Genomic DNA, 450,223 nt, shown 5'->3' on the forward strand with positions numbered 1-450,223 from the left:
TCACGCCGGTGCCGGGATCGTTCCACAGCACACGCTCGATGCGGCGGTCCGCCGCTTCGGTGCCGTCGCAGACGACCACCACGCCACTGTGCTGCGAATAGCCCATGCCCACCCCGCCGCCATGGTGCAGCGACACCCACGTGGCGCCACCGGCTGTGTTGAGCAGGGCGTTGAGCAGCGGCCAGTCGGACACGGCATCCGAACCGTCCATCATCTTTTCGGTTTCGCGGTTGGGGCTGGCCACCGAGCCGGAATCGAGATGGTCACGGCCGATCACGATCGGCGCCTTCAGCTCGCCGCTGCGCACCATCGCATTGAAGGCCAGGCCGGCCAGATGGCGTTCACCCAGGCCCAGCCAGCAGATGCGAGCCGGCAGGCCCTGGAAGCTGATGCGCTCCCGCGCCATGTCCAGCCAGCGGTGCACGCCGGCATGGTGGGGGAACAAGGCCTTGATCTTGGCGTCGGTCTTGTAGATGTCTTCCGGGTCGCCGGACAGGGCCACCCAGCGGAACGGGCCGCGGCCTTCGCAGAACTGCGGGCGGACATAAGCCGGCACGAAGCCGGGGAAATCAAAGGCGTTTTTCACGCCCTGGTCGAAGGCCACCTGGCGGATGTTGTTGCCGTAATCCACCGTGGGAATGCCCATCGACTGGAAGTCCAGCATCGCCTGCACATGCACCGCACAGCCTTGCGCGGCCGCCTCGCGCAGCGCCGCATGGCGGGCCGGGTCGGCGGCGGCGGCCTTCCAGGCTTCCACGGTCCAGCCCACCGGCAGATAACCGTTGATCAGGTCATGGGCCGAGGTCTGGTCGGTGACCAGATCGGGGCGCAGCGCCGTGCCGGCCTTCACCCGTGCCGCCAGGGCGGGCAGCACTTCAGCGGCGTTGCCCAGCAGGGCGATGGACACGGCCTTCTTCTCGGCGGTGTAGCGGCGCAGACGCTCCAGGGCATCGTCCAGGCTGGTGGCCTGTTCATCCACATAGCGGGTCTTGAGCCGGAAGTCGATGCGGGACTGCTGGCATTCCACGGTCAGCGAGCAGGCGCCGGCAAAGGTCGCGGCCAGCGGTTGGGCCCCACCCATGCCACCCAGCCCGGCGGTGAGTACCCAGCGGCCCAGCAGATCACCGCCGTAATGCTGGCGGCCCGCTTCCGCAAAGGTCTCGTAAGTGCCTTGCACAATGCCTTGCGAGCCGATGTAGATCCATGAACCGGCCGTCATCTGCCCATACATCATCAGGCCCTTGCGATCCAGCTCGTTGAAGTGTTGCCAGTTCGCCCAGGCGGGCACGAGATTGGAGTTGGCCAGCAGCACCCGGGGAGCGTCCGCATGGCTGCGGAATACGCCCACCGGCTTGCCGGACTGGATGAGCAGGGTCTCGTCCTCGCCCAGGTCACGCAGGGCCTTCAGGATGGCCTCGAAGCAGTCCCAATTGCGGGCCGCCTTGCCAATGCCCCCATACACCACCAGTTGATCCGGGTTCTCTGCCACCGCCGGGTCCAGGTTGTTCTGCAGCATCCGGTAGGCGGCTTCGATCAGCCAGTTCTTGCAATGGAGCTGCGTGCCGGTGGGGGCTCGCACGGTGCGGGGCTGGGCGCTCATGGGCGGTCTCCTGGGGTCGTTGAGCAGATCGGCCCGCATGCGGATGACGGGCCAGGGCGGTACCGATGGGGCGCGATTATGGGAGCCTTGTTCTCACTTGTCTATACAAGTTGGCTCCAGTAGGATGCGCGCCCATGGTTGACCCTTCCGGACCCTCCCCGCAATACCTCAAGGTCAAGACCCATCTGCGCGAAGGCATCGCCAGCGGGCGGTGGCGGCCGGGCGAGCGGCTGCCGTCGGAATCGGAGCTGACCGAAGCCTTCGGTGTCAGCCGCATGACGGTCAACCGGGCCCTGCGCGAACTGCATCAGGAGGGCATGGTGGAGCGGGTGCAGGGTGTGGGCAGCTTTGTGGCGCAACTGCACCGCATTGCCTCCACCCTGACCGTGCGGGACGTGCATGACGACATCGCCGAGCGGGGCCATCAGCATGAGGCGGACGTGCAGGTGCTGGAAACGGTCAAGGCCACCGCTGAGCAAGCCCAGCAGTTTCAATTGAAACCGGGTGCGCGCCTCTTCCACAGCGTGATCGTGCACCGCGACAATGGCGTGGCCGTCCAGTGTGAGGACCGGTGGGTGAATCCGGCCTGTGCGCCGGACTACATGGCCCAGGACTTCACGCAGGTCACGCCCACCCACTATCTGCTGGAAGTGGCGCCGCTGTCAGAGGCCCGCTATACGATCGAAGCCGAGCTGCCGAGTGCGCTCGAGGCTCGTCTGCTGGACATGCCGCACGCGGAGCCCTGCCTGGTGGTGAAGCGCTGCACCCTGAGCATGGGCCGGGTGGTGACGGCGGTGCGCCTGGTGCATCCGGGCAGCCGCTGGATTTTGCAGGGGAGTTTTCAGGCATGACAAGCAAGACGGGCAGGTGGGGAAAGACGGCAAAGACGGGAAACTCGGGTGCGAGGCTGCGGCCGGAGGAGGTTGGGATGAGCTGGATGCGGATCTGCGCGGACGATGTCAACCCAGTGCCTTGGCGCAACGGCGGAGGCCAGACACGTGAGTTGCTGGCCTGGCCTCATGTGGCCGACTGGAAGGTGCGGGTGAGCGTGGCGGACATTGACCGCAATGGTGCCTTCTCGGCCTTTCCGGGTGTGGATCGATGGTTTGGGGTGCTGAGCGGCGCCGGTGTGGACCTGCTGGGCGCGCAGCGCCGCCCGGGCGATGCCCTGGTGCAGTTTGCCGGTGAAGATGCACCGCACTGCCAGATGATCCAGGGCCCCACGCGGGATTTCAATGTCATGCATCGCCGCAGCGCCGGACGCTTCCGCGTGCAGCCGGCGGAACGGCCGGTGATTCCGCATGAGGTGGACTGGCTGGGCCTGTTTACCGACCGTGGCGGCTTGCTGATCCATGGCGCCCGTGCCGTGCCGGTGGCCCCCCACACGCTGGCCTGGTGTGAGGCACCGGCCGCACAAAGTTGCGTCTTTGACGATGGTGACCTCCATGGTCCGGCCTGGTGGCTGCTGTGGAGCGCCGAATGAACCGCCGCCAGCTATGGCGCGGTGGGCATCTGGTCACGCTGCAGGAAAAGCAAGGCTGGGGCCTGGTCCCCGACGGCGTGTTGATCACCGAGGGCGACCACTTGCGTTGGGTGGGTCCCCTGGCCGACCTGCCGCCCACCTTGTGTCAGGGCCTGACTGCCGAACATGACCTGCAGGGGGCGCTTGTGACGCCCGGCCTGATCGATGCCCACACCCATCTGGTTTACGGCGGTGAACGTTCGGCCGAATTCGAGCTGCGTCTGCAGGGCGCCAGTTATGAAGACATTGCCCGTGCGGGAGGAGGCATCCGCTCGACAGTCGCGGCCACCCGCGCGGCCAGTGAGGCCGATCTGCAGGTCGCTGCCGACGCCCGCGCACGCACCTTGATGGCCGAAGGCCTGACGACTCTGGAGGTGAAGTCCGGTTATGGGCTTTCTCTGGAGGAGGAAGCCAAATGCCTGCGCGTTGCCCGGCGCCTGTCCAGCCTGGGCCTGACGGTGCGCACCACCTTCCTCGGTGCCCACGCCCTCCCGCCCGAGTTCGACGGCCGTGCCGACGACTATGTGGACGCCGTCTGTGCCTGGATGCCGCGCCTGCGGGACGAAGGCCTGGTCGATGCGGTGGATGCCTTCTGCGAACGCATCGCCTTCAGCCCGGCGCAGACCCGACGTGTGTTTGAAACCGCCCGCCAGCTCGGCCTGCCGGTCAAGCTGCATGCCGAGCAACTGAGCGATCAGGGCGGTGCGGCGCTGGCGGCGGAATTCCAGGCGCTCTCCTGCGACCATCTGGAATTCGTGAGCGACGATGGCATCCAGGCCATGGCCCGCTCCGGCACGGTGGCCATGCTGCTGCCCGGGGCGTTCTACTTTCTGCGTGAAACCCGACTGCCGCCGGTGGCCGCCCTGCGCGCCGCCGGGGTGCCCATGGCCCTGGCCACCGACCACAACCCCGGCAGTTCGCCCGGCCTGTCGCTGCTGCTGATGCTGAACATGGCCTGCACCTTCTTCCGCATGACGCCGGAAGAAGCGCTTCGGGGCCTGACGGTGTACGCGGCGCGGGCCCTGGGCTTGCCGGATCGTGGGCAACTGGTGGCCGGCCAGCGCGCCGACTTCTGCGTTTGGGACGCTGCCCATCCGCGCGAACTGGCCTACTACTTTGGACGCAATCCCCGGCGCGCCACCGTCATCGGCGGGCGCCACGCCGGTTGAGGAGACAGCATGAACCCTGAGGTGTATGAACTGCGGCCTGGCCGCACCCCGTTGTTGATCAGCATGCCGCATGTGGGCCGGGCGATCCCGGAGGACCAGCGCGAGCGTTATGTCGAACGCGCATTGGGCAGCGAAGACACCGACTGGCATCTGGAGGGCCTGTATGCCCCCATCGCCGAGGCACTGGGCGCGGGCCTGCTGATCCCGCGATATTCCCGGTATCTGATCGACCTGAACCGCCCACCGGAGGACACGCCGATGTACCCCGGCGCCTCCAACACCGAACTCTGCCCGACCCGCTTCTTCACCGGCGAGCCGCTCTACAAGGAAGGGCGGGCCCCGGATGCGCAGGAGAAGCAGCGGCGCCTGCAGACCTACTGGTATCCCTACCATCAGGCGCTGCAAGGCGAACTGCAGCGCCTGCGGCAGCAGCATGGCCAGGCCTTGCTGTTTGAAGCTCACAGCATCCGGTCGCAACTGCCCTGGTTGTTTGAAGGGCAACTGCCGGATCTGAACCTGGGCACGGTGGACGGCCAGTCCTGCCGCAAGGTCACCCGTGAGGCGATGAACATCGTGCTGAATGCGCAGCAGGACTTCAGCTGGGTGCTTGATGGTCGCTTCAAGGGCGGCTACATCACCCGCCAATACGGTCGCCCGGCGCTGGGCCAGCAGGTGGTGCAGATGGAGATGTGCTACCGCTGCTACATGGTGGAGAACGAACTGGGCTACACCGGCTACGAGCTGGACGAGGCCTGCATGGCCCGGATCCGCCCGGTGCTGAAGCTGCTGCTGGAGGCCTACCTGATGGCCAATCCCTCCCGGTTGGCCAATCCCTCCCGGTCGGCCGGCGCGCCCGCGGCATGAGCGAGGGGGCTCTGTTCCACGCGCCCTGGGCCTGGCTGGATGGCCGCTGGCAGGCCGATGTGCTGCTGCAGGTGGGGCCGGACGGCCATTGGCGGGATGTCCGGGTCGGGTTGCCCGCGCCGGAAGCCGCGACGCGGCTGAGCGGACCGGTGCTGCCCAGCCTGGTGGATGCCCACAGCCACGCCTTCCAGCGCGCCTTTGCCGGCCTGGCCGAACAGCGCGCGCGGGACAGTGACGATTTCTGGTCCTGGCGGGAACGCATGTATGGCGTGGCCCTGCGCATCACACCGGATCAACTGCGTGCCATCGCGGCGCAGCTGTATACCGAGTTGCTGGCCGGGGGCTATACCCAGGTCTGTGAGTTCCACTATCTGCATCATCGGGAAGACGGCCAGCCTTATGACGATGAGCTGGCCATGAGCTGGGCACTGGCGGAGGCGGCCCGAGAGGCGGGCATCGGCCTGACCCTGCTCCCGGTGCTCTATGCCCATGCCGGCTTCAATGAACCCGCGCTGCGGGACACGCAGCGGCGCTTCCGCACCGATGCGGACTGGGTCTGGCGCGCCTGCCAGCGCATCAATGCGGCGGGGCTTCCGTTGATCTCGGCCGGTGTGGCCCTGCATTCCTTGCGCGCCGCCTATGATGACGACATCCACCAACTGCAGCGGCACTTGGGCACGAGCGCGGTGCCCATTCACATCCATGTGGCGGAGCAGCAGCAGGAGGTGAAGGACTGTCTCGCGGCCACCGGCGAGCGTCCGCTGGCCGCGCTGGCCAAGCATGGCCTGGATGCGCGCTGGCAACTGGTGCATGCCACGCACAGCACGCGCACCGAAATCGACCGAATCGCCAGCAGCGGCGCGGGTGTGGTGATCTGCCCGGGCACGGAAGCCAACCTTGGGGACGGCCTGGCCGATCTGGAAGGCTGGCTGGCCGCCGGGGTGCCGATGACGGTCGGTTCGGACAGCCAGGTCACACGCGGGTGGGTGGAAGAGTTGCGTTGGATGGAATATGGGCAGCGCCTGGGCCTGCAGCGCCGCAACGTCGCAGCGGCGCCGGGCCGTCAGCCCAGCACGGCGGCGCGTCTGTATGAGGCCTGCGTGAAGGGGAGCGCCCGCGCCGCCGGGTTGGAGGCCTGGGGGCTGGTGCCCGGCGCGCGGGCGGATTTCCTGGTGCTGGACCTGGAGGCCTGCGGCCTGGCGGGTGTGCCGACCTCGGCGCTGCTGGATGGGCTCATCTTTGCGAGCCAGGGCCCGACCTGGCACCAGGTGTTTGTGGCCGGCCAGCCGCGCGCGCTGCGGGATGCTGCGCGTTTGCAGCGATATGCCGAGGTGATGCGGGACTGCTGGGGCGCGTAAGACCGTCACCGGCGTTGCTGTGCGACGACGTCGAGTGCGGAAAACTACGCAGTCCTGGCTCCTGCGGCAAGGCAAGTGGGGGCGCCCGCATCACAAGCTATCGAAGTGGTACGACGTTTGCTAGGCTGCAAGCGCCACGATCAACGTTGGGGAACGTATGGGGTCCTTGCATAACTACACCATCCGGGCGCGCCTCATGGCGTTGGGGCTGCTGTCGGTATTGGCACTCCTTCTTATTGGCGGAGACGGCCTCTGGGCCATGGCCAAGACCAAGCGGGACTTCCAGCACTATGTCGGCAACGATGTGCAGTCCCTGGCCGAACTGTCGGACGTGCGAGACGGCGTGGGCCACCTTCGCCGCTTCGAGAAGGACATGATCATCGACATGGGCGAGCAGGGGGCGGTCAAACGCCACCAGCAGGAATGGCTGTCCGCCTACGACCGCACGCTCAAGGGCCTGGATGTCATTGCCGCGCTGGAAGTCGCACCGGAGACCAAGGCCATGTCCGTGGCCATGAAAGACAACCTGGCTCGCTACAAGAGCGGGCTGGACAGCATCGTTGTGCGGGTACTGAATGACGATTTCACCGATTCCGCCGAGGTGAACCGCGCCACCGAACCCATCAAGGGGCCGATCCGCGAGATGGACAAGCAACTCGCAGAGATGACCAAGGCCATCATGGAGCGCGGCGGTACCGAGGTGCGGCGTATCGATGCCGAAGAGCATCGGGTGCGCATGGCGCTGGTGATTGTGATGCTGCTGGGTGCCGCGGGCATCGGCGTTTTCACCTTCGTCAACATCGGCTCCATCCTGGCGCCGCTGACGCAGGCAGTGCGCACCACCGAGCGCATTGCCCAGCAGGACCTCAGCCAGTCGGTCGAGGTACGAGGCCGCGATGAAACCGCCGCCATGATGCGGGGTGTGCAGGGCATGCAAACCTCCATCCGGGGCGTGGTCAGCGGCGTGCGCAGCGCCACCGCCAGCATTGCCACCGCGTCCCGCGAGGTGGCTGCGGGCGCGCAGGACCTGAGCAACCGCACCGAACAGGCGGCGTCAAACCTGGAGGAAACCGCGTCGGCCATGGAACAACTCACGGCGAGCGTTCAACACAATGCCGATGCGGCCCGGCAGGCCAATGCGCTGGCTTCGGAAGCGGCCAACATTGCCGGGCGTGGCGTGGCCGTGGTGGGGGACGTGGTGCAGACGATGAACCGCATCAGCACGTCGTCGGACCGGATCTCGGACATCATCGGCACCATCGATGGCATTGCCTTCCAGACCAACATCCTGGCGCTGAATGCGGCGGTGGAGGCGGCCCGTGCCGGCGAGCAGGGCCGTGGATTTGCGGTGGTCGCGGCCGAGGTCCGCACCTTGGCGCAGCGCAGTGCGGAGGCGGCCAAGGAGATCAAGCAACTGATCCAGAACAGCGGCGAGGCAGTGGCCAGTGGGGCCGAGCTGGTGGAGCGGGCCGGGGGAACGATGCGGGAGATCTCCGAGTCCATCGGCCGTGTGGCCCGCATCGTGTCGGAGATCAGCCATGCGACGGCCGAGCAGAGCAGCGGCATTCACCAGATCGGCTCGTCGATTGCGCAACTGGACCAGATGACCCAGCAGAATGCGGCCCTGGTGGAAGAGTCGGCTGCGGCGGCGCAGAGCCTGCAGCAGCAGGCGGATGCGTTGTCGCAGTCGGTGGCGGTGTTCCGGCTGGCTTGACGGGACGGTGTGCGCGGGCACCCCTCCGAGGGGTGCTGGTGTTCAGCAGCTCATCAAATGCACTTGATTGCGTCCGCCATGCTTGGCGGCGTAGAGCGCCTGGTCCGCCGTTTCCACCAGGGCCTGCGCCCGCTCCGGGAGGTCGCAGGCGCTCAATCCGATGCTCACCGTCAGGTTCAATTCCGGCGCCACGTCCTTCCAGGCATGGCGCGCAATCCCTGCGCGCAGCCGCTCGCAGATCTCCTGGGCGCGTGCGGGAGTCACGCCCACAAACACCAGCATGAACTCCTCGCCCCCCACCCGCGCCAGCAGGTCGGCCGCCCGCAACTGACGGCGCAGGCAACCGGCCACCTGCTGCAGCACCTGGTCGCCCACGCCGTGGCCCCAGGTGTCGTTGACATGCTTGAAGTGATCCACATCCAGCAGGCCAAGCGCAATCGGCTTGCGTTCCTGTCGCGCCCGCTCCAGGAGCAGGGGCAGTGCGAATTCGGCATGGCGCCGGTTGTTCAGCCCTGTCAGGGCATCTTCGTGAGCCATGCGCCCCAGTTCATCCGCCTGGCGCTTCAGCCTCGTCTGCTCCTGCTCGGCATGGTCGGCGCGCTCACGTTCCCGGCGGGCGTCCTGTAGCGCATGTTCGGCGCGGGCCTGCGCCTGCTCGAATTCCTGGCGGATCAGCATGGCCTCGGTCTGCAAGGCCATGGCGCTGCGGGCGGACTGGCGCTCAAGCTCTGACAGCTGTTCCAGCGCGGCGAGCGCTCGCGCCGGATCCCCGCGCGCCTTGCAGGTTTGGTATAGCGTCAGGGAGAGCTGGCGCCGCATGCGCGCCGGCAACGGGGGTGGGTCCTCTCCAGACAGCAGCGATTGAATGGTCAGGATCGCTGCTTCCACCTCTTTGTTGGTGCCGCGCAGGTGTACCAGGGCCCGCTGCGCCCGCGCCTGGCGCTCCATGCCGGCATAACCATGGCGACGCGCCAGCGCGTCGTATTCCGCAATCAAGGCGCTCGCCCGAGCCGTGTCACCAATGCCAAGCAACTGCTCCACCTGATTGGAGAGCGTCACCGCGATGATGAAAGGGTTGTGCTCTTCCCGCACCAGGGTGGCCGCGCGCTGGGCATAGGGGCCGGCATACGACAGCGCCTCCCCGGCGGCATGGCGGTCGCCATTGCGCATCGCTTCGCCAAAGGCCTGCAGCCAGAAGTGCGCCAGGTTGTTGAGGCAGGAAAGCAGCAGCTCTTTATCGCCGTCCGGCCGCGTCTGTGCAATCTCCAGTGCCTGCAAGGTGTCCTGGCAGGCCTGCTCCGTCTGGTCCATGGCGGCATAAGCCACCGCCATCCGGTTCAAGGCCCAGGCTTCCCGTATCGGGTCGCCGGCCCGCCGGGCGGCAGACAGCGCCTGCCAGCCGGTCTGCAGGGCGTCGCGCCCCATCAGGAACTGGGAATAGACAAAGGAGAGTTCGGTCAGCGCTTCAGCCAGGCGCGCGTCATAACCGTCGCCCGAGGTCTGGCGGGCGAGGGCCACTGCTTCGCTGGCGCGGCGCAGGGCCGCCTGAAGGTCGCCCTGCCGGGGCAGGATGTGGGCCAGCGCTGTCAGTGTGAGCACCCGCGCGTGGTCATCGCGGGCAGCAGCCAGCGACCGTTCCAGGGCGTCCGTCGCGTCACGGTACGCACCGCGACGGCTCAGGTCATGGGCTCGGGCCAGTTCGCGTTCGAACATGCCCAAGCATTGGGCGAGATCCGCCAGCCGTCAATGCTGGCGGGCCCCAGGAGTGGTCCGAGATGGACCCAGGCGGGTCAAAAGTCTCGGATCAGGTGCGGACGGCTGCAGCCGCCGGGTGGCCGCCCTGCACCGGCACCACACGATGACCCCGCGCGGCGTAATAAGCGATGTAGAGGTAGCAGACCAGCGGCACCACAAACGAAGGGATCAGGCCATGGGAGTCCGCCAGCGCGCCTTGCACGAGCGGCACCAGGGCGCCACCGACGATGGCCATGCACAGCAGACCGGAGCCTTGCTCGGTCCGGGGGCCCAGACGTTCCAGCGCCAGCGAGAAGATGGTGGGGAACATGATGGCGTTGCACAGGCCGATGGCGAGCAGGGCCCACATCGTCAGGTGGCCGCCGGCCAACATGGCGACGGTCAAGAGCACCACCGCGCCCACGGCGCAGCCGGTCATCAGGCGGGCGGCAGACACACGTTTCATGGCCCAGGCGCCGATGAAACGGCCCACCATCGCACCGCCCCAATACAGGGCCAGCATATGGCCGGCGTCGCTGCCGGAGAGCCCGGCCACGTCCGGTGCGCTCATGACGCTGACCAGGAAGCTGCCGATCGACACTTCCGCACCCACATACACAAAGATGGCCAGCACGCCGAGCAGCAGGTGGCGATGACGCCAGGCCGGCGGCGTGTGTTCAGCGGCCTGGCGGCTGGTGTCAGTGCCCACCTGCGGCAGCTTCACGACCATCAGGACGACAGCAATCAGCAGCAACGCGGCGGCCAGGCCCAGGTAGGGGCCACGTACGGCCGTGGCCTCAGCTGCGACGGAGTCGGCTGCGGTCAGGATCAGTGAGGCGCCAAACAGCGGACCCACGGTGGTGCCCAGCGAGTTGAACGCCTGGGTCCAGGTGAGGCGGCGGGAGGCCTGGTCTTCCGGGCCCAGCAGCGTTACATACGGGTTGGCGGCCACTTGCAGCAGCGTGACACCGCTGGCCAGCACAAACAGCGCACCCAGGAACCAGCCGTAGGTCTGGAAGGTGGCGGCCGGGTAGAACAGGGCACAGCCTGCGGCGGCGATCACCAGCCCAATGACCATGCCGCGCTGGTAACCCCAACGCCGCACGATGCTGCCGGCCGGCAGCGAAACCAGGAAATAGGCGCCGAAGAAGCAGAACTGCACCAGCATGGCCTGCACGTAGTTCAGCGAGAACACGGCCTTGAGGTGGGGAATCAGCACGTCGTTCAGCGAGGTGATGAGACCCCAGCCGAAGAAGAGTGCCGTCAGCAACGGCATGCCGTAGCGCGGCGAGGATGCGGGGCGAGACGTAGCGTTCATGTCCGATGGCCTGTCATGTGAGCGGCGTGGAATGTCCGAAAGCCATGCCAGCCACCCGTAGGTTGGACATCGGTTTGGCTCCTCGGTGGGGATTGGACCCCTCTCAACTTGAACGAAACTTTAAAACAAGCTGAACAGAAGTTCCCTAGGGTTACTACTTAAAACCAGGTTGTGGCTTGGGGTTCTCCCTGTTTTTGGGAGACTGGACCTTAAAAATTTGCAGAAAAATTAACTGAAAATTAAATAATGGAAGCACGCTACCATCGGCTTTTCAAACGCTCTGGCGGCTCCGCAGCGGGCGCAGGCCGTGCCCAACCCTGGGGACGTTTGCCCTGTCCCGGTGCAGAGCCGGGAACCGATCAGTTACGCTTGCGCGGTGGCCCACCGCCGTCCCCTTTTTCACAGTCCCATGCCCAGACTCCTGATCGCCGAAGACGATCCCATGCTGACCGATGCGCTGGTGTCCCAGTTCCAGGGCGTCGGCTTCGAGGTGGAGCATGCGCCCAATGGGCCGGTGGCCGAGTACCTGTTGACCCGTCAGACCTTTGATGTGGCCATCCTGGATCTGGGGTTGCCGTTTGTGGATGGCATGGATGTGCTGCGGCAGGCGCGGCGTGCGGGTTCACGCGTGCCCGTGCTGATCCTGACCGCCCGGGACCGGGTGGATGACCGGGTGAACGGGCTGAATGCGGGTGCGGACGACTATCTGGTTAAACCCTTCGATTTCCCTGAACTGCTGGCGCGTGTGAATGCGCTGCTGCGCCGGGGCCAGGCCAGCACGCAGGAGCCGGCTGAATCCGCCGGGCTGGTGCTGGACCGGCCCAACCGGCGTGCGCTGCTCAACACCGAGGTGCTGGACCTGACGCAGCGCGAGTGGTGCCTGCTGGAGCTGCTGATGAGCCGCCGGGACAACGTCGTGACCAAGGAAGAGATCACGGCCGCCTGGGCCGGCGGCGAGGGCGCATCGGACGGCAGTGGCTCCATCGAGGTCTACATCCACCGCCTGCGCAAGAAACTCAGCCAGAGTGGCTTGAACATCCGGACGCTCCGAGGGCTGGGCTACCTGCTGGAAACGGATCGCTCGACGGACCGCTCGACGGATCGCTCGACGGATCGCGCATCCGAACGGGCCGAGCCTGCCGCCCGATGAGTGAGGTCGGGCCGGCGGTGATGTCGCGGCCGAGCCCTGTGCTGTCGCTGCAGCGCCAGTTGTTCCTGTGGCTGATCCTGCCGCAGATTGTGCTGTGGGCGGCGGCAGGCATCTTCACCTTCAAGCTGGCGCTCTCTTATGCCAACCGCGAGATTGATGCGTCACTCTCGACGGCCTCGCGGGCGCTCTCACGCCGCATCCAGCCCATGGAGTCGGGTCTGCTGATCGACTTCCCGCGTGCGGCGCAGGACATTCTGGAATCCGATCCGAATGACCGGCTGATGTATATGGTCAGTTCGCCCCCCGGCAACTTTGTGTTGGGCAACCAGCATCTGCCCACCATCCCCGCGACACAGAGCCATCAATGGGGTGTGCCGGAGTTTCATGATGGCGAGATGCGGGAGGGCGACCGGGTGATTCCTGTGCGGCAGGCGGCGCTGTATGTGCGCATGGGCGGCGGCTTGAACGGCGGCGATCAGGCGATGCTGGTGCAGGTGGCGCGATCCCGAGCCAGCAGCGGCGCCTTGGCGCGCGGCATCCTGCTGGACACGGTGCTGCCGCTGTCCCTGCTGGCCGCGCTGCTGACGCTGGTGGTCCATCTGGGTATTCGCGCTGGCCTGGCATCGCTGACCACCCTGCGCAAGGAAGTGGACGGCCGCGACCCGGAAGATCTGGCCCCGATCCGGCTGGACACGGCGCCCTTGGAAGTACGCGGGCTGGCCGAAGCGGTGAACGCGTTGCTGCGCAAGGTGCGGCGGAGCATTCAAACCCAGCGGCGCTTCATTGACGACGCGGCGCATCAACTGCGCACGCCGCTGGCAGGTCTGCGCAGCCAGACCGAACTGGCGCTTCAGGCGGTTCGCTCGGCGCAGGACGCGGAGGTGGTGGATCGCCTGCAGAAGGTGCATCAGAGTGCCTTGCACAGTGCCCATCTGGTGAGCCAGTTGTTGATGCTGGCGCGGTCGGGGCCGGACGGGGCGTCGGCCCTGCCGGTGGAGCGGATCGAGCTGGCGGCGCTGTGCCGATCAGTGGCGCTGGAACTGGTGCCTCGGGCGCTGGCGGCACGTATGGATCTCGGCGTGGAAGGTGCTGAGGGTGTGGAACCGGCCGATGGGCATCCGCCGCCGCCTTCGCAAGACACCACCATCGACGGGCGCCCCATGCTGATCCGCGAGGCGCTGACCAATCTGCTGGACAACGCCTTTCAATATGCGGGCGACGGTGCCTCGGTGACGGTGCGGGTGCAGCGGGTGGCTCACCGGGTGCGCGTGCAGGTGGAGGACAACGGCAGCGGCATGTCGCCCGAAGACCGTGAACGCGCCTTCGAGCGCTTCTACCGCGCCCGGCCCGATGCCAAGGGCTCCGGCCTGGGGCTGGCCATCGTGCGGGAGATCGTGCTGCTGCACGGTGGCACCGTGACCTTGGCGGCAGCCCAACCGCAGGGCACGGTGGTCACCCTGGAATTTCCCGCAACCCGGCCTCTCAGCCGCTGAGTCCCCGGTCTCTCTATCCTGCGGATGCCCTTGGCTTCCGCCCCTGTTTCACGAGTGTCCATGAGCCCTCCGTCTTCCTCCCCCACCGTGATCGGCGTCGATTTTTCGAGCGCCCCCACCGCGCGCAAACCGATCCGCCTGGCCTTCGGCCGCCGCCAGGGCGCCGTGGTGCGCCTGGAGTCGCAACGCGGCTTCACCGCGCTGGCCGACTACGCCGCGTGGCTCGCGGAACCGGTGGCGCCGGGGCAGGGCTGGGTCGGTGGCTTCGATCTTCCCTTTGGCCACTCGCGCGAGCTGGTGCTGGCGCTGGGTTGGCCGACGGCGTGGGCGCCGCTGATGGCCCACTATGCGTCGCTCAGCCGGGCCGAGATCCGGGACACATTTGCCGCTTTCTGCGCAGCCCGTCCGGTGGGGCAGAAATTTGCGCACCGTGTGTGTGATGGCCCGGCGGGCGCGTCGCCCAGCATGAAATGGGTGAACCCACCGGTCGCGTTCATGATGCATGCCGGCGTGCCGCCGATGATTCAGGCGGGTGTGAGCCTGCCCGGTCTTCATCCGGGCGACCCCGACCGGGTGGCGCTGGAGGCCTATCCGGGCCTGCTGGCCCGTGAGCTGATCGGGCCACGCAGCTACAAAAGCGATGACAAAGCCCGCCAGACACCGGAGCGGCTGATTGCCCGCAAGGACCTCATCGACGCGCTGGAGCAGGGGCGCAGCCGCTTGGGCCTGCGGCTCAAGCTCAGCCATGCGCAGCGCGACGAGTTGGCGGATGATGCCAGTGGCGACAAGCTGGATGCGGTGCTGTGCATGGTCCAGGCCGCGTGGGCGTCGGGCCAGCCGAATTTCGGGATGCCCAAGGATGTGGACCCGCTGGAGGGCTGGATTGTCAGCACGCCGGACAGCCGGCGCTGAATTGCCTACGATGTCAGGCGCCGATCATTGGTCGCAGCCAGCCCCGCTATTTGTCGCACCTCTCCAGGAGACCGCCCATGCCCGCTTTGCCCACGTCCCCGACCGCATCCGCATCCGCATCCGCGTCCGCCACCGGTCGTCTTCGTATCGCCGTCATGGGCGCTGGCGCGGTGGGCTGCTACTTTGGCGGCGTGATGGCGCGCGCCGGGCATGAGGTGGTGCTGATCGGCCGTCCGCAGCATGTGGAGGCCATTCGCCGAGACGGCCTGCGCATGGAAACGGCCACCTATGACGAACCGGTGAAGCTGCAGGCGGACACCGAACCCTCCGCTGCTCGCGGCGCGGACCTGGTGCTGTTCTGCGTCAAGTCCACCGACACGCTGGAGGCCGCGCGTCAGTTGCAGCCCTTCCTGGGCGCGCACACGCTGCTGCTGTCGATGCAAAACGGTGTCGACAATGCCGAACGCCTGCGCGAGGTGCTGACGCAACCCGTGTCTGCGGCCGTGGTCTATGTGGCCACCGGCATGGTCGGCCCGGGTCATGTGAAGCACTATGGTCGCGGTGAACTGGTGATTGAGCCCGCAACGGGTGCAGAGCGGGCGGCGCAGGCCTTCATCGAGGCCGGTGTGCCCACCGATGTGTCGTCGAACGCACGCGGCGCGCTCTGGACCAAGCTCCTGATCAACTGCGCGTACAACGCGTTGTCGGCGGTCACGCAGCAGCCCTACGGGCAACTGGTGCAGGGCGAGGGCGTCTGGGCGGTGCTGGATGATCTGGTGGCGGAAGGGCTCGCGGTGGCCCGTGCGGATGGGGTGGCGGTGCCCGGGGATGTGCCTGCGGCCGTGCGCAAGATTGCGCAGACGATGCCGGGCCAGTTGTCGTCAACGGCACAGGATCTCAAGCGCGGCAAACCGACCGAGATCGATCATCTCAATGGGTATGTGGTCCGCCGGGGTGAGGCCCTGGGCGTGCCCACACCGGCCAATCGGGTGATGCACGCCCTGGTGCGGCTGATGCAGTCGCCGGCTGCACCGGTGTGATGCGTGGGGCAGGCGTCCGTGCCTCGCGGGCCGCCGGCCGCCCGGCTGATTTGCGCATCAACGATGCATCAACGATGCATCAACGGCGCATCAACGGCGCATCAGCGTGGACTTGCCGAACAGCGATTCAATCAGGTCCACCGCCACCAGCGCAGTCTTGTTGCGCACGTCCAGCGCCGGGTTGAGTTCCATCACGTCGAGCGAGCCGAGCCGGCCGGTGTCCGCAATCATCTCCATGCACAGCTGGGCTTCGCGATAGGTGGGGCCGCCGGGGATGGTGGTCCCCACGCCGGGCGCCACATCCGGATCCAGGAAGTCGACATCGAAGCTCACATGCAGATGGGTATTGGCGTCCATCGTGGCCAGGGCCAGCTCCATCGTGTGGCGCATGCCCATTTCGTCGATGTAGCGCATGTCGAAGACCTCCAGGCCCACTTCATGCACAAAGCGCTTTTCGCCGGGGTCCACACTGCGGATGCCGATCTGGCGAATCCACTTCGGGTCGATGGCGGGCACATGGCCACCGATCTCGACCAGCTCGCGGGGGCCATAACCACATAGACAGGCCACCGGCATGCCGTGGATGTTGCCGCTGGGCGTGAGCAGGCTGGTGTTGAAGTCGGCATGGGCATCCAGCCACAGCACGCGCAGCTTCTTGCCGGTGTCCCGGCAATGGCGGGCCACGGCGGAAATCGAGCCCAGGCCCAGGCAGTGGTCCCCGCCCAGCAGGATCGGCATGCGGCCGCTGTTCAGTTCCCCATACACCGCGTCGTGCACCGCCTGGTTCCAGGCGGTCACTTCGCTCAGGTGGCGATAGCCCTCCACCGGGTCCAGCCAGGGATTGGCCGGCCCTTGCAGGTTGCCACGGTCCAGCACGTCCGCGCCATGACTGCGCAGGGCCTGGACCAGGCCGGCCACGCGCAGGGCTTCAGGCCCCATGCTGGCGCCTCGGGCGCCTGCGCCCACGTCGGTGGGCGCGCCGATCAGGCTGACTTGCTGGGTGCTGCTCATAGGTTCACTCCTGGGAAGGGGCGGCGGAGGCGGGCACGCCGATGTCGTATTCCTGCTTCAGCAGGGCCCAGGCCTCTTCGGCGGTTTCAACGTAATGGAACAGTTGCTCATCACCGGGGCTGATCATGCCGGTGTCCAACAGCAGGTCGAAGTCGATCAGGCGGGACCAGAAGTCCTTGCCGAACAGCAGGATCGGACGACGACGGCATTTGCCGGTCTGGATGAGGGTGAGGGTTTCGAAGAGCTCGTCCAGCGTGCCGAAGCCGCCGGGGAAGGCGGCCAGCGCCACCGAGCGCATCAGGAAATGCATCTTCCGCAGCGCGAAGTAGTGGAAGCGGAAGCACAGTTCGGGCGTGATGTACTGGTTGGGGCGCTGCTCGTGCGGCAGCACGATGTTCAGACCGATGCTGCGCCCACCGACCTCATGCGCGCCACGGTTGCCGGCTTCCATGATGCCGGGGCCGCCACCGGTGACCACATACAGCGGATGCTGGTGGTCGCGGGTCTGCTCGGTGATGAGGGAGGCGAAGCGTCGGGCTTCTTCATAGAAGCCGCTCATGAGCAGCCGGCGTTCGGCTCGCTGCAGGGCGACGGTGTCTCCGGCGGCGCGGGCGGCGTCCAGCGAGGCCTGGGCGGATTCACGGTCGGAGATGCGGGCGCTGCCAAAAATCACGACGGTGGACTGGATGTCCAGTTCCTGCTGGATGAGCTCGGGTTTGAGCAATTCCAGTTGCATGCGCACCGGGCGCAGTTCGGGGCGGACCAGGAAATCCGGGTCAGCAAACGCCAGCCGATAGGCATCCGGCGGGTTGGTGTCGAAGGTGGTGGCCTGGCTGGCTTCCTCCTGGGCAGTGGGGAAGTTGCGGGCCGTGAGTTTGTCGGATTTGGTCATGGTTCGATGGCCCGAGAGCTTACGGGCGTCTGCGCTTAATTTCTGTTCGTCCTTGGGGGGATGGGGGCGGCCGTGCGGAGGTTTATTGCACGCGGGCCGGGGGAGTGCCACAGCAGGCGCAGTGCGGGTCACGCAGCACCTGCAGATCGGTCCATTCCATGCGGCGGCCGTCCAGCATGAGCAACCGGCCGGGGAGGGTGGAGCCCATGCCGCTCAAGAGCTTCAGGGCCTCGGCCGCCTGCATGCTGCCGATGACGCCCACCAGCGGCGCCAGCACACCCATCACGGCACAACGTTGCTCCTCGGGGGGCTGGTCTGCGGGGAAGAGGCAGGCGTAGCAGGGGAAGCGGCCGCTGCGGCTGTCGTAGACGCTGAGCTGGGCATCGAAACCCAGGGCGGCGCCGGACACCAGGGGCTTGGCATGGCGCACGCAGGCGGCGTTGATGCGGTGGCGGGTGTCGAAGTTGTCCGTGCAGTCCAGCACCACATCGGCCTGCGGGATCCACGCCTCCAGCAGGGCGTCATCCGCCCGTGCGATCACGGGGCGCACCTGCGGTTCCGGGTTGATGGCGGCGATCCCGGCGGCGGCGGATACCGCCTTCGGTTGATCCAGCCGGGCGAGGGTGTGGGCGATCTGGCGTTGCAGGTTGGTCAGGTCCACATGATCGTGGTCGATCAGCGTGATGCGGCCCACGCCGGCGGTTCCCAGATACAAGGCGGCTGGCGACCCCAGGCCGCCAGCGCCAATCACCAGCGCATGCGCGTCCATCCACCGCTGCTGGCCCTCGACGCCGATGTCGTCCAACAGGATGTGACGCGAATAGCGCAGCAGTTGCTCGTCATTCATGCGGCAAGCATAGCGCCGCTCCTGGCCACTGCCACGAGAGGGCCGCGATGACCTGGCGATCTTCGGGCCAAGCCACTGGAACAGAGGGGTGCCCTCCTTGGTCCGGTGATGGTCAGTTGTTCAGCGGCAGTTGTGTGCCATTTCGGTCCGTGCTGGATGCGAGGAGGATCTGGTTCGATCAGTTGTTGTTGGTGACGGATGCGAAGGTTGGCGACCCTACGGCTTGCAGCTCAGAGAGGCACGTAACACTCGGGGCGAACCACTGCGTGTCATCTGAGCCTCGCACCGTACCGGCGTCCCTTCGGCTTTCATCACCACGCGCGCGACCTGGCTCCCGTAGTTGCAGGCCAGCCAGACGCCTTGAGGGGAGGAAGACTCGATCCGCCAGACAATTGTCGCGGCGTTTGTTCCAGCATTTGTCGGCAACAGTTCAGCACCCTCCGAAGGCGGACCATCAAAGATGCTGACGCTGGACAGCAGTTGCGGCGTTGATGTCACCAGTGCAGCCGTGGAGGAGGGGAGATCAGCCACCACAGTCCCCCCCTCCACGCGGACACGTTCTGGGCAGATGAGACGCGAGTCTTGGGCAACGGCCGACAGACTGGACAGCAGCAAGCCTGCGAAGACCATGAATTGAAGCATGGGGTCACTCTACAACGGAGTAAGCGTCGGCGTTATTGCGTGATTTCCGGTACTGTTGCTCTCGTACTTTCCATCAACGAAAGTCGCAATCACCGTGCCCTTGGTTAGCAGCTTCACGCCTCCCACGGGCTCACCTTCCTTCCAGAGTGCTGTCATGGGTGCGTTGGCATATCGCTGAACGAGCGCCACGCACTGCTTGGATCCAACCTTGTCCGTGTTTTCGAGATCATCCCCTTTTGCGTCAACGCATGGCATGACGGCTTTGAAGGCTGGGGAAGTGGCGCGATGGGTGGCTCGTCACTGCTACCCCATGAAAAAAGGCCCCGGAGGGCCTTGGTGTGATCCGCGCCGCAGCGGCGGCGCTTATTCCTTGGACGTCTTGGCTTCCGCCTTGCGTTCGACGGCCGTCTTGGACACCGCCACCGGCTTGCCCTTCAGCTGGTTCAGGGCTTGCTGCAGCGGGAAGTCTTCGTTGCTACCGAATTCAGGCAGCGGCTTCAGCGGTTCACCGCGCTTGGCATATTCCGCTTCCAGTTTCTGGCGGCGCTCTTCACGCAGCTTTTCAAGCTCCTTCACCCGGGCGTCGTCCGCCTTCTCGTCGGTGCCGGAGAGGTGCTTTTCCAGATCCGCTTCCCGCATGCGCAACTCGGCGAAGACATTGCCCTCGGCGGTTTCGTCCACCGGCACGTCCGGAACAATGCCCATGGCCTGGATGGAGCGGCCGCTCGGGGTGTAGTAACGCGCCGTGGTCAGCTTGACGGCCGTGTCGGGGCTCAACTGACGAACCGTCTGCACCGAGCCCTTGCCGAAGGTCTGCGCACCCATCACGGTGGCCCGCTTGTGGTCTTGCAGAGCGCCAGCGACGATTTCGCTGGCTGAGGCCGACCCTTCATTCACCAGCACCACCAGCGGCACATTCTTCAGCGCCTCCGGCAGCTTGCGCAGCGGGTCGCCGGAGCCACGGCGGGCATAGAAGTCCGGGTTGGCGCGGTAGCTGGCCTTGGATTCAGCCATCTGGCCGTTGGTGGACACCACCTCGACATCCTTGGGCAGGAAAGCAGCCGAAATGGCCACGGCCCCTTCCAGCAGACCTCCCGGGTCATTACGCAGATCCAGCACCACGCCCTTGATCTTGGGGTCCTGCTTGTAGAGGTCGGCCACCTTCTGGGTGAAGTCTTCCACCGTGCGGTCCTGGAATTGGCTCACACGCACCCAGGCATAACCCGGTTCCACCAGCTTGGCCCGCACGCTCTGTACGCGGATTTCCTCGCGGGTGATGGTGATGGGGAAGGTGCGGCTCTCGGACTTGCGGTAGATGGACAGCGTGACCTTGGTGGCCGGCTCGCCGCGCATGCGTTTCACGGCCTGGTCCAGGGTCAGGCCCTTGACGGCGGTGTCGTCGATCTTGCTGATCAGGTCACCGCTCTTGAGGCCAGCACGGAAGGCCGGGGAGCCTTCGATGGGCGACACGATCTTGACCAGGCCGTCTTCCATGCCGATCTCGATGCCCACCCCCACAAAGCGGCCCGAAGTGCTTTCGCGGAATTCCTTGAAGCTCTTCTTGTCGAAGAACTGGGAATGCGGGTCCAGCCCGGAGACCATGCCGGAGATGGCGTCATTGATCAGCTTCTTCTCGTCCACCGTCTCGACATAGTCGGATTTGACGATGCCGAAGACGGCGGCCAGCTGCTGCAGTTCTTCCAGCGGCAGCGGCACGGCCGTGCTGCGCGCATTGGCCTGCAGCTGCATCGTGGTCAACACGCCGGCCATCGCTCCCAAAGCGACCCAGCCCGCAACTTTCAGTTTGGCGCCCATGATGCGAAAAATCCTTGTTGGGTACAGCAGTGGCTGAACTGCAAGCCGCCAGCATGCATGCCCGACAGACTTCAGCCTTGTGCCAGTATAGGGCCCGAGCAAAATTCCAGCCCGAGCAGAGCGCCCGGTTTACCCCTTATTTACGCGTATTCGTGAGGAGATGGCGGACAGTGCCATCATGCAGGCTGCCGACCCACCTCGGAGCGTCTCATGGCCCTGCCGCATGCTGCACCTGCACAACCCATCGATATCGCGCCGCTGGGGCCCGCACTGACCCAAACTTTATCGACCGCCCTCTTTAAATCGGAGGGGTTGGAAGTGATGCGAATCGTGCTGCCCGCAGGCAAAACCTTGCCCGCGCACAAAGTCGACGGCGAAATGACCTTTCAAGTCATTGAAGGGGAGGTTGAGCTGCTGGTAAGCCACGGGAACACGGAAGATCGCGAGCGGCTGCATGCAGGCCAGCTGTGCTATTTGCCGGGCGGGGTGGTCCATACGGTGAGCGCGCTGCAGGACGCTTCGGCGCTGCTCACGATCGTGCTGCGCCACCCCGACTGATGGGGGCTCGGTGGCTCGACCTGATCGATCTTGAGGCTGTCCTGGCTTGAGGCACAATACCGCCCGCGTGGCCCTATGGTTCAATGGATAGCACAGCCCCCTCCTAAGGGGCAGATCCAGGTTCGATTCCTGGTGGGGCCACCAGTGACATTGCCTGCCCCTGATGATCGGGTGATCGTCTTGAAATCGCCTCGTCGCTTGTCCTGAGCAGTGGCCCGTTGATGAACCGCAATGAACCCCAATGAACTCCCCTTGGAAGTGAAAACGCCGGCCCAGGAAGAGCGGGGTGGTGTGCTGGGTTTCGCGCTGATTTGCGTGCTGGCGGTGCTGACCGTGGCCGCACTGCGAGCGCCAGCGGACACCAAGAATCTGGTCATGGGCGTGTATTTGATGGTTTGGGGATGCATGTTCATCGCGTCCTATTTCTTCAGCCACAAGACGTTTTTTCTGCGTGGCCTGCTGTGGTTTTGCGTGACGATGGCCTGCCCATCCACGCCCAAGATGGCGTTCTTCTACGGTTTCATGGGCCTCGGCATGGGGGCTGTGTCACTCATGGCCGGTCTGGGGCTGATCTGATCAGCGTTTGCTGAGCCCCCCGGGCACTTCGTCGCTCGCTGTTCGTCAGCTTCTCTCCCGTGGCGGGGCTCGTTTTGTGTCCCGTTGCGCCGCCGGTTGTCTAGCCCATAGCGTCGCGCGTTTCGTTGCCCATTGCCTCAGCCATTGCGTCGGCGAGTGCCTCAGCCATCGCCTCGGCAATTCAGGCCCGGTCTGACAACTGGTCTGACACCCTTTTGTAGGGCACACGCCGCCGAACCGTTGTTTTGACACGTGTTCTGCCACCGTCGCTTACAACAAAAGTGACATGATGTTCAGAATCCGATCTTGTCTTGCCTGACACTTCCGGCGCTCGAAGACTTGTCGTGCTGAAGATCCCTCTCATGCTGCTGCTGCCACGCCCGCTTTGCCTGCGCGCGCGCCCGCCCCTGCGGCGGGATTGGCGGCTGGCTGTGCTGGTGACGGTGGCCATGGGCTTGCAGTTGATGACGTCGGCCGCTTGGGCCCGCAAGGCGCCGGCGCGAGACAAAGCGGCCTCTGCCGCTGCCTCCGCTGCCTCCGCTGCCTCGGCGGCCTCGGAGAGCGCCGGGCGGCGGGCCGCCCAGGTGGAAACCGCCAACATCGCCGAGTTGCGTGGCCGCATGACCAGCCGGGATCTGGCCCTGTTGCGCCGAGCCGAGATCGGCGACGCCAGGATTGAAGTCTGGCTGTTTCAGCCGACCCGGCAGTATTACGTCAGCGTCTCCCTGCAGGGCGCGCTGCGCCGTACGCTGAAACCGGTCAATGAATCCGAGGCCTGGCTCAACTTTGACAGTTTCCGTCGTCTGGCAGCGCTGGGGGATGTTGGCCGCCCGGTTCTGCTGGGGCAATTGAACCCTGGCGGCGCAGCGCCCAGTGGTGCCGGCGCCGGCAGCGGTGCCGGGCGAACCGCGCCCGGACAGCCTGTGTCACTCCTCGCGCAGTGGGCGCAGTCTGGCCCGCCATCTGGCCCGCCACCTGGGGCGCCATCCGGCCCGCCACCTGGGCCGCCATCCGGGCCGCACTCCGGGCCACCATCTGGGCAAGCAGCCTCCTTGCTGCCACCGCCGACCTCCTCATCGGCCGACCACAACCCGGCCCTAAAGTCGGCCCTGAACCCGAGCCTGAAGCCGGGCCTGGACTTGAAAACCGTGCCCGTCCCGCCGGAGCGCCTGGGCGCGCCGGACGCGGTGGATGACATGGATCTGGAGCGTGTCCGTCAGGCCCGGGACGCTTATGTCGGCGCCGCTACGCCGCCGGCAGCCAGGGCTTCCGCTGGTGCGGCCCTGGTGCCAGCGCCTGCCGAGGCGCAGCAGGTGGCCGGCCAGGCGGTCGAGACGCTCCGTAGAGAGCGTATCGGTGAGGAAGTCGCTCGCCTGGTCTGGAGCCCCGACTCCGGCCACTACACCGCGTCGCTGACGCGCCAAGGCCGGGTCGTTGGCATGTTTCGCAGCCCTGACCGCCAAGTCGCCATCACGGCCTTCGACGATCTGGTCAAGCAATCCCAGGCCCGGGCAGTGGCCAGTGCCGCGCAGCATTGAAGGGCGCCACCCTCGATCCCGCCCTGGCACCGCCCACTTCAACACGGGCTCAAGCCCTCCCACCGGAGGGCTTTTTCACGGCCGCTTCATTCCCACTTCCAGATCCAGATCAGGTCCAGCCCCTGCTGCTCCTCACCGGCCTGGGCCCGCAGGGTGAATCGCTGCGCGAGCTTGTAGATGAGCTGCCAGTTGCCGGTCGTGGCGTTGAGCCCCCGCTCATAGGCCACAAACACCCCTCGGCTGATCTGCTTGCCCAGCCGCACCACCGTGCCCCGGGCATCATCCCCCTCCCCACTGAACGACAACTCGTCCAGCCCGATCTGATGAATCAGCTTGTCGCTGGCGCTTTCGCCGTCCCCGCTGATCAGGGCCATGGCGGCGCGCTGCATCAGGACGGTGTCGCTGCGGCCCAGGTTGTCCGGGGAGCGGCCCAGCACCAGCCAGGACAGCTTGTTGGTCTCACTCATGTCCGGGTCGGAATAGAGCTTGATGCGAGGGTTGGCGGCCGTACCGGTCACCGTCACACCAACGCGCACGTCGTCGCTCTCCAGCCCCGGGCGGATGGCCAGCACGTCCAGCCGCGGGTTGTCCAGCGGGCCGACAAAGGTGAACACACCACGCTCCACCTCCAGCTTCTGGCCGTAGGCATTGAAGGTGCCGCCTTCACTGCGGATCTCACCTTCCAGCGTCGGTTTGGGCTGGTTGTCCTGCGCCAGGTGCAGCGCACCTCGGATGCGGGTGTCAATGCCATAGCCCTTGAGTTGCAGGCGGCGGCCCATTTCCACATCGACGTCCAGCTTGATCCGCAGCGGCTTGCCATTGATTTCCGCACGGGCCGGTGCGTTTTGGCGCACCACCTGCACGTCGCTGTCCAACTGCGGCGCGTCCCCGCGCGAGAAATCGAACAGGCCTTCATTGATGACAAAGCGGCCCTTCAGGTCCAGCAGTTGCGCCGTTGCGGTGATCTGGGCCGAACCACTGGCCACGACGCGACGGTCCACCCGCTGGAGCAGGGCGAAGGTGTCAGCGGTGAGCTTCAACTGGGCACTGGGCTCGCGGCCGAATTTCAGATCACCTTCGGCACTGATCTGGCCATTGCCGCCCTTGGCCGTGAAACTCTCCAGCCGCGCCTGTGTGCCGGACATGGTCATGGCCAACGCGCCGCTGTTCATGTCCACGCCCATCAAGGCATTCCGCAAGGACAGCTTCTGCCCACCGGCCGTGCCCCGGACTTCCGGCGCGCCCAGCGTACCGCCCAGGCTCAGCGAGGCATACAGGCTGCCGCCCAGGCGCCACCCGGCCGGCACCCACGGGCCCCAGTTGCCGAGGTTGTCCACCTGGGCTTCCACCGAACCTTCCAGCCGGGCGTCTTTGTCCGGAAGGGCCAGCGGGTCGGGGGTCCGGAAGGTGACGGCTCCCCCCACCGCGCCCATGTTCTGGCCGGCCACACCTTGCACGATGTGCCAGACGCCCCGGTCCGCCTGCAGGCCCAGCTTGAGGTCGGTCAGCCCCAGGCGCTGGGTACTGACTTCATCGGTGACGGTCAGGTCGCCGGAGGTGCGTGACACCATGAAGTCGATGAACAGGTTGCGGGCGTCGCGCCGGGTATTGAAATGCCCATCAATGCGCAAGTCCCCGCCCCAGCCGAAATCCGGTTGCAGCCGGGCCAGCGCAGGCGCTGCCGCCAGAGGCTCCAGATCCGCCTGGAGGTCCCAGTCGGTCGGCGACTGCCAGTTCATGCGCGACCAGCGCAGCCCCGCACCAAGGATCTCCAGCCGGCCAGCGGCCAGGCTGGCCTGGCGGGGCTGCAAATGGGGGTCCAACCGCACGCTGGCCGCGAGAGGGCCGGCCTTGAGCAGGGGATCATTCACCTGATGGGCCTGCAGGTTCAAGCTCAGATCCCGCGCCTGCCACAGTGCGCCCTGCCGCCAGGCCACCAGCGGTTCATTGTCGAGCGCCCCCTGCAAGGCCACCTGGGCTTGCGCGCCCTTGGCATCCAGTTGCAGCCGGCTCACCACCACACCGCTGGCCGCTACGGCCTTGGCCACCACCTGGGTGTTGGCGGGCGCAGTCAGCAGCGGTGGCAAGGGCAGTTGCCCCTGCGTGTCCAGCGTGAGGCGATGCTGGGCCCAACTGCCTTGCAGGTTGAGCGTGGCTTCTTCCAGTTGCACCTGGGCAGGCGCGAGCCGGAGTCGTTTCAGGCGGGTGGTCCACAACAGCTTGGCGTCTCGCAGGCTGGAAACTGCCCATTCACCACTGCCGTTACCCAACTGGATGGGGGCCAGGCTGCCACCGACATTGCCACCTGCATTACCACCGACGCCTCCCACTGAAGCACCACCCGCATTGGCACCCGCACTGGCACCCGCACGGGCCAAGGCGGTGGTGCGGGGGGTACTGCCGGACGCGCCGGCCGAGGCGGCATTCACCACCCGCGCGCCGCTGGCCGCATTCACACCGGTGGCGCTGGGTCGGGTGGTCACGGCAGCAAGTCCGGCCACACCGCCGAGGGAAAATCCCTGGAGGTCCCATCGGCCCTCACTGCTGTAGACCGCCTGACGAGTGCCCGGTCGCACCAGTTGCACGGTGGTGGAGGCAGTGAGCGCGCCCTGGACCGTGGCCGTGGGCCATTGGCTGCGCAGCAGCGGTTGCAGGCTGGTGAGCGTGGGCGCGGTCAGATCGATGGCGAGGTTGACCTGTTCCCCGCCCTGGCGCAGCGCCGGATCGATGCGGCTGCGGGCGACCAGTGACGCGTCGGCCAGGCGAAGGTCCGCATTCAGATCGGGCGTGCCAGTGCCCTGGCGCATATAACGGAGCTGCCCTTGCAGCGGCAGCCCCTGCCACATGCTGGGCTGCACCTCCAGCTGCGCCTGACCCTGCGGCCAGAGGCTGCCGCGCACCGACTGCAGTGAAGCTTGAAGCCGGCCGTTCAGCGTCTGAGCACCAGCGCCGCCGACGGGGGCTGCGCCTGACAGCGCCTGCGGGGGGGATCTGGACGCTTGGGCTGTTTGGGCAGATTGTGCCGTTTGTGCCGTTTGTGCCGTTTGTGCTGCTTTGGCCGCTTTGGCCACCTGAGGCAAAGCCGATGCATTCGGGCTGACGAGCCTGCTCCGTCCCGCAGGGGCGCTCGACGCTTGCAGGCGCCGCAGGTCCAGGCCTTGCACGGTGGCGTCCAGCCTGGCCTTCCATCCGTCCGCCAGTGTCAGCGCTTCAGTCAGCGCCAGATCCCCGGTGGCCTTGATCGTGGCGGGGCCGGACTTCACCTGCAAGTCGTTCAGCACCAGCGACTGGCGGCGCACCTCGGCGTCCAGCAGCAGATCCAGCGGTGCCTGCCATGGGCCCTGGCCCAGCTGGCCTTGCAGACGCCCCTCCACCTGCAGCGCTTCATCGGCAGCGGCTTTGTCCAGGCCCGCGCGAGTGCTCAGCTTGACCGACCCGCGCGCCTGAATCACGGGCCAACCGGGATCCCACTGTCGGCTGTCCAGCCCGTCCAGTTGCAGCGTGACGGCCGTGCCTTCGCGCTGGCTGGTCTGCCCCGTGGCCTGGATACGTCCCCCCCCGGCCAGCCGCGCATCCAGCCGAGGCAGCCGCAGGCGGGTCCAGTTGGCCGGATCCAGCACGGCTTCCAGGGCCAGCGACTGCAGCGGCACCTGGTTCTGGTCCAGGCGTCCGGCGGCGCTGTTGGAGAGATCCGCCGCCAGGCCCAGCGTGTTGTCCTTGTTGGGCGTGAGTTGCACCCGGCCGGTCAGCCCGGTGTGAGGGACACCGGCCTGCGGCAGCAGCGCAGCCAGATCCAGGTCTTTGGCATCGGTCTGCAGACGCGCGACGGGGAAGGGCGCAAAGGGCTGCACCCGGGCAGCCACCTGCAGCCGCTGCCGGGCGGCCTCCAATTGGCCTTGCAGTGTCAGGTCCTTGAGCGGCCCGTCCAGGCGGAACGGCGCCGTCCAGGGCAACTGGCCCTGCGCTTGGCTCAACCGCCACTGGCTGGCGAGTGGCAGGTCGCCCCGGGTGCCGATCTGGGCCTGGCCGGAGAGCGTCAGCATCTGCCACTGCAGCGAGCGCAACGCCAGCTGGTGATGTTCACCGCCATCGGCGCCCAGGTGGGCTTGCCCCCGCAGTGCCTGGAGCGGCTGCGTCAGGCCGGTCACCCACAATTCGTCAATCGCCAGGTCGGAGATCTTCAGTGCGATGGGGCTGACCAGATGCGCTGGCGGCTGCGGCGCGCCGGTGCTGGGGGAGGGCGCGAGCTGCACCCGCAGGCGAGCCACGGCCAGGCGATCCGCCTGCACCTCGCCCCACAGCAGCGGAGAACGGTTCCAGGCCAGCCGCAGGCCGCGCCACTGCAGCTGTTCCAGCACGATGCGGTCTTCGGTTCCCGGCAACACCAGCTCGGCGCGCTCGGCATCGAAGTCGCCCAGCAGGCTGCCGCGCGCCTTCTGCAGCGTGAGGCCGGGCACCTGCGACAGCACCCAGGCGGAACCCCGCTCCGTTTTGAGTCCCCAGGTGAGTACCAGCAGCCCCAGGCCGATCAGGGCGGGGATGACCAGCAAGGTCCACAGCAGGCCGCGTGCAGCCTTCTGCCGCCGCGTGCGGCTCACCAGCGAAGGGGCGGGCGAGGGGGGCGGTGAAGGGGTGGGAGCGGGGCCGGACGCGGTCGGCCCGGAGGGCACTGGCACTGGCACTGGCGGGCGGTTGAGGTCGTCCTGCGGCTCGCTCATAGTGCAATCGCCACACTGAAGTGGAAGCGGTATTTGTCAGCCAGGTTGCCCCTGGCGAAGTCCATGCGCAGCACGCCCACCGGGCTCCGGTAGCGCAGGCCGGCGCCCACCGCATAAGCAGGCTTGTAGCTGCCCCAGTTCTGGGCGGCCTGACCGGCATCCACAAAGACAGCACCCATCAGCTGCGGGATTTTTGGGGTGAGCGGATGCGAGACTTCCACGCTGCCATCCAGCAGCACCCGGCCACCCGTCTGGTTGCCGCTGGAGTCCAGCGGCCCCAGCTCGTTGTAGGCATAACCGCGCACCGTGTCGTCACCACCGGTGCGAAAGCGCAGGGCCTCCGGCAGGCCCAGCTTGCCCTTGGCAAGGATCTGGCCCATTTCCACCCGGCTGGAAAACAACCAACGGCCGGGCAGCGGGGTGTACCAATAGAACTTGCCCACCGCCTTGCCAAAGGGCCCGTTGGGCTCGGTGTTGCTGCTGGCCCAGCCGCCGCCAAACACCACGCTGGCGGTCCAGCCCTTGGTGGGCAGCAGTTTGGAATCCACCCGGCGCCAGATGTTCTGCTGGTTCAGCGACACGGCGCCCGCCATGGTGGTCTGCACATTGGGCGCATGTTCCCAGGAGCGCAGCACTTCCACATATTGCAGGCGGTCTTCGGGTTCGGTTTCGCGGGCATAACCCAGGCGCCCCCGGAGGTTGACGTTGACCTGGTCGCCCGACTTCAGCCGCTCGGCATAAAGCGCCGCCAGGCTGCGCTGCATGTTGGGCTGGGGATGGGAGCTGATTTCGGTGTCGATGGAGCTGTTGTCCCGGCCGAGGGTCAGCTTCGTGCGCTCCCGGATGTTGAGGTCAAAGGGCTTGCGGTGGGTGTGTTCAATCCCCACCGTGGGGCCATTGACGCTGTGATAACCGACGCTGGTGGTGACCTGCTGGCGGGCCGCTTCCCGCAGCTTGGCCGTGACCGGCACTTCCACCTTCTCCACCCCGGGTTCGGGATTCACCAGCTCCGGGTTGATTTCCACACTGGCACTGTCAAAGAGCTGGGTGCCGAGCAGGCGCTCCTGAAAATCCAGCAGCAGGCGTTCGTTGTAGGCGTCGTGCTCCTTGTAGCCGGCCAGGCGGCGCACGGCGGCCTCGGGCTGGTGTTTGAGCCCCTCCACCTTCAGCTCGCCCAAGGTGAAGAGCGGCCCGGTTTCCAGCGTCACGGCCACGTCCACCGTGTTCTCGTCGGCCATCACCACCGCCTGGCTGTGTGTCATGCGGGCCAGTGGATAGCCCTGGGCACGCGCGCGGGTCAGCAGGGCGTTCTTGGCGGCAGCCCAGTCGCCCTGGCTGAAACCGGAGTGCGCCGGCAGTTGCCAGCTCTGGGTGAGGGTGCGTTCCAGCGCGATGGCGAACTTGTCGCCCCGCTCGGCCATGGCCTTGAGCGGCCCTTCAATGCGCAGATCCAGGCTGCCGACCAGCGCACGCGGGCCGGTGTCCACCACCAGCCGCAGATTGCGGATGCCGTCATTGAGGTCGCCCACTTCTTCGGTGCGGACCTTGGCATTGAAATACCCGGCGGTTTCCAGCAGTTGGCGCGCCTGTTCCGGCGCGACGGCGGCCAGGCGGCGCAGTTCGGCAGCCGTCAGGCGCTGGTCTTCCGGGGTGTCGCGAAAGCGCGCCAGATCGAGGTGAGTCATGAGCAGCGAGCGCAGCTCGGGCGGCGCGTCGATGGTCAGCTCATAGGCTTCGATGCGGCGGCGGTCGGTGGGCTGAGCACCCTCAGGGAGTTCGGCGGGCGCAGCGACCTTGAGCTGCGCCTTGCGGTCCGAGGCGAACAGCGCGCAACCCGTCAACTGGCTGCCCAGCACGGCCACCAGGCCCAAAACCAGCCAGCCCCTCATCGGTTGAGTACACGCATCGCCTGTTCCAGGCCGCTCATGGTCAGCGGCATCATGCGCTGCTGCATGAGCTGCTGGATCAGCGCAATGCTCTGGCGGTACTGCCACACACCCGCCGGCTCGGGATTGATCCATACATGTTTCGGAAAAGCATGGGTCAGCCGTTGCAACCATTCGGCACCGGCTTCCTCGTTGTTGTATTCCACACTGCCGCCGGGCTGCAGAATCTCGTAGGGGCTCATGGTGGCATCACCGACGAAGATCAGTTTGTAGTCCCGGTTGTATTTGTGGATGAGATCCCAGGTGGAGGTCTTCTCGCTGAACCGACGTCGGTTGTTGCGCCACACGTGGTCGTAGACACAGTTGTGGAAATAAAAGAACTCCAGATGTTTGAACTCGCTTTTGACCGCAGAGAAGAGCTCTTCCACGCGGTGCACGTGTTCATCCATCGTGCCGCCGACGTCCATCAGCAGCAATAGCTTCACCTTGTTGTGCCGCTCCGGAATCATGCGGATGTCCAGCATGCCGGCATTGGCTGCGGTCTTGTGGATGGTGTCGTCCAGGTCGAGTTCAAGCGCCGACCCTTCCCGCGCAAACCGACGCAGGCGGCGCAGGGCCACCTTGATGTTGCGGGTGCCCAGCTCGATCTGGTCGTCGTAATCCTTGTAGGCGCGCTGTTCCCAGACCTTGACCGCGCTGCGCTGCCCACCGGGGCCACCGATGCGGACCCCGCGCGGGTTCTGGCCGCCGTGGCCAAACGGGCTGGTGCCGCCGGTGCCGATCCAGCGGTTGCCGCCTTCATGGCGCTCGGTCTGTTCTTCCAGGCGCTGACGCAAGGTGTCCATCAGCTCGTCCCACGCCATGGCCTTGAGTTCGGCCAGCTGTTCGGGAGTGAGGTCGCGTTCGAGCTGACGGGTGAGCCAGTCCTGGGGCAAGGTGCGGACCAGGTCGGTGATCAGCTCCACACCCTTGAAATAAGCGGAGAAGGCGCGGTCGAACTTGTCGAACAGCGCTTCGTCCTTGACCAGGGTGGTGCGGGCGAGCGAGTAGAACTTGTCCACCGTGGGCCCGCCATCATCGTCAAGCACGCCGGCGCGCAGCGCTTCGAGCAGCGTCAGGTACTCCTTGACGGAGACCGGAAGCCGGGCGGCGCGTAACGTGTAGAAGAACTGGATCAGCATGGTCCTCCCCCTGAACTGCAGGGCGTCAGGGCATTATCCATGCCGGGGCATGCGCGTACGATGTTCGCACGGTCGGTCAACAGGCCCTGGCTGAGCTGAACCGCCGCGCCACGCTTGCCCTCAAGACCGTTTTGACTTCTTGTCGTAGCGCTTCAGCCAATCAAAGAACTCGGCGTACCAGAGCTGACTGTTCTGCGGCTTGAGCACCCAGTGGTTTTCGTCAGGGAACCAGACCAGACGGGCGTCAATGCCTTGGGCCTTGAGCGTGTTGTAGTAGGCCAGCCCCTGCGCGTCAGGAACCCGGTAGTCCATCTGGCCGTGAATGACCAGCGTCGGCGTGTGAAAGTGCGCCGCGAAATGATGCGGACTCTGCGCCGCCACCCGCTCCGGCCGCTCCCAATACCAGGCCCCCAGTTCCTTGGCGTGCCAGTGGTAGGCGTCATTGGCAAACATGGCTTGCCAGTCGTAGCAGCCGGCATGGCAGACGTAGGCACGGTAGCGGCCAGGCGCCACATGGCCATTCATCCACGCCACCATGTAGCCACCATAACTGCCCCCAGTGGCAAAGACCCGTTGCGGGTCCGCCCAGGGGCGAGTCAGCAGAAGGTCCGTCGCGGCTTCGACGTCCTGCAGTTCCAGTTCGCCCCAGCGGTGGGTGATGGAGTCCAGGAAGCCCTGACCGAAGCTGGACGAGCCGTGATAGTTGACGCAGGCGACGACATAGCCCTGCGCCGCCATGACCTGATGGTTCCAGCGCCAATGCCAGCTGTCACCAAACGCAGTGTGGGGGCCGCCGTGGATGAGATGCAGCAGCGGATGCTTCTTCCTGCTGTCAAAACCCGGCGGGTAAATGAGCCACATCTGGACCTGTTCGCCCAGGGCGCCGGTGAACCAGACCTCTTCATGGCGGCCGATGGCATGGTCGTCCAACACGTCGTCATTGAAGCGCTCGATACGGCGGACCTGCTGTTCGTCGACGTCCCCCTCACGCTCCAGCACGGACACCCGCGGCGGGAAGGCGACGCTGTCGTGGAGCAGCACCAGGGTGCCGGCCTCCAGCGCAAAGGCGCCGGCATGGGCGCCCTCGAAGAGCACAAACGCAGTGAGCGTCTTGACGTCGAACCGCCAGAGGTGGCGGCGTCCACGGTCCTCGGCCAGGCAGAGCAGGCCCAGGTCGTCTTCGTCCCAGCGCAGCGGCGCGGCGACGTCGTGGTCCCAGTCCTCCGAGAGCACCGCCCAGTGGCCCTGGGTGTCCAGCACCGCGAGCCAGTTGGGCATCGTGTGCTTGAGCGCCTGGTGGCTCGCCAGAAAGGCCAGGTGATGGCCGGCATGGCTGTAGCAGGGGGCCGTGAAGTCCCAGTCGCCATCCTGCAGCAGCACTTGCGTCTTGCCGCTGCGCACATCGATCTCAGCCAGCGCGTTGCGGTGGTCCAGCAGCTTGGTCGGCGCCGGGTCAAAGCTGAAGGCAATGCGGCGGCCGTCCGGCGAGATGTCGAAGGTGGTGGCGTCCGGCTCGGCGCGGCTCAGTTCATAGTCGGTGCCTTCAAACAGGTCGCGCACCTTGCCGGTGTCCAGGTCCACCACATGCAGATGCGGCACGCGGCCCATCGGCAGGCAATGGTCCCAGAAGCGGTAGAACGCTTCTTCGGTGACGTAGCCGGTGGCCTTGCGGTCCTTGTCGGCCTGATGCCGTCCGCGTTGAGCCGACTGGCCCTTGAGCACCGGGTCCACCCAGGAGACAAACGCAATGCGCCGCCCATCCGGGAACCATTTGAAGCACTCAACGCCAAAGGGCATCTGCGTCACCCGGCGGGCCTCGCCACCGTCCGGGGGAATGACGTAGAGCTGGGCCGATTCATCCTTGTCCCCCTCCTGATCGCGGCGGGCGATGAAGGCGATGTCATTGCCGGCCGGGCTCCATTGCGGCTGACCATCCTTGTCCCCCGCCTGCGTCAGGCGGCGCGGTTCCCCGCCCAGCGTGGAGAGCAGCCACAACGAGGTGCTGCCGCTGTTCTTCTCCATGTCAAAGCGGGTGACGGGCACCACCGCCTGCGCTCCATCCGGCGACAGGCTGGGTGCGCCCACTCGGTCCAGGCGCCACAGGGCGTCCACGTCCAGGCCGGGGAGCCTCTTGCCAGGGGCTTGGGCAGCTGTTTTTTTCACGGCAGGCATCAGTCGGAATTCCGGGGTTTGTCCAGTTGCCACTGGAGATGGTTGCGAACGGTCGGCCACTCGGTGGCGGTGATGCTGTAGACGCAGGTGTCGCGCAGGCTGCCGTCCGGCAGGCGCTGGTGGGCGCGCAGGATGCCGTCCAGCTGGGCGCCCAGGCGTTCAATCGCACGTCGGCTTTGCTGGTTCAGGCGGTGCGTGCGCAGCTCCACCGCAATGCACCCCAGCGTATCGAAGGCATGGCCCAGCAGCAGGCGCTTGCACTGGGTGTTGAGTGCGCTGCGCTGGCAACTGGCCCGCGTCCAGGTGGCGCCGATTTCCACCCGCCCATGCTGTGCATCGATATGCAGGAAGCTGGTCATGCCGGCCACACGGCCCGACGCATCAAAAACGGTGAAGGGATTCCATTCGCCCGCATCACGAAAGCGCAGCCGGCGGTCGATCTCGGCCGCCATGCCGTCCGGCGTGGGAATGTTGGTGTACCACAGCTGCGAAAGAAGACCGTCCTGGACCGCCTCCACCAGGCCGTCCAGGTGCTGGTGCGACAAGGGCTCCAGGCGGGCAAACGGCCCGGTCAGGACGACCGGGGCCACATAAGGGTTGGCTGGTGTTTGCGCCATCGGTGTTGCCATAGGAAGCGTCGGTGCGGGACCGACAAAAGGGAAGGGGGAGCAGGAGCCGCCCGGAACACAAGCATCGCGGCGTGTTGAGCGCGCGCCCGCCGGTTCAGCGATTGCGGCTCTGCATGTAGACCAGCTTTTCGAACAGCGTCAGGTCTTGCTCATTCTTCAGCAAGGCACCCACCAGTGGCGGAATGGCCACCTGCTCGTCCTGCGTCTGCAGCGCTTCCAGCGGGATGTCCTCCGCCAGCAGCAGTTTGAGCCAGTCGATCAGTTCGGAGGTGCTGGGCTTCTTCTTCAGGCCCGGCAGCTTGCGAACGTCATAGAAGGTCTTGAGCGCCGCCGCCAACAGCTCTTTCTTCAATTGCGGGAAGTGGACGTCCACGATGGCCTGCATGGTGTCGGCCTCGGGGAACTTGATGTAGTGAAAGAAGCAGCGGCGCAGAAAGGCGTCCGGCAGTTCCTTTTCATTGTTGGAGGTGATGAAGACCAGCGGGCGATGCTTGGCGCGCACCCATTCGCGGGTTTCATAGACATAGAACTCCATCCGGTCCAGCTCGCGCAGCAGGTCATTCGGGAATTCGATGTCGGCCTTGTCAATCTCGTCGATCAGCAGCGCCACCGGGGTGTCCGAGGCAAAGGCCTGCCACAAGGTGCCGCGCACGATGTAATTGCCGATGTCCCGCACCTTGTCGTCGCCCAGCTGGCTGTCGCGCAGGCGGCTCACGGCGTCATATTCATACAGGCCCTGTTGCGCCTTGGTGGTGCTTTTGACATGCCATTGCAGCAGCGGCAGGTTCAACGCCTTGGCCACCTCCTCGGCCAGCAGGGTCTTGCCCGTGCCGGGTTCGCCCTTCACCAGCAGCGGGCGCTGGAGGGTAATGGCCGCATTCACGGCCAGCATCAGGTCCGGCGTGGCGACGTAATCCTGGGTGCCTTGGAATTTCATGGGCGGTTGTCTAGCGCAGAGAGTGAAAACCAGTATATAGGGCCCCCCCTATAATCGGCCCGCCCCAAATCGGTGAAGATGGGACCATGAGAAGACAACTGCAGACATCCGTTGCGTTGATGCTGGCTGGAAGTGCTTTTGTTGTTGCGGCTCAGACCAGTGCATCATCGCCATCGCCAGCGCAGGGACAAGCGCCGGCACCCACCCCTGTTGCGGCCGGTGCGGCCGTGCCCATTGAATCCAAGGTGGCCATGTGCATTGGCTGCCACGGCATTCCGGGTTACCAGGCCACCTTTCCGGAGGTGTACAAGGTACCGATGATTGCCGGCCAGAACAGCAAGTACCTCAGCTCGGCATTAACGGCCTATGCCAAGGGCGAACGCAAACACCCCACCATGCGGGGCATTGCGCAGTCCTTGACCGAGAAGGACATCACCGACATCTCGGCCTATTACGAGCAGCAGGCCAAGGTGCCAGCCGTGCCGGAGACCGTGGCGCCCCCGGCCGAGATCAAGGCGCTGCTGGACAAGGGCGCCTGCGCCAGCTGCCACGGTGCCAACTTCAGCAAACCGATCGACGGCACCTACCCGAAGATCGCCGGTCAGCACGCTGACTACCTGTATGCCGCCCTCAAGGCTTACCAGACGGAAGGGAACCCTTACGTCGGCCGCGGGAACGCCATCATGGCCGCCCAGGTGAAGCAATTCAGTCACGCTGAACTGAAGGCTTTAGGGAAATATTTGGCAAGCTTGCCAGGGGAGCTGCGAACAGTGCCTCAATCCAAACTTCGCTGAGTCGGATTTCGGATAAATTGACCGACAGGAGCGTGCCGCCCATAGAGGCGACAGCTGGCTGAATCGAGCCGCCCTCCAGGGGCGGTTTTTTTTTGCAGCCTTTCTGTTTTTGTAGGTCTTTTGGGAGCGCGTCGCGAGGAGGGCGCCATACTGTGTTGCCTTGGTCGAAGCCTCCCATGCTCAAGAAGATCCCTACTGCTCAGGTGTGTTTAGGCATGTACCTGCATGGCCTTGAAGGGTCGTGGCTGTCGCATCCGTTTTGGAAGACCAAGTTCGTGCTCACCGACCCGGCCGACGTCAAGGCGTTGAGGGCCAGCGGGGTGCCGCATTGCTGGATCGATGCCTCCAAGGGCCTGGACGTGGGCGAGGTGGCTGCCGCCCCCCCACCCGAACCCGCGCCAGAGCCACCTGCCGCAGTCGCTCCGGTGGCCGAGGAGCCGCCGGCCCCTCAAGCTCCGGCCATCGTCAAGTCCACCCCCTCGGTGACGCTGGACCGCCAGCCCGCCTCCATGGGGGAAGAACTGGAACGGGCCACGCTGGTGGTCAACAAGTCCAAGCAGGCGGTGATGAGCCTGTTTAATGAAGCGCGCCTGGGCAAGGCGGTGGATGCCGAGCAATGCCTGCCCCTGGTGGAAGAAGTGGCCAGTTCGGTGGTGCGCAACCCGTCGGCCCTGATCAGCCTGGCTCGCCTCAAGACCAAGGACGACTACACCTACATGCATTCAGTGGCGGTTTGCGCGCTGATGGTGTCGCTGTCCCGCCAACTGGACCTGGACGAAGCCACCACCCGCGAGGCCGGCCTGGCCGGCCTGCTGCATGACGTGGGCAAGATGGCCATGCCGCTGGATGTGCTGAACAAGCCTGGTGCGCTGACCGACGCGGAATTCGCGATCATGAAGGCCCATCCCACCCGGGGGTATGAAATGCTCAGGGATGGTTCGTCCGTCCCTCCCTCGGCGCTGGACGTGGCCCTGCACCATCACGAAAAGATGGATGGCAGCGGCTACCCGGCCAAGCTGGCCGGCGAGAACATCACCCTGATGTCCCGCATGGGGGCCGTCTGTGATGTCTACGACGCCATCACCTCCGTTCGCCCCTACAAGAATGCATGGGACCCGGCCTCGTCGCTGGCCCGCATGGCGCAGTGGAACGGGCATTTCGACCCCCGCATCTTCCAGGCCTTCGTCAAGTCCGTGGGCATTTATCCGGTGGGCACGCTGGTCAAGCTGCAGTCCGGCCGCCTGGCCGTGGTGCTGGACCAAAACAGTTCGGCCTTGACTGCGCCCCTGGTGCGGGTGTTTTATTCCACCAAATCCCAAATGCCGATTCCCACGCAGGTGCTGGACCTGTCCGCCGCCAATGCGGGTGACCGCATCATTGGTCGTGAAGACCCGGCCACCTGGGGCTTCCAGCGCCTGGATGAGCTCTGGCAAAAAGCCGCGACCTGAGCCGGTGGATACCCCCGCTGCCAAGGCCTGGCTGGCCCGCCTGAGTGCCGACTACCGCGTTGAGCGGGGCCGTTGCGTGGTCAGCCACGAACACGAGGGGCCGCTGCGGCTGCTCAAGAGCCTGTATCCGGAAGGGGCGGGCCTGTGCCACAGCGTGCTGGTGCATCCGCCCAGCGGTCTGGTGGGCGGCGACACGCTGGACATCCGTCTGACGCTGGCGCCGCAAGCCCATGCGCTCATCACCACGCCGGGCGCCACCCGCTTCTACCGCAGCCCGCAGGGCACACCGGCGGTGCAGCGCGTTGCGGCCCGCCTGGAGGAGGGGACCCGCCTGGAATGGCTGCCGCTGGAAGCGATTGCCTACCCCGGCTGCGAGGCGCTGAACCATGCCCGGTTTGAACTGGCCCCAGGCGCTGAACTGCTGGCCTGGGACATCACCGCCCTGGGCTTGCCGGGGGCTGATCAGCCGTTTGACCAGGGGCGTTTCACGCAGCACCTGGAAATTCCCGGCCAATGGCTTGAGCGAGGCACGCTGGCGGCGTCGGATGCGGTGTTGATGGACGGCCCCCTGGGGCTGGCTGGGCAGCGTTGCCTCGGCACCCTGGTGTTTGCGGCCGGCGAGGGAATTTCACGCGAGCGGCGCGAACGCGCGCTGGAGGCCGTGCGAGCACTGATCGATGCCGATCCGCTGCTGCGGACCATGGCCGGTGCCACCGCCGCTCAGGACCGGGTGCTGGTGGTGCGGGTGCTGGGCCCGGTGGTGGAGCCGGTGTTCCAGCTGCTGCGGGCCTGCTGGGCGCGTTGGCGGCACGAGTTGTGGGGCCTCCCGGCCAACCTGCCGCGTTTGTGGTCCATGTGAGGCACCGCGCTGTCTGCTGGTGATCGAGGCCAGCGGGACGCTGGAACCTGCGTGTCACCGGACCCTTCCACCAGACGTTCAGGCTGTGCGGTATTTCACATCCGAATACACGCTCGCCGGACAGGGTGTGGGGCTGTGGGGCCGCAGCCCTGAAATGCCTGCCCAGGCCCCCGGCCTGTCACAGCGGCCCTGGCGGCCGCCGGGCCTTACAGCCAGGAGTGACCGGCGGCGCGGCGCAGGGAATCGGCAAAGGCCGGACGGGCCTGATCCTGCTCACGGGCCGCTGCCAGCATGGTGGCGCGCAGGCGGCGCTCGCCGACGAAACCGACAGCCAGCTCGATCAGCTCGCCCACCTGAACCGCAATGGACACCACCCGTTCGCCCGCCTGGCGGGCAATGCCGGCGCGCACTGCATCGGCGGCCATGACTTGCAGGGGAGCATCAAAACTTTGGGTGTACATGGTGTGTCCTCGTTGCGGATCTGGGCACCTGCCGCAGATCCGATGGCGAGATATTCGGGTATTTACGTAGGTTTGCCCAATTGAGAAGCAGAATCGGGTCATCACTGACGCGAATGCCCCCCGCTTCCCTTTAGCATCAGCCGCATGCATACGCCGCGCCCTGTCAACTTCCGCACCCTGGACCTCAACCTGCTGCGGGTGTTTGATGTGGTGATGGAGGAGCGCCATGTCACCCGGGCCGCCCACCGGCTGTCCATCACCCAGCCGGCGGTGAGCAATGCCCTGCGCCGGCTGCGGGAAGCGACCAACGAAGAGTTGTTCATCCCCACCCCCACCGGTGTGGCGCCCACACCGCATGCGCTGGCGCTGTGGCCGACCATCCGCACCGCCTTGTCCAGCCTGCAGGACGCACTGGCCCCGCAGGAATTCGACCCCAAGGCCGCCGCCAACACCATCAGCTTCACGCTGGCCATGGCGGACGCCACTGCCGCGCTGGTGGTGCCTGCGCTGGCGCGGCGTTTCCTGCAGGACGGCGTCCATGTGGGCCTGCGCATCGTTCCGCTCACCACCCGGGACCCCCGCGAAATGCTGGAGCAGGGCCGCGCGGATGTGGCCATCGGCTTCTTTCCGGACATCGTCACCCTGATGGGGCAGCCCGGCGGGGAGGCCTTTCGCAAGGCCTCGCTGTATGTGAGCCAGTATCTGTGCGTGATGCGCCGGGACCACCCACTCGCCGCCCCCGAAGCCTTGACCCTGGACGCCTATTGCGCCGCCCAGCATCTGCGGGTGAGCTTTGCAGGCCGTCCGCATGGCTTTGTGGACGATGCGCTGCAGGCCCTGGGCCGCCAGCGCACCGTGGCCATCACGGTCAACAGCTTTTTCACCGGCGGCCTGGCCGTGCAGCAGTCGGACCTGCTGACGGTGCTGCCCAACAGTTTCATTCCGGCGACCGGCATCTCCAGCCTGCTGGCCAGCCGGGAACTGCCTTTTAAACTGCCGCACATCGACATCAGCCAGGTCTGGCATGTGCGGCACGAACTGGATGCCGCGCAGCGCTGGCTGCGTCAGATGTTGTCGGAGGCTGCGGCTGCAGTACGGGCCAGCACGCCCACGCCGCCGGTGCTGCAGTAGGCGCCGCCGCCGATCAGATCGCCACCAGCCCGCGAATCTCCGGCTGCTGCATCGCCGCCCGGTCCCCGCGGGCAATCACGCTGCCGCGCTCCAGCACCAGGAAGTCGTCCGCCAGCTCGGCGGCGAAGTCGTAATACTGCTCACACAGCAGGATGGCGACCGGATGCCCGTCCAGCCCATCGTCGGCCAGCCGACGGATGACCCGGCCGATGTCCTTGATGATGCTGGGCTGGATGCCCTCGGTCGGTTCGTCCAGGATCAGCAGGCGGGGCGACGAGGCCAACGCCCGTGCAATCGCCAGCTGCTGCTGCTGCCCGCCGGAAAGATCGCCCCCGCGACGGCGCAGCATCTGTTGCAGCACCGGGAACAGCTCATACAGATGCGCCGGCACCGGTGTGCCGCCCGGCTGGCTGGCCAGGCCCATGCGCAGGTTCTCTTCCACCGTCAGGCGCGCGAAGATCTCGCGCCCCTGCGGCACATACCCGATGCCGGCACGGGCGCGCTGGTAGGGTGTGGCGCGGGTGATGTCCTCACCTGCCAGCCGGATGCTGCCGGAGCGCACCGGCACCAGGCCCATCAGGCTCTTGAGCAGGCTGGTCTTGCCGACGCCGTTGCGACCCAAAAGCACGGTGATGCGTCCGGGGCTGGCGGCGACCGACACGTCCCGCAGGATGTGCGAGCCGCCGTAATACTGGTTGATGCCTTCAGCGCTCAACATGTGGGTGTCCCTGGGTGTCGTGGGGGTTGCGAAGGTGAGCGGGCCGAACTCAGCGGCCAAGGTAGGTCTCGATCACCCGCTCGTCGGCCTGCACCTGGGCGAGCGTGCCTTCGGCCAGCACCGAGCCTTCGGCCAGCACGGTGACCTTCTCGGCAATCGTGTCGATGAAGCCCATGTCATGCTCCACGACGATGATGCTGTGCTTCCCCTTCAGTGTCAGGATCAGCTCGGCCGTGCGTTCGGTTTCCTGGTCCGTCATGCCGGCCACCGGTTCGTCCAGCAGCAGCAGGCGTGGGTCCTGCACCAGCAGCATGCCGATCTCCAGCCATTGCTTCTGCCCGTGGCTCAGCAGGCCGGCCTTGCGCTCCAGCTGGTCGGCCAGGCGGATCAGTGTCAGCACTTCCGCCAGCCGGTCTTTCTGCTCACCGGTGAGGGTGCCCCAGAGCGAGGCCCGCAGCGCGCGGGAGCCCTGCAGCGCCAGCTCCAGGTTTTCATAGACCGACAAGGCCTCGAACACCGTGGGTCGCTGGAACTTGCGGCCGATGCCCAACTGGGCGATCTCGGCCTCACTGTGGCGCAGCAGGTTGATGGTGCCGCCGAAAAACACCGTGCCGCTGTCCGGCCGGGTCTTGCCGGTGATGATGTCCATCATCGTGGTCTTGCCCGCCCCGTTCGGGCCGATGATGCAGCGCAACTCGCCGGGCGCGATGTCGATGGAGAGATGGTTGATGGCCTTGAAGCCATCAAAGCTCACAGTGACGTCTTCCAGATAAAGAATGCGGCCGTGTGTCAGGTCCAGGGCGCCAGGTTCCACCACCCGTCCATACCCCGGGCCGCTGGCCCGGCGCTGCAGGCGCTCCGCACCTTGTTCCATCAGATCGGGATTCATGCGGCCTCCTTCCCGGCACGCGGGGTGCGGCGCAGGCGCCGTACCAGCCCGGCAATGCCGTCCGGCATGAACAGGGTGACCGCCACAAACAACGCCCCCAGCACGTACAGCCAGAACTCCGGCGCCACCTGCGTCAGCCAGCTCTTGGCACCGTTGACTGCAAAGGCCCCGGCAATGGGCCCGGCCAGCGTGCCCCGGCCCCCCACGGCGGCCCACACGGCAATCTCGATGGAATTGGCCACGCTCATTTCGCTGGGATTGATGATGCCGACCTGCGGCACATACAGCGCCCCGGCCACGCCGCACAGCAGCGCCGACAACACCCATGCCGCCAGTTTGTAGGGCAGCGGTGAATAGCCGCAGAACATCAGCCGCGACTCGGCATCCCGCACGGCGCTCAGCACCCGGCCGAACTTGGCGCGTGTCAGCCAGCGCAGGCCGAGAAATGCGCCCACCAGGGTCAGCGCGCTCAGCACAAACAGCAACATGCGCATGCCGGGCGTGGTGATCGAAAAACCCAGAATCCGCTTGAAGTCGGTGAAGCCGTTGTTGCCGCCGAAGCCGGTTTCATTGCGGAAGAACAGCAGCATCGCCGCATAGGTCATCGCCTGGGTGATGATCGAGAAATACACACCCTGGATGCGCGAGCGGAACGCAAAGAAGCCGAAGAGAAACGCCACCGTGCCCGGGACCAGCAACACCAGCACCAGCGTGGCGACAAAGCTGTCGCTCAAGGCCCACTGCCAGGGCAGGGTCTTCCAGTCCAGGAAGACCATGAAGTCCGGCAGGGTGCTGCGGTACTGGCCATCGGTGCCGATCTGGCGCATGAGATACATGCCCATCACATAGCCGCCCAGCGCGAAATACAGCCCGTGCCCCAGCGACAAAATGCCGGTGAAGCCCCAGATGAGGTCCATGGCCAGGGCGCACAGGGCATAACAGCAGAACTTGCCCAGCAGGCCGACCCAATAGTCGTCCAGATGCAGCGGATGTTGGGCCGGCAGCATCAGGTTGAGCATCGGCACCACCAGGCAGGCCAGCAGCACGGCCGAGACCAGGGCGATCCACCCGCCCCGGCTGAGCAGGGCGGGGGGGCGGGGCAGGACCACAGGGGGCGAGGCGGGAAGCGTGGAGGACATCAGGCGGTCCATGCAGACACCTTGGACGGCGGGAGTGAAGGGAGAGACATCGGTTGGGTGGGAGCGGTCATCGCGTTCTCACCGCAAAGAGGCCCTGCGGACGCTTCTGGATAAAGACGATGATGAACACCAGCACCGCAATCTTGGCCAGCACAGCACCCACCACGCCTTCCAGCGCCTTGTTGGCCAGGCCCAGGCCCAGGGCCGCGAGCACGGTCCCGGCCAGTTGGCCCACGCCGCCCAGCACCACCACCATGAAGGCGTCGACGATGTAGCTCTGGCCGAGGTCCGGCCCCACATTGCCGACCTGGCTCAAGGCACAGCCTGCCAGGCCGGCCAGACCGGAGCCCAGTGCAAAGGCGTAGGTATCCACACGGGCCGTGGGCACGCCCATGCAGGAAGCAATCGGGCGGTTCTGGGTGACGGCGCGCACAAACAGGCCCAGCCGGGTGCGGCTGATCAGCAGCGCCATGCCCCCCAGCACGGCCAGCGCAAACACGATGATCACCAGCCGGTTGGTCGGCAGCGCCAACCCCGGCAGCAGATTCAGCGAACCCGCCATCCAACCGGGGCTTTCCACCGCCACGTTCTGGGCTCCGAAGAGGCTGCGCACCGCCTGCATCAGGATGAGGCTCAGGCCCCAGGTGGCCAGCAGGGTTTCCAGCGGGCGGCCGTAGAGCCATCGCAGCACCGTGCGCTCCAGCAGGGCGCCCACGGCCGCAGACGCCAGAAACGCCGCAGGTACGGCCACGACGAGGTAGGCGCCGAACCACGTGGGCGGCAGCCATTGGCGGAAGGCCACCTGCACCAGATAGGTGGCATAGGCGCCGATCATCATCAGCTCACCATGAGCCATGTTGATGACGCCCATCAGGCCATAGGTGATGGCCAGCCCCAGCGCCACCAGCAGCAGAATGCTGGCCAGGCTGACCCCGGTGAACAGGGCGCCCAGTCGTTCGCCCCAGGCGAGTGTGGATTCCACCTGGGCCAGCGATTGTCGCAAGGCCGCCTGCACGGCAGGGTCTTGTTCTTCCGCCAGCCGCTGGTTGAGCAGCAGCCGGGTTTCCGGGCTGTGGGATTCGCCCAGCAGCCGCGCTGCTTGCAAGCGCTTGCCGGCATCGCTGCTGGCCGCCAGGGCGGCTGCCTGGGTGAGGGCCAGGGCTTCCTTCACCGCGTCATCCTTTTCCTGCGCCAGCGCATGGGCCAGCAGCGGCGCGCGGGATTCATCCACCCCGGCATCCAGCAGCGCGCGGGCAGCGGCCAGGCGTTCCCTGGCATCGGGGCTGGCGAGCTTCAGGGCGGCCAGGGCGCCGTCCAACTCGCCGCGCAGGCGGTTGTTGAGCAGGACATCCTCCAGCCCCTCCGGCACCGGGGTCACCGATGCGCCGGTGGCTGCATCGGCCAGGCTGTCGCCGTCGGCGATCAACACCCGCGTGCCGGCCAGCTTGAGCCGGTCTTCGCTCAGTGCCCGAAGGACGCTGGCGGTGCGCGTATCCGGCTGGGCCACCAGGGCATTGATGGCGGCGATCCGCTCGTCGGTGTCGCCCTGGGCCAGGGCCAAGGCCTGGGCCTGGGTCAGGGCCAGGACCGGCAGACCGGTGCACATCCCCAGCAGGAGGATGGCGATGACTCTGAACGGCCATGCCGGGACTGAACGCATTGTGGACTCCATGCTCATGAGCTCAGACACCCAGCCCGCCCGGCCGAGCCGGGCTCGGAGCAGGCGGGCCGGGCGCCTCCGGACCTGATTACTTCTTCGCGGGTTCGTCCGGCTTGGACTCGTTGCCTGCGATGTAGGGGCTCCAGGGCTTGGCCTTGACCGGGGCCGGCGTCTTCCACACGACGTTGAACTGGCCGTCCGCACGGATTTCCCCGATGAACACCGACTTGTGCAGGTGGTGGTTCTTCTCATCCATCTTGGATGTGATGCCGGACGGCGCGTTGAAGGTCTGGCCGGCCATGGCGGCGATCACCTTGTTGACATCGGTGCTCTTGGCCTTTTCCACGGCCTGCTTCCACATGTTGATGCCGATGTAGGTGGCCTCCATCGGGTCATTGGTCAGCGGCTTGTCCTTGTGGCCCGGGATGTTGTGCGACTTGGCATAGTCCGACCACTTCTTGATGAAGGCGTCATTGGTCGGGTTCTTGATGGACATGAAGTAGTTCCATGCCGCCAGATGGCCCACCAGCGGCTTGGTATCGACGCCGCGAAGCTCCTCCTCGCCCACCGAGAACGCCACCACCGGCACGTCCTTGGCCTTCAGGCCGGCATTGCCCAGTTCCTTGTAGAAGGGCACGTTGGAGTCGCCGTTGATGGTGGACACCACGGCCGTCTTGCCGCCGGCCGAGAACTTCTTGATGTCGGCCACGATGGTCTGGTAGTCGCTGTGGCCGAACGGGGTGTATTTCTCGTCGATATCGCTGTCCTTCACGCCCTTGCTGTGCAGATAGGCGCGCAGGATCTTGTTGGTGGTGCGGGGGTAGACATAGTCGGTGCCCAGCAGCACCCAGCGCTTGGCGCCACCGCCATCCTTGCTCATCAGGTAGTCCACCGCCGGGATGGCCTGCTGGTTGGGTGCGGCCCCGGTGTAGAACACGTTCTTGCTCAGTTCTTCGCCTTCATATTGCACCGGGTAGAACAGCAGCCCGTTGAGCTCTTCCACCACCGGCAGCACCGACTTGCGCGACACCGAGGTCCAACAGCCAAAGATCACCGCCACTTTGTCCTGCGTGAGCAACTGGCGGGTCTTTTCGGCAAACAGGGGCCAGTTGGAAGCCGGGTCTACCACCACCGGCTCCAGCTTCTTGCCGAGCACACCCCCCTTGGCATTGATCTCGTCGATGGCCATCAGCACGGTGTCCTTGAGCACCGTCTCCGAAATGGCCATGGTGCCCGACAGGCTGTGCAGCACGCCCACCTTGATGGTGTCGGCGGCCAGGGCCGGCAGGGCCGTCAGGCTGAGGCCCGCCAGGGCGCTGGCGGCGGCCAGCAGCTGGATGGCGTGGCGACGGGAAGACGGTGCTCGTGCAGACATGACAGTGCTCCAAGGGGTAGATATGACGTCTGGATGCTAGGGAGCACGGCCCGGACCACCTATACGGCGGATGGCGTACAGCCAGAACCCTGAGCACCATCACCGTCCAAGCCCAGCCGCCCCGAGCGGAGACGGGCTGTAACACCTGCGCAACAGGTCCGGTCCACCCGGTGGCCCGCCGCAGCGTTGAAGCAACAATTCGACATATTGAAATTCCGGAGCATCCATCTTGATGGCACTCTCTTCCATCTCCCGCCCCGCCCACCCGGTCAGCCAGTGGCTGAGCCGCTGGCTGTTGGTGGCCCTGACCCTCCTTACCGCCTCCATGGCGTCCAGCGCCTGGGCTTGGGACGAAGACGACGGTGACTGGCAGATCCTCAATGCCCGCTACGGCACCGCGCAGCACAACATCGATGTCACCGGCCGGCTGAAGGAGCTGGCGCGGTCGGACCGCCGCTTCAAGCTGGCCAATGAGCTGTTCCATCAGGATCCCGCCGTGGGAGACCGCAAGACCCTGCGCATCATTGCCAAGGGGCGCAACGGCGAGGTCCGCAATTTCGACTACCGCGAAGGCGACTGGGTGGATGGCAACCAGTTCACCGGCTGGGGGCGTGGCGACTGGGGCGACCACACCTGGAGCGGCGGCTGGGATGGCGCCCGCCCTGGCCAAGGCGGTGGCAACGACCGTGAAGACGACGGCGACTGGGCGATTCTCCAGGCCCGTTACGGCACGCCGGAGCGCAACATCGACGTCACGGGCCGTCTGAAGGAACTGGCCCGCGCCGATCGCCGATTCAAGCTGGCCAATGAATTGTTCCGTGAAGACCCGGCGGTGGGACGCAAGAAAACCCTGCGCATCACCGCACGGGGCCGCCATGGCGAGATTCGCAATTTCGATTACCGCGAAGGCGACTGGGTGGATGGCAACCAGTTCACCGGCTGGGGCCGTGGCAACTGGGGGGACAGCGCGTGGAACGGCGGCTGGGAAGGCCGGCCCGGTGGTGGCTACCCACCGCAGGAGCAGACGGACAACCGCGTCATCATCAACCGCGCCACCTACGGCGCTGGCAACCGCCAGGCGGACGTGACCACCCGTTTGCGCAACATCAGCCGGGGCGGTGGTGTGAACATCAAGGTGGACAACAGCCTGGTGGATCGCGACCCCGCCATTGGGGACCGCAAGACCCTGCGGGTGTATTTCCAGATCGGCCGCGGTGCCGAGCGGGTGGCGGAAGCGCGAGAGGGTGACTATCTGCGCATCAATCCGTGACGGCTGGGTCTGACGCGCTGGCCTGATGCGCTGGCCTGACGCGCTGGCCTGACGCGCTGGCCCGACGACGTGAGCTCGTGCGCGGCAGAGCCATCCTTTCAGCCCCGGCGGCGATAGCGCCCATAGCGCCCCGGGGCTGAACTTCGTTTGCCACGGCGCAGACTGATGCGGCATGTATACGCCATACGCCACCGCCTCGGCCCCGTCGGCTTTCCATGCCGATGTTCGGATCTCCATGGACGACGATTCCACAGCGGAGAGTTCCGCAGATGCGGGGGCTGCGCGTGCCGGTCCTGCATCCCCGGGGTCGGCCACTGCCCGCCGGGAATTCCAGGACGTCGCCCAATGGGTCGACGCGCAAGCGCGGGTCGCTGACCCGCAGCAGATGCATGTGCTGGCGGATCGGCTGCGGACGCCACACCCGGCGCGCGCCGGGACGGTCTACATCGAGATTGGAGACACCACGCCGCATGACGCTGCAGTGGCGTCCTACCTGGCCACCGGCCATGAAGGGGCACTGCCGTCGGAGTTGCGCGATGGAATTCGTGCCGCCACAGGCGGGTTCCGCCCGGCGTCGGCCGGTGTCAGTGGCCGACTCATGGCGCTGCTGGCGGGTCTGCGCCATGTCGCCACGACCATGGATGCCTACGGCCCTTCCCGAACCGCGCTGAACTTCGGGCATACCACGCTGCGCTCCCTGGGCTCCGTGGGTCTGACCACACTGGCGCGGCAGGCGGTCGGCCGCGCGCTGGACATTGCCATGGCCCAGGGCACGTCGGAGCTGACCCACACGCTGATCGGCGCGGGTGCGATGGCCATGCCGGTGGCAGGGCAGTTGCTGCTGATGTGGCGGGATGAGCGGAACCAGAACGCCACGACCTATTCCCGGCTCACCCGGCTGGTGCTGATGGGACTGTCCATCGCCACCGGCGGGATGGCGCTGGCGACCGGCACACTCACCAACCCCGGCCTGCGCCTGGCGGAAGTGGTGCTCTACCCACTGCTGCGGGATGCCGCGCAGGCGATGTTCCCCATCGTCTCCGACCCCGACAGCGGGCCCACCAAGACCTCATTGGGTGTGGCGGGTGCGTCATATGCAGTGAATCAACTGGCCGTCAGTCGTGCTTTCGTGGCGGCGCCTGATGCAGGGCCGGGCGGCCTGATCCCTTCTGGTCTGCTGGCGCGCAGCGCGGCCAATGCGGCGGGGGAGTCGGTGGACCTGATGTCGCTGCTGGGCGCCAACCATGTGGCGCGGCATGGAGTGTCCACCCAGCCCCGGCTTCGCATCGGTCGGGGTGATCTGCGGGAGGCGGTGAAGACGCAACTCCACTGGGACACCATGATCGCGCGTGGCGGCTTTGTCTCGGCCTTTAACCAGATCTATGACACCTTGCTGGCGGACCACATGCTGCCTCGAGCCATGGTGTCGGTCGTGGGGTCGGAGCATGCCCAGGCGGCTGCCGACTGGACCACCGAAGCCATTGCGGCGTTGCTGACGGCGGTGACTTACCCGTTCTGGACGGATGCATTGCATGCGAGGGGCTATGCCGTGACCGACGACGTGGAGGCCCAGCGGGCTGCTGCCCTGGCGGACGGACCGATGGACGGTGACGACTCAGAGACGGAGCTCCGGCCCATCCAATACGCCGGCAATCTGGAGGAACCCGCCGTGGCCAAGGAGCAAAGCCCGGTGGTGTTGCTCAGCGTCTGCCAGGAGACCGGAGAGCTTCGGCGCCACCGATCTCGAGGGGGCCCAACCGGAGAATCGGCCACGAGACCGGATGCGCGGCCAACGATGCGTCAAGGCGCGTAGAAACCCTCGCGGCAGGACCGCGCTGGACCGCGCTGGCTCACCCTGGACCGCGATCACAGCTCCCACTGCGGATGGATCTCCCTGGCGCGGGTCAGTGCCATCGACGCCGCCGCCGTGCGCGTCTCCACCCCCAGCTTGGCATGGATGCGTTCCAGGTGTTTTTTCACCGTGGCCGGGCTCGCGCCCAGGATCTCGCCAATGTCCCGGTTGATCTTGCCTTTCACCACCCAATACAGCACCTCCGCTTCACGCGCCGTCAGATTGAACGACAGGCCCAGGGAGCGGATCACCGCCGCATCGGAGACCTCGCGCATCACGATCAGCCAGTCGCCACCGGGCCCGGGCCCTTCGTCCCCGCCGATGCAGTGATGCAGCCGGAAGCTGAGCCGTCGGGCGCCCAGCTCGGCGGTGAGGCGCGCAGGCTCGGGGGGGGCGGCAGCGCCCGGCTCCTGGCCGCTCATGGCGTCCAGGCAGCGTCGCAACCACTGCAGCACCGGCACCGGGGTGATGGGCGCCACGGTGCCGTAATACAACTGCAGCAGTTCACGCGCCAGCGGCGTCTGCCACAGCAGCCGGCCGCTGCTGGCGCGCACGGCGATGCTGGCATAACCGAAGGCATCCAGCGCCTGCCGGGTCTGGCGCGCCTGCCGCGCTCCCTGCAGATGCACTTGCATGCGGGCCAGCACGGCGCGTGGGTCCAGCGGCTTGGTGACGTAATCGACCCCGCCGGCCTGGAGGGCGGCGACCAGGTGCTCAGTCTCGGTCAGGCCCGTCATGAAGATGATCGGGATGTGCGCCGTGACCGGATTGGCCTTGAGGCGGCGGGCCACCTCGAAGCCGTCCATGCCCGGCATCATGGCGTCCAGCAGCACGATGTCCGGCTGGCCCTGCAGCGCGCGGGTCAGCGCGGCTTCGCCACTGGTGGCCGCCAGCACGGTGTAGCCGTGCTCGTCCAGCGCGTCATGCAGCAGCGAAAGGTTGTCCGGGACATCGTCCACCAACAGCACACGGTCGCCCTGCTGCTGCTCCAGCAGGGCGGCGACGGAAGGGGGCAGGACATTGTTCATCACACGGCAAGGTCATCGGTACGGGCGTCCAGGGCCAGCAGCATGGCCTCGAACTGGAACTGGCGCGCCAGCTCGCGCTGGGCCTCGCAGAACGGACGCCAACGCGGGTCGGCGCTTTCAATGGTGTCGAGCTGCTGCAGCACGCCACGGTAGTAGCCCAGGCCCAGGGCTTCCCGCAGACCGGTCAATTGATCCGGCGGCGGTGTCAGCACGGGCGGTTTGGGTTCTGGTTTGTCCTGCACCGGCGGTGATGCCAGCCAGCGCAGGTGCAGCCGTTCTTCCAGCCAGTCCAGCAGCAATTCATGCCGCACCGGCTTGAGAATGAAGTCTCGTGAGGTGATGCCGGCATCGTTGTCCTGCCCGCGCTCAAAGGCATTGGCGGACACCACGGCAATCGCCTCCAGCGCCGGCATGCGTTGACGCAGGCGGCGGATCGTCTCCCAGCCGTCGATGCCGGGCATGGCCAGGTCCATCAGCACCGCGTCCGGCACCCAGCCGGCGGCCACCAGGTCCAGGGCGTCGTGGCCACTGGAGGCCTCGCGCACGAGGAAACCCCGCGGCTCCAGCAATTGGATCAGCAATTGGCGGTCTTCGGCTTCGTTGTCCACCACCAGCAGCCGTGGCGCGGGGCCATCGATGCGCAGACGCTGCGTCACCGGCCGGCCGGTGCCAGCGGACGCAACGGCAAGTCCGCGCGGCAGTTCACGGTCCGGAATGCGGCCGTGAATCTCGGGAAGGAACAGGCGCACCCGGAAGGTGGAGCCCGTGCCGGGTGTGCTGCTGGCGGTCAGTTCACCGCCCATCAGTTCGGTGAGCATGCGCGCAATGGTCAGCCCCAGTCCGGCGCCCGGTGGGGTGCCGCCGCCGCCGCTGGCGCTTGCACTGCTGCCGCGCGTGAACGGTTCGAAGATGCGGGCCAGCTCGTCCGTGTCCATGCCGGGGCCGGTGTCGCTGATCTCCACCGTCGCCATTTCACGGCTGTGCCGCACCTGCAGCGTGACCGCGCCCACGCGGGTGAACTTGATGGCGTTGCCCAGCAGGTTGATGAGGATCTGGCGCAGCCGTTGCTCATCGGCCCGCACCCAGGCGGGCAGCGTTCCGGAGGTCTCGAAGCGGAAGGCCAGGCCTTTGGCAGCGGCCTGCGGTTCGAACATGTCCACCAACTCGCGCAGCAGGTCACCAAACCGCAGCGGGGCCGGCTCCAGGCTCAGGCGGCCCGCTTCGATGCGGGCAATGTCCAGCGTGCCGTCGATCAGGCGCATCAGGTGCTCGCCACCGCGCTTGATCACCTGCACCGCCTGACGGCGCTGCGGTGCCAGCGACGCATCGGCCGCCATGAGCTGCGCATAACCGAGGATGCTGTTCAGCGGGGTACGCAGTTCATGGCTGATGGCGCTGATGTAACGGCTCTTGGCCTGGTTGGCCGCCTCGGCGGCGGCCTGAGCCCGTTCCGCCTGCAGCCGGGCCGCTTGCAAGGCTTCATCGGTGCGGCGGTGCGAGTCGATTTCCCGCATCAGGGCCTGGGTCTGGCGGTTGGATTCCTCCTGGGCCACTTCCCGGCTTTGATGGGCCAGCACCAGCCACCAGGCCACCGTGCCGGCAACCAGCAGCAGGGCAAAAAATGCCTTGAGCAGGCCGCTGTAGAGGCCCTGCTGCAGGGCCATTGCGGCGCCCCCGTCCACCAGCGGCATCTGCTGCAGTTGCTGGTGGTAGAGCAGCCCGAAGATCGCGGCCAGCACGGGGGTGATCACCATCATCAGCAGCAGATAGTGGCCCAAGCCGGTGTCCAGATACGGCCAACTGCGCCGGGGCAGTACCCGCCGAAGCAGCCGTGACCACTGTTCCGACAGGCGTGCATGCGGCTTGCACAGGTCGCCGCAACGCGCATCCAGGGTGCAGCACAGGGAGCAGATGGCGCCCCGGTACGCCGGGCAGTGGGCCAGGTCCGGGCCTTCGTAGTCGCGCTCGCAGATCACGCAGCGTTGGAGTGTGGTGCTGTCCTTGGACAGTGCGAGATCGGCGGGCGAGGGGGTGCGGGCCAGGTAAAAACGCCCACCCGTGGCCCATGCGATCAGCGGGGCGGTTACCAGCGCGGTGACCATGGCAATCACGGCCGACCAGGCCTGGGCCAGCGACCCCATCACGCCCATGTGGGCCGCCATCGACAGCGCGGACGCCAGCACCATGGCCCCCACGCCGACGGGGTTGATGTCGTAAAGATGCGCGCGCTTGAATTCGATGCCGGGCGGGGAGAGCCCGAGGGGCTTGTTGATGACCAGATCCGCCACCACCGCCATGATCCAGGCAATGGCAATGTTGGCATACAGCCCCAGCACATGGCCCAGCGCATCGAACACATTCATCTCCATCAACATGAAGGCGATGAGCGTGTTGAAGACCACCCAGACGACCCGGCCAGGGTGGCTGTGGGTCAGGCGGGAGAAGAAGTTGCTCCAGGCCAGCGAGCCGGCATAGGCATTGGTGACATTGATCTTGAGCTGGGAGATCACCACGAAGAGCGCCGTGGCCGCCACCGCCCAGCCATAGCGCGGGAACACATATTCGTAGGCCGCGAGATACATCTGGTTGGGGTCCACCGCCCGCTCGGCCGGCACGGCATGGCTGACCGCCAGATAGGCCAGCAGTGCGCCTCCCAGCATCTTCAGCACGCCCAGCACCACCCAGCCTGGCCCTCCCAGCAGCACGGCAGCCCACCAGCGGGTGCGATTGGCAGGCGTCTGGCGTGGCATGAAACGCAGATAGTCGGCCTGCTCGCCCATCTGGGTAATGAGCGCCACCCCCACCGTCAGGGCGGCACCAAACGCGTGCAGATCAAAGGCCGCCGTGCCCGATTGCGACCCGATTTGGTTCGTGATGCCATCAAATGCACCAGGTTGGCGCCAGGCCACCCAGGCGAAGGGGAAGATGAGCAGGACGAGCCAAAGCGGCTGAGTCCAGAGTTGCAGCCGGCTGATGGCGGAGATGCCGTGGGTGACCAGCGGGATCACCACCAGCGCACAGATGAGATAGCCCCACTGCGGTGGGATGTCCAGGGCCAGATCCAGCGCATAGGCCATCACCGCTGCTTCGAGCGCAAAGAAGATGAAGGTGAAGCTGGCGTAGATCAGGGACGTGAGGGTGGACCCGATGTAGCCGAAGCCTGCGCCGCGGGTGAGCAGATCCATGTCCACCCCGTGACGGGCGGCATAGACGCTGATGGGCAGGCCGGCCAGGAAGATGATCAGGCCGGTGGCGAGGATGGCCCAGGCGGCATTGGTCCAGCCGTAGTGCAGCAGCAGCGTGGCGCCCACCGCTTCCAGGATGAGGAACGACGCCGCACCAAAGGCCGTGTTGGCCACGCGCAGTGGCGTCCAGCGCCGGAAGCGCTGCGGCGTGTAGCGCAGGGCATAGTCTTCCAGCGTTTCATGGGCCACCCAGGCGTTGTAGTCCCTCCGCAGCTTGATGATGTGCTGCGGGGCGGGGGAGGACGTGGCGGAGGAGTCCATGGCGAGATGTACATGGAATGCAGGTTCCGTGCCGAGATCGCGCGGCGAGGGGAGGTTCACCCATGCACCGGCATGGGGCTTGCTAGAAGATCCCTCAGCGAATCGACACCCCCAGGGTGACCTCCATGGAATTGACCCCCAGAGAAAAAGACAAGCTGCTGATCTTCACCGCCGCGCTGCTGGCGGAGCGCCGCAAGGCGAAGGGACTGAAGCTGAACTATCCGGAAGCGGTGGCCTACATCAGCGCCGCCGTGATGGAAGGCGCCCGTGAGGGCAAGACCGTCGCCCAGATGATGAAGGCCGGCCGGGAACTGCTCACCCGGGACGATGTGATGGAGGGGGTTCCGGAAATGATCCCCGACATCCAGGTGGAGGCCACCTTCCCTGACGGGACCAAGCTGGTGACCGTGCATCAGCCGATCGCCTGAACGTTTCATCCTGAGGACCTGCTCGTATGTTGAAGCTCTCTCCCGCGCGCGTCGGCGCTGCCCTGGTGACCGTGGCGGCCCTGGCGCCTTCGCTGGTGCTGGCCCATGCCGGCGAAGGCCTGCCGCATGACCATGGCTGGTCCACCGGCTTCCTGCATCCCTTCACCGGGCTCGACCATCTGGCGGCGATGCTGGCGGTCGGCCTCTGGAGCGCCATGACGCAGCAGGGGCGGCGCATGCTCGCCGCGCCGCTGGCCTTCGCCGCCTGGCTGCTGCTGGGCGCGCTGATGGGCGTGGCGCTCACCTCCATCGGCCAGAGCGTGCCGGGGGTGGAGCCGATGGTGGCGGTCTCGGTGCTCGTGCTGGGCCTGGTGGCGGCGGCCCGCTGGCAACTGGGCGCTTCGGCTTCCGCTGCGCTGGTGGGGGCCTTTGCGGTGTTCCATGGCCTGGCTCACGGCAGTGAATTGCAAGGCGGCCAGGCGCTGGCCGGCATGGTGGCGGCCACGCTGGTGCTGCATGCGATGGGCATGGTGCTGGGGCTGCGCTTGCGGTCCCTGGCGCCCCTGTGGTCGCGCATGGCCGGCCTCTCGGTCGCCCTGCTGGGGCTGGGCCTGCTGACCCGCATGGTGTGGGCATGATTCCCGGCGAACTGCTGACGGATGACGGCGAGCTGCCGCTCAACCCGGGCCGTGCCACCCGCACGGTGACCGTGGTGAATGGCGCGGATCGGCCCATCCAGGTGGGCTCCCACTATCACTTTGCCGAGACCAATGCGTCGCTGAAGTTCGACCGCGAGGCAGCGCGAGGCATGCGGCTGAACATTGCCTCCGGCACGGCGGTGCGGTTCGAGCCGGGCCAGCAACGCACCGTGGAATTGGTGGAGATCGGCGGTGCCCGCGAGATCTGGGGTTTTCGCGGTTTGATTCAAGGACAGCTCTGATGGCAACCATCGGCAAACGTGCCTATGCAGAAATGTTTGGTCCGACGGTGGGTGACCGCCTGCGTCTGGCCGACACGGCCCTGGTCATCGAGGTGGAGCAGGACCTGACCCTGCGCGCGGGCGGCTATGGTGAGGAGGTGAAGTTCGGCGGTGGCAAGACCATCCGGGACGGCATGGCCCAATCGCAGCGCACGCGGGCGCAGGGGGCGGTGGACACGGTGCTCACCAATGCCGTCATCCTGGACCACTGGGGCATCATCAAGGCCGACATCGGGCTGAAGGACCACCGCATCGTGGCCATCGGCAAGGCTGGCAATCCGGACACGCAGCCGGGTGTGGACATCATCATCGGGCCCGGGACGGAAGTGATTGCCTGCGAGGGCAACATCGTCACCGCAGGCGGCATCGATTCCCACATCCATTTCATCTGCCCGCAGCAGATCGAGGAGGCCCTGGCCAGCGGTGTCACCACCATGCTGGGCGGCGGCACCGGGCCGGCCACCGGGACATTTGCCACCACCTGCACACCGGGTCCATGGCACCTCGAGCGGATGTTGCAAGCGGCCGATGCATTCCCGATGAACCTGGGTTTCCTGGGCAAGGGCAATGCGAGCCGGCCCGAAGGGCTGACCGAGCAGATCGACGCGGGTGCCATCGGGCTGAAGCTGCATGAGGACTGGGGCACCACGCCTGCCGCCATCAGCAACTGCCTGGACGTGGCGGAGGTCACCGACACGCAGGTGGCGATCCATACCGACACCTTGAATGAAAGCGGTTTTGTGGAAGACACGGTGGCTGCCTTCAAGGGCCGCACCATCCACACCTTTCACACCGAAGGTGCGGGCGGTGGCCATGCGCCCGACATCCTGAAGGTGGTGGGCGAAGCCAATGTGCTGCCCAGCTCCACCAATCCGACGCGGCCCTACACCATCAACACGCTGGACGAGCATGTGGACATGCTGATGGTGTGCCACCACCTGGACCCGGCGATTGCGGAGGACCTGGCCTTTGCTGAGAGCCGCATCCGCAAGGAGACGATTGCGGCGGAAGACATCCTGCATGACCTCGGGGCCATCAGCATGTTCAGCTCGGACTCTCAGGCCATGGGCCGGGTGGGGGAGGTGATCCTGCGATGCTGGCAGACGGCGCACAAGATGAAGCTGCAGCGCGGGGCGCTGCCGGGAGATTCGGCGCGTCACGACAACGCGCGGGTGAAGCGCTATGTGGCCAAGCTGGCCATCAATCCGGCGATTGCGCATGGCATCAGCCATGAGGTGGGCAGCATCGAGGTGGGCAAGTGGGCTGACCTGGTGATCTGGAAGCCGGCCTTCTTCGGTGTGAAACCCTCATTGATCCTGAAGGGGGGCGTGATCGCGATGGCGGCAATGGGGGACCCGAATGCCTCGATTCCCACGCCGCAGCCGGTGCATTACCGGCCGATGTTTGGCAGCTTCGGCGGGTCGCTGACCCGCGCGTCGCTGAGTTTCGTCTCTCAATCGGCGCTGGCCGCAGGCATGCCGCAGCGATATGGCCTGGCAAAGACGGCGGTTGCGGTGAAGGGCATCCGCGGCGTGGGCAAGAAGGACATGATCCTGAATGACTATGCCCCGCGCATGGAGGTGGACCCTCAGACCTACGCGGTGCGCGCGGACGGCCTGCTGTTGCACTGCGAACCGGCGACGGTGTTGCCGATGGCGCAGAAGTACTTTCTGTTCTGAGGGATGGTGGCGACGGGTGGGGGGCGGCGTCGGCGACTGATTTGAATTTTTTCCTTCAGCGATCAGGTCGCACAGGGGGATGTTCTTGAACTTCCCATTCACCGACATCAGATGCTGATGGGGCCACGCCCCGTTGGGGTTGTGGGCAAGCTTGTTGTTCGTCATTCTCCTCAAGAGCTCGACAATGATTTTGAAGGCGTTGGTGACCCCGTTGTTGAGGGGGCGCTGACAAGCGCTGAAGAGCGCTGTCGGTTTCCGGGAGAATCGATCCAACGGGAGATGCGAGGTGCATCGCCGAGCCGGTCGGGCACCTGCTTGCTTGACACAAGCGGCTGGGTCAGCCCGTCGCTTTTTATAGGCCTTCAGATGATTCAAGTTTCGAAACTCCTGGCTCGCGGCCAGGGCCTCGCCTCGGTGTTGCTCAAGCGCGCGGCATCTGTGACCCTGGACTGGGACACGCGGCAGAAAAGTCGGTTCCAGGCCACCGATAGCCAGGGCCGCACCTTGGGTGTCTTCCTGCCCCGTGGCACCGCCGTGCGTGGCGGCGATGTACTGGTGGCCGAGGACGGATCGCTGGTGCGGGTGGTGGCCGCCCCGCAGGCGCTGCTGCGCATCACGGCATGCCCGTCCCATGGCTCTCCGTTTGATCTCATCCGCGCTGCCTACCACCTGGGCAACCGCCATGTGCAGATCGAACTGCAACCCGACCATCTCAAGATCGAACCCGACCATGTGCTGGCGGACATGCTTCGTGCCATGCATCTGATCGTGCAGGCTGTGAATGAAGCCTTCGAGCCGGAAAACGGCGCCTATGCGGCGGGCGGGCATGGGCACGCGCACGGCCACCACGGCCACCACGACCACGACCACGGGCATGGGCATGGGCATGGGCACGATCATGCGCATGCCCCCGCTGCGGCCCCGACGCAGGCAGGGTCTTCCAGCCCCTCGGCTGGGCGAAAGACCATTGCGATCCAGGCGGCTCCGTCACCGCATGTGCATGGCCCGGGTTGTGGACACGACCATGGTCACGACCACGAAGATGCTCACAACCACGGGCATGACAATGGAAATGACCACGGGCACGATCATGACCACGGACATGACCACGGACATGACCACGGACATGACCACGGACATGACCACGGACATGACCACAGGCACTGACAGCATCTCCCCGCTGTTGCGTCTGATCTGGCTGGCCTCGCCCGCGCTGCCCATCGGCGCGTTCTCGTATTCCGAAGCGCTGGAAGCGGCCGTTGAGCATGGTCACGTGCATGACGACAGCAGCGCTGCGCACTGGCTGTCCCACCAGCTCAGTCTGCTGGCCCGGGGCGACCTCGCCGCCATGGCCCAGGCCCTCCCGGCCTGGCGTCGCTGCGATGAAGCGACCTTGAGGACCGTCGCCCACTGGCTGCAACAGACCCGCGACAGTGCCGAAGCCCGCTTGCAGAGCGAGCAGATGGGCCAGTCGCTCCTGGTGTGGCTGCGTCCGCAAGGCATGGCGTCCGCCGATCAACTGGCCCTGCTGGACCGCCTGGCCCCGCCGCACTATGCGCTGGTGATGGCCCTGGCACTCTCCACCATCGACGTGCCCCTGGCGCAGGCCTTGCAAGCGCAAGCCTTCGGATGGGCCGAAAACCAGGTCCAGGCCGCGCTCAAGGCAGTGCCCCTGGGCCAGACCGCCGGCCAGCGGGTGCTCACCCGCCTGGCCGCAGAGATTCCCCAGGCCGTGGCCACCGCCATGGCCACGCCGCCCGAGCAGCGGCAACTGTTCTCGCCGATGTTGTCCATCCTCGCGGCGCGCCACGAAACCCAATATTCCCGACTGTTCCGATCATGAGCAACGCCCTGCATCACATCCCCGGCCGTACCAAGCGGCTGCCCCCCTTGCGTGTTGGCATTGGCGGCCCCGTGGGCTCCGGCAAGACCACGCTGCTGGAGATGCTCTGCAAGGCCATGCGTGAGCGCTGGGACCTGGTGGCCATCACCAACGACATCTACACCAAGGAAGACCAGCGGCTGCTGACCATCAGCGGCGCGCTGCCGCCGGAACGCATCCTGGGCGTGGAAACCGGCGGCTGCCCGCACACGGCCATCCGGGAGGACGCGTCGATCAACCTCGAAGCCATCGACCGCATGCTGGTGCAGTTCCCCGATGCCGACGTGGTGTTCATCGAATCCGGTGGTGACAACCTTGCCGCCACCTTCAGCCCGGAACTGAGCGACTTGACGATCTACGTCATCGACGTGGCCGCCGGTGAGAAGATCCCTCGCAAGGGCGGGCCTGGCATCACCAAGAGCGACCTGTTTGTCATCAACAAGACCGATCTGGCGCCGCATGTGGGCGCCAACCTGGCGGTGATGGAGGCGGACACGCGCCGCATGCGCCCCAGCCGGCCGTTTGTGATGACCAACCTGAAGACCCTGTCGGGCCTGGACGAGGTGGTCCGGTTCATCGAGGACAAGGGCATGTTGGGAACCTGAGGTGCCGACGCCCTTCGGCGCAGACCTTGACGGTCGGCCCTTGTCTCTCGACCTTGTGCCCGGACCTTGGGCCCGGATCTTGGGCCCGGACCTTGGGCCCGGATCTTGTGCCTGGACCCGGACCTGGTGAGTCTGCGCCGGTGGCCGCCACACCCGTGACACACCGGGTGTGGCGGCGCGACCCAGACGGTCTCAGTCCGCAGCGGCGCCAGCGGTACCTGATGCACCAACTGCACCAGTTGCACCAGTGGCAACGGCCGCATCGGTCGCGCCAGCCCCACCGGTCGCGCCAGCCGCAGTGCGTGATCGCCGGGCCTTCCACACGAAGGCCAACAATTGCCACACCACAAACACCGCCATCAGCCCGAGCAGCGTGGCGCTGATCGGCCGTTGCACAAACACATCGAACTTGCCCCGGCTGATCAGCATCGCGCGGCGGAAGTTCTCTTCCAGCATCGGTCCGAGGATGAAGCCCAGCATCAGCGGGGAGGGGTCCATGTCCAGCCGCATGAACACATAACCGCACAGCCCGAACAAGGCGGTGACGAAGATGTCGTCCAGGTTGTTGTTGACGCTGTAGGTGCCGATGCAGCAGAAGAACAGAATGGACGGGAACAGCACGTTGTACGGGATCTTGAACACCGACAACCAATACCGCACCAACGGCACATTCAGCACCAGCAGGAACACGTTGCCGATCCACATGCTGGCCACCAGCCCCCAGAACAGATCGGGATGGCCGCCAATCATGTTGGGGCCGGGCTGAATGCCCTTGATGATGAACGCCCCCATCATCAGCGCCATCACCGGGTTCTCGGGAATGCCGATGCTCATCAGCGGGATGAAGCTGGTGCGCGAGGCGGCTTCGTCCGCCGCCGCCTGGCCGGCCACACCCTCGATGACACCGGTGCCGATCTCATGCCGGTACTTGCTGACCTTCTTGTCCAGCGCATAGGCGGCGAACTGCGCGATCACCGGGCCACCGCCGGGCAGGATGCCCAGGAAGGAGCCCACGGCGCTGCCGCGCAGGGCGCTGGGCAGAATGCGTTTGAACTCCGGCCAGGTGGGCATCAGGTGGATCTTGCCGTTGAACGGCGTGCGCTCGTTTCGGGCATCCAGGTTCTTCGCGATTTCGGCAATGCCGAAGCAGCCCAGTGCCACACTCACCAGGCCCACCCCTTCCGCCAAGAACGGCTGGTCAAAGGTGAAGCGCTCCACGCCGCTGTTCACGTCGGTACCGATCTGGCCAAACAGCACGCCGATGAGGCACATGGCCAGCCCGTTGAGCAGGTGGCCGGTGGTGACGAAGCTGACGCACAGAAAGCCCAGCAACATCAGCGAGCAATAGTCCGCCGGGCCGAAGAGAAAGGCCACCTCGCCCAGGCTGGGCGCCAGCCAGGCCAGCACCACGATGGCCACCGTCCCACCGATGAAGCTGGAGACGCCTGCGGTGAACAGGGCCAGGCCGGTCTGGCCCTTGAGGTTCATCTGATAGCCGTCGATGCAGGCCACGATGCTGCTGGCATGCGGGATCTTCATCGTGATGGCGCTGACGCTGTCCCCATACTGGGCGCCGTAATAGATGCCGGCCAGCATGATGAGTGCGCCGGTGGTGGGGATGGAATAGGTGAGCGGCAGCAGCAGGCTGATGGTGGCCAGCGGGCCGAGGCCGGGCAGCAGCCCCACCAGCGTACCCACCATGCATCCGATGGCGCAGTACATCAGGTTCTGCAGCGTGAGGGCGTGGCTGAAACCGAACGCCAGGTTGTGCAGGACGTCCATCTCAGAGCAGCGGCAGGTTGAGGCCCAGCAGCTTCTGGAAGCCAAAGGCGATGGCCAGCAGGCCGGCGGAAATCTGGAGGTTGCGCAGCCAACTGTAGTGGCGGCCAGCGGCGGTGGCGATGAACACCATCACCACGATGCCGGCCGACATGTTCACCAGCTTGGACACCAGCGCAAATGCACAGAGGCTGGCCAGGATGAGCCCGATGTTGCCGACCTGGACCTGGAGCGGCTCGGCAGGCGTCAGCAGGGCTCGAACCATGGTGGCGAGCGCCACCAGCATCAGCAGGGCGCTGATCACCAGCGGAAAGAGGCCTGGCCCGGCGTGGTCCAGGCGGCCCACCGTATAGCGCAGGGACCCCAGCCCGAAACCCAATGCCACCGCTGCGAGGAACACGCCTCGCGCGAGAGGTCTACTGATCATTGTCTCCACCAATCTGTCTAACTTGCCGGATGGCCAGGGCATGGTGGAAGGGCCGTGCTGCGCCTGCCACCGGGCTTGTACGGACGAGACAGGGTTCTGCAAGCTTGCTGAAGGCTTGGGGAAGGGTTGGTGCAAGCTTCACAACAGCGCGCGGCTCATTGGGCGGGTGTCGCCCAATGAGCCGCATGGGGCTGCGCTTGGCGCGTCAGCCGTTGAGTCGCGACGACATCGGCGCCGGAGGCACCAGTTGCCGGAAGGCGATGGGCTGCACCGCGAGGGCGGGCTGGGCCAACCGCACCGACGCTGGCGCTTGCTCCGCCATCAGCATCTGATGCGCGAAGCTGCGGGCCATGGCGTGCATGCGGTAGCTGGGCTGGTCGCCCACGCGGGGAAACAGCCAGCTTTTGTTCACCAGGCTGTGGACGACCGCCAGCACCTCCTGCCGTTCCATCATGTCGGGTGCGATGAAGCTGACGATGTCGCCGAGCGGAATCGGCCCCCGCACCACCGACAGCCAGCGCAGCAGCCGGCGCTCCGGCTCGCTCAGCAGGTCGTAGCCCCAACGCAGCAGCGCCTGGAGGTTCTGGTGGCGCGAGATGGCATTCCGGTGGGCGCCGCACAACAGCAGGAAACGGTCGTCCAGGCTGGCGGCCAGGCCCTTCAGGCCGAAGGTGCGCACCATGGCCGCTGCGTGCTCGATGGCCAGCGGCACGCCGTCCAGCCCATGGCAGATGTGGGCGATCCACAGCGCATCGGCATCGGTTGGGGCAAAGCCTTGGTCAGCGGCCTGCGCACGCTGCACGAACAGTTGGACCGCCGGATAGTGCAAGGCGTCCGCCAGCGACGGCACGCTGGCGCCCGGCATCGGCAGGCAGGGCAGCAGGTAGACCTGCTCGCCCATCGCCCGCAAGGGTTCACGGCTGGTCAGCAGGAGGTGCAGCCCTGGAGTGGGGGCCAGCAAGCTCTCCACCAGCGACACCACACCCTTCACCACATGTTCACAGTTGTCCAGGATCAGCAGGCGGCGTTCACCGGCATGAGTGGCCGCCAGCCGCTTGTGCAGCCGCTCGAACAGACCTTCAATGCTGCGGTCCACGCCTACCGCGCGCGCGACGGCAAAGGCCACATCCAGCGGGCTGGCATGTGGCGCCAGCGCCGCCAGATCCACAAACCAGAGCCCCTCGAGATGACGGTGCCCCACCTTGCGCGCCACTGCCACCGCCACGCTGGTCTTGCCGATGCCGCCCGGCCCGACCAGTGTGACAAAGCCATAACGAGCCAATTGGCGGTCCAGGGCTTCCAGCGTGTCGTCGCGGCCGAGCAAGGGGCCGCAGGGGCGAGGCAAGTGCTGTAAGCCCGGAGGCATCGGCGCATGGAGGTCCGCCTCGTGCTCGGAGGACATCGCCGTCGGCGTGCGCGCGGGCGACACGAGCGCCGGCGGGCCGGCAGGCACGGGGCGCGGGTCCGCAAGCTCGTCCAAGGGTGCGGGCGCCGTTGGTAGCTCTTCCAGCGGTGGAGGGGCCACCTGCACAGCCGGGGCCACGAAGCTATAGCCGCGACCCGCAATATTGGCGATGTAGCGGACCCCGCCGTCGCTGGCGCCCAGGGCCTTGCGCAGCGCCGCCATGTGGACCCGGAGCGTGTTGTCCTCCACCACTTCCTGTGGCCAGACTTGCGCCATCAGTTCCTGCTTGCTGACCACCGCACCGGCGCGGCGCACCAACACCAACAGCAGGTCCAAAGCGCGTGCGCCCAGCTTCACCTGCCGCGTGCCCTCAAAGAGCTGGCGGCGTGAAGCCAGAAGCAGGAATGGGCCGAAGCGATGGCAGCTCATGGCGAACAAGGGGGAGGGGGCACCGGGTGGGGGAAGCGACGGTCGCCATCGTCCGGGTTAACGATTGACAAGTCACTTCCCCGATCGAGGGTGCTCAACAAGCCGCGGCGGCGGCATCACCCGAACTTTGTCGCTGCGGAGCGGGACAGAGGTCGATCGATCAATCACCCTGTTACAGAGAAGGACACCCTCATGGTCCCGTTACCGTTCCATGGTTCGGCCGCTGGGGGGAGCACCGGGTCGGCCAACACGCTTGCGGTGCATGGGCCCGGTGAAGCCCCGGAGGCCTCCAGTGGCCGCGACGGCGCTCCTGCAGCCAGCCTCGATGAGCTCGCCACCCAGCGGGAGCGGGGGGATCTCATTCAAAGCCTGACCTCCCGCAGCGCGGCGGTGCTCACTGTGTCGGGGAGCGAAGGCCTGGTGGCCGTTCTCGCAGCGGCATGCCCAGCGCTGCCCAGTTGGCCTCCAGGCCTGCTGCTGAGCTGGTTTCAGCATGGCCGCCACAGCGCCCGTCCGTCATCGGCCCCGGCCACCCATTTGGTGGTGGGTCTGGAGGAACGCGACGGCGTGAAGGGCCACTTCACGGACATCGTCTCGGGCACGCTGGGGGACCGCCTTCCCGCCCATAGCCCCTTCCATCGACATGTCCCGGCGAGCGGCGACGATGTCTTTCAGGTGATTGCGGCGGCGCTGCTGGAGTACCAAAGGCACCAAAGTCATGGGGGCACCCGCCCTCAACAAAAGTCCAGCCACCAGCTCTCGATGGCCGTGGACCTGCGCACGGAACTGGCGGAGTGGCTGCGCACGCCGGAAGGGGGGCGTTTCCCGCTGCGGTCGGCGCAGTGTCGGCCGCTGACCTGCGGCGCCAGCGGGACATCTGGCACTGCCCGGTTCGGCCCCCCTGACCCCGTGTCCAGCGATGGCAACGCCGCTGCGCCCGCCCGGCTGGTGCCGGTATCCGTTCAACCGTCACGGCCCAGCGGCGAGCCGCTGACCGTGGACGAGGCGGCCAATCTGCTGAGGGCGGGCGGGTGGACGGACGCCTTTGAATACCTGATACCGGCGTTGCTGGTCAGGCTTCCCAAACAGCATGCACTGAGGCTGCCGTCGTTGGTGGTGGAGGATGATCGAGCAAGAACCGTCCACACGGATGGGGGTGTCTACCGAAACTCGCCTGCCGTCCAGGTGCTGGAGGGGGGACGATGCCGGTTCCGTCCCTACACTGCAGCGCCCTTTTCAGGCACCTGGACAGGGCCCGACGCCTTCCTGAGAGCCGCCTTCAACGGCGAAGAAGGAGTAATGGCATCGACCACCGCGCTGAGAAGGGAACTGGCCGCCATCCTGCAGCTCAATCCGGAGTTCACGCGTCTGCAGCTTCTGTTGCATGCCAAGCGGCTCCCCTTTGACCACGTCGTGTTGTCTAACATCTGCATGATGGCCAATCGCCTTCAACTGGAGGGGCAGCAACTCTTAAACACCACATCACCGCAGCGCGACGTCACCGGCGAGGACCTGCGCCGGTGGATTGTGTCGGATTGGTGGGATGGTGACGATCGGGATCGTCATATCCTGGACGAGGGCGTCAGCCTGTTGCACGCGAAGATGCTGACGACGTCGCTCGGCCTCTCCAAGGCTGGCAAGTTGTTAGCGTACGGGACCACCTACAACGCCCTGGAAGCCCCCAGCGTCAACCGCGCAGTCAGAGGGGCGCGCCTGTCCCGCATGATTCTTCAAGATCTCCCCCGGATGATGTATGTCCATGGCTCCCTGCAGAAGTTCTGTCTCAGTGCCGGGAAGGACCATCGATCGGTCTCTTCGGGGGTGCCAGAGGAAGTGATGGCAGATAGTCTGGCCTTCGCAGATGCGGCCCATCAGGCAGACAGCCTTCTGGTCCCTCTCCCTGGCCAAGCCGTTAGCGGTCGGTCAGGACCTCAGCCCTAGTGCGAGGCATCCGGGGCCAAGGCCCCTCGTAGACATGCCGGGCCGACACCCGGAGCGTCATGCGCGTGCCTGAGTGGGCACGGCTTTCAAAGCGCAGCCGCGCGCCCAGCTGGTGCGCGCGATCTCGAATGCGTGCGAGGCCGCCGGTGCCTACGCCACCCAGCCGGCCCTGCGCGAGTTCTGCCGTGCGCATGCCGATGCCGTCATCGATCACTTCCAGCCGAAGTCCCCACCAACGATAGAGCAGCAGCATGCGGATGTTGCGGGCCTTGGCATGGGTGAAGGCATTGCTCAAGGCCTCCTGGCCGAGGACCTGGAGATGTTGCTGCGCGCTGGATCGCAGTACACGGGGGGTGCCTTCCACCTCCATCAGGAAACGACGTGCATGGGCGGCCGCGAGACGTTCGCCGAAATGGGACAACGCCAGGGCCAGATCCTGTTGCTGGGGCAGCGCGACCTCCCGCAACTGGCTCACCTGTTCCCGCCCCAGCAGAATCAATTGGTCCGCGCGGTCCAGAGCCGTGTTCATGAGGCCCCGGTTGGGGTCCGTTTCAGACATGCGGTTGGCCACCTTCTGGAAGTGAAGGGTGAGCCCGTGAAGCCCTTGCAGCAGGGTGTCGTTCACCTGCTGCGCGATGCGCTCGCGCTCATCCATGCGGATGCGCAGCAGTTCATGGGCACGGCGTGCGATGACGCGCAAACGCCAGCGGAGGGCGGTGGCCAGCAAGGCCATGGCGGTCAGCACGGTCAGTGCCTTGAACCAGAGTGTCTGGGTGAGCGTGGGCAGGAGTACCACCTGCAGCGTCGCAGGGGCCTGGGCGGGGCCCGGCTGTCCATTGGCCAGCATGGCGCGCACCTGCAACCGGTGGCGGCCCGGGGGAAGATGGCTGTAGGAGAGTTCTCGCTGCGAGCCCAGCGGCCGCCAGTCCTGGTCGACGCCGTCCAGCCGCGCCTCGAACCGCACCCGCTCCGGGGCGCCCAGTTCCAGTGCCGTGAACCGCACCGTCACTGTCTGTGTACCCGGGGGCAGGCGCAGGTTGTCCTGATAGGCCTGCCAGTGTTGGTCAGCGGCCACCGCCAGCCACTGCACTGCCGGCCCCACTTGCGGCGGGGGGAGGTGGTCGAGGTCCAGCGAGGCGATGCCTTCCAGGCCGGCGAACCAGAGTCGGCCCATTCCGCTGCCGACCACACTGGACTGCGGGCCCAGCGCGGTAGCGCCCGCCGGATAACCGTCGCTGACATCAAACAGCTGAAGTTGCAGCACGGCCTGCGGGTCCTCTTGCAGGCGCCTCAGTTCCTGACGGCTGATCAGCACCGCACCACGCACGCCATTCAGCCACAGGTCTCCGGCAGCGGTCTCTGTCGCCCCTGTCACCCCGCGCAGGGCCTCCGGCTGCGTCGATCTCGGGGTGTGGAAGCGCCCCTGCACCAGCAGCTGCAGGCCCCGCTCCCCGCTCACCACCACATGGCGTCCGCTCAGGAGAAACGTGATCGCGCCCACCGCGAGCCCCTGGGTGGTGTCGTAGAGGCGGCTGCCCTGCGCATCGGTGCGCAGGACCCGATTGTTGGTGTAGCCGGTCCAGACGGCCTTGTCGCCTTCCAGCGCAAAGGTCGATGGCCGCTGGGCCTCCAGACCTGGGAAGGGCAGGGGTTGCCACGCACCGTCCCGCCACAACTTCAGCCCCGTTGAAGGAAACAGCGCCCAGAGGCCGTGACGGTTGCTGTTCAACTGACGGCATTGCGCTTGCACCTCAGCGCCGACAGGCGTGGGCAGTCGGCCGGCTCGGCTGCGGTCCTCCGATGCCGGCAACTGCCATAGGCCGCTGTTGCTGCCCACCCATTCCCGGCCGGCGGCATCCCGGTGCAAGGCACGGATGCGGTCGTGCTCCTTCGGCCATGACAGGCGGCGAAACCCTTCCACTGCGTCCCAGCGCCACAGCATGCTGCCGTGGGTGGCGTCCACGGCGGACAGCAGCAAGCGCTGCTGCAGTCCACCCGCCGGACCGATGACACGATAGGGCTGGAGCAGGTAGTTGGTGGCAGCGCTCGACGGGCTGTAGCGGGCCAGCAGCGTATCGCGAAATCGATCCAGCCCGGTCTGGGTCGCGACCCACAGGTTGCCGTCGTGGTCTTCCAGGATGGTCATGCCGATGTCGCTGGTAAGCCCGTCCTGGCGGGTGAAGGCTTCGTCCACCGGGGGGAGTACTGCCGTTTTCCCCCCGTCGGACCAGCCTGGGGGCAAGTGGCTGCGGCACAGGCCAGCCGGGCAGTAGGCGCTCCAGAGATTGTTCTGGTGGTCGATCCAGATGGCGGAAGAGTCCCGCTGGGGCACAGGCTGGCTCTCTGGCAGGCCGCTCTCCGGCAGCGGATGGAGGCGGTCGCGTGTGATCACCCAGCTTCGTCCACCCGACACGCGAATGGCTCGTCCGGCTGGCACCCCACGCAGCATGTCGACGAATTGTTGCCGGGCCGGGTCCAGCCGCCACCAGCGGTCATTGGCGGCGACCCACAGATCGCCATGGCGATCCGTGTGCAGCCCCTGGACGGGTGTCGGAGGGGCTTCCGCACGGGCGGCAGGATGTTGCCAGCCCTGGCCGTTGAATTCCAGCAGTTGACCGGCCACCACCGCCCAGGCGCGTCCCCCGGCCAGCGCTGCCAGCTTGGCGGTTTGCAGCGTGGGCAAGTCAGCCGGTAAATCGAAGGTGGTGAGTCCGCCCTGGCGATCCACGCGCGCGACGCCGCCATCCAGCAAGCCCACCCAGAGCTCGCCCTCTGGCCCGGCCGCCAGGGTGCTGACGGACCGGGTGCCGAACTCCGGATCTTGCGGCGGGGCGTAACGCTCAAAACGAACGCCGTCAAACCGGTACAGCCCGGAGGTGCTCCCGAGCCAAAGCCAGCCGTCCGTCGTCTGGCTGATCTTGCGAATGCCGGTCGGGGCGCCGTCCCGGGCCGTCCAACGGCTGTGGTGCAGTTGCCAGAGGCTGCGCTGAGCGTCCAACGCGAAGGCGGTGCCGGGCGCCAGCAGCAGCCAGGCCACGAGCCAGAACCAGGCCGTTGGGTGGAAAGGGGCACTCAAGGCGGCGACCTGTGGGTGGGAGGCAATGCTCGCGGTGGGGTGGTCTTACATCTTCCCCGCCCGGGTTTGGGGCGTCACTTCCCCATTCGAGGCATATGCGAAGCGCCCTGGTGAATGCGGGCAACCGCTCCCGTTGAACGGACCGCACCCATTGAGCGGTCGGGGGAGTGGTGGTTGATTAGCAAATATGTGGGTGTCTACATGAAACATGCCGGCAGTGGTGCTGGCGCTCGCCCTTGGATTCGTCCGTGATCTGAGGTCCCGCACGGACCGGCCCGTCCGGGGGCTGCTCACCGGCCTGAGCCCGGCGCCGTAACCGTCTTCAAATGAGGGGCGGTTCGGTCCGGTCCCAGGCCGGATTTGTGAGGGCGAAGATCTTGTGATCTCGCCAGGCGCCCGCGATGAACAGATAGTCGCGGCACAGCCCTTCTTCCCTGAACCCCATGCGCTCCATCACGCGGAGGCTGGGGGCGTTGTCCGGGCGCACCGCCACTTGAATGCGGTGGAGCCAGACGCGAGGGCTGAACAGTTCATCCAGCAGGCAGTGCAAGGCTTCCTGCATGTAGCCCTGGCCCTGTTGGGCCGCATCCAGGCTGTAGCCCAGCCAGGCGTTCTGGGCGACGCCACGAGCGACTTGGGAGACCTGGCATTGGCCGATGACCTCGGTCGGTTCGCCGTGGCGGGTGAGCCAATAGCGCCACATCTGCCCATGCGCGAAGGCGGAAACTTCTGCATTCATGCGGGCTTCGGTCGCCACCGGCTCCAGAAAATCAGCCGACCGTGGCGGCTCCCAGGGCGCCAGATGAGCCAGGTTGCGCTGATGGAAATCGCAGATTGCCGGGGCCAGTAGCGGGTGGGAGGCTTCCAGTTGCAGTCGCTCCGACTGAAGCAGGCTGGCGGGATTGCGCGGGGCGACGGGGGTGTTCATGAGACGGGGATGTTGGCCGGTCGTACAGGCAAGAATCCAGGATTGTCGCCGTTGTGGATACAGCCTCACGCGGCCGGCGCCCGGGCCCGGTGTTCGCCTGCCTAAGCGGTCCAGCCCACATTGCACCGCCCCTTCTTCCAGCGTCAGCACCGCCGTGCAGACCCTGGCAGCGCTACATTGACCGCACACCACGGCCGCCATCAACGACCGGGACGCAGAAGCAGGAGACCTAGCGATGCTGGCCCGAAGTGATCGATTTTGGAGGCGACCGTCTGGCGCTGTGATGGAAACCGTGATGGACTCAGGGATAGCCCCCGTGATGCACCTGCCGACGACGCTGATCAAGCTGATCAAGCTGATGGTGGCGCTGCTGCTGGTCACGGCCGCGCTCGGAGTCCCCTCGGCGCAGGCCGTCACCACAACGCTGGTGGGCAAGGGCAGCAACCGCTGCCTGGATGTGCAGGGGGGCGCCACGGCGGCGCCTGGCGCGCCGATGATCATCTATGACTGCCACGGCGGTTCCAACCAGGCGTTTGAATTTTCCAGCGCCGGTGAGATTCGCGTCATGAATGGCACCCGCTGCCTGGACGCCTATCAGCAGGGCACCGCCTTGGGCACTGCCGTGGTGGCCTACACCTGCAATGGCCAGATCAATCAGAAATGGACCTACAACAACAACGGCACCATCACCGGGCGCCAGTCCGGGCTCTGCCTGGACGTGTACAAAGGCCTGAGCGACCCGTTGACGCCGGTGATCCTCTACACCTGCCGAGCGACCAGCAATCAGGTCTGGATTCGCAATGACGGTGTGGTCATCGACACCACGCCGCCGACACCGCCGACGAACCTGTCGCTGTCCAATCTCCAGTGCCGCTCCGCGACACTCTCCTGGGCCCCTTCCACCGACAACACCGGTGTGACCTTCTACGACATCTATCACGATGGCCAGCAGATGGCCACGGTCACCGGCAGCACGCTGGCGACCACGCTGACGCTGACACCTGGGGCACGCTGGGGCCTGTATGTGAATGCGCGCGATGCGGCCGGCAATGTGTCGCAGGCCAGCGCCACGTTGACGGTGGCGGTGCCGCAGTGCTCGGTGGATACACAGCCGCCCAGTGTGCCCAGCGGCCTCAGCGCCGCAGCAACGGGCACCTCGGTGGCGCTGAAGTGGAATGCCGCCACGGACAATGTCGGCGTCGCCGCCTACGACATCTACCGGAATGGCGCCAAGGTCGGAGCGACCTCCAGCCTCACCTACACCGACAGCGCGCTGACGGCCAACACGACCTATCGCTATGCCGTCTCCGCGAGAGATGCGCAGAACAATGCCTCCATCCTCACGCCGGAAGTGCAGGTGACGACGGGTGGCAGTTGCAGCAGCGCCGTCTGCGGTGTGGTGCAGGTGGCGACGGAAACCGACCTGCCGTGGGGCATGCTGGCGCTGCCCGACGGACAGTTGCTGTATTCACGACGTGATGTGCGGGATGTCGTCCGGCTGAATCCGACCACCGGTGAGAAGACAGCGCTGGGTGCGATGCCGAATGCGGCCGGTACGGACGGGGAGGGCGGTGTCATGGGCCTGGCAGCCAGCCCGACGTTCCCCGCCTCCGACCCCTGGCTCTACATCATGTACACCACGCCCAACGACAACCGGGTGGTGCGGGTGAAATATGTGAATGGCACGCTGGACCTTTCCAGCCTGCAAGTGCTGCTCAGCGGGATTGCCCGCAACAAGTACCACAATGGCGGGCGCCTGCGCTATGGGCCGGACGGCAAGCTGTATGTCGCCACCGGTGATGCACAGAATGGCGACTATGCGCAGAACACCAGCCATCTCAGTGGCAAGGTGCTGCGAATGAATGTGGATGGCACCGTGCCCACCGACAATCCCTTTGGCAATCTGGTGTGGAGCTACGGCCACCGCAATCCACAAGGGCTGGCCTTTGACGCGCAGGGCAGGCTGTGGGAGCAGGAGTTTGGTGACAGCACCATGGATGAGACCAACCTCATCCAGAAGGGCGGCAATTACGGCTGGCCGATCTGCGAAGGCACGGTGTCCCGCAGCGGCACCGGCTGCGCCACTGCGGGCTTCCTGGCCCCCAAATACACCTACCCGGTGGCGGATGGCTCCTGCAGCGGCATTGCGATCGTGCGGCAGGCCCTGTACGTGGCCTGCCAACGCGGAGAACGTGTCTACCGTCATGCCATCAGCGGGGACAGCCTGCTCAATACGCAGGAACTGTTCCGGGGGACCTACGGAAGAATTCGTACGGTGGAGCCGGCCATTGACGGCAATCTCTGGCTGTCCACCACGAATGGCGGAGACAAGGACAACATCGCCAACAACAGCAACAACAAGATCATCAAGGTCAACCTGGGACCCTGACACGGCCGGGGCGATCGCCTTTGCAGGGCGCGGCCGGTCAAGGTTCCCATTCGGGGGAAGGCATGCGCAAGTCAGGTGCAGGGTGGTTCGTTTTCTTGATCGTTCTGGTGGGGGTGCTGAGTCTGCATCTGCCCTTCGTCACGTCGGATGCCGAGGCCAGCCTTGGTTTCAGCCGCGGGCCGTGGACGGATGAGGGGCTCTACACCGCGCAGGTGCGTAATGCCATGAGGACCGGCACGCTGGATCTGGCGGAATCGGATGGCGTGATCAAGGAACCCTTGTTTTCGCTCTTCGCGTGGGGCGTGTTGTCGGGCGTGGGGGACTCGCTCACCGTGATGCGGCTGGCGATGCTGGCCTTGAGTTCCGTGGTGCTGGCCCTGCTGGTGGCCGGGCCTTCGCCCCTCTCCCGCGCGGTGCTGGTGGGGCTGCCGGTGCTGGCATTGTCGTATTACCCGTTTCATTACGCGCATCTGGCGCTGGTGGAGGTGACGGCGTCTTTGCTGATCATTGCCGCGTTGTGGGGCGTGCAGCGGCGCTTGATGGGTGGTGGGGCCTGGACCTTTGTGTGCTCCGCCTTGCTGATCTTCCTGGCGTATTCAATGAAAGTTCAGTTTGTCTACGCTGCCGCCATTCCACCGCTGGCCTTTGTGCTGGCATGGGGCATGAATGTGGGGCAGTGGGGCGTAGGCTGGCGACGAGCGGCGATCAATGTGGCGGGTGCGAGCGGTGCCGCAGTGGCTTTTGCACTGGTGTTCCTGGCCGGCTGGTACTGGCCGAACCGCGCATTGATGTCCTTTGTGCTGGGCGCTCAGACCTCGCGGCGGTCGTCCTCATGGACGCAACTGGTGCACAGCCTGGCTGACAACCTGCACATGCTCGCCACCGACCGCCGTCTCTGGGCGGTATGGCTGGTGCTGCTGGTGGGGCTGGGCGCCGCAGCGGTCGCCTGGCGAGCGGTCAGGAGGACCGGCATTCAGCGCGGTGAAGACGCGCGGCAATCCGAGACCGAACGGCTCTATGTGGCCTTGATGGCACCACCTGTTGCCTGGGTGCTGATCGAACTGCACAAGCTCACGCTCAGCTACCTGCCGAGCCGCTATTTTCTGCCGCTGGTGATGGCCTTGGGGCTGCTGGGCGCGGCGGGGCTGTATGCCGCGTGGCGATGGGGCGGAAGGTCAGCACACCAGGCAGGGAGGTTCCAGCCCAGCCCTTGGGGCTATGCCGGTTTCGCAGTCTTGATGATGACGCTGGTGCTGGACGGACGGGACTATGCCAATGCCTACCAACGACGGGCGTATGCGGTGCGTGATGCGCAGGTGCGTCTGGCGGCGGATGGGCAGTGGGAGAACAAGCTTGTCATGGGCCCGTGGGCGGCGACCTTGTTCTGGGGGTCGGGCGCCCTCACCAAACCGGTGTGGAAAGACTATTTCAACGACGGAGACGCCATTCAACAACTGCGGCCCGTGGCGATCGTGAGCGAGCCGAGCGAGGACGATTCGGAGGGGGCCTTCAAGGCGAGCGGCGTGGTGCTGATGGAGCCGCCGATCCTGACGGTGAAGGTGCGGGACTGGACGGTGAATGTGCATGGGCCGTCAACAACACCCGCGCCGTGAAATCATGGGCGGCGAGGCCGGTCAGGACACAAGCAGCCGCCGGATCGCAGCCTCCACTATTTCTGACAAAGGCGCAGGCCAATCGTCCAGAAGGGCCTCATCCCATGAAGTCAGCCGCGACGGAGGCCGCCGCTACGGCGGAAGTCGATGCCCGCCAATGCGCCAGAAGCGGCGCCACATCCACGCCGCCGAAGTGAAACATCAGCGAAAGCGGCGTAGGCACGCGTGATGGCGACCTCAATGGGGAGAACGCCTGGCATGGGTTCAACGCGTGTTGGCGTTCACAATGCCCTTGAAGTCATAAGGCACCACGATGGTGTTGACCTTGCCAGCGGCGATGCCTTCAGCGATCTTCAACTGAGCTTGCGCATTCATGTATTCGATGGCCTTGCTGTTGGCATTGAGTGCGGCAATGCGCTCTGCTTCCTTCTTGGCCGTCTCCACCTCGATCTCCTTGGCCCGCAAGGCATTCTGCGCGGTGACCACGGCATTGGCGGAGGCAATGATGTCGTCGGCGGGCATCACATTGCGCACCTGCACCAGGGAAACGGACATCGCCGAGGCCAGGCCTTCTGCGGTGAGTGTTTCAGTGACGATCCGCTTGATCTCCGCTTCAATCTTCTGGCGGTTGTCTGCCACCGACAAAGCCTTGTATTCCCGCACTGCTTTGTAGGCCGCGTTGTTGGTGACCGAGATCATGTAGCCGTGCATCAGGAACCAGTCCTTGCTGGCGCCGTCATAGCTGTGGAAGGTGCGGCTTTTGGTGGTCCACAGGTCGGACACCGAAGTCGGATTGATCGAGTAGACCAGCGTCATGTCGAAATCCTTGAGCGTGCTGTTGTCCGCCGTCAGCGGGCTCTTGTTTTCCAGCACCACCGCAATGTCGCGAACGGGGAAGGTCAGCACATCACCAAACAGCGTCTGGTTGAAGCTGCCCGGCAGCAGTTCGGCGCCACTGATCTGTTTGTCGATGCCCACGCGCAGGCCGACCTCGCCGGTTTCGATCCGGGTGCAACCGGTGGCCAGGGCGGCCAGCAGGATCAGCGCGGTGGTGGTGGAGATGGTTTTGAATGTGGACATGCTTCCCTCGTCAGAACAAATAGATGATCAGTGCGGCCAGGCCCAGCGCCATCGCGGCGCCCAGTGCAAGCCATCGGGCCAGCCGCAGCCAGGCGAAGGCGTGCTGCCGGCTCATCGAGCGCACCCAGAATGTCAGCCCGGCGCAGGCTGCCCAGATCAGGAACAGCACCAACCAGGCGCGAACCAGAGCCATGTCCTCACTCCTCTTTGAAACAATGCATTGAATTTCTTGTGGGCGACCACGTCCGGAAGCCGCCGCGAGCATATCCAGACGGCGTGCGTTCGAATACCACCAATAGGTCGGATCTGACCTGCTGTGAGGGGTTCACGTCACACCCGTCCGGAGGCCCAGCTTGTTTTTCATGCGGGCGAGCAGTTGACGAAGGCCGATGCCCAGAACCAGCAGCACCATGAAGCTGCCAACGCTGAAGGCCAAGCGGAAGAAGATGAGGCTGTCGCCGGCAGCGGCGCGATGATCATCGAAGGATGCGACGGAGGACCACCAGGGAAACAGTCGTGACACCGACACAGTGAGCGGTGTGCCCGGCGGATATCGCGCGATCCATGCATTGGCGGTGATCTTGTCCTCAGGGGTCAACACGTGTGACTTGAAGAGGGGCAGCAGGTCGGTGCTGACGTAGCGGGTTCCATCGAACTGATAGGCGTAGCTCAGCACGAGCGCCGGTGGCGACGGGCGGCCTTTGCGGGACTGATGCAGATCAGCGGAGACCGTTTCCCCCGGCACCTTCTGCCGCCATTGCAGCAGAAGGTAGCTCCCTTCGACCGTGAGAAGCCAGCAGGCGAACGCGAGCACGATCTTCAACAGGATGCGGTTGTCGCGGATCATGGCCGATGGGGTGCTTTTGAGTGTTGTTGTGCACGCGGGATAGCCAGATTCTCCGGCACAGGCGCTGATGAGCGAGCCTTCACGGGTTGAAGGAAATCCCGTACTGCGCGGGCCATCGGCCGTAGAGATCGATGGCGGCGAAGCAACCGCAACGGGGGGGGGCGAGGTCTGTTGCGCATCCATGCTGTCACAGATGAGAGGTGGCGTGCTCCGCATACGCTGGGGAAGCCGGGCTCCCTGAAGCAGCCGGACGCAGAAATGAAAAAACCGCCCGAAGGCGGTTTTCTGCTGAATAAGGTGACGAGCCTTACCCCCGGCACTGGTTACAACGGTTAGGGCTGCTTGGTTCCCCACCTGACCCGGTTGGCCGCGCTTCCATGCGAGGAGGCCCGTCAGGGTCGCATTGTACGCGAGTGCGGCGCCCCCTTCGGCGAAGCCAAACATGATCTTCATCACATCCCGCGCCCATGCCGCGCACGGGGCGCTGGCGGCACGCCTTCCGATGTGTTTAAAATCGTCCCCAGACGCCGCGCATGAAGCGCCAGCGTCTACCGCCGATTTACCAACTACTTGCGGGCGGTCAACAAGTACGGCTAAAGCGTTGCGGCTCCGATGATGCCCCCGGGCCGGCAAACGCCGGTGATCTCTGTGGGCTCTCGGAGTTTTTTCATGTCCGCTCGTCTCGCGCAGTTCGACACCCTGCTGTCCCGCCGTCGCGCCAAGTTGCCCGCCGCTGCCCCGCAATCCGCCACCCGCATCCTTCGTGATCCCTGGGGCGAGCCGGTCGCGGAATTCACGCAGTTTCCTTCCGACCTTGCACTGCTGAAAGCCGCTTACCGCCTGCAGGGCGATGACTGGATCGGCGTGCTGGCCGATGAGGCCCAGGGCCGTGGCCTGCATGCGGCGTGGCGCCTGGCGCTTCTGCGGGCTGACCTGCATGGCCGCCCGCGTCTGTCGGCCCAGGCGGGCCCGCAATGGCTCAGCGCCGCCGTGGAAGGGCGCCCCGGTGTTCGGCCATCCGGGCTGCGCCAGGCGTTGTGCGCCAGCGCCGTTCGCCATCTTTGGGCGACGGGTTGGAAGCTGGTGGGCTAAGCCGGTCCGCCGCCAGGTGCCTGGTGACGAAGTGGACCGCCAGCGCGATGAAGCTTGTCACCACACTGGTGGGCCATGCTGCAACACCCCGCCCACCCGGCAGCGCGAGCAGCTTGACCATCGTCAGCTAGATCCACGGCTCATTCAAAAGCGCAGATCAGTGGCGATCAACGCAACTGCAGATCGTCATCGCCAAAGCGGATGTTCAGCGGTTCGATCAGCAGTTGCTTCTCGCCCGCTTCCACCTGACCCGCCACCCAGGCGTCAATGCCACAGGCCTTGGAAATCTCCACCACCTTGGCCGCCTGGTCCGCCTCCACAAACAGCGCAAAACCCGCACCCATGTTGAGGGTGGAATAGGCCTCGCGGTCATCCTGCTGTGCATGTTGCTGGATGAACTTCAGCACCGGCGTCACCGGCGGCACGGTGTGGATGCGGTAAGTGAATTTGCCCGGGTGGCGCAGCAGCTTGCGCCAGCCGTGGCCGGTGATGTTGGCGCAGTAGTGCGGCGTGATGCCAGCCTTGTAAAGCGCCTCGGTGACCGGCGAATAGAGCGTCGTGGGGGCCAGCAGGGCGTCGCCATAGGTGAGGCCGGGCTGCACTTCGGTGAGGTAGCCCTGCGGCAGACGTTCGATCAGCTTGCGGGCCAGGCTCAGGCCGTTGGCATGGATGCCGCTGGAGGCCAGCAGCACGATGGCGTCGCCGTCGGCCAGCTTGTCGCCCACGGACAGGCGCTCTTTCGGGTTGATCAGGCCGGTGCAGGAGGCGGCCAGGTCGATCCGCCCCGCTTCGACGATGCCGGCCAGCGCCGGCGTCTCGCCGCCGCCCCAGGCCACCTGGCAGGTGTCGCAGGCCTTCTTCCAGCCGGCCACCAGGGCCTGGGCCCGTTGGGCGTCGCCAAACCAGTCCGAACCACCGGCCGCCCAGTAGGCCTGCACCACCAGCGGGGTGGCGCCGACGGTGATCAGGTCGTTCACCGCCATGGCGATGGTGTCCTGTGCAATGCCGTCGTAGTAGCTCTTGCCGGTCAGCGTGGCCATTTCATCGGCCACGAGGGCCTTGGAACCCAGGCATTCGACGATGGACGCCATGTAGAACGGACCCACGTCCACCACATAGGCGGATTCGCCGCGCGAGGCCTTGACCTCGGTAAAGCCATGCGCGGCCAGGTGGCCTGCCGTGGCAGCGGCGGCGCGCTGGGCGCTGACCTTGAGCGGATCGATCAGGTCGTAATTGACACCGGCCTGCTCATAGCTCAGGGTGCCGGAGGAGGAATCTTGGGGGGCGTGGGTGCTCATGGGCGGTGATTATCCGTCACCTCTACTGACAAACCCTGGTCAACCGGTCGACCGGTCCGGTCATCACGTCAGGCGCCCCCCGTAGAATGCCGCGCCATGAGTTACCAGGTCCTCGCACGCAAGTACCGCTCCCGTACCTTCGAGGAGCTGATGGGTCAGGAGCATGTGGTGCAGGCCCTGGCCAATGCACTCACGCAGCAACGGCTGCACCATGCCTACCTGTTCACCGGCACCCGGGGGGTGGGCAAGACGTCCGTCTCCCGAATCCTCGCCAAAAGCCTGAACTGTCTGGGGCCTGACGGCCAGGGCGGCATCACCGCCCACCCCTGCGGCGTCTGTGACGCCTGCCGGGACATCGATGCTGGCCGCTTTGTGGACTATGTGGAGCTGGACGCCGCCTCCAACCGGGGTGTGGAAGAAATCTCCCAGCTGCTGGACCAGTCGGTCTACAAGCCGGTGGTGGGGCGCTTCAAGGTCTACATGATCGACGAAGTGCACATGCTCTCCAACACCGCCTTCAACGCGATGCTGAAGACGCTGGAGGAGCCGCCGGACTATCTGAAGTTCGTGCTGGCCACGACCGATCCGCAGAAGGTGCCGGTCACGGTGCTGTCGCGCTGCCTGCAGTTCAACCTGCGGCCGATGGCCCCTCAGACGGTGCTGGAGCATCTGACCAAGGTCTTGAACATCGAGCAGGTCCCTGCCGAGCCGGGCGCGCTGCGCCTGCTGGCGCGGGCGGCACGAGGCTCGATGCGGGACGCGCTCTCGCTCACCGACCAGGCGATTGCCTTCGGCTCTGGCGAGCTGAAGGAAGCCGGCGTGCGGCAGATGCTGGGCAGTGTGGATCGCGGCCATGTGGTGGGCATTCTGCAAGCGCTGGTGGCCGGCGACGGTGCCGCGCTGGTGGGCGCTTCCGACCGGCTGCGCAACATGGGCCTGTCGGCGGGGGGTACGCTGGAAGATCTGGCGGTGGCCTTGCAGCATCTGGCCGTGGCCCAGGCGGCGCCTGGTGCGCTGGATGCCAGCGACCCGGATCTGGCGGAGTTGCTGCCCCTGGCCGGCCAACTGCCGCCCGACGAAATTCAGCTGATGTACAGCATGGCGCTGCATGGCCGGCAGGAGCTGCCGCTGGCGCCGGACGAATACGCCGGCCTCACGATGGTGCTGCTGCGCATGATGGCGTTCCGGCCTGAGGGCGGTGCGCCGCGCGGGACTGGGCTGCCAGACGGTGGGGCGAAACCAACGGGTGTGACAGGCGGGGCTGGTGCGACTGGTGCGACTGGTGCGGCTAGCGGATCAGGTGCAACCGGAGCCGCTGGAGCTTCAGGAACCGGGGTGGGGCCGTCGGCGCGTGGTGTGCAGGGGGGCGCTTCGATGGGGGGCCATGCGGGGGCTCCCGTGGCGCCACGCGGTGCCGTGCACGCTTCAGACACCGCAGGTGCCACAACGCCAACGACGGTGTCCGGATCGCCCGCCGCGTCAACGACGGGGTCTGCCGAGCCCGCGACGGTGTCTGCCGAGCCCGCGACGACTGCAGCGACGGAGACTTCGGCAGCATCGGCTCCATCAATGGCCGATGCATCGTCGGCCCCGACCTCGACCTCGACCTCGACCTCGACCTCGACCCCGACCCCGACCTCAGCCTCAGCCTCAGCCTCAGCCTCTGGGGCGACCCTCGGCGTTGATTCCAAGGGTGAGGCTGGTATTTCAGGTGCTCATCACGAAGCCCAGGCTCAGGCAAACACCGACGCTGCCGCTGACATGCGGTCTGGGGCCACTTCGACCGCTTCGCAACAGCATGCGGCCGCTGGTTCCGACGGCGCCGCCGGAAGCGACGAGGGATCGCTCCCGTCCCGTGAATCGATCGCGTCATCCGAATCGGCTGGAGCGGCCGGATCGAACGGATCGAACGGATCGACCGAACCGACCGAACCGACCGAACCGACCCAACCGACCCAACCCGCCAAGCCGATCGAGGCTGACTCGGGCCCATCAACGCAGGCTGCGGCCGAAGGCTCGCAACGATCCGACACGCCAGCCGCAGCCCCGTCGGCTGCGGACGTTCCCCCGTGGGAAGACGCGCCTTTGCCCACCGAGGCTGAGCGCGCTCAAGCGGCCCACACCGAGGCCAGAGGCTCACGCGGCCACGCGGCAGCCACGCCTGCTGCTACCCCTGTGGCACCAACCGCTGCCGCCGCTGCCACCCCTGCCGCCCCTGCCGCCCCTGCCGCCGCTGCCGCCGCTGCCGCCCCTGCCCGTGCCTCCACCGAAGGCACCGGAGCCTCCCCAAGCCCCTCCCAAGGTTCCCGCTCCGGCCCCCTCCGCGCGGCCCCTGCAGGCGCCCCAGCCACCCGCTTCAGCGACCGCCTGCGGCCTCGCGCTGCGCCTGTGCAATCGGCAGAACCTGCTGAGCCGGTGGAACCGCCCGAAGACCTCTCTCCCCCGCACGATGATGACGGCGCGCCGCCGTGGCTCGACGTCCCTCCGCCTTCTGACGAGGAAATGAGCGTCGGCTCCTCCATGCTGGACGACGACCTCGACCACGACCTGGCCATGGGAGGTGAAGGCGGCGCACACGGCGGCGCACGAGGCCAGGCGGGCGAGGGCATCTACCTCTCCACCGCCGTGGAAGAAGTGACTCTGGTGCCCACCGCCAGCGGTGAGCGCTGGGCCGAACTGGTGCCCCAACTGGGCCTGAACGCCCTGGCGCGCGAACTGGCGCTGCAGGCCGAATGCCTGTCCATCGACGATCAGGCCTCGCCGCAACGCTGGTGCTTCCGGGTGGAGCGCGAGTCGCTGCGCCAGCCGGCGCTGCAGGACAAGCTGCAGGCCGCGCTGTCCGCCCACCTGAACACGCCGGTCCAACTCGACATCGAACCAGGCCGCGCCACCGACTCACCGGCGCTGCGCGATACCATGGCAGCCCGTGCGCGCCAACGCCGCGCTGAAACCATCATTCTCGAAGACCCCGAGGTCCAGCAGTTGCTGGCGCAGTTCAAGACTGCGCGCATCCTGCCGGGGTCCATCAAACCTCTCTGAACCGACAAGGATCACCATCATGATGAAGGGTCAACTCGCAGGCCTGATGAAGCAGGCCCAGGCGATGCAGGACAACCTGAAGCGCGCCCAGGAAGAACTGGGCAACATCGAGGTCGAGGGCCAGTCCGGCGCCGGCCTGGTGAAGGTCACCATGACCTGCAAGCATGACGTCAAGCGCGTCGCCATCGACCCCAGCCTGCTGTCCGACGACAAAGACATGCTGGAAGACCTGGTGGCCGCCGCCTTCAACGACGCGGTGCGCCGTGCCGAAGAAGTCAGCCAGGAAAAGATGGGCAAGCTGACGGCCGGCATGCCGCTGCCTCCCGGCATGAAGTTCCCGTTCTGATCGCCCCCTGGTGAGCGCGCTCGAACAACTGATCGAGGCATTGCGGCGCCTGCCGGGCGTGGGCCAGAAATCGGCTCAGCGCATGGCCTACCACCTGCTGCAGCACGACCGTGCTGGCGCCGATGCGTTGGCGCGTGCGCTGCAGGAGGCGGCGCGCAACGTGCGTCATTGCGAGCGCTGCCACACCTTCAGCGAAACCCCGCTGTGCAAAATCTGCCAGGACACGCACCGGGATGCCCGGCTGCTGTGTGTGGTGGAGTCGCCGGCCGATCAGGCCGCCATGGAACGCACGGCCTCCTATCACGGCTATTACTTCGTGCTGCAGGGGCGCATCAGCCCGCTGGACGGCATCGGCACCCGAGAGATCGGCGTGGCACCGTTGCTGGAGCGGGCCACCGACGGGCAGGTGGAAGAAGTGATCCTCGCCACCAGCTTCACGGCTGAAGGGGAGGCCACCGCCCATGTGCTGGCCGAGGCGCTCAAGGCGCGCGGCTTGCGCAGCACCCGGCTGGCACGCGGTGTGCCGGTGGGCAGTGAGCTGGAATATGTGGATCTGGGCACTATTGCCCATGCCTTGGTGGACCGGAGACCGTCATGACCGTGGCCAATTACTGCATCATCGTGGCGGCCCTGCTGCCGGTGGTTTGTGCCGCAATGGCCAAGTCCAGGGGGTATGGGCGGCGGCGCAGCGAAGGCGGATTTGACAACCACGACCCCCGCAGCTGGCTCAACCGCCAGACCGGCTGGCAGGCCCGCGCCAATGCGGCGCAGGCCAATGGCTTCGAGGCCCTGCCGATCTTTGTGGCCGGTGTGCTGGCGGCCCAGCAGATGCATCTCGATCAAGGCCGCATCGATCTGCTGGCCCTGACCTTCATCGCCCTGCGGGTCATTTTCATCGGCCTGTATCTGGCGGACCTGGCGGCCCTGCGCAGCCTGGTGTGGGCGCTGGGGTTGCTGACGTCGATAGCCCTGTTTTTTGTCTGAGCGGGCGCGGCGATTCGCTGCCGGCCAGACACCCAAAAAGGCGCTCCGAGGAGCGCCTTTTTTGCGGGTGTGCGGCCCGATCGCCCACGCTGCCGGGCGGGCCTGAGCTGACGCTCTGGATGCCGTTTCTGGCCTCAGCGCAGGCTGGAGGCCGTTGTGGTCTTGGTGGACGCTACCGTGCCGCCGCCATTGCGGCTGCTGGCCACACGGGCACCCGTCGCCTTGCTGTTGCTGTTGCTGGTGCTGGTGCTCCGCGGGCCCTTGGCCGCCACCTTGGTCGGCGTGCGGGTAGCCGTGGGGCGGGCCGACTTGCCCGCGCCCTTGGACCTGCTGTTGGCCGCGCTGTTGGCCCCACTGTTGGTGCCGGCGGAAGCGGTGGAGTTGTCCGCCAGGACGGCCTGGTTCTCCCTCAAGTACACCACCACCGCCTGCCCCGGCTTGAAGCTGGCTTTGGTGCTCACCCGGTTCCACTGCGCCACCTGGGTGGTCCCCAGCCGATAGCGGCGAGCTACGGTGGCCACGGTGTCGCCCCGGCCGGCCTTGAGCGTCACCCGACGCAGCGGCGGCACATCCGGCGCAAACATGATGCTGGCGTTGTCGGCCAGATGCTCCGAAACGTCCTTGTCCCGGGAGGCATTGCGAGGCACCAGCAGCGTCGAGCCCTGCTTGACCAGCATGCGCGCCGGAATGCGGTTGATCTCGCGCAGGCCGGTTTCGCTCATGCCCACCTGCCTGGCGGCATCGGCGGGCTTCATCGTGCGGGGCACCACCCAGGCGGTCCAGGTGGCCAGCGGGCCCCGGTGCTTCTCGAGGTTGGCCACGAAGGTGCTGGCGTTGTCGTAAGGCAGCAGGATCTGGCCGCTGCTGGCCGCCAGAATCACCGGCTTGTTCATCTGCGGATTGAACTGGCGGAAGGTTTCTTCATCCAGCGCGGCCAGTTGCGCCGCCAGGCTCACGTCGATGTCCCTGTCGATGTTGACCGACAGGAAATACGGGTGGTTTTCCACCGCCGGCAGCTCCAACCCGAAGGTTTCCGGATGCATGACGATGTTCTTGATCGCCTGCAGCTTGGGCAGGTAATAGCGGGTTTCATCCGGCATGCGGATGTTGTCGTAATCCGCCGGCAGGCCCAGTTTCTGATTGCGGGCCACCGCGCGAGAGACATTGCCCTGGCCCCAGTTGTAGGCGGCCAGCGCCAGTTGCCAGTCACCATCGAACATCTTGTTCAGGCGCTGCAGATAATCCAGTGCAGCGCGGGTGGAGGCCAGCACGTCACGGCGGTCGTCGCGGAAGATGTTCTGCTTGAGGTCGAAGTCGCGGCCGGTGGCAGGCATGAATTGCCACATGCCCACCGCCTTGGCGTTGGACTGGGCATCGGCGCGGAAGGCGCTTTCCACAAACGGCAGCAAGGCCAGTTCCATCGGCATGCCGCGTTTTTCCACCTCTTCCACCACATGGTAGAGATACAGGCTGCCACGGCCCGTCATGCGCGCCACATAGTCCGGGCGGGTGCTGTACCAGTCTTCCGCCTTGCGGACCAGGTCGTTGTCCAGCTCCGGCATGGCCATGCCCGCGCGGACGCGCGACCACAGGTCCGCGTGGGTCTTGGGCGCGTCCAGATCCACCTTCTGGCCGGGATTGAGGTTGTCTTCCAGCAGCACGTCCAGCTTCTCTTCCGGCGCGGGCAAGCCGGAAGCCGCAGCGGCAGCAGCCACGGCCACCTTGGGCATCGGGGCGGCATCCATGCCGGGCACGGCCGCGCCCGAGGCGGCCACCTGCGGCGCTGTCCCGGCGTCAGCGGCGCCGGCCTGGAGGGGGCGCGGCACGCCGGCACAGGCGGCAAGGGCCAGCGATACCAGCACCGTCAGCAGGCTCAGGGCCGGACGGCCCGAAGTGCGCTGGACGGACGAAAAGAAGGCGGGGGCGGAGAGGCGGGGAAATCGATTCATCGGAATTCGTTCTTCCATTGGCGCAGGGCGGCAAGCACCGATGCAGGTTCAGGGCCGACGCGCGGATCGAAGTGCTGCGCAGCCTGCCGGACTGAAGCGTGGTGGCAGCGCAGGAAGGGGTTGATCTGGAGCTCCAGCGACAGCGTGGAGGGCAGGGTGGGCCGATGCTCGGCACGGACGGCCTGGCACCATGCCTCGTGCTGAGTGATGGCCTCGTTCTCGGGCTCGACTGTCCGTGCAAAACGCAGATTGGACAAGGTGTATTCATGCGCACAGCACACACGGGTGCTGGCCGGCAGGGCGGCGAGGCGGCTCAACGAGGCCTGCATCTGGGCCGCCGTCCCTTCGAACAAGCGGCCGCAGCCGGCGGAGAACAGCGTGTCGCCGCAGAACAGCACCGGGCCAGCGGTGGCGTCACTGCCCCCCGCCCCAGGCAGGAAAAAGGCGATATGGCCGGCCGTGTGGCCAGGGACATCGACCACTTCAATCCGGTGGCCCAACAGCTCAAAGTGGTCGCCTCCCACCAGCGGATGAATGGGCACTGGCATCTTTTCATGGGCGGGACCCCAGATCCTGGCGCCAGGGCTCAGGAATTCCGTCAGTTCCGACAGGCCTCCGACATGATCGCCATGATGGTGCGTCACTAGAATGCCCTGCAGCTGAAGTCCCCGGGCCTGCAGCGCCTCCGTGACGGGGGCGGCCTGGCCCGGGTCCACGACAAAGGCCTGCCTGCCGTTGTGCAGCAGCCAGATGTAGTTGTCGGTGAAGGCAGGAAGGGCGATCAGTTCCATGCGGTCCAAGCAATGACGAGAGCGAGCCAGGACGATGACCCGGCGCCGATTGTAGAGTCGGTGCTGCCGGCCCCCGGCCTAGCGGCCGAGGAGCTGGCGGCATGGCTACGCACGCCACCGGGGCAGTATCTGTTGGGGTGGGAGCAGTCGTTCATCGATACGGCGGTGGTGGATCTGTTTGGTTTCCATGCGGTCCAGCTCGGGTTACCCCAGCTGGAGGGGCTCAGGGCCAACCGCATGCCTCACCGCTGGCTGGCCATGGACCACCCGTGGGTGCCAGCCCCGGCCATGAGTGCGGGCCCAGCGGTTTCCGACATCCGCACCATGCCATTGAATGTGCAGGCCGAGCCTCGCCCGCTGCCCAAACAGGATGCGGTGGCCTTGTTCTGTGAGTTCGACGCGCTGCCATTTGAAGCCAATAGCCTCGATCTGGTTGTACTTCCTCATACTTTGGAGCTGACCGGCGCGCCGCACCGCTGTCTGCGCGAGGTGGAGCGAGTCCTGCGGCCGGAAGGGCGGGTGGTGATCCTGGGCTTGAATCCGGCCAGCCTGTGGGCGCTGAGGCAGAATCTGGCCCGGGTCAACGGTCGGATGTTTCACCGGCATCCTGCAGCGGATGCCCAGCCGCCGCGCCTCTTCCTGCCGGATGAAGGCGAGTACATCGGCTACTGGCGCCTCCGGGACTGGCTGCGTCTTTTGTCTTTTGACGTGGAACGTGCGGCTTTTGGTTGCTATCGGCCGCCATTGTTCAGCCAGGCCTGGCTGGACCGCTGGCAGTGGATCGAAAAGCCCGGCAGCAAGTGGTGGACGGTGCTGGGCGCGTTGTATGGTGTGGTGGCGGTCAAGCGCGTCCATGGCATGCGGCTGGTGGGCCTGGCTCGCAAGAAAACCCGGGGCGCCAAGGCGGCGCCGGCCGTGGCATTGAATCAGCAACCGCATCGCCGGTCCCCATTGGCCGGCCCTGCGGCCGGGCATGGAGCGGGTGGTCCGCCGAGGCCCTAGCCGCCCTGCGGCATTTTTGAAGCACAGAATCAGAACATCATGACCGAAGTATCCGCACCGGCGGCCCCCCGCATCAGCAAACCGAGCGTCGTCATTTATACCGACGGTGCCTGCAAGGGCAACCCAGGGCCCGGGGGCTGGGGCGCATGGCTCAGCAGTGGCGGCCACGAAAAGGAACTGTGCGGTGGCGAGGCCAACACCACCAACAACCGCATGGAGCTGACCGCCGTGATAGAGGCGCTGACCTCCCTCAAGCGCAGCTGCAACATCGTCATCTACACGGACAGCGAATATGTCCGCAAAGGCATGACCGAATGGATCAGTGGCTGGCAGCGCCGGGGCTGGAAGACAGCGGACGGCAAGCCGGTCAAAAATGCCGAGCTCTGGCAGCGGCTGGACGCGTTGCGCAAGCTGCACCAGGTGGAATGGCGCTGGGTGAAGGGTCATGCAGGAGACCCGGGCAATGAACGTGCGGATGCCCTGGCCAACAAGGGCGTGACGATGGCAGGACGCTGAGATGGACAACCAACCGCTGATCGACTGGCACTCCATGTTCATGGGGGTGGCCCTGCTGGCCAGCGCCCGCTCCAAGGACAGCCGCAAGCGCAACGGCGCCTGCATTGCGAGCGCGGACTACAAGATCGTCGGTGTGGGCTACAACGGCCTGCCGCGGGGATGTGACGACAACGACCCCACCTACTGGTCCGACGACGACAATGACCCGCTGCACTCCCGGCACAGCTACATCGTGCATGCCGAGGTCAATGCCATCCTCAACTGCGTGGTGCTGCCACTGACGGGCAGCACCATCTACACCACCCAGTACCCGTGCCCGCGTTGCGTGCAGTCCATCATTCAGGTGGGCATCCAGCGGGTGGTGTACCTGGAGAAGAAAAGCCACCAGGTGGCCTTGAATGAAGCATCGGCCAAGATGCTGCGGGATGCCGGTATCGACGTGCAGGCGCTGCAGGAGATGGAGTTGCGGGCGGGGACCTGGTGCCAGGAGCTGTCGACCTTCATCGCCAAGCCAGGGCGCTGAAACGCTGCATCAGGGGCGCTCCGGCGCTCCGCCCCTCAGCCCCTCAGCCGCTCCGCCCCTCGGGCGCTCCGCCTGTTGACACGGCGGATGTGCCCGCCTCCGAAGCCGGAAACTGGCGGGTTTTCCGGCTGCTTTTCCGGCTCAAGTTTCGTCCGGTGGCGGCGCATCATGGCGGCCAGAACCTCCTGCTTCACCGAGGCCAGCCATGCACATCAACGTCATCCCGTCGAATCTCCTGCCCGAAACCGCCCAGGTCCCCTGGGGGCTGGTGCCGGATCTCGGCCTGAGCGTGGCAGGGCCTGCCGGCATGGACGACCTCTGGCGGCTGGGGGACCTGATGGTCAGCCAGGGCATGAAGCTGCAGGCCACCCGCATGGTCTACGACCGCCCCTATGCCCTGGAGCGCCTGGCCTGCGCTTACACCAAGGGCGACGACACCTTGCGCGCTCTGGCGCAAGACATTTTCGACACCTTCCAGCGCCGCGGCGAGTGGATGGGTCTGGCGCACTGACAGGCGCCGATCGACGCACATCGGCGCGTAACGGACGCACATCGCGGCGCGCACCGATCTTCTCCTGACTGTTGCTTTCAGCGCCCTCCTGGCATTTGCCCGGAGGGTGTCTGTCATGGCGATTCCGCGACAATTGCGGCTCGGGAGAGGCACTCGTCCTCAGATCCAAATATCAATACTCAACCGTGACTCGGGAGGCGACGATGCCATTCGTCGGGCTTGGATTTCATATTCTGTTGGCACTGTTCTGTGCCGTTCACGTGGTGCGCAATGGTCAGCAGCTGTATTGGTTGATCATTCTGTTTTCGTTCCCGCTGCTGGGCAGCCTGGTCTATCTGTTTGTGATCATCCTGCCGCATTCCCGGCTGGAGCACGGCGCCCGCAAGGTGGTCCGTTCCGCCGCGCGCGCAGTCGACCCGGGCCGGGAGTTGCGCGAGGCCCAGGCTGCTTTTGATGACACCCCGACGGCCCAGAACCAGATGCGCCTGGCCGCAGCTCTGCTGGACGCTGGTGATGCCACCCAGGCGGCCGAACGCTATCAAGCCTGCCTGCAAGGTCCGTTTGCCAAGGACCTGGAAATTCGCCTGGGTGCGGCTCGGGCCTTCCTGGAAGCTGGCAATGCAGGCAAAGCGCTGGACCATGTGCGCAGCATCCGCGCTGAGCAGCCCAACTTCCGGGCCGAGGCGGTGGCGCTGGTGACCGCGCGCAGTCTGGCCGCATTGGGCCAGGGCGTTGAGGCGCGGGCTGAATTCGAGTCGGCCAGTGAGCGCTTCGGCAGCGTCGAGGTGTGGGCGGAATATGCGATCTGGGCGCTGCAAACCGGGGATCAGGCCACGGCCGAGCCGTTGTTGGCCCGCATCGACAAGCTCAGCGCCAAGTGGAACAAGCTGACGCGGCAACTGAATGAGCCGGTCATGCGCCGGCTGCGGGCGGCGCGCAAGGCCGGTTGATCCGCCCTGGGGGGCGCCAGGCGTGCGCCTGGGGCCCGCCTGCGCTCGATCCGAGCAGAAATCAGAGAGCGGTCAGCCAGTCACACCGCAGGCGACCCTGCCGGTGCAGGCGGCGGCGTCCGCCGGTGTAGACCATCGGCAGCACCCAGGCGGCGAAACACAGCGGCAGGGCCATCCAGGCCTTGATCAGCAGCACCCCGGGCACGCCCATGAAGCCCAGCATCCACAGCGTCAGCACCCCATTCCATACCGCCAGTTCCACCGGATGGCGGGCGCTGTGCATGACCATCCAGCGCTTGACTTGACTGAGCTGTTGAAGGGTCATGGCGGGCTCCTGGACGGACAAAAAAGCTGAAAAAGGGTGAGGGCAGCAAGCTGCTCAAAGGGCAGAACAACACCTGCAGCGAGGGGAAGGCAACGGTCAGCGAAGGTTGGCCGAGGGACCGGCACATGCCTGCGAGGGCGTCTTTACGATGGCCGAAAGGACGCCGCATCCGAATGCAAGTCCCGCGCCATGCGCAGCGTGCGGATTGTAAGTTTGCTGTCAGTACAAGGGAATTCCCTGATTCGTGAAGGGCTTGGCACTGCGCGCCCGCCGCCCCCGTTGTTCGGGGGGGTGTCCAACCGCACGGGTCAGGGGGGCCCGGCTCGTGTAAGGTTGCGCCCTTCCCAAAATCCGTAAGGACAGGAGTCCTGCTCATGAAACGTTTGATGTGGGCCGCGCTGGCCCTGGGGGCGATCTCCGCCCAGGCCCATGAAGGCATGTGGATGCCGCAGCAGCTGCCGCAGGTGGCCAAGGATCTGAAGGCCACCGGTCTGGCCATCGATCCGGCGCGTCTCTCGCAGCCGCTGGGCGACCCCATGGGGGCGGTGGTCAGCCTGGGCGGGTGCACCGCGTCGTTCGTGTCGCCGCAGGGTCTGGTGGTGACCAACCACCATTGCGCCTACGGCAGCATCCAGTTCAACTCCACCCCCGAGCGTGATCTGCTGAAGAACGGTTTCCTGGCGCCGACGCTCAAGGACGAGTTGCCGGCCGCGCCGGGCAGCCGTGTGCTGGTGACGGTGGCCCTGACGGACGTCACCAACCGTGTGATCGATGCCAAGACGGCCGCCCTCAAGGGCAAGGCCCGGGTGGACGCGATCGAGAAGAATGAAAAGGCCCTGGTCGCCGAATGCGAAAAGGACGCTGGCCACCGCTGCAACGTCTATGCGTTCTACGGCAGCCTGCAGTTCCAGCTGATCAAGCAGCTGGAAATCCGCGACGTGCGTCTGGTGCATGCTCCGGCGCAGGGGGTGGGGCTGTTTGGTGGCGACACCGACAACTGGATGTGGCCGCGCCACACCGGTGACTACAGCTTCTACCGCGCCTATGTGGGCCCGGACGGCAAACCGGCGGATTTCAGCCCCAACAACAAGCCGTATGCGCCGAAGAACTTCCTGAAGCTGGCCAGCTCGCCGCTGAACGAGCGTGACTTCGTGATGGTGGCGGGTTACCCCGGCCGGACCAACCGTCACCGCCTGGCCTCCGAAGTGGACTTCGCCTTTGGGTGGGAAATGCCCAACCGCGTGAAGGCCATGGGCGAGCAACTGGCCACCATCCGTGAAGCGACCGCAGGCCGCCGGGATGCCGAGATCAAGCTGGCCAACACCGTGGCCGGCGTGGGCAACTACTACAAGAACTACCAGGGCCAACTGGCCAGCTATGCCGACGCCGGCATCCTGCCGCACAAGCAGGCCGCTTACGCGGAGCTCAAGGCCTGGGTGAATGGTGATGCCAAGCGACGCGAGCTGTATGGTGCCTCCCTGGCGGAGGTGGACCGTCTGCTGGCTGAGCGTCAGGCCATCACCCGTCGCGAGTTCCTGCTGAACTATGCAACGCCCAACCTGCTGAATCAGGCCCGTGATCTGTATGAGCAGGCCCTGCAGACGCAGAAGCCGGATGCCGACCGCAAGTCGGGTTATCAGGACCGCGACCAACTGCGTCGTCGCCAGGCCCTGGATGCGGCCGAGCGCCGCTTTGATGCGGTCACCGACAAGAAGGTGGTGAGCCACTTCCTGGTGCAGTATCTGTCGCAACCGGCGGACCAGCTCAATGCGGCCTTCCTGTCGGCGCTGGGTCTGCGCCAGGGCATGGATGCTGCGGCCGTGAACGCTCGCGTGGATGAGCTGTATGCCGGCTCCAAGCTGGCCGATGCCGGTGGCCGTCAGGCCTGGCTGGGTCGCTCGCCTGCCGACTTCGAAGCCAGCACCGACGTGATGGTCAAGGCCGCTGTGGCGCTGCATGCCGACGACGAAGCCCGTGAGGACCGTGACAAGGAACTGGCCGGTCGCATCCAGGAGGCCTATGCCGGCACCATGCGCGCGCTGATCGCTTTTGAAGGCAGCCGTGGCCGTGCCGTCTATCCGGACGCCAACAGCACCCTGCGCGTGAGCTTCGGCCAGGTGCTGGGCCGCAACCCGGGCACCGACGGCACCACCTGGACGGCCTTCACCACGCTGCGCGGCATCGTGGCCAAGCACACCGGCACGGGCGAGTTCAATGCGCCGGCCGAGCAACTGGCTGCGATCAAGGCACGCAACTTCGACAAGTACGGCGTGAAGGCGCTGGACTCGGTGCCGGTGAACTTCCTGGCGACGCTGGACACCACGGGCGGAAACAGCGGCTCGCCGGTGCTCAACAGCAAGGGCGAGCTGGTGGGGCTGCTGTTTGACGGCACGCTGGATGCGCTGATTTCCGACTGGGAGTTCAACGACAAGACCACGCGCAGCATCTGCCTGGATGCCCGCTACATGCTGTGGCAGATGAAGGTGGTGGACAAAGCTGACCGCCTGCTGAAGGAAATGAACGCGCTGTAAGCGTTTGACGCCAGACAAAAGCCCCGCGATGGCCGTTGCCGTCGCGGGGCTTTTTGCTGGGTGAAGCGCAGCGCTTGAAGCGCGGAGCGGCCGGAGGGGCTGAGCCGCTGAGCCGATTATTGCGGGAACGTGCCCGGCAGCAGGATGCTCCGGTCCACTGCCTGGAGCTGGCGGTGACCGCAGAACGCCATGGTCAGGTCCAGCTCGCGGTGGATGATCTCCAGCGCCTTGGCCACGCCCGGGCGGCCCATGGCGCCGAGCCCATACAGGAACGCCCGGCCGATGTAGGTGCCTCGCGCGCCCAGGGCCCAGGCCTTGAGCACATCCTGGCCGGAGCGGATGCCGCCGTCCAGATGCACCTCGATCTGGTCTCCGACCGCTTCCACAATGCGCGGCAGCGCGCGGATGCTGGATTCAGCGCCGTCCAGCTGACGGCCGCCATGGTTGCTGACGATCAGCGCATCCGCACCGCTGCGGGCTGCCAGCTTGGCATCCTCTTCATCAATGATGCCCTTGATGATCAGCTTGCCGCCCCAGCGCTCGCGGATCCACTGCACGTCGTCCCAGCTGAGTTGCGGGTCGAATTGCCGGGCGGTCCACTCGGACAGGGAGCCCATGTCCCCCACGCCTTTCACATGGCCCACGATGTTGCCGAACTGACGCCGTGACGTGCCCAGCATGCCCATGCACCAGCGCGGTTTGGTGGCCATGTTGACCAGGTTGGCCAGGGTGAGCTTGGGCGGGGCGGACAGGCCGTTGCGCAGGTCTTTATGGCGCTGGCCCAGGATCTGCAGGTCCAGCGTCAGCACCAGGGCGCCGCAGCGCGCTGCCTTGGCCCGGTCGATCAGGCTGTTGATGAAGCCCCGGTCGCGCATCACATAGAGCTGGAACCAGAACGGCGCCTTGGTGTGGGCGGCCACGTCTTCAATCGAGCAGATGCTCATGGTGGAGAGCGTGAACGGTACGCCGAATTCCTCTGCCGCCTGCGCGGCCAGGATTTCGCCGTCCGCATGCTGCATGCCGGTCAGCCCGGTCGGGGCCAGCGCCACCGGCATCGTCACCGGGCGGCCGATCATCTCGGCGGCGGTGCTGCGGTTCTCCATGTTTACGGCCACCCGCTGGCGCAGCTTGATGGACTGGAAGTCGGACTCGTTGGCGCGGTAGGTGCTTTCGGTCCAGGAGCCGGAGTCGGCGTAGTCGTAGAACATCCGGGGCACACGCCGCTGGGCCAGGACACGCAGGTCTTCGATGCAGGTAATGACGCTCATGCGCCTGATGCTAGGCGTTTTGGCCGTAGCGGGGGAGGGGCGTTTGTAGGGGCCTTACGACAGCGCGCGCGGAGCGCTTACAGTCCGCCCATGGTTTCACCGTCCCGCTCAGCGAACGACGCCCCCCCGTCGGGTCGCTCGCAACCCTCCTCGCTACAACACCGCCACCGCTGGCGGCGTTGGCCCTGGCTGCTGGGCGGCGCGGTCAGTCTGCTGCTGGGCGTGGTGGGGGTTGTGCTGCCGCTGTTGCCCACCACCCCGTTTGTTCTGCTGGCCGCGTTCTGCTTTGCCCGAGGCAGTGAACGGTGGGAGGCCTGGCTGCTGCAGCATCCCCGTTTCGGCCCGATGGTGCGACAGTGGCGGGCCTCGCGGGCCATTCCGCTCCGGGCCAAGCAGATGGCCTGGGGCATGATGGCGGTCAGCTCGCTGCTGTCGGCCTGGGTGATGCCGGTGCTGAAATGGGTGCCGGCGTTGTGCTGCCTGTGTGTCGGTCTTTGGATGTGGCGGCTGCCGACCGCGACGGCGGGGGCGGAGCCAGTGACGGGGGATGCCCCGGTGCCTGAGCAACCGGCGGATGCGCAGCATGAGGACTCCCGCCAGACCGGTCCTTAGCAGGGGCGTGCTTGGTCCGGCGCTGCGGATGCGGTCTTCCACCTCCGGTCGGTCGGACTCCAGGGCTTCAAGCTCGGACGGGTCACCGCATCAGTCAAACAGCGGCAAGGTCTGTGGCACCGGCGTTGCCGCACCCGCATGGGCCGCCCCACCCGCGCCGGACGTCCCCGCGCCAGGGCTGCCCACTCCCGTACCGCCTCGCTGGCCACGCCGCCCGGGCTCCACCGCCCCGGGTCGGCTCAGCTTGCCCACCCGCACGCCCAGCAGCCGCAGGCGCTGCGTCAGATCCACGCGCTTGAGGCATAGCCCGGCAGCGTGGCGAATCGCGGCTGCGTCCTGCACCGGGGCGTCCAGGGTCAGGTCTCGTGTCACCGTGCGGAAGCCTTCAAATCGCAGCTTGATGCCGATGGTGCGCCCCTGGTAGCCCTTGCGTTGCAGGTCCGACGACAGCTGCTCACACAGCGCTGTGAAGATGCCCGACAGCTCCGCGCGGTCCCGTTTGGCATGCAGGTCGCGCTCGAAGGTGGTTTCCCGGCTGATGGACACCGGCTCGCTATGCGTCACCACCGGCCGGTCATCCAGCCCCCAGGCGGCCTGATGCAGCCAGACGCTGTAGCCGGGTCCGAAATGCTGCGCCAGCAGCTCCTGCGGGGCCTGTGCCAACTGCCCCACCGTCTCGATGCCCAGCGCATTCAGCCGCGCACCGGCTTTGGGGCCGATGCCGTTGATGCGCCGCACCGGCAGGGGCCAGATGCGGGTGGGCAGGTCGTCCATGGTGAGCACGGTCAGGCCATCGGGCTTGTCCAGCTCCGAGGCGATCTTGGACAGCAGCTTGTTGGGCGTGACACCAATCGAGCAGGTCAGGCCGGTGACGCTGAAGACCGAATTCTTGATGTCCCGGGCCAGCGACCGGACGCCGCCCAGCGGGTCATGGCCCACGGCGTCCCGCACGCCGGGCACGTCGGTCAGGTCGATGTAGATTTCATCGATGCCCCGGTCTTCCACCACCGGTGCCATCTCCCGCACCGCCGCCTTGAACAGGCGCGAATAGTGGCGGTAGGCCTCGAAGTCGGCGGGCAGCAGGATGGCCTGGGGGGCCAGCAGCGCCGCCTTCATCAGCCCCATGGCGGAAAACACGCCCAGAGCGCGGGCCGGATAGGTGGAGGTGGTCACCACACCGCGGCCGGTGTAGTCCTGCAGCTTGAAGAACTCCCGCGTGCCGTCGGCCCGCAACTGCGGTGTGTGGGCGCGGCGGCCGCCCACCACCACCGGCAGGCCTTTGAGTTCCGGATAGCGCAGCAGTTCCACGGACGCGTAAAAGGCGTCCATGTCCAGGTGAGCGATCAGTCGATCCGGCAGCAATGGCGTGGAATCAGCCATGCGGCATTGTGGCCGAGCGCGGGACCGGGCCTGTCAGCAGACCTCGGGCCACCGGAAGCGGCCCAGGCCGCGAAGGGGTTCTGGCCGTGATGGCATGGATGGCCCTTGCGGACCTGGCCGCTACGGCAGTTATGGCCCTTATGGCCCTTATGGCCCTTATGGCCAGACTGCCGTTCCGGCCCGTGCCGCTCAGTGGCCGCAGCTGGTGCTGCCACAGCCGGAGGCGCCAGCCCCCGCAGCTTCCAGTGCCGGCTCCTGGAGCGTGCCGGTGGCCGGGTCGAAGCCGCGCTGCTGCATGGTGTAGACCAGCGCCGCATCCATCATTTCCGCATGGCCGGGGAACCATTGCGCCAGCTCCTGGCGCACGATGGGCATCGGCTCGCGGTCGTTGAGCTCTTCCGCGTAGCGCACCACCTCACGCATCACGTTGAGCACCATCGCATGCTGGCTGCTGTGGCAGTTGTCCGGCTCGAAACCGGTGGCCGCCATCCAGCCCTCTTCCATCGCGAAATGCGCTTCGGTGTGCGCCAGCAGCGCCTTGAAGGCGGGCAGGGCGTCCTCGCCACGGTCCAGCATGTCGCCGAAGCCGTTGAGCAGCTCCACGAATTCCTCATGGGTGTGATCCAGCTCCGGCTGATTCAGCACCAGGTTGTCAGACCAGTCCAGCGTGCTCATGTTCAAGCGTCCTTCAATGCGCCCAGGCATGGCACCCGGGCGATGCGATGTGATGGATTCGATCAGGTTCAGGCGCCCAGCCGCGCCAGATGGCGCTGGACCTGCACCCGTACCTGCGCCGGTGCGGTGCCGCCCAGCACGTTGCGTGCATTGAGTGATCCCTTCAGCGAGAGCACCTCGTACACGTCCTGCTCAATGCGCTGATCAAACTGGCGCAACGCCTCGAGGCTCAGTGCGGACAGATCCACACCCTGGGCCTGGGCCGTCTTGACGGCATGGGCCACCACCTCATGGGCGTCGCGGAAGGGCAGGCCCTTCTTCACCAGATAGTCGGCCAGGTCGGTGGCGGTGGCGTAGCCCTTCAGGGCAGCCCGTTCCATGGCGTCCGGTTTGACAGTCAGGCCATCCATCATGTCCGCGAAGATGCGCAGGGTGTCGTTCAGCGTGTCGACGGTGTCAAACAGCGGTTCCTTGTCTTCCTGGTTGTCCTTGTTGTAGGCCAGCGGCTGGCCCTTCATCAAGGTGATCAGGCCGATCAGATGACCCACCACACGGCCGCTCTTGCCGCGGGCCAGTTCCGGAACGTCCGGATTCTTCTTCTGCGGCATGATGCTGGAGCCGGTGCAGAAGCGGTCGGGCAGGGCGATGAAGCCGAAGGCCTGGCTCATCCACAGGATCAGCTCTTCGGACAGGCGCGAAATGTGCACCATGATCAGTGCCGCAGCGGCGCTGAATTCGATGGCGAAGTCCCGGTCGCTGACCGCATCCAGGCTGTTCTGCGCCACGCCTTCCATGCCCAGGGTGCGGGCCACCCGTTCGCGGTCCAGCGGATAGCTGGTGCCGGCCAGGGCTGCGGCACCCAGCGGCAGCCGGTTGACCCGCTTGCGGGCATCCAGCAGACGCTCCGCATCGCGGGCAAACATTTCCACATAGGCCAGCATGTGATGGCCAAAGCTGACCGGCTGGGCCACCTGCAAGTGGGTGAAGCCGGGCAGGATCACGTCCGCATGGCGTTCAGCCTGACGCACCAGCACCTTCTGCAGCTCGGTGAGCAGGCCCACCAGGGTGTCGATCTCACCGCGCAGCCACAGGCGTACATCGGTGGCGACCTGGTCGTTGCGGCTGCGGCCGGTGTGCAGGCGCTTGCCGGCCAGGCCCACCAGTTCGGTCAGGCGGGCCTCGATGTTAAGGTGCACGTCTTCCAGGTCCAGCTTCCATTCGAAGCGGCCGGCTTCGATCTCTTCACGGATCTGCGCCATGCCGCGCTGGATGGCTGCATGGTCCTCGGCGCTGATGATGGACTGCGCGGCCAGCATGTCGGCATGGGCCAGGCTGCCGCGGATGTCGGCATCCCACAGGCGCTGGTCGAAGTCGACACTGGCGGTGTAGCGCTTCACCAGGTCGCTCATCGGCTCGGAGAAGAGGGCAGACCAGGCCTGGGATTTGTTGGCCAGTTGGTTGTCGGAGGGATTGGACATCGCGGGCTCAGCGGGCGGGCAGAAACTTCGGAGCAAGTCGTAACCGGCCGCCTGCGCCGCCTTCCGCCACCCGGGTCGGACGCCGAGAGGGCGCCGGGGTGGGCATCAGGGTGGGCACAGGTGAGGGGTCTGTCACGTCTTGTGGCGAACCGGGCGGCCAGCGGCAACCCGGTGGGAGAGAATGCAAACACGATTCTAAAGGGCGAGGACCAAGAGCCGATGGCCGACCGGGCGCAGCAAGCCACCCATGCGCAACATTCCCAGGCAGCGCCTTCCACGCTGGCCGCCTGGGAAGACACGCGGCTGGAGACGCGGCCCATGCCGCCCAGCCCGCTGATCGATGCCCGGCGCCGGTTTGATGTCTGCCATGTGGGCCTGGTGCTGCGTGCGGTGCTGGGCGTGCAACTGGTGCAGGGCCTGGGCCTGGCCATGGCGCAGGCCACGCTGGTGGGCTGGGTCTGGGCCATGGGCACGGCCACGGTGGCCTCCATGACGGCGGTGCTGTCCTGGCTGCTGATCGTCTGCGGCTCCAAGCGGCTGCTCTCCCGGCTGCCCCAATGGGCGCAATGGACCCTGCCGATTGCGCTGGGTGCCGCGTGTGCGCATGGCGGCACAGAGCTGCTGGTCTTTGTCGGTCTCGATGCCGTGACCCCGCTGCAACGGGTGGGCGCCGCTGGTTTTGGCGCGCTCGGGGCGGGCTTGCTGCTGTTCTGGCTGATGCTGCGCGAGCGCGCGCAGGCGCCGGCCGAGGCCTTGGCCCGGCTGGTGGAGTTGCAATCCCGCATCCGCCCGCATTTCCTGTTCAATACGCTGAACACTGCCATCGCCCTGGTGCGGGTGGACCCGTCGCGTGCCGAGGAGGTGCTGGAAGACCTGGCCGAGCTGTTCCGCGTGGCGCTGGCCGATACCGGCCCGCGCACCGAAGGTGTACCGCTGGCGCAGGAAGTGGACCTGGCCAAGCGTTATCTGGCCATCGAGCAGCTGCGTTTCGGCGAACGCCTGCGGGTGGACTGGCAGGTGGACCCATATGGCAACGACACCCGCGTGCCGCCGCTGTTGCTGCAGCCGCTGGTGGAGAACGCCGTGCGCCACGGTGTGGAGCCCAATGACCAAGGTGGGGATGTGAGCATCACCACCCGGGTGCGTGGCAGTGAGGTGGAGATCCGCGTGGTCAACACGGTGGGCGCGCCCGCCCGCACCCGCGGCCATGGCCTGGCCCTGAAGAATGTGAAGCAGCGCCTGCGCCTGATGCATGACGTGGCGGCGCGCATCGAGGTGGCGCCGTCGCCCACCCGTTTCATGGTGCGGATTCTGTTGCCGCGCTGAGTGTTTGGCTGACCTGACAGGAACGACATGCTGACCCAACCCCCGCTGAAGGTGCTGATCGTGGACGACGAGCCGCTGGCCCGGCTGCGATTGCGCGGGTTGGTGGAAGCCAATGACGAGCCGCGCGCCGAGGTGGCGGCCGAAGCCGCCAGCGGTGAGCAGGCCCTGAACTGGTTGAAGGACCATGCCTGCGACCTGATCCTGCTGGATGTGCAGATGCCGGGCCTGGACGGGCTCGGGCTGGCGCAGGCGATGCTGGGGCGGCCACTGGCGCCCGCCATCGTGTTCGTGACGGCCCATGCGCAACATGCGCTGCAGGCCTTCGAACTGGAGGCGCTGGACTACCTGACCAAACCGGTGCGGCGCGAGCGGCTGCAGGCCAGTCTCGTCCGGGTGGCGCAGCGGCTGGTGGAGCGCGCGGCGGCCAAGTCCCGGGGACCGCAGGAAGCCCCACCGGCGGACGACGGGCCGGTGATCAACATCACCGAGCGGGGGCGGCTCTTGCGGGTACCGCTGGCCGAGGTGCTGTATTTCAAGGCGGAGCTGAAGTACCTCACGCTGAGGACGGCCACCCACAGCCATGTGATGGACGGCTCCTTGACCGATCTGGAGCAGCGCCTGGGGGATCGATTCCTGCGCGTGCATCGCAATGCGCTGGTCGCCAAGGCGGCCGTGCGCGAGCTGGAGCGGCATGTGCCGACGGTCGGTGAAGGCGACGGCGAACCGGGCGGTGAACTCGGCTGGGCGGTCCGGGTCGCGCATGTGAATGAATGGCTCGCCGTCTCGCGCCGCCAGGTGGCGGCGGTGCGAGAGGCACTGGCCGGGCAGCGCTGAGGAAGACGCGCGCCGGGCGCGTCAGCCCGTATTGCGCAGCCCCGCTGCAATCCCGTTGATCGACAGATGGATGCCGCGTTGCACCCGCTCCATGCGCGGGTCCTGCGCACGGTTCTCGGCTGGGATCGCCCGATAGCGCCGCATCAATTCCACCTGCAGGTGGTTCAGCGGGTCGATGTAGGGGAAGCGATGCTCGATCGAGCGGGCCAGGGCCGGGTTCGCGGCCAGGCGGTGACCATCGCCGGTGATCAGGGCCAGCGCTTCTTCGGTCCGCTGGAATTCGGCCTGGATCGCGCTGAAGATCTTCTTGCCCAGGCGCTTGTCCTCGACCAGTTCCAGGTAGCGCTGCGCAATGTCCAGGTCGGCCTTGGCCAGCACCATGTCCAGGTTGGACAGCAGCGTGCGGAAGAAGGGCCACTGTTTGAACATGCGCTTGAGCAGGGCCAGCTTGTCCTCCCGGTCTGCACCCTTGCCCAGGAAGCTCAACACACCGGACCCGAAACCGCACCAGCCCGGCAGGGTGATGCGGGATTGGCCCCAGCTGAAGCCCCAGGGAATCGCCCGCAGGTCCTCGATGGCCCGTGTGGCCTTGCGCGAGGCCGGCCGAGAACCGATGTTGAGCTCGGCAATTTCGCGGATGGGTGTGGCGGCGAAGAAGAAGTCGGCAAAGCCCGGGGTGTCGTAGACCAGGCCGCGGTAGGCGGCGAAGCTGGTGTCGGACAAGGACTGCGCCGCCTCCATGAAGGACTTGGGCGCCGGCTTGGTGGGGTGCAGCAGGGTGGCTTCCAGGGTGGCGGCCACCAGCGTCTCCAGATTGCGCCGGCCGATCTCCGGATTGGCGTATTTGGAGTTGATCACCTCGCCCTGCTCGGTCAGGCGGATCTGCCCGTTCACCGTGCCGGGAGGCTGCGCCAGGATGGCCTGGTAGCTCGGGCCACCGCCGCGGCCCACCGTCCCTCCGCGCCCGTGGAACAGGCGCAAGGTGAGCGGGCCCTGCTGACACAGCTCGTCAAACAGCTGCACCAATGCAATTTCCGCGCGGTACAGCTCCCAGCTGCTGGTGAACACGCCGCCGTCCTTGTTGGAGTCGGAGTAGCCCAGCATGATGTCCTGCTCGCCGCCGGAGCGCCGCACCAGTGCGGCCATGCCCGGCAGTTCATAGAAGCCGCGCATGATGGCCGGCGCATGCCGCAGGTCGGCAATCGTCTCGAACAGCGGCACGACGATCAGGTCGCTGATTGCCGCTCCGTCCAGCGTGCCGCGCAGCAGGCCCACCTCCTTCATCAGCAACTGCACTTCCAGCAGGTCGCTGACGTCTTCGGTGTGGGAGATGATGTAGTGACGCAGGGCCTGGCGGCCGTAGCGTTGCAGCGATTCGCGGGCGGTGTCGAAGATGGCGAGTTCGCGCTGGGCATGCTCGCTGTAGCTGGCGCCCAGCACCCGCAGCGGGCGGGTTTCATTAAGCAGGCGCACCAGCAGCTCGCGACGGGCGGTTTCGTCCAGGGCGCTGTAGTCGTGGCACACGCGCGCCGTGCGCAGCAGTTCGGCCACCACGGCCTCGTGCTGGTCCGAGCTCTGGCGCAGGTCCAGGGTGGCCAGATGGAAGCCGAAAACCTGCACGGCACGGATCAGCGGCTTGAGCCGCGGCGCGATCAGGGCCTGGGCATGGTGGCTCTCCAGCGAGGACTGGATGATCCGCAGGTCGGCCAGCAGTTCGTCCGGGGCCTGATAGGGCGACTGCGGTGCCACCGCATGGCGCAGTGCCTCGGTGCCGGTCAGTTCCTGCAGCGTGGCCGCCAGCCGTGCATACATGCCGGTGAGGGCCCGGCGATAGGGTTCATCCAGGCGATGCTCGTTCCGGTCCGGGCTGCGCTCGGCCAAGGCTTGCATCTCCGGCGTGACGCCGGTCAGGCGCAGTGAGATGGACAGTTCCGCGCCCAGCTCATGCAGCTCGGTCAGGTAGTGGCGCAGCGCCACTTCAGCCTGACGCTTGAGCGCCTGGCGCATGGTGTCGGCGGTGACGTTCGGATTGCCGTCGCGGTCGCCGCCGATCCACTGGCCCATGCGCAGGAAGGACGACAGCGACTCGCCGGGCAGCGCCTCCTCCAGCTCGGCATACAGCTTGGGGATCTCGCGCAGGAAGGTCGAGTGGTAGTAGCTCAGCGCATTCTCGATTTCATCAGCCACCGTGAGCTTGGAGTAGCGCAGCATGCGGGTTTGCCACAGCTGGGTGACACGGGCACGGATGAGGCTTTCGTTGGCAGCGCGGTCGCGGTCGGTGTAGAGACCGTCGCGTTGCGTGACCAGCTCGGCAATGGCGCGTTCGGCGTCCAGAATGCTCTTGCGCTGGACCTCGGTCGGATGGGCCGTCAGCACCGGCGAGATAAATCCGTTCTGCAGCGTGCGCGCCACTTCACCCGGCCGCACGCCGGCTTCAAACAAGCGCTCCAGCGCATAAGCCAGCGAGCCGGGCTGCAGGCTGCCTTCGCGGTCGTGGATTTCGCGGCGGCGCACGTGATGGCGGTCTTCCGCAATGTTGGCCAGATGCGAGAAATAGCTGAAGGCGCGGATCACGCTCACCGTCTGCTCGCCGGAGAGGCTCTTGAGCAGCTTGTCCATTTGCTTGCCGGCCTGCGCATCCCGCTTGAGGCGGAAGGCCACCGACAACTGGCGCACCCGCTCCACCAGTTCATACGCTTCGCGGCCTTCCTGCTCGCGGATCACCTCGCCGAGGATGCGGCCCAGCAGGCGGATGTCTTCCATCAACGGCTGGTTCTTGTCCTTGGCGGCCCGGCTGGCCGCCGGCGAGGGGCTCACCTTGCCGCGCGGTGCGGCAGCCTTGCGAGCGGGCTTGGAGGGTTGCTTTGCAGCCTTGGTGGCCTTCGCGACAGGGGGCGCCTTGGCAACCCTGGCGGAGTCGGAACGGGAACGGGAGGCGGAGCTGGCAGGCATGGCGTCGTCTTGCGGCAGAAGGGGTGGCAGGGCGGGGCGATGTAACCGAGTTACCTGTATTTGACTGTATCAGTTTCCGCCCGGGCGACTGGCGCGCAGCCACCTCGCAAACCTCGATATCCCTCAACCAACGCTTCGTGCAGACGTGAGGTCAGATCAGCGCAGGGCCGGTGTCCGCTACGATGCCGGGCATGACGCATACAGAACCATTCGTGATCGCCACGCGGGAAAGCCGTCTGGCGCTCTGGCAGGCCGAACATGTGCAGGCGCTGCTGCAGGCTCGGGGCCTGCAGGTGTCCCTGCTGGGCATGACCACCCGGGGGGACCAGATCCTGGACCGCACGCTCTCCAAGGTCGGCGGCAAGGGGCTGTTTGTCAAGGAACTGGAAACCGCGCTGGAAGACGGCCGGGCGCAGTTGGCGGTGCATTCGCTCAAGGATGTGCCGATGGAGCTGCCCGAAGGCTTTGTGCTGGCGGCGGTGCTGGAACGGGAAGACCCGCGCGATGCACTGGTGTCTCCGCGGTATGCCTCGCTGGCGGAACTTCCCGCCGGGGCCTGTGTGGGCACGTCCAGCCTGCGGCGGGTGACGCAGCTTCGCAATTTGCGTCCCGACCTGCGGGTGGAACCGGTGCGGGGCAATCTGGACACCCGTCTGCGCAAGCTGGATGAAGGCCAGTACGACGCCATCCTGCTGGCGGCGGCCGGTCTCAAGCGACTCGGCCTGGAAGGGCGGATCCGTCAGCGCTTCGGTGTGGACGAGATGATTCCCTGCGCCGGGCAGGGGGCGCTGGGCATCGAGATCCGGGCGGAGCATCAGGCGCTGCGTCCGCATCTGCAGGCGATGACCGATGCCAACACGCATCTGGCGGTGGTGGCGGAGCGAGCCGTGTCCCGCGCGCTGGGCGGCAGCTGCTCCATGCCGCTGGCTGCGCATGCGGTGTGGAATGGCGCTGGGCAACTGTCGCTGACCGCCGCCCTGGGCCATCCGGTACAGACCGACCGGCCGCTGCTGCGCGCCGAGGTGGCGGGGCCGGTGACCGATCTCGCCGCAGCCGAAACGCTGGGCCGGCAAGCCGCTCAGGCGCTGCAGGAGCGCGGCGCGTCTGACTATCTCCAGGACACCTGACCCCATGGCGGACGCGGCACAGTTGCTGCTCACCCGGCCGCTGGCCCAGGCGCAGGACTGGTCGGAGCGCCTGGCCGCGCTGGGCGTGCCGACCCTTGCCTTTCCGCTCATCGACATCGTTCCTTCAGATGACGCCGCCCCCGCGCGGGACGCCTGGGCCGACGTGGCGCGTTTGGCGCTGGTGATGTTTGTGAGCCCGAATGCAGTCCGCCACTTTTTTGATCACCGCCCCCCGGGACAGGGGTGGCCGGAGAACGTCCTGGCCGCCACGGTCGGGCCTGGCAGCGCCCAGGCCCTGGAGGCGGCGGGGGTGCCGTCCGCCTGCATCGTGCAACCGCCGCGCGACGCGGACAGCCTGGACTCTGAGCATCTCTGGCCGGAACTCCAGCGGGTGGCCGGCAGCGACTGGACCGGACGCTCGGCCTTGATGGTGCGCGGCGACGGCGGGCGCGAATGGCTGGGTGACCGGCTGAAAGAGGCCGGCGCCTCGGTGGAGGCCATCAGCGTCTACCGGCGGCAGTGCCCCGTGCTGGACGCGCAGGGGCGTGAATGCCTGAAGACGGTCCTGGCACAGCCGGATCGTCATGTGTGGCTGTTCAGCAGTTCGGAAGCGGTGGGGTATTTGGCGTCGATGCTGGGTGATGTGGAGGCGCGGGCGGGGGCGGGGGCGCGGGCGTCACCGGAGTCCGGGACGGATGGCGGGCGTTTGGCATCGCCGGTGCTGCCGGCGGAAGGCTTCGGGCCGGTGGACTGGGGGGCCGTCCGTGCGGTGGCCACCCATGAGCGAATCGCGGCCCGCGCACGTGCGTTGGGCCTCATCCATGTGGTTTTGGTGCGACCGGACGCCGTGGCGGTGGCTGAGGCTTTCCGTCGTCTGTCAGGGTCCCCCCTAGAATCCGCGACGTGAGCGAGACCAACACCCCAGCGGCCGACGTTTCGTCGCCCTCCACCCCCGCCCCGTCGCCGCGTTCCGGCGGCGCCACCTTGTCACAGGCTGTCGTGGCCGTGGTCGGCCTGATTGCGCTCCTGGCGCTGGGCCTGGCCTGGCAGAGCCAGCAACGCCTGAAACAGGCTGAGCAGGAACTCGTCAGGCGGCAGGACAGCAGCCAGAGCGACGCCAACATTGCCCGCGACCAGTCCCGGCAGGCCCAGGAATTGGCGCGCGACACGGCCGCCAAGGTGGCCCTGCTGGACGCCAAGCTGGCCGAGGTGGCCCTGCAGCGGGAGCAACTGGAACTGCTGATGCAGTCCATGACCCGCTCCCGGGACGAAAACGTGGTCGGTGACATTGAAGCCTCATTGCGCGTGGCCATGCAGCAGGCGGCCATCACTGGCAGTGCGGAACCGCTGGTGTCCGCCCTGCGCCAGGCCGACGAACGGCTGGCGCGCTACCGGCAGCCGCGCCTGGAAGGCGTGCGCCGCGCGGTGGTGCGGGACCTGGACCGGATCAAGGCGGTGAGTGTGGTGGATGTCTCCACCCTGACCATCAAGCTGGACGAAGTCGCCCGCCAGGTGGACGACCTCCCGCTGTTGGCCGTCAGTCAACCAGGGAACCCGCCCGGCAGCGAGGCCCCGCGCACCGCCAGCGTGGCACGTCCGGCCAAAGCGGCTGCGCCCGCCGGCACCAGCACGCCACTGGATCCGAATGCGGGCTGGTGGGAGCGCGCCTGGCACGACGCCGGCAACAAATGGGACCAGCTCTCCAGCGACGTCTGGCGCGAAGCGCGTGGCCTGTTGCGAGTGACGCGCATCGATCATCCCGAAGCCGCCCTGATGGCGCCGGAGCAGATGTTCTTCCTGCGCGAGAACCTCAAGCTGCGGCTACTGAATGCGCGGCTGGCGCTGCTGAGCCGTCAGTTCGACACGGCGCAGAGCGATCTGCGCGAGGCACAAGGCATGCTGGAGCGGTATTTCGATGACCGGTCCCGCAAGCTGACCGTCACGACCGAGCTGCTGCGCCAGGTGCAGGGGCAGGCCCGCCAGGTGCAGGTGCCGCGCCCGGATGACACGCTGGCCGCGCTGAGCGCGGTCGCCCGCTGAGGACAGCGCCATGCGGATGGTGATCTGGCTGGTGCTGCTGTTTGTCGCCGCTGTGGTGGCGGCGCTCACGCTTGGGAACAACGACGGTCTGGCCAGTTTCTACTGGCGCGGCTGGCGCATGGACCTGTCGCTCAATCTTTTCCTGCTGCTGTTGCTGGGCGGCTGTTTTGGCCTGATGACGCTGATGCAGTCGCTGGATGCGCTGCTCACGCTGCCCAAGCGCGCACGGCTGTGGCGCATGGCCCAGCGCGAACGCAGCGCTCAGATCGCACTGCGCGAGGCGCTGGCGGAGTTCTTTGGCGCGCGCTACAGCCGCGCTCAGAAGGCCGCAGAACGGGCCCTGAACATTCAGGCGATGACGCCGGATCTGGCGCAGGACGGTTCTTTCATGGCGCTGGCGCATCTGGTGGCGGCGCAATGCGCCCACCGGCTGCAGGACCGGCGTGGCCGGGACGACCATCTGCGCCAGGCGTTGCAGACGGCGCAGAGCAGTGCCGGTGCCCGGCCCCAGGAAGAGGGTGCGCGGCTGCTGGCGGCCGAATGGGCGCTGGATGATCGGGATGCCCAACGGGCGCTGACGCTGCTGGCGGACCTCGGCCCCGGCGTGGCGCGCCGCACCCAGGCATTGCGCCTGAAGCTGCAAGGCAGCCGACTGGCCCATGAGCCGATGGAGGCGTTGCGCACCGCACGGCTGCTGGCCAAGCACCAGGGCTTCTCCAAATCGGCGGCGCAAGGGCTGCTGCGGTCGCTGGCGAGTGAAGCGCTGGAAGAGGCCCGTGATGCGGACCAACTGCGAGCCACCTGGCAGCAACTGGATGCGGCGGATCGCCGGGATGTGTTTGTGGCGGCGCGCGCAGCGCAGAAGGCGGCGTCCCTGGGGGCGCCGGAAGATGGGCGCGGCTGGTTACGCCCGTTCTGGGATGCGGTGGCCGAGCACGGGGATGATGAACGCCGCGCCTTGGCCGAAGCCTTGGTGCCGTGCATGCCGGGCCTCGGGCCGGAATGGCTGCAGCGGCTGGAATTCGCTGCGCAGCGCTTCCCGCGTGATGCGACCATGGCCTACGCCCTGGGTCATGCGCTGGCGGAGCGGCAGTTGTGGGGCAAGGCCCGGTTGATGCTGGAGCAGGCCGGTGAGGACCGTGAGTTGTCGGTGACGGCCCGCCGCCGCAGCTGGCTGCGTCTGGCGGAAATGGCCGACAACGATGGCGACACGGAGCGCCGTGCCCGTTGCTATGAATCGGCGGCGCGCCTCGGGGATTGATGGGTGGGCGATTGGCGAGCGGTCGTCACAAATCACCGCTCAGTTCTTGCCGAGGCTAAAAAATGCATGCTATAGTCGCAGTCTTTCAGCGGCTGTAGCTCAGTTGGATAGAGTACTTGGCTACGAACCAAGGGGTCGTGGGTTCGAATCCTGCCAGCCGCACCAGAAAATCAGTAGGCTCACTTGTTGAGCGGGCCTGCGAGAAAACAAGCAAGAAGATCAAGACGTTGCTTCCACGACGGTAGCGTCTGACAATCAAAGTCGTGCGGCTGTAGCTCAGTTGGATAGAGTACTTGGCTACGAACCAAGGGGTCGTGGGTTCGAATCCTGCCAGCCGCACCAAATCAGAAGGCCAGTGTTGAAAAACACTGGCCTTTTTCTTTTTTCCCCAATCTTCAGCGATTCATCAGTTCGTTGTTGCCGGAGTCCCTCGGGAGAGGGAGAGAGGGAGAGAGGGAGAGAGGGAGAGAGAGAGACGATGCGTGGGGCTGGAGCGGCCGTTTCCGAACCATCGGGGGCATCGTTTGCACTTGAGTCGTGATGCGCTTCGGCCTGCAGTGCTTGTTGTGTGCTGCCTGCCTGAAGTGGCATGTCGACAACCTAATTCAAGTAAACGGCTCTCTATGAACAACTTTTATCTGCAAGGCTCTCCCTGGAGCAGTCCTTTTTTTGGTGGGCTACCTTCCATGGGCATGGGATTCCCCGGGATGGGCTTCTCCGGTGGCTTTCCTGGTGGTTTTGGTGCTGGCCTGGCCAGTGGATGGATGAGGCAGGTCGCCCACGGCATGAGTGGTGGCTGGGGTGGCATGGGGCCCTGGTGCGGCCATGGCGGTGGCTATGGTGTTCATGGCCACCACGGGGGTCCCGGTTCCTGGGGTGGCGAGGTTCCCCGTGAAGGGCAATGGAATGCCGAGAAGGGGGGCTACACCATCGGCCGGAGTGGTCGCCTGGAGATGACAGTGGGCCAGGCCCACGCGGACTACAAAAATCAGATGCAGTTTCGCGTCAATGGCGGCGAATGGCAGACGCTGAGCAACTCCAAAGACACGGGCCATACCGCCACCATTCATGCTCCCCCGGGGTCCAATGTCCAGTTCCGCATCCAGACGCCGGAGGGCAACACCCTGCGCGCTGGGACAACACGCAATGTCGATGGCCGCGACTACGGCCAGGTGACCAAGACCGACAAGGGCTATCGCCTTGGTTTCGAAGATCAGCCGAACGGCGCCGATCGCGACTTCAATGACGCTGTGCTGAATCTGCGCGACCCGGGACGTCGCTGGGCCTGGTAAGCCTCGCGCCGGCTCATCACGAGCCGGCGCTGCCGCTCCGATCGCGACACAATGGGGTTATGAGCAAGGCATTCACCAAGGAAAGCGACGCAGCCGACCAGGACGACGAGGACAGCCCCTCGCTACCGGCCATCCCCAAGGGTGCGCGCAACTACATGACCCCAGCCGGGTATGCCCGGTTGCGCAGTGAGTTCATGGAACTGCTGGATGTGGAGCGGCCCAAGATTGTCGAGATCGTCTCCTGGGCCGCAAAAAATGGCGACCGTTCCGAGAACGGCGACTATCTTTATGGCAAAAAAAGGCTTCGTGAAATCGATCGCCGGCTTCGTTTCCTGACCAAGCGGCTGGACATTGCCGAGGTGGTGGACCCCAGTGCCCATCACGGCAGCGATCAGGTGTTTTTTGGCGCCACGGTCACCTATGCCAATGCCAAAGGTGAGGAACGCACCATCACCATCAAAGGCATTGATGAGTCCGACAGCCTGGCGGGAGAAGTGAGCTGGGTCTCTCCGATTGCGCGGACGCTGTTGAAGGCTCGCGAAGGCGACGAACTTCAGCTGGTCACGCCCGTGGGGGTGGAAACCATTGAAGTGATCGAGGTGTTGTACCCGGCGCCCGGGGCCTGAGCCCGACCTTGAGCCTTACGGCTTGACCCGCCAGACGCGCATCACCGCGTTGGATCGCTTGAGCGTGCGCAGCGTGTCGGCCAGGTGCAGACGGTCGCGCACGGCCAGCAGCAGCGTCATTTCTGCGGTTTCCCGCTGAGCGGCATCGTCACTCATGGCGATGTGGGTGATGTCCGCTTCCGCGCTGCTCACCGCCGTGGCGATCTGCGCCAGCACACCCTTGCCATTGCGCATCAGCACACCGATTTCCGCTTCGAAGCTGCGGCTCAGTTCCTCTGCCCAGCCCACCGCAATCCAGTGTTCGCTGTCACGCTGGAACAGCCGCCGGCCCACCGCGCATTCGCCGGTGTGGATCACCAGGCCTTCACCGCGACCCAAATACCCCTTGATGTCGTCCCCCGGGATGGGGCGGCAGCAAGTGGCCAGCCGCACCGACGCACCTTCGCTGCCATCGATCAGCACCTGCCCTTGTGACGGGGCGTCATCGGTGGCGAAGCGGCCCATGGTCAGCAGCACCGCATCCGGCCGCTGCCCTTGTTCAGACAGTGTGCGGGCCAGCTTCTTGGCCACGATGCTGGCAATCTTGCGGCCCAGGCCGATCTCCACCAGCAGTTCGTCCACATGGCGGTTGCCGGCCCAGCGGGCGAGGTCTTGCCACAGTTGCGCCGCTGCGGTGTCTTCCTCATCCAGGCTGGGCAGCGCCAGGCCCTCGGCCCGCAGCGCCTGTGCCAGCATCTTGTGGCCGAGTTCGCGGGATTCTTCCTGCTCCAGGTTCTTCAGGAAGTGGCGGATCTTGGAACGGGCGCGGCCGGTACGCACAAAGCTCAGCCAGGCCGGATTGGGCCGCGCGCCGGCGGCTGTGACGACCTCGATCACATCACCACTGCGCAGCTCGGTCCGCAGCGGGACGGCCTCACCGTTGACCTTGGCGGCCACGCAGTGGTCGCCGACGTCCGAGTGGATTGCATAAGCGAAGTCCACCGGTGTGGCGCCCTTGGGCAGGGCCATGATCTTGGATTTGGGGGTGAACACGTAGACCGCATCGGGGAACAGATCGATCTTGACGTGCTCCAGGAATTCGGTGGCGTCCCGGGTTTCGTCCTGGATGTCCAGAAGCGACTGGAGCCAGCGCGAACCCAGTTGCTGCGCGGCCTTGGAGTCGCCCTTGCTCTTGTAGAGCCAGTGCGCCGCCACGCCCTTTTCGGCGACCATGTGCATGGCCTCGGTCCGCATCTGGAATTCCACCGGCGTGCCCAGCGGGCTTACCAGGGTGGTGTGCAGCGACTGATAACCGTTGGGTTTGGGGATGGCGATGTAATCCTTGAACCGGCCCGGCTGCGGCTTGTAGAGCTGATGCAGCACACCCAGCGACCAATAGCACTGGGGCAGGTCCTGCACGATGACGCGAAAGCCGAAGATGTCGCTGACCTGGGCAAAGCTCAGGTGTTTTTCGCTCATCTTTTTGTAGATGGAGAACAGCGTTTTCTCGCGGCCCTGGATTTCCACCCGCAGATTGGCTTCTGTAAAGGCCTTCTGCACATCCCGCTCGATGCGGGTGACCAGGTCGCGCCGATGGCCGCGGGCCTTGGTCACCGCCTTGGCCAGCGCGGCATGGCGCCAGGGGTGGATGTATTGGAACGACAGCTCCTGCAGCTCCCGATAGATCTCGTTCAGACCCAGGCGGTGGGCAATGGGGGCGTAGATGTCCAGTGTTTCGCGGGCGATGCGGCGGCGCTTGTCAAAGGCCATGTGCTGCATCGTGCGCATGTTGTGCAGGCGGTCGGCCAGCTTGATGAGGATCACCCGGACGTCCCGCGCCATCGCCAGCAGCATTTTGCGGAAGCTCTCGGCCTGGGACTCTTCCCGAGTGGAAAACTGCAGCTTGTCCAGCTTGGTGAGGCCGTCCACCAGTTCGGCGGTGGGGGCTTCGAAGCGTTCGATCAGCTCGGTCTTGGTGACGCCGCAGTCTTCCATGGCGTCATGCATCAGCGCGGCCATGATGGCCTGGGCATCCAGGCGCCAGTCGGCGCACAGGCCGGCCACAGCGATGGGATGGGTGATGTAGGGCTCGCCGCTGGCCCGGAACTGGCCTAGATGCGCCTCGTCAGCGAACTTGTAGGCTTCGCGGATGCGCTTGATGTCTGCCTTGGGCAGATAGTGCAGCCGGGTGACGAGGCTGTCGAAGGACGACGCCTCGGACGCAGGGGCAGGTGCTGCCTTCGGGCCCGCGAGCCCGGTCAGACCTGGAATGTGTGCAGTGGCGAAGGAGCGAAGACCCATATGTCAAATTTAACCGATGGGATGCGGGCTTTCCCGCGCAGGGGCACTCCAGCAGCGCCAAAGCGACAAAAGGCGCCGAGTGGGCGCCTTATGGAGAAGTGATCTCAGCCGGAAAGGGCCGGATCCGGAGGTGGTGTGCGCCTGACGACGCAATTGCCTCGCGAATGAAGCGGATTGGAGCGCTGCCTCAGACCGGCACGCGGCGCAGCATTTCCACGCCGACGTCGCCATTGGCGACTTCACGCAGGGCGGTGACGCCCGGCTTGTTCTTGGATTCCAGCTTGGGGGCGTGGCCCTGGCTGAGCATGCGGGCGCGATAGGTCGCGGCGAGCACCAGCTGGAAGCGGTTAGGGATCTTGGTCAGGCAGTCTTCAACGGTGATGCGGGCCATGCTGATGTCCTGGTGGAGTGATACGACGGGATGTGGCGGGATGTGGCGAATGAGCGGGGGCTCATTCGATGAGGTCGAGTGCGCGAAACACGGCGGAGCGGTTTCGGAGCTGAGTGGCGTATTTTAGCCGTTGTGCCTGCACGATGGCTTTCAGGTCGAACAAGGCGGTTTCGAAGACGGCGTTGATCACCACGAAATCGAAGTGGCGGGCCTGGGCGACCTCGTTGCGGGCATTTTCCATGCGTTTGGCGATGACGGCGGGTTCGGTATCGCCACGGCGGATCAGGCGTTCGCGCAATTCATCCCAGCTGGGAGGCAGGATGAAGATGAGCACGGCGTGCGGAAAGAGCTTCTTGATTTGCAGGGCGCCCTGGTAATCGATCTCCAGCACGACGTCTTCGCCATGGGAAATGCGCTGCTCGATGGCGTTGCGGGAAGTGCCATAGAGGTTGCCATGGACCTCGGCCCACTCGAAGAACTCTTCGCGTGCGACCATCGCCCGAAATTCTTCCGGCCCCACGAACAGGTATTCACGCCCATGCTGTTCCTGGCCGCGAGGGGCGCGGGAGGTATGCGAGACCGACACGGTCAGCTTGGCATCCAGTTCCAGCAGCGCCTTGACCAGACTGGACTTGCCAGCCCCGCTGGGGGCGGCCACAACGAACAAATTACCAGGGTATTCCATCGAACAATTTTAGCGTCACGCCCGTCACCGCCGAAGCCAACAACTCACGAACCGCCGGCCTCCCGCAGGGCGCCCCGCTGTGCTGCCGCAGCTCTCCGCCCGTGGAGGCCCAAAGTCGCATGAACGCGCGCAGCGCCGTTCAAGCGGGGCTGCTGGTGAGCACGAGGGTCGCCGCCGGGCCGCTCCCAAGTCGGCCCGCGGGGCCCACATCCACCCCTTTCACCGCTCCTGTCTGCACTCAGTCGCATGAACGCGCGCAGCGCCGTTCAAGCGGGGCTGCTGGTGAGCGCAGGGGCCGAACGCCGGGCCGCCCCAAGTCGGCCCTTGCCCCCTCGGGGGGCGTGTTTGATGCGCCCTAGGCGCATCAAACCGGGGGCGCACCCAGTCGCATGAACGCGCGCAGCGCCGTTCATGCGGGGGTCTCACTGAGCGCAGGGGCCGCCGCCGGGCCGCTCCCAAGGCGGCCCTTGCCCCCTCGGGGGGCGTGTTTGATGCGCCCTAGGCGCATCAAACCGGGGGCCCTACATCACTCGATATTCTGCACCTGCTCCCGCAGCTGTTCGATCGCCACCTTCATCTCGACCGAGATGTTGGTCAGCTCGATCGCCACCGCCTTGGAGCCCAAAGTGTTGGCTTCACGGTGTAACTCCTGCATCAGAAAGTCCAGCCGCTTGCCGATGTCGCCCCCCTTTTTCAGCAGGCGTTCCACCTCATCCAGATGGGACCTCAGGCGGGTCAATTCCTCCGCCACATCGATCCGCAAGGCATAGGCCGCTGCCTCATTCACCGCACGTTCCTGCAGCGACTGTTCCGACACCGAGGTGGTCGCTCCGGCTGCATTCAGCGCCTCTTTCCAGCGCTCCAGAAACCGCTCCTGCTGACGCTGCACAGCCGCCGGAATGAGAGGCTCCGCCTGGTCGGCCAACTGCCGCAAAGTGGCCACCCGCTGCTTGAGCATCGTCACCAGTTTGGCCCCCTCACGCTCACGCGCTGCCAGGAAGCCTTTCAGGCACTGCCGCGCCGCTTCCAGCACGTGTTCATCGGCAGGAACGGGCCCACCGCTGCCGCCCTTGCACCACTGCAAAGCCTCCTGCACCGACAGCCCCTGGGCCTTCGGCAGCCAGGCTTTCACCTGCTCCTCCAGACGGGCCAAGCGGTTGAGTTGCTCGGGCTGCGGATTGGGCACCGAGCTCTCCGTCTCTCGCTGGAAACTGATGCGCAGCTCCATCTTGCCGCGCTTCACCTGGCTGGTGACCAGATCGCGCAACGCGGGCTCCAGGGCCCGCAGCTCATCCGGCATCCGGAAGCTGAGATCCAGGAATCGCCCGTTCACCGACCGAGCCTCCACGGTGACGCCTGTGGCGACGTGAGAACTAGGGGTTTCGCCGGGGGTCGTCGGTTGTGCCGTGGCGCTGGCATAACCGGTCATGCTGTAAACTGGCATCAGCTATCGGTAGAGAAATCGAACCGCGATTATGTCAAAGCCGAAACCGGCGCCCCTGCCCGCAGGCACGGTGGTGGGTGGCTATCAGATCATCAAAAAACTGGCTGCGGGTGGTTTCGGCGTGGTGTACCTCGCCGAAGACCCCGACCATCATTTGGTGGCCCTGAAAGAATACCTCCCGTCATCACTGGCCGAACGATCACCCGGAGAACTGACGCCCCGCGTCAAACCGGAGAAACAGCCCCTGTACAGACTGGGGCTGCGCAGCTTTTTTGAAGAAGGCCGCTCACTCGCGCAAATTTCGCATCCCAGCGTTGTCTCGGTGCTGAATTTCCTGCGGGAGAACGAGACCGTCTATATGGTCATGAATTACCTGCAGGGCGACACGCTGCAGGATTTCATCGTGACCGCTCGGGATTTGAAACGCGACAAGGTCTTCCGGGAATCCACCATCCGGTCCCTGTTCGACGAAATCCTGAAGGGTCTGCGCATCGTGCACCAGCACAAGATGCTGCACCTGGACATCAAGCCGGCCAACATCTTCATCACCAACGACAACAAGGCGGTGCTGCTGGACTTCGGTGCCGCGCGCGAAGTGCTGTCCAAGGAAGGCAATTTCATCCGTCCGATGTACACACCAGGCTTTGCCGCCCCGGAGATGTACCGCCGCGATGGATCCCTCGGCCCCTGGACCGACATCTACGCCATCGGCGCCTGCATCTATGCCTGCATGCAGGGCTATCCCCCCAACGACGCGCCGCAGCGCCTGGAAAAAGACCGCCTCGGTCTGAGCCTGTCGCGCCTGCGCAATGTGTATTCGGACAACCTGCTGGAAGTGACCGAATGGTGCATGTCGCTGGACCCGCTCACCCGTCCGCAGAGCGTGTTTGCACTGCAGAAGGAACTCTCGCGGGAGACCGAGCGCCGCTACACCAAGCTCAGTTTCAGTGAACGCCTGAAGCTGCAGCTCGAGAACCTCAAGACCGGAGCCAAGGCGTGAGGTTTTCCGTTTATCAGGTCAGCCGCCGCGGCGGCCGGGAAAAGAATGAGGACCGCATGGGGTATTGCTATACCCGCGAGTCCGGACTTTTTGCCCTGGCCGATGGCATGGGCGGCCATCCCGACGGCGAAGTGGCGGCCCACATGGCGCTGCAAAACGTCGCCGCGCTGTATCAACGTGATGCGCAGCCGGTGCTGCCGCATCCCACCCAGTTCCTGGAAACCGCCGTGCTGCTGGCCCACCAGCAACTGCTGGCCTATGCCGCCGAACGCGGCATGAGCGACACGCCGCGCACCACCGTCGTGGTGGCGGTGATGCAGCAGGGCCAGATCTGGTGGGCGCACTGTGGTGACTCGCGCATGTACCTGGCGCGGGACACCGAACTCATCGCCCGCACCCGGGACCATTCCTACAGCGAGCTGCAGGAAGCCCTGGGCCGCCATGCCACCGGTGCTGAGCGCTTCAACCGCCATGTGCTGTTCACCTGCCTGGGCAGCCCCGGCAAGCCGATGATCGATGTCAACGGCCCGGTGCTGCTGCAAAACGGCGACCGCATGTTGCTGTGCTCCGACGGCCTGTGGAGTTCGGTCAGTGATGCCGACATCCTCCGCCTGCTGTCCGAAGCCCGGACCGTGGCCGATGCCGTGCCCGAGCTGGTGGAGCAGGCGCTGCGCCAGGCTGGCGCGCGCAGTGACAACGTCACCGCGCTGGCCGTGGAATGGGAAGGGGAGGGTGATGCGCCCGACTCGATCTCCACGCAGGACCTGGACGACCAAGGCTTTGCCTCCACCATCCATGGCGCAGGCCAGGAACAGCTCGACGAAGCCGAGATCGACAGCGCCGTGCGCGAGATCCAGGACGCCATCCGTCGCGCTGGCAAGAAACCCCGCTGAAGGACCTATTCATGACTGCCATTGCCAGCCGCCCGCAAGGGCGCGCGGCCGACGCCCTGCGCCCGGTTCGCATCACCCGCCACTACACCCGCCATGCTGAAGGCGCGGTGCTGATCGAGTTCGGAGACACCAAGGTGCTGTGTACGGCCTCGGTTGAGGAGAAGGTGCCGCCGCACAAGAAGGGCTCCGGCGAAGGCTGGGTGACCGCCGAATACGGCATGCTGCCGCGCGCCACCCACACCCGCAGCGACCGCGAGGCCGCACGCGGCAAGCAGACCGGCCGGACGCAGGAGATTCAGCGCCTCATCGGCCGCGCCCTGCGCTCGGTGTTTGATCTGAAGAAGCTGGGTGAGCGCACCATCCAGCTGGACTGCGACGTGCTGCAGGCCGACGGCGGCACGCGCACTGCCGCCATCACCGGCGCCTATGTCGCCGCGTCTGATGCGGTGAGCTGGCTGCTGTCGCAGGGCAAGATCACGCAGTCCCCGCTGCTGGACGCCGTGGCCGCGATCTCCGTGGGCATCAAGGACGGCCAGGCGCTGCTGGATCTGGAGTACGTCGAGGACTCCACCTGCGACACCGACATGAATGTCGTGATGACCGGCGCCGGCCATTTCGTCGAGCTGCAAGGCACGGCCGAGGGCGTGGCGTTCACCCGTGCGGAAGTCGATGTGCTGCTGAATCTGGCCGAGAAGGGCATTCGTGACCTGCTCGTGGCGCAGCGCCAGGCGCTGGGCCTTTGACCCGTTGCGGGGGAGCAAGTGATGAAGTTGGTCCTGGCCTCCAACAATGCCAAGAAGCTGAAGGAATTGCAGGCGCTGTTCCAGCCGATCGGGCTGGAACTCGTCACCCAGGGCAGCCTGGGCATTGCTGAGGCGGAAGAGCCCTTCGACACCTTTGTTGAAAACGCGCTGACCAAAGCCCGTCATGCCGCCCGCGAAAGCGGTCTGCCGGCGCTGGCGGACGATTCCGGCCTGGCGGTGGATCAACTGGGGGGCGCACCCGGGGTGCTGTCGGCCCGCTACGCCACCTTGTTCGGCTTCGAAAAAAGTGACGCCGAGAACAACCGTGTGCTGCTGGAGAAGCTCTCCGGCCAGGCGGATCGCCGTGCGCGGTTTGTCTGCGCGCTGGTGGCCGTTCGCTCCGCCACCGATCCGGAACCGCTGATCGCCATGGGCCGCTGGAACGGCGACATCCTGACGGCGGCCCGCGGGGAGTCCGGTTTCGGCTACGACCCGCTGATGTGGATCCCGTCCCTGGGCCAGAGTGTGGCCGAACTGACGGCTGAGCAAAAGAACCGCCTGAGTCACCGCGCGCTGGCTTCGGAAGACCTGCTGCGGCAGATGCGCGAGGCCTGGCACCTTGGCTGACATCATCCGGATGATGCGGCCCGGCACGCTGACCCTGTCGGCGCTGCCGCCGCTGTCCTTGTACGTGCACCTGCCCTGGTGTCTGCGCAAGTGCCCCTATTGCGATTTCAACTCGCATGAGTTCCGCGCCGGCCGGGAGCTGGACGACGCCACGGCCGCCCGTTATCTTGAGGCGCTGCGCGCGGATCTGGAAGCGTCCCTGCCGCTGGTGTGGGGCAGGCCGGTCATTTCCGTGTTCATCGGAGGCGGCACGCCCAGCCTCTTCAAGCCGTCGCAGATCGCGGAGCTGATTTCGGACCTGCGGGCCCGGCTGCCGCTGGAGCCGGGCTGCGAAATCACGATGGAAGCCAATCCTGGCACCTTCGAGCGGGAACGCTTTGCGGGATTTGCCCAGGCCGGTGTGACGCGCCTGTCCATCGGCGTGCAGAGCTTTGACGACGCCCAGCTGACGGCGCTGGGCCGTGTCCACAGCAGCAGTCAGGCCCATGCCGCGATTGAAGAAGCGGCGCGGTCCTTCGACACCTTCAACATCGACCTGATGTATGCCCTGCCGGGGCAGACCCAGGAGGCGTTGGGGAAAGACCTGGACAAGGCGCTGGCCTACCGGCCGCCGCATCTGTCGGTGTATCACCTCACCATCGAACCCAACACCCGCTTTGCCAACCAGCCGCCAGAGCATCTGCCGGACCCGGACCTGGCCAGCGACATGCTGGATCTGATCACCGAACGGACGGGTGTGCAGGGGTTGTCGCGGTATGAGGTGTCGGCCTATGCCCGCGAGGGGCACCGGTGCCAGCACAATCTCAACTACTGGCAGTTCGGTGATTACCTGGGCATTGGCGCGGGCGCACATGGCAAGTTGTCCTTTGCCCATCGGCTGCTGCGGCAGGTGCGGTGGCGGGACCCGGCCACCTACATGAGCAAGGCGCTCGAAGGCCAGGCCGTGTCCAACGAGAATGAAGTGGCACGGTCGGAACTGCCGTTCGAGTTCATGCTCAATGCGCTGAGGCTCAAGGAAGGCGTGTCGATGCAGAGCTTCCTGGAGCGCACCGGCCTGCCACCGTCGAGCATTGCGCAGGCCATGGCGCAGGGCCGGGCCAAGGGCTTGCTGGACCCGGACCCCGCCGTGATTCGCGCCACGCCACTGGGCTTCGATTTTCTGAGCGATCTGCAGGCGCTGTTTCTGGCCGCTTGAATTCATGCCGGTGATCCGGCCGATGCTGTGCCAACAAGGGCCTGCGCCGCCCTCTGCAGCCGACGCAAAAACGCCCCCGAAGCGGGTCGCTGGGGGGCGTTGAAGTCGGACCGTCGTGCTCGGCCCGCAGCCGGGCTTACACCCGGTTCAGCGACATGCCTGCCGTACTGCGCAGGCGTTCGATGAGTCGCGGTGCGATCTGCTGCAGCGGCAGCACTTCATCCGCCGCGCCAGCGTTGATCGCTTCCCGAGGCATGCCGAAGACCACGCAGGTGGCCTCGTCCTGGACGAAGTTGTAGGCCCCCGCGTCCTTCATCACCTTCATGGCCTTGGCGCCGTCCGCGCCCATACCGGTCAGCATGATGCCCAGGGCGTTCTGGCCGACCACCCGGGCCGCAGACTGGAACAACACTTCCACCGATGGCTTGTGCCGGTTCACCGGCTCGCCGTCCTGCACCCGGGCGATGTAGTTGGCGCCGGAGCGCTCCACACTGAAGTGCATCCCCCCGGGGGCGATGTAGCCGTGGCCGGGCAGGATCCGTTCACCGTCCTGCGCCTCTTTCACCCGGATCTTGCACAGGCCATCCAGGCGCGCGGCATAGCTGCGGGTGAACCCCGGCGGCATGTGTTGGGTGATGCACACGGCGGGGCAGTCCGCCGGCAGATTGATCAGCACGTCCTTGGTGGCTTCCGTGCCACCGGTCGATGCACCGATGAAGATGATCTTCTCGGTCGAGAGCCGGCCCAGGCTGGCAATCGGCGCGGCCGGGCGCGCGGCCGCCGTGCTGTGCGCCGCCGCAGCGCCGACCGCCCCGGCGGTGGGCGCCGGTGGCAAACGGCGGATCTGCGCCTTGGCCGCAATCCGGATCTTGTCGGTGATGTCGTGCGCCAGGGCGCGGATGCCGTCCGCCACACCGATCTTGGGCTTGGCCACAAAATCCACGGCGCCCAGCTCCAGGGCCTTGAGCGTCACTTCCGCGCCGCGCTCGGTCAGCGTGGACACCATCACCACGGGCATCGGACGCAGGCGCATCAGGCGCTGCAGGAAGTCCAGCCCGTCCATCTTGGGCATTTCCACATCCAGCGTGATCACGTCCGGATTCAGGTTGCGGATCATCTCCCGCGCCGCCAACGGATCACTGGCCGCGCCGATGCATTGCATGTCCGGCTGCCGGTTGATGATCTCGGTGAGGATGCTGCGCACCAGGGCGGAATCGTCCACCACGACAACGGTGGTCTTGGCCATTTCTTTTTACTCCTCGATACGGTGACTGATTCAGAACAGGTCGATGGACCCACCCGAACTGGCCACAGGTTGTGCCTTTTGGGCAGCGGCCTTGTCCTGCTGCACCAGTGCGTCGGCGTTGGTGGCCGCCAGTCGCTTTACCATGGCCTTGCCGCTGCGCGGCAGGAAGCAGACCTTGCGGGGGTAGATATCCATGACGTCCTTGGAGACCACGGGAATCCGTTCCGTCTTCAGATAGTCCAGGACGAAGTTGGTATTGCGCTCGCCGACGTTGATGGTGTTCATGCCGGCGATCACCGCGCCACCTCCGAAGATCTTGGCTTCCATGCGGCCCTTGCTGGCGCCGCGTTTCATCATCTCGTTGATCAGCAGTTCCATCGCAAAGGAACCGTAGCGCCCGGAGTCGCCCTGGCCCTCTGGCAGCATGAAGTGGTTCATGCCGCCGATCTGCGCATGCCGGTCCCAGAGGCAGGCGGCGATGCAGGAGCCCAGCGTGGTCATGACCAGCAGGTCGTCGTTGTCCACGAAATATTCGCCGGGCAACACCTTCACCGCCGCATTCTTGAAATGGGCGTCGTAGAAGAAGAACGAGGCTTCTCCCTGCTTGCGCGATTGCGTCTTGAGCTGGGCCACACGTGCCGCACCGGCACTGGCCAGCGCCGAGCTGTTGAGCAAGGCGGAAGAGGCGTTGGGCATGCTCATGGGTCTGCGATCAAAAGGGGTTGTACATCAGGACGGGGCACTCTGGGGTCGGTCAGCCGACCCGCTCGTAGATCGTTTTGCCGCGTAACTTGAACAGGTCACGCGACTCGGTGAAATTCTCGGAATGGCCAACAAACAACAGGCCGCCCGGACGCATCACCCGATGGATGCGCTCCAGCACCTTGCGTTGCGTAGGCGCATCAAAATAAATCATCACGTTGCGGCAGAACACGATGTGGAAGGGCTCCCCCAGCGACCACTGCGCATCCATCAGGTTCAGCGTGCGGAACTCGATCATGCGCGCCAATTCGGGCTTCACGCGGATACGACCCTCGTTCGCGCCCGTCCCGCGCAGGAAAAATTGCCGCAAGCGCTGAGGAGATAAGCCCCGGGACTCGGCGGCATACACCCCGCGACGAGCGGTATTCAGCACATTGGTGTCGATGTCGCTGGAAATGATCTGCACACCGGAACTGCTGCCCAGGGATTCCTGGCAGGTCATGGCAATGGAATACGGTTCTTCGCCGGTAGAGGCGGCGCAGCACCAGATACGGAGGGGTTTGCCAGGGAATGTCTTGAGGTCGTCAGTCAGGGAATGGAAATGATGCTCTTCCCGGAAGAACGATGTGAGGTTGGTTGTCAGGCAATTGACGAATTCCTGCCATTCCTGATCCGCTTGCGGACCACTGACGCTTTCCAGCCACTCCAGATAGCTGGCGAAAGAGCGGTGGCCAGTGTCCCGCAGACGCCGGGAGAGGCGGCTGTACACCATGGCATGTTTACCGTCGTGCAGGCTGATGCCGGCATGCTGATAAATCAGTTGCCGCACGCGGTCGAAATCGGCCCGGCTGAAACTGAATTCATGGTCGATGGCTTCAACGGGGGAGGCGGCTGCCGTGGGTCCAGGGCGCATGGGGCAGAACTTCTTTGATGTTAGGGATGCCGTAGCACCGAAGGGCATATGGTGAACGCCATTGTCGGCAATCGCTAGTTTGAGCGCTAGATCGTAAAAAGATGTGTGAAAGAGGTGGGACTCTGGCTGCTTTTTTTGACCCCTGAGCGGGGGATGGCGCTGATAGACTTCGTCGAAACACCCGCTGTTCCCCTCGGATCGCTTTGGATCAACCGCCCCGCCTCATCCCTGCGCAAGCCTTGCGCCTGGAACTTGCCCTGCAGTTACTGCAGCAGGCCGGTGCCATGCTTCCGGACGCCGAACCCTACACCGCTGTGTGGCTTCAAGGCATCGTGGACGCTTTGTGTGACCTCTCCAGCAAGGACGCGTTGACCGGTTTGGTCAATCGCCGCAGCTTCGAGATGGCCCTGGACCGCGAACTGGACCGGGTGGCGCGTTCCGGTGAGCCGGCCTTGCTGCTGGTGCTGGATATTGACCATTTCAAGGCCATCAATGACAACCATGGGCATGCCGCAGGGGACCAGGTCATCCGTGCGGTGGCACGCGCCATTGGGCAGATGGTGCGGCCGATGGACACGGTGGCCCGGATCGGCGGGGAGGAATTTGCCATCATCCTGCCCAATTGCCCGGCGACTTTTGGCGTGACCGTGGCAGACAGGATTCGAGACAAGGTGGCCAGTTTGATTGTGGATGTCGGCCAGGCGGCGCCGCTGACGACCACCATCAGCATCGGGGGGGCTTTCGCACCGCAATGGGTGAGGTCTTCCGCGTTGCTGTGGACCGAGCGGGCGGATCGCCAGCTCTACCGTGCCAAGGCCGAGGGCCGCAACCGTGCCTGTCTGGAGAGCCATATCGACTCTCTGGTCACAGCCGAGGAAAAAGGCATGTTGTTCGCCGTAACGCAACAGGATAGTGAATGAGCATGACAACAGCTCCTGCTGCAAGACCTGCCCGTGGAGGCGCCCGTACCTTGGCCGTGACCAGCGGCAAGGGCGGCGTGGGCAAGACCTTTGTATCGGCCAATCTGGCGGCGGCCCTGGCAGCGCGTGGTGAACGTGTGCTGGTGCTGGATGCCGACCTGGGCCTGGCCAATCTGGATGTGGTGCTGAACCTGCATCCCAAACTCACCCTTCACGACGTCTTTACCGATCGCTGCACCCTGGAGCAGGCCATTCTTCCAGCGCCCGGCGGCTTCCATGTGCTGCTGGCCGGTTCCGGCATGGTGGAGTATTCACGGCTGACGCCGGATGTGCGGGACAAACTCCTGCACATTCTGGAAATGGTCAAACCCCGTTTTGACTGGGTGCTGCTGGATACCGGCGCCGGGATTTCGGATGTGGTGCTGTTTGCGGTGTCCATGGCCACCGACGTGCTGGTGGTGGCCACCCCCGAGCCGACCTCGCTGACCGATGCCTACGCCACCATCAAGGTGCTGGCCACGCAGCAGAACCGCCGCCATGTGGGGCTGGTGATCAACCAGGCCAACCGGCCTGGTGAAGGCAAACTGATCTGCGGGCAACTGCAGCAGGTGCTGCAGCGCTTTGTGGGGCCCACGCCGGGGCAGACCTTCAAGCTGGAGCTGCTGTCCGAGGTGAAGAATGATCAGATGGTGCGCCAGGCGGTGCTGAAGCGGCAATTGCTGCTGGAGCACTACCCGGGCTCCGACGCGGCCCAGGCCATTCGCGCCCTGGCCACGAAACTGCTGGAGCAGCAGGCCTCACATCCATGAATCCGGACAGCAAGACCCAGCCGGCCACTCCCTTTGAATGGGTGGGCGGTGAAGCAGCGGTGCGCCAGTTGGTGGACCGCTTTTATGACCTGATGGACCTGGAGCCCGGCTTTGCGGAGCTGCGTTCGGTGCATCCGACCTCGCTGGACGGATCACGCGACAAGCTGTTCTGGTTTCTCTGCGGATGGCTGGGCGGGCCGGACTACTTCGTTGAGCGCTTCGGCCACCCTCGGCTGCGCGCCCGGCATCTGCCCTTCCGGGTGGGGCATGTGGAGCGGGACCAGTGGATGGCCTGCATGACCCAGGCCATGGCCGAGTGCGGCCTGGACGACACGCTGCGCGAGCGGCTGACCGCATCGTTCGCCAACACGGCGGACTGGATGGTCAATCAGGCGCCGCCGGTGCGCAAGGTGCTCTGACCAAGACTTGGGCGCATCGCCCCCTGTGTGCGGTGCCGCGCTCTGTGCGGTCGGACACTGTCCGGAAGCTGGGCACGTCACGGAATGTCAAGGACCGCCACTCCCGTGCATTTCTAACAGCAGCGGCTTTCGCGTCACGTCCCCCAGGAACACGGGTGCCATCCCATCGTCTACCGTTGAGCCCATGATGTTCACGACGTATGACGACGATGTGGTCGGCATCGATGCCAATCCCGACCTGCTTCATGTCCGCATTCATGACGGCCAGCTGTGGTTGTCGGAAGATGCACGCCAGGACATCGAAATCTGTGCCGGGCATTGTCCGGAGACGTCCAACCCGAGGTTGATGCTGGAATTCCTGCGTGCCGCCTGTCTGCGCCTGCAACTGGTGGACATGGAGAGCGAGGAAGCAGAAGGGGCCTTTATGTCCTTCTGCGTGCTCAAGGGCCTGGAGCATGCCATTGACACCCATTGGCAGGGCGCCGACGCCGTGGGCGCCTTCCGGCCCGAGCAACTGCTGCATGCCTTCACGTCCAGCTTTCACCCGCAGGTCAGCATGACCCTGCACTGAGCAGCGCTGGCCCGCGCGGGATGCACGGGCCAGGCTGCGCCACGACACGTGTGGCAATCAGTCCACGCGGAAACCGAAATCCTGCTGGAACCGGTGGTTGCCGGGGCAGACGTAGTGCTGCTTCAACGCCGTCTCGATCGACTGGGTGAAGGCCCGACGGGTCCGCGAGTCCATCGTGCCCTGCAGGGTGCGGATATCTGCGGACACCACACGTCCTGCCTGCACCTCGGCCACCACCCGGAACACGGCTTCACCGGCCCAGTGAACGGAAGGCATGTCGGGGGTGCCGGTGGAGGTGCACACCATGGCGGGGGTCACCGTCTCACGCTGGGCCGGCACCGGTGGCGTGGTGGTGCCGGTGTCAGCGCCGCCGGACACCATGGGCTCCGCGGTGCTGGACGTGCTGGTCGCCACCGCAGCGGTGCTCGGCGTTGCGGCCGGCACGGTGGGCGTCACTGGCGGCATTTCGGGGATCTCCACCAGCAGTTGCTTGATCGGCTGCTGCAAAGGCGGTTCCGGCACACGGACGGGCTCGACCTTGGGTGACGGCTGCTTGACGATGTCCACGGTCACCTGGGTCAGCGGCGGCGGTTTCGGCGCGGCATGGCGCCGGAACCCCTCCACCAGGGCGGCCACCATGGCCACGTGGACCAGCGCCACAACGATCAAACCGGCCGTACGGGTGTGACCCGACGCGCCCCAGGGGCGAACGGTTGCTGAAGGCATGCGAATCCCTCCCCATCGATTGCGATGGATACGTAGTTGAGAATAGATGTCAACAACGCCGGCGTGGGCCCAGACTAGGGGCGAGGGCGGGGGGGCGTCAACGGGTTGTTCCGCAAAACAACGCGCCAAAACCCTGAGCGCTAGTGGTGGGAGCGAGATGAGAGCGAGATGGGGGCGGGGGAGGGGGCTTTGGACGGGGCGTCAGGTGGCGTTGAGCAGCACCATCAGGGCGCCGCTGCCGCCATCGCTGGCGCGGGCCTGGACAAAGGCCAGCACTTCTTCCTTCTGCACCAGCCAGCGCCGCACCCGTGCTTTGAGCACCGGTTCACGGCCCGGAGAGCCATTGCCCTTGCCATGCACCACCCGTACACAGCGCAGGCCACGGCGAGCGCTGTCATGGATGAACTGGCCCAGCGCCTCGCGGGCCTGGTCGCGGCGCAGGCCGTGCAGGTCGATCTGGCCTTGCAAGGCCCAATGGCCACGCCGCAGCTTGCGCACGGACTCCTGGGTGATCTCGGGACGGCGGAAAGAAAGGGTCTCGTCGGTCTCCAGCAGGGAGTCCACATCGAAATCATCGGAGAGGGCCTGTTTCCAGGCCCTCTGTTCATCCAGCAGCCGCTGCACCGGCTCCGGCGCGGGCCGACCGGGGCTCAGCAGCACGCGGTTGGCTTCCGGCAGCTTGACCACCGGACCCACCGTCAATTCAAAGATGCGGGCTTCCTGTTCGCGCAGGCGTGCCTGCGCCGCCTCACGCTCGCGGCGTTCTTCGTCCGCGCGCTGGCGGATCCGCAGTTCTCGATGCAGGGTCTGCAGGTCTTGCAGGCTGCGCAGGCGATCATTCACAACAATCCCAATTCGGCCATGGAGACAGCACGCCCCGCGCCAACCACAAAGTGATCCAGCATCTTCACGTCCACCAGGGCCAGGGCCTGCTTCATCGTCTCCGTCAGCTTGATGTCTGCCGGCGAGGGCTGGGGATGGCCGGAGGGATGGTTGTGTGCCAGGACCACCGCACCGGCTTCCAGGGCCAGTGCACGTTTCACCACTTCGCGGGGGTACGCAATGGTATGGGATAGGGTACCCCGGAACATGTTGTCCATACGGATCAGTCGGTGGCGAACGTCCAGAAACATCACGGCGAAGCATTCGTGAGGCTCGGCGTCCAGTTGCAGGCGCAGGTAGGTGCGGACCGACTCGGTGGATTCAAAGATCGGCTGATCGGACAGGGTTTTGCGCAGGCCGCGGCGGGCCAGTTCCATGACGGCCACCAGCATCGCCTGCTTGGAGGGCCCCAGGCCGCGCACGTCGGCTAGGTCCTGCGGCGCAGCCCGCAGCAGGCCGGCCAGGCCATTGAATCGGTCCAACAGGTCGCGGGCCAGTTGGAGCACCGGCTGGCCGGGCAGGCCGGTGCGCAGCAGGATGGCCAGCAGTTCGCAGTCGGTGAGGGTGTCGGGACCGCGGGCCAGGAGTTTTTCCCGGGGGCGGCAGTCGGTGGGGAGGCTGAGGAAGGTCATCTGGGGTGCTTTCGGGAGTTAGGCGGCGCTCAAGCCTAAAATCCGGCTTCGATTTCCAAAATACCCCTGACTTGTGAACCTCGTCCAACCTGGATCGTTCCTGACCCTGCATTACCGGCTGACCGGCCCGGATGGCCAGGACGTGATCAACACCTTTGACGACAAGCCCGCCACGCTGTCGCTGGGGGCCGGCGAGCTCGCGCCCGCGATCGAGGCCCGCCTCATCGGCCTGGCCGAAGGCAGCCGCACCACGCTGGAGCTGGGCCCGGGCGAAGCCTTCGGGGACCGCAATCCGGACATGCTGCAGCGGGTGAAGCTCAGCCTCATGCGGGAGCTGGGCGATCCCACCGAGGTCTATCAGGTGGGGGATGTGGTGCAGTTCCCCACACCGGATGGCCAGGGGCAATATGCCGGTGTCGTGCGCGAGGTGGGGGCGGACTGGCTGCTGTTCGACTTCAACCACCCGCTGGCTGGCCAGCCGGTGAGCTTTGAAGTGCAACTGATCGGCGTGCTGTGAGCGGAGCGGACATGCAGGCAAGCAAAGACATCATCCTGGCGGAACCGCGCGGCTTCTGTGCGGGGGTGGACCGGGCCATCGAGATCGTGGAGCGGGCGCTGAAGAAATTCGGCGCGCCTATCTATGTGCGCCATGAGATCGTGCACAACACCTATGTGGTGAACGACCTCAAGGCCAAGGGCGCCATCTTCATCGAAGACCTGGCCGATGTGCCGCCGGGCGCCACGCTGGTGTTCTCGGCCCACGGCGTCAGCCAGGCGGTGCGACAGGAAGCGGCACAGCGCGGCTTCCAGGTATTTGACGCCACTTGCCCACTGGTCACCAAGGTGCATGTGGAAGTGGCCAAGCTGCACCGTGAGGGCTACGAGTTCATCATGATCGGCCACAAGGGGCATCCCGAAGTGGAAGGCACCATGGGCCAGCTCAGCGACGGCATCTACCTGGTAGAAGAGGCGTCGGACGTGCCCCATGTGCAGGTGAAGGACCCGTCGCGTCTGGCGGTGGTTACCCAGACCACGCTGAGCGTGGATGACGCGGCGGAGATCCTCGCGGCGGTGAAGCGCCACTTCCCGCAGGTGCGTGAGCCCAAGAAGCAGGACATCTGCTACGCCACCCAGAACCGCCAGGATGCGGTGAAGGTGCTGGCCCCGACGGTGGATGTGGTGATTGTGGTGGGCAGCCCCACCAGTTCCAACAGCAACCGCCTGCGTGAACTGGCGGAGCGCCTGGGCACACCCGCCTACATGGTGGATGCGGCGGAAGACCTTCAGCCCCAGTGGCTGGAGGGCCGCAACCGGGTGGGCCTGACGGCGGGCGCGTCCGCCCCGGACGTGTTGGTGCAGGCGGTGATCGACCGTTTGCGCCAGATGGGCGCCACCACGGTGCGCACGCTGCCGGGCGTGGAGGAGCATGTGCGCTTCCCGCTGCCCATGGGGCTGGGCGACAAGTCCATGGCCGAGGTCACCAGCGAACGATCTTGATCCCCGCTGGCAGGCGTCCGTGGGCATGAATGCACCCCGGACGCCTGCGTTGACCTCTCCCTGGCGCGGGTGCTGGACACCCTGCGCTGCCTTGAGCATCCAAGAACATTGAAGAGAACCGACATGCTGGACATTACCCAATTGCGCAAGGACCTGGACGCCGTGGTGGCGCGTCTGCAGGCTCGCAAGAATCCCCAACCCTATCTGGACGTGGACCGCTACAAGGCGCTGGAGGCCGAGCGCAAGCAGGTGCAGATGCGCACGGAAGAGCTGCAGGCCAAGCGCAACTCGCTGTCCAAGCAGGTGGGGCAGCTCAAGAGCAAGGGCGAGGACGCCAGCGCCTTGATGGCCGAAGTGGGCGGCATTGCCGATGAGCTGAAGGCCGGTGCGGAACGCCTGGACGGCATCCAGACCGAACTCAACCAGATGCTGATGAGCGTTCCCAATCTGCCGCATGAGAGCGTGCCGGTGGGCAGCGGCGAAGAAGGCAATGTGGAAGTGCGCCGTTGGGGCACGCCGCGTGAGCTGGACTTTGCAGCGCGGGACCACGTGGATCTGGGAGCACCGCTGGGCCTGGACTTTGAGACCGGCGCCAAATTGTCGGGTTCGCGCTTCACCTTCATGAAGGGCCCGATGGCCCGCCTGCACCGCGCGCTGGCGCAGTTCATGCTGGACCTGCAGACACAGGCGCACGGCTATACCGAGTGCTACACGCCCTACATCGTCAACCGCGAAGTGCTGGAAGGCACCGGCCAGTTGCCGAAGTTCAAGGAAGACATGTTCTGGGTGCTGCGCGGCGGCGATGAAGAGGCGGTGGAGCAATACCTGATCTCCACCTCGGAAATCTCGCTGACCAACACGGTGCGTGAGCAGGTGCTGGATGCGGCGCAACTGCCGATCAAGCTGACGGCGCACAGCCCTTGCTTCCGCTCGGAAGCGGGCAGTGGGGGCCGTGACGTGCGCGGCATGATCCGCCAGCATCAGTTCGACAAGGTGGAGATGGTGCAGATCGTCCATCCGGAGAAGAGCTACGAAGCGTTGGAAGAGATGGTGGGCCATGCGGAAGCCGTGCTGCAGAAGCTGGGCCTGCCGTACCGCGTGATGTCGCTGTGCACCGGGGACATGGGCTTTGGCGCGGCCAAGACCTACGACCTGGAAGTGTGGCTGCCGGCTCAGAACACCTACCGGGAGATCAGCTCGTGCTCCAACTGCGAGGGCTTCCAGGCGCGCCGCATGCAGGCGCGTTTCAAGAATGCGCAGGGCAAGAACGAGCTGGTGCACACCCTCAATGGTTCTGGTCTGGCTGTGGGGCGGACGCTGGTGGCGGTGCTGGAGAACTACCAGCAGGCCGATGGCAGCATTGAGGTGCCGGAGGCGCTGCGCCCCTACCTGGGCGGGCAGGCGGTGTTGAAGGCCTGACCGGGCGTTGTGGTTGCTGCGGTGAGCTGAACGCAAGTTGCGTGTGAGCGGCGCGCGCGAGGTACCGCACGAACCTGCTCCAGAACTTGTTCAGGGCCCGAAAACGCTGCTACACTCTTGGTCTTTCTCGCTTCCCAGCGGGGAAACCACCGAATCAGGGAAGGTGGCAGAGTGGTTGAATGTACCTGACTCGAAATCAGGCGTACGGTAACCCCGTACCGGGGGTTCGAATCCCCCCCTTCCCGCCAAAATGCTTGCTAGATCAAGCACTTAGAAACCAGCCTTCCGGCTGGTTTTTTCGTTTCTGCCCACCATTTCCGTAACCCATTTCCGTAACCACAGGCGCTATCGCGTGGGTTTGGCCTTCTCGCCGACCCGCCGATAGACCTGTTTGGTGATCTCTTCCTTGGTGTGGCCGAGCAGTTTCTGCGCCTGCTCGATGCTCTCAATTTCGGACGCCGCCTTGGGCCGAATATCCCGGATCTGGAACTTCCCGATGCGCTCGGCCAGGTCGAAGTCCTTTGCTGCTTCGGCCTCAAGGCGTGCCGCCCGGCGGGCCGCCTCGAACCGGTTGCGCAGCATCAGGCGGGACAGCGGCTGGCCGCGCATGTTGAGCAGCAGCCGCATGCCGGTGACCGGCCGCGACGTGATGTCGTCGATCAGCTTGCCGAGCTGCGTGCGCACCCCGGTGTCCTCGTCGGTCAGCATGATCCGCAGGTACTTCTTCGTCTTGCCCTGGCGCACCAGCAGCGCGTCATTCACGACCTGCCGCTGGGTGATGTTCACCACGTCGTCGGGCCGCTGGCCGCAGAGGTACGCCATGTCCATGGCATCGCGCAGATCCCGCTCGCCCTTCCCGTAGACCGCCTTCCAGACCTCGTCGTCCACGTAGTTGTCCCGGGGCTGCTCTGGGTTCTTGTGCATCCCACGGCACGGGTTTGGCTCGTCGGTCAGGCCCCACTCGCGGGCGTAGTTCCAGATCGTGCTGAGCAGGGCCAGCTCGCGATTAGCGGCGATCGGCGCCGGCTTGCCGCCCGGGTCGCGCACCGTCCCATCCTTGCGCAGGCGCTTCTTCGTCTTGCGCTTGTCACGGTAGTCGGCCAGGTGCTTCGTCTTCACGCTCTTGAACGTGGCGCGGGCGAAGTAGGCCTCGAGCGTGGACAGCTCGGCGTCGTTCAGGATCTGGGTCTTGGGCGCCTTCTTCGGCAGCACGTCGCGGCGGTACTTGGCGAATGCTGCGGCCAGGCCGGTGGGCGCCTGAGGCTGGCCCTCCAGCTCTGCCCACTTGCGCTTCGCCTCCACTAGGTCGGTACCCAGCGGGATCTCTTTGCGCCCGCCGGCGTTGTAGTAGTAGCCGACCCACTCTGATCCATCCGCGCGCTTGCGGCGCCGCGCCAGCATGCGGGGCGGCAGGTGCGCACCCTTGGTCCGTGGTCTGATCATGCGTTGATGGCGTCCATGTTGGGCTGCCATTCCTCTTCTTCGTTCTTCAGCACGCTGGACAGCTCCAGACCGCCCAGCTTCAGATTCGCATACAGGCGGCCCACCCGGGGCTCACCGTGGCGGGTGGTGGTGAATTTCCAGCCATTGTCCTTAAGCCACTGCACCTGCAGCAGCCGCGTGTTCGCGCCGGTGATCTGCGACAGCTCCTGATCGGTCAGCAGCGTCGTGTTCTCCGCGGGGAGGTGGAGCAGTGCGTCAGCCATGGTCGAATCCCGTTTTGCGATGGCAGCGCGGGCAGCGCTGCAGGTTGTCGGGCGTCTGCTGGTCCTGGAACGCGATCCAGCCATGGTGGTCGTTGTTGACGGCGTAGACGCGCCGGAGCCAATAGAAGGCGCCGGTGAAGTGAAAGTTCGATCCCGTGTACAACACCTGGCGGATAGGCAACCAGGCGAAGCGCACCTGAAACAGAGGCGCGCTCATGCTTGCTCGCCTCCCTCAAACAGATCCGCCAGCGCTTTCCGGGCGCGGCGCGTGGCCTGTGCGTTGGCCCGGTGGTGCTGGGCGTCATACGCCAGGTGGCACTTCTGGCACCACGCCCTCAGGTTCTCCGGCTCGCAGTTCTCCGGGACGTGGTCAAGGTGCGCGATGGTCAGCACCACATCCACCATGCGCGAAACCTCGTAGTCGCTCATGTGGATCTGGCCCAGACGCTCGCCGGTCTGGTCGCTGAACACCTCGGCCGTGTCCAGCATGTAGGTGCCAGCATCGTCGCCGCCGCCGCGTGCAATGCGCTCGCGGTTGGGTGCCTTGCAGCGCTCGCAGCGATGGCCAGCACGCTCCAGGATGGCGACGCGGATCTGCTTCCAGTTCGCCGGGTAGCGGGCACGGTTCTCAGTCTTGATTGGCATGCTCGCCTCCCTCAGACATGGCGGCGCGTGTCAGTTGCTCAAAGAGCGCCGGGTGCATGACCACCAATCCGCCGCTTAGGAGGTAGCAACCCGGCGTTGTCCATTGGCGCTTCTTCACGCTGTAGCGCTTTCTACGGCGGCGCGGGTTGCATACAACGTCGAAGGCCGTGTGGTGCTGCACCGCCTCGGGGCTTACGTGGATCTGGATGCCAAACATCAGGCGCCTCCAGTGGAGCGGATGCCGTGGGCATACCCTGCCCGGTATGCGCGGCGCATGCTGTTCTGCACCTGATCCCATCGAAAACGGTCGCCGAATTCAGCATCCAGGCCAGTGTTGACTTCTTCGTCCGTCAGCGGCTTGCGCTGCTCACCCCCGTCCCGTAGTGCCTGCGCGTCCACTCCGGCCCATGCTTTGGCGCCTTCTTCGGTCATTCGCTGGATTTGGGCTTCGTCAATGTCGGTGGCGGGATGCTCGCTGGGGGCAATGCCAAGCGTCGGCAGAGCGCCCAGCCGCTGCCCGTTTTCCAGCGCGATCCCGCAATGGCGGACCAGTTGATAGCCTGCTTCGTTCAACGCTTTGCGGATCAACTTATCGTCGCTGCGGTTGCCCACTTTCTCGGCTGCATTCATCGCTTTCCATAGTGCAAGGTCCGTGCTGGTTTGGTCTGCCGCTACCGCAACGCAGCGCTCCTCGCCCCCGTCCCTCAGTGACTGCGCGTCCACGCCAGCCCACGCTTTCGCGCCTTCGTCGGTCATGCGCTTCAGGTGGGCTTCGTCAATGTCGGCGGCGGGCTTGCGCTGCTCGCTGGGGGCGGGAGGCTGAGGGGCGGCGTAGAGCGCCATGGTGAAGCGGCCGGCCGGTGTGAGTCGCAAGGGTATGTAAACCCCGCTGCCATCAATCGGATCATTGAGGCGATGAATCTGCTTCGGGCTCATGTATGCCACAGGCACCGCCTGCGCCTGCGCCTTGGCTTCTGGCGAAGGGGCGTCAATTTTTCCAGCGCACGTTGCGCACAGCTTCGCACGCTCGCAAGTTTCACCGCACTGATTGATTCTTGGCGCTGCCTGGGCGGCGCGGGGCGAGTCAAGCGCCGCATCAACACGGGCTACGACCTGATCGGCATACCCCAAAAGCTTCCCTGCCAAATCGGGGGCGTCACGGCGAATCTTGATCAGCAACTTTGCGATGGTGTCGCGCGCTTCTTCCAGCAGGTCCGTCATCGCCTTCGGCTGTGCAGGGGCAGAGGCATACAGAGGACCCTCGAAGTCGCACAGCGGCGGTGGCGAGCCTTCATGCCGTGTGTAGGTCGCCTCGCCTTCGTGCTCTTCACCCGTCGCTACCAGAAAGATGCGAGGCTGTGCGGGGGCAGAGGCGAGATAGGCGCGGATGGTGGCAAGCTGTTTGTGCTTGGACATGACGAAAGCGCCGCTGTATTGCTCGATGCTATCCAGCGCGAGTATTGCTTCGGTGTTGGTGGTCATGGTTCAGTCCTCCCGCTTTTTGAATTCGACGACCCAGACCCAGACCCAGGGATTGGCGGCCCAGGACTCGGTGCCATTGATGGATTGCCACAGCGAAATGAACGATTCACGCGCCGTATCGCGGTACAGCGGCTCGTGGTTGGTGTATCCACGCCAGCCCTGAGCGGGATTGTTCGCGGGGCATGCGGGCGCGTGATCCAGCCACTCAACACCCTCGGCGCGTGAGTCCTCTTCGCTGATGTCCTGCAGCCGCTCCACCCGCACGCTGACGATCTCCAGCGTGATGCGGCTGGCCGCCCGAGGCATGTGGATCGCCGGGCGCTTCCACCACTTCGGGGTAACGCCGCCGTCGCGTTTGCCGGCCATGGGCTGGGGCTGGGGCTGGCCGCCGCTGGCCGGGTACTGATAGGCCTTGCCGCACTCCAGCGTCATGTCCACGAAGTGCCACTCGTCTCGGCCCTTCTTGGCGCTGTAGCGAGTCTCCCAGCGGCCCCAGGCGTAGAACGTCTCGCGCACCCACAGCCGGTCGCCGGGCTGGCCATAGGGGCATGCGCGCTCGATGACATGCTGCGGCTCACGCTCCGTCACCAGAGCCCCAGGCGTGTAGAGGTTTCCCAGGTCTGGGTGACGCACTGTCTTGTTTGCCACCCGCCGCGTCTGCGTCTTCGTGTCGGCGAGGATGGCGCGCGCCATGGGGGCGGAAAACAAAATTGGGCGTTCTTTCATGATTGGCTGTCCTCTTGTTGGGTGGTGGAGAGGAGGGCGCGGGCGGCATCCCAGTCAGCGTCTATTTGCTGAGAGGTGCGAGGTGCATGTGTACACAAGCGCTTCAGCGCCTTCTCCAGCGCCTCAATCCGCTGTTGCTGACGGCGGATAAGTGCTGACGCTGATTGCAACATTTCGAAATCGTCAGTTGTTGCATCATCCTTGTTCCAGCTTTCAAGCTGGTGGATCAGCGCTTCCGGTGTCTTGTTGGTCATCTCGGTTGCTCCTGCTGCCCCGGCATCACCCAGGCGCTGTGTGTGTCGATACGGTCCCCGGTGGAGAGGTAGAGGGTGGCTGAGTCGTCGTCCTCGTCCAGGTCGGGGGTAAGGGTGCGGAGGTCTTCCAGGTCCTCCCAGGGGCGGGCCTTGGCCCTCAGACGTGCGCGGCGGCTCACGATGTCCCCCGCTTGACGTAGACCGTCACCACGTCGCTGTGGCGGCCCATGGCGGGCGGCTGCTCGCTCTGCTGGTCGATCCGGACGATGAAGCCGGCGGCGCGGGCACGGAAGGCCAGGTGTGTGGCGGCGGCGTGAACGTCGATCTCTGTCCCCATCGGCGGCTCCTGGATGACGCGCGGGGCCATCATCTTGCCGACCATTTCCGTCTGCACGCCTCGCTCGGGTGCGTGCTTGTCGAAGAAGCCTTGGGCTCCGCCAAGTTCCCGGGCTTCGTCCAGGTCCGGGAAAAGGCCAGGGCCGAAGAGGGTGTTGCGGATCCAGTCCAGCCCGGACTCGGGCCCTGCGCCAATTTCGGCCTCGATCACGGCGGCCTGCATCGCGAGGCCCTGGTGTTCGATGATCTCGACGAGCGTCGTCTGCACGTCGTTCAACTTGGAGATCTGGGCTTGCAGGGACTCGATGGTGATGGCTTCGCTCATGCTGCTTTCCTTCCCTTGACCAGCTCATCAGCGATGGATCTGGCCTTGTTGCGGATGTAGGTGGGATTCCGGCCCTCGGTGTCCCCGTGGATGAGGATCCCAAGCATGGCCAGGCCCAGGTAGACGTCGTGGACCGTGGCGCCGGGTTGCGGCAGCCGGCTCACATTCCCCTGCAGGTCGAACTCCGGGCCCTGGGGGAAGAAGGAGTCGTTGGCGCTCATGTGGACCTCGCCTTCAGCATGGCGTCCGCCAGCATGTAGGCGAGCCGTGCTTCTCGGAGGGGGTCAACGCTTCCAGGATGCGCCATCAGGCCGGTCAGCGCCTGGGCCGCAAAGTAGTCGCGCAGCGACATGCCAGCGCTGCTCAGCACGAGCTGCCGATCTCCGTTGTTCTCCAGCACGGGGAAGGCGGATCCGCCGTCGTTGATGGGGGCGCTCATGCTGGAACTCCTCGCGCCGGTACCGGGCCCAGGTGGTCAACCGGATAGTTGATCGGGAGGCGGAACAGAACGGTGGTGCTCCCTCCGCTGGAGTCCGCCTGGACGAAGAAGTCCGACAGGCCGAACTTCGTCACATAGCGCGCTACGTCGTGCAGGTTGCCGCTCATGTTCATCGACACCAGCTTGGTGGTCGGGGTATGGGTGGCGGCGCTCATGCTGCACCGCCTTCCGCCTTGGGAGGGGCGAACAGGGGCAGCGCCCAGGCTTCAGCGCGGACGGCTTCGGCCGCTTGGCCGTAGCCCCAGATGTCGCCATCGCCGGCGGCATAGGCAGGGGCGATCACCCAGCGAGACAGCAGCGTCCCGTTCATGATGTAGTCGCGCAGCTGCTCAATCAGGGATCTCAGCGTGCCGCCATGGCTGAACCCGCGCCACCGGTTCTCAAACGTGGTCCGGTGCGTGTAGATGGCCTTGCCGGAGTAGTCGTCGATGAAGTACACGCGGCCGTTGCGAAGTTCGATGCGAGCGTTCCGCTGATGGCGTTGGTTGTAGAAGAACCGGCGCCCGTGGCGCGCAATCACGTCGATCAATGCGTTCGCGTGCGCCGCGCGCTGTTCTTTGATCGTCGCGCTCATGCTGCCTTCTCCAGGCTGGCCAGGGCGCGGCGGGCGCGCACGGTGTGCACGTGGTCCGCGATGGCGTTGCAGATGCGGTCGAAGTCGGCGGCGGGGTAGACCTTCGCAGGGCCCTTCACCGGCAGGGCGTTGAAGCCCAGCAGCGCCATGCCTTCTCCGCTCATCGTGATCACGCCCCCGAAGGCCGCGTTGATGTCGCGCAGCGTCATCGTGAGGACCTGCTCGGGTTGCCGGACCTGTGCTACCGGCTCGGCCACCGGTACGATCGCGGCGCGGGCCGCGGCGGCTTCCGCTGCAGCTGCTGCTTCGGCGGCTTGCTGTGCAGCCTGGGCTTCAGCTTCGCGGGCGAGTCGCGCTGTCTCTTCGGCTTCCTCGCGGCGCAGGGCGCCGGGCAGGGCCGCCTGCAGGTGCTCCAGCACCAGTGCGTGTTTCTGCTGGGCCTCCACCAGGCGGTCGCCAAAGGTGTCCACGCTGGGGGCGTTGGCGGTGACACGAGTGATGGCCGTGCTGATGGTCTGGGAGGCTTGCTGCTCGTCGTAGGTCAGCAGCTCTTCGTAGCGGTCGAAGCGGGCCTGCACGCGGGCCTGCCGGTCTGCCTCAGCCTGCGCGATGCGGTCGCGCTCGGCCTTCAAGGCGGCCAGCTCTTCTTCCATCTTCCGGCGCTCTTCGGCCAGCCGCGCGGCGGCCTCGGCCTGCTCCCGTGCCACGCGCTCGTTCTCCAGGCGCTGCGCCTCCAGGCGGGCCGCTTCGTCGCGGCGGCGCTGCTCCTCCGCAAGCCGCTCCTGCTCGACGCGAGCCGCTTCGGCTTCTTCCCAGAGCTTCGCCTTCAGGGCTGTTTCCAGCTTGGCGATGCCGGCGGCGATCGCTTCCTTCGCCTGCGGCAGCATCTCCTGGAAAACGTCCGGGTCGGGCAGGGTGGCGTGCATCTGCTCCGACAGCAGCCGGATGTCGGCGGAGGTCTTGCCGCAGGCGATGATGACGTTCTCGCTGATCTCGGCGAGCGCTTCCTGGATGCGCATCACGCGAGCGGCCTCTGCGGCGGCCTTGCGCTGGCGCTCCTCTTCGCGGCGGGCTTCTTCGGCCTTGATCTGCTGATCCACCGGCTGCTCGCCGGCCTCCAACTGCTCCGTGATCCAGGCGGCGCGGGCGTCGATGTTCTTGCCCAGCGCCAGCAGCGGAGCCTTGGCCATCTTCCGGGCCTTCTCCACCAGGATGCGCGGGCCGCGCCACGCCGCCCGGTGCTCAATGGCGTCCTTCATGCCATTCGTGGTTTCGACCGGGTAGACCGCATCCTTGGGATAGCGGGCTTCCAGTTCGGCCAGGCCAGCGGAGACGCGGTCGAACTCATTCAGCGAGTTGCGCACGCGATCCATGTCTTCGGCGATGGCCAGGGCGCTCTGCTCCTTGGCCACGGTCACGGCCGGCGCTTCGGCAACCGGCTCTTCGAAGCCGGTGGAGTCGTCCAGTTCAAAGCTCATTTCAATCTCCAGTTCAGGTGGCAGTTAGAAGGGCACGTCGTCTTCGTTGATGTCAGGCGGCGGCGGTGCTTGGCGTTGGCGAGGGGAAGGGGTTGCGCCGGCAGGAGGGGCAGGGGGGCGCTTGGCCGTGGCCATCTTGTTGGCCTGGGCCACGAGGAAATCGTCTTCCGCGTCCTGGTCGCCGCGGGCGCGGGCCAGTTCGATAGCGGCGGCCACGCGGGCCTTCAATTCCCCGACGTTGGGCGCTTCGTAGATGCTGGTCATCGCAGCCTGATACCAAGCGTCCCGCTGTCCTGCGTGGATGTCAGCCTTGCTCCACAGGTCCAGTGCAAAACCGAATCGCAGCGCGGCGTTGCGCAGGGCGTCACCGATGACTTCCTTCTCGCGGGCGCCGGCATCCATGTGCGGCTTGTTGTCCGCGTTCCCGTAGCCGAGGCGAGTCTTGCCAGCGACGGTCAACTTGATCCACAGACCGCCTTTGGAGTCGAACTTTGGAAGGCCGTCAGCGTCGAAAGCCAGCGGCTCCCAGTCCCACAGCAGGTCCGCATCCAGCAGCCGGTGCGTCGTGGCCGCGTGCCCGACGTAATCGAGGTGCCGCACGCTGGGGTGGTGCCAACCGCCGCAGACGCTGCAGTTGATCTTCTGCTCCGCAGGGCACTCGTTCTGTGCCTTCGTACCCTTGGGCAGCTTGCTGATCAGGTGCTCCGGCACCGGCTCGCGGAGCAGGGCCAGCCCGCTCGCTTTCACAGCTTCGCCTGCAGGCGTCGTCGCTGCATTCATTGCTCTCTCCGTTGAAAAGGGGTGGGGCCGTGCCCCGTTGATCAGGTCAGGATGGCCGGCAAGGCCAGCACAGTGACAATCACCAGCGCCGCCAGGAACAAGGCGCCGATGCGTGTGATCTCTCCGATGGATTCGGAGGCGATGGGATCGAGGTCGTCGCTCACGGCAGGCTCCCGGTGCGGGCCAGCAGGTGCACCATCAGGACAGCGGCCAGGCCGACGCCTGCCATGATCCCGATCACATGCCAGTAGGCGGGCTCCCCGGGCTCGGTCTGATAGACCGTTTCCGGCCGGTCCAGTTCTCCGGGGCAGGTGTCGCAGATGCCCGAGCGATCCTCTCGCTGCAGCTGTCGAACCACCAGCGTGGGGATACGGTGGGCCTGCTGGCCAAGGCCTATTTCGACGTGGCCGCTCATGTCACTTCCCCTTAGCCGCCACAAGGACGCGGCGAGCAATCTCCGCCATGTCGTCGTTCTGCGGATGCATCGCCACAGCCTCGGCGGTCCATGCCCCAGTTGGCCCCTTGTAGATGTCACCGATGTAGACCCAGGTGCCGCCGACGCCTTCGCACAAGGGTCGCATCACCGCGTCACGGTCGGGCTTCTCCCACCATGTGGACGTGCAGATCAATCGTGCGCTGCCCTTCACGGCCTGCATGACCTTGTCGTAGTGAGCTGGCAGACCGTTGTCACCGAGTTCCACGATGACGAACGTCGTGGGATAGACGGGAAACACGGGCAAAGGAGCGGACGGGTCGCGCTCAATGTCCGCCACGTTCATGGCGGTCACCGGCAGGCCCAGGCCCGTGCCGACAAGGTGTGCGAAGTCTTTGTCCTGACTGCTCGCAGCCATGCCCCAGTCGCCGAACCAGTTGAAAGCAGGCAGCGGGCCGTGCCGCGTAATGCTGTTGCCGATCACGAGCAAGCTAGTGGCTGTTGTCGTCGGCACCTGACCAGGCGAGCTGGTTGTGGGATTGGCTTCTCCACCGCCACCACCACCACCACAGGCCACCACGATCATGGTCGCCACACCAGCAAGGTAATAAGCGAGGTTGCGGCTCATGCTGCCTCCGGTGTGTTCGGTGTCGGAGCGATCTGCTGCAGCCGATCATGCAGGTGGAGATTGACCACGCGCTGGAGACGCTCGTCTTCGATCGCCAGTCGGATCGCACGCACACGGCCAGCCTGTCTGTCCATGCTCACCTGGAGGGTGTCACGGTAGGTCTTCGCGTCCAGCGCCCGCTGTAGGATTGCGAAGCGGTTCGTGAACGAAGGTTCGGCTGCGGCTTCGGCCATGCGCTGGATGTAGTTGCCGTGCTGCTCGTTCACGAGGCCGACCAGCACGTTCAGCGCTGCGGTCTCGGCGGCCAGGTCTTCCTGGAGGGTGGTGACTTCCATCTGCGTTCCTGTTGGGTGGGTTGCGATGGAGTTATTACATCAAACGGTGTTTGTTGCGTCAACATCGTTCGATGTAAACATCAGGTAGATCAGGGTAAACACCTATGCGGAAGCATGGCGTGCCTGGGTGTGCGCTGAACGCGACAAAACCATGCTGTCGAATAACATCCGGTCACACTCAACAACCCCGGGGAGAGGGAATGAAGCCAACCGTTTTCATCGCGGCCGCCGCGCTGGCGCTCAGCGCATGCGCCCATCAATCGGAGAGTTACAGCTCGCGGTCTATGCGTCTATCCATGGGAATGGACAAGAACCAGGTTACTGAGGTGATGGGGGTGCCGCGCAAGTCCTCCGCGAAGATGACTGAGCAGGGACTCTCGGAGCGCTTCTTCTGGTGGTCCCCAACGCTCATTGGCTTCTCCAATGTCGACAACGAGATGCTCTCTAATGACCGAGTCTTTGTGCGGTTCGTAAATGGAAAACTGGTGGAATGGGGCGACAAGTACGACTACAGCGCAATGCTGGACTCGATCACTGATGCTCAGCGCGACGCGTTGAAAGCCTCCAAACAAGCGACATCTGCCAGTTCTGCACAGCCCTGATTCGCCTCGCAGGTAGCGCCCGCCAAACCTTTAGGGTTGGCATGAAAACACTGTACATCCGTACATATCGTGCTAGATTCGCCCTGCGTGTCCGAAGTCGGAACGTGGCGGGGCCTGTAGCAGGGTGCCTTGCGGGCCGGTGAGATCACCGGCTGATGAGTGAACCCCTCGGCTTCCACCGTTTAGCCCTCACGGGCCGTGCTGCTACCACGGACGGTGGAAACCGAGGGGTTTCTTCTTCAACGCAAGGAAACCAACGTGAACGAACTCATTCAGATCACCAGCGCCACCATCGGTGGTGTCGCCGTTCAAACGGTCAACGCTCGCGACCTGTACAGCTTCCTGGAGGTTGGCAAAGACTTCTCCACATGGATGAAGGATCGAATTGCGCAGTACGGCTTTGTGGAGCACGAGGACTATGAGGTCGCACACGAGTTGAGCTCCCCAGTTTCGGGGAGCTCAATGGCACGGCCACAGCGCACGGTGGCGTACCACATCTCTGTGGACATGGCCAAGGAGCTGGCCATGGTCGAGCGGACCGAAAAGGGCAAGCAGGCCCGTCAATACTTCATCCAGTGCGAGCGCGTGGCGCAAGGGTTCACGGCGCCGCCCGGGGCTGGCTCCCCCGTAGTGGTGGCTGCGACTGACGCCACCGCGGTCTTCAGCTTCATGCGTGTGATCGGCCTGGACCAAAACGCGGCAGCCATCTCCGCCAACCAGGCCGCTTACGCCGTGCACGGCGTCAACCTGCTGCAGTTGAGCGGCAACACCCACCTGCTGGCCGCCAACCAGGAGACCCAGGCCCTGACGCCAACGGCGCTCGGCAAGCTGCTGGGCGGCCTGTCGGCCCAGAAGGTGAACAGGGCTTTGGAGCAGGCGGGCCTGCAAAAGCGCGTGGGTGATGAATGGGTGCCGCTGCCGGCTGCCGAGGGGCTGTACCGCCTCTTCGACACCGGGAAGAAGCACAGCAGCGGGACGCCGGTCACGCAGCTGAAGTGGTACGCCGCGTCGGCTGACCGGCTCAAGCGCAGCGCATGAATGCAAATGCGGGAATTCCCCGCATTTGAAGACTGCCGAGGGCCTACGGGAATTTCCGCAGGCCCACACAGTCATTGACCCATTCCGGGAATTCCAGGAATGAGGGAAATCAACAACTTAGCGCTATGCAGGGGGTAACGAAACGGTACCCCCTTGGAGCGGAAGCTCACTGCTTCCGTCTTCGCGGGCTCGGCGCCGGGAAGGTGATCGGCCCGCTCATGGTGAAGGCCACTTGACCAACGTCACCAGCGATGAACACGCCGGGCGCGGGCGCCGCTGATTTCTTCTTGGTTGGGTCCTCTGGTGCTGCGGCCAGGATCTTGGCCAGGATGTCCCGATTGGACGGCTTCTCTTCTTGGTTTTCCATCTCTGTAATGCTCCCGTGAGTACACATGATCGGGAACCGTGCCCATACGGCGATGCAGGGAAAACACTTACTGGCGTGGTGTCGGGTTCGTCACGCCGATTTCGTTGCGCTCCAAAGCTGCACCAAAAGAATCAGAAGTAACAAAATTAACACGCAGACACGGAAGGTCGGCGTCACCCACCAAAAGCTGTCGTAGCCGCAGCCTCGGCACACGGTCTCGTGAGGCCAGTTGAGGGTGCCGCACTCCGGCACCTGGCAGCGAATGGCCACGCTTTCCGGAGGTTCCCTCTGTGGCTGGAAGTTCACGGCTCCATCGGCGGTGTAGCCGACCTGTGCGATCTCGGCCTGGATGGTGACGGGGGAGGGGGCTGGCGGGGACTTCTCGGGCATGGCAATACAGCAGTGCCCAGAGTTTCATTTTTATTGTTCTCGGGCGCCGCCACCTCACAGCTACCCCCCTTTGGTGTGTGGTCTAGATGCACCACACCTCCATCACATCACGCCTTGGCCTTCCCAGGTTGTGCGGACATCGCGCGAGTCTGAGTAATTCGTTCGGAATGCACAGCATCAATGGCGCTTACAAGCGCTGCCGGCTCGAGGTGTTTTCCGTGTAGCCATAGCTCCGTGAATACCTCCACGGCCGAGTCGCGCCACGTTGGCTCTACGCTTGTAGCGCTGACCCTGACTTTCATCGGTTCAATTTTGCCGAGCACCTTCGCTGCACGCTCTCGAGCAAGTCCGCTGTCCGGAAACTTGGCGAGTTCTGAAAGGCTGTTCGCGGCCTCCTGGCGAGAGGTCTCATCTAGCCTCAGCAAGCCATCGGCCAGCACGCTCGTGTTGAACGTGAGGATGAGCTGCTGTGATGCTGGAGCTGGCTCAAACCCTGGGAGTACATCAGGGATGACCGAGTCCAGTTGGGCCAAATCATCCAGGTAGCCGGGCGGCAGCCCACCCTCTGATGCATCTTCGAGGTCTCTGGCTATCTTTGCCCCGAACGCCCCGCGACCGTTCAATAGGTCGCTGATCTTCTGCGGCGGCTTCTTCAAGTGCTGGCCAATCTCTTTGATTGCCCAGGTGCCATTCTCGTTTTGCCAACCCTTTTTCTTGCAGTAGGCCTGAAGCCTCTGCCGGCGCGTAGCTGATAAGGGGTCTGCTTTGGTCATGCGAGATTCCATCACTCGAGATACATCAAACAGTGTTGACCAAACAAACATTGTTTGATGTAATGCGCCGCATGCAGCTCATTGAACTGAAGCGGACCATGGACAAGGACGGATGGCGCTCCCTTGCAGGGCAGAGCCAGACGTCTGTCGGACACCTCAACAACGTTGCCTACGGTCACGCCACCGCGAATGCGGCGCTGGCGAGGCGGATTGAGGAGTTGAGCAACCAGCAGGTCCGTCGCTGGACCCTCCGCCCCGACGACTGGCACGTCATCTGGCCTGAGCTTGTCGGCACAGACGGTGCCCCATCCGTGCCAGCGGAGCAGGGGGCTTGAGCCATGCCAACTCACTTCGACTTCGCCTTGAGTTCTGCAACCCGCAGCGCTCTGGCGTCTGTCTCCAGTTGCGCGGCAAGGGATCTCAGGCAGCGCCTGAGTGTCTCTCGCCACGCTTCGTGGGCCCATGCGATGTCTCGCTGGGTCTGTGACATCCGCTTCTCGTTCATCGCATTCCTTTCGTCTGTGGCTTGGCAGGGCCATCCGGCCGTGATGCCTTGGGCTCCGTCTCCTCCCACTCTGGGCCAGGGGCGGATCGGTCCGGGTGTCCCTGCGAGGTCATCGGCCTCGGCGTAGTTCATCAACAGAGTGGGAGCTCTCATGAGTCGCAGTTTCGAACCGAAGCCGATGAAACCGGCAAATACTGGACAGAACGATCCGCAACCTGTGGAAACCGAGTTCAACCTTGAATTGCTCGATCTCCGCCAGCTTGAGGCCTTCGATCTGGCTCGCTGCATGACGGAAGCGGTCCGCCACGACCCGCGGACGGACCAACAGATCGCGAAGGCCATTGGCGCCAGCAAAGGCTACATGTCCAAGTGGATTGGGTCTGTTGGCGCAGAGCAGTTAGGCCGCTTTGTCCGGTTCTGTCGCACCACCGGGCACGTCGCCCCGATCCAGAAGATCGCGCATGAGCTGGGGTTTGAGCTCAAGCCGAAGAAGCCGGTTCGCGCCATTCGAGCACGCCTGAAGGTCAAGAACTCATGACCTTCGTTGTCCCGCTCGCCAACCACGCCTTCTCAGCCTATGTCGATGACATCGACGCGGAAGCTGTGATGCGCCATCGCTGGTACTTCGCCGAGCCCAAGAACGGCTGTATGTACGCGAGGGCGACAGTGGGCGGCACCCGCGTGATGCTGCATCGCTTCATTGCCGACCTCGCTGGCATTGAAGGCCAGTTGATCGATCACAGGAACCGTTTCGGCCTGGACTGCCAGCGCGACAACTTGCGCGCCGCGAGCTACTCGGAAAACAACGTCAACAGAACCGCGCGAAGTGCATCGGGACACCCCGGGGTGTTCTCGGCGAAGGGCGGCTCTGGCTGGGTGGTCCGCTTCAGAAAGGACCGAAAGGATCACTACTTCGGCTTCTATCGCGACCTTGACGAGGCCTGCGCAGTTGCACGCGCAGCAATGAAGCAGGTCTATGGCGAGTTTGCTCCATTCGAGGAGATGCACTTCGATGGAGAAGTCATGGGCGCGACTGTTTCGCGGCTCGTGCAGTACATGCAAACCACCGGTGATTTCTCTCCGCTGCGCTCGGCGGCGAATCAGGTGGGTTTCGCGATGCCGCCCGCAGCGGCCTAAAAAACGGAGGACCGATGTCCATCTATTCCAGACGCCAGATCACTGCGTATTACCGCGAGCTGATCAAAACATCTCCGCGTGTTCACGCCATTCAGGAGACCGCATCGCACTTCGGCCATAGCGCCGCGACTGTAGAGGAGGTGATCACCCAGTCAGCGGTGACTGCGTATCTGCACGCCCTCGGCTTGGACGGCGCACCGGCCGTCGCCGTCCTCAAGGCGGCAGCGGATGCGTTCGGCCTCACGACCGATGCGCTGCTGGCCGCGATCCAAGAGCAACACGAAGCCATGGAGGCCTGAATGCTGAAACAGTTGATCACCTATCGCATCGGCGCCGACTGGTCTCCGAATGCTGACCTGTTCCTGGACTCGCTCGAGCGTGAGGCCTTCCAGCCCTGCGGCCCGACCCAGGCCCTGTCCGCCGGCTGGGTGCCGCCGCGAGGCGAGGAGGGCGCTCCACTGCTGGAGCAGGTGGCCGGCCACTGGCTCCTGACCCTCCGCATGGAGAAGCGGATCCTGCCATCCAGCGTGGTGCGCGAGCACACCGAGGAGCGCCTGGACCAGATCGAGGACGAGACCGGCCGCCGGCCGGGGAAGAAGCAGGCGAGGGACATTGCCGAGCAGGTCACCCTGGAGTTGCTTCCGCGCGCCTTCACAACCCAGTCTCACCTCAAAGTCTGGATCTCTCCGGCCCAGCGGCTGCTGATGGTCGAGGCCTCCAGCATTGGCAAGGCCGATGACCTCATCACGTTGTTGGTGAAGGCAGACCCTTCGCTGAACCTGCATCTGCTGCAGTCGGCCCAGGCGCCGGCCGCGTGCATGGGAGCCTGGCTGATGGATGGCGTGCCGCCCGAGGGCTTCACCATCGACCGCGACTGCGAGCTCAAGGCCGCCGACGAAATGAAATCGGTGGTGAAGTACGGCCGGCACAACCTGGACACCGACGAACTGCGCAGCCACCTAGCCAGCGGCAAGATGCCGACCCGCCTGGCCATGACCTGGAAGGAGCGGATCTCCTTCACGCTCACCGACACCCTGCAGGTCAAGGGCATCAAGTTCCTGGACGTGGTCTTCGACGGCCGGGACAAGCCCGCGAAGGACGAAGCCTTCGACGTAGATGCGGCCCTTGCCACCGGTGAACTGTCGCAGCTGATCCCGGCGCTGATCGAGGCGCTGGGCGGTGAACTGGACTTCATCGGCCAGTCCAAGAAGGTGGCAGCCGAGCACGCTGCCGCGCCGGCCGCTACCGAAAAGCAGGTTCGCATGGCCGCGAAGCTCTATGAGGTGCGTGATTCCGCCCGGACGATCATGCGTGGCGCCTTTGGTCCCCGCATGAAGCAGCTAGGCGAGGCGATTCGCGCTGAGACAGCACGGTCTGGAAGGGGTGATCTCGAAGCGGCTCAAGACCTGATCAAGCAGCGCGGGCTCACCGAATTCGCGGCGGTGGAGATGCTGGCTGCGGCTGTTGAACTGGTGGAGCCGACGGCATGACAGTGACCCTCACATCCACCCAGCAGCAAGTGCTGGGCTTCATTCGGGACTACCGCAAGGAGCACCAGATGCCGCCCACCCGCGTGGAGATTCAAGAGTTCTTCGGCTGGGCTTCGGCCAATGCCGCCGAAGAGATCCTTCAGCGCATGGAGAAGGCCGGCGCGCTGCGCCTCACGCGCGGCAGGAGCCGAGGAATTATCGACCTGGAGACCGTATGAGCACAGATTTCACCGTCAAGCCGATCACGGTCTCTGACCTGATCGCTTTCCTTCAGACCCAGCCCCAACACCTGCCAGTGGCGTACCTGTGCTGCAGCGAGCAAACGCTGCTTCGCACGGAAGACATCGTGGTCGAGAAGGGCTGCGCCCCGCGCCCCGATGGCTGGGTTCAAGACGCTCGGCCCGACCAGCCCTCCATCGACTACCTCGTCTTCCCAGGGAACTGAAGCCATGAGCATCCCGACCCCACGCGAGCCGGCGGACCCCTTCCGCTTCCCCGTACCGGCGCCAGCACCGGCCCCGGCTTCCGCGCCAGCAGTGCCTGCCCGCGCTCCGTTTGCCATTCCCCAGGGAGGCAAGCCCGCATGAAGCGAGACGCCTTCACGATGCCGCTGGACCTGGGCCGCGAGCTGATCATCGACAACTTCGCCGGCGGCGGCGGCACGTCCACTGGCCTGGAGCAGGCATTTGGCCGCCCGGTGGACATCGCAATCAATCATGATCCCGAAGCGCTGGCGATGCACGCCATCAACCACCCGAAGACGCTGCACCTGTGCGAGTCGGTCTGGGACGTGAAACCCGTCAAGGTCACGAAGAACCAGCCGGTGGCGCTGGTGTGGCTCAGCCCCGACTGCAAGCACTTCAGCAAGGCCAAGGGCGGGACGCCTGTGGCGAAGCACATCCGCGGCCTGGCCTGGGTCGGCATGCGCTGGGTGGCGCTGACGAAGCCCCGCGTGCTGATGCTGGAGAACGTCGAGGAGTTCCAGGATTGGGGCCCGCTGATCATTGAGGCTGACGGAACTGCCCGGCCGGACCCGGCCAAGAAGGGCAAGACATTCGAATCGTTCGTTCGCCAGCTGCGGCAGCACGGGTATGCGGTCGAGTGGCGCGAGCTGCGGGCCTGCGACGATGGCGCCCCGACGATCCGCAAGCGCCTCTTCCTGGTGGCGCGCCGCGACGGCCTGCCGATCCAGTTTCCGGACCACCAGTTCGGCAAGCCCACCTCCGCCGAGGTGCAGGCCGGGCGGCGTCAGGCCTGGCGCACCGCAGCCGACTGCATCGACTTCAGCCTCCCCGCCCTGAGCATTTTCGGCCGGAAGAAGGAGCTGGCCGAGAACACCCAGCGCCGGGTGGCGAAAGGCCTGTGGCGCCACGTGCTCACCAGTGCATCCCCATTCATCGTGGGGGTAGGGGGGCGAATGGGGCAGTCACCGGAGCGGAGCATTCACCAGCCCGCCCAGACCATCACCTCCAAGGCGGATTCCTGCCTTGCGACACCGGTGCTGGCTCCCTTCATCGGTGACCAGTCGCGGCCTGCCGAAGGGCGCACCGCCGCCGCCAATGAACCGCTGCGCACTGCCTGCGCGCAGGTGAAGGGCGGGCACTTCACGGTCGTGGCGCCGGCCCTGGCCCCCATGCGTGGCACCAGCGAGGCGCACATGGGCGGGCATAGCGTGGAATCGCCGCTGTCCACCATTTCAGCTGGTGGCACACACCACGGCCTGGCCGCCGCCAACCTGGTGACTGTCGGATACGGAGAGCGGCCCGGGCAGGATGCGAGGACCCAGGAGATTGAGCAGCCGCTGGGGACCGTCGTGGCCGGTGGTGTCAAGCAGTACGTCTCGATGGCTCACCTGGTGGACATGGGCCACGGCGAGGGCAAGGACGGCACGAAGCGATTCAGCCACGGCGTGCGCTCGCTCGAGGCCCCGCTCAACACCGTGACAGCCAGCGGCGCCACCAGCGCGCTCGCCGCAGTGCACCTCACCCACCTGACGCACCACGGCGACCGCAGCGGGTATGCGGTGGATGAGCCGGTGAAGACGCTGACATGTGCCAACCGGGGCGAGCAGGCGCTGGTGGCGGCATGCCTGGAGCAGGCGAACGGCGGCTTCTACGACGGCGATGGCCGCGCCGCCAATGAGCCGTTGAGCACCATCACCGCCGCCGGCAGCAACCAGCGCCTGATCACCGCCTATGCGGTGAAGTACTACAGCAACGGCGGCCAGTGGCAGGACCTGGACGACCCGATGCACACGATCCCGACCAAGGGCCGCATGGGTCTAGTGCAGACCATGCAGGTCCCGGCCGCCAGCTTGGCGCCGGAGCATGCCGAGCGCGCCCGTCAGTGCGCCGAGCTGCTGCACAAGTACCTGCCCGAGCACTTCGCGGAGCCGGCCGAAATGGTCATGGTGCACCAGCGCGGGCAGTGGTGGGTGCTGGTGGACATCACGCTGCGTATGCTCAAGCCCCGCGAGCTGTTTAACGCCCAGGGATTCCCGGCTGATTACGTGATCGAGGAGATCCCGGACCCGGAGAAGCTGTTCGTGGACGGTGTCCAGGCGGCCAACCCGCTGCAGGTCCCTCGGATCCCGCTGACCGCCACAGCCCAGGTTCGCATGTGCGGCAACAGCGTGAGCCCGCCCCAGGCGCGGGCCCTGGTGGAGGCCAACTTCCGCCACGAGCGCCAGATCTATCAGGATGCCGCATGAACGCCTTCAGCCCCAACTACGTCCCGGTCATGCCCGGGCCCACCAAGGCGGAGAGGGCAGGCGCCGCCTCCGGCCGGAAGCTGTCCGCCCTCAATCAGGCCAAGCTGGACAAGTTCGGTCCGTCGCCGGCGCCGACCCTAACGGCAGAACAGAAGCGCGCGGACCTGGAGAAGGCCCGCGCCATCCTGGCGGGAAGGAGGGTGTGATGTCCACAACACTGATCGGAATGCCGGGATACGGGGCAAGCCCCTGCTACGAATTCGCGGGCCGGCGTCGCCTCTTCAAAAAGCTCTGTGCCCGGGCGCACGCGCTGCTTGTTCTCTGGGATCCGCACTGCGAGGACCAGACGATTAGGCATACGCCTGAAGACTGGTCCAGCGACTGGCTCGGCAACGAACAGGACCGGTTTGGCAGGGACGTTCTCCCGCTTCGCGGCACGCTCGGCTTTGGTCGCATGTCTGGTTACTACGAACCCGAGTGGGGTGACGAGAGTGCATACAGCGCTTTGCGGGCATCCCTGTTCTGGCACTTCGTTCGCTTTGATAGTGACGGGGAAATGCAGGCATGGCCCGACGACGCCCCCGACTTGAGGAACTGGCGTGAGGTGCTCAAGGCCGCCGATTCGATTGTTGCCAAGGTGGTGGCCGACAGGCTGGCAACCACGGGAGTGCGGCAATGAAACACGACACCGCAGAAACTAGTCGCCGCGCCTACTACCAGATCGCCCAGACTGACCTCTGCGCCAGCGAGCGCAAAGTGCTTTCGGCGATGGAGGTGGGCCAGCTCTACACCCGCCGGCAGCTGGAGGCCCTCACCGGCTTCCGCTCTGGTCCCGTCTGCGGCCGGGTGCATGCCCTGATCGAGAAGGGCCTCATTGAGGTGGTGGGGGAGAAGCTGTGCCCGGAATCTGGCCGGCCGGTGGAGGCCCTGCGCCTGGTGGCGCAGCAGCTGGAGCTTGCACTCACGTGAGCAGAACACCTCTGACACCCGCCGACTGCGACCTTCAGGACTACCCGTCCATGTTGGTCGACGTGGTCCGGGTCCGTGATTCCAGCCTCGCGTCTGACGAGACGCCGGAGGCCTGCTGGGCGGCTTTCCTGCTGTGGTGTGCGTCGTGGCACCAAGTGCCGGCCGGATCCATCCCGGACACCGACAGCTGGATTGCGAAGCAGGCCGGCTACGGTCTGCGCGGCAAGATCGACAAGGCCTGGACCAAGGTTCGGGACGGCGCGCTGCGCGGATTTGTGAAGTGCGACGACGGCCGGCTCTATCACCCCGTCGTGTGCGAGAAGGCGCTGGAGTGCTGGATCGACAAGCTGGGGCGCACGATCAGCAGCGGCAACGGCAATGCGAAGCGCTGGGGCGGCACCTTCGACTCTGCGCCGCTGGAAGCCCAAATCATCGGGGCTAAGGCGCTGCTGAAGGCGCTCAACCCGCACTCCCGCGCGCTCATGAAGCGGAAGCATTCGGCAGTCCCGACTTCATCCGACCCAGATCCCACCGGGACTCCCGACGTTATCCCGTCGGGATCGCAAGGGAAGGGAAGAGAAGAGAAGGGAAGTAAAGGGAATAGTTATTCCGAACCTATCGGTTCGGCCGACGCTGACGCGACGGCTTCTGTGGATAAGTCCTTCGAGGATGAGGCCAAGGCTGTGGCCCGCCGGCGGCTGTGGCAGGACTCCGGGAACTGGCTCACCGACAACGGCGTCAGCGTGGGCGAGGCCAAGTCCTTCCTGAACGCTTTCGCCAAGGACCACGGGTCCGAGGTGGCGGCTGAGGCCATGCGGGAGGCCATCAAGACCCAGGCCCCTGCGGACTGCCGCGCATTCGCTACCGGCATCGCCCTGCGGATCACCGGCGAGCGCAAGAAGCCCCTGATCGGTGCTGCGCGATCGAGCACATGATGGTGATGACCATCGCGGAATCTGTGCGGGAAATGGCCCGCCGTGGCGAACTTCAGACAGCGGCGGCGCGAGCTGGAAAACTTCGCGGAGCACGCAACCGCCCAACCAAACTCTCGCTGGAGATCGCCCGTGAGATTCGCATGAGTCAGAACAACATGACGAAGGAGGCCGCCTTGCGCGGTGTCTCCCGTCAAGCGATTGGGCTGGTACGCGCAGGGAAGCTGTGGCCCGAAGCGGCCAACGGCGCCAGTGTCTTCAACTGGAGGCCTGCAGCATGAGAAAGCGAAGCAGCTACCGCCCGCGCGGTGTGAATCCGAAGGCCCACGTCATGGCCATGCAAGGGGCAATGAAGCTGGGCCGAGACGATCAGCTCATCATCGCCGGCCGGGTTGCTGGCGCCGTGGATGCGGCCGGGCAGGGCGTGGCCACCCAGGAGCAATGGGGGCACATCTTCGACGCCCTCAACATGATCGAGGCATTGGCCCACCTGGGACTGGTGCGTGACTCGGCCGAGTTCATCCAGGCGCACCAAACCAACATCGTCCAGGTCCTCAACCGGAAGAAGGCCAGCGGCTCCGCCACGCTGCACTCCGAAGAGCTGAAGCAGCTACGGGACCTGTCCGCCACCTGGGCCGAGGCCCTGGCAGTGGTCACCCACAACGAGTTTTTCCAGGCGCAGGAGCGTGTGATCCGCAAGACCATCAACGCAGCCAATGACCCTCACGTCACCGTCATGGAGGCCGCATGAGCATGCACTTCGTCTGGGGCTACATGCCCAACATCGCCGAGGGCAAGGACAAGATGTTGCACTTCTGGCGGCAGATGTCCTCGCTGATGCGGGCCCGCCTGGAGGGCATGGCCGTGGTGGCCTACTTCCCTCAGACCAGGGCCCAGCAGAACACCTACAACTCCGCCCTGCAGGACCTGGCAGACCAGCTGGAGCTCGGCGGTGAAAAGCGCGGGCCGTTGGTGTGGAAGCGCTTCATTCTCGCCACCCTCTATGAGCACACCCGCGACGATCCCCAGTTCATGGAGGAATGGCGGGCCATCGAGCCGGTGCTGCTGCCCGACATGGACGGTGACGGCCTGCACCTGATCGCACTCACCACGAAGCCGCTCACGCGCGAGCTGGCCGGCATCTTCCTGAACCTCTGTCACTCCTACGGGGATGAGCGTGGGGTGAGGTGGAAGCCGCAGAGCCTGGGCCGCCAGGAGGCCGCCAACGACGCCAGCGCGGCGCAGAGGGAGGCAGCATGAACGCGAGTCACGTCAAGGCCATGCTCCGCCAGACGTTCCAGAACAAGGCAGTGATCATCGTGCCGGAATGCAGCTGGACTGGCTACGAGTGCGACATGCTGGTGGTGCACGAGAGCCTGCGCGTCATTGACATTGAAATCAAGGTCAGCCGAGCCGACTTCAAGCGCGATGCCGCCAAGGACAAATGGTGGCACCAGCATCGCTGGTTCATTGAGGGCCCGCAAGCACCTCGCCAGTGGCCGCCGAAAGTCTGGAAGCACTACTTCGCCATGCCCGCCAGCATCTGGAAGCCAGACCTGGAGGAGTTCCTGCCGTCTCCGGCCTGCGGCGTGATCGTGCTGCATGACAAGCGCCAGCAGATCGTCGCCGAGGTCGTGAGGCGGGCGACGCCGAATGCGGCGGCCGAGAAGATCGACGGTCGGGCATGCGTGGACCTTGCTCGGCTGGCAGGCATTCGCATGTGGGAAGCGCTGGCCCAGCGCCAGGCAGCGAACGATGCCGCCGTCCGATCCCAGGAGGAGGCCGCCTGATGGCAGAGACCGAGAAGCAGCAGCGCACCCGCCTGGCCGCCGGCCTGCTGGGCTGCCAAGCCGCCGAGGTGCAAAAGCGGGTGAAGGCGATGGATCAGGTCCAGCGCCAAAACCTCACGGAGGCTGTGGATTGGGTGGCCGACTATGAAGCGACAGAGACCGAAGCGGGGGGGAGCCGATGAAGCGAAGCGCCCCGATGAAGCGGACCCCATTCAAGGCCAAGCCGCCAGAGGCTGGCCAGCAGCCCGGCAAGAAGCCGGTGAAGTGCAAGGCCCCCGGCTGCCAGAACCGGTTCATCCGCCGGTCCATGACGCACCGTGCGTGCGGGCCGGAATGCGCTGCTGCGCTGGTGGCGGCCGAGAAGGCCAAGCAGGCCGCCCGGGCGCAACGCGATGCAGACCGCGTCCACCGTGAGGCCCTGGCCGACATCAAGCCCCTGAGCCACTGGCTCAAGGCCACCGAGAGGGTGGTGAACCGCTACGTCCTGGTCCGGGACCGCAAGCAGCCCTGCATCAGTTGCGGCACCTATGACACCGTGCAGTGGGAGGCCGGGCACTTTAAGTCCGTGGGAGCGCACCGGGAAATGCGGTACCTCGCCTACAACATCCACAAGCAGTGCCACCGGTGCAACGTCCAGTTCAGCGGCAACATCCACGGCTACCGGGAGGGCCTGCTGTCACGGTATGGCCAGGACCTGCTGGACCGCCTGGACGCTCCCCACCCGCTCCAGGACCACACCAGGGAGAGCCTGGCCGAGATCCGCCGCGAGTTCGCCGCCATGACCAGGGCCCTGGAGAAGGGTGCCGCCAATGACCCCAGCATGCAGGAGGCGGCATGACGCCCCGGCGCTGGCTTGGCCTGGCCGGACTGGTCATCCTTGGCGGCCTGTTCGTCCTGGCAGTGACGGCTCTGGGGCTGGCCACCATCCTCTGCATGGGAGCGGCAAAGGTCTGGCAGGACCTGCGGGCGTACGTCCGTGATTTATCCGCCTCTCCGTAGCATGCCCGCTCCATGCGCACCTAACCGGAGCGGGGGAGAAAACGGATGACAGCAATGAGGATCGCCGCCGAGCAGCTTGAACTGTTCTGCGGCCTTGTCGCGCCCATAGCCCCGCCGGTGAAGCGTGTCCGCATGGTGAAGCAGGCCGCAAACGACCCAGGCTATGTGCAACTGGAGCTGGTCTATGTACAACCAGACATCCTGCCACGCCTAGAGCTGGAGCCCGAAGACCTGGACGAGATCCAGATCGAGCCATTCCGGCACACGGTGGTCAGCGCTGCGGAATGCAAGATACCCAAAGGCTTGGGCCCGGCCAGCGTGTTCGGCCTCGCCAACTGCGCGGTGATCAACCGCCGGCCTCGCGGTAGGGTCGCCAACCAAGAAATCCCGCAGATCCACCGCCAGATCATCCGAGAGGACGGACGAATCGTCCATCTGTCCATGCGGGTCCAGGAAACCGAGGAGTGGCGCATGAAGGAGGAAGCCCGCCGGGCCCGCCAGAAGCCGCCCAAGCCACCGAAGCAGAAATTCAAGACGAAGGGGAGCCGCGTGTGGGCGGATGCACACCAATGATCATCGAGAAACACCTCGCGCTCATCAGCGTGGCTGGCGTCGTGTCCGTCGCAACCAGCCTCGCACTCGTGCTCGGGGCGCCGTCCTGGGCGTTCTTGGGCTATGCAGTCGCCATCGCCCTTGACGGGCTCGAAGAGCACCTTTGGCAAGTGCGCAAGAACCGAGGCGGTTGATGGCGCGACCCTCGAAACTGACAGAACGGCAATGGGAAGAGATCCGCAGGCGCATCCTGGAAGGGGAGCGGCCAACCGACTTGGCGCGCGAGTTCAAAGTTTCCAAAGCGACCATTTCGAACAGAGTTTCGAAACGAGCAGATGCCGTGAAAGTCGTTGCAAATCAGATAGTTGCCACTAACGCGGCACTATCGGAGTTGTCAATTTCCGAACAGATTCAGGCAGTTTCTTTAGCGGCTCGGCTCCGCGCCATCAGTGACAACCTCGCCAGTGCAGCGCACTACGGCGCCGCGACCGCCCACAGGCTTCAGGCACTGGCCAACTCCGAGGTGGCGAAGATCGATGACGCCGACCCGCTCAAGTCCGGCGAGGCCCTGAAGGGGATCATGGTCCTGGGCAAGCTGGCCAATGAGTCTGCCTCCATCGCCTTGAACCTGGTGGCTGCCAACAAGGACGCCATCAAGAAGGCCGAGGAAGAGGCTGCCCAGCGCGAGATTCCGACGTCCCTGGACCACTTCTATGGCGCAGACCCCAGCACGTCCGACGCTTAATCCGGTCCTGCGCTCCTTTTGGACGACTCCGGCCCGAAACCGGGTGCTTCACGGTGGGCGCGCGTCCAGCAAGAGCTGGGATGCGGCCGGCTTCGCGGTCTACCTGGCCACGAACGCCAAGCTGCGGTTCCTGTGCGTGCGCCAGTATCAGAACCGGATTAGCGAGTCGGTCTATGCGCTGCTGAAGATCCAGATCGAGCGCTTCGGCCTTCAGACTCGCTTCGACGTCCAGCGGGACAAGATCTTCAGCGCCACCGGCAGCGAGTTCATGTTCTACGGCCTGTGGCGGTCGATTGATGAAATCAAGTCGCTGGAGTCGATCGACGTCCTGTGGATCGAAGAGGCCCACAACCTGACCGAGGAGCAATGGAAGGTTCTGGAGCCAACGATCCGCAAGGCCGGCTCCCAAATCTGGATCATCTTCAATCCCAGGTTGGCCACCGACTTCGCCTACCGGCGCTTCGTGCTCAACCCGCCCCCCAACACCATCGTCCGCCAGATCAACTACGACGAGAACATGTTCTTGTCCAAGACGATGCTGGACATCATTGAGGCGGCCCGGCTGGAGGACCCGGACGAGTTCGCCCACATCTACGGCGGCCAGCCGAAGGAGGACGACAACGAAGCCATCATCAAGCGGTCGTGGATCCTGGCCTCGGTGGATGCTCACAAAAAGCTGGGCTTCGAGGCGGTTGGCAAAAAGCGCCTCGGGTTCGACATCGCAGACTCCGGCATTGACAAGTGCGCAACCATCGGCACACACGGCTCTGTGGTCCAGACGGCCGACATGTGGAAGGCCGCTGAGGATGAGCTGCTGACGTCCTGCAGCCGGGCCTACAGGACCGCCCAGCAGTATGGGGCGGAAATCACCTATGACTGCATCGGTGTGGGTGCGTCGGCGGGTGCCAAGTTCGCCGAGATCAACGACTCGCTGAAGCCGGTCATCCCTGTGCGTTACGTCAAGTTCAATGCCGGCGGTGCCATTTGGCGGCCAGAGTCGGAATACAGCCGCGGAGTGAAGAACAAGGACATGTTCTCCAACATCAAGGCCCAGGCGTGGTGGCTGGTGGCCGACCGGTTTCGCAACACCTACAACGCGGTGCGCCGTGGGGAGGTATTCAAGCCGGATCAGATGATCTCCATCGCAGGCGATTTGCCGCACCTCAACCAGCTGGTGGATGAACTCAGCACCCCGAAGAAAGACTACGACGCCCACAGCCGGGTGAAGGTGGAGAGCAAGAAGGACCTGGATAAGCGTGACGTGCCGTCGCCCAACCTGGCGGATGCGCTGATCATGTCGTTCGCGCCTACGGGTGGTGCAGCAGCTGGCATCTTCTGAGCGGTGGAGCCTTCCTAGCATCCGGCCCATGGCCGAGATCATCACCAACACCTACGAATTGACCCAGGCAGCCCGAGCTCGCGAGGAATTCCTTGCGGGCTTCGTTGGATCGCTGGATGCAAAGCGCCCTGACGCGTGGCGCCAATACGGCTACAAGACTGACCTGTGCTTTTCCGACTACCGTCAGGCGTACGAGCGAGGCGGACCCGCCCACGGCGCCGTGCACAAGATCCTCGGAAAGTGCTGGGAGCAGCTACCTCGCATCAAGCAACCTGAGGCGGACAAGGCCACGCCCTGGGAGGAGGCGATCACGGCACTGCTGAGGCCCATCAACGGATGGCAGAAGCTGATGGGCTTCGACCGACGCAACCTGGTGGGCCGGTTCTCGGCGCTCATCTACCGTGTTGCGGATGGTCGGCCGCTGAGTGAGCCACTGTCAAAGGGCGATGCACTCAAGGACCTGATCCCACTTTATGAGGACCAGATCAAGGTCACGGACTGGCACGACGACCAGGATGACCCGGACACCTACGGCAAGCCGCGGATGTTCCAGTACCGGGCCCGTAGTGCGTCATCCACCGGGGACATCCAGGCCAAGCCAGAGATGTGGGCCGACGTGCACCCGTCGCGGGTCCAGATCCTGGCCGAGGGTGCAGATGGTGACGACTTCTTCGAGGGCGTGCCGCTGCTGAAGGCAGGCTTCAATGCGCTTGTGGATCTGGAGAAGCTGCGAGGCGGCGGTGCAGAGTCGGCGCTGAAGAACAGCGCCCGCACGGTGGTATTCCAGTACGACGCGGCTGCGAACCCGCAAGAAGCTGTCCAGGCGAGCGGCGGAGATCCGAAAGAGGTCAAGGCGCTGCACGAAGAGCGGGCCAAGGCCATCAACCGGAATCAGGATGCGGCTATCGTGATGCAAGGTGGCACGGCCACCACGCTGCAGACGCAGGCCTCCGACCTGTCGCCCCAGTGGACCATCGCGGCCAATGAGTTTTCGGCATCGGTGGGCCTGCCGTTTACCGTGCTCTTCGGTCAGCAGACCGGCCGCCTGGCCAGCGACGAGGACCAGAAGGACTACATCGCCCGGGCGGTGGGTCGCCAGCTCAACACCCTCACCCCCATGCTCACCGAGTTTGTGCAGCGCATGCAGGCTTGCGGGATCATCGCGGCGGGTGAGTTCGAAATCGAGTGGCCGGACCTTGGCGCCCCCAGCGATGAGCAGCGCCTGGACAACGCGGTGAAAATGGTCACGGCCAACAAGACGGCCTATGACGGTGGCTCCCTGGAGCCGATCTTCGACCTGAACGAGATCCGGAAGGTAGGGGGCTTTGAGGAACGCGCGGCCGGCGCGGGAGACGAGTTCAAGGAAGAGACGCCGCCGGTGGGCCCGGCAGCCGACCCCAACGCTGACCCCGCTGCGGCGAGCAAGACCGTACCAGGAGGAAAGCAGTGAACCCGGGCTGGTGGATCCTAGTGGCGCTGTGCCCCGGTCTGACCATTTACGCACTCATCGCAGTACTGGCGTGCACGGGTCGCAATCGTGTACCAACCATGATCGCCATTGCGGGGCCAGGTGAAAAGCCCGTGGGACCTCCGAATCGCATGGTGAGAATGGGGTTGCTTGGGCATGATGTGGGTGAGAGATGAGGCCGAGGAAGCTAAACCCCATCATCCCGGGAACGCGCCAGGAGCGCACCGGGACGGTCCCGATCATCCGCCGGGCCCGGGCGGAGATCTCGCGGCGCTTCGCCGGGTTGACCGAGAGGGTGCTACAGCTCTTCGACAGCATCCGGACCTACTCTGTCAACGAAGCCCAATCGGTGCTGTATGGCCTGACCCCCGAGGAGTTGACAGCGCTCAATGGGGAGCTGCAGGCGGCCCTGGATTACTGGATCGCCAGCGGCCGGGAGGCGGCGCATTCGTTCTGGTGGTCGCCCTACGTGTCCGACGCGTCGCAGACCGGGGCCGCGCAGTCGGCCGCCAACCTCACACGGCTGTCTGAGGCGTACGCCGCATCGCGGAGCCTGGCCACCATCGTCCGGAGTGAGCCCTACCGCAACCGGGTCGGCCTGGCCCAGGTGAAGAGCTACGAGCACTGGACCGGGCAAAGCGCACAGGTGCGGGCGGAGCTGGCCCAGATCATCGGGAGCGCTGTGGCGGATGGCCGCAGCCCGAAGGAGGTCAGGACGCTGATCCGTGACCGCTTGGACGTCAGCGCCAGCAAGGCTAAGGCCTTCGCCCAGACCGACATTACTGACGCGTTGAGGCAGGCCCGGTGGGCGGAGCGGGATCAGGCAGAGGCCGAGTTCGGGCTGAACATCGGCCTGCTGTGGACTTCAGCTCTACTGCCCACCACCCGCGCCACGCACGCGGCCCGGCACGGACAGGTCTACACCTCGAAGGAATGCCGCGAGTTCTACGCCAAGAACGGAAACCGGTACAGCTGCCACTGCAGCCAGACCGAGTGCCTGCTGGATGACGACAACAAGCCCATCCTCTCCGACACCCTCAAGCAGGCGATGGCGAAGGAGAAAAAGGATTGGAAACCGGCTCCGTAGTATTTGGATTCGTGAGGGCGAGCTCCCTGACCGCTGGTGTGAAACATGAGACCTCTCCCGGCCCCCGTGGGGCCCAAGGGGTGGCACAGAACAGCACCACAGTAACGCCCTCACACCCTCACACCCTCACACCCTCACACCCTCAGACATCCAGAACCAGAAGGGCCCCGCGCGCAATGCCGGGGCCCTTTCTCTTGCCGTCTTCCTAGCATGCACCCGCATGGCAAAGAAGCTCATTCGCATCCTCACCGCTGTCAACGCCTCTGCGGTGAGCAAGGAAGGCGGGAAGTACCTGATCAAGGGCGTGTGCGGGGCGGTGGACGACATCGTCATGAACGGCATGCTCTATCCGGCGGATCAGCTGGCCAAGGGCATTGCGACGCTGAACGGGAAGCCGGCGCCGGCCGGGCACCCGAAAAACAAGAACGGCCAGTACATCAGCGCCCGGGACGGTGAGGCCCTATTCAACGCGTACATGGGCGCCATCTGCACCAACGCTCGCCACGAAGGCGGCCGGTCTCTGGTGGACATCCATGTGAATGAGGCTCAGGCCATGGCGCACGCTGACGGCCAGAAGCTGGTGAAGCGGCTCGATGAGGTGATCGCAGGCAATGCCGCCGACCCCATCCATGTCAGCACCGGCCTGTTCGTTGAGGCCATCCAGGCCAACGGCGAGAGCCTGGGGAAGAAGTACAGCCGGATCGCCACCAACCTCCAGTACGACCACCTCGCCATCCTGCTGAACGAGCAGGGCGCCGGCACGCCGGAGCAGGGGGTCGGCATGTTCCTGAACGCCGCGGGCGAAGAGGAAGAGGTCGAGTGCGTCCAGGTGAACACCGAGCCGCAGGACCGCCGCGAGGAGGGTGTACTGGCTGGCCTGCGAGCGCTTGTCCGCCGCCTGGTAGGCAATGGCACTACGGACGTCAGCTTCGATCAGATCACCGGCGGACTGTATGGCCTGCTGCCCGAGGGCGCCTGGCTCCAGGAGGTTTTTGAGCGCTATGCCGTCTGGCGCGACAAGGATGGTCGCCTCTTCAAACAGGACTACTCCGTCTCTTCTGACGGCTCCGTAGCATTTTCTGGAAGCCCGGTCGAAGTGGTTCGGCGGGTCGATTACCACCCAATCACCAACCGCAAGGACGATCACGTGAAAGACAAGATCCTCGCCGCGCTCAACGCAGCCGGTATCCAGGTGGAAGGCAAGTCCGATGACGACCTGCTGAACGCCTACAACGCCCTCGTCAAGAAGCCCGGCGAGGACAAGCTGAACGCTGCCAATTCGAAGCTCGCCGAGCTGGAGCTGGCCGCAAACGCCGCCAAGGACGCCGAGGTCACCACCCTGGCGACCGAGCTGGCCGCCAACTCCTCGCTGACCGTGGGCGACTTCAAGGCGCTCGGTCTGGACCGCCTGAAAGAACTGAAGGCCAACGCCGCCAAGGATACCAAGGCTGCGCCGGTGACCCCGGCCGGCGGCAAGGCCGAGGGCGAAAGCGAGTTCAAGGGCTACTCCCTGAACTCCCACTTCGAGAAGGAGGGCAAGTAAATGCCGAACCGTGTCTATCGCGGCCCCCATGACCGCCAACCCAAGACCATCAGCAACCGCACGGTCAACGGCGCTCTGCTGCCGTGCACCGCCGTGACGGTGGGCGCTACGCAGTTCTCGCAGGCCACGTCGCCCAGTGGCGGCCGGCTGGCGCTGCTTTCCAACCGCGACTTCTACGCCCTGGGCCACTTCGACAGCACTGACCAGCTGAAGACGGCCTACACGTCCGGCGATACCGGCGTGGCCCATCTGCTGGAGCCCGGCCAGGAATACCAGTGGGCCGTGGCTGCTGGCACCTACACCAATGGTCAGGAACTGACCGTTGCTGCGGGTGGTCGCCTGGCTGCTGCCGCAGCCGGGAACATCGTCGTGGCCTTCTATGACGCCGCTGGCGCCACGAAGGCCGCCGGTGACCTCGCCGACGTGGTCATCGCCAACTTCTACACCAAGGCATAAGGAGGGAGCATGCTCCGTTTCACCAATGAGCAAGAGCTGGCGGTCAATGCCGCCCGCGAAGGCTTCAACCAGACCCAGGTTGCGCTGGCCGTGAACCATCGCGACATCGTCGGCAACGCTTCGGTCATCCCGCTGGATGCCTGGCGCCGCATCGACCAGCGCACCGTTCAGATCCAGCGAGACGTGCTGGGTGTGTTCAACCGCTTGGCCCGCGCCAACTCCACCCCGGTGAGCATCGGCGATCTGGTGAACTACTTCCCGAAGGTCTCCGACAGCGGCGAAGTGCACGTGTCCATGGATGGCCGCTCCGAAGGCAAGGCCGACCAGGCGCTGGTGACCTATGAAGGCACTCCGGTTCCCATCTTCGACGCCTACGCCCGCTTCGGCTGGCGCCAAATGGCGGTGATGCAGAAGGGCCCGGCCGGTATCGACACCACCACCATCGCCAACAACGTCCGCAAGATCGCCGAGCGCATGGAGAACATGGCGCTGAACGGCGAGGCTGGCATCAGCGTGGCCGGTACCCAGATCTACGGCCTGCGAAACTTCCCGCTGCGCAACACTGCGGTGACGGGCATCACCCTGCAGGGCGCCACCGGTGCCAACTGGCTGGCCGTGTTCCAGGCGCTGATCTTCCAGCTGCTGGGTGACAACAACTTCGGCCGCGTGACCGTGTTCCTGAACTACACGGACTACACCTACGCGGACATCAACGAGTTCGTGGCTGGCTATCCGAAGACCATCCTGCAGCGCCTGTTGGAGATCAAGGGCATTGCCGAGATCATCCCCGTCTCCCGCGTGCCGGCTGACGAGGTGATCGGCATCAGCGACATCGACACCAGCGACTGGGGCACCGTCCTGAACGCCATGCCGCTGGTCACCCGGCCCAAGGCCCGCCACAACCCGGAGGATGACTACACCTTCGGCACCATGGCCGCCGCCGCCACGCAGTTGAAGTCGGACTTCGATGGCCGCTGCCCGATCGCTCACCTGACGAGGGCCTGATCATGAAGGTGCACATCACTCACCTGAAAGCGCCCTGGCCCTCCGGGGCCTCGGTCGGGTCCGTGGTCGAGTTCCAAGCCGAGCAGGTTCCGGGATGGGCTGTCGGCAAGTGCGTGCCGGTCGGCGACGAAGAGGAGGCGGCTCACACTGTCGCTGCACCGTCCGAAATCACGGTGTCGCTGAGCCTCGATTCGGCGGAAGTGCAAGAGGCGTTCCAGTCGCTGCGAAAGGAGGCGGTCCGCCGCATCGAGGAGGCGGAACAGTCCTTCGAGATCCAGCGGCAGGAACTGCTGGCGGAGAACGCTGGCCTGCGCGAGCAGCTGGCCGAGAAGGATCAGTTGATCCTGGAACTGCAGACCAAGCCCCAGGGCAGCGTCGGCAGCGAAATCGATCAACAAGCCGCCGCTGAGCGCGCCGCACTGGAGGCCGACGCAGCACAGGCGGCCAAGGGCTCGAAGGGCAAGGCCAAGCAATGATCACGAGCACGCAGGCGACCGAGTACCTTGACCAGGCGCTGGGCGTCAGCGTGCCGTCGTTCATCGTTGATGCCGCTGTCGCCGAGGTGGCCGCCACTGAGCCCGCCATGGTGGCCGCCGGCTACAGCGCCTCAACGCAGGTGATGGTGCAGTGCATGGCCGTCGCGATCAAGGCCGCCGCCGGATCTCCCCGGCGCATCCAATCCCAGGGAGCCCCCTCGGGGGCGTCCCGCTCATTCAAGAACCCGGACGGTGACCTGACGGCCCTGCGCCGCTCGCTTGCCGCTCTGGACACCGCCGGCACGGTCGCCGCCATCGTCGGCCCCGACCCTGCCGGTTCCACCCTCTTCATGGTCGTCTGACCGGAGCTTTCATGTCCGATCTCGCACAAGGCCTGTCGGCCAAGGTCCCTCTCAATCCTGGCCAGGTCCTGCGCGTGAGCACGCCTGGCGTTGCGGCAGTTGAAGCGCTGTATGGCGCATCCCAGGGCGCCACTGTGACCGCCAACTCCCAGAGTTTCGGGCCCTACAGCGTGCCAGCCTTGCTGCGCGTTCGGGCAACCTCTGGGACGGTGAGCTATGGACTGGAGCGTCAGGCCTCGGTCCAGCAGGGCACGGACGGAAAGCTTTATGCCGACGGCGTGGAGGTTGCCGCGGGGGGCGGCGGAGGCGCCGTCGCGGTGGAGCAGGCGGCCAGCCAGGTGATCTCGGCCGCTTCCGCCCTGAACTTCAGCAGCGGTCTGGCGGTGTCCGCCGCAGGCTCGAAGGCGACCGTGCAATTGACGCCGCAGGCGATCGTCACCCCGCCCGGCGTGACTGGCATCAGCAACTATTCCGGCTATCGACCCTTCACGTCCCCGCGCGAGTCGGCACCGCCCACCGTGGGTTACCCGCGCCGCAAGTCGCTGGCCACGTTCTTCAGCCCGACCTCCGTCAATACCGTCATCAACAGCGGCAACATCGGGGTCAACAGCGACTACACGGACCCATTCATCGGAGAGGCATGGAATGCCTCCAACTCGTCCAACGGCGGGGCGGCCACCAACGGCCAGTCCGTGCGGATCAACTGGCCGGCAAATAGCGACGTCGTCGTGTCCCGTGCGGTCGGCAATACCTACGCCTACGACGTCACCGGCAACAACATCTACATCACGCTGAAGCTGCTATCCGGGTCGCCTCCGGACAACCTGCGGATCCGCCTCTACACAAGCGGCCAGGTCGGCGCCTCGAGCGCCAATTACTGGCAGGCAGAGGTGCTGTACCCACACGGCGGGACGCTGAAAACCGGGCAGTATTGGCAGACCTTCGCGGTGCCTGCGGCGAATTTCACCGCCGTGGGAACGCCTGGCGCGATCACTGGCATCGTCACTGCAGGAATTCAGATCTCCAGCGCGTCGATCGGCAACATGCTGGTGGGCAATATCTTCGCCTGCCCGAACCTGCTGACCAAGGCCGCCGTGATCATCGGATTCGATGACTGCCGGTCGGACACCTGGTTTGCGGCCGCTCGGACGATGGTCAACCGTGGATTGCCTGGGGTCTGCTACCCGGGCGCCCTCGGCAGTGTGATCCGGAGTTCCAACGATGAATTCCAAATGACCATCAAGCAGCTGAAGCGCCTGCAGGATGAGTACGGTTGGCAGATCGCGTCGCAGGCCTGGGACACGGAAAACCCGTCCGACACGCTGCCGGAGTTCGCGGCCAAGATGTCGGCCATGCGGGCCTTCTATGAGGCCGAGGGGTTCCGGGGTGGTGCCGATGGCAGCTATTTCTCCAACGTGTCCCTGGGCTCTGCGCGGGATGAGGTGTTCAGGAAAAGCTTCCGCACGATGCGTTCCTACACCATCTGGTCGGCTGCCCAGGTGAGTTCCATCCGCGCCGAATGCACCCCGACTCCGGACCCCTACAACCTGCAGGCGTTCGGTGTGGATACCACCATCCACACGGCGGCCCACATGCAGACCCTGATCGATAAAGCGATCTCCCAGAAAGGGGTCATGCGCTTCATCTTCCACGGCATCACCGAGAGCAACGCCACGCTGGTGGGGCTGCTGGACTACCTCGACGCCAACCGCGCGACGGTGGACGTGATGACCGAAGCACAGCTGCAGGACCGGCAGCGTGCTCTGGCGTTCTCTTGATCCATGAGCGCATCCGCCCGCTGGAGCTACACCGCGAAGGCCACCGTATGGCCCTTGTTGGGCCGGGACGACTGGACGGGCTCCGCGACCTATGGGCCGCCGGCTGTCTTCCTGTGCGACTACTCGTCGGAGTCGAAGCGCATGACAGACGCCAAGGGCGTGGAGTTCACCTCCCGCCAGGTGGTCTACACCGAGAAGGCCGACATCAAGCAAGGCGACATGCTGCTCATCGGGGAGAGTGCGCTGGTGTCACCCGTGGCGGCTGGGGCCTATGAGGTCCGCCTGGTCACACGCGACGCGGACACCTTCGACCGCAAGGCCGACGACTACATGGTGGCCACCTGATATGGCGACCAAAGCAAAGGTGAAGAACCGGCTCCCGCAGTTCACCGAGACCACCAAGCACCGCGCGGCGCGGGTCATCAACCAAGCGTTGGTCCTCGGCGCTTCCGAGGCCAGCGTGTTGACACCCATCGATACCTCGTTGCTGCTGAACAGCCAATTCCGCGCCGTGGGAGAGGAGGGCGACAAAGTGGTGGGGCGCGTTGGTTACACAGCCGAATACGCAATGGCGGTCCATGACCCAGCGAACCACCAGAACTTCCGCCGCGCGACCGCCGAGAAGGAGTTCCTGAAGAAGGGCTTTGAGCGGGCGGCACCAAACATTGACGCGGTGATGAAGAAGGTGATGAAGGTATGAGTGCAGCAGACGAGATCCGCAACTTCCTGGCTTCGGTCCTGGGGGCCGGTTGGCGCATCCAGTTCGGGCGCTGGATGGATGGCGCAAAGGATGCGCGCTATGCCGTACTGAAGCCGGCGGGTGGCCTGCCGGCCGAGTTGGTGCGCCGCCCGCTGTTTACGCTGATCCTCATCGGAGCGCTGGGAGAAGAGGTCTCCATAGCATCAGGCGCTGCTGAAGCAGTGATTGAGGCGACGCGAACGAGCGCGGGAACTCTGGTCCTGATTCAAGCGGGGGAGCCGGTCTCATCGTTCACCGACGACGGGCGCCCCATGTTCGAAATCGCAATATCAACGATCACCAACTGAGGACACCACACCATGGGTGCATATACCGGACGCGATGTCGTCGTCAACTTCGCCATCGCGGATGAAAACGCCGTCAGCAGCGGCCTGACCTACAAGCGTCTGGGCATGATGCGCGGCAAGGGCATGAAGGCCAGCTGGGACACCGTGGACACCACCGCAGACCAGTCGCCGTCCTTCACCAAGACCAACCTGGTCACCTTCAAGTCCGCCGAGTTCTCCGGCGACGGCGTGACCTACACCGATGCGGTGTTCAACCAGAAAGAGCTGAAGGCCCATGTCATCAGCCCGGGCGCGGCCACGGCCAACCAGCCCAAGGTCTGGTTCCAGATCATCTATCCGGACGGCAGCAAGTACGAAGGCCCGTTCATCGTGACCGAATGGTCCGATGACAGCCCGTATTCCGACGCTGCCACCTGGAGCATCAGCGCCATGAGCAACGGTGCCGTTAACTTCACCGCCTAAGGGGGCAGACCATGGCTGCAATCGCTTCCATTGACACCCGCTCGCAGCTCGGCGCCTTCGCCGCCACGCCCGTGGTGATGACCGCCAGTGACACGATCACCTTCAACTCTACGGCCAAGCAGCTGCTGGTCCTGCGCAACGGCACGGCCGGTGCGCTGACTCCCAAGATCGACGGCGACGGCGGCACCACCGTCAACGTGCAGGGCCTGGGCGTGGTGGATGTCTCTGCCGGCTACACCCTCAGCCTGGCGGTCGGTGAAACCAAGGCAGTGATCCTGTCCACCATCGCGCACTACTGCAAGGGCGTGGTGACGATCACCGGAGCAACCGGCGTCAGCGCACAGCTGTTCGACCTCTGATGCTTCCCGAGGCCGGATTCGTCCGGGCCGTGATGGGCGACGGCGCGGAATTCACCTTCCGCCCGTCGTTCGCTCGCATCGCATCCTTGGGGAACCCTCATGAGATCGTGGCCATATTTGCCGGGCTCCACGGGCCGCATGCCGAAAAGGATGCGGCCTATGTCCTGGCTTGTCTTTGCGATCAGGAAGACCCGTCTCCGCTGATCGGGTACCGGGAGGAAGACGTCTGGGTGCCTGGGGCGATGCCGGGCGCCGAGATGGTGATCATCGCGCAGCACCTAATGCGGCATGGGATCGTGGGGAAGGCCAGGCCTGGCGGTGAAGAGGGGGAGGGGAAGTTCTCCGACCGCTTCGATGCGGTCGAGTACATCAGCGCCGCGCGGGTGCACCTAGGCCTGTCCAGTGATGACGCCGAGGCGCTGAGCATGACTGAGTTCCAGACCATGTTCGAAATGAAGTTCCCCCAGAAGGGCGACTCCAAGGGCCGCGATGTCCCGACCCGTGAGGAGTACGAGGCGCGCATGCGCCAGCACGAGGAGATGATGCGTGGCCGCGAAAGTAGGTGAGATCTATTACGACGTCACCCTTGACACTCGGAAGATGGTTGAGGGGCAGCGTGCGGCAAGTGCGCAAGCTGCAAAGGCGGCATCAAGCCTGCAGTCCATAGGCGGTGCTGCGGACAAGGCGGGGGCGAGCCTTGATGGACTGCGCGGTCGCCTCACGGCGGTGGCATCTGCTGTTTCCGCGCTTGCTGCGGCGATGTTTCTCGTCTCGCAATCGGATGCGTATACGAAGATGAATGCGCAGCTGGAGCTGGCTACCGGGAGCTCCAGCAAACTGGCGTCGGCGCAGAGATCTGTGATCGCGACTGCGCAAGAGGCGCAGACTGACTTGTCAGCAATCAGCATCTTGTACGCGCGGATCACCAACGCCACCAAAGAACTTGGCGCATCCCAGCAACGGGTGGGTGACATCACCCGGGCAGTGGCATTGTCCATGAAGATCAGCGGGGCGTCGGCGGAGGAATCCGCCAGTGCCATGCTGCAACTGTCACAGTCCTTCGCCAGCGGCGTGATGCGCGGCGAGGAATTCAACTCTGTCAGCGAGGCCGCGCCGCGCCTGATGAAGGCGCTCGCAGACGGTCTGAATGTGCCTATTGGTCAGTTGCGCAGCATGGCCGCCGAGGGCAAGCTTACCAGTGATGTGCTGGCAACGGTCCTGCCGAAGGCGCTCAGCCAGCTGGAGGAGGAAGCCAAGCACGTCCAAACCATTGGGGGATCGTTCCAAGAATTGCGCAACGAGGTGATGCTGTTCGTCGGGCAGCAGATGCAAGCCAGCGGAGCGGCCAAGATGACGGCCACGGCCATTGCCGGCCTTGCCGGTCAGGTGAAAGATCTTGACCAGAACCTGGATTCGTTCCTGACTGCCGCAGAGGTTGGTGCACAGGCCTTTGCCGCCGTTGTCGCCGGTCGCTTCGCGCAGTCGCTGCAGGCTGGTGTGGTGGGCCTCATACAGCAGGCGGAAGCGTCACGGCAAGCCGCAGCAGCCGAATTGATGCGGCTCAAGGCGCTGCAGACGACAGCCTATGAGGTAGCCGCGAAGGCTGCTGCCGAGCGCGCCGGTGCACTAGCTACAGCCGAGGCGGCTGCCGCCAGCGTGGCTGCCGCACGCGCCGAACTTTCACTGGCCAGCGTGGAGGCCGAGCGGACTGCTGCGGCGGCAGCGCTCGCGGCGGGGACGTTGAGCCAGGCCGCCACCACGGAACAGGCTGCCCTGGCAAGTGCTCGCCTGGCGGCAGCCAAAGTGGCCGACACGGACGCCTCAGTGGCACTGGCGGCGGCAGAGAGGGCGCTGACCTTAGCGAGGACCCAGGAGGCGGCGTCAGCGGCAACGGCCACCGCCAGCACAACGGCGCTAGCAACCGCCCAGCGCGCCCAGGCTGCGTCTGCTGGGGTCGCAGCGGGCGCCACGCGGCTTTTCTCCGGCGTTGTCGCTGCCCTTGGCGGCCCGGTCGGTATTGCGGTGATTGCGCTTGGGGCCTTGGCCTGGAACTGGGACAAGATCGGCACATCTGCAAAGTCTGCTGGCGAGATCAGTGAAGAAGCGGCGCAAAAGATTGCAAAGGCCTCTTCTCGGTCGGCCGAGGCGCCAATGCGCCAACTGATGAAGGCGCGCGATGATGCCGAGGCGAACATTGCACGGCTTGATGAGCAAATCAAGCGCGCTGAGGCCTCCGAGAAGCGGCCTGCGTACAGCCGGATGGATGAGCGCTTTGATCGCGCTCCAAAAATTGACACTTCGCGGCTGAGGGAGCAGCGCGAGGCATATCGTGGAGCGCTGTTAGACACACAGAAGGCCATTGAGGACTTTAAGAAGCAGCAGGTGACGGACCTCTTCCCTGATCAAGAAGGGCCACTCAAGAAGCCGCCGCCAACAAAGGAGTTCCAGGCCAAGGCCCAAGAGGCACAGGCGTATTACCAGGGCCTAGTGGCTGCCAATCTGCGTGCTGGGGCACAGATTGATGCTGAAGAAAAGAAGGCGCTGGCCGAGAATCAAAAGCGCATGGTTGAGGACGCCGCAAATGCTGGCATCTATGCCAAGGCCAAGCTTGAGATACAGAAGAAGTTTGCGCGCGAACGGGCGATGCTGGAGGAGCAGACAACAGAACAGGTCGCCGAGTACAACATCGAATTGACAACAGATGAGGTCGCGCGCATCGGCTTGATTCGAGAGGAGGCAGTTCGCCGCGCTGACGCGCTCGCGCAGCTTGGCGTAAAGACTCACGCTCAAGCCGAGCAGGACAAGGTGATTGCAAGCCTACAGGCGTCGCGCCAGCTGGCGGCACTTCAAGAACGCCTTGACCAGACGACCGCTGAGACACGAATTTCCGCCACGATTGACGAACTGACCAAGATTGATCTGGCGCGGCAAGAGTCATTCCGCCGGGCTGATGCAGCCGCCAGGGCTGGTGCCATCACCTACGCCCAGGCCGAGGCCGAGAAGGCCCGCGCGGCCGTGGACGCTCAGAATGCGATCCGACAACAGGTGCTCAGCATTAACCCACTGGCTCAGCTGGAGCAGGAGTACCAGCAGAAGCTGGCCATCGTGCAGTATTACGAAGAGCAGATGGCAAAGGCCGGGGTTGACGGAACGCAGTTTGTCGAGCAGAAGCGAACCGAGCTGGCCACCCAGTACCAGCAGCAGCGCCTGGCGCTGGCCGAAGCCGAGTTCACCGCGCAGGGCGACGGCAACAAATTCGTCATGGACACGCTCAACAGCCTGTCCAGCACGGCGACATCCACAATCACCGGCCTGATCTCCGGCACCACGAGCGCGGCTGATGCCATGCGCGCGCTGGGCGGCGTGATCCTGAATGAGGCGGTGAAGGCGCTGGTGCAGATCGGCGTGCAGTATGTGAAGAACGCCCTGATCGGCCAGGCCGCAGAGAAGGCACAGATGGCGGCGAAGGCGGCCAATGCTGCGCTCTACACGACGGCGATAACGGCGCAAGTGACGGGCACCACTGCACTGGCGGCACAGAACGCGTTCATGGCGACCGCTGCAATCCCAGTGGTGGGTCCCGGCCTTGCTCCCGCAGCTGCTGCCGCCGCCGGCGCCGCAGCGGCCGCTCTGGGTGCTCCAGCCATCGCCTCGGCGCCAATCGCAGGAGCGAGACAGTACGGTGGCGGCGTTGATGCAGGCAGCCTGTACCGGGTGAACGAGACCGGCCAGCCGGAGATGTACACGGCCAGCAATGGGAAGCAGTACATGCTTCCCACCAAGGACGGGAACGTGACGCCCGCAGATCAGGTCGGCGGCGGATCCGGGGGCTGGAACATCATCATCAACAACGCCCCGGCTGGCACGGTTGCAAACGTGGATCAGCAGTCGCGAACCATTGAGATCGCTGTTGCGCAGGCCAAGTCCCAGATTGCGGCAGAGTTCTCCAGTAACACTGGGGAGACGTGGAACGCTCTGCGCGGGTCCAGCAATGTGCAAGGGCGCATCTAGGCTACCTAGCATTGGCGGGCATGGCGAACGAGGTCTATCCATTCACGATCAGGTCCATCCTGCGAGCGGGCAAGAGCCGTAGCCAGCCGGCGGCCTTCTCCATGGCGGACCCTCGGCGGGGGCCTGGCTATACCCAGGCCACTGGCACCGACGTGCCAGTCATGTGGGACGTGGACTTCATCTTCACCGAGGCGGAGTCGGTGGCATTCCAGCTCTGGGGCGTCGTGAAGCTGGGCAACTGGCAGAAGCCGTTCGACATGCCAATCCGGACGGAGTTCGGCTCGCTCGTTCACACCTGCCAGTTCCTCCCGGACAGCCTGTTGCCAGCCACTGAGACTGGCCCACTCTGGAAGTACTCCGCCAAGATCATGGCACGCAAGCAGCTGATCCCGCAGGATTTCAAGGACGCTACGGATCTCATCATCAACCTGCCGGATTGGTTTAACTGGGCCAGCATGTTGGATGTGACGATCAACCAAGAGATGCCCCAGGCCTGATGGACAAGAGGACCTACTGGGCCACCAAGAGCCCGCTTCCGGAATTCCACTCGGTGACCTTTGAGCATCCCGCGTTTTCGGCGCCATTCAGGCTGGTAGCAAACCAGTTTGCAGAGGTGACGCTGGGTGGTGAGGTGCACACACCGGTAGCTATGACTATCAAGCAGCCCGAGCGGCAGAGTGATGCGCAGCCCAAGCTCGGGCTTTCCTTCTCCAGAGAACAGGTCGGGCGAGACTTCAAGCGTGAACTGAGGCGAATCCAGGCATCCACCATCGTGGCCCCCATCGCGGTCACATATGCGGTCTACCTGGGTGACACAGAGACCCCGCAGATTACCTGGAAGCTCTTCGTTTCAGATTCTGGCGGCATCTCGTTCGGCAACTCGTCCGTGAGTGTCAACGCCACCGTTGACAACCCGATGCGCAGGAATGTTGGGCCAATTTATGACCCGGCCGTGTTCACCGGGCTGTCTCTGCTGTGACGCCGACTCCCTAGCATCCCGTTGGGTGCAAGAACTCATTACACCGCAAGCGTTCGCAGAAAGGGCCGTTGGCGTTCCCTGGGCCAAATGGCGCTCCGACTGGCAGGCGATGGACTGCTACGGGTTGGTGATCCTGTGGTTCCGTGAGGTCCTTGGCATTGACATGGGGGAGGTCCCTCATACCGACATTGCCACCGGCTTGGCCAACAGCCCGCATTGGGTTGAATGCAACGAAATTGACGGGCCTGTGATGTGGATGGCCTGGGTTGGAGGCAGGCCGGCCCATTGCGGTGTCTTTGTTGATGCGCGCCGGGCGATTCACTCCGAAGGCTCGGAGGAGGAGCCGGGGAGTGTGCGCGTGACTCGCATTCCGGCGCTGAAGCGAGCCTATGGACAGATCAAGTTCTACCGTTACACCCCATGCTGACGATCTTCTACGACCCGGCCGGTGCGGCTGGGCACCGCTGCTTCGACTGGGACCACGATTCGAGCATTCAGGCCAACATTGAGGCCCACTTGCCAGGCGGTGGGTACGGTTGCACGGTCTACCTGAACGGGCAACGAATTCAGGATCCGGGGGGCTGCCCTGATCTTGACCGCAAGCCGAGCTTTGCTGACGAAGTGAGGGTCACCATGCGGCCGGAGGGTGGCGTGTTCGGTGGCGTGTTCAAGATCATCAGCAGTGTCTTCTCGTTCATTCTGAAGCCGCTGCTGCCGAAGATTCCAAAGTCCGATGCGGCGGGTAAGGACAGCCCAAACAACAGTCTCACGGGTCAGTCCAATGTGGCGCGGGCCTACCAGGCTATTCCAGACGTCTACGGCTATCGGCGGGTCTGGCCAGACCTGATCCAACCAAGCACTGTGCAGTACATCGATCACATCAAATACGTGACAGAGTGGATGTGCATCAGTCGTGGAGAGGGAACGATCAGCCAAGTTCAGTACTCGGAGACGCCCATCGACAGCATCACCGGGGCGAGCTACGAGATATTCGCTCCCAACCCAGGGGCCGGGTACCCGGAGAATCGAACCACCACACTGCTTGATGTGCTGGAGACATTCGAAAGCGATGAGGTTAACGGACAGGAGCTGGCGTACCCCTTGAAGTCCCCGACGATAACCGCACGCGGCTCTTTCAATGCGACCGCCGGCAGTGGAGTGTTTACGGTATCGGTGCCGGACAGTTCGGACCTGGCATCCATTAAGGGGCTAGTTGGCACGAGCACCACTTGCAAGCTCACGTTCACATACGGGACGGGCCCAAGCACCTATGACCAAGCCGTTACCGTGTCGGCTGCGGTCACCAGCGGCGGCAATACAACGTTCACCTTCTCAGGGCCCACCTGGAGTGCAGCCACAAGCGGATCGCTGATCGATTTCACGATGGTCCCGTTCATGGCTGTGGGCTACGTGACGGAGGGTCCGTACACGCTCCCCATCGAATGCGATCGGATCCGTTGGAACACGGTCTTTCTGCGTGGCCTGAAGGGCACGGTTGCCATTGATGCTTCGTGGTGGCAAATCGACCTGGACGGGGTAGAGGTCCCGGGAACAAGGCAGACGCAAACCTTCTCCTTCGCGGCCGACACATACGACTCACGCTATTGGACAACCGATGTTGTTCCGACAGCTGGCTATGGCCGGTACCGGTGCGAGTTCACGCGAAAGACATTGCAGATCGGCGACAACGGGTCGGACGTCGCAAAGCTGGAAGAGCTGTATGCCGTCCGTTATTACGCCCAGAAGGTGATTCCAGGCGTGACCGTCATCAGGGTTACGACCAAGGCCACCACCGAAGCAACGGGCTTCAGCGATCGTAAGTTCAATCTTCGCTGGTACCGCCATGTCCGCCAGTTCGACAGTGACGAGCTCAGCACATCGCGAAACTTCGCCCGCGCGATGGCGCACATCTGGACGCTTGCCGGCAACGACGTGGCCGAGCTTGACACGGATGCGCTACAGGAGATCAACGATCGCTTAGGCGAGGACTCTCCACTGTTGCGCTTCGATGGCAGCCTTGATGATGCAGATATGAGTCTGGGGGACCGAATGGCAATGGTCTCCAACCACGCGCGGTGTGTCGTGTGGAGGGATGGCACGCGTTGGACAGTCAGTCGCGATGAAGCGAAGGACGTTCCGGAGTTGCAGTTTGACTATCGCAATCTCGCAGCCTCTGGCGAGTCTCAATCGTCCTACTCGGCCACCATGCCCGATTCAAACGATGGCGTGGAGGTCGAATATGTGGATGAGACCAGCCAAAGCAAAAAGGCGTATGTCCGCCTGAGGGTGGACTCCGGGGAGGTTCAGGAACTGTCCAGTTCCAACCCAAAGAAGTTTCAACTGCCAGGCTGCACAACCTACGCCCAGGCTATGAACCGCGCTCAATTGGAAGCGCGGCGCATCCTTTACCAGCGCGAGGCAATCTCTGACACGGCGTTGGCAGACGCTGGGTCGCTGGGTCCTGGCTCGTTGGTGAGATACATCGATCCCAATGATTTCGCCGGTGACGACGGCCTACAGGCGGGCGAGGTGCTTTCTGTGCAGGGGAACCAGATTCTGACCAGCGAGCCTATTGATTGGAAGGGTGCACCGGAGGGGCGGATGGTGTTCACTGGGACTGACGGTAGGTTGTCCTCGCCTGTTCGCTGCACCCCGGACGGGGGATCGGTTGTTCTTGAATCCGTTCCCTATGGCCTCTACGTGGCTGATCCGGGTCGGCAGTGTGGTGCTAGATACGGTTTCGCAGTCGGGCTCACTGAGGCCGAAATTGAATCTGCAGGCCTCTACACGCTCACCTCAGCCAAACCCGAGGGCGACGGCAAGACGGTCTCCATAGCATTGGCTCGCTATGACGCGCGCCTCTACGAGTTCGATGCATGACGACGCCTAGCACCACCGCCATTCCAAGCAAGCTCCCACAGGATCTTCTGTTCAATGCGGAGAAGATGGATGAGGTCGTCAACAGCGACTCTCAAACATATCTCGATCGCTTTGGGATCTCACGGCTGACTGTGCGCGGCGCCACGGACTCTATGCGTGCGCTCAATCCACGCGGCGCATGGGTCGGGCCTGGCACAAACTACCAAGCGCGCGATCTCGTCTCAAGCGGCGGGAACTGGTACCTGTGCTTGGAGGCCCATACGTCCGGCTCCACCTTCTCCGGTGATGCGGCACGGTGGCGCCCGTTCCAACAGCTCGACTCTGACGTGACCCTCGTGTTTGGGAGCAACGGAGCTTCGGACGACTCTGCTGCAGTCGTTGCTGCAAATGCGCTTGGGCGGCCAATCTGTCCGATCGGCATTCTTCACATCGCAACCCCCACGACGATCACCGTTCCGCTGGCTCACGTGGCTGGGCAGTGCTTCACTATCACCAGCCAAGTCACCATCAATAACGGCCAACCCACCCGGCCTGAATGGTGGGGTGTCGGGCAGGGGAAGTTCAGGCTCGCCACCATCGCAGCCGCCCCGGGAACGGTGGTTGAGGTGAGGGGCACAGTTGCCCCGAGCGATTTTGCCTACGGCTTTTCGTCTGGTGGTCGCTACATCGACAAGCCGCTCAAAATTCGCGGCCAGAAAATGCCTCGACTATCTGACGATGCACGGTCGCTCGTGGATGGGTCAATCATTCAGGGCATGGTGCTCGGTTGGTCCGATGGTCTGGAGTTTGAGAACATCGGAATTGACTGCGGGCACACGGTCGTCACGACCTACTATGGAGGGACCTCGTCCAGTGGCGTCACCGAGGCGCTGAACATCACCTATCCGGACAACGCGACGAAGACGGCAGCCGGCAGCCCCTCCACCGTTCCAAAGCGCGGGATCGTTCTCGACAACGTCATCGGTCTTTGCGACTCCCCCGGCGCACCAAATCACGCGATCCTTCTCGAAGGTGTTGCTGATGTGCGCATGCGAGGAAGTGTCATTGGCGTCATGGGCACGCATGGTGTCGCGCTGAAAGGCCGTGACATCGTTGCGGAGGACATTCAAGCCTATCTGAACAGCACCGATGCACTGATCATCAAGACGGACTCGCAGTCAACCGCCGTCGCAACCAGGATCAGCATTGCGAATACGGTTCTCAATGCCAGCGCACCTGCCGGCGTTACGCCATGGGCGGCGAATACGCCAACCGCAGGGTTGCGATTCGAGGCTGCCGGGAGCTCCATTGACAACATCTACATCGGAAAGGCCAAGATAGATGGGTTCCCGTCCAGCGTGGACACGGTATTCGGTGGCAACTACACGATCTGGGACGTCGAATTTGGCAGCATCAGCTCAGACCAGTATGGGGTTTCCGGCACTACGTGTGCACTGAAGCTGGAGGCTGCGGCAGGCCGAAACATTCGGAAGTGGACCATCGGCACGCTTGACGGCCGCAATTGTTCGATCGTTGGCAAATTCTCGTTCTCACAGCCCGCAGCGGTGAACAACCATGTTGCCATCGGCACGGTCCGAGCGCAGTCAGCGCAGGTCGGTCTTGACGTCGGATCGCAGTCGTACGTGACCGTTGGAACCGTCATCGCAGACACCCTCAGTGATGGCATCTACCGCATCACCGGAACGCCGTATTTGAGCGTCGGCCAGGAGCGGAAAGACGAGGCAACCCCGAATGTCTTCGCAAGCTCTGGCGGCGGCCTGGTGCCATCGCTGAATGCCACGTGGTCACAAGTTGCAGACAAGGCCGTCTTTGCTGCAAAGCTGCGCGGCGGGAGGAAGACCTTGGCCGGAACCATCAAGCCTTCCACCAGCAACGTCATCACCACGCTGCCTCAATTCCTCTGGCCATCAAAGAACGAGGAGTTCATTTGCCGAGGGCGGTCAGGCAGCGTCACCGCAGCAGTGCCTGTGACCGTGAGCATTGCAGGTGTAGTCACCGTTAATGCATTGGCCGGTGGAACGGCCAACTGCTCGGACGAGTTGACGCTTGATATGACATGGGATTAAGGGGGCAAAGTGAAGCAAGAGATCAAAGACATCGCAACTGAACTGGCCACGCGGACCGCGCCGGCCGGCGGACTGACCATTGTGTCGGCGCCCTGGTGGACCTCGGTCAACTGGTCGGCGGTGCTGTCCGGCGTGCTGGTGGTGCTGCAGGTGGCATACCTGCTGCGTAAGTGGTGGCGGGAAGAGACCGATTGGGGCGTCAAGCTGAAGCGCCGCCTGGGCCGCAAGCCCGCCGCTGAAACCGGATCAATGGAGCTGGATGAATGAGCCGCGCCCGCATCGCCGCCGCTGTGCTCACCCTCAGCGCCGCCGGCTTCGCTGCCATCGTTGGTCATGAGGGCTTCGAGCCTGTTGCCAAGCCGCCGGTGCAGGGAGACCGACCAACTTATGGCTTCGGCTCCACGTTCCACGCTGATGGCACTCCGGTGCAGGCCGGTGAAACCATTGCCCCGCCGGCGGCGATTCGCCTGTCCGTCGCCCACATCACCAAGGGTGAGCCGCAGCTGCGCGCGTGCGTGACTGCGCCAGTGAGTCAAGAGGAGTGGGACATCCTCGTTGACCTTGCCTACTGGCGCGGCTTCTCCGGCGCGTGCCGGAGTGAGGTGGTGACGAACATCAACGCCGGCCGCTATGCCGAAGCCTGTGCCGCGTACCTCAACCTGGACAGCCGCAAGGCCGCCGGGCGCGACTGTGCCGCCGCTGGCAGCGGTTGCCGTGGCGTGTGGCTCCGGGCCCAGGAACGCAACCGCAAGTGCATGGAGGCGCAATGAGCGAGAAGCCCACCAACCCCAAGGACGCCATCGGCGCCAACAAGTTGCCGCTGCACCTGTGGCCGCCGGCGGCGACCGCCTACGGATGCGTGGGCCTGGCCGAGGGGGCGCTGAAGTATGGCCGGGGGAACTGGCGCGATGCCGGCGTGCGTGCGTCCATCTATGTGGACGCCTGCAAGCGGCACCTGGACGCGTGGTTCGAAGGTGAGGAGGTCGCGCCGGACTCCGGCTCGCCGCATCTGGCCAATGCCCTCGCATGCCTCGCCATCCTGGTGGACGCGAAGACGGCCGGGAAGCTGGTGGATGACCGCAACTTCAACGGCGCCGGATACCGGGCGTTGGTGGAGGAGTTGATGCCTCACATCGCGCACCTGCGGGACCTGTTCAAGGACAAGGCACCTCGCCACTTCACCATCGCGGACAACCGGGAGGCCCAATGAACATCCTCATCGCCTGCGGGCTGGCAAGCTTCATCTTCGTCGCGCTCTTCACCTGGCGGGCCTACACCCGCACGCCTGGGCCCGGCCAGTCGCCGCGCAGCGCCATCACCGAAGCGTGGGTCAACATTGCGGTCGGCTTCGCGATCAACTTCGTCGCCAATTTCCTGATCCTGCCGCTGATCGGCGCCCACCCCAGCGCCGCCCAAAACTTCTGGATTGGCTGGATCTACACCGCTGTCTCCATCGTCCGCCAGTACGCGATCCGCCGGTGGTTCAACGCGCACCTAGTGGCGCTGTCGCGACGGCTGGCCGGGGAGGGTGGCTCATGAGCCCCTATGCCGCCCTGGGCGTGGCCCTGGCCTTCGTCGCTGCCTACGGGGTGGGGCGCCTGGATGGCGCCCGCCTGGAGCGAGCCGGGCAGGACCGCGCAGCCCTTGCGGTGCAGGAGGCAGCGAGGGAAGGGCGCGAGGCCACGGCCAAGGCCCTGTCCAACATCCGAGTGCAAAACACAACCATCCAGCAGCGGCTGGAGCGGGAGGTCCGTCATGAACCGGTCTACAGCGATCCTGGCTGCCGCCTCACTCCTGGTGGGCTGCGCGACCTCAACGAAGCCCTCACCGGTACCGGAGCGGTCGCAGGTGGTGGTGGCGTGCCCGCCTCTGACGCCACTCGATGACGACACGATGGGGGCCCTGGTGCTGAAGCTTCAGCAGGTGGCCGGCCAATACCGAGAATGCCGCGCCGCGGCTCTGGGGGACAAGTGATGGACAAGACCTGCAGCGACTGCAAGCACTACCGCGCCGCGCCAACCGACTGCGCCACGGTGGCGGAATACGGCGAGTGCCGGGCACACCCGCCCACGGTCATCGTGATCGAGGATGAGCCGGTCTCCGAGTTCCCGGCCGTCAACGCGGACGAGGGCTGCGGCGAATGGGAGCCGAAGCAATGACGCCCCAAGAGTTCGATTTCCTCTCCGAGTTCGCCACGGCTCGAGAACGCGAGTTCATGGAGGCCGTTGTGCTGCACGGCAATCAGCGTGCAGCCGCTGCGGCTTTGGGCGTCAGCAAAAGCGCGGTGAGCGGCGCGTTTGACCTGGTGCGCAAGCGGGCCGCTCGCAAGGGCCATGCACCCGGTCACTTCGTCAGTGGCGTGGCCCCGGGCTACCTCATGGGGAAGGTGACCGTCCAGCGGGCGAAAGACGGCGCAGTGGAGCGGACATGGGAACGGCAGTCGCCGGAGCAGGCCGCCCAGCAAGAGGCGCTGCGCGCAGGACTGGAGGCCATGGCCGCCGAGCTGCCGCGCGTGAAGCCCCGCAAGCCCGCCGCCAACGATGACGCCTACAGCCAGCAGCTCATGGCCTGCTACCCCATCGGGGACGCGCACATCGGCATGATGTCCTGGCCAGAAGAGACCGGCGAGGCCTGGGACCTGAAGGCCGCCGAGCGCATGCACTGCACGGCCATGGCCCGCCTGGTGGAGATGGCGCCGGCGTGCGAAGAGGCGGTGGTGGTGAACCTGGGCGACTTCCTGCATGCCGACAACATGGAGGGGGTGACGACCCGCAGCGGCCACCGCCTGGACATGGACAGCCGCTACGCGAAGATGGCCCGGATCGCCGTCATGACGCTACGGACCATGATCGATACCGCCCTGACGAAGCACAAGCGGGTGCGGGTCATCAACGCGGTGGGCAACCACGACGACACGGGCAGCCTATGGCTGAGCATCTGCCTGGCCCACGCGTACGAGCTGGAGCCACGGGTGACGGTGGACACCAGCCCGACCCCATGCCACTACATCCGCCACGGCGCCACCCTGGTGGGCATCCACCACGGCCACAGCATCAAGCCGGAGCGGCTGCCGGGCGTGATGGCCACCGACCGCGCCGAGGATTGGGGCCAGACCCGGCACCGGTACTGGTGGATGGGCCATGTGCACCACCAGTCTCTGCAGAAGGACCACCCGGGTGTGTCGGTGGAGTCGTTCCGGACCTTGGCTGCCAAAGACGCTTACGCGGCCTGGGGCGGCTACCGGGCGCCGCGGGACATGAAGGTCATCCTCCTGCACAGCCAGCACGGGGAGGTCGGCCGTTACACGGTCACCCCAGAGATGCTGGCCGAGGTGGCCTGACCATGCGCTCCAACTGCCTCATCTGGGCCGCGTGCGCCTGGTGGAGGCTGCGGCGGCGGCATGCCTGCCACTTGGCGGTGCGCGGCAGCCGGTGGGGGCCTTTTCCCCATTTCAGCCTGATGATCCGGCGCCGGGATGGCGCCTTCCGCTGCATCAGCTTCAAGCCCGTGGCGCCAAGGGCGAAGAGCATCCCGCCACCGCTCTTCGTCGGCAGGATGCGGTGGGGCGACTGACCATATTCAGGGCCGAAATCCTTTCCGTAACCTCGATTCAGGATCGGCTGCTTCCTCTGATGAAAATGGGCTGATCGCTCGGGGTTACGGAACGAAGCGCAACCTAAGTGCCTGATTTCATTGAGATTCACACAAGACTCGAAATCAGGCGTACGGTAACCCCGTACCGGGGGTTCGAATCCCCCCCTTCCCGCCAAAAAAGCCTTGTTAGCCAAGGTACTAAGCCAGTCTCAAGACTGGCTTTTTTATTGCCTAAAACTCCGAAATCACCCCGGTTTCCGCATCATCGTTTCCGCAGCTTGGCGCAACCCGGCGCAACTTCGTGGGTGTGGTGCCGACTGCGGTAGCGCCATCGCCATCGCGGACCCGGACCACCACAATCACGGGCGTGGCCTGCAAGTTGATTGCGTCCAGAATAGCCGCGAGCGTTTCCTTCGTACCCGCCTTGCCGACAGCGGCGTTGACGTTGGTGACCAGCGCAGGCATGTCGTAGGGAAAGGTCGCCTCGTCGGCGTCGGCGTCGGCGTCGGATGCCGTGCCAATCAGGCCGATGATCGCGGTGGACACGGTCTGAATGCTGCGAAGGCCATCAATGACTTCGATGACGCGCACGCCGTGGTGGTAGGAGTCGAGTGCCATGGGGCTCCTTGCGGTGGAAGGGGGCGGGAGAAAGGACTGATCCGCTCAATCGCCGCCCCGCTGCTGTCGGAGGTCCGGTGGAGATGGCTATCCAGCTGGTCAAGCGAGGTGCGTGGTTCCCGAAAGCAGCTACCATCATCAGGCCAGCATTTCAGGGAGAGGCAATGAGCGCGAGACCGCCAGGCCCGCTGTGCCAAGTCAACAATCCTCAAGTCATAGACTGCGGGACGAATTGCTTATCGCAATCCCCGTCCCCGGCCTTCATCGGGCGCGATAACTCAGATCTTCGCGGGCTCGATCAGGCCCTCGACGCGCTGCAGGGAACGGCACAGAACTTCGCCCTTCGCTACATCAAGGACGCCAAAGCGAGGGCCACGTATGTGCAGCGCATTGCGGAGACAGCTCGCATTATTCGCTCCGACGTGTTGGCGGGAAAGATGACCGCAGCGGAGGGCGCCGCTTTTGCCGTTCAAGCGCGAAATGTAATCATGGAAGAGATTCGCGCCATCACCTCCGCTATCGGTAAAGCAGGGGCGCAAGCGCTGAAGGGCCAGGGCCTGACGTTGGAAATGGCCCTCGACAAGGCGGTGAAAAAGCTGTTTCCCGGCAAGAGTTTTGCAGACCTCTCGGCGACTCAGAAACGACAAGTTTTCGTCGAGATCGTTGAGGCGTCTGGCCGTTCCAGTCCGAAAGTGACAGGACAGATTCCCCGTTGGAGGATGCTGGGGCGTGGACTCATGGTCGTGACCGTGGCCATCTCTGTCTACAACATCTGGGAGGCAGAGAACAAGCTCCGACAGAGTACCAAGGAGGGCGCGACCCTCGTTGGAGGAGCTTTGGGCGGCGCTGCCGCGACGGCCTCTGCGGGTCTCGTCTGCGGACCCGGGGCTCCCGTCTGCGTCACAGCTCTGTTCATCGTTGGGGGCATCGTCGGTGCGATCTCCGCCAGTGCTGCGGCTGACCTGGTGCTTGACCAACGCGAAGTCGTCAACTGGCTTGGCGAGTAACTCGCATGAACCACACTGATTCCCCGGCCGACCGAGCTGCACAATTGGCCATCGCTCGCCTGTTTCTGGACACTGAACTCGATGACCTCGACTTGAAGGCCATCGCAAACGATCTTCGCGCCACCGGTTTGCAGCCATCCGATCTGCAACGCATCTACGAGACCCAGGTCGCTCCTGCATGCTGGCGTAATTTAAGAGCCGTGCCTGGTGGCGCTTGGGCTGGTTTTGATGAGGCGGCCTTGACGGACGCGATCAACCGCCACCGCGTCACGGAATCTCAAGCCGGCGGATTTCTCCAGCGACTGCGCATGCGGCGCTGGACCGCCGACACACGGGACCAATGGACGCGCGTCCTTCAATTTGTCGAAACCGACCTCCAGTTGAGCCCGGACAAATGAATGCAGCAGGGCGCCTTTTCTGTTCCCCCCGATCAGTGCCGGACCAGTGGTTGGCTGCAGCGCTCGACATGTTGGGCGCGGCGAACCGGATGGTCGGCCCCGCCATCTGAGCCCTGAAGAACGAGTCATCATGCGCAGAAGGAGGTCAAACGTTCTCCGACGAGGCTTTTGACGCAAGCCCCCGCGCTCGAATCAGATCAGTAGAGGTCGTTGCGGACCCTGTGTTGGTATTGAGCGTTGGCCTGCCCGATCTGCTCGTCGCTCATGCCAGCCTGCGGGTCGCCGTGCTGGGTCAGCTCTGCCAACATCTGGCCGACGGTGGGCAACGCATGGCGGTCTATGCGCGAGTCGTCCTGCCAGAGCTTCGCCCGGTTCACTGCCTTGCCGCAATGCATCAGCACCTCGTCGATGCTCACCACGGTGGCCGTCTTAGGCATGCGTTCGCCTTCTTTCAGCGTTGCCAGCAGAGACGGCTCGGTCGAGATTCGGCCGCGCCCGTTGATGCGCATGAAGATTTCCAGCCCTGGGAACAGAAACAACATGCCCAGGCGGTCGTCGCTTTCGAGATTGCGCAGTGACTCGATTCGGTTGTTGCCAGGCCAGTCGGCATAGGTCACCGTTCGGCTGTCGAGGACGCGGACGAAACCGGGCGGACCGCCTCGTGGCGATGCATCGAGTCCGCGCTTGCTGCCGGTCGCCAGGCAGAAGAAGGTTGCGGCTTTCAAGTATTCGATGTGAGACCCCACAAGGTGAGGAAGCACGGCCTTCTGGATTCTCTCGGCCGGTGGGTCGTAGAGCGCATCGAGGTCTGGTCGTCGCCAGTTGTCGTGGCGCTCCTGCTGGGTGTCGTTCGTCGTCATCGGTCGATTTCCTGTGTCTCGGTGGACAGGGAAGGATAGGCATCAATGGCTGGCGGCTGTAAACATCAAAGGCCAACTAGTATCAAAATCCCGCCATGACCAACTTGCACTTCGCCGTGAAGGCTCGTGACAGATCGGACGGCCCAGTCCTGTTCGTGGTCCTCGGAAGCGGCGAGGACGAACTCGCCACCGAACCCCATCAGCACGCGCGCGGACAACTCTTCGGTTCTCTTCGCGGCCTCGTGAATGTTGAACTTGACGACGGTGCATGGATCGTTCCCGCGATCCATGCCGTGTGGATACCGCCCCATCACAAACATGGCGGCACCACGCATGGCCCCTTCCATGGCTGGAGCGTGTACGTGGCCGAGAGTGCGTGCGACAACCTGCCCCGCCAACCCTGCACACTGCGGACCTCGGGCCTGCTCCGCGAAGCGGTGCTGCGCGCGAGCCAGTGGCCTTTCGCCCCGCTCAACGGGCAGATGTCGCACCTGGCCGAAGTGATCCTCGATGAAATCCGGACGCTTCCGGTGGAACCCCTCGGCCTGCCGTTTCCCCGCGAGCCGCGTCTGCAACGGATAGCCAGGGCCTTGATCGCCCACCCGGCCGACGACCGCGATCTGGAGCGCTGGGCAGTGTGGGCCTCGGTAAGTTCACGCACGCTGAGCCGTCGATTTGTCGCGGAAACCGGGTTCCATTTCACTGCGTGGCGTCAGCGGGCAAGATTGATGCGGTCACTCGAAATGCTCGCGGCCGGCATGCCGGTCACCGCGATTGCGCTCGACCTGGGCTATTCGACGGCCAGTGCCTACATCGCGTTATTCCGACGCACATTCGGTGAAACGCCTGCCGCTTACCGGCTGCGGCTCCAGCCTTGACGACACCTGCAATGCCGGACTTCACCCGGGTTGCATCGCTGGAATTTGGGGGGACAGATATGGCGAGAGGGCGGGGACCAACTCATTGCGGAAGTCAGCTTCGCAACCGGAGTTGTCCTTCACAATGTCCTCCGTCTGCGGCCGACATTGGCCAGAACCAGACTTTGACTCATGTTCCCTATGGAGCCATGCAATGAATTGCAGAATTTGCAGGCGAATCCCTGCAGAGCAAGATGATCCTATGTCTATCGACTGCGGCGGTGATTGTTGGGGTTGCGTCGGCGAAATCGAGGCGGAGACCGGTGATGCAGAATCTCTTTCACGCGTCCGCGACGAGTTCGCACGTGGCCTACGACCGTCGTGGATCGACCCGACGGCGGTCCGCTAGCGGCCAACAGCCGACGTCGGCGGGCCACCGGTCTAGGGTGTGCTAGTGCGGTGCGCGTAAAGTATTAGAACCTAATATGGCTTGCGTGTTTTAATCGCTCAGGAGGCCGAGCGATGCGAGTTGCACAGACCATTGGACTGGACGAAGACACCGAGCGAGCGCTTCGCGCGCTGGCCAAGGGCCGCAGGGTCGAAGCTCGGGTTCAGCAGCGGGCGCAGATCATCCTGCTGGCAGCGCAAAGCCTCCAGAACAAGGACATTGCCGACAAGGTCGAGTTGGACCGGCGCCAGGTCGCGCTGTGGCGCCAGCGCTTCCTCGACGGTGGCGTCCCGGCGCTTCTCAAGGATGCACCACGCTCGGGACGGCCGGCCACAGTCACTGCGGAAGTGGAATCACGCATCGTGCACGCCACGCTGCATGAGAGGCCGGTGGACGCGACACACTGGAGCACTCGTACCCTGGCGAGCCATTTGGGCGTCGGCGCCACGACGATCCGCCGCGTCTGGCACAGCAACGGGCTCAAGCCTCATCTGAGTCGATCCTTCAAGCTGTCAAGCGATCCGCGCTTTGAGGACAAGCTGCTGGATGTCGTCGGGCTCTATCTGAATCCTCCCGAGCAAGCCCTCGTTCTGAGTTGCGACGAGAAGAGCCAGATCCAGGCGCTCAACCGCACGCAGCCGGGGCTGCCCATGAAGCGCGGGCGCGCCGGCACTCTCACCCACGACTACAAGCGCCACGACGCTGTTCGCTGCGCTCAACACCTTGGACGGCCGCGTGATCTCGATGTGCCAGCCGCGACACCGTCACAGCGAGTGGCTCAAATTCCTGCGGCACATCGATCGCCGCACGCCCAAGGACTTGGGTCTGCATCTGATCGTGGATAACTACGCCACTCACAGCCATCCCGATGTCCAGAGATGGCTGGCTCGACATCCGCGGTTTGTCATGCACTTCACGCCCACCAGCGCCTCCTGGTTGAACATGGTCGAGCGCTTCTTCCGCGACATCACCGACAAGCGCATTCGACGTGACAGCTTCACCAGTGTGGCCGAACTCGAGCTGGCCATCGATCTCTATGTTGCTCATCACAACATCGATCCCAAACCGTTCATCTGGACAGCTCGCGCTTCCGACATCCTCGCCAAGGTCACGCAGGCCAAGGCAGCCCTTTTGAATTCGGCCGAATAAGTACAGAACAGTGAGGCGCACTGCACTAGCGGCACAACGAAAACAGAGTTTGAGAATCTGCTCGGCGCATTTTCTTGCTTCGGATTAAATTACCAACACACGAACGGTGGATCATGGCAGTCAGCTACGTGATGTATCAATACCGACCCGACGGTTGCGACGGCAATCGTGATCGTGATCTTGAGGCCCTCGTCGCGAGTACTGTTTGGTCGTCAAAGCGCGAGTATCTCAATGATCCGTTTGAGTTCGCGGCGTTGCTTGGACAGGACAGGTTCCCCGATCTTGTCGCTCGTGCAAGTGACGTTGGAATAACGTGCTTCTCCCGTGCTAAGACCAATCCCCTCCTGTGGTCGCACTATGCCAATGCACATAAGGGATTCGCGATAGGCTGGGACATGTCCCACGCGTTTTTTGGACGCGTAAATGGGATGGCAGCGTCCATCATCCTCGATGTTTTGTATGAGGATGTGCCGCCGGATCCCAGTAGCTTTTGCGATGAAGGTTCGTACTTGAAGGCAGCACTGACAACAAAGCCCACGGTCTGGTCGTACGAACAAGAGGTTCGACTGATCGCCGAGAGAGGTGGCAGACGTCACGTCATTCCGAAGGAGGCGATCAAGCAGGTCTTGTTCGGGATGGCCATGACTGAGCAACGCATGGTTGAAATTCGTTCGCATGTACGCGCGGCTGGGATATGCCCCGAGTTCGCAAGAATGGAACGGCGGGCCGGCAGCTATGGGGTTGTTCCTGTGCAGCTATAACCGAGCACCGAGAAGTGTCGACGTGTCTTTTGACTAAAGCGGAAGACGCTGGTAGCCGTTAAGCCTGCTTTGCGGCGTTGAGATCGCTAAGCGGAAGGACTGCAACGGGTCGGAAGCAGCCACTCGTTGAGCATCAGCCAAACGACTCAGATAAGCCTGAAACGGACTCCTTCCAAAGCCCGCGTCACCGAAGCCAAGCGATGGTCACTTCTTCGTCACCTGGAAGAAAGATCCGATGTTCGAAAGCCCGTCTCGTCGTTGCACTTGTGTGGCAACCATGCTGATGCCCCTGCTCTCGGCTTGCGTGATGTACATGCCAGGCGATATTGGGCCACGCGTGTCGAAACTCGAATTGGGGCTGAACACCGGGGCCGTCAGAGACCCGGCGCTCGTTTCCCTTGTTGTCGCTGCCAAGCCTGACATTGTTCGAACGCTTCTTGTACTGAGCGATCCGCGCCTGAATCGAGAGGAGGCTGAACGGGAACTCGGCTGGAACTCCAAGGAGCCACTGATGTTGCTGCCCGAGTGGCGGGTGAGTGTTGGGACTCTTGGCACCGTCAGACAGGGCAGCACCCAACGCAGGCCCATGGCGTTCATGGGGGCCGAATCATGGGCTTCACCGGACAAGGAAACGATAGAGTTCACCGCACTGTTCAGTGACGGACTCCAACCAGAACTGACAGTCCGCGAGCGGCAAACATATCGTCGAGACGGGCGACGTTGGAACTTGGTGAAGCAGGAACGTTGAGCTTCGCGCGCGGATTGAAACACCCAGGGCCTTGTGCGGGGATTCCTTCCCGATTCTCTGAACCGCCACCTGAAGTGCTTGGTGCTGTAGGTGGCTGTATCGCTTTGGGATGATTGGCACATCGGCGAAATGCCCCATGGCACTTCCGTTGGCTGCCGCCACCTCGATGCTGCTCGGGCCGCAAGGACAGTTCCTCACACCTTCGATTGCCGGACCATGCCCCTATCCCCTCGTGCGCCCATCATTCAATGCAGTTTCACCTGCGCCGTAGACCTTCTCATCAGCCGTCTGGCCACCGCCAGTCCCAGCATCCGCATCGCCCCGACCAATTCGCGGTGATGCATCAGATGCAGGCTCAGGTAGAGCCACCGCGCCACCGTCCCCTGAATGAACCATGACGCGCCTCTGAATGACCCCACCAAGCTGCCCACGCTGGTGCGCTGGCCGATGGAGACCAGGGAGCCGCTGTCCCGGTACCGGAACCCTCTGGCGGGAGGGCGACGGCCCTGCAATTGACGGCAGAAGGTGTCAAAGAGGTATTGCGCCTGTTGATGCGCCGCCTGCGCGCGCGCCGGCACCAAGCTGCCGTCCGGCATCACGCAGGCGGCGCAATCGCCCAGGGCGTAGACGTCTTCGGTCGCGGTGCTGTGGAGCCGGTCGGTCACCTCCAGCTGATTCACACGATTGGTGGGCAGCCCCAACTCGCGAAGGAACTCCGGCGCCTGGATGCCGGCCGCCCACACACAAAGATCGGCGGCAAACCGCAACCCGGTCTGATTCACCACCGCATCAGCCTCGATGCGGGCCACGCGGCAATAAGGCACCACTTCAATCCGACGCCGCTTGAGCAAGCGATTGGCCGTGCGCGACACGCGCTCCGGCAGCGGCCGCAGCACTCGGGCACCACTCTCCAGGATGGTGATGTGCACATCTTTGACTGGGTCCAGCCGGCGCTCACCATAGTCCGCATAGGAACTCGCTGCATCACGCAACTCGGCGGCCAACTCCACGCCGGTCGCTCCGCCGCCAATGATCACCACCTTGACGGCCGCATCCGGGTTGCGGTCCTTCTCCGCAGCCGCAGCCACGAGGCGCCGAATCAGCGTCCGCCGGAACCGCTCCGCGTCGGCATGCGAGGTGAGGGCGATGGCATGCGCCTCCGCGCCCGGCACCCCGTGATGGTTGCAGATGCTGCCCACGGCCATGCATAGCTTGGCGAAGGCGACTCTCCGCTCCGGCATCAGCATCGCCCCAGGCTCGATCTCCACCGCTGACACGGTGATGGACTTTCCCGCCAGGTCCAGGCCCGTCATCGAGCCCAGTACGAAGGTAAACCGGTTGTCGTGAGCCAACATCGCGTACGACAGGGCTTCATGGTGGAGATCGACCGTGCCGGCCGCCACCTCATGCAGCGTCGGTTTCCAGATGTGGAACGGATGCGGATCAACCAGCGTCACAAGCTCGGGGCCGAATTTGCGGCCGAGCTTGCACGCCAGCTCCAGCCCGCCGGCGCCGCCGCCGACGATCACGATGGGGCGAGTGTGGGGGGTCATTGGCGTGGAGTGGGCGGCAAGGGGGGCAAGGACGCTGAAGGTGACGCCGCGGGGCAGGGCGCGCTAGGTGAAGCGCTCGGTGAGGTACGCGGCACGGATCGAGGCGTCGCCCGTGGCGCAAAGGGCTGGTGCGCCAACGTCGATGCCGCGGGCTGTGCAGCTGCCTGTGCAGCGTCGTGCCCGGCATCCTGCCCCGCATCCTGGTCCGCGCCCTGTCCCTCACTCCGTCGCGGACTTCGTCCTGCACTTCGCCTGGCTTGCAGTGAATCGCCAGGATTCGATTCATCCCCCGACGGCTTGTCTTCCTCGGCCCCAAGAATGCGGCGCAGCGAATCCGCCAGCGCGTCTGGATCCGGCAGGGCGGGCGGACGTGACAGCACGCATTCAATCAGCAGCCCCAGCAGCAGCCCCTGCGCCAGGCACATCGCCGGACGTCGACCACTGCGGTCCCCGACGCTGCGAGGCGGCATGCAATGCCGCACCAGGAATCGCGTCACTGCATTGTGAATACGTGCCGTGCGCGCCCGCACGGCAGGTTCCCCTGCATTGAAGAGCAGGGTCTGGCAGAACACCCGTTGCGACTCCTGCGCTATACACGCCACAAGCGCCTGCGCCACATCCCGGCAAGGATCGTCCTGCGCCGGCGGCTGAAGTGTTTCCAGCGGCAGGGTGGTGGCCGCCAGCGCTTCCTCCACGAGGCGCTCCTTGGACACAAAGTGCCAATAGATCGCCCCGCGTGTGAGCCCGGTGGCGGAGGACACCTCCTCCAGTGTCAGGTCGCGGATGCCACGTTCCCCGAGCAGCCGCACTGCGGTGGCCAGCAGGGCCACACGCCGTGAGGGTCGGCCGCGCGGACGGGGAGGGGGCGCCGGTGGTTCGATGCGTGTCGCTGAGCTGATCATCATCGATGACTCCCGTGCAGTCCGTGGGGGCTCAGGGCTCAGCCCTTCCAGCCACCACCCAGCGTCTTGTAGAGCGTGACGCTGTTGGTCAGGCGGGACAGCCGCGTGCTGATCAGGTTCTGCTGGGCGCTGTACCAGGTCCGCTGTGCGTCAAGCACATCCAGATAGCTGTCCACCCCCCGCGAGAACCGCGCGTCCGAGAGCTTCAGCGCATCGCCACTGGCGTCCACCAGTGCCTGCTGCGCCTGCAGTTGCTCCCCGAGCGATTGCCGTTGCACCAGTGCATCGGCCACCTCGCGGAAGGCGGTCTGGATGGCCTTTTCATACTGGGCCACCGCGATGTCCCGCGCGGCGACGGCGTTGTCCAGCCCGGCCTGGTTGTTGCCGCCGTCAAAGATCGGCAGGCTGATCTGCGGAAGGAAGCTCCAGGTCCCCGAGCCGCCCTTGAACAGGCCCGACAGCTCCGCGCTGCTGCTTCCTGCCGAGGCGGTCAGGCTGATGCGCGGATAAAACGCCGCACGCGCCGCGCCGATGTTGGCCATGGCCGCCTTGAGCTTATGCTCCGATTGCAGCAGGTCCGGGCGACGCAGCAGCAGGTCCGACGGCAAGCCGGCCGGCAGCTCCGGCAGCGCATTGAGGGAATCGCCCAGCGTCTGCGGCGCCAGGTCGTCCGGCACGGGGCAACCCAGCAGCAGAGCCAGGGCATTGCGGTCCTGGGCGACCTGCCCGGTGTAGCGGGCCACATCCACACGTGCGCTCTCGACGCTGGTCTGCACCTGCCGAAGCGTGAGTGCCGAAGCCGAGCCCAGGTCAAACTGCCGTTGGGTCAGGGCGAGTGTGTCGCTCTGACTGCGCAGCGTTTCCCGCGCCAGTGACAGGCGTTCCAGATCCGCCGCCCAGGTGAGGTAGGCAGTGGCCACCTCGGCCACCATGGAGATCTGCGTGCTGCGACGCGCCTCCTCGGTGGCGAGGTATTGCTCCAGCGCCTGCGTGCTGAGGTTGCGAACGCGGCCGAACAGATCCAGCTCGTAGGCACTCACGCCCAGCGTGGTGCTGTATTCGTGGCTGGTGACCGCACGGCCGGTGCTGGACAGATCCGCCGGTGTGCGTGCACCAGTCAGGCTGCCGTTGGCACTCAGCGATGGCACCGTCGCCGCGTCCTGGATGCGATATTGAGCCCGCGCCTGCACGATGTCCAACACCGCCACCCGCAGGTCACGGTTGTTGTCCAGCGAGAGGCGGACCAGCTGGCGCAGCTTGGGGTCTGCGAAGAAATCGTTCCAGTCGACCTCCGCAGCAGCCGTGGCCGATGCGGACGTGGTGGCTGAAGTCGATGCAGCGCTGGCCGAACCCGCGCCGGCAGTGTCGGGATATTGCGCCGGCACCGGAGCCGCAGGACGGTCGTAATGCGGTGCCAGGTTGACGCAGCCCGTCAGCACCAGGGCCATGGTGAGTGAGCCCAGGCTCAGCAGCGTCGGAAATGAGGTCGGACGAGACATGTCAGTGGCCTTCATTCAACAGAGGGGCGGAGGAGGTGGCGGGAGGGGTTTGCGCTTGCTTGCCCCGTGAGAACAGCTTTTGCACCACCACATAGAACAGCGGCACGAAGAAGATCGCCAGCACCGTGCCGGTGACCATGCCGCCCACCACGGCTGTGCCCAGCGCGTTTTGCGCACCGGCGCCGGCACCCTTGCTGATCATCAGCGGCAGCACACCGAGGATGAAGGCCAGCGAGGTCATCAGGATGGGACGCAGCCGCATACGGGCCGCTGCAATGGCCGCCTCCAGGGTGGACATGCCCTTGGCATGCAACTCCTTGGCGAATTCCACGATCAGGATCGCGTTCTTCGAGGCCAGACCCACGGTGGTCAACAGGCCCACCTGGAAGTAGACGTCATTCATCTTCCAGGTCAGCACCGCGCCGGCCAGGGTGCCCAGCACGCCCAGAGGCACCACCAGGATCACCGACAGGGGAATGGACCAGCTCTCATACAGCGCCGCGAGGCACAGGAAGACCACCAGGATGGAGACTGCATACAGCAGCCCGGCCTGACCACCGGCCTCACGCTCCTGGCGGGAGACACCGGTCCATTCAAAGCCGATGCCCGGAGGCAACTGCGCCGCATGGCGTTCCACCAGTTCCAGTGCCTGGCCGCTGGACATCGCGCCCGGCATGGCCATGCCCAGAATCTCCACCGACGGCACACCGTTGTAGCGTTCCAGGCGGGGCGACCCGGTGGTCCAGCTGGCGGTAGCGAATGCGTTGAACGGAACCATCGTGCCGCTGGCGTTGCGCACGAACCAGTGGTCGATGTCGCTGGGCAGCATGCGGAAGGGGGCATCCGACTGCAAGAAGACCTTCTTCACCCGGCCGCGGTCGATGAAGTCGTTCACATACACACTGCCCAGGGCTGTGGACAGCGTGTTGTTGACGTCGCTCATCGTCAGGCCGAGGGCGCCGACCTTGTGCTCATCGATATCAAGCTGGAACTGAGGGGTGTCTTCCATGCCGTTGGGGCGCACGGCGACCAGGCCCGGTTCCTTGGTGAGCGCACCCAGCATCTGGTTGCGGGCCTGCATCAGGGCCTCATGGCCCAGGTTGGCACGGTCCTGCAGCATCAGGTCGAAACCGCTGGCGTTGCCCAGTTCGGACACCGCCGGGGGCACCACCGCAAAGACGCTGGCATTGCGGATGGTCGACAGCGTCTCCATCGCGCGATTGGCCACGGCGCTGGCCTTCAGTTCCGGCCGGGTGCGAACGTCCCAGGGCTTGAGCTTGACGAAGGCGAAGCCGGCGTTCTGGCCGCTCCCTGCGAAGCTGAAACCGGCCACCGAGAAGACCGCATCCACGGCGTCCTTCTGATCTTCCAGGAAGTGATGCTCCACCTGCTTCAGCACCTCCAGCGTCTTGGCCTGTGTGGCACCTGGCGGCAAGGACACCAGCGTGAACAGCGTGCCTTGGTCTTCCTCAGGCAGGAAGCCCGCAGGGATCTTGGTGAACACCACGCCCACCAGAGCCACCAGCACGGCATAACCCGCCATGTAGCGCCAGCCGCGGCCCAGCATGTGATGCACGATGCCCTGATACCGGCGGTTGCCGCGGTCGAAGGCGCGGTTGAAGGCGCCGAAGAAGCCGCGGGTCGCCAGGGCGTGGCCCTTTTCCACCGGCTTGAGCATGGTGGCGCACAGAGCCGGGGTGAGGATCATCGCCACCAGCACCGACAGGGTCATGGCGGACACGATGGTCACGGTGAACTGGCGGTAGATCACGCCGGACGAGCCGCCGAAGAAGGCCATCGGCACAAACACCGCAGCCAGCACCAGGGCCACACCCACCAGCGCACCGGTGATCTGGCCCATGGACTTGCGGGTGGCCTCCAGCGGTGACAGCCCTTCCTCGCTCATCACACGCTCGACGTTCTCCACCACCACGATCGCATCGTCCACCAGCAGGCCGATCGCCAGCACCATCGCCAGCATCGTCAGAGTGTTGAGCGAATAACCGAAGGCGGCCAGCACCCCGAAGGTGCCCATCAGCACCACCGGCACGGCAATCGTCGGGATCAGCGTGGCGCGGAAGTTCTGCAGGAACAAGTACATCACCAGGAACACCAGCACCACGGCTTCCACCAGCGTCTTGATCACTTCCTCGATGGAAATGCGGACGAAGGGTGTGGTGTCGTAGGGCTTGATGACCTTCACGCCGGGCGGGAAGAACTTGCTCAGCTCGTTGAGCTTGGCATCGATGCCCTTGACGGTGTTGAGCGCATTGGCGCCCGTGGCCAGCTTGATGGCCAGACCGGCGGCTGGTTTGCCGTTGTAGCGGGCCACGGTGGTGTAGCTTTCGCTGCCCAGTTCCACGCGGGCGACATCCCGGAGGCGAACGGCGGAGCCATCGGACTGCGTGCGCAGCAGGATCGATTCAAACTCTTCGGCGGTCTTCAGACGCGTCTGGGCGGTGATGGTCGCATTGAGCTGCTGATTGGGCACCGCAGGCAGACCGCCCAACTGGCCGGCCGACACCTGTGCGTTCTGGGCTTCCACCGCCGACTTCACATCCAGCGGCGTGAGCTTGTAGCTGTTGAGCTTGGAGGGGTCCAGCCAGATGCGCATCGCATACTGGGAGCCGAACAGGGTGGTGTCGCCCACGCCTTCCAACCGGCTGATCGGGTCCTGGACGTTGGCGGCGACATAGTCGGACAGGTCGGAGCCCGTCAGCTTGCCGTCCTCCGAGATGAAGGCCAGCACGTTCAGGAAGTTGTTGGCCGACTTGGTCACCTGCACGCCCTGCTGCTGCACTTCCTGCGGCAACAGAGGCGTGGCCAGGGCCAGCTTGTTTTGCACCTGCACCTGCGCGGTGTCCGGGTCGGTGCCAGTCTCGAAGGTCAGCGTGATGGTCACGCTGCCGGTCGATTCACTGGTGGAGGAGATGTAGGAGAGGCGGTCCAGCCCCTTCATCTTCTGCTCGATGACCTGGGTGACGGTGTCTTCCAGTGTCTTGGAGGAGGCGCCGGGATAACTGGCCGAGATGGCAATGGCCGGCGGCGCGATGGTGGGGTACTGCGCAATCGGCAGCGTCAGCACCGCCATGGTGCCGGCCAGCATCGTGATGATGGCCAGGACCCAGGCGAAGATGGGGCGGTCAATAAAAAAGCGTGCCATGAAGAGTCTCCGTCGGCGGCTCAGTGCGTGTTGCCAGAGGCGCTGGCGGCGACCGTCTTGATGGCCGCGCCGGTCGTTTCAGACTTCACCTCGACGGCCTGGCCGGGGCGGGCCTTTTGCTGGCCTTCAACGACCAGACGGTCGCCGGCCTGCAGTCCGCTGCTGACCAGCCATTGATCGCCGATGGCGCGGTCGGCCTTGAGCGTGCGCTGGGCCAGCTTGCCGCCGCCGTCCACCACATAGGCGATGGCCTTGCCCGTGCTGTCACGGGTCACGGCAGGTTGCGGCACCAGCACGGCCTGGTCGATCACACCTTCCTCGATGACCGCCTTGGCATACATGCCGGGCAGCAGATCCCCCTTGGGATTCGGGAACTCGGCGCGCAGGGTCACGGCGCTGGTGGCAGGGTCCACCGTCACTTCGGAGAACTGCAGCTTGCCCGCCAGCGGGTAGACGGTGCCATCGTCCAGCACCAGCTTCACGGCGGCGGTTCCGCCCTTGAGCTGGCCTTTCTCCAGGGAGCGCTTCAGCGCCAGCATGGCGCCGCTGGACTGCGTCACATCCACATAGATCGGATCGAGCTGCTGCACCGTGGCCATCACGGTGGCCTGGTTGGAGGTCACCAGTGCGCCCGGCGTCACGCTCGAGCGGCCGATGCGGCCACTGATCGGCGCAGTGATGCGGGTGTAGGCGAGGTTGATGCGCTGGGTCTGGAGCGTAGCGCGGGCGGCATTCACGTCCGCCTGGGCCTGCAGCAGGCTGGCGTCGGCGTCATCGGCGTCCTGCTGACTGACGGCCTTCATCACCGCCAGTTCTTTGTAGCGGCCGGCCTTGAGGCGCGCGGTGACCAGCGTCGCCTCGGCCTTGTCCAGCGAGGCCTGGGCGTTGTCCACACTGGCGCGGAAAGTTGCGGGATCGATTTGATAAAGCAGATCTCCGGCCTTGACCTGGCTGCCTTCCTTGAAGTGGCGCTCCTGCACCAGCCCGCCGACCTGCGGCCGCACTTCGGCGACCAGCGCGGCCGTCACTCGGCCGGGAAGCTCGGTGGTGAGCGCCAGACGCTGCGTCTGCACCGTGGTCACCGCCACCTGCGGAGCACCATTGCCGCCCGCGTTGGGGGGGTGCGGTGCTTCGCCGCACGCGGCCAGGGTCACGGCCGCAACGATGGACAGCAGCGCGGTAGGAAGAAGGGGATCGGATCGGGTGCGCATGACGGGGGACTCCAAAAGGACAAGAGTGCGGAGGAGAAAATGGGCGAATATCGCCCTTATGTGTACTGAACAGTTCGGTTATGGCGAGCGGATTATTGAATCGGCGCTCAGGAGGTGTCAAGATAAATAAACCGCACCGTACAGTTAAGTTGCCAAGCATGAAAAGTTGCACAGACGGTGGCAGCACCCGCTGGATTTCCCAATCCGACTTAGACTGCCGCCCGATTCATTCGCAAACCGGTCCCATGCCCGCCGCCATCACCGTCTCGCTCGAACCTGCCGCCCAGCCCGAAGTGATCGCGCTCATCGAGGCCCTGGACGCTTATCAGATCCCGTTGTACCCGATGGAAAGCCATCACGGCATCGACATGGCCGCCTTATCGGCACCGAACGTGATGTTTGCCGTGGCACGGGACGGGCAGGGGATGGCCGTCGCCTGCGGCGCCATCGTCGTGGGGCCGGAGTTCGGCGAACTCAAGCGCATGTACACGCTGCCGTCGCATCGCGGCCAGGGCATTGCCGGTGCGCTGCTGGCGCGGCTCGAAGCCGAGGCCCATGCGCGTGGCGTGCGTTCCTTCACGCTGGAGACCGGTTATCTCCAGACCGATGCCATCGGCCTGTATGAGCGTCTGGGCTATCGTCGCTGCGGACCGTTCGGCGAGTACGTCGACGACCCCAACAGTGTTTTCATGAGCAAGATCGTCAACTGAGCATGCACGCCCCTTCCACCGCAAATGCCCCCACACCGCTGGCGGTCAAGCTTCTTGTCGGCCTCGGTGTTCTGGCCGTGCTGTATCTCGGCCGCGAGGTGCTGGAGCCGATCACGCTGGCGGCCATGCTCAGCTTCCTGATGGCGCCGGTGGTGCGCAAGCTGCGCAGCCTGGGCCTGAATCAGACCACCGCCGCCATCGGCACGCTGACGCTGGCCGGCCTGGTGGTGGCCGGCATTGCGATGGTGCTGTTGATGCAGCTCGGTGCCTTGTCTCGCGAGCTGCCAGCCTATGAGGAAAACGTCCGGGCCAAGGTGACGCGGCTGCGCATGATGACGCTGGACCAGCTCCAGCAGGCCCAGGGACGCGCCGGCCGGATGATTGGCGACCTGGCGGTACCCGGCGACACCAGCCCGCGCGCCATCGACGACGATCCGACGGCTCCCACCGCCCGCACCACGGACGGCAAGGCCGAAAACAGCGCCATGCTGGTGCGCCAGTTCCTGTCGGCGGTCTGGGGCCCGGTCGGGGTGGTGGGCATTGTGGTGCTGGTGCTGATCTTTGCGTTGCTGGAGCAGGATGCGCTGCGAGATCGGCTCATCCGGCTGGTCGGTGGTCATGACGTGCGCACCGCCACAGCGGCGTTCAACGACGCCGGCCAGCGTCTGTCGCGTTATTTCGTCTCGCAATTCCTGGTGAATGTGGGCGTGGGCCTGGTGATCGGCGTGCTGCTGTTTGTCACCGGGGTGCCGCACGCCACCATTTGGGCGGTACTGGCCGGTTTGCTGCGCTTCATCCCGTATGTCGGTTTCCCCGCCGCTGCGGTGTGCGCCGGGGTGATGTCCGCTGCCATGGCGCCCGGCTGGGATCTGATGGTGTCTACGCTGCTGATCTTCCTGGCGGTGGAAGTGGTGGTGGCCCATGTGATTGAGCCGCAGCTGTACGGCCATGCCACGGGCCTGTCGCCGTTCTCGGTGGTGGTTTCTGCCATCTTCTGGAGCGCGTTGTGGGGCCCGGTGGGGCTGTTGTTGTCCACACCATTGACCTTGTGCCTGGTGGTGGCTGGCCGGCATGTGCCGGCGCTGGCCTTCCTGGATGTGCTGCTGGGCGATGCACCCGCGCTGGACCTTTCCCAGCGCTTCTACCAGCGCAGCCTCAGCGGGGATTCGGTGGAGATCCTGGCCGACGCACGCACCTATCTGAAGCGCCGCACGCTGGCCCGGTATTGCGACCGGGTGGTGGTGCCGGCCGTGGATCTGGCCCGGCGCGACATGGAGCAGAACCTGATCACACCGGACCAGCTACGCGCTGCACAGGAGGTCATGCTGGAGGTCTTTGCGGCCCTCACGCACACGCCGCTGCCGCGTCGGCGCAAGTCGGGCGTGCTGGACGGCGCCGACCTGGGCCTGCGCATGCGGCAGGAACGGCTGCACAGGGAAGGCCGTTGGCAGGGCTCCATTGACGTGCCTGCCGGCTCGGTCATGCTGTGTGTGAGCATGGGCGACCCGGGGGCTCATCTGATGGCGGAGATCCTGGTGCGCGTGCTGCGCGACAGCGGCTTCGATGCTCGCCATATCATCGCCGAAGAACTGACCGGGCCGCCGGACGACGCCAAGCTGGAAGCGATCGGCACGGTGTTTGTGGTGGGAGCGGCGGTGGAGGAGCAGGACCTGGCAGAGGTGCGACTGCTGAATGACTTCCTGGTGGAACTGCCTTCGGCCACCGTCGTGATGATGATGCTGGCCGGCCAGGTCACCCGCGACCCGATTGCCAACGACCGGACCCACCACACCGCCTATTCCTTCGAGGAAGTGCTGGCGCTGATGCCCAAGACATAAGGCGGCCGGGCAGCAAACCTGCAGCATCTGCGCAGGATGCCCGCCGATCCGGACGATGAGAGGCGGATATCGATCCGTCTCAGGGTTCTCCCGAGGGATACTCCTGGGCACGTTTTCTGCTTCGTCTACGGGATGAGTGACCTACCCCTGCACCCCCCCGTCGATGCCTCCGCCACCACCCCGGCGAAGGTGACGATGGAAGACCTGACCATCCGCTCCCACACCTTGTTTGAGGATGCTCAGGCGATTTTCACTGGCACGCTGTTTGTGTCGCTGGCCCTGATCTTGTTTGCCCAGGCCGGCCTGCTGACCGGCGGGACGGCTGGTGCCGCCTTTGTGCTGCACTACGCCACCGATGTCAGCCTCGGCCGCTTGTTCTTTCTCATCAACCTGCCGTTCTATTGGTTCGCCTGGACTCGCATGGGCCGCGAATTCACCGTCAAAACCTTCATCTCCATCGCGATCCTGTCGCTGATGACCGAGTTTTCGCCACGGCTCTTCGCCATTGACCGGCTGCATCCGGCCTATGCCGCTGTGCTGGGCGGGCTCTTGCTGGGCTCGGGCTGCCTGTTCCTGGCCCGCCATCGGGCCAGCCTGGGAGGGGCGACCATCGTGTCGCTTTATCTGCAAAAAGCCAGGGGCTGGCGCGCCGGCAAGGTGCAAATGTTGATGGACTGCGTCATCGTGTTGCTGGCGCTGACCGTCATCTCCCCGGAGCGGGTGGCGTATTCGGTGTTGGCGGCTGTGGTGATGAACCTGTTCATTGCGGTGAATCACAAGCCGGGTCGGTATGCGGTGTTGTGAGGGCAGGGGGGCGGATCCGGCACCGTGAGGGGTTGACCCTTAAATCAGCGCGCTAACCCGCTGCAAAGTGCCAAATCTGTCAATCGCAAGGAAAAAAGTGGGCCTGATTCAAAAATCGCCCTAAAGTCTTCAGGGAGCAGGCCGAAAAACCGAACATGCCCTGAAAGGGTTAGGAGGCGGGGAGCAGTTCCCGCCCGGCATCCGCTGGCCGTTTCCGCGGAATCCTCGTGGAGGCATCATCATGATCTCTGCTCTCGCAACAACCGCGACCAGCTCCGCTTCCAGCGCTGCGCCGCTGCGCAGCCGCGAGCAGGAGTCGGTCAATCCTGTGGAGGCTCCCGAGGCTTCCGCTGTCGTGACCTTGTCCGCTGCTGGCGCTTCGCTGGCGGCGCGTGACGCTGCGTCCAGGTCGGTGGCGGCTTCGCCCGCATCCTCAAGCTCCGCCCAAACGGGGGGGGCAACGAGCGCGCCCTTGGCGCAATCGACTGCGGCGAACCCGGCATCCGCCTCCACCACCACCACCACCTCCTCCTCCTCCTCCGCAGCTTCTGCTTCAGCGCCCGTCTCCACGTCAGCACGAGGCGCTCGGGCAGCGGCACCGGCCACAACGGCGGCGCCTGCCGCTGCGGGCGGCGGTGGCGCTGCGGCGTCCAGCAGCTCGGGCAGCGCCAGCAGCGCCAGCAGTACAAGCAGTACAAGCGCCGATGTCTCCCTGGTGCCCAATCTGATCTATGCCCCTGCGGACAGCAATGAAGACGGTGTGATTTCGGCGGCCGAGCAAAAAGCCTATGACCTGGAACAGTTCCCCGAAGGCGTCGAGCCCAAGGCGGCACCGGTGCCCGCACGGGTGAACCAGGAACTGCGCGAGTACGTGACGGTCGCCCAAGGCGGTGACTGACGCCCTGTGCGGTTCATCCGTCCTCTGAACGGGTGACGGCGCCACGCATCGAGCCACCGCCCAAGACCACCGAACGCCTGTAGAACGTCTGCAGAACGTCTAAAGAACGCCTGCAGAACGACGACCGGGTGCCCGCCGCGTCATTGAACCCGACGCCGGACCGGCCCCTGCAGGGCGCCTGGGTGCCCGCAAGGGCCACCGCCATCGGCCTCTTCCGTCCGCCACCCCCATTGGAGGGCCCACCTCAGGTGGGTAGCTCCACGCCGCCATCCCGCGCACAGTCTCCCCATCGTGGCCATCGGGCCATGCAGGAGACGGACATGCATTTCGCTGAAGTCGATACGGGCGACTATCGCATCTACGCCGGTGCCATCGAGCGACCCCGCCAGTTTGGTTACGTCGCGGCGGTGGTGGTGATGCGGCAAGGGCGCGCGCCGGACAAGCGGGAAGCCTACCGCGACGAGAATCTGGCTGGCGGCTACGGCTGGGCGACACCGGCCGAGGCGCTGCGCTTTGCCATCAATGCTGGCAAGGAAGCGGTGATGTGCAGCATCGGGATGAGGGCCTGAGCCTTGGCCAACGGGCGTTCTTCCGGTTGCCGGCGGACGGTCTTTGTAGCGGGAACCACCCGCATGCTGGTGGACACGCGTCCCCGCTCCGCTCCTCGCGACCGACTGGGCAGCCGCCCCCGGCCACCCGCTGTGAGGGGCTCTCAGCGCGTATGCGCACCCGCAGACATCTCCCTCGCGGGTGATTCACCCAGCTCCACCGAATCCACCGAATCCACCGAACCCAACGACTCCAACGGGTCCAGCAGCGCAAGCGCCAACAGCTCAAGCAGCGCAATCAGCTCAAGCGGCCACTCCAGCCCCACCGGCTCAACCGGCTCAAGCAGCGCAGTCAGCTCAAGCGGCCCAACCGACCCAACCAGCCCCAACGTGTCCTCCCCCGCCGCAGGCCCCTCCACCGTGACGCAAGCCGTTGCACGTGCTGCCCGGCCCTTCGCTGTGCGCCTGCCGCGCTGCCCGACGCCACTCAAGCGGCCCAGACCGTCTTTCGTCGCCTGACCCGCTGCCAGCCCTTGGTGGGGCTGCCCGCCGACGCTATCGTGCGGGCATGTCTTCTCCGCTCCAAGCGACTCCCCAGACCGGCCGTCATGCGCCGGGTCATCCCTGGCGGGGCTTCATCTCCTATCTGACGCCGCAACGTCTGCTGCTCACCCTGGCCCTGGCCACGGTGGCCGCGCTGGCGCTGGACCCGATCTTCATCATCCCCTTCCCGGTGCTGTTGGGGCGCACCATGTTTGTTGGCATGCTGGCGCTGCTGGCGTTCTCCGCTGCCGGCCAATGGCCGCGACGTCTGCCCCGCTGGTGGGCCCGCTGGCTGTTCCAGGTGGTGGTGGTGGCGGCCGCCGTGCCGGTGGCCACGCTGGTGGTCTATCTGGTGGCGGTGGGGGGCGATCTGGCCAGCCTGGTCCAGTCCGAGGCCCGCAAGCTGGGCTTCATGTGGATTGCCGGCTCCGGGCTGGTGATGGGCCCCTTGCTCGCCATGGGCGCGCTGTACCGCCAGCGCGATGCCGAAGCCCGCAGTCAGGCCCTGAGCTTCGAACTGGAGCGCAGCGAACTGGAACGCCAGGCGCTGGACGCCCGGCTGCGCCTGCTGCAGGCCCAGGTGGAACCGCACTTTCTGTTCAATACGCTGGCCAATATCCGGGCCCTGGTGGAAACCGGTTCGCCGCAGGCTGCGCCGGTGCTGCGTAGCCTGATTGCTTACCTGCGGGCAGCCATGCCGCGTCTGCAGGGGGAGAGCACCACGCTGGGTGATGAGGTGGCCCTGGTGCAGGCCTATCTGGAATTGATGCACCTGCGCATGCCGGACCGGCTGAGCTATGTGGTGGAGCTGTCCCCCGCGCTGAACGGCCTGCGCTTTCCGCCGATGGCGCTGCTGACGCTGGTGGAGAACGCGGTGCGCCACGGCATCGACCCCAGCGAAGAGGGCGGCCGTATCGACGTCGGCGGTGAGCAGCGGGAGGGCCGGGTACACCTCTGGGTGAGCGACACCGGGGGGGGCATGCAGCAGGACATGGGCGTGGGCACCGGCCTGCGCAATCTGCGGGAGCGGCTGACGCTGTTCTACGGGCTCTCGGCCTCCCTGGAACTCACCGAAAATCACCCGCACGGCTTGCGTGCGGAAGTCAGTTTTCCGCCGCCTTGATTGGCCCCACCCCCATGCGCGCCGCCACTGCCCCCACCCCTCCGACCGCACTGATCGCTGATGATGAACCGCTGCTGCGTGACAGCCTGCAGCGCAGCCTGGCGCAGGCCTGGCCCGAACTGACGGTGGTGGCCCAGGCCCGCAATGGCCGGGAAGCGGTGGAACTCTTTGAACTGCACCGACCAGATGTGGCGTTTCTGGACGTGCATATGCCAGGGCTCAACGGCATGGACGCGGCCCGGCAGATTGCGCGTCAGGCGCAGATCGTTTTCGTGACCGCTTATCAGGACTACGCGCTGCAGGCCTTCGAGCGCGGCGCCATCGACTATCTGGTCAAGCCGATTGAAGAGAACCGCCTGGCGGATACGGTGCAGCGCTTGAAGGATCGGCTGTCGTCCGCTGCGTCCGCCGCCGCCCCGGTTGCGCTGGAGGCCGTGATCGAGGAGTTGGCGCGCCGCATGGCGCGGCCGGTGGCGGGCGGATGGGGCAGCGGCCTGCCCACGGTGCCATCCATGCCGGCAGTGCCCGCCTCCCCCGCAGCGGTGTCACCGATGGCGGGCGGGCTTGCGTCGGACACGGGGCCCTTGCAATGGATCCGGGCGTCGGTGGGGAGCACGCTGAAGCTGATTCCGGTCGATGAAATTCTCTTCCTGCGCTCGGACGAGAAATACACCCTGGTGGCCACGGCCGATGGCGAGGCGTTGATCCGCACGCCCATTCGCGAACTGATCGAACGCCTGGACCCGCAGCGGTTTGTGCAGGTGCACCGGTCGGTGGTGGTCAACTTGCATGCCATCAGCCATGTCACCCGCGGCCCGAATGAGACGGCGGATCTGCATCTGAAGGCGCGGCCGGAAGTGCTGCCGGTGAGCCGCAGCTATCTGCACCTGTTCCGGCAGATGTGAGGCGGCGCCGGTGCCTCGCAGCCCGGCGCCTCAATGCAACCGTTCAACGTAACCGTTCAACGCAACGGTGCAACGCAGCCAGCGGCTCACTGCAGCGGACCCACGCACAGCGGCTCCCTGCAGCCGCCCAACGCAGCCGCCCAACGCAGCCGCTCAACGCAGCGGCTCAGCTCAGCGGATCAGCTCAGCGGATCAACGGCTCAGCGGCTGCGTCCGCGCATTCAGCCAGGCCAGCGCGTCCCCCTGCACCAGCGGAGCCAGACGACGGCCCACCTCTTCGTGGTAGCGGTTCAGCCACACGAGCTCTTCGTCCGACAACAGCGACACCTCGATGCAGCGGGTATCGATCGGGCACAGCGTCAGCGTTTCAAACGCCAGCATCTCGCCGAACTGACCGTTCTCCGGCGTGTCGTGCTGGACATTGAGCACCAAATTCTCGATACGCACGCCCCACTGGTTGGGACGGTACAGACCCGGTTCGATCGAGGTGATCATGCCCGGCTCCATGGCCATGTTGGCGTCCGGCACCGCCTTGGAGATGCTCTGCGGACCTTCATGCACATTCATGAAATAGCCGACGCCGTGGCCGGTGCCATGGCCGTAGTCCAGGCCATGGGCCCACAGCGGTGCGCGGGCGATGGCGTCCAGCATCGGGCTCAGGGTGCCGCGCGGGAACACGGTGCGAGACAGCGCGATGGTGCCCTTGAGCACCAGCGTGTAGTCGCGCCGCTGCGCGTCCGACACGGTGCCGATGGGCCACACGCGGGTGATGTCGGTGGTGCCGCCGAGGTACTGGCCGCCGGAGTCGATCAGCAGCAGGCCGTTGCCCTTGATCTCGGCGTACAGCTCCGGCAGCGCACGGTAGTGGGGCAGGGCGCCATTGGCGTTAAAGCCGGCAATGGTGGAGAAGGACAGGCCGACAAAACCGGGCCGCTTGGCACGTTCCGCGCTCAGGTGTTCATCCACCTTCAGCTCGTCCAGCGGTTCGCCGCGCGCCAGTGCGGCTTCGAACCAGGCATAAAACGCGCACATGGCCGCGCCGTCCTGCTCCATGGCCTCGCGCACATATTGAGCCTCAGCCGCGTTTTTGCGGCTCTTGAACAGGGTGCTCGGATTGATGGCTTCCACCACGCGGGTGGGTGGGGGCAGGGCCTCGCGCAGGCCCAGCGTGACGCGACGCGGATCGATCAGCACTTGCGCGGACAACGGCACCTGGGCCAATGCCGCACGGACGTCCGCATACGGCTTCACCTGCACCCCATCGGCCGCCAGGCGTGCGCTCAAGGCCGCATCGATCTTGCCCGGTTGCACAAACAGCGTGGCGGCATCGGCGCTCAGCAGCGCATGGGCCACAAACACCGGGTTGTAGCTCACGTCTGAACCGCGCAGGTTGAACAGCCAGGCCACATCGTCCACGCTGGAAATCAGATGGTGGGTGGCACCATGACGGGCCATGGCCTCACGGACCTGGGCCAGTTTGTCCGCACGGCTCACGGTGGCCTGGGGGGGCGCATGTTCATACACCGGCGCTTCCGGCAGACCGGGGCGGTTCTCCCAGGTCTGCTCCAGCAGATCCAGATCAGTATTGATGCGAACCTGACGCGGGGTGAGCGCATTGCGCAGCATCTGCGCCACCGCCAGCCCCAGCACCTGGCCATCCACCACCAGGGTCTGACCCGGCTGCAGCTTTTCGGCGAGCCAGCCGATGTGGTGCGTGGCCGCGCCGGTGGGGATCTTGAACAGCGAGATGCCGCTGCCATCGAGTTCACGCTCGGCCTGGGTCCAGTAGCGGCTGTCCGCAAACAGCACGGCTTCGTCCCGGGTCACCACCAGGGTGCCCATCGAGCCGGTAAAGCCGGACAGCCATTCGCGGCCCTGCCAGCGCTCCGGCAGGTATTCCGACAGATGCGGGTCGGCGGAGGGCACCAGGATGGCGTGGGCATCGGCATCGCGCAAAGCGTCCCGCAGGCGGGAGATGCGCAGCTTGATCTGGGAAATGCGGGAATCCATGGGCGGGCCTCGTGAGCTGCAACAACGTGGCCCGATTGTAGAAGCGGACCCCGCCCCATGCGGGTTGGCATGGTCGTCCGCGGGCGTTGGGCCGGCGGACTTCACGTCTGTTCACAATTCCGTACGCAGCGCCCACAGTTCGGGAAACAGCACCACATCCAGCATCTTGCGCAGATAGCTCACGCCACCGGTGCCGCCGGTGCCGCGCTTGAAGCCGATCACCCGCTCCACGGTGGTGACGTGGCGGAAGCGCCAGAGCCGGAAGGCGTCTTCCAGATCCACCAGCTCCTCTCCCATCTGGTAGAGATCCCAATACTGCTTAGGGTCGCGGTAGACCTGCAGCCAGGCCGCCTTGACGCCGTCGTCGGCCGCATACGGTTGGGTCCAGTCCCGGGTGAGGTGGGTGGAGGGCACCTCAATGCCGCGGCGTTGCATCAGCTGCAGGGTTTCGTCATACAGGGAAGGCGCCTCGTAAGCCGCCTGCACCTCGGCCAGCAGGGCAGGGCGATGCGCATGCGGCTTGAGCATGGCGGCATTCTTGTTGCCCAGCATGAATTCGATGCGGCGGTATTGCGCGCTCTGGAAACCGCTGCTGTTGGAGAGATACGGCCGGATGGCGGAGTACTCGGGCGGCGTCATGGTGCCCAGCACATCCCAGGCATGCACCAATTGCTCCATGATGCGGGACACCCGTGCCAGCATCTTGAAGGCTTCGGGCAACTGGTCGGCCGCCACCTGCGTCACGGCGCCCTGCAACTCATGCAGCATCAGCTTCATCCACAGCTCCGAGGTCTGGTGCTGGATGATGAAGAGCATCTCGTTGTGGTCGGGCGAGAGCGGATGCTGGGCCGTCAGCACCTGGTCCAGGTGCAGATAGTCTCCATAGCTCATGTCGCGGGAGAAATCGAGCTGCGCGCCTTCTTCCTGCACGATGCGTTCGGTGGCGCCGGCCGGGGTGGGGGCACCGTTCTGGGCGTGGTGGGGGCAAGTCATGTCACGGCCGCCTTCTGGTTGAAACGGGCTTCGCGCCATTCTTCGCGGGTCAGGACCTGATGCAGATGCTCAACGGCATCGAAGACATCGGCAAAACCCACATACAGGGGCGTGAAGCCAAAGCGCAGGATGTGCGGCACCTGGTCCAGGCGCGACGCATCCCCGGCACGGTAGTCACCGATCACGCCGCGTTCGATCAAGGCCTGCACCACGGCATAACTGGCGTGTTCCAGCGGCGGCTTCAGCGCCAGGCAGACCTGGCTGCCGCGCCGCTCGGCTTCACGCGGCGACACCACCGTCACCCCCAGCGCGCCGCAGCGGTCCTCGGCCAGCCGGGCAAACAGCTCGGTCAGCGCCAGGGACTTGACTCGCAGCGCCGCCATGCCGCCCAGCGGCTCGGCGGCCAGCAGCGTGTCCACGCCGCATTCCAGAGCCGCCATCGACAGCACCGGAGGGGTGCCGCAGATGTAGCGGCGGATGCCCGGGGCGGGGCGGTAGTCGGGGGTGAATTCAAACGGCGAGGCATGACCCATCCAGCCGGACAGGGGCTGCCAGAAACGGTCGGCATGGCGCGGATGGGCCCAGACAAACGCCGGAGCCCCCGGGCCACCGTTGAGGTATTTGTAGCCGCAACCGATGGCGAAGTCCGCATGGGCGCCGGTCAGGTCCACCGGCACGGCACCGGCCGAGTGGGCCAGGTCCCAGATGGTCAACGCACCGGCTTCATGGGCCGCGTGGGTCAGGGCCGCCATGTCGTGCCAGGCGCCGGTGCGGTAGTTCACCTCGGTGATCATCAGCACGGCGAGCTCGTCATTGAGATGGGCCGCGATCTCTTCCGGGCTGTCCACCAGCACCAGCCGCATGCCGTATTGCTCGGCAATGCTCTGGCCGATGTAGAGATCGGTGGGGAAGTTGCTGCGCTCGGAGACGATGGCCGTGCGGTGTGGCGCATCCGCCTTGATCATCCGCACAGCGGCGGTGAGCACCTTGTAGAGGTTCAGCGAGGTGGAATCCGCCACCACCACTTCACCCGGCCCCGCCCCGATCAGGCGGGCAATCTTGTCGCCGATGCGTGTGGGCAGGTCGATCCAGCCGGCGGTGTTCCAGCTCTTGATCAGGTCCTGGCCCCATTCCTGGGTGAGCACCTGCTGGACACGCGCCGAAGTGGCCACGGGCATGGCGCCGAGGGAGTTGCCGTCCAGATAGATCACGCCGGGCGGCAGCAGCATCTGTTGCCGCAACGGGGCCAGTGGGTCGGCCGCATCCAGGGCCTGGCAGTCTTGTCGTGTGGTCATGGGCAATGCAGTGGAAAAACGAGGGGAGATGGCGCGGGGGGGCGCAGCTGGGTGGAGTAGCGGCGCCCCCTGCACCGTACGGTAAGGTGGCTACAGCGCTCGCAGCACCGCGCGCACCGGCGACGCGCAGGCCCCCGCCAGCTTGAGCGGCAAGGCGATCAGCTCATAGTCGCCTTCGGGCACGTCGTCCAGCACCAGGTTCTCCAGCACGCGCAGGTCCAGGCGCAGCAGTTGCTGGTGACTGTCCAGCGTCTTGCTGGAGGCCGGGTCCACCGAGGGCGTGTCCAGGCCGATCAGGCGCACACCGCGGGCCGCCAGCCATGCCACCGTCTCCGGCGCAAAGGCGCTGAAATCCGGATTCCAGGTGGTGTCGGCCTTCTTGTTGCAACGCACCAGCACACGCGCGGGCAGGTCCTGCTCGGCATGGGCCAGATGCTCGATGCGGATCAGCGGACCGCAGCCGATGGCATGGATCACCCGGCACGGGCCGAGGTAGGCGTCCAGCGCAACATCCGCCGCCGCAGGCGCACCGTTGGCATAGTGCAGCGGGGCATCCGCATGGGCGCCCACATGCGGCGACAAGGTGATGGCGCTCAGGTTCACCGGACAGTCCGGCGACAGCCGCGCCGTCCAGCGCAGGGCATACGGTTCGTCGCCGGGGAAGATCGGCGCATCCGGTGCAATCACCGGCGAGATGTCCCAAAGGGTCTTGTGGCTCATGTCGGAGGCCCGGGAGCGTGGATGCACCGGGCAACGGCGCGCACCTTATCGTGGGCGCCGGACCCGTGGTGTCGGTTAATTCCAACAAGGCGCGAGGGATTCTGCAAGTGGGGGCTTGTTGTCATTCGCCGCCCGGGGTGGGGGGCGAGCGGCTTGCCAGCCTCGTGTCAGGCAACGCAGCGGGCAGGCAGATACGCTTGGCCCCAAACGCCCAGGGAGGGAGTTCCATGCAGCCTGTCTTTGAACGTGAGACGCGGGTGCGCTTCGGCCATTGCGACCCGTCCGGCATTGTGTTTTTCCCGCGCTACTTCGACCTGCTCCAGCTGTTTGTGGAAGACTGGTTTACCGATGGATTGGGCGTCCGGTATGCATCCTTGCTGGACGAGCGGCGCATCGCCCTGCCTTCGGTGCAATTGCAGACCCGTTTTGAGCGGTCCAGCCGGCAAGGTGAAGTGCTGACGCAGCGCTTGTGGATCGAACGTGTCGGCCGGCGTTCACTGACGCTGCGGATGAGCTTTGACGGGCCGGAAGGCACTCGGGTGGCCTTTGGTCAGGTGCTGGTCTGTACCTCCATGCAGACCCACCTGTCGCAGCCGTTCCCGGAAGACGTGCGCAGTGCGCTGGTGAAAGCGGTGCAGGCGGTGCAGGGCGGATCCTGAGCAGTCCATCATCATGGAATGGGCCGGTTGGCATGGTGGCGACACGTTGGGCCGCCAGTCCGCACTACCATGCAGCATGGCGGCTGCTGCAGGCGCCGCGTCATTGAGAGAGACCACCATGAGCCTGACCCCCACCCCCTCGAATCCGGCGCAGACCCCGAAGGTGTCCAAGCCGCCCAAGGCGCACTTTCACTGGGATGACCCGCTGCTGCTGGATCAACAGCTGACCGACGACGAGCGCGCGGTGCGCGAGGCGGCCCAGGCCTATTGCCAGGACCGTCTGGCCCCGCGCGTGGTCGAGGCGTTCCGGCATGAAAAGACCGATGCCAGCATCTTCCGGGAAATGGGAGAGTTGGGCTTGCTGGGGGCGACCATCCCCGACACCTACGGCGGCGCCGGCCTGAACTACGTCTGTTATGGCCTGATCGCGCGTGAAGTGGAGCGGGTGGACAGCGGATATCGCTCCATGATGAGCGTGCAAAGCTCCCTGGTCATGGTGCCGATTCACGAATTCGGCAATGAGGCGACCCGCCAGAAATATCTGCCGAAGCTGGCCAGCGGCGAGTGGATCGGCTGCTTCGGCCTGACCGAACCCAACCATGGCTCCGACCCCGCCTCGATGGTGACGCGGGCGAAGAAGGTGGAGGGCGGCTACTCGCTGAGCGGCAGCAAGATGTGGATCACCAACAGCCCGATCGCCGATGTGTTTGTGGTGTGGGCCAAGGATGATGAAGGGCAGATCCGCGGCTTTGTCCTGGAGAAGGGCTGGAAGGGCTTGAGCGCCCCCGCCATCCACGGCAAGGTGGGCCTGCGTGCCTCCATCACCGGCGAGATCGTGATGGACGGTGTGTTCTGCCCCGAAGAGAACGCCTTCCCTGACGTGCGAGGCCTGAAGGGCCCCTTCACCTGCCTCAACAGCGCCCGCTACGGCATTGCCTGGGGCGCGCTGGGGGCGGCCGAGAACTGCTGGTTCACCGCCCGCCAATATGTGCTGGACCGTCACCAGTTCGGCAAGCCGCTGGCGGCGAACCAGCTGGTGCAGAAGAAGCTGGCGGACATGCAGACCGACATCACCCTGGGCCTGCAAGGCTGTCTGCGCTTGGGCCGCATGAAGGACGAGGGCACGGCGGCGGTGGAAATCACCTCCATCATGAAGCGCAACAGCTGCGGCAAGGCGCTGGAGATTGCCCGTGTCGCGCGTGACATGCTGGGGGGCAACGGCATCAGCGATGAATTCGGCATCGCGCGGCATCTGGTCAACCTGGAGGTGGTCAACACTTATGAGGGCACGCACGACATTCATGCGCTGATCCTCGGGCGGGCTCAGACCGGCATCGCGGCGTTCTGAGCCCGGGGACCTTCCGCCCTCCGACCCCCTTAGCGGCTATGGGCCGTGAGGGTGGCCAAGGGCGTCACCAGGCTCACCGTATGGCGCAGGCTGGGCTGCCCCTCGCGGCTGTCGCCTTCCGGGTCGTTGGGCTGGGCGGGCATGTCCATGGCCTGGTGAGCGGGGTCACGCCGCATCATCACGCCCACGGCCAGCATGTCGATCACCAGCAAGTGAAGGATGCGGCTGATCATCGGCATGTGGGTGGCCACGTCCTCCACATGGTCAACGATCAGCAATGCATCCGCCTTCTTGGCCAGCGGTGACTGGCTGGCCGTGATGGCCAGCACGGCTGCTCCGCGTTCCTTCACGGCATCGGCCACGGCCATCAGCTCCGGCACCTTGCCGCTGCCGCTGATGAGCACGGCCACATCGCCGGCACGCAGGGTCTGCGCAGCCAGCAATTGCAGGCGCGGCTCCACATAGGCATTGCAGGCCATGCCCAGGCGCAGGAACTTGAACTGCGCATCCTGGGCCACCACGCCGTAATGGCCCACGGCAAAGAACTCGATGCGGGAGGCGCCCAGCAACAGCTCGATGCTGCGGTCGATCATGTCCCGGTTGAGCTGGCTGCGGACCTGCAAAATGGCAGAGGCCGTGTTGCCCAGCACCTTCTCGCCCAGTTCCACCATGGAGTCGTCCTGGGTGACCTGGGTGTGGCTCACCGGCACCGTGCCCGTGAGGCCGGACGCCAGACGAAGCTTGAAGTCGGACAGGCCCTCGCAGCCCAGGGAGCGGCAGAAGCGGATCACCGTCGGCTGACTGACGTTGGCCGCCTTGGCGATTTCCGCAATGGGGTCGTTGAGCACCTTGCGCGAGTGGGCCAGCACATGGTCGGCCACCCGCTGCTCGGCGGGCGAGAGGTTGTCCCGCGCGCGGCGGATCTGGCCAAGGATGGCCGAGGTGCCGCTGCTGCTGCTGCTTTGCAGGCTGCGCAGCTGGGCTTCGAGAATGGCCGAGGTGCCGGTGAACGTGGCGTGTTCGGCGGTAATCACGAAGGTGGGAATCGCTTTCACATAGGGGCTGAAGCGGCCCTTGTCCTCAAACCGCTCACGAAAGCGTGATCGGTCGAAGTAATCCCCCAGGCGCGGCACGATGCCGCCACCGATGTAGACACCCCCATGCGCGCCCAGCGTCACCGCCAGGTTGGCAGCCGCCGTGCCCATCAGGGTGCAAAAGAGCTCCAGTGTTTCACCACAGACGAGGTCGGAGCCTTGCACCGCACGGGCGGTGATCTCCGGCGCGGTCAGTGGTTCCGGCGGGCGCCGCAGATAAGCCGCCATGGCGCGGTAGATCAGCTCCAGGCCGGGCCCGGACAGCAAGCGCTCGAAGGACACATGCTCGAATTCATTCCACGCAAAACGCAGCAATGCAATCTCGCGATCATCGCGTGGCGCAAAAGTGGTGTGCCCGCCTTCCGAGCCCAGCGACACCCAGCCTTCCCCTGCGGGAATCAGCCCGGACACCCCCAGCCCCGAGCCCGCACCCAGCAGGCCCATGACGCTATGCGGGCGCGCCTCGCCGCCGCCGATCTGACGAACTTCGGATGCGCGCAGACGCGGCAGGGCCATGGCCAGCGCGGTGAAATCATTCACCACCACCAGAGTTTCCAGGCCGAGGCGCTGTCGCGTCTCCTCGATGGAAAAGGCCCAGTGGTAGTTGGTCATGCGCACCTGGTCGCCATCCACCGGATTGGCAATGGCCACTGCCGCATGTGCAATTGGCACATGCGGCAACCGATCCATATAGGCGCGGACGGCGGCGTGAAAGTCCGCATGCTCGGCACAGCGCAGCGAGACGATCTGCTCGAACTCTCCGGGCGCGGTTTCCAGGGCAAAGCGGGCAAAGGTGCTGCCGATGTCGGCCATCAGCCGTGGACTGTCGAAATCACGCATGAAAAAGCAAGGACTCACCTGCGCCGACACCGGCAACAGGCCGGCGCAGCAGCCGAGGGATGGGCGATTATGGCGTGCAGCCCCAGGCGCTTCGGAAGGGTTCGCCCTAGCACAAGGCTGCCAGCCGCTGCCGTTCGGGTGCGGTGCCGCTGTAGTGACACTACACCCATCGGCGTTCGGAGCGCCATCACCCCACCGCAAAAAATCTTTTCAGATCAGTGATGTAGCGCAAGCGTTCCGCTGGTTTTCAGACCGAGTTTAATGAGGTCGAGGCACGCTCGCCGCCGAGGGAGAACGCTCTTGTTGTTGGAGTGTAGTTTTGTTACCTTGCGTGCCGGTTCGTCGGACTCATGGCGCCGCTCGGCAGCGCCACCGGGGTGTGCGCAACGCCACCCCTGCATCAGGCTCCCCAGCCTCATCGCCCCATCCGCAAAGGTGTTACCTGCACTTTCTCGGTGCAAGTCGTAGTTGAGCTACATCCCTGACTTCGTCATTTCGACCCGGTGTGCCGGTGGGTAACGTTAAATCAATCACTTACACCGATTTCAGCTCGTTGGAACCGCTGGATTTCTGTGTTTGGCGCCGTTCAAGGGTTTGCGCTGACTTGGTTGCGGATCTAGTTTTAGTACAAAATTTCCTCAAGATGTGTTGGGTTCCGTGTCTCTGCCGCGGGAAACCGTCGCTGACGGTGATCAGGCAGGGCTGGACGTAGACGATAAGAGGAGACAAGACATGACCACATCGCACGCCTCGCGCGAGCTATTCCGTATTCGCCCCATCGCCGCCGGTTGTATGGTGCTGGGCCTTTTGGCGGTGGGTGCTGCCCAGGCGCAACAAGCCCCGGCCAAGGACGGTGAAGGCAAGGTCGCTGACCGCACGCTGGATACGGTGACGGTCACCGGCATCCGCCGGGGCATTGAAGCCGCCATTTCCGTCAAGAAGAATTCCGATTCGATTGTTGAGGCGGTGTCCGCCGAAGACATTGGCAAACTGCCGGATGTCTCCATTGCCGAATCGATTGCCCGCCTGCCGGGCTTGTCGGCCCAACGTGTGGCGGGCCGCGCCCAGGTGATCAGCGTGCGGGGCCTCTCTCCGGATTTCGCCACCACCTTGCTCAATGGCCGTGAAGTGGTCAGCACCGGCGACAACCGCAGTGTTGAATTCGACCAATACCCGTCCGAACTGCTCAGTGGCGTCACCATCTACAAGACGCCGGACGCCGGCCTGGTGGGGCAGGGCTTGTCGGGCACCATCGACATGCTGACGGTGCGTCCGCTGGACTTCAGCAACCGCGTGGTGTCGCTGAATGCCCGTGGCAGCCGCAACTCGCTGGGCTCCGCCGCCAATGAAAGCGCCAACGGCAATCGCTTCAGCGCCAGCTACATCGACCAATTTGCCGACCGCACCATTGGCGTCTCCATTGGCTTTGCCCACCAGGAAACGCCGGTGCAGGAAGAGCAGGTGGGTCTGTATGAACCGTGGGAAGCCTCGTCCCGCAGCGACCTGGCCGCAGGCACCTATGTCACCGGTGGCATCAAGGCGCTGCGCCGTACCGGCCGCTCCGAACGCAATGGGGTGATGGGCACGGTCGAATTCCGCCCCACCAAGAACTGGACCAGCGTGGTGGATGGTTTCTGGACCAAGGCCAAGCAGGAAGACACCGCCAATCAATATGAAATGAGCCTGACGTGGAACGGCAATGGCACCTGTGCCCCGGCCACGCCTTGCACCACCTGGAGCAACTCCACCGTCAACAGCAACAACACGCTGACGGGTGGCACCATTGCCTACGCCTACCCGCTAATTCGCGGTATCTACAACAAGCGCGATGACAAGATCGTCGCGGGCGGCTGGAACAACAAGCTCAAGTTCGAGAACGGCGCTTCGCTGATGGCGGACCTGAACTATTCCAAGGCCACACGCGACGAGCTGAGCCTGGAGAACAACACCCAGCTGAGCCGCGCCGTGGCCGTGCCGTACGACACGGTCCAGCTGGCCTACCGGTCGGGCAGCTTCTCGCAAATCGTCCCCACGCTGAATTACTCCGACCCCACCAAGCTCTTCCTGACCAACACCATCTACGGCTCCGGTTATGGCAAGGTTCCCAGCGTCAAAGACGAGCTGACCGGCTTCAAGCTGGTGGCCAGCCTGCCGGCACCTTCGATGCTGGACGGATGGTTCTCCGACTTTGACCTCGGCCTGAACTATGCCGACCGCACGAAGAAGAAGCGCCAGCCCGAGGGCAGCACCACCCTCAAGGGCGCCGACACCGCGATCGCCAGCGACCTGCAATACAGCTCGGTCAACCTCGGCTTTGCGGGGCTGGGGTCGATCCCTGCCTGGAACGTGCCGGGTGCCATCGCCCGCTACATGGACTTCAACCCCACCGACGACCAGGCGTGGCTGGTCTACAAGGCCTGGGATGTGGAAGAAAAGACCACCACCGTCTTCCTGAAGGGCAACATCGACGCCACCACTTTCGGCTTGCCGATGCGCGGCAACCTCGGCCTGCAAGTGGTGAACGTCAAGCAGAACTCGTCGTCCTTCTACTGGGATTCGACCGATGGCACGGGCGTGCGCAAGCCGGTGTCCAGCGGCAAGACGGTCACGGATGTGTTGCCGGCATTGAACCTCGTCTGGTCGCTGGGCAATGATCAGACGCTGCGTTTTGCGCTGGCCAAGCAGATGGCCCGTCCGAAGGTGGACCAACTGCGCTCGTCGCTGGACTTCGGCGTGGACAACGCCACCGGCAAGCCTGGCGCCAGCGGCGGCAATTCCAAGCTGGACCCGTGGCGTGCGAATGCGCTGGACCTGTCCTATGAGAAGTATTTCGGCTCCAAGGCCTATGTTTCGGCCGCTGGCTACTACAAGGACCTGCGCAGCTACATCTACACGCAGTCCAACGACCAATACGACTTCTCGCAGTTCCTCCAAGGGTATGTGCCGCCGTCCACCTGCGGCGATGGCTCGCAGCAATGCCCGCCGGTGCAATCGACCGGCACCTACACCGCCCCCTACAACGGCAAGGGCGGCAAGCTGCAAGGCGTGGAGCTGACCGCGTCGCTGCCGCTGAACCTGCTGCACAGCTCGCTCAATGGCTTTGGCATCATTGCCAGCGCCAGCTTCAACCACAGCAACATCAAGGTGAAGGATCCGGAAAGCGCGAGCAGCGTCGGCAATGGATTCATCACGCTGCCGGGCCTGTCCAAGCAGGTCTACAACCTGACGGCGTATTACGAGCGTGACGGCTTTGAATTCCGGGTGAGCCAGCGCCGCCGCTCCGACTTCATCGGTGAGATCGGCAACTTCAACGGGGCTCGCACGCTGCGCTACGTGGTGGGCGAAAGCATCGTGGATGCGCAGATCGGCTATACCTTCAATGAAGGTCCGCTCAAGGGGCTGGGTCTGCTGGCCCAGGTCAACAACCTGACCGACGAAGCCTATCGCACCTATGCCGGCAGCAAGGACCGTCCCCTGGAATACATCAAGTGGGGCCGCACCTACCTGCTGGGCGCCAACTACAAGTTCTGATCGGTGCCGGGGGCCCGTGCCACGTGGCACGGGCAGCACCACCTCCAGCCTCGCGCCGAAAGGCCCGAGGCTTTTTTGCGACTGGATTCGCCCGCTTTGCTACAAGGCTTCGGCTTTGAAAGCATTTGTTCGGGAATCAGTTGATCAGGGCGGAGAGGAGGCGGATAAAGCAGCCATTGGCCCGGAAACAGAAGGACACCAGAAGTTGTCTGGCGAAGGGCATTCCTTCCTAGACTCGCGGTCCATTGGACGAAGGAGACTGGTGATGGTGTGGACCTCGACGATCGATAGAAGCAACGCCCAGAGCCGGGCAGGGCAGGTGTTGCTGATTGTGCTGGCCTGGGCGGCGGCGATGACGCTTGCGGTGGACCGGGCAGAGGCGGCCACCATCCGTTCGGTGGCCAACAATAACTTTGTGAGTGCCACCGCAACGGGCACCTCGTTTCTCACGGCCACCGCCGGTGTGGCCAGCAGTTGGGAGCAATTCCAGATCGTCAGCAATGCCAATGGCACGGTGTCTCTGCGCGCCAGCATCAGCGGCAACTATGTGGCGGCGGATACGGGTCTGACGGCCCCCGACACCAACAAGCTGATTGCCAATCGCGGCAGCATTGCCGGCTGGGAGCAGTTCACCGTGGTGCCGCAGTCCAATGGCAGCGTGGCGCTGCGGTCCATGGCCAACGGTCTGTATGTCTCGGCCGACCTGAATCTGGGTGGCGTGCTCGTGGCCAATCGGACCTCGGTGGATGCCTGGGAACAGTTCATCATCAGTGACCTGCCGGTGACCCCACCGGTCACCACACCGCCGGACTTCGGTCCCAACGTGCGGGTGGTGAGCCCCACCACCGCGAATCTGCAGGGGCTGATCAACGACATCTACAACGCGCAGCAACCCAATCACTTCGGGTCTCGCCGCGATGCCATCCTGCTGATGCCAGGCACCTACAACAACCTGCGCATTCCGGTGGGTTTTTATACGCAGGTGCTGGGCCTGGGCAGTCATCCGGATCAGGTGCATGTGAACGGAGACCTGCGTTCCAATGCTTATCTGGACGGTGACAACGCCACCCAGAACTTCTGGCGTGGTGCCGAGAACTTCTCGGTGACCCCCAGCCTGGGCATCGGCAACAACACCATGCAGTGGGCAGTCTCGCAGGCCATCCCGTTCCGTCGCATGCATGTGCGCGGCAACATCAAGCTCAACCAGAACAATGGCTGGTCCAGCGGCGGATGGTTCTCTGATGTGCTGGTGGACGGGCAGGTGAATTCCGGCAGCCAGCAGCAATGGATCTCGCGCAACAGCCAATGGGGCAGCTGGGTCGGGTCCAACTGGAACATGGTGTTTGTGGGCGTGCCCAACGCACCAGCCGGTGAGTTCCCGACTGCAGGGCAGCGTTACACCAAGATTGCGCAAACGCCGGTGATTCGCGAGAAGCCCTATCTGTTCATCGATGCCGATGGCAGCTATGCCGTGCGGGTGCCTTCACTGCGGACCAATGCCAGCGGCATTTCGTGGGCCAATGGCGGGATCACACCGGGCCGTACGGTTCCTATCGGCCAGTTCTACATCGCCAAGCCCAGTGACTCGGCGGCAACGCTCAACGCGCAATTGGCCAGCGGCAAGCATCTGCTGTTCACGCCCGGGGTGTATGTGTTGACGCAGACGCTGCGAGTCAACAACCCGAACACCGTGGTGTTGGGCATCGGGTTCCCGACCCTGCGCTCGGACAACGGCCAGCCGCTGATTCAAACAGCGGACGTGGATGGCCTCACCTTGGCGGGCCTCTTCCTGGACGCTGGGGCGGTGGAGTCGGGGGTGCTGGTGGAGATCGGCCCGAATGGTTCCAACGCCAACCATGCGGCCAATCCGATTGCGCTGCATGACCTGTTCTTCCGTGTGGGGGGAGCGGCGGCGGGCCGGGTGCGGATTGCCCTGAGTGTCAACGCTAACAACACGGTGGTGGATCACACCTGGATCTGGCGTGCGGACCATGGCGCTGGTGTGGGCTGGGCCAGCAATCCGTCGGAGAACGGTCTGTGGGTCAATGGCAATGATGTCACCATGTACGGGCTGTTTGTGGAGCATTTCCAGAAGCACCAGGTGGTGTGGAACGGCAATGGCGGGCGGGTGTATTTCTACCAATCTGAAATTCCCTATGACCCACCCAGCCAGGCGGCATGGAACAGCTCGACCGGCCGCGGATATGCGTCCTACAAGGTGTCGGACTGGGTCACCAGCCATGAAGCCTGGGGCCTGGGCGTCTACAGCGTGTTCACCAACGGGAACATCTGGCTGGACCGTGCCATCGAAGTGCCGGTCAACGGCAATGTGCGCTTCCACAACATGATTTCGGTGTGCCTGGGGGGCAATGGCGGCATCGTGCATGTGATCAACAACACGGGCGCACAGACGGGCTGCAATGCCTCGTACACGCCGACCGTCACCAACTTTCCCTGAACAGGGCGTCCGGGCGGATGCGCAGGTGCCGGTAACGCCGCTCCAGCCAACCTTGGGCTTCGGTCGGCCGATGCGGCGTGCTTCGCGTGGCGCTTCAAGCGCTGGTCGCGCGGCTGTGGGGCTCCTCAGGTCCACAGGAAGGAGCCCCTCAGCCTTTGGCACTCTTCGATTTCGGCTGTAGCGCGGGGCTCAATCTCGCCGTGGAAGACTACGGTTATGACGATGGCTGGGACCCCCAGCCTGCCGCACATCCGCTGGCGCCTGTGATTCCGGGTCAATGGCGGCAACAGCCGCCGCAGGCTTTGCGAGGGCCGAAGCAGTGGACCGTGGTGGAGCGTCTGGGCGTGGATCTCTCGCCGGTGGATGTGGCCGATGAGGCGGCCACACGCTGGTTGTGCGCCTGTGTCTGGCCCCATGACCACGCACGGGGGGAGCGGCTGCGCCGCGCGCTGGCGCTGGCGCGTCTGCAGCCCGCTCGGCTGGCCCGCAGCCAGGACGGCCTGGACCTGCTGCGGCGATGGAGGGCGACACTCCCCCCGCAGGTGCAGCCCGTGCTGGTCAATACCTGGGTGCTGGCCTATTTCGATGCGGCGCATCGCGAAGCCCATCGGCGGGCCATTGGCGACCTCGTGCACGACACCGGGTTGGCCTGGGTCAGCGCCGAAGCCGGCAAGTTTGCGCCGCTGATGGCGCTCCCCCCAGCGTCACAGGACGCTCCCGCCGAGACCACCACCCTCTGGACGCTTCAATGGCGCCGCAACGACGCCGTGCATACCGAGGCCTTGGCCTGGTCGCACGCGCATGGAAAGTGGATGGATTGGCTGCCCCCACAGACTGCGGGATGAGGGGGCCTGAGATGCCATTAACCAACATATAAGTAGGCTGAAACCATCGAAAGGCAATATATATAAAGGCCGGCATGTGCTGTTGCCGGTCGAGAAGCGGCCGTCGTGTTGAATGCCTGTTCAGACAACATATATGTTGGTTGTAAGCGCTTCGTGGTAATGTCTATGTATGCCGAAACGTTCTGCCGCTGTTGCCCTCCTGCCTGCGGAGGCCGCCGCCCACCTGCGTCTTCTGGGTGAGAACCTGTCGATTGCGCGCAAGCGCCGGCGGGAGACCCTCGCCGCCTGGGCGTCCCGGATCGGGGTGTCGGAACCCACGCTCTCCCGCATGGAGCGGGGGGATCCCACAGTGTCCATGGCGGTCTATGCCACCGCGTTGTGGATGATGGGCCGCAGCCGGGCGCTGGCGGACGCGGCAGACCCTCAGCAGGACCTGGGCGCGCTGGAGACAGATGTCCGGGCGGCTCTGGCCCGGTCGGTGCGCCCCCGCCGGAATGCCCGCAGCACGTCGCGTATCTCCCCCGGCCCCAAACTTGGTGCGCCATGAGCGGCAGTTTTCCGGTCGCCCCCCTGCCCGAGCCCCTGCCCGAGCGGCTGTACCTCTGGTGGCTGGGCCAACCCCAGCAGCCGAGGCTGATTGGCGAGCTGGCGATGGCCCGGTCGCTTCGGGGGGTCTCGCTCCGTTATCACCCGTCATGGCTGCGCGAGGGCTTTGCCCTGAGTGAAGACTTGCCGCTGACCGAAGGGGAATTTCTTCCCCGCGAGAAGGACATGGCGGCCGGCGCGGTGGATGACGCCCGGCCGGACCGTTGGGGGGAACGGGTGATCCGCTTCCTGGACCGGCCTCGCCGCCTGAGCGTCCTGGACTTCCTCTACTACGCCGGTGACGAGCGGTTTGGCGCGCTGGGGGTGTCTCCGTCGAGCACCGCCTATCTACCCCGGAGCATCGGCCCGCTTCCTACTCTTCCGGACGTTCCGGCCATCGAAGACCTGGTCCAGCATATTCTGGCGGGCATGCCGGTGGACGAGTCCCAACGCCGCCTGGTCGCCCCCGGCGTGACGTTCGGCGGTGCGCGTCCCAAGGCCTTGATCCACATCGATGATGAACAGTGGGTGGTGAAGTTTTCCGAGCCGGGAGAAGACTTTGATGTGCCCTTGGTCGAGCACGCCACCATGACGCTCTGCCATCAGGCTGGGATCAATGCTGCGGCCACACGCGCCCTCGCACTGCCGCAGGGCGGGCATGCCATTGCGGTACGCCGCTTTGACCGCGTCAATGGGCAACGTGTGCATGCGCAGTCCGCCAACGTGGCGCTGAAAGCGGCAGGGGCTGAGCTGGGGTATCCGGAGCTGGCGCAGTTGCTGCGTCGGCGCGGTGTCACGCGGGACCATCTCGCCCGGGCGCAGATGCGGGAACTGTTCAGACGGATGGTGTTCAACATCCTGATCGACAACACCGACGACCATGAAAAGAACCATGTCCTGCTGCTGACCGATGCAGCGCAACTGGCCCTGTCGCCGGCGTTCGACGTGTTGCCCTCGGGCCAGTCGCTGGGTTACCAGCAGATGCGCGTGGGCGCGCAGGGGCATGAGGCCAGCCTGGACAATGCCTTGTCCCAGGCCAGCCAGTTCGGGTTGGACGGCAAGGAGGCGCAGGCCGAGGTGGCGGTGGTGGCGGGTGTGGTCGCCGGATGGAAGGACCACTTCACCACCCTCGGCGTCTCCGATCGGGAGATCGATTTGCTCGCCGGGCAGATTGACCGCAGCGCCCTGGCCACCCAGCGTGATGCGGTCATCCAGGGCCGCCGACGCTAAGCGCCGCCAGCATCGCTGCCGCCAGCCCGACCACCGTCGGCTGTCCGTCAGGCTGTGAATCCACAGGGGCGCGCCCAGTGACTCCGCCGACACGGGCGCTCTCAGCCTCCGCGCAAGCGGAAGCGGCTCACCAATGCCGCCAGTTGCTGCGCCTGCTGATTCAGGCTGTCTGCGGCGGCCGCGCTTTCCTCCACCAAGGCGGCGTTTTGTTGCGTCATCTGGTCCAGTTGGGACACGGCGCTGCCTACCTGCTGAATGCCATCGTTCTGCTCCTGGCTGGACGCCGAGATGTCACGGATCAGCGTGCTGACCTGACCGACCTGCTCCACCACCCGTTGCATCACCTCACCGGCCCGCTGCGCCTGGCGGGCACCGGCTTCCACCCGGCTGGCGCTGGCCTGGATCAGGTCCTTGATCTCCTTGGCCGCACTGGCCGAACGCTGCGCCAGCGTCCGCACTTCCGATGCCACGACCGCGAATCCACGGCCCTGCTCACCCGCACGTGCAGCTTCCACGGCCGCGTTCAAGGCCAGGATGTTGGTCTGGAAGGCAATCGCATCGATCACGCCGATGATGTCGCCGATGCGGTGGGACGATTCGCTGATGCCCTGCATGGTCGTCACGAGCGCGCCCACAGTCTGCCCACCTTCACTGGCCGCACCGGAGGCTTCGGTGGCCCGGCGATGGGCTTCCGCTGCCGAGGATGCGTTCTGCGCCACCGAACCGGTCAGTTGCTCCATCGACGCCGCCGTCTCCTGCAGGCTGCCCGCTTGCGTCTCGGTGCGCTGGCTCAGGTCGGCATTGCCTTGGGCGATCTCCTTGGATCCATTGGCGATGTTCTCGCTGCTCGCGCGCACCTGACCCACCAGCGCGCCCAATTGCTGCACCATCCGAGCCATGCCTTGCAGCAGCTCGGTGGCCTCATCCTGGCCTTCCGGTTGGAGGTCCAGGGTGAGATTGCCATGGGCCACTTCCGCGCTGACCTGTGCCGCCTGCGCCAAAGGCACGGTGATGGACCGTGTCACCTGCACCGCCAGCAGCAAGCCGATGGCCACGGCGACGGCGACCGCCACCACACTCACTTCCACGCCGTTGGTGTAGGCGCCAGCGGCCTGCTGCGCCGCCTGGTCGCCCCCCTGGCGGTTGAACGTCACGTCCGCGTCGATGGCGGCAGAGAGCTTGTCGAACAGCTCGGCGGTGCGCCCGGCGCTCAGCCGGCGAGCGGCGTCATGCTGGACATCTCCGCCACGGATCGCCGTTTGGAGTTCCGTGTCGGCGGCGCGGTAGTCTCTCCAATCCGCCCGGATGGCGTCATATAGCCCCTGTTCCTTGTCCCCGGAGATGCTGGGTTCGTAGGCCTTCGCTGCCTGGTCGAAATGGCTCATGGCGGCATCGTGCTGCCGAGCCGCAGTCTCACGCGCCGCATCGTCCGTGGCCAGCGCCCCGCGCAGCGAATACTGACGCGCGGAATTGGCCGTGTCTTGCATCTCCGCCAGCAGGGCCACGCTGGGCAGCCAGTTGGTGTTGAGGTCCCGCACGTTGTTGTTGATGCGGGAGAGTTGCAGCCCGCCAAACCAGGCAATAAAACACAGCAGGCTCAGAAGGGCGGAAAAGGCCAGCATGAGACGCCTGCCGATCCTGAAGTTGCGCAGCACAGCCATGTCGAGAATCCCGAATTGTTTTGATGCTTGGCAGGATGTCCCGATCGCCCTTCTGAAACCTGTCGAGACAGGTGAGGGGCGGCGCTGGCCACGAAGGCCGCGCATTTCGTCACGTGCCGGGCCCCCCGCTGTGCGATCAGCGCCGGGCAGGTGCCGCACCCGGTCAGCCCGTTCAGTCTGTTCAGCCCTTCACGCCGCCGGCGGTCAGGCCGGACACAATCCAACGCTGGGCCAGGGTGAAGACCAAGGTGATCGGCAGCCCGGACAACACCGCCGCTGCCGCAAAGTCGCCCCACAGGAAGCGTTGGTCATGCAGGAAGTATTTGGAGCCGACCGCCAGGGTCAGGTTGCCTTCCTCCCGCAGCAGCACCGATGCCACCGGGTATTCAATGATCACGCCGATGAAGGCCAGCACGAACACCACCATCAGGATGGGCACGGCCATGGGCAGCAGCACCAGCCGGAAGGCCTGCCAATGGGTGGCGCCGTCCACCTTGGCGTTTTCTTCGATCTCGATGGGGATGGTGTCGAAGTAGCCCTTGATGGTCCAGATGTGTGTGGCCACGCCACCCAGGTAGGCCACCACCAGGCCGGCGTGTGTCTCGATGCCCAGCCAGGGCACATAGGCACCGATGGTCTCGAAAATGGCATAGATGGCCACCAGCGCCAGCACCGCCGGGAACATCTGCAGCAGCAGCATGCTGTTCAGGATGGCCGTCTTGAAGCGAAAGCGCAGCCGCGCGAAGGCATAAGCGGCGGTGGTGGAGAACGCCACGATGCACAGGGCCGAGAGGGTGGCCACCTTGATGGAGTTCCACAGCCAGGTGAGCACCGGGAAGGGCGGCTGCACCACGCTGCCGTCCGGGGCCTGGTAGGGGATGCCCAGCGCCAGCTTCCAGTGCTCCAGGCTGATCTCGGTGGGAATCAGGTGGCCCGTGGCGAAGTTGCCGGGCCGCAGCGAAATGGAGATCACCGCCAGCAGCGGGAACAGCGTGATGGCCAGAAAGACCCACAGCACGCCATGCGCCGCCCATACCCGCCAGCGGGCCTGCTTGCCTCGAACGATGGCCATCAGAAGGCTCCCTTGCTTGTCATGGCTTCCTCATCAGCCGTAGGTTGAGCACCGATAGGGCGGCCACCAGGAAGAAGATGAGCGTGGAAATGGCTGCGGCGAGGCCGAAGTCCGATCCGGAATCCCGGAAGGCGATGCGGTAGGTGTAGCTCACCAGGATGTCGGTCTGCCCCGCCGGGATCTTGCTGGAGAGGTAGTCCGGGCGACCGTCCGTCAGCAGGGCAATCACCACGAAGTTGTTGAAGTTGAAGGCAAAGGCCGCCACCAGCAGTGGCGACAGCGGCTTGATGATCAGCGGCACGGTGATCTTGAAGAAGTTGGTCAGCGGCCCTGCGCCGGCAATCGCCGAGGCTTCGTACAGATCGGCCGGAATCGCCTTCAGCAGCCCGGCTGTCAGGATCATGATGTAGGGGTAGCCCAGCCACACATTCACGATCAGCAGCATGGTCTTGGCCAGCAGTGGATCGGCGAACCACGCGGGCTTCACGCCGAAGAGCGCATCGAGCATGGCATTGATCTCCCCGAAGTTCTGGTTGAACAAGCCCTTGAACACCAGGATGCTGATGAAGCCCGGCACTGCATAGGGCAGGAACAGCAGGGTGCGATAAGTGCCACGAAAGCGCAGGTCCTCCCAGTTCAGCAGCACCGCCAGCATCATGCCGATGGCCGTTGCAAACAGCACGGTGAGCAGCGAGAACAGCACCGTCCAGGTGAAGATCGACAGGAACGGGCCGCGGAAATCCGCATCCAGCACCATGCGGGCGTAGTTCTTCCATCCCACCATCACCTTGTAGCCGGGCTGCAGGGGGTCCCCCGCAGCGTTCTCGTAATAGCCGGTGCGCGCATTGGGTTGGAAGCGTTGGCCATCGACCCTGCGCAGCAGGCTGCCGTCGGGCTGCTCCTCGAAATGGCGCCGGATGGGGCCGAACTCCCGGAGGCCGAGATACCTCAGCACCTCGGCATCTGCCGCGCCCCCGGGCCGATGCAGTCGCAACTGCGCCAGGGCCTCGCGGTGCTGCACCAGGTCGCGTAGCGAGAGGGCGGGGCCCCAGGGCGAGTGGTCGGACGCGGCTGCATCGGTGGCGGCCTGCAAGGGGATGTCCACCGGCTGGTCGCTGCGACGCAGGGCCAGCGGAGGTGTCACCCATTCCACGGTGCCGGTGTCCGGGTGCCGCAGCACGAGCCGGAACTGGCGGCCGTCTGCGTGCAGGGAATAGTCCCGCACCTGGTCTGGAACGGCCTCGTGCTGGTCCAGCAGATAGTCGCGCACCCGCTCCTGGCTCAGCAGGTGGGCCGATGAGTAGTTGGTGAAGCCGATCTGCGTGGTGTAGAGCAGCGGGAAGGCAATGAACACCAGCATGCCGGTGACACCCGGGAACAGGTAGCGCCAGGCGAAGCCGCTCTGGTTGAGGTAGATGCCGAAGCCGGCCCCAAACAGCGCCAGCGTGCCGAGCGCCCACCAGGTCTGCCCCCCGGCATACAGCGTGTAGACGAGGTACAGCGCGGCCATCGCAATGGCCGCCACCACCGGCCAGTACAACCCGCGGCCCAGCCGCTGCATCAGCCCCGGTGGCTGGACGCTATAAGCCCGCGCCAGGGGGGACTCCGCCAATGGAGAGGCCAGCGAGGCCGCCAGCGGAGACGTGGAAGCAGTGGTGGCATTCATGGCTTGACCTGCATGCGGCCGGAAGCGCCGTCCAAGGCGTCCTTGGGGCTTTGCAGTCCGTTGGTGATGGCTTCCAGGGCCGCATCCATCGCGGTCCAGAAACGTCCCACTTCAGGGATGTTGGGGATGGGCGCTCCGGCGCGGGCGTTCTCCATGGTGGCCCGGATCAGCGGATTGACCGACAGCTCGGCATAAAACGCCTTGTTGGCCGGCACGCCGATGGGCACGTCGGTATCCAGCACACGCAGGGCTTCCGGACGCATCAGATGCCGTTCAATGAATTCGCGGGCCAGATCCTTCTGCCGCGAGGGGGCCGCGATCATGCAGCCGAGCACGCCAACGAAGGAGCGTGAGGGCTTGCCCGCCACGGCGGCAGGGATGGGCGCCACGCCGAAGTCGATGCCCGCCTTGCGGGCGTTGTCCCAGGCCCAGGGCCCCGAGATCATCATGGCGATCTCGCCCCGGGCAAAGCCGGATTCCATCTCGGAATAGCGGGCGCCGCGTGGCATGTAGCCGTCCTTGATCAGGCGCTCCAGCACCTGGGCGCCGGCCAGCGCGCCGGCATTGTTGACCTGCACCTGCGTGGGATCGAAGTCGCCTTGCGCATTGCGTCCGAAGATCACGCCCCCGGCGCCGGCCAGCATCGGCCAGGTGAAGAAGCTCTTGTTGTAGTCCCACAGCAGGGCACTTTTGCCGCGCGCCTTGAGCGAGCGGTCCAGCGCCATGACCGCCTCGAAGGTGGCGGGTGGCTGCCGCACCAGGGCCTTGTTGTAGATCAGCCCCGTCGCTTCGATGGCAATCGGATACCCCCAGAACCGCCCTTGGTAGCGGAAGGCCTCCCAGGTGCTGGGCTCCTGCTCCTCATAGAGTGGCCGTCGCGGCTGCACCGGGCTGATCAGGCCGGCCTTGGCCCACTCGCCCACACGGTCATGCGGCCAGCAGAAGATGTCCGGCCCTTTGCCGGCACCGGCCGCCTGCTGGAATTTGTCCGGCGCATCCACCGGATGCTCCACCACCACCTTCACGCCGGAGGCTTCTTCAAACGCCTGGCCGACCTTCTGAAGCCCGTTGTAGGCCTTGTCGCCATTGATCCACACCAGCAGCCGAGCAGCGGACTGCGCCAGGGCGGACGCAGGCCAGGTGGCTGTGGCCAGCAGGGCGAGGGTGATGCCCACGCTGCACAGCGGCATTCTGGGGGTCATGCCGGCACTCCGACACGACGGAACGCCTGACCTTGCGCATCAAACAGGTAGCAGGCGTCTGGCGGAATCTGCAGGGACAGGCTGTCGCCGGAGCGCACGCGGGTGCGGCCATCCAATTCACAGGTGAGCGCCTCCTCCACACCGGGGAACGTGCAGTAGGCATGCGTGGTGCCGCCCAGCGATTCCACGAAGGTGATGGTGGCCTGAATCAGATTGGCGTCGCCGCCCACCTGGAAATGCTCGGGGCGCACCCCCAGCGTGACCGGGTCACCGGCCTTGGCCCGGGCGGCGTCCACCTGCGCACGGATGAGCGCACCACCGGCCAGGCGCACCATGGCCTGCGCGGCACCGGTCTCCACCATCTCGGCCGCGATGAAGTTCATCCGCGGGCTGCCGATGAAGCCGGCCACAAAGAGGTTGTCCGGATGCTCGTACAAGGCCATCGGGGTGCCCACCTGCTCGATCCGGCCGGCCGACAGCACGGCGATGCGGTCGGCCAGGGTCATGGCCTCCACCTGGTCGTGGGTGACATAGACCATGGTGGTCTTCAGGTCCTCATGCAGCTTGGCGAATTCATAACGCATGCGCACCCGCAGCGCCGCATCCAGATTCGAGAGCGGTTCATCAAACAGGAAGACTTCGGGCTTGCGCACGATGGCCCGGCCGATGGCCACCCGCTGACGTTGCCCGCCAGACAGGTCCTTGGGCTTGCGGTCCAGCAGATGCTCGATGTGCAGGATGCGGGCGGCATAACGCACGGCACGGTCGATCTCGTCCTTGCGCACCTTGGCCAGCTTCAATCCGAACGCCATGTTGTCGTAGAGATTCATGTGCGGGTAGAGCGCATAGCTCTGGAATACCATCGCAATGCCGCGTTCCGCCGGAGGGACGTCATTGACCCGTCGGCCACCAATCCGCATTTCGCCGCCGGTGATGTCTTCCAGGCCGGCAATGGTGCGCAGCAGGGTGGACTTGCCGCATCCCGAGGGGCCTACGAACACCATGAATTCGCCGTCCCGGATCTCCAGGTCAATGCCATGCAGGATCTTGGTCTCGCCATAGGCCTTGACCACGGCTTGCAGCTTCACGTCCGCCACTTGATACCTCCGCAGCGGCCCGCAGGGCGGGTGCTGCCTGTCTCGCTCGTTTGATGTGGATGCAACGTCCGGTCGGACGGCACAGGCCGGCGACGGATGTCATTTGTAGAGAATATACATGGCGCACCACGGTGTCACAACGCGGTAAAGCGCTTGAATTTGCAGCCGATTCAATATGAATCAACCACTTATTGAACAGTGCGGGATAACCCGATGTAGTCAAACTACAGAAAACTGAAGGCGCTTGGTGGATACTTCGTCCCGTCTACCGCACTGTAGAGGTCGCGCGCTGCCGGCCCCATCGCTGAACACCCTATGACTGCTGCCTCCCGTGCTCTGTCCACCTTTTCGACCGGTGATGCCATGACGACTCCCACCGCTTCTTCCGACCTGAGCGTCGCTTTCCAACTCGCGCTGCAGCGCGAGCTGCATGTGGGCGGAGAAGCCGCCAGCCCGCAGGCCTTGTTGCGGGCCGCGGCCCATGCCAGCCGGGAGTTGCTGGCCCAACGCTGGGCGGATACCCAGGCGGAAGATGCGCGGCGTGGCCTCAAGGCGTCGGTGCGCCGTGTGCACTACCTGTCGATGGAATTCCTGATGGGCCGCGCGCTCGGCAATGCACTGGCCGCGCTGGGCCTGGAGGACACGGTGCGTGCCGCCTTCCATGCTGAAGGCCACACGCTGCCGGATGTGCTGGAACGCGAGCCGGACGCCGCGCTGGGCAATGGCGGCCTTGGCCGTCTGGCGGCCTGCTTCCTGGACTCCTTTGCCGAGTTGGGGCTGCCGTCCTTCGGGTATGGCCTGCGCTACCAATACGGGATGTTTGCGCAGGGCATCCAGAACGGTCGCCAGGTGGAAGCACCGGACGACTGGATGGCACAGGGCAATCCGTGGGAAGTGATGCGCCCGGAGTTGCGTTATCTGGTGGGCTTTGGCGGCCATGTGGAAGTGGACGCCGGTGGTGCCCGCCGCTGGGTGCCGGCCGATCATCTGGTGGCTCAGGCCTACGACTTCATCGTGCCGGCCCACCACACCCAGCGCGTCTCCACCTTGCGCCAGTGGCATGCCCAGGCTGAGGCGCCCATCGACTTCGCCGCGTTCTGCCGCGGGGACCATCAGGCTGCCGCGGCGCATCGCGTGGCGGCAGATGCGATCAACTGGGTGCTCTACCCGGACGACAGCACCGAAGCCGGCCGGCTGCTGCGGTTGAAGCAGGAGGCCTTCCTGGTCAGTGCGTCGCTGCAGGACCTGATGGCACGGCATCTGCAGGAGTTCGGCACCCTGGAACAACTGGGCCGCGCCAATGCCATCCATCTGAACGACACGCACCCGGCCCTGGCCCCGGCCGAGCTGATGCGCCTGCTGCTGGATGAGCATGGCATGTCGTGGGACCAGGCCTGGTCGATCACCCGTCAGGCGGTCAGCTACACCAACCACACGCTGATGCCCGAGGCGCTGGAGACCTGGCCGGTGCGTCTGTTCGAAGCGCTGCTGCCGCGCCATCTGGAAATCATCTATGAGATCAACCACCGCTTCCTGGACCAGGTGAAGCAGCAATATCCCGGCGATGGCGAGCTGGTGCGCCGTGTCTCGCTCATTGATGAAGGCGGCCATCAGGGCAACTGGGGAGGCGAGCGCCGCGTGCGCATGGCTTCGCTGGCCATCGTTGCTTCGCACCGTGTGAACGGTGTGGCCGCACTGCATTCCGACTTGATGGTGAAGACCATCTTTGCCGACTATGCCCGGCTCTTCCCGGAACGCTTCCACAACGTCACCAATGGCGTGACACCCCGCCGCTGGCTGCAGCAAGCCAATCCGGGCCTGTCGGCACTGCTGGACCGCAACATCGGTATCGGCTGGCGCCAGCGCCTGGATGAAATGGGCCGATTGACCCCGCTGGCCGAAGACCCGGCGCTGGGCCAGGCGCTGATGGCCGTGAAGCGGGAGAACAAGCAGCGGCTGGCCGACCGCATCCGCCGGGACCTCGGTGTGACGGTGGCGGTGGACAGCCTGTTTGACGTGCAGATCAAACGCATCCACGAATACAAGCGCCAGTTGCTCAATGTGCTGCACGTGATCGCCCGTTATCAGGCCATCATCGCGAACCCGACGACGGACTGGGTGCCGCGCACGGTGGTGATCTCCGGCAAGGCGGCTTCGGCCTATGTGATGGCCAAGTCCATCATCCAGCTGGCCCATGACGTGGGCCGTGTGGTCAACAGCGACCCGCGTGTGGGCGACCGCCTGAAGCTGGTCTTCCTGCCCAACTACGGGGTGAGCCTGGCGGAGCTGATCATTCCGGCGGCGGATCTGTCGGAGCAGATTTCCACTGCGGGCACCGAGGCGTCGGGTACCGGCAACATGAAGTTCGCGCTCAATGGCGCGCTCACCATCGGCACCTGGGACGGCGCCAACATCGAAATGGCCGAGTCCTTCGGGGAAGAGCACATGTTCACCTTCGGTCTGCGGACCGAGGCGGTGGAAGCGCTCAAGCAGGTGGGCTATGAGCCGCGTCACTATGTGGAGCAGAACCCGCAGCTGCGCGCCGTGATGGATGCGGTGGCGCGCGGGGACTTCTCACAGGGCGACTCGGGTCGCTACCGCGCCCTGGTGGACAAGCTGCTGAACCAGGACATCTACCTGCTGATGGCCGACTTCGCCGATTACGTGCAGGCGCAGCAGCGTGTGGACGAACTGTTCCGTGACCCGGTGGCCTGGGCCCGCTGCGTGGCGTTGAACATGGCCGGCATGGGCTTGTTCTCGTCAGACCGCACCATCGAGGAATATGTGGACCGCGTCTGGTCCGCCAAGAGCCTGGGCTGACCGGGAGCTGCTGGTGGTGCCTTGACCGCCTCGACCGTCCTGACCACTGCACGCAGCATGACCGCTTCAATCGCATGACCCTCCCTGTGTTGCCCCAGGCTCTGTCCCCGGAGCAGGCCGGCCCCTCGGCCGAGGACCTGTTGCCCGAGGAGGATCTGCGCCTGCTGTCCGCCGGGGATCACCTGCGGCCCTGGTTGTGGCTGGGTGCTCATCCGATCGTCCGGCAGGGCGTGGCGGGGGTGCGGTTTGCGGTCTGGGCGCCGTCGGCCCAGCGGGTCAGCGTGGTGGGCAGCTTCAATGCTTGGGATGGGCGCCGCCATCCGATGCGGCTGCGGCCGCAGGCGGGCATCTGGGAAGTGTTCGTGCCGGGAGCGGCGGAAGGCGACTTCTACAAGTACGAACTCACCGATGCCCAAGGCGCGCTGCTGCCGCTCAAGGCCGATCCCTACGCGTTTCGCGGAGAACTGCGCCCCAGCAATGCCAGCATCGTGAGCGGCTTGCCGGACCCGGTGGCGCTGCCGCCTGGACGGGCGGCGGCAAACCGGCGCGAGGCGCCGCTGTCGATCTATGAGCTGCATCCGATGTCGTGGCGGCGCGATGGTGATGGCGAGGGTGTCCCGGACTGGGACCTGCTCGCTCGCGAGCTGCCGCCGTATGCTGCCGGGCTGGGCTTCACGCATGTGGAGCTGCTGCCGATCACCGAGTTTCCATTCGATGCGTCCTGGGGTTATCAGACCCTGGGCCTGCACGCCCCCACGGCCCGCCTGGGGCCGCCGCAAGGGTTGCGACGCTTTGTGCAGGCCAGCCATGCGGCGGGGCTGGGTGTGCTGCTGGACTTCGTGCCGGCCCATTTCCCGGAAGATCCTCACGGCCTGGCCCGCTTTGACGGGTCCGCGCTGTATGAATATGCGGACCCTCGCGAGGGCTGGCATCAGGACTGGCACACCCTGATCTACGACTTCGGCAAACCGCAGGTTCGGCAGTTTCTTTGTGGGGCTGCGCTGTTCTGGGCGGAGCGGCACGGTGTGGACGGGCTTCGGGTGGATGCGGTGGCCTCGATGCTGTACCGCGACTATTCCCGCCAGCCCGGCGAATGGCTGCCGAATGTCCACGGCGGCCGGGAGAATCTGGAGGCCATTGCACTGCTGCGCCACATGAATGAAGTGCTGGGGCGTGAGGTGCCAGGCTTCATCACGATTGCGGAAGAGTCCACCGCGTTCCCGCTGGTGTCGGCCCCGACGTCTTCCGGCGGCCTCGGGTTCCACTACAAATGGAATCTGGGGTGGATGAACGACACGCTGCATTACATGCGTGAGCTGCCCATCCACCGCCAATGGCATCACGACAAGATCACCTTCGGGCTGGTGTATGCCTTTCACGAAAACTTCGTGCTGCCGCTCTCACACGACGAGGTGGTGCATGCCAAGGGGGCGCTGATCCAGAAGATGCCCGCCGATGACCGACCGGTGGAGGACATTCCACCACGGGTGATGGAGGCCTGGCGCGGGCTTACCGGTCATGGATCGAACCCGTTGTGGGGTGTGGAACATGGCGAGCAAAGCGGCGGACAAAGCGGCGGTCCGGGCGGCGGGCAGGGCGGCGCAGGTGACTCGCTGACCGCCCCCGGCGACTGGCAGCGTTTTGCCGGCCTTCGAGCCTATTACGGCTTCATGTGGGGCCACCCCGGCAAGAAGCTTCTGTTCATGGGGCAGGAGTTTGCGCAGCCGCATGAATGGGACTTCGAGTCCACCTTGCCCTGGGCGCTGCTGAATCAGCCAACGCATGCAGGCGTTCATCGGCTGGTGGGGGCGCTCAACCAGCTCTACCGCCGCTGGCCCGCGTTGCATCGGCAGGAGGCCGAGCCTGCCGGCTTTGAATGGCTGCAGGACCAGGATCGAGAGCAGTCCGTGTTCGCGTTCGCCCGGCATGTGCCCGATCAGGCCACCGTGGTGGTGGTCAGCAATTTCACGCCGGTGCCACGGGAGGGCTACCACCTCCGGCTGCCGACGGGTGCGGCGCCGGAGGGCGACTGGTGCCTGCTGCTGGACACCGACAGCCCGGACTTCGCCGGCACCGGCTGGCTCGCGGCCGGTCCGGCGCCGAGGGCCGAGGCCGGTGGGCTGGTGCTGGATCTGCCGCCGATGGCGACGCTGTTTCTTGTGGATCGTTCCGGGCCGCAGGGGCTGCCTGATGTCGCCACCCCAGGCATGGCTCAGCCCACCAAGGCCGCATCGCTGCCTGCAGCCGCCCACCCGTCCGATGCTCACGCAGGGTCCGTCCCTGGCTCTTCTCCTGCGTCTTCTCCTGCCTCTTCTCCTGCCTCTTCTCCCGCCTTGCCGCCCCCATGACCATGATGGCCAAGACCCTTCCCCTGAGACCCGGTCGGCATGAGCCGCTGGGCGCCCACGTGCGTGATGGCGGCGTGAATTTCGCAGTGTTCTCGGCCCATGCCTGGCGTGTCGAGGTCTGCCTTTACGACGATGCCGGCGTGCGGGAACTGGCGCGTTATCCCTTGCACGGTCCGGTGGACGGTCTCTGGTCGGGATTCCTTCCCGGCGCCCGCGCTGGGCTGGTCTACGGCCTGCGGGCGCATGGGCCGCATGCACCTCATGAAGGGCATCGTTTTAATGCCAGCAAGCTGCTGCTGGACCCCTACGCGCGCGAGATCGTGGGTCAGTTCAGCTGGCTGGCCGAGCACCATGGCTATCCCCTGGGGCATCCGGACGGCCCGCTGATCCTGGATGCGCGGGACAACGGCGCCACCGCCCTGAAAGCCCGTGTGGCGCCGGCGCGCCCGGCCGATGGCGCCTCGGGGGTGCGGCCGCGCGCCAATGCCCCACGCCACGCCCCGGGGGATGTGGTGCTCTATGAGGTGCACGTCAAGGGTTTTTCCATGCAGCATCCGGACATCCCGGAAGCGTTGCGTGGCAGCTATGCCGCCCTGGCACATCCGGCCGCCATTGCGCACTTCCAGCAATTGGGCGTGACCACGCTCTCGCTGCTGCCGGTGCAATACACCATCGATGAGCCTCATCTGGCCCACACCGGTCTGCGCAACTATTGGGGCTACAACACGCTGGGCTTTTTCTGCCCGGACCCGCGCCTGGCCTCTGCGGCCGTGCGACACGACCCCACTGCGGTGACGGAGGAGTTCCGCGCGATGGTGCATGCCCTGCATGAAGCCGGGTTGGAGGTGGTGCTGGATGTCGTCTACAACCACACGCCAGAGGGCAATGAATATGGCCCCACACTCTCCCTGCGAGGCCTGGATCAGAAGAGCTACTACCGCCTGCAGCCGGACGATGGCGCCAAGCTGGAAAACCTGACCGCCTGCGGCAATACCCTGCGGGTGCAACATCCGCGGGTGACGCAGCTGGTGCTGGATTCGCTGCGGTATTGGGTGGGTGAGATGGGCGTGGACGGCTTCCGCTTCGACCTCGCACCGGTGTTGGGCCGCACCGACCACGGGCACGACCCGCAAGCCGCCTTCTACACGGCCCTGCGCCAGGACCCGTTGCTGGCCGAGGTGCATCTGATTGCCGAGCCGTGGGATGCCGGTCCTCAGGGCTATCAGCTGGGCAACTTCCCTGGCCGCTTCATGGAATGGAACGACAAGTTCCGCGACGGCGTGCGTGGCTACTGGCTGGGCCATGGCCCCGACGGCGGCCCGATCGGGCGCGGGGCATTGGCGCGCCGCTTCACGGCCTCCAGCGATGTGTTCCAGCAGGGCCAGCGCTCCCCGCTGGTCTCGGTGAATTTCTTGGCGGTGCATGACGGCTACACCCTGGCCGACGTGGTCAGCTATTCACGCAAGCACAACGAAGCCAACGGCGAAAACAACCGCGATGGGCGTGACGGCGAGCTGTGCGGCAACTTCGGCGCGGAGGGCGAGACAGACGACACACGGATTCGCGACACCCGCCGCCGCGTGCAGCGTGCCCTGCTGGCGACACTGCTGCTATCCCAGGGCACGCCCATGCTTTACGCCGGGGATGAGATCGGCAACAGCCAGGGCGGCAACAACAACGCCTACTGCCAGGACAATCCCATTGGCTGGCTGGACTGGCCCCGGGCGGATCGGGATCTGGCGCGGTTTGTCGGCGAAGTGCTGCACTGCCGTCGCCTGCATCCGCTGCTGCGGCATGCGCGCTGGTTCAGCAGTGCCAGTGATGACCCGGTCACCCTGCGCTGGTTCCATCCGTCCGGGCGCGACATGCGTCAGGAGGACTGGCATGACCCCTGCCAGCAGACCCTGGCCGTGCGCCTGAGTGATGGCAGTGAAGATCTGCTGGTGGTCTTCAACCCGACGCCCGAGACGCAGGCGTTCCAGTTGCCGCCGCAGACCATGGGCCGCAGCCGCCAGGCGTGGGGGCTGCTGCTGGACAGCAGTGGTGACACGGCACCGGGCCCCGTGAAGGGCCACACCCTTGGGGCGCCGCCCCGCGCGTTGCTGCTGCTGGGGTCTGCCGCTTCATGAGCCCTCGGCGGTGGGGGGACGCTCCGCCGCCTCTATCCTTCCAGAACACCAAGAGACCTCCATGACCATCGACCTGAACCAGCGCCATTCCGGCGTTCTGCTGCACATCACTTCCTTGCCTGGCCCGCATGGCATGGGCGATTTCGGGCCGGAATCGCGGCATTTTGTCGACTGGCTCCAGTCGGCCGGGCAGACCTTGTGGCAGTGGTTGCCCAGCACACCGATCGGCCCCGGTGAGAGCCCCTATCAAGGCGTCTCCGCTTTCGCCGGCAGCCAGTGGATGGTGGCGCTGGAGCCGCTGGTGGCGCAGGGGTGGCTGGCGGCACCGGTGCTGCCCGAGGGGGGCTTCAATGCCCTGCGTGTGGACTTCGGCCGGGTGCTGCCCTGGCGCGAGCAGCAACTGCGTGCCGCTGCGGCCGGCTTTTTCAGCAAGGCCACGCCGGCCCAGCGGGAAGCCTACGAATCCTGGTGCCACTGCCAGCAGCACTGGTTGCCGGACTATGCCCTGTTCATGGCCATCCGCTCGCCGCGCAACGGGCAGCCCTGGTGGGAATGGCCGCGTGATCTGGCCGCCCGGGAACCTCGTGCCCTGGCCAGTGCTCGTGAGCAATATGCGGACGAGGTGGCCTTCTGGCAGTTTGTGCAGTGGTGTTTCGACGTGCAGTGCGGTGAGTTGAAGCGCTATGCCAATGAACGCGGTGTCCACATCATGGGTGACCTGCCCATCTTCGTGGCCCATGACAGCGCCGACTGCTGGGCTCGCCCGGATCTCTATGAACTGGACGACCAGTTCCAGACCACGGTGGTGGCCGGTGTGCCGCCCGATGCACTGTCCGCGACCGGCCAGCGCTGGGGCAATCCGCTGTACCGGTGGGACAAGATGGCCCATGAGCACTTCGCGTGGTGGGCCGCCCGGGTGCAGCGGGCGCTGGTGAATGCGGATGTCTTCCGGATCGACCACTTCCGCGGCTTTGCCGCCTATTACGAGATTCCAGGCAGCAGCCCGGACGCCACGCAGGGCCGCTGGATGACCGGCCCGGGCAAGGCCTTGTTCGATGCAATCGCCAAGCAACTGGGTGAACTGCCGGTGGTGGCGGAAGACCTGGGTTTCATCACGCCGGATGTGCACGAACTGCGCGACGCGCTGGGCTATCCCGGCATGAAGATTCTGCAGTTCGGGTTCGGCGGTGACGGCTCGCATGAGTTCCTGCCGCAGAACTGGCCGCGCGCCGCCGTGGCCTACACCGGCACGCACGACAACGACACCGTGCGCGGCTGGTGGAACCAGGCCAGCGCGCGCGAGCGTGCTTTTGCGGGCACTTACCTGGCCTGCGGTGACCATGACATCCACTGGGCCATGATCCGGGCCTGTGCCAATTCGGTGGCCAATCTGGCGGTGTATCCGATGCAGGATGTGCTGGGGCTGGGCAGCGACCATCGCATGAACGTGCCGGGCATTCTCGGCGGCAACTGGGGCTGGCGCTTCACCTGGGACATGGTGGGCAGGGAGCCTGGCCGTGTGCTGGGCCTGATCAGCGCCGCCGCCGGACGGGCACCGATCGCGCTGGCGCACCTGCCGGCCTGAGCGTCCAAGGGCCCAAGAGCCCAAGAGCTGCCAGGGTCATCAAGCCCGCCCGCATGGCCGGCGCGACCATGCGGGCATTCCCTTGGATGAAAGATTCCGACAACGTTGTCAGAATCAACTCTGGCGTTCAGCGCCGGAGACAAAACACCATGGGCACCGCAGAGTTGTTCCTGATCGCGCTGGCGGTCACTTTGGCCGTTCCCTATCTCATCTGGCGGCTTGGTGGCACGGATGCATGGGCGCCGCTGGTGGTGGTGCAGATCCTCACCGGGGTGCTGCTGGGCCCGGGCCTGCTGGGCGGGGCCTTCCCCGAGCTGTTTCATGCGCTGTTCAAGCCGGACGTCGTACTGGCGCTCAACGGGGTGTCCTGGTGGGCGGTGATGCTGTTTGTGTGGCTGGCCGGCATGGAGCTGGACTTGCGCAAGGCCTGGCTGCATCGGGTGGAAAGCGGCATCACGGCCGGTCTGGCGCTGAGCCTGCCGATGGCCTTTGGCTGCGTGGCCGCCGCACTGCTGCTGACCATGGGGCAGGCGTGGATGGGTGGAGCCGCCCGGCCGTGGCAATTCGTGGTGGGCGTGGGCATGGCGTGCGCGGTGACGGCGTTGCCCATCCTGATCCTGCTGATGGAAAAGCTGGACATTCTTCGCCAGCCGATGGGGCAGCGCATCCTGCGTTATGCGAGCCTGGACGACGTGGCGATCTGGACGGTGCTGGCCGTGATCCTGATGGACTGGGAACGGGTGGGCCGGCAGATGCTGTTTCTGGTGGCGTTTGCTGCTGCCACCTGGCTGATCAGACGCTTGATGGCGGCGCTGAATCAGGCGGACCGCTGGGTCGCAGGGCTGGTGTGGCTGACCCTGGTGGCGTTGGGGGCGGACTGGTGTGGCCTGCACTACATGGTGGGAGCCTTCCTCGCCGGTGTGGTGATGGAAGCGGACTGGTTCCATGAGCAGCAGCGTGATGCGCTGCGCAACCATGTGCTGATGGTCCTGATGCCGGTGTATTTCCTGAGCACCGGCCTGCGCACCCGCTGGGGCGTGGACGGCGGCATGGTGTTTGCGGCGGCAGGTCTGCTGCTGGCAGCTTCTGTCTCTGGCAAGTTGCTGGGGGTGCATCTGGCAGGGCGGCTGCTGCGCTGGGGGCCTGGGGAAGCCGGCATCATTGGCTGGCTGCTGCAGACCAAGGCGCTGATCATGATCGTGTTCGCCAACGTGCTGCTGGACAAACAGATCATTTCTGGAGAGACCTTCACCGCCTTGCTGCTGATGGCGGTCGGTTCAACGCTGCTGACCATGCCGATGGTCGCGCCGCGACTGGCACGCATCAAGGCGCTGATTCTCCGCGCCCACCAGGGGGGTGGAACCCTTGGCCAGCGCTGACAGCACTAGGGAGCGCGGCGTTGTGCCGCGATCTCACAGTGCGAGCCGCTCATGCATTTACACCTCTGCTCCGCCGTGTTCGTTGTTCCGCGCGGCGCCGATCTGTATGTTGAACCTGCCGGGCATCGCCTGGCGCCTAGCGAGCAGATCTTCGAGCCGGACATCGACCGAAGCCGGGACGACCGACCGTCCCGCAGCGGCACCCCGCAGACCGCGCCCCGCGCCCCACATCTGCAAGACCCTCCACCTCCGTATGCCGACGCCTTCCACGGCCACGCCGGTGGGGACCTGGCCGGAGTGCGCCGGGCGGACCCCTGGCTGCACGGGGAGGCGTGGCCGGCACCCCTCTATGCGGCTGCCGTGGTCGACCGGGAATGGTCGCGCCTGGACACGGACCAGGCGCATCGGCCTGTGGATCCCGTCCCTTTGCTGAAGTATCTCGAAGCCTTTGGGGAACTGCTTCAGGCTTCGGAAGGGCTCCAGGACCTGGCCGGCCGTAGCGAACAACTGCTTCACCCGAAGGTGGTCAGCGCCGTGGCCGCGCTGAGTGAGCCCGCTTGGGCACGCGGCGGCACCGCTTCCACGCAGGGCTCCGAGGGCCTGCGCCTGCGCGACGACCTCCTCATTCACTACTGCGAGGTGGTGGCTGAATTGGTGAAGCGTCACCACCTGGAGGGCGATAGGGTGTTTGATCGCCTGAGCAGTTGTGAAGACGGGTGCCCCTTGCTGCTTCGGTGGGCGGAACTGGCGCGTTCTGACGAGCGTGCTGGGGTGGCCCTCGGCACGCTCATGGAGGGGCTGGTTGCATCCAGTCGGCAGCGCGACCCGCAAAAGTACTATCGAGGCAAGCTGCGGGAGCTGGAATTCACCGAGCCGGGAACGACCGACAAATACCGCAGCTTCTGGTGCCGGCTGATCCGGGACGGAAACCTCACCTATGACCATCTCGGCACGGCCCAGGTGATTTACCGAGCGGCCCTTCAGGATCTCTGGCCCTCGCCGTTCAAGGTGTTCCGCACCCAATCGCCTGCCCGTGCCAGCAAGTACATCAATGCTGCCAGTGCGTCCAAGGGATATTGGAGTCAGCAGCCCGAACGCATTCGGCCGGCCGGGCTGCCCTTGGGGATCGCCGGAAAACAGTTGGCGACGGCGGCCAGCGTCCTGTTGGCCCCAACCCTGGGGACGGGCATGCCGTCGGACACGTTGGCCGCATTGCAATCCCGGGCACCCGTGCGAGGGACGTAGGGGCTGGGCTAGCCGACTAGCGGACTCACGAGCGAATGGATGAATGGATGAATGGGCGAATGGACTAACGCGCCATGGCCCCCGCATGCGCCATGGCCGCCGCATTGCTCACGGCCGTCATCAGCACCGCGGCCGTAGCAGCCCAGGGCAAGCCCACCCGGGCCTCCGCCAGCAGGTGGCTGGGTGCGGGCGGGCTGTCCTGCAGGGGACGGATGCTGAGGTGTTCGTCCGCGCGAGCCAGCGCCAGGTCGTCCTCCGACATGCCGACGAACACCTGCGCAAAGGCCTGGCTGATGGCGTCCAGCGCCGCTTCGGTGGCGCGCCGCCAGCGCTTGACCGCTGCGCAGTCGGCCCGCGAGGCCGAAGCCGGGATGACCCAGCGTGCATCACCGCCGGTGATGGCCAGGCAGGTGGTGAACGCGTCGACCACGCCCTGAGGGCCGCCCAGACGGGCGTCCAGCACCTGGGTGGCGATGGTGCGGGCGAGATCCCGCTCGTGATAGGGAACGGGCACCCGGTCCAAGATGACTTCATATCTCCGCATGACTTTCCTTCCTGCTTGCGTACGAGTCGGAAGAATACTGGATGGGCATCCAGTATTTCAATCACCATTCGTCGGGTGCTGCCATCGTCTGTCAGCAGCAAGAAGCCAGAAGGGTCACCCGGATGGCAGAGCAGCCCACCGGCCCATTGGAGGCGTGGACAGGCCGCTAGCCTGGGCCTGGGCCACCGGCGCGACGCCGGGGAACATCGGGCCATGATGTCCTCCCGGTCCACCCGCTCTGCATCCCGAATGGCCCGTGCTACGGTCGCTCGTATCCCATGCCGCCTGGCACCCTGCGTGGCGCCCAGCCAGTCGACCGCCGTGCTGTCCCTGCCAGACAGCTCCCCCGGCCGCCCCCTGTGGTGCAGCCCCCTCTGGTGCTGCCCCTCCACGGCGGCCTGGCTTGCAGCCCTGGCTGCAGCGGCGGTCAGTGCGGGCACACCCTCCGTCTACGCCGCCGACACGACCACCCTGTATGGGCGCCTGAACGTGGGTGTGGAATCGGTCAGCGGTGGCGGGCAGGGGAGCCAGGCCCGGCTGAGCAACTACCGATCGGTGATTGGGTTCAAAGGCGACGAGACCCTCGGCGATGACCTGCAACTGGTGTGGCAGATCGAAGGCTCCGTGCTGGTGGATACCGGCGGTGGCACCAGCCTGGCCAACCGGGACACCCGGATCGGTCTGGCGGGTCCGTGGGGCACCGCCTTCGCTGGCGTGTGGACGCTGCCCTACAACGCCGCCAGCGCCAGCTTTGACCCGTTCTATCCCACCACGGCCGGCTATATGGCGCTGATCGGGAATGGCTCTGCGTCCATCGTCAACAACATCAGCGACACCCGTTCTTTCGACCGCCGCCAGCAGAACGTGGTGCAGTACTGGACCCCTGTGTGGCAGGGGTGGTCCGGCAAGCTGGCCTATTCCCCGGGCGAGGACACATCCCCGGTGACCGGTGCCCGGCCGTCGCTGGGGTCGGGGTCGGTCACCTATGCGGATGGGGGCTTTACCGTCGTGCTGGCCCATGAATTTCACCGCCACTACCAGACGGCCACCAGTACCGACCGGGGCTGGAAGCTGGGCGCCAGCGGGGCCTGGGGCCGCACGCGCATCGCCGCCCTGTGGGAGCGGCTGGACTATGGCACCGTCACCGGCCGTCTGCGCAGAGATGCTGCCTACGTGTCGGTGGTACACAAGGTCGATGCCTTCAGCCTGATGGGCGGGTTGACCGTTGCCGGCCGTGGCAAGGGGCCATCACTGGCGCGCATCGGCCACCTCAGCAGTGGCGACGACACTGGTGCGGCCCAGCTCACCGTGGGTGCGGACTATGCGATGTCCCGCCGCACTTCGGTGTTTGCGCTGGCCAGCCGCATTCGGAATGACCACGCCGCCGACTACGACTTCGCCATCAACAGCCCCGGCGCAACGCCCGGATCGCATCCCACGCTGCTGTCGGTGGGCATGCGCCACAGCTTCTGATCAGCCGTGGGGCGGGCCTGGATCGAAGTTTTCGTCCAGGCTGAAGTCGCCGTCCTGCAGGGCGGCCAGCGTGGAGCGCGCCTTGTCCAGGTAGCGCTCCGGCACGCGGATGCAGGCACCGCCCACCGCGAGGGACAAGAGCGAATGGGCCTGGACCATATGCGTGTCACCGGTCTCGGCCGGGATGCCGGCGGCCGTGAGGCAGCCGCAGAGCATGTGGGCTTCGGTGGGGGTCAGGTGTCGCGCAGCAATGACGAGATCACCGTCGTTGTCGTCCCGGTGTAGCGGCATGGCGTCCTCCGAAGTCAGCATCCAATGCTGCGAGTGTAGAGGCGCGCGCCGGGCTCAGGACACCTCCAGAAGGAGGGCGGTTGTTCCGGGGACCTCCAGCTCCTTGTGCAGTGTGAAGCGCCGCCCGGTCAGCACCTCCTGCGCAGCATCCCCGGGCCGGACCATGTCATGGAAGCGGCTCAAGGCCAGCCGCTGCGGTTCGGCGCGTTTGTTCATGACCAGCATCAGCCGCCGCTGCAGCCCGGTGGTGTCCCCCGGCGCGTGGCGGAACAGCACATGGCAGCCGTCCAGCGGAGCGTATTGCATCAGCCCGCCCTCATGCACCAGCCGCTCCTGCTTGCGCCACTGCAGCAGCTGTCTCAGGAAGGACTGCGCTTCGCGCTGAGGGCCGGACAGCCCCTGGCCCGTCACCGCGTTCACCGTGTCACCGGGCCAGCCGCCGGGAAAGTCCGCACGCACCGCCCCATCATCCCGGTGACGGGGGCTGGTCAGCAGCACCTCGGTGCCATAGAGAAACTGTGGAATCCGGCGGATGAAGGCCAGCCAGGTCCAGGCCATGCGGGTCAGCGCCAGGTCTTCATGCAGCAGGCTGAACAGTCGCGGCGTGTCATGGTTGCCTTCAAACAGCACCAGTTGGTCGGGCCGAGGGTAGACGAAGTCATGCGCCAGGGTTTCATACAGGCGCATCAGGCCGCCATCGTGCGTGTCCGTCTCGGTAAGCCCCGCCAGCAGCGCACCATACAGCGGGAAGTCCATCAGGCTGGGCAGGGACGATACATATCCATCCGGGTTGCGTCTGCCCGCCTGCCAGTAGGCCACCACCGCCGGATGCGGGCTCCACTCCTCACCCACGATGTTGAGCTGTGGATATTCCTCCCGCAGGCGCGCCGACCACGCGGTCAGGAAGTCGCGGTCGGAATAACTGTAGGTGTCGGTCCGGATGCCGGCCAGGCCGGTGTCCTCGATCCACCACAAGGTCATTTGCGTCAGATAGGTGGCGAGCAGCGGCTGGCGCTGGTTGAGGTCGGGCATGGTCCGCGTGAACCAGCCGTCGGAAAAACGCTGGCGGTCGCTGGGCGCGGCATAGGGGTCCTGCAGGGACATACGCGCGTGATGGGTTTCCGTGTACTCGCTCCATTGGTGGATCCAGTCCTGCGTGGGCAGGTCCTTCATCCACCAGTGATCGATGCCGATGTGGTTGAGCACGATGTCCTGGATCCATCCCAGGCCCAGGGCGGCTGCGTCCTTCACCAGTTGGCGGAAGTCCTCATGGGTGCCGAAGCGTGGGTCGATGCGGTAGAAGTCGGTGGCTGCATAACCGTGATAGCTGTAGCGCGGGCTGTTGTTCTCCACGAGCGGGGTGGGCCACACCATGGTGAAGCCCATGCCGGCGATGTAGGGCAGGTGCTGCCGCAGGCCGGCGAGGTCACCCCCATGGCGGCCGTCGGGATCGTGTCGACGCACGCCTTCGGTCATGCCGGGGACGGCGTCATGGGTGGGGTCGCCCTTGGAGAAGCGATCCGGCACCACCAGGTAGATCGCATCGGCGGGGCCGAAGCCTTTGCGATCTCGCGAACCGGGTTGGCGGGCTCGCAGCGCATACCGGTGGGTGAGCACCACACGCTCGCCCTGCCGGAGCTCCAGCGTCAGCTCGGTGGCGGGGGCGTCGGTGTCGATCTCCAGATCGAGAAACAGATAGTGGGGGCTGTCGCCGACCTGGGATTGCACCAGCCTCACGCCCGGTGCCGGGGCCAGCGTGGCTTGCAGGGCCGCCATCCCGCGCCCGTGCAGCAGCAGTTGGAGCGTCGGGCGCGCCATGCCCACCCACCAGTGGGGCGGCTCCACGCGCTCCAGTGTGAACGGGCCCCAGGCCTCGGTCGGGCTGTCGGGATGCGGGCCATTGGCGTGGGGAGTGGCGGGCGGGGAGTTCGTCATGGCGGAAGAGGCCCGAGCGGCCTAGAGATCGGGCGTCCAGGCCGTGGTGAGCGCGGTGAGCAGAAAAGGGCGACGTTGCATGGCTGCGTTCAGCGCAGTCGATAGACCTGGACGGACTGCGGCGGCAGTGTCAGCACGAGGCCGGTCGGGTTTGGCGCCCCCTGGTCCCGCGTCATGCGGGTGGCGGAGAGGGCGGTCTGTCCGTTGGCGGGATAGAGCTGCCGCAGCGACATCGAGGCCTCCAGCGTCATGGGCAGCGAGGCTTCGGTGGGCCCGTAGTTGATGGCGACCAGCGTGCGTTGGCCCTGCCATTCGCGCTGGAAGGCCACCACATGCCCCTGCGCCATCGGCGCTTCATAACTGCCGCGCGCCAGTGAGGGCTGCTCATTGCGCAACGCCAGCATCGCCTGATAGAACTGCAGCAGCGAGGCGGGATCGGCCTGCTGCGCCTCGGCATTGTGGGAGGCGACGTTGGGCGACAGTGGCCGGAAGGGCTGCCCGGTGGTGAAACCGCCCTCGGCGGTCCAGCTCATCGGCGCGCGCAGCGGCTGATCGCCCGGCAACTGCATCACACCGGCCTGGCCGATTTCTTCACCGTAGTAGATGAACGGGGTGCCGGGAAGCAGCAGATAGGTCGCCGCTGCCAGCCGATAACGGCGCTCATCCCCGGCGAACTGATCCCAGGCACGTGGCCCGGCGAAGAGGTCATGGTTGCTGAGCATCGTGGCCATCGACAGCGGCGCCTGGGTGAACCAATGGGCGACCTTGACTGCTGCGTCCACGGAGGCTTGGCCGTCGGCCTTCGCCGCTTCCACAATGGCCCGCTCCAATCCGAAGGCAAACGCACTGCCGCAGATATCGGGCTGTGCGTAGACCTGGGGTTCAGCAGTGGCCTCGCACACCACATGGCGGTGGGGGTAGACCTTGATCAGCCGGGTGAAAGCGCCGGTCAGGGCGCGGCTTTGCGGCTGGTCATTCCAGTCTCTTGCGTTGTTCTCGATCAGGTGCGGCACGGCATCCAGGCGGTAGCCGTCCAGCCCGCGGTGGAGCCAGAAGCGCAGGCTGTCCTCGTGGTAGCGGACCACCGCCGGATTGCGCATGTTGAAGTCGGGCATGTCCTTGCCGAAGGTGGCGAAGTAGCGGGGGGAAGCCGACGCGCGACCCGCGCTGCCGACCTTGTTGTTGGAAGCCCCCTTGGAAGCCGATGGCCGGCTGGTCATGGGCGGCAGGTGCCATGGCGTCTGGTCGAAGATGGACCAGGCCTGCAGGTCCGACAGCGGCGCGCTGGACCACACGAACCAGTCCCGCCATGGGCTGCGCGGATCGGACTGCGCAGCCAGAAACAAGGGATGCTGGCTGGCGCTGTGGTTGAGGATGTAGTCCATCACCACACCGATGCCACGGCGGTGGGCCTCGCGAATCAGGAGGTCAAAGTCTTCCAGCGTGCCGTAGTCGGGTTCGATGCGGCGGTAGTCCAGCGTGGCGTAGCCATGGTCGTGATCTGCGCTGGCCTGGATCGGCATCAGCCAGAGGCCCTTGATGCCCAGGGCCTGGAGATAGTCGAGTCGGCTGATGAGCCCGCGCAGGTCGCCGATGCCGTCGCCATTGCTGTCCTGATAAGCGCGGACAAAGATTTCCATGAAGGCGCCGTGCTCCCAGCCCTCGGGCAGGGCGCTGGGGGAGGGCGCCTGGGGGACCGGGCTCAGGTCGACGGGGGGCGCCGGGGAGTCGGGGGGTGTACGGGAGGCAGGAGCAGAGCCAGAGGCAGAACCAGAGCCTGAGCCAGAGCCTGAGCCTGAGCCTGAGCCTGAGCCTGAGGCGGAGGCGGAGGCGGAGGATGTCTTGGATGCAGGAGATGCCTTAGACGCCGTAGATGCCGCAGATGCCGCAGATGCATCACGGGGCGCGTGGTCACGAGCGGCGTCTTCATCGCTGGAGCGTGACTGGGCGCTCCGAGCGAGGGTGTCCTTCGGGGGCACGTTCGTGGATGTCGTCGGCCGAGAACGTCCCGGGTCTGCCGAGGCGGCAACAGCGCTGGCGGTGGCGGCGCTGACCACCAGAACAGCCGCACAGAGGCGGGTGATGCTGGTGACACCGGTGATGCCGGTGATGCCGGTGCGCAGTGTGGCCGCGCGGAGTGCGATGACGCGAGCCAGTGCCTTGCGGTGGTGGAGCCGAGGCGGCTGGGGAGATGCCTGGGGTGAACCGCAGGTGGTCTGGCGGATGATCAAAGCGCTGTCTCCATGGTCGTTTTGTAGCAAAAGTACGGCATTTTCGGTCCCGTGAAACTCGAAGCTCATCAACGCACGAACACGTTTGAAGCTTATTTTTCCCAGCAGCATAGGGTGATTGGTCGTTCCTGAAAACCCGGTGTATGTCTTGGATGTAGTTTTGCTACCATTTCTTTGGCGCTGCGCCAGTGGGCGGTGTCGGCCTCGAGCCTCCTTCAGCCCTGCAGCCCGCTCGGCGCCTCAGCCCCTACAGAACGAGATCAGGAGACTTCATGTTCGCGAGCACCCCGCCGCCGTCCCGCTATCGCCTCGTGGCGTTGCTTGTGCTCAGCCTGTGTCTCTCCACACTTGTTGCCCCCTCGTTGGGAGCCAAGACGCCAGCGTCCGGTACGGCAGCGGCCACCGCAGCTACCGTTGCAATGACGCGCGGCCCAACGCAAGAAGACCTGGCGTCTTGCGACGGACCGTTTGCGACGATCCTCAGGCCCATCTCACCCACGCTACGTCTCGGTGGTAACGCGATTGCCAACATGGCGGCCACCGCGAGCACTCCTACTCCTACTCCTACTCCTACTCCTACTCCTACTCCTACTCCTGCCACTGCCACTGCCACTGCCACTGCCACTGTCACTGCCACTGCCACTGCCACTGTCACTGCCACTGCCACTGCCACTGCCACTGCCACTGCCACTGCCACTGCCACTGCCACTGCCACTGTCACTGCCCTCGCCGAGGCGGTGTGGCTGGATGACGTCCGTCTGCGCTGGCCTGGAGTCCAAGCCACGGCAGAGCAACGACTGCGTCTGCACCATTCGCTCGACGGGAGCCTTGCGCTGACGCGCGCTGGCCGACTGTCCGGCGCAGACACCGTCGTCCCCTTGGAACCGGCCACTGCGCCATTACCGCCCGATGTCGCACGCGCCACCGCCTACCTGGGCGCGGGGGCGGATCTGCAGTTGCCTTCGGCGTGGCCAAGCGATCGTCGCCAAGCCCTGCAGCAAGGGCAATTGCTGCTGACGCTGGAGGACACCCGCGGGCGTGTGCTTCAAGCCACCGCCCTGCAGCCCGCTCGCGCACTGGATGCGCTGTTTGCCGCCGCCGAGTCCGAACCGGACCTGGGCGTGTTGCTCCAGCCGGCCGACCGTGGTGCCTCTTTCAAGCTCTGGGCCCCCACCGCGCGCAGAGTGTCCGTGTGCCTCTACGCCGGCCCTGAAGCTGCCGCCACTCAACGCCAGCCCCTGCAGCCGGATCCGGCCACCGGCGTCTGGCGGGCCACCCTGCCGCAGGTCCATGCCGGTGACTATTACCGCTATCTCGTGGAAGTCTTTGTGCCCGGCACCGGCTGGGTGCGCAACCTGGTCACCGATCCGTACTCGGTCAGCCTCTCCGCCGATTCGCGGCGCAGCTATGTGGCAGACCTGTCCGACCCCGCCCTGGAGCCGCCCGGCTGGCGCACCCATTCAGCGCCGCCATCACCCCAGGCATCGACCGACATGGTCATCTACGAACTGCACGTGCGTGACTTCTCGCGGGACGACCCCTCAGTACCTGCTGCGGCCCGTGGCCGTTACATCGCCTTCACGCACGACGATTCCCACGGCATGCGGCATCTGCGCTCGCTGGCGGCAGCCGGGCTGACCGATATTCACCTGCTGCCCATCTTCGATCTCGCCACTGTCCCCGAGCGTGGCTGCGTAATGCCGGAGATTCCCCCTGCCGCACCGGACAGCGATCAACAGCAGGCCGCCGTCGCGGCGGTGGCCGGGAAGGACTGCTTCAACTGGGGCTACGACCCCTACCACTACAACGCGCCGGAGGGCAGCTTTGCCACTGATGCCAATGACGGCGCCGTGCGGATCCGCGAGCTTCGCGCCATGGTGATGGCGCTGCACCGTGCCGGTCTGCGCGTGGGCATGGACGTGGTCTACAACCACACTTCGGCCGCCGGTCAGCAGCCGCAGTCGGTGCTGGACCGCATCGTGCCGCTCTATTACCACCGCCTTGATGCCAAGGGCCGGGTGGAGCGCTCCACCTGCTGCGACAACACCGCGACCGAACACCGCATGATGGGTCGGCTGCTGATCGATTCGGTGGTGTTGTGGGCGCAGGCTTACGGGATGGGGTCGTTCCGATTCGACCTGATGGGACACCAGCCGCGTGAGGTGATGGAACGCCTGCAGACGCGGCTGCGCCAGACCCTGGGCCATGACGTGCCGCTGATCGGCGAAGGCTGGAATTTCGGAGAAGTGGCGCATGGCGCACGCTTTGTGCAGGCATCGCAGCTGTCGCTCAACGGGACGGGCATCGGCACCTTCAGCGATCGAGGTCGGGATGCCGTGCGCGGCGGCGCCGCTGGTGACAACGCCGCCACCGCCATCGCCCGGCCGGGCTTCGTGGTGCCCGCCATGGCAGGTGATGCCGCTCGGCGCGCGGAATGGTTGCGGCAGGCGGACCTGCTGCGGCTGGCCATGGCGGGGACGTTGCGCAGCTATGCCTTCCTGACCCTGGATGGACAGGTCCACACTGGCGATCAGATGGCGTATGGGGACCAGCCCGCCGGGTATGCCTCGGCGCCAGCAGAAACCGTCAACTACGTCGAGAACCACGACAACCAGACGCTCTTTGATGCGCTGGTCTTGAAGCTGCCGCGCGACACGCGTCCGGAAGACCGTGCGCGCACCCAGATCCTGGCCCTCGGCATCAACGCACTGAGCCAGGGCGTGGCCTACTTCCATGCCGGCGGCGAACTGTTGCGGTCCAAGTCCATGGACCGCAATAGCTACGACTCTGGCGACTGGTTCAATGGCTTGGACTGGCGGGGGCAGGACAACGGCTTCAGCCGCGGATTGCCGCCGCAGCCGGACAACGGTGGCGACTACCCGCTGTTGCGCCCGCTGCTGGCGGATCCCGCGCTAAAACCTTCGCCAGAGGTGATCGACTGGACCCGTCGCACCTTCCTGGACCTGCTGCGCATCCGCGCCAGTACGCCGCTGCTGCGGCTACGCACGGCGCAGGAGGTGCAACAGCGCCTGCGCTTCTACAACACCGGTCCGCAACAGCAGCCGGGCCTGATCGTCGGCCGCCTGGATGGGACAGGCCGAAGCGATGCGGGTTTTGATCGGTTGCTCTTCATCATCAACGCTGGAACACAACCCGCCACGGTGACGCTGGCCTCCGAAGCGGCGCTGGACTGGCGCCTGCATCCGGTGCAAGCCGCCGCCACAGCAGCGGACCGTTGGGTGGCGGAGCAGGCGCAGGTGGACCCGGCGGGCGGGAGGTTTTCGGTACCGGGGCGCAGTGTGGCGGTGTTTGTGGTGGAACGGCCGGACGTGCGCTGAGCGTGGTCCCTGCAGCATCCGTGCCCGGATCACCGCCGCCATGTGGCGCCTGCCACCGCCTGTCGTCTGGTGCGTGCATTGAGGCTTTGGCAGGGCTAGCATTGGCCTCACCAGCCCACCGCAGAGGCTGTGCCGGAGACGTTGATGGAAGCGTTGAACCGACGGCGCAGGGCCCACTGGCGAGCGGGGGCCGTCTTGTGCGCCATGGTTGCGACGTGTGTGCTGCCCGGCTGCGCCGTCAACCCGGTGCAGCAGCTTTCGCCGCCGGCCGCGCTGGTGCACGACGATCTGTTCCCGCCCAACCAGGAAGACCTCACGCCCGACCGCATCCTCGCGCCCAGCCCGGGCATGCGGGCCTTCATCCAGGCGCGCCTGACCCACGGCCTGCGCGGGCGTGAACCCCGTGATGTGCTGGTGGACGCTCTGGCCGCGCCCGGTGAGTTGAAACTGGAATACGACGCCGAGATGACACGTACGGCGTCGGAGGCGTTTGACGCCCGCATGGGCAATTGCCTGTCGCTCACGCTGATGACGGCTTCTTTTGCCCGCGAACTGGGGGTGCCGGTGATCTTCCGGCAGATCTACCAAGAGGAACAGTACAGCCGGGTGGGTGATCTGCAGGTGGTTTCCGGTCATGTGAACATCGGCCTCGGGCGACGCCCGACGGATTTCAAGGTGCTGGGCGATCAGGACGCGCTGCTGGTGGTGGACTTCCTGCCAGGGGCGCAGATCCGCCGCCAGCGTGCCATGGAACTGGATGAATCCACCGTGCTGGCGATGTACATGAACAACCGTGCCGCCGAATGGATGGCGTTGGGCATCCTGGACCGCGCCTACTGGTGGGCGCGTGCGGCGTGGTTGCAGTCACCACGGCTGACGGCGTCGCTGAACACGCTGGGCGTCATTTATCGGCGGCACGGTGACCTGCAGCCGGCCGAGCAGGCCTTCCGCGAAGTACTGCGCCGCGAGCCCGGCAATACGCAGGCGATGGGCAACCTGGCGCAATTGCTGCGCAATACCGACCGGGTGGCAGAAGCCTCGGTGTGGGAAGAAAAGCTGGCGCGGCTGGAGCCCTATCCGCCGTTCAAGTTGTTTGACCTGGGCTTGGCAGCGATGCGGTCGGGCAACTATGCCGAAGCGCGTCGCTTCTTCCTGAAGGAAATTGACCGTTCCTCGTATTACCACGAGTTCTATTTCTGGCTGGCACTGGCCAATGTGGGGCTGGGCCGCTGGAATGAGGTGCGCCAGTCGCTGGCGCGTGCGGAAGAACTGAGCACCACGGTGCGGCAGCGGCAGCTCTACACGGCCAAGTTGGAGAGTTTGAAGTCCCGCATGCATTGAGCGGGAAGGACGACGGGGGACGACGCTGAGGGCAGGGCCTGCGGCTGGTGAACCGTCGTTGAGTGGCTGGTGAGTGGCCGGTGAGTTGTTGGTGATTGGAGGATGGGCGATCGTTGATGCGAGTTGGGCTGAGACAAGATGCCGGTCGGCCGGCCTGCGTGCGAAACCCGGCGTGGCTTTAATTCAGCGGCGCCAGACCATGGCGTGCGCGCGCCCGGTTGCAGGCCTCATCGCCCAGGCCCAGCGGCGCCCGCATGCCGAATTCCCGGCAGGGGGAGGGGCGCCACTCATAGATGCCGCAACCGGCCCGTTCACCCACTTTGCCTTGCAGTGCTGCGCAGCGGGGCGCTGCGTGGTCGGTGCCGCGCATGCGGCAGAGGTCGTTGGTGAGGTCCACCGTCAGGCCGTCCGGCACCGAGCCGCCCTCGCTGAGCAGTTCCTGCCGGGAGAAATCGACCCGGAAGCTCGCGCAACAGGCGCCACAGTGGGTGCAGGGGTTGTTGGTGGTGGTGAAGGACATGCCGGCAGTGTAGGGGCGAGCTGGGGCGGTGTGCCCGACTGTGATTGGCATGGTGGGTTCTGCGGTCGATCGACAGCTTGTCCTGGCCGTGGGGGGGCAGGGCGGCGCCGCCAGCGTTGATCCAGCGACGCCGAGGCCAATGGAGGATCCGTGACGTGGCGATGGAGATACGGCGCGACGCCTGACCCATGCGCTCGCGACGCGCTTCAGCGCCGGGTGAACACCACCGTGCCCAGGTTGACCACGAGCACAAGACCGCTGCTGTTCACATAGCTTCGCGTGCCAGCGGCGAGGATCGTGTTGTCCACCCGATAGACGCCGTTCCAGGTTTCCCGAAAGATGTAGGGCCAGCCGGCGGGGCGCTGCTTGCCTTCGAAACTGATCGAGAAGGGCGCCACGCCGCTTTGTCCAGCGCTGTTGTTGACCCAACCAAAATGCCCCACGGTGCCCGTCTCGACGTAGGTGCCGATGGGTGAGACGTAGGACGTGTAGGTCCCAACGATGGAGCCGTCCGATGAATTTGCGGTCGTGATGTTGACTGAGTAGTACCCGTCAGACGACGTGTACGTGCCCTCGATCACCAACGCAGACGCCGCGTGGCCGAGGGATAGGAAGAATAAGAAAATCAGTCCTTTGAGGAAGTTCATGTCTGCTCCTGATTGAAGGTGCTGAAAGGGCCAGGAGGTGTCCTGGCGCCCTGCTTCTTTCGTGACATCGCGTTAAGTGCGACCACGGAAGCCATGTTGGGCAGCGGGAAGGGAAAGGACCATTACCGACGATTACCGACGATTACCGACGATTACCGACGATTACCGACGATTACGGCGATGCGGCGATGCGGCGATGCGCTGACTTGGTCACGTGCAGGCGTTCACAGCGTCCATTCGTTCCCAGGCTGGGCATCCTGCGCGAGGTCTTCTCTGGTGTGTTCACACCGCCACAGGGTGGGTCGCTGCCTCCGGCAGTGGCGGCTCCCTCACCACCGTGACCGTGCAGGTGCATTGCGTCACCACCTGCGTGGAGACACTGCCCAAATAACGTCGCAGTGCCGAGCTGCCGCGTGCGCCCATCACCACATGATCCACCCCGGTCCTCGCCGCGAATTCAATCAGCGCATCGGCGGCATCCGGCGCCTCCAGCACATGGAAGGTCAATCGCCCATCCTCCAGCGCCAGCCCGTGGGTCATCGGATGGGCCCAGTTCTTCAAGGCAATCAACTGCTGCACATGATGGCTGCGCCCCTGCGCATCGGTGAGTTCGTCCATGCCGATGCGTGCCGTCTTCATCACACCGACGCAGGCCAGGCGGGCGCCGGGTTCGGTTTCCAGCAGCCGCTGCACCACATCTCGCAAGGCCTCCAGCAGGCCGGCGCTGGCGCCCTGCACATCCACCGCCGCCATGATCACCGGGCTGCGCGACACCTGCGCCCCCACCGATGAGGGCGCCTGCGGTTCGGCCCCCAGGGCCAGGAACCACCGCTTGAAGCGCCGCACCAGCCCGCTGCGCTGCACCCGATGGGCACGTGCGGTCAGCGTCACGGCATCCGGCCGCTGCAGATCCAGCGCCAGTTGCGTGGCGCTCTGGTAACGCCGCTCCGCGCGTACCTCCAGGCAGTGCAACACCACCTCCTGGAACCACGACGGCAACTCCGGGCGGATGGCCCGCGGCGGAATCGGTTCCACATAGAGCCGACGACGCAACTGCCTCACCGAGTTCGGCTGCCCGAACGGACGCTCCCCGGTGGCCAGGTGATAGAGCATCACGCCCAACGCAAACAGGTCGCTGCGCGGGTCGTTGCGCACAAACTGCACCTGCTCCGGCGACATGTACGGGCCCGTCCCCATCGGCAGCGAGAACTCCTCTTCCAGCAGGTCGGGCAGGAAGTCGTGGCGGGAGAGCCCGAAGTCCACCAGCACCACCGAGCCGTCCGCGCGGCGCAGGATGTTGCTGGGTTTGATGTCCAGATGCACCAGATGCTGGTGATGCAGGTCGGTCAGCGCATGGGCCACCTGGATGCCGATTTCCACCACGTCCACCAGGGGCAGTGGGGCACGGTCCAGCAGGGGTCGCAGGCTGTCCGCCTGGATGTGCTCCATCACGATGTAGGCCTGGCGCCGCCAATCCCCCCGGGCCACAAACCGCGGCACATGCGGGCCCTTGAGGGCTGGCAGGATCATCTGCTCCACCTCGAAGCCGACGATGCTGGCCGGATCTTCTCCGCCCTTGATGCGCGGCACCTTCATGATCAGCGGGAAGTCCTCCCCCGGCTGCGGGGTCTCCCGCCGCACCTTCCACAGGTTGGCCATGCCGCCCTGGTGCAATCGCTCTTCCAGCACAAAGCCGTCCAGCACCTGGCCGGGCTGCAGCGGATAGGGAATCGGGGAGGGCGTTTCGGTCATCGAGGAGGGTGCAACCTGAACGGACACGCCGCGAGCTTATCGCCCCAGCTGCAGGCGGTGCGCCAATCGCTCAGCCAGGGCCGGCGGCAGGCCCTTCGCGGCGCGGATGGCCGCCATCGCAGCCTCCACGTCGTACGGTACCCGTTGGAAGCTCAGATCGCCGCTGTTGTGGTCGAACAAGGCATAACAGGCGGCAGGATTGCCATCACGCGGCTGACCGCAGGCGCCGGGAATGATCAGCCACTGGCGATTGGGCAGCAGCGGAATCGCCATGCCGGGCTGCGGCCGGAAGTCGCCCGCCTTGCCGGTACCCGACAGGTGGTAGAGCATGGGCTCGTGCATGTGGCCGCAGAAGGTGTAGCGGCAGTCGGTGGCATGCAGGCTGCGCATCGCCTCAAGGCGGCCCTGGACATACGCAAAACCGGCGGGGTCGAAGGCATTGGCGTGGACAAACAGGCAGTCGTCGTTCACCTGATGCAGCGGCAGTTCACCCAGAAAGCGCAATTGGTCCGGCGTCAGCTGGTTGCGAGTCCATTCAATGGCCGCCCGGGCGTCTTCATGCATGGTCGGGCTGGGGCCGCGCGCCACCGCCAGATCATGATTGCCCGCCACCACAATGGCCCCCCCAGCCTGCAGCGACCGGACCTGATCCACGACCCAGGCGGGGTCGCTTCCATAACCGACATAGTCGCCCAGCAGTGCAAAACGGTCGGCACCTTGCTCCCGCGCATGGGCCAACACCGCAGAAAGCGCTTCGCGATTGGCGTGGAGGTCTGAAATCAGAGCAGTCTTCATTGGAGGCCAAGCATGCCACGGATGGCTGACGATGGGCTGAGTCTGGCAAGCCTTGTGCCCTCGGTACAAAACCGCCCCGCGCTTGAAGGCTGACGGTGGCACGATCAGTTTGCTACTCTAGCTCTTCAGACGGAACGCTCGTGGCTGGATTCATCGGCCCAGGCAGTTCCGCAGCCAGGGAGAAGACAAGAAATGAACCATCCGGACTTCGGGTTCTCCGGTCGCCCCGGGCCTTGCCTTGGTCGATCCCACGCGGCGCGTCGGCGTACCTTGACCGCTCTGGCAAGCTGGTTCTTGCTGGCAGGCGCAGGGCCTGCGCGCGCCAACTGCTCCCGCATCATCCGGGTGCCGATCTCACCGGTGGGGTTGGGGGTGGTCACCTCCGGCGGCGCTGTTGGCGGGGTCTATCCGGAATTGCTGCGTCGCATCGAAGCCGACACCGGGTGCCGGTTCGATTTCACCGTGGTGCCGAGGGCGCGCCAGGAGGCGATGTTCGGCAGCGGCCATGCGGATTTGCTGGTGCCTGCCCAGCGCACGCCGAAACGGGATACCCGTGGCGAATTCGTGGCCATGGCCAAAACCCGCGCGGTGCTGATTTCACTGATGTCCGACCGCGCGCCGGTCAGCTCCATGCAGGAACTGGCGGAACGGCGTGAACTCCGTGTGGCCCTGGTGCGGGGGTTCGATTATGGGGAGGGTTACCAGCAACTGCTCGGGATCCTGCGGGATCAGCGGCGGCTCATCATGGAGGCCGACCCTGGCGCCGTGGCGCGGGCCCTGGAGCGAGGGCTGGCCGATGTGACCGTGATGACCCCCTGGATCTTTGTTGGCACGCTGCTGCAGGACAGCCGCAGCCGCGGCATGCTGGAGCGCTTGCGTTATGAGCCGCTGAGTGAACTGGGGTGGGGGGATAGCGGTGTGTATCTGTCCCGCCAGATGTCGGCGGCCGACCGCGAGTTCCTGACGGAGGTGTTGGACCGGGCATCCAAAAGCGGCCTGTTCTGGAAAGTGCTGCAGCGCCACTACCCGCCGGGCAGTTATGAGGAGGGGATGAAACCGCTGGCATCCACGGCCATCCCGCCAACGAGTGGGGGCAAGTGATCCAGCCGCTATACGGTCACGGTCCGGCCGCGATCCGGCCCCAATCTCATGTCAGGAGGCGACACACCCGGTGGTGGGAGCGAATCCCACCACCGGGATGCTGAGACCGGAGCCCGCAGTGGGCCCCAGCCTCAGCGGCCGATCCGGCCCAGCAGCAAATACTCCATCAGCGCTTTCTGGACATGCATGCGGTTCTCCGCTTCATCCCAGACGACGGATTGTGGTCCGTCGATCACTTCCGCAGTGACCTCCTCGCCGCGATGTGCCGGCAGGCAGTGCATGAAGAGCGCATCAGGCTTGGCCTGGGCCATCATCTCGGTGTCCACGCGCCAGTCGGCAAAGGCGGTGCGGCGGGTTTCGTTTTCCGCCTCATAGCCCATGCTCGTCCAGACATCAGTGGTCACCAGGTCCGCCCCGGCGCAAGCTTCCATCGGGTCCTTGAAGACCTTGTAGCAGCTGCGGTTCTGGATGCCGGCCACGGCCGGGTCAATCTCATAACCGCTGGGCGTGCTCACATGGACAGTGAACCCCAGGATTTCCGCCGCCTGCAGCCAGGTGTTGGCCATGTTGTTGCCGTCGCCCACCCAGGCCACCACACGGCCCTTGAGGCAGTCCATGTCGATGGCCCCGCGTCGGTCCATGCCGCGCTGTTCAATGAAGGTGAACAGATCGGCCAGGATCTGGCAGGGGTGGTATTCGTTGGTGAGGCCGTTGATGACCGGCACCCGCGAATGGGCAGCAAAACGCTCGATCTTGGTCTGCTCGAAGGTACGGATCATGACCACGTCGACCATCCGGCTGATCACTCGGGCGCTGTCCTCGATCGGTTCGGCGCGGCCCAACTGGCTGTCCCCGGTGGTGAGGTGCACCACCGAGCCGCCCATCTGGTACATGCCGGCCTCAAAGCTCACCCGCGTGCGGGTGCTGGCCTTCTCGAAGATCATCGCCAGCGTGCGGTCCGCCAGCGGCTGGTACTTCTCGTAGTTCTTGAAACGTCGCTTGATGATGGACGCCCGGTCAAACAGATAGGCGTACTCTTCAGCGCGCAGGTCCTTGAACTGCAGGTAGTGACGCATCAGGCTGTCTCCCGGCTTCATGATGCGGGCGCTGACAGAAAGCGCTTGATCAACGGCACCAGGCGGGCGGCGATCTCTGCCGCGTCGGCGCTGGTGATGATCAAGGCCGGCAGCAGGCGCACCACCGAGTCCGCCGTCACGCTGATCAGCAACTGGGCCTCTTCGGCCGCCTGGGCGATCAGGGCACCGCAGGGGCGGTCCAGCTGGATGCCGATCATCAAGCCATAACCGCGCACCTCCACGAAGCCAGGGACACCGGCCAGGCCGGCTTCCAGGGCCGCCTTCAGTTCAGCGCCGATCCTGGTGGCGTTGTCCAGCAGCCCGTCCGCTTCCATGATGGTCAGCGTCTCGACCCCGGCACGCATCGCCAGCGGATTGCCGCCGAAGGTGGTGCCATGGTTGCCAGGACCCATCACCTTGGCCGCACGCGGACCGCAGACCACCGAGCCGATCGGCACGCCGGAGCCCAGGCCCTTGGCCAGCGGCATCACGTCCGGCTGGATGCCGGCCCATTGATGCGCAAACCACTTGCCGGTACGGCCGATGCCGCACTGCACCTCGTCCAGCATCAGCAGCAGGTCGTGCTGGTCGCACAGGCGGCGCAGGTCCTTCAGGAACTGCATGTGGGCGGGGTTGATGCCGCCTTCGCCCTGGATGGTTTCCAGGAAGATGGCGGTGACGTTGGGGTTCTGGGCGATGGCCTGTTCCAGTGCCGGCAGGTCGTTCAGCGGGACGCGCACGAACCCGGGCACCAGCGGGCCAAAGCCCGCCTGCACCTTGGGATTGCCAGTGGCCGACAGCGTCGCCAGCGAGCGGCCGTGGAAAGCCTTCTCGAAAACGATGATGGCCGGATTGGTGTTGCCCCGGTCATGGCCGAACTTGCGGGCGATCTTGATCGCGGCTTCGTTGGCTTCGAGGCCGGAGTTGCAGAAGAAGGCGTTGGTCAGGCCGGAGAGCTCGCACAGCTTGGCGGCGAGCTGCTCCTGCAGCGGGACGTGGTAATAGTTGCTGGTGTGAATCAGCTTGCCCACCTGGTCCCGCAGCGCCGCCACCAGCCGGGGGTGGTTGTGCCCCAGCGTGTTGACGGCGATCCCTGACAACGCATCCAGGTATCGTCGGCCGGCCGTATCCCACACTTGGCAGCCTTCGCCGTGCGACAGGGCGATGGGCAGGCGGCCGTAGGTTTGCATGACGTGGGGTTCGGTCGGGGCGGCGAACGTGGACTCCTGGGCGTTCATCAAGTCTCCAGAACAATGGTGATGGGACAGTGGAAGGAATTGCAGCGGGACCAGCCCGGCAGTGCAATAAAAAAGCTCCTCGAAAGGAGCGATTGATTCTACGGGTGGGCCCTGAAAAATGTTCCGGCTGCGTCGTATGTCGCACGGCATGTCGGCCCTCAGAGAGTCCCTGTGTGCTGCGACGCAACACATCCGAGGCACAATACTGTTTTTGCCCGGCGCCCTGCGGTGCGGGATAGGAATGATCGAGTGACGCATGACTGAGCAGCCCAAGCCGCGAGAAGTGTTCATCCAGGGAATCACGACGGATGGCCGCACCTTTCGACCGAGCGACTGGGCTGAGCGTCTGGCGGGGGCGATGTCGTGTTTTCGCCCTGGCGGCGTGAAGACAGGGCGCGATGCGCACATTGGCTATTCGCCCTACTGTGTGCCGCGGGTCATCAATGGCGTGAAGTGCGTCATCGTCAGCGAAGCGCTGAAGTCCGTCGAGCCGATGGCCTGGGACTTCGTCATGAACTTCGCCCGCGACAACAAACTCCAGGTGGTCGACGCCTGCTTGCTGCCCGACCCTCCCACGGCGGGCCCGACGCCGCGCTGATCCTCCCAGCCTCATCCCCCCGAGCCAGCGCAAGGTCCTGATCCCTTCGGGCCATCGCGCAAAGCGCCATTTGGCTCTAGCGTGCAGGGTTTCGTCCGAAAACCTGCCATGGCCGTGCTCCGCGCCGAAGCGGCGGCCCGCGCCGCACCGGCCCTCCCTGAACTGCATGAACTGCTCCGACTGGTGGAGCGGGGTGGCGCTCTTGTGCATTGCCGCGAACTGGTGCGTGTACAGGCGGGTGCCGTGGAGTTGCCGGTATTGGCCGTGACGCTGGGCAACCCGGACCCGTCAGTACCGGCGCTGGCGGTGATCGGCGGCGTCCACGGGCTGGAGCGCATCGGGGCGCAGGTGGCGCTGGCCTATCTGGGCAGTCTGGTGCGTCGGCTGCGCTGGGATGTCAGCCTGCATCAGCAACTGGAGTCGGTGCGTCTGGTATTCCTGCCATTGGTGAATCCCGGCGGCATTTTGATGGGGCGTCGCGCCAACCCGGCGGGGGTGGACCTGATGCGCAATGGCCCGCAGGATGCCGACCGCGCCGTGCCCTGGCTGGTGGGTGGGCACCGCCTGGGCACCGGGCTGCCCTGGTATCGCGGGCCGGCGGGTGCGCCCCTCCAGCCGGAAAGCGATGCGCTCTGCCGCCTGATGCGGGAGGAGCTGCTGGGGCGTCCATTTGCCCTCAGCATCGACTGCCATTCCGGCTTCGGCCTGCATGACCGCATCTGGTTCCCCTACGCCCGCAGCCGCCGCCCGATGCCGCATCTGGCGGAGGTACATGCCTTGTGCGAGGTGTTGGACCAGGGGCTTTCGCCTCATCCCTATGTGCTGGAGCCGCAAAGCCGCCACTACCTGGCCCACGGAGACCTCTGGGACCATCTGTATGACGAGGCGCTCACCCTGGATAGGGGGATCTTCCTCCCGATGACGCTCGAAATGGGGTCATGGTTATGGGTGAAGAAAAATCCGAGGCAGCTACTCTCCCGTTACGGAATGTTCAATCCGCTGATCGAACACAGACAGCAGCGGGTGCTGCGGAGACACATGGCCTGGATGGATTTCATGATGCGCGCCACACAGAGCGCGTCCCGGTGGCTGCCGGGACCGGAATCTCGCTGGGACCATGGGGAGCAGGCCCTGATTCGCTGGTATCGACGGAACCGGGCATGAGTGGGACGACTTGGGTACTGCTGAGGGGGCTGACGCGGGAAAGTGGCCATTGGGGTGACTTCCCCGTGCGCCTGTTGCGGGCGTTGAGGGCCCAGCAGCCGGATGTGCGGCTGGAACTGCTGGACCTGCCCGGCAACGGCAGGCTCTGCCAGGAACTCAGCCCGACCCGGGTGGCGGACATGGTGGAGGCCTGCCGCACCGAGCTGCAGCGCCGGGGGGTGCGCACCCCTTATCACGTGCTGGCCATGTCGCTGGGCGCGATGGTGGCCAGCGACTGGGCCAGCCGCTACCCGAAAGAGTTGGAGGCGGTGGTGTTGATCAACACCAGTCTGCGGCCCTTCAGCGCCTTCTTCCGGCGCTTGCGTCCCGCCAATTACTGGTCCTTGCTGGCGCTGAGCCTGTTTCGCCTGAGTCTGCGTCAGCGTGAGGCGAGGGTGCTGGCCATGACCACGCGCATGCAACAGCAGCCGGAGCAGGTGCTGGACCAGTGGGTGGCGCTGCAGCGCAAGCATCCGGTGAGGCGCCGCAATGCGCTGCGGCAGTTGCTCGCTGCGGTTCGGTATCGCGCCAGTTGGAATCGACCGTTTCCGCCGATGCTGCTGTTGTGCAGTCAGGGGGATGAACTGGTGGATTGGCGGTGTTCGCAGGCCATCAGCCGGGCCTGGGGGGCGCCGCTGCGTCTGCATGCCCGTGCCGGACATGACCTGCCGCTGGATGATGGGGAGTGGGTGGCGCGCAATGTGGTGGATTGGCTCCACGCGCGCGATGTGGTGGGCAGTGCGCCGATGCCGCTGCGGGCCTGAACAGGTCGGGGATGCAGCGGCGCCCCAATGAAAAAGCCCGCCGGAGCGGGCTTTTATTTGCACCAGAGCTGGAAGTCGCTATCAGGCGGCCAGCGCCTTGATCTTGGCGGACAGGCGGCTCTTATGGCGAGCTGCCTTGTTCTTGTGGAAGATGCCCTTGTCAGCCACGGAGTCAATCACGGGCTGGGCAATCTTGAAGAGGTCGGCGGCCTTGGCCTTGTCGCCAGTGACGATCGCCTTTTGCACGTTCTTGATAACCGTGCGGAACTTGGAACGCAGCGCCGTATTGGCGGCGTTCAGCTTGACGTCTTGACGTGCGCGCTTACGGCCAGAGGCCAGACGCACGGTTTTCTTCTTGGCTTTGGAAGAGCTTGCCATTGTCTTGGGTGTCCAGATGGTGCAAAGACAAAGAGTATAGCAGTGCGCCAGTGAAAATCAAACCAGGCTGCTCACACCCAGCCTGATAATGCGCCGTCCCCAGTGTTGAGGCAGGGGCAAGACGACGGTGGACCGGGCCTGCGGCCCAGTGCCACCGTGAACAAGTCCGCACTTCGGGCGGGTCTGGCATGTGTTCTTGCTCCGGCCCGCTAGCTCCGTTAGACCCACTCATGAATCTGTTGCGTACCGCTTCGGTGGTTTCGGTGTTCACCTTGATGTCGCGCATCACCGGGCTGGTCCGGGAACAGATGATTGCGGCGCTGTTTGGTGCCAATGCCCTGACCGACGCCTATCAAGTGGCGTTCCGCATTCCTAATATGTTCCGCCGGCTGTTTGCCGAAGGCGCATTTTCGCAGGCCTTTGTGCCGGCTCTCGCCGCAGCACGCGCCCGGGATGGGGATGAAGCCACGCATGGCTTGATTGATGCGGTGTCCACCGTGCTGGTGTGGGTGCAGATCGTCATCTGTGTGCTGGGCGTGGCCGCCGCGCCGCTGCTGGTGCTGGCCCTGGGGGCCAACCTGAACGATTCCGCCCATGAAGCGGCCGTCACCATGACGCGCTGGATGTTCCCCTACATCGGCTGCATGTCGCTGGTGGCCTTGTCGGCGGGCATCCTCAACACCTGGAAGCGCTTTGTGGTGCCGGCGGTGACGCCGGTGCTCTTTAATCTGTCGTCCATCGCCGCCGGATATGGGCTCTCGCCGCTGCTGGATGGCTGGGGCTACCGCCCGATCTATTCACTGGCCATTGGTGTGGTGCTGGGCGGCATTCTGCAATTGGTGGTGCAGGTTCCCGCGCTCAAGCGGGTGCATCTGATGCCGCGCATCTCCTGGCGTTTGTCCGGCTTGCGCCGCGCCCTGGCCCATCCCGGTGTGCTGCAGGTGGGGCGGCAGATGGCGCCGGCATTGGTGGGCGTGGCGGTGGCCCAGGTGTCGCTGGTGATCAATACCCAGATCGCGATTTCGGTGGGTGAGGGCGCGGCCTCCTGGCTGACCTATGCCGACCGGCTGATGGAGTTTCCGATTGCCTTGCTGGGGGTGGCGCTGGGTGTGGTGCTGACGCCGCAGCTCTCCGCGGCCCAGGCCAAGGGGGACGGCCAGCAGTATTCCGACCTGCTGGACTGGGGCCTGCGCCTGGTGCTGCTGCTGGCGCTGCCCTGCGCCGTGGCCCTGCTGGTGTTTGCCGAGCCGCTGGTGGCGGTGCTGTATCAGCGCGGCGCGTTCAAGGCGGCCGATGTGGCCGCCACCGCCCAGGCCGTGATGGGTTATGGGGTGGGCCTGATGGGTCTGGTGGGCGTGAAGATCCTCGCTCCCGGCTATTACGCGCGGCTGGACACCCGCACCCCGGTGCGCGTGGCGGTGCTGGTGCTGGTGCTGACCCAGGTGATGAACGGCATTTTTGTCTTCTGGCTGAAGATCGGTGTGGCGGGTCTGTCGCTGTCCATCGGCCTGGGGGCGGTGATCAATGCGGGCCTGCTGCTCTGGGGCCTGCGCAAGCTGGGCAGCTACACCCCGGCGCCGGGCTGGTTCTGGTTTGTGTTGCGGGTGGTTCTGGCCAGTGCGGCCATGGGCGGTCTGCAATGGTGGCTGGCCCATCATTTCGATTGGGTGGCCCTGGGGCAGCATGAACTGGTGCGTGCGGGTTGGATGGCGGTCAGCCTGGGCGGTTCGGCCCTGCTGTACTTTGCCCTGCTGCTGCTCTCCGGCATCCAGGTGCGCCATTTCATCAAGCGCGCTTGACCGGCATCGGGCTCGGCGCGCGACCCTCGCACAGGGCGTAGACTTGGGGCCTATGAATTTGCCGTTGGATTGGGCCGTGCCGTCGGCACTCGACTACTTCGCCACCTTGGTCGCTGACGACGAGGGGCTGAATCTGGCGGAGGCTGCAACGGCCATTGCGCTGGTGGATGTGCCGCATCTGGACGTCCAGCAGGTGATGGCCGAACTGGACCGGTTGGGGGAGCGTCTGCGCCGCCGCCTGCCGGCGGATGCGCCGCCCAGCCATCGGCTGCGCATGCTGAATCAATATTTCCACGGCGAACTGGGCTTTGCCGGCAACGTCAACGATTACTACGCCATCGGCAACAGCTATCTGCATGAGGTGCTGGCCACCCGGCGCGGCATCCCCATCACCCTGGCCATTATTTATATGGAGCTGGCCGGCCATGTGGGCCTGCGGGTCAAGGGGGTGAGCTTTCCCGGCCATTTCCTGATGAAGCTGCGTCTGCCCCAAGGCGAGGTGGTGCTGGACCCGTTCAGCGGCCGTTCTCTGGGCCGCAGCGAACTGGACGAATTCCTGAGCCCCTGGCGGGAGCGGGCCGGCCTGGCGCCGGGAGAGCCGATGTCGCTGGACACCTTCCTGGGCACCGCCTCGCCGCGCCAGATCCTGGCGCGCATGTTGCGCAATCTGAAGCAGATCCATCTGGAGCAGGGCGACCTGCCCCGCCTGCTGGCCATCCAGCAGCGCCTGGTGGCCCTGTTGCCGGAGGATCAGGCCGAAAAGGCGGAGCTGGCGCAATGCATCCAACAGATCCGGGACCGGGACGGTCCGGCGACCCTGCACTGAACCTTTAGAATCCGGTTCGCTGTCCAACAGGTCCGCCAGGACCTTGTCCGGACGGGCGGGGCAGGCTTTGTTGACCGCATCCCGCGCCGCCCGGCGCGCCGTGCCGTTCCTGGCCCGCGCCCACCACCCAAGGCTTGAGTCGTTTGAAGCAAATTCCGCTGTCGCTGGGCCCCGAGCCCGACTACACCTTTGACAACCTGCTGCCCGGCGCGAACGTGGCGGCCCTGACGCACGTCCTGACGCTCGGGACCGGTGCGCCGCCGGTGTTTCTGTGGGGGCCGCCGGGGTGTGGCAAGACCCACGTGTTGCGGGCGCTCGCCCAGCGCTGGCAGGCCGCCGGTGCCCAGGTGGGCTGGTATGACGCGGACACACCGCTGCCCTGGGAACTGCCCGCCCACCCCAGCCTGCTGCTGATGGACGACTGCCAGCGGTTTGATGCCGGCCAGCAGCACGCCGCCTTTGCCCTGTTTGTGGAGGCCGCGACCATGGGCCTGGCGGTGGTGGCCACGGGCACCGAGCCTCCCGTGGACCTGGCGCTGCGTGAAGATCTGCGCACCCGCCTGGCCTGGGGGCCGACCTTTGCCCTGCAGCCGCTGTCAGAAGCCGAAATCCGTGCCGTACTGCGGCGGGATGCCGACCGCCGCGGCCTGGTGCTGAGCGACGAGGTGATGGACTACCTCCTGACCCGCTTCGCCCGCGACCTGAAACACCTGATGACCTTGCTGGACGGGCTGGATGAATTCTCCATGGCCAGCAAGCGTGCTGTCACGGTGCCCCTGCTGCGCCAGATGCTGGCCGACCAGGGCGCGCATGCGCACTGACTTTTTTTCTGCCTCCCGAAGGAATTGACATCGTGGATCTGACCCTGTTCGACCTGGACGGTACCCTGATTCCCCAGGATTCGGACCATGCTTTTGGCGCCTACATGGTGGAGATCGGTTGGGCGGACGGCCAAGCCTGGGCGGCGCGCAACGACAACTTCTATCAGCACTACCAGAACGGCACCCTCAATCTGGACGAATACATCGAGTTCGCCACCTCGGTCTGGCGAGCCCGCCCGCTGGCCGAAGCCCTGGCGGCACGGTCCGCGTTCATGGAGCGAGTGATCACCCCGATGTTGCGCGACAATGCGCGCGCACTGGTGCAACGCCACCTGGATGCCGGTGACCTGGTGGTGGTGGTGACGGCCACCAACGAATTTGTGACCGAATTGATCCCCAAGGCGTTTGGCATTGACCACTTGATTGCCGTGAAGCTGGAGCGGGACGACGCGGGGCGCTACACCGGGCGCATCAACGGTGTGCCGTCCTTCCAGGGCGGCAAGGTGGTGCGGGTGCGCCAGTGGCTGGAGCAGCAGGGCCGGCGCTGGGAGGACTTCGAGCGTGTGCATTTTTATAGCGACTCGATGAATGACCTGCCGCTGCTGGAACAGGTCAGCCATCCGGTGGCGACCAATCCCAGCACGGCGCTGGACACGCTGGCGCGCGAGCGCGGCTGGCCAATACTGAAGTTGTTCGAATGATTAAGAAACTGTTCAACAAGTTGCTGGGTAAACCCGAAGGCGCCGCCTCGAAGGCGACGCCCCTGGGCCGCCGTGTCGAGATTGGCGCGGAAGAACACCGCATCGACCCCGAACTGCTGGATGAACGCGGCGTCAAGGTGGTCCAGGGCCTGACGGATGCCGGCTTTGAGGCCTATATCGTGGGCGGCGCCGTGCGCGACCTGCTGCTGGGCCGCCGCCCGAAGGACTTCGACGTGGCCACCGATGCAACGCCGGAGCAGGTGAAGAACCAGTTCCGTCGGGCCTTCATCATCGGCCGGCGCTTCCGCATCGTGCACGTGGTGTTCGGTCGGGGACGCGAGCATGAGGTGATTGAAGTCTCCACCTTCCGCGCGCTGCTGACGCAGGACGACGCCGAGCAGGTGCAAGGCAATGAGAAGACCTCGAAGGACGCACTGGCTGGCAAGTCCCATGTGGTCGATGCCAGCGGGCGCGTGCTGCGGGACAACGTCTGGGGCCCCCAGGTGGAAGATGCGGCCCGCCGCGACTTCACCGTCAACGCCCTGTATTACGACCCCCAGCGCCAGTTGGTGGTGGACTATCACGGCGGTCTGGCCGACAGCCGCAAGAAGGTCCTGCGCATGATCGGCGACCCGGAGACCCGTTATCGGGAAGACCCGGTCCGCATCCTGCGCGCGGTGCGTTTTGCCGCCAAGCTGGGCTTCACGATTGAACCCAAGACCCGCGCTCCGATCGCCTCGATGTCTGCGCTGCTGGCCAATGTGCCGCTTTCGCGCATGTTCGATGAAATGATCAAGCTGCTGCAGACCGGCCATGCCCTGGCCAGCCTGGAGGAGCTGCGCAAGCAGGGTCTGGCGCGAGGCATCTTCCCGATTCTGGACGCGGTGCTGGATGAAAACGGCGCGCTGCCGGACAACGTGCATGGCCGGTTCGTGCGGCTTGCGCTGGAAGACACCGACAAGCGGGTGGCTGAAGGCCGCTCGGTGGCGCCGAGCTTCATGCTGGCCTGCATGCTGTGGGGCGATGTCCAGCAGCGCTGGACCCGTTTGATCGCCAATGGCGAAGGACCGGTGCCGGCGTTGCAGCAGGCGATTGACCTGGTGTTTGATGCCCGCGTGGGCGACATCTCCGGCCGCGGCAAGCTGGCGGCGGACATGCGTGAAATCTGGATGATGCAGCCGCGCTTTGAGCGCCGCACGGGGAGCGGCCCGCACCGACTGATCGAACAGCCCCGGTACCGGGCCGGCTTCGACTTCCTGGCCCTGCGCGCCGAAGCGGGCGAGGTGGACGCCACCTTGGCCGACTGGTGGGAAGACTTCGCCCTGGGCAACGAGGATGAGCGTCGCGCCCTGCTGGACCAGGCGCGGGAATCCCAGCGGCAATCCGGCTCCAAGAGCCGTCCCAAGCAGGGCGGCGGCCGGGTGCATCAGGTGGCGCGTGGGGTGGTCAGCCAGTCGGTGGGTGACGCCGGTGAGGCTGCGGAGCCGGCGGCTGGCAAGGCCCGGCGCGGTGCGGCGGCTGATCGTTCGGCTGACCGGGCGTCCGACGACGAGGACGAGGACGATTTTGACGATCGCGACCCGGCTGCCGATTTCGGTGGTGAGGGGGAGGGTGGCGCAGCACGCGCCAATCCCGCGCGCAAGCGGCGTCGTCGCCGCAAGCCGAAGGCCGCTGGTGGCGGCGGTGCCGGCCACGGCGGTGGCGACTCCGGTGGGTCCGCTGCCGGCGGTGGGGCCTGAGGCGCCCGGCGCGACATGAGCCAGGCCTACGTGGCCCTGGGGGCCAACCTCGGCGACTTGCGCCAGACCTTGGAGTCGGCGCTGGCCGACTTGATGGCGTGGCCCGGCATCCGGGTGACGCGGGTGTCGAGCGCCTGGCATAGCGCGCCGGTTGGCTGTGAAGGGCCGGACTATCTCAATGCGGTCGCCGCCATCAACACCTCGCTTGCGCCCCTGGCGTTGCTGGATGCGCTGCAGGCCATCGAGCAGCGGCATGGGCGTGAGAGGCCTTTTGTGAATGCGCCGCGCACCCTGGATCTCGACCTGTTGTTGTATGAACAGCAGCAGATCCACTCCGAGCGCCTGACCGTGCCACATCCCCGCCTGCATCAGCGCGCATTTGTGGTGTTGCCGCTGCTGGAACTGGCGCCCGAACTGCATCTGCCCGGCCTGGGCCCGCTGCGCGAGCATGAAGCCGCTGTGCGGGACCAGTCCCTCACGCGCGAGCCTCAAGCGTTGGTGCCTGTGCTCGCAGGCTGATCCCTCTCCCGAGCCCCTGCACAGCGCGCCCCCGATCAATTGCATCGATGCCGGGCGGCTGCCGCCCAAATGGTGGCCCCCACACCCCAAAGCCCCTGCCGAACGCCAGGGCATCGCGCAAAAAGCCGTCATGTCCGAAGGAAAGCAAGGGCCTGGGCAACGCTCTCAATCCCGCCTTTCGGCCTGCACGGCTACACTTGCGCCCTTGCCGTATGACACGGCCATGACTTTTTTGTGACGAGAACCCATGTTTTTCGGCAAGTTGCTGCCCCGTGAGGGCAATTTTTTTGAGCTATTCAATCAGCACGGTGCGCAAATCGTTGAGGGGGCTCGCGCCTTCATGCTGATGATCCAGAACTACAACGACATCACGCTGCGCGAGAAATACGCGGCCGAAGTGGACAAGGCCGAGCACCACGCCGACCGGATCACCGCCGAGGTGAACCGTCTGCTGCACCGCACCTTCATCACGCCGATCGACCGGGAACAGATCCACGGTCTGATCAATGCGATGGACGACATCCTGGACCTGCTGCAGGACTCGTCCGAGACCATGCAGCTGTACGACGTGCGCTCGATCCCGGAAGAAGTGCTGCGCCTGGGTGATCTGTCGGCCAAGTGCTGCGAGCGTGTGCAGCATGCGGTGTCGCTGCTGCCGAAGCTGAGCGAGTCGCTGACGGCGGAAGCCGCCATCAAGACCTGCGAAGAGATCGACAAGCTGGAGTCCGATGCCGACCGCGTGATGCGGGCGGCCATGTCCAAGCTGTTCCGCGAGCAGCCGGATGTGCGTGAACTGATCAAGCTGAAGGCGATCTACGAGCAGCTGGAATCGATTTCCGACCGTTGTGAAGACGTGGCCAACCTGATCGAGGGCATCGTCCTCGAGAATTCCTGATCTGGGGTCGGCTGATGGGAACGATGCAGGTGGCCTTCTGGGTCGTGGCCATGCTCGTGGTGCTGGCCGTGCTGTTCGACTTCATGAACGGCTTCCACGACGCGGCCAATTCGATCGCCACCGTGGTGTCCACGGGGGTGCTGAAGCCTCAGCAGGCGGTGCTGTTTGCGGCCTTCTTCAATGTGGTCGCGGTGGCCTTCTTTGAACTGAAGGTGGCGGCCACGATCGGCAAGGGCAGTATCGACCCGGGCATCGTGGATCACCATGTGATCTTTGGTGCCTTGATCGGGGCGATCTCCTGGAACGTGATCACCTGGTTCTACGGGATTCCGTCCAGTTCGTCGCATGCGTTGATCGGCGGGCTGGTGGGCGCGGCAATTGCAAAGGCCGGCACCAAAGGGCTGATCATGGGCGGTATCGGCAAGACGGTGCTGTTCATCTTTGTGTCGCCATTGCTGGGCTTCTTGCTGGGCTCGCTGTTGATGGTGCTCGTGGCGTGGGTGTTCCGGCGCAGTTCGCCGCTGCGGGTGGACAACTGGTTCCGTCGGCTGCAGTTGCTGTCCGCCGGGCTGTACAGCCTGGGCCACGGCGGTAACGATGCGCAGAAGACCATCGGGCTGATCTGGATGCTGCTGATTGCATCCGGGTATGCGTCCGGCACGGAGCATTCGCCGCCCACCTGGGTGATCGGCGCCTGTTATCTGGCCATCGGCCTGGGCACGATGTTCGGCGGATGGCGGATCGTGCGGACGATGGGCCAGAAGATCACGAAGCTGAAGCCGGTGGGCGGGTTCTGCGCGGAAACGGGCGGGGCGATGACGCTGTTCCTGGCAACGGCGCTGGGCATTCCGGTGTCCACCACGCACACCATCACGGGAGCGATCGTGGGGGTGGGGTCGACGCAGCGTGCGTCGTCGGTGCGGTGGGGGGTGGCCGGCAATATCGTCTGGGCCTGGATCTTCACGATTCCCGCATCAGCCTTTATTGGGGGTGTCTTTTACTGGCTGAGCTTTACGGTGTTCTGATCCAGCGCCAAGCGATGGGCGCCCTCAGCCGACGCCGCTCATTGGCTGATGTCCTGCGCCGCCTCGACCTGCGATTCGAAATATCGCTGGGCGGAAAATGCGATGGAGGCCATCAGGCACGCGCCGCCCACCAGGAGGCAGGCGACAACGCCAATGACGGGCCCCCATCCGGTGGCCCGTGGCGGTAGCCCGGGGTTGTGGCGCTCATTCCACCGGTCGTCCGGGGTGAGGCCATGGAGGATGCCGGCCAGCATGCTCTGGGCCATCATGAACCCCAGCAGCGGAATGAGAAACCAGGCCAGACGGTCGTCCTGGCCCAGCACGTCCATGCGGTGGACCCCATACAGGCCAAGCAGTGTGGGGAGCGGGTGCGCCCAGGCCCAGCGGTCCTGCAGTCCGTAGAGGTAGAAGCGGTGTCCCCCCAGGCTGCCCAGCCCAAAGCTGAGCCAGGTGGCCACCGTCTTGGAACGGTAGGACCGATGCTGTCGTGCAGAACCGATCCCGGCACTCATGCGGCAGGTGCTGGATCGGCAGTTGTGGAAGTGGCCGATGTTGCAGCGGTCGCCGCAGCGGGCGATGAGGCCACCGCAGGCGTCGCGGTGGGGGTGCTGGTGTCGCCCTGGCCGAGTTGGCGCTGCATCAGCACCACGTCCAGCCAGCGGCCGAACTTCCAGCCGGCGGATTTCAGCAGGCCGTTCTGTTCAAAGCCCAGGGTGCGGTGCACGCCGATCGACCCCAGGTTCTGGGAGTCGCCGATGACGGCAATCATCTGCCGCGCCCCCGCCGCCTCGCAGCGCGCAATCAGCTCCGCCAGCAGCAGCCGGCCAATGCCCTGGCCTTGCGCCTGCGGCGACAGGTAGATGGAGTCTTCCACAAAGTAGCGGTAGGCCAGCCGGGGGCGGAAATAGTTGGCATAGGCGTAACCCAACACCTGGCCGTCACGCTCGGCCACCAGATAGGGGAGGCTGCGGCTCAGCACCTCGGTGCGCCGGCGCGCCATCTCGGCACGGTCTGGCACATCGGTCTCGAAAGTGCCGGTGCCATGGAGCACCGCATGCTCGTAAATCTGCTGGATGGCGGCAATGTCACCCTCCATGCTGGGGCGAATCACGAGGGGAGCGGTACTACTGGGGGATGTGGTCATTGGGGGAAGAGGACAAAGCGTCAAACCCGAGTTTATAATGCCCGGTTTTGGCGCTGGCCGACAGGTGTGAGGTGTTTGTTGGGGGGACTTCCGCAGGGGAGCAAGGATGCAGGAATGCAGACATGCTACCGCTACGGGGATCTTCTTGACGGCTGTTGGCGTATCTACGGTGCCACTTTGGATTTTTTGGAGTTTTCGCGCGGCAAGACGGTCCAGCACCTCACACGCGTCCCGTACCGAAAACTCTGCCCCCTGATCTGCTTGCCCCTGTGTGTCTCCCTGGTGCGGTGGAACGCTAGAACACTGAAGGATTGATCATGGTCGTGATTCGACTCTCCCGCGGCGGCTCCAAGAAGCGTCCGTTCTACAACATCGTGGTGACCGACAGCCGCAACCGCCGCGATGGCCGTTTCATCGAGCGCGTGGGCTTCTACAACCCCGTGGCTTCCGGCGCTGCCGAATCGCTGCGCGTGGCACAAGACCGCGTCTCCTACTGGGTGGGCGTCGGCGCACAGCTGTCGCCCTCCGTGGCTCGTCTGGTGGACGTGTCCAAGAAGGCTGCCGTGGCTCCCGCCGCTGCCGCCTGAGTTGCTGCACCACTGACACACGTCAATGAAGAACGCTCCCGAATTGCTCGATGACCGGTCCACGGCCATGCCGGAGGATGCCATCGAAGTCGGGCGCGTACTGGACGCCTGGGGCATCAAGGGCTGGATCAAGATCCTGTCCCATTCCGCCGATGCCGACGCACTGTTCAATTCCCGCCGCTGGTTCATGAAACCGAGCGAACGGGTGAACGGTGCGCCTCGCCCAGGTGTCCCCTCGGCCGGGGCGTCCGTCCCGCCGGTCCTCAAGATTCTCTCGGTGCGTGACCATGGCGACGGCATCGTCGCCCAGGCCGAAGGCGTGTCGGACCGCAGTGCGGCCGAAGCGCTCAAGGGCGCGCGCATCTTTGTGTCCCGCTCCACCTTCCCAGAGCCCGATCCGGATGAATATTACTGGATCGACCTGATCGGTTTGACCGTCGTCAACCGGGAAGGCCAGACGCTGGGGGATGTGCAGGACCTGATCGATACCGGCCCGCACTGTGTGCTGCGCATCGTGCCGCCTGGCCTGACCCCGCCGGTCAAGCCTGAACAGGAAATCCTCATCCCCTTCGTCTCGGCGTATGTGGACGATGTGGACATGCCAGGCCGCCGCATCACGGTGGATTGGGGCCTGGACTACTGAGTCGGCTCCCGGGGCACGGCCCCGGCATCGTCCTTGTCAGCAGCCCGGCACGCTTGCGGGCACACTGCGGCCTGATTCTGGCCCCCACACCATGCGATTTGACGTCGTCACCCTGTTCCCCGAGCTCTTTGAGCCCTTCCTGCGGGTGGGTGTGACGCGGCGTGCGTTCGAGAGCCGGCAGGTGGACGTGCGCCTGTGGCCCCTGCGCGACTTTGCCGAGGACAACTACCGCCGTGTGGATGACCGCCCCTACGGTGGCGGCCCCGGCATGGTGATGCTGGTCGAGCCCCTGGAGCGGGCGATGGCCGCCGTGCGAGCGGACCGCGTTGCCGCAACATCATCAGCCCCCCCGCCCGCCGTGATCTATTTCAGCCCCACGGGCCGCCGCATGGACCAGGCGCTGGTGCGCGAACTCGCTGCCGGCCCTGGCGCCATCGTGCTTTGTGGCCGTTATGAGGGCATCGATCAGCGCTTCCTCGACCGTCATGTGACGATGGAAATCAGCCTGGGTGACTTTGTGCTCTCCGGCGGTGAACTCCCCGCATTGGCCATGCTGGACGCGGTGACCCGCCTGCAGGAGGGCGTGCTGAACGACGCTGCCTCCCACCAACAGGACAGCTTCTCCGACGGTCTGCTGGATTGCCCGCATTACAGCCGCCCCGAGGTGTTGGAGACGGTGAACGGCAGCCAGCCGGTGCCGCCGGTGCTGCTTTCCGGCCACCATGCCGAGATTGCCCGCTGGCGCCGTGAACGCTCGCTGGCCCTGACCCAGCAGCGCCGCCCGGACCTGATCGAAGCCGCCCGGCGTGACGGAAAGCTCAGTCGCAAGGACGAAGCCTTTTTGTCCAGCCTGCCAAGGGTTTGACGGCCTTCAAACCCCGTCTATAATCTCGCGTTTTCCCGATCCTCTGTCCGGCCAGGCCATCGAATTCTTCGGGCCTACATGGGTGTATTGTTTGCATGGTTTGCATGGTTTGCATGGTTTTCATGGATGAGCCTTTGCAGACATCACCCCAGACAGAAGCGGTGGCCCCGGCCAGCGTCTTCACCGTCTGACAACGCATTTGCGCGGGCACGATCACAAGGAGCTATTTGTGAACCTGATCCAGATCCTCGAGCAAGAAGAAATTGCTCGCCTGAACAAGACCATCCCCTCGTTTGGTCCTGGCGACACCGTGATCGTCAACGTCAACGTGGTGGAAGGTACCCGCAAGCGGGTGCAGGCCTACGAAGGCGTCGTGATTGCCAAGCGCAACCGTGGCCTGAACTCCAACTTCATCGTCCGCAAGATCTCCAGCGGCGAAGGCGTTGAGCGTACGTTCCAGACCTACAGCCCCCTGATCGCTTCGATCGAAGTGAAGCGCCGCGGTGACGTCCGTCGCGCCAAGCTGTACTACCTGCGCCAGCGCTCGGGCAAGTCGGCTCGTATCAAGGAAAAGCTGGCCTGATTCACCGAGTCACGGCCGCTCCCCCGCACAGGTGTCAGCCTGTGCCAGAAAACCGCTCCAAGGCCTCGCCTCGGAGCGGTTTTTTCATTCCCGGCATACTCTGTAGCGCTGCCCCCCGCTTTTTCATGTCCACGCTGTCGAACCGTCCTCCCATCAAGGAACCCTGGCGGGTCCCGATCATCGGTACCGATGCCCATCTGCCCGCCGTCCCGGCCGAGCACCTCACGGCGGACGCCCTGCGTGAACGTTTCCTTCGGCCTCCGCCGTTCGACCCTGAAATCCCTGGTGATGGCGGGGTGTTCACCGACCGCGCACCGACCCAGGCCGCCGTGCTGATCCCGCTGGTGCAACGGGCCCAGGGGCTGGCCGTGCTGCTCACCCAGCGCACCGCCCATTTGCGGGACCATGCGGGCCAGATCAGCTTCCCCGGGGGGCGGGCAGAGCCGGAAGACGGCTCACCGGAGCGGACGGCCCTGCGGGAGGCGCAGGAGGAGATTGGGCTGGAATCCCCGTCCATCGACATCCTGGGCCAGTTGCCGCTGTACCGCACGGTCACGGCCTTTGAAGTCACGCCGGTGGTGGCCCTGGTGCAGCCGGACTTCGAGCTGCGGCTCGATGCCGTCGAAGTGGCCGAGGCGTTTGAAGTGCCGCTGAGTTTTCTGATGAATCCGGCCCACCACCAACGCCATCGGTTTGAATGGGAGGGTGGCCAACGCCAGTTCCTTTCCATGCCTTGGTCAGGGACAGGTCTTGCGGTCAGCCCCGGGGAAGCGCCGCTATCCCCGCGCGAATTCTTCATCTGGGGGGCGACGGCCGCCATGCTTCGCAATCTGTATCGCTTCCTGCTGGCCTGAATCCGGCTCGATTCCGTGTGGGGCCGCTATCATCCCGGGCCATGAACCTCATAGCGGTCTTGCTCGCCCTGATTTGCGAGCAGCTCAAGCCTCTGCCGCATGGCAATCCGGTCCACCAGGGCATGATTGCCTGGGTGCGCTGGACAGGGCGGAATTTCGATGCCGGACGGTCGCACCATGCGGCCGTGGTCTGGTCCATCACCGTGGTGGGCCCGGCGCTGCTGGTCGGCCTGCTGGCGATGCTGCTGCATCGCTACAGCCTTGTGCTGTCGCTGGTGCTGGACGTGCTGGTGCTGTATCTGACCCTCGGCTTTCGGCAGTTCAGCCACTACTTCACCGACATCCGCGATGCCCTGGAGCGGGGCGACGAGCTGGAAGCCCGTCGCCTGCTGGCGGAATGGCGTCACCTGGACGCCAGCGAGCTGCCCCGCACCGAACTGCTGCGGCATGTGGTGGAGCATTCGCTGCTGGCCGCTCATCGGCACGTGTTCGGCGTGTTCTTCTGGTTTGTGCTGCTCTCGGCCCTGGGCCTGGGCCCGGCGGGTGCAGTGCTCTACCGCATGGCGGAGTTTGCAGGCCGGTATTGGGCCTTCAAGAACCGCACGCTGGATGCGCCCACCAATGAGCGCCTGATGCAGCTGTCCCGCCGTTTATTCGGCCTGATCGACCACGTGCCCGCGCGCCTGACGGCCACCGGCTTTGCCATTGTTGGCAACTTCGAGGAAGCAGTGAACGGCTGGCGACGTGACGCCGCCCTGTGGGCGCACAGCAACGAAGGCATCATCCTGGCCGCAGCGGCAGGCGCCGTCGGGGTGCAACTGGGCGGCAGTGCGGCGCCCGGCGTCACCCCCGACCGCAGCAAGACCTTTGAAGCCGGGGGTGACATGGACTCCACCCGCGCCGAAGGGTCCACGGGCGGGCAGCCGCCCCAACTCGGCCACCTGCAGAGCGTTGTGGGGCTGGTGTGGCGGTCCGTGGTGCTGTGGATGCTGCTGATGGGGCTGCTGCGCGCGGCGAACATGCTGGGCTGACCCAGCGCGGAAGACGCGCCCGCAGTCGTCTTCAGGCCGCCGCCTCAGGGACGGTCAGCGCGCTCACACCTCACACCCCACACCTCACGCATCCCTGACATCGGCCAGCACCTGCTGGCCGAAGTCTTGTCTGGACAGCCAGGCCAGCACCTTGCACGCCGTGTCGGCAGCGCTGGCGAGTTGGCCTTCGGTTTCGAAGGCCACAAACCGGTCCCGATCCGGGAAACCCTCGGGCCCGCCGCCCCGGATCGTCGCCTGCATGTCGGTGTTGATGATGCCCGGCGCCAGCGACACCACCCGCGCGGATGGGCGGCCCTGGCTGGCCTTGACCTCTTCATCCAGCGCCATGGCCCGGCTCAGGTTGTCCATGCCCGCTTTGGCCGCGCAATAGACGGCCAAGCCGGCCATGGCCCGGCGGCCAAGTCCCGACGAGATATTGAGGATGCGGCGGTGACCCACCCAATGGCCGGTGGCGTCCAGGAAGGCCGCACTGATCAGCAGGGTGGCTTCCAGTCCCACCCGCAGTGCGCTGGACAACACCTCCAGCGTCTGGGCTTCCGTCGGCCCCGGGGCGGGGATCACACCGGCGTTGTTGATGAGGTTCACCGATGCCCAGTCCGCGGGCTGGGTGCGCAGCCAGTCGCCCAGGTGCCGGGCGATCACCAACGGCTCGGCCAGATCGGCCTGCCATTGCTGCAGCGAGTGGCCGTTCTGCCGGGCGAACTGCTCCAGCGCCTCGCTGCGGCCCCGGGCAATGCCAATCACCTGATGGCCGGCCTGCAGGCATTCGCGGGCCAGGGCTTCACCCAGGCCGCGGGAGCTGCCCGTGATGAAGGTGAGCGTCTGACCGGCCGCGCTGGAGGCAGGGTCGAGCGCGCCTGCGCTGGAGGGCAAAGATGCGGCGGACGACGTGGTGGATGGCGCGGTGGATGGTGCTGTGGAAGCAGCAGAAACGTTGTGAACGGAATTCACCAGACAGACTCCTCAAAATTCAACGGGACAGTGCAGCGTGAGCGCGGGCTCGCCGAGCAAGGCAGGCAGCGTCAGGTCCCGCGCATGCAGCAGCAAACGCGGCGCCTGCGTCAGGGCAGGGGCGGGCGCATAAAGTGCGTCGCCCAGAATGGGGTGTCCGATGGCCAGCAGGTGCACCCGCAACTGATGCGAGCGCCCGGTGACCGGCTCCAGCCACAAACGGGTGTGATCAGCGGCCGCATCACGGCTCACCACCGACACACGGGTCAGGCTCGGTTTGCCGCGCGCATGGTCCACCCTCTGACGTGGCCGGTTGGGCCAATCGGCGATCAGCGGCAGGTTGATGTCGAAGCGGTCCTCGGCCACCAGGCCGGCCACCACCGCTTCATACCGCTTGGCCACCAGCCGCTGCGCAAAGGCGTCGCTCAGGGCACGTTGCATGGCTTGCGTGCGTGCAAAGACCAGCAGGCCGGAGGTGGCCTGGTCCAGCCGGTGCACCACCAGCGCTTCGGGGAACTCGACCTGCACACGATGCCAGGCGCAATCCTGCTTGTCTTCGCCACGGCCGGGCACCGCCAGCAGGCCGGAAGGTTTGTGAATGATGATGCGTTGTGCGTCCACATGCATCAGAGGAAGGGCGTGAGACATGGGGGGATTGTCGCGGGGCCCGTATCATCGCGCGGCACTGAACGCGGAGATGCGCACGATGGAAGACCAGGACCGGCCCGACCAACCCGACCGCCGCCGCCTGCTGGGCAGCCTGCTCAGCACAGGCGCTACCACGGCGCTGGCCGGCTGTGCCTCGGGCGGGCCGCTGGCCCCACTGCCCACCGGCAACAAGAGCGTGCAGGGCCTGAAAGTGCCCGCCCTGAATGAAGTGCGGATCGGCATGATCGGTGTCGGGCAGCGCGGCGGTGAACTGGCGCAGACGCTGGGCCGGATCGAAGGTGCCCGCATCACCGCCATTGCAGATACCGACCCGCAGGCCATTGACAAGACGCTGGGTCTGATCAGCCAGGCCAGAGGCACCAGGCCCGAGGTCATCACCGGCAGTTCCGGCGCCTGGGAGCGCTTGATTGCCCGCACGGACGTGGATGCCGTGTTCATTGCCACGCCCTGGGAGCTGCACACACCGATGGCCGTGGCGGCGATGAAATCCGGCAAGCATGTGTTTGTGGAAACGCCTGCAGCGCTGACGGTCAACGAAGGCTGGCTGCTGGTGGACACCGCCGAGGCCACCCAGCGCCATTGCATGATGCTGGAGAGCTGCTGCTACGGCCGCGAGGAGATGATGCTGCTGAACATGATCCGTCAGGGGCTGTTTGGCGAGCTGGTGCATGCGGAAGGTGCCTATTTCCATGACCTGCGTCAGCAGCTCAAGGAGGTGGCGCGCGGTCCTGGCTCCTGGCGTACGCTGCGCTACACCCAGCACAACGGCAACCTCTATCCGACGCATGGCCTTGGCCCGATTGCCCAATACTTCAACATTCAGCGCGGTGATCGCTTTGAATACCTGAACTCGCAGAGTTCCAATGCGCGCGGCTTGGCGGCCTATGCCAACCGGGAACTGCCGGCAGGCCACCCGCATGCCCGGCTGCCGTTCATCACCGGGGATGTGAACACCAGCGTGATCAAGTGCGCCTCCGGCCGCACCGTCCTGCTGCAACATGACACCAGCACGCCGCGGCCGTATTCGCGGCTGAACACGGTGGTGGGTACTAATGGGGTGTTCAGCGGCTTCCCCGACCGCATCGCCATCGAGATGATGGACGGCCGCAAGCTCATGACGCCGACGGGCGGACGTGAAGCCTCCCGCGAGTGGGACACCGACATGAAGCCCTGGTTCGACCGCTTTGACCATCCGGTCTGGAAGCAATTGGGCACGCAGGCGCAGCAGGGGGGCGCCGGGGGGATGGACTTCGTCATGCTGTGGCGGGTCATCTACAACCTGCGCCAAGGCCTGCCGATGGATCAGGATGTGTATGACGCGGCGACCTGGTCGGCGGTGTTGCCGCTGTCTTGCGAGTCGGTGGCCGACCGGGGGAATGCGAAGGACTTCCCGGACTTCACGCGTGGGCGATGGAAGGCGTCACGGCCATTGGGCGTGATGGCCTGACGCGGTGACGGCCTGACGCAGCGACTGACCTGCGCAGTGACGGACTTGCGCAACGGCGGGCCATCCCCCGCTCGAATCAGAACTTCTCAATCCAGCCGGACTGCACCGCCGACTGCGGATTCGACCCGGCCGCACGCACCGCCTTCACGGCGGAGTCCGCGCTGTCGCCCAATCGCTTGAGCACACACGCCGCCATGGTGCCGGTGCGGCCCATGCCAGCGGCGCAATGCACCAGCCCTCGGTCGCCCAGCCGCAGGCCGTGGGCCAGTTGGTCCACGCCTTGCCGGAATGCGGAGGCCTCCGATGCCAGCCCGAAGTTCAGCATTGGCAGATGCATCCAGCGGAAGGGCAGACACCCCTCCTTGATCGCCTTGAAGTAGGCCGGCGACAGCTCGGCCACTTCGTCCAGCGGGTTGAGGCACACCACCAGATTCAGGCGCTGTTGACGCGCCTCATCCAGAAAATCTGCCCATGGCTCTCGACGCCCCGGCATGGAATGCAGCCAGAGACGGCCCGGAACGTCATCAGGAAGGGGGAGGGCTCGGAAAGTCATGCCGCCATTGTCCTGTGTCCTGTGTACTTGTTTCCCTTCGGTCCTCATAGTTAATAAACGATTTGTTTATTAAATGGCTCGAATCGGAGAAGATGGTAGCGAACCATCTTTCACGAACTTCGCAGAACCTTCGCAGCACCTTCGCAGGATCTCACAAGGCATTCCCCATGATCACCATCCAGGGCCTCGACCATCTGGTGCTTCGCGTTCGCGACCTGTCGGTCGCGCTGCACTTTTATGTGGACCTGCTTGGGTGTACGGTGGAGCGGCGGCAGGATGAGATCGGCCTGGTGCAGTTGCGTGCCGGGGCCCAATTGATCGACTTGGTCACGCTGGACGGCAAGCTGGGCCGCATGGGCGGTGAGGGGCCTGGTGCAGAGGGCCGCAACATGGATCACTTTTGTCTGCGGGTCACGACCCTGGATGAACCCGCGCTGCGTGGCTGGCTGGTCAGCCAGGGCGTGCAGATGGACACCTACGGCTCCCGGTATGGTGCTGAGGGGGAGGGGCCGTCGCTTTACCTCTTTGATCCGGATGGCAACACCCTGGAACTCAAAGGGCCACCCGGGCCCGCGGGGCTGCCGATTCAGCCGCCTTCAAGCGTCCAGCAGCATCCGCAGGCGCAGCAGAAGCAGCAGCATCAGCAGGATCAGCCGCATCAGCAGGATCAGCCGCCTGCAATGCGAGGCGAAGCATGAGCGCCGCAGCGGATACCCCCCACCCGTCGAAGCCTGGCGCCGCCGGCACCACCACTCCATCCGTCTCCCTGCGTCATCCCCAACTGCTGCTCTGGGCCGTCTGCGCGTTGGCGCTGATGAGCACCGCCGGCGTGGCATTGCCCTATCCGATCCTGGCGCCGATCTTCGTCGGCGGCCCGGTGGACGGCTTCACCCACTTTGCCGGCCTGGCGCCCGAGCTGTTGATGGGATTGGCGCTCGCGGTGAATCCGGCCGGCATTCTTGTCGGCAGCCTGTTTGTCGGCGCGATGTCCGACCGCTACGGGCGTCGCCGGGTCTTGAGCATCACCATCACCGCCACACTGATCAGCTATGGGCTCAGCGCTTTGGCGCTGGCCCATCGCAACTATCCGTTGTTTGTGCTGTCCCGCTTCGTCACCGGTTTGACGGAGGGCAATGTGGCCGTGGTGCGGGCCCTGCTGGCCGATTGGCATCCGCAACTGGATCGCACCCGCAGTTTCGCGTGGCTCAATGCCAGTCTCTACATCGGCTGGTTGGTTGGCCCGCTGCTCGGTGGGCTCACGCTGCCGCTTGGTGAAGCGCTCCCCTTCATGGTGTCTGCCGCCATCCTGGTGCCGTGCCTGGCCCTGTTGCTGATGGGCCTTCCGGATGATCGGCCCACGGCTCGATCAGCACCGGGAAGTGCAAGCCCTCCGGCCACCTCATGGCTTGGGGCGATGCGCCGTCAGCAGTCGTTGGGCCTTCTTTCCGATCCGGTGTTGCGCCACCTGGCCGCGCTGCAGATGGCCTACACGCTGGGTGTGAATGCGCTGTATGAATTCGCCCCCTTGTGGATGGTGCAGCAGGCGGGTCTGGACAGCCGGGGCATCGCCCTGGTCACTGCGATCCAATGTGCGGCCATGACGGCTGCCAGCGTGCTGGCGGCGCGCATTGGGTCCGGCCCGACGCCGCTGCGGCGCGCCGCCCGTTTTGCGGTGGTGGCGTCGGTGGGGCTGCTGGCCCTGAGCCTGGCACCGTCGTGGATGGGCCTGGCGCTGATTCCGCTGCTGGGGGTGCCCCTGTCCTTCTACAACGCATTGATGCCGGCGTGGATGTCTGAACGTTTTGCGGCGTACGGGCAAGGCCGCGTGATGGGTCTGCTCACCACGGTGTTCTGCCTGTCCAACACGCTCATCGCGCTCATCGGCGGTGGTCTGGGCATGTGGTCGGCGCGCTGGATCATGCTGCTGGGGGGCTGTACCTGCCTGGTGGCGGCGCTGGGCTTTATCCGCTTTGCGAGGAAGCACTCATGAGCGCAGACCTGCCCACGGACAACGAAGATCGCCTGCTGTTTGAACTGAAGAGTCGTGGCCCGCAATCAGCCGCCACATTGGCCGCCAGCCTGGCCATCACGCCCATGGGGGCCCACAAGTTGCTGGGGCGGCTGGAGGCGCTGGGTCTGGTGGAGGTGCGGGACGGGGGACAGACGTCCGGACGTGTGGGGCGACCCTGCAAGCGCTGGGGGTTGACCGCCGCAGGGCACGGCCGCTTTCCGGATCGTCATGCGGACCTGACGCTTCAACTGATCCAGCAGGCCCGCGCCCTGTTTGGTGACACCGGCCTGGACCAGCTCATCACCGCCCGTGAGCAGGCGTGTGAACGCCGATATGCCGCCGAACTCGCGCAATGCCAGAGCCTTGCCGAGCGAGTGAATGACCTCGCCCGGTTGCGGGCCGAAGAGGGCTACATGGCCCGCGCCGAGCAGGTGGGGAGCGACTGGCTGTTGGTGGAAGATCATTGCCCCATCTGCGCAGCGGCCAGCAACTGCCAGGGCTTCTGTCGCTCGGAGCTTGCGCTGTTCAGGCAGTGCCTGGGGCCGGGCGTGAGGGTGGAGCGCACCGAGCATCTGTTGGCCGGAGCGCGCCGCTGTGTCTACCGCGTGACCGCCGTGAACGACCCAGCCTTCGTGGACACAGTGTCCACGAAGGCCAAAGACGCCGCAGATCAGGACACGATAGAGGCAGCTGCCCCCGTGGACAGCAAGCGCCCCTGATCATCGGTCAACGCCATGCGGGTGTTGGCCACCCGGCTGCCCAGCCGCAGGATCTCGGCCTCGCAATGGAACACTTCGCTGATCAAGCGCGCAAAGATCTCGCACAGGTCCTGCGTCAACGTTCACGTTCACGTTCACCCAGCCCCTGCCTGGCGCGCATCGCGACTCGCCATGACGCCCTGACGCCCTGACGCCCTGATGCCATGACACCTTGGCGACAGACCGTGCCTGAGCACCCCGGACTGTCCGGCGGCACAATGCCAAGCATGAATGCCCCTTCCATGCCTACAAGCAACCCTGTAGCGGCCACCACCACCACGCCGGAGATCCGATCCGAAGGTTTCGAGCGCGTGCGCGCGGCCTTGTCGGCTCAGGCCCATGCCCATGCGCCGGTGTGGCTCACCAGCTCTGCCCGCAGCGCCCAGGAGGCGGCAGATGTGCTGGGGGTGGCCCTGGGACAGATTGCCAAGAGCGTTGTGTTCCGCCGCAAGGGCGATGAATCGGCCGTGCTGGTGATTGCAGCCTGGGACCGCCGTGTTGATGAACGCAAGCTGCAGACGCACACCGGCCCGCTGGGCCGTGCGGATGCCGACTTTGTGAAGGCCCGCACGGGGTTCTCGATCGGCGGCGTCTCCCCATTGGGCTTTGCACCTGCGGATGGTGCCGCCGCACCGCAGCTGTTCATCGATGAAAGCCTGTTCCGCTTCGACATCATCTGGGCCGCCGCCGGTCATCCGAATGGCGTGTTCCAGATGACCCCGCAGCAATTGGTCAGTCTCACAGGGGCTCCCGTCGTGGAGGTCATGCAGTCATGACCGTGCCCGCTGCGAACGTCCCCCGCACGCCCGAGGGGCGCGTGGCATCGCCCTGCATCAACATCTGCAAGATGCATGAAGCCACCGGCTTGTGCATGGGCTGTGCGCGCACCATCGGTGAGATTGCCGCGTGGAGCCAGGCAGCGGATGCGGAGCGTATCCGCATCCTCGAACGGCTGCCGCCACGGCGCGAGTTGCTGCAAGCGCATGGAGTGCTGCCATGACGACCCTCGACTTCTTTTTCGATCCCATCTCCCCCTATGCCGCGCTCGCGTTCGAGCGTCTTCCGCAGGTGCTGGCCGGGCGCAGCGTGGCCGTGCGCTACCTCCCGGTGTTCCTCGGTGCCGTGCTCAAGGCACATGGCACCAAGGGGCCGGCGGAGCTGCCCCACAAACGCGACTGGCTCTATCGCCATGTGCTGTGGCTGGGGCAGCGGCTGGAGGTGCCGTTGGAACTGCCGGCACTGCATCCGTTTAATCCTTTGCCGCTGCTGCGATTGCTCTGGGCGACGGCCGAGCCGGGCCACACGCCCAACTGCTGGGCCGTGGAGACGGTGTTCCACCATGTCTGGCGGGGCGGTCTGGACGCCGCCGACCCCACACGCGTGCAGCAACTGGTCGAAAGCCTGGCCCCTCAGCAAGACCCGGCCAGCGACACCGTCAAAGCCGCGCTGCGCGAAGCCACCGATGCCGCCGTGGCGCGGGGGGTGTTTGGCGTGCCCACCATCGCCGTCGGCGACCAGCTCTTCTGGGGCCTGGACGCGCTGGACATGGTGGCCGCACGCATTGACGGAGACCCGTGGTTCGACGGCCCGGACTGGGGGCGGGCGGGCACCGTGCTAGCTCAGGCGCGCTAGCGAGCGCGGCACGCTCTGTGAGGCGCTAGCGCGGCGCGGACTCTCAAGCGACCGCGCGACGCTCCCTCACACGCGCCAGCGCCTGTGGGCCTCAATGTCCGATGCCCCGGGCCATCAGTGCAGCCATCAGAATAAGTGGGGGCGCCAGCAACAACTGCGCGGTCATCCAACGCCGGGATGACTGCATCTCGGCGGCCTTCAGCGGTCTTGCCAGACGCCGCCAGCGCAAGATGCGCAGTGTGGGCACGACGGAGAGCAGCCCCATCACACCAAACAAGACCAGCTTGGTCCAGAACAAGGGGTTGCCGGAATAAAACGTCCAGCCCTTGCCGCCCCAAATCAATCGAGCGACACCGGCCACCACCATGGCACCGGCCAGGGCGCCATAGGCGAGATCCAGGCGGCCAAGGTGGCGCAAACCGGTGGCATCAAGATCCTGAGCGGTCAGACACCATTCGGCCAGCAGGACGGCCAGCAAGGCGAATGCGCAGAGGTGGTGAGTCCAGGCCAGCAGGGCGTGGATGATCTGGGGGTCCATGGCTTACTCCTGTATCGTGTGTTGATGACGCGGCCTCAGGTCCAAGGCGTAAAGTCCCCAACCGATGAGCATGGTTGGCAGCAAGACCCGACTCCAGCGCGTCCAGGCATCCATCGGCGGCGCCAGTGACGACAGGCTGCGAGCGAGCGCATGCAGGTGAGCCAGCAACAGGCTCGCCAGCATCACCATCAGGCCGAGACCCGCCGGGATCTGCAGGTTGGGCACACCCGTGCGACGGTAGAAGCGCATCGGCAGCACCAGCGCCAAGCCACCCAGCAACTCGGCGACGCCCGCCAAATGCACCCAGAGGCGGTCATGCGCGGCCAGAGCATCGGGAATCAGGGCCAGCGAATGACGGTCTGCGCTGAGAAAGTGGTCCAAGCCAGTGATGAAAAAACTCATGCCCATGCCCCAGCGCATCGCGCTCTTCAGATTCAACGGCATCTTGAGCCAGCGAGCCGTGAGATGCGCCACTACAGCGCCCATGCCCATCAGGAGCAGCAAATGCAGGGGAGCCAACGCCGGAACTGTCACGGCGTCCATTCTCGGAGCCAATGTTTCCACTGTCAACTTGTGGCGCAGGGCGGGGGCATTCGCCGGATGGTGACGGGTCCTGAGTGACGATCCGTCGCCGATGGCGAGGGGCCGTTAAACTATTCGGCCGCCTTTTTTTGGCGGCAGTTTGGCCCTTGCATTCGCGAGGCGGTCCTCGCCCCCTCAGATCTATGAAAACCAGCTACCACTACGGCGAACTCAAGGCGCAGCTCTTGAAATACGCGTGCGCTCGCCTCGAAAGCGGGGAGCTGGCCGAACTGTCAATGCGGGAGATGGCCAAAGCCGTGGGCGTGTCTCACACGGCGGCTTATCGGCATTTTCAGGATAAGCATGCACTGCTGGACGCCGTGGCGCTGCAGGGATTCGAAGAATTGCTGCGCGCAGGGCATGCGATCGCAGTAAAGCCAGAGCCGCCCCTGGACCGTCTGCGGGAACTGGGACTGGCCTATGTCAGGTTTGGTCTTTCGCGCCCCCAGGGGCTGGCGCACATGTTCGCTTACGCGGCGCACAGCCAAGCCTCCGAGGCGCTGAAAGCGGCCGGTGGGCAACTGTTTGGGCTCCTTGAGGGGGTCATCGCCGAAGGCCAGCAGTTGGGCGTCTTCCGACATGTTCCTCTGGAGCCGCTTGCCCATGCCTGTTGGGCCATGGTTCATGGCTTGGCCACTCTGCTGGGTCAACGGCTGCTGCAACTGCCGAATCCATCGGAGGCGGAATGGATGACCTATGCCGAGAAAACGTTGGACATCTTCCTGGACGGCATCGCGGCGTCACCGGCGGTTTGAGACCGGTGAGGCGGGGTGGGACGGCGAAGACCTTAGAACGAGCTCCATGCGTTGGTGGTAGCGGCAAGGTCCACTGCGGGCTTGCTGGCCGATGCCCGTGAGCCCGGCCGGCCGGCGTTCACGCGTGGGCCATGTTCAGACACGGTGGAATCGGCCCGCGTTTCGTCCGCGCCCAGTCGAAACGCTGCGACGGCCTTCGACAGTTGGACGGCTTGATGTTGGAGACTTTCTGCAGCGGCTGCAGATTCTTCAACCAATGCGGCATTTTGCTGGGTCACCTGATCCAGTTGCATGACGGCCTGGCCCACCTGTTGAATGCCCGACGATTGCTCCTTCGTGGCGGAACTGATCTCGTGAATAAAGCTGGCTACACGGACGATCTGGCTCTCGATATCGCCCATGGTTTGTCCGGCCTTGGAAACGCGGTCTGCACCCGTGTCAATGGTTTCCAGACACTGCTGAACGAGATGCTTGATTTCCTTGGCAGCACCCGCACTGCGTTGTGCCAGGCTTCGCACTTCCGCCGCCACCACGGCAAAGCCTCGCCCCTGCTCACCGGCACGGGCCGCTTCCACCGCCGCGTTCAGCGCCAGGATGTTGGTCTGAAAAGCAATGCCGTCGATCATCGTGATGATGTCGGAGATCTTTCTGGAACTGGTCTGGATGTCGTCCATGGTGGAAACGACTTCACTGACGATCTGGGCCCCTTCCACCGCAGCCGACTGGGCCGAGTGTGAAAGAGTCGCCGCTGTGGAGGCGGTCTCTGCCGTTTGCTGAACGGTGCCGGTCAACTGCTCCATCGATGCGGCAGTTTGCTGGAGATTGGAGGCTTGTTCTTCGGTGCGCTGACTCAGGTCGGCATTACCCACCGCAATCTGACTGGCGGCAGTGCTGACGGACTCCACGCCCATCCGAACATCCGTCACGATGGTTCTCAGGCGGTGAACCATGTCAGCCAGAGACCCGCAAAGCCGCCCCACTTCGTCACCGGAGTGCACGTCGATAGAGACGGTCAGATCGCCTTGAGCCACGGCTTGGCTCAGGCTGAGCGCCGATGCCACAGGGCGAGTGATGCTCAGGGTGATGTAGAAGGCCACGGCCACGCTGACCGCGATGGTCGCCAGGGTGGCGGTCAGAAGAATCAGACGGGTGTCTTCATAGGCCTTCTGCGACTCCTGAAAATTCAGAGCGGCCTGGTCTGCCTGGATTTGGACGTCGTCTTTGACCATCTTGAGGATGTCGGTAAAGGCCTGCCCGGAGCGTTGCAGTGCGGCCTGCAGTTCGGGCGTCAATCCGGAGGACCGGCGAGATACCTCCAGCAGCGGCGCCTGATCGGATTGGTATTTCGACCTCAGTTCCTCGATTTTGACCTTGAGCGCGTCTTCCACAGCAGTCGTGGGCGTCTGGTCATATTTCCGCCATGCGTCACTCAGACTTTGCCAGGACGTGGCCATTTGCTCTTCAAAGCGCTTCTGGTCTTCTTCGGAATCGGTAAGGGCATGCTGCAACTCAAATCGCCGGATTTGATTCAACGCTGCTCGATATTCACCAAGTAATTGCACTGAGACCAGATTGTTTTGTGCAAGATCCTTGGTGGATTCGTTGACCAGGGAAATTTTGTTGTAAGCCAGTATGCTGATCAGGACGGTCAGCAGGATGGCCATTGAAAACCCGATGGCCAGCCGATAGCCAATTTTTAGATCTTTAATTTTCATGTGATTTTTGGTTTGGTTTATTCCCGGGCGGGATCGATCATCCCCGCGATCGGATGTCTCTTCACGGTGAATTCTCAAAAAGAGGATTCAATGTTGTCATTGTAAACATCGCTGCAACCGGGTTTTTTGCTTGCCCGGCGATGTTGGCCCGAAGCGGTGATGGAATTCACGTTCCTCGGAGCGGTAATCCTTGGCAACAAAGTCGACATCAAGCGCCGTTGGGTCAGCGCAGTAGAAAATTTTGGGAGTCCGTCGCTATGCTTGCGTTTTATGTTTACACTGGAAACATCGCGCCACGGCAGCGGCCATGGGGTCTCGGGCAGGTGGCGGTCGATCGGGACTGGAGGCTTTGTGTACTCCGTCCTTCAAGCCATGAACATGACGATTCAGAAACTGCGACGGGGGCGCGCCGTCTTGTCCTCGCTGATCAGGCGGCTCTGCTCGCGGAGCCAGCCACGCGGCGCTTGTGAGCTGTCGTCCATGGGCCATCGAGAGCTCAATGACGTGGGGATCGGCCAGGGGGAAATTCCTTTCCTCCTTGGCTCGCGGAGACGACCGTCTTGCCCAGGTGAGGGATGGAACTCGGGCACTGCGCTCGACTAAGTCCTTTGCAGGGGGCCTTCGCAGCGATCTAGGACATACCCTCTGCTGCACTGCACATGGGCTGAAATTCCGCATCAAGAAATGCGACCTCAGGGTTGTCACCGGGTTTGTCAGCCAGAGGAAAGCATCGCGTCAGACAGAGGTCAGAGCGGCGCTGGATAGTCACCTCTCAAGAATCCCCGGTCGGTGATTCTTGGTGACAACGAGGAGACAACCCCATGGCAACTGCAAGTGCAGTCAGCACCAGCGCGCCGATGACCGCGGAGGAGAAGAAAGTCATCTTCGCCTCGTCGCTCGGCACGGTATTCGAGTGGTACGACTTCTATCTCTACGGATCCCTGGCCGCCATCATCGGCAAGCAGTTCTTCACGGGGCTGGATCCCACGGCGCAGTTCATTGCGTCGCTGATGGCTTTTGCGGCCGGCTTCATCGTGCGCCCGTTCGGCGCACTGGTGTTCGGCCGGCTGGGCGACATGATCGGACGCAAGTACACCTTCCTGGTGACCATCCTGATCATGGGCCTGTCCACCTTCATCGTCGGTGTGCTTCCCACCTACGACACCATCGGGCCCGCCGCAGCGGTGATCCTGGTCGGTCTGCGTCTGCTGCAAGGCCTGGCGCTGGGCGGTGAATACGGTGGTGCCGCCACCTATGTGGCCGAACACGCGCCGCACGGCAAGCGTGGGGCTTACACCTCGTGGATCCAGACCACCGCCACGCTGGGCCTGTTCCTGTCGCTGATCGTGATCCTGTCCACCCGCACACTGCTGGGGGAGGCCACGTTCGCGGCCTGGGGCTGGCGTATTCCTTTCGTGGTGTCCATCCTGCTGCTGGGCATCAGCGTCTGGATCCGCCTGTCGATGAATGAATCGCCGGCCTTCCAGAAGATGAAGTCGGAAGGCAAGACCTCCAAGGCGCCGCTGTCCGAATCCTTCGGCCAATGGAAGAACCTGAAGATCGTGCTGCTGGCGCTGTTCGGCCTGGTCGCCGGTCAGGGCGTGGTCTGGTACACGGGCCAGTTCTATGCGCTGTTCTTCATGACCAGCGTGCTGAAGGTGGATGCCGCAGCTGCCAACATCATGGTGGCGGTGGCCCTGCTGATCGGTACGCCGTTCTTCGTGATCTTCGGCACCTTGTCGGACAAGATCGGCCGCAAGCCCATCATCATGGCGGGTCTGCTGCTGGCCATCCTGACCTACTTCCCGCTGTTCAAGGCGCTGACCAACGCCGCCAACCCGGACCTGGCCCGTGCCCAGGCCACGGCGCAGATCACGCTGACCACCGACCTGAATCAGTGCTCCTTCCAGGGCAGCCCGGTGGCGCGTGACGTGGACTTCACCACGCCTTGCGACATCGCCAAGCGTGCGCTGGCCCAGGCGGCGGCCACCTACGAGACCGTCTCCGGCGCGGCCGGCGCTGGCCAGGTGAAGGTGGGGGATCGTGTCATCGACGTGCCCTCCGCTTCGCTGACGGCGGGTGGTCACAAGTTCGACGAGGACAGCGCCAAGAAGATCGCCGCGTTCAAGAAGGACCTGGGCGAGGCCATGAAGGCCGCCGGTTACCCGACCAAGGCCGATCCGGCCAAGATCAATACCGCGCTGACCGTCGCCATCCTGAGCCTGCTGGTGCTGTATGTGACGATGGTTTATGGGCCGATCGCAGCGATGCTGGTGGAGCTGTTCCCCACCCGCATCCGCTACACCTCGATGAGCCTGCCTTATCACATCGGCAATGGCTGGTTCGGTGGCCTGCTGCCGTCCATCAGCTTTGCGATGGTGGCGCAGAACGGCAACATCTATCACGGCCTTTGGTATCCCATCGGTGTGGCAGCCCTGACCCTGGTGATCGGTCTGCTGTTTGTGCGTGAGACCAAGGACGTCGATATCTACGCCCGCGACTGAGCGAGACAGCGCGCCACTGCGCTTCCCCAAAGACAACGGCCCTTCGGGGCCGTTGTTGTTGGATCGCTGTGCTCATCGGGCCCGCCGAGCCTGTTGAACTTGCTGAGGCTGAATGAGATTGGTCGGTGGGTGTCCCTCAGCCTCGTGTCAGCAAGCCCGTCAAGAATGGCCTGCAAACAATCATTGCTCATTCATCAGGAGACTCAGACACCATGTGGAAACTCGTCCTTGGATTCATCGTTTTTGCCGGTCTGGCGCTGTTTGTGCTGATGCGCAGCGGCGGCAATATCGACATGACGGGTGAGAAGCATGACGTCACCGGTGGCCACGCAGAGACGTCCGCCAGCGCCGCGCCCTTGAGTGCTTCCGCTTCGGATGCGGCCTCCGCCGCGATGGCAGCCGCGTCGGCCGCTGTGCCTGCAGCGTCGGGCGCATCGCAATAAAACCGGGGCGCGGCAGCCAGTCGCGGTGGGAGGCCAACCGCTCACCGCGCGCTGACCGCAGCGCATCGGCTCATTCGCTCCGCGCCAGGTCCTCCCCATGCGCCCGTAGCGGTGCCTGCACCGGCAGACGCATCTGCATACGGGTGCCTTCGCCGTTCTGGCTTACCACCTCGATCTGACCGCCCAGCACATTCGTCACGATGTTGTGCACGATGTGCATGCCCAGCCCCGACCCGCCCTTGCCCAACTTGGTGGTGAAGAACGGGTCGTAGATGCGCCGCACGACCGACGGGTCCATGCCCCGCCCATCGTCCTGCACCAGCAGTTCCACTTCCTGGTCGTTGATGCGGGCGCAGCGCACCAGCACCTGCCCGTGGTCGCGCCCTTCGAAGGCATGCACCAGCGTGTTCATCAGCAAATTGGTCAGCACCTGTCCGAGCGCACCCGGGTAGCTGCTCATGCGCAGCGAGGTTTCGAGTTCTGTGCGGATGCGGTAGGGCGTGTGTTTGAAGCTGGGCTCCACCATCACCAGCACGTCCTCCACCACCTGCGCCAGTTCAAACTCGCGTCGGGTGTCGCTGGTCTGGTCGATGGCGACCTGTTTGAAGTCCCGCACCAGGTCCGCCGCCTTCTGCACATTGCGATGCAGGATGTCCTGGCCACGGCGCGTGTCCTTGACCAGATCTTCCAACTGGCTGCGCCGCATCGGCGTGTTGTCGGAGAGCATGCGGTCCAGCTTGTTCCAGCGGTCTTCCAGGGCGGACACCACCGTCAGCGCATTGCCCAGTGGCGTGTTCAGCTCATGGGCCACGCCCGCGACCAAGCGCCCCAAGGACGCGAGTTTTTCCGATTCCACCAGCTCCCGCTGCGCCGTCTTGAGATTGGCCAGGGCCTGCGTCACTTCCGCGTTGGCCTCGGTCAACTCATAGGTGCGCTGTGCCACCTGTTCCTCCAAGGTGGAGGCATGGCCGCGCAGGTCGTCAAAGGCCTTGAGCAGGGCCAAACGCATGCGCTCCATGGCCTTGCCCACGCGGGCAATCTCGTCTTCACCCCCCAGTTCCAGAGGCTTGTCCAGCTGGCCCACCGCCAGTTCATCGGCCGCGTGGGACAGCCGGGCCATCGGATGCAGCACCCGTCGCTGCAGCACCACCAGAATCAGCCCCAGCGACAGCGTCAGGGTCAGCAGGCTGCGCCACAGCATGTTCCATAGCTCCAGCCGTTTGCGCGCGATCAGCGGCTCTGCGCTCATCACCACCGTCAGCTTGGCAATCTCCCGCCCATCCCGCAGGACGGATCGGGTGTCGCTCAGGGTCAGCCGTTCATCGCCGCCAGCCCGATGGAATTCGATGAAGGCCTGCTGAGCGGCGGTCTCCGTCACCGATACCGAGACAAAGCGCGGGTCATCCACCTGCGCTTTCACCATCGGCTCGGCCAGATCCGGCGACACCTGCCAGATGGGTTCCGCCAGGGACAGCGCCAGCACCTCCGTCGCCCGGTTCAGATCCCGCCGAAGGTCTTCCATCACCGTCTGTCGGCTGAGTTGCTGCTCATACAGCAGCACGGCGGCAGTGGGCAGCAGCAGGCCCACCAGCAGAGCCAGCATCACGGCATTGCGCAGCGAGCGTCGGATCAGTGACACAACAGCCTTCCAGTGCAGAAAGGGTGGATGGGCTTGATTATGACGACGCGGGCCGCTGCCGCTCATGCGGCGAAACGCTCATCCGCCGACAGCACCGTCACCCGGTTGCGGCCCTGGGCCCGCGATGCCGACAAGGCCTGATGTGCCCGCATCACGAAATCCCGGGCCGATTCTTCCCGCCCCAGTTGCGTCACCCCCACGGAGAGGCTGATGCGGTGGCTGTCATCCGGGCGCACCTGCGCGGCCCCGTGGCGCCATTGCTCGGCCACCTGATGTGCTTCATGCAGGCCGGCATCCGGCAACAGCAGCGCAAACGCATGCTCTTCCAGGCGTACCGCCACATGATGGCTCTGGGCCACGCTGCGCACCGCCGTGGCCACCTGATGCACCACATCCTCCAACTGCGTGTTGTTCAACTGCTGGCGCAGCGTCCCGAAATCATCAATGTCCCCCAGCACCAGGCAGGGGGCCACCGGCGTGCCCGCGTCCGGGCTGCGCAGGCAGCCGGCCAGGGCCTTCTCGAAGGCGCGGCGGTTGCCCAGACCGGTCAACGGGTCCAGCAGCGCTTCGCTGCGGGCCCGCTGCACCTCCTGGCGCAGGCGGGCCACTTCCTCGCGACTCAAGGCCAGCCGCGCCATCAGGCCACCAATGGCCGACTGCATGTCCTGTGTGCCTTGCAGCGCCGCCGCCAGCACCTGGGTGTGCTGCCCCGGGGCGGCATGGGCCAGGGCGTCCAGCCAACGCTGCAGCGCGCCCGCATAGTGATGCACTTGCTGGTCGGCCCGCTCGGCGCAGTCCGTTACGCCCCCCAGCACGTCCCCCACCTCGCGGGAGAGATGCAGCGCGCGGTCCTCATCCAGCTCGGCGATATAGCGCCTGTAGAGCGACCAGGTCTGTGCCTCGTCCAGGCTGCAGCCCTCCTTGGTGAGCGTGAGCAACTCGCGGCTCAGGGCCGCATTCATGTTGACCACATGCTCGTACCACACCGCGTAACTCACCGGATGCAGCGCCGCACGCTGGCGCGACATCAACGGCAACGCGGTCCGCAGCGCCTGTGCGCTGGCGGCGATGCTTTCTGTGTACCTCATCACCAGGTTCCCTCTCGCAGGGGAGTCTGATCCGGCTCTTCGGCCAGTGGCTCCCGTCGTTCTTGTCTGCCGGCCTCTACGGATGGGTGCTCGTGTGTTGCTGAGCGGTACTGGGCCGGTCAGGGGATGATCGACCTGTAACGAATCGTCTTGAGACTATTTTGGGCAAGGTGCTCAGGCATTCGTAACAACTGTGCAGTATTCACGCTGGAGGGGACAAGCCAGGGGACAGGCCAGGGCGGCGTTTTTGCCACAGGGCGGTGGAACGCGCGCAGCGCCCACCCATGCGCCCGAAGCCCATAGGCTTTTTCCGTCTCCCCGATACTGACGCGCAAGCAACGCAGGAGAACAAGATGGATTTGGGACTCTCGGGCCGCTGGGCCCTGGTGTGTGCAGCTTCCAAGGGGCTGGGGGCTGGTTGTGCCGAAGCCCTGGTGGCCGAAGGCGTCAACATCGTGATCACGGCCCGTGGGGAAGAGGCGCTGCAGGCGCAGGCTGCCCGTCTGCGCGGGCGCCACCCGCAGGTGCAGGTGGTGGCCGTGGTGGGCGACATCACCACCGAGGAAGGTCGCGTCGCGGCGCTGAAGGCCTGTCCGCAGGTGGACATTCTGGTGAACAACGCGGGCGGCCCGCCGCCGGGGGATTTCCGGCAGTGGGGGCGGGAGCAATGGCTGTCCGCGCTGGAGGCCAACATGCTCACACCGATCGAGCTGATCAAGGCCACGGTGGACGGCATGGCCGAGCGAGGCTTTGGCCGCATCGTCAACATCACGTCGGGCGCGGTGAAGGCCCCCATCGATGTGCTGGGCCTCTCCAACGGCGCCCGCAGCGGACTGACCGGTTTTGTGGCCGGGCTGGCCCGTCAGCCGCAACTGGCCAGCCGCAACGTCACCCTCAACAACCTGCTGCCCGGCGCCTTTGACACGGAACGCCTGCAGAAGACGCTGGCGGCCGGCGCCGACAAGTCGGGTCAGCCGCTGGAAAAGGTGCGGGATGCCCGCATGGGTCACATCCCGGCCCGCCGCTTTGGCAGCGCCGCAGAATTCGGTGCCGTGTGCGCCATGATCTGCAGCGCCCACGCCGGTTACCTGACGGGCCAGAACATCCTGCTGGATGGCGGGGCCTACCCAGGGACGTTCTGATCATCCACAGGAGAAACCCATGAGTGAACGCGCCATACGTCTGAACCAGGCCGGAGGGCCGGAAGTGATGCAGGTGCATTCGGTGGAGGTGGGCGACCCGGGCCCGGGTGAGATCCGCCTGCGGCAGAAGGCCGCCGGACTGAACTTCATCGACATCTACCAGCGCAGCGGTGTCTACAACATCCCCATGCCTTCCGGCCTGGGCATGGAAGGCGCCGGTATCGTGGAGGCGGTGGGGGAGGGGGTGACCCATCTCCGTGCGGGCGACCGTGTGGCCTACGCCAGCCAGCCGATCGGCGCTTATGCCTCCGCCCGGGTGATGCCGGCGCGATGCGTGGTCCGGCTGCCAGACAGCCTGAGCTTCGAGCAGGGCGCGGCGATGATGCTCAAGGGGCTCACGGTGCAGTACCTGCTGCGCAAGACGCAGCCGCAGGGCGGGCTTCAGGCCGGCGACCATGTGCTGTTCCATGCCGCCGCCGGTGGTGTGGGCCTGATCGCCTGCCAGTGGGCCAAGGCCCTGGGCCTGAAGCTGATTGCCACGGCGGGCAGCGATGCCAAGTGCGAACTGGCGTTGAAGCATGGTGCCGCCGTGGCCATCAACTACCAGCGCGACAACTTTGCCGAGCAGGTCAAGGCGTTGACCGGTGGCGAAGGCGTCAAGGTCGTTTACGACTCGGTCGGCGCCAGCACCTTTGAAGGTTCTTTGGCCTGCCTGCGCACCTTTGGCCTGATGGTGAGCTTTGGCAATGCCTCGGGCATGGTGCCCCCGGTGGCCATCACCGCGCTGTCGGCCAAGGGCCTGTACCTGACACGTCCGTCGCTGTTCCAGCATCTCAGCTCGCGCGAAGCCACCCAGGCAATGGCCGACGACCTGTTCCAGGTGGTGGGCAGCGGACAGGTGAAGATCGACGTGGAGCAGCGCTATGCGCTGGAGGATGTGCAGCAGGCCCACCGCGAGATGGAAAGCCGCAACACCACGGGGGCTGGTGTGTTGCTGCTGGACTGAGGGCAGGACTGAGGGCTTGGCCCAGCGGCCTCAGGCCGTCTGCTGACGCCCCAGCAGCACCGGCGGCACGTCGTCGAAATCGGCGGCCACGGTGTCCGCCGCGAGCGGATCTTCCACCGCCGACGGCGGCGTGCTGATGCGGGTCATGCCTACGGTGGTCGGCAGTTCATCCAGGCTGGCCGGCACTGTGGCGGCCATGCCGTCGCTGTCGGTGTCCGCATCGGACTCCTCCACGGGCAGGTCGACGGTTTCGGTGCGAACCACCTCGTCCAGCACCACGGGCTGGGCCAGTCGGACTTCAAAGCTGAAGCAGGACCCGGCGCCCTGCTGGCTTTCCACCTGCACCTCGCCCCCCATCAACTCCACCAGGCGCTTGACGATGGTCAGGCCCAGGCCGGTGCCGCCGTAGCGGCGGGTGATGCTGCCATCTGCCTGGGTGAAGGGGCTGAAGATCTGGGCGATCTGCTCCGGCGTCATGCCGATGCCGGTGTCATGCACGGCGATGCGCAGCCGCAGCGGGCCGCCCAGGCCGCCCTCGCTGGACGCGGCCCGTTCGATCTCCACCCGGACTTCGCCCTTCTCGGTGAACTTGAGGGCATTGCCCACCAGGTTCACCAGGATCTGACGCAGCCGCAGGGCATCACCCAGCAGATGCTGCGGCACACCGGGCTGGATGCGGGCGTGCAGCTGCAGGCCCTTTTCATGGGCCTGCAGTAGCAGCGGATGCAGGGCTTCACGCAGGCAGTCGTGCAGGCTGAACGGGGCCTGGTCGATGATGACCCGGCCGGCTTCAATCTTGGCAATGTCCAGCAGGTCATTGATGATGACCATCAGGCCCTTGGCCGAGCTGTGGGCCAGCTCAATGAACTTGCGCTGGCGCTCATTCAACTCGGTCTGCAGCACCAGCTCGGTCAGGCCCAGCACACCGTTCATCGGGGTGCGGATCTCATGGCTCATGTTGGCCAGGAAGGAACTCTTGGCCTGGCTCGCGGCCTCCGCCGCTTCACGCGCTGCTTCCAGCTGCGCCTGGGTGGCCTTGAAGTCGCTGATGTCGCGGGCATTGAGCTGCAGCACCACCTCGCCGCTCACCGGGTCCCGCATGGGGCGGGCATCCACCGCATGCCAACGGCGTCCGTTGGCCGTGTGCAGTTCCAGCTCGGCGCCGAAGGTCTGCCCACCACGCACCTGCGTCACGATACGGCGCGCCAGGTCAGGGTCGGGGAACATCGCGCTGAAGTCGGTCGCGCCAATCGTCTTGCGCAGGCCGTTGAAGCACATGGCCGCGGCCGGGTTGCGCATCAGCACACTGCCGTCTCTCAGGGAGAACACCGCGATCCGCACGGATGTGTGCTGCAGCGCTTCCACGCCGCGCAGCAGGCTCTTGTCCACGCCGCTCACCAGCGAATCGGCAGCAAACAGCATCACCTGGCGCTTGTCCGGGGTCCGGATGCCGCGCGAGACCAGCATCACCGTGCTGGGCTGGCCTTTGGGGTAGAGCGTCCACTGCTCCCGCACCACCTTGTTCTGGGCATGGTCGGCAGCGGCCACCGCCAGGCGTTGAACCACGGCCGGGCTGGTGTCGGTGAGATCGCGGGAGAGGAATTCTTCGGCGCTGTCGGCGCGCCAGAAACTCAATGCGGCGGCATTCGCCCACAGGTTGCGAAGGCGCTCCTGGTCGTAGACCCACATTGGCACGTCGAGCCAGTCGTAGTGAGTCAGACAAGAGAAATCAAGCATGGGAGCGGAGGGGTTGGAGCCGCACGGTTACATTCGGTCGCAGTCATTGTCGCCGCGCCTGACCCCCAGTGCATCAGGCTCGATGCCTATTCCGTCACGTCGCCGCCTCCGCTGATCTCGAGTGTGGTGAACAGTGCGACGCCCGTCACAGCGCGGTCCTCGCACGCTGCCGATATGACAGGGCGTTTTTAGCTTCTTTGTCAGATCAGCAGCATTGTTGCCGCGCGCTCAGTGGCGCTTGACCCGCCGCAATTCGTCCCACACCAGCAGGATGGCCCCGACGGTGATGGCGCTGTCCGCCACATTGAAGGAAGGGTAGTACCACTGGTTCCAATGGAACTGCAGGAAGTCCACCACGTAGCCATGCAGCAAGCGGTCCACCACATTGCCGACGGCACCGCCCAGAATGAGGCTGAGCGCGGTGGCAAACAGGGTTTGATGGCCATGGCGGCGCAGCAGCCAGACGATGAAGATGGTGGCGGCCACGCCCAGGGCCACAAAGAACCAGCGCTGCCAGCCGGAGGCTCCGGCCAGGAAGCTGAAGGCCGCGCCGGTGTTGTGCGCACGGACCAGGTTGAAGAAGCTGGTGACGTAGCGGCTGTCCCCGTACTGGAAGGAGTTGAGCACCAGCACCTTGGTGAACTGGTCCGCAACGATGATCAGCAGGGCCAGGCCCAGCCATTGGATCAGCCGGGCAGAGGAGGGGGCAGCGGACGAAGACTTGGCCATGGTGGAATGGGGGCGAAACCCGCAACTGTATACCGCCTGCGCAGGGGCCGTGCTGCGGCTACAGTGCGGCTGCCATGAGACTGCGCCTGAAAATCCTGCTGCTTGCCATCCTGCCCCTGGTGGCCTCGCTGCTGCTGATCGCGGTGGCGGTGCGCCAACAGGAGCGGCAACTGCTGGCGCAGGAGCATGCGGCCATGGAACGCACCTATATGGATGCCCGCCGTGACGAGCTGCGCCACTATGTGGAGCTGGCGGTGAGCACGCTGCAGCCGCTGTATGGCCATGACGGCGGCCCCGACCAGGTGGAGGCGGACAAGCGTGAGGCGCTGCGCCTGCTCTCGGCGCTGGATTACGGGGAAGATGGCTACTTCTTTGTCTACGACCTGCAGGGCCGGGTGCTGATGCATTCCCGGCAGCCGGAACTGGTCGGGCGCAATCTGTGGGAGCTGCGGGACCCGCTGGGGCGGCCCACCATCCAGCAACTGATCGGCCAGGCACGCTCCGGGGGAGGATATGTGGAATACCTCTGGCGCAAGCCATCGTCGAAGGACATGGCGCCCAAGCTCGGTTATGTGGTCGCCATGGATCGCTGGGGCTGGATGGTCGGCACCGGTCTCTATCTGGACGGCATGCGGGCCACGCTTCGGCGACTGGACCGGGAAGCCCAGGCCAACATCGCCCAGACGATGTGGTGGATTGCGGCCATCGCCGTGTTTGGGGTGGCCCTGATCAGCGCCAGCGCCCTGGCACTGAATCTGAGTGAGCATCGCCTGGCCGAAGCCAAGCTGCGGGCGCTGGCGCATCAGGTGGTGCGCTCGCAGGAGGACGAGCGGGCGCATCTGTCCCGCGAACTGCATGACGGGGTCAGCCAGACCCTGGTGTCCACCAAGTTGCTGATTGAAAGCGCGCAGCAGAGCGGCGACACGGCGCTGCTGCCCCGCGCTCTGGAGCGGCTCAATCACAGCCTGGTGGAGGTGCGACGGCTGTCCCACCATCTGCGTCCGGCGCTGCTGGACACGCTGGGCCTGGCGGCCGCGCTGGAACATCTGGCGCGGGAGCTGGACGAAGCCGGCCCCCCCCAGGTGGACCTGCATGTGGTGGGCGCGGCGCGGGAACTGCCGGAGCTGCTCAACACTGTGCTCTTCCGTGTGGCCCAGGAGGCGCTGACCAATGTCGTCAAGCATGCGGCCGCAAGCCGGGTGGAGATGACGCTGGACTTCCAGCCGGGGCCGGAGCGCTCCGAGGCGGGCGGCGTGCTGCTGCGCATCCAGGACGACGGCGCCGGTTTCGACCTGGTGGCCGCCGAACGGGGCGACCCGCACCAGGGCATTGGCCTGCGCAACATGCGCGAGCGCATGGCCTCGGTGGGAGGCAGCCTGGAGCTGCAATCCAGCCCCGGCCACGGCACCCAGGTCGAGGCCTGGATGAGCGAGGCTGCGATCCGCCGTCTGGCGCGCGAGAATCCGGGGCCATGACGTCTCTTGCTGCCGCTTCCGACCTGTCGCCTCCGGGGGGGGCGGTCCGCATCCTGCTGGTGGATGACCATCCGCTGGTGCGGGAGGGGGTGCGCTCGCGTCTGCAGGGGGAGGCCCGCTATCGGGTGGTGGGCGAAGCCGGGTCGGCGGAGGAGGCCATGGTGATGCTGGTCTCCACCCAGCCGCAGGTGGTGCTGCTGGACGTGGGCCTGCGCGGCCACAGCGGCATCCAGCTGGCGCAAACCATGCTGGAGCGGCAGGGCGACCTGCGGGTGCTCATGTACAGCATGTACGACAACCCCGAATACGTGCAGCGCGCCTTGCAGGCCGGCGCGCGGGGATATGTGCTGAAGGATGCCCCGGCGGGGGAGATCGTCGCGGCCATCGATGCGGTGGCGGCCGGCGGTACTTTCCTGAGCCCGGGCGTGTCGCGGCGCATGTTCCGCAACCAGCAGCCGCGGCCGCTGCTGTCCCCGCGTGAAAGCGAGATCCTCACCGCGCTCGGCCGGGGCGAATCCAGCAAGCAGATCGCCAAGGCGCTGGACCTGTCGGTCCGCACGGTGGAAACCCATCGCCAGAACATCAAGCGCAAGCTGGAACTGGAAGGCCAGGCGGACCTGATCCGCTACGCCGTGGAACACGCCCGCGGCCTGCATCGGGACGACCGCTAGCGGCGCGCGTCTCCAGCGTCCACGCCCATCCGGGTTAGTCCCTACGTGGTCCTACGCCGGTGAGCTAGTCCAAGAGACGGATGTATGCGGGAGGGTTGGCACCGAAACTGCCCGGTTGGCATACAGCGTGCGGACCACCCTCCAACGGCCGCACTCAATAAGGAGACATCATGTCCAATTGGAGTCGCCACCTCGCCTGGGCGGGCGTGGCCGTTCTCGGGGCCGTTGCACTGGCCACCGTTGCGCTGGCGCGCGGCGAGGCGGTCAGTGCCCTGTGGGTCGTTGTGGCCGCCTTGTGCGTCTATCTCATCGGCTACCGCTACTACAGCCTGTTCCTGGCGACCAAAGTGCTGGGCCTGGACCCCACGCGCCAGACCCCCGCCTGGAAGCACAACGACGGGCTGGACTATGTGCCCACCCACCGCTATGTGCTGTATGGCCACCACTTCGCCGCGATTGCCGGCGCGGGCCCGCTGGTGGGGCCGGTGCTGGCCGCGCAGATGGGCTATCTGCCCGGGCTGCTCTGGATACTGGCCGGTGTGATCTTTGCCGGTGCCGTGCAGGACTTCATCGTGCTGTTCATCTCCACCCGTCGCGATGGTCGCTCGCTGGGCGACCTGGTGAAGCAGGAGATGGGCACGGTGCCGGGTGTGATTGCGCTGTTTGGCGCCTTCATGATCATGATCATCATCCTGGCGGTGCTGGCCCTGATCGTGGTGAAGGCTTTGGCCGATTCCCCGTGGGGCACCTTCACCGTGGCGGCCACGATTCCGGTGGCGCTGTTCATGGGGGTGTACCTGCGCTACATCCGTCCGGGCCGCATCGGTGAGGTGTCGATCATCGGCTTCGTGATGCTGATGTTGGCCATCATGGGCGGCCAATGGGTGCATGAGAGCCCCACCTGGGCGCCGCTGTTCACCTACGACGGCAAGGCCCTCACCTGGATGCTGATCGGTTATGGGTTCATTGCCGCGTCCATCCCGGTCTGGCTGCTGCTGGCGCCGCGTGACTATCTCTCCACCTTCCTGAAGATCGGCACCATCATTGCGCTGGCCATCGGCATTGTGGTGGTGGCGCCGCCGCTGCAGATGCCGGCCTTCACCCGCTTTGCGGAAGGCAATGGCCCGGTGTGGGCGGGCAATCTGTTTCCCTTCCTGTTCATCACCATCGCCTGCGGCGCCGTGTCCGGCTTCCATGCGCTGATCGCTTCCGGCACCACGCCGAAGATGCTGGACAACGAGGTCAATGCCCGCTTCATTGGCTATGGCGGCATGCTGGCCGAATCCTTCGTGGCGGTGATGGCGCTGGTGGCGGCCTCCTGCATTGAGCCTGGGGTGTACTTCGCCATGAACAGCCCGGCGGCGCTGGTGGGCAAGACCCCTGACGCGGTGGCGGCCACCTTGTCCACCTGGGGCTTTGTCATTACGCCGGAGATGCTGGTGCAGACCGCCAAGGACGTGGGTGAAAACACCATCCTGGCCCGTGCCGGTGGCGCCCCGACGCTGGCCGTGGGCATGGCGCACATCCTGCATCAGGTGGTGGGCGGCAAGGCGATGATGGCCTTCTGGTACCACTTCGCGATTCTGTTTGAGGCGTTGTTCATCCTGACGGCGGTGGATGCGGGCACCCGTGCGGGCCGCTTCATGCTGCAGGACCTGCTGGGCACGTTTGTGCCAGCGCTGAAGCGCACGGACTCGCTGCCGGCCAACCTCATTGCCACGGGCTTGTGTGTGGCGGCCTGGGGCTACTTCCTGTATCAAGGGGTGGTGGATCCGCTGGGCGGCATCAACACGCTGTGGCCGCTGTTCGGCATTGCCAACCAGATGCTGGCGGCGGTGGCGCTGCTGCTGGGCACGGTGGTGCTGTTCAAGATGAAGAAGGACCGCTATGCGTGGACCACCATCCTGCCCGCAGGCTGGCTGCTGGTGTGCACGATGACGGCCGGCTGGCTGAAGATTTTCAGCACGGATCCCAAGGTGGGCTTCCTGGCCCATGCGCAGAAGTATGCGGACTCGCTCGCGGCCGGCCAGGTGCTGGCCCCGGCGAAGAGCCTGGAGGCGATGGAGCGGGTGATCTTCAATGACCGGCTGGATGCGGCGCTGTGCGGCGTGTTCATGTTCGTGGTGCTGAGCGTGCTGGTCTACAGCGTGAAGTCCGTCCTGGCCGCGCGCGCCGAACGTCGCCCGACGGTGCATGAAACGCCGTATGAGCCGCTGCCGCCGGGTGCGACGGCCGGTGGCCACGCCTGATCATGCTGAAGCAGGCCGCTGCTCAACTGCTGCAGGCCGGGCGCTACATGGCGCGCGGTGTGCATCAGCAGATGGTGGGCGCCGACTATGGCGCCTACCTGGCCCACATGGCGCGCACCCATCCGGACCAGGCACCGTTGAACTATGAAGACTTCTTCCGGCAGCGGCAGGAGGCGAGGTTCAATAGTGGGACGGGGCGGTGCTGCTGAATCGGCCCGGGCCAGGCCTCAATCAATCAGCTTGCCACCGTCGTGAAAGCGATGAGGACCGTCGAAACGGCCCACAGCAGCCACATGCGTCACCATACGGCCCGGACCGTTCCAGGCATGCAGGTGGAAGCCGGGCGGTTCCAAGATCCACGCCGATTCGGCTTCGGGCGCCAGATCCAGGCAAACCTGGTGGGCGGGGCTCGGCGCCGTGGACACCACGGTGCCACCGATCCGGCTGTATATCGTGCGGTGCAGGTGCCCGCAGACCACCCGCTCGACCGTCGGATGACCTGCCAGGATCTCGGCCAGCCCGTCGGCGCCTTCCAGCAGCCCAATGCGGTCCATGTGGCCGATCAGCGTTTCAAACGGCGGGTGGTGCATGGCGATCACCACGGATTCGCCGCGGTGCTGGTCCAGTACATCGGCCAGCCACTGCAGGCGCTTTGTGCAAAGACGGCCGTGCGGGGCGCCGGTTTCCACGGTGTCCAGTGCCACTAGCCTCAGGCCATGCTCACCCAGGCTCACGCTGTACTGCACGAACTCACCATCGCCCAGATACGCATGCGTCTTGAAGCTGCGCCTGAGCTGCGCACGTTCATCGTGATTGCCTGGCAACAGGAACAGCGGCATCGACAAGGGTGCAAGCAGGCCCGCCAGGTGCTCGTACTCGACATCACGGCCGAAGTCTGTGAGGTCACCGGTCAGTACCACCGCGTCCGGGCCTTGGGGCAGGGCATTGATGGCCTGAACGGCCGCGCGCAGGTAGGGGGCGGTATCCAGGCGCCCATAGGCCAGCCGCCCCGGCTCGCGGATGTGCAGGTCGGTCAGCTGTGCAAGCAAGGTCTTCATGCGCTGTCTTTCAGGGCGGCCGCCATCAGGCGAGCGGGGTCGATGCTGATGTAGACCGTATCACCGGCGGCTGCGGAGCAGTCGCGCGGCTGGTCGGAGACGATGGCTTCGTCCTGCCCGGTCACTGACAGTCGCAGGTGAACACGGTCCCCCAGGAACGTGCGTTGCAGTACCCGCGCCGCACCCCAGGCCGCACGGTGCGCCTGCTCTGTCGCCATCACGTGAACGTTCACGTCTTCCGGTCGAACCAGGACGGTTTCACGGCCGGCCAGGACCGCAGGACAGCGCAGTTCGATGCCCCCCAGTGGCAGGGCACCCTGGCGGTCGGTGCGCAACCGGTTCACGCGGCCCAGGAACTCGGCAACAAAGGGGTGGCCCGGCTGTCGGTAGAGGTCTTCGCCTCTGCCGACCTGCATGATGCGTCCTGCCTGCATCACGGCAAGCCGGTCCGCAATGGCCAGTGCCTCGCTTTGATCATGCGTGACATGCACGGCCGTGATGTGCAAATCACGAAGCAGTTGCGCGAGCTCATCGCGCAAGGTCTCTTTCAGTTTGGCGTCCAGCGCGGTCAGCGGCTCGTCCAGCAACAGCACGCGAGGTCGCACCGCCAGCGCCCGCGCCAGAGCCACGCGTTGCCGCTGTCCCCCAGACAGCTGTGCTGGACGACGCAGCTCCAGCCCACCCAGGCGAACCAGGTCGATGACCTCACCCACGCGCTGTCGGATCCTGTCCGGCGAAATGCCACGCACACGCAGTCCGTAGCCGATGTTGGCTTCCACCGTCATCTGTGGAAAGAGGGCATAGTGCTGGAACACCATGCCCACCGCACGCTGCTCGATCGGCCGCAAGGTGACGTCGTCATCGTTGAAGACGATGCGTCCGCCACGGTCGGGATGGACCAGCCCGGCGATCACACGCAGCAGCGTGGTCTTGCCGCAGCCCGACGGGCCCAGCAACGCAAGCACCTCGCCAGGTTCCACGATCAACGTGGTGGGGTGCAGCGCCTGTGCTCCACCGGGGAAGGTCTTGGCACAGTCGACGATCTCGATGCGCGTGCGTTCAGCGGCGAGTGCCTGGGGTTGTTCCATGTGTGTTCTCGATCCAGCGGGCCAGTGTTTGCATGGCCCAAAGGATGGGCAGGATGACGATGAAGAAGACCAGCGTATAGGCCGAGCCGATCTCGATGCGCATGGAGGCATAACTGTCTGCCAGGCCCACCGGCAAGGTTCGCGTGAGCGGCGTATGCAGCATCCAGGTGAGATTGAACTCGCCCACCGACAGCGTGAAGACCATCAGGCTGCCGGCGACGATGGACGGGGCCACTGCGGGGACCAGGACGCCCAGGAATCGTTGCAGGAAGCTGGCGCCGAGTGAGCGCGCGGCTTCGTCCAGGGATTGCAGTTCGTCGCGGGCGAAGGCCGCCGACACCGTGCGGACCATGAAGGGCAGTGTGAACACCACGTGGCCGGCGAGGATGAAAGCGAAGCTCTGGCGGAAGCCGCGGACCTGACCATAGGCCAGGATCAAGGCGAGCGCGCTGGCCAGCCCCGGCACGGCCACCGGCAGCGTGAGCAGTTCCTCGAAGCAGCGTGAGGCCCACGTCCGGCTGCGCGCCAGTGCCCAGGCGCAAGGCACACCCACCAGCAGCCCCACCACCACGCAAGCCAGCGCCAGCAGCACCGACCGCCAGGCGGTGGCGCCGTAGAGTTCCCACACCTCCTCGATCCAACGCGTGGTCAAGCCGCTGGCCAAGCCTTGGTTGAAGTTGTTGGTCAGCCCGGCGGTGACGGACACCACCATGGGAAGCACGGTGAATAGCGTCACCGCCACTGTGATGGCCAACAGAATCGTGGTGTCGACCCGGCCGTGTTGCGCCGACTTCATGCACGACCTCCCATGCCGGAATCGGCGAACCGGCGCGCAATGAACAGCACTGCCCAGGTCATCAGCCCCAGCGCGATGGACAGCGAAGCCGCCAGCGCGAAGTTGGCGTAGTTGGTGAACTCGTTGTAAATGGTGATGGGCAGCACCTCAAAGCGACTGGCCAAGGTGAAAGCAGTGCCGAAGGCTCCCATGGCCGTGGCAAAGAGGATGGCGCCGACGGCCAGCGCCGTCGGCTGGAGGGCCGGCCACCAGACGTCACGCACGATGTGCCAGCGCCGTGCTCCCAGCGAGCGCGCGGCTTCTTCCAACTCGTGCTCCATGCGCTCGGCCACGGCGGTGAACGAGGCGATGGCGCGTGGCAGCGAGAAGTACATGTAGCCCAGGAACAAGCCGGTGAGGCCATAAGCGAAAGTGATGCGCTCGCCGAGCACTGCGTCGGTGACGCTGGCGAAGGGGCCTTGCCGGCCCCCGATCAGAATCACGAAAAATCCGACGATGACACCCGGGAAGGACAAGGGCAGGGTCAGCACGGCCAGCAGCAGTCGGCGCCCGGCGAACGAGCGCCGACCCAGGTACAGCCCCACGGCCGCCGCCGTCGCCAGCGACGCGAGCGTCACGGCCAACGACAACAGCGTGGTCTGCAGGAGGCTTTGCAGGTATCGCGGTTCGGTGAGGACCACGAAGTACGTGGCCGCACCCTTGCTGGCCGGCAGCAGCAACAGCCGCGCCACGGGCAGCAGCCAGAAGGCCGCGAACACCACAGCCGCAGGGGCAACACACAACATCAGGACCACTTACTGTGCCTCGCGCAGGTAGCGTTCGGAGAAGGCCTTCTGCACCTCGGCCATGCGGCCGTAGTCGACCGTGCGGGCACGGGCGTACTCGCTGGCTGGCAGGAAGCGCGCCTGCGCCTCCTTGCTGATGGCCGACATGCGCACTGGCCGCAGGAAGGCGTTGGCCCAGATCGCCTGGCCTTCATTGGAGAGAATGAAGTCCATCACCTTGTGCGCGTTGGCTGCATTCGGGCCTTTGGCGACGGCGCTGATCACGTAGGGCACGGTGATGGTGCCCTCAGCCGGAATCACGAATTCGACATTGGCCTTGTCCTTGTATTTGGCACGGTAGGCGTTGAAGTCATAGTCGAGCAGGATGGCGATCTCGCCCGACAGCACCCGCGCATAGGACGTCTGCTTCGGAACGATGGGGTCGTTCTTCTTCAGCGCCTTGAACCATTCGATGGCGGGGCCGAAGTTGTCCAGGCTGCCGCCACGCGCGTTGTTCACGGCCACCGCGCCGACGTAGCCCACAAACGCCGAGGCCGGGTCGAGGTAGCCCACCAGGCCCTTGTACTCGGGCTTGAGCAGGTCGGCCCAGGAGCGCGGCACCGGCTTGCCCCTCAACGCATCGACATTCACCATGAAGCCCAGGGTGCCGGAGTGGATGCTGAACCAGTGTCCTTCGGGATCCTTCAGGCCATCGGGGATCTCGGCCCAGCCGGTGGGCTTGTAGGCGGCCGTGACGCCATCCTTCTTGGCCTGGACGCCGAAGGTCACGCCGTAGTAGGCCATATCGGCCACGGGGCTGCCCTTCTCGGCAACCAGTTGTGCCAGCGTCTGGCCCGAGTTTTTATTGTCCGGAGGTACGGTGATGCCGGTCTTGTCCTTGATGGCGCGCAGCTGACTGGCCCAGTCGGCCCACTCGGGCGGGCAGTTGTAGCAGATGGCGGTCTGCGCCATGGCGCTGGCGCCGGCCAGCAGCCCGAAGGCGACTGCAGCCGCCTGAAGAAGTCGAGAGGGGAAGCGTTTCATGAGGAGGTCCTTCTTGGCTGTGCTTGGCAAATGGCAGAAGACGGCATGCGGGCTGCGGCGATCGATTCGCCCTCCCGAAAGTGAAGGTCCAGCGTGAGGCTGTTGTGGGGGGCCAGCGGCACCGTGCCGGTGAGCGCCTGCACCAGAAGTTCAACGCTGCGCCGGCCGATTTCGGCATTGGGTTGCACGATGGTCGATAGGGCAGGCGTGAGCGCTTCGCCAATGCCGATGCCGTCGAAGCCGACCACCGACAGGTCTTTGGGGACTTGCAGCCCGACCAGGTTCGCGGCCCGCATGCATTGGATGGCCAGCAGGTCGTTCGAACACACCACGGCCGTTGGTGCCTGCGGCATGACCTGGCTGGCGGCCAGGCACTCGGCCATGCGCTCGGTGGCGCCTTCCATGAAAGGTACTTCCAGAAGCTGCGGCTTCAAGCCGGCGGCAGCCATCCCTTCCACGTACCCCTGGTGGCGCTGCTGGGCGCGGTCGGAGGACGCCAGGGCGCCGCTGACCATCAGGATGTGCCGGTGTCCGAGCGCGTACAGCCGTGCCACGACGGAGGTCACCGCCGCGCAGCCATTGACCGAGACGCAGGGGTGACGCGCATGGCGGTTGTAGACCAGCACATACGGCGACTTCGTTGATCGAAGCCGGGTGAGGACCGTCGACCTCGCGGCATTGGCGACGCACAGAATCAGCGCATCGACCCCTCGCGCCAGCAGCAGATTGGCGGCATGCGCTTCATGCGCCACCTTGTAGTCGGTCGTGAACGGCACGATGGAATAGCCGGCCGCGGAGGCGGTCTGTGCGATGCCCTGCAGGCATTCGGCGAACACCGGGTTCAACAAGGTCGGCAGGACCACGCCAAGCGCCCGCGTCCGTTGGGTTCGAAGCGAACGTGCGCTGACGTTGGGGCGATACCCCAGTGCGGCTGCAGCGGCCTCCACGCGTTCACGCAGCTCAGGCCGGACGGTGTCAGGCGCATTAAACACGCGAGACACGGTCGCCTGTGACACGCCGGCCTGGTTGGAGACGTCGCGAATGGTCATGAATGGCGGATGGGAAGTGCGGATGGGAAGTGTTGAAAATCCTGAAATCGATTTCAGCTTACGCGGGGCTCATGACGACGACGTGACGGCCCGGTCACGGCAGTTGCGCGCGGAGCCGTGCTTGGCTGTGTTGAAGGAATGGCCTGCTGGCGAACGGAGCGCGGAGCGCGGTGCTGGCGGCTGCTGCGCCGCCGCGCACGGCCTCCAACGAACAGCCGTCGGGCTTATCCTCACAGAGTGGCACCTCCACCCCGTCAGCCCCACCGTCATGCCGAAATTCGCAGCAAACATCTCCTGGCTTTATCCAGATATCCCCTTCCTGGACCGGATGGCTGCCGCTGCCAGGGACGGATTTCAGGCCGTGGAATGCACCTTCCCCTACGACCGGCCCCTGCGGGTGCTGCAAGACCGCCTGAATGAAGCGCTGGTGCCCATGGTGCTGCTGAATGCGCCCTGTGGAGACTGGGCCGCAGGGGAGCGCGGGCTGGCTGCGCTGGAGGACCGAGAAGCCGACTTCCGCAGCGCCATCCACCAGGCGGCCGATTGGGCACAGGCCCTTCGATGCCCGCGGGTCCACGTGCTGGCAGGACGCCTGCACGATGGCGCTGACCTGGCCCGCGCCTGGCGTCTGTATGAAGAGCGCCTGCACTGGGCGCTGGAAGCCACCGCCGACAGCGGCCTGACCCTGATGATCGAGCCGATCAACCACCGCGACATGCCGGGTTACCTGCTCAGCCGTCAGGCGCAGGCCCATGCCCTGGTGCAGCGGCTCGGTGCCGACCGCCTGCAGGTGCAGATGGATCTCTACCACTGCCAACTCACCGAGGGCGATGTGCTGGCGCAGGTCCGCACCTGGCTACCCACCGGCAGGGTGGGGCACTTTCAAGTGGCGGGGGTTCCCGACCGTGGCGAGCCGGATGTGGGCGAACTGCCGGTGCCGGCCGTGTTCGATCTGATCGACGAGATCAGTCAAGACACCGGCTGGGACGGCTGGATCGGGTGTGAATACCGCCCAAGGCAGACGGAAGCGTCCGGCGGCACCACCGCCGGATTGGGTTGGTTACGTCGCTGGCAGACTTGACGCCGAAGCCGAAGCCGAAGCCGAAGCCGAAGCCGAAGCCGAAGCCGAAGCCGAAGCCGAAGCCGAAGCCGAAGCCGAAGCCGAAGCCGAAGCCGAAGCCGAAGCCGAAGCCGAAGCCGAAGCCGAAGCCGAAGCCGAAGCCGAAGCCCGGCCCGGCCCGGCCCGGCTCAAGCCACCCGACGCGTCTCGCCTTCCCCGTACAGATTGCTCTCGCAACGGCCGCACAGCGTCGGATGGGCCGGGTTCACGCCCACATCCTCGCGGTAGTGCCAGCAGCGTTCGCACTTCTGATGGGTGGACGGCGTGACCGTCACCGTCAGCGTGTCCGCCGGCACCACGGAAGCGGCCGAGGTGATCAACACGAACTTGAGGTCGTCGCCCAGGCTTTGCAGCAGGGCCAGGTCCTCCGCAGGAACGCCCAGCGTCACTTCCGCCTGCAGCGAAGCGCCGATGGCCCCGGTGGTGCGCACTTCCTCGATCGCCTTGTTCACCGCATCCCGGATTTCGTGGATGCGATTCCACTTGGTGATCAGCTCGGTGGCCGGCGCATCGAACTGCCAGTAAGTCTCGGTGAAGATGGTTTCACCCGCAGCCTTCTGCGCAAACACCTTCCACGCTTCTTCAGCGGTGAAGCTGAGGAATGGCGCCATCCAGCGCAGCATGGCGTTGGTGATGTGCCAGAGTGCCGTCTGTGCTGACCGGCGGGCCAGGCTGTCCGGTGCGGTGGTGTAGAGACGGTCCTTCAGCACGTCCAGGTAGAACGCGCCCAGGTCTTCGGAGCAATACACCTGCAGCTTGGCCACCACCGGATGGAACTCGTAGCGCTGGTAATGCGCCAGGATGTCTTCCTGGAACTGCGCGGCACGGGCCAGCGCATAACGGTCGGCTTCCAGCAGCTGATCCAAGGGCACGGCATGGCGAGCCGCATCGAAGTCCGACACGTTGGCCAGCAGGAAGCGCAGCGTGTTGCGGATGCGGCGATAGCCGTCCACCACCCGGTCCAGGATCTTCTTGTCGCCGGCGATGTCACCGGAATAGTCGGAGGCGGCCACCCACAGGCGGATGATTTCCGCGCCCAGCTGCTTGCTGGTTTCCTGCGGATCCACACCATTCCCGAGCGACTTGCTCATCTTGCGACCCTTGCTGTCCACGGTGAAGCCGTGGGTCAGCAGGCCCTTGTAGGGCGCGCGGTCGTTGAGGGCACAGGAGATCAGCAGCGACGAGTGGAACCAGCCCCGATGCTGGTCGTGGCCTTCCAGGTAGAGATCGGCTTCCGGGCCGGTCTCATGGGCCGCGCCGGCATGGCTGCCCTTGAGTACGTGCTGGAAGGTGGAGCCGGAATCAAACCACACGTCCAGGATGTCCTGGCCCTTGGTGTAGGCCTCGGCCTCGGCGCCCAGCCATTCCGCCGGATCCAGCTTGGACCAGGCCTCGACGCCACCGGCTTCCACCAGTTGCGCCGCACGCTCGATGAATTCCAGCGTGCGGGGATGCGGCTGGCCGCTGTCCTTGTGCAGGAAGATGGGCAGCGGCACACCCCAGCTGCGCTGGCGCGAGATGCACCAGTCCGGCCGGCCGGCGATCATGTCGTGCAGGCGCGCACGGCCGTTCTCCGGGTAGAAGCTGGTCACGTCGATGGCGTCCAGCGCCAGTTGGCGCAGGGTCTTGGGCGCCTTGTCGACGGAGAACACACCTTCGCCCTCGTCCATGCGCACAAACCATTGGGCTGCCGCGCGGTAGATCACCGGCGACTTGTGGCGCCAGCAATGCGGATAGCTGTGGGTGATCTTGCTGTGGGCCATCAGGCGGCCGGCGTTCTGCAGTGCTTCTGCAATCACCGGGTTGGCCTTCCAGATGTGCTGGCCGCCGAAGAGCGGCAGCTCGGCTTCATACACCCCGTTGCCCTGCACCGGGTTCAGGATGTCCTTGAAGGCCATGCCGTGGGCGATGCAGGAGTTGAAGTCGTCCAGACCATAGGCAGGTGCGGAGTGCACCACACCGGTACCGTCGTCAGCCGTGGCGTAGTCGGCCAGATAGACCGGGCTTTCGCGGTCGAAGCCCGGATGCACATGGGCCAGCGGATGCTTGAACTTCAGCAGTTCCAACTGACGGCCCTGGGTGACCGCCACCACCTGGCCTTCGATGCCCCAACGCGCCAGGCACTTCTCCACCAGCGCCTCGGCCACCACGAAATAGCCGCGCTCGGTGTTCACCAATGCGTAGGGTAGTTCGGGGTTGAGGTTCAGCGCCTGGTTGGCCGGGATGGTCCAGGGGGTGGTCGTCCAGATGACGGTGAAGGCCTCCTTGTCCAGCGAGGGCAGGCCGAACGCGGCCGCCAGCTTCTGCGGCTCGGCGCTCAGGAAGGCCACGTCCACGGCGGGGGACTGCTTGTCCGCATATTCGATTTCAAACTCGGCCAGCGACGAGCCGCAATCGAAGCACCAGTAGACCGGCTTCAGGCCCCGGTAAACGAAGCCGCGTTCGAACAGGCGCTTGAGCACCCGGATCTCGCCCGCTTCGTTCTTGAAGTCCATGGTGCGGTAGGGATGGTCCCAGTCACCCAGCACGCCCAGGCGCTTGAAGTCACTGCGCTGCTGGTCGATCTGCTCGGTGGCATAGGCGCGGCTCTTGGCCTGCACCTCGTCACGAGGCAGGCCGCGGCCATAGGTCTTCTCGATCTGGTTCTCGATCGGCAGGCCGTGGCAGTCCCAGCCGGGAATGTAGGCGGCGTCAAAGCCTTCCAGCTGGCGCGCCTTGACGATCATGTCTTTCAGGATCTTGTTGACTGCATGGCCCATGTGGATCTGGCCGTTGGCATAGGGTGGGCCGTCATGCAGAACAAACTTGGGCTTGCCGCAGCGGGCGTCGCGCAGCGTCTTGTAGATGCCCTGGTCTTCCCATTCCTTCACCCAGCCCGGCTCGCGCTTGGGCAGGTCACCGCGCATCGGGAAGGCGGTGTCCGGCAGGTTGAGGGTGGCGCGATAGTCAGTCGGGCTGGCTTGGGAACCGGAGGGGGAGGCGTCAGCAGCGTCGGTCATAGGTGTGCGTGGCAATCAGGGGCGGCGCCTGGGGGCGCCGTGGAGTCGGGGAGGCGCGGCCGGAACATCGGTGTGCGCGCAAGCGGGTGTGTGGCAGGCACCTGCAGGGGCAGGCCCGCGCGGACACAGCGGGTCAAATTCGGTCGCGCGTGGTCTGGCGGCGCACCGCAGCATGGGTGCTCGCCGGGTCGGCGACATCGGTGCTCGCCTGTTGGGCGAAAAAGGCGCGCGCCTGACGGACGTCCTCCCAAATCGCGGCGGTGAGGGCGTCCAGCCCGTCGAAACGGGCTTCGTCACGCAGTTTATGCAGCAGTTCCACGCGCACGAGTTTACCGTAGGCCTCGGTGGGCCCCAGCCGCTCGGCCAGTTCGGCCGGCCAGTCCAGCGCATGGACCTCCAGCAGCACCCGGCCAGCATCTTCCACCGTGGGCCGCACGCCCAGGGAAGCCACACCATCCAGCGGTCGGCCCTCCGGGTGTTCCAGGCCCTGCACCCGCACCGCAAAAATGCCGTGGGCAGCCGGTTTGTCATGGCTGAAGCGCAGATTCAGGGTGCGGAAGCCGTCCTGGGCGCCGGGCCGTGATTCGGCCAGTTGCCGACCCAGCTTCTGGCCATGGATCACATGCCCGGAGATGGAGTAGGGGCGGCCCAGCAGACGCGCCGCGCCGTCCAGATCGCCGCGCTGAAGCGCTTCCCGCACGGCGGAGCTGGACACCCGCAGGCCGTGTACTTCATAACTCATCATGCGGGCGACATCAAAACCGAGGCGCTGTCCGGCGGCATCCAGCGTGGCGTAGTCGCCCTGGCGCTTGGCGCCGAAGCGGAAGTCGTCCCCCACCAGCACGTAACGGGCGCCAAGGCCGTCCACCAGCACCTGCTGGATGAAGGACTGGGCCGGCAGGCTGGCCAGGGCTTCATCAAATCGCAGCACCACCACCTGGTCCACGCCGCAGCGTTCCAGCTCGGAGAGTTTGTCCCGCAGGGTCGCGATGCGGGCCGGCGCCAGCTCTGGCCGGCCCATCTTGTGGGCAAAGAAGTCCCGCGGGTGCGGTTCGAAGGTCAGCACGCAGGTGGGGAGCCCCCGGTGGCGCGCCTCCGACTGCAACAGCGCCAGCATGGCCTGATGGCCGCGATGGACGCCGTCGAAATTGCCGATGGTCAACGCGCACTGCGGCGCGATGCCCGGATGATGGAAGCCACGAAACACCTGCATGGGGCGTCATTATCTGCCGGGGCGGACCTCCCCGGGGCGGCTGGGGGGAGTGCTGAGGAACGCGCAGGGGCCCAGAGCGGCCGAAATGGGCAGAAAGGGCCCTCTCAACGGGGGCCGGAACGGAGGCCGGAACGTGGACCGGGGGAGGCAGAAGGAAGCGCCGGCATGCAAGGGCCAGCATGCAAGGGCCGGCAAGGAAGTGCCGACGAGGAAGGGCCGAAAAGGAAGTGCCGGCAAGCACGGGCCGAAAAGGAAGTGCCGGCAAGCACGGGCCGAAAAGGAAGTGCCGGCAAGCACGGGCCGAAAAGGAAGTGCCGGCAAGCACGGGCCGAAACCAGGCTGGTCCAGGCCGCTGCAAGACGGCCGGGCCTGCGGCTCAGGCTGCCTTGGCGGATGGGGCCGCTGGCGCGGCCGGTCCCGACGACGAGGACGACGACGAGGACGAAACGGATGCGGCAGACGGAACGGCCGTCGCGAGGGCGAGATATCGCTGCACAAGGCCCACCAGGTCTTCCATTTCAAACGGCTTAAGCAGGAAGTCGTCCATGCCGGCCGAGGTGCAGCGCTCGCGGTCGCCGTTGATGGCGCTGGCGGTGAGTGCCACCACCGGCGTGCGCGCCAGCCGGCGACGGGCTTCCTCTTCGCGCCAGGCGCGTGTGGCACTGAAGCCATCCATTTCCGGCATCTGGCAGTCCATCAGGACCAGATCGAACCGCTGGCTGCGCAAATGCTCCAGCGCCTCCCGTCCATGCTCGGCGGTGACGACCTCCAGGCCGCACTGCTGCAGCATGGTGGTGGCCACCAGCAGGTTCACCATGCTGTCGTCCACCAGCAGCACCCGGCCGGAGAGCTGCGGCGGTGCCATGGCAGCGCGAGCGGGCGCAGGCTCCGGCAAGGCGGACAGCTCGCAGGGCTGTAGCGGCAGGCTGAACTCGAAGACCGACCCCTGGCCGGGGGTGGACGAGCAGCGCAGGTCCCCGCCCATGGCCCGGGCCAACTCGCGGGCAATCGTCAAACCCAGACCGGTCCCGTCGTGACGGCGCACCTTCTGGGCCACCACCTGCTCGAACGGCGCAAAGATGCGCTCCAGCTGGTCGGCCGGAATGCCTTCACCGGAGTCCCGCACCGCACAGCGCACCAAGGCACCGGCGCGCATGTCCAGCACGGTAGACACCTCCACGCTGACCGCACCCTGGTCGGTGAACTTGATGGCATTGCCGACGAGGTTGTGAAGGATCTGCTGGATGCGTGAGGCATCGCCCATCAGCCGGGCGGGCAGGGCGTCGGCCACCTGCCATTCAAACCGCAGCCCCTTGGCGCGTGCGGTCTCGCCGAGCAGCCGGCAGACATCACCGACCACCTCCCGCATGTCCACCGGATGGGCATCCACCACCAGCTTGCCGGATTCGATGCGGGCCAGGTCCAGGATGTCGTTGACCAGGCTCAGCAGGTGCCGGCCCGAGCGCCGCACGATGTCCACCTGCTGACGCTGCTGGTCCGACAGATCCCCGGTCTCCAGCAGTTGTGCCATGCCCAGAATGCCGTTGAGCGGTGTGCGGATTTCATGGCTCATCACGGCCACGAAGCGGCTTTTGCTGCTGCTGGTTTCTTCGGCCGCATGCAGGGCCAACTGGCTCTGCTGAGCCAGATGGGCCTGCTCGAACCGCAGGCGCAGCAGCTCCAGCGTGCGCGACTCCACCCGGCGGGATTCCAGCGTCATCAGCAGCCAGAACGTCACCAGCGCACCGGCGCTCAGCCACCCCACCGTTCCCCCTTGCAGGCTCAGCCGCACGATCAGCGGCGCCAGCACCAACGAGGAAAACAGCGCCTGTGCGCGGGTCCAGGAACTCAAAGTGACCTGCGTAAAGGCGGCCAGCCCCACCAGGATGGTCATGACGGCGCCGTCAATTTCCGGCAGGTTGGGCGTGGCGAACATCGCGCCCACCAGGCCCCAGGCCAGGCCGTCCAGCAGCAGGGCGGACAGATAACGCCGCTCCCAGCGGGGCAGTTCACGCAGTTGCACGGGGGCGCGCAAAAAGCGGCGGGCCTCCAGGCCCCGCCAAGCCGAGATGGCCCAGCGTGCCGCCAACCAGCACAACAGTTCGGCGGGGTCCAGGTGGTGCCACAGCAGCACCACGGGCAGCACGCTGAACAAGGCGCCCACGGCGGCGGGCAGCTTCACCAGGGATTGCAGTGCTGACAAGCGCTCCGCCCGGACCTCCAGGGCCACGGGCGTGTCGCCGTCTTCCGGCCCGGACATGTTCAAGCTGTTTCCCATTCGACTCGGTTGTAGATGGAGACAACCGCGTGGCCGTTGATCGGCGACTTGTACGTTGTTTCTACCCAAGTCTGACACCAGATGCAGTCGGTAACTTCCCTCGACGCGTGGCCCAGGCGCACCGTTCTGGCCTGCTTGTGCGAATGCCGCGCGAATGACGGCGCGTTGTTGATGACCCGCGTGTGAACCTCGGTTGTCGATTGCATCAAGTTCACGAGCGACACCCCTGTTGGGTTGCCAACCGAAAACTATTCCGTCGGTACTGAGCGCTCAACCCGCTTGTTTCTCGATGAGGGCGGTGTTGTTTTCAACCAGGAGATACGCCATGGGATTGTTCAATCGCCTCCAGTCGGCACAGCCGCACGGCAGCGGTGCTGGCACCACTGCATCCGAGAGAGCCTCGTGTGGGTCAGCCCATCGTGCGTTGGCCTTGCCGCCTGACACGCCGCCGGCCGACCGTCTCATCTGGGAGTCGATGAAGAAGCCCGCAGAGTGGCTGCTGCAAGACATCAATGGGGGCGACCAGATGATGGCCGCCTACCCGATCGAAAAGCAGATTGAACACGGGGCCCATCTGCCGGTGAATCCCCGCACGCTGCTGGACGGCGCCCCGACCCACAGCCGGGGCCGACAGATCCGTCACCGTCTGCATGCCAACCAGGTGTCACCCGACACCGTGGTCATGGCGACACCTCGATATGTGGAGACGGCCCTGTGGAAGAAAAGCGCGACCGACAAGGGCATCAGCCATGTCGTGCGTATCGGCACCAGGGCCGAGGAAATGGCGCTGGACCTGGCGGTGCTGGAGGCGGGCCCTTCGCTCCCCGCGGAGGGGGAGCCTCAGGCGTCCGATCCGGCCTCAGCGCGGCAGTGGCAGGTGGATGTGGCCCCAGGCTCGGTCATGTCGCCTCGCCAAATCATGGAGGTCTGCGAACAACTCGCGGCCCGGCCGCCCCAAGCGACTTGCCTGGTCGCCTTCCAGTCCCCCGAAGGGGACGACCGCTCCGCGATGTTCGCCGCCGGATGGATGCTCTACCGGCGCATGGCAGCTGCCGAGCGCGGCGACCGGGCGCTGCTCAATCACGACGACATCGTGAATCTGGTGCACGAAGTCGTCTTCGCCATCCGCTTTAACCGCAGTTCTCGGCTGTTGTCCCAGCCTGAGCAGTTGATGACGCTGCTGGCCTTGGGCCAGATGCTCCGCGGGAAAGATCTTTCGAATCCGGCCCCGCTGCCGGCGCGTGAGCCAGGGCGGGGGATCACGCGGGGGATCACGCGGGTCGCCCCCGTGGCGCCTCAAGTGCCAAATGGGTCTATTGGGCCAATCGGGCCTGTTCCTTCTGTTTCGACGCCTGCAAAGCTTGCCACGGCGGCGACGGCTCCCCCTGCCACCGCAGCCAAGCCTGCGGACGCTCCGGCCGACCCCAAGAGGCGGCAGGCAGCGCGAAGGGCGGCGCCCCACCCGGACCGGACGCCACACGCGGCAGCCGCTCGGGCCTTCTGCAAGGCGATGGTGGCGTCCCTGGAAGCATCGGCCGGAGATTTCGCGCCGATCAAGGGGGGTAAAGGCCTTGAGCGTATTCGAATCGGCCAGGCGCTGGCGCAGCATCCACAGCTCAAGGGGCGCGACGGTACGCGCCTGCACGGCGCCTGGGCGGCGGACCGTACGCTGGTGCTGGAGCGGCCCCACGCGGGTCAGTCCCTTGCCTGGGCGGCGGCCTGCCTGCAACACAATATCGGGGCGGTGCTGGATGTCTCCGGCGCCGACGAGCGCGACCATCCGAACGCCATGCCCAACGGCACGAAATTCCCCGGCACGGCGACTTCGGTGACCTTCCAATGGCAGGCGCCGCCGAGGCCGTTGACGGGCCTGGCGGTGCCCGCGCATGCAACCGGCATGAATGTCTCTTGCCATGTTGACGGTCAGGACCTGCTCCGCGACATCAGCAAGGAGCCGCCGTTCATGGACCCGAAGGATATCGACGCCCGTGTCCGGCCTCTGGAGCTGATCGACATGCCTCTGACTCCGCACCAGCCGGTGGATCCCGCCACGCTGCTGGTCATCGCCGAGACCGTTCAGCTCTATCGCACCGACGGCACCCACGATGCGGTGGCCGTGCAGTGTCCGCCCGGGGACATGCGTGGGGCCCTGATCGCTGCGGCCGATCTGCTCTACACCCAACGCTGCCAAGGGCAGGTTGATGCCGGCACCTTGGTGGAGACCGCCAAAGCCCTGTGGCAGCAACTCTGCACCCAGTACTCCCTGGACCTTGCCGACCATCCGGAGCATCTGGAAAGCCTGATTGCCATGGGGGATCTGGCGCTGAAGAGTGACCGAAAGATGACCAGTTGGTGAGCGGGCGTGAGCCGCCGGTGAGCAGCAAGTGAGCGGCAAGTGAGCCGCCGGTGAGCTGCCGGTGAGCAGCAAATGACCCGCCGATGAGCGGTGCGCGTTCAGCGGTGGGCGCGTGGTGAGTCAGCAATGGGCGCGTGGTGGGCGCGTGGTGGGTATGGGGAGGGTGTGGGGAGGGTGTGGGGAGGGTGTGGGGAGGGTGTGGGGAGGGTGAGCAGTTGTCGATTGAATCAAGTTTCGGATGACATCTTTGAATGGTTGCCAACTGAAAACCATGCGGCCCGTACTGACCTGTTGAGCTGCCTGCCTCCCCTTCTCGGCAGGGGCGTGACCATCAAGGAGTAATGCCATGGGATTGTTCAACCGGATCCAGTCGGCCCGCCCTCACCACGGCTGCGCAGACACGACGGTGGCCGGCGCCGCCACCGGCCCCTCACACCGACAAGTCGGCACACTGCCGCCGGACACGCCGGAGGCGGAACGCCGCCTCTGGGAATCGATGGCCGGTCGGGCGGAACAGCTGGTGAGCGAGACCAACGCCAACAACCAGCTGAAAGCCCTCTACCCCTGGGAGAAGCGGATCCATGAGGGTCCCAAGTTGACCGTCAATCCCAGCACGCTGCTGGAGCGCGTGTCGGCTCATGGCACCGATCGGGTCATTGGCCACCGGCTGCATGCCAACCAGGTGTCGGCTGACACCGTGGTCATGGCCACCCCTCGTCATCGAGAGACGGCGCTGTGGAAGCAGAACGCCACGGACCAGTCCATCAGCTATGTGGTGCGCATCGGAACGCCGGCCGAAGAACAACGGCTGGATCTGGCCGCCCCTGAGGGCAGCAACCGGCCCCCGGGAAGCGCACTCAAGTCAGGGTCCAGCCCGGTGTTGTCGCGGCACTGGGCCGTGGAGATGTCACCCGGTGCGGTGGTTCCGCCGAGTGAGATCCTGAACCTCTGCGAAAAACTGGCCGCACGCCAACCCAGCAGCACCCACAAGGTGGCCTTCCAGTCGCCTGAGGGGGACGACCGTTCGGCGCTCTTTGCTGCCGGATGGATGCTCTACACACGCATGGCCACCGCCGCTCGGGTCGGCAAGGGGGCGAGCGATCGGGAGGCCGTCGAGGACCTGGTGCATGAGGTGGTGGGCAACATCCGCTCCAACCGCAGCTCGATGCTGCTGCCCAAGGCGGAACACCTCACCACGCTGCTGGCGCTGGGCGAAATGCTGCGGACCAAGGACCTGTCCCGGACGATCACTTTCTCCAATCAGCGGCACGAGCGCGTTTTCCATGCCGATCAACCGGTGGATCGCAAGGTGAGGCTGGCGGCGAGGAGGGCTGCGCCCCATGCCGACAGGACGCCCCATGCGGCAGCGTCGAGATCCTTCTGCGAGGCGCTGGCCCAGTCCACCGACGCGGTGGCCGGCGAGTTCCTGCCGATCAAGGGCGGCAAGGGGACAGATCGGATCCGGGCGGACAAGGTACTGCTGCAGGATGCTCGCCTGCGTGGTCTGGAAGGTGGACGCTTGTATGGTGCATGGGCTGCCAGGAAGCTGCTGGTTTTGGAGCGGCCGCAAGTGACGCAATCGCTGGCGTGGGCGGCAGCATGCCTGACCCACAACATCGCGGCGGTGCTGGATGTGTCGGGTGAAGGGGAACGCGAGGAGAGCAACGCCATGCCCAAAGGAACCCTGGTGCTGGATTCGGCGGCCTCTGCCACCTTCGATTGGGATCGCCCCACGCCGACGCGGCTGGAGGGGCTGCCGGCGGTGGCTCATGCCGCCAACATGAAGGTCTCCTGCCACGTCAGGGGCGAAGACCTGGTTCGCGACATCAGCCAGGAGCCGCCCCAGTTGGACCGGCAGCAAGTGGACGCCCGTGTCCGTCCATTGGCCTTGGTCGACCTGCCGCTGGAACCCCATCAGCCGGTGCCTCCGGCCAAGCTGTTGGCGCTGGCCGAGGCCATCCAGTGCTACCGCACGGAGGGCACCGATGATGCCGTGGCAGTGCAATGCCCGCCGGGGGATGGCCGGGGCGCGTTGGTCGCGGCGGCGGACCTGCTCTACACCCGTTGCCAGGGCGACCAGGTGGATGGCAGCACGCTGGTCATCACAGCCAAGGACATCTGGCGGCAGCTCTGCATGGACTACAGCATCGACCTGGCCCGGCATCCCGAGCATCTGGAAAGCCTGATCGCGATGGGCGAGCTGGCGCTGGAGGGCAGCGGCAAGCGCTCAGGCCGCTGAGTCGCCCTTGGCGGGCGTGTCAGCGGCGCCGTCCGCTACGGCGTCTTCCGCCGCCGTGAGCGCCTGCTGGCGGCCCAGGTCGTCCAGCCAGCACCATCCACCAGCCTGGAGATCGGCCGGCAGCGTGAGCTGACCGATGGCACGTCGATGCAGGGCCAGCACCCGGTTGCCCACTGCGGCCACCATGCGCTTGGCCTGGTGATAACGGCCTTCGGTCAGGGTGAGCTCCAGGCGGCCGTCCGGAAGCACCCGGGCCAAAGCGGCCTTCACGGGCTCGGCGGCCAGGCGCGGATCGCGCTCTTCCAGCAGCACGCCCTGCATCAGCTGCTGGAGCTGTGCTTCGTCCACCGGGGCCTTGCAGGTGGCTTCATAGACCTTGGGCACGTGATATTTGGGGCTGGTGAGCTTGTGCTGCAGCGGGCCGTCGTCGGTGAGCAGCAGCAGGCCGGTGGTGTCCTCATCCAACCGGCCCACCGGTTGAAGGTCACGCTCGCGCAAGGGTGCGGGCAGCAGGCTTAGCACGCTGGGATGGTGGGTGGGCTTGCGGGAGCATTCATAACCGGCCGGCTTGTGCAGCAGCACCAGCGCCTTCTCGTGGAAGGGCCACGACTGGCCTTCCACCTCAAACACCAGGCCGTCGGTGAGGAAGGCCTCATCGGCGTCTTCCACCACCCGCCCGTCCACCGACACCAGCCCGTGCCGGATCAGGGCGGCGCAGTGGCGCCGGGTGCCGAAGCCCTGGCTGAAAAGAATCTGGTCAATCGCGACGGGACGCGGGGCACGGGAGGAAGCTTTCATGAACCGGATTGTCGCTGAGCGCTTCAGTGAAGGAGCGCTTCAGTGAACGTGCTTCCGTGAACGTGCTTCCGTGAACTTCCGCTTTGTTGAAAGCGTGTCAGTGAACGAGCGCTTTAGTGAACGAGCGCTTCAGTGAACATGTGCTTCAGCGACCAAGAGCGTCACCGACCCGGCGGTTCAGTCGACGGGAGCTGTGTCAGAAGTCGGCGGCGGCTGGCAGGCCGGGCAGGGCGCGGGCCGCCCGCACGGCATCCAGCACGGCCTGGGCCACTACTTCGGCCGCAGCGGCGCCGAGCATCGCCATGTCGCCCGGCTGCTGCAGCGTGCCGGTGGCCAGCGAGAACATCACATCGCCATCCATCACGGTATGCACCGGCTGGATGCTGCGGGCCAGCCCGTCATGCGCAATCTGCGCGAGCTTGTTGGCCTGGGCCTTGGTCAAGCAGGCGTCCGTGGCGATCACGCCCAAGGTGGTCGCACTGCCGGCCAGACCGCGCCCCAGGGGTTCCCCGTCGAGCAGGGCCTGGACCGATGATCGTGGGCGGCCGTCCTGGCCGCGGCTGCCGGCCAGGACCGTCCCGGTGCGCGGGTCCACCACATCACCGACGGCATTCACGGCCACCAGCGCTGCCAGGGTGGCGTGGCCCACGCGGAGTGAGGCCATGCCGACGCCACCTTTCATCGCGCGAGACACACCGAGCAACTTGCCGACGGTGGCACCGCGTCCAGCGCCGACGTTGCCACGGGCCTGTTGGGTGCTGCTGGCGGCGTCGCAGGCCGCGCGGCCGGCGTTGGCGTCCGGTGCCGTCGCTGCGTCATGCAGCCAGAGATCAAACAGCACAGCGGCCGGCACAATGGGCACATGGGCCTGACCAACCTGGAAGCCATGGCCGCGCTCGGCCAGCCAGCGCATGACGCCGTCCGCAGCGGCAAGGCCAAAGGCGCTGCCGCCAGAGAGCACCAGGCCATGGACCACCGAGACGGTGTTTTCCGGGCGCAGCAGGTCGGTCTCACGCGTGCCGGGGGCGGCACCACGGACGTCGACACCTCCCACCACGCCTTGTTCACACAGCACCACCGTGCAGCCGGTGGGCGCGTCCGGGTGCTGATAGTGGCCGACGCGCAGCCCGCTGACATCACACAGGCTGCCCGCACCCGCACCCGAGGGATGCCGAAGTGCTCCCAGAGTCTTCGTGGGCGGGGACGAGGAAGAGTCAGGCAACATGCGTACTCCGAAGGGCGGTCGCCGGGAGTGTAGGGCCGCAGGACTTCAGGCGCCCTGGCCGACGCCGCTCAGGCAAACACCCCCGCCGTGTCCTGCATCCGGCGGCTCACTTCGCCCAGATGGTGCAGGGTGTCGCCATACTGCATCTCCATCACCGCCAGCCGTTTGAAGTAGTGGCTGCCGACATACTCGTCGGTGACCCCGATGCCGCCATGCAACTGCGTGCATTGCTGCCCCACAAAACGCATCGCCTGGCCCAGTTGCACCTTGGCCTGGGACAGCGCTCGTCGCCGTGCATCCGCCGGTTCATTCAGCTTCAAGGTGGCGAAGTAGCTCATCGAGCGCGCCAACTCCAACTGCATCTTCACGTCGGCGATGCGGTGGCGCAGCGCCTGGAAGCTCGCAATCACCACGCCGAACTGCTTGCGGGTGTTGAGGTAGTCAACGGTCAGCGCCAGATAGCGGTCCATCACGCCCACGGCCTCTGCCGCCTGGGCGGCAATGGCAATGTCCACCGCCTGCTCCAGCACCGCCAACCCCTGCTCGGCGGGCACCAGTAGCGTGGCCGGCGTGTTGTTCAAGCTCAGCTCAGCGGCAGCCGATCCATCATGCAGGCGATATCCCCGCAGCGCCACACCGGTCGCTTCCTTGGGGACAAGATACAGCGCCACCCCCTGACCGGTCCGCGCCGGCACCAGGAAGGCGTCGGCATGTTCACCCGCGCTCACCAGGCTCTTCTGGCCGGAGAGGTGATGGTCGGGGGTGGCCTGCGTCTCGCACACCTCCAGCCGATACCGCGCCGCTCGTTCCTGATGGGCCAGCACCAGCAGGGCCTCACCAGCGGCCACACGCGGCAGCCATTCGGCCTGCACCGCCGCCGGCGCATGGGCCAGCACCGCCGGGGCCACCAGGGCCGCCTGCGCATAAGGCTCCAGCACCAGCCCCCGGCCCAGTTCTTCCATCACCACCATGGCCTCCACCGGTCCGAAACCCAGTCCGCCATGCACCTCGGGAACCGCCAGCGCGGTCAGCCCCAGGCCCACCAGTCCGTCCCAGGCAGCTTTGGAAAATCCGCCCGAGCGCAGAATGGCCCGGCGCTGATCGTCCCCGTAATCCCGGTCGACAAAGCGACGCACGGCATCCCGCAGCGATTCCTGCTCTTCGGTGAAATCAAAGTCCATGTCCTGTCTCCTTGCGGCGATGGCAATGCTCAGCCCAGCACGGTCTGCGCCACGATGTTGCGCTGGACCTCGTTGGATCCGCCGTAGATGGTGGTCTTGCGGTAGTTGAAGTAGTGGCTGGCCAGCGGCGCGCAATGGGCCGCGCCCACATGGTCGCCCTGCCATCCGGCTTCCATCGCCTCCTGGATGAAGGGCGTGGAGAAGGGGCCGGCCGCCAGCATCATCAGCTCGCTGTAGCGCTGCTGGATTTCGCTGCCACGGATCTTCAGCAGGCCCGCAACATCCAGTGACTGCTTGCCGCTGGTCTCGGCTGACAGCACCCGCAGCACCATCATTTCCAGCGCCACCACATCCACTTCCAGTTGCGCGATCTGGTCGCGGAACCGGCTGTCCTCATCCACGCCTTCCGCTTTGGCAATGCGCTTGAGGCGCTCCAGTTCGCGCTTGGCCCGGTTCACATCAGCGATGTTGGTGCGCTCATGGGCCAGCAGGTATTTGGCGTAGGTCCAGCCCTTGTTCTCTTCGCCCACCAGGTTCTCGACCGGGACCTCGACGTTGTCGAAGAACACCTCGTTCACCTCGTGCTCGCCGTCGAGCATGATGATCGGACGCACCGTCACCCCGGGCGACTTCATGTCGATCAGCAGAAAGGAGATGCCAGCCTGTGGTTTCACCGACGGGTCGGTGCGCACCAGGCAGAAGATCCAGTCGCCGTACTGGCCCAGCGTGGTCCACGTCTTCTGGCCGTTGACGATGTAGCGGTTGCCGCGCCGTTCCGCGCGTGTCTTCACCGACGCGAGGTCCGACCCGGCGCCGGGTTCGCTATAACCCTGGCTCCACCAGACATCGCCGCTCATGATGCCGGGCAGATGCCGCTCCTGTTGCTCGCGGGAGCCGAAGGCCATGATCACCGGCGCCACCATCACCGGCCCGAACGGCACCACACGCGGGGCTCCGGCCAGCGCACATTCCTCTTCAAACAGATGGCGCTGCACCGCATTCCACCCCGGGCCACCGAACTGCTTGGGCCAGGCCCAGCCATGCCAGCCCTGCTGGCCCAGAATCCGGGCCCAGCGCTGCATGTCGTCCTTTGTCAGCCGCAGGGCGTTGTGCACCTTGTGGCTGATGTCCTTGGGCAGGTGGTCGGCCACCCAGTGCTGGATCTCGGCCCGGAAGGCCTGTTCTTCCGGGGTGAACTGCAGGTCCATGGCGTGTCTCCTCAAGTCGCTCTGCTTGACTGCCGCAGTTTTTAGCACGGGCGTTCGTTTTCCCCCTGTCCCGACGGGGACAAGACGGGTGGGCGGCAGGGGCTGGTGAGTCGGCGCTGTCGGTGGAGAATGGCGGGCAGTCACCGGAGAAGCTGATGTCCTTGCCAACGTCCCTGGCCGCAGGTGCCGGGCCTGAATCCGCAGCGCGTGCCGTCCTGGCCATTCATGGGGGCGCGGGCACGCTGCGCCGCGCTGCGATGTCCGCCGAGGCCGAAGCCCTTTATAGAAAGGCGCTGAGCCTGATCCTGGAGGACGGCGCACGCCGTCTGGAAGCGGGTGAGAACGCGCTGGAGGTGGTGGTGGAAGCGGTGCGGCAGTTGGAGGAGTGTGAGCTTTTTAATGCCGGCAAGGGCGCCGTCTATACAGCTGATGAGCGGCATGAGCTGGACGCCAGTGTGATGGATGGGCGGGACCGGCGGGCGGGCGCCGTCGCGGGCGTCACACGGCTGCGCAATCCGGTGCTGGCCGCGCGCGAGGTCATGGCCCACAGCGGCCATGTGCTGATGATCGGCCGGGCCGCCGAGCACTTTGCGCTCGGGCAGGGCGTGGAGATGGTGGCGCCGGAATGGTTTGGCACCCCGCAGCGGCTGCAGCAATTGCGCCATGCCCAGGAGGCGGCACTGGGGCAGGTACTGGACCACGATGGGCAGGCCGCAGCGGGGCCGCTCGACGAGAAAACCAAGTTCGGGACGGTCGGTGCGGTGGCGCTGGATGCGCATGGCCATCTGGCGGCGGCCACCTCCACCGGTGGCATGACCAACAAGCGCCCCGGCCGGGTGGGCGATTCGCCCATTCCCGGCGCCGGCTGTTATGCCGACGACCGCAGCGTGGCCGTGTCCTGCACCGGCACCGGCGAGTCCTTCATCCGCGCGGTGGCGGCCCATGAGGTGGCAGCGCTGGTGCGCATCGGCGGGCTGTCGCTGGAGGACGCCTGCCGGCGTGTGCTGTTTGAGGAGTTGCCCCAGGTGGGCGGAGATGGCGGGCTGATCGCCGTGGATCGCCACGGCCATGTCCACCTCGGTTTTAACACCGAAGGGATGTATCGGGGTTCCGTGCGGCCGGGCCAGGCGCCATTCGTGGGCATCTACGCCAACGAATGACGGCCACAGGCCCCGCCCGGGCCGATCAGTCGTCCAGCAAGGACAGATCGCGCACGGCGCCCTTGTCTGCCGACATCACCAGCTTGGCATACGCCTTCAGCGCGGCCGACACCTTGCGCGGGCGCGGCAGCACCGGCTTCCAGCCCTTGGCGTTCTGTTCCTCGCGACGATGGGCCAGCTCTTCCTCCGACAGCAGCACGTTGATGCTGCGGTTGGGAATGTCGATGCGGATGCGGTCGCCATTGCGCACCAGGCCGATGGCGCCGCCCGCAGCCGCTTCCGGTGAGCAGTGGCCGATGGACAGGCCGGAAGTGCCCCCCGAGAAGCGGCCATCGGTCAGCAGGGCGCAGGCTTTGCCCAGGCCCTTCGACTTGATGTAGCTGGTGGGGTAGAGCATTTCCTGCATGCCGGGGCCCCCCTTGGGGCCTTCGTAGCGCACGATCACCACATCACCGGCCTTGACCTTGTCGGCCAGGATGTTCTCCACCGCCTCGTCCTGCGACTCGGTGACGTGGGCGGTACCCTCGAACACCAGGATGCTGTCGTCCACCCCGGCGGTCTTGACCACACAGCCGTCCATTGCAATGTTGCCGGTGAGCACGGCCAGGCCGCCTTCCTGGGAGAAGGCATGTTCATTGGAGCGAATGCAGCCTTCGGCACGATCCAGGTCCAGGCTGGGCCAGCGCTCGCTCTGGCTGAAGGCCACCTGTGTGGGGATACCGGCCGGGCCGGCACGGTAGAAGGTGCGCACCGCTTCGTCCTGCGTGCGCACGATGTCCCACTGGTCCAGCGCATGCCGCAGCGACGGGGCATGCACTGTTGGCACATCGGTGTGCAGCTTGCCGGCACGGTCCAGCTCACCCAGGATGGCCATGATGCCGCCTGCGCGGTGGACATCTTCGATGTGGTACTTGTTGGTGTTGGGCGCCACCTTGCAGAGCTGGGGCACCACCCGCGAGAGGCGGTCGATGTCCGCCATCGTGAAGTCGATCTCGGCCTCGCGGGCGATCGCCAGCAGGTGCAGGATGGTGTTGGTGGAGCCGCCCATGGCGATGTCCAGCGTCATCGCATTTTCAAAGGCCTTGAAGCCGACCGAGCGCGGCAGCACCCGCTCGTCATTGCCTTCGTAGTATTGGCGTGTCAGCGACACGATGCGCTGGCCGGCACGCTTGAACAGCTGCTCGCGGTCCGCATGGGTGGCCACCACCGTGCCGTTGCCCGGCAGCGAAAGGCCCAGTGCTTCGGTCAGGCAGTTCATCGAATTGGCGGTGAACATGCCGGAGCAGGACCCGCAGGTGGGGCAGGCGGAGCGTTCCACCTCGGCCACTTCCGCGTCGCTGACCTTGCTGTCGGCGGCCATCACCATGGCGTCGATCAGGTCCAGCTTCTTGATCTGCACGGTGGCGGTGCCCGGCACGGCCAGGCGCACCTTGCCGGCTTCCATCGGCCCACCGGAGACAAAAATCACCGGGATGTTCAGCCGCATGGCCGCCATCAGCATCCCGGGGGTGATCTTGTCGCAGTTGGAGATGCACACCATGGCGTCCGCGCAGTGCGCATTGACCATGTACTCCACCGAGTCCGCAATGATGTCGCGGCTGGGCAGCGAATACAGCATGCCGTCATGGCCCATGGCGATGCCGTCATCCACCGCAATGGTGTTGAACTCCTTGGCCACGCCGCCGGCGGCTTCAATTTCACGGGCGACCAGTTGCCCGAGGTCCTTCAGGTGTACATGGCCGGGCACGAACTGGGTGAAGGAGTTCACCACCGCAATGATCGGCTTGGCGAAGTCTTCGTCTTTCATGCCGGTGGCACGCCACAGGGAGCGGGCACCCGCCATGTTGCGGCCGGCGGTGGAAGTTTTGGAGCGGTATGCGGGCATGGAGGTCGCTGATGAAAAATATCGTCTGAAGCGCCCGCGCAGCAGCACCGCATGCAACACCGCCGGGGTAAGGCGGCTGCAGGGACTGGCCGGCGCGCAGCACCGTCACGTATAGAAATCAGGCCGCAGGAGTAAGCGCCTCGTTTCCAACCGGCGCCCGGAGCGGGCCTTGTGGGCGAAGCCACGAGCGCAGGCGCCGATTATCGCCCGCGCTCCGGGGCCTGCGCTTGTCCCTGCCGGGCACGCGGGCGCTGCGCGGCATCAAAAAGCGCCCCGGAGGGCGCTGATGGCGAGGAAGCGAGGGGCCTTCGCGCTTGGGAAACGCTGTGCTTCCCGATGGGCGAACCGCCGCTTCAGCTGTTGGACGGCGTGTCGCTGTCTTTCTGGCGACGCTGGCGGCGCACACCCGCCACACCCAGCAGGGCGGCTGCCGACAGGGCCAGCGTGGCCGGTTCCGGCACATTCTGGCGCGTGGTGGTGGTGCCAGTGACCGAATACAGCTTCACGAAGTCATAACCGGTGTAGCTGGTGCCCAGGCCGCGGGTGAGGCCGGAGCTGGTGCCGTCACCGCCGGTGGGCGCACCGCCCAGCTGCGAGTTGTAGGCGGTGATGATCCACCAGCTGGAGCTGAGGCCCTGACTGTTGATGCTCTTGTTGGTGCCACTGACCAGGTCGGCATAACTGCCCACCAGCGACCAGCCACTGCTGGTCAGGCTGCTGGCGGTCTTGCCGGTGATGGTGTTGGCCACGTTCACCCCGGAGGTGCTGCCGGTGTAGGCCAGCACGGTGATGTCGCTGTCGTATTGAGACCAGCCGATCTTCACCTGGGTCAGCTTCACCAGATCGTCGAACTTCAGCAGGATCAGGTCTTGGTAGCCGTAGTTGTCCACCGCATGGTTGGGCGATTGGGCATCGCCCGACGGGGCCGTCACGCCGAAGCCGCTGCCGCCGTAATAGGCCAGGGTGCTGCTGGCAAAGCTGCCGGTGCTGACATAGGCGCCGGCACTGGACGTGTTGACGGCCGCCGAGTAGGCGCTGTAGCTGACGTTGGGGGCCGCGTCGCCGGTTTCGGCGCAGTTGCTGAGGCAACTGCCGGCGGTCCAGGTGGAATCGGCATGCGCGGCCATCGGCAGGCCGGCGGCCAGGGCCAGAAGGGCCGAGGCCATCAGGTGTTGTGTTGCAATCCGCATCTTTATCCCCCGAATTCTGTCCGGCGTGGTCGCCGTTGGCGTTGAGTCACACGCTTGAAGCAATCAACGGGCCAGCGGGCCGAGGGCCTTTGGTGACAATCACTTAGCGCTGTTTTGCGCGACGCCATGTCCGTGTTGGGTCGGAAATGTAAATTTTCCTGACAGCCCTGGCAGCCCCTCACCTGAGGGTTTGGGCCAGCGCCTGTGCGTCTTTCATGCTGGTGAAGCTGCGGTTCTTCAGCGCCGCGTCCAGTTCCTCCCGCGCTTCCGCCTTGCGGCCAGCTTGTGCCAATGCGGCAGCGAGGTGGTAGCGGATCTCCGGATTGGCCGGGTCACGCAGCCGGGCATCACGCAGCAGCTGCAGGGCGCGGTCGCCCTGGCCGGACAGATGGTGGGCCCAGCCGGCGGTGTCCATGACCGACGGATGGCGCGGCTGCAGTGCCAGCGCCTGATCGGCCAGGGGAACGGCGCCGGCCGCATCGCCCAGGCGGATCAGCACGTTGGCCTGGTTGTTCAAGGTCTCCACATCCTTGGGCCGCAGGCGCAGGGCGCTGTCGTAGCTCTTGCGGGCCGCCGCGAAATTGCCGCTGCGGGCCTGGCTGTCCCCCAGGGCCTTCCAGGCAGACACATCGGTCGGGAACTTGCGCAGCCAGCGCTCCGCCAGCTCACTGGCTGCCTTGTTGCTACCGTCCTGGCGGGCGAGGGCTCGCATCAACGCAAGCAGGGTGCCGCTGCTGGGCGCCACCTCATGCGCCTTGCGCAGCGCCTCCAGCGCCTGCGCGGGCTGGTTGCGTGCCTGGAAGACATCGGCCAGCAGCAGATGCCCCAGCGCCTGGCCCGGCTGCAGCGTGATGACCTGGTGCGCCAGCTTCTCCGCCTGGGCCGGCTGGCCCTGCTGCAGCGCCACGGTGGTGGACAGGGCCAGTGCCGGCACATGCTGCGGGGCGGCGGTCAGGGCCTTGTCCAGGCTGTAGGCGGCGCCAGCCGGGTCCTGGGTGGCCAGTTGGAGCGCGGCAATGTCCACCAGCGGTTGCGGATCAAAGCCCGAGCGCCGGGCGGCGCTGGTCAGCGTGGCCTTGGCGCCGGAGGTATCCCGGTTGGCCAATTGAGCCCGCGCGTAGGTGATGTTGGCCTGCAGATCTTCGGGTGCCTTGCCCAGCAGCCGTTTGGCGGCCTCCAGGGCTGCGCCCGCCTGGTCCTGCTTCAGCAGCCAGGCCACCAGGGCCTGGTCAGCACGGGTCTGTCGCGGGCCGCTGGCATCCGCCGCCTTGGACAGCCAGCGCTGCACCTCGGTGCTCTGGCCGCGCGCCTCGCTCAGCAGCGCCATCTCATACAGGACGTCGACGTTGCGTTCGTCCGTGCGCAGCAGTGCGTCCAGACGCTTCTGGGCGGCGTCGAACTGGCGCGCCAGGATCTCCAGGCGCGCCAGGCCGAGCTGAGGTTCCACCAGCCGCGCATCGATCTGCAGCGCCTGCTGGAAGGACTGTCGCGCACCGGCCAGATCCTTGCCGGCCTGGCGCGCCGCACCTTGCATCATCCAGACGCTGGGATTGCGGGGCTGCTGTTGCACCAGCCGGTCCGCCACCGCCAGGGCTTTGGCCGTCTGGCCGTTGCGCAAATAGAGCGTGGCCAGCGACAGCCCGGCATAGGCTTGCGACGGGTCCTTCTGGAACGCCTTCTCCAGCTCGTCGGCGGCGCTGCCGATCTGGCCGCCGCGAATCAGCGACAGGCCCAGCGCGGTGTGAAACTCCGGGGCGTCGCGCCCGCGCAATGCCTCCTGCATCAGCGCCGTGGCCCGGGCGTGCCGGCCCTGGGCCATCTGCAGCGACGCCATCATCACCAGCGCCTGGCTGTCGGCCGGGAAGGCCTTGAGATAGGTCTCCAGCACATCGCTGGCCCGGTCCAGATTGGCATCGGCCGCATACACCTGGGCCAGCAGCTTGGACAGCGGGCTGTTGGGCTGCAGGCGCTGCGCCGCTTCCAGATAGGGTTTGGCCTTCTGCAGCTCGCCCAGCCCGTAGTGGGCCAGGCCGTTGAGCATCAAGGCCTGGGGCCGGTAGCGGATGTAGTCCATCGGCACCGGATCCAGCTGCGTCGTCACCGCCTTCAGCGCCTGGGAGGCGGCGGCACTGTCGCCCCGTCGCTCCGCCAGCACGGCGCTGAGATACAGCGCGCGTGGTTCGGTGGGGGCCTGCTTCAGCAGGGCCTGCAACGCGGGCTGGGCCTGCTCCTGCCGCCCCAGATCCACCAGGATGCCGGCGCGGGCCAACTGGGCCTCCAGATGCCGCGCATCAACGGCCAGCACATGGTCGTAAGCCCGCAGCGCGTCGTCCAGACGGCCCTGCACATGGGCGATGCTGGCCTTCTGGTAGAGCGCCTCGGCATTGCGGGGGGCGAGTTGCAGGGCGCGGTCGGCGGCTGCGTGGGCGCGGTCGAACTGACGGCTGCGCACCCGCAGCGGCACCTCGGCCACCCAGGACTCGGGGGCCTGGGCTTGGATCGCTCGAGCGTCGTCCACCAGGGCCTGGGCACGGTTGGCATCCCCCAGGTCCGAGGCTGCACCGGCGCGCACCAGCAGCAGCGCCTGGCGGGTGGCGTCCGGCAGTCCGTCCGGGTTGAGCACGGCCAGCTTGAAGACGTCCGCCTGCTTGCCCTGGGCCACCAGCGCCTGCGCCAGCGGCACGGCAACCTCGGCCCGGTTGATGCCCAACTGCAGCGCTTCGTTGAATTCCACTTCCGCTGCGGCCGCTTCACTGCGGGAGAGCAGGGCCTTGCCCAGCAGCACGTGGACCGTCAGCAGCCGGGCGTCCTGCTGCAAGGCGTTCTTGAGCTGAAGGATGGCGCCGTCCATGTCCTGGCGCTCAAAGCGCTTCAGGGCGTCCTCGTAATAGCGGGACGCCTGGACGCTGTCCGCCCGGGCGTGGGCGGGAACCCCCAAGGCCAGTGGGATGGCCAGCGGGATGGACAGCAGAGGGGCCAGCATGGGTGACCAGGTCGGCACCCACGTCGGCGACCAACTTGCCGCCCAACTTGTCGCCCAACTTGTCGCCCACCGGGTGGCCCCTGTCGACGCCAGCATCGTGGTCTTCGCCGACGCCAGGCCGGCGCGACGGCCCGCCTGACGCGTTGGTGATGCGCTCATCCCGTCTCCTCCGCGTGCCGGGCGCGGTCCCGCAGAACCGCTGCAACGTCCCGCCGTGTTTGAACCGGCGTTATTTGCGGTAGTTGTCGAAGCTCAGCGGCAGGTCCGCCAGGTCCTTGCGCAGCACGGCCTGGGCGGCCTGCAGGTCGTCCAGGTTCTTGCCGGTGATGCGGACGATGTCGCCTTCGATGGCGGCCTGCACCTTGAGCTTGCTGTTCTTGATGGCGGCCACCACCTTCTTGGCTTCAGCGGATTCCAGCCCGGATTTGATCTTGTAGACCTGCTTCACGCGGTCACCGCCGAGCTTCTCGATCTTTTCCTGCTTGTCGACAAAGCCCAGCACCACGCCCTGCTTGGCCAGCTTGCCGTAGAGCACGGCCTCGATCTGCTCCAGCTGGAATTCGGCGTCGCCGGTGGAATGGATTTCTTTTTCCTTGTCCTTGAACTCGATGGAGGCGCTGGTGCCCTTGAAATCGAATCGGGTGGTGATTTCCTTGGCGCTGGCGTCCACGCTGTTGCGGACCTTGACCATGTCGGGTTCGAGAACGGTGTCGAAGCTGGGCATGTGGATGTACTGCTGATGGTGTCTGGATAGACGGGATGGACGGGATCGACGGGTGGACCGTCACCGGTGCGCCAGGCCCCGCAGAGGCGGGCGCATTCTTCGGCGAGAATTCTGCCATGCAGTCTGCCCCCACCACCCCCCCGACCGAGCGCCGTGACGGCCTGCTCATCGAGACCGATGTCAACCTGAAGCCGTACAACACCTTCGGTCTGCCCGCCGTGGCCCGACGGCTGGTGCGCATCCGGGAAGAACTGGATGTGCGCCGGGTGGTGGACCATCCGGAACTGGGCCGCGCCGCCAAGTTCGTGCTGGGCGGCGGCTCCAATCTGGTGCTGACCCGCGATGTGGAGGCGGTGGTGCTCAAGATGGACATCCAGGGCCTGAGCGTGCAAGAGCGCGAGGACGCCTGGATCATCGAAGCGGGCGCGGGGGTGGGATGGCATGAGGCCGTGGCCTATTCGCTGGACCAGGGCGTGCCCGGCCTGGAGAACCTGGCCCTCATCCCTGGCACCGTGGGGGCCGCGCCGGTGCAGAACATCGGCGCCTACGGCATCGAGGTCAAGGACCGGCTGGACAGCGTGGATGTGGTGGACCTGACCACCGGCCGTCGTGTCACCTTGCCGGCGTCGGTCTGCAACTTCGGCTATCGCGACAGCGTCTTCAAGCAGACCGGCTATGGCGGCCTGGCTGGCAAAAGTGTCATTACCAAGGTGCGGCTGCGCTGCCCCAAACCCTGGCAGCCGCAACTCGGTTATCTGGACCTGGAGCGCAAGATGGCCGAGACGGGCATCACCACACCGGACGCGCGCCAGATCTTCGACTGGGTCTGTGAGATCCGCCGAGCGAAGCTGCCCGATCCGGCCCGCATCGGCAATGCCGGCAGCTTCTTCAAGAATCCGGTGGTGAGTGCCGAGCAGTGCCGGGACATCATTGCGCGCGATCCGCACATCGTTCACTACCCGATGCCGGACGGCAGTTTCAAGCTGGCCGCCGGCTGGCTGATCGATGCCTGCGGCTGGAAGGGCAAGAGCGTGGGCGGGGCGGCCGTGTACGACAAGCAGGCGCTGGTGCTGGTCAACCGGGGGGACGCCCGCGGCGCCGAGGTGGTGACGCTGGCACGGGCCATTCAGGAAAGTGTCTATGGCCGGTTCGGGATCCGGCTGGAGCCGGAGCCGGTGGTGATCTGAGGCTCGGTCAGCCTCAGCCTGCCGCAGCGAACCAGGCCCGACCCTAGGCCGCTTCCGGCCTTGCGGGGCGAGCCGCCAGTTGCTGCAAACAGGCGTGCAGCGCCTCCAGTTCCACCGGCTTGGGAAGGAAGCTGCTCACACCCGCTTCCTGCGCCCGCTGGCGTGATTCCTCGAAGGCATCGGCCGAGAAGGCAATGATGGGCAGCTGTCCACGAGGGGCCGGCAGCTCACGGATCGCGCGGGTGGCTTCAAAGCCGTCCATCTGCGGCGTGTGCAGGTCCATCAGCACAATGTCAAAACGCTGCTGACGCAGCAGTTGCAGGGCTTGCAAGCCGTTCTCGCACAGCGTCGGGTGATGCCCCAGCTTGTGCAGCATGGCTTCGACCACCAGGCGATTGGTCGGATGGTCTTCCGACACCAGCACCTGCAGCCCGGTCACCGGCGTGTCATGGCGCTCATGCAGCGAGGTGACCGTGCCCGTCCGCGCCGGCAGGCCAGGTAGCGGCGCCAGTCGCAACGGCAAGGCCAGGCTGAAGCGGCTGCCTTGTCCGGGCGAGGTCTGCACATGGATGTCGCCACCCATGGCGCGCGCCAGCCGGCGCGAAATCTCCAGCCCCAGCCCCGCGCCACCATGACGGCGAGACGTGCTGGCATCGCCCTGGCTGAAACGCTGGAACAGCCGTGACACCGTGGCGGCATCCATGCCGGGGCCGGTGTCGCTGACATCAAAGATCAGCAGGTCCTCGCCCAGCGGGCCCACGCCGCATCGCAGGCCGCAGGCCACTTGGCCGCGGTCGCAGAACTTCAGCGCATTGCTCAGCAGGTTCAGCAGGATCTGGCGCAGCCGGGTCGGGTCGGCCTCCACCCAGGCCGGCACGTCCTCATCGACGGTCACATGCAGGGCCAGGCCCTTGGCACTGGCCTGTGGGCGGCTCAAGGCCTCCAGTTCATGCATCAGCCCGGCCAGTTGCAACGGCTCGGGTGTGATGGTCAGGCCGCCGGCTTCCATGCGGGTCACGTCCAGGATGTCCCCCAGCACGGCCAGCAGATGGCGCGCGCAATCATTGGCCGCCTTCAGATGCTCCTGCTGGGCGGACGTGAGCGGGGCCTCCTTCATCAGGCCCAACATGCCCAGCAGGCCTTGCAGCGGCGTGCGCAGCTCATGGCTCATGTTGGCCAGGAACACCGTCTTGGCGCGGTTGGCCGCTTCGGCCTCCCGCTGGGCTTCATGCAGCCGCTCCGCCAGGTTGTGCTGCTTCACGCCATAACGCTCCAGGCGCTTGAACTGGCGCACGGTCACCCAGGCGAAACACAGCGTGAGGGCGGTCAGCAGCGCGGTCAGCGCCAGGCCCACGCGGCTCTGGCTGCGGATGATTTCATTGCGGTCCGTCACGTCCTCGGCCACGTGGTGGGTCGAAGTGAGCGAGAGTTCCCGGATGGGGTCGGCCAGCGGCTCCATCCGCTCGATGACCTCGTTGAGGCGCTCCGGATGATCACGGATGAGGGCGGCATTCAGCGGTAGCGCATCGGCCCAGCGGACGAAGTCCTGCGTGCGGGCCACGGTGCGCTGGTAGTCGGGATGGTGGGCAAGCACCAGGGCCGCATGTTCGCTTTCCACCAGGCTCAGCCGGCTGACGAAGATCTCATAGCGCTGCGCCACCTGTTCCGGGTCCACCGCCAGGCTGGGGCCGGCGGCCTGTTCCAAGGCCAGACGCAGCTTCAAATATTCGGTCTCGAACTGGAACAGGCTCCAGATGAGGTAGTCGTCCTGATAACGCCGGGTGCCGTTGAGCAGTTGATATTGCCGGGCCTGCAGCCAGGCGGCCGACGCCAGGGCGATCACCAGCACCAGACCGATGCCGGTCATGACCCTGCGCCAGCGGCGGCGCGCGGCGAAATGCGCGGCGCTCAGGTTCATCGCAGCTCCAGGCTCTTCAATTGCCAGGCGGAGCGCCCGTAATACACGCCATTGCGCAGCTCGGCATGGTCATCAAAGGGGTAGACGATGAACAGTGGGCCCTTGTCGCGCAGCGGCATCGGCTTGTCGTCCATCAGCCGGGCCACGATGACGTCATAGCGGCGCACATCTGCCACGGGAATGGTGACGCGGTAGTCGTTCAGGGCACGTGCCTCGATGGTCTGCCCATTGGCGCCCACGGCGGTCAGCACATCCCGCAGCAGCGGGCCGGTGAACTTGCGGGGTTTGCCATACCAGGGGGTGAGTGTCTGGAAGCTCTTCTGCGGCAGCCGCTCCAGCATGGCCATGTCGAACTGGGCCAAGCCGTCCCGATTGGTCTGGCGCAGGGCGCCGCCGATGCTCAGCACCACCGGCCCGGTCGGGTTCTCCAGCGCAGTGTCGGCGGGCAGTGCCCAGGTAGCTGGCGCTGCGGCACAGACCCCCAGAAGCATCCACATCCAAAGCGCTGAACGGCGCGACACACGCATGAGCAGGCAGACGGGGCGGCCCGTCGTCGGTGAAAGCACGCATGCTAATCAACTGACCGGCGATCACCATGGACTGCACCACCCGTTTGGAGGGCCAGTCGGATTTACGCCACAGTGCTCGGCGAGGTCGGGCGGAACCCTCTGAAGGCCGCTTTGTCGCTGCCGGGACAAACGCCGGACGCCAGAGGCGGGAAGATGGGACGGAGAAAAAAGACAACAGGAAGCCAATAGGAGACATGCACGATGACGCGATTGGTCACCCCTCGTCCGGCGCAGGCCCAGGTGCAGTACAGCCACTGGCCGCGGCGTCTGCCGCGCCAGCTGGCCGTTCCACGGACCTCGCTCTGGTTCAACCTGGCCGTGGCGGCCACCCGATATCCCGACAAGGCGGCGACGGTGTTTCTGGGCGCCACGCTCAGCTTTGATGCGCTGCGCGCCCAGGCGGAGGCGCTGGCCGGGTGGCTGCAGGCGAAGGGCGTGCAGAAGGGGGACCGCGTGGTGCTGTTCATGCAGAACTGCCCGCAGTACCTGGTGGCCTTTTATGCGGTGAACCGCGCCGATGCGGTGGTGGTGCCGGTCAACCCGATGAATCGGGAAGACGAGTTTGGCCATTACCTCACCGACCCGCAGACCCGGGTGGTGATCTGCAGCGGCGAACTGGCCGGGGTGGTGGCTGCGGCGTCGGCCCGGCTGGACCCGTCCCAACGCCCGGCCGCCGTGCTGGTGACCCAGTATTGGCAGGCCCTGCCGGACGACGGTCCGGTGGCGGACTGCCAGGTGCCCGACACCATGAAGGCCTGGCTGATGGCGCGCCATGAGCTGCCGGCGGGTGCATCCGCCTGGCCGGATGCCCTGGCCGAGCGTTGCGTGCCGGGGCCGCACACCGCACAGGCGGACGATCTGGCCATGTTGCCTTACACCTCGGGCACCACGGGTCTGCCCAAGGGCTGTGTGCATACCAACGCCACGCTGATGTCCAACAGCTGCGGCGGGTGTCTCTGGGGCTACGCCAGCGCGGAATCGGTGGGGCTGGCGGTGGTGCCGATGTTCCACATCACCGGCACGCTGTATGGGGTGCTGGGGCCGGTGTTTGCTGGCATGACGCTGGTGATCATGCCGCGCTGGGATCGCGAGCTGTGCGGCAGCCTGATCTCCCGCTACCGGGTGACACACTGGACCTGCATCCCCACGATGATCATCGACCTGTTTGGCAGCCCCAACTACCGCAGCTTCGACCTGACCAGCCTGCGCTACCTCAGCGGTGGCGGCGCGGCCATGCCGAAGGCGGTGGCGGAACGGCTGCTGGAGGAGTTCGGCCTGACCTTCGCCGAGGGCTACGGCCAGACCGAGACGGCGGCACCTACCCATGGCAATCCACCGGAGCGGGCCAAGCTGCAGTGCCTGGGCATTCCGATCTTTGGTGTGGACGCACGCATCGTGGACCCAACCTCGCTGGAAGAACTGCCGGTGGGTGAGGTGGGGGAAATCATCAGCCATGGGCCGATGGTGTTCAAAGGCTATTGGCAGCAGCCGGAAGCGACCGACGCGGCCTTTGTGGAACTGGACGGCAAGCACTTTTTCCGCACCGGCGACCTGGGCCGCATGGACGAAGAAGGCTACTTCTTCATCACCGACCGGCTCAAGCGCATGATCAATGCCAGTGGCTACAAGGTCTGGCCGTCCGAGGTGGAGATGCTGCTGTACCGGCATCCCGCTGTGCAGGAGGCCTGTGTGATTGCCGCCAAGGACGCCTATCGCGGCGAGACGGTCAAGGCGGTGGTGGTGCTGCGCACCGAGGCCAAGGGCAAGACCAGTGCCGAAGACATCATCACCTGGGCGCATGAGCACATGGCGCCCTACAAGGCGCCGCGCCTGGTGGAGTTTGTGGACGTGTTGCCCAAGTCCGGCTCCGGCAAGGTGATGTGGCGGCTGCTGCAGGAGCAGGAGCAGAGCCGGTAGGCGCGCGCCCCGGGCCCACTGCCGACGGCCCAGGCCGTGCGGCAGCGCCTCAGAAGCGGGAGCCCGGCTGCTGGAGGAACGCCACTTCCTCCGGGGTGCTGATGCGCCCCAGGATCTCGTTGCGGTGGGGGAAACGGCCGAAGCGGCGGATCACCTCGAGATGTCTGCGCGCAAAGTCCAGCGCCCCCTGGAGCCGCGCATCTTCTGCCGCCAGGGCCTCGAACGCCTGCACGCACTGCGTCTGCAGCTCCAGCGACTCCGCATGCTCCAGCGGCATCAGCGCGAACCAGCGCTCCAACGGCGACAGCCCCTGCAGGCAGGGGCGCAAGGCCAACGCGGCCACCAGGGCCAGGGCATCACCGGCAAAGGCGCGTGGGGTGTCGCGGAAGATGTTGCGGGTGAACTGGTCCAGCAGCAGGATGCGCGCCAGGGCGCCCCAGGGGTTGCGGTCCCAGTTGGTGAGGTCGCCCTGCAGTGCCGATTCCACCAGCGGCCCGAAGCGTTCACGCAACGAGGCGTCAAAGCCGGCGTCCTTCTTGAACCACTGGGACTGCACCTGGCCGTCCGCCTCGCTGCCCGGCACACCGAACCATGCATTCAGCACCCGCTGCGCCGCCGCAGGCGCGGTGAGCCGCTGCCAACGGGGCTGGTGCTCCAGCCATTTGCGCACATAGGTGCATCCCGGCACCAGTTGCAGCGTTTGCGACGCCAGCCAGCGCACGGCGGTTTCCACCAACTGACCGGCCAGCCCCTGGCCACGCAACTGGGCCGGCACCCCGGTGTGGGTGATGATCAACTGCTCCCCGTGGCGTTCATAGTCCAGCCGGCAGTGCAGGCCGGGCTGCGGTTGCGCCAGAAAGCAGTGCTGGTCCGGATGGTGCTGGATGACGAAGTTCACGGAGCTCTCCAAGCCTGGGGCACACGTCAGAAGGCATGAACCCGCGGTGACGCGTCCAGGGTCACCCGCCGGTGCCGGCGTCCCCGAGTTGCTGCCACAGGTAGCTGAACTCGAGCGCCTGCAACTGTGCCCGCTGCTGGTTGTCCGCAGCGCCCCCATGCCCGCCTTCGATGTTCTCGTAGTAGTAGCACGCCTGGCCCAGGGAGAGCAGACGTGCCGCCATTTTCCTCGCATGGCCAGGATGTACACGGTCATCACGCGTGGAAGTGGCGAACAGCGCCCGTGGATAACGCACGCCCGGCCGAAGGTTTTGATAGGGGCTGTAGCGGGCGATGTGCGTCCAGTCGTCGGGCTCGTCCGGATCGCCGTATTCAGCCATCCAGGAAGCGCCGGCCAGCAGCAGGTGATAGCGCCGCATGTCCAGCAGTGGCACCTGGCAGACCACCGCACCAAACAGCTCCGGCCGCTGCACCATGCAAGCCCCCACCAGCAGGCCGCCATTGCTGCCGCCCATGATGCCCAGCCGCTCGGGCCGGGTGAGGCCGCGCTGCACCAGGTCCTCGGCCACGGCGATGAAGTCGTCGAAACTGCGCTGCTTTTGGGCGCCTGTTGCGGCCTGATGCCAGTGGGGCCCGTACTCGCCGCCGCCGCGGATGTTGGCCACCACCAGCCGGCCGCCCCGGGTCAGCCAGGCCCGGCCGTTGGTGCCGGAGTACCAGGGCTGCAAGGAGACCTCGAAGCCCCCGTAGCCATACAGCAGGGTCGGGGTGTCGGCGCCCTGGCCGGGCCCCCCGATCACGAAGTAGGGAATGTGTTCCCCATCCGCGCTGCGCGCGAAATGCTGCTGCACCGTCATGCCGGTGGCGTCGAACTGGGCGCCGCGCTGTTTGAGCGGGGTGCGCTCGTCCCGCCCGGCATGGGCCAGGCTGACGGTGTCGGGCGTGAGGAAATCGCTGTAGTGCAGCAGGTAGTCGTCGCCGAAGCGGTCCTGCGGCAGCTCGGAATCATGCAGGGTCTGCACGCTCAGCGCGCCGGGGAAGGGGGCCTGGACGGTGCGCCGCGTTGGCGGAGTGGCCGACAGGTCCCATTCTTCCAGCCGGCTGGCCACATGCTCGCTGATGGTCAGCAGCACGTGGTGGTGGGTGAGCGAATAGTCGTCCAGCGAGCGTCCGGGAGCAGGCGCAAAGAGGATGCGGGCCTGGCGCTCGCCGCGCCAGAAGGCGGCGTCGTCCAGCAGCAGGAGTGAACCCGCCGGATGGGTGTGCCCGGCCACGGTCCAGTCACTGCGGGGGCGCAGCAGCCACCAGGGGCCATGGGCATGCACGCTCATGTCGCTGGGCAGGTCAACCGGCAGCAACTGGCCGTCGCGCCAGAGGAAGCGGGATTCGTTGTAGAAGTCCAGCGAGCGGCTGAAGAACACCCGTTCATGACCGGGCGTGCGGTCCACACTGGCACTGACCGAGACGTCGCTGGCCTGACCTTCGAACAGCACTGGGGCGTCCGCCAGCGCCGTGCCACGCGCCCAGCGCCGGACCTGGCGCGGGTAACCGGAGTCCGTGAGCGAACCCGGGCCGAGATCGGTGCCGATCAGCAGGGTGTGCTCCTCCAGCCATTCCACGTCGGTCTTGGCTTCCGGCACAAAGAAGCCGCCGTCCTCCACGGGAATGAAGCGCAGTGTCTCCAGATCGAATTCCCGATATTCACTGGCATCGGCCCCCCCATCGGACAGACAGACCAGGCAGCGGCGGTAGTCCGGCGCCAGGGCGACCGCACCGTGGAAGACCCAGCTGCGCTGCTCCACCTGCCCCAGCGCATCGAGGTCCAGCACGGTTTGCCAGGGCGGCTCGGCCAGGGCGTAGTCTTCGATGCGGCAGCGGCGCCAGAGGCCGCGTGGATGGGCATCGTCCTGCCAGAGGTTGTAGAACCAGTCGCCCCGACGGGCGACATGCGGAATGCGGTCCTGGGCATTCAGCAACTGCAGCAGTTCCTGCCGGATGGGGGCGAATTCGGGCCGGGCCTCCAGCACGGCCTGCGACTCCGCATTGCGGGCTTTCACCCAGGCCAGGGCGCGTTCCCCCGCATCACCCTCCAGCGCTTCGAGCCAGAGGCATTCATCGTTGAGCGTCGCGGCCGGGTCGGCCGGGGGGGTGCCCGAAGGCTGGGAGGGGGTCGGATCTGGCACGGGAATCTCCGTCAGGTGGGCAGGCTTACTGGTCGCGGCCCTTGAGCAATTGTGGCGTCACCTCCACCGCACCTTTGTCGGTGGTGATGTAGGCGGTACCGTCCTGGATGCTCAACTGCCATTGCATGCTGCGTTCCGCCAGGGCGGCCAGGGCCTGGGACTGGTCAGCGGGAATCTGCCAGACGGCCAGCTTGGGCGCTCGCAAGAGCTTGTTCTGGATACCGGCCCACCAGACCGGCGTGCTGGAGGCGTAGCTCAGCACGGTCACCAGTTCGGAGCGGCCCTGGATCTGGCGCAGGCGGCGTTCGTCCGGCTGGCCCAGTTCCACCCAATGGACCACTTCGCCGGTGAGGTCAATCTGCCAGAGGTCGGCATCGTCGGCTTCGGAGAGGCCCTTGGTGAATTCCAGGCGGCCGCGCAGGTCGTTTTCCGGCTGGTACAGCGCGTAGGCGAGGATGCGCAGCATCATGCGTTCGTCGGTTTCCGACGGGTGGCGGGCAACGGTCAGGTTGTGATCACCATAGACATGACGGTCCATGTCCGAGATCTGAAGCTGGGCTTTGTGGATGGTGGCCTTGAGCGCCATGGGGGGCCTTGAAACTGGGAGTCTGAAGCGGCGCATTATCATTCCTGCCTCACCGACGAGACATCCCCGAGCGGGACCGAGAGAAATCTTCATGAAGCACACCCTGCGCACCACTGCTGCCGTGGCCACTCTGCTGGCCTGCGGCCTGGCTTTCGCCCAGACCTCCACCACCGCCCCCAAGGCTGATCCCAAGAATGCCAAGGTCACCAAGCCGGTCGTGGACAAGCCCAAGCAAAAGCTGATGACGCGTGACGAGCTGCGCGCCTGCCTGCTGGACGACAAGTCGCTGACCGAAGAAAACACCAGCCTGAAGGCCAAGGAAAAGGACATCCTGGCCGAGCGTGATGCGTTGAAGGCGTTCAAGGCGGAGCAGGACAAGGCCGAGGCCGAGATGCAGAACCGCAGCAAGGAACTCAAGGCCGAGATCGAGGCGGTGAACGCCTTTGCGGCTGAGATCCAGGCCGGTGCGGCCAAGATGGAGAAGGACCAGCTGAAGGCCAAGCAGGAGGAATATCAGGCTCGCGCCAATACCCTGCAGCCGAAGATCGATGCCTTCAACAAGGAGCGCAACGACCGCGTGGAGAAGTACAAGGGCTTTAATGACCGCGTGGACGCGCAGGCGAAGTCGCAGGATGACTTCAACGAAGCCGTGGAAACGCTGCAGGACAAGCGCGACGAATGGAAGAAGCGCTGCGCCAACAAGCCTTACGACGAAGCGGACGAAGTCGCTTTGAAGAAGGAGCTTGGGATTAAGAAGTGAGCCCCCGGTTTGCTGTGCTTAGGGCACAGCAAACACGCCCCCCGAGGGGGCTGAGGGCCGCCTTGGGAGCGGCCCGGCGGCGGCCCCTTCACTAAGTCGCAGCCCCGCTCGAACGGCGCTGCGCGCGTTTTTGCGACAGTGGGCCCCCGGTTTGCTGCGCTTAGGGCGCAGCAAACACGCCCCCCGAGGGGGCTGAGGGCCGCCTTGGGAGCGGCCCGGCGGCAGCCCTCTTCACTAATCTGCAGCCCCGCATGAACGGCGCTACGCGCGTTCTTGCGACTCGGTGCCGACAGGAGCAGGAACGAGGCTGGGCTAAAGGCCGCCCTGGGAACGCCCCGGCGGCGGCCCTCTTCACTAAGCCGCCGCCCCGCTCGAACGGCGCTGCGCGCGGTGTTGCGACTCGGTGCGGACAGGCGCGGTGAATTCAGCAGTGCATGTCAGGTTGGGGGATATTTTTCGGATGGAAGGCGCTGTTCGTAGGTGGAGCAGGGGCGGCGTTTGCCCTGCTCGCCGCCGGATCCCCGCTGGCGCTGGTAGCCTGTGGGAAGTTTGCAAAGGGGGGCTTGCCCGTGGCGGTACGCGGCACCCGCTTCCGTCGCTGTCATTGACTATTGCCCTGTCGTCGCTGGTCCCGTCATGAGTTCTGCTTTGCCTTCCTCTCCAGTTGCCTCGGGCGACCATCCCCCCAGTGGCGGCAACCCTCTGCTGTGGGGCCTGGCCGTTGCGGCCCTGGTCTTGGCCTGGTGGCGACCGGTCTCGCCCAGTGAATGGCTGGCCCTGATCGATTGGCAGACGATGGGCGCCTTGACCGGCCTGCTGGTCATCACCCAGGGCGTGGAGCGCAGTGGGGTGCTGCAGGGCGCCGCCCGCGCGCTGCTGGCCCGCACCAGTACCGCCCGGCAGTTGGCGCTGGTGCTCTGCGGGGTGGCGGCGGTCTTGGCAGCCTTGGTCACCAATGACGTCAGCCTGTTCCTGCTGGTGCCGCTGACCCGGGAACTCGCAGCACAGGCCCAGTTGCCACTGGCCCGGCTGGTGGCCCTGGAGGCACTGGCGGTGAATGCCGGCTCGTCCCTCACGCCCATCGGCAATCCGCAGAATCTGTATCTCTGGCACCGCTCCGGTGAGTCCTTCGGCGGCTTCATGGCCATGATGGGACCGGCCGTGGGCGTGATGCTGGCACTGCTGCTGGTCACCATCCTCATCACCATGCCGGGCACACCCATCCGCGTGGCGCCACCGCAGGAGCGCGCGCCGACGCAACCCCGGCTGCTCGCCCTCTCCGGCGTGCTGTTCATCGGCTTCGTGGCGGCCCTGGAGCTGCATGTCTGGGCTCCCGCCCTGGTGGCCGTGCTGGTGGTGTATGCGCTGTTCTACCGCCGGGTGCTGATGCGCCTGGACTGGGCGCTGCTGGCCACCTTTGCGCTCATGTTTGTCGTGGTGCATCAACTGGTGGCACTGCCGTGGGTGGCGGGGCTGATGTCGCAATTGCCGATGGATCAGCCGCTGCAGGCCTATCTGGTGGCCATCGCCACGTCGCAGGTCATCAGCAACGTGCCAGCCACCCTGCTGCTGGCGGATGGCACCCAGCCATTGGCGGCCTTTGCGGCCTTGGCGGTAGGCGTGAATGTCGGTGGTTACGGTTTTGTGCTGGGCTCCATGGCCAACCTCATCGCCCTGCGCCTGGCTCGTGAGCCGCACGGTCTTCGGGAATTCCATCGCATCAGCCTGCCTTTCCTGGCAGTCTGCGTGGTGCTGGTGGCCTTCCTGGTGCGCTGAGTCGCCGCAACACCCTTGCATTCGCACAGTCCCTCTTTCGGGATGCGCCAAGGGCTGACCGCCTTCCTACAATGGCCCGCAGCCGGGGTGTGCGCGATCCGCGCGCCCTCGCCATCGCCATGAGGAATGCCAATGACCGCCACCAGCGCCGTGCCCCAGTCCCCCTCCACCAATCCGCTGTTGAAGGCCTGGGACGGCCCGTACGGCCTGCCGCCGTTTGCAGAGATCCGGCCGGAACATTTCGAACCGGCGTTTGATCAGGCACTGGCGGAACATCGGGCGGAACTGGCGCTGATGGCTTCGCAGACCGAGCCGCCCAGCTTCTCCAACACCCTGGCCGCCTTTGACCGGAGCGGGCGCCGTCTGGTGGCGCTGGAGCATCTGTTCTCCACCCTGAGCGCGTCCGCCACATCTCCCGAACTGCAGGCGGTGCAGCGCCGCATGGCCGCACCGCTGGCGGCACACAGCAACGCGGTCTACATGAACGCCGCGCTGTTCGCCCGTATCGAAGTGCTGCATGAACAGCGTGAACACCTGGGCCTGGACCCGCAGCAGCGCCGCTTGCTGGAGCGCATCCATCTGGACTTCGTGCGGGCCGGCGCCCGCATGCAGGGCGAAGCCCGCCGCCGTTATGCCGCGCTGATGGAGCGGCAGGCGGAGCTGCATACCCGCTTTGGCCAGAACGTGTTGGCAGACGAGGGCGACTACCAACTGCTGTTGCGCACGCCGGACGAATGGGCCGGCCTGCCGGATTTTGTCCGCGCCGCCGCGCGCCAGGCCGCGCTGGACCGGGGCCTGACCGATGCGGACGTTCACGTGATCACGCTGTCTCGCTCGCTGATCGTGCCCTTCCTGACCTTCAGTGAACGACGCGATCTGCGCGAGCAGGCCTGGCGGGCCTGGGTCAGCCGCGGTGAACATGCCGGCGACAGCGACAACCGCAGCATCATCCGCGAGATCCTGCGCCTGCGGCACGACCAGGCGCAGCTGCACGGCTATGCGCACTACGCCGACTACGCCCTGGCGGACACCATGGCCGGCAAGCCTGCGGCGGTGCTGGGCCTGCTGGACCCCGTGTGGGAGCGGGCCAAGGAGGCGGTGGAACGCGAGCGGGCCCTGCTGGATGCCGAACGTGTGCGGCTGGGCCATGCCGAGACCATTCAGGATTGGGACTGGCGCTACTACGCCGAGAAAGTGCGCCAGCAGCGCTTTCAGCTGGACGAGGCTGAGGTGAAGCCGTACTTTCCGCTGGATGCGATGGTGGCGGCCATGTTCGACTGTGCCACCCGCCTGTATGGCCTGCACTTCGTGCACCAGCCGAAGGTGGCGGGTTATCACCCGGATGTGAAGGTCTATGAGGTGCGCGATGCGGATGGCCGGCTGCGGGGGCTGTTCGTTCAGGACAATTTCGCGCGTCCCACCAAGCGCAGCGGGGCCTGGATGAATGCCCTGCGCTGGCAGGCGCGCAACGGCATCGAGGCGCTGCCCATCATCCTGAACAACAACAACTTCGCCAAGGGCGCGCCCGGCGAGCCGACCTTGCTGTCGTTCGACGACACCCGTACGCTGTTCCATGAATTCGGCCATGGGCTGCATGGGCTGCTGTCGCAGGTGGAGTTTGAGCGACTTTCCGGCACGCAGGTGCTGAGGGATTTTGTGGAGCTGCCGTCTCAGCTGATGGAGCACTGGATGGCCGAACCCGAAGTGCTCAAGCGCCATGCCCGGCACTACCGCACCGGCGAACCGATTCCGGATGCGCTGCTGGAGAAGATCCAGGCGGCCGCCACCTTCAACCAGGGTTATGAAACGGTGCGCTACTGCGCCTCCGCGCTGGTGGACCAGGCCATTCACGGCCTGGGCACCGGGGAGGTGCCGGATGTGGTGGCCTTCGAGCGCGACACGCTGCAACGCTTGGGCGCGCCGGCGGCCGTGGGCATGAACCATCGGCTGACCCATTTCCAGCATCTGTTCTCCGGCAGCTCCTACGCAGCACAGTACTACGTCTACCTGTGGTCGGAGGTGCTGGATTGCGATGCGTATGAGGCGTTTGTGGAAGCGGGCAATCCGTTTGACGGGGCCACGGCGCGGTCGCTGATGGACAACATCCTGTCGGTGGGCAACAGCCGCGACCCGGGGGACACCTATCGGGCCTTCCGGGGGCGCGATGCGCAACTCGCGCCGATGCTCAAGGGGCGGGGCCTGCTCCCCGCCTGAGCGGGTGGCGTGGGCGGCCCCGGCCGGGGACGCCTATCATCGGGCCATGAACACGTCCTCCCGTTCGCATTCCGGCGCCGCCGCCAATCAGGCGGCATTTGATTCCACGCGCACACGCATTGCCGTGGTCACCGGGGCCGGTTCCGGCATCGGCCGCGCCGCAGCCTGGAAGCTGATGGCCGCGGGCTGGCAGGTGGCCCTGCTGGGCCGCCGCGAGGACGCCCTGGCGGCCACCGCTGCGCAGGCGCCGGACCAGGCGCTGGTGCTGCCCACTGATGTGACCGATGAACAGCAGGTGGCGGCGGCATTCCGCGCGGTGAAGGCGCGTTATGGCCGGCTGGACCTGCTCTTCAACAATGCCGGCATGAGCGCACGCGGCATGGAGATTGACCAGCTCAGCGTGGCCCAGTGGCGGGCGGTGGTGGATGTGAACCTCACCGGCAGCTTCCTGTGCGCGCGGGAGGCCTTTGCCCTGATGAAGGCGCAGACGCCGCAAGGCGGGCGCATCATCAACAACGGCTCGATCTCCGCCCACGCGCCCCGGCCCGGTTCGGTGGCCTACACCAGCACCAAACACGCCATCACCGGCCTGACCAAGACGCTGGCCCTGGATGGGCGCCCCTATGACATCGCTGCTGGCCAGATCGACATCGGCAACGCCCAGACCGATCTGACCGCCAGTTTCTCCAAGGGCCTGCCACAGGCTCACGGTGCCGTGGTGCCGGAGCCGGTGATGGATGTGGACCACGCGGCCAGCGCGCTGCTGTACATGGCGGAATTACCGCTGTCAGCCAACGTGCCTTTCCTGACGGTCATGGCCACCAAGATGCCCTATATTGGGCGGGGTTAACCCTGAAGACGATGAAGACGATTTCCGATCTGCTGATGATGGTGGCGCGCATCCTGCGTGCGGCTCTGTTCCTGCTGCTGTTCCTGGCCTTGCTGGTCGTGGGGCTGTGTGTGTTCGGTGTGCTGCTGCTCTGGAGCCTCATCCGGGGCCGTCGTCTGCAGCGGCCGACGGTGGGCGTGTTCCGCACCGCGTCGGACCTTCGCGCGCAGGCCTTCAAGCGCCGCAACGAGCCGGCCGGCGACGTGGTGGATGTGGAGGTGCGGGAAGTGCCGGCCCCTCCGCCGCAGCATGCTTCCCACCAGCAGCCGCGCCTGGACCCCTGAACGGCAGTTGCCCTAGTTGCCCCAGTCGCTGCAGTCGCCCCAATCGCCCCAGTCGTAGCTGCCTGGTATAGGTATAGGGGGCCTGCCTGGGGGGGGCGCCGATCAATACCGGGGCGGGCTGCTGAGTTCCTGCCAGAGCTCGTCGTAGATCCGGTAGCGGGACGGGCTGATCTTGCCAGCCTCCACCGCCGTCAGCACCGCACAGCCGGGCTCATGCCGGTGGCTGCAGTTGTGGAAGCGGCATGAGCCCAGGTGGGGCTTGAAATCGGCCATGTGGCTGGCCAGTTCCGGCGCCGGAATCTGACGCAGACCGAATTCCTGAAACCCCGGCGAGTCGATCAGCGCGGTGTTGCGATGCCCGTCCATCCAATACCACTGGGTGGTGGTGGTGGTGTGGCGGCCGGAGTTGAGTGCTTGGGAAATCTCGCCCACCTGCGCGCCGGCATCCGGCACCAGCAGGTTGATCAAGGTGCTCTTGCCGGTCCCGCTAGGGCCCAGCACCAGCGTGGACTGGTTCTCCAGCAGCGGCATCAGTGTGTCGCGCGCTTCGTCGGGACGGCCTTTGAGGCTCAGTTCCAGCACCCGCTGACCCATGGCCTTGTAAGGCGCCAGCCGCTGCCGGGCCGCTTCCGCCTGAGGCAGGTCGGTCTTGTTGAGCAGGATGTCGGTGGTGATGCCGGCACTGTCCGCAGCGATCAGGGCCCGCGTCAGCTGGGATTCGGAGAACTGCGGCTCGGCGGCCACCAGCACCAGCAGGCGGTCCAGATTGGCGGCAAAGCTCTTGGTCTTCCATTCGTCCTGCCGGAACAGCAGGTTGCGACGAGGCTCCAGCTTCTCGATGACGCCTTCATGCTCGCTGCTGCGCTGCCAGCGCACCCGGTCGCCCACCACGCAATCGCTTTTTTTGCCCCGGGTCAGGCAATGCACCCGAACACCGTTGTCGTCTTCCACCACGTAGTGGCGGCCGTGTCCACGGACCACCAGGCCGATCTGGTTGCCTTTCATGCAGCACCGCCGCCCAGGTGGCCCAGGCGCGCGCCCATGCCGCTGAGCGCGGCAATGGCGGCCAAACGTTCACTGGCGGGCGGATGCGAATAGTAAAAGCGGGCGAAGACCGGGTCAGGGGTCAGCGTGCCGGCATTGTCCTCATGCAGTTTCAGCAGGGCCGCGCTGAGGTCCTTGCCGCTGGATTGCTCGCAGGCATAGGCATCCGCCTCGAATTCATGCTTGCGGGACCAGTACGACATCAGCGGCGTCAGGAAGAAGGTGAAGGGCGGCAGGGCCAGCATGAACAGCAGCAGCGCCAGCGCATCATTCGGGGCGGACAGGCTGGGCCGCACGCCCAGGCCCAGATAAAACTGCGGCTGCGCGCTCAGGAACCCCAGCAAAGCAAAACCCGCCAGGCTCAGTGCAAACATCAGGACCATGCGCTTGAGCACATGGCGGCGCTTGAAATGCCCCAGTTCATGGGCCAGCACCGCTTCCACCTCCGGCGGGTTCAGGCGCGACAGCAGCGTGTCGAAAAACACCACCCGCTTGGATGCCCCCAACCCGGTGAAATAGGCATTGCCATGGGCGGAGCGACGGCTGCCGTCCATGACAAAGAGGCCCTTGGCCGCAAAGCCGCAGCGGGCCATCAGCCCTTCCACCCGCTCGCGCAGGGTGGCGTCGGACAGCGGTTCGAACTTGTTGAACAGCGGTGCAATCAGGGTGGGGTAGAGCACCAGCATCAGCAGGTTGAAACCCATCCACACCGCCCAGGCCCACAGCCACCAGGCCTGGCCGGCGGCGCCCATCAGCCAGAGGATCACTGCAGCGATGGGCAGGCCGACCACGGCACCCACCAGCAGTCCCTTGAGGCCGTCCAGCACAAACAGCCGCAGGGTGGTGCGGTTGAAGCCGAAGCGCTGCTCCAGGCGGAAGGTGTTGTAGAGCGTCCAGGGCAGGTCCAGCAGGCCGGAGAGCAGGGCAAAGGCGGTCAGCAGGCCGAGCTGATAGCCCATGGTGCCCAGCATCGGCAGCAGGGACAACATCCACTGGTTGATGAGGTCGAGGCCGCCCAGCAGCGTCCAGCCCACCAGCAGCGCGGTGTCCCAGGCCAGATGCAGCGTGCCGGCCCGGTTGCGGGCCACGGTGTAGTCCGCCGCTTTCTGATGGGCGGTCAGGGGCACGGTGCCCACAAAGGCGTCCGGTACGGCCGCGCGGTGCCGCGCCACATGGCGGACCTGCCGGCTGGACAGCCACAGCTTGGCCAGGAAGGACAGGACCACCGCCGCCACAAATATCAGGCTGAGCGCGAGGGCGTTCACGGACCAGGAATCGGAAATGTGCATGCCCGGAGTGTAGGTCCCAGGGCCTGCTCGCTTTGGGAAGCGGCCGGTCTCCAGCGTCGCCCGAGGGACTTGTATCCGGAGCGCGTCCAGGCTGCGACAATCGCGCCCATTGCCGTTGTCCGGCCTGCCTCGCGGCAGGGTGGGTGACGGCCACGCCCACAAGGATTCACATGAGCATAGCCGCCACTTCCATGGCCACCCCCGCCACCCCCACATTGCCCCTGAGCGACCAGAACCTGATCTGGATCGACCTGGAAATGACCGGTCTGTTCCCCAACACCGACCGCATCATCGAGATTGCGGTGGTGGTCACCGACCCGCTGCTGACGGTGCGGGTGGAGGGGCCGGTGTTTGCCATTCACCAGTCCGACGAGACGCTGGACAAGATGGATGCCTGGAACAAGGGCACCCACGGCAAGAGCGGACTGATTGACCGCGTCAAGGTGTCCACCATCTCGGAAGACGAGGCCCAGGACCGCGTCATCGAGTTCCTGAAGGCCTATGTGCCGGCCAACAAGTCGCCGATGTGCGGCAACTCCATCTGCCAGGACCGGCGCTTCCTCGCTAACTACATGCCCAAGCTGGAAGACTTCTTCCACTACCGCAACCTGGACGTGTCCACGCTGAAGGAATTGGCTCGCCGCTGGAAGCCGGCCGCGCTGGAAGGCTTCAAGAAGGCCCAGAAGCACACCGCGCTGGCCGACATCCATGAATCCATCGACGAACTGATTCACTATCGCGAGCAGTTCCTCAAGCTCGACTGAGTCCGGCCACCATGGACAACTCCCGCCGCCCGGCGATGCTGTGGGCGGCTTTTGACTTTCCGCGCCATCCGCTGGCGCGCGAGGATGGCGAGCGTGTGCGCGGCTGCTTCCGGCTGCCCCCCGCCCGCCGCCTGGTCGCGCGCGCGCCGGATGAACTGCGGGCGGTGCTGCGCCAGGCGCATGAGGCGGCTCGGGGCGGCGCGTGGGTGCTTGGCGGCGTGCGTTACGAAGCGGCGGGGGCCTTGGACCCTGCGCTGCTGCTGGCGGGTGAACGTTCGGCGCCGTGGTCCTCCTCCGCGCCCCTGGCGGAGTTCGCGGTCTGGCACCACGCGCCCGATGCCTGGGAGGCGCCCCGCGTGCCTGGCACGCACGATCTGTCGCGCTGGCAGGATGTTCAGGACGAATCCGCCGAGGCCGATCACATCGAGCGGGTGCGCGAATACATCCGCGCTGGTGACTGTTATCAGGTCAATCTGTGTACGCGTCTGCGCGCCGAGGCGGGCCCGCGCTTTGACCTCACTGACTACTTCTTTTCGCTGCATGCCGCGCAGCCCGGCGGTTTTGCGCTGATGCTGCGGCTGGACAACGGCGATGCGGTGGCGAGTGTGTCGCCCGAGCTGTTCTTTGACTGGCGGCCGCTGCCGGAAGAGCCGGGGGCGACCCACACCTGGCTGCTCGCGACGCAGCCGATGAAAGGCACCGCCCCACGAGGCCGAGACCGGGCCACCGATGAGGCTGCCCAGGCCTATCTGCGCACCAGCGAGAAGGAACGGGCCGAAAACCTGATGATCGTGGACCTGCTGCGCAACGACCTCTCGCGCGTGGCGGTGACGGGGTCGGTGCGGGTGCCGCGCTTGTTTGAGCTGCATGCGCTGCCGACGGTGTGGCAGATGACCTCGACCGTCAGCGCCATCAGCCGCGGCGGGCTGCAACTGGATGATCTGTTTGAGGCCCTGTTCCCCTGTGGCTCGGTCACCGGCGCCCCGAAACGGCGGGCGATGCAGATCATCCATGAGCTGGAGCCGGGGCTGCGCGGCTGGTACACCGGGGCGCTGGGGCTGTTGCAGCCGGGTGGGGTGACCACCTTCAACGTGCCGATCCGTACCGTGAGCTTCACGCGGGCCGACGGCTCGGCCCCCGCCGACCCTGCCATCAACGGGCCGGGAAGCGCCGAATGTGGTGTCGGCAGCGCCATCACCTTGGACGCCACCCCCGCCGCCGAGATGGACGAATGGCGGGCCAAGGTGCGGTTTCTGTCGCGCGCGCAGGCGCCCATTGAAGCGCTGGAAACCCTGCGCCTGGAAGACGGCGTGTGGGTGCGTGAGTGGCGTCATCTGGCCCGGCTGCATCGCACGCTGCGGCATTTCAATCTGCAGGCCTCGCTGGACAAGGCGCGGGAGCGGCTGGCGGCGATTGCCAGCGCGCATCCCACCGGCCTCTGGCGGGTGCGCATCACGCTGGGCCGTCAGGGCGAGTGGACGCAGGACGTGCAGCCGCTGGTGCATGACGACTCGCCGGTCCAGGTGGACCTGGCGCGCACCCCGGTGGACACGCGCGGGCCGGATGCTGAATTCCTTCAGCACAAGACCACGCGTCGCGCGGTCTATCAAACGCATCTGGAGCACAAGCCGGCTGGATGTTTTGACGTGCTGCTCTACAACCGCGCAGGCGAACTCACCGAGGGCTGCCTGACCAATCTGGCGGTGCAGCTGGAGCCCGAAGGCCCCTGGCTGACGCCCTCGCTGGAAGCCGGCCTGCTGCCGGGTGTCCTGCGGGAAGAACTGCTGGAGCAGGGGCGCATTCGCGAAGCCCGGCTCCACATCAACGACTTGCGGCGAGCCCATGCGCTGGCCGTCTTCAACAGTGTGCGCGGCTGGCGAGAAGCCCGGCTCGCGCCTCAGGATCATTCATGACCACCACTCCCCCCAAGCGCCGCGCCCCGGCGCGCAAGCCTCGCGCGGCGATGGCACCGGCGGAAGTCATTGCGGACATCGTTGGTGATGTGTCGCTGGACCTCGTGCCGAAGGCATCGCTGATGCCTGCTTCCATTGACGATGCGGTGGAGGATATTTTTCAGGCCTTGATGGCGGATGACGATCGCCAGCCGGAGGCCGAGGCAGCCCCAGCGATGGAACCTGCGCCGAAGCCTGCATCGAAGGCGGCCACCAAGCCAGCCCGCAAACGCACCAGTGGGGCTCGAAGCAAAGCCCAGGCCGATGGCATCGCGGACGAGGGGGTGGGCGGCGTCGGCCCGGAGGCCAGCGCTGTCGCAGACCTGATCGTTGACGATCATGGGGAAGTGCAGGGCGCTGTGGAGGCACCGGAGGTGGCTGCCGTCGCCGAGCCATCCGAACCAGCCAGGAAACGTGCCCCCGCGCGCAAGCGTGGGAAGGTTCAGGCGGCGGAGCCCGTGGCTGCGGACGAAGGCGCCGCGCAGGCAGCGTCGGCACCTGCGGCGTCATTGAACGTGGACGGCGCCTCCGCGCACGATGGGGCGTCCGCAGCGGACAGTGCCCTCATGGCCAACGCTGCAAACACAGCAGACGCTGCACGCACGGCAGACAGCGCCGAGCCTGAGGCCGCTCCCAGCCGCAACCGCCGCAAGCCCAAGCGTGCTGTGGCCGAAGCCGCGCCCGACGAGCCGGCGCTGCCGCCGCGCTTCACCCTGGGCCCGCGCGAGGACGATGCCGTCTTTGGCGACTACGAACTGCGCGACGCGGAGACCGGCGGCACTTTCCGTCTGCGTTTGCTGGGTCGTGCCTTGTGGCGGTGTGATTGCGCCCAATATGCCGACCAGGGCGAATGCGATCACGGCGAGCATCTCATGTCGCTGTTCAGCGAGGACCAGGGCGATGCGCTGGACGCTGGCTGGCCCGCCCGCGAAGCCGAGGTGTGGCTGGTGCCGGGGCCGGAGCGTCGGCTGCAGTGGATCGCAGGACGCGACGTTCCTGCGGGCCTGCGTGACCAGTCCGGCCTCGACGACCGCCAACGCCGTGACGCGGAGCAATCGCAGGCCTGGATGCAATCGCTGGTGGCGCAGGCCCGTGCGGCAGGTGTGCCGCTGCGCGTGGATGCGCCCGTCTGGCCGCAACTCGCCTGGGGGCGCGATGCCCACGCCCGTGTGGAGCGTCTGGAAGCATTCCTGGCCGACGGTGCAGCCCTGCGTGCGCTGCTGCAGGACAGCCTATCGCCCCATCACTGGGAGGCCGCGCTGTTCTCCGTCTGCGCCGGTCGGGCCCTCGTGGCGGACGACCTCGGTCTGGGCCAGCGTGGCGCGGCCATTGCAGCGATCCGTCTGTGGGACCATCTCTTTGGTGCCAGCCCGGCCCTCATCATTGCGCCGGCATCGCAGCACGCCGCCTGGCGCCGGGACCTCAGCCGCTGGCTGGGGGAGGGCGCCGCCGCCGTGATCGTCGCGGAAGCCCCGACCGCCAAGCACGCTCCCGCGCTGCTGGTGGTGGACGGCATCGAGGCGATCGACGACACCGCGCTGGCGGCGCTGCGTGCGCTGGAAGCTCGCACGGGCGCGCATCTCCTCTTGATCGCCCATCAGGAACCATTGGCTCATGCCCAACTGGCCACCTGGGTGGACTGGCTGGACAGCGCCCGCCGGGGCCCCTTCGCCCGCTTGGCCGCTTTGCCCGCCGACGCCGGCAAAAAGCCCATGCGCGATGCGCTGGAGGCGGTGGTGCTCTCGCGCCGCAAGCGTGAACTGCAGGACCGGCTGCCGGCCTGCCTGACCACGCCGCTGTGGCTGGAAGCGGCCGGCAGCAGCCTGCCGCAGGGGCCGCTGAAGCAACTGCGGCAGACACTGGAGCGCTGGCAGGCACGGCCGTTCCTGAACAGCGCCGAGCAGCAGCAGTTGATGGAAGCACTGGCCCTGCTGCCGCCGTCCTCGCGACAGGCGCTGGCCGCCAAGGCCGAGGCGGTGCTGGGCCTGCGCCGGGACTGGGTCGAGGCGCCGACTTCGGCCGCCAGCCGTTTGCTGGTGTGCAGCCGTTCGGAAACCTTGCTGGACAGCCTGGGGCAGTCGCCGCAATTGCGTCGTCTGCCGCCTTGCCGGCTGCGGGCCAGTGACAGTCCGGACGCGGTGGCTCAGACCCTGACGGCCTGGCGCGAGGCCCCGGCAGGGGTGCTCCTGGCCAGTGACGATGCGCTGGCGGCCCTGCCGGCCGGCCTGCTGGCCGATGACCGTGTGGCACTGGTGCATGCCGACCTGCCGTGGCAGGCCAGCACGCTCGACCTGCGTGTGGCGCAAGCGTGCGGCAATGAGTGCTGCGGCATTCCGGCCGCCCTGTTGCTGATCACCGGCTCGCTGGATACGGGCCTGTCCCAGGCGCATGCCAAGGGTCTGGCCTTCCCGCACTGGCTGGACGCGCCGCCCGCCTGGCTGGACCAGGCGGAAATCGAAGCGTTGATGTCGGTGCTGCCGGCCTTGCTGGAAGGGCTTTGACGCAGTCCATCCGGGCGGCGGCCTGCGCGGCCTTTCCAGCCTTCAGGTTCTTTGCGCGTTCCCCGCTCAGAACTTGAAGTTGCCGTCGGCCCTCGCCTGCGTGCCGCTGGCACAGCTGGTGAACTCCCGGTTGCCGCTGCTCGTGGTCTGATTGCTCTCCCACACCGCCGTCGATCCGTTCCACTTCACATACTTGTATTGGATGGCCGAGCCGGCCGGCAGGCTGACGGTGCCGCTCCACGGCACATTGGCGCCCGAACCCTGGATGGTCAGCGCAAAACCCGAGCCAGGCGCCCAGGCGCCCAGGCCGGTCACGTTGCCCACCACGCGCAGGTTCTGGCCCACCACCGTGTTGGCATTGGCGATGGTGAAGGTCACGGCGCAGGTCCCCGTGCCGCCACTGCCGCCCCCCGTGAGCTTCTGGCCGGTGTAGATCGCGACGGCGGGTGTGCCGCCGCTGGTGTTGGCCGGGACGGTGAAGCTGGCGTTTCCGCTGGCGTCGACGGTCACCGAATCCGCCGTGCATCCGGTGCCGGCGGCATCCTTGGTGCCGTTGATGACATTGCAGTAGGTGCCGGCAGGCAGACCCGTGGCAAAGCTTCGGGTCCAGGCGCTGCCGCTGTTGTTCAGCGCAACAAAGCCGACGTCGCCTCGGCCGAAGGCCACCTGGTTGCTGTTGTCGCCGACGATCCAGTTCTGCTGCGCCTGCCCGATGCTGGCATTGCGAAAGCCCACCATGTTGGCCAGTGGTGTCCAGCGGTGTGCAAAGTCCCACACCACGTTGATCTGCGGGACGCCGCCGCTGTAGGGGCTGGCGGTGGGGCGGTCCGCGTCGGTGTTGCTGAACTTGAAGCCGGAATAGAGCTGCGCCTCGGCATACCCCTGGGCCAGCATGAAGATGTTGGCCAGCGTGTAGCGTTGGTTGGCCGCGTCGTTGCTGGCGGTGTTGTTGATGTTCAGCGAACCGCCGTTGCGCTCGGTGTCCCAGTTGGTGATGAAGACGGTGGCGTTCTGCGGCTGGATGAAGCCCCAGCTGCCGCCCCAGTTGCCCCAGGTGCCCATGATGGCGGGGATGCTGGACAGGCTGTTGCCGTTGTTGCCCCGGAACACGTCGCGCATGGCGTAGGTGAACTGGAACTCGTTGATCGTGCCGATGGGGAAGTAGCTCGGCCGATCGACTTCGCCGTCATTGATGATTTCCTGGGTGAGCCAGATGTTCTCGCCCTGCAGCGTCTGCGGATAGGTGGCCTTCACCGCGTTCATGATCGACGTCCACGCGCTGGCCGGCATGTGCTTGGCCGCGTCGATGCGGAAGCCGTCGATGCCCAGCGCCAGCAGGGACTTCAAATAGTTGACGATCTGGCCCTGCACATAGCTGCTCTCGGTCGCGAGGTCCGGCAGGCCGCCGAGCCGGCAGTTCTGCACATTGCTGCGGCCGGCCGGGGTGTTGTAGTCGGTGTCGTTAATGGCGCAGTTGGCATGGAAGTCGTTGGCGCTGAAGTAGGGGTAGGTCAGCGTCGCAGCGTTCCAGGTGGAGCCGTCGGTGGCGGTGCCGCTGCCATCGGCCATCTGATTCACGACGATGTCGGCATAGACGCGTACACCGGCCGCGTGGCAGGCGCTGATCATGCTTTGCAACTGCGCGGGCGTGCCCATGCGGCTGGTGAGGTTGGCGTAGTTGACCGGCTGATAGACCCCCCACCAGCCATTGGCGTTCTTGGACGCTCCCGGTGGCGAGATCTGCACACCGCCAAACCCCTTGGGGCCCAGCCATTGGGTGCACTCGGTGGCGATGTCGGGCCAGGCCCACTCGAACATCTGCACGGAGGTGGCGTTGGGGTTGAGTGCCTGCGCCGGGCTGGCGAAAACGGTCAAAGCGGCCAAAGCGGTGCTGGAGGCGGCTGTCAGGGCGTGAGCGAGCCTGCGGCTCGAGAAGGGCTGCTGGGGCATGTTGTCTCCGGTGTTGATCGACCGCCGCCCTCGTGGTGGGGCAGCTGGGTTCGGCCACGCCATGAACTGCCATGGCCGCCTTTCCAGGCTGGAAAGTGCTCCAACTCTAGACAGCCAGAAGGAAGGTGCACGTAGGAAAACTACCAATCTGTGTCAGATTGACTCTAGACGCTGCAGCGATTGGCTAAAAACAATCTGTAGTTTTAATACTGAGCGCCGCAAAAACAGAGGCGCTGAATGGCTCGCCCATCCTCCCCGAGGCGGCCCTGGCTCGCGCAAAAAGTCACTGCTGCGGACTTCATCCCCGCATGCGAGGGAGGGACTCAGTAAAAACCCCGAAATGTGGCTATACTTGAGGTCTTCATCGGCAGCTCTCCTGTCCGATGTTTCGTTCGTCTCCTCTGACCACTTTGCAGTCCGCTGCGTCGATGCCGCCTTGGCACTCACGTAATTTTGCGCACTGCAAGCCCTCGGGTTCGGTCGGCGGCGATGCCGTCGCTTTGACTGTTCCCCGGCGCCTCACCAGGCTTGCAGCGCATCCCTCCGCGCGGCTCTGGTGATCGACGCGAGCTTTCTCCCAGCGACATTACCTTCCGCCGCGGCACCGAAGTCCCGCGGGCGGACAGCGACTTGGCCATCCGTGCGCGACACCGTTGCGGCATCGACAGCCTGGCGCTCCTTTGGACTTGAGATGACTGTGAACCAAGAACTGAACGCCCACCTGCCTTCCGACCTGAATGCCGATCTGAGCGCCCCCCAACTCGACGCTGACATCGGCGAGCTGGACATCCAGGTGGAAGCCGAGGTGGAGGCGTCCGCCGCCGCCGTTCCCACGGGCGTGGCCTTCGCCACCCTGGGCCTGCACGAGGCCCTGCAACGCGCCGTGAAGGACTCCGGCTACGAGCACGCCACCGAAGTGCAAGCCCGCGCCATTCCCCCGGCACTGGGCGGTGCTGACCTGATGGTCTCCTCGCGCACCGGCTCCGGCAAGACGGCGTCGTTCATCCTCCCGGCGCTGCAACAGGTGCTGGACACCCGTACCGCCCGCGCTTCGGGCCCGAAGGTCAAGGTGCAAGGCCCGCGCGTGCTGGTGCTGGCACCCACCCGTGAACTGGCCATGCAGGTGGCCAAGTCGGCCATGACCTATGGCCGCCACATCCAGGGCCTGCGTGTGGCCACCGTGCTGGGCGGCATGCCCTACGCCCAGCAGCTGCGCATGCTCAGCGGCCCGCTGGACATCCTGATCGCCACCCCCGGCCGTCTGCTCGATCACATCAACAGCGGCCGTTGCAAGCTCGACAACGTCAGCATGTTTGTGCTGGACGAGGCCGACCGCATGCTGGACATGGGCTTCATCGAAGACATCGAGTTTGTGGCCCAGCAACTGCCGGTGGCCCGTCAGACCCTGATGTATTCGGCCACCTTCGCGGGCCACACCGGCCGCCTGGCCGAGCAGCTGATGAAGGACCCGCAACGCATTGACGTCAGCGGCCACACCGAAACCCACGAGAACATCGAGCAGCGTCTGCACTGGGCCGACAACGGCCAGCACAAGCGCAAGCTGCTGGAGCACATCCTGGCGGAGCGTGATGTGGACCAGGCCGTGGTGTTCACCAGCACCCAGCAGGACACCGAATGGCTGGCCGAAGCGCTGGCTGAAATCGGCCATCGCGTGGCTGCGCTGCACGGCGGCATGCCGCAGGGCAAGCGCAATCGCACGCTGATGATGCTGCGCCGTCGTGACCTGCGCGTGCTGGTCGCCACCGACGTGGCCGCCCGCGGCATCGACGTGCCCACCATCTCCCACGTGATCAACTTCGGCCTGCCGATGAAGGCGGAGGACTACGTGCACCGCATCGGCCGTACCGGCCGTGCCGGCCGCTCGGGCATCGCCGTCACCCTGGCCGAGCGCCAGGATCTGTCGATGATCAAGCGCATCCAGCAATTCACCACGCAGCAGATCCCGGTCTCGCGCATTGTCGGCCTGGAGCCGCGCAATGAAGAGCCGCGTATCTTCCCGACGCGCGACCGCAATGCCCGCGGTGGTGATCACCGTGGCAACTTCCGTGGTGGCGATCGTGGCGGCTTCGGTGGCCCGGGTCGTGGCTTCGGTCACGGCGGCCCCGCTCGCTTCGACAACCGCGGCGAAGGTCGCCCGGATGCGCGTTTTGACCGTCCGGAAGGTCGCTTCGACAATCGCCCCCCGCGTTCTGAACCGCGTGGTGAGCAAGGCGCCCGTTTTGAAGGCCGTCCGCCGCGTTTTGAGCCGCGTGCGGACCAGCGCCCCGAAGGCGGCCGCTTCGAGCCGCGTGGTGACCGTCGTCCGGACGCTCCGCGTTTCGGCGACCAGCGTCCCCCGTTCCAGCGTGATGCGCAAGGCCGTGGTGGTGATCGTCGCGATGGCGGCGGTTTCCAGGGCCGTCCGCAGCGCCCCGGCGAACCGCGTGCTTTCGAGCCGCGCGGTGACCGTCAGGAGCGTCCCGCCTTCCGTGGCGGCGACAACCGCTTTGATGACCGTGCCCGTTTCGAAGGCCGTCCGGAAGGTGGCCCGCGCTTCGGTGGCAAGCCTGGCGCGCCGGCCCGCACGGGTGGCCGTCCTGGCGACGAGCGTCAGGACCGTGGCGGCTTCCAAGCCCGTCGCGGCGGCCCCCGCAAGGGCTTCTGATCTCACGGGTCAGGTCTGAAGGAGACTGAAGGCGCGGAGCGGGCGGATGCGGGTGGAAGGCAAGGTCATCCAGTGGGATGACGCAAAGGGCTACGGCTTTATTGCACCCTCGGCCAGTGGGCCGAAGATCTTTGTCCATGCCCGTGCCTTCGGCCTGCGCGCCCGACGTCCCTTTGTCGGCGAGCGGGTGACCTACGAGGTCGGGCTGGACGGGCAAGGCAAGTCGCGTGCAATGAATGTGCGCAGCCTTGAACCCAAGCCTGCCCCCGCAGGACCCGCGCCGCAACGGGGTCCGCAACATGGCCCGCAAGGGCAGGCCCGCGCCCAGACCCAGGCGGGCACCGCCCGGCGCCCCTTCCCGCGAGGCCCTGGCGCTTCGGCCGGCACGGCGCGCCCGGATACCGGTGCGGCCACAGCCAGCAATATCGAACTCTGGCTCATCCCTCTCTTTGCCAGCCTGGTGCTGCTGACGCACCTGGCCTGGCCGCTGCCCCATGCCTTGTGGGGTCTCTACATGGCCATGAGTCTGGCCACCTTCATCGTTTATGCGCTGGACAAACGAGCGGCCCGGCTCGGTCAATGGCGTGTGAAAGAAGTCACATTGCATGGCCTGGCGCTGTTGTGCGGCTGGCCCGGCGCACTTCTGGCGCAGCACTTGCTTAGGCACAAGAGCGCCAAAGCCAGCTTTCGGCGCACCTTCTGGTTGAGCACCGTGCTCAACATCCTCTTGTTTGTTTTTCTGTTCACGCCTCTGGTGCCGTCCTTGTTGCGGCAGCCGGGAGGCGTCTGAGTCATGTTGCAGTTGAAAGTGATCGATACGGCCGATGTTCCTGCCGTACTGGCACTTCAGGCCGAGTGTTATCAGCCGGAGTTTCACGAAAGTGCCGATGCCTTCGAGGCGAAGGTGCGCGCCACGCGCGGCTTGCATTGCTCGTTCCTGGCGGTGCAAGGGGGCCGCATGCTGGGCTATGTGGTGAGCCTGCCGGTCGATGATGACCAATTGCCGGGCCTGGATGCACCGGAGTGGACGCCTGCGCGTGCGCCTCGCACCCTCTACCTGCATGATCTGGCGGTGTCGCCCGCCGGCCGCGAGCAGCGGCTGGGCCACAAGCTGGTGGAGCAGGTGCTGCGCCGGGCGCGCGACATGGGCCTGCACCAAGTGGCGCTGGTGGCCGTGCAGGGCTCCCAAGGCTATTGGGAGCGTCTGGGCTTTTTCGAGGTACAGGCGCCACTGGGCGAGGGTGTGCAGCAGAAGCTCGAGACCTTCGGTGCCGATGCGCGGCTGATGCGACGCACGCTGGTGGCGGCCTGAGGCGGAACCCGAAACGAGAACCGCACGTGCGGCACGGGCGGGGCCTGGACGGCAGGTGCTGAGGATTCCGAGCGTGCCGCGCCTACAGCCGCCGAAATGCGGCCCGGCGGCGGCGCCGCCTGTCAAGCCTTTCCCCGAATCCGGGTTCACCCTTGGTGCATCGCTCCGAGGGGGCCTCTGAGGCTGGGATAATCACCGGATGACTGCGATCCCGGGAAGCGTGGCGGACGATCCGCTGCGCGACGATCTCCCCGAACCTTCATTCGAAGACTACTTCCGCGAGGGGCAACTGCCGCAGGAATCTCTCCTGTGGTGGCAACTGGAGCGAAACGAGGCCTTGCTGGCGGCGCACCGCGCGCTGTTCCACGGCCCGTCCACGCTGGTGCGCCTGCGGGTGTGGGTGTTCATCGAACTGATGACATTGCCGCACTCGCGCCTCACCCGCGACGACCTCAACCGGCATTTCCACGTGCTGCGCGACGAGGCGCTGGACCTCGTGCTCAAACGCCTGCGTGACGCCCACCTTCTGGCCTGGGACGGCTCCAACCAGCACTACGGCGTGACGCCGCTGGCACAGCAGTTGATGGCGCTGGTGTCGCCGCTCACCCAGGCGCAGGACCAGGACGGCGATCTCGTCGGCCTGCTGGCCAATGTGGCGGGTGCGCAGCAACTGGGCACCCTGGAGCCCGCACAGCTGCAGCATCTGCTGGCCCAGCTTTCGCGGCTCTACAACGAGTTCGCCGACGCCATCGCCTCGGGCTCCGAGTTCCACCTGCGGCGCGCCCGCATGCGCTTTGAGCGCGCCCTCAAGCTGGTGGAGAAGGCCAGTGAGGCGCTGTCGGCCATCATTTCTCAGGCGCAGAGCGAGGGCAATGCCCGGCTGGAGCGGCTGGCCCGCGAACTGGGTCTGGCCCAGGCCCGGCTGCTGGCCATGGCGAGCCAGTTCAACCGCGCCCTGCAACAGGCGGACCGTCAGCGGGTGACGCTGGGCTCCACCGGCATCACCACCACCGATGTGCGGCGGTGGTTGCAGGAAGTGCCCTTCCTCGAAAACCTGGCCCTGGGCGCCTTGTCGCGCCCGGTGCATCCCGTGTTTGTGGCCCAGCACGAACTGCTGGACACCTGCGAAGCCGAGTTTGAACGCGACCGGCCCAAACCGCCGGCGCCCGAGCCGCTGCCGGATGTGATGCAGGCGCCCGAGGGCAAGCTGGCCGTGATGAGCCTTCCCCCCGACATGGGCGAACTGCAGGCGCTGCTGGGCCGCTGGGGCGAGACCGGCATCGAGATGAACGACCTGCGGCCGGCGGTGCTGGGCGGCAGTTATGCCCGCGCCGCCTACCGTGCCCAGTTGCTGCCCTTGCTGGGCGATCCGCAGGCGCAGCATCTGGCCGGTGCCACCGGCGACATGGCGCGCCAGCCTTGGCGGGTGCGCTGGTCTGCCAAGCAGGGGCCGGTGCAGGATGACCATGTCCGCTGGATGAGCGAAGGTGTGTTGCACGGTGCCGACGTGGAGCCCCCCCGTGAGCCGGACACGTCGGCGCTGGCGCCTCCGCCGCCGCCAGAAGCTCCCAAGCGCGGGCGACGCAAGAAAGCGGCCGCTGACGCTCCGTCTCCGTCTCCGTCTCCGTCTCCGTCTCCGTCTCCCTCTCCCTCTCCCTCTCCCTCGGACGATGCCGCCGACAGCGGCACCGCCCCGACTCCAGAAGCCTCTCCCCAGCCATGAGCCATCCTCTTGATGACGCCGCCCACCTGGCGGCCCAACTCCTGGCACGACGCTGGCTGCCGCGCAATCAGCCGCTGGTCCGCCGCGCCCTGATCGACCAGGAACTCTGGCGTGCGGTGAACGAGCGCCTGGCCGCTGTGGGCCTGCGCATCGTGGACAACGTCTATGCCGACCACATCAGCGTGGCCATGCTGCGCCCCGCCGAAGTGGCGGTGTTTGGTGAAACCGGGCTGGCCTCCAACAACAACCTGGACCTGCCGCGTGACGGCGTGGCCCTGCTGGTGGTGCTGTGGGCCCTGATCGTGCTGCCCAAACGGCAACGCCAACTGGCGCGTGCCGAAGAAGCCGCCGAAGGCCAGGGCGAAATGTTTGCCACCGACAAGCCGCTGCCCAGCGCCGCCAGCAGTGCGCCGACGCTCTCCTACCGCAGCCTGCTGGCCGACTTCGGCAATCAGCTCGGCAAGAAGATGCGGCTGGACGCCAACCTCAAGATGCTGGAGCGTCAGGGTTTCATCACCCGCAAGGGCGAGGACATCGCCGAAGGCCCGCTGCTGGACCTGCTGCTGGACTACGACACGCTGGCTCCCCGCATCCTCGACGGCGCGCTGGCTGATGTCCTGGCCCGAACCACCGACGGCGAAGCCAACCCGCTGATGAATGCGATCCTGGCTGCCCGCCACAACGAAGAATCTGACCTGAGCGATTCCTGATGTTTCATCTCCAATCCCTGGAACTGCTGCACTGGGACTATTGCCGCCGCGTCTCGATGCCGCTGGACGGCAACATCATCACCATTGCGGGCCCCAACGGCTCCGGCAAGACCACCTTGCTGGACGCGATGCGGACGCTGCTGGGCCTGGAATGCTCGGGCGGCCGCACCTACAAGACCTATGCGCGCCATGCCAATGCGGAAACCGCCTGGCTGCGCGCTCTGGTGGACAACCGCCCGCGCGGCCGCCAGAACAGCAGCCGCCCCTTTGCCAGCTCGCTGCTGTACTCCGACCAGGTGACCCTGGCCTGCCGCATCTCCCGGCACGGCGGGGACTGGGTGCGCCGCTATATCGTGGCGGATGGGGTCAACGAGATCGAGGCGCTGGACCAGAAGCCCGACAAGGACTGGCTGGGCATCGAAGCCTGGAAGAAGCGCCTGGAGGCCGCCGGCCTCACCCGTGCCATCGGCCGCGTGCTGGCCCTGGAGCAGGGGCAGACCGACCGCCTCTGCGAGCTGTCCCCCAAGGAACTGCTGCGGCTGGTGTTTGAAGTCTTCGGCGACCAGGAAGTGCTGGACCGTTATGAACTGGCGCGCAACCATCAGCAGCAACTGCTGAAGGAAGTGGATCAGGCGGCCCACGAACTCTCCCACGCGCAGGCCCAGTTGTCGGACCTCTCCAACCGTGTCAACAGCTATCAGCAATACCAGCTGCGGCTGAAGGAACGCGAGCGCCTGGCCACGGAAGTGGTGCCGGTCTTGCAGTGGAGCGAGCAGCGCCAGCGCACTGCGCAGCAACTGCGGGATTTGCATCGCCAACGTCTGTTTGCCCGCTCCGACGAGCGCGGCATGAGCGAAAAGCGTGCTCATCTGCTGGCACTGTTCCAGGCGCAGGAGGCGTCTCGCCACAAGCTCGGCGAACTGGAAACGCAGCGCAAGGAAGCGCGCCAGGCGTTTGAGGCGGCCCGCGACGGCGAGCGGCCGATGGAACAACTCGTCAAGCGCGAAGAAGACCTGAAAGCCCTGGCGGCTGTTGAAACCGACGGTGCGGCGCTGACCACGCGCCTGGAAGAGCTGGGCACGCGCCAGCATCAGCTGCGCGAGAGCTTCACCCGCAACAACGACCAGTTGCGCAAGGCCCAGGCGGCCATGGATGAGCTGACCGGTCAGCGTCTGCCGCCGCCACCGCAGGAGGTGACCCGCTTCCGCAAGGCGCTGGACGAAGCCGGCATCCAGCACCATGTGCTGGCCGATTGCATCGACATTTCCGACGACCAGTGGCGTGCCGCAGCCGAAGGCTTCCTGCGCCCGTCGCGCTGGGTGGTGGTGCTGGCGCACAGCAGTGATGAGTCCCAGGCCTACCGCCTGGCCTCCCGCGAGCGTTATCGCCACTATGTGGTGGCCGATGGTGAGCACGCGCCTGCGGTCAGCCCCAAGGACAGCCTGCTGTCGGTGCTGAAATTCAATGCCAAGGCGCCCGGCTGGCTGCTACGCCAGCTGGCCTCCATCCGTTGTGTGGCCGATACCGACCAGGGCGCCCGCGCCGGCGGCGAATGGATCACCCCGGACGCTTATTACCGCGACGGCCGTGGCGGTCGCAGCCTCTGGGTGGAGCCGCGTGAATTCCAGTTTGGCGTGTCCGCGCTGGATGCACGCCGGGCCTCGCTGGAAAAGGAACTGGCGCGCTACGACCTGGAGCTGTCCAAGATCGCCAAGGAGCAGGTGGAGATCGAACGCCAGCTCAAGGACGCGCAGCGGGCCGCCCAAGGCCACAAGGCTGCCCAGGAACTGGTGGAGCGGGCCGAGGAATTCGCCCAGGCGCGCGCACGCCTGCCGGGCCTGCGCCAGTCGCGGATCGAGGCCGCCACCCGCATGGCCTCGCTCGACCAGGAGCATGACCGTGCCGTCGCCCAGGGCACCCGCAGCGAGCGCGACTACGAAGCCGCGCAGGCCTCGCTGAAGGCCAGCGAGGACAACGTCTCCCGCGCGGAACGGGACTGGGCGTCGCGCCGTGATGATCTGCTGGCCCAGGCCCGCGCCTCCCGCGAGGCCAAGGCCCGATTCCCGGCGGCCTGGGTGCATCCCTTGCGCCTGGCCACCCTGCGTGATGAATTCGAGAACGCCAAGCAGGCCGAAATCGCCGCGCGCCATGTGCAGCAGGAGCTGGACACCGGCGTGTGGGAAACCGACCCGCAGGTGCAGGACCGCCACGCCCGCATGCAGGTCGCGGTGCTGGAGCAGACCACGCAGCTGGACGACCGCCGTGCCAGCAATGAAATGGCGCGCATCGCGGCTTTTAATGCCCGTGAACGCTACATCGACGTGCTGCGCGCCACCGTCCGCCGCTACAAGAAAAATGTGCAGGAGCTGGGTGAACTGGCCGGGGTGCATGCCCAGGCTGAGCTGCCGCACCTGGACAACGACGACACCGTGCTGGCCCAGGCCGGTCTGCATGTGAAGTTCAACTTCGACGGCAAGGGCGAAGTGGGCCTCAATGACGGCGAGGCCTCCGGCGGCCAGCAGGTGCTCAAGAGCCTGATCCTGCTGGTGGGGCTGATGAAGGACGACGACGCGCCGGGCGGCTTCGTCTTCATTGACGAGCCGTTTGCCCACCTGGACGTGCGCAACATCCAGCTGGTCGGCCACTTCCTCAAGAGTACGCGGGCGCAATACCTGCTGACCACGCCGATCACTCACAACGTGGAAGTCTTCGAGCCTTCGGAGATCACCCTGGTGACCAGCAAGAAGCCGCGGGGCGAGCGTTGGGCGCCGCCGATTGCGGTGCTGGCCCGCAAGCCGGAAGAGTCGGTGTACGGTTGAGGGCTTTCGCAGGGCGCCGGTCTGTTGTGGGCCGGGCGCCTTGCTCCGCGCGCTTCAGCGGTTCATGGCGTGTTCGTCAGTGTTCTTGCCCGCAGCTTGGCATGCCTCGACACGGAGGCCCAGATTCATGGCGAGTTAATGGCGTGATGCGTTGCGCGCGGGAATCCAGGCGCCCAGCAGGGTCGCCGCCAGCAATGCGAGCACGCCGGTCACTGCAATGCCGCCCGCCAGTGACACCGTCGCCACCAGGGCGGACAGCAAGGCCGGCCCGCAGGAGCCGCCCACATCCGACAGGAATCGCCAGACGCCCAGGAAGTAGGCGCGGCCCAGGCGCGGTGCGTGGTCGGCCCCCAGGGTCATGATCAGTCCCGACCCGATGCCATTGCCGATGCCCACGGCCATGGCGGCGATCAGCAGGGACACCAGCCCGGTGGTCCACGGCATCAACAGCATGGCAATGCCGATGATCACCATCGACGGCACCGCCACCCAGCGCCGACCCTTCAGATCCATCACCCGCCCGGCGGGATAGAACAGCAGCATCTCCACGCCGCCGGAAAGCCCATAGATCAACGAGGCTGCGGCCGGGGCCAGCGCCAGATGATCCGCCCACAGTGGAATCACGGCCTGGCGGGACGACCGCACCGCACTCACCAGCATGATGCCCAGCCCCAGGGTGAGGAAGATGTGGCGATGGCTTTGGAGGATGGTGCGGAAGGTCACTGGCGCCGGAGCCGCCTGCCCAGCCGGGGTGGGGGGGACTTCCAGATCGGGCAGACGGGCGCCGATGGCGGCCGCGCACAGCACGCCCGCGATGCCCACGGCAAATGCTGCGGACACCCCAAACAGATGAATCGCGCCCGCCGCCAGGAACGGCCCGATGAACATGCCGATCCGCATCACGCCCCCCAGCGTGGACAGCGCCCGGGCGCGGTAGAGCGGCGGCACCGCCTCGGTCAGGTAACTCTGCCGCGCCAGGTTGTAGACCGCCTGGGACATGCCCACCATGAAGCAGCCAGCCGCAAAGAACACCAGATGATGGGAGAACACCGACAGCGCCATGCCCAGGGCGCTCCAGAGGCCGGCCGCAATGATGGCGCCGCGTTCTCCCCAGCGCATGGTGATCAGCGACGCAGGCACGTTGTTGAGCAGGGACCCGAGGCTGATCAGCGTGACCACAAAGGCGGCCATGGAGACGGAGGCGCCCAGGTCCCGGGCCATCAGTGGCACGATCGGCAGGATGGCACCTTCCCCCAGCCCGAACAGCAGCGACGGCCCGAAGGCCGGAATGGCGATCTTGCGGAAGGAAAAGTCGGGCGACTGACCTGGCTCGGCGGACGAGGGCGAAGTGGACATCAGCGGGTCACCGGATGAACGGCCTTGAGGCCGAGGTCAGAAATTTTGCGTCGGCTGCGTTGCTGTTCGTGTTCGGGGGGCTCTGGCGGTGCGATGTGTGAGCCAAAGCTCGCCGGGTTCACCACGGCTCTGCAGCGGGTGTGCCCTGGTGATAGCGCAATTGCCAGCCCACCGCTGTCTTCATCCAGACCGACGACCGGAGCGTGTGGAGCGTCAACCCTCCGTCCGCAGAGCGGTGGGCGCTGCGGTAGGCGAGCAGCGCAATGTCCTCGGCCAGGCGCACCACGCGAAAGGCGTCCGGCACGACATCGGGCGGCTCATGGTCGGAGAGCAGAAACCGGGTCACTGTCTCCAGTGTGTAGATCCGTCCTGAACGCCCGACTTCATCGAACTCGGGATGCATCAGGGCGCGCAGCCGTTCTTCGCTACAGCGAACGCCTGGATGGTGCAGTTCCACTTCCAGGGCGCGGAGGGTGCTCAGCAGGTCGGCAGAGTCGAGGGGGAGCTTGGCATGCATGAAAGATTATGTGCGGATGTCTCCCATCACCGTCCTGGCGCCCGGCCCCTTGGCCTGACAACAGAGGGGCAGGCATGGCGCATTCGTGCCCCTTGAAACAGTGACGCTGTCCAATGAATGGACACCTCGATTCAATGACGCGCCAAATGCCAGGCTCAAGCTCCGCTGGATTCAATGCAATGAATCTGCCAGTAGATTGTGTCCAGTTGCGTCATTGGTCATTGAAAAAGGTCCATTCCTCCCAGCAGAGGGCAGGCTATCGCTCATTGAAGATCGCCGTAAGTTGCCAACTGTTGCGGCTTGACAGGGGCGCGTTGAATGCACAACGTGGACACTCCGTTCAGCGTTCACGTAGCCCTGGGAGGGGTGATCGTCCGCTTCTTACTCATTGGTAATGAAAGGCTTCACCATGAAGATGACTTCTCTTTGCCAGGCACTCCTGGCCGCATTGCTCATTGGTCAAACCGGCCTGGCCATGGCCGACGTGGCACCGCTTTCCGTCAGTGGCAACAAAGTGCTGGCCGGTGGCCAGCCCGCCAGCTTCGCGGGCAACAGCCTGTTCTGGAGCAACACCGGCTGGGGCGGTGAGAAGTACTACACCGCCAATGCAGTGAGCTGGCTGAAGAATGACTGGAAGTCGCGCGTCATTCGTGTGGCCATGGGCGTTGATGAAGGCGGTGGTTATCTGCAGGACCCCACCGGCAACAAGGCGCGGGTCAAGGCCGTGGTGGATGCCGCCATTGCCAATGACATGTATGTGATCATCGATTGGCACAGCCATCATGCCGAGGACTACCGCTCGCAGGCGGTGAGCTTCTTCGAAGAAATGGCGCGGACCTATGGCAAGAACAATCACGTCATTTATGAGGTCTACAACGAACCGCTCAACATCTCTTGGAGCGGCACCCTCAAGCCTTATGCCCAGGCGGTGATCAACGCCATTCGCGCCATTGACCCGGACAACCTGATCATTGTGGGCACACCGAACTGGTCGCAGGATGTGGATGTGGCCTCGCGTGACCCGATCAGTGGCGCCAACATTGCCTACACCCTTCACTTCTATGCCGGCAGCCACGGGCAGTGGCTGCGAGACAAGGCCCAGACCGCGTTGAACAACGGTGTAGCCCTGTTCGTGACCGAATGGGGTTCGGTGGGCGCCAGTGGCGACGGGGCCGTGGCCACCAGCGAAACCTGGGCCTGGGTGGATTTCATGAAGGCCAAGGGCATCAGCAATGCCAACTGGGCCTTGAATGACAAGGCCGAGGGTGCTTCGGCCCTGGTGTCGGGGGCCAGCGGGCAGGGGGGATGGTCCGCCAGTCAACTCACCCCTTCCGGCACGCTGGTCAAGCAGATCATCAGCGGCTGGCCCGCTGCACCGACCCCCACGCCGGGCTGCACCCGGGTGGCCATTCCCGCGCAGATCCAGGCCGAGACCTATTGCAACATGTCCGGCGTGCAGGTGGAGGCCACGACGGATACGAATGGCGGCAGCAATGTCGGCTACATCGAGACCGGCGACTGGATGACCTATGACGTCAATGTGCCGGCAGCCGGCAGCTATGTCGTGAAGTACCGTGTGGCCAGTGCATCCGGCGGCGGCATCATTCAATTGGAGCAGGGCGGCGGCGGTAGTGTCTATGGCACCGTCAACGTGCCTTCCACAGGCGGCTGGCAGACCTGGACCACGGTCACACAGACCGTGTCACTGCCGGCAGGCCAGCAGACGCTGGGCCTGCTGGCCAAGTCGGGCGGGTTCAACATCAACTGGCTGGACATCAGCCGTCCGGGTGACCCGGTGGATGGCGGCACTCTCATCCAGGCAGAGAACTTCGACGCCATGAGCGGTGTGCAGACGGAAGCAACCACCGACTCCGGCGGCGGGTTGAATGTGGCGTATCTGGATGCCGGCGACTGGCTGTCTTACCCCACCGTCAACATTGCGACTGCGGGTACCTACACCATTGAATATCGGGTGGCCAGCCTGAATGGCGGCGGCACGCTTCAACTGGAGGAGGCGGGCGGCAGCGTGGTGTATGGGGCGGTGAACATTCCGGCCACCGGGGGCTGGCAGAACTGGGTGACGGTCAAGCACACGGTGACACTGGCGGCCGGTCAACGCAAGTTCGGCATTGCCGTTCGCAATGGCGGCTACAACCTGAACTGGTTCCGTGTCACCAAGTCCTGAGGTTGAGGCCGTCTAGCGGTGCTTCTGCGGGCGTCCGTCCATTCGGACGGGCGGCCCGGGGAGCGCCGCACTCCGCTGCGGTCAATGTTGGATGTTCCGCCGCGACGTCATCGACTGATGGCAGGGGTCGCAGAGTTTGCGGGTCTGGAACAGATACCGCTTTTCCACTTCATACGCGTGCTTCTGCTGCAGGGCCGTGAATACGGCTGGCTTGCGGCAATGGCTGCACCAGTAGAACTCGTCGAAGTAGTGCGTCGCCGTGCCCGGTTCGTAGGAGCGCGACCGCTTGCTGGCCTCGGACCATAAGGACGTGTCCGCCAGTACCGGTGCGTCCTTCGCACTGTGGCGCCACTGGGCGGCACAGCGCAGGCACAAGCCGCCGGTCCAACTGCCAATGAACCGGCCCAGCAGTGAGTCGGTAGGGAGACGGCAGTTGCGGCAGGAGCGAGGCATGTCGGCGGGTGCATCATGGATCGTTGGTCAGCAACCATCAGCCGGTGGTGATGGTGGATGGATGCTGGATCCTATGACACTTGCCGATCGTCTCAGAAGGCCCGCCGCATTGGAGCCTCGGCCAGCACCTTCAACACATTCTCGGCGGCGCCCACGCCCATCTTCACGTAGGCGTCGGCGGTCACGCCGCCAATGTGGGGGCTCAGCAGGATGCGCGGTTCCGACAAAAAGATGTGGTCCGCCGGCATCGGTTCCACGCTGAAGCTGTCCAGCCCCGCCGCGAACACCTTGCCGCTCTGCACCGCAGCCCACAGCGCCGGCTCGTCGACCAGCCCTCCACGCGCCGTGTTGATCAGGATCACGCCCTGTCGGCACCGGGCCAGCGATTCGGCATTCACCATCCTGGCGTTGTCCGGGGTGAGCGGGCAGTGCAAGGAGATGACATCGGACTCCCGCCAAATGTCCTCCATCTCGACCCGCGTGATGAACGCGGGCCACTCCTTCGCAAACGGGTCGAAGCCGATCACGCGCATGCCCATCGCCTGCGCCATGCGGGCAAACCGTTGCCCGATGGCGCCCAGACCCACCAACCCCACGGTGCGGCCTTCCAGTTCCAGGCTCTTGTGCGTGGCCTTGTCCCAATGGCCCTGGCGCATGCGCCCGTCCAGCGTTGCCACCGACTTGGCACAGGCCAGCATCAGCGCCAGCGCGTGTTCGGCCACGGCCGCTGCATTCGCGCCTGCGGCGGCCAACACCTGAATGCCACGGGCTGCTGCCGCCGTCTTGTCGATGGTGTCGGTGCCGCTGCCGTGTTTGGCGATGACTTTCAAGGAGGGGGCTGCTGCCATGGCAGCATCGCCCACCTTGCTGTAGCGCACGATGATGCCAACCGGGTCCTGCGCGCGGCACAGGGCCACGATGTCCTCTTCGGTCGGCGTCCTGCCGGCGAAGACCAGCGAATAGTCACTCAGCAGCGCGCGGGCCTGGGGGGCCAGGTCGGCACCGGTCACCAGAATCACTGGCGCACTCACAGCGTTTCTCCTTCCCGGATCACGCCGGCCGCACGCAGCGCAGCCTCCAGCCAGGCCGGACGCAGGGCTTCACGATTGCGGATGCCGGCGATGCGGGCGGTCTCCGCCTTCACCTTCTCATGGGCCAGCGGAATGAGGGACTCGGCCTTGTGGCGTTCAATCACCGTCACGCCGTCGGCGTCTCCCACCACCAGGTCCCCGGGGTTCACGGTCACGCCGCCGATGGAAATCGGATGGTTGAGACGCCCGGCGATGGACTTGGTCGGGCCGTTCGGGTTGAGGCCGGCCGCAAACATCGGAAACCCCAATTCGCGGATGGCCTCGCTGTCGCGCACGGCACCGTCAATCACGACGGCGGCGATGCCCAGGGCCACGCATTGCTGCGACATGATTTCGCCCATCAGCGCGGACGATAGATCGCCCTTGCCATCCACCACGATCACATCCCCAGGCTGGGCCACCGCCATGGCGGCGTGAATCATCAGGTTGTCCCCGGGCCTTACTTCCACCGTCACTGCAGTGCCGGCAAAGCGCATGCTCGGAGACAGGGGCTGGATCCGGCCGTGCAGGGCGCCGCGACGGCCAGCCACATCCGCCAGGATGGACGACGGGAAGGCAGCGGCCTGACGGACCACGTCCGGGGCGAGGCGTTGGATGTCGCGAATGACATCGGGCAGCGAAGAAGCTTGCGTCATGGGGAAACTCCACCGGTACGGGCCGGTTCTGAAGCGAAGTGGGATCTCTGTCGCGCGGCAGCAGGGCTCAATCAATGCTGACGTGCGCCTCCTTGACGACCGTGCCCCAACGCGTCAGGTCGGCCTGGATCAGGCGGGAAAACTCGGCCGGTGTGCTGGTCACGATGCGGGCACCCTCATCGTTCATCTTCTTCACCAGGGCCGGCTGCTTCAGCGCCTTGTTGAACTCGGCATTCAGCCGAGCGATGACGTCCGGTGGTGTGCCGGCGGGGGCGAGGAAACCAAACCAGGTGGTGCTGGCTGCAGCCTTGTAGCCCGCCTCGCCGAGCGTCGGCACATTGGCGATCTCGGGCAGGCGCTTGTCGGAGGTGACGGCCAACGCCCGCAGCTTGCCTTGGCGGATGTGGCCGAGCAGCGTCGGCAGGCTGCTCAGGTAAAGATCCACATTGCCGCTCACGACATCGGTGAGCGCCATGCCGACGCCCTTGTACGGCACATGGGTGAACTTCACCCCGGCCGTGCGCTGCAGCAGCTCCGAGGCCAGGTGCGACACCGTGCCGTTGCCGCTGGAGGCAAAGTTGATCGCGTCCGGCTTGGCCTTGGCCTGCTGGACCACGTCACTCATGGACCTGAACGGCGAGTTGGCGCTGGTGACGTAGACCAGGGGCGCGTCCGCGACCAGCGTGATCGGCGCCAGATCCTTCAACGGGTTGTAGGGCAGACGCGCATAGAGGGAAGGATTGATGCTGAGGTTGCTGGTCTGCCCCAGCACCAGCGTGTAGCCGTCCGGTGGAGCCTTGGCCACTTCGGCCACACCCAGATTGCCGCCCGCGCCCGGCTTGTTCTCGATCACAAACACCCACTTGGTGTTGTTGGCCACCGCCTGCGTGGTCTCGCGGGCGATGAGGTCGGTGCCACCGCCCGGCGGGAAGGGCACGATGACCCGGATCGGCTTGCTGCCGTAGGTCTGGGCCAGGGCAACCGTGCTCAGGCTCCAGGCCAGTCCGAGGCCCAGGGCCATCAGCGCGGTTCGGGCCAGCGTGGGTGCAGCGCCTGATCGTCGGGGAAGGCGTTCTTGAATGCTCACAGGTGTCTCCAATGGGGCCCCTTCTGGTGGGGTCTTGAGGGCCAGTATCAAAGCAATAAAAGATCCAATCCAATCGATTATTCTTTGGATTCAATCAATAAAGCTTTTGGAATCCGTCATGGACCTGCGAGACCTGCGCTACTTCGAAACCATTGCCGAGCTGCAGCATGTGGGGCAGGCCGCCGAACGTCTGCACCGCACGCAACCGGCCCTGACCGGGGCCATCCGCCGTCTGGAAAAGGAAACGGGCGCACCGCTGTTCGAGCGGGCGGGCCGCGGCATCCGCCTCACGCCGGCTGGCCGGGTGATGCTGCGCTGGGCACAGCGTCTGCGCTTTGATGTCGAGGACGCGCAACGGGAGGTGGGGGATATCGGCCGTGGCCTGTCCGGCGTGGTGCGGTTGGGCATCGTGCCGACTGCCGCCCAGTTTCAGCTGCCGCAGGCCGTCCGCAAGCTGCTGGTGGAAGCGCCGGACGTGCGTCTGAAGACGACGGTGGCCTTGGTGGATGCCCTGATGCCGATGCTGCGCGGCGGCGAGCTCGACCTGGTGGTGGGGACCGAAGGACGGCCCGAGGCGGGCTTCGTGTCCAAGCGCCTGATCGAGGATCAGGTCGTGGTGGCGGCCAGCGCCAGGCATGAGATCTTCAAGCTCACGCCCACGCTGAAGGAACTCGCGCGTTACCGCTGGGTGCTGCAACCCCCCGGTGCGCCGACGCGGGACTGGTTGGACCACACCTTTGAAAGGCGCGGTTTGCCGCCGCCCGACGTGCAGATTGAAAGCAGCACGCTGCACATGCTGCCGGCGCTGATTGCGGAGACGGGGCTGCTGAGTTTTGTCTCGCGGCGCCACCTGGATTTTTCAGCGGGCCGTTATCCGCTGCGCGAGGTGACGTTGAAGGAGGCGACGATGAAGCGCCGCCTCGTCATCACGCACCGCACCAATGCCTACCTGCCGCCAGCGGCATTGCGGCTCATGGCGTTGCTGGGTTCGGAGTGACCCGGCGGGGGGGGGCGTCCGAGGGTGGGCGCGGGCTGCGTGTGATCCGCAGCACGGAGATGCCGCCGGTCAGCCTCAAGGCCACGATGGGCCGCAGGCTGTTTGGATATGGCGCTGGTCGCCCGTCGCGACAGCCAGGCGCCAGAGAATTTCGCCCTTCAGAGCCGCCGCCGCCACGCACACGCTAGCATCGCTCCAACGGAAGGGTTTTCCCAGAGGGATCGATGAAAAGACAGTTCGGACTCACGATGGTCTCGGTGGTGATGCTGGGAGGCTGTGCCGCCCCCGGTACCGCCACGAACAATTCAGCCAGCGCACCCGCGAAGGCGGCTTCTGCGGCCCAGGCGGCGGCGCAGCCGGCCTCCGGCGCACGGCCGGTGGTGCCCTTGGCGCGTGTGCCGCTGGGGGCCACCCCGGTGGCCTCGGCCGCCAGCGCCCCCTCCCTCCCGGACCCGAACGAACCGAAGCCCTACGACAAGGTCATCACTGGCGACGCCAAAACGCAGGACGGCCTGTTCAAGATCCACACCATCAAGTCGCGGCTGTATTTCGAGATCCCGAAGACCCTGCTGGACCAGCCGCTGCTGATGGTGGCCACCGCCACCCAGGTGCCCGCCGGCGTGGAGCACGTGGGGCGGGCGCTGAATGAAGATGTGGTGCGCTTTGTCCAGAAGAACAACCGGCTCTATCTGCAGCAGATCTCCCACGCGTTTGTGGCGGACCCGTCCAAGCCGAATGCGGAGGCGGTTCAGCGGTCCCAGCGGGACCCCATCCTTGCCAGCTTCCCCATCGAAGCCCTCAGCAAGGACGGCGCGCCGGTGATTGAAGTCAGCCGCCTGTTCCTGAGCGAGGTGGGCGACTTCAGCGCCCGTGCCATGCTGCGCGGCAGCGGGCCGGACCCCAGCCGCAGTTATGTGGAGCAGACCAAGGCCTTCCCGGGCAGCGTGCGGGTGGATGCGGTGCAAACCTATCAGATCGGCGCCCAGCCCACCCTCATCACCGGCATGCCGGTGATGCCGCCGGCCACGCCATCGCGGGCGGGCAGCGTCAATGTGGCCTACAACATCGTCCAGTTGCCGCAGACACCGATGCGCCCGCGATTCATGGACGACCGGGTCGGCTTCTTCAGTGTGTCCGTCGTGGATTTCGGGGGGAGTGGTCAGGACCTGAAGCGCGACCGGATGATCACCCGCTGGCGGCTGGAGAAGAAGGAACCGGACGCCCCCCTGAGCGAACCGGTCAAACCCATCGTCTGGTACATCGACAGCGCCACGCCCGAGGCCCTGGTGCCCTATGTGAAAAAAGGCGTCGAAGCCTGGAACAAGGCCTTTGAAGCGGCGGGTTTCAAGAATGCGGTGCAGGCCCGGCCGTTCCCGACGAAGGAGCAAGACCCGGAGTTCGATCCCGAGGATGTGCGCTACAGCATCATCCGCTGGGTGCCGTCGCCGGTGCCCAATGCCTACGGCCCGCACCTGAGCGACCCGCGCAGCGGTGAGATCCTCAATGCCAACGTCGTGATGTTCCACAACATCCTGCAACTGCTGCGCGACTGGTATGTCACCCAGGCGGGCGCGGCGGACCCACGTGCGCGGCAACTGCCGCTGCCCGACGACCTGTTGGGCGAACTGGCCACCTTCGTGGTGGCCCATGAAGTCGGCCATGCGCTGGGCTTTCCGCACAACATGAAGGCCAGCTCGCTGTATCCGGTGGAAAAACTGCGGGATCCGGAATGGCTGCGCACCATGGGCCATGTGCCGTCGCTGATGGACTACAGCCGCTTCAACTATCTGGTCCAGCCAGAGGACAAGGTGGATCCGGCCCTGCTGATTCCGGGCATCGGCCCCTACGACGTGTTTGCCACCCGCTGGGGCTACACGCCGATCCCATCGGCCAAGACGCCGGAGGAGGAACTGCCCACGCTGAATGCCTGGGCGCGGGAACAGGACCACAAGCCCTGGCTGCGCTTCTCTTCGCCCAAGGCCGATGGGGGTGATTCGGGCGAGAACGTGGAAGCGGTGGGCGATGCCGACCCGGTCACGGCCACCAGCCTGGGCATCCGCAATCTCAAGCGGATCGTCCGGCAGTTGCCGACGACGGCCCCCCGTGATGGCCAGGATGACCGCACCCTGGAGCAGCTCTATCGCGCCACCGCCGGGCAGTGGGCGCGTGAGCTGAGCCATGTGATCGGTGTGGTGGGAAGTTATCGCATCCAGAACAAGCACAACGATCAGCCGGGCCCGATCTCCGAGGCCACGCCACGCGCCCAGCAGGCGCGCGCGGTGAAGTTGCTCAACGAGCAGCTGTTTGCCACGCCGCAATGGCTGCTGGAGCCCACGGTCACCGAACGCCTGCGCGCCTGGGAACCCAATCTGATGGTGCAGGTCTACCAGCGCTCACTGTTGCGTTATTTGCTGGATCTTGGTCGAACCCGTCGCCTGCAGGACCAGTCCGCCTTGTTGGGCGACAAGGCCTATGGCGTCGACCAGTTGCTGCTGGATCTGCGTCAGGGCATCTTCACCGAGCTGCCCACCGGCGCACGGGTCACCCCGCTGCGGCGCAATCTGCAACGCGGGTATCTGGAGCTGCTGGCCGAGCGCATCAATGCCCCGGGTGTGGCGGTGGATGACAGCAAGCCGCTGATGCGCGAGGAGATGAAAACCCTCCGTCAGCAGATGCTGGCCGCTGCGGCCAAGGCACCGGATGCGATGCAGCGGGCCCACTGGGCCGGTCTGGCGGACTACAGCACGCGCGTGCTGGACCCGCGCACATCGGGCTCCGGCCTGATGCCGATGATGGGCTTCTCCTGGAATGCGCCCCAGGCGCAGGACCTCTGCTGGGATGACGAGCAGGCCTTGTTTGATCGCCTGCTGCAGCAGGAATTCGGCAAGGCTCAGCTTCAGCCCAGCGTGCCGACCACCGCGATCTCCTTCTGATCCGGCACCTCGTTGTAAGACAGTACGGCCAGCCCGGGGGCAAACAAGCGCGCATACCGCGCCAGCAGGGGCCGCACCTGCGGCATCACCAGCAGGGCGGGCGCGCTGCCTTGGGCCTTCATCTGGTCCCGGGCGCCGGGCATGTGCTGCTGCAGCTGTGACAGCAATTGCGGGTCCACCGGGAAGCTGTCCAGCTGCACCTTGGCGCCGCCCGCGCGGGCCTGGTTGAGCGCATTCAGCAGATGGTTCTCCAGCTCGCTGCCCAGGTTGAACACCTTGAGCGAGCCCAGGGCCTGCTGAGGCCCCTGCAAATGGGCCACGATCTGACGCTTGAGCGCGCAGCGGATTTCTGCGGCGAGCAGGATCGGGTCCTTGGTCGCTTCAGCGTTTTCCACCAGCGTGGAGGCGATGGTCTGGATGTCTTTCACCGACACCCCCTCGGTCAGCAGCAACCGGATCACCTTCAGCAACTGGGCATGGGTGTAGGCCTTGTCCAGCGCCGCCCCCAGCTTGGGCGCGATGGCGTTGAGCCGCTCCACCAGGGCCGCCATGTCATCAAAACGGAGCAGCTCTGGCAACTGCTCGCGAACCACCTTGGACACATGCGTGGCCACCACGCTGGGCACATCCACCACCTGGTAGCCCAAGCCCAGGGCATGGGCCTTGTCCTCCGGCGTGATCCAGGTCACCGGCATGCCGTAGGCGGGGTCAAAGCCGGGGATGCCGTCCACATCGCCATAGATCTGGCCGGAGGCAATCGCCATCAGCCGGTCCGGATACAGCTCCGCCTGGGCCACCACCGCACCGCTCAGCGAGATGGCGTATTGATTGGGCTTGAGCGACAGGTCGTCGCGCACCTGCAGCGTGGGCAGCAGCACGCCCAGCGTCTCGCTCAGGCTTTGCCGCATGCCCCGCACCCGGGTCTGCAGCGGCGCGCCCTGGGCCGGGTCAATCAGGCTGACCAGCTTGAAGCCCAGGCTCACCGACACGGCCTCCACCACGGGGAGCGCACGCCAGTCCATGTCTGGCGGCGCTGCGGTCACCAGGGCCGCGGCCACCGGAGCGGCGGGCTGCACCTTGTCGCGCGGCGCCCGGCTCATGCGCCAGGCGGCATACCCCAGTGCAATCGCAAAGGCGCTGAAGGCCATCCACGGCATGCCGGGAATCAGCGCCAGCACCATCATCACGCCGGCCGCGCTGTAGAGCACCTGCGGCGACGCCAGCATTTGCTCGCTGACCTGGGTTTCCAACTGGCCCGAGTCGCTCACCCGCGTGACGATGATCGCGGCGGCGGCCGACAGCAGCAGCGCTGGGATCTGCGCCACCAGCCCGTCACCAATGGTCAGCAGCCCATACTGGCGAATGGCTTCGCCCAGGCTCAGCCCATGCATGATGGCGCCAATGGCCACGCCACCAATCAGGTTGATCAGCAGGATCAGGATGGACGCGATGGCATCGCCGCGCACGAACTTGCTGGCACCGTCCATGGCGCCGTAGAAGTCCGCCTCGGTCCCCACTTCCTTGCGCCGCTTCTGGGCCTGCTCCTGATTGATCAGGCCCGCATTCAAATCGGCATCGATGGCCATCTGCTTGCCGGGCAGGGCATCCAGGGTGAAGCGGGCCGACACCTCGGAAATGCGCTCCGCGCCCTTGGTGACCACGATGAAGTTCACCACCATCAGGATGACGAACACCACCAGGCCGACGATGAAGTTGCCGCCGATCACCACATTGCCGAAGGACTCGATCACCTTGCCGGCGGCATGGGTCCCTTCATGGCCGTGCAGCAGCACCACCCGGGTGGAGGCCACGTTGAGCGACAGCCGCATCAGCGTGGTGGCCAGGATCACGCTGGGGAAGATGGAGAAGTCCAGCGGGCGCTTGCTGTTCACGCTCACCAAAATCACCACCAGCGCCAGCACAATGTTGAAGGTGAACAGGACGTCCAGCAACACCGGCGGCATCGGCAGGATGACCATGGCCAGGATGGCCAGCAGGAACAGCGGCGCCGCGACCCGCAGGTCGCGCAGCCGCTGGCTGAAGGTGGGGGAGGGAGTCATCGGCGGTCCTCGGATGGGCGCGGATCTGAAGAAGGAGAGGGCGGCGGGTCCGCCAGATGCGCGGGCACCGGCAGGTCGTTCGCCAACTGAGGTTCGGTCTTGCGCTGCCCGGCGCGGAAGGCCTTGAGCTGCATCACATAGCTGAGCACCTGGGCCACCGCCTGATAAAGCGCGGCGGGAATCTGCTGCTGGACCTGGGAGGTGTTGTAGAGCGCGCGGGCCAGCGGCGGCAGTTCCAGCTGCTGGACCTGGAACTCTCGCGCCAACTGGCGGATGTAGAGCGCCATCTCGTCCACCCCCTTGGCCACCACATACGGGGCTTCAGCCCGGCTGCTGTCGTAGCGCAATGCCACGGCATAGTGCTGCGGATTGACGATCACCACATCGGCTTCCGGCACCGCCTTGCGGATGCTGCGGCGTGCCAGTTGCTGCTGCAGTTGCCGGATGCGCTGGCGCACTTCCGGCCGGCCTTCGTTCTGCTTGTATTCGTCCTTGACTTCCTGCTTGCTCATCCGCTGGCCGCGCAGAAAGAAGAGCCGCTGCAGCGGCACATCGACCGCCGCATACAGCACCAGCACCATGGCCAGCGTGATCAGCGCATCCATGACGAGGCTCGCGGACTGCAGCAGCGCTTCCTGCAGCGGCAGGCCCTGCAGACGCACATAGTCCGGTGCCATGCGGCTCACCACCCACAGCAACACGCCCAGCACCCCGAGGGTCTTGAGCAGCGTCGCGCCGAAGTCGCTGTAATGCTTGGGGCTGAACAGCCGCCCGAGGTTGGACAGGGGACTCAGCCGCGACCATTGCGGCGCCCACAACTGCGTGGCGAAGGCCAGCCCGCCGCTCAGTTGTGCCGCGAGGATCACCGCCACCGGCAGCGCCAGCAGCGGCAGCACCATCGAGCCCATCAGCCAGAGCGCTTCATGGGCCGTGTCGCCCCAGCGGGCGTCCAGACCGGCAAGGCCGGCATCCCCGTCCAGCGGTGCCAGCACCAGGCGGAACAACCGGCCGATATCTTCGAGGTAGTGCGGCGCGAGGGCCACCAGCAGCTTCAGCCCCAGCAGCAGGCCCACGGCCGCGCCCACATCCTTGCTGCGGGCCACCTGACCCTGCTCCCGGGCTTTGCGCAGCTTCTGCTCCGACGGCTTTTCGGTCTTGTCGCCGCTGCTGCTGTCAGCCATGGGCGCCTCCCGGGGCCCGCATGCCCTGTTCGATCAGTTGCAGCAGGTGCTGGGTCATGCGCAGATAGTGGGCGGGCACGGTCGACAGCATCTGGGTGAGCATGAACAGGCCGAACAGCGTCACCAGCGAATAGCCCAGCGAGAACAGATTGAGGGCCGGTGCCACCCGGTTCAGAAAGCCCATGCCCACCTGCACCACCAGGGTGGCGGCCACCACCGGCAGCGCCAGCAGCAAGGCCGCAGAGAACACCCAGGCGAGGTTGTAGACCAGGTTCTGCAAGGTGATCAGCGACAGGCCCGCGCCCACCGGCCAGGCGCGGAAGCTTTCGCCCAGCACGGCGGTGAAGAGCAGATGGCCGTCCATGCTGAAGAAGGCCAGCACGCACAGCACGTTCAAGAGCGCGCCCACCACATCGGAGGAGCTGCCATTGATCGGATCATTCAGCACGGCCATGGCCAGACCCAATTGCGACGACAGCAGAAAGCCCAGCACGCCGATGACGGCCATCGCCAGGTGAAACGTGAGACCCAAGACCAGCCCCAGCAGCGCCTGTTCGGCGGCCACCACCACCCCCTGGAGCGAAAAGACGGGCACGGTGAGCGAGGTCGATTGGGACACCGGCATCAGCACCACGGCCAGCACCAGTGCCAGCAGCGCCCGCACGGCGACCGGCATGCCGGCATCGCCGATGGTGGGCGCGGCACTCAGCAGCGCCATGGCGCGGCAGAACGGCCACCACAGGGCGGAGAGCCACACGATCAGCTGCCCGAAGTCGATGTCCACGGCGCTTGCCTCAGGTCACCCACTGGGCGGCGCGCTCAAAGACGGACACGCAGAAGTCCATCAGCAGCCCCACCATCCACCGCCCGGCCACCCCCACTACCAGCAGCGTCACCAGCAGGCGCGGCAAAAAGGCCAGGGTCTGTTCATTGATCTGGGTGGCGGCCTGGAACAGGGCCACCATCAGCCCCACCAGCAGGCCGGGCACGATCAGCACCAGCACCAGGACCAGGGTGAGGTTGAGGCTTTCGCCAATGAGGTCGATCGCAATTTCGGGCGTCATGGTGTACTCCGCCCGGGCTCAGCCGCCCACGCCTCGCACGCTGGAGACCAGCGTATTGACCGTCAGTGTCCAACCGTCCACCAGCACAAACAGCAGCAGCTTCAACGGCAGCGAGATCACCAGCGGCGACAGCATCATCATGCCCATGGCCATCAACACCGACGACACCACCAGGTCGATGACGAGAAAGGGGATGAACAGCATGCAGCCGATCTGGAAGGCCGTCTTCAGCTCGGACAAGGTGAAGGCCGCCAGCTTGACCGGAAAGCTGTGGTCCTCCGGCTTGGTCACGGCGGACTCGCCGGACAGCTGGGCGATCTGGGCAAGCGCGCTTTTGCTGGTCTGCGCCAGCATGAAGCGCGAGATCGGCGCCTCGGCCACGCGCAGTGCCTGGCTCAGGGTGATCTTCTCGTCGTCATAAGGTTTGAGGGCTTCGTCGTAGACCTGCACCCCGATCGGTCGCATCACCAGGATGGTGAGGATCAAGGCCACGCCGGTCACCAGCCGGTTGGGCAGGCCCTGCTGCAGGCCCAGCGCCTGGCGCAGCAGCGACAGCACGATGACGAAGCGGGTGAAGCAGGTCATCATCAGTACCAGCACGGGCAGCAGCCCGAGCAGGGTCATGATCACCAGCACCTGGGTCTTCAGCGTGAATTCCCCGCCGCCGCCCGCCGTGTTGCCGCCCGCAATCTTGATGGTGGTGGCCACCGCCGGGTGGCAGGCCAGGGCCAGGCCACCCGCCGCCAGCAGGGCGGGCCACCGGCGCAGACAGCTCAGGCGCCGCTGAGGTCGCTGCGATCCGTGATCAGCGCGCTGGCGTGGCAGCTCGGCGGTGGCGTGCATGCTCACCCCAGCGAGGACAGGTCCAGCCCGTCGATGTCCAGCACACGCAGCGCATGGCTGTCACCGCTGACCACCACCTCGGCATGGCCGATGGCGGTGCCATTGACCTTGATCACCAGCGGTGCACCCGCCAGGGTGTCCAGTTCCAACACGCTGTCGGCCCGCAACTGGGCAAGGTCATGCAGGGACAGGCGTGCTTCGCCCACCTCCAGCGTCAGCGTGACCGGGATCTTGCGCATCAGTGCCGGCAGGTCGCGGGCCGGCGGGCGGGCATCCACCACCGGGATGTCTTCAGCCGTCGGCTCATTCAGCAGACCGGCGATCAGGTCGGTATCACTCATCATCAATCACTCCAGGTCTTCAAAAGAGGTCAGGCACAACTTGCCGTGGTGTTCGGCCACGGCGGCACGCATGAGGGCAGAGCCTTCCACCAGCACGGTGGCATCGGCCAGATGAATCGGAATCAGGGACCCGGGGGCCAGGTCCAGCACGCTGCCCAGTTCCATCTCCTGCTCCAGCAGGCGGGCCTGCAGCTTCAGCGTCAGCCGCCGCGCCAGCGGTTGGACCGCCACCGCCGCACGTGAAGGACCGCGATGCAGGCTGGCCAGCTGGCGCAGCAGCGGTGACAGATAGGCGCCGTCCAACACCACCCGCAGCGACATGTCGCGTTCAGGCTGGGCGTCGGCATCCCGCACCACCAGGGTGATCTCCCAGGCATCGGTACTGTTGGTCGGCAGGCTGCCGACCTGCAGCGTGGGCAACTCGCTCGCCGCCGTGCCGTCGTCGCTGTCCGGCCCCTGCTGCGCGAGTTGTGCCAGACCCTGCAGCGTGAGCTGGCATCCCTGACGGGCCAGCGCCTGCAGCAGCCGCTCCTCGGTGGCGGTGATGGGCGTGGCGCTGAGGTCGCCGGGAGCTGGGTCGGCTGTGCCGGCGGCCAGGCCAAGGCGGCGGGCCATCAGTCCGTTCACCAGCATCCGGTCGATGCGGCAGGCCACCAGGCCGCTGGGGCCCATGGCGTGCAGCCAGCGGCCCGCGTCCGGGTCCAGCAGCGCTTCCGCTTCCCGTGCGGCGCGGTCCAGCGGTTGCAGCGTCACCTCGCGCAAGTCGTAGTGGGCGTGATAGCGCCGGTTCCAGGGCAGACAGAGCTGGCGGTGCAGCGTTTCGCGCAGGCGAACCGCCACGCGAGGCAGCAGATGCACCGGACGGCCGAGGCTGCGCGTATCAAGCGCAGCAGGCCGGGGGGAGAGGGCAGGGCTGGTCATGAGCGATCCGTGGTGAATCCAAATAGGCCAAAAGCCATAACCTCTTCATTCTAGGAATCGGCGCTCACATTTTTTAGATTCAAAGGATATTCACAAATCCCTGCGTCGGTAAAAAATCACATGCGAATTGCAAATGGGCCCCGATGGAGCAAATAACAAGATGCCGGTCGACTTAAGTTGTCCGGCCTTTGGGTCGCCTTATACACCGGAGGGTCTTCATGTCAGTGATTTCATATTTATCAATCCGATTGCCGATTCGTGCGTTTTGCGTCCACAATATGTCATTTGGTGGTTGTCGGATGTGAAGTTCTTCACGTTGCCAAATATTGCTTTGCGGCGCCGCACAAGAAGTCCTTGTTGCGTACGGATGCAGCCACTACAGTCCGTCACATCAGGGCACACCCGAGCGAAAGCCGGGGTCGCAAAGCCTCCGGTCTACCACCGGGCACGCTCCCTCACGGGGGTGCCGGGTCACGATAGCGGGGTTGCCAGACCTGAGTCTGCGAAGCACGTGCTGCGTGCTTCCAAGGCACATGCCTGCCAGGCCCCACCCGGGCCTGTTGTGACCTGCTTGGCGTTCGCCAGGGTGAGCCCGTCTTGACACTTGAAGTGACACAGGACGGTCAAGCCATGCAGCAGACGATTTCTTCCTCCCCTGTCTTGTCAGCGCCGCAGCGGTCGCCGTCGTCTCGACGCGCCTTTCGCTCGAGCCTGCGGATCCATCGCCGGCAGTGCCAGGCGATGGCCCCACGGACGGCGGCGGGGATGAAGGGGCGCTTGCTGCGAAAGTGCCGTCCTCGTGAAACCCCCATCGCCCGTCATCGGCATATTGTTTGCAAATGTGTCAGTCTTAACTAAACAGACATATTTACATCGCGCAGGCTGATTGAGGCAGTTTGCGGTCGAGAAATACCCCGATTCTCTGAAAACCATCCGGATATTCCGGAGGGATTGGCTCAGCAAAAAATTAGTATCTGACCGGTTCTGAAAATGTACCCATCTATTCAGGGAGCTTGATATGTCAGTGTCGGCGATTCAGTCCTCCGTGGCCCAGATGGCCATGGAATCACTCATGAGTCAGGACGCAGTCCGCCTTCAAAATGAAGCGCAGGCACTCGTTGGTGCCTCCAGCGATAACCCTGGAGGGGGCGGGTTCGAGCAGATCCTGCGCCGGGTGGATGACAAGGGCCAGGCCGCCAGCGAACGCATGGAGGCGGTGGAGCGGGGCGAGAGTGATGACCTGGTGGGCGCCATGCTGGCGAGCCAGGAAGCCAGCCTGTCCTTCTCGATGCTCATGCAGGTGCGCAACAAGGTGGTGGGCGCCGTGGATGAGCTGATCAAGCTCCAGCTCTGAGGTCGGGACGCGCGCCATGAACGAACTGCAAACCGTGCCCACCACTGCGGCGCCCGCCTGGCGCCAGCGCCTGGAGGGGATGCTCAACGGCCTGGGCAAGGCCGGTCCGGCGGCCGGTGCCGGCCTGCGCGGCGCGCTGCCGCTGCTGGGGCTGGCGGCCGTGGTCACCGCGCTGGTGCTGATGCTGCTGTGGCGCGACCAGGCTGGCTACAAGCCGGTCTTCGGCCATCAGGAGCGGGTACCCACGGCGGACGTGCTGGCGGTGCTGGATGCCGAGCACATGGCCTACCGCCTCCATCCCGAGAGTGGACAGGTGCTGGTGGCCGAATCGCAGCTGGGCAAGGCCCGCATGCTGCTGGCGGCCAAGGGGGTGGTGGCCAAGCTGCCCGCCGGCCTGGAGCTGATGGACCGCAACGACCCCTTGGGCGTCAGCCAGTTCGTGCAGGACATCCGCTTCCGCCGCGGCCTTGAAGGGGAGTTGGCGCAAAGCATGATGGCGTTGGATGCGGTGGAGAGTGCCCGGGTGCATCTCTCGATTGCACGCAGCAGTTCGTTTGTCCTGAATGATGGGCAGAAGAGCTCCGCCTCGGTGGTGGTGACACTCAAGCCGGGACGTTCGCTGAGCCATGAACAGATTGCCGCTGCCATCAATCTGGTGTCGGGCTCGGTGGCGAACCTGGAGCCCGCGCGGGTGAGCCTGGTGGATCAGCAGGGCAGCCTGCTGTCGTCGCGGGTGGATCTCAGCGAGGGGTTCGACGGCGCTTCCCAAGGCAATGAAGCCCAGCGCCGTGTGCAGGACGATGTGCGCCGCAATGTGAATGAGCTGCTGGCGCCCGTGCTGGGCGAACAGAACTACCGGCTCAGCGTCACCGCCGAAGTCAACAACGACCGTGTGCAGGAAACCCGCGAGCAATACGGCGATGCGCCCAAGGTGACCAACGAGGCCACCCGCGAGGAGCAGGACCGTGAGCGCATCGCGCTGGGCATTCCCGGCTCGCTGAGCAACCGGCCGGCCGCCGCTCTGGCCGCCGCTGCCGCCTCGGCATCGCAAGTGGGGCCGGACGACGCGGCGGGCAACAGCAATGTGGCGCGCAAGAACGCTTCCACCCGCCAATACGCCTACGACCGCAGCATCACCCAGGTCCGCAAGAGCCGTGGCCGGCTGGAGCGCTTGAGCGTGGCGGTGCTGCTGAACACGGCCGCTGCGCCGGGGGGCGCCAATACCTGGTCGCCGGAGGATGTGGCCAAGATCGAACGCCTGCTCAGCGACGGCCTGGGCATGGACCGGACACGCGGTGACAAGCTGACGGTGTCTTCGCTGGCCTTCCCCGGTGCGCCGGTGGCCGAGCCCTGGTACCAGCAGCGCGACACGCTGGTGGAAGTGGGTGGATGGGCCGGGTATGCCGTGGCTGCGCTGCTGGCCTATCTGCTGATTGCCCGCCCGCTGCTGCGCATGGGCCAGCATGCCTTGGGCATGAGCGGCGCACGGGGCCGAAGCGATCGCCGTTCGGGCCTGCCGGACGAGCGCCGCGCCGAGCCGGGCAGCCGGCCGGGCCAGGGGCCGGAGATCACGCCGCTGGAGCCGCTGGGCACCGGCACGCCCACCGCCGTGGGCGGCCCCTCGGCCGACGCGCCCGCCCTGGGCCACACCAGTGCGCAGGGCCGCAGCTCCCCGGTGATGCCGCTGCTGGAGAACTACGAACTGCCGCCACCGGGCTCTCCGGTGGACGTGCTGGTGGACCACCTCAAGGTGCTGGCGGCCAAGGAGCCGGAGCGGGTGGCGGAAGTCGTCAAGCAATGGGTGCAGAAGAAAAATGGCCGAAGCGAGTGATTTCATCCCGCCGGGCAGCGCTGCGTCGCTGAGCCCCGTCGAACGTGCCGCCATCGTGCTGCTGAGCATGGGCGAGGAGCCTGCAGCCGCCGTGCTGCGCTGCCTCTCCCGTGAGGAACTGCTGGACGTGACCCAGGTCATGTCCCGCCTCTCCGGCATCAAGGTGGACTGGGTCAAGACGTCCTTGCAAGACTTCTTTGACGACTACCGCGAGCAAAGCGGGGTGCATGGCGCCTCGCGCACCTACCTCAAGCGCTCGCTCGACCTGGCCCTGGGCCAGCAGATTGCGACCAGCGTGCTCAACAGCATCTATGGCGATGCCATCCGCCCGAAGATGCAGCGCCTGCAATGGGCCTCGCCGAAGTGGCTGGCTGAACAGATCAGCCAGGAGCACCAGCGCATGCAGGCGGTGTTCCTCGCCTTCCTGCCCAGCGGCCTGGCCAGCGAGGTGGTGGCGGCGCTGCCGGACACCACCAGCGCCAGCCGCGACCGGGTGTTGCTGCAGATGGCCCGCCTCTCCGAAGTGGATGCCGACCTGCTGGTGGAACTGGACGAGCTGGTCGAGCGCTGCCTGAATGGCCTGGGCCAGCAGGGTGCCACGGTGGAAGGCGTGAAGCAGGTCGCCGAAATTCTGAACCGCCTGCCGGAGCAGCGTCAGCAGATGGTGGAGCTGCTGCGGGCGCATGATCCGGCGGTGGTCGGCGAGATCGAGACCAGCATGTATGAATTCTTCATGCTGTCGCGCCAGAGCGAAGCCACGCTCACCCGCCTCATCGAGGAAGTGCCGCTGGAACTGTGGGCCGTGGCCCTCAAGGGCGCCGAGCCGGCGGTGCGCGATGCCATCCTGGCCGCGATGCCGCGTCGTCAGGCGCAGAGCTTCGAGGACCTGATGCGCCGTGGCGGACCGATGCCGATGAGCCGCGTCGAACAGGCGCGCAGCGAGATCATGGCGCAGGTGAAGGCGCTGGTCGATGCCGGCGAAATCCAGGTGCAGCTGTTTGCCGAGGCGGTCGTCGAATGAAGACGCTGCGCCCGCATCGCTTTCCACCGCTGGCCCAGGTCGGGTCGCGGGGCCAGGACGCGAACGCCGGTCTCAGTGGCGCTCAGCTCCAGGCCAGCCTGGCCCAGGGCTTCCAGGAAGGACTGGCCCGCGGCTATGAGGAAGGGTATGCCAGCGGCCTGCACAGCGGGCAGGAGCAGGCGCGCAGCGCGGCCGAATCCGCCGGCCATGCCGCCGGTCTGGCGGCCGGACGTGACGATGCCAAGGCGCTGCTGGCCAGTCCGCTGGCAGCCGTGGACACGCTGCTGACCCACCTGTGCCAACTGCAGAAGGACTATCAATCGGCGGTCCGCCGTGAAGTGGTGGAACTGGTTGAACGGGTGGCCCGGCAGGTCATCCGCGCCGAGCTGACCCTGCGTCCGGCCCAACTGCTGGCGCTGGTCGACGAAACACTCTCGGCCATGTCGCCCAATCGCGAGGGCGTGGTGGTCTACCTCAACCCCGAGGACCGGGAGCGCCTGATGGAACTCGCGCCGGACCGCATCCAGGGCTGGACACTGCATCCCGATGCGGCGCTGGAGCCGGGCGAGTGCCGGGTGGTGGCGGGCGGCCGCGAGGCCGATGCCGGCTGCCGCCAGCGCCTGTCGGCCGTGATGACGCAGGTGCGCGGCCAGCTCATGCCTGAGGGCGTGGAGACGGAAGATCCGTCCTCCGAATCCGCTGCGATGCCGCTGGAGGATCAGTCATGATCAGCCATGCCTTGCGCCGTGTGGAGCTGGGCGATGTGCCGGTGGCAACCCCCACCGGCCGTCTGGTGGGGGCCTCCGGCCTGCTCCTGGAAGCCGCCGGCTGCACGCTGCGGACGGGCCAGCGCTGCCTGATCGAAACCTCCGGCGACGGCCGGACCGATGGCGCCGAGGTGCCGGTGCGCGACTGGCTGGCCGCCCAGGTGGTGGGCTTCCGCGACCAGGTCGCTTATCTGATGCCCTTCAAGAAGCCGGACGGCCTGGCTGCCGGTGCGCGCGTGCTGCCGATGCCGGAGCGTGCCCATCTGATGATCGGGCCGCAGTGGCTGGGCCGGATCGTGAATGGTCTGGGCGAGCCCATCGACGGCTTGGGACGTCTGGGGGGTGACCTGCCGCTGGCGGCGGTCCCGCCGCGGGTGAATCCGCTGCGCAAGCGGCCGGTGGAAGAGCCGCTGGATGTCGGCGTACGCGCCATCAACGGTCTTCTGACGCTCGGCCGAGGCCAGCGGGTCGGCCTGATGGCCGGCTCCGGGGTGGGCAAAAGCGTGCTGCTGGGGCTGATCACCCGCAACACCGTGGCCGACGTGGTTGTGGTGGGCCTGATCGGCGAACGCGGCCGCGAAGTGCGTGAATTCATCGAGCTGTCGCTGGGCGAAGCGGGCCTGGCGCGTGCGGTGGTGGTGGTGGCACCGGCGGACGAATCTCCGCTGATGCGGCTGCGCGCCACCGAGTTGTGCCACAGCATTGCGGCGCATTACCGGGACCAGGGCCAGCATGTACTGCTGCTGATCGATTCCCTCACCCGTTACGCCATGGCACGACGCGAAGTGGCCCTGGCCCTGGGTGAGCCTCCGGCCACGCGTGGGTATCCGCCTTCGGTGTTCAGCCTGCTGCCCGAACTGGTGGAAAGCGCCGGCAATGGCGAAGGGGCCGGCAGCATGAGCGCCATCTACACCGTGCTGGCCGAAGGCGATGACCAGCAGGACCCGGTGGTGGACACCGCCCGCGCCATTCTGGACGGACACATCGTTCTGTCCCGCGCGCTGGCCGAGCGGGGCCATTACCCGGCCATCGATGTGGCCCAGTCCATCAGCCGCTGCATGTCGCTCGTGGCCGGCCGTCCGCAACAGGACGCAGCCCGGCTGGTGAAACAGCTGATGGCCCGTTTTGAGCAGGTGCGGGAGCTGATGCCGCTGGGCGCCTATGTGCCGGGGGCCGATCCGGCCACTGACCGCGCCGTGGCCCTGTGGCCGCGCATCGAGGCGTTTCTGCATCAGGGCACCCATGAAGGCGCTCCGCTGGACGCCACCTGGCAAGGTCTGCAGGAGCTGCTGGCATGAGCGCACCGACCACCACCCAGCGCCAATTGGGCCGACTGCTGGAACTGCAGCAACTGCAACTGGACCGGCAGCAGGCCGAGCTGGTGGCGCAGCAGCAGCTGTGCCAGCGGGTGCAGGGCACGGTGCAGCGCCTGGAAGCCCTGGGCGCCCATGCCAGCCTGGCGGGCACCCAGTTGCCGGGCCTGGCCCAGAACAGCGCCGTCTACAAGCAGGCCATGCTGGCCTGGGCCGACCAGCAGCGCCAGGAACTGGTGCGCCGGCAGGCTGAACTCGCGCAGGCCCAGGCCCAGGCGCTGGAGTCGGCCCGCCGTCAGGCGTCGCTCAAGCAGTTGCTGAGCCTGGCGGATGCCCGCGCGCTGGTGGACGCTCAACGCCGGGAGCAGAAACGTGACGACGAAGTGGCCACTCAGGCGCTCCAGAACGGGGCAGGCAGCGCCCGTTCAGGGGGCGCCGCCACCGGCTTTGGCGGCCTGGCCGCCTTCGGCCCAACGCAATGGGGGTCGAATGTTTAAGAACTGCGTCCATCCGGTCGCCTTCAACCAGGGTAGTCCCATCGACTCCCTTGGAGGTGCCTGACATGACGACCAGCTTCGACCCCACCACCATGGCCACCAACCTGGCCACGGCTTACACCCAATCGGCGCAAAGCCTGATCACCGCGCAGTCCAAGGCGGCTCAATCCACCTCGACCGGCCTGACCAAGCTGCAAAGCGTGCTGAGTGCTTTCTCGACGGCGCTCACCGGCCTGTCGTCCACGGCCGGCAAGACGATCACCCAATACAGCGCCACCCCCAGCGACAGCTCGGTGCTGACGGCCACCGCCACCGGCAAGGCCCAGCCCACCAGCACGCCGCTGTTTGTGGAGCAGCTGGCCACCACCCATCAGGTGGCCTTCCAGGACCTGCCCGCCGTGCCGGCCGGCCCTGGCAGCATGTCGGTGCAACTGGCCAACGGCAGCGGTTTTAATGTCGATCTGGCCAGTGCCGATTCCGACGGTGACGGCACCCTCTCCCAATCCGAGATTGCCCGGGCCATCAACACCGCCGCCAACGGTCAGGCGACCGCGATGGTGGTGACGGTCGGTGGTGCCACCCAATTGCTGCTGACCTCCGGCGTCAGCGGCGCGGGCGGCAAGATCACCCTGGACACCTCCGGACTGAGCGGGCCGCTCAAGACCGCGCTGGACGACACCACCAAGCAGAAGGATCTGGTGGCGGGGCAGGACGCCATCGTGTGGCTGGGCGCGCAGGGCAGCGGCGTGCGCCTGCAGCAGTCGTCCAACACGCTGACGGCCATCGACGGTGTGACCGTCACGCTGAAGAAGGCTCAGGCCAGCGGCGATGCTCCGACCACGCTGACCGTCTCCCGCGATGACAGCGCCACGGCCAGCAAGCTGCAGACCTTGGTGGATGCCTACAACACCCTGTCCAAGGCGCTGGGGGACCTCACCGCCGTGGGCGGCGACAGCACCACGCCCGGGACCTTTGCCTCGGATGCCGGTGTGCGGGCGCTGCGCGATCGGCTCTCCGGCCTGCTGCGCGCCGACTACGGCGGCTCCAACCTGCGGGCCCTGGGCGTCAACATCGACCGCTACGGCCAACTGAGCCTGGACAGTGCCAAGCTGACCAAGACCCTGACCGCGAACCCCACCGCGCTGGACGATGTGCTGGGCTCGGCGACGCTGTCCGCACCCTCCGGCCTGCTTGGAGCCTTTGACAAGGCGCTGGACGTCTGGACCGACAGTTCCAGCGGCCAGATCAAGTCGCGCCAGGCCACGGTGACGGCGCAGCAGAAAAGCCTGACCGACCGCCAGACCCGGCTCGATTCCCAATACACCCAGGCCTACAACCGCTATCTCCAGCAGTTCACCGCATTGCAGAACCTGCAGTCGCAAATGGCGGATACCGGCAGCCTGTTCGATTCCATCAGCACCTAGACACCATGAGCTACGACGCCTATCAGAGCTACCAGGCTGTCCACCTGCATGCCCAGACCGCCCAAGCCTCCCCGCTCCAGCTGGTACTGGTGCTGATGGACGGCTTGCTGGACGAGCTGGCACGGGCGCGGGCGCATATCGAGGCCCGGCGTTTCGAGCTGAAGGCCGCCAGCCTGGACAAGTGCGTCAGCATCATCAACGGCCTGTCCAGCGCGCTGGACCTGGAGGCCGGCGGCGAGGTGGTCCACCACCTCGCCCGCCTCTACGACTACTGCGCCGAGCGCCTCTACCGCGCCGGGGTGGACATGGACGCTTCGGTGGTGGATGAAGTGCAGCGGCTGCTGGGGCAGATCCGCGGCGGATGGCAGGGCGTCATGGGCCGTTACGCCTGACGGCCGGCGAGCCCCACACGTGACGTCATCCATGAGGAACCCGACCATGCCCATCCCCGTGCCGGTGCCCACCAATCAGACGGTTGCCGTGACCGGCCGGCTGCTGTCCCTGGGCGAGCGCCTGCGTGAGGCTGCCGCCAGCGGCCACTGGGCCGCACTGGCCAGCATCGATGCCGAGCTGGCGCAGTTTCTCGGGCGGCTGGACACCGGCCGGCTGGATGCGACCGAACGCAAGGCCCTGCGACATCTGCAGGCCGTGCATCAGCAGGTCCGCAGCGATTGCGATCACGAACTGGAGCATGTGCGCCAGACCCTTCACCAGATGCAGCAGCAGCGCGGCGGATGGTCCGCTTATGCGGAAAGCCAGGACTGGGGCATGGAGCCGAAGCCATGAGCACAACATCGATTCTTCTCTCCCAGGGGGCGTCGTCGGACGCCGGGCGTGCCACTGCGGCGTCCAGGCGTGAGGACGTTCGCAGCCAGCGCGCGGTGACCGCCGGTGCTGCGGAGGATGAGCGCAGCGCCCAGCAGCCGTTCTCGCGCCTGATGGCGGAGCAACCCGAGTCCGGCCAGGAGCGTGCAGTCCCCCCCAGGGGCGCTGCCGCAGGCGGCACGACTGAAACGGACGCCGTCGAGACCGCCCCGACCGCCTCGGACACCACGCTGCACCAGGCCCTGGCTGGGCTTGTTGATACCCTCGGCAGCGGCCTGTTGACGGGGGATGCGCACGGCAACAAGGGCACACCGGTGGCGGCCGAAGGGTCGGATGGGGCGGATGACCTCACCAGTCCCGATGCAAGCACCGAGGCTCAGCCGCTGCTGTTGTTGCTGATGCCGACCCTCCTTCCTGCCGCCACGCCCCCCAGTCTGCCCACCCCAGCGGTCGCCGCCTTCGCGGCGCTGTCCGGCGTCGTGGGCGACGGGGCGCCGGCGTCGGATGCGCCGTCCGCGACAGCGGCACCGGCCCTGTCCGGCGCGGTGGCCGCCGATGCCGCTCAACTGCTGAGCGTCAAGTCGCAGAGCGCGGCGGACACCACCACGGATACGGCGCTGGCCTCTGGCGTGACCTTGAACAACGGGGGGGGCACCGACGGTTCCACCTGGGCCGGGCTGCAACGCTGGAGCGCCGCGATCGCGGACTCGTCGAGCACCGGTCTCACCCCATCGGCCGCGCCCAGCGCAGGGGTCACGACCGAACCGACCTTGCATCTGCCGACCCAAGGCCAGGACTGGCAAAACCCGTTGATGCAGGCCCTGGGCGACCGCTTGCAGTTGCAGATCCTGCAACGCAGTGAGCAGGCCCGCCTCCACCTGATGCCGCCCCATCTGGGCCGCATCGAGATCGACATACGCCAGCAAGGCGGCGCGCTGCAGGTCCAGCTCAGCGCCACCCATGACGACGTGCGCCAGCAACTGCGCCAGATGGCCGAGCCGCTGCGCCAGGACCTGGTGCAGCGCCACAGTTGCGACGTGTCGGTGCAGGTGGCCAGCGGGGCCCAGGCCAGCGGCGACGGCCGGGGCCGCGACGGTGCGGCGGGTGGTCAGCAGCCGCAAGGGCAAGGCACCCATGGCGGTCAGCGCGATGCACAACGCCAGCCCGGTCGGGCCTGGACCGATGACGCCGCGCTGTCGGGTGACGGCTTCGACGAGACCCTGGCCCGTCAGGTGCAGGCCTGAGGCCGCGACGCAAGGATCGGGAGAACCACAAGATGAAAACCAAAGCCAAGCTCATCGCCCTGATCGGCGCCGTGGCCCTGCTGGCAGCCGGCGGCGCGGGTGCGGCGGTGTGGTGGATGCAGTCGCACCGGGCCCAGCCGCCCGCCGACGGCAAGACCGAGGCGCCCAAAGAAGTGAAGCCGGCGCCGGACTACAAGTACGTGACGCTGGACAAGGTGCTGGTGATGCTGCGAGGCCCCAACGGCTCGGCGGTGTCCCACTACATGGCGGTGGACATCGTCTTCAAGACGCTGCCCGAGCAAGAGAAGCGCACCAAGGAGCATCTGCCGCTGCTGCGCACCGTGGCGGTGAAGGCCTTGTCGGTGCACACGGTGGAAAGTGCCTCGGCCATGAGTGTCGAGGAGTTCGCCCAACTGCTCAACAAGGCCTATCAGGCGAACTACGCGGCGGAGCGTCGCGAGCCACCGTTCGCCGAGGCCCTGATCGGCAAGCTGATCATCGAATAAGGGCGGCCGACCATGCAACATGCCTACGCCGAATGGGGAGCCGTCGCTTCCGCGGGCCTGAGCGTCGACCTCGAGCAGCGCACGCTGCGCGAATACGCGCCCCTGGTCAAGCGGGTGGTGCGGCAGCTGTCGGCACAGGCCAGCGCGGTGATGGACCGCGAGGACATGGAACAGATCGGCCTGATGGGGCTGCTGGAGGCGCTGCGCCGGTATGGCGCGCCGGATGCCGGTTTTGGGAGCTTTGCCGCCCTGCGGGTGCGCGGCGCCATTCTGGACGAACTGCGCCGGCAGGACTGGCGCCCTCGCACCGTGCGGCAGGACAGCCACAAGCAGCGCGACGCCCTGCGCGCGCTCACCCGCACGCTGGGCCGGGAGCCGACCGAGGCTGAAATCCTGCAGCACCTGCAGCTCACGCCGCAGGCCTACCAGGACTTTCTGCAGGCCGAGGTGGCCGAGGAACTGGCCAGCTTCGACGAGCTGGTGGAAGACCTGGCGCAACTGCCCAGCGAGCAGCGCAATCCCGAGGCGCAGTTGATGGTGACACGCTCGATTGCGCAGGCGCTCTCCGCCCTCAACGAGCGTGAGCAGAAGGTCATCCAGCTCTATTACGAATTCGATGCCAGCCTCAAGGAGATCGCCGCCGTGCTGGATCTCACGGAGGCCCGGGTGTCCCAGATCAACAAGGCCGCGCTTGCCAAGATGCGCGCTTTTCTACAGCGAGGCTGAACGTGCAACCCTTCGTCGGAATCCTCATCGTCCTCGGCTGTGTCTTCGGCGGCTTCATGCTGCACGGCGGGAGCTTCAGGGTCATCTGGCAGCCGGTGGAGCTGCTGATCATCGTGGGGGCCGCCGTGGGGGCCGTCGTGCTGGGCAACCCGCGCCATGTGCTCTCCGAAATGCTGTTGCAGCTCAAGAAGCTGGTGAAGCGGGACCACCACGGCCAGGAGTTCCAGCGCCAGTTGCTGCTGCTGATGTATGAACTGCTGCAGGCCGCGTCCGGCGGGCTCAAGGCGCTGGATGCCCATGTGGAAGCACCGCATCAGAGCGCGCTGTTCCAGCGGTATCCACTCATCCTCAACGAGCCGAAGCTGCTGCACTTCATCGTCGACAACTTCCGCCTGATGGCCATGGGCAAGATCAGCGCGCATGAACTGGAAGGGGTGCTGGAGCAGGAGCTGGAGGCCATCCAGGAAGAACTGATCCAGCCGTCGCGCTCGCTGCACAAGATTGCCGAGGCCATGCCGGGCTTCGGCATTCTGGCCGCCGTGCTGGGCATCGTGATGGCGATGAACAACGTGGCCGAAGGCGCCAGCACCGGCGAGATCGCGGTGATGGTGGCCGCCGCCATGGTCGGCACTTTCATCGGCATCTTCTTCTGTTATGGGGTGCTGGACCCGATCTCCAACATGATGAAGCAACTGGTGCACGAAGAGCTGGCGTCGCTGGAATCGGTCAAGGTGGTGCTGGTGACCCATGTGGCGGGCAAGCCGCCGCTGCTGGCCATTGATGCGGGCCGGCGCCTGGTGCAGCTCAACATCAAGCCGACCTTTGCACAGCTGGAGATCTGGATCGACCAGTTGAGCGGCAAGGACGACACGGCCACACCGCGCCGCCGCGCCAGCGACCGCGCGCCGGAAGGGGAGCGCCGTGCAGCCTGATGTCATCAGCCTCAAGCCAAGCCGTGGCGACCATCAGACGGTCGTCAAGCGGGTGTCGCGCAAGCAGGAGGACGAGGCCCATGGCGGCGCCTGGAAGGTGGCCTTTGCGGACTTCTGCCTCGCCTTGTTGTGCCTGTTCCTGGTGCTCTGGCTGCTGGCGTCGCGCAATTCGGAGCGCCTGCAGGTGGTGCTGCAAAACGCCGGTGCCAATCTGATCGAGGACGGCCAGGGCATGACCAATTCGCTGGCGGCGGGTTCGCGCGGCAGCATGATCGAGCGCAACCCGGTGCCGGCCCGCAGTGAGGACATGAATCCGGGCGATCCCACCCGCGGCCCGACGGATGCCCGTGTGGGCAAACCCAGCCTGGACACCCCTGAACAGCTGCAGGCGCTGGCCCGTCGTGTGGCCGGGCTGGCGGCGGAAGAAGGGCTGGAAGGGCATCTGCGCACAGCGGTGACCGCGCAAGGCCTGCGGCTGCAACTGCACGACACCGAATCCAGCGGCATGTTTGAACGCGGCAGTGCGCTGCCGGGCCCCCGTCTGCGCGCGCTGCTGCGCAAGCTGGGGCCGCTGCTGGCGGAGGTGCGCAATCAGGTGCTGATCGTGGGCCACACCGATGCCACCGCCTATCAGGACAAGGCGCCGGGCGCCTTCACCAACTGGGCGCTGTCGAGTCACCGGGCCATGGCCGCTCGCCATGAGCTGCTGGTGGGCGGCATGCCGGAGACCTCCGTGCTGCAGGTCAGTGGCATGGCCGATGCCGCCCCGCTGGATCCGGAAGCGCCGAAGGCCGCTGTGAACCGCCGCATTGAATTGATGCTGCTGACCAGCAGCCAGTCCCGCGCCATTGCCCAGATGTATGGCCCCGGCGACTGGGGCCGCACCACCTCGGATCCGTCTGAACAGGTCCGCGGGTTCTCCCACGCAACGGCCCCGTCGTCGCGTTGAGGAGCCGTCATGAAAACCAAGTCCAAAGGTGATCGCATGAGAGTCACAAGCAACGGCCCCCTGAACCCGGTCACTGGCGCTGCCGGTGTCTCTGCCGACACCGCCATCACCTCGACCGCCACCAGCCCGGCGTTGCAGGCCGCAGCGCTGGAATCGGACGTCCTCAAGCCCGCGCAGGCCGCCCTGTCGGCCATGCCGGAAGTGGATGAGCTGAAGGTGGCGGCGCTGCGCAATGCCCTGGCCAACGGTGAGATCCGTTTTGATGCGGACCGTCTGGCCCAACTCATCCAGCGCTTCCATGGAGGCCATTCATGAGCGCGGTGATGAGCGCGGTGATGAGCACGCCCACCGGTGCTGCTGTGCGGCCGGGCCCGGAGAGTGCTGCGGCGCTGCTGCTGCGCCAACTGGGCGAGGGCCTGCGCCAGGACCTGGCCGCTTATGACGGCCTGCGGCAATTGCTGGACCAGCAGTTCAATGCCGCACTCCAGCATGACGCGGCGCGCATGAGCGGCCTGGCCGACGACATCCTGACCCAGGTGGCGGCGCTGGACGTGCAGCGGGCCCGCCGCCGTGAGCTGCTGGTGGCGCTGCTGGGCAGTGCCATCGAGCCCAGCGTGCGGGCCTTGCTGCAGCGTTTGCCCGCCAGCCTGGCCCAGCCGCTGGCGGTGCAGTGGCGGGCGCTGGAGCAGGCGCTGACCAGTTGCAAGGCGCTCAACCTGCGCAACTGCGAGCTGATCACCGAGCAGCAGGCGCTGATGCAGCAACTGCTGGGTCGCGAGGAGCATGTGTATGCGCAACGCTGACTTCCGCATGGGCGATTTTCCCGCGCTGCCCGGCAGCGCTGGGGGCACGGCCTCGACCGGAGCGGTGCGCATGGCCTCGGCCAGCAGCGCCGTGACCGGGGGGGCGGACACCCCGCGCTTCGGCGCGCTTTATCAGCAGCTCCAGCGGGAAGTCACACGCTACATCGAACAAGGGGAGGGCGGCGCATCGTTGAGCCCTGAAGGCGCCTGGCACCGGCAACAGCTGCAGGGGGCGTTCTCCAGCGGCACGGAGGCATCACGGACCTCGGGCGCCGCAGTCACCGCCTCCGGCGCCGATGCGGCCTCTGCCGCCAGCCCGGCGCAGCAGCAGGCGTTCGTGGAACAGGTGCTGCCGCTGGCGCGCGAGGCCGCAGGCCGCCTGGGCGTGTCTCCTGAAGTGCTGACGGCGCAGGCGGCGTTGGAAACCGGCTGGGGCCGTGCCCCGATCCGTCGTGCCGACGGTGCCAGCACCCACAACTTCTTTGGCATCAAGGCCGGCGGGAGCTGGACCGGTGAGGTGGCCATGGCCGCAACCACCGAGGTGGAGGACGGAACCGCCGTCGCCCGCCAGGCGGCATTCCGCGCCTATGCCTCGCCCGCGCAGTCCTTCCAGGATCTGGCCAGCCTGATCAGCAGCAGCCAGCGTTATCAGGGCGCGCTGGGGACCGGGGCCGATGCCCGGGCCTACGGCCAGGCCCTGCAGCGCGGCGGTTACGCCACCGATCCCGACTATGCGGACAAGCTGGCGCGTGTGGCCGCCCGGATCCAGGGAGGCACGCCATGAGCAGCCGGTCAGCGCAGGTCGGCCGGTTCCACCATGCCGACGTCCAGCACACGGGCCTGGATGATGCGTCCGCTGTTGATGTTGCGCACGCGGATCAGCCCCTGGCGGGCCCCGCTGTCCAGCGCTTCACCCTGGCCTTCCACGCGCACGCCGTCGCGGCTGGCCAGGATGCGCACCGCATCGCCCCGGCGCACCAGGACCGCCGCCACCAGCAGGCGCTTCTGCAGCACCTGGCCCGGCTTCAGGCTGGTGCGGGCCGCCAGGCCGGTGTCCAGCGTGGAGAGCGCATCCAGGGTCTGGCTGATGTCGCGACGCTGCAGTTGCACATCACTGTCACTGACCGCCTGGCCGGTGTTCACCGCCTGGGTCATCACCAGCACTTCCGCGCTCAGCGTGGCGCGCAGCAGGTAGTCCTGCGGCGCCACGCGGGCGGCATCGTCCAGGCAACGGGCCACCAGCCGGATACGGCCGAGGCTGCGGCTGTCCTGCAGCGCAATGTCCCAGCCGGCCGGGCAGGCCGGCCGGGGGCGGGGCGCCGGCTGGGTCAGCTGCACATCGGCGGCCAGCAGGCCGGCCTGATCGGCCTGGTCCAACAGGGCGCGCCGGGCAACTTCGACCACCTGGGTATCCAGGTCGGCCGTGGCTGCGGGCAGCGCCGCCAGGGCGCCAGTCATCCAGGCCATCAGGCCAACGAATAGAAGGGGAACTCGCATGAGCATCGATTTCAGCAAGGCGGCCGGTGTCCACGACGATGCACTGCGGCTGCGGGCGGAGCGGACCAAGGTCCTGGCCTCCAACATTGCCAACGTCAGCACGCCGGGATATCAAGCACGGGATCTTGATTTTGCCGCGTCGCTGCAGTCGGCCCTCGGGTCCGGGGATGGATTTGCCCACGAACTGCCGCTGGACACCAGCGGGCAGGACCTGATGTACCGCGTGCCCTACCACCCCTCTCAGGACGGCAACACCGTCGAGCTGGGCGTGGAGCAGGCGTCCTTTGCACAGAACGCCCTGGATTTCCAGACCAGCCTGACCTTCGTGAACATGAAGCTCAAGGGTCTGGCCAAGGCGATTGACGGTCAATAAGGGGAGAGACGCGATGTCCTTCAAGCAGATCAGCCAGATTGCCGGCTCGGCCATGTCGGCCCAGACGGTGCGGCTCAACACGATTGCCAGCAACCTGGCCAATGCGCAGTCCGCGTCCGGCACGCAGGACAACACCTATCACGCTCGCAAGCCGGTGTTTGCTGCGCTGGCCGCCCGCGAAGGGCTGGGCGATCAGCAACTGGCCGGGACCCGCGTGCAGGTGCTGGATGTGGTGGAAAGCCAGGAGCCGCTGCGCAAGGCCTATGAGCCGGAGAACCCGCTGGCCAATGAAAACGGCGAGGTCTTCTACCCGAACGTCAATCCGGTGGCGGAGATGACCGACATGCTCTCCGCCTCACGGGCCTTCGAAACCAATGTCGAAGTGCTGTCCCGGCTGAAGTCCATGCAGCAATCCCTGCTGCGCCTGGGCGAGAACTGATCTTCAAGACCTCACACGGAGCCCCCCATGAGCACTGCCGTCACCAACACCACGTCCAGCAGCACGTCCTCGACCGGGACGGGCATCGCCGCCAACGGCGACCTCAGCAGCCTGTTCACCACGCTTCTGGTGGCCCAGATCAAGAACCAGGACCCGCTGTCACCGCAGGACCCCTCGCAGTTCGTCAGCCAGCTCACCCAGCTCAGCCAGGTCGAGTCGATGCAGCAGCTCACCTCGCAGGGCCAGACCAACACCAGCATGCTGGCCAGTCTTCAACTGATGACCCTGGGCGCGCAGGTCGGATCGACGCTGCAGGCGGCGGTCTCTTCCGTCTCGCTCTCCGGCCAGCCGGTGGACCTGCGCTTCACGCTGGATGCCTCCAGCCGTGGCAACACCCTGGTGATCACCGGCAGCGACGGCCGCGCGCAGCGCGTGGAGCTGGGCTCGCTGGGCAAGGGCGAGCAGGCCTACACCCTGGACCCGGCCAAGCTCGGGCTGGGCAACGGCACCTACAGCCTCAGCATCGAGACGCAGAACAAGCAGAGCGTGTCGGTGGAGACGCTGGCCCGCCTGGACGGCGTCCGGCTGTCCGCCGATGGCAACGTCATGCTGCAACTGGCCGGCGTGGGTGAAGTCACCAGCCAGTCGATCACGCAGTTCAAGGGGCGCGTCGGTTCCTGACGGGCCGCGGCAGCTCCTCCTTCGACCCTTTCCAACCTGTCCCAGCAGTCCCGCATCACAGCCCCACGGAGGCCCTCATGAGTTTTGAAATCGCACGCTCCGGCATCAACGCGGTCAACGCCAGCCTGGAAACCATCAGCAACAACATCGCCAACTCCGGCACCTACGGCTTCAAGTCGAGCCGCACCAATTTCTCGGCGATGTATGCCGACAGCCATGCCAATGGTGTGGAAGCCAGCTCGGTGTCGCAGAGCCTCGACATTGGCGGCGGCCTGTTCAACACCGGCCGGGGCATGGACGCCATGATCCAGGGGCGAGGCTTCTTTGCCGTGAAGGACGATGCCGGCCAGACGGTGTTCACCCGCGTGGGCATCTTCAGCGTGGACAAGGACGGTTTCGTGATCGACAGCCTGGGCCGCAAGGCGCAGGGTTATGCCGCCGTGCTGGATGCCAATGGCAAGCCGGTGGAGGGCGCGGGCCTGGGGGCCTTTGGGGATCTGAAGGTGGCCACCGGCCAGATTCCGGCCCAGGCCAGCGAGAAGCTCAGCTTCAACGGCAACCTCAGCGCCGACTGGACGACACCGACCGCCACGCCGTTCAACAAGGACGATCCGCTCACCTACAACAGCTCGGTGACCTCGGTGATTTATGACTCGCTGGGCACCAAGCACAGCGTGACGCAGTACTTCGTGAAGACCGGCACCGGCACCGCCGATGCCTATTACAGCTTCGACGGCGCCGCCCCGGCGGGCGTGGGCGCCACCCTCAACTTCAATGCCCAGGGCCAGTTGACGGCCGTGCCCACGGTGACGCTGAACGCCACACCGACCAATGGTGCCGATCCGATCGCCCTGGCCATCGACTACACCGGCACCACCCAGTTCGCTGGCGACACCACGACGCTGACAAATGCCACCGACGGCTATGCCGCCGGCACGCTGACCGGGACCAGCCTCAGCGAGGACGGCTCGCTGGTGGCCACCTACAGCAATGGCGAGAAGCAGACGGTCGGCACCCTGGCGCTGGCCACCTTCGCCAATGAAAGCGGCCTGACGCCGCTGAGCGAAACCAGCTGGTCCTCCAGCCTGACCAGCGGCGTGGCGCTGTACTCGCGCCCTGGCGCGGGCACGGCCGGCAAGCTGGCGGCAGGCTCGCTGGAACAGTCCAACGTCGACATCACCGGCGAGCTGGTCAATCTGATGAGCGCCCAGCGCAACTATCAGGCCAACACCAAGGTCATCTCGACCGAGAACGACGTGATGCAGGCCCTGATGCAGGCCGTCTGAGGACCGCACGATGGACGCCCTGATCTACACCGTGATGAGTGGCGGGGAGCGCATTCAGCGCGCCCAGGCCGTGCATGCCAACAATCTGGCCAACCTGGAGACGGCCGGCTTCCGGGCCAACCTGGAGCAGGCCAGCGCCGCACAGGTGAAAGGGTATGGCTACGACGCGCGCCATCTGGCGCAGGAGCGTTCGGATGTGATCAGCGCCCGTGCCGGCAGCCAGCGGGAGACCGGCCGCGAGCTGGATGTGGCGGTGCAGGGCGACGGGCTGTTTGCCGTGGCGCAGAACGGGCCGGACGGCGCGGAGGCCTACACCCGTTCCGGCAACTTCACGCTGGACGCGGACGGCCGCTTGCTGCTGGGGCGCCATGCGGTGCTGGGCGAGGGCGGGCCGATTGTGCTGCCGCCGCATGACCGTCTGGAGATCCTGGCCGATGGCACGGTGTCCATCCTCAGCGGCGGCGCGACCGAGATGCAGCCGGTGGACAAGCTGAAGCTGGTCAAGCCGGACTTCGCCACGCTGACCAAGAACGAGGCCGGCCTGCTGGTGACGCGTGACGGCAGCAGCCCGGACACCGATGCCACGGTGAAGGTGGCGGCGGGCAAGCTCGAATCCAGCAATGTGTCCGCCGTCGAAGAGATGGTGGCCACGATGAATCTGGCGCGGGATTTTGAGCTGCAGATGCGGCTCTACAAGGCCACGGACGGCATGGCCGATACCGGCAACCGCCTGATGCGCGAATGACGACACAGATCAAGCAAAGGAGTGCTTCATGAACCCAGCAATGTGGATCAGCAAGACCGGCGTGCAGGCTCAGGATGCCAAGCTGCAGGCCATTGCCAACAACCTGGCCAACGTCAACACGGTGGGCTTTAAGCGCGACCGGGTGATGTTCGAAGATCTGTTCTATCAGGTGGAGCGTCAGCCCGGCGCGCAGGGGAGCGACGGAACGGCGGCGCCGACCGGCGTGCAGTTGGGCAACGGGACGCGGTTGGTGGGGACGCAGAAGGTGTTCACCAACGGCAGTCTGCAATCGACCGGCCAGAGCCTGGATGTGGCGATTGTGGGCAATGGCTTTTTGCAGGTGGAAGGGCCGGATGGCCGCGCGGCGTATACCCGCGCGGGGCAGTTGCAGATCAATGCGGAAGGTCGGTTGGTGAATGCGCAGGGACTGCGGATCCAGCCGGAGATCACGGTGCCGGCAACGGCGACCGCCATCACGATCGGTGAGAACGGGATGGTGACGGCACGAGTGGCCGGCAGTGCGACCCCGACGGAGCTGGGTCAGCTCCGGTTGACCCATTTCCTGAACCCCGCCGGGCTGATGGCCTTGGGCGACAACCTGTTCCAGGAGTCGGTGGCCAGCGGCACACCGACGGAAGGCGTGCCGGGGGAGAACGGCCTGGGCACGCTGAAGCAGGGGTCGCTGGAAGGGTCCAACGTGCAGGTGGTGGAGGAAATGGTGGACATGATCGCCGCCCAGCGAACCTATGAGATGAACACCAAGGTGCTGTCCGCAGCGGACAACATGCTGCAGGTGTTGGCACAGGCGGCGCGCTGATCATGAAGGCCGCTCGCACACTCCTTCTGGTGCCAGCGATGGTCGCGCTGGTGGCCCTCTCGGCTTGCAGCACCATCGCACCACCCGCGTGGCCAAGCAACGATCCGGGGCAGTTGCCTTTGCCCATCGCCGCCACCCCTCGGCCGGCCGGCGGTGGAGTGTTTGTGGCAGGGCGCAGCGCCAGCCTGATCGCGGATACACGGGCGTTCCGGTCCGGGGATGTGTTGACGGTGGTGCTGGAGGAGGCGACGCAAGCATCCAAGAAGGCCGATACCCAGATGGGCAAGGACAGCAGCCATGGGTTGACCATGGACCTGAATGGGAAGACGCGGTCCTACAGCCTGGGCGCGGATCGGGATTTCACCGGCAGCGCAGCAAGCTCCCAGCAGAACACGCTGCAGGGCGCCATCACGGTGGTGGTGCAGGAGGTGATGGGCAACGGGCTGCTGCGCGTGGCCGGGGAGAAGAGCCTCACGCTGAATCAGGGCGAAGAATTGGTGCGGGTGGCGGGGTATGTGCGGCCGGCGGATGTGGATAGCGACAACCGGGTGTCGTCGCAGCGGGTGGCGAATGCGAGGATTCTGTACAGCGGGCGTGGGGCGTTGGCGGATGCCAATACACCAGGGTGGTTGACGAGGTGGTTTGTGTCGCCTTGGGCGCCGATTTGAGTTGAGTTGCTCTGAGGGGCTTGGGGTGGGGGTGTCGGGTTGGCTTTTGGCTTTTGGGTTTGGGCTTGGGCTTGGGCTTTGGGCGCGGCTGCGGACGCCAACGGGGGCCGGAGCCGAGGTGAGGCCGCGCATGCACAGGCCGGAGCAACGGAAGAGAACTGGGGCCCTGTTTTCTCCATGTCATTCCTGTCTGGCTCCGCCAGCCATTCCCTTCTTTACTTACGAAAACAGGACCCCAGTCCTCTTCCTTTCGTTGCACCGCGTCCCGCCACAGTCCCGATGCGACCGATCAGGATCCGGGGGGCGTGAGCACCGGTACGTGCCGGTGAGTGCAGGCGGATCCCAACGGACGCCGGGGGCTGGGGTGAATCGTGTTGGCGGTGTGTGATGGGTGAGAGGCGTCCTGGGTGAGGGTCAAGGCCGGCATTCAAGAGACGGACTAAACGCTTTTAAGGGGTGGTGATGATGTTGAAGTTGTTGCTTGCATTTGTTCTTGTGACCCTGGGTCTCAGCGCCGAGGCCGCACAGACCGTGCGCCAACTGGTCAACGTGGAAGGAGTGCGGGAGAACCAATTGCTGGGGTATGGGCTGGTGGTCGGCCTCAACGGCAGCGGCGACAGTACCCAGGTGAAGTTCGCCGGGCAGTCCGTGTCCAATTTGGTGAAGCAGTTCGGGGTGAAGCTGCCCGAGCGGACCGAAGCAAAGTCGCGCAATGTGGCCGCCGTGATGGTGAGCGCCATGTTTCCCAGTGGCTATCGGCGCGGCCAAACCATTGATGTGACGGTGTCGTCGTTGGGAGATGCCAAGAGCCTGCGCGGAGGTACGCTCCTGCTCACCGAACTGCATGCCGCCGATGGCGAGGTCTATGCGCTGGCCCAGGGTAATCTGGTGGTGACCGGGCTCAATGCACAAGGGCAGAGCGGCTCCAGCGTGACCGTTAATACACCCACCGCCGGACGGGTGCCGAATGGGGCAAGCATCGAGCGGGAAATCGAGTCGGATTTCGGGTCCCGGCCAGAGGTGGTGCTGAACCTCAAGCGCCCCAGCTTCGAGACCGCCACCAAGATCGTGAATGCAGTCAATGAACGCTTCGGGGTGGACACAGCCACCACACGCGACGGCACCAGCGTGATGGTGCGCGCCCCCGCCGGCAGCACCGAACGGGTGGCCTTCGTGGCACGCCTGGAGGGGCTGAGCGTGGACGCAGCAGCCGCTCTGCCCCGTGTGATCTTTAATTCACGCACCGGAACGGTCGTGATCGCCGACGGCGTGAAGGTGAGGGCCGCAGCGGTGTCGCATGGCTCGCTGAAGGTGGTGATCAGCGAAACGCCGCAGGTGAGCCAGCCCAATCCCTTGAGCCAGGGCAAGACCCAGGTGGTGCCGCAGTCCCAGGTGCGGGTGGACCAGGGGGACGGGCGGATGTTCCGCTGGCCCGCCGGAACCTCGCTGCAGTCCATCGTGGATATGGTGAACAGCATCGGCGCCAACCCGGATGACCTGATGGCCATCCTGCAAGCCCTGGATCAGGCCGGCGCCATCGAAGGCGAGCTTCAGGTGATCTGATGCAGTTGATCTGACACCCGAACGGAGTTTTATCCATGATCGATCTGCCGCAGAACACACCCGTGCCGCTGGACAACAAGCCGGACGCAGAAGCCCGCGTCAAGGCCCAGGCCACCGACGCCGCCGTGAAATTTGAGGCGTTTTTTATCAAGCAGATGATCAGCCAGATGCGCGCCGGCACCCGCGCCCTGGCCGATGAGGACAGCGCCGACAGTAAACGCGTGAACCAGGACATGCTGGACCTGGCCGATGGGCTGGTGGCCGACGCCCTGGCCCAGCAGCGGGCGTTCGGCATCGCCGATCTGATGCTGAAACAGGTGCTGCCGCATTTAAGTGAAAGCCCGGCCGCGTCGCCTTCTTCCAAGGAACGGTGAAGCCGGTCCGGCGCCCCTCGCGCTGGCCTGCGTCATTCCCCCACCCCCAGACTTCGCCCCCGCCATGAGCATCATCCTGAATGGCCTTACCGGCGCACTGGCCGCGCAAGCCGCCTTGAATGCCACCAGCCAGAACGTCGCCAATGCAATGACGCCCGGCTATACCCGCCAGGGCGTGCTGCTGGGGTCGCTGCAGACGCCACAAGGCGGCTCCGGTGTGCAGGTGTCCTCACTGCTGCGGTTTTCCGACGGCTACAAGAATCTGCAGTTGTGGCAGGCCACCAGCAGTCTGGGGCAGTACAAGGCCGGTCAGGCCTATCTGACGCAGTTGGAACAGGTGATGTCGGACGACACTGCCAATATCAATGAGGGCATTGACCAGTTTTTTGCCGCGCTGAACGCCGCCAGCGTGCAGCCGGAGTCGGGGCCGCTGCGGGAGGCGGTGATCACGGCCGCTGATGGGCTGGTCAAGCGGTTTGACAGCCTGCAGCAGTTGCTGGCGAACCAGCAGACCACCATCGAATCCCAGCGCCAGGGCGTGGTCAGCCAGGTCAATACGCTGACGCAGGACATCGCCTTGCTGAACAAGCAGATTGCCGCAGGCCGCAGCGCCGGGTTGAACGACGCCGGCCTGCAGGACGCGCGTGATGAAAAAATCAAGGCCTTGTCCGATCTGGTCAGCGTGCAGGTGGTGGATACGCCGGACGGCGCCAAGAGCGTGTCCTTGAAGGGCGGGCAGCCGCTGGTGGTCGGGGCCGATGCCGCCACCTTGGCCACCGATGGGCCGGGGCAACTGAAGATTCAGTTCGCCAGCACCCAATTCACGTTTTCGGATGTGGGCCTGGGTGGGCAGTTGGGCGGTCTGGCGGACCTCCAGCAGCAGGTGCTCAAGCCAATGGCCACCACCATCAGCGAGCTGGCCCTGGGCTTGGGTAATGCGTTCAACACCCAATTGGCCGCCGGCTTTGCGCCGCCCGCCGCCACGCCAGGACAACCGCTGTTCGACACCAGCTCCGGCCGGCTCAAGCTGACCGGTCTCGCCGCTGCCGATCTGGCGTTCTCCAGCAGTGCCACGGTCAGCGGGGACAGCGGCAACCTGACCGCGCTGGTGGGCCTGAAGCATCAGACCCTGACCCTGACCACCTTCGACCCCAAGGGCAACGCCTCCGGCACCAGCGCCGTGGTGCTGGGCGACGTGTTCACCCAGCTGGTGGGCAAGCTGGGGGTGGCCAGCAGCCTGAATCAGGCCTCCCAAACTACCGCGACCACCGTCCGTGATCAGGCCGAAGAAAACTGGAAGTCCAGCAGCGGCGTCAATACCGACGAGGAAGCAATCAGCCTGATGCAGTACCAGCAGATGTATCAGGCCAACATGAAGGTGGTGGCCGTGGCCAACCAGTTGTTTGACAGCACCCTGGCCATGCTGGGTTGATCAGGAGCCGATCATGCGCATCGCCAGCAATCAGTACCACACCACCATGAACAGCGCCCTGCAGGCCGCCAATGAAGGCTTGACGCATGTCATGCAGCAGATGGCGTCGGGAAAGCGGGTGCTGAAACCGTCCGACGACAGCATTGCCACGCTGCGCCTGTCCCGCCTGTCGCGGGAGGAGGCATCGCTGACGCAGTACCGGGACAACATCGGCGCGCTGCAGAGCCGGTTGAAGACCAGCGAAGTGACCCTGGACAGCATCAAGGACGACCTGCAAGCCACCCGCGACCTGCTGGTGTGGGCCGCCGACGCCGGCAACACCGGCGACGACCTGAATGCCATGTCCGGCTCGATCAAGACCCTGCACGACAGCCTGCTCTACCTCGCCAACAGCAAGAACGCGGAAGGGCGCTACCTGTTTTCCGGTACGGCCAGTGATCAACCCACCGTGGATGCGGCTTATGCGTTTCAGGGAAACACCCAGACGCAGCAGGTCGCCGTGGCCGACAACATGACCGTCTCCGCCAACGTGACGCTGGAGGCCATGGGCGGCTTTTTGCAGCAGCTCAATGCGCTGACCGTCCAGTTGGCCGCCCCCGGGGTGACGGCGGAAGGCGCCCATGCCAACGTTGCCGCGATGATCACGGCGCTGGACCAGACGCTGAATTCGGTGTCCAGCAAGATTGGCCAGTTGGGGGGGCGTCAGAACATTCTGGAGACGCTGGACAGCAACCACGCGTCGGTCAGCCTGTCCAACCAGCAGGCTGCGCTGGACATCGGCCAGATCGACTACGGCGAAGCGGCCACGCGACTGAACAGCTACACCCTGGCGCTGCAGGCGACACAAAAGGCGTATGCCAAAGTGAGCGCGCTGAGCCTGTTCGACGCCATTTCCTGAGCCTTCTTGCTCAGCCCTGTCGTTCAGCCTAGTCGCTCCGCCCCGTCGCTCCGCCCCCACCTTCCGCGCCCTACCTGAGAGCCACCCATGCAGTCCCTGCTCGCACCGGCCACTCCTTCCCCTGCCTCGCGCGCTGCGCTGGGCAGTGGCAGCGCCCTCGCGCCGAGCGCGGCTGCCGGGCAGGGCGGAGCGTTCAGCCTCTCGGCGCTGGGGGCAGCCTTGGCCGATACCAGCACCGCCTCCCAGGGGCTGGCGCTGGTCACGGCCGAAGGAGAGGCCGCCCCCACGCTCCGCGCGGACGCGGACCTGCCGCAGGCTCGCCAGCCAGGCCAGCAACAGCGGCTGGGACGCCTGCAGCAAGGGCTGGACTACCTGGACCGGTTGGCATCCAGCGTCCAGCAGCTCAAAAGTGGGATCAGCGACACCCTGGCTCGGCGCGCCGCACCGTCGGAGACCCTGAACCAGCAGGTGGACCAGTTGCGCCAACTGTGGGAGCAGCGTCCGCAGGAGGCCGGTGGGCGCGTGGATGCCCAGTTGCAGGCGGCTGACAGCCCCGACGCCAGCGCCCGCCAGCGCTTCAAGCTGCGAGGGCTGGATCTGGCCGTGTTGCAGCACGGCGGCCGGGAAACGCTGCGGCTGCAATTGCCCGGCCAAGCCGTGCCGCAAGGAGCGGGCACCAGCGCCAAGCCGGTGCAGTTGTCGGTCACCCTGCAGGGCGAGGGCACACAAGAGCAGTTGCAAGGACTGGCCAAGGCCCTGGCCCCAGCGGGATTGCAACTGCAAGTGCAGGGACAGGACATCATCTTCCAGGTGTCCGAAGCCCAGTGGCCGGCCCTGCGGGACGGCATGACGGTGCGTGGCGAGGGCAAGCGTTTTCCCAGCGGTCAACCGGTTCGGGCGATGCTGGAACCAGCGCCGGAAGCCCTTCAGCCTCAGCGCTGGAACCTGCAGGACACCAGCGGCCAGCGAGAGGCGCTGGGGCAGTTGCTGCAGGTCCAACCCCGGCTGGCGCAGGCCCGCCTGGTGTTGGGCCAGCAATTGCAGCAGGTCAGCCGCCCCGGGCTGACCGCCTCCAGCGAGGCCGATGGCCTCGCCAGCGACATCACCGACGCCATGCAGTCCCTGGACTTTCAGTCCCTGGGGGCGCTGCTGCCCGCCGTGCAAGGGCTGCATCGGCAGCGGGTGCAGCAACTGCTGGCACCACGCTGATCACAACTCCTCGACCAGATCGTTGTACTGGTAGGCCGCACACAGGGTGTGCCTCACCAGTTGGCTCTTGGAAAACTGCAGGATGAGCTTGGTCAGGAGGGACGATTCATGGCAACTGCCCTGTTCCACGGACCCCACGGATTGATCCGAGCCTTTGAGCTTGGCCAGCAGGTCCGAGGTGTTCTGTGAGGGTACCAGGGGGTCCGAGCTGAAGTGATACAGCACCACCTTGGCTTCCGGAATGACATAACGCTGGCTGTTGCCCACCGCACTGCCGGAACGCCACAACACTCGCAGGTGGTTGTAGCGACCCGCCTTGAAGTCCTCCAGAAAGCTCGCCTGGATCCCCCCGCTGGCATCAAAGACCTTTTGCGGGTCGTAGTCCAGCTGCTGGTAGGACTTTAATGCGTCCAGAGAAGACTTCAGGCGCGACGGCACCAGGTTCAGATTTTCATGCTTGGAATAGGCGTCCCTCGGTTGGCCGGCCAGGGCCAACAAGTTGCTGGTATAGGTGCGGTCCAGATCAAAAGGGCCCGCCAAGGTGCTCACCAGCTTCACCGGACCCATGGGCGCCAGATAGGGCAGGGCCGCGAAGACCGAGTAGCCGCCTTGGGAACTTCCCACAATTCGAAGATCCTGGCTGTCGGTGGCACCATATTGCTGGCGCAGGTGGGCCCGAACGGCGCGCAGCATGTCCCGGGTCTGGACGCCAGTATCCCGGGCCACGAGATAGGCCTGCTCCAGCGAGGCGGTGTCGCCCACGCCGATCAGGTCCGGTGCGATGAAGATGTGGCCCCGGCCCGCAGCCATCAGACCCGGCAGCAGCTCAGCATGGTTGCCGGACGAGGGCCCAGGGGTTTCGCTGTCCTGGGCGCCACGCTGGCCGATGAGCATCGGTGTGCGGGAATAGTCCAGCGGGGAACCGTCCGGATGGACCGGCAGCACCATCAGACCGCTCAGCGTCACCGACCGGCCGTCCGGCAGCGAGCTGGTGTAGGTGATCTTCTGGATGCGCGCAGCGAACTGGGCATTGGGATGGGAGAAGTTGGGCAGTTCGCTGGACAGCGTCGCTTCAATGGCCTTGGCCACGAGTTCACTGCCGTTGGCCAGCTCCAGCGCCAACGCCGAAATCAGGTCGTTGATCTGCGCAGGTTGGAAGGTGGTCAAAGCAGGTAGACCCTTCATGGCGGCCGGAAGATCGGTCACCAAGACGGGTAGGCCCGCTCGACCATTTCCGGTCGTGAAGTTGAACAGACGTTCGTTCCCCCGGTAGACGCTGTACGTCGAGGCGGCGGACAGGTCGGCCTGCGGTTGCAGGGAGAGGGTGCTCACCGCGCCCCCATCGGGATGCGGTGCATCGTTGCTGATCAGCACGGTGGTGGGCACGGTGTTGCCCTCGGCATCGGCCAGGCGGAGATCCGCGCAGGCGCCGGCACTGGGACCGGTGGAAATGACGGTCGGTTCGACGTTCACCAGCACATCCGTGGCGCCGGACGCCGGGGTGGCGACCGCCACGGCACAGGGCCGATCGGCTGGCGTGATGACATCCACAGTGGTGGGCGGGCCGATGGTGCCTCCGCCCCCGCACGCGGCCAGTACCGCGGCTGCCGTAGCCATCAATGAGGTGTTGATGAGAGTGGACACCGCCGAGGGGCGGGCAGGGGGAAGGCGGTTTTGCGCCGCAGTAGGTGAAAGCACAGCAGTCCTTGAAAGAATGTGGTGCTGCATCGTCTCGGCGAAGTGCAGGCGCACTCAATGACACATCCGTTTGCACCTGACGCCTGCCATGTGTGTATCGCGGTGAGGGCTGACCCTTTTAAGTGGGTCGCTGGGGGGGCGAGGACCTCCCCTAAACAAACGATCCCCAGCGCGGGCGGGCCGCCCGCCTTGGGTAGACTGCGGCCCGATGAATGCGCAGGCTCACTCCCCATTTGCAAGCCCTGGCCCCAGCTCGAGTTCGGAGCGGGCTTCAGTGTCGGCCACGCCCCGCTATGGCCGTCTGGACGCCCTCCGCGGCGTGGCCATGGTGTGGATGACGATCTTCCACTTCTGCTTCGATCTGGCCTTTTTCCGTCTGATCCATCAGGACTTCTATCGGGATCCCTTCTGGACCTGGCAACGCACGGCCATCGTCAGCCTGTTCCTGCTGTGTGCGGGCATGGGGCAGGCCGTGGCGCTGGCTCAGCACCAGAGTGCGGAACGCTTCTGGCGCCGTTGGGGCCAGATCATGGCGTGTGCGCTGCTGGTGTCGCTGGGCTCGTGGTGGATGTTTCCGCGGTCCTTCATCAGTTTTGGGGTGCTGCACGGCATGGCCCTGATGCTGATCCTGGTGCGCTTTGGTTTCGCGCGGCTGTCGGGACGCTGGCTGGTGTTGTTAGGGCTGGTGGCGGTGCTGCTGCCGTTGTGGATCGCCCATCCCTTCTTCGACACCCGCACCACCAATTGGGTGGGGCTGGTCACCCACAAGCCGCTGACCGAAGACTACGTGCCGGTGCTGCCCTGGCTGGGGCCGATGCTGTGGGGGTGCGCGCTGATGCGGGTGCGCAGGGTGCAGGACCTGCTGCAACGACCGCTCCCCCGGGTGCTCCAGCCGCTGGGCGTGCTGGGGCAGTGGTCCTTGTCCTACTACATGCTGCACCAGCCGGTGCTGATTGGTGCGCTGATGGGCGCCCAGGCGCTCGGCTGGTTCTGAGCGCCGGAGCGGCGACAATCGGGCCCATGAGCGCATCCAGAACATCCAAGGCCGGTGGCGACGACGCCGCTGTGGCCGGCGGCAAGACCCAGATCCTGTTCGGCTTCCATGCCATCACCGTCCGTCTGAAGACGGCACCGGCGTCGGTGCAGGAGATCCTTTTTGACGCCACCCGCAAAGACCAGCGCATGCGCGGCTTTCTCGAGAAGGCTGCGGCGGCGGGGGCGCGGCTGGTGGACAGTGACGACGAACGTCTGCTGAAGCTGTGTGGCACCCATCGCCATCAGGGCGTGGTGGCCCGGGTGAAGCCGGTGGCCCAGCATCATTCGCTGGACGACGTGCTGGACGAGGTTGAAGGGCCGCCGCTGCTGCTGGTGCTGGACGGCGTCACCGATCCGCACAATCTGGGGGCCTGCCTGCGGGTGGCCGACGGCGCGGGTGCCCATGCGGTGGTGGCGCCGAAGGACCATGCGGTCGGCCTGAATGCCACCGTGGCCAAGGTGGCCAGCGGCGCCGCCGAAACCGTCCCCTACCTGATGGTGACCAACCTGGCCCGCGCCCTGAACGAACTCAAGGAACGTGACATCTGGGTGGTAGGCACTTCGGATCAGGCTGAAAAGACGCTGTATGACCTGGACCTGACGGGCCCGGTGGCGCTGGTGCTTGGGGCGGAAGGCCCCGGCATGCGGCTGTTGACGGCCAAGACCTGCGACGAGCTGGTGCGCATCCCGATGCAGGGCGCCGTGGAAAGCCTGAATGTCTCGGTGGCCGCAGGCGTCTGCCTGTACGAAGCGCTGCGCCAGCGCAAGCCCTGAGCCCCAACGCCGAGCCCCAGCCCCCGCAGCGTGCCCGGATGGGCACGATCTTTGCGGGGGGATAATCTGTCCATTTCGTCCCCATAGTGATCCGTCATGTCCGTCATTGAAGTCAAACATCCCCTGGTCAAGCACAAGATCGGCTTGATGCGGGAAGCTGACATGTCCACCAAGAAGTTCCGGGAACTGACCGGCGAGGTGGCCCGCCTGCTGGCCTATGAGGCCACGGCCGACTTCCCGCTGGAGAAGACAAGCATTGACGGCTGGTGCGGCCCGGTGGAGGTGGACCAGATCGCGGGGCGCAAGGTCACGGTGGTGCCCATCCTGCGCGCAGGCCTGGGCATGCTGGATGGTGTGCTGGACATGATGCCCAACGCCAAGGTCAGCGTGGTGGGCCTGGCGCGGGACCATGAAACCCTGCAGCCGGTGAACTACTTCGAGAAGTTTGTGGGCAAGCTGGAATCGCGCACCGCGCTGATCGTGGACCCGATGCTGGCGACCGCCGGCTCGATGATCGCCACGGTGGACCTGCTCAAAAAGCGCGGCTGCCAGGACATCCGCGCCCTGGTGCTGGTGGCGGCACCGGAGGGCGTGGCGGCGCTGGAAAAGGCGCATCCGGACGTGCGCTGCTGGACGGCCGCCATCGATTCCCACTTGAACGAACAGGGCTACATCATCCCGGGCCTGGGTGATGCGGGTGACAAGATCTTCGGCACCAAGGAATGAGTTGACGATGCGCTGGGTGGCTTGGCATGGCCGGGCTAAATCCGATAGGGGCCGATAAAGCCCAGCAAAGCCGGATAAAGCCGGATAAAGCCGGATAAAGCCCGGTAAAAAAGAACAAGACCCCGCAAAAAAGCCTGCCTTTGCAGGCTTTTTGCTTTTGGGGCTTCCCCGCCCGTCTGCACGCGAGTAGGCTTCGGGCGCATGTCATCGATTCGCCACAATCTTCCTGTAATGCAGGCTGAGGCCGATGTGATGCTGCTGGCCTGGTGGCGCGCGCTGCGCGTTCTGGCGGTGCTCAACATCGGCTTATGGCTGTTGGTGCTCAAGCTCGGGCCGGCCCGCGGGTTTGACGCGAGCCTGCATCTGGGCCTGTCCGGCGTCTATGTCCTGGTCTGCGCCTACCGGTCTGTGTTTCCCCGGGTGGATCTGGAGCGGCTGGTGGTGGTGGACACGCGCTTGTCCAGCATCTTCCTGGGCCGCAGTGCCGCCACGGTGGCGGAGATCTGCTTTGCCCTGCAACTGGGGTTGATCGTCCATCAACTGGCTGGCCACGCTGGCATGCCAGCGGTGCAAAAGGCCGCGTGGTCCATTCCGATCTTCATGGTGGTGGCCCAGGCTTTTTGCTGGCACAGCGTGCTCACGCTGAATCACATCACGCAGGCGGTGGAGTCCTCGCTGTGGGCGGCGGGCTTTTCCTGGATGGCCTTGCTGCTGGGGGTCATTGCGCTGGGCAGCAGTGGCTGGGTGCAAGCCTTGTCCCTGTTTGGCATGGTGGCCGCAGGAGGCTTCGTGACCTATGTGCTGAGGGTGGACGTGCCGATGTATTGGCGCCGCTACCGCCAGGGGCGGGCGCAGGGGCTGGTCTATATGCGGCTCCATCAGGGGGCTCGTGACGCCTGGGAGCGGCGCGTGCATAGCGGCCGCTGGGAGGCCTGGAAGGCCGACGCCTTGTGGCTGACCCCTTACTTCAGCGTCGGTGTCTGGATCAGCATTGCGATGGCGTGTGTGCCTGGGCTGCCGGAGACATTGCAGCGCTGAGCGGTTGGCCCAAACCTGCACTACCGGAACAACCGTTCTTCATCGGGGTGAAGCTGCCTCGGCGGTGTCTTGTGCCCAGGGCGGGTTGGGGATATGGTCGCGCCTTCGCTCGAACGCTGCCTGACAAGCCCGCAGCTCCGTTTGCTCTCTGGCCCGGAGAACCTCCAACCCACATGTACATCCCCGCCCCTTACGCCGAGTCCCGCACTGAAGAACTGCACCGCATGATCCGCGAGCATTCGCTCGGCATGCTGGTGACCCATGGCCCTGCGGGTCTCGACGCCAATCACATCCCCTTCCTGCTGGACACCAGCGCTGAAACAGGTCCGCGGCTGCTGGCCCACGTGGCGCGCGCCAACCCGGTGTGGCAGATGGGTGCCGCTGGCTCGGGCGGCACCGACGGTACCGAGGTGATGGTGGTGTTTCGCGGCCCCAGTGCCTACATCTCGCCCAACTGGTACCCGGGCAAACACGAGACGCATCGGCGGGTGCCCACCTGGAACTACGAGGTGGTGCATGCCCACGGCCGGATGCGGATGCGCGACGACGAAAAATTCGTCCGGGGCGTCATTGCCCGGTTGACCCGCCAGCATGAAGCCTCCCAACCCGAGCCCTGGAAGATGGGCGACGCGCCGCCGGATTACATCGCAGAGTTGATGGCCCACATCGTGGGCATCGAGATCCAGGTGGAACGCCTGGAAGGCAAGCGCAAGCTCAACCAGCACCATTCTGCTGAGGACCGCCAAGGCGCGATCGAGGGGCTGGAGGCTTCCGGCTCCGCCGCGCTCGCCCAGGCCATGAAGGCTGCCGCCGGCTCATGAAAAAACACCCCGGAGACTGCCGTCCCCGGGGTGCTCATGACAATCCGTTCAGTTCAGCTTGAAGCTCGACACCGCTTCCACCAGCTGCGCGGACTGATCCCGCAGGCTTTCCGCCGCAGCGGCGGATTGTTCCACCAGCGCGGCATTCTGCTGCGTCATCTGATCCAGTTGCGTCACGGCCTGGCCAATCTCGCCCAGGGTCAGCGCCTGCGAAGCGCTGGACGAGGAGATCTCGCCAATGATGCGGGTGACGCGTTGCACGCTGGCCACCACATCCCGCATGGTGTTGCCAGTTTCGCCGACCAGACGGCTGCCACCATCCACACGTTCCACCGAGGCAGAGATCAGCGACTTGATCTCCTTCGCCGCTTCCGCGCTGCGCTGTGCCAGCGAGCGCACTTCACCGGCCACCACGGCAAAACCACGGCCCTGTTCGCCGGCACGGGCGGCTTCCACCGCCGCATTCAGCGCCAGGATGTTGGTCTGGAAGGCAATGCCGTCAATCACGCCGATGATGTCGGCAATCTTGTTGGACGACTGCTGGATGTCGTTCATCGTGCTGATGACCTGATCCACCATCGCGCCGCCACGGCCAGCCACATCCGAGGCCGTCTTGGCCAGGCTGTCCGCTTCACGGGCGGCTTCGGCATTCAGCTTCACGCCTTCGCTCAATTGGGCCATGGCTGCACCGGTCTCCTCCAGGCTGCTGGCGGCCTGCTCCGTCCGATTGGACAGGTCGGCATTGCCGGAGGCGATTTCGCTGGAGGCGTGGCGCACCTGGTCGGCGGCGGAACGCACCCCGGCAATGGTGGCGGCCAACCGTTCCTGCATGTCCTGCAGCGAGCGATTCAGCTGAGCCACCTCGTCGGAGCCCTCCGCACGGTGGGTCTTGCGCAGGTCCCCTTCGGCAATCGCCTGGCTGAGGGCTTGTGCCTGGTTGAGCGGCTCGGTCACCGAGCGGGTAATGACCAGCGCCACGATCACACCCAGCACACTGGCCACCGACATCAGCACAATCACCAGCAACTTGGTCGATTGCGCCTCTTCCTGAGCCTCCACCCGTGCGGCGTGTAGCAGCTTGCGGGTGTGCTCGGCAAAGACGTCAATGCTCTCCAGGTAGGCATTCATGGCCGGGATGAGCTTTGTCGCTGCGCCGGCCTTGATGTCATTGCCGGCGGCCTTCTCCTTGACCAGCACGTCGCGTGCGTCCTGATAGGCCTTACGGGCTTCACCAATCTTGTCGATCAGCCGGGCGGCTTCCGGTTCCTTGATGCTTTCATCCAGCTCCTTCTGCACCTGGTCGATGCGAGCCGACAGCTCTTTGGAACGCGCGGTGAAAGCCTTCACGAAAGTCTCATCGTCCATCACCATCTGCACGATGCGGCGCTGGATATTGCCTTCGGTCATGCCCGCCCACTGGCGCGAAAGCTCCAGCGTGCGCATGTCCACTTCCACCAGACGCTCAATGCGCTGGTGCAGCATGGACACCCGCAACACCCCCACCGTGGAGGCCACCGCCATCAGGACGATCACCAGTGCAAAACCCGTCAGCACACGGCTGCGGAGACGCCATTCATTGAGCTTCAACATGCTGTTCCTTCTTGTATGGACTCACTCGGTCCAAAGTCTCCCCCGCAATGCTGAGGCTTTCCGGCCTTCGGTGATAGATGTCAGCCCGGACGCTTTGTGAATTGCGACGCGCTAGAGCCCGGCTGCCGCCGGAGGGTCATTGAAGGTGTTTCTTTTTCACGTCGATATCCGAACAATGTCGGCAGCATCAGTCGGAGGCGCCATCGCCCGGCGGGGGCGCCATCAGCGAGGGCGGGGGAGGGGCCTTGCCCATGTGCGTGGCGGTGGGGGCTGCCAAGGTGATATCTGACTGCGCCACGGCCACGCAGGGGAGGATCCATCCTTCCTGCTTTTCTTCGCGCGAGAGGCCGGGCCATTCGATGCGGTAGCTGATCTCGCCGCTTTGGAGATGGGCGATGCAGGCGCGGCAGGTGCCGTTGCGGCAGGAATGGGGCAGGCGCACGCCGGCCGCCAGGCCGGCCAGGAGCAGCGGCTGGCCAGGTGTGGCGTCGAAGGTCCAGCCCTGTGGGGCTACCGTCACACGGAATCTTGGTTCTTCCATGTCGATATCATGCCCGCATGAGCATGAAGTATTTGCAGGGCTATCCGCCGGCCCTGGTGGCGCAGGCCCGGGCCCTGCTGGACAACGGGGAACTCGCGCCCTTGCTGGCCCGCAAGTATCCGGAGCCGCATGAGGTGCGCAGTGACAAGGCGCTGTTCGATTACACCCAGGCGCTCAAGCAGCGGTATCTGCGCAATGCGGACCCGCTGTCACGCGTCTGTTATGACGCCAAGCTCAAGGTGGTGCAGCATGCGCTGGGCACCCACACCCGGGCCACTACGGTGCAGGGCCATCGCCTCAAGGCCCGCCGGGAGATCCGCGTGGCGACCTTGTTCAAGGAAGCGCCGGCCGCGTTTCTGCAGATGATCGTGGTGCATGAATTGGCCCATCTGAAGCATCCGGACCATGACAAGGCGTTTTACCAGCTGTGCCATCACATGGCGCCGGACTATGCCCAGCTGGAATTCGACCTGCGCCTGTGGCTGAGCTGCGCCGACCAGGCCGCAACTCAGCCCCCCGCACCGGCGACGTCCGCTGAGCGCAATCAGGTCGAATGACTCCCACGGCCCGATGGCCGCGCAATTGGCCATCAGGGCAGACGCGCCTGCATTCGCCGCCGTGACATAGAAGCGATTGGCAAGCGCCCGCAGTACCACCCACCTGGTAGCGGGCCGGATTCGGTCCGCCCGGCGGGGTTAGGCCGGCGGCGGCGCTGCCCAGGAAGGTGCTGCGAGAGAGAGTCACGGTGGCATTCCAGCAAATGAATAGCGACCGTGGGTTCAAGGCCAGGCGCGTTGCACCCAGTCGTTCAGGGTGGTCAGGCGGGCGGCCTCCACACCCAGCCGTCCGCCCTTCCAGACGGCGTACTGCAGCTTCTGCTCGGCGGTGACGCGGTAGTCCTGCGACTCCATCGCATACAGGCCGCCGGACCACTGCACCAGCGCGCGTTTGCTGCGGTCCAGGCAGAACGCAAAGCCCGCCGTTGGCTCCGGCTCGCCCAGTTCGGTGTTGTTGGGGTCGCAGCGCCGCCAGGCGGCCGGGTCGGTGGTGGTGTAGAGCTGGTTGAACTGTCGGAAGGCCCCGTTCAGCACTTTGAGGTACAGCCCCGCCTGAAGTTGATCCAGCTTCACAAACGGCGTACCGCCGTTGCCCTGGGTGGTGCTGTATTCCATGAAGTTGGTCGGCGCCAGATGCTTGAGCACCTGGGCCCGGCTGAAGCGGCCCCGGTTGTCGGGCAGCGGGCGGGTGTCGGTGGCCACATAGAGCGGGATTCGGTTGTTCACGTATTGCGCCGACTTGATCCGGGCTTGCAGCAGGCGGATGTCGCTGAGCAGCGCGGCGTTGGCCTGGGCCGGTGTGGCAGTGCCCAGCAGCTCCGAGAGGTATTGGTCGAAGCCGGTGAGATAGGGCCAGTCCACCGAGTAGTTCACCCAATCGCCCTGCGCACCGGGATTGAGGGTGACCTGGGCTTGATACCAGGCATTGGTCCGGTAGTAGGAGCCCGCCTTGTTGCCGGTCTCCCAGGCCAGAATCCATTCACGGGTGGTCTTGCCGCTGCTGTCGAAGTCGGTCTGGTAGACCATGTGTGGCGCCAGATAAAAGGCGCTCACCGTGTTGAAGGGCCATCCGCGTGCTTCCCCGCGGCCGGTCCAGGTCTTGGTGGCGGCGTCGTAGTCGCCGATGAACCAGCGCTGGTCCCCTTCCAGTCCGTAACGTTGCGCCCATTCCCACTGCTGCACCAGATTCCACTGGAACATGCTGGCCACCACCCGTTCAATGAAGGCATTGGTGGTGAATGCGGCGGGCTCATCGGCCATTCGAGCCGGTGAGGCCATGCGCTGCAGATTGGCCGCGCCGACCTGGGCACCGTATTGACCGGAAGCTGCAATGTGGTTGCCGCGCCCGCCGCCCAGGAACGCATACACCTCGAAGCCATACGGCTGGATCAGGCTCTGGATGTCATTGCGTTGGGACGGGCTGAGATGGCTCCAGTCGCCAAAGGTGGATGAGCGATTCGCCTCGAACCATGCCGCGATGCGCTTGGAGGTGGCGTAGGGGTCCAACCGTCCGTTGCCTGCAAAGGTGGCGCCGCTGGTGAAGGAGCCGGTGCTGTTGGCACCAACCGGCCAGATGTCCATCGGATGCATGGCTGGCAAATAGGAGTTCCAGTCCGGGAACTGGATGGGCATCGCCACCTCGCGCGCATTGAGTGTGGCAGTGGCATCCATCACCTTGTCCACATCAGCCTGGGTCAGGGCCAGGGCCGACGTGTCCTGTGGTTTGCCAAACAGCGCTTTGATGGCTTGGGTTGGTGAGTCCACCACGGCATCGAGACCCGCGCCAGCCGACCATTCGGTCACCGGGCGGCTGTCCAGACCCGGCCCGGGCTGATAGGGCGGATTCCAGGGGGCGGCCTGGGCCACGTGGGGCAGGTTCTGCAGCGCGTAACGCAGATAGGCGGAGATCTGCCTGCCTTCGGTTTCAGTCAGGCCGTGGAAGCGCGAACGCTGGATGATGGCATTGTTGGAGTAGTTGAAATATTGAAGGTCCCGGCCGTCGGAGGCATGGCAGGAGGCACAGGCGGCGTGGATGGGGCGGTTGGCCAGGGTGGACTTCAGCAGACGGTCTTGCGCTTTCCACAGCGTCTCGCCGGCCGTCACATCGGCGCTCCAGGTGCGCCCAGCCAGTTTCTCGGCTTGGATATCGGCCCGTTCCACCGCATTGGTCGCAAGGCTGCTGCCCTGGGCATTGCGGATTTGCAGGTCAATGATGCGGTAGCCGTTGGATTCGCCGTCACTGCCGTTGAAACGGAACTGCACCAGGTTCACCCCCGTCACCAGGCGGGCCTTGGTGGCCGCGTCCAAGGTGAGCTTCATCCGGGCGGTGTACACCCCCCCACGCTGCAGGCCCCCCTGCACGCGCTCGGGGTCGGCCAGGGTCATGGTGCTGTCGGTGATGTCCACCCAGGGGATGCTGGCGGCATCAGCCACGGCGGTGCCGCCCAGGATGCGCAGGCTGCCTTTGATGCGGGCCGGCGCTTCGGTGGTGGCCTCAAACTCGGGCGGGCCGAAGAAGCCGCAGCGATGGCAGCGCATCCACAACTCCGTGGCAGCGCTCACGCCATTGGCGTCGAGGGTGAGATTGGCCGTGGCTGTCACCGGTGCGCTGGGCAGTCCGGCGCCCAGCAACTCCAGCGGAAGCGTCAGCGCGGTGGTGGGCGTGGGGGAGGTGCCGGAGCCGGGCGGCGTGGTGCCGCCGCCGGAGCCACCACCACCCGAACCACCACCGCTGCCATCACCGCCGCTGTCGCCGGTGGTGGGGGCGGTGACCGGTGTCCACACGCCGTTGTCGGTGGTGACCAGCCGCCAGAGTTGATTGGCTTTTCCAGCACCGCAGTCCCATTGCTGAATGGGCGCACCGGCATCGGTGCGTTCTGCTGTCACGTCCAGGCACTGATGGCTGTGCAGCGCCTTCAGCTGGACAGCCATGCCATCGGCCGTCGGCAGGAAATGCTGATTGCCGCCTTCGGTGTCCGGCCATTGCTGGACAGCAGTGCCGGCAGCCGTGGCCGCGCCGGCCACATCCAACAGCTTGCCACTGGCGACATTGCGCAGGCGGTAACCCCCATCCGCTGCCAGGGTCAGCTCAAAGCGTTGCCGGTCCGCGCCGGTGCAGGCGGCCTGAATCACGCGGTCGGCGTCGGCCTGGCCGGTGTTGGCCAGGTCCAGGCAGAGATTGGAAAGTGTGGACTGGACGCTGAAGCGCCCATAAGGCAGCAGGCCGCGCACCGTGGCGGACGTGGACTGCGGATAGAGCACGAATTGCTGGGTGGCCCCTGCATTGCAGGTCATCTGCTTGAGCGCGCTGCCCTGTACGGTCACGCATTTGGCGCTGCCGGTGTTCATCAGGCTGAACAGATGGCCCTGGACTGGGCTCAGCGTGAAGCGCTGCGCCGTGGTGTCGTTGGCGGCCCAGAGCTGAAGGGCGGCGCCATCGGCGGTGGACATGGCCTCAAGGTCAAAGGACAGGCCGGTGCTGACCTGCGTCAGGCGGGTGGAACCATCGGCCTGCAGGCTGAGGTCAAACGCCTGGCTGGTGCCTGCGGTGCAAGCGCTCATGGTGAGCGTGCCGGCGCTATTTTCTGCGCCATTCCCAGCGGCGGCGCCAGTGATGCATTGACCGGTGGAGGCCAGCGCCATCACATAGCGTCCAGCGGGGACAGCCGGGGTGTCCGCAGCGGTGCCTGCGGCTGCCAGGGCCTGTTGGTGGGTGGACTGAGAGGCCGCCGCCTCGACCGTGGTGGACGACTTGCCGCCGCCGCAAGCGGCCAGCAGGCTCAGCAGCATCACACCAAGCGTGCCGCGCAGCCCCAAGCTTGCGGGCATTGGCAGCCATCGCGGGTGAATGCGGCCCGCGACGCGCTGCGCCGGGAGAGTGAAGCATCGCGCCATGTCGACTCCTGATTCGGGGCGGCTGGCCGGTATGCAGGCCGTCCCCGGGGTTCGTGATTGGCGCGGATTAGAAGAGCGGGCAATGACAGGGACAAGCATTGCCGCCCCTCTGAAATCATGAGTTACGGCTGTCGCAGTTTGCGGCCAACACTTTGGCCAAAACCTACTCGGAAGGGGAATGTTGGCTGGACCGGGAGGGGAGTAGTGCTCTAGCGAAACATCACGGAAGAGGGGTCAGAGAGTGACCAATCCGTTGATTGCCCTTCAAACTACTCGAGCGTGTCCTCTGGCCCCACCTGAGACGGCGCAGTCCAAGTGGCGTCGCGCATCGACTTCTGGACGAGTTGGTCCACCTTCAGCAGTTGGGCAAAGATGGCCATGCGGACAGGGATGCCGTTGTCGGTCTGACGAAAGATGGCCAAACGCGGGTCCCGGTCGAGGTCCGTGGATAAATCGATGGCGCCTGGTGTGCTGTCGCGAGGCAGTGGATGCATCAGGACCACATCAGGCGCGCAATTCGCTTCCACAAACGATCTGTCGATACGAAAGCGGTTGTCCAGACTCTCGATTGATTCGCCCGTGAAACGCTCCTTCTGAATGCGTGTCGCGTACAGCATGTCGACATTGGCGAGGCCGGGGCCGGGGACGCTGCGCACTTCCACCGCATTGCCGTTTCGTGCGGCCTGCTCCACGATGGCTGAGGGCATGTCGAGGCCGGGCGGTGCAATGAGCGTGAACCGTACGCCCTTGTACAGCCCCAGTAGTTTCATGAGCGAATGCACCGTGCGGCCGTATTTGAGATCGCCCATCAAAGCGATGTGGGCACCATCCAGTTGCTTGCCCACGCGCGAGAACTCGCGCTGAAGGGTGTAAAGGTCCAGCAGCGCCTGCGTTGGATGCTCGCCCGGGCCATCGCCACCGTTCACTACCGGCACGTACGTCGCCCGTGCAAACTGAGTCACGGCGCCTTGTTCCGGATGTCGCACCACGATTGCATCGGCGTACCCGCTGATCACACGGCTGGTGTCATGGATGGATTCGCCCTTCGCCATCGATGAGAAGGTGAAGCCCGTGGTGTCGCAGACCGACCCACCCAGACGGCAAAAGGCGGCGCCAAAGCTGACCCGTGTTCGGGTGCTTGCTTCAAAGAACAGGTTGGCCAGCACGGCACCTTCGAGCACACGGGTGACCTTGCGCCGCCGGGCGATCGGCTGCATGACGTCTGCCAACCTGAACAGCGCTTCGACGCCCTCGCGATCAAACTGCTCGACCGAGAGCAGGTGCCGCATTGCCCCTCCCGCATCTGCGGTGAGTCCGTCGTTATATACGCTCTGTGTTGAATCGGGCGATCGGGGTGCGGCCCGTTCAAGAATTTCCTGGACAAATCGCCGGGCAATTTCCGGCATGGCACGGAACTCGCTGGACTCGTCCGGGAGTAACCAAGTGTCGAGCGTGCGCCGCCTACAGCCAATCCTGTCTGCGAACGCGTCGCGGGTCATGTCCAGTCTTCGCATGGCGTCGCGCAGGACGACTTGTTGAGGTGTGGTCATATGCGCATTGTGTATCGCAAAGCGCATATCTGCAAGTCGGGTGGGTCGGGTGGGTTGGGGGAGAGACGGAGCCGGCCTCGCACCGGTTAGAGTGCGGCGGGCCCATGTTCAATGCCTGCCGCTGAATCTTGGGCTTTGTCGCTGATTCTTTGAGATGCCTGCCCCTCATGTTGGATAAATTCTTGCTGCAGCAGCAAGTGCTGGAACGCCTCGCCGAGGACCTGCTGCGAGTTGAAAACGCTGCGCGCGTGGCGCATGAGACGGCCACTCACGAAGAGAACATCGCCGAAAACAAGTACGACACCTTGGGCCTTGAGGCTGCGTACCTGGCCACCGGCCAGGCTCGTCGAGCAGAAGCGATCCGGCAGGCGATTGCTGCGTGGAGCCAGTTCCGCCCGCTTCCTTACGACGCCAGCAAAGGCATCCAGTTGGGCGCGCTGGTCTGCCTGGTGGATGCCGATGAGAAGCAGCAACACCTCTTTCTTGGCCCGGATGGTGGCAGCATGCAGTTGGAGAGCAGGGGGCCGCTGGTGCAAGTCATCAGCAGCGAAGCGCCATTGTGCAAGGCCATGCTGGGTAAAGGCGAAGGGGATGAGGTGACGATTCAGGTCGCTTCCACACGGCGGCAGTTTGAGGTGCTTTGGGTTCAGTGAGTCCCTCTCATCTCGCAAGCACAAACCTCCGCCATGCAAGCTTCGACACCGACACCGACACCGACACCGACACCGGCACCCCACCCAACGTTCGCCCACGCGCACCCGCAGTGGCCGCGGCTCTACACCTTCCGCCGCTGCCCCTACGCCATGCGGGCACGAATGGCGATGCTGCAAGCCGGACGGGTCTTTGAGGCCGTGGAGGTCAGCTTGCGCAACAAGCCTGCAAGCTTGCTGGCCCTGTCTCCCAAGGCAACCGTGCCTGTGCTGCACCTGCCCGATGGCAGCGTGATCGAGGAGAGTTGGGACATCATGCGCTGGGCACTGGCGGAGCCCGATGCGAAGGGCTGGTGGGCTCGGGCGCAGTCACCGGAGAACCTTGAGTGGGTGCATCGGAATGACGGAGACTTCAAGCATCACCTGGACCGCTGGAAATACCCCCAGCGCTACCCGAGTGAGCCGCTTGCGCCAGAGGTCCACCGCAACAAGGCGGTGGAGGTGCTGCTGCGGCCGCTGGAGGCGACGCTGCAGAGCGCGCCGTTCCTGGGTGGTGCCACACCGTGCGCCACCGACCTTGCCGTGTTTCCCTTTGTCCGCCAGTTCGCTGCTGTGGATCCAACATGGTTTGCCACGCTGGACCTGCCCTCCGTGCGGGCTTGGCTGAACGGTTGGTTGGTTCACCCGCTGTTTGCCGCCTGCATGCACAAGTTGCCCACGGAGGGGGTGAATCGCTTTCCAATGCTGTAGCCGTTGATGGGCGTCACTCACCAAAAGCTTGGGCTGGTGTTCACGGGCTGATGACGCCAACAGATGAAGTTCGAAGGGGCAACCCTGGAGTGGCCAGATTGCTCAGCATGCGGATTGCGGGCGACTGGCGTATTGGTGCTGCTGGCGGATCCGCAGCATTCTCGGTCGATGCCGACTGCCGTTCGACCGGTCTTCAGCGCGCCGCAGTCATTGAGGCGCGCGCCGCTGGAGATACACGGGATCGGTAGCTCCGCCGATGACCATAGTTACGGCATGACCGTTCTCTGCGGACCCGTTGCTGCCACTCGGTGGCGCGCCGGACCACTCGTCATGGCCTCAGCGGCTCTCCGAGACACGACGAGACTTCGCGCAGATCTACGCACGCGGTCTTGGGGAGCGCTGCGTATTTGGCCTGAACGGTGGTGAGACAGGCTGCAGATTTGCTTGAGCGCTCGCGCAGGGCGGACGGCCCCTTTTCATCCTTCGCCGCCCTGCCGGCCAGCGACAGGCCGGGCCGGTAATGCTGGTCTAAGCTCCGCTGGGCATCTTCAGCAAAGAACTTGTTTGTCAGGATGCAGGCCTCCGGGGAGCTACTCGACATCTGCCGGGCATTGGCCGCCAGCACGGCCCGCCAATAGGTGTCCCCAGCCATCAGGTAGGCGTGGGCATTCGGGTAGTTGGGGTAGGAGTTCATGTAGGCTTTCAGCGCCTTGTCGAACCTGCCTTCTCGATAAGCTGAATCGCCCTCGGCATTGAGCACCGCTGCTGCCCTGCGGTCTTCTTCAGATAAGGCTGGCCCGTCACCATGCGCCGGCCGAAGTGTGACCAATGCGATGAGGGCTGCCATGAAAACGGCCTTCGTGATACTGATGGCGCTCATCGCTCCCGCTCCGGTTTACCCTTGACCGTCAGAAGTGCGATGCCTCGTCCATCCACCGTGCGATGACTCAGCAAGGCCTCGTGGATGGAGGTCATGTTCGCGTCGTGCGGCACATCAGGCGGCAGCACCGTGTAGCTACCCGGTGGTAAGGGGAAGTAGCCCGTGCCCCACACGGTATTCATGGTCACCGTTGACTTTACGCCGGCAATGTCCAAGGTCGCCGTCTGCTGAGGTAGGCGCTCATCTTGAGCCTTTGAATACCAGCTCGGGGCGGCCCTTGGCGACTCCCTCCATGACCTTGAAATAGGTACGCCCTCCACGGCTTTGGACATCCGCGACCTGCGCATACTTGAAAAGAGACACCCGTTCGTTGGAGTTGTTGGCCAGGGCCTGAAGCCAGCCATCGCTGCCGACTTTGTTGACGTATAAGACTTTGGAACCGGCGCCAGGCGAGGTCGTTCCGGGTGATTGCGCAAGGTGCCACGGTGCGGAGTCGTCAGACAGTGGCTAAGGTCAACTCGGTGAAACTGGGGGGAGCGCAGTCATTCAAGCGCAGCTCCCAGACGACCGACAGCCGCCTGAAGCGGCCAACCGCCATGAAGGGCCGCTTTGCAGCGGTTGCCGTCGTTCGATTCTCTGAAACCGACGCCAGAAAGCTGCCGTTCAATGTTGGAGCTCAGTGGAGTTCGAAGACGCGCTGTTGGAGCAGCACGGGAGGGAAAGGTCGAGGCCCTTCTTCTGTGTCCTAATCGTCAATGCGAGTCTGAATCGCTGTGTTCTCGTGAGCGTTGCTCACAACGCCTGTGTCGATGGCTTCCAAGTAGGTTTCCTTGTCCTTCAACACGTCCGGGGTGAGCAAGCCCCGATCATGTAGTGAGACGTACAACGCCGCCGCGTAGGCTTGGCAGTTGATTGAGCGATCAGGGTTGAACGCAATGTCGGAGAACGCTCGGTAGGTCAGCACCTGTTCCGCGAGCTCTTGGTGCTTGTGTAGCGCGTTGATGTACAGCCAGTCATAGAACGCTGTGCGTGGCTGCAAGTCCCAATCCATTCCGTAGATGGAGAACTTGATGAGCCTTCCGTGCTGAAGCAGCCTAGGGTCTCGCTTAGCGTCGATAGAGCGCATGCGTCGAAGGTCTTTGAACGGACCTCCGTGCTCAAAGACCTTCGCCGACTGGTACGCACACTCAAGGCTGTACTCGTCGCCCTTTGGCGTCCGAATCATCAGGTTGAACGCACTGAGGGCAACACCTAGCTCGTCGAGCGACTTGCTCGAAATCTCCAGCACCTTACTAACGTGGACCTGCCTCTTCGCGTTCTCATGCAGAGACACGATGGACTTCTGAGCCTGGCTCTTCGCCATACCAGGGAACCACTCAAAGTTGACGTGATGCGTCCACACCAGCAGCTTGCCGCTGGTGGAAGGCGTGAAGATCGGACGGGTAGCCACGTCAGGCACCAGCCTTCCAGAACTCGTAATCCTTGCGGTACCGGAAATAGCCAGCGTGGACCCAGGTCTTCAGACCGGGGAACTTCTCATTGATCCGCTTTTCCTGGGCAGCATTCAAGGTAACCACACCACGAATGTAAATCCTGGGAACGCCCTGGAGCATCAAAACCTCAGCCTGCGGGTTCGTAGGCCAGTAGCCTGGGATATCAAGCTTCGCCCGCTCCTTACCAACAACGTCGGCATACATGCCTTGGAAGGCCTGCAGGGTCTGGCGCTGTGCGATTGGGATGGCAGCGATTGCGCCGAGGGCGGCGTTAGCAGAGCAGAACGCGCAGGGCAGTTCCCACAGAGCGCGCTCTTCGAGGACCAGGAGGATAAAGTCAACGTCTGGATTGTCCTTCCTGATGCCCCACCACATTTTGTAGTTTGGGAAGCCAATCGACACGCAGACAGCGCTCGTGTAGTCCGCCCGCACGTTGTCGTTGAAGCCGTTGAAACCCTCTCGGGTCAACATATCCCGCGTCACCAATCCGCGGTTCAGAATGGACTCAAGATTGCTCTCGCGCGTGAAGTGCACGAGCTGCTTCACACCAATCTCGGCCGCGTACTCTTGTACTGTCGTTGCCATGAAACCTCCCTAGGAAGGTCCATGTTACAAGACGTACGCTCGGCGGCCGAAGATTACAAGCCATCCACGTCTCGCACCCTGGAAATTCAGCTTCGCGACGCTCGTGCCGGAGATGGCGACAGCGACATCAGCACTGAGCAGAAGCCGCTCGGCCACGCCGATTTGGCGACCACGACCACGATGATCTACACCCATGTGCTGAGTATTGGGCGGCGGGCGGTGCGCAGCACCTGGACTCTTCGGCCAGCACTGCGGCGCCGCAAAACGGGCGCTAGTGAAATTCCGCTCCCAGCCTGATGCAGCCATCGCCGCCCGAGACGCGCTCTCATTCGGCGGCGCGTCACCGCCTTGACGCCAAGGCTTCTCGTCGGAAATCAGCGCCATCGACCCAATTGGACGACATGCAATTCACAATGCGGGCGTCGTCCGGCGGACTCTGTTTGCGCTCGACGGACTTGATCTGGTGGCGTCACCGCCCGCCTTCCCCCAGTCCCCTCCCACACACCACTGCCACTTTTTAATGCAGTGTGAAGAATCCCCCGCATAATCAACCACTTGCACCATCCCTACGCAGGCTGTACACCCGTTTATCCACAGCGGGTGTGGACGATCCGCTATGCTGTCTGACTTTTCGCCGCATAGGCCTGAGCCGTCCCGCCTCGGCCCTTCGTCGCCCGCCCCGTGTAGTGCCTGATGACACCCGTGACACCTGAGACGCCAGAGCCCGTTTCTTCCGCCGCACCCCGTCTCCCCACGCTCCTCCTCGCCCCGATGGAGGGCCTGCTGGACCACATGCTGCGGGACACACTCACCCGCGTCGGCGGTGTGGACCGCTGCGTCTCGGAATTCATCCGCGTCACCGACCAGCTGCTGCCCCGGCGCGTCTTTACCCGCATCGTTCCTGAACTGCGCAACGGCAGCCGCACCCGCGCCGGTGTACCGGTGCGGCCGCAACTGCTGGGCTCGGACCCCACCTGCCTGGCCGAGAACGCCGCGCGTCTCGCAGAACTGCACCCCGCAGGCATCGACCTGAACTTCGGCTGCCCGGCCAAAACCGTCAACCGCCATCGCGGCGGTGCCGTGCTGCTGGACGAACCGGCCCTGGTGCATGACATCGTCCATGCCGTGCGCCGCGCGGTGCCCGCCCATCTGCCGGTGTCCGCCAAGATGCGGCTCGGCAATGAAGACCGCTCCCTGATGCTGGAATGCGCCAGCGCCATCGAGCGGGCAGGGGCGTCTGAGCTGGTCATCCATGCGCGCACCAAGCGCGATGGCTACAAGCCGCCCGCTTATTGGGACCAGATCGCCCTGGTGCGCGAGGCCGTGCGCATGCCGGTGGTGGCCAATGGCGAGGTCTGGACCGTGGCCGATGCGCGCCGTTGCCTGGCCGAGTCCGGCTGCGACACCCTCATGCTGGGTCGTGGCATGGTGGCCAACCCCGGTCTGGCGCTGTCGCTCAGGGCCGAACTGACCGGCAACGCGGCCCCGGCCTTGGCATGGGCCGACCTGCTGGTACTGATGGCCGACTTCTTCTTCCAGGTGCGTACCCAGGTGGCCGCACGTCATCAGGCGGGCCGGCTGAAGCAGTGGCTGCACTACCTGCGCCGGCACTATTCCGAAGCGGAAGAGGCTTATCAGCGGGTGCGCGTTTTGAATGCTGCCGACGACTTGTCAAGGCAGTTGTTCGGCGACGCTGTTGCGGACGACATGGCGATGCGACTGGCGCGGCTCAAAGCGCAAGCGCAGGGACTCGCTCCCCATCACCAGCCCGCCCGCGCCGTGATGGCGGCAATTCCACCTTCCACCACGTCTGTCGCAGACGACCTTTTGCAGGACGCCTGCGCATCCTTGCCCGAATCCCTCATCGACTCCGACGACGCAGTGCCCGCCGAGGCACTCACGCTGACCGCATGACTCTTCCTTTCCGTGTTGCCCGGCCGCGCGCCTGGCTGAGCCCGCTGGCCGCTGCGCTGCTGCTGTCCGCCGTGGCGGCCCCCTTGACCGCGCTGGCCGAGGCCAAGAAGGCCGCCACGCCCATCAGCCTTGACCGCATCTACGCGGACCCGCCGCTGCAAGGGCGCACCACCCGCCAGGCGGAACTGTCGCCGGACGGCGCCTGGGTCAGCTTCCTGCGGCCGTCCGCGACCGATAGTGAGCAACTGGAGCTTTGGGCCCAGCCCACGGCCGGCGGCGCGCCGCGCAAGCTGGTCTCCGCCGACGAGGTGTTGGGCGGGCGTCGTCAGCAGCTGACCGAGGCCGAACGCATGGCGCTCGAGCGCAAGCGCATCACCCAGGGGGGCATCACCAGCTATCAATGGTGCGGGCCGGACGGCCGCACGCTGTTGTTCCCGCTCTCTGGCGATCTGTACCTCGTCCGCCTCACGGACCAGGGCCCGCAGGCGCAGCGGCTGACGCAGGATCCAGAGGTCCCCGAGCAGGACCCCACCTGCTCGCCCGATGGCACGCAGCTGGTCTACGTCAAAAGCGGCAATCTGTGGCTGCAGCCGCTGGACGCCACCTCCACGCCGCGAGCCTTGACCACGGACGCGACGGGCACCCGGTTCTGGGGGCTGGCCGAGTTCATTGCAGCGGAGGAGCTCAGCCGCCAGCGTGGTTATTGGTGGTCGCCGGATGGGCGACGGCTGCTGGCCTTCCGGGTGGACGAAGCACGGGTGCCGGTGAAGACCCGCGCACAGATCTTTGCCGACCGCACGACGATGACGCAACAGCGGTATCCGAGCGCAGGCAGCCCGAATGCGGAAGTCACGGCATGGGTGCTGGATCTGGATGCCAATGCAGGCACCACGCCCGTTCAACTGGCCCTGCCGCCGGAGGCGGAATATCTGCCGCGCGCTGGCTGGTTTGGCGACGGCACACCCTGGTTGCAGTGGATGACGCGGGACCAGCACCGGCTGGTGTTGACGGAATACAAGCTTGATGGCGGTGATGGTGACGGCAAAGCTAATGCCAATGCCAATGCCAAGACGCGCCGTATCAGCAACACCAGCAACCCCGGCAACACCGGCAGCATCAGCACCATCGCCGCCACTGACACGCCTCCCACGATTCGTCAGCTGCCCGGCCGCGTCATCACGCAGGAGCGCGATGACGCCTGGGTGGAAGTCCATGATGACCTCACCGAGCTGCCGGGGCGCCGGTTGTCTGGTCGCCCGGCGCTGCTGTGGTCCAGCGAAGCCTCCGGGCGTCGGCAACTGGTGCTGCTCGACCGTGTGACCGGCGAGCGCACGCCGCTGACCCGCGAGCCTGAGCCTGTGGCGTATCGCGTCTGCAGCAGCGGCGACATGGTGGTGTATGCCGCCGCCCGGGCCCGGGGGCGTTCGCGCGAACTGTTTGCGGTGGACTTGGCCGGCCGCGCGCGTCCGCTGGCGGGCCAGCGTGAACGTCAGTGGCGGGATGCCCGTGCGGACGGCGACTGCTCCAGGCTGCTGGTGACCCGCTCTGCCTGGGGCGAGCCACCGAGCTTGTGGCTGCAGGATCTGGGCAGTGGCGCGGCACCGGTCGCGCTGCCGGGTGATGCGCCGGATGCGCTGCTGGCCCAGGTCGTGCCAACGCCTGAAGTGATGGACATCACGGCTGCCGATGGCCACACGCCGCTGAACGCCTTCTACTTCGAACCTCTGGATGGCCGCCCCGGCCCGCATCCCGTCATCACCTTGGCCTACGGCGGCCCGGGTGTGAGCACGGTGGGCTGGAGCTGGTACCGGGACACCGCCCTGATCGCCTATTGGCAGCGTCGCGGTTATGGCGTCTTCACGCTGGACACCCGTGGCATGGCCAACCGGGATCGCGCCTTCACTCGCGCGCATCACCGCTCGTTTGGTGTCACGGAAGTGGCCGACCTGTTTGCGGCCGTGCGGCAGTTGCCGCAGCGCCGTGCCGGCATCGATGCCAATCGCATCGGGTTCTTTGGCTGGTCCTACGGCGGCTTCCTGGCGGTGCGCGCCATGCTGGACGCCAACACGCCGTTTGCCGCCGCCGTGGGGGGCGCTCCGCCGACCGACTGGACGCTCTACGACACCGCCTATACCGAGCGCTATCTTGGCCTGCCAACGGATGCGTCCGGCCAGCCGACCTTGCCCTACACCCAGTCGAATCTGGTGGCGCGTGTGGACCAACTGCGGCATCCGCTGCTGGTGATTCATGGCACCGCTGACGACAACGTGCTGTTTGAGCACACCCTGCGCCTGAGCGAGGCCTTCCAGAAGCAGTCCATTCCTTTCGAGATGATGGTCTACCCCGGCAAGGCGCATGGCATCGTGGGCCGTGGGGCGCGGCTGCATCTCTACCGCACCGTGGATGCCTTCTTTGCTCGGACCTTGCTGACGCCAGCGACGCCCTGAAACCGCGCGGCTTCATCCACACGCCAGCACGGGGTCAGCACCTCTCACCGTCCAGCCAACCCGTCACCTGCTCCGCCATCACGCCAAGAGACCTCAACCATGGCACTTGTCTATTCCACTGAGACCGGGCGCACCTGCCCGGAATGTCGACAGGCCCAGGCGGACTGTCGCTGCAAGGCCAAGGCCCAGTCGGCGGTGCTGGGCAATGGTCAGGTGCGGGTGCGGCGGGAAACTGCAGGCCGCAAGGGCAAGGGCGTGACGGTGATCCTGGGCCTGCCGCTGACGGCAGACGAACTGACCGGGGTGGCCAAGCAGCTCAAGGCAGCCTGTGGCAGCGGCGGGACCGTGAAAGACGGCACGGTGGAGATTCAGGGCGACCATCTGGACAAAGTCATGCAGTGGCTGCAGAAGGCCGGGTATTCCCCGAAGCGTGCAGGCGGCTGAGCTGTGACACACCTCGCAATCCCGCCCCCGCGTTTAAGTGGGTGCCTGCAACAGCTGTAAGAACTGCGACGTTTGCACGCACATGGCACGGCGGCCGGACCTAATGTTCATGCATGCCTGCCTCCCCGGGCTTTGGAGATGCGTGATGAATCCGTCCGTTGATACCGCCACCAGCAGCCGTCCACAGGGCCCCTGCCATGGGCCTTATCTGCTGCGTTTTGAATCTCTGTTCCACAGCGGCCGTGGCCTGAGTTTCCCGTGTGATGCACGGGGCCAGGTGGTCCTGGACCAACTCAGCGAACGCGCCCGCGAAAACTACCTTTTCGCGCGTGCCGTGGTGGGGCATGAATACGCCACACCGGTGGTGGAGCGCTGCTACGACTGAGCGTGCAGGGCTCTGCGGTGTCGGGCCGCAGAAGTGCAGGACAATGCAGGCCATTCGTCCTTTTCTGTTGACCTTTTCATGACCGAGACCGCTCGCCCCGAACTGCCCGACCACCTGTCCGTGGACCCGCGCAGCCCGCACCATGTGGCTGCCATTTTTGAACACGAGATCGGCATCCGCTTCAACGGCAAGGACCGCATGGATGTTGAGGAGTACTGCATCAGCGAAGGCTGGATCAAGGTCCCGGCCGGTCGCACGCTCGACCGCAAGGGCCAGCCGCTGATGATCAAGCTCAAGGGCAAGGTCGAGGCTTATTACAAGTAAGCGGCAGGCGGCGGATGTCGCCGGGCGAGAGTGATTACTCCCCCATCGGAAACGACACCGCCACCCACAGCCCACCGCCATCGCGGTTGCCCATGAGGATGCGCCCGCCATGGGCCTCGGCGATTTCGCGCGCCAATGCGAGGCCCAGGCCGGAGCCGCTGCGCTTGGTTGAATAAAACGGCAGCAGCGCCTGTGAGAGCTGCGCCTCGTTCATGCCCGGCCCGCGGTCCGCCACTTCCACCCGCCATTCATCCCGCAGCGCCTCCACCTTGAGGCTCACCGCCTCCGGCGCACTGCCGGATTCATGGGCGTTCTTCAGCAGGTTGATCAGCGCCTGCTCCATCTGCCCAGCATCAAAACTCCCCATTGCGGTGGGCGTCGCGCCGTCCCGCGTGAACCGGTAGTGCACCGACAAGCCTTCCAGGAAATGCGCCCAGTCCACCGGTGTCAGCACCGGTGCCGGCAGCTTGGCCACGCTGGCATAACCCGCCAGAAACGCATGCAGATGCGCCGCCCGCTCGCCGATGCTGGCAAACACTCCGGGTATGCGCTCCATCTGCCCGCGCCGCGCCAGTTCGGCGCCGCTGTGGGCCAGCGAGGAAATCGGCGCCAGCGAGTTGTTCAGCTCATGGCTCATCACCCGGATCACCCGCTTCCAACTGGCCACTTCCTGGCGTGACAGCTCCCGCGTCATCCGCCGCATCAGCCGCAGACGGTGCGGCTGCCCCTGCAATTGGAAGTCCTTGATCGACAGGTGGAAGCGCTCTTCCTGCTGATCCACCATCACGCTGAAGAGGCCGTCCTGCGGCTGGGCCAGGGCCTCCCGCAGATCGTCCGGCGCCCGTTGCAGTACCTCCGTCAGCACCCGGCCCGACAGGCTGCGCCCCTGATCCAGCAGATGCCGTGCAGCCAGATTGGCATAGGCGATGCGGTCTTGCGTGTCGGTGAGCACCAACGCCACCGGCGTGTTCTGCACCACCGTGTCCAGCAACAGCTCACGCTGGGCCAGATGGTGACGCTGCTCACGCAGCGCATGGCCCAGCTCATGATGCAGCCGCAGCAGCTCCGCCAGCTCCGACAGCCCGGTGGGCGCCTGCGCCGTGATGACGCTGCTGAATTCGCCATCCCGATAGCTGAGCACCGTGCCTTCCAGCGCCCGGATCAGCCGGGTGAGTGGGGCCAGCAGCACGTGGGCCAGCCCCCAAATGCCCGGCAGCACCAGCACGGCCGTCAGCAGCAAGGCCCAGGGGCTCCAGGGATCCGGTGCCTGCATGCCAAACAGGGGGGCCAGCGCCGGCCATGGCCAGAACGTCCAGGTGGCATGCGTGAGCAGCGACAGCAAGGAGGCGCCCAGCAGGAACAAGGTCAGCCGCAGCTTGAGGGTGTAGCGCCAATGGACGCGCCCGGCGCCGCCCATCATGCGTCCAGGCCGTAACGTTCCATGCGCCGGTACAGCGCCTGGCGCGACAGGCCCAGCGCCTGCGCCGCCCGGCTCACCACGCCGGAGGCCGCCTCCAGCGCAGCGGCCACCGCTTCACGGCTGGGTTCATCCAGGTTGCGGGCGGCGCTGACCGGCGCGGCCGGCAGGGCAAGGTCCTGCTCGGTGATCAACCGGCCCGGACCGCTGCCCGGGGCCAGCAGAGCAGCGCGCTCCATCACATTCTTGAGTTCCCGCACATTGCCCGGCCAGGCGTGCGCCAACAGGGCGTCGCGAGCACTGTCGTTCAGGCGCGCACGGCCGGCCAGGAAATGCTCCGCCAGCGGCAGGATGTCCTGGGGCCGTTCGGAGAGGCCTGGCAGCGTGATTTCGATGACGTTGAGTCGGTAGTAGAGATCTTCCCGGAAGCTGCCGGCCGCCACCATGGCGCGCAGGTCGGCATTGGAGGCGGACAGCACCCGCACCTGGGTTTCGCGGGTCCGGCTGGACCCCAAGCGCTCAAACCGCCCCGTTTCCAGCACTCTCAGCAGCTTGACCTGCCCGGCCAGCGGCAGGTTGCCGATTTCATCCAGGAACAGCGTGCCACCGTCTGCGGCTTCAAACCGGCCTTCTCGGGCCCGAGCGGCCCCGGTGTAGGCGCCGCTGTCCGCGCCAAACAGTTCGGCTTCGATCAGGTCACCCGGCAATGCACCGCAGTTCACCGCCACAAATGGGCCGCTGGCCGCCCCGGAGTTGGCATGGACGATGGCCGCAACACGTTCCTTGCCGCTGCCATTGGGGCCGGTAATGAGCACCGGCGCGGGTGACCTCGCCACCTGGCAAGCCAGCTCCAGGCAGCGCAGCAGGGCGGGGGAGGACACCACCATGCCTTCCAGCCGATAACGCTGGCGCAGCGCGGTGAGGCGCTGCTGATGATCCGCCCGCGCCTGGCGCAGGGCCTGATGGCTTTCCGCCAGCTCCAGCAGGTTCTCCACCGTGGCCAGCAGCTTGGCATCGTCCCAGGGCTTGGCCAGATAGTCCGCCGCGCCGGCTTTCACCAGCGCCACGGCCTGCTCCAGTTGCGTCCAGGCGGTCAGCAAAATCACCGGCAGGTCCGGATGGGCCTGGCGGATCTGATGGAACAGCGACCGGCCTTCTTCGCCGGACGTGGTGTCGGCGCTGAAGTTCATGTCCTGGATCACCAGGTCGATCTGCCGCTGCCCCAGCAGCGCCAGGCCCTGCGATGGGGTGGTGGCGTGGAGCGGCTCGATGTCGTGCAGCGACAGCAGCAGCGTGAGGGCTTCCCCCACCGCCGGATGGTCGTCAATGATCAGAACAGTGCGCATCCGCATGAGAATAATGGAAGTGGCCTTCTCAGCCGCGCAAGGCCACCACCGGCGGCAGCGCCGCCGCACGGCGTGCCGGTGCCAGCACCGCCAACTGCCCCAGCGCCCAGAGGGCCACCGCGCCCACCGGTAGATAGGCCGCTGGCAGCGGCGGCATCTCATACTGCCGCATCAGCAGCAGGCTGATGCCGTAGGCGCCGGCCATCCCCAGCGCGATGCCCACGGTGGACAGCAGCAGATTCTCCGTCTGGAAATAGCGCAGGATCTGCCCCCGCGTAGCGCCCAGCGCGCGCCGTGTGCCGATCATGCGGGTGCGCTGTTGCACCCAGAAGCTGCCCAGCCCAACGATGCCGAAAGCGGTCACCACCAGCAGGGCCACACAAACGCCGGCCAGCAACTGGATCATCGACCGGTCCTGGCGATAGTAGTCACTGCGCATGTCGGTCAGCAGCATCTGGTCCCGGACCAGGCGCTTCATGCCCGGGCTGTTGTGCACCAGTTTTTCGGCAGCGGCCTTGAGCACTGTCGCGCGCTGTGCAGGGTCGGTGCGCAGGAGAAACATGCCGCCGCGAAAACTCGGCCGTATCGGCAGGATCAGGGTGCCGAGCCCGTATTGCTCATTGGTCCCGGGGGTGGGTGAGGTCAGCGGATCCACCACCCCCACGATGCGGTGCGGCACATTCCCATAGACATACACCGACTTGCCCAGAGGCGACTCGCCCGGGAAGAGCTGCCTGGCCAGGGCACTGTTGACGATGACGGCGGGAATGACCGGGTTCTCTTCATTGGCGGCTGCGCTGCCCACATATTCATCAGGCAGAAAGTCCCGCCCGGCAATCACGCGCAGGCCCAGCGTCTGCAGCAGGTGTTCGCCGCCGTAGTAAGTGGATGCGGTGGTTGGCGGTTGGGCTTGGCCCGGTTGAAGACTCACGCCCGAGTAGACCGTGCTGGGCGCATAAGGGATCTGGTTGACGATGGCCGCCTGCTGCACCCCGGGCAACTGACGCAGCGCCTGAAGATCCGACTGGGTCTGTGCATCGTCGTTGTCTACCCGGGTCACGCTGGCGACCGCCAGCATCACCAGCCGGTCTTCGTCCAGGCCCGAGGGCTTGCCGATGCGCTCAATGCGCTGGCTGATCAGGAACAGGGCATTGCAGACGATGGCGCAGGTGAGCGCCATCTGCAGCACGATCAGGCTGGCGGCGGTCTTGTGCCGCTTCAGCGTGGAGAGGATGGGAAGAATGTCCATCGGGTCACCTCATTGCGATTTCAGTTGCAGCGCGGGGGTGATCTGGCAGGCGCGCCAGGCCGGCAGCAGGCCCGCCAGCAGGCTGGCGGCCAGAGACAGGCCGAAGGTGGTGGCCAACATCTGCCAGTCCATCTGCGCCAGGCGGGCATAAGGGGCCGGGTTCATGCGCACGATCCACAGGGCGACCCAGGTCAGCAGCAGGCCCAGCAATCCACCGGTCAGCCCCAGGCTGCCCGCTTCCACCAGGAACTGCAGGAAGATCTGGCGGCGCGGTGCACCCAGCGCGCGCCGAACGCCAATCTCACCGCTGCGGCGCAGGCACTTGGCCAGCAACAGGCCGACAGTGTTGGTGAGGCACACCACCAGGAAGCCGAAGGCCAGCCACACCTGCAAGCGGAAATCGCTCGGCACGACCTTCCGGACGGACAGCCACTCCATCACTGGCCGCAGACGGGGATTGCTGGGCCGCTCAAAGCGGCCCGCCTGGCGCTGCACGTCGGAGTACTGCTGGAGATAGGTGAAGTAATCGCGGCGCTGCTGGTCCGTATCCAGTTGCACCCAATACTGAAGCCAGGCGCAGGGGGCGCTCAAGGCGCGGGGATCCGCGCCGCCGCCGCTGCCCCAGCAGTTCATGCTGCCCGTGCCGCCCATGCGCAGTGCGTAAGAGGTGGCCAGGGGGGCATAGACATCTGCCGGCGCACGGTAGGCACCGATGGTGAGGTCAAAGTAGTGCGGTGCTGGTCGCCAGGCCTTGAGCACACCGATGATGGTGAAGTCCTTGTCGCGCAGCCGCAGCATGCGTCCCCGGCTGTCCGCGCCACCGAAGAGGCGGTCGTTGAGCTCTTTCGAGATCACGGCCACGCGGGCTTCAGAGGCCTCTTCGGCTGCCGTCCATCCATGCCCATAGGCAAAGGGCGCTTCAAAAATGGCAAAGAAGTCGGCGCTGGCATAACGTGCCGATGCAAAAAATGGAGACTGCCCCGACACACCGGAACCTTCCGGATCCACAGCGATGTTGGCACCGGTCATCATCACCTGATGCACGCCACGTTTGTCTCGCAGCAGGGCTTCAGCGTCCATGCGGGTGAGCTGCAGCGCGGGTTCGCCGCCGGCTTGATAGCCCTGCATCGGTTCCGCATCCAGCTGCACGTTGAACAGGCGCGAACTCTTCGCCGGAATGGGGTCGCCGGAGAGCACATGGAAGACGGTCAGGGTGGTCATGCAGGCGGCCACGCCCATGGCGATGGACAGCAGCATCAGCACGGTCAGGCCGCGGTGGGCCCGCAGGCTGCGTACGCCCAGTTCGAGGTAGTAGGTGAGCATGTCAGGGCTTCTCGATGAGCAGGAGGTTGACGGCGGCCAGTTGCGACTCGGCCAGGCGGCCGGCGGATTGCTGAAGCAGCAGCTGGGACAACACGAATCGGTGACGGGCCTGTTCCCAGGCGCTGCGAGCATTGCTCTGGGTCTGGATGGCCAGCAGCAGGTCCGTCATGGTGCGGGCCCCCAGATCCAGGCCGCTGCGGGTGGAGGCCAGGGACTTCTCGGCAGCATCCACGGCGGCGCGGGTGGTCCGCATCTGGCTGAGCGAGGACAGCACGGCCTGGTAGTAGCCTTGTGTGCTGCGGATCAGCGATCGGCGCGTGGTTTCCAGGTCTTCCTTCTGCTGCTCGCGGCGGAACACCGCCTGGCGCTTCTGGGACTCGATGGCGCCGCCGGAAAACAGCGGGATGGTGAGCTTGAGACCCACGGTGGAGGTGTAGCGCGCATCGACCGGCGCAATGGCCGTGCCGGCCCGGCGCTCGCCATCCACGCCCACGCTCAACGTGGGCAGATGCGCCGCGCGGGCCGCTGCCACCCGCTGGTCGCTGGCGGCCAGGTCCAGCGCGCCGGCCCGCAGGGTGGGGTTGTCGCGCAGGGCCTGAGCCACCCAGGCCTCCGGTTCTGCGGGGTCGGGCGGCAGCATCGGCAGGTCCGGCGCCAGTGGGCGCAGTTCACCCGGCGGGCGGCCCGTGATCTCGGCCAGCGCCTGTTTGGCATCGGCCAGGCTTTCCTGAGCCTGGGCCGTGCTCACACGGGCCAGCTCAAAGTAAGCGCGGCCCTGTTCCACATCCTGGGCGGCGCTGAGCTTGGCATCAAACCGCGCCTGTGCCTGCTGCACCTGCTGCAGGTAGGCATCTTCGATGGCCTGCGCCGTGGCGAGGGTGGCCTGGGCGGTCAGCACGCCGAAATAGGCCGAGGCGACACGCGCGCACAAATCCGCTTCGGCCGCTTGGACTCGGGCCTCTTCCGCACTGACGCCCGCCTGCTCGGCATCCAGCGTCCGCAGCTTGCTCAGATCCACCAGCACCTGGCTGAGGCTGTGCGTCAGCTGATGTTCGCGGCTGCCGTCGGCCTGGTAACGCAACTCGGCATATTGGGCCGACCATTGCGGCAGCAGCGCGGCACGGGCCTGCCGCGCCACTTCGGTCTGCTCGCCGCGGACGGCACGGGCGGTGGCCAGTGTGGGGTCGTTCTGCCGCGCCTGGGCATAGATCTGCAGCAGGTCTTCGGTCTGCGCTGCGGAGGGCTGGCAGCAGCCGGCGCACAGGAGCAGAGCGGCCAGGGGAAGCACCACAGACCGCAAAAGGGGCAAGGGCACAGGTGTCTTCATGCTGGCGTGGCGGTCCGCAACAGGGCAGGGTCCAGGTGAAGATTGGCGGCGATGTCGACCACCTGACCGTCGATCACATGCACATTGCGCTGGGCACGCGCAGCCAGTTGAGGGTCATGGGTGACCATGACGATGGTGGCCCCCTCCCGATGCAGCTCTTCCAGCAACTCCATCACGCTGCGCGCCATGGCACTGTCCAGGTTGCCGGTGGGTTCGTCGGCCAGCAGCAGCTTGGGTTCACCCGCCAGGGCGCGGGCAATGGCCACCCGTTGCTGCTGTCCGCCGGAGAGCTCGGCCGGATAGTGCCGCTCACGGGCGGACAGGCCAACGCGGGCCAGCGCCTCCCGGGCGCGGCGCTGGCGTTCAGCGGTCTTCATGCCTCTATAGCGCAGCGGCACCTCGATGTTGTCCAGCAGGTTCAGGTCGGGGATGAGGTTGAAGGCCTGGAAGATGAAACCGATCTTCTCGTTGCGCATGCGGGAACGCTGGTCGTCATTCATGTGGCTGACGTCCACACCGTCCAGCTGGTAGAGGCCGCCGGAGAAGGATTCCAGCAGTCCGGCAATGGTGAGAAAGGTGGTCTTGCCCGAGCCCGACGGACCGGTGACCGCCACGAATTCACCCTGGCGGACTTCGAGATTGAAGTCGCGCAGGGCATAGGTCTCGATCATTTCGGTTCGGTAGACCTTGGAGAGGGATTGCATCTTCAGCATGGGGATCTCTCGTGTGTGACTTTGAAAATAGGGGACGGGGGAAGAGCCGATGGGGGCGCCGGGCCGTGTTCATCGGCACGCCATGGTTCATTGGGACAAGGTGATTCGCTCCGCGCCGTTAAAGGCCTGGGCGCCGGAGATCACCACCTGCTCGCCGGGCTGGAGACCTTCCAGTACTTCCACCTTGGACAGGCTCTGCGCTCCCAGGCGAATGGCGCGTTTGACGGCTTGCCCGTCCTGGATGACGTAGGCGAAACGTCCGCCGCCTTCATCCACAAAGCTGCCTCGGTTGACGATGACGACCTTGTCACGGCGGTCCAGCAGCACCCGGACCGACAGCCGCTGGTTCTGGCGCAACTGCTCAGGTGTGGCGCCGTCAAAGCGCAGCCGCGCCGCCACTTCGCCATTCACCACCTCGGGGGAGACGGAACTCACCAGGCCCCGCCACTGCTGGCCGTTGGCGGAGATTTCTCCGGGCATGCCGATGGCCAGGTCGCGGGCAAAGCTTTCTGCCACCTGCATCTGCACTTCCAGCGAGGTCAGATCCACCACGGTGAGCAGGCCGGTGCCGGCGGCCACATTCGCGCGTTCGGCCACCAGCAGTTGTCCCACCTGGCCGTTGACGGGGGAATGCAGTGCCAGCTCGGCCACCTGGCGGCGCAGATCCTGCACGAGCAACTGTTGCCGTTGCACCGCCTGCTGCTTGGCCTGCAGTTCGAATTTCAGGCTGTTGTCCTTGAGGCCCACACCGGCCTGCGCATGGGCAGCGGTGATGCGCGCCTTCTCCATGGCGTCGCGTGCCTTGTCGACCTGCATGCCGGCCACGGCACCGGCCTCAAAGGCCTTGGTCTGCCGTTCCAGGTCATTGCGGGCGGTCTGGAGGTCGATGCTGGCGCTTTCCCACGCGCTTTGAAGCGCCGAGCGCTGCTCGCGCCCATCCACCTCAGCGCGGAGCAGGTCCGTGCGCAGGCCGTCCGCATTGCTTTGTTCCTGGGCCAGTCGCGCCCGCAGGTCGGGGCTGTCGATGTCGCCCAGCAACTGGCCCTGGGTGACCTTGTCGCCGGCCTTCACCCGCAACACCAGGTTGCCGCCGTGCAGCGCATAAATGGTGGGGCTCATGGCGGCCACCACCTTGCCTTCGCCTGAGACATCCCGCACCAGTGGACCCAGCTCGACGGTGGCAATGCCCAGGCGTTGCAGACTGACGGACGCGCCGCCACTCATCATGCGTTGGACGGCAGGCAGCGCCAGGCCGCAGGCGACCGCACTACCGCCAAGGACGGCGGCGGCCAGCAGACGACGGCGATGGCGGGACCAGAGCGTCGGGGCGGGAGAGAGGGGGCGGTCCTGGCCGGAGGTGTCGCGGATCATGGAGGCAGCAGAGGGATCGAGTGGTTCTGGCAGGAGAGACTGCAAGGGGCATGCCAACAGGTTGGTTCAATGAAAAGTGAATGGAATCAATGAGTTGTAGAAGCTTTGTGGCGGTGTGAGGGTGTCCGCGGACACTCAGGTGGACAGTGCGCGGACATGGGGCGGACAGGGGGCGGACATGGGCCGGACATGGGCCGGACAGGCGGGAACAAGCGGGAACAAGCCGCTTTCAACGGGCGGACAGCGTGTCGGGCCTGTGCGGGACCGAACCTGGGGCGGGCGTTCGACACCTCTGCAGGTCGGTTCTTCACTGCTTCACGCTGGCGCGCGCGCTTTGCCTACCGACGCAGGCAAATGCGCCGATCCGCGCTGAGACGAATACTGGATCTCCCTTCACTTTGATCCTCCCGATTCGCCATGAACACCGTTCAATCCCATACAGAGTCCCCGCTGCTGTCCCCCTCCGCCGCGCTTGTGCCTGCCGGTGCCAGCGGTGCGCACCCATCCTCACGAGCGGCCTTGCTGCGCCCCCGTGGTTGGCAGGCGGAGACGGTGGCCGCAGGCAGCAGCTTTGCGGGGCTCGCTGCTGCTGAAGCCTCGGCTTCGGCCGCTGCTGAATCCGCTGCAGCAGCCGCCGCTGAATCCGCTGCAGCAGCCGCCGCTGAAGCCGCTGCAGCAGCCGCCGCTGAAGCCGCCACTGAAGCCGCTGCTGTGGCTGCGAGCCAGCCAGCCAAACGAACGGGGGCAAGGTACGTCCGTCGAGGCGGTGGCACCGAGGCGCTGGAAGGTGCCTCTGAGCCGCTCTCTGAGCCTGAGCTAGACCCTCGGCTGGACGACCTGGGGCCCACCCGCGCAGGCGATGACGGACCTCCGCAGACGTCTCTGACGTCTCTGCCGCCGCAATCTCCACAGTCACCGCTGTCCGACGGACCTCGGCCTGCCGATGCCGATGATGAGGACGACCGGGCCGTCGCTTGGCTGAGCCTGGGATCTGCTGCACAACCCGGATGGCTGATGGCAGGTGGCGGGCTGCTGGCCGCTGCGGCCGCATCGGCAGGAGGGGGCGGAGGCTCGGGCGGCATCGGTGGCGGACACCTGGGCACTGGTACGGGCGCTGGCATCGATCCAGGGACAGGTGCAGGGTCTGGCGCTGGCACTGGCACTGGCACTGGCACCGGCACCGGCACCGGCACCGGCACCGGCACCGGCACCGGCACCGGCACCGGCACCGGTGCGACCCCAGGTGCAGAGGCTGGGCCAGGCCACGGCGGCGGGGCTGGGGGGGATATGGGCTCCAGCGCGGGCTCTGGTGGCGGCTCCAGACCCAGCCCGGGAGGAGACGAGGGTGTAGTGCCCGACGCGGGGATCGGTGGGGTTCCGCCAGACGACGTCGAGGCCCGGCCGCCCGGCACGGTGACCGCTCCTGCGGACCCTTCGCTAGGGCCAGTGACCTTGGGGCTGTCCCGTGCGGCGGCCCCGGTGCAGGGCCTGCCCAGCAGCAACGATCCGGTGGTGCAGGTGGGGCACCTGGAGGCCGACGCGGCATGGTTCTACCGTGTCGATGGTCAGGCCTGGGTGCAGGGCCAGGGCAGCAGCATTCCGGCGAACGTCTTTGCGGCGCAGGGGCAGCACCGCGTGGAGGTCTATCAGACGGACCTGGCGGGCAACAGCAGCGCGGTCGCGTCGCTGGACTTCTGGTTTGACAGCGTGGCGCCCGATCAGCCCTCGCTGGCCCTGGCGCACGATACCGGCGACACCACCGACCACATCACCAGCGATGCCACGCTGGTCGTCAGCGGCGTGCAGCCGGGCGACGACTGGTTCTACCAAGTGGACGATGGCGCCTGGCACCCTGGGCAAGGCCAGGAGATTTCGGATGCCGCCCTCGGTGGCGATGGTGTTCATACCGTCCGTGTCCGGGTGCGTGACACCACTGGCAATGAGAGCGCCACTGCCAGCATCACTGTGCAACGCGACACCGTCGCGCCCACCACCGGCCCGACGATCTCCTTGGAGTTCGACACGGGCCGCGATAACGACCTGCTGACCAACACCCCCTACCTGTTGTTTGAAGATCTGGAGGCGGGGGCCCGATGGTCCTTCAGCCTGGACGGCGGGCAGACCTGGCGTGATGCCGCCGACCCGACCGACCTGGCGTTCCGAGACGACACCCCCTTTGAACACGATGGGGTCTGGACGGTACTGGCCCGTCAGATCGATGTGGCCGGCAATGTGGGCAGTGTCATCACCCAGCTGAGATTTGAACTGGACCGGCAAGCCCCCGATGCACCGACGATCGCGCTGAAGCACGACACCGGCCTGCTGACTGACGACCGCGTCACGCAGGACGGCACTGTGGTGATCGGCGATGTGGAAGCCGGTGGCTCCAGGGCCTACCGCCTGGACGGCAGCTCCTCATGGATCGTCTTTGTTGGTGGGGAACTGCCTCCCTCGCTGTTCACCGACGGCCATCATGTGGTGGAAGTCGTCGCTTGGGATGCCGCAGGAAATCAAAGCGCCATTGAGCGCCTGGAATTTTTGCTGGACACCCAGGCCCCGGGCCTTCCCAGCCTGGGTCTGGAGACGGGCAGCCCGGCGGCGCTTTTGGAGCCCCTCTCGTTGGCCGTTATCTGACTCGCCCAAGAAAAAGGGGCGTCACTGGACGCCCCTGACTCCTGCAGTTGCCGTGGCCGGTGCTTCATGCGTTTGGCCAGGTGGTCAGTCACTCATTTGCCAAAGCTGTCCTTCAGGCCGGTGATCTTGTTGAAGACCGGCGCGGCAGCGTGATGGTCCTTGCGATCCGCCACAAAGTAGCCATGACGTTCGAACTGGAACTTCTGATCCGGCGGGGCCCCCGCCAGCGACGGCTCCACATAGCCCTGAACCACCCGCTTGGACTGCGGGTTGATCAACTCCAGGAAGTTGCGGTCGCCCGAATCCGGCTGTGCTTCGGTGAACAGACGGTCGTAGAGACGCAGCTCGGCCGGGATACCGTCATGCACCCCCACCCAGGTGATGACGCCCTTCACCTTCACGGCGTCCGCGCCCGGTGTGCCGCTCTTGGTGTCCGGCACCAGACGGGCCAGCACGGCGGTGATGTCACCCTGCTCGTTCTTCTCGCAGCCGACGCATTCAACCACGTACCCGTACTTCAGCCGGGTCTTGTTGCCCGGATAGAGCCGGTGGTAGCCCTTGGGCGGCGTTTCCATGAAGTCTTCGCGCTCGATCCACAGTTCCGGGCCGAGGCTGAAGGCCCGCTGGCCCAGTTCCGGCAGGTGCGGATGTGCGGGTGCGCTGCACGCCTCACGGTGCTCCAGCGAGCCAAACACCTCCGCGTAGTTCTCCAGCTTCAGTTTCACCGGGTCGACCACCGCCATGGCGCGGGCGGCCTTGCCTTCCAGGTCGGCGCGCAGGTAGCCGTCCAGCACGGAGTAATCGATCCAGCTGTTGGTCTTGGAAGCACCGGTGCTTTCCACCATCGCGCGGATCGACTCCGGCGTGTAGCCACGGCGGCGCATCCCCACCAGGGTCGGCATGCGGGGGTCATCCCAACCGGTGACATGGCCTTCTTCCACCAGTTGGCGCAACTTGCGCTTGGAGGTGACCACGTAGCTGAGATTCAGGCGGCCGAATTCATACTGGTGCGGCAGCGGGCGCGCCAGCAGCCCCCCGGCAGCCAGATGCTCCAGCAACCAGTCGTAGAACGGGCGCTGGTCTTCGAATTCCAGCGTGCAAAAGCTGTGGGTGATGCACTCCAGCGCGTCCTCGATCGGATGCGCGAAGGTGTACATCGGATAGATGCACCACTGGTCGCCCGTGTTGTGATGGGTGGCCCGGCGCACCCGGTAGAGCGTGGGGTCACGCATGTTGATGTTGGGCGACGCCATGTCGATCTTGGCGCGCAGCACCATCGACCCGTCCGGATGCTGGCCGTCCCGCATCTCACGCAAACGCGCCAGGTTCTCCTGCGGGCTACGGCTGCGGTAGGGGCTGTCCTTGCCGGGGGTCTTGAAGTCGCCCCGATGCGCCCGCATGTCTTCGGCCGACTGCTCATCGACATAGGCCAGGCCCTGGCTCACCAGATATTCGGCGGCCCGGTACATGAAGTCGAAGTAGTTGCTGGCGTAGAACAGGTGGCTGGTGCTGGCCGCAGCGGTGTTGGTGGCTTCCGGGGTGTCCCAGGACCAGCCGAGCCACGCCACCATCTCCTTGATGGCGTCGACGTATTCCTGTTCTTCCTTCTCCGGATTGGTGTCGTCGAAACGCAGATGGCAAATGCCACCGTAGTCGCGCGCCAGGCCGAAGTTCAGGCAGATGCTCTTGGCATGGCCAATGTGCAGGTAACCGTTGGGCTCCGGCGGAAACCGGGTACGGATGCGGGCCGGGTCCAGCGGGCCGGCGGCATGGTGAGCGGCGTCCCCGGGCGTGCCGGCGAAGTGACGCGCCGGCTGGAAGCCCTGTTCCAGATCGCGTTCGATGATGGCGCGCAGGAAGTTGCTGGGCTTGACAGCATCGCCGTCGTGCTCAGGCGCGGCGCTCGGGGTCTTGTCGGTGCTGGCGGACATGAATGAATCACTGGCGAAAGAGGCGAACGATTCTACGCGTCCGGCCGACCGAGATCGCCCGGCGCCGCAGTGCCCCTCAAAGCGCCTTGAATCGATGCGCGAACATGCGGCTGACGGCCAGCCGTTCCGGGCGCTTGCGCAGCTTGAGGGTCAGGCGGCCCGCTTCGTCCCGCGTGGCCCGGTCAATGGCATCCACCTGCACGACATGGCCCCGGTGTACCTGCCAGAAGCGCTCGGCATCCAACTGCGGCAGCAGCTCCCGCAGCGAGGTCCGCACCAGATACTCCTGGTCGGCGGTCAGCACCCGCACGTATTTGTCGGCGGCTTCCAGAAACACAATGTGCTCGACCGGCAGCATGACGATGCTCTGCCCCACGCCCACCTGCAGATGGCGAAGCACCGTCGCCTGTCCGGCCGGGGCTGTCGAAAAATCACGTGCGGGGCCCCCGGCGAGCAGCAGGGTGCGCAGTTGATCGAGTGCGGCTTCCAGGGCCGGCGAGTCGGGGGAGGAGGGGTGTCCGGTCGATGGCCCGGCCCGACGGTCCGAGCCCGGGGCGGCGGTGGCGCTCTGCGGGCTCTCCGGCACCCCAGCCTCTGCGCGGTTCTTCAAACCTGCCTGCAGACGGCTCACCGTCTGCGCCAGCCGCTCGCGCTGGACGGGCTTGAGCACGTAGTCCACGGCCGCGCGGTCAAATGCCTGAACGGCGTATTGATCGTAGGCGGTGACGAACACCAGCAGCGGGAATGGTGGCGCCTGCGGTCCGTCGGGCCATTCATCGGCCAGCAGTGCGGCAGCTTCCAGTCCGGTGAGCCCCGGCATGCGGATGTCAAAGAAACAGACCTGCGGCTGGTGCTGCAGGGCCAGATCCACGGCGGCCTGGCCGTGCGGCGCCATGGCCACCACCTCCAGCTCCGGCCAGAGGGTGTTCAGCTCCTGGCGCAGATGATGGGCCAGCAATTCTTCGTCTTCGGCAATCAGCACAGTGGGCATGGGGTCCTCGGTCGGTCAGAAGAAGCAAGTGGGTTCAGGGGCCGTGGGCCGTCCGGGCCCGATGCGGTGGGACGTGGGCATTCCATGACCCGTTCAGCGGGTCGCGTCCACACGCGGGCTGCTGTGTCCCGGGGGCTGCGATGCAGGCGCCGCCGGGGGTGGGGGGGCCGGCATGTCGATGACCGCCCGTGTGCCGCCCTCCGGCCGGGCCTGGATCTCCAGGCGCGCCTGGGCCCCATAGACCACGGCCAGCCGTTCGCGGATCTGCCGCGTGCCGAAACCCGACCCAGGGGTGGGCGTGGCTGCGGGCGCGTACCCGGCGCCGTTGTCCGCCACTTCCAGCCGCAGCCCTCCAGGGACCCGCGCGGCGCGCACCTGCAGCAGGCCACCCGCCACATGCGGCTCCAGCCCATGCTTGATGGCGTTTTCCACCAGGGGCTGGAGCAACAGCGGCGGCACCTGAATGTCAGCCACCTCTGCAGGCAGCACAAATTCAAACCGCAGCCGCTGGCCCATGCGGACCTGCATCAGCGCCAGGTAATCCTCCAGGCGGGCGAACTCGTCTCGCAGCGCATGGCGGTCGGCCTGGGAGGCCACCAGCGTGGCCCGAAGAAACGCAATCAGGTGGTCCAGCATGGCCTGGGCCCGCGCGGCATCCATGCCGATCAACACCCGCAGATTGGCCAGGGTGTTGAAGAGCATGTGCGGCTCCAACTGGCTTTCCAGCAGCCGCAGCTGGGTCTCCGCCGCCTGGCGGCGCAAGGTTTCGGCGCGGGCCTCCGCAGCGGCGGCCTTGCCACGCCACAAGAAGATGAAGGTCAGCGCAATGCCCGGCAGCAGCGAGAAGCCGATTGTGCCGAGCAGGGCCTGCCAGGGCGCATCGAACGGCCCCTTGAAATGCAGGCCGGTGATGTGGTTGCCCAGCCAGGTGCCGCTCCCATAACCGAGTGTCGTGCCGGCAATCAGGCAGATCATCATCAGCGGCCAGCCCGGCCAGGCGATGGAGCCGTCATGCGCCCATCCCATGCGCTGGTAGACCTTTTTTCGGGCCCAGCCGGCGCTGCGGCGGAAGCTGTGAATGAAGCCCCCGCATCCCAGCGAGATGCAGAAGCTGTACACCAGCGTCGGCTTCCAGGCGTTGCCAAAACTGCCGACCAGCAACAGGGTCAGAACCACCGAAACGCCGGCAAGCATCAGGAACTGACGGGCCGTCCAGCGGATCACGGCAGCGGCCGCGCCGACTTTGCGGGTGCCCTTGTCCTGCGCGCAGGGGGGGGACGGCTCAGGGGGGAAGCGGGGCATCAGCGGCTCGATGGTGGACAAGCAGGGGGCGCATCGGAAGGCGCAACCGGAGGCACAACGGAAGGCGCAACTGGAGGCACAACTGGAGGCACAACTGGAGGCACAACTGGAGGTACAACGAGGGGCACAAGGCGAGACACCACCAGAGGGGCGGTCGCCGGACCCGGTCAAGACCGGGCCGGGATCCGGTCAGCCAGCCACCTGCACGGCCGCTGCACGATCCGACGGACCCCTGCGCAGGATGTTGATGCTGCGGCCCAGGAAGAAGCCGCTGAACAGGCCATAACTCAGGCTGGCGGCTACCGCAAAGGGAAGGCTGTGCGAGAGCGCTGGTTGGAAGCCCAGGGCCATCCCAATGGCAAACCGGGACACAAAGATCAACAGCATCACCACCAGCGGCAGCCAGCTTCCCGGCACCACATAGTGCTTGCTGTCCGTCTGGTAGGACGCCCCGCCGGGCCAGCCGACGGCCAACATGCCGCCCACGCTGGCCACCAGGCCCAGCGCCCAGGCGGCCATGGCCGCAGCGGCGCTGCCGGCCTGCCCAAAGCCTTTTTCCACGCCCCAGGCGCCAAACACCAGCCAGATCAAGGGCAGCACCATCACCCGCTTGCGGCTCACCACCTGGGTGCGGCTTTGCTGCCGGCCAATCACGATCAGCAGCGCCAGGACGCCCCAGACCCACAGCGGAACGTGGATGGCGATCTGGGTGAGGATGTCGAGCGGGCTGGGATGTTGCATGGTGGGCTCCTGGGTGTTGGGGGAAGCATCTCGGTGGATGCGATGACCCCACTGTGCAGGGGCCCGGCCCCACCTTCCATGCAGGAGCGACGACATGCAGAAACGCGCCGCGAGTGACCGGTGCAGGGCGCCAGCGGCGGCCAGCATGTTCATCAGCGGCGGGAACGGCCGGACTTGCCGCCCAGCAGGCTCCCCAGCACGCCGCGAACCAGTTCCCGGCCGACCGACGACCCGATGGACCGCAGGGCCGACTTGGCCGCAGCCTCCGCCAGCCCCTCCCGCCGGCCGCCCCGAGGGCCGGTGCTGCCGAACAGCACATCCTTGAGCCCGTCCAGCATGCCGCCTTCGGAGGCTTGGGGGGCGTCCGCCTGGGGACCCCCGGCGCCTGGGCGTTGACCGCCCTGGCGGAACACGTCGGTCGCTTCGTCCGCCATGGAGCGGCTGTCCGTTGTGGCGCGGCCCGACCCGCCCGAGCCACCCGAGCCACCCGACCCACTTCGAGGCGCCGCCCCGCCAGTCGTCCGGTCGGCCGCGTCCGCACTGGCCGCCGCGCGGCCGGTCAGTTTTTCATACGCCGATTCCCGGTCGATCTGCTTTTCATACACACCGGCCACCAGCGACTGCTCCCGCAGCACCTGACGCTGCTGGGGCGTGATCGGGCCGATCTGGCTGCCCGGGGGCAGCACAAACACCCGCTCGGTGATGCAGGGGCGCCCCTTGTCATCCAGCAGGCTGACCAGCGCCTCGCCCACGCCCAGCTCGGTGATGGCCATGGCGATGTCCAGCCCCGGCTTCGGGCGCATGGTGTCGGCCGCCGCCTTGACCGCTTTCTGGTCCCGCGGCGTGAACGCCCGCAGTGCATGCTGAACCCGGTTCCCCAACTGGCCCAGCACCGTGTCCGGAATATCCAGCGGGTTCTGGGTCACGAAGTACACCCCCACCCCCTTGGACCGCACCAGCCGCACCACCAGTTCGATCCGTTCCACCAGCGCGGCCGGGGCGTCCTTGAACAGCAGATGGGCCTCGTCGAAGAAGAACACCAGCTTGGGCTGGTCCAGGTCGCCCACTTCCGGCAAGGTTTCAAACAGCTCCGACAGCATCCAGAGCAGGAAGGTGGCGTACAGCCGGGGCGCGGCCATCAGCTTGTCCGCCGCCAGGATGTTGATCACCCCCTTGCCGTCCACCGTTTGCATGAAATCGGCGATGTTGAGCATCGGTTCACCGAAGAAGCGATCGCCACCCTGTGCCTCGATCTGCAGCAGCCCACGCTGGATGGCCCCGATGCTGGCTGCGGAGACGTTGCCGTATTGGGTGGTGAACTCGCTGGCATGGTCGCCCACATGCTGGAGCATGGCCCGCAGGTCCTTCAGGTCCAGCAACGCCAGGCCATGGTCGTCCGCAATCTTGAAAACCATCTGCAGCACGCCCGCCTGCGTCTCGTTGAGGCCCAGCATCCGCGACAGCAGCAGCGGCCCCATGTCGGACACGGTGGCCCGCACCGGATGGCCCTGCTCGCCAAACACATCCCACAGCGTGGTGGGGCAGGCGCAGGGCTCCGGCGGCGCGATGCCGCGTTCGTTCAGCACCGCCAGCAGCTTGGCCGAGGCATGGCCGGGCTGGGAGATGCCGGTGAGGTCCCCTTTGACGTCCGCCATGAAGACCGGTACGCCAAGCTGGGACAATGCTTCTGCCAGCTTTTGCAGGCTGATGGTCTTGCCGGTGCCGGTGGCACCGGTGATCAGGCCGTGGCGGTTGGCCAACGCAGGCAGCAGTACACACTCAGTCTCGCCATGCCGGGCCAGCAGGATGGGGTCGGCCATGAGGGGTCTCCAGAGGCAAAAGCTAAAATCGCAGTCTAACGAAGCATCAACAGCGTCGGCCCGGCGTTTTTCCCGGGCTGGCGACACAGGAGAACCAGTCTCATGGCAGGGCATTCGAAATGGGCCAATATCCAGCACCGCAAGGGTCGTCAGGACGAAAAGCGCGGAAAGGTCTGGACCCGTCTCACGCGTGAAATCATCGTCTCGGCGCGGGCTGGTGGCGGGGATGTGAACATGAACCCGCGCCTGCGCCTGGCCATCGAAAAGGCCAAGGCGGCCAACATGCCGGCCGACAACATCAAGCGCAACGTCGACAAGGCCACCGGCAATCTGGACGGCGTCACCTATGAAGAAATCCGCTATGAGGGCTACGGCATCGGGGGCGCGGCCATCATCGTGGACTGCATGACCGACAACCGGGTCCGCACGGTGGCCGAAGTCCGTCATGCCTTCTCCAAATACGGCGGCAACCTGGGCACTGAAGGTTCGGTGGCCTTCCAGTTCAAGCATGTGGGCCAACTGATCTTTGCCCCCGGCACGTCCGAGGACAAGGTCATGGAAGTGGCTCTTGAAGCAGGTGCTGAAGACGTGGTCACCGGGGACGACGGCGCCATTGAAGTCCTGACCGCCCCGGGCGACTTTGAAGCCGTCCGCGCAGCCCTGGAGGCCGCTGGCCTGAAGGCCGAACTGGCCGAAGTCACCATGCGTGCCGAAAACACCATCGATCTGGCCGGTGACGATGCCGCCCGGATGCAGAAACTGCTGGACGTGATCGAAGACCTGGACGACGTCCAGGACGTCTTTCACAACGCCAACCTGGATCAATAAGCGCTCTGGCGCGAAGGAATACCCATGAAGGTCCTGGTTTTGGGCAATGGCGGGCGCGAACACGCGCTCGCATGGCGGCTGGCGCAGGGTGAGCGCGTCAGCCAGGTGTTTGTGGCACCGGGCAATGGCGGCACGTCCCGCGATTCCCGTCTGAAGAATGTTCCCATCACCGATGTGAAGGCCCTGGCGGATTTCGCTCAGGAACAGAAGATTGCACTGACGGTGGTCGGCCCCGAGGCCTTCCTGGCCGCCGGTGTGGTCGATGAATTCCGGGCCCGCGGGCTGCGCATCTTTGGCCCCACCCGGGCGGCAGCGCAACTGGAGTCGTCCAAGGCGTTTGCGAAGGACTTCATGAAGCGGCACGGGATTCCCACGGCCGCTTATGAAACCTTTTCCGACGCCGCGCAGGCACACGCTTATGTGGATGCGCAAGGCGCCCCCATCGTCATCAAGGCGGACGGCCTGGCGGCCGGCAAGGGCGTGGTGGTGGCCATGACGCTGGACGAGGCCCACCAGGCCATCGACTGGATCCTGGCGGACAACAAGCTGGGTGTGGTGCACAACGAGGGGGGTGCCCGCGTTGTCATCGAGCAGTTCCTGGAAGGCGAAGAAGCCAGCTTCATCGTGCTGTGCGACGGCAAAAACGTGCTGCCGCTGGCCACCAGCCAGGACCACAAGCGGCTGCAGGATGGCGATCTCGGCCCCAACACCGGCGGCATGGGGGCCTACTCACCGGCCCCGGTGGTCACGCCCAACGTGCATGCCAAGGTCATGCACGAGATCATCACGCCCACCATCCAGGGCATGGCCCGCGACGGCATGCCGTTTACCGGCTTCCTCTATGCAGGCTTGATGATCGACGCCCACGGGCAGCCGCGCACGGTGGAATTCAACACCCGCATGGGCGACCCGGAGACGCAGCCGATCATGATGCGCCTCAAGAGCGACCTGTTCGAGGTGCTGATGCATGCCACGGACGGCACGCTGGATCAGGTCGAGTTGAACTGGGATCGCCGCGCCGCGCTGGGCGTGGTGATGGCGGCCGGCGGCTATCCGCTGTCGCCGCGCAAGGGGGATGTGATCTCCGGTCTGCCGGAGGATGCCGAAGACGCCATGGTGTTCCATGCCGGGACGGCCCAGCAGCCCGATGGCAGCCTGGTCACCAGCGGTGGGCGCGTACTCTGCGTGACGGCCCTGGGTGAGGCCGTTCGCCATGCCCAGCAGCGTGCTTATCAGGCGCTGACGTCGATCCAGTTCGAGGGCAAGCAGTACCGCCACGACATCGGCCATCGGGCGGTGAAGCGCTGAGCCGGCGCGCTCGCGGCTGATCGGAGCACAGCGGCGGCGGCCAGTCCAGGGCGACCTGAATCTGGCA

General features: G+C 65.7%; 414 protein-coding genes, 4 tRNA genes, 1 other RNA gene, 6 pseudogenes and 1 riboswitch (1 of these 426 running past the window's edge). Of the genes and pseudogenes, 250 read left to right on the plus strand and 175 right to left on the minus strand.

The window, feature by feature from the left end; genetic code table 11:
• Positions 1 to 1,639, minus strand: partial view of a urocanate hydratase gene (gene hutU, locus OU995_RS11090; protein ID WP_267835600.1) — the 5' portion only. 83 nt of this gene lie to the left of the window's left edge; 1,639 of the gene's 1,722 nt are visible here — the first part of the coding sequence; the start codon lies at positions 1,637 to 1,639; its stop codon lies off the left edge, out of view.
• Positions 1,640 to 1,734: 95 nt separating this feature from the next.
• Between hutU and hutC the strand changes: the two genes are divergently transcribed.
• The 6 genes from hutC (at position 1,735) to OU995_RS27460 (ending at position 8,227) form a co-directional block, all read left to right on the plus strand.
• Positions 1,735 to 2,451 carry a histidine utilization repressor gene (gene hutC, locus OU995_RS11095; protein WP_267835601.1) on the plus strand — a complete coding sequence of 239 codons (717 nt, stop codon included), beginning with the start codon at positions 1,735 to 1,737 and terminating at the stop codon, positions 2,449 to 2,451.
• A gap of 77 nt (positions 2,452 to 2,528) precedes the next feature.
• Positions 2,529 to 3,083 (plus strand): HutD family protein, encoded by a 555-nt coding sequence (locus tag OU995_RS11100; protein ID WP_267835602.1) that lies wholly within the window; start codon positions 2,529 to 2,531, stop codon positions 3,081 to 3,083.
• Complete coding sequence (hutI, locus tag OU995_RS11105) at positions 3,080 to 4,291, plus strand: imidazolonepropionase (protein ID WP_267835603.1); 1,212 nt, start codon at positions 3,080 to 3,082, stop codon at positions 4,289 to 4,291. Before OU995_RS11100 ends, hutI begins: the two co-directional genes overlap by 4 nt.
• A 9-nt stretch (positions 4,292 to 4,300) precedes the next feature.
• On the plus strand, positions 4,301 to 5,155 hold the full coding sequence (gene hutG / locus OU995_RS11110; RefSeq protein ID WP_267835604.1) for an N-formylglutamate deformylase: 855 nt from the start codon (positions 4,301 to 4,303) through the stop codon (positions 5,153 to 5,155).
• Positions 5,152 to 6,513, plus strand: a complete 1,362-nt coding sequence (hutF, locus tag OU995_RS11115; protein WP_267835605.1) for a formimidoylglutamate deiminase — start codon at positions 5,152 to 5,154, stop codon at positions 6,511 to 6,513. The genes hutG and hutF overlap by 4 nt, the downstream gene beginning before the upstream one ends.
• A gap of 157 nt (positions 6,514 to 6,670) precedes the next feature.
• On the plus strand, positions 6,671 to 8,227 hold the full coding sequence (locus tag OU995_RS27460) for a methyl-accepting chemotaxis protein (RefSeq protein ID WP_324288737.1): 1,557 nt from the start codon (positions 6,671 to 6,673) through the stop codon (positions 8,225 to 8,227).
• Positions 8,228 to 8,269: 42 nt separating this feature from the next.
• On the opposite strand, the gene OU995_RS11130 is transcribed toward OU995_RS27460, so the two are convergent.
• Together OU995_RS11130 and OU995_RS11135 are read right to left on the minus strand one after the other, a co-directional pair.
• Positions 8,270 to 9,940, minus strand: coding sequence for a GGDEF domain-containing protein (locus tag OU995_RS11130; RefSeq protein ID WP_267835606.1), 1,671 nt, complete (start codon positions 9,938 to 9,940; stop codon positions 8,270 to 8,272).
• Positions 9,941 to 10,031: 91 nt separating this feature from the next.
• Positions 10,032 to 11,279 (minus strand): sugar MFS transporter, encoded by a 1,248-nt coding sequence (locus tag OU995_RS11135; RefSeq protein WP_267835607.1) that lies wholly within the window; start codon positions 11,277 to 11,279, stop codon positions 10,032 to 10,034.
• A gap of 409 nt (positions 11,280 to 11,688) precedes the next feature.
• Here OU995_RS11135 and OU995_RS11140 point away from each other — a divergent pair, with 409 nt between their 5' ends.
• The 4 genes from OU995_RS11140 to OU995_RS11155 all read left to right on the plus strand — a co-directional run bounded on the left by OU995_RS11140 (position 11,689) and on the right by OU995_RS11155 (position 15,874).
• Complete coding sequence (locus tag OU995_RS11140) at positions 11,689 to 12,429, plus strand: response regulator transcription factor (protein WP_267835608.1); 741 nt, start codon at positions 11,689 to 11,691, stop codon at positions 12,427 to 12,429.
• Positions 12,426 to 13,922 (plus strand): sensor histidine kinase, encoded by a 1,497-nt coding sequence (locus OU995_RS11145; RefSeq protein ID WP_267835609.1) that lies wholly within the window; start codon positions 12,426 to 12,428, stop codon positions 13,920 to 13,922. Before OU995_RS11140 ends, OU995_RS11145 begins: the two co-directional genes overlap by 4 nt.
• 60 nt (positions 13,923 to 13,982) lie before the next feature.
• Positions 13,983 to 14,834, plus strand: coding sequence for a DUF429 domain-containing protein (locus OU995_RS11150; protein WP_267835610.1), 852 nt, complete (start codon positions 13,983 to 13,985; stop codon positions 14,832 to 14,834).
• 155 nt (positions 14,835 to 14,989) lie between these two features.
• Positions 14,990 to 15,874 carry a ketopantoate reductase family protein gene (locus OU995_RS11155; RefSeq protein WP_267836239.1) on the plus strand — a complete coding sequence of 295 codons (885 nt, stop codon included), beginning with the start codon at positions 14,990 to 14,992 and terminating at the stop codon, positions 15,872 to 15,874.
• 90 nt (positions 15,875 to 15,964) lie between these two features.
• Here OU995_RS11155 and rocF read toward each other — a convergent pair whose 3' ends face one another.
• From rocF to OU995_RS11180, 6 genes are all read right to left on the minus strand, one after another.
• Positions 15,965 to 16,885, minus strand: a complete 921-nt coding sequence (gene rocF, locus OU995_RS11160; protein ID WP_267835612.1) for an arginase — start codon at positions 16,883 to 16,885, stop codon at positions 15,965 to 15,967.
• 4 nt (positions 16,886 to 16,889) lie between these two features.
• Positions 16,890 to 17,777 (minus strand): LOG family protein, encoded by an 888-nt coding sequence (locus OU995_RS11165; RefSeq protein WP_267835613.1) that lies wholly within the window; start codon positions 17,775 to 17,777, stop codon positions 16,890 to 16,892.
• An 82-nt stretch (positions 17,778 to 17,859) separates the two neighbouring features.
• Positions 17,860 to 18,624, minus strand: coding sequence for a HesA/MoeB/ThiF family protein (locus OU995_RS11170; protein WP_267835614.1), 765 nt, complete (start codon positions 18,622 to 18,624; stop codon positions 17,860 to 17,862).
• A 216-nt stretch (positions 18,625 to 18,840) separates the two neighbouring features.
• Positions 18,841 to 19,266, minus strand: coding sequence for an STY0301 family protein (locus OU995_RS27555; RefSeq protein ID WP_420714850.1), 426 nt, complete (start codon positions 19,264 to 19,266; stop codon positions 18,841 to 18,843).
• A gap of 9 nt (positions 19,267 to 19,275) precedes the next feature.
• Entirely contained in the window at positions 19,276 to 19,521 is a 246-nt protein-coding gene (locus tag OU995_RS11175; protein ID WP_267835615.1) for a BPSL0067 family protein, read from the minus strand.
• 108 nt (positions 19,522 to 19,629) lie between these two features.
• Positions 19,630 to 21,081 carry a S41 family peptidase gene (locus OU995_RS11180; RefSeq protein ID WP_267835617.1) on the minus strand — a complete coding sequence of 484 codons (1,452 nt, stop codon included), beginning with the start codon at positions 21,079 to 21,081 and terminating at the stop codon, positions 19,630 to 19,632.
• Positions 21,082 to 21,291: 210 nt separating this feature from the next.
• Between OU995_RS11180 and OU995_RS11185 the strand changes: the two genes are divergently transcribed.
• The 4 genes from OU995_RS11185 to OU995_RS11200 all read left to right on the plus strand — a co-directional run bounded on the left by OU995_RS11185 (position 21,292) and on the right by OU995_RS11200 (position 23,753).
• Positions 21,292 to 21,639, plus strand: a complete 348-nt coding sequence (locus OU995_RS11185; RefSeq protein ID WP_267835618.1) for a cupin domain-containing protein — start codon at positions 21,292 to 21,294, stop codon at positions 21,637 to 21,639.
• Positions 21,640 to 21,708: 69 nt separating this feature from the next.
• Positions 21,709 to 21,783: transfer RNA gene (locus tag OU995_RS11190), tRNA-Arg, on the plus strand.
• An 87-nt stretch (positions 21,784 to 21,870) separates the two neighbouring features.
• Positions 21,871 to 22,215: a hypothetical protein gene (locus OU995_RS11195; RefSeq protein ID WP_267835620.1), complete on the plus strand. Its 345-nt coding sequence runs from the start codon at positions 21,871 to 21,873 to the stop codon at positions 22,213 to 22,215.
• Positions 22,216 to 22,559: 344 nt separating this feature from the next.
• Positions 22,560 to 23,753 carry a hypothetical protein gene (locus OU995_RS11200; protein WP_267835621.1) on the plus strand — a complete coding sequence of 398 codons (1,194 nt, stop codon included), beginning with the start codon at positions 22,560 to 22,562 and terminating at the stop codon, positions 23,751 to 23,753.
• 86 nt (positions 23,754 to 23,839) lie between these two features.
• On the opposite strand, the gene OU995_RS11205 is transcribed toward OU995_RS11200, so the two are convergent.
• From OU995_RS11205 to OU995_RS11230, 6 genes are all read right to left on the minus strand, one after another.
• Positions 23,840 to 28,471: a translocation/assembly module TamB domain-containing protein gene (locus OU995_RS11205; protein WP_267835623.1), complete on the minus strand. Its 4,632-nt coding sequence runs from the start codon at positions 28,469 to 28,471 to the stop codon at positions 23,840 to 23,842.
• Positions 28,468 to 30,360, minus strand: a complete 1,893-nt coding sequence (locus OU995_RS11210) for an autotransporter assembly complex protein TamA (protein ID WP_267835624.1) — start codon at positions 30,358 to 30,360, stop codon at positions 28,468 to 28,470. Before OU995_RS11210 ends, OU995_RS11205 begins: the two co-directional genes overlap by 4 nt.
• Positions 30,357 to 31,538 carry a vWA domain-containing protein gene (locus OU995_RS11215; protein ID WP_267835625.1) on the minus strand — a complete coding sequence of 394 codons (1,182 nt, stop codon included), beginning with the start codon at positions 31,536 to 31,538 and terminating at the stop codon, positions 30,357 to 30,359. Before OU995_RS11215 ends, OU995_RS11210 begins: the two co-directional genes overlap by 4 nt.
• A 120-nt stretch (positions 31,539 to 31,658) precedes the next feature.
• Positions 31,659 to 33,701: a S9 family peptidase gene (locus OU995_RS11220; protein ID WP_267835626.1), complete on the minus strand. Its 2,043-nt coding sequence runs from the start codon at positions 33,699 to 33,701 to the stop codon at positions 31,659 to 31,661.
• A gap of 8 nt (positions 33,702 to 33,709) precedes the next feature.
• On the minus strand, positions 33,710 to 34,327 hold the full coding sequence (locus tag OU995_RS11225; protein WP_267835627.1) for a GNAT family N-acetyltransferase: 618 nt from the start codon (positions 34,325 to 34,327) through the stop codon (positions 33,710 to 33,712).
• Positions 34,328 to 34,433: 106 nt separating this feature from the next.
• Positions 34,434 to 35,276 carry an AAA family ATPase gene (locus OU995_RS11230; RefSeq protein ID WP_267835628.1) on the minus strand — a complete coding sequence of 281 codons (843 nt, stop codon included), beginning with the start codon at positions 35,274 to 35,276 and terminating at the stop codon, positions 34,434 to 34,436.
• An 86-nt stretch (positions 35,277 to 35,362) separates the two neighbouring features.
• Here OU995_RS11230 and OU995_RS11235 point away from each other — a divergent pair, with 86 nt between their 5' ends.
• The 3 genes from OU995_RS11235 (at position 35,363) to OU995_RS11245 (ending at position 38,377) form a co-directional block, all read left to right on the plus strand.
• Positions 35,363 to 36,070 (plus strand): c-type cytochrome, encoded by a 708-nt coding sequence (locus OU995_RS11235; RefSeq protein WP_267835630.1) that lies wholly within the window; start codon positions 35,363 to 35,365, stop codon positions 36,068 to 36,070.
• A gap of 176 nt (positions 36,071 to 36,246) precedes the next feature.
• A complete protein-coding gene (locus OU995_RS11240; RefSeq protein WP_267835632.1) occupies positions 36,247 to 37,518 on the plus strand; it encodes an HD-GYP domain-containing protein in 1,272 nt (423 codons plus the stop codon).
• Positions 37,490 to 38,377 carry an urease accessory protein UreD gene (locus OU995_RS11245; protein WP_267835633.1) on the plus strand — a complete coding sequence of 296 codons (888 nt, stop codon included), beginning with the start codon at positions 37,490 to 37,492 and terminating at the stop codon, positions 38,375 to 38,377. The genes OU995_RS11240 and OU995_RS11245 overlap by 29 nt, the downstream gene beginning before the upstream one ends.
• Positions 38,378 to 38,583: 206 nt before the next feature.
• Here the strand turns inward: OU995_RS11245 and OU995_RS11250 are convergent, their stop codons facing one another.
• Positions 38,584 to 38,838, minus strand: coding sequence for a hypothetical protein (locus tag OU995_RS11250; RefSeq protein ID WP_267835634.1), 255 nt, complete (start codon positions 38,836 to 38,838; stop codon positions 38,584 to 38,586).
• 144 nt (positions 38,839 to 38,982) lie between these two features.
• Here OU995_RS11250 and OU995_RS11255 point away from each other — a divergent pair, with 144 nt between their 5' ends.
• Positions 38,983 to 39,969 (plus strand): LysR family transcriptional regulator, encoded by a 987-nt coding sequence (locus tag OU995_RS11255; RefSeq protein ID WP_267835635.1) that lies wholly within the window; start codon positions 38,983 to 38,985, stop codon positions 39,967 to 39,969.
• 13 nt (positions 39,970 to 39,982) lie between these two features.
• Here OU995_RS11255 and urtE read toward each other — a convergent pair whose 3' ends face one another.
• The 5 genes from urtE to urtA form a co-directional block, all read right to left on the minus strand.
• Complete coding sequence (urtE, locus tag OU995_RS11260; RefSeq protein WP_267835636.1) at positions 39,983 to 40,687, minus strand: urea ABC transporter ATP-binding subunit UrtE; 705 nt, start codon at positions 40,685 to 40,687, stop codon at positions 39,983 to 39,985.
• 49 nt (positions 40,688 to 40,736) lie between these two features.
• Positions 40,737 to 41,576, minus strand: a complete 840-nt coding sequence (gene urtD / locus OU995_RS11265; protein WP_267835637.1) for an urea ABC transporter ATP-binding protein UrtD — start codon at positions 41,574 to 41,576, stop codon at positions 40,737 to 40,739.
• A complete protein-coding gene (gene urtC, locus OU995_RS11270) occupies positions 41,573 to 42,715 on the minus strand; it encodes an urea ABC transporter permease subunit UrtC (RefSeq protein WP_267835638.1) in 1,143 nt (380 codons plus the stop codon). The genes urtD and urtC overlap by 4 nt, the downstream gene beginning before the upstream one ends.
• 67 nt (positions 42,716 to 42,782) lie before the next feature.
• Positions 42,783 to 44,375: an urea ABC transporter permease subunit UrtB gene (urtB, locus tag OU995_RS11275; RefSeq protein ID WP_420714851.1), complete on the minus strand. Its 1,593-nt coding sequence runs from the start codon at positions 44,373 to 44,375 to the stop codon at positions 42,783 to 42,785.
• 88 nt (positions 44,376 to 44,463) lie between these two features.
• Positions 44,464 to 45,750, minus strand: a complete 1,287-nt coding sequence (gene urtA / locus OU995_RS11280; RefSeq protein ID WP_267835639.1) for an urea ABC transporter substrate-binding protein — start codon at positions 45,748 to 45,750, stop codon at positions 44,464 to 44,466.
• Between the two features lie 232 nt (positions 45,751 to 45,982).
• Here urtA and OU995_RS11285 point away from each other — a divergent pair, with 232 nt between their 5' ends.
• Positions 45,983 to 47,020 (plus strand): hypothetical protein, encoded by a 1,038-nt coding sequence (locus OU995_RS11285; RefSeq protein ID WP_267835641.1) that lies wholly within the window; start codon positions 45,983 to 45,985, stop codon positions 47,018 to 47,020.
• Between the two features lie 172 nt (positions 47,021 to 47,192).
• Positions 47,193 to 48,833, plus strand: a complete 1,641-nt coding sequence (locus OU995_RS11290; RefSeq protein ID WP_267835642.1) for a hypothetical protein — start codon at positions 47,193 to 47,195, stop codon at positions 48,831 to 48,833.
• A 53-nt stretch (positions 48,834 to 48,886) separates the two neighbouring features.
• Here the strand turns inward: OU995_RS11290 and OU995_RS11295 are convergent, their stop codons facing one another.
• Positions 48,887 to 49,900 carry a response regulator gene (locus OU995_RS11295; RefSeq protein WP_267835643.1) on the minus strand — a complete coding sequence of 338 codons (1,014 nt, stop codon included), beginning with the start codon at positions 49,898 to 49,900 and terminating at the stop codon, positions 48,887 to 48,889.
• Positions 49,900 to 53,406: an ATP-binding protein gene (locus OU995_RS11300; RefSeq protein ID WP_267835644.1), complete on the minus strand. Its 3,507-nt coding sequence runs from the start codon at positions 53,404 to 53,406 to the stop codon at positions 49,900 to 49,902. The genes OU995_RS11295 and OU995_RS11300 overlap by 1 nt, the downstream gene beginning before the upstream one ends.
• 125 nt (positions 53,407 to 53,531) lie before the next feature.
• Between OU995_RS11300 and ureA the strand changes: the two genes are divergently transcribed.
• The 7 genes from ureA (at position 53,532) to ureG (ending at position 58,979) form a co-directional block, all read left to right on the plus strand.
• Positions 53,532 to 53,834, plus strand: a complete 303-nt coding sequence (gene ureA, locus OU995_RS11305; RefSeq protein ID WP_267835646.1) for an urease subunit gamma — start codon at positions 53,532 to 53,534, stop codon at positions 53,832 to 53,834.
• Positions 53,835 to 53,860: 26 nt separating this feature from the next.
• Positions 53,861 to 54,472, plus strand: coding sequence for a HupE/UreJ family protein (locus tag OU995_RS11310; RefSeq protein ID WP_267835647.1), 612 nt, complete (start codon positions 53,861 to 53,863; stop codon positions 54,470 to 54,472).
• Complete coding sequence (locus OU995_RS11315) at positions 54,469 to 54,774, plus strand: urease subunit beta (RefSeq protein ID WP_267835648.1); 306 nt, start codon at positions 54,469 to 54,471, stop codon at positions 54,772 to 54,774. The genes OU995_RS11310 and OU995_RS11315 overlap by 4 nt, the downstream gene beginning before the upstream one ends.
• Positions 54,774 to 56,492, plus strand: coding sequence for an urease subunit alpha (gene ureC / locus OU995_RS11320; protein ID WP_267835650.1), 1,719 nt, complete (start codon positions 54,774 to 54,776; stop codon positions 56,490 to 56,492). Before OU995_RS11315 ends, ureC begins: the two co-directional genes overlap by 1 nt.
• 366 nt (positions 56,493 to 56,858) lie before the next feature.
• Entirely contained in the window at positions 56,859 to 57,659 is an 801-nt protein-coding gene (ureE, locus tag OU995_RS11325; RefSeq protein WP_267835651.1) for an urease accessory protein UreE, read from the plus strand.
• Positions 57,643 to 58,335 carry an urease accessory protein UreF gene (locus tag OU995_RS11330; RefSeq protein WP_267835652.1) on the plus strand — a complete coding sequence of 231 codons (693 nt, stop codon included), beginning with the start codon at positions 57,643 to 57,645 and terminating at the stop codon, positions 58,333 to 58,335. The genes ureE and OU995_RS11330 overlap by 17 nt, the downstream gene beginning before the upstream one ends.
• Positions 58,332 to 58,979, plus strand: a complete 648-nt coding sequence (gene ureG / locus OU995_RS11335) for an urease accessory protein UreG (protein WP_267835653.1) — start codon at positions 58,332 to 58,334, stop codon at positions 58,977 to 58,979. Before OU995_RS11330 ends, ureG begins: the two co-directional genes overlap by 4 nt.
• A 192-nt stretch (positions 58,980 to 59,171) precedes the next feature.
• Here the strand turns inward: ureG and OU995_RS11340 are convergent, their stop codons facing one another.
• From OU995_RS11340 to OU995_RS11350, 3 genes are all read right to left on the minus strand, one after another.
• Positions 59,172 to 60,761 carry a tripartite tricarboxylate transporter permease gene (locus OU995_RS11340; protein ID WP_267835655.1) on the minus strand — a complete coding sequence of 530 codons (1,590 nt, stop codon included), beginning with the start codon at positions 60,759 to 60,761 and terminating at the stop codon, positions 59,172 to 59,174.
• A gap of 1 nt (position 60,762) precedes the next feature.
• Positions 60,763 to 61,185 carry a tripartite tricarboxylate transporter TctB family protein gene (locus OU995_RS11345; protein ID WP_267835656.1) on the minus strand — a complete coding sequence of 141 codons (423 nt, stop codon included), beginning with the start codon at positions 61,183 to 61,185 and terminating at the stop codon, positions 60,763 to 60,765.
• A gap of 205 nt (positions 61,186 to 61,390) precedes the next feature.
• Positions 61,391 to 63,019 carry a winged helix-turn-helix domain-containing protein gene (locus tag OU995_RS11350; RefSeq protein WP_267835658.1) on the minus strand — a complete coding sequence of 543 codons (1,629 nt, stop codon included), beginning with the start codon at positions 63,017 to 63,019 and terminating at the stop codon, positions 61,391 to 61,393.
• A gap of 537 nt (positions 63,020 to 63,556) precedes the next feature.
• Here OU995_RS11350 and OU995_RS11355 point away from each other — a divergent pair.
• Positions 63,557 to 64,960, plus strand: a complete 1,404-nt coding sequence (locus OU995_RS11355) for a hypothetical protein (protein ID WP_267835660.1) — start codon at positions 63,557 to 63,559, stop codon at positions 64,958 to 64,960.
• On the opposite strand, the gene OU995_RS11360 is transcribed toward OU995_RS11355, so the two are convergent.
• Together OU995_RS11360 and OU995_RS11365 are read right to left on the minus strand one after the other, a co-directional pair.
• Positions 64,932 to 68,036 (minus strand): sensor histidine kinase, encoded by a 3,105-nt coding sequence (locus OU995_RS11360; RefSeq protein ID WP_267835661.1) that lies wholly within the window; start codon positions 68,034 to 68,036, stop codon positions 64,932 to 64,934. The two genes, OU995_RS11355 and OU995_RS11360, sit on opposite strands and share 29 nt — an antisense overlap.
• A 322-nt stretch (positions 68,037 to 68,358) precedes the next feature.
• Positions 68,359 to 68,964, minus strand: a complete 606-nt coding sequence (locus tag OU995_RS11365; RefSeq protein WP_267835662.1) for a GNAT family N-acetyltransferase — start codon at positions 68,962 to 68,964, stop codon at positions 68,359 to 68,361.
• Positions 68,965 to 69,259: 295 nt separating this feature from the next.
• Here OU995_RS11365 and OU995_RS11370 point away from each other — a divergent pair, with 295 nt between their 5' ends.
• Both OU995_RS11370 and OU995_RS11375 read left to right on the plus strand, forming a co-directional pair.
• Positions 69,260 to 71,353 (plus strand): lectin, encoded by a 2,094-nt coding sequence (locus tag OU995_RS11370; RefSeq protein WP_267835663.1) that lies wholly within the window; start codon positions 69,260 to 69,262, stop codon positions 71,351 to 71,353.
• Positions 71,354 to 71,448: 95 nt separating this feature from the next.
• A complete protein-coding gene (locus tag OU995_RS11375; protein WP_267835664.1) occupies positions 71,449 to 72,966 on the plus strand; it encodes a hypothetical protein in 1,518 nt (505 codons plus the stop codon).
• A 264-nt stretch (positions 72,967 to 73,230) separates the two neighbouring features.
• Here OU995_RS11375 and OU995_RS11380 read toward each other — a convergent pair whose 3' ends face one another.
• The 4 genes from OU995_RS11380 to ffs form a co-directional block, all read right to left on the minus strand.
• Complete coding sequence (locus tag OU995_RS11380; RefSeq protein ID WP_267835665.1) at positions 73,231 to 74,046, minus strand: SPFH domain-containing protein; 816 nt, start codon at positions 74,044 to 74,046, stop codon at positions 73,231 to 73,233.
• Between the two features lie 10 nt (positions 74,047 to 74,056).
• Positions 74,057 to 74,239 carry a hypothetical protein gene (locus tag OU995_RS11385; RefSeq protein ID WP_267835666.1) on the minus strand — a complete coding sequence of 61 codons (183 nt, stop codon included), beginning with the start codon at positions 74,237 to 74,239 and terminating at the stop codon, positions 74,057 to 74,059.
• A gap of 132 nt (positions 74,240 to 74,371) precedes the next feature.
• Complete coding sequence (locus OU995_RS11390; RefSeq protein WP_267835667.1) at positions 74,372 to 74,893, minus strand: DUF3592 domain-containing protein; 522 nt, start codon at positions 74,891 to 74,893, stop codon at positions 74,372 to 74,374.
• A 296-nt stretch (positions 74,894 to 75,189) separates the two neighbouring features.
• Positions 75,190 to 75,287: signal recognition particle sRNA small type (gene ffs / locus OU995_RS11395), an RNA gene on the minus strand.
• 275 nt (positions 75,288 to 75,562) lie between these two features.
• On the opposite strand from ffs, the gene OU995_RS11400 reads away from it, so the two are divergent.
• The gene (locus OU995_RS11400; protein WP_267835668.1) at positions 75,563 to 75,985 is read left to right on the plus strand and encodes a hypothetical protein; all 423 of its coding nucleotides are present in this window, start codon (positions 75,563 to 75,565) and stop codon (positions 75,983 to 75,985) included.
• Between the two features lie 167 nt (positions 75,986 to 76,152).
• Here the strand turns inward: OU995_RS11400 and OU995_RS11405 are convergent, their stop codons facing one another.
• Entirely contained in the window at positions 76,153 to 77,283 is a 1,131-nt protein-coding gene (locus OU995_RS11405; protein WP_267835669.1) for an AIR synthase-related protein, read from the minus strand.
• Between the two features lie 96 nt (positions 77,284 to 77,379).
• Between OU995_RS11405 and dnaX the strand changes: the two are divergent.
• The 5 genes and pseudogenes from dnaX to OU995_RS11425 all read left to right on the plus strand — a co-directional run.
• Positions 77,380 to 78,487, plus strand: a pseudogene (gene dnaX, locus OU995_RS27560) (DNA polymerase III subunit gamma/tau); the annotation flags it as partial.
• A gap of 1,349 nt (positions 78,488 to 79,836) precedes the next feature.
• Complete coding sequence (locus OU995_RS27565; protein ID WP_420714883.1) at positions 79,837 to 80,322, plus strand: DNA polymerase III subunit gamma/tau C-terminal domain-containing protein; 486 nt, start codon at positions 79,837 to 79,839, stop codon at positions 80,320 to 80,322.
• Between the two features lie 19 nt (positions 80,323 to 80,341).
• Positions 80,342 to 80,668 carry a YbaB/EbfC family nucleoid-associated protein gene (locus OU995_RS11415; protein WP_088450374.1) on the plus strand — a complete coding sequence of 109 codons (327 nt, stop codon included), beginning with the start codon at positions 80,342 to 80,344 and terminating at the stop codon, positions 80,666 to 80,668.
• Between the two features lie 10 nt (positions 80,669 to 80,678).
• Complete coding sequence (recR, locus tag OU995_RS11420; protein ID WP_267835671.1) at positions 80,679 to 81,266, plus strand: recombination mediator RecR; 588 nt, start codon at positions 80,679 to 80,681, stop codon at positions 81,264 to 81,266.
• Positions 81,263 to 81,652, plus strand: a complete 390-nt coding sequence (locus OU995_RS11425; protein WP_267835672.1) for an MAPEG family protein — start codon at positions 81,263 to 81,265, stop codon at positions 81,650 to 81,652. Before recR ends, OU995_RS11425 begins: the two co-directional genes overlap by 4 nt.
• A 134-nt stretch (positions 81,653 to 81,786) precedes the next feature.
• Here OU995_RS11425 and OU995_RS11430 read toward each other — a convergent pair whose 3' ends face one another.
• Both OU995_RS11430 and gloB read right to left on the minus strand, forming a co-directional pair.
• The gene (locus OU995_RS11430; RefSeq protein ID WP_267835673.1) at positions 81,787 to 83,601 is read right to left on the minus strand and encodes a transglycosylase SLT domain-containing protein; all 1,815 of its coding nucleotides are present in this window, start codon (positions 83,599 to 83,601) and stop codon (positions 81,787 to 81,789) included.
• Positions 83,598 to 84,392 (minus strand): hydroxyacylglutathione hydrolase, encoded by a 795-nt coding sequence (gene gloB, locus OU995_RS11435; protein ID WP_267835674.1) that lies wholly within the window; start codon positions 84,390 to 84,392, stop codon positions 83,598 to 83,600. Before gloB ends, OU995_RS11430 begins: the two co-directional genes overlap by 4 nt.
• A gap of 12 nt (positions 84,393 to 84,404) precedes the next feature.
• On the opposite strand from gloB, the gene OU995_RS11440 reads away from it, so the two are divergent.
• From OU995_RS11440 to OU995_RS11460, 5 genes are all read left to right on the plus strand, one after another.
• Entirely contained in the window at positions 84,405 to 85,394 is a 990-nt protein-coding gene (locus OU995_RS11440) for a class I SAM-dependent methyltransferase (protein WP_267835675.1), read from the plus strand.
• Between the two features lie 39 nt (positions 85,395 to 85,433).
• The gene (rnhA, locus tag OU995_RS11445; RefSeq protein ID WP_058937546.1) at positions 85,434 to 85,910 is read left to right on the plus strand and encodes a ribonuclease HI; all 477 of its coding nucleotides are present in this window, start codon (positions 85,434 to 85,436) and stop codon (positions 85,908 to 85,910) included.
• A gap of 1 nt (position 85,911) precedes the next feature.
• Complete coding sequence (locus OU995_RS11450) at positions 85,912 to 86,433, plus strand: deoxycytidylate deaminase (RefSeq protein WP_267835676.1); 522 nt, start codon at positions 85,912 to 85,914, stop codon at positions 86,431 to 86,433.
• Between the two features lie 205 nt (positions 86,434 to 86,638).
• Entirely contained in the window at positions 86,639 to 86,944 is a 306-nt protein-coding gene (locus OU995_RS11455) for a hypothetical protein (RefSeq protein WP_267835677.1), read from the plus strand.
• A gap of 236 nt (positions 86,945 to 87,180) precedes the next feature.
• Positions 87,181 to 87,894, plus strand: a complete 714-nt coding sequence (locus tag OU995_RS11460) for a tetratricopeptide repeat protein (protein WP_324288738.1) — start codon at positions 87,181 to 87,183, stop codon at positions 87,892 to 87,894.
• A 61-nt stretch (positions 87,895 to 87,955) separates the two neighbouring features.
• Here OU995_RS11460 and OU995_RS11465 read toward each other — a convergent pair whose 3' ends face one another.
• Positions 87,956 to 88,219: a hypothetical protein gene (locus tag OU995_RS11465; RefSeq protein ID WP_267835678.1), complete on the minus strand. Its 264-nt coding sequence runs from the start codon at positions 88,217 to 88,219 to the stop codon at positions 87,956 to 87,958.
• A 374-nt stretch (positions 88,220 to 88,593) separates the two neighbouring features.
• On the opposite strand from OU995_RS11465, the gene OU995_RS11470 reads away from it, so the two are divergent.
• Positions 88,594 to 90,750, plus strand: a complete 2,157-nt coding sequence (locus OU995_RS11470; RefSeq protein ID WP_267835679.1) for a S46 family peptidase — start codon at positions 88,594 to 88,596, stop codon at positions 90,748 to 90,750.
• Between the two features lie 116 nt (positions 90,751 to 90,866).
• Here the strand turns inward: OU995_RS11470 and OU995_RS11475 are convergent, their stop codons facing one another.
• Positions 90,867 to 92,018 (minus strand): alpha-hydroxy acid oxidase, encoded by a 1,152-nt coding sequence (locus OU995_RS11475; protein WP_267835680.1) that lies wholly within the window; start codon positions 92,016 to 92,018, stop codon positions 90,867 to 90,869.
• 90 nt (positions 92,019 to 92,108) lie between these two features.
• Between OU995_RS11475 and OU995_RS11480 the strand changes: the two genes are divergently transcribed.
• Complete coding sequence (locus tag OU995_RS11480; protein ID WP_267835681.1) at positions 92,109 to 92,630, plus strand: YbaN family protein; 522 nt, start codon at positions 92,109 to 92,111, stop codon at positions 92,628 to 92,630.
• Positions 92,631 to 92,720: 90 nt separating this feature from the next.
• Here the strand turns inward: OU995_RS11480 and dinB are convergent, their stop codons facing one another.
• From dinB to argH, 3 genes are all read right to left on the minus strand, one after another.
• A complete protein-coding gene (gene dinB / locus OU995_RS11485; protein ID WP_267835682.1) occupies positions 92,721 to 94,010 on the minus strand; it encodes a DNA polymerase IV in 1,290 nt (429 codons plus the stop codon).
• A 189-nt stretch (positions 94,011 to 94,199) separates the two neighbouring features.
• Positions 94,200 to 94,685, minus strand: a complete 486-nt coding sequence (locus tag OU995_RS11490; RefSeq protein WP_267835683.1) for a hemerythrin domain-containing protein — start codon at positions 94,683 to 94,685, stop codon at positions 94,200 to 94,202.
• 68 nt (positions 94,686 to 94,753) lie between these two features.
• Positions 94,754 to 96,163, minus strand: coding sequence for an argininosuccinate lyase (gene argH / locus OU995_RS11495; protein WP_267835684.1), 1,410 nt, complete (start codon positions 96,161 to 96,163; stop codon positions 94,754 to 94,756).
• 219 nt (positions 96,164 to 96,382) lie between these two features.
• On the opposite strand from argH, the gene OU995_RS11500 reads away from it, so the two are divergent.
• Both OU995_RS11500 and OU995_RS11505 read left to right on the plus strand, forming a co-directional pair.
• A complete protein-coding gene (locus tag OU995_RS11500; protein ID WP_267835685.1) occupies positions 96,383 to 97,489 on the plus strand; it encodes a sensor histidine kinase in 1,107 nt (368 codons plus the stop codon).
• Positions 97,490 to 97,516: 27 nt separating this feature from the next.
• On the plus strand, positions 97,517 to 98,323 hold the full coding sequence (locus OU995_RS11505) for a LytR/AlgR family response regulator transcription factor (RefSeq protein WP_267835686.1): 807 nt from the start codon (positions 97,517 to 97,519) through the stop codon (positions 98,321 to 98,323).
• A 21-nt stretch (positions 98,324 to 98,344) separates the two neighbouring features.
• Here the strand turns inward: OU995_RS11505 and ppc are convergent, their stop codons facing one another.
• The gene (gene ppc / locus OU995_RS11510; protein ID WP_267835687.1) at positions 98,345 to 101,275 is read right to left on the minus strand and encodes a phosphoenolpyruvate carboxylase; all 2,931 of its coding nucleotides are present in this window, start codon (positions 101,273 to 101,275) and stop codon (positions 98,345 to 98,347) included.
• Between the two features lie 191 nt (positions 101,276 to 101,466).
• Between ppc and hemC the strand changes: the two genes are divergently transcribed.
• From hemC to greB, 8 genes are all read left to right on the plus strand, one after another.
• A complete protein-coding gene (gene hemC, locus OU995_RS11515; RefSeq protein ID WP_267835688.1) occupies positions 101,467 to 102,402 on the plus strand; it encodes a hydroxymethylbilane synthase in 936 nt (311 codons plus the stop codon).
• Positions 102,403 to 102,406: 4 nt separating this feature from the next.
• A complete protein-coding gene (locus OU995_RS11520; protein ID WP_267835689.1) occupies positions 102,407 to 103,309 on the plus strand; it encodes a uroporphyrinogen-III synthase in 903 nt (300 codons plus the stop codon).
• Positions 103,306 to 104,442, plus strand: coding sequence for a uroporphyrinogen-III C-methyltransferase (locus tag OU995_RS11525; RefSeq protein WP_267835690.1), 1,137 nt, complete (start codon positions 103,306 to 103,308; stop codon positions 104,440 to 104,442). Before OU995_RS11520 ends, OU995_RS11525 begins: the two co-directional genes overlap by 4 nt.
• Before the next feature lie 10 nt (positions 104,443 to 104,452).
• Positions 104,453 to 105,703 (plus strand): heme biosynthesis protein HemY, encoded by a 1,251-nt coding sequence (locus tag OU995_RS11530; protein ID WP_267835691.1) that lies wholly within the window; start codon positions 104,453 to 104,455, stop codon positions 105,701 to 105,703.
• 88 nt (positions 105,704 to 105,791) lie between these two features.
• A tRNA-Arg gene (locus OU995_RS11535) sits at positions 105,792 to 105,868 on the plus strand.
• Between the two features lie 100 nt (positions 105,869 to 105,968).
• Positions 105,969 to 106,045 (plus strand) — tRNA-Arg (locus tag OU995_RS11540).
• 344 nt (positions 106,046 to 106,389) lie between these two features.
• Entirely contained in the window at positions 106,390 to 106,995 is a 606-nt protein-coding gene (locus OU995_RS11545; RefSeq protein ID WP_267835692.1) for a DUF4114 domain-containing protein, read from the plus strand.
• A gap of 59 nt (positions 106,996 to 107,054) precedes the next feature.
• Positions 107,055 to 107,621 (plus strand): transcription elongation factor GreB, encoded by a 567-nt coding sequence (gene greB / locus OU995_RS11550; protein WP_267835693.1) that lies wholly within the window; start codon positions 107,055 to 107,057, stop codon positions 107,619 to 107,621.
• 15 nt (positions 107,622 to 107,636) lie between these two features.
• On the opposite strand, the gene OU995_RS11555 is transcribed toward greB, so the two are convergent.
• From OU995_RS11555 to OU995_RS11570, 4 genes are all read right to left on the minus strand, one after another.
• Complete coding sequence (locus OU995_RS11555) at positions 107,637 to 109,901, minus strand: RelA/SpoT family protein (protein WP_267835694.1); 2,265 nt, start codon at positions 109,899 to 109,901, stop codon at positions 107,637 to 107,639.
• Between the two features lie 187 nt (positions 109,902 to 110,088).
• Positions 110,089 to 110,292, minus strand: coding sequence for a DNA-directed RNA polymerase subunit omega (rpoZ, locus tag OU995_RS11560; RefSeq protein ID WP_058936171.1), 204 nt, complete (start codon positions 110,290 to 110,292; stop codon positions 110,089 to 110,091).
• Between the two features lie 61 nt (positions 110,293 to 110,353).
• On the minus strand, positions 110,354 to 110,977 hold the full coding sequence (gmk, locus tag OU995_RS11565; protein WP_267835695.1) for a guanylate kinase: 624 nt from the start codon (positions 110,975 to 110,977) through the stop codon (positions 110,354 to 110,356).
• Positions 110,978 to 111,503: 526 nt separating this feature from the next.
• Positions 111,504 to 112,421 carry a YicC/YloC family endoribonuclease gene (locus OU995_RS11570; RefSeq protein WP_267835696.1) on the minus strand — a complete coding sequence of 306 codons (918 nt, stop codon included), beginning with the start codon at positions 112,419 to 112,421 and terminating at the stop codon, positions 111,504 to 111,506.
• Between the two features lie 31 nt (positions 112,422 to 112,452).
• Here OU995_RS11570 and OU995_RS11575 point away from each other — a divergent pair, with 31 nt between their 5' ends.
• From OU995_RS11575 to hemW, 5 genes are read left to right on the plus strand one after another with little or no spacing between them, the layout of a single operon-like run.
• Positions 112,453 to 113,421 (plus strand): serine/threonine protein kinase, encoded by a 969-nt coding sequence (locus OU995_RS11575; protein WP_058936168.1) that lies wholly within the window; start codon positions 112,453 to 112,455, stop codon positions 113,419 to 113,421.
• Positions 113,418 to 114,314 (plus strand): PP2C family protein-serine/threonine phosphatase, encoded by an 897-nt coding sequence (locus tag OU995_RS11580; RefSeq protein WP_267835697.1) that lies wholly within the window; start codon positions 113,418 to 113,420, stop codon positions 114,312 to 114,314. Before OU995_RS11575 ends, OU995_RS11580 begins: the two co-directional genes overlap by 4 nt.
• Before the next feature lie 11 nt (positions 114,315 to 114,325).
• The gene (gene rph / locus OU995_RS11585; protein WP_267835698.1) at positions 114,326 to 115,057 is read left to right on the plus strand and encodes a ribonuclease PH; all 732 of its coding nucleotides are present in this window, start codon (positions 114,326 to 114,328) and stop codon (positions 115,055 to 115,057) included.
• A 21-nt stretch (positions 115,058 to 115,078) separates the two neighbouring features.
• Positions 115,079 to 115,684, plus strand: coding sequence for an RdgB/HAM1 family non-canonical purine NTP pyrophosphatase (gene rdgB, locus OU995_RS11590; protein WP_267835699.1), 606 nt, complete (start codon positions 115,079 to 115,081; stop codon positions 115,682 to 115,684).
• A gap of 10 nt (positions 115,685 to 115,694) precedes the next feature.
• Positions 115,695 to 116,879, plus strand: coding sequence for a radical SAM family heme chaperone HemW (gene hemW, locus OU995_RS11595; protein WP_267836242.1), 1,185 nt, complete (start codon positions 115,695 to 115,697; stop codon positions 116,877 to 116,879).
• Positions 116,880 to 117,015: 136 nt separating this feature from the next.
• Here the strand turns inward: hemW and OU995_RS11600 are convergent, their stop codons facing one another.
• The 3 genes from OU995_RS11600 to OU995_RS11610 are packed head-to-tail and all read right to left on the minus strand — an operon-like array spanning position 117,016 to position 119,740.
• Positions 117,016 to 118,125 carry a protein-glutamate methylesterase/protein-glutamine glutaminase gene (locus OU995_RS11600; protein WP_267835700.1) on the minus strand — a complete coding sequence of 370 codons (1,110 nt, stop codon included), beginning with the start codon at positions 118,123 to 118,125 and terminating at the stop codon, positions 117,016 to 117,018.
• A gap of 30 nt (positions 118,126 to 118,155) precedes the next feature.
• A complete protein-coding gene (cheD, locus tag OU995_RS11605) occupies positions 118,156 to 118,827 on the minus strand; it encodes a chemoreceptor glutamine deamidase CheD (RefSeq protein WP_420714853.1) in 672 nt (223 codons plus the stop codon).
• Between the two features lie 52 nt (positions 118,828 to 118,879).
• Positions 118,880 to 119,740 (minus strand): CheR family methyltransferase, encoded by an 861-nt coding sequence (locus OU995_RS11610; RefSeq protein WP_267836244.1) that lies wholly within the window; start codon positions 119,738 to 119,740, stop codon positions 118,880 to 118,882.
• Positions 119,741 to 119,943: 203 nt separating this feature from the next.
• Here OU995_RS11610 and OU995_RS11615 point away from each other — a divergent pair, with 203 nt between their 5' ends.
• The 4 genes from OU995_RS11615 to OU995_RS11630 all read left to right on the plus strand — a co-directional run bounded on the left by OU995_RS11615 (position 119,944) and on the right by OU995_RS11630 (position 122,459).
• A complete protein-coding gene (locus tag OU995_RS11615; RefSeq protein ID WP_324288740.1) occupies positions 119,944 to 120,660 on the plus strand; it encodes a GGDEF domain-containing protein in 717 nt (238 codons plus the stop codon).
• The gene (locus OU995_RS11620) at positions 120,657 to 121,469 is read left to right on the plus strand and encodes a MinD/ParA family protein (protein ID WP_267835701.1); all 813 of its coding nucleotides are present in this window, start codon (positions 120,657 to 120,659) and stop codon (positions 121,467 to 121,469) included. Before OU995_RS11615 ends, OU995_RS11620 begins: the two co-directional genes overlap by 4 nt.
• Complete coding sequence (locus tag OU995_RS11625) at positions 121,466 to 121,888, plus strand: group II truncated hemoglobin (protein ID WP_267835702.1); 423 nt, start codon at positions 121,466 to 121,468, stop codon at positions 121,886 to 121,888. Before OU995_RS11620 ends, OU995_RS11625 begins: the two co-directional genes overlap by 4 nt.
• A 184-nt stretch (positions 121,889 to 122,072) precedes the next feature.
• Positions 122,073 to 122,459, plus strand: a complete 387-nt coding sequence (locus OU995_RS11630; RefSeq protein ID WP_267835703.1) for a hypothetical protein — start codon at positions 122,073 to 122,075, stop codon at positions 122,457 to 122,459.
• A gap of 57 nt (positions 122,460 to 122,516) precedes the next feature.
• Here OU995_RS11630 and OU995_RS11635 read toward each other — a convergent pair whose 3' ends face one another.
• From OU995_RS11635 to radC, 3 genes are all read right to left on the minus strand, one after another.
• On the minus strand, positions 122,517 to 123,185 hold the full coding sequence (locus tag OU995_RS11635; protein ID WP_267835704.1) for a hypothetical protein: 669 nt from the start codon (positions 123,183 to 123,185) through the stop codon (positions 122,517 to 122,519).
• A 201-nt stretch (positions 123,186 to 123,386) separates the two neighbouring features.
• Positions 123,387 to 124,028 carry a Smr/MutS family protein gene (locus OU995_RS11640; RefSeq protein ID WP_267835705.1) on the minus strand — a complete coding sequence of 214 codons (642 nt, stop codon included), beginning with the start codon at positions 124,026 to 124,028 and terminating at the stop codon, positions 123,387 to 123,389.
• Positions 124,025 to 124,699, minus strand: coding sequence for a RadC family protein (radC, locus tag OU995_RS11645; protein ID WP_267835706.1), 675 nt, complete (start codon positions 124,697 to 124,699; stop codon positions 124,025 to 124,027). The genes OU995_RS11640 and radC overlap by 4 nt, the downstream gene beginning before the upstream one ends.
• Before the next feature lie 73 nt (positions 124,700 to 124,772).
• Between radC and OU995_RS11650 the strand changes: the two genes are divergently transcribed.
• From OU995_RS11650 to OU995_RS11665, 4 genes are all read left to right on the plus strand, one after another.
• Positions 124,773 to 125,216, plus strand: coding sequence for an FKBP-type peptidyl-prolyl cis-trans isomerase (locus tag OU995_RS11650; RefSeq protein WP_267835707.1), 444 nt, complete (start codon positions 124,773 to 124,775; stop codon positions 125,214 to 125,216).
• Positions 125,217 to 125,227: 11 nt separating this feature from the next.
• Positions 125,228 to 126,196, plus strand: coding sequence for a 4-hydroxy-3-methylbut-2-enyl diphosphate reductase (ispH, locus tag OU995_RS11655; RefSeq protein WP_267835708.1), 969 nt, complete (start codon positions 125,228 to 125,230; stop codon positions 126,194 to 126,196).
• Between the two features lie 123 nt (positions 126,197 to 126,319).
• Positions 126,320 to 127,615 (plus strand): serine--tRNA ligase, encoded by a 1,296-nt coding sequence (gene serS, locus OU995_RS11660; protein WP_267835709.1) that lies wholly within the window; start codon positions 126,320 to 126,322, stop codon positions 127,613 to 127,615.
• A 157-nt stretch (positions 127,616 to 127,772) separates the two neighbouring features.
• Positions 127,773 to 127,863: transfer RNA gene (locus OU995_RS11665), tRNA-Ser, on the plus strand.
• Between the two features lie 97 nt (positions 127,864 to 127,960).
• Here the strand turns inward: OU995_RS11665 and OU995_RS11670 are convergent.
• Genes OU995_RS11670 through OU995_RS11765 form a run of 20 tightly spaced genes read right to left on the minus strand, consistent with a single transcriptional unit; the run spans position 127,961 to position 137,816 of the window.
• The gene (locus tag OU995_RS11670; RefSeq protein ID WP_267835710.1) at positions 127,961 to 129,058 is read right to left on the minus strand and encodes a tyrosine-type recombinase/integrase; all 1,098 of its coding nucleotides are present in this window, start codon (positions 129,056 to 129,058) and stop codon (positions 127,961 to 127,963) included.
• The gene (locus tag OU995_RS11675; protein ID WP_267835711.1) at positions 129,055 to 129,321 is read right to left on the minus strand and encodes a DUF4224 domain-containing protein; all 267 of its coding nucleotides are present in this window, start codon (positions 129,319 to 129,321) and stop codon (positions 129,055 to 129,057) included. Before OU995_RS11675 ends, OU995_RS11670 begins: the two co-directional genes overlap by 4 nt.
• Positions 129,314 to 129,538, minus strand: a complete 225-nt coding sequence (locus OU995_RS11680) for a hypothetical protein (RefSeq protein ID WP_267835712.1) — start codon at positions 129,536 to 129,538, stop codon at positions 129,314 to 129,316. Before OU995_RS11680 ends, OU995_RS11675 begins: the two co-directional genes overlap by 8 nt.
• Positions 129,535 to 129,966, minus strand: coding sequence for a hypothetical protein (locus tag OU995_RS11685; protein ID WP_267835713.1), 432 nt, complete (start codon positions 129,964 to 129,966; stop codon positions 129,535 to 129,537). The genes OU995_RS11680 and OU995_RS11685 overlap by 4 nt, the downstream gene beginning before the upstream one ends.
• The gene (locus tag OU995_RS11690; RefSeq protein ID WP_267835714.1) at positions 129,950 to 130,183 is read right to left on the minus strand and encodes a hypothetical protein; all 234 of its coding nucleotides are present in this window, start codon (positions 130,181 to 130,183) and stop codon (positions 129,950 to 129,952) included. Before OU995_RS11690 ends, OU995_RS11685 begins: the two co-directional genes overlap by 17 nt.
• Positions 130,183 to 131,448, minus strand: coding sequence for a hypothetical protein (locus tag OU995_RS11695; protein WP_267835715.1), 1,266 nt, complete (start codon positions 131,446 to 131,448; stop codon positions 130,183 to 130,185). Before OU995_RS11695 ends, OU995_RS11690 begins: the two co-directional genes overlap by 1 nt.
• 3 nt (positions 131,449 to 131,451) lie before the next feature.
• On the minus strand, positions 131,452 to 132,174 hold the full coding sequence (locus OU995_RS11700; protein WP_267835716.1) for a hypothetical protein: 723 nt from the start codon (positions 132,172 to 132,174) through the stop codon (positions 131,452 to 131,454).
• Positions 132,171 to 132,428 (minus strand): hypothetical protein, encoded by a 258-nt coding sequence (locus tag OU995_RS11705; protein ID WP_267835717.1) that lies wholly within the window; start codon positions 132,426 to 132,428, stop codon positions 132,171 to 132,173. The genes OU995_RS11700 and OU995_RS11705 overlap by 4 nt, the downstream gene beginning before the upstream one ends.
• Positions 132,425 to 132,607 carry a hypothetical protein gene (locus OU995_RS11710; RefSeq protein WP_267835718.1) on the minus strand — a complete coding sequence of 61 codons (183 nt, stop codon included), beginning with the start codon at positions 132,605 to 132,607 and terminating at the stop codon, positions 132,425 to 132,427. Before OU995_RS11710 ends, OU995_RS11705 begins: the two co-directional genes overlap by 4 nt.
• On the minus strand, positions 132,604 to 133,089 hold the full coding sequence (locus tag OU995_RS11715; RefSeq protein ID WP_267835719.1) for a hypothetical protein: 486 nt from the start codon (positions 133,087 to 133,089) through the stop codon (positions 132,604 to 132,606). The genes OU995_RS11710 and OU995_RS11715 overlap by 4 nt, the downstream gene beginning before the upstream one ends.
• Positions 133,086 to 133,310 carry a hypothetical protein gene (locus OU995_RS11720; protein ID WP_267835720.1) on the minus strand — a complete coding sequence of 75 codons (225 nt, stop codon included), beginning with the start codon at positions 133,308 to 133,310 and terminating at the stop codon, positions 133,086 to 133,088. Before OU995_RS11720 ends, OU995_RS11715 begins: the two co-directional genes overlap by 4 nt.
• Complete coding sequence (locus OU995_RS11725; RefSeq protein ID WP_267835721.1) at positions 133,307 to 133,528, minus strand: hypothetical protein; 222 nt, start codon at positions 133,526 to 133,528, stop codon at positions 133,307 to 133,309. Before OU995_RS11725 ends, OU995_RS11720 begins: the two co-directional genes overlap by 4 nt.
• The gene (locus tag OU995_RS11730; RefSeq protein WP_267835722.1) at positions 133,525 to 133,743 is read right to left on the minus strand and encodes a hypothetical protein; all 219 of its coding nucleotides are present in this window, start codon (positions 133,741 to 133,743) and stop codon (positions 133,525 to 133,527) included. Before OU995_RS11730 ends, OU995_RS11725 begins: the two co-directional genes overlap by 4 nt.
• Positions 133,740 to 134,162 (minus strand): hypothetical protein, encoded by a 423-nt coding sequence (locus tag OU995_RS11735; protein ID WP_267835723.1) that lies wholly within the window; start codon positions 134,160 to 134,162, stop codon positions 133,740 to 133,742. The genes OU995_RS11730 and OU995_RS11735 overlap by 4 nt, the downstream gene beginning before the upstream one ends.
• The gene (locus OU995_RS11740) at positions 134,159 to 135,640 is read right to left on the minus strand and encodes a hypothetical protein (protein WP_267835724.1); all 1,482 of its coding nucleotides are present in this window, start codon (positions 135,638 to 135,640) and stop codon (positions 134,159 to 134,161) included. The genes OU995_RS11735 and OU995_RS11740 overlap by 4 nt, the downstream gene beginning before the upstream one ends.
• Positions 135,641 to 135,664: 24 nt before the next feature.
• Complete coding sequence (locus OU995_RS11745; RefSeq protein ID WP_267835725.1) at positions 135,665 to 136,420, minus strand: hypothetical protein; 756 nt, start codon at positions 136,418 to 136,420, stop codon at positions 135,665 to 135,667.
• A gap of 41 nt (positions 136,421 to 136,461) precedes the next feature.
• Positions 136,462 to 136,584 carry a hypothetical protein gene (locus OU995_RS11750; protein WP_267835726.1) on the minus strand — a complete coding sequence of 41 codons (123 nt, stop codon included), beginning with the start codon at positions 136,582 to 136,584 and terminating at the stop codon, positions 136,462 to 136,464.
• Positions 136,581 to 136,835, minus strand: coding sequence for a hypothetical protein (locus OU995_RS11755; RefSeq protein WP_267835727.1), 255 nt, complete (start codon positions 136,833 to 136,835; stop codon positions 136,581 to 136,583). Before OU995_RS11755 ends, OU995_RS11750 begins: the two co-directional genes overlap by 4 nt.
• 1 nt (position 136,836) lies before the next feature.
• Complete coding sequence (locus tag OU995_RS11760) at positions 136,837 to 137,481, minus strand: hypothetical protein (RefSeq protein ID WP_267835729.1); 645 nt, start codon at positions 137,479 to 137,481, stop codon at positions 136,837 to 136,839.
• The gene (locus OU995_RS11765; RefSeq protein WP_267835730.1) at positions 137,478 to 137,816 is read right to left on the minus strand and encodes a hypothetical protein; all 339 of its coding nucleotides are present in this window, start codon (positions 137,814 to 137,816) and stop codon (positions 137,478 to 137,480) included. Before OU995_RS11765 ends, OU995_RS11760 begins: the two co-directional genes overlap by 4 nt.
• Positions 137,817 to 138,016: 200 nt before the next feature.
• Between OU995_RS11765 and OU995_RS11770 the strand changes: the two genes are divergently transcribed.
• Together OU995_RS11770 and OU995_RS11775 are read left to right on the plus strand one after the other, a co-directional pair.
• Positions 138,017 to 138,418, plus strand: coding sequence for a hypothetical protein (locus OU995_RS11770; protein WP_267835731.1), 402 nt, complete (start codon positions 138,017 to 138,019; stop codon positions 138,416 to 138,418).
• A gap of 258 nt (positions 138,419 to 138,676) precedes the next feature.
• Positions 138,677 to 139,456, plus strand: coding sequence for an antA/AntB antirepressor family protein (locus OU995_RS11775; protein WP_267835732.1), 780 nt, complete (start codon positions 138,677 to 138,679; stop codon positions 139,454 to 139,456).
• A gap of 166 nt (positions 139,457 to 139,622) precedes the next feature.
• On the opposite strand, the gene OU995_RS11780 is transcribed toward OU995_RS11775, so the two are convergent.
• From OU995_RS11780 to OU995_RS11790, 3 genes are all read right to left on the minus strand, one after another.
• Complete coding sequence (locus tag OU995_RS11780) at positions 139,623 to 139,823, minus strand: hypothetical protein (RefSeq protein WP_267835733.1); 201 nt, start codon at positions 139,821 to 139,823, stop codon at positions 139,623 to 139,625.
• A gap of 90 nt (positions 139,824 to 139,913) precedes the next feature.
• On the minus strand, positions 139,914 to 140,213 hold the full coding sequence (locus OU995_RS11785; RefSeq protein ID WP_267835734.1) for a hypothetical protein: 300 nt from the start codon (positions 140,211 to 140,213) through the stop codon (positions 139,914 to 139,916).
• Positions 140,214 to 140,320: 107 nt separating this feature from the next.
• Positions 140,321 to 140,986 carry a hypothetical protein gene (locus tag OU995_RS11790; RefSeq protein ID WP_267835735.1) on the minus strand — a complete coding sequence of 222 codons (666 nt, stop codon included), beginning with the start codon at positions 140,984 to 140,986 and terminating at the stop codon, positions 140,321 to 140,323.
• A gap of 71 nt (positions 140,987 to 141,057) precedes the next feature.
• Here OU995_RS11790 and OU995_RS11795 point away from each other — a divergent pair, with 71 nt between their 5' ends.
• The 50 genes from OU995_RS11795 (at position 141,058) to OU995_RS12040 (ending at position 177,473) form a co-directional block, all read left to right on the plus strand.
• Positions 141,058 to 141,321, plus strand: a complete 264-nt coding sequence (locus OU995_RS11795) for a YdaS family helix-turn-helix protein (protein WP_267835736.1) — start codon at positions 141,058 to 141,060, stop codon at positions 141,319 to 141,321.
• 321 nt (positions 141,322 to 141,642) lie between these two features.
• The gene (locus OU995_RS11800; RefSeq protein ID WP_267835737.1) at positions 141,643 to 142,029 is read left to right on the plus strand and encodes a hypothetical protein; all 387 of its coding nucleotides are present in this window, start codon (positions 141,643 to 141,645) and stop codon (positions 142,027 to 142,029) included.
• On the plus strand, positions 142,026 to 142,628 hold the full coding sequence (locus tag OU995_RS11805; RefSeq protein WP_267835738.1) for a hypothetical protein: 603 nt from the start codon (positions 142,026 to 142,028) through the stop codon (positions 142,626 to 142,628). The genes OU995_RS11800 and OU995_RS11805 overlap by 4 nt, the downstream gene beginning before the upstream one ends.
• 14 nt (positions 142,629 to 142,642) lie before the next feature.
• The gene (locus OU995_RS11810; protein ID WP_267835739.1) at positions 142,643 to 142,927 is read left to right on the plus strand and encodes a hypothetical protein; all 285 of its coding nucleotides are present in this window, start codon (positions 142,643 to 142,645) and stop codon (positions 142,925 to 142,927) included.
• Positions 142,928 to 144,118, plus strand: a complete 1,191-nt coding sequence (locus tag OU995_RS11815; protein WP_267835740.1) for a recombination-associated protein RdgC — start codon at positions 142,928 to 142,930, stop codon at positions 144,116 to 144,118. It abuts the gene before it with no gap.
• The gene (locus OU995_RS11820; RefSeq protein ID WP_267835741.1) at positions 144,115 to 144,336 is read left to right on the plus strand and encodes a hypothetical protein; all 222 of its coding nucleotides are present in this window, start codon (positions 144,115 to 144,117) and stop codon (positions 144,334 to 144,336) included. Before OU995_RS11815 ends, OU995_RS11820 begins: the two co-directional genes overlap by 4 nt.
• Positions 144,333 to 144,563: a hypothetical protein gene (locus tag OU995_RS11825; RefSeq protein WP_267835742.1), complete on the plus strand. Its 231-nt coding sequence runs from the start codon at positions 144,333 to 144,335 to the stop codon at positions 144,561 to 144,563. The genes OU995_RS11820 and OU995_RS11825 overlap by 4 nt, the downstream gene beginning before the upstream one ends.
• 138 nt (positions 144,564 to 144,701) lie before the next feature.
• A complete protein-coding gene (locus OU995_RS11830; RefSeq protein ID WP_267835743.1) occupies positions 144,702 to 146,828 on the plus strand; it encodes a DNA cytosine methyltransferase in 2,127 nt (708 codons plus the stop codon).
• Positions 146,825 to 147,034, plus strand: a complete 210-nt coding sequence (locus tag OU995_RS11835) for a hypothetical protein (protein WP_267835744.1) — start codon at positions 146,825 to 146,827, stop codon at positions 147,032 to 147,034. Before OU995_RS11830 ends, OU995_RS11835 begins: the two co-directional genes overlap by 4 nt.
• Positions 147,034 to 147,507 carry a hypothetical protein gene (locus OU995_RS11840; RefSeq protein WP_267835745.1) on the plus strand — a complete coding sequence of 158 codons (474 nt, stop codon included), beginning with the start codon at positions 147,034 to 147,036 and terminating at the stop codon, positions 147,505 to 147,507. Before OU995_RS11835 ends, OU995_RS11840 begins: the two co-directional genes overlap by 1 nt.
• Positions 147,504 to 147,797 (plus strand): hypothetical protein, encoded by a 294-nt coding sequence (locus tag OU995_RS11845; protein WP_267835746.1) that lies wholly within the window; start codon positions 147,504 to 147,506, stop codon positions 147,795 to 147,797. Before OU995_RS11840 ends, OU995_RS11845 begins: the two co-directional genes overlap by 4 nt.
• A gap of 50 nt (positions 147,798 to 147,847) precedes the next feature.
• Positions 147,848 to 148,732, plus strand: a complete 885-nt coding sequence (locus OU995_RS11850) for a hypothetical protein (RefSeq protein ID WP_267835748.1) — start codon at positions 147,848 to 147,850, stop codon at positions 148,730 to 148,732.
• Positions 148,729 to 149,010 (plus strand): hypothetical protein, encoded by a 282-nt coding sequence (locus OU995_RS11855; RefSeq protein WP_267835749.1) that lies wholly within the window; start codon positions 148,729 to 148,731, stop codon positions 149,008 to 149,010. The genes OU995_RS11850 and OU995_RS11855 overlap by 4 nt, the downstream gene beginning before the upstream one ends.
• On the plus strand, positions 149,007 to 149,480 hold the full coding sequence (locus OU995_RS11860) for a hypothetical protein (RefSeq protein WP_267835750.1): 474 nt from the start codon (positions 149,007 to 149,009) through the stop codon (positions 149,478 to 149,480). The genes OU995_RS11855 and OU995_RS11860 overlap by 4 nt, the downstream gene beginning before the upstream one ends.
• A complete protein-coding gene (locus tag OU995_RS11865) occupies positions 149,477 to 149,989 on the plus strand; it encodes a recombination protein NinB (protein ID WP_267835751.1) in 513 nt (170 codons plus the stop codon). The genes OU995_RS11860 and OU995_RS11865 overlap by 4 nt, the downstream gene beginning before the upstream one ends.
• Positions 149,986 to 150,519: a hypothetical protein gene (locus OU995_RS11870; RefSeq protein WP_267835752.1), complete on the plus strand. Its 534-nt coding sequence runs from the start codon at positions 149,986 to 149,988 to the stop codon at positions 150,517 to 150,519. The genes OU995_RS11865 and OU995_RS11870 overlap by 4 nt, the downstream gene beginning before the upstream one ends.
• Positions 150,519 to 150,701: a hypothetical protein gene (locus OU995_RS11875; RefSeq protein ID WP_267835753.1), complete on the plus strand. Its 183-nt coding sequence runs from the start codon at positions 150,519 to 150,521 to the stop codon at positions 150,699 to 150,701. Before OU995_RS11870 ends, OU995_RS11875 begins: the two co-directional genes overlap by 1 nt.
• 14 nt (positions 150,702 to 150,715) lie before the next feature.
• Positions 150,716 to 151,357, plus strand: coding sequence for a recombination protein NinG (locus OU995_RS11880; protein ID WP_267835754.1), 642 nt, complete (start codon positions 150,716 to 150,718; stop codon positions 151,355 to 151,357).
• On the plus strand, positions 151,354 to 151,518 hold the full coding sequence (locus OU995_RS11885) for a hypothetical protein (protein WP_267835755.1): 165 nt from the start codon (positions 151,354 to 151,356) through the stop codon (positions 151,516 to 151,518). Before OU995_RS11880 ends, OU995_RS11885 begins: the two co-directional genes overlap by 4 nt.
• Before the next feature lie 54 nt (positions 151,519 to 151,572).
• Positions 151,573 to 152,091 (plus strand): hypothetical protein, encoded by a 519-nt coding sequence (locus OU995_RS11890; protein ID WP_267835756.1) that lies wholly within the window; start codon positions 151,573 to 151,575, stop codon positions 152,089 to 152,091.
• Positions 152,088 to 152,264, plus strand: coding sequence for a hypothetical protein (locus OU995_RS11895; RefSeq protein WP_267835757.1), 177 nt, complete (start codon positions 152,088 to 152,090; stop codon positions 152,262 to 152,264). Before OU995_RS11890 ends, OU995_RS11895 begins: the two co-directional genes overlap by 4 nt.
• Complete coding sequence (locus OU995_RS11900; RefSeq protein ID WP_267835758.1) at positions 152,264 to 152,815, plus strand: helix-turn-helix domain-containing protein; 552 nt, start codon at positions 152,264 to 152,266, stop codon at positions 152,813 to 152,815. The genes OU995_RS11895 and OU995_RS11900 overlap by 1 nt, the downstream gene beginning before the upstream one ends.
• A complete protein-coding gene (locus OU995_RS11905) occupies positions 152,784 to 154,154 on the plus strand; it encodes a PBSX family phage terminase large subunit (RefSeq protein ID WP_267835759.1) in 1,371 nt (456 codons plus the stop codon). Before OU995_RS11900 ends, OU995_RS11905 begins: the two co-directional genes overlap by 32 nt.
• A 28-nt stretch (positions 154,155 to 154,182) precedes the next feature.
• Entirely contained in the window at positions 154,183 to 155,604 is a 1,422-nt protein-coding gene (locus tag OU995_RS11910; RefSeq protein ID WP_267835760.1) for an anti-CBASS protein Acb1 family protein, read from the plus strand.
• 190 nt (positions 155,605 to 155,794) lie between these two features.
• On the plus strand, positions 155,795 to 156,709 hold the full coding sequence (locus tag OU995_RS11915; RefSeq protein ID WP_267835761.1) for a phage minor head protein: 915 nt from the start codon (positions 155,795 to 155,797) through the stop codon (positions 156,707 to 156,709).
• 220 nt (positions 156,710 to 156,929) lie between these two features.
• On the plus strand, positions 156,930 to 158,252 hold the full coding sequence (locus OU995_RS11920; RefSeq protein ID WP_267835762.1) for a hypothetical protein: 1,323 nt from the start codon (positions 156,930 to 156,932) through the stop codon (positions 158,250 to 158,252).
• Positions 158,253 to 158,708, plus strand: coding sequence for a hypothetical protein (locus tag OU995_RS11925; protein ID WP_267835763.1), 456 nt, complete (start codon positions 158,253 to 158,255; stop codon positions 158,706 to 158,708).
• 9 nt (positions 158,709 to 158,717) lie between these two features.
• Positions 158,718 to 159,713: a major capsid protein gene (locus OU995_RS11930; protein WP_267835764.1), complete on the plus strand. Its 996-nt coding sequence runs from the start codon at positions 158,718 to 158,720 to the stop codon at positions 159,711 to 159,713.
• A gap of 2 nt (positions 159,714 to 159,715) precedes the next feature.
• Complete coding sequence (locus OU995_RS11935) at positions 159,716 to 160,189, plus strand: hypothetical protein (RefSeq protein ID WP_267835765.1); 474 nt, start codon at positions 159,716 to 159,718, stop codon at positions 160,187 to 160,189.
• The gene (locus OU995_RS11940; RefSeq protein ID WP_267835766.1) at positions 160,186 to 160,551 is read left to right on the plus strand and encodes a DUF7370 family protein; all 366 of its coding nucleotides are present in this window, start codon (positions 160,186 to 160,188) and stop codon (positions 160,549 to 160,551) included. Before OU995_RS11935 ends, OU995_RS11940 begins: the two co-directional genes overlap by 4 nt.
• An 11-nt stretch (positions 160,552 to 160,562) precedes the next feature.
• Positions 160,563 to 162,329: a hypothetical protein gene (locus OU995_RS11945; protein ID WP_267835767.1), complete on the plus strand. Its 1,767-nt coding sequence runs from the start codon at positions 160,563 to 160,565 to the stop codon at positions 162,327 to 162,329.
• 3 nt (positions 162,330 to 162,332) lie between these two features.
• Complete coding sequence (locus tag OU995_RS11950; RefSeq protein ID WP_267835769.1) at positions 162,333 to 162,674, plus strand: hypothetical protein; 342 nt, start codon at positions 162,333 to 162,335, stop codon at positions 162,672 to 162,674.
• Between the two features lies 1 nt (position 162,675).
• The gene (locus tag OU995_RS11955; RefSeq protein WP_267835770.1) at positions 162,676 to 163,029 is read left to right on the plus strand and encodes a hypothetical protein; all 354 of its coding nucleotides are present in this window, start codon (positions 162,676 to 162,678) and stop codon (positions 163,027 to 163,029) included.
• Positions 163,026 to 163,376 carry a hypothetical protein gene (locus OU995_RS11960; RefSeq protein WP_267835771.1) on the plus strand — a complete coding sequence of 117 codons (351 nt, stop codon included), beginning with the start codon at positions 163,026 to 163,028 and terminating at the stop codon, positions 163,374 to 163,376. The genes OU995_RS11955 and OU995_RS11960 overlap by 4 nt, the downstream gene beginning before the upstream one ends.
• A 12-nt stretch (positions 163,377 to 163,388) precedes the next feature.
• Entirely contained in the window at positions 163,389 to 163,838 is a 450-nt protein-coding gene (locus OU995_RS11965) for a phage tail tube protein (protein ID WP_267835772.1), read from the plus strand.
• A gap of 11 nt (positions 163,839 to 163,849) precedes the next feature.
• A complete protein-coding gene (locus OU995_RS11970; RefSeq protein ID WP_267835773.1) occupies positions 163,850 to 164,197 on the plus strand; it encodes a hypothetical protein in 348 nt (115 codons plus the stop codon).
• Positions 164,197 to 164,763, plus strand: coding sequence for a DUF6246 family protein (locus tag OU995_RS11975; RefSeq protein ID WP_267835774.1), 567 nt, complete (start codon positions 164,197 to 164,199; stop codon positions 164,761 to 164,763). The genes OU995_RS11970 and OU995_RS11975 overlap by 1 nt, the downstream gene beginning before the upstream one ends.
• The gene (locus OU995_RS11980) at positions 164,744 to 168,208 is read left to right on the plus strand and encodes a tape measure protein (protein ID WP_267835775.1); all 3,465 of its coding nucleotides are present in this window, start codon (positions 164,744 to 164,746) and stop codon (positions 168,206 to 168,208) included. Before OU995_RS11975 ends, OU995_RS11980 begins: the two co-directional genes overlap by 20 nt.
• A gap of 20 nt (positions 168,209 to 168,228) precedes the next feature.
• Positions 168,229 to 168,705, plus strand: a complete 477-nt coding sequence (locus OU995_RS11985; RefSeq protein WP_267835776.1) for a hypothetical protein — start codon at positions 168,229 to 168,231, stop codon at positions 168,703 to 168,705.
• Positions 168,705 to 169,187, plus strand: a complete 483-nt coding sequence (locus tag OU995_RS11990) for a DUF1833 family protein (protein ID WP_267835777.1) — start codon at positions 168,705 to 168,707, stop codon at positions 169,185 to 169,187. Before OU995_RS11985 ends, OU995_RS11990 begins: the two co-directional genes overlap by 1 nt.
• A gap of 25 nt (positions 169,188 to 169,212) precedes the next feature.
• Positions 169,213 to 169,614 (plus strand): NlpC/P60 family protein, encoded by a 402-nt coding sequence (locus tag OU995_RS11995; RefSeq protein WP_267835778.1) that lies wholly within the window; start codon positions 169,213 to 169,215, stop codon positions 169,612 to 169,614.
• Positions 169,608 to 172,067 carry a host specificity factor TipJ family phage tail protein gene (locus OU995_RS12000; protein WP_267835779.1) on the plus strand — a complete coding sequence of 820 codons (2,460 nt, stop codon included), beginning with the start codon at positions 169,608 to 169,610 and terminating at the stop codon, positions 172,065 to 172,067. Before OU995_RS11995 ends, OU995_RS12000 begins: the two co-directional genes overlap by 7 nt.
• Positions 172,064 to 174,133 (plus strand): hypothetical protein, encoded by a 2,070-nt coding sequence (locus OU995_RS12005; protein ID WP_267835780.1) that lies wholly within the window; start codon positions 172,064 to 172,066, stop codon positions 174,131 to 174,133. The genes OU995_RS12000 and OU995_RS12005 overlap by 4 nt, the downstream gene beginning before the upstream one ends.
• 9 nt (positions 174,134 to 174,142) lie before the next feature.
• Positions 174,143 to 174,400, plus strand: a complete 258-nt coding sequence (locus OU995_RS12010; RefSeq protein ID WP_267835781.1) for a hypothetical protein — start codon at positions 174,143 to 174,145, stop codon at positions 174,398 to 174,400.
• On the plus strand, positions 174,397 to 174,903 hold the full coding sequence (locus OU995_RS12015; RefSeq protein WP_267835782.1) for a glycoside hydrolase family protein: 507 nt from the start codon (positions 174,397 to 174,399) through the stop codon (positions 174,901 to 174,903). Before OU995_RS12010 ends, OU995_RS12015 begins: the two co-directional genes overlap by 4 nt.
• Positions 174,900 to 175,343, plus strand: a complete 444-nt coding sequence (locus OU995_RS12020) for a dATP/dGTP diphosphohydrolase domain-containing protein (RefSeq protein WP_267835783.1) — start codon at positions 174,900 to 174,902, stop codon at positions 175,341 to 175,343. Before OU995_RS12015 ends, OU995_RS12020 begins: the two co-directional genes overlap by 4 nt.
• Positions 175,340 to 175,672, plus strand: a complete 333-nt coding sequence (locus OU995_RS12025) for a DUF7220 family protein (protein WP_267835785.1) — start codon at positions 175,340 to 175,342, stop codon at positions 175,670 to 175,672. Before OU995_RS12020 ends, OU995_RS12025 begins: the two co-directional genes overlap by 4 nt.
• Positions 175,669 to 176,019, plus strand: coding sequence for a hypothetical protein (locus tag OU995_RS12030; RefSeq protein WP_267835786.1), 351 nt, complete (start codon positions 175,669 to 175,671; stop codon positions 176,017 to 176,019). Before OU995_RS12025 ends, OU995_RS12030 begins: the two co-directional genes overlap by 4 nt.
• An 87-nt stretch (positions 176,020 to 176,106) precedes the next feature.
• On the plus strand, positions 176,107 to 176,292 hold the full coding sequence (locus OU995_RS12035) for a hypothetical protein (RefSeq protein WP_267835787.1): 186 nt from the start codon (positions 176,107 to 176,109) through the stop codon (positions 176,290 to 176,292).
• Positions 176,289 to 177,473, plus strand: a complete 1,185-nt coding sequence (locus tag OU995_RS12040; protein WP_267835788.1) for a hypothetical protein — start codon at positions 176,289 to 176,291, stop codon at positions 177,471 to 177,473. Before OU995_RS12035 ends, OU995_RS12040 begins: the two co-directional genes overlap by 4 nt.
• Positions 177,474 to 178,054: 581 nt before the next feature.
• On the opposite strand, the pseudogene OU995_RS12045 reads toward OU995_RS12040, so the two are convergent.
• Positions 178,055 to 178,345: pseudogene (locus OU995_RS12045) on the minus strand (phage tail protein); the annotation flags it as partial.
• An 83-nt stretch (positions 178,346 to 178,428) separates the two neighbouring features.
• Here OU995_RS12045 and OU995_RS12050 point away from each other — a divergent pair.
• Together OU995_RS12050 and OU995_RS12055 are read left to right on the plus strand one after the other, a co-directional pair.
• Complete coding sequence (locus OU995_RS12050) at positions 178,429 to 179,352, plus strand: hypothetical protein (RefSeq protein WP_267835789.1); 924 nt, start codon at positions 178,429 to 178,431, stop codon at positions 179,350 to 179,352.
• A gap of 5 nt (positions 179,353 to 179,357) precedes the next feature.
• A complete protein-coding gene (locus OU995_RS12055) occupies positions 179,358 to 179,750 on the plus strand; it encodes a DUF7079 family protein (protein WP_267835790.1) in 393 nt (130 codons plus the stop codon).
• Between the two features lie 197 nt (positions 179,751 to 179,947).
• On the opposite strand, the gene OU995_RS12060 is transcribed toward OU995_RS12055, so the two are convergent.
• Positions 179,948 to 180,610 carry an MSMEG_1061 family FMN-dependent PPOX-type flavoprotein gene (locus OU995_RS12060; RefSeq protein WP_267835791.1) on the minus strand — a complete coding sequence of 221 codons (663 nt, stop codon included), beginning with the start codon at positions 180,608 to 180,610 and terminating at the stop codon, positions 179,948 to 179,950.
• Between the two features lie 95 nt (positions 180,611 to 180,705).
• On the opposite strand from OU995_RS12060, the gene OU995_RS12065 reads away from it, so the two are divergent.
• The 4 genes and pseudogenes from OU995_RS12065 (at position 180,706) to OU995_RS12080 (ending at position 184,573) form a co-directional block, all read left to right on the plus strand.
• Positions 180,706 to 181,488 carry an AraC family transcriptional regulator gene (locus OU995_RS12065; protein ID WP_267835792.1) on the plus strand — a complete coding sequence of 261 codons (783 nt, stop codon included), beginning with the start codon at positions 180,706 to 180,708 and terminating at the stop codon, positions 181,486 to 181,488.
• 501 nt (positions 181,489 to 181,989) lie between these two features.
• Positions 181,990 to 183,064, plus strand: a pseudogene (locus OU995_RS12070) (IS630 family transposase).
• Positions 183,065 to 183,177: 113 nt separating this feature from the next.
• The gene (locus OU995_RS12075; RefSeq protein WP_267835793.1) at positions 183,178 to 183,825 is read left to right on the plus strand and encodes a DUF2971 domain-containing protein; all 648 of its coding nucleotides are present in this window, start codon (positions 183,178 to 183,180) and stop codon (positions 183,823 to 183,825) included.
• 277 nt (positions 183,826 to 184,102) lie between these two features.
• Positions 184,103 to 184,573, plus strand: coding sequence for a hypothetical protein (locus OU995_RS12080; RefSeq protein WP_267835794.1), 471 nt, complete (start codon positions 184,103 to 184,105; stop codon positions 184,571 to 184,573).
• Between the two features lie 245 nt (positions 184,574 to 184,818).
• On the opposite strand, the gene OU995_RS12085 is transcribed toward OU995_RS12080, so the two are convergent.
• The 5 genes from OU995_RS12085 to OU995_RS12105 are packed head-to-tail and all read right to left on the minus strand — an operon-like array spanning position 184,819 to position 192,901.
• On the minus strand, positions 184,819 to 186,126 hold the full coding sequence (locus tag OU995_RS12085; protein WP_267835795.1) for an NAD(P)/FAD-dependent oxidoreductase: 1,308 nt from the start codon (positions 186,124 to 186,126) through the stop codon (positions 184,819 to 184,821).
• Positions 186,123 to 187,031, minus strand: a complete 909-nt coding sequence (locus tag OU995_RS12090; RefSeq protein ID WP_267835796.1) for a helix-turn-helix domain containing protein — start codon at positions 187,029 to 187,031, stop codon at positions 186,123 to 186,125. Before OU995_RS12090 ends, OU995_RS12085 begins: the two co-directional genes overlap by 4 nt.
• Positions 187,032 to 187,066: 35 nt before the next feature.
• Positions 187,067 to 188,527 (minus strand): AdeC/AdeK/OprM family multidrug efflux complex outer membrane factor, encoded by a 1,461-nt coding sequence (gene adeC, locus OU995_RS12095; RefSeq protein WP_267835797.1) that lies wholly within the window; start codon positions 188,525 to 188,527, stop codon positions 187,067 to 187,069.
• A 1-nt stretch (position 188,528) separates the two neighbouring features.
• Positions 188,529 to 191,690: an efflux RND transporter permease subunit gene (locus OU995_RS12100; protein WP_267835798.1), complete on the minus strand. Its 3,162-nt coding sequence runs from the start codon at positions 191,688 to 191,690 to the stop codon at positions 188,529 to 188,531.
• Positions 191,691 to 191,710: 20 nt separating this feature from the next.
• Positions 191,711 to 192,901, minus strand: coding sequence for an efflux RND transporter periplasmic adaptor subunit (locus tag OU995_RS12105; protein ID WP_267835799.1), 1,191 nt, complete (start codon positions 192,899 to 192,901; stop codon positions 191,711 to 191,713).
• A gap of 245 nt (positions 192,902 to 193,146) precedes the next feature.
• Here OU995_RS12105 and OU995_RS12110 point away from each other — a divergent pair, with 245 nt between their 5' ends.
• From OU995_RS12110 to OU995_RS12130, 5 genes are all read left to right on the plus strand, one after another.
• The gene (locus OU995_RS12110) at positions 193,147 to 193,611 is read left to right on the plus strand and encodes a GNAT family N-acetyltransferase (RefSeq protein ID WP_267835800.1); all 465 of its coding nucleotides are present in this window, start codon (positions 193,147 to 193,149) and stop codon (positions 193,609 to 193,611) included.
• A gap of 2 nt (positions 193,612 to 193,613) precedes the next feature.
• Positions 193,614 to 195,449, plus strand: a complete 1,836-nt coding sequence (locus OU995_RS12115; protein WP_267835801.1) for an AI-2E family transporter — start codon at positions 193,614 to 193,616, stop codon at positions 195,447 to 195,449.
• A gap of 195 nt (positions 195,450 to 195,644) precedes the next feature.
• Positions 195,645 to 196,253, plus strand: coding sequence for a YitT family protein (locus OU995_RS12120; protein WP_267836246.1), 609 nt, complete (start codon positions 195,645 to 195,647; stop codon positions 196,251 to 196,253).
• A 241-nt stretch (positions 196,254 to 196,494) separates the two neighbouring features.
• Entirely contained in the window at positions 196,495 to 197,151 is a 657-nt protein-coding gene (locus OU995_RS12125; RefSeq protein ID WP_267835802.1) for a hypothetical protein, read from the plus strand.
• A gap of 320 nt (positions 197,152 to 197,471) precedes the next feature.
• Entirely contained in the window at positions 197,472 to 197,720 is a 249-nt protein-coding gene (locus OU995_RS12130; RefSeq protein ID WP_267835803.1) for a hypothetical protein, read from the plus strand.
• 143 nt (positions 197,721 to 197,863) lie between these two features.
• Here the strand turns inward: OU995_RS12130 and OU995_RS12135 are convergent, their stop codons facing one another.
• Complete coding sequence (locus tag OU995_RS12135; RefSeq protein WP_267835804.1) at positions 197,864 to 198,025, minus strand: hypothetical protein; 162 nt, start codon at positions 198,023 to 198,025, stop codon at positions 197,864 to 197,866.
• A 242-nt stretch (positions 198,026 to 198,267) separates the two neighbouring features.
• On the opposite strand from OU995_RS12135, the gene OU995_RS12140 reads away from it, so the two are divergent.
• Both OU995_RS12140 and OU995_RS12145 read left to right on the plus strand, forming a co-directional pair.
• On the plus strand, positions 198,268 to 199,365 hold the full coding sequence (locus tag OU995_RS12140; protein ID WP_267835805.1) for a sensor histidine kinase: 1,098 nt from the start codon (positions 198,268 to 198,270) through the stop codon (positions 199,363 to 199,365).
• Positions 199,366 to 199,379: 14 nt separating this feature from the next.
• Complete coding sequence (locus OU995_RS12145; RefSeq protein ID WP_267835806.1) at positions 199,380 to 200,270, plus strand: LytR/AlgR family response regulator transcription factor; 891 nt, start codon at positions 199,380 to 199,382, stop codon at positions 200,268 to 200,270.
• A gap of 192 nt (positions 200,271 to 200,462) precedes the next feature.
• Here the strand turns inward: OU995_RS12145 and OU995_RS12150 are convergent, their stop codons facing one another.
• The 4 genes from OU995_RS12150 to kynB form a co-directional block, all read right to left on the minus strand.
• On the minus strand, positions 200,463 to 202,280 hold the full coding sequence (locus OU995_RS12150) for an aminopeptidase P family protein (RefSeq protein ID WP_267835807.1): 1,818 nt from the start codon (positions 202,278 to 202,280) through the stop codon (positions 200,463 to 200,465).
• Positions 202,281 to 202,391: 111 nt separating this feature from the next.
• Positions 202,392 to 203,273, minus strand: coding sequence for a tryptophan 2,3-dioxygenase (gene kynA, locus OU995_RS12155; RefSeq protein ID WP_267835808.1), 882 nt, complete (start codon positions 203,271 to 203,273; stop codon positions 202,392 to 202,394).
• Positions 203,270 to 204,568 (minus strand): kynureninase, encoded by a 1,299-nt coding sequence (kynU, locus tag OU995_RS12160; protein WP_267835809.1) that lies wholly within the window; start codon positions 204,566 to 204,568, stop codon positions 203,270 to 203,272. The genes kynA and kynU overlap by 4 nt, the downstream gene beginning before the upstream one ends.
• 90 nt (positions 204,569 to 204,658) lie before the next feature.
• The gene (kynB, locus tag OU995_RS12165; RefSeq protein ID WP_267835810.1) at positions 204,659 to 205,288 is read right to left on the minus strand and encodes an arylformamidase; all 630 of its coding nucleotides are present in this window, start codon (positions 205,286 to 205,288) and stop codon (positions 204,659 to 204,661) included.
• A 227-nt stretch (positions 205,289 to 205,515) separates the two neighbouring features.
• Between kynB and OU995_RS12170 the strand changes: the two genes are divergently transcribed.
• Together OU995_RS12170 and OU995_RS12175 are read left to right on the plus strand one after the other, a co-directional pair.
• Positions 205,516 to 205,947: an acyl-CoA thioesterase gene (locus OU995_RS12170; protein WP_267835811.1), complete on the plus strand. Its 432-nt coding sequence runs from the start codon at positions 205,516 to 205,518 to the stop codon at positions 205,945 to 205,947.
• 118 nt (positions 205,948 to 206,065) lie between these two features.
• Positions 206,066 to 207,295: an acyl-CoA dehydrogenase gene (locus OU995_RS12175; RefSeq protein WP_267835812.1), complete on the plus strand. Its 1,230-nt coding sequence runs from the start codon at positions 206,066 to 206,068 to the stop codon at positions 207,293 to 207,295.
• Positions 207,296 to 207,324: 29 nt separating this feature from the next.
• Here OU995_RS12175 and OU995_RS12180 read toward each other — a convergent pair whose 3' ends face one another.
• The gene (locus tag OU995_RS12180) at positions 207,325 to 209,229 is read right to left on the minus strand and encodes a glucokinase (RefSeq protein ID WP_267835813.1); all 1,905 of its coding nucleotides are present in this window, start codon (positions 209,227 to 209,229) and stop codon (positions 207,325 to 207,327) included.
• 732 nt (positions 209,230 to 209,961) lie between these two features.
• On the opposite strand from OU995_RS12180, the gene OU995_RS12185 reads away from it, so the two are divergent.
• The 5 genes and pseudogenes from OU995_RS12185 (at position 209,962) to OU995_RS12205 (ending at position 217,878) form a co-directional block, all read left to right on the plus strand.
• Entirely contained in the window at positions 209,962 to 212,760 is a 2,799-nt protein-coding gene (locus OU995_RS12185; protein WP_267835814.1) for a TonB-dependent receptor, read from the plus strand.
• Between the two features lie 265 nt (positions 212,761 to 213,025).
• Entirely contained in the window at positions 213,026 to 215,218 is a 2,193-nt protein-coding gene (locus OU995_RS12190; protein ID WP_267835815.1) for a hypothetical protein, read from the plus strand.
• A 74-nt stretch (positions 215,219 to 215,292) separates the two neighbouring features.
• Positions 215,293 to 216,063, plus strand: a pseudogene (locus tag OU995_RS12195) (DUF2332 family protein); the annotation flags it as partial.
• Between the two features lie 169 nt (positions 216,064 to 216,232).
• Positions 216,233 to 216,610, plus strand: a complete 378-nt coding sequence (locus OU995_RS12200; protein WP_267835816.1) for a helix-turn-helix domain-containing protein — start codon at positions 216,233 to 216,235, stop codon at positions 216,608 to 216,610.
• Positions 216,607 to 217,878 (plus strand): type II toxin-antitoxin system HipA family toxin, encoded by a 1,272-nt coding sequence (locus tag OU995_RS12205; RefSeq protein ID WP_267835817.1) that lies wholly within the window; start codon positions 216,607 to 216,609, stop codon positions 217,876 to 217,878. The genes OU995_RS12200 and OU995_RS12205 overlap by 4 nt, the downstream gene beginning before the upstream one ends.
• 101 nt (positions 217,879 to 217,979) lie before the next feature.
• On the opposite strand, the gene OU995_RS12210 is transcribed toward OU995_RS12205, so the two are convergent.
• The 5 genes from OU995_RS12210 to OU995_RS12230 all read right to left on the minus strand — a co-directional run bounded on the left by OU995_RS12210 (position 217,980) and on the right by OU995_RS12230 (position 224,576).
• Positions 217,980 to 219,644, minus strand: a complete 1,665-nt coding sequence (locus tag OU995_RS12210; protein ID WP_324288742.1) for a methyl-accepting chemotaxis protein — start codon at positions 219,642 to 219,644, stop codon at positions 217,980 to 217,982.
• 76 nt (positions 219,645 to 219,720) lie between these two features.
• Positions 219,721 to 220,611 carry a maltose ABC transporter permease MalG gene (gene malG, locus OU995_RS12215; protein WP_267835819.1) on the minus strand — a complete coding sequence of 297 codons (891 nt, stop codon included), beginning with the start codon at positions 220,609 to 220,611 and terminating at the stop codon, positions 219,721 to 219,723.
• A gap of 19 nt (positions 220,612 to 220,630) precedes the next feature.
• Positions 220,631 to 222,277, minus strand: a complete 1,647-nt coding sequence (gene malF / locus OU995_RS12220; RefSeq protein ID WP_267835820.1) for a maltose ABC transporter permease MalF — start codon at positions 222,275 to 222,277, stop codon at positions 220,631 to 220,633.
• Positions 222,274 to 223,479: a maltose/maltodextrin ABC transporter substrate-binding protein MalE gene (gene malE, locus OU995_RS12225; RefSeq protein ID WP_267835821.1), complete on the minus strand. Its 1,206-nt coding sequence runs from the start codon at positions 223,477 to 223,479 to the stop codon at positions 222,274 to 222,276. Before malE ends, malF begins: the two co-directional genes overlap by 4 nt.
• Positions 223,476 to 224,576 (minus strand): ABC transporter ATP-binding protein, encoded by a 1,101-nt coding sequence (locus OU995_RS12230; RefSeq protein WP_267835822.1) that lies wholly within the window; start codon positions 224,574 to 224,576, stop codon positions 223,476 to 223,478. Before OU995_RS12230 ends, malE begins: the two co-directional genes overlap by 4 nt.
• A 315-nt stretch (positions 224,577 to 224,891) precedes the next feature.
• On the opposite strand from OU995_RS12230, the gene OU995_RS12235 reads away from it, so the two are divergent.
• The 6 genes from OU995_RS12235 to OU995_RS12260 all read left to right on the plus strand — a co-directional run bounded on the left by OU995_RS12235 (position 224,892) and on the right by OU995_RS12260 (position 236,082).
• Complete coding sequence (locus OU995_RS12235) at positions 224,892 to 227,396, plus strand: glycogen/starch/alpha-glucan phosphorylase (protein ID WP_267835823.1); 2,505 nt, start codon at positions 224,892 to 224,894, stop codon at positions 227,394 to 227,396.
• A 74-nt stretch (positions 227,397 to 227,470) separates the two neighbouring features.
• Positions 227,471 to 229,744 carry a 1,4-alpha-glucan branching enzyme gene (gene glgB / locus OU995_RS12240; protein WP_267835824.1) on the plus strand — a complete coding sequence of 758 codons (2,274 nt, stop codon included), beginning with the start codon at positions 227,471 to 227,473 and terminating at the stop codon, positions 229,742 to 229,744.
• Positions 229,741 to 231,873: a glycogen debranching protein GlgX gene (glgX, locus tag OU995_RS12245; protein ID WP_267835825.1), complete on the plus strand. Its 2,133-nt coding sequence runs from the start codon at positions 229,741 to 229,743 to the stop codon at positions 231,871 to 231,873. The genes glgB and glgX overlap by 4 nt, the downstream gene beginning before the upstream one ends.
• Before the next feature lie 61 nt (positions 231,874 to 231,934).
• Positions 231,935 to 233,458 (plus strand): 4-alpha-glucanotransferase, encoded by a 1,524-nt coding sequence (gene malQ / locus OU995_RS12250; protein ID WP_267835826.1) that lies wholly within the window; start codon positions 231,935 to 231,937, stop codon positions 233,456 to 233,458.
• Positions 233,459 to 233,607: 149 nt separating this feature from the next.
• Positions 233,608 to 234,837 (plus strand): cation:proton antiporter, encoded by a 1,230-nt coding sequence (locus OU995_RS12255; RefSeq protein ID WP_267835827.1) that lies wholly within the window; start codon positions 233,608 to 233,610, stop codon positions 234,835 to 234,837.
• A gap of 51 nt (positions 234,838 to 234,888) precedes the next feature.
• On the plus strand, positions 234,889 to 236,082 hold the full coding sequence (locus OU995_RS12260; protein ID WP_267835828.1) for a hypothetical protein: 1,194 nt from the start codon (positions 234,889 to 234,891) through the stop codon (positions 236,080 to 236,082).
• 64 nt (positions 236,083 to 236,146) lie between these two features.
• Here the strand turns inward: OU995_RS12260 and OU995_RS12265 are convergent, their stop codons facing one another.
• Entirely contained in the window at positions 236,147 to 236,626 is a 480-nt protein-coding gene (locus tag OU995_RS12265; RefSeq protein ID WP_267835829.1) for a hypothetical protein, read from the minus strand.
• 249 nt (positions 236,627 to 236,875) lie between these two features.
• On the opposite strand from OU995_RS12265, the gene OU995_RS12270 reads away from it, so the two are divergent.
• Positions 236,876 to 238,099 (plus strand): porin, encoded by a 1,224-nt coding sequence (locus OU995_RS12270; protein ID WP_267835830.1) that lies wholly within the window; start codon positions 236,876 to 236,878, stop codon positions 238,097 to 238,099.
• Here OU995_RS12270 and OU995_RS12275 read toward each other — a convergent pair whose 3' ends face one another.
• The 3 genes from OU995_RS12275 to OU995_RS12285 form a co-directional block, all read right to left on the minus strand.
• The gene (locus tag OU995_RS12275; protein ID WP_267835831.1) at positions 238,100 to 238,411 is read right to left on the minus strand and encodes a hypothetical protein; all 312 of its coding nucleotides are present in this window, start codon (positions 238,409 to 238,411) and stop codon (positions 238,100 to 238,102) included.
• A 33-nt stretch (positions 238,412 to 238,444) separates the two neighbouring features.
• Positions 238,445 to 240,325: a glycoside hydrolase family 13 protein gene (locus OU995_RS12280; RefSeq protein WP_267835832.1), complete on the minus strand. Its 1,881-nt coding sequence runs from the start codon at positions 240,323 to 240,325 to the stop codon at positions 238,445 to 238,447.
• 89 nt (positions 240,326 to 240,414) lie between these two features.
• On the minus strand, positions 240,415 to 241,965 hold the full coding sequence (locus OU995_RS12285; protein ID WP_267835833.1) for an alpha-amylase family glycosyl hydrolase: 1,551 nt from the start codon (positions 241,963 to 241,965) through the stop codon (positions 240,415 to 240,417).
• Between the two features lie 1,121 nt (positions 241,966 to 243,086).
• Between OU995_RS12285 and pulA the strand changes: the two genes are divergently transcribed.
• Together pulA and OU995_RS12295 are read left to right on the plus strand one after the other, a co-directional pair.
• A complete protein-coding gene (gene pulA / locus OU995_RS12290; protein WP_267836247.1) occupies positions 243,087 to 245,894 on the plus strand; it encodes a pullulanase-type alpha-1,6-glucosidase in 2,808 nt (935 codons plus the stop codon).
• 204 nt (positions 245,895 to 246,098) lie between these two features.
• Positions 246,099 to 247,235 (plus strand): tetratricopeptide repeat protein, encoded by a 1,137-nt coding sequence (locus tag OU995_RS12295; RefSeq protein WP_267835835.1) that lies wholly within the window; start codon positions 246,099 to 246,101, stop codon positions 247,233 to 247,235.
• 178 nt (positions 247,236 to 247,413) lie between these two features.
• Here the strand turns inward: OU995_RS12295 and OU995_RS12300 are convergent, their stop codons facing one another.
• The 4 genes from OU995_RS12300 to OU995_RS12315 form a co-directional block, all read right to left on the minus strand.
• Complete coding sequence (locus OU995_RS12300) at positions 247,414 to 247,755, minus strand: YkgJ family cysteine cluster protein (protein WP_267836248.1); 342 nt, start codon at positions 247,753 to 247,755, stop codon at positions 247,414 to 247,416.
• A gap of 206 nt (positions 247,756 to 247,961) precedes the next feature.
• A complete protein-coding gene (locus tag OU995_RS12305) occupies positions 247,962 to 248,402 on the minus strand; it encodes a hypothetical protein (protein ID WP_267835836.1) in 441 nt (146 codons plus the stop codon).
• A gap of 282 nt (positions 248,403 to 248,684) precedes the next feature.
• Positions 248,685 to 250,154 (minus strand): serine/threonine protein kinase, encoded by a 1,470-nt coding sequence (locus OU995_RS12310; RefSeq protein ID WP_267835837.1) that lies wholly within the window; start codon positions 250,152 to 250,154, stop codon positions 248,685 to 248,687.
• A 36-nt stretch (positions 250,155 to 250,190) separates the two neighbouring features.
• Entirely contained in the window at positions 250,191 to 250,949 is a 759-nt protein-coding gene (locus OU995_RS12315) for a metallophosphoesterase family protein (RefSeq protein ID WP_267835838.1), read from the minus strand.
• Between the two features lie 270 nt (positions 250,950 to 251,219).
• Between OU995_RS12315 and OU995_RS12320 the strand changes: the two genes are divergently transcribed.
• Complete coding sequence (locus OU995_RS12320; protein WP_267835839.1) at positions 251,220 to 252,050, plus strand: substrate-binding periplasmic protein; 831 nt, start codon at positions 251,220 to 251,222, stop codon at positions 252,048 to 252,050.
• A gap of 131 nt (positions 252,051 to 252,181) precedes the next feature.
• On the opposite strand, the gene argF is transcribed toward OU995_RS12320, so the two are convergent.
• Complete coding sequence (gene argF, locus OU995_RS12325) at positions 252,182 to 253,147, minus strand: ornithine carbamoyltransferase (protein WP_267835840.1); 966 nt, start codon at positions 253,145 to 253,147, stop codon at positions 252,182 to 252,184.
• The gene (locus OU995_RS12330; protein ID WP_267835841.1) at positions 253,144 to 254,364 is read right to left on the minus strand and encodes an aspartate aminotransferase family protein; all 1,221 of its coding nucleotides are present in this window, start codon (positions 254,362 to 254,364) and stop codon (positions 253,144 to 253,146) included. The genes argF and OU995_RS12330 overlap by 4 nt, the downstream gene beginning before the upstream one ends.
• 256 nt (positions 254,365 to 254,620) lie before the next feature.
• On the opposite strand from OU995_RS12330, the gene OU995_RS12335 reads away from it, so the two are divergent.
• From OU995_RS12335 to OU995_RS12345, 3 genes are all read left to right on the plus strand, one after another.
• On the plus strand, positions 254,621 to 254,962 hold the full coding sequence (locus OU995_RS12335; RefSeq protein WP_267835842.1) for a DUF3579 domain-containing protein: 342 nt from the start codon (positions 254,621 to 254,623) through the stop codon (positions 254,960 to 254,962).
• A gap of 108 nt (positions 254,963 to 255,070) precedes the next feature.
• Positions 255,071 to 256,126, plus strand: coding sequence for a M14 family zinc carboxypeptidase (locus tag OU995_RS12340; RefSeq protein ID WP_267835843.1), 1,056 nt, complete (start codon positions 255,071 to 255,073; stop codon positions 256,124 to 256,126).
• Complete coding sequence (locus tag OU995_RS12345; protein ID WP_267835844.1) at positions 256,123 to 256,929, plus strand: alpha/beta fold hydrolase; 807 nt, start codon at positions 256,123 to 256,125, stop codon at positions 256,927 to 256,929. The genes OU995_RS12340 and OU995_RS12345 overlap by 4 nt, the downstream gene beginning before the upstream one ends.
• An 81-nt stretch (positions 256,930 to 257,010) precedes the next feature.
• Here OU995_RS12345 and rpsT read toward each other — a convergent pair whose 3' ends face one another.
• Positions 257,011 to 257,307 (minus strand): 30S ribosomal protein S20, encoded by a 297-nt coding sequence (gene rpsT, locus OU995_RS12350; RefSeq protein WP_088450158.1) that lies wholly within the window; start codon positions 257,305 to 257,307, stop codon positions 257,011 to 257,013.
• 230 nt (positions 257,308 to 257,537) lie between these two features.
• Between rpsT and murJ the strand changes: the two genes are divergently transcribed.
• From murJ to OU995_RS12390, 8 genes are all read left to right on the plus strand, one after another.
• On the plus strand, positions 257,538 to 259,106 hold the full coding sequence (gene murJ / locus OU995_RS12355; protein WP_267835845.1) for a murein biosynthesis integral membrane protein MurJ: 1,569 nt from the start codon (positions 257,538 to 257,540) through the stop codon (positions 259,104 to 259,106).
• A 52-nt stretch (positions 259,107 to 259,158) separates the two neighbouring features.
• The gene (locus tag OU995_RS12360) at positions 259,159 to 259,932 is read left to right on the plus strand and encodes a SirB1 family protein (protein WP_267835846.1); all 774 of its coding nucleotides are present in this window, start codon (positions 259,159 to 259,161) and stop codon (positions 259,930 to 259,932) included.
• Positions 259,933 to 260,075: 143 nt separating this feature from the next.
• Complete coding sequence (gene hda, locus OU995_RS12365) at positions 260,076 to 260,753, plus strand: DnaA regulatory inactivator Hda (protein WP_267835847.1); 678 nt, start codon at positions 260,076 to 260,078, stop codon at positions 260,751 to 260,753.
• Between the two features lie 32 nt (positions 260,754 to 260,785).
• The gene (locus OU995_RS12370; RefSeq protein WP_267835848.1) at positions 260,786 to 261,454 is read left to right on the plus strand and encodes an HAD family hydrolase; all 669 of its coding nucleotides are present in this window, start codon (positions 260,786 to 260,788) and stop codon (positions 261,452 to 261,454) included.
• Complete coding sequence (pcnB, locus tag OU995_RS12375; protein WP_267835849.1) at positions 261,451 to 263,193, plus strand: polynucleotide adenylyltransferase PcnB; 1,743 nt, start codon at positions 261,451 to 261,453, stop codon at positions 263,191 to 263,193. The genes OU995_RS12370 and pcnB overlap by 4 nt, the downstream gene beginning before the upstream one ends.
• 15 nt (positions 263,194 to 263,208) lie before the next feature.
• Positions 263,209 to 263,712 carry a 2-amino-4-hydroxy-6-hydroxymethyldihydropteridine diphosphokinase gene (gene folK, locus OU995_RS12380; RefSeq protein WP_267835850.1) on the plus strand — a complete coding sequence of 168 codons (504 nt, stop codon included), beginning with the start codon at positions 263,209 to 263,211 and terminating at the stop codon, positions 263,710 to 263,712.
• Positions 263,713 to 263,959: 247 nt separating this feature from the next.
• Positions 263,960 to 264,607, plus strand: coding sequence for a DUF47 domain-containing protein (locus OU995_RS12385; RefSeq protein ID WP_267835851.1), 648 nt, complete (start codon positions 263,960 to 263,962; stop codon positions 264,605 to 264,607).
• Between the two features lie 14 nt (positions 264,608 to 264,621).
• Positions 264,622 to 265,632: an inorganic phosphate transporter gene (locus tag OU995_RS12390; protein ID WP_267835852.1), complete on the plus strand. Its 1,011-nt coding sequence runs from the start codon at positions 264,622 to 264,624 to the stop codon at positions 265,630 to 265,632.
• A gap of 38 nt (positions 265,633 to 265,670) precedes the next feature.
• On the opposite strand, the gene OU995_RS12395 is transcribed toward OU995_RS12390, so the two are convergent.
• Together OU995_RS12395 and OU995_RS12400 are read right to left on the minus strand one after the other, a co-directional pair.
• Positions 265,671 to 266,144 (minus strand): hypothetical protein, encoded by a 474-nt coding sequence (locus OU995_RS12395; RefSeq protein WP_267835853.1) that lies wholly within the window; start codon positions 266,142 to 266,144, stop codon positions 265,671 to 265,673.
• Entirely contained in the window at positions 266,141 to 266,776 is a 636-nt protein-coding gene (locus tag OU995_RS12400; protein ID WP_267835854.1) for a GNAT family N-acetyltransferase, read from the minus strand. The genes OU995_RS12395 and OU995_RS12400 overlap by 4 nt, the downstream gene beginning before the upstream one ends.
• A 317-nt stretch (positions 266,777 to 267,093) precedes the next feature.
• Between OU995_RS12400 and rpsP the strand changes: the two genes are divergently transcribed.
• The 6 genes from rpsP (at position 267,094) to OU995_RS12430 (ending at position 271,339) form a co-directional block, all read left to right on the plus strand.
• Positions 267,094 to 267,363 carry a 30S ribosomal protein S16 gene (gene rpsP / locus OU995_RS12405; RefSeq protein WP_267835855.1) on the plus strand — a complete coding sequence of 90 codons (270 nt, stop codon included), beginning with the start codon at positions 267,094 to 267,096 and terminating at the stop codon, positions 267,361 to 267,363.
• Positions 267,364 to 267,388: 25 nt separating this feature from the next.
• Complete coding sequence (rimM, locus tag OU995_RS12410; RefSeq protein ID WP_267835856.1) at positions 267,389 to 268,006, plus strand: ribosome maturation factor RimM; 618 nt, start codon at positions 267,389 to 267,391, stop codon at positions 268,004 to 268,006.
• Between the two features lie 91 nt (positions 268,007 to 268,097).
• Complete coding sequence (gene trmD, locus OU995_RS12415; RefSeq protein WP_267835857.1) at positions 268,098 to 268,871, plus strand: tRNA (guanosine(37)-N1)-methyltransferase TrmD; 774 nt, start codon at positions 268,098 to 268,100, stop codon at positions 268,869 to 268,871.
• Positions 268,872 to 269,100: 229 nt separating this feature from the next.
• A complete protein-coding gene (gene rplS, locus OU995_RS12420) occupies positions 269,101 to 269,454 on the plus strand; it encodes a 50S ribosomal protein L19 (RefSeq protein ID WP_267835858.1) in 354 nt (117 codons plus the stop codon).
• Positions 269,455 to 269,579: 125 nt separating this feature from the next.
• Complete coding sequence (locus OU995_RS12425) at positions 269,580 to 270,308, plus strand: NUDIX hydrolase (RefSeq protein ID WP_267835859.1); 729 nt, start codon at positions 269,580 to 269,582, stop codon at positions 270,306 to 270,308.
• A gap of 41 nt (positions 270,309 to 270,349) precedes the next feature.
• Positions 270,350 to 271,339: a CobD/CbiB family protein gene (locus OU995_RS12430; RefSeq protein WP_267835861.1), complete on the plus strand. Its 990-nt coding sequence runs from the start codon at positions 270,350 to 270,352 to the stop codon at positions 271,337 to 271,339.
• 84 nt (positions 271,340 to 271,423) lie between these two features.
• Here the strand turns inward: OU995_RS12430 and OU995_RS12435 are convergent, their stop codons facing one another.
• Together OU995_RS12435 and OU995_RS12440 are read right to left on the minus strand one after the other, a co-directional pair.
• Positions 271,424 to 272,311, minus strand: a complete 888-nt coding sequence (locus tag OU995_RS12435; protein WP_267835863.1) for an SDR family NAD(P)-dependent oxidoreductase — start codon at positions 272,309 to 272,311, stop codon at positions 271,424 to 271,426.
• 12 nt (positions 272,312 to 272,323) lie between these two features.
• Positions 272,324 to 272,959, minus strand: a complete 636-nt coding sequence (locus OU995_RS12440) for a pseudouridine synthase (protein ID WP_267835864.1) — start codon at positions 272,957 to 272,959, stop codon at positions 272,324 to 272,326.
• 58 nt (positions 272,960 to 273,017) lie between these two features.
• Here OU995_RS12440 and OU995_RS12445 point away from each other — a divergent pair, with 58 nt between their 5' ends.
• On the plus strand, positions 273,018 to 274,427 hold the full coding sequence (locus tag OU995_RS12445) for a Gfo/Idh/MocA family protein (protein WP_267835865.1): 1,410 nt from the start codon (positions 273,018 to 273,020) through the stop codon (positions 274,425 to 274,427).
• A 76-nt stretch (positions 274,428 to 274,503) separates the two neighbouring features.
• Here the strand turns inward: OU995_RS12445 and OU995_RS12450 are convergent, their stop codons facing one another.
• On the minus strand, positions 274,504 to 274,980 hold the full coding sequence (locus OU995_RS12450; protein WP_267835866.1) for a protein-tyrosine phosphatase family protein: 477 nt from the start codon (positions 274,978 to 274,980) through the stop codon (positions 274,504 to 274,506).
• Between the two features lie 167 nt (positions 274,981 to 275,147).
• Here OU995_RS12450 and OU995_RS12455 point away from each other — a divergent pair.
• The 6 genes and pseudogenes from OU995_RS12455 to OU995_RS12485 form a co-directional block, all read left to right on the plus strand.
• Positions 275,148 to 275,552, plus strand: a pseudogene (locus OU995_RS12455) (VOC family protein); the annotation flags it as partial.
• A 122-nt stretch (positions 275,553 to 275,674) separates the two neighbouring features.
• Positions 275,675 to 276,970 (plus strand): MFS transporter, encoded by a 1,296-nt coding sequence (locus OU995_RS12460; protein ID WP_267835867.1) that lies wholly within the window; start codon positions 275,675 to 275,677, stop codon positions 276,968 to 276,970.
• Positions 276,967 to 277,710: a helix-turn-helix transcriptional regulator gene (locus tag OU995_RS12465; protein ID WP_267835868.1), complete on the plus strand. Its 744-nt coding sequence runs from the start codon at positions 276,967 to 276,969 to the stop codon at positions 277,708 to 277,710. The genes OU995_RS12460 and OU995_RS12465 overlap by 4 nt, the downstream gene beginning before the upstream one ends.
• A gap of 281 nt (positions 277,711 to 277,991) precedes the next feature.
• Entirely contained in the window at positions 277,992 to 278,525 is a 534-nt protein-coding gene (locus OU995_RS12475; RefSeq protein ID WP_267835869.1) for a YbaK/EbsC family protein, read from the plus strand.
• Positions 278,522 to 278,749 (plus strand): DUF1289 domain-containing protein, encoded by a 228-nt coding sequence (locus OU995_RS12480; RefSeq protein WP_267835870.1) that lies wholly within the window; start codon positions 278,522 to 278,524, stop codon positions 278,747 to 278,749. The genes OU995_RS12475 and OU995_RS12480 overlap by 4 nt, the downstream gene beginning before the upstream one ends.
• Positions 278,746 to 279,381, plus strand: coding sequence for a 2-hydroxychromene-2-carboxylate isomerase (locus tag OU995_RS12485; RefSeq protein WP_267835871.1), 636 nt, complete (start codon positions 278,746 to 278,748; stop codon positions 279,379 to 279,381). Before OU995_RS12480 ends, OU995_RS12485 begins: the two co-directional genes overlap by 4 nt.
• Positions 279,382 to 279,472: 91 nt before the next feature.
• Here OU995_RS12485 and OU995_RS12490 read toward each other — a convergent pair whose 3' ends face one another.
• Positions 279,473 to 279,919 carry a DUF2214 family protein gene (locus tag OU995_RS12490; protein ID WP_267835872.1) on the minus strand — a complete coding sequence of 149 codons (447 nt, stop codon included), beginning with the start codon at positions 279,917 to 279,919 and terminating at the stop codon, positions 279,473 to 279,475.
• A 3-nt stretch (positions 279,920 to 279,922) separates the two neighbouring features.
• Positions 279,923 to 280,453: a hypothetical protein gene (locus OU995_RS12495; RefSeq protein ID WP_267835873.1), complete on the minus strand. Its 531-nt coding sequence runs from the start codon at positions 280,451 to 280,453 to the stop codon at positions 279,923 to 279,925.
• Between the two features lie 191 nt (positions 280,454 to 280,644).
• Between OU995_RS12495 and OU995_RS12500 the strand changes: the two genes are divergently transcribed.
• Positions 280,645 to 281,256 (plus strand): TetR/AcrR family transcriptional regulator, encoded by a 612-nt coding sequence (locus OU995_RS12500; RefSeq protein ID WP_267835874.1) that lies wholly within the window; start codon positions 280,645 to 280,647, stop codon positions 281,254 to 281,256.
• Between the two features lie 32 nt (positions 281,257 to 281,288).
• Here the strand turns inward: OU995_RS12500 and OU995_RS12505 are convergent, their stop codons facing one another.
• The gene (locus OU995_RS12505) at positions 281,289 to 282,971 is read right to left on the minus strand and encodes a methyl-accepting chemotaxis protein (RefSeq protein WP_267835875.1); all 1,683 of its coding nucleotides are present in this window, start codon (positions 282,969 to 282,971) and stop codon (positions 281,289 to 281,291) included.
• Between the two features lie 821 nt (positions 282,972 to 283,792).
• Between OU995_RS12505 and OU995_RS12510 the strand changes: the two genes are divergently transcribed.
• Both OU995_RS12510 and OU995_RS12515 read left to right on the plus strand, forming a co-directional pair.
• Positions 283,793 to 285,475: an MFS transporter gene (locus OU995_RS12510; protein ID WP_267835876.1), complete on the plus strand. Its 1,683-nt coding sequence runs from the start codon at positions 283,793 to 283,795 to the stop codon at positions 285,473 to 285,475.
• Positions 285,476 to 285,687: 212 nt separating this feature from the next.
• The gene (locus OU995_RS12515; RefSeq protein ID WP_267835877.1) at positions 285,688 to 285,918 is read left to right on the plus strand and encodes a hypothetical protein; all 231 of its coding nucleotides are present in this window, start codon (positions 285,688 to 285,690) and stop codon (positions 285,916 to 285,918) included.
• Positions 285,919 to 285,988: 70 nt separating this feature from the next.
• Here OU995_RS12515 and OU995_RS12520 read toward each other — a convergent pair whose 3' ends face one another.
• Positions 285,989 to 287,557, minus strand: coding sequence for a sensor histidine kinase (locus OU995_RS12520; RefSeq protein WP_267835878.1), 1,569 nt, complete (start codon positions 287,555 to 287,557; stop codon positions 285,989 to 285,991).
• Positions 287,558 to 287,619: 62 nt separating this feature from the next.
• Positions 287,620 to 288,645, minus strand: coding sequence for a GGDEF domain-containing protein (locus OU995_RS12525; RefSeq protein ID WP_267835879.1), 1,026 nt, complete (start codon positions 288,643 to 288,645; stop codon positions 287,620 to 287,622).
• A gap of 353 nt (positions 288,646 to 288,998) precedes the next feature.
• On the opposite strand from OU995_RS12525, the gene OU995_RS12530 reads away from it, so the two are divergent.
• A complete protein-coding gene (locus tag OU995_RS12530) occupies positions 288,999 to 289,787 on the plus strand; it encodes an SDR family oxidoreductase (RefSeq protein ID WP_267835880.1) in 789 nt (262 codons plus the stop codon).
• 19 nt (positions 289,788 to 289,806) lie between these two features.
• A complete protein-coding gene (locus OU995_RS12535) occupies positions 289,807 to 290,793 on the plus strand; it encodes a quinone oxidoreductase family protein (RefSeq protein WP_267835881.1) in 987 nt (328 codons plus the stop codon).
• Between the two features lie 30 nt (positions 290,794 to 290,823).
• Here OU995_RS12535 and OU995_RS12540 read toward each other — a convergent pair whose 3' ends face one another.
• Positions 290,824 to 292,530 carry a hybrid sensor histidine kinase/response regulator gene (locus OU995_RS12540; protein WP_267835882.1) on the minus strand — a complete coding sequence of 569 codons (1,707 nt, stop codon included), beginning with the start codon at positions 292,528 to 292,530 and terminating at the stop codon, positions 290,824 to 290,826.
• A 228-nt stretch (positions 292,531 to 292,758) separates the two neighbouring features.
• Positions 292,759 to 293,259 (minus strand): signal peptidase II, encoded by a 501-nt coding sequence (gene lspA / locus OU995_RS12545; RefSeq protein WP_267835883.1) that lies wholly within the window; start codon positions 293,257 to 293,259, stop codon positions 292,759 to 292,761.
• Positions 293,260 to 293,333: 74 nt separating this feature from the next.
• On the opposite strand from lspA, the gene OU995_RS12550 reads away from it, so the two are divergent.
• The 4 genes from OU995_RS12550 (at position 293,334) to OU995_RS12565 (ending at position 297,863) form a co-directional block, all read left to right on the plus strand.
• Positions 293,334 to 294,734, plus strand: coding sequence for a cache domain-containing protein (locus tag OU995_RS12550; protein ID WP_267835884.1), 1,401 nt, complete (start codon positions 293,334 to 293,336; stop codon positions 294,732 to 294,734).
• Entirely contained in the window at positions 294,731 to 295,405 is a 675-nt protein-coding gene (locus tag OU995_RS12555) for a response regulator transcription factor (protein WP_267835885.1), read from the plus strand. Before OU995_RS12550 ends, OU995_RS12555 begins: the two co-directional genes overlap by 4 nt.
• A 170-nt stretch (positions 295,406 to 295,575) precedes the next feature.
• Positions 295,576 to 297,654, plus strand: coding sequence for a carbon starvation CstA family protein (locus tag OU995_RS12560; protein WP_267835886.1), 2,079 nt, complete (start codon positions 295,576 to 295,578; stop codon positions 297,652 to 297,654).
• Between the two features lie 2 nt (positions 297,655 to 297,656).
• Positions 297,657 to 297,863, plus strand: a complete 207-nt coding sequence (locus tag OU995_RS12565) for a YbdD/YjiX family protein (RefSeq protein ID WP_267835887.1) — start codon at positions 297,657 to 297,659, stop codon at positions 297,861 to 297,863.
• An 18-nt stretch (positions 297,864 to 297,881) separates the two neighbouring features.
• On the opposite strand, the gene OU995_RS12570 is transcribed toward OU995_RS12565, so the two are convergent.
• Genes OU995_RS12570 through OU995_RS12595 form a run of 6 tightly spaced genes read right to left on the minus strand, consistent with a single transcriptional unit; the run spans position 297,882 to position 303,453 of the window.
• Positions 297,882 to 298,712, minus strand: coding sequence for a phosphodiesterase (locus OU995_RS12570; RefSeq protein ID WP_267835888.1), 831 nt, complete (start codon positions 298,710 to 298,712; stop codon positions 297,882 to 297,884).
• On the minus strand, positions 298,709 to 299,800 hold the full coding sequence (locus OU995_RS12575) for an ABC transporter ATP-binding protein (RefSeq protein ID WP_267835889.1): 1,092 nt from the start codon (positions 299,798 to 299,800) through the stop codon (positions 298,709 to 298,711). The genes OU995_RS12570 and OU995_RS12575 overlap by 4 nt, the downstream gene beginning before the upstream one ends.
• A complete protein-coding gene (locus OU995_RS12580) occupies positions 299,772 to 300,596 on the minus strand; it encodes an ABC transporter permease (protein ID WP_267835890.1) in 825 nt (274 codons plus the stop codon). The genes OU995_RS12575 and OU995_RS12580 overlap by 29 nt, the downstream gene beginning before the upstream one ends.
• Positions 300,593 to 301,381: an ABC transporter permease subunit gene (locus OU995_RS12585; RefSeq protein WP_267835891.1), complete on the minus strand. Its 789-nt coding sequence runs from the start codon at positions 301,379 to 301,381 to the stop codon at positions 300,593 to 300,595. The genes OU995_RS12580 and OU995_RS12585 overlap by 4 nt, the downstream gene beginning before the upstream one ends.
• A gap of 9 nt (positions 301,382 to 301,390) precedes the next feature.
• Positions 301,391 to 302,404 (minus strand): ABC transporter substrate-binding protein, encoded by a 1,014-nt coding sequence (locus OU995_RS12590; RefSeq protein WP_267835893.1) that lies wholly within the window; start codon positions 302,402 to 302,404, stop codon positions 301,391 to 301,393.
• Positions 302,401 to 303,453, minus strand: a complete 1,053-nt coding sequence (locus tag OU995_RS12595; protein ID WP_267835894.1) for a LacI family DNA-binding transcriptional regulator — start codon at positions 303,451 to 303,453, stop codon at positions 302,401 to 302,403. The genes OU995_RS12590 and OU995_RS12595 overlap by 4 nt, the downstream gene beginning before the upstream one ends.
• Positions 303,454 to 303,781: 328 nt before the next feature.
• On the opposite strand from OU995_RS12595, the gene OU995_RS12600 reads away from it, so the two are divergent.
• Positions 303,782 to 304,534: a hydroxypyruvate isomerase family protein gene (locus OU995_RS12600; RefSeq protein ID WP_324288759.1), complete on the plus strand. Its 753-nt coding sequence runs from the start codon at positions 303,782 to 303,784 to the stop codon at positions 304,532 to 304,534.
• A gap of 167 nt (positions 304,535 to 304,701) precedes the next feature.
• Here the strand turns inward: OU995_RS12600 and ileS are convergent, their stop codons facing one another.
• The 3 genes from ileS to OU995_RS12615 all read right to left on the minus strand — a co-directional run bounded on the left by ileS (position 304,702) and on the right by OU995_RS12615 (position 311,045).
• On the minus strand, positions 304,702 to 307,572 hold the full coding sequence (gene ileS, locus OU995_RS12605) for an isoleucine--tRNA ligase (protein ID WP_267835896.1): 2,871 nt from the start codon (positions 307,570 to 307,572) through the stop codon (positions 304,702 to 304,704).
• Between the two features lie 133 nt (positions 307,573 to 307,705).
• Positions 307,706 to 308,785 (minus strand): bifunctional riboflavin kinase/FAD synthetase, encoded by a 1,080-nt coding sequence (locus OU995_RS12610; protein ID WP_267835897.1) that lies wholly within the window; start codon positions 308,783 to 308,785, stop codon positions 307,706 to 307,708.
• Between the two features lie 376 nt (positions 308,786 to 309,161).
• Positions 309,162 to 311,045, minus strand: a complete 1,884-nt coding sequence (locus OU995_RS12615; RefSeq protein ID WP_267835898.1) for an ATP-binding protein — start codon at positions 311,043 to 311,045, stop codon at positions 309,162 to 309,164.
• A gap of 343 nt (positions 311,046 to 311,388) precedes the next feature.
• Between OU995_RS12615 and OU995_RS12620 the strand changes: the two genes are divergently transcribed.
• Positions 311,389 to 313,419 carry a hypothetical protein gene (locus OU995_RS12620; RefSeq protein ID WP_267835899.1) on the plus strand — a complete coding sequence of 677 codons (2,031 nt, stop codon included), beginning with the start codon at positions 311,389 to 311,391 and terminating at the stop codon, positions 313,417 to 313,419.
• A gap of 346 nt (positions 313,420 to 313,765) precedes the next feature.
• The gene (locus OU995_RS12625; protein WP_267835900.1) at positions 313,766 to 315,658 is read left to right on the plus strand and encodes a hypothetical protein; all 1,893 of its coding nucleotides are present in this window, start codon (positions 313,766 to 313,768) and stop codon (positions 315,656 to 315,658) included.
• On the opposite strand, the gene OU995_RS12630 is transcribed toward OU995_RS12625, so the two are convergent.
• The 4 genes from OU995_RS12630 to OU995_RS12645 form a co-directional block, all read right to left on the minus strand.
• Positions 315,647 to 316,456, minus strand: a complete 810-nt coding sequence (locus OU995_RS12630; protein ID WP_267835901.1) for a pseudouridine synthase — start codon at positions 316,454 to 316,456, stop codon at positions 315,647 to 315,649. The two genes, OU995_RS12625 and OU995_RS12630, sit on opposite strands and share 12 nt — an antisense overlap.
• 196 nt (positions 316,457 to 316,652) lie before the next feature.
• On the minus strand, positions 316,653 to 317,681 hold the full coding sequence (locus OU995_RS12635) for a P1 family peptidase (protein ID WP_267835902.1): 1,029 nt from the start codon (positions 317,679 to 317,681) through the stop codon (positions 316,653 to 316,655).
• A gap of 68 nt (positions 317,682 to 317,749) precedes the next feature.
• Positions 317,750 to 318,862: an acyl-CoA dehydrogenase family protein gene (locus OU995_RS12640; RefSeq protein WP_267835903.1), complete on the minus strand. Its 1,113-nt coding sequence runs from the start codon at positions 318,860 to 318,862 to the stop codon at positions 317,750 to 317,752.
• A gap of 29 nt (positions 318,863 to 318,891) precedes the next feature.
• The gene (locus OU995_RS12645; RefSeq protein WP_267835904.1) at positions 318,892 to 320,070 is read right to left on the minus strand and encodes an acyl-CoA dehydrogenase family protein; all 1,179 of its coding nucleotides are present in this window, start codon (positions 320,068 to 320,070) and stop codon (positions 318,892 to 318,894) included.
• A 155-nt stretch (positions 320,071 to 320,225) separates the two neighbouring features.
• Between OU995_RS12645 and OU995_RS12650 the strand changes: the two genes are divergently transcribed.
• Entirely contained in the window at positions 320,226 to 321,230 is a 1,005-nt protein-coding gene (locus OU995_RS12650; protein ID WP_267835905.1) for an isoaspartyl peptidase/L-asparaginase family protein, read from the plus strand.
• Between the two features lie 25 nt (positions 321,231 to 321,255).
• Here the strand turns inward: OU995_RS12650 and ilvD are convergent, their stop codons facing one another.
• The 4 genes from ilvD to OU995_RS12670 all read right to left on the minus strand — a co-directional run bounded on the left by ilvD (position 321,256) and on the right by OU995_RS12670 (position 328,012).
• Positions 321,256 to 323,115 (minus strand): dihydroxy-acid dehydratase, encoded by a 1,860-nt coding sequence (gene ilvD, locus OU995_RS12655; RefSeq protein ID WP_267835906.1) that lies wholly within the window; start codon positions 323,113 to 323,115, stop codon positions 321,256 to 321,258.
• Positions 323,116 to 323,468: 353 nt separating this feature from the next.
• Positions 323,469 to 324,281 carry an exosortase-dependent surface protein XDP1 gene (gene xdp1 / locus OU995_RS12660; protein WP_267835907.1) on the minus strand — a complete coding sequence of 271 codons (813 nt, stop codon included), beginning with the start codon at positions 324,279 to 324,281 and terminating at the stop codon, positions 323,469 to 323,471.
• Positions 324,282 to 324,483: 202 nt separating this feature from the next.
• On the minus strand, positions 324,484 to 327,288 hold the full coding sequence (gene prsT / locus OU995_RS12665) for an XrtA/PEP-CTERM system TPR-repeat protein PrsT (RefSeq protein ID WP_267835908.1): 2,805 nt from the start codon (positions 327,286 to 327,288) through the stop codon (positions 324,484 to 324,486).
• Between the two features lie 229 nt (positions 327,289 to 327,517).
• Positions 327,518 to 328,012 (minus strand): YajQ family cyclic di-GMP-binding protein, encoded by a 495-nt coding sequence (locus OU995_RS12670; RefSeq protein WP_267835909.1) that lies wholly within the window; start codon positions 328,010 to 328,012, stop codon positions 327,518 to 327,520.
• Positions 328,013 to 328,173: 161 nt separating this feature from the next.
• On the opposite strand from OU995_RS12670, the gene murB reads away from it, so the two are divergent.
• On the plus strand, positions 328,174 to 329,199 hold the full coding sequence (gene murB / locus OU995_RS12675; RefSeq protein ID WP_267836249.1) for a UDP-N-acetylmuramate dehydrogenase: 1,026 nt from the start codon (positions 328,174 to 328,176) through the stop codon (positions 329,197 to 329,199).
• Between the two features lie 43 nt (positions 329,200 to 329,242).
• Here the strand turns inward: murB and OU995_RS12680 are convergent, their stop codons facing one another.
• Together OU995_RS12680 and OU995_RS12685 are read right to left on the minus strand one after the other, a co-directional pair.
• Positions 329,243 to 331,117, minus strand: a complete 1,875-nt coding sequence (locus tag OU995_RS12680) for an ATP-binding protein (RefSeq protein WP_267835910.1) — start codon at positions 331,115 to 331,117, stop codon at positions 329,243 to 329,245.
• A complete protein-coding gene (locus OU995_RS12685; protein WP_324288745.1) occupies positions 331,114 to 331,614 on the minus strand; it encodes a molybdopterin-dependent oxidoreductase in 501 nt (166 codons plus the stop codon). The genes OU995_RS12680 and OU995_RS12685 overlap by 4 nt, the downstream gene beginning before the upstream one ends.
• Positions 331,615 to 331,887: 273 nt before the next feature.
• Between OU995_RS12685 and OU995_RS12690 the strand changes: the two genes are divergently transcribed.
• Positions 331,888 to 333,603 (plus strand): long-chain fatty acid--CoA ligase, encoded by a 1,716-nt coding sequence (locus OU995_RS12690; protein ID WP_267835911.1) that lies wholly within the window; start codon positions 331,888 to 331,890, stop codon positions 333,601 to 333,603.
• Positions 333,604 to 333,652: 49 nt separating this feature from the next.
• Here OU995_RS12690 and OU995_RS12695 read toward each other — a convergent pair whose 3' ends face one another.
• The 3 genes from OU995_RS12695 to OU995_RS12705 all read right to left on the minus strand — a co-directional run bounded on the left by OU995_RS12695 (position 333,653) and on the right by OU995_RS12705 (position 337,269).
• A complete protein-coding gene (locus OU995_RS12695; protein ID WP_267835912.1) occupies positions 333,653 to 334,501 on the minus strand; it encodes a DUF924 family protein in 849 nt (282 codons plus the stop codon).
• A gap of 61 nt (positions 334,502 to 334,562) precedes the next feature.
• Positions 334,563 to 336,683, minus strand: coding sequence for a prolyl oligopeptidase family serine peptidase (locus OU995_RS12700; protein ID WP_267835913.1), 2,121 nt, complete (start codon positions 336,681 to 336,683; stop codon positions 334,563 to 334,565).
• A 25-nt stretch (positions 336,684 to 336,708) separates the two neighbouring features.
• Complete coding sequence (locus OU995_RS12705) at positions 336,709 to 337,269, minus strand: YaeQ family protein (RefSeq protein ID WP_267835915.1); 561 nt, start codon at positions 337,267 to 337,269, stop codon at positions 336,709 to 336,711.
• 91 nt (positions 337,270 to 337,360) lie between these two features.
• On the opposite strand from OU995_RS12705, the gene OU995_RS12710 reads away from it, so the two are divergent.
• The 5 genes from OU995_RS12710 to OU995_RS12730 all read left to right on the plus strand — a co-directional run bounded on the left by OU995_RS12710 (position 337,361) and on the right by OU995_RS12730 (position 343,192).
• A complete protein-coding gene (locus OU995_RS12710; protein ID WP_267835916.1) occupies positions 337,361 to 338,029 on the plus strand; it encodes a hypothetical protein in 669 nt (222 codons plus the stop codon).
• 636 nt (positions 338,030 to 338,665) lie between these two features.
• Positions 338,666 to 339,805, plus strand: a complete 1,140-nt coding sequence (locus OU995_RS12715) for an SLC13 family permease (protein ID WP_267835917.1) — start codon at positions 338,666 to 338,668, stop codon at positions 339,803 to 339,805.
• A gap of 132 nt (positions 339,806 to 339,937) precedes the next feature.
• On the plus strand, positions 339,938 to 342,019 hold the full coding sequence (locus tag OU995_RS12720) for a M3 family metallopeptidase (protein ID WP_267835918.1): 2,082 nt from the start codon (positions 339,938 to 339,940) through the stop codon (positions 342,017 to 342,019).
• Positions 342,020 to 342,065: 46 nt separating this feature from the next.
• Positions 342,066 to 342,869, plus strand: coding sequence for an SDR family oxidoreductase (locus OU995_RS12725; protein WP_267835920.1), 804 nt, complete (start codon positions 342,066 to 342,068; stop codon positions 342,867 to 342,869).
• Between the two features lie 11 nt (positions 342,870 to 342,880).
• Entirely contained in the window at positions 342,881 to 343,192 is a 312-nt protein-coding gene (locus OU995_RS12730) for a hypothetical protein (protein ID WP_267835921.1), read from the plus strand.
• Between the two features lie 102 nt (positions 343,193 to 343,294).
• On the opposite strand, the gene rsgA is transcribed toward OU995_RS12730, so the two are convergent.
• Positions 343,295 to 344,197, minus strand: a complete 903-nt coding sequence (gene rsgA, locus OU995_RS12735) for a ribosome small subunit-dependent GTPase A (protein ID WP_267835922.1) — start codon at positions 344,195 to 344,197, stop codon at positions 343,295 to 343,297.
• Positions 344,194 to 345,525 (minus strand): M48 family metallopeptidase, encoded by a 1,332-nt coding sequence (locus tag OU995_RS12740; protein ID WP_267835923.1) that lies wholly within the window; start codon positions 345,523 to 345,525, stop codon positions 344,194 to 344,196. Before OU995_RS12740 ends, rsgA begins: the two co-directional genes overlap by 4 nt.
• 170 nt (positions 345,526 to 345,695) lie before the next feature.
• Between OU995_RS12740 and orn the strand changes: the two genes are divergently transcribed.
• From orn to OU995_RS12755, 3 genes are read left to right on the plus strand one after another with little or no spacing between them, the layout of a single operon-like run.
• Positions 345,696 to 346,289, plus strand: a complete 594-nt coding sequence (gene orn / locus OU995_RS12745; protein ID WP_267835924.1) for an oligoribonuclease — start codon at positions 345,696 to 345,698, stop codon at positions 346,287 to 346,289.
• A gap of 11 nt (positions 346,290 to 346,300) precedes the next feature.
• Positions 346,301 to 348,202, plus strand: coding sequence for a chorismate-binding protein (locus tag OU995_RS12750; RefSeq protein WP_267835925.1), 1,902 nt, complete (start codon positions 346,301 to 346,303; stop codon positions 348,200 to 348,202).
• Positions 348,199 to 350,742, plus strand: a complete 2,544-nt coding sequence (locus OU995_RS12755; RefSeq protein ID WP_267835926.1) for a hypothetical protein — start codon at positions 348,199 to 348,201, stop codon at positions 350,740 to 350,742. The genes OU995_RS12750 and OU995_RS12755 overlap by 4 nt, the downstream gene beginning before the upstream one ends.
• 66 nt (positions 350,743 to 350,808) lie before the next feature.
• On the opposite strand, the gene OU995_RS12760 is transcribed toward OU995_RS12755, so the two are convergent.
• Positions 350,809 to 352,692, minus strand: coding sequence for a carbohydrate-binding module family 20 domain-containing protein (locus OU995_RS12760; protein ID WP_267835927.1), 1,884 nt, complete (start codon positions 352,690 to 352,692; stop codon positions 350,809 to 350,811).
• An 838-nt stretch (positions 352,693 to 353,530) separates the two neighbouring features.
• Here OU995_RS12760 and OU995_RS12765 point away from each other — a divergent pair.
• From OU995_RS12765 to OU995_RS12790, 6 genes are all read left to right on the plus strand, one after another.
• On the plus strand, positions 353,531 to 355,357 hold the full coding sequence (locus OU995_RS12765; RefSeq protein WP_267836251.1) for a DEAD/DEAH box helicase: 1,827 nt from the start codon (positions 353,531 to 353,533) through the stop codon (positions 355,355 to 355,357).
• Between the two features lie 46 nt (positions 355,358 to 355,403).
• Positions 355,404 to 356,147, plus strand: a complete 744-nt coding sequence (locus OU995_RS12770; RefSeq protein WP_267835928.1) for a cold shock and DUF1294 domain-containing protein — start codon at positions 355,404 to 355,406, stop codon at positions 356,145 to 356,147.
• 3 nt (positions 356,148 to 356,150) lie between these two features.
• Positions 356,151 to 356,669 carry a GNAT family N-acetyltransferase gene (locus tag OU995_RS12775; protein WP_267835929.1) on the plus strand — a complete coding sequence of 173 codons (519 nt, stop codon included), beginning with the start codon at positions 356,151 to 356,153 and terminating at the stop codon, positions 356,667 to 356,669.
• 199 nt (positions 356,670 to 356,868) lie between these two features.
• Positions 356,869 to 358,392 (plus strand): hypothetical protein, encoded by a 1,524-nt coding sequence (locus tag OU995_RS12780; protein WP_267835930.1) that lies wholly within the window; start codon positions 356,869 to 356,871, stop codon positions 358,390 to 358,392.
• Positions 358,389 to 359,102, plus strand: coding sequence for a hypothetical protein (locus OU995_RS12785; protein WP_267835931.1), 714 nt, complete (start codon positions 358,389 to 358,391; stop codon positions 359,100 to 359,102). Before OU995_RS12780 ends, OU995_RS12785 begins: the two co-directional genes overlap by 4 nt.
• A complete protein-coding gene (locus tag OU995_RS12790) occupies positions 359,102 to 361,921 on the plus strand; it encodes an ATP-binding protein (protein ID WP_267835932.1) in 2,820 nt (939 codons plus the stop codon). The genes OU995_RS12785 and OU995_RS12790 overlap by 1 nt, the downstream gene beginning before the upstream one ends.
• 135 nt (positions 361,922 to 362,056) lie before the next feature.
• On the opposite strand, the gene OU995_RS12795 is transcribed toward OU995_RS12790, so the two are convergent.
• Positions 362,057 to 363,277: an MFS transporter gene (locus tag OU995_RS12795; protein WP_267835933.1), complete on the minus strand. Its 1,221-nt coding sequence runs from the start codon at positions 363,275 to 363,277 to the stop codon at positions 362,057 to 362,059.
• Between the two features lie 118 nt (positions 363,278 to 363,395).
• Complete coding sequence (locus tag OU995_RS12800; RefSeq protein WP_267835934.1) at positions 363,396 to 363,794, minus strand: DUF4440 domain-containing protein; 399 nt, start codon at positions 363,792 to 363,794, stop codon at positions 363,396 to 363,398.
• A 409-nt stretch (positions 363,795 to 364,203) separates the two neighbouring features.
• Between OU995_RS12800 and OU995_RS12805 the strand changes: the two genes are divergently transcribed.
• Positions 364,204 to 365,979 (plus strand): carbohydrate-binding protein, encoded by a 1,776-nt coding sequence (locus tag OU995_RS12805; protein WP_267835935.1) that lies wholly within the window; start codon positions 364,204 to 364,206, stop codon positions 365,977 to 365,979.
• Between the two features lie 81 nt (positions 365,980 to 366,060).
• On the opposite strand, the gene OU995_RS12810 is transcribed toward OU995_RS12805, so the two are convergent.
• The 4 genes from OU995_RS12810 to OU995_RS12825 all read right to left on the minus strand — a co-directional run bounded on the left by OU995_RS12810 (position 366,061) and on the right by OU995_RS12825 (position 369,179).
• Complete coding sequence (locus OU995_RS12810) at positions 366,061 to 366,432, minus strand: zinc-ribbon domain containing protein (protein WP_267835936.1); 372 nt, start codon at positions 366,430 to 366,432, stop codon at positions 366,061 to 366,063.
• Between the two features lie 92 nt (positions 366,433 to 366,524).
• The gene (locus OU995_RS12815) at positions 366,525 to 367,463 is read right to left on the minus strand and encodes a hydroxyacid dehydrogenase (RefSeq protein WP_267835937.1); all 939 of its coding nucleotides are present in this window, start codon (positions 367,461 to 367,463) and stop codon (positions 366,525 to 366,527) included.
• Positions 367,460 to 368,158, minus strand: coding sequence for an RraA family protein (locus tag OU995_RS12820; RefSeq protein ID WP_267835938.1), 699 nt, complete (start codon positions 368,156 to 368,158; stop codon positions 367,460 to 367,462). The genes OU995_RS12815 and OU995_RS12820 overlap by 4 nt, the downstream gene beginning before the upstream one ends.
• A gap of 67 nt (positions 368,159 to 368,225) precedes the next feature.
• Complete coding sequence (locus OU995_RS12825; RefSeq protein ID WP_267836252.1) at positions 368,226 to 369,179, minus strand: Bug family tripartite tricarboxylate transporter substrate binding protein; 954 nt, start codon at positions 369,177 to 369,179, stop codon at positions 368,226 to 368,228.
• Positions 369,180 to 369,363: 184 nt separating this feature from the next.
• Here OU995_RS12825 and OU995_RS12830 point away from each other — a divergent pair, with 184 nt between their 5' ends.
• Positions 369,364 to 370,242 (plus strand): LysR family transcriptional regulator, encoded by an 879-nt coding sequence (locus tag OU995_RS12830; RefSeq protein WP_267835939.1) that lies wholly within the window; start codon positions 369,364 to 369,366, stop codon positions 370,240 to 370,242.
• Positions 370,243 to 370,466: 224 nt separating this feature from the next.
• Positions 370,467 to 373,175: a zinc-dependent metalloprotease gene (locus tag OU995_RS12835; RefSeq protein ID WP_267835940.1), complete on the plus strand. Its 2,709-nt coding sequence runs from the start codon at positions 370,467 to 370,469 to the stop codon at positions 373,173 to 373,175.
• On the opposite strand, the gene OU995_RS12840 is transcribed toward OU995_RS12835, so the two are convergent.
• From OU995_RS12840 to OU995_RS12870, 7 genes are read right to left on the minus strand one after another with little or no spacing between them, the layout of a single operon-like run.
• A complete protein-coding gene (locus tag OU995_RS12840; protein WP_267835942.1) occupies positions 373,139 to 375,235 on the minus strand; it encodes a flagellar biosynthesis protein FlhA in 2,097 nt (698 codons plus the stop codon). The genes OU995_RS12835 and OU995_RS12840 overlap by 37 nt on opposite strands.
• Positions 375,232 to 376,416: a flagellar type III secretion system protein FlhB gene (flhB, locus tag OU995_RS12845; RefSeq protein WP_267835943.1), complete on the minus strand. Its 1,185-nt coding sequence runs from the start codon at positions 376,414 to 376,416 to the stop codon at positions 375,232 to 375,234. Before flhB ends, OU995_RS12840 begins: the two co-directional genes overlap by 4 nt.
• Positions 376,409 to 377,200 (minus strand): flagellar biosynthetic protein FliR, encoded by a 792-nt coding sequence (locus OU995_RS12850; RefSeq protein ID WP_267835944.1) that lies wholly within the window; start codon positions 377,198 to 377,200, stop codon positions 376,409 to 376,411. Before OU995_RS12850 ends, flhB begins: the two co-directional genes overlap by 8 nt.
• 10 nt (positions 377,201 to 377,210) lie before the next feature.
• Positions 377,211 to 377,480, minus strand: a complete 270-nt coding sequence (fliQ, locus tag OU995_RS12855; RefSeq protein ID WP_267835945.1) for a flagellar biosynthesis protein FliQ — start codon at positions 377,478 to 377,480, stop codon at positions 377,211 to 377,213.
• A gap of 18 nt (positions 377,481 to 377,498) precedes the next feature.
• Complete coding sequence (gene fliP, locus OU995_RS12860) at positions 377,499 to 378,323, minus strand: flagellar type III secretion system pore protein FliP (RefSeq protein ID WP_267835946.1); 825 nt, start codon at positions 378,321 to 378,323, stop codon at positions 377,499 to 377,501.
• Between the two features lie 2 nt (positions 378,324 to 378,325).
• Positions 378,326 to 378,667, minus strand: coding sequence for a FliM/FliN family flagellar motor switch protein (locus tag OU995_RS12865; protein WP_420714857.1), 342 nt, complete (start codon positions 378,665 to 378,667; stop codon positions 378,326 to 378,328).
• A gap of 3 nt (positions 378,668 to 378,670) precedes the next feature.
• Positions 378,671 to 379,585, minus strand: coding sequence for a FliM/FliN family flagellar motor C-terminal domain-containing protein (locus OU995_RS12870; RefSeq protein WP_267835947.1), 915 nt, complete (start codon positions 379,583 to 379,585; stop codon positions 378,671 to 378,673).
• A gap of 385 nt (positions 379,586 to 379,970) precedes the next feature.
• Positions 379,971 to 380,078: riboswitch (cyclic di-GMP riboswitch) on the plus strand.
• Positions 380,079 to 380,657: 579 nt separating this feature from the next.
• Between OU995_RS12870 and OU995_RS12875 the strand changes: the two genes are divergently transcribed.
• The 17 genes from OU995_RS12875 to OU995_RS12955 all read left to right on the plus strand — a co-directional run bounded on the left by OU995_RS12875 (position 380,658) and on the right by OU995_RS12955 (position 394,561).
• The gene (locus tag OU995_RS12875; RefSeq protein ID WP_267835948.1) at positions 380,658 to 380,939 is read left to right on the plus strand and encodes a flagellar hook-basal body complex protein FliE; all 282 of its coding nucleotides are present in this window, start codon (positions 380,658 to 380,660) and stop codon (positions 380,937 to 380,939) included.
• Between the two features lie 16 nt (positions 380,940 to 380,955).
• Positions 380,956 to 382,770 (plus strand): flagellar basal-body MS-ring/collar protein FliF, encoded by a 1,815-nt coding sequence (fliF, locus tag OU995_RS12880; RefSeq protein ID WP_324288747.1) that lies wholly within the window; start codon positions 380,956 to 380,958, stop codon positions 382,768 to 382,770.
• A complete protein-coding gene (locus OU995_RS12885) occupies positions 382,754 to 383,791 on the plus strand; it encodes a FliG C-terminal domain-containing protein (protein WP_267835949.1) in 1,038 nt (345 codons plus the stop codon). Before fliF ends, OU995_RS12885 begins: the two co-directional genes overlap by 17 nt.
• Positions 383,788 to 384,519 (plus strand): flagellar assembly protein FliH, encoded by a 732-nt coding sequence (gene fliH, locus OU995_RS12890; protein WP_267835950.1) that lies wholly within the window; start codon positions 383,788 to 383,790, stop codon positions 384,517 to 384,519. Before OU995_RS12885 ends, fliH begins: the two co-directional genes overlap by 4 nt.
• Positions 384,516 to 385,856 (plus strand): flagellar protein export ATPase FliI, encoded by a 1,341-nt coding sequence (gene fliI, locus OU995_RS12895; RefSeq protein WP_267835951.1) that lies wholly within the window; start codon positions 384,516 to 384,518, stop codon positions 385,854 to 385,856. Before fliH ends, fliI begins: the two co-directional genes overlap by 4 nt.
• Entirely contained in the window at positions 385,853 to 386,368 is a 516-nt protein-coding gene (locus OU995_RS12900) for a hypothetical protein (protein ID WP_267835952.1), read from the plus strand. The genes fliI and OU995_RS12900 overlap by 4 nt, the downstream gene beginning before the upstream one ends.
• Before the next feature lie 65 nt (positions 386,369 to 386,433).
• On the plus strand, positions 386,434 to 387,792 hold the full coding sequence (gene fliD / locus OU995_RS12905; RefSeq protein WP_267835953.1) for a flagellar filament capping protein FliD: 1,359 nt from the start codon (positions 386,434 to 386,436) through the stop codon (positions 387,790 to 387,792).
• A gap of 5 nt (positions 387,793 to 387,797) precedes the next feature.
• Positions 387,798 to 388,184: a flagellar export chaperone FliS gene (gene fliS / locus OU995_RS12910; protein ID WP_267835954.1), complete on the plus strand. Its 387-nt coding sequence runs from the start codon at positions 387,798 to 387,800 to the stop codon at positions 388,182 to 388,184.
• A 46-nt stretch (positions 388,185 to 388,230) separates the two neighbouring features.
• The gene (locus tag OU995_RS12915) at positions 388,231 to 388,578 is read left to right on the plus strand and encodes a flagellar protein FliT (protein WP_267835955.1); all 348 of its coding nucleotides are present in this window, start codon (positions 388,231 to 388,233) and stop codon (positions 388,576 to 388,578) included.
• Positions 388,575 to 389,861 carry a flagellar hook-length control protein FliK gene (locus OU995_RS12920; RefSeq protein ID WP_267835956.1) on the plus strand — a complete coding sequence of 429 codons (1,287 nt, stop codon included), beginning with the start codon at positions 388,575 to 388,577 and terminating at the stop codon, positions 389,859 to 389,861. Before OU995_RS12915 ends, OU995_RS12920 begins: the two co-directional genes overlap by 4 nt.
• Before the next feature lie 32 nt (positions 389,862 to 389,893).
• The gene (locus tag OU995_RS12925) at positions 389,894 to 390,367 is read left to right on the plus strand and encodes a flagellar basal body-associated FliL family protein (protein ID WP_267835957.1); all 474 of its coding nucleotides are present in this window, start codon (positions 389,894 to 389,896) and stop codon (positions 390,365 to 390,367) included.
• A 12-nt stretch (positions 390,368 to 390,379) separates the two neighbouring features.
• The gene (locus OU995_RS12930) at positions 390,380 to 391,093 is read left to right on the plus strand and encodes a FliA/WhiG family RNA polymerase sigma factor (protein ID WP_267835958.1); all 714 of its coding nucleotides are present in this window, start codon (positions 390,380 to 390,382) and stop codon (positions 391,091 to 391,093) included.
• A 2-nt stretch (positions 391,094 to 391,095) separates the two neighbouring features.
• Positions 391,096 to 392,025 (plus strand): flagellar motor stator protein MotA, encoded by a 930-nt coding sequence (gene motA, locus OU995_RS12935; RefSeq protein ID WP_267835959.1) that lies wholly within the window; start codon positions 391,096 to 391,098, stop codon positions 392,023 to 392,025.
• Positions 392,015 to 392,974 (plus strand): flagellar motor protein MotB, encoded by a 960-nt coding sequence (locus OU995_RS12940; protein WP_267835960.1) that lies wholly within the window; start codon positions 392,015 to 392,017, stop codon positions 392,972 to 392,974. The genes motA and OU995_RS12940 overlap by 11 nt, the downstream gene beginning before the upstream one ends.
• A gap of 36 nt (positions 392,975 to 393,010) precedes the next feature.
• Positions 393,011 to 393,289 carry a flagellar biosynthesis anti-sigma factor FlgM gene (flgM, locus tag OU995_RS12945; RefSeq protein WP_267835961.1) on the plus strand — a complete coding sequence of 93 codons (279 nt, stop codon included), beginning with the start codon at positions 393,011 to 393,013 and terminating at the stop codon, positions 393,287 to 393,289.
• Complete coding sequence (locus tag OU995_RS12950; RefSeq protein ID WP_267835962.1) at positions 393,286 to 393,777, plus strand: flagellar protein FlgN; 492 nt, start codon at positions 393,286 to 393,288, stop codon at positions 393,775 to 393,777. The genes flgM and OU995_RS12950 overlap by 4 nt, the downstream gene beginning before the upstream one ends.
• Complete coding sequence (locus OU995_RS12955) at positions 393,764 to 394,561, plus strand: glucosaminidase domain-containing protein (protein ID WP_267835963.1); 798 nt, start codon at positions 393,764 to 393,766, stop codon at positions 394,559 to 394,561. The genes OU995_RS12950 and OU995_RS12955 overlap by 14 nt, the downstream gene beginning before the upstream one ends.
• Positions 394,562 to 394,569: 8 nt before the next feature.
• Here OU995_RS12955 and flgA read toward each other — a convergent pair whose 3' ends face one another.
• Positions 394,570 to 395,274: a flagellar basal body P-ring formation chaperone FlgA gene (gene flgA / locus OU995_RS12960; RefSeq protein ID WP_267835964.1), complete on the minus strand. Its 705-nt coding sequence runs from the start codon at positions 395,272 to 395,274 to the stop codon at positions 394,570 to 394,572.
• Between flgA and flgB the strand changes: the two genes are divergently transcribed.
• The 12 genes from flgB (at position 395,273) to OU995_RS13020 (ending at position 405,759) form a co-directional block, all read left to right on the plus strand.
• On the plus strand, positions 395,273 to 395,647 hold the full coding sequence (gene flgB / locus OU995_RS12965; protein ID WP_267835965.1) for a flagellar basal body rod protein FlgB: 375 nt from the start codon (positions 395,273 to 395,275) through the stop codon (positions 395,645 to 395,647). The two genes, flgA and flgB, sit on opposite strands and share 2 nt — an antisense overlap.
• A gap of 13 nt (positions 395,648 to 395,660) precedes the next feature.
• Entirely contained in the window at positions 395,661 to 396,086 is a 426-nt protein-coding gene (gene flgC / locus OU995_RS12970) for a flagellar basal body rod protein FlgC (RefSeq protein ID WP_267835966.1), read from the plus strand.
• A gap of 27 nt (positions 396,087 to 396,113) precedes the next feature.
• The gene (locus OU995_RS12975) at positions 396,114 to 396,767 is read left to right on the plus strand and encodes a flagellar hook capping FlgD N-terminal domain-containing protein (RefSeq protein ID WP_267835967.1); all 654 of its coding nucleotides are present in this window, start codon (positions 396,114 to 396,116) and stop codon (positions 396,765 to 396,767) included.
• A 77-nt stretch (positions 396,768 to 396,844) separates the two neighbouring features.
• Positions 396,845 to 398,053 (plus strand): flagellar hook protein FlgE, encoded by a 1,209-nt coding sequence (locus OU995_RS12980; protein WP_267835968.1) that lies wholly within the window; start codon positions 396,845 to 396,847, stop codon positions 398,051 to 398,053.
• Positions 398,054 to 398,063: 10 nt separating this feature from the next.
• Entirely contained in the window at positions 398,064 to 398,798 is a 735-nt protein-coding gene (locus OU995_RS12985; protein WP_267835969.1) for a flagellar basal body rod protein FlgF, read from the plus strand.
• A 28-nt stretch (positions 398,799 to 398,826) separates the two neighbouring features.
• The gene (flgG, locus tag OU995_RS12990; RefSeq protein WP_267835970.1) at positions 398,827 to 399,615 is read left to right on the plus strand and encodes a flagellar basal-body rod protein FlgG; all 789 of its coding nucleotides are present in this window, start codon (positions 398,827 to 398,829) and stop codon (positions 399,613 to 399,615) included.
• A gap of 2 nt (positions 399,616 to 399,617) precedes the next feature.
• On the plus strand, positions 399,618 to 400,283 hold the full coding sequence (flgH, locus tag OU995_RS12995; RefSeq protein WP_267835971.1) for a flagellar basal body L-ring protein FlgH: 666 nt from the start codon (positions 399,618 to 399,620) through the stop codon (positions 400,281 to 400,283).
• A gap of 462 nt (positions 400,284 to 400,745) precedes the next feature.
• The gene (locus OU995_RS13000; protein ID WP_267835972.1) at positions 400,746 to 401,846 is read left to right on the plus strand and encodes a flagellar basal body P-ring protein FlgI; all 1,101 of its coding nucleotides are present in this window, start codon (positions 400,746 to 400,748) and stop codon (positions 401,844 to 401,846) included.
• A gap of 35 nt (positions 401,847 to 401,881) precedes the next feature.
• On the plus strand, positions 401,882 to 402,220 hold the full coding sequence (locus OU995_RS13005; RefSeq protein ID WP_267835973.1) for a hypothetical protein: 339 nt from the start codon (positions 401,882 to 401,884) through the stop codon (positions 402,218 to 402,220).
• A 64-nt stretch (positions 402,221 to 402,284) separates the two neighbouring features.
• Positions 402,285 to 403,652, plus strand: coding sequence for a flagellar hook-associated protein FlgK (gene flgK, locus OU995_RS13010; protein WP_267835974.1), 1,368 nt, complete (start codon positions 402,285 to 402,287; stop codon positions 403,650 to 403,652).
• Between the two features lie 13 nt (positions 403,653 to 403,665).
• On the plus strand, positions 403,666 to 404,550 hold the full coding sequence (gene flgL, locus OU995_RS13015; RefSeq protein ID WP_267835975.1) for a flagellar hook-associated protein FlgL: 885 nt from the start codon (positions 403,666 to 403,668) through the stop codon (positions 404,548 to 404,550).
• Between the two features lie 87 nt (positions 404,551 to 404,637).
• On the plus strand, positions 404,638 to 405,759 hold the full coding sequence (locus OU995_RS13020; protein ID WP_267835976.1) for a hypothetical protein: 1,122 nt from the start codon (positions 404,638 to 404,640) through the stop codon (positions 405,757 to 405,759).
• On the opposite strand, the gene OU995_RS13025 is transcribed toward OU995_RS13020, so the two are convergent.
• Entirely contained in the window at positions 405,760 to 407,376 is a 1,617-nt protein-coding gene (locus OU995_RS13025; RefSeq protein ID WP_267835977.1) for a hypothetical protein, read from the minus strand. It lies immediately after the preceding gene.
• Between the two features lie 355 nt (positions 407,377 to 407,731).
• Here OU995_RS13025 and OU995_RS13030 point away from each other — a divergent pair, with 355 nt between their 5' ends.
• From OU995_RS13030 to OU995_RS13050, 5 genes are all read left to right on the plus strand, one after another.
• Positions 407,732 to 408,451, plus strand: coding sequence for a heparan-alpha-glucosaminide N-acetyltransferase (locus tag OU995_RS13030; protein WP_324288748.1), 720 nt, complete (start codon positions 407,732 to 407,734; stop codon positions 408,449 to 408,451).
• 26 nt (positions 408,452 to 408,477) lie between these two features.
• On the plus strand, positions 408,478 to 409,266 hold the full coding sequence (gene rlmB / locus OU995_RS13035) for a 23S rRNA (guanosine(2251)-2'-O)-methyltransferase RlmB (protein WP_267835979.1): 789 nt from the start codon (positions 408,478 to 408,480) through the stop codon (positions 409,264 to 409,266).
• Between the two features lie 96 nt (positions 409,267 to 409,362).
• Positions 409,363 to 409,992 (plus strand): uracil phosphoribosyltransferase, encoded by a 630-nt coding sequence (upp, locus tag OU995_RS13040; protein WP_267835980.1) that lies wholly within the window; start codon positions 409,363 to 409,365, stop codon positions 409,990 to 409,992.
• A 231-nt stretch (positions 409,993 to 410,223) separates the two neighbouring features.
• Entirely contained in the window at positions 410,224 to 411,030 is an 807-nt protein-coding gene (locus OU995_RS13045; RefSeq protein ID WP_267835981.1) for a hypothetical protein, read from the plus strand.
• Positions 411,031 to 411,203: 173 nt separating this feature from the next.
• Positions 411,204 to 411,851: an FMN-binding negative transcriptional regulator gene (locus OU995_RS13050; RefSeq protein ID WP_267835982.1), complete on the plus strand. Its 648-nt coding sequence runs from the start codon at positions 411,204 to 411,206 to the stop codon at positions 411,849 to 411,851.
• A gap of 48 nt (positions 411,852 to 411,899) precedes the next feature.
• On the opposite strand, the gene OU995_RS27465 is transcribed toward OU995_RS13050, so the two are convergent.
• Positions 411,900 to 413,441: a methyl-accepting chemotaxis protein gene (locus OU995_RS27465; protein WP_324288749.1), complete on the minus strand. Its 1,542-nt coding sequence runs from the start codon at positions 413,439 to 413,441 to the stop codon at positions 411,900 to 411,902.
• A 187-nt stretch (positions 413,442 to 413,628) separates the two neighbouring features.
• The gene (locus OU995_RS13065) at positions 413,629 to 413,982 is read right to left on the minus strand and encodes a 2Fe-2S iron-sulfur cluster-binding protein (protein WP_267835983.1); all 354 of its coding nucleotides are present in this window, start codon (positions 413,980 to 413,982) and stop codon (positions 413,629 to 413,631) included.
• A 17-nt stretch (positions 413,983 to 413,999) separates the two neighbouring features.
• On the opposite strand from OU995_RS13065, the gene OU995_RS13070 reads away from it, so the two are divergent.
• Positions 414,000 to 414,539, plus strand: a complete 540-nt coding sequence (locus tag OU995_RS13070; protein ID WP_267835984.1) for a YgjP-like metallopeptidase domain-containing protein — start codon at positions 414,000 to 414,002, stop codon at positions 414,537 to 414,539.
• 222 nt (positions 414,540 to 414,761) lie between these two features.
• On the opposite strand, the gene OU995_RS13075 is transcribed toward OU995_RS13070, so the two are convergent.
• Both OU995_RS13075 and OU995_RS13080 read right to left on the minus strand, forming a co-directional pair.
• Positions 414,762 to 418,367, minus strand: a complete 3,606-nt coding sequence (locus tag OU995_RS13075) for an RICIN domain-containing protein (RefSeq protein WP_267835985.1) — start codon at positions 418,365 to 418,367, stop codon at positions 414,762 to 414,764.
• Positions 418,368 to 418,702: 335 nt separating this feature from the next.
• Positions 418,703 to 419,983: an aspartate carbamoyltransferase gene (locus OU995_RS13080; protein ID WP_267835986.1), complete on the minus strand. Its 1,281-nt coding sequence runs from the start codon at positions 419,981 to 419,983 to the stop codon at positions 418,703 to 418,705.
• 170 nt (positions 419,984 to 420,153) lie between these two features.
• Between OU995_RS13080 and OU995_RS13085 the strand changes: the two genes are divergently transcribed.
• Positions 420,154 to 420,636, plus strand: coding sequence for a GreA/GreB family elongation factor (locus OU995_RS13085; protein WP_267836255.1), 483 nt, complete (start codon positions 420,154 to 420,156; stop codon positions 420,634 to 420,636).
• 33 nt (positions 420,637 to 420,669) lie between these two features.
• On the plus strand, positions 420,670 to 421,383 hold the full coding sequence (locus OU995_RS13090; RefSeq protein WP_267835987.1) for a glutathione S-transferase: 714 nt from the start codon (positions 420,670 to 420,672) through the stop codon (positions 421,381 to 421,383).
• A 328-nt stretch (positions 421,384 to 421,711) separates the two neighbouring features.
• On the opposite strand, the gene OU995_RS13095 is transcribed toward OU995_RS13090, so the two are convergent.
• The 4 genes from OU995_RS13095 to OU995_RS13110 form a co-directional block, all read right to left on the minus strand.
• Positions 421,712 to 422,263 (minus strand): hypothetical protein, encoded by a 552-nt coding sequence (locus tag OU995_RS13095; protein ID WP_267835988.1) that lies wholly within the window; start codon positions 422,261 to 422,263, stop codon positions 421,712 to 421,714.
• Positions 422,260 to 422,445 carry a hypothetical protein gene (locus tag OU995_RS13100; RefSeq protein ID WP_267835989.1) on the minus strand — a complete coding sequence of 62 codons (186 nt, stop codon included), beginning with the start codon at positions 422,443 to 422,445 and terminating at the stop codon, positions 422,260 to 422,262. The genes OU995_RS13095 and OU995_RS13100 overlap by 4 nt, the downstream gene beginning before the upstream one ends.
• 563 nt (positions 422,446 to 423,008) lie before the next feature.
• The gene (locus tag OU995_RS13105; protein WP_267835990.1) at positions 423,009 to 423,713 is read right to left on the minus strand and encodes a DarT1-associated NADAR antitoxin family protein; all 705 of its coding nucleotides are present in this window, start codon (positions 423,711 to 423,713) and stop codon (positions 423,009 to 423,011) included.
• Position 423,714: 1 nt separating this feature from the next.
• Entirely contained in the window at positions 423,715 to 424,341 is a 627-nt protein-coding gene (locus OU995_RS13110; protein ID WP_267835991.1) for a DarT ssDNA thymidine ADP-ribosyltransferase family protein, read from the minus strand.
• Between the two features lie 21 nt (positions 424,342 to 424,362).
• On the opposite strand from OU995_RS13110, the gene OU995_RS27570 reads away from it, so the two are divergent.
• The 6 genes and pseudogenes from OU995_RS27570 (at position 424,363) to OU995_RS13140 (ending at position 429,855) form a co-directional block, all read left to right on the plus strand.
• Entirely contained in the window at positions 424,363 to 424,638 is a 276-nt protein-coding gene (locus OU995_RS27570; protein WP_420714860.1) for a hypothetical protein, read from the plus strand.
• Between the two features lie 474 nt (positions 424,639 to 425,112).
• A pseudogene (locus tag OU995_RS13120) lies at positions 425,113 to 426,036 on the plus strand (tRNA dihydrouridine synthase); the annotation flags it as partial.
• Positions 426,037 to 426,251: 215 nt separating this feature from the next.
• Positions 426,252 to 428,702: an alpha/beta fold hydrolase gene (locus OU995_RS13125; protein WP_267835992.1), complete on the plus strand. Its 2,451-nt coding sequence runs from the start codon at positions 426,252 to 426,254 to the stop codon at positions 428,700 to 428,702.
• A gap of 99 nt (positions 428,703 to 428,801) precedes the next feature.
• Complete coding sequence (locus OU995_RS13130) at positions 428,802 to 429,146, plus strand: translation initiation factor Sui1 (protein WP_267835993.1); 345 nt, start codon at positions 428,802 to 428,804, stop codon at positions 429,144 to 429,146.
• A gap of 145 nt (positions 429,147 to 429,291) precedes the next feature.
• A complete protein-coding gene (locus OU995_RS13135) occupies positions 429,292 to 429,531 on the plus strand; it encodes a hypothetical protein (RefSeq protein WP_267835994.1) in 240 nt (79 codons plus the stop codon).
• Positions 429,532 to 429,609: 78 nt separating this feature from the next.
• Positions 429,610 to 429,855, plus strand: coding sequence for a DUF3297 family protein (locus OU995_RS13140; protein WP_058935977.1), 246 nt, complete (start codon positions 429,610 to 429,612; stop codon positions 429,853 to 429,855).
• A gap of 34 nt (positions 429,856 to 429,889) precedes the next feature.
• Here OU995_RS13140 and OU995_RS13145 read toward each other — a convergent pair whose 3' ends face one another.
• From OU995_RS13145 to OU995_RS13175, 7 genes are all read right to left on the minus strand, one after another.
• On the minus strand, positions 429,890 to 431,275 hold the full coding sequence (locus OU995_RS13145; RefSeq protein ID WP_267835995.1) for a sensor histidine kinase: 1,386 nt from the start codon (positions 431,273 to 431,275) through the stop codon (positions 429,890 to 429,892).
• Positions 431,272 to 432,624: a sigma-54 dependent transcriptional regulator gene (locus OU995_RS13150; protein ID WP_324288750.1), complete on the minus strand. Its 1,353-nt coding sequence runs from the start codon at positions 432,622 to 432,624 to the stop codon at positions 431,272 to 431,274. Before OU995_RS13150 ends, OU995_RS13145 begins: the two co-directional genes overlap by 4 nt.
• A gap of 22 nt (positions 432,625 to 432,646) precedes the next feature.
• The gene (locus OU995_RS13155) at positions 432,647 to 433,867 is read right to left on the minus strand and encodes an ABC transporter permease (RefSeq protein ID WP_267835996.1); all 1,221 of its coding nucleotides are present in this window, start codon (positions 433,865 to 433,867) and stop codon (positions 432,647 to 432,649) included.
• Between the two features lie 9 nt (positions 433,868 to 433,876).
• Entirely contained in the window at positions 433,877 to 435,190 is a 1,314-nt protein-coding gene (locus OU995_RS13160) for an ABC transporter permease (protein WP_267835997.1), read from the minus strand.
• Position 435,191: 1 nt separating this feature from the next.
• Positions 435,192 to 436,505: a TolC family outer membrane protein gene (locus tag OU995_RS13165; protein WP_267835998.1), complete on the minus strand. Its 1,314-nt coding sequence runs from the start codon at positions 436,503 to 436,505 to the stop codon at positions 435,192 to 435,194.
• A gap of 8 nt (positions 436,506 to 436,513) precedes the next feature.
• Entirely contained in the window at positions 436,514 to 437,230 is a 717-nt protein-coding gene (locus OU995_RS13170; RefSeq protein ID WP_267835999.1) for an ABC transporter ATP-binding protein, read from the minus strand.
• Positions 437,231 to 437,317: 87 nt separating this feature from the next.
• Positions 437,318 to 438,601 (minus strand): efflux RND transporter periplasmic adaptor subunit, encoded by a 1,284-nt coding sequence (locus OU995_RS13175; protein ID WP_267836000.1) that lies wholly within the window; start codon positions 438,599 to 438,601, stop codon positions 437,318 to 437,320.
• 417 nt (positions 438,602 to 439,018) lie between these two features.
• Between OU995_RS13175 and OU995_RS13180 the strand changes: the two genes are divergently transcribed.
• Positions 439,019 to 441,235 (plus strand): Ig-like domain repeat protein, encoded by a 2,217-nt coding sequence (locus OU995_RS13180; protein WP_267836001.1) that lies wholly within the window; start codon positions 439,019 to 439,021, stop codon positions 441,233 to 441,235.
• Positions 441,236 to 441,327: 92 nt separating this feature from the next.
• Here the strand turns inward: OU995_RS13180 and OU995_RS13185 are convergent, their stop codons facing one another.
• The 5 genes from OU995_RS13185 to OU995_RS13205 form a co-directional block, all read right to left on the minus strand.
• Positions 441,328 to 443,166, minus strand: a complete 1,839-nt coding sequence (locus tag OU995_RS13185) for a glutamine--tRNA ligase/YqeY domain fusion protein (protein WP_267836002.1) — start codon at positions 443,164 to 443,166, stop codon at positions 441,328 to 441,330.
• A gap of 76 nt (positions 443,167 to 443,242) precedes the next feature.
• Positions 443,243 to 444,157 (minus strand): LytR/AlgR family response regulator transcription factor, encoded by a 915-nt coding sequence (locus OU995_RS13190; RefSeq protein WP_267836003.1) that lies wholly within the window; start codon positions 444,155 to 444,157, stop codon positions 443,243 to 443,245.
• A 93-nt stretch (positions 444,158 to 444,250) separates the two neighbouring features.
• On the minus strand, positions 444,251 to 445,459 hold the full coding sequence (locus tag OU995_RS13195; RefSeq protein WP_267836004.1) for a sensor histidine kinase: 1,209 nt from the start codon (positions 445,457 to 445,459) through the stop codon (positions 444,251 to 444,253).
• Positions 445,460 to 445,648: 189 nt separating this feature from the next.
• Positions 445,649 to 446,200 (minus strand): DUF6622 family protein, encoded by a 552-nt coding sequence (locus tag OU995_RS13200; protein WP_267836005.1) that lies wholly within the window; start codon positions 446,198 to 446,200, stop codon positions 445,649 to 445,651.
• Positions 446,201 to 446,352: 152 nt separating this feature from the next.
• Complete coding sequence (locus tag OU995_RS13205; RefSeq protein ID WP_267836006.1) at positions 446,353 to 448,020, minus strand: helicase HerA-like domain-containing protein; 1,668 nt, start codon at positions 448,018 to 448,020, stop codon at positions 446,353 to 446,355.
• A 102-nt stretch (positions 448,021 to 448,122) separates the two neighbouring features.
• Between OU995_RS13205 and OU995_RS13210 the strand changes: the two genes are divergently transcribed.
• Entirely contained in the window at positions 448,123 to 448,848 is a 726-nt protein-coding gene (locus tag OU995_RS13210; protein ID WP_267836007.1) for a YebC/PmpR family DNA-binding transcriptional regulator, read from the plus strand.
• A 24-nt stretch (positions 448,849 to 448,872) separates the two neighbouring features.
• Complete coding sequence (gene purD, locus OU995_RS13215) at positions 448,873 to 450,156, plus strand: phosphoribosylamine--glycine ligase (protein WP_267836008.1); 1,284 nt, start codon at positions 448,873 to 448,875, stop codon at positions 450,154 to 450,156.
• Positions 450,157 to 450,223: the final 67 nt, after the last annotated feature.

Source organism: Roseateles sp. SL47 (genome assembly GCF_026625885.1).
Lineage (GTDB): Bacteria > Pseudomonadota > Gammaproteobacteria > Burkholderiales > Burkholderiaceae_C > Roseateles.

What these genes read in the sequence shown, in the direction of transcription:
- hutC (WP_267835601.1), top strand. Translation starts at nt 1,735, where the DNA reads ATGGTTGACCCTTCCGGACCCTCCCCGCAATACCTCAAGGTCAAGACC.
- OU995_RS11100 (WP_267835602.1), top strand. Translation starts at nt 2,529, where the DNA reads ATGAGCTGGATGCGGATCTGCGCGGACGATGTCAACCCAGTGCCTTGG.
- hutI (WP_267835603.1), top strand. Translation starts at nt 3,080, where the DNA reads ATGAACCGCCGCCAGCTATGGCGCGGTGGGCATCTGGTCACGCTGCAG.
- hutG (WP_267835604.1), top strand. Translation starts at nt 4,301, where the DNA reads ATGAACCCTGAGGTGTATGAACTGCGGCCTGGCCGCACCCCGTTGTTG.
- hutF (WP_267835605.1), top strand. Translation starts at nt 5,152, where the DNA reads ATGAGCGAGGGGGCTCTGTTCCACGCGCCCTGGGCCTGGCTGGATGGC.
- OU995_RS27460 (WP_324288737.1), top strand. Translation starts at nt 6,671, where the DNA reads ATGGGGTCCTTGCATAACTACACCATCCGGGCGCGCCTCATGGCGTTG.
- OU995_RS11130 (WP_267835606.1), bottom strand. Translation starts at nt 9,940, where the DNA reads ATGTTCGAACGCGAACTGGCCCGAGCCCATGACCTGAGCCGTCGCGGT.
- OU995_RS11135 (WP_267835607.1), bottom strand. Translation starts at nt 11,279, where the DNA reads ATGAACGCTACGTCTCGCCCCGCATCCTCGCCGCGCTACGGCATGCCG.
- OU995_RS11140 (WP_267835608.1), top strand. Translation starts at nt 11,689, where the DNA reads ATGCCCAGACTCCTGATCGCCGAAGACGATCCCATGCTGACCGATGCG.
- OU995_RS11145 (WP_267835609.1), top strand. Translation starts at nt 12,426, where the DNA reads ATGAGTGAGGTCGGGCCGGCGGTGATGTCGCGGCCGAGCCCTGTGCTG.
- OU995_RS11150 (WP_267835610.1), top strand. Translation starts at nt 13,983, where the DNA reads ATGAGCCCTCCGTCTTCCTCCCCCACCGTGATCGGCGTCGATTTTTCG.
- OU995_RS11155 (WP_267836239.1), top strand. Translation starts at nt 14,990, where the DNA reads ATGGGCGCTGGCGCGGTGGGCTGCTACTTTGGCGGCGTGATGGCGCGC.
- rocF (WP_267835612.1), bottom strand. Translation starts at nt 16,885, where the DNA reads ATGAGCAGCACCCAGCAAGTCAGCCTGATCGGCGCGCCCACCGACGTG.
- OU995_RS11165 (WP_267835613.1), bottom strand. Translation starts at nt 17,777, where the DNA reads ATGACCAAATCCGACAAACTCACGGCCCGCAACTTCCCCACTGCCCAG.
- OU995_RS11170 (WP_267835614.1), bottom strand. Translation starts at nt 18,624, where the DNA reads ATGAATGACGAGCAACTGCTGCGCTATTCGCGTCACATCCTGTTGGAC.
- OU995_RS27555 (WP_420714850.1), bottom strand. Translation starts at nt 19,266, where the DNA reads ATGCTTCAATTCATGGTCTTCGCAGGCTTGCTGCTGTCCAGTCTGTCG.
- OU995_RS11175 (WP_267835615.1), bottom strand. Translation starts at nt 19,521, where the DNA reads ATGCCATGCGTTGACGCAAAAGGGGATGATCTCGAAAACACGGACAAG.
- OU995_RS11180 (WP_267835617.1), bottom strand. Translation starts at nt 21,081, where the DNA reads ATGGGCGCCAAACTGAAAGTTGCGGGCTGGGTCGCTTTGGGAGCGATG.
- OU995_RS11185 (WP_267835618.1), top strand. Translation starts at nt 21,292, where the DNA reads ATGGCCCTGCCGCATGCTGCACCTGCACAACCCATCGATATCGCGCCG.
- OU995_RS11195 (WP_267835620.1), top strand. Translation starts at nt 21,871, where the DNA reads ATGAACCCCAATGAACTCCCCTTGGAAGTGAAAACGCCGGCCCAGGAA.
- OU995_RS11205 (WP_267835623.1), bottom strand. Translation starts at nt 28,471, where the DNA reads ATGAGCGAGCCGCAGGACGACCTCAACCGCCCGCCAGTGCCAGTGCCA.
- OU995_RS11210 (WP_267835624.1), bottom strand. Translation starts at nt 30,360, where the DNA reads ATGAGGGGCTGGCTGGTTTTGGGCCTGGTGGCCGTGCTGGGCAGCCAG.
- OU995_RS11215 (WP_267835625.1), bottom strand. Translation starts at nt 31,538, where the DNA reads ATGCTGATCCAGTTCTTCTACACGTTACGCGCCGCCCGGCTTCCGGTC.
- OU995_RS11225 (WP_267835627.1), bottom strand. Translation starts at nt 34,327, where the DNA reads ATGGCGCAAACACCAGCCAACCCTTATGTGGCCCCGGTCGTCCTGACC.
- OU995_RS11230 (WP_267835628.1), bottom strand. Translation starts at nt 35,276, where the DNA reads ATGAAATTCCAAGGCACCCAGGATTACGTCGCCACGCCGGACCTGATG.
- OU995_RS11235 (WP_267835630.1), top strand. Translation starts at nt 35,363, where the DNA reads ATGAGAAGACAACTGCAGACATCCGTTGCGTTGATGCTGGCTGGAAGT.
- OU995_RS11240 (WP_267835632.1), top strand. Translation starts at nt 36,247, where the DNA reads ATGCTCAAGAAGATCCCTACTGCTCAGGTGTGTTTAGGCATGTACCTG.
- OU995_RS11245 (WP_267835633.1), top strand. Translation starts at nt 37,490, where the DNA reads ATGAGCTCTGGCAAAAAGCCGCGACCTGAGCCGGTGGATACCCCCGCT.
- OU995_RS11250 (WP_267835634.1), bottom strand. Translation starts at nt 38,838, where the DNA reads ATGTACACCCAAAGTTTTGATGCTCCCCTGCAAGTCATGGCCGCCGAT.
- OU995_RS11255 (WP_267835635.1), top strand. Translation starts at nt 38,983, where the DNA reads ATGCATACGCCGCGCCCTGTCAACTTCCGCACCCTGGACCTCAACCTG.
- urtE (WP_267835636.1), bottom strand. Translation starts at nt 40,687, where the DNA reads ATGTTGAGCGCTGAAGGCATCAACCAGTATTACGGCGGCTCGCACATC.
- urtD (WP_267835637.1), bottom strand. Translation starts at nt 41,576, where the DNA reads ATGAATCCCGATCTGATGGAACAAGGTGCGGAGCGCCTGCAGCGCCGG.
- urtC (WP_267835638.1), bottom strand. Translation starts at nt 42,715, where the DNA reads ATGTCCTCCACGCTTCCCGCCTCGCCCCCTGTGGTCCTGCCCCGCCCC.
- urtB (WP_420714851.1), bottom strand. Translation starts at nt 44,375, where the DNA reads ATGCGTTCAGTCCCGGCATGGCCGTTCAGAGTCATCGCCATCCTCCTG.
- urtA (WP_267835639.1), bottom strand. Translation starts at nt 45,750, where the DNA reads ATGTCTGCACGAGCACCGTCTTCCCGTCGCCACGCCATCCAGCTGCTG.
- OU995_RS11285 (WP_267835641.1), top strand. Translation starts at nt 45,983, where the DNA reads ATGGCACTCTCTTCCATCTCCCGCCCCGCCCACCCGGTCAGCCAGTGG.
- OU995_RS11290 (WP_267835642.1), top strand. Translation starts at nt 47,193, where the DNA reads ATGTATACGCCATACGCCACCGCCTCGGCCCCGTCGGCTTTCCATGCC.
- OU995_RS11295 (WP_267835643.1), bottom strand. Translation starts at nt 49,900, where the DNA reads ATGAACAATGTCCTGCCCCCTTCCGTCGCCGCCCTGCTGGAGCAGCAG.
- OU995_RS11300 (WP_267835644.1), bottom strand. Translation starts at nt 53,406, where the DNA reads ATGGACTCCTCCGCCACGTCCTCCCCCGCCCCGCAGCACATCATCAAG.
- ureA (WP_267835646.1), top strand. Translation starts at nt 53,532, where the DNA reads ATGGAATTGACCCCCAGAGAAAAAGACAAGCTGCTGATCTTCACCGCC.
- OU995_RS11310 (WP_267835647.1), top strand. Translation starts at nt 53,861, where the DNA reads ATGTTGAAGCTCTCTCCCGCGCGCGTCGGCGCTGCCCTGGTGACCGTG.
- OU995_RS11315 (WP_267835648.1), top strand. Translation starts at nt 54,469, where the DNA reads ATGATTCCCGGCGAACTGCTGACGGATGACGGCGAGCTGCCGCTCAAC.
- ureC (WP_267835650.1), top strand. Translation starts at nt 54,774, where the DNA reads ATGGCAACCATCGGCAAACGTGCCTATGCAGAAATGTTTGGTCCGACG.
- ureE (WP_267835651.1), top strand. Translation starts at nt 56,859, where the DNA reads ATGATTCAAGTTTCGAAACTCCTGGCTCGCGGCCAGGGCCTCGCCTCG.
- OU995_RS11330 (WP_267835652.1), top strand. Translation starts at nt 57,643, where the DNA reads ATGACCACAGGCACTGACAGCATCTCCCCGCTGTTGCGTCTGATCTGG.
- ureG (WP_267835653.1), top strand. Translation starts at nt 58,332, where the DNA reads ATGAGCAACGCCCTGCATCACATCCCCGGCCGTACCAAGCGGCTGCCC.
- OU995_RS11340 (WP_267835655.1), bottom strand. Translation starts at nt 60,761, where the DNA reads ATGGACGTCCTGCACAACCTGGCGTTCGGTTTCAGCCACGCCCTCACG.
- OU995_RS11345 (WP_267835656.1), bottom strand. Translation starts at nt 61,185, where the DNA reads ATGATCAGTAGACCTCTCGCGCGAGGCGTGTTCCTCGCAGCGGTGGCA.
- OU995_RS11350 (WP_267835658.1), bottom strand. Translation starts at nt 63,019, where the DNA reads ATGAGCTGCCATCGCTTCGGCCCATTCCTGCTTCTGGCTTCACGCCGC.
- OU995_RS11365 (WP_267835662.1), bottom strand. Translation starts at nt 68,964, where the DNA reads ATGAACACCCCCGTCGCCCCGCGCAATCCCGCCAGCCTGCTTCAGTCG.
- OU995_RS11370 (WP_267835663.1), top strand. Translation starts at nt 69,260, where the DNA reads ATGGACTCAGGGATAGCCCCCGTGATGCACCTGCCGACGACGCTGATC.
- OU995_RS11380 (WP_267835665.1), bottom strand. Translation starts at nt 74,046, where the DNA reads ATGTCCACATTCAAAACCATCTCCACCACCACCGCGCTGATCCTGCTG.
- OU995_RS11385 (WP_267835666.1), bottom strand. Translation starts at nt 74,239, where the DNA reads ATGGCTCTGGTTCGCGCCTGGTTGGTGCTGTTCCTGATCTGGGCAGCC.
- OU995_RS11390 (WP_267835667.1), bottom strand. Translation starts at nt 74,893, where the DNA reads ATGATCCGCGACAACCGCATCCTGTTGAAGATCGTGCTCGCGTTCGCC.
- OU995_RS11400 (WP_267835668.1), top strand. Translation starts at nt 75,563, where the DNA reads ATGTCCGCTCGTCTCGCGCAGTTCGACACCCTGCTGTCCCGCCGTCGC.
- OU995_RS11405 (WP_267835669.1), bottom strand. Translation starts at nt 77,283, where the DNA reads ATGAGCACCCACGCCCCCCAAGATTCCTCCTCCGGCACCCTGAGCTAT.
- OU995_RS27565 (WP_420714883.1), top strand. Translation starts at nt 79,837, where the DNA reads ATGGGAGGTGAAGGCGGCGCACACGGCGGCGCACGAGGCCAGGCGGGC.
- OU995_RS11415 (WP_088450374.1), top strand. Translation starts at nt 80,342, where the DNA reads ATGATGAAGGGTCAACTCGCAGGCCTGATGAAGCAGGCCCAGGCGATG.
- OU995_RS11425 (WP_267835672.1), top strand. Translation starts at nt 81,263, where the DNA reads ATGACCGTGGCCAATTACTGCATCATCGTGGCGGCCCTGCTGCCGGTG.
- OU995_RS11430 (WP_267835673.1), bottom strand. Translation starts at nt 83,601, where the DNA reads ATGAATCGATTTCCCCGCCTCTCCGCCCCCGCCTTCTTTTCGTCCGTC.
- gloB (WP_267835674.1), bottom strand. Translation starts at nt 84,392, where the DNA reads ATGGAACTGATCGCCCTTCCTGCCTTCACCGACAACTACATCTGGCTG.
- OU995_RS11440 (WP_267835675.1), top strand. Translation starts at nt 84,405, where the DNA reads ATGACGAGAGCGAGCCAGGACGATGACCCGGCGCCGATTGTAGAGTCG.
- rnhA (WP_058937546.1), top strand. Translation starts at nt 85,434, where the DNA reads ATGACCGAAGTATCCGCACCGGCGGCCCCCCGCATCAGCAAACCGAGC.
- OU995_RS11450 (WP_267835676.1), top strand. Translation starts at nt 85,912, where the DNA reads ATGGACAACCAACCGCTGATCGACTGGCACTCCATGTTCATGGGGGTG.
- OU995_RS11455 (WP_267835677.1), top strand. Translation starts at nt 86,639, where the DNA reads ATGCACATCAACGTCATCCCGTCGAATCTCCTGCCCGAAACCGCCCAG.
- OU995_RS11465 (WP_267835678.1), bottom strand. Translation starts at nt 88,219, where the DNA reads ATGACCCTTCAACAGCTCAGTCAAGTCAAGCGCTGGATGGTCATGCAC.
- OU995_RS11470 (WP_267835679.1), top strand. Translation starts at nt 88,594, where the DNA reads ATGAAACGTTTGATGTGGGCCGCGCTGGCCCTGGGGGCGATCTCCGCC.
- OU995_RS11475 (WP_267835680.1), bottom strand. Translation starts at nt 92,018, where the DNA reads ATGAGCGTCATTACCTGCATCGAAGACCTGCGTGTCCTGGCCCAGCGG.
- OU995_RS11480 (WP_267835681.1), top strand. Translation starts at nt 92,109, where the DNA reads ATGGTTTCACCGTCCCGCTCAGCGAACGACGCCCCCCCGTCGGGTCGC.
- dinB (WP_267835682.1), bottom strand. Translation starts at nt 94,010, where the DNA reads ATGGCTGATTCCACGCCATTGCTGCCGGATCGACTGATCGCTCACCTG.
- OU995_RS11490 (WP_267835683.1), bottom strand. Translation starts at nt 94,685, where the DNA reads ATGAGCACGCTGGACTGGTCTGACAACCTGGTGCTGAATCAGCCGGAG.
- argH (WP_267835684.1), bottom strand. Translation starts at nt 96,163, where the DNA reads ATGTCCAATCCCTCCGACAACCAACTGGCCAACAAATCCCAGGCCTGG.
- OU995_RS11500 (WP_267835685.1), top strand. Translation starts at nt 96,383, where the DNA reads ATGGCCGACCGGGCGCAGCAAGCCACCCATGCGCAACATTCCCAGGCA.
- OU995_RS11505 (WP_267835686.1), top strand. Translation starts at nt 97,517, where the DNA reads ATGCTGACCCAACCCCCGCTGAAGGTGCTGATCGTGGACGACGAGCCG.
- ppc (WP_267835687.1), bottom strand. Translation starts at nt 101,275, where the DNA reads ATGCCTGCCAGCTCCGCCTCCCGTTCCCGTTCCGACTCCGCCAGGGTT.
- hemC (WP_267835688.1), top strand. Translation starts at nt 101,467, where the DNA reads ATGACGCATACAGAACCATTCGTGATCGCCACGCGGGAAAGCCGTCTG.
- OU995_RS11520 (WP_267835689.1), top strand. Translation starts at nt 102,407, where the DNA reads ATGGCGGACGCGGCACAGTTGCTGCTCACCCGGCCGCTGGCCCAGGCG.
- OU995_RS11530 (WP_267835691.1), top strand. Translation starts at nt 104,453, where the DNA reads ATGCGGATGGTGATCTGGCTGGTGCTGCTGTTTGTCGCCGCTGTGGTG.
- OU995_RS11545 (WP_267835692.1), top strand. Translation starts at nt 106,390, where the DNA reads ATGGGCATGGGATTCCCCGGGATGGGCTTCTCCGGTGGCTTTCCTGGT.
- greB (WP_267835693.1), top strand. Translation starts at nt 107,055, where the DNA reads ATGAGCAAGGCATTCACCAAGGAAAGCGACGCAGCCGACCAGGACGAC.
- OU995_RS11555 (WP_267835694.1), bottom strand. Translation starts at nt 109,901, where the DNA reads ATGGGTCTTCGCTCCTTCGCCACTGCACACATTCCAGGTCTGACCGGG.
- rpoZ (WP_058936171.1), bottom strand. Translation starts at nt 110,292, where the DNA reads ATGGCCCGCATCACCGTTGAAGACTGCCTGACCAAGATCCCTAACCGC.
- gmk (WP_267835695.1), bottom strand. Translation starts at nt 110,977, where the DNA reads ATGGAATACCCTGGTAATTTGTTCGTTGTGGCCGCCCCCAGCGGGGCT.
- OU995_RS11570 (WP_267835696.1), bottom strand. Translation starts at nt 112,421, where the DNA reads ATGCCAGTTTACAGCATGACCGGTTATGCCAGCGCCACGGCACAACCG.
- OU995_RS11575 (WP_058936168.1), top strand. Translation starts at nt 112,453, where the DNA reads ATGTCAAAGCCGAAACCGGCGCCCCTGCCCGCAGGCACGGTGGTGGGT.
- rph (WP_267835698.1), top strand. Translation starts at nt 114,326, where the DNA reads ATGACTGCCATTGCCAGCCGCCCGCAAGGGCGCGCGGCCGACGCCCTG.
- rdgB (WP_267835699.1), top strand. Translation starts at nt 115,079, where the DNA reads ATGAAGTTGGTCCTGGCCTCCAACAATGCCAAGAAGCTGAAGGAATTG.
- hemW (WP_267836242.1), top strand. Translation starts at nt 115,695, where the DNA reads ATGATGCGGCCCGGCACGCTGACCCTGTCGGCGCTGCCGCCGCTGTCC.
- OU995_RS11600 (WP_267835700.1), bottom strand. Translation starts at nt 118,125, where the DNA reads ATGGCCAAGACCACCGTTGTCGTGGTGGACGATTCCGCCCTGGTGCGC.
- cheD (WP_420714853.1), bottom strand. Translation starts at nt 118,827, where the DNA reads ATGAGCATGCCCAACGCCTCTTCCGCCTTGCTCAACAGCTCGGCGCTG.
- OU995_RS11610 (WP_267836244.1), bottom strand. Translation starts at nt 119,740, where the DNA reads ATGCGCCCTGGACCCACGGCAGCCGCCTCCCCCGTTGAAGCCATCGAC.
- OU995_RS11620 (WP_267835701.1), top strand. Translation starts at nt 120,657, where the DNA reads ATGAGCATGACAACAGCTCCTGCTGCAAGACCTGCCCGTGGAGGCGCC.
- OU995_RS11625 (WP_267835702.1), top strand. Translation starts at nt 121,466, where the DNA reads ATGAATCCGGACAGCAAGACCCAGCCGGCCACTCCCTTTGAATGGGTG.
- OU995_RS11630 (WP_267835703.1), top strand. Translation starts at nt 122,073, where the DNA reads ATGATGTTCACGACGTATGACGACGATGTGGTCGGCATCGATGCCAAT.
- OU995_RS11635 (WP_267835704.1), bottom strand. Translation starts at nt 123,185, where the DNA reads ATGCCTTCAGCAACCGTTCGCCCCTGGGGCGCGTCGGGTCACACCCGT.
- radC (WP_267835706.1), bottom strand. Translation starts at nt 124,699, where the DNA reads ATGACCTTCCTCAGCCTCCCCACCGACTGCCGCCCCCGGGAAAAACTC.
- ispH (WP_267835708.1), top strand. Translation starts at nt 125,228, where the DNA reads ATGCAGGCAAGCAAAGACATCATCCTGGCGGAACCGCGCGGCTTCTGT.
- serS (WP_267835709.1), top strand. Translation starts at nt 126,320, where the DNA reads ATGCTGGACATTACCCAATTGCGCAAGGACCTGGACGCCGTGGTGGCG.
- OU995_RS11670 (WP_267835710.1), bottom strand. Translation starts at nt 129,058, where the DNA reads ATGATCAGACCACGGACCAAGGGTGCGCACCTGCCGCCCCGCATGCTG.
- OU995_RS11675 (WP_267835711.1), bottom strand. Translation starts at nt 129,321, where the DNA reads ATGGCTGACGCACTGCTCCACCTCCCCGCGGAGAACACGACGCTGCTG.
- OU995_RS11680 (WP_267835712.1), bottom strand. Translation starts at nt 129,538, where the DNA reads ATGAGCGCGCCTCTGTTTCAGGTGCGCTTCGCCTGGTTGCCTATCCGC.
- OU995_RS11685 (WP_267835713.1), bottom strand. Translation starts at nt 129,966, where the DNA reads ATGCCAATCAAGACTGAGAACCGTGCCCGCTACCCGGCGAACTGGAAG.
- OU995_RS11690 (WP_267835714.1), bottom strand. Translation starts at nt 130,183, where the DNA reads ATGTTTGGCATCCAGATCCACGTAAGCCCCGAGGCGGTGCAGCACCAC.
- OU995_RS11695 (WP_267835715.1), bottom strand. Translation starts at nt 131,448, where the DNA reads ATGACCACCAACACCGAAGCAATACTCGCGCTGGATAGCATCGAGCAA.
- OU995_RS11700 (WP_267835716.1), bottom strand. Translation starts at nt 132,174, where the DNA reads ATGAAAGAACGCCCAATTTTGTTTTCCGCCCCCATGGCGCGCGCCATC.
- OU995_RS11705 (WP_267835717.1), bottom strand. Translation starts at nt 132,428, where the DNA reads ATGACCAACAAGACACCGGAAGCGCTGATCCACCAGCTTGAAAGCTGG.
- OU995_RS11715 (WP_267835719.1), bottom strand. Translation starts at nt 133,089, where the DNA reads ATGAGCGAAGCCATCACCATCGAGTCCCTGCAAGCCCAGATCTCCAAG.
- OU995_RS11720 (WP_267835720.1), bottom strand. Translation starts at nt 133,310, where the DNA reads ATGAGCGCCAACGACTCCTTCTTCCCCCAGGGCCCGGAGTTCGACCTG.
- OU995_RS11725 (WP_267835721.1), bottom strand. Translation starts at nt 133,528, where the DNA reads ATGAGCGCCCCCATCAACGACGGCGGATCCGCCTTCCCCGTGCTGGAG.
- OU995_RS11730 (WP_267835722.1), bottom strand. Translation starts at nt 133,743, where the DNA reads ATGAGCGCCGCCACCCATACCCCGACCACCAAGCTGGTGTCGATGAAC.
- OU995_RS11735 (WP_267835723.1), bottom strand. Translation starts at nt 134,162, where the DNA reads ATGAGCGCGACGATCAAAGAACAGCGCGCGGCGCACGCGAACGCATTG.
- OU995_RS11740 (WP_267835724.1), bottom strand. Translation starts at nt 135,640, where the DNA reads ATGAGCTTTGAACTGGACGACTCCACCGGCTTCGAAGAGCCGGTTGCC.
- OU995_RS11745 (WP_267835725.1), bottom strand. Translation starts at nt 136,420, where the DNA reads ATGAATGCAGCGACGACGCCTGCAGGCGAAGCTGTGAAAGCGAGCGGG.
- OU995_RS11755 (WP_267835727.1), bottom strand. Translation starts at nt 136,835, where the DNA reads ATGAGCGGCCACGTCGAAATAGGCCTTGGCCAGCAGGCCCACCGTATC.
- OU995_RS11760 (WP_267835729.1), bottom strand. Translation starts at nt 137,481, where the DNA reads ATGAGCCGCAACCTCGCTTATTACCTTGCTGGTGTGGCGACCATGATC.
- OU995_RS11765 (WP_267835730.1), bottom strand. Translation starts at nt 137,816, where the DNA reads ATGGAAGTCACCACCCTCCAGGAAGACCTGGCCGCCGAGACCGCAGCG.
- OU995_RS11770 (WP_267835731.1), top strand. Translation starts at nt 138,017, where the DNA reads ATGAAGCCAACCGTTTTCATCGCGGCCGCCGCGCTGGCGCTCAGCGCA.
- OU995_RS11780 (WP_267835733.1), bottom strand. Translation starts at nt 139,823, where the DNA reads ATGGAAAACCAAGAAGAGAAGCCGTCCAATCGGGACATCCTGGCCAAG.
- OU995_RS11785 (WP_267835734.1), bottom strand. Translation starts at nt 140,213, where the DNA reads ATGCCCGAGAAGTCCCCGCCAGCCCCCTCCCCCGTCACCATCCAGGCC.
- OU995_RS11790 (WP_267835735.1), bottom strand. Translation starts at nt 140,986, where the DNA reads ATGACCAAAGCAGACCCCTTATCAGCTACGCGCCGGCAGAGGCTTCAG.
- OU995_RS11795 (WP_267835736.1), top strand. Translation starts at nt 141,058, where the DNA reads ATGCAGCTCATTGAACTGAAGCGGACCATGGACAAGGACGGATGGCGC.
- OU995_RS11800 (WP_267835737.1), top strand. Translation starts at nt 141,643, where the DNA reads ATGAGTCGCAGTTTCGAACCGAAGCCGATGAAACCGGCAAATACTGGA.
- OU995_RS11805 (WP_267835738.1), top strand. Translation starts at nt 142,026, where the DNA reads ATGACCTTCGTTGTCCCGCTCGCCAACCACGCCTTCTCAGCCTATGTC.
- OU995_RS11810 (WP_267835739.1), top strand. Translation starts at nt 142,643, where the DNA reads ATGTCCATCTATTCCAGACGCCAGATCACTGCGTATTACCGCGAGCTG.
- OU995_RS11815 (WP_267835740.1), top strand. Translation starts at nt 142,928, where the DNA reads ATGCTGAAACAGTTGATCACCTATCGCATCGGCGCCGACTGGTCTCCG.
- OU995_RS11820 (WP_267835741.1), top strand. Translation starts at nt 144,115, where the DNA reads ATGACAGTGACCCTCACATCCACCCAGCAGCAAGTGCTGGGCTTCATT.
- OU995_RS11825 (WP_267835742.1), top strand. Translation starts at nt 144,333, where the DNA reads ATGAGCACAGATTTCACCGTCAAGCCGATCACGGTCTCTGACCTGATC.
- OU995_RS11830 (WP_267835743.1), top strand. Translation starts at nt 144,702, where the DNA reads ATGAAGCGAGACGCCTTCACGATGCCGCTGGACCTGGGCCGCGAGCTG.
- OU995_RS11835 (WP_267835744.1), top strand. Translation starts at nt 146,825, where the DNA reads ATGAACGCCTTCAGCCCCAACTACGTCCCGGTCATGCCCGGGCCCACC.
- OU995_RS11840 (WP_267835745.1), top strand. Translation starts at nt 147,034, where the DNA reads ATGTCCACAACACTGATCGGAATGCCGGGATACGGGGCAAGCCCCTGC.
- OU995_RS11845 (WP_267835746.1), top strand. Translation starts at nt 147,504, where the DNA reads ATGAAACACGACACCGCAGAAACTAGTCGCCGCGCCTACTACCAGATC.
- OU995_RS11850 (WP_267835748.1), top strand. Translation starts at nt 147,848, where the DNA reads ATGTTGGTCGACGTGGTCCGGGTCCGTGATTCCAGCCTCGCGTCTGAC.
- OU995_RS11855 (WP_267835749.1), top strand. Translation starts at nt 148,729, where the DNA reads ATGATGGTGATGACCATCGCGGAATCTGTGCGGGAAATGGCCCGCCGT.
- OU995_RS11860 (WP_267835750.1), top strand. Translation starts at nt 149,007, where the DNA reads ATGAGAAAGCGAAGCAGCTACCGCCCGCGCGGTGTGAATCCGAAGGCC.
- OU995_RS11865 (WP_267835751.1), top strand. Translation starts at nt 149,477, where the DNA reads ATGAGCATGCACTTCGTCTGGGGCTACATGCCCAACATCGCCGAGGGC.
- OU995_RS11870 (WP_267835752.1), top strand. Translation starts at nt 149,986, where the DNA reads ATGAACGCGAGTCACGTCAAGGCCATGCTCCGCCAGACGTTCCAGAAC.
- OU995_RS11875 (WP_267835753.1), top strand. Translation starts at nt 150,519, where the DNA reads ATGGCAGAGACCGAGAAGCAGCAGCGCACCCGCCTGGCCGCCGGCCTG.
- OU995_RS11880 (WP_267835754.1), top strand. Translation starts at nt 150,716, where the DNA reads ATGAAGCGGACCCCATTCAAGGCCAAGCCGCCAGAGGCTGGCCAGCAG.
- OU995_RS11885 (WP_267835755.1), top strand. Translation starts at nt 151,354, where the DNA reads ATGACGCCCCGGCGCTGGCTTGGCCTGGCCGGACTGGTCATCCTTGGC.
- OU995_RS11890 (WP_267835756.1), top strand. Translation starts at nt 151,573, where the DNA reads ATGAGGATCGCCGCCGAGCAGCTTGAACTGTTCTGCGGCCTTGTCGCG.
- OU995_RS11895 (WP_267835757.1), top strand. Translation starts at nt 152,088, where the DNA reads ATGATCATCGAGAAACACCTCGCGCTCATCAGCGTGGCTGGCGTCGTG.
- OU995_RS11900 (WP_267835758.1), top strand. Translation starts at nt 152,264, where the DNA reads ATGGCGCGACCCTCGAAACTGACAGAACGGCAATGGGAAGAGATCCGC.
- OU995_RS11905 (WP_267835759.1), top strand. Translation starts at nt 152,784, where the DNA reads ATGGCGCAGACCCCAGCACGTCCGACGCTTAATCCGGTCCTGCGCTCC.
- OU995_RS11910 (WP_267835760.1), top strand. Translation starts at nt 154,183, where the DNA reads ATGGCCGAGATCATCACCAACACCTACGAATTGACCCAGGCAGCCCGA.
- OU995_RS11915 (WP_267835761.1), top strand. Translation starts at nt 155,795, where the DNA reads ATGAGGCCGAGGAAGCTAAACCCCATCATCCCGGGAACGCGCCAGGAG.
- OU995_RS11920 (WP_267835762.1), top strand. Translation starts at nt 156,930, where the DNA reads ATGGCAAAGAAGCTCATTCGCATCCTCACCGCTGTCAACGCCTCTGCG.
- OU995_RS11925 (WP_267835763.1), top strand. Translation starts at nt 158,253, where the DNA reads ATGCCGAACCGTGTCTATCGCGGCCCCCATGACCGCCAACCCAAGACC.
- OU995_RS11930 (WP_267835764.1), top strand. Translation starts at nt 158,718, where the DNA reads ATGCTCCGTTTCACCAATGAGCAAGAGCTGGCGGTCAATGCCGCCCGC.
- OU995_RS11935 (WP_267835765.1), top strand. Translation starts at nt 159,716, where the DNA reads ATGAAGGTGCACATCACTCACCTGAAAGCGCCCTGGCCCTCCGGGGCC.
- OU995_RS11940 (WP_267835766.1), top strand. Translation starts at nt 160,186, where the DNA reads ATGATCACGAGCACGCAGGCGACCGAGTACCTTGACCAGGCGCTGGGC.
- OU995_RS11945 (WP_267835767.1), top strand. Translation starts at nt 160,563, where the DNA reads ATGTCCGATCTCGCACAAGGCCTGTCGGCCAAGGTCCCTCTCAATCCT.
- OU995_RS11950 (WP_267835769.1), top strand. Translation starts at nt 162,333, where the DNA reads ATGAGCGCATCCGCCCGCTGGAGCTACACCGCGAAGGCCACCGTATGG.
- OU995_RS11955 (WP_267835770.1), top strand. Translation starts at nt 162,676, where the DNA reads ATGGCGACCAAAGCAAAGGTGAAGAACCGGCTCCCGCAGTTCACCGAG.
- OU995_RS11960 (WP_267835771.1), top strand. Translation starts at nt 163,026, where the DNA reads ATGAGTGCAGCAGACGAGATCCGCAACTTCCTGGCTTCGGTCCTGGGG.
- OU995_RS11965 (WP_267835772.1), top strand. Translation starts at nt 163,389, where the DNA reads ATGGGTGCATATACCGGACGCGATGTCGTCGTCAACTTCGCCATCGCG.
- OU995_RS11970 (WP_267835773.1), top strand. Translation starts at nt 163,850, where the DNA reads ATGGCTGCAATCGCTTCCATTGACACCCGCTCGCAGCTCGGCGCCTTC.
- OU995_RS11975 (WP_267835774.1), top strand. Translation starts at nt 164,197, where the DNA reads ATGCTTCCCGAGGCCGGATTCGTCCGGGCCGTGATGGGCGACGGCGCG.
- OU995_RS11985 (WP_267835776.1), top strand. Translation starts at nt 168,229, where the DNA reads ATGGCGAACGAGGTCTATCCATTCACGATCAGGTCCATCCTGCGAGCG.
- OU995_RS11990 (WP_267835777.1), top strand. Translation starts at nt 168,705, where the DNA reads ATGGACAAGAGGACCTACTGGGCCACCAAGAGCCCGCTTCCGGAATTC.
- OU995_RS12000 (WP_267835779.1), top strand. Translation starts at nt 169,608, where the DNA reads ATGCTGACGATCTTCTACGACCCGGCCGGTGCGGCTGGGCACCGCTGC.
- OU995_RS12005 (WP_267835780.1), top strand. Translation starts at nt 172,064, where the DNA reads ATGACGACGCCTAGCACCACCGCCATTCCAAGCAAGCTCCCACAGGAT.
- OU995_RS12015 (WP_267835782.1), top strand. Translation starts at nt 174,397, where the DNA reads ATGAGCCGCGCCCGCATCGCCGCCGCTGTGCTCACCCTCAGCGCCGCC.
- OU995_RS12020 (WP_267835783.1), top strand. Translation starts at nt 174,900, where the DNA reads ATGAGCGAGAAGCCCACCAACCCCAAGGACGCCATCGGCGCCAACAAG.
- OU995_RS12025 (WP_267835785.1), top strand. Translation starts at nt 175,340, where the DNA reads ATGAACATCCTCATCGCCTGCGGGCTGGCAAGCTTCATCTTCGTCGCG.
- OU995_RS12030 (WP_267835786.1), top strand. Translation starts at nt 175,669, where the DNA reads ATGAGCCCCTATGCCGCCCTGGGCGTGGCCCTGGCCTTCGTCGCTGCC.
- OU995_RS12035 (WP_267835787.1), top strand. Translation starts at nt 176,107, where the DNA reads ATGGACAAGACCTGCAGCGACTGCAAGCACTACCGCGCCGCGCCAACC.
- OU995_RS12040 (WP_267835788.1), top strand. Translation starts at nt 176,289, where the DNA reads ATGACGCCCCAAGAGTTCGATTTCCTCTCCGAGTTCGCCACGGCTCGA.
- OU995_RS12050 (WP_267835789.1), top strand. Translation starts at nt 178,429, where the DNA reads ATGGCTATCCAGCTGGTCAAGCGAGGTGCGTGGTTCCCGAAAGCAGCT.
- OU995_RS12055 (WP_267835790.1), top strand. Translation starts at nt 179,358, where the DNA reads ATGAACCACACTGATTCCCCGGCCGACCGAGCTGCACAATTGGCCATC.
- OU995_RS12060 (WP_267835791.1), bottom strand. Translation starts at nt 180,610, where the DNA reads ATGACGACGAACGACACCCAGCAGGAGCGCCACGACAACTGGCGACGA.
- OU995_RS12065 (WP_267835792.1), top strand. Translation starts at nt 180,706, where the DNA reads ATGACCAACTTGCACTTCGCCGTGAAGGCTCGTGACAGATCGGACGGC.
- OU995_RS12075 (WP_267835793.1), top strand. Translation starts at nt 183,178, where the DNA reads ATGGCAGTCAGCTACGTGATGTATCAATACCGACCCGACGGTTGCGAC.
- OU995_RS12080 (WP_267835794.1), top strand. Translation starts at nt 184,103, where the DNA reads ATGCTGATGCCCCTGCTCTCGGCTTGCGTGATGTACATGCCAGGCGAT.
- OU995_RS12085 (WP_267835795.1), bottom strand. Translation starts at nt 186,126, where the DNA reads ATGACCCCCCACACTCGCCCCATCGTGATCGTCGGCGGCGGCGCCGGC.
- OU995_RS12090 (WP_267835796.1), bottom strand. Translation starts at nt 187,031, where the DNA reads ATGATGATCAGCTCAGCGACACGCATCGAACCACCGGCGCCCCCTCCC.
- adeC (WP_267835797.1), bottom strand. Translation starts at nt 188,527, where the DNA reads ATGTCTCGTCCGACCTCATTTCCGACGCTGCTGAGCCTGGGCTCACTC.
- OU995_RS12100 (WP_267835798.1), bottom strand. Translation starts at nt 191,690, where the DNA reads ATGGCACGCTTTTTTATTGACCGCCCCATCTTCGCCTGGGTCCTGGCC.
- OU995_RS12105 (WP_267835799.1), bottom strand. Translation starts at nt 192,901, where the DNA reads ATGCGCACCCGATCCGATCCCCTTCTTCCTACCGCGCTGCTGTCCATC.
- OU995_RS12110 (WP_267835800.1), top strand. Translation starts at nt 193,147, where the DNA reads ATGCCCGCCGCCATCACCGTCTCGCTCGAACCTGCCGCCCAGCCCGAA.
- OU995_RS12115 (WP_267835801.1), top strand. Translation starts at nt 193,614, where the DNA reads ATGCACGCCCCTTCCACCGCAAATGCCCCCACACCGCTGGCGGTCAAG.
- OU995_RS12120 (WP_267836246.1), top strand. Translation starts at nt 195,645, where the DNA reads ATGGAAGACCTGACCATCCGCTCCCACACCTTGTTTGAGGATGCTCAG.
- OU995_RS12125 (WP_267835802.1), top strand. Translation starts at nt 196,495, where the DNA reads ATGATCTCTGCTCTCGCAACAACCGCGACCAGCTCCGCTTCCAGCGCT.
- OU995_RS12130 (WP_267835803.1), top strand. Translation starts at nt 197,472, where the DNA reads ATGCATTTCGCTGAAGTCGATACGGGCGACTATCGCATCTACGCCGGT.
- OU995_RS12140 (WP_267835805.1), top strand. Translation starts at nt 198,268, where the DNA reads ATGTCTTCTCCGCTCCAAGCGACTCCCCAGACCGGCCGTCATGCGCCG.
- OU995_RS12145 (WP_267835806.1), top strand. Translation starts at nt 199,380, where the DNA reads ATGCGCGCCGCCACTGCCCCCACCCCTCCGACCGCACTGATCGCTGAT.
- OU995_RS12150 (WP_267835807.1), bottom strand. Translation starts at nt 202,280, where the DNA reads ATGGATTCCCGCATTTCCCAGATCAAGCTGCGCATCTCCCGCCTGCGG.
- kynA (WP_267835808.1), bottom strand. Translation starts at nt 203,273, where the DNA reads ATGACTTGCCCCCACCACGCCCAGAACGGTGCCCCCACCCCGGCCGGC.
- kynU (WP_267835809.1), bottom strand. Translation starts at nt 204,568, where the DNA reads ATGACCACACGACAAGACTGCCAGGCCCTGGATGCGGCCGACCCACTG.
- kynB (WP_267835810.1), bottom strand. Translation starts at nt 205,288, where the DNA reads ATGAGCCACAAGACCCTTTGGGACATCTCGCCGGTGATTGCACCGGAT.
- OU995_RS12170 (WP_267835811.1), top strand. Translation starts at nt 205,516, where the DNA reads ATGCAGCCTGTCTTTGAACGTGAGACGCGGGTGCGCTTCGGCCATTGC.
- OU995_RS12175 (WP_267835812.1), top strand. Translation starts at nt 206,066, where the DNA reads ATGAGCCTGACCCCCACCCCCTCGAATCCGGCGCAGACCCCGAAGGTG.
- OU995_RS12180 (WP_267835813.1), bottom strand. Translation starts at nt 209,229, where the DNA reads ATGCGTGATTTCGACAGTCCACGGCTGATGGCCGACATCGGCAGCACC.
- OU995_RS12185 (WP_267835814.1), top strand. Translation starts at nt 209,962, where the DNA reads ATGACCACATCGCACGCCTCGCGCGAGCTATTCCGTATTCGCCCCATC.
- OU995_RS12190 (WP_267835815.1), top strand. Translation starts at nt 213,026, where the DNA reads ATGGTGTGGACCTCGACGATCGATAGAAGCAACGCCCAGAGCCGGGCA.
- OU995_RS12200 (WP_267835816.1), top strand. Translation starts at nt 216,233, where the DNA reads ATGCCGAAACGTTCTGCCGCTGTTGCCCTCCTGCCTGCGGAGGCCGCC.
- OU995_RS12205 (WP_267835817.1), top strand. Translation starts at nt 216,607, where the DNA reads ATGAGCGGCAGTTTTCCGGTCGCCCCCCTGCCCGAGCCCCTGCCCGAG.
- OU995_RS12210 (WP_324288742.1), bottom strand. Translation starts at nt 219,644, where the DNA reads ATGCGCGGCCTTCGTGGCCAGCGCCGCCCCTCACCTGTCTCGACAGGT.
- malG (WP_267835819.1), bottom strand. Translation starts at nt 220,611, where the DNA reads ATGGCCATCGTTCGAGGCAAGCAGGCCCGCTGGCGGGTATGGGCGGCG.
- malF (WP_267835820.1), bottom strand. Translation starts at nt 222,277, where the DNA reads ATGAATGCCACCACTGCTTCCACGTCTCCGCTGGCGGCCTCGCTGGCC.
- malE (WP_267835821.1), bottom strand. Translation starts at nt 223,479, where the DNA reads ATGACCCCCAGAATGCCGCTGTGCAGCGTGGGCATCACCCTCGCCCTG.
- OU995_RS12235 (WP_267835823.1), top strand. Translation starts at nt 224,892, where the DNA reads ATGACTGCTGCCTCCCGTGCTCTGTCCACCTTTTCGACCGGTGATGCC.
- glgB (WP_267835824.1), top strand. Translation starts at nt 227,471, where the DNA reads ATGACCCTCCCTGTGTTGCCCCAGGCTCTGTCCCCGGAGCAGGCCGGC.
- glgX (WP_267835825.1), top strand. Translation starts at nt 229,741, where the DNA reads ATGACCATGATGGCCAAGACCCTTCCCCTGAGACCCGGTCGGCATGAG.
- malQ (WP_267835826.1), top strand. Translation starts at nt 231,935, where the DNA reads ATGACCATCGACCTGAACCAGCGCCATTCCGGCGTTCTGCTGCACATC.
- OU995_RS12255 (WP_267835827.1), top strand. Translation starts at nt 233,608, where the DNA reads ATGGGCACCGCAGAGTTGTTCCTGATCGCGCTGGCGGTCACTTTGGCC.
- OU995_RS12260 (WP_267835828.1), top strand. Translation starts at nt 234,889, where the DNA reads ATGCATTTACACCTCTGCTCCGCCGTGTTCGTTGTTCCGCGCGGCGCC.
- OU995_RS12265 (WP_267835829.1), bottom strand. Translation starts at nt 236,626, where the DNA reads ATGCGGAGATATGAAGTCATCTTGGACCGGGTGCCCGTTCCCTATCAC.
- OU995_RS12270 (WP_267835830.1), top strand. Translation starts at nt 236,876, where the DNA reads ATGGCCCGTGCTACGGTCGCTCGTATCCCATGCCGCCTGGCACCCTGC.
- OU995_RS12275 (WP_267835831.1), bottom strand. Translation starts at nt 238,411, where the DNA reads ATGCTGACTTCGGAGGACGCCATGCCGCTACACCGGGACGACAACGAC.
- OU995_RS12280 (WP_267835832.1), bottom strand. Translation starts at nt 240,325, where the DNA reads ATGACGAACTCCCCGCCCGCCACTCCCCACGCCAATGGCCCGCATCCC.
- OU995_RS12285 (WP_267835833.1), bottom strand. Translation starts at nt 241,965, where the DNA reads ATGGAAATCTTTGTCCGCGCTTATCAGGACAGCAATGGCGACGGCATC.
- pulA (WP_267836247.1), top strand. Translation starts at nt 243,087, where the DNA reads ATGGCGGCCACCGCGAGCACTCCTACTCCTACTCCTACTCCTACTCCT.
- OU995_RS12295 (WP_267835835.1), top strand. Translation starts at nt 246,099, where the DNA reads ATGGTTGCGACGTGTGTGCTGCCCGGCTGCGCCGTCAACCCGGTGCAG.
- OU995_RS12300 (WP_267836248.1), bottom strand. Translation starts at nt 247,755, where the DNA reads ATGTCCTTCACCACCACCAACAACCCCTGCACCCACTGTGGCGCCTGT.
- OU995_RS12305 (WP_267835836.1), bottom strand. Translation starts at nt 248,402, where the DNA reads ATGAACTTCCTCAAAGGACTGATTTTCTTATTCTTCCTATCCCTCGGC.
- OU995_RS12310 (WP_267835837.1), bottom strand. Translation starts at nt 250,154, where the DNA reads ATGACCGAAACGCCCTCCCCGATTCCCTATCCGCTGCAGCCCGGCCAG.
- OU995_RS12315 (WP_267835838.1), bottom strand. Translation starts at nt 250,949, where the DNA reads ATGAAGACTGCTCTGATTTCAGACCTCCACGCCAATCGCGAAGCGCTT.
- argF (WP_267835840.1), bottom strand. Translation starts at nt 253,147, where the DNA reads ATGAAGCCGGGAGACAGCCTGATGCGTCACTACCTGCAGTTCAAGGAC.
- OU995_RS12330 (WP_267835841.1), bottom strand. Translation starts at nt 254,364, where the DNA reads ATGAACGCCCAGGAGTCCACGTTCGCCGCCCCGACCGAACCCCACGTC.
- OU995_RS12335 (WP_267835842.1), top strand. Translation starts at nt 254,621, where the DNA reads ATGACTGAGCAGCCCAAGCCGCGAGAAGTGTTCATCCAGGGAATCACG.
- OU995_RS12340 (WP_267835843.1), top strand. Translation starts at nt 255,071, where the DNA reads ATGGCCGTGCTCCGCGCCGAAGCGGCGGCCCGCGCCGCACCGGCCCTC.
- OU995_RS12345 (WP_267835844.1), top strand. Translation starts at nt 256,123, where the DNA reads ATGAGTGGGACGACTTGGGTACTGCTGAGGGGGCTGACGCGGGAAAGT.
- rpsT (WP_088450158.1), bottom strand. Translation starts at nt 257,307, where the DNA reads ATGGCAAGCTCTTCCAAAGCCAAGAAGAAAACCGTGCGTCTGGCCTCT.
- murJ (WP_267835845.1), top strand. Translation starts at nt 257,538, where the DNA reads ATGAATCTGTTGCGTACCGCTTCGGTGGTTTCGGTGTTCACCTTGATG.
- OU995_RS12360 (WP_267835846.1), top strand. Translation starts at nt 259,159, where the DNA reads ATGAATTTGCCGTTGGATTGGGCCGTGCCGTCGGCACTCGACTACTTC.
- pcnB (WP_267835849.1), top strand. Translation starts at nt 261,451, where the DNA reads ATGATTAAGAAACTGTTCAACAAGTTGCTGGGTAAACCCGAAGGCGCC.
- folK (WP_267835850.1), top strand. Translation starts at nt 263,209, where the DNA reads ATGAGCCAGGCCTACGTGGCCCTGGGGGCCAACCTCGGCGACTTGCGC.
- OU995_RS12385 (WP_267835851.1), top strand. Translation starts at nt 263,960, where the DNA reads ATGTTTTTCGGCAAGTTGCTGCCCCGTGAGGGCAATTTTTTTGAGCTA.
- OU995_RS12390 (WP_267835852.1), top strand. Translation starts at nt 264,622, where the DNA reads ATGGGAACGATGCAGGTGGCCTTCTGGGTCGTGGCCATGCTCGTGGTG.
- OU995_RS12395 (WP_267835853.1), bottom strand. Translation starts at nt 266,144, where the DNA reads ATGAGTGCCGGGATCGGTTCTGCACGACAGCATCGGTCCTACCGTTCC.
- OU995_RS12400 (WP_267835854.1), bottom strand. Translation starts at nt 266,776, where the DNA reads ATGACCACATCCCCCAGTAGTACCGCTCCCCTCGTGATTCGCCCCAGC.
- rpsP (WP_267835855.1), top strand. Translation starts at nt 267,094, where the DNA reads ATGGTCGTGATTCGACTCTCCCGCGGCGGCTCCAAGAAGCGTCCGTTC.
- rimM (WP_267835856.1), top strand. Translation starts at nt 267,389, where the DNA reads ATGAAGAACGCTCCCGAATTGCTCGATGACCGGTCCACGGCCATGCCG.
- trmD (WP_267835857.1), top strand. Translation starts at nt 268,098, where the DNA reads ATGCGATTTGACGTCGTCACCCTGTTCCCCGAGCTCTTTGAGCCCTTC.
- OU995_RS12425 (WP_267835859.1), top strand. Translation starts at nt 269,580, where the DNA reads ATGTCCACGCTGTCGAACCGTCCTCCCATCAAGGAACCCTGGCGGGTC.
- OU995_RS12430 (WP_267835861.1), top strand. Translation starts at nt 270,350, where the DNA reads ATGAACCTCATAGCGGTCTTGCTCGCCCTGATTTGCGAGCAGCTCAAG.
- OU995_RS12440 (WP_267835864.1), bottom strand. Translation starts at nt 272,959, where the DNA reads ATGTCTCACGCCCTTCCTCTGATGCATGTGGACGCACAACGCATCATC.
- OU995_RS12445 (WP_267835865.1), top strand. Translation starts at nt 273,018, where the DNA reads ATGGAAGACCAGGACCGGCCCGACCAACCCGACCGCCGCCGCCTGCTG.
- OU995_RS12450 (WP_267835866.1), bottom strand. Translation starts at nt 274,980, where the DNA reads ATGACTTTCCGAGCCCTCCCCCTTCCTGATGACGTTCCGGGCCGTCTC.
- OU995_RS12460 (WP_267835867.1), top strand. Translation starts at nt 275,675, where the DNA reads ATGAGCGCCGCAGCGGATACCCCCCACCCGTCGAAGCCTGGCGCCGCC.
- OU995_RS12465 (WP_267835868.1), top strand. Translation starts at nt 276,967, where the DNA reads ATGAGCGCAGACCTGCCCACGGACAACGAAGATCGCCTGCTGTTTGAA.
- OU995_RS12475 (WP_267835869.1), top strand. Translation starts at nt 277,992, where the DNA reads ATGCCTACAAGCAACCCTGTAGCGGCCACCACCACCACGCCGGAGATC.
- OU995_RS12480 (WP_267835870.1), top strand. Translation starts at nt 278,522, where the DNA reads ATGACCGTGCCCGCTGCGAACGTCCCCCGCACGCCCGAGGGGCGCGTG.
- OU995_RS12485 (WP_267835871.1), top strand. Translation starts at nt 278,746, where the DNA reads ATGACGACCCTCGACTTCTTTTTCGATCCCATCTCCCCCTATGCCGCG.
- OU995_RS12490 (WP_267835872.1), bottom strand. Translation starts at nt 279,919, where the DNA reads ATGGACCCCCAGATCATCCACGCCCTGCTGGCCTGGACTCACCACCTC.
- OU995_RS12500 (WP_267835874.1), top strand. Translation starts at nt 280,645, where the DNA reads ATGAAAACCAGCTACCACTACGGCGAACTCAAGGCGCAGCTCTTGAAA.
- OU995_RS12505 (WP_267835875.1), bottom strand. Translation starts at nt 282,971, where the DNA reads ATGAAAATTAAAGATCTAAAAATTGGCTATCGGCTGGCCATCGGGTTT.
- OU995_RS12510 (WP_267835876.1), top strand. Translation starts at nt 283,793, where the DNA reads ATGGCAACTGCAAGTGCAGTCAGCACCAGCGCGCCGATGACCGCGGAG.
- OU995_RS12515 (WP_267835877.1), top strand. Translation starts at nt 285,688, where the DNA reads ATGTGGAAACTCGTCCTTGGATTCATCGTTTTTGCCGGTCTGGCGCTG.
- OU995_RS12525 (WP_267835879.1), bottom strand. Translation starts at nt 288,645, where the DNA reads ATGAGGTACACAGAAAGCATCGCCGCCAGCGCACAGGCGCTGCGGACC.
- OU995_RS12530 (WP_267835880.1), top strand. Translation starts at nt 288,999, where the DNA reads ATGGATTTGGGACTCTCGGGCCGCTGGGCCCTGGTGTGTGCAGCTTCC.
- OU995_RS12535 (WP_267835881.1), top strand. Translation starts at nt 289,807, where the DNA reads ATGAGTGAACGCGCCATACGTCTGAACCAGGCCGGAGGGCCGGAAGTG.
- OU995_RS12540 (WP_267835882.1), bottom strand. Translation starts at nt 292,530, where the DNA reads ATGCTTGATTTCTCTTGTCTGACTCACTACGACTGGCTCGACGTGCCA.
- lspA (WP_267835883.1), bottom strand. Translation starts at nt 293,259, where the DNA reads ATGGCCAAGTCTTCGTCCGCTGCCCCCTCCTCTGCCCGGCTGATCCAA.
- OU995_RS12550 (WP_267835884.1), top strand. Translation starts at nt 293,334, where the DNA reads ATGAGACTGCGCCTGAAAATCCTGCTGCTTGCCATCCTGCCCCTGGTG.
- OU995_RS12555 (WP_267835885.1), top strand. Translation starts at nt 294,731, where the DNA reads ATGACGTCTCTTGCTGCCGCTTCCGACCTGTCGCCTCCGGGGGGGGCG.
- OU995_RS12560 (WP_267835886.1), top strand. Translation starts at nt 295,576, where the DNA reads ATGTCCAATTGGAGTCGCCACCTCGCCTGGGCGGGCGTGGCCGTTCTC.
- OU995_RS12565 (WP_267835887.1), top strand. Translation starts at nt 297,657, where the DNA reads ATGCTGAAGCAGGCCGCTGCTCAACTGCTGCAGGCCGGGCGCTACATG.
- OU995_RS12570 (WP_267835888.1), bottom strand. Translation starts at nt 298,712, where the DNA reads ATGAAGACCTTGCTTGCACAGCTGACCGACCTGCACATCCGCGAGCCG.
- OU995_RS12575 (WP_267835889.1), bottom strand. Translation starts at nt 299,800, where the DNA reads ATGGAACAACCCCAGGCACTCGCCGCTGAACGCACGCGCATCGAGATC.
- OU995_RS12580 (WP_267835890.1), bottom strand. Translation starts at nt 300,596, where the DNA reads ATGAAGTCGGCGCAACACGGCCGGGTCGACACCACGATTCTGTTGGCC.
- OU995_RS12585 (WP_267835891.1), bottom strand. Translation starts at nt 301,381, where the DNA reads ATGTTGTGTGTTGCCCCTGCGGCTGTGGTGTTCGCGGCCTTCTGGCTG.
- OU995_RS12590 (WP_267835893.1), bottom strand. Translation starts at nt 302,404, where the DNA reads ATGAAACGCTTCCCCTCTCGACTTCTTCAGGCGGCTGCAGTCGCCTTC.
- OU995_RS12595 (WP_267835894.1), bottom strand. Translation starts at nt 303,453, where the DNA reads ATGACCATTCGCGACGTCTCCAACCAGGCCGGCGTGTCACAGGCGACC.
- OU995_RS12600 (WP_324288759.1), top strand. Translation starts at nt 303,782, where the DNA reads ATGGCTGCCGCTGCCAGGGACGGATTTCAGGCCGTGGAATGCACCTTC.
- ileS (WP_267835896.1), bottom strand. Translation starts at nt 307,572, where the DNA reads ATGACCGACGCTGCTGACGCCTCCCCCTCCGGTTCCCAAGCCAGCCCG.
- OU995_RS12610 (WP_267835897.1), bottom strand. Translation starts at nt 308,785, where the DNA reads ATGCAGGTGTTTCGTGGCTTCCATCATCCGGGCATCGCGCCGCAGTGC.
- OU995_RS12615 (WP_267835898.1), bottom strand. Translation starts at nt 311,045, where the DNA reads ATGTCCGGGCCGGAAGACGGCGACACGCCCGTGGCCCTGGAGGTCCGG.
- OU995_RS12620 (WP_267835899.1), top strand. Translation starts at nt 311,389, where the DNA reads ATGGGATTGTTCAATCGCCTCCAGTCGGCACAGCCGCACGGCAGCGGT.
- OU995_RS12625 (WP_267835900.1), top strand. Translation starts at nt 313,766, where the DNA reads ATGGGATTGTTCAACCGGATCCAGTCGGCCCGCCCTCACCACGGCTGC.
- OU995_RS12630 (WP_267835901.1), bottom strand. Translation starts at nt 316,456, where the DNA reads ATGAAAGCTTCCTCCCGTGCCCCGCGTCCCGTCGCGATTGACCAGATT.
- OU995_RS12635 (WP_267835902.1), bottom strand. Translation starts at nt 317,681, where the DNA reads ATGTTGCCTGACTCTTCCTCGTCCCCGCCCACGAAGACTCTGGGAGCA.
- OU995_RS12640 (WP_267835903.1), bottom strand. Translation starts at nt 318,862, where the DNA reads ATGGACTTTGATTTCACCGAAGAGCAGGAATCGCTGCGGGATGCCGTG.
- OU995_RS12645 (WP_267835904.1), bottom strand. Translation starts at nt 320,070, where the DNA reads ATGGACCTGCAGTTCACCCCGGAAGAACAGGCCTTCCGGGCCGAGATC.
- OU995_RS12650 (WP_267835905.1), top strand. Translation starts at nt 320,226, where the DNA reads ATGTCCTTGCCAACGTCCCTGGCCGCAGGTGCCGGGCCTGAATCCGCA.
- ilvD (WP_267835906.1), bottom strand. Translation starts at nt 323,115, where the DNA reads ATGCCCGCATACCGCTCCAAAACTTCCACCGCCGGCCGCAACATGGCG.
- xdp1 (WP_267835907.1), bottom strand. Translation starts at nt 324,281, where the DNA reads ATGGCCTCGGCCCTTCTGGCCCTGGCCGCCGGCCTGCCGATGGCCGCG.
- prsT (WP_267835908.1), bottom strand. Translation starts at nt 327,288, where the DNA reads ATGCTGGCCCCTCTGCTGTCCATCCCGCTGGCCATCCCACTGGCCTTG.
- OU995_RS12670 (WP_267835909.1), bottom strand. Translation starts at nt 328,012, where the DNA reads ATGCCCAGCTTCGACACCGTTCTCGAACCCGACATGGTCAAGGTCCGC.
- OU995_RS12680 (WP_267835910.1), bottom strand. Translation starts at nt 331,117, where the DNA reads ATGAACCTGAGCGCCGCGCATTTCGCCGCGCGCCGCCGCTGGCGCAGG.
- OU995_RS12685 (WP_324288745.1), bottom strand. Translation starts at nt 331,614, where the DNA reads ATGTGGATGCTTCTGGGGGTCTGTGCCGCAGCGCCAGCTACCTGGGCA.
- OU995_RS12690 (WP_267835911.1), top strand. Translation starts at nt 331,888, where the DNA reads ATGACGCGATTGGTCACCCCTCGTCCGGCGCAGGCCCAGGTGCAGTAC.
- OU995_RS12705 (WP_267835915.1), bottom strand. Translation starts at nt 337,269, where the DNA reads ATGGCGCTCAAGGCCACCATCCACAAAGCCCAGCTTCAGATCTCGGAC.
- OU995_RS12710 (WP_267835916.1), top strand. Translation starts at nt 337,361, where the DNA reads ATGAAGCACACCCTGCGCACCACTGCTGCCGTGGCCACTCTGCTGGCC.
- OU995_RS12715 (WP_267835917.1), top strand. Translation starts at nt 338,666, where the DNA reads ATGAGTTCTGCTTTGCCTTCCTCTCCAGTTGCCTCGGGCGACCATCCC.
- OU995_RS12720 (WP_267835918.1), top strand. Translation starts at nt 339,938, where the DNA reads ATGACCGCCACCAGCGCCGTGCCCCAGTCCCCCTCCACCAATCCGCTG.
- OU995_RS12725 (WP_267835920.1), top strand. Translation starts at nt 342,066, where the DNA reads ATGAACACGTCCTCCCGTTCGCATTCCGGCGCCGCCGCCAATCAGGCG.
- OU995_RS12730 (WP_267835921.1), top strand. Translation starts at nt 342,881, where the DNA reads ATGAAGACGATTTCCGATCTGCTGATGATGGTGGCGCGCATCCTGCGT.
- rsgA (WP_267835922.1), bottom strand. Translation starts at nt 344,197, where the DNA reads ATGAAAGGCAACCAGATCGGCCTGGTGGTCCGTGGACACGGCCGCCAC.
- OU995_RS12740 (WP_267835923.1), bottom strand. Translation starts at nt 345,525, where the DNA reads ATGCACATTTCCGATTCCTGGTCCGTGAACGCCCTCGCGCTCAGCCTG.
- orn (WP_267835924.1), top strand. Translation starts at nt 345,696, where the DNA reads ATGAGCATAGCCGCCACTTCCATGGCCACCCCCGCCACCCCCACATTG.
- OU995_RS12750 (WP_267835925.1), top strand. Translation starts at nt 346,301, where the DNA reads ATGGACAACTCCCGCCGCCCGGCGATGCTGTGGGCGGCTTTTGACTTT.
- OU995_RS12755 (WP_267835926.1), top strand. Translation starts at nt 348,199, where the DNA reads ATGACCACCACTCCCCCCAAGCGCCGCGCCCCGGCGCGCAAGCCTCGC.
- OU995_RS12760 (WP_267835927.1), bottom strand. Translation starts at nt 352,692, where the DNA reads ATGCCCCAGCAGCCCTTCTCGAGCCGCAGGCTCGCTCACGCCCTGACA.
- OU995_RS12770 (WP_267835928.1), top strand. Translation starts at nt 355,404, where the DNA reads ATGCGGGTGGAAGGCAAGGTCATCCAGTGGGATGACGCAAAGGGCTAC.
- OU995_RS12775 (WP_267835929.1), top strand. Translation starts at nt 356,151, where the DNA reads ATGTTGCAGTTGAAAGTGATCGATACGGCCGATGTTCCTGCCGTACTG.
- OU995_RS12780 (WP_267835930.1), top strand. Translation starts at nt 356,869, where the DNA reads ATGACTGCGATCCCGGGAAGCGTGGCGGACGATCCGCTGCGCGACGAT.
- OU995_RS12785 (WP_267835931.1), top strand. Translation starts at nt 358,389, where the DNA reads ATGAGCCATCCTCTTGATGACGCCGCCCACCTGGCGGCCCAACTCCTG.
- OU995_RS12790 (WP_267835932.1), top strand. Translation starts at nt 359,102, where the DNA reads ATGTTTCATCTCCAATCCCTGGAACTGCTGCACTGGGACTATTGCCGC.
- OU995_RS12795 (WP_267835933.1), bottom strand. Translation starts at nt 363,277, where the DNA reads ATGTCCACTTCGCCCTCGTCCGCCGAGCCAGGTCAGTCGCCCGACTTT.
- OU995_RS12800 (WP_267835934.1), bottom strand. Translation starts at nt 363,794, where the DNA reads ATGCATGCCAAGCTCCCCCTCGACTCTGCCGACCTGCTGAGCACCCTC.
- OU995_RS12805 (WP_267835935.1), top strand. Translation starts at nt 364,204, where the DNA reads ATGAAGATGACTTCTCTTTGCCAGGCACTCCTGGCCGCATTGCTCATT.
- OU995_RS12810 (WP_267835936.1), bottom strand. Translation starts at nt 366,432, where the DNA reads ATGCCTCGCTCCTGCCGCAACTGCCGTCTCCCTACCGACTCACTGCTG.
- OU995_RS12820 (WP_267835938.1), bottom strand. Translation starts at nt 368,158, where the DNA reads ATGACGCAAGCTTCTTCGCTGCCCGATGTCATTCGCGACATCCAACGC.
- OU995_RS12825 (WP_267836252.1), bottom strand. Translation starts at nt 369,179, where the DNA reads ATGGCCCTGGGCCTCGGACTGGCCTGGAGCCTGAGCACGGTTGCCCTG.
- OU995_RS12830 (WP_267835939.1), top strand. Translation starts at nt 369,364, where the DNA reads ATGGACCTGCGAGACCTGCGCTACTTCGAAACCATTGCCGAGCTGCAG.
- OU995_RS12835 (WP_267835940.1), top strand. Translation starts at nt 370,467, where the DNA reads ATGAAAAGACAGTTCGGACTCACGATGGTCTCGGTGGTGATGCTGGGA.
- OU995_RS12840 (WP_267835942.1), bottom strand. Translation starts at nt 375,235, where the DNA reads ATGACTCCCTCCCCCACCTTCAGCCAGCGGCTGCGCGACCTGCGGGTC.
- flhB (WP_267835943.1), bottom strand. Translation starts at nt 376,416, where the DNA reads ATGGCTGACAGCAGCAGCGGCGACAAGACCGAAAAGCCGTCGGAGCAG.
- fliQ (WP_267835945.1), bottom strand. Translation starts at nt 377,480, where the DNA reads ATGACGCCCGAAATTGCGATCGACCTCATTGGCGAAAGCCTCAACCTC.
- fliP (WP_267835946.1), bottom strand. Translation starts at nt 378,323, where the DNA reads ATGCACGCCACCGCCGAGCTGCCACGCCAGCGCGCTGATCACGGATCG.
- OU995_RS12865 (WP_420714857.1), bottom strand. Translation starts at nt 378,667, where the DNA reads ATGATGAGTGATACCGACCTGATCGCCGGTCTGCTGAATGAGCCGACG.
- OU995_RS12870 (WP_267835947.1), bottom strand. Translation starts at nt 379,585, where the DNA reads ATGACCAGCCCTGCCCTCTCCCCCCGGCCTGCTGCGCTTGATACGCGC.
- OU995_RS12875 (WP_267835948.1), top strand. Translation starts at nt 380,658, where the DNA reads ATGAGTCAGGACGCAGTCCGCCTTCAAAATGAAGCGCAGGCACTCGTT.
- fliF (WP_324288747.1), top strand. Translation starts at nt 380,956, where the DNA reads ATGAACGAACTGCAAACCGTGCCCACCACTGCGGCGCCCGCCTGGCGC.
- OU995_RS12885 (WP_267835949.1), top strand. Translation starts at nt 382,754, where the DNA reads ATGGCCGAAGCGAGTGATTTCATCCCGCCGGGCAGCGCTGCGTCGCTG.
- fliH (WP_267835950.1), top strand. Translation starts at nt 383,788, where the DNA reads ATGAAGACGCTGCGCCCGCATCGCTTTCCACCGCTGGCCCAGGTCGGG.
- fliI (WP_267835951.1), top strand. Translation starts at nt 384,516, where the DNA reads ATGATCAGCCATGCCTTGCGCCGTGTGGAGCTGGGCGATGTGCCGGTG.
- OU995_RS12900 (WP_267835952.1), top strand. Translation starts at nt 385,853, where the DNA reads ATGAGCGCACCGACCACCACCCAGCGCCAATTGGGCCGACTGCTGGAA.
- fliD (WP_267835953.1), top strand. Translation starts at nt 386,434, where the DNA reads ATGACGACCAGCTTCGACCCCACCACCATGGCCACCAACCTGGCCACG.
- fliS (WP_267835954.1), top strand. Translation starts at nt 387,798, where the DNA reads ATGAGCTACGACGCCTATCAGAGCTACCAGGCTGTCCACCTGCATGCC.
- OU995_RS12915 (WP_267835955.1), top strand. Translation starts at nt 388,231, where the DNA reads ATGCCCATCCCCGTGCCGGTGCCCACCAATCAGACGGTTGCCGTGACC.
- OU995_RS12920 (WP_267835956.1), top strand. Translation starts at nt 388,575, where the DNA reads ATGAGCACAACATCGATTCTTCTCTCCCAGGGGGCGTCGTCGGACGCC.
- OU995_RS12925 (WP_267835957.1), top strand. Translation starts at nt 389,894, where the DNA reads ATGAAAACCAAAGCCAAGCTCATCGCCCTGATCGGCGCCGTGGCCCTG.
- OU995_RS12930 (WP_267835958.1), top strand. Translation starts at nt 390,380, where the DNA reads ATGCAACATGCCTACGCCGAATGGGGAGCCGTCGCTTCCGCGGGCCTG.
- flgM (WP_267835961.1), top strand. Translation starts at nt 393,011, where the DNA reads ATGAGAGTCACAAGCAACGGCCCCCTGAACCCGGTCACTGGCGCTGCC.
- OU995_RS12950 (WP_267835962.1), top strand. Translation starts at nt 393,286, where the DNA reads ATGAGCGCGGTGATGAGCGCGGTGATGAGCACGCCCACCGGTGCTGCT.
- OU995_RS12955 (WP_267835963.1), top strand. Translation starts at nt 393,764, where the DNA reads ATGCGCAACGCTGACTTCCGCATGGGCGATTTTCCCGCGCTGCCCGGC.
- flgB (WP_267835965.1), top strand. Translation starts at nt 395,273, where the DNA reads ATGAGCATCGATTTCAGCAAGGCGGCCGGTGTCCACGACGATGCACTG.
- flgA (WP_267835964.1), bottom strand. Translation starts at nt 395,274, where the DNA reads ATGCGAGTTCCCCTTCTATTCGTTGGCCTGATGGCCTGGATGACTGGC.
- flgC (WP_267835966.1), top strand. Translation starts at nt 395,661, where the DNA reads ATGTCCTTCAAGCAGATCAGCCAGATTGCCGGCTCGGCCATGTCGGCC.
- OU995_RS12975 (WP_267835967.1), top strand. Translation starts at nt 396,114, where the DNA reads ATGAGCACTGCCGTCACCAACACCACGTCCAGCAGCACGTCCTCGACC.
- OU995_RS12980 (WP_267835968.1), top strand. Translation starts at nt 396,845, where the DNA reads ATGAGTTTTGAAATCGCACGCTCCGGCATCAACGCGGTCAACGCCAGC.
- OU995_RS12985 (WP_267835969.1), top strand. Translation starts at nt 398,064, where the DNA reads ATGGACGCCCTGATCTACACCGTGATGAGTGGCGGGGAGCGCATTCAG.
- flgG (WP_267835970.1), top strand. Translation starts at nt 398,827, where the DNA reads ATGAACCCAGCAATGTGGATCAGCAAGACCGGCGTGCAGGCTCAGGAT.
- flgH (WP_267835971.1), top strand. Translation starts at nt 399,618, where the DNA reads ATGAAGGCCGCTCGCACACTCCTTCTGGTGCCAGCGATGGTCGCGCTG.
- OU995_RS13000 (WP_267835972.1), top strand. Translation starts at nt 400,746, where the DNA reads ATGATGTTGAAGTTGTTGCTTGCATTTGTTCTTGTGACCCTGGGTCTC.
- OU995_RS13005 (WP_267835973.1), top strand. Translation starts at nt 401,882, where the DNA reads ATGATCGATCTGCCGCAGAACACACCCGTGCCGCTGGACAACAAGCCG.
- flgK (WP_267835974.1), top strand. Translation starts at nt 402,285, where the DNA reads ATGAGCATCATCCTGAATGGCCTTACCGGCGCACTGGCCGCGCAAGCC.
- flgL (WP_267835975.1), top strand. Translation starts at nt 403,666, where the DNA reads ATGCGCATCGCCAGCAATCAGTACCACACCACCATGAACAGCGCCCTG.
- OU995_RS13020 (WP_267835976.1), top strand. Translation starts at nt 404,638, where the DNA reads ATGCAGTCCCTGCTCGCACCGGCCACTCCTTCCCCTGCCTCGCGCGCT.
- OU995_RS13025 (WP_267835977.1), bottom strand. Translation starts at nt 407,376, where the DNA reads ATGGCTACGGCAGCCGCGGTACTGGCCGCGTGCGGGGGCGGAGGCACC.
- rlmB (WP_267835979.1), top strand. Translation starts at nt 408,478, where the DNA reads ATGAGCGCATCCAGAACATCCAAGGCCGGTGGCGACGACGCCGCTGTG.
- upp (WP_267835980.1), top strand. Translation starts at nt 409,363, where the DNA reads ATGTCCGTCATTGAAGTCAAACATCCCCTGGTCAAGCACAAGATCGGC.
- OU995_RS13045 (WP_267835981.1), top strand. Translation starts at nt 410,224, where the DNA reads ATGCAGGCTGAGGCCGATGTGATGCTGCTGGCCTGGTGGCGCGCGCTG.
- OU995_RS13050 (WP_267835982.1), top strand. Translation starts at nt 411,204, where the DNA reads ATGTACATCCCCGCCCCTTACGCCGAGTCCCGCACTGAAGAACTGCAC.
- OU995_RS27465 (WP_324288749.1), bottom strand. Translation starts at nt 413,441, where the DNA reads ATGTTGAAGCTCAATGAATGGCGTCTCCGCAGCCGTGTGCTGACGGGT.
- OU995_RS13065 (WP_267835983.1), bottom strand. Translation starts at nt 413,982, where the DNA reads ATGGAAGAACCAAGATTCCGTGTGACGGTAGCCCCACAGGGCTGGACC.
- OU995_RS13070 (WP_267835984.1), top strand. Translation starts at nt 414,000, where the DNA reads ATGAGCATGAAGTATTTGCAGGGCTATCCGCCGGCCCTGGTGGCGCAG.
- OU995_RS13075 (WP_267835985.1), bottom strand. Translation starts at nt 418,367, where the DNA reads ATGCCCGCAAGCTTGGGGCTGCGCGGCACGCTTGGTGTGATGCTGCTG.
- OU995_RS13080 (WP_267835986.1), bottom strand. Translation starts at nt 419,983, where the DNA reads ATGACCACACCTCAACAAGTCGTCCTGCGCGACGCCATGCGAAGACTG.
- OU995_RS13090 (WP_267835987.1), top strand. Translation starts at nt 420,670, where the DNA reads ATGCAAGCTTCGACACCGACACCGACACCGACACCGACACCGGCACCC.
- OU995_RS13095 (WP_267835988.1), bottom strand. Translation starts at nt 422,263, where the DNA reads ATGAGCGCCATCAGTATCACGAAGGCCGTTTTCATGGCAGCCCTCATC.
- OU995_RS13100 (WP_267835989.1), bottom strand. Translation starts at nt 422,445, where the DNA reads ATGAATACCGTGTGGGGCACGGGCTACTTCCCCTTACCACCGGGTAGC.
- OU995_RS13110 (WP_267835991.1), bottom strand. Translation starts at nt 424,341, where the DNA reads ATGGCAACGACAGTACAAGAGTACGCGGCCGAGATTGGTGTGAAGCAG.
- OU995_RS27570 (WP_420714860.1), top strand. Translation starts at nt 424,363, where the DNA reads ATGTTACAAGACGTACGCTCGGCGGCCGAAGATTACAAGCCATCCACG.
- OU995_RS13125 (WP_267835992.1), top strand. Translation starts at nt 426,252, where the DNA reads ATGACTCTTCCTTTCCGTGTTGCCCGGCCGCGCGCCTGGCTGAGCCCG.
- OU995_RS13130 (WP_267835993.1), top strand. Translation starts at nt 428,802, where the DNA reads ATGGCACTTGTCTATTCCACTGAGACCGGGCGCACCTGCCCGGAATGT.
- OU995_RS13135 (WP_267835994.1), top strand. Translation starts at nt 429,292, where the DNA reads ATGAATCCGTCCGTTGATACCGCCACCAGCAGCCGTCCACAGGGCCCC.
- OU995_RS13140 (WP_058935977.1), top strand. Translation starts at nt 429,610, where the DNA reads ATGACCGAGACCGCTCGCCCCGAACTGCCCGACCACCTGTCCGTGGAC.
- OU995_RS13145 (WP_267835995.1), bottom strand. Translation starts at nt 431,275, where the DNA reads ATGATGGGCGGCGCCGGGCGCGTCCATTGGCGCTACACCCTCAAGCTG.
- OU995_RS13150 (WP_324288750.1), bottom strand. Translation starts at nt 432,624, where the DNA reads ATGCGGATGCGCACTGTTCTGATCATTGACGACCATCCGGCGGTGGGG.
- OU995_RS13155 (WP_267835996.1), bottom strand. Translation starts at nt 433,867, where the DNA reads ATGGACATTCTTCCCATCCTCTCCACGCTGAAGCGGCACAAGACCGCC.
- OU995_RS13160 (WP_267835997.1), bottom strand. Translation starts at nt 435,190, where the DNA reads ATGCTCACCTACTACCTCGAACTGGGCGTACGCAGCCTGCGGGCCCAC.
- OU995_RS13170 (WP_267835999.1), bottom strand. Translation starts at nt 437,230, where the DNA reads ATGCTGAAGATGCAATCCCTCTCCAAGGTCTACCGAACCGAAATGATC.
- OU995_RS13175 (WP_267836000.1), bottom strand. Translation starts at nt 438,601, where the DNA reads ATGATCCGCGACACCTCCGGCCAGGACCGCCCCCTCTCTCCCGCCCCG.
- OU995_RS13180 (WP_267836001.1), top strand. Translation starts at nt 439,019, where the DNA reads ATGAACACCGTTCAATCCCATACAGAGTCCCCGCTGCTGTCCCCCTCC.
- OU995_RS13185 (WP_267836002.1), bottom strand. Translation starts at nt 443,166, where the DNA reads ATGTCCGCCAGCACCGACAAGACCCCGAGCGCCGCGCCTGAGCACGAC.
- OU995_RS13190 (WP_267836003.1), bottom strand. Translation starts at nt 444,157, where the DNA reads ATGCCCACTGTGCTGATTGCCGAAGACGAAGAATTGCTGGCCCATCAT.
- OU995_RS13195 (WP_267836004.1), bottom strand. Translation starts at nt 445,459, where the DNA reads ATGCCCCGCTTCCCCCCTGAGCCGTCCCCCCCCTGCGCGCAGGACAAG.
- OU995_RS13200 (WP_267836005.1), bottom strand. Translation starts at nt 446,200, where the DNA reads ATGCAACATCCCAGCCCGCTCGACATCCTCACCCAGATCGCCATCCAC.
- OU995_RS13205 (WP_267836006.1), bottom strand. Translation starts at nt 448,020, where the DNA reads ATGGCCGACCCCATCCTGCTGGCCCGGCATGGCGAGACTGAGTGTGTA.
- OU995_RS13210 (WP_267836007.1), top strand. Translation starts at nt 448,123, where the DNA reads ATGGCAGGGCATTCGAAATGGGCCAATATCCAGCACCGCAAGGGTCGT.
- purD (WP_267836008.1), top strand. Translation starts at nt 448,873, where the DNA reads ATGAAGGTCCTGGTTTTGGGCAATGGCGGGCGCGAACACGCGCTCGCA.